Source organism: Prodigiosinella confusarubida (assembly GCF_002847015.1).
Classification (GTDB): Bacteria; Pseudomonadota; Gammaproteobacteria; order Enterobacterales; family Enterobacteriaceae; genus Prodigiosinella; species Prodigiosinella aquatilis.
Map to the genome: position 1 here is coordinate 4,610,114 of NZ_CP025085.1, position 361,643 is coordinate 4,971,756.

Consider the following 361,643-nt stretch of genomic DNA (forward strand, 5'->3'; position numbering starts at 1 on the left):
TCAGCAATTAGAGCGTATTGACGGCGCTGTAACGTTCATGGAAGATGCCTGGGAACATGCCTCTGGCGGCGGTGGTCGCAGCCGCATATTGCGACAAGGCAGTGTGTTTGAACAGGCGGGCGTCAATTTCTCTCATGTATCAGGTCCATCTCTGCCGCCATCAGCCAGCACTCACCGACCAGAACTGGCAGGCCGTCGATTCCAGGCAATGGGCATTTCATTGGTTATCCATCCGTTAAGCCCTTACATTCCCACCAGTCATGCCAATGTGCGTTTCTTTATCGCGGAAAAGGAAGATGAACCCGCAGTATGGTGGTTTGGCGGTGGCTTCGATCTCACGCCGTTTTATGGTTTCGAAGCAGATGCCGTACACTGGCACCAAACCGCCTACAATCTGTGTAAACCGTTTGGTGATGACGTCTATCCGCGCTACAAGAAATGGTGTGATGACTATTTTTATCTCAAGCATCGGAATGAGGCCAGAGGCGTTGGTGGTCTGTTCTTTGACGATCTGAACACCCCTGATTTCAACACCTGTTTTGCTTTTATGCGAGCCGTGGGTGAAGGCTTTCTAGATGCCTATTTACCCATTGTGAATCGCCATAAAGACATGCAATGGGGTGAGCGTGAGCGTCAGTTCCAGCTCTACCGTCGTGGGCGCTATGTGGAATTCAATCTGGTATGGGACCGCGGCACGCTGTTTGGACTGCAAAGCGGTGGACGCACTGAATCTATTCTGATGTCAATGCCGCCGCTAGTAAGGTGGGAATACCAGTATCAACCCGAACCCGACAGCCCTGAAGCCGCGTTGTACCACGATTTTCTGCCAGCCCGTGACTGGCTGGGATTATTTGATGAAAAAGGAAAATACTAATGCCGGTTATTTGGGTAGATGCCGATGCCTGTCCCAACGTGATCAAAGAGGTGCTGTATCGCGCAGCGGAACGGACAGAGACACCAGTAACGTTGGTTGCCAATCAATCGCTCAAAGTACCACCTTCGCGTTTTATTCATACCCTGCGAGTACCCGCAGGTTTTGATGTGGCAGACAATGAAATTGTGCGCCGTGCCAACCCTGGTGATTTGGTGGTGACCAGCGACATTCCGCTGGCCGCAGAAGTCCTGGAAAAACAGGCGGTGGCGCTTAATCCTCGTGGAGAGCGTTATACGCCGGATACCATCCGTGAACGCCTTACATTACGTGATTTCATGGATACTTTACGCTCCAGTGGTATTCAGACTGGTGGCCCCAACGTCCTTAACCAGCGGGATCGACAACAGTTTGCCAACGAGCTGGATAAATGGCTACAGCAGAAGGCCGCATCCTGACAGAGATAAAAAAGCCGGTAGATTTCTCTGCCGGCCTGTCAGAGACCAATATCACTTACCGCAACGTAGTCTGTGCTTCAACCACTGCCAGCGCCACCATGTTAATAATACGGCGAACAGAGGCAATCGGCGTCAGGATATGAACCGGTTTGGCGATACCCATCAGCACCGGACCAACCGTCACCCCTTCGGACGAAGAAACACGCAACAGATTATAACTGATGCGGGCAGATTCCATATTCGGCATGATCAGAATGTTGGCAGAGCCTTTCAACGGACTGTCAGGCATCTGTTCATTACGAATCGACTCCATCAACGCGGCATCGCCGTGCATTTCACCATCGATTTGCAAATCTGGCGCCATCTTGTTCACCAGCGCCAGCGTGTCGCGCATTTTCTTCGCTGTCGGGGAATCAGAAGTACCAAAGCTGGAGTGAGACAGCAATGCCACTTTCGGCTCAATACCGAAACGACGTACTGTCTCAGCCGCCATCAGCGTGATCTCCGCCAATTGTTCCGGCGTTGGATCAGCGTTCACATACGTATCAGCGATAAATGTATTGCCGCTTGGCAACAGCAATGCATTCATTGCACCCGCAACATGCACACCATCACGATAGCCAAACACGTCTTCCACTACAGCGAAATGCTCTTCATAATTCCCGACGGTGCCACAAATTAATGCATCGGCCTCGCCGCGATGAACCATGATAGAACCGATCAACGTCAAATTGGCGCGCATCTCACGCTGCGCCTGATCCTGTGAAATACCGCGCCGTTTCATCATCTCAAAGTATTCTTGCCAGTACGCTTTAAAACGAGGATCGGACTCGTTATTCACAACCTCAAAATCTTTTCCGATAGTAATCTGCAAGCCGAGCTTCTGGATGCGTTTTTCTATTACGCTGGGGCGGCCAATCAATATTGGGAACGCCAGCCCCAGGGTGACCAATTCCTGGGTTGCATGCAGGATACGCGGGTCTTCCCCTTCAGCCAGCACCACGCGTTTCGACTGTAGACGGGCCTGAGAAAACACCGGTTTCATGAACAGATTGGTCTTGTAGACAAACTCGGTCAGTTTCTCGGTGTAAGCATTGAAGTCCTCGATAGGACGTGTCGCCACCCCTGAATCCATTGCCGCTTTCGCCACGGCTGGTGCAATCTTGATGATCAAGCGCGGATCGAAAGGTTTGGGAATCAAGTATTCCGGACCAAAGGAGAGCTCTTGATCGCCATAGGCAGAGGCGACCACCTCACTCTGTTCCGCCAGAGCCAAATCAGCAATCGCATGAACACAAGCCAGTTTCATCTCTTCGTTGATAACGGTCGCACCCACATCCAGCGCACCGCGGAAAATAAACGGAAAACACAGTACGTTGTTAACCTGATTCGGGTAATCCGAACGGCCGGTACAGACAATGGCATCCGGGCGGACAGCCTTCGCCAACGGTGGCAGGATTTCCGGTTCCGGGTTGGCCAACGCCAGAATCAATGGATTCGGCGCCATCGTTTTGACCATATCCTGAGTCAGCACGCCAGGACCGGAACAACCGAGGAAAATATCGGCGTCAGGAATGACATCAGCCAGTTTCCTGCAACCATTATCTTCAATAGCATAGGCGGCCTTGGTTTCAGCCATATTCACGTCACGGCCTTTGTAAATCACACCACGTGAGTCACAAACCACAATATTTTCGTGTCTCAGACCCAGCGCCACCAGTAAATTCAGACAGGCGATAGACGCAGCACCAGCACCAGAGACCACCAGCCGTACATCAGAAATAGCTTTTTTCACTACTCGAAGACCGTTAAGTACGGCGGCAGTACAGATAATGGCCGTACCGTGTTGGTCGTCGTGAAATACCGGAATCTTCATCCGTTCACGCAGTTTCTTCTCAATATAGAAACATTCCGGTGCCTTGATATCCTCCAGGTTGATACCGCCAAACGTGGGTTCCAGTGCAGCAATCACGTCAATCAGCTTGTCTGGATCCAGCTCATCTACTTCGATATCGAAAACATCAATACCTGAGAATTTTTTAAACAAGACCCCTTTACCTTCCATGACTGGCTTGCCTGCCAGTGCGCCAATGTTCCCTAAACCCAGCACCGCTGTACCATTGGAGATAACCGCGACCAGATTTCCTCGTGCGGTGTATTTATAGGCAGCTTGCGGATCTTTGGCAATTTCCAAACAGGGTGCGGCAACGCCAGGAGAATAGGCCAACGCCAAATCACGCTGAGTGACCAGCGGTTTGGTCGGTGAAACCTGAATTTTTCCCGGTACCGGATATTGGTGGAAGTCCAGTGCGCTTTGCTTTAGTTGTTCATCCATTTTTAATTACCTTACCTTTTCGCTTTGTTGTTCAAGTAGGGTTGCGAGTTACTTAAGTATAGTGTTCACCTTTGGTTAAACCATGACGCATTACAAAATCCAAGAGTGAATATCGCTTAATATAATTAATTAATGAGGAGAAAAATCAGTTAGCGAGCGCCCTTCAGGAATAAATTCTCGGACGAGTCTATGCTCAAAGTCTGGGAAATGCAGATAGCCACTCCGGGACCGCTCTCCTGCAAATATCCAGCAACAGAAAACAGATAACACAATGCAGCACGACAGCCTGCCTTATGCTGTGTCATCGACATTTCCCGTCGCAGCAATCAGAGAAAGCGCATGTCATTCTTCCCGGTAATGATGCAGTGTGTTGCCCTGCGTTTTTATTTTCATATTATTGTTCAAGGAGTTAAGCGATGAACCAATTAGAAGCCCTTAAACAGCTGACCGTTGTGGTGGCTGATAGTGGCGATATCGAATCTACCCGTCATTACTCTCCACAGGACGCTACAACCAATCCATCCCTGATCCTGAAAGCGGCCAGCCTGCCACAATACCAACCACTGTTTGACGACGCGCTGGTTTATGCCCGCAAGCAGGGCGGTTCCCGTGAAACCCAACTGATTAACGCCAGTGACCGCCTGGCGGTGAACATTGGCGCGGAAGTGCTGAAAAGTATTCCCGGCCGAATCTCTACCGAAGTGGATGCACGTTTGTCATTTGACCGTGGGATGTGTGTTGCCAAAGCCCGCAAGCTCATTGGCATGTATGAAGAAAAAGATATTCACCGCTCGCGTATTTTGATCAAACTGGCGGCGACCTGGGAAGGGATTCGTGCCGCCGAAGAACTGGAGAAGGAAGGTATTAATTGTAATCTGACTCTGCTTTTTTCCTTTGCCCAGGCTCGCGCCTGTGCTGAAGCTGGCGTTTACCTGATTTCTCCCTTTGTCGGACGTATCTATGACTGGTATCAAACCAGACAACCCGTTGCCGAATACGATGCCGAACAGGACCCAGGCGTACTGTCGGTACGTAAAATCTATACGTATTACAAGCAATACCGCTACCCGACTATCATCATGGGCGCCAGCTTCCGCAAGATAGAACAGATTCTGGCGCTGGCGGGCTGCGATCGTCTGACCATTTCCCCTGCACTACTGGAGCAGTTGAAAAATAACGACGCACCGGTAGAACGCAAACTCAGACCATCCACCGAGGGTTTCCACCACCCGTTATCACTATCGGAAGCTGAATTCCGCTGGGAGCACAATCAGGATCCGATGGCGGTAGAGAAACTGTCTGAAGGAATACGTCTGTTTGCCGCCGATCAGCAGAAACTGGAAACGTTGCTGGCTGCAAAACTGTAATACCGGATGGCTCACCGTACACAGAGGGACACAAAAAAGGGGCGCCATCGCCCCTTATCGATGACTGAACGCTCAGCCTATCTTTCAGTAAACCAGCCTTGAATCTGGGCGTACTGTAATAACATGATAGTCTTACCATCTCTGATATGACCATCTTTGAGCAGCGCCATGGCCTCGGTAAAAGGTAGCTCAACTACTTCAATATCTTCATCATCCACGCCACCACCCCGCATTTCTCGCAGCGACTCATCGTATTCCGCTGCAAAAAAATGAATCAGTTCAGTCACCCCTCCGGGCGACATATAAGCTTCAAACAACTTTTCCACTTTTCCTATAGCGTATCCAGTTTCTTCAATCGCTTCATTGCGGATACAGGCCTCCGGCGACTGGTCATCCAGCAATCCAGCACAGACTTCCAGTAACATCCCGCTGTCGTTACCGTTGACATATGTCGGCATCCGGAATTGTCGTGTCAGCACAACAGTTCCTTTATCCCGGTTATACAACAGAATCGCCGCACCATTCCCCCGGTCGTAAACTTCCCGCATCTGGCGAACCAGCTCGCCATTTTTTCTTTTCAGATCAAATACATATTTATTCAGAACAAACCAGTGGTCGGATAAAATCTTCTTTTCAATAATTGTGATGGGTGACGACATAATTGAGCCCCGGCATACAAAGAATCCGTGGAAAATAATAAGCTTGGTAAAACAGGAATGCACGCGATACTACCAGGAATACAGGCGCGATTAACGCGCCAGCAGCGTATCGACGATCAGATAGAGGTTCAGTGAAACAACGATAAATACAATCAGTTTTCCCGTGTTTTGTATCAACCGACTGTTGACCAGATTACCCATTAATTCCCGGTTTCCGGTAAATACCAACAGTGGAATTAATGCCAGGGCGATCCCGAAACTCAGCAGAACCTGACTCAATACCAGCACTCGGGTGGGATCCATACCATACAAAATCACAATAAATGACGGCAACATAGTAACAGAGCGGCGTAACCACAGCGGTATATGAAAATGTACAAAACCTTGCATCACCACCTGACCCGCCAGCGTTCCCACGACCGTTGATGACAGCCCCGCCATCACCAGGCTCAAGCCGAATATGGTCGCGGCAGCATGCCCCAGCAATGGTTGCAACGTCAGGTAAGCCTGATCGAGATCGCTAATCCCAGTATTACCACTAAAATGAAATGCCGCCGCCGCCGTCGCCATCATCGCCAGATTCACAAATCCCGCAATGGTCATCGCTATGGAAACATCAACTTTAGTCGCGGTATAACGCTCTGCAGATGTATATTTCCCTTCCCGTTGAGTCAGGGATGAATGCAGGTAAATCACATGCGGCATGATAGTCGCACCCAATACCCCGGCAGCCAGCAGTACCGCATCCGAGGTCGGAAAACTGGGAATAACCATTCCTTTGGTCAATGCCACTAACTCCGGACGTGAGAAAATCAATTCCACAATGTACGCTGCCGCAACAAACAGCAGTAGACCACCAATCACCATTTCCAGTGGTTTTTGTCCACGCTGTTGCAGCATGAGGATCAAGAAAGTCGCAATACCGGTGAGTACGGCCCCTTCCAGCAGGGACACGCCAAACAGCAATTTAAAGCCGATGGCTGCCCCCATAAATTCAGCCAGATCGGTTGCCATGGCAATGATTTCAGCCTGAACCCAATAAGCCCATACGGCAGGACGCGGGAAACGGTCACGGATATGCTCCGCCAGATTTTTCCCAGTGGCAATGCCCAACTTGGCTGAAAGCAATTGGATCAGCATCGCCATCAGGTTGGCCCAAACCACAACCCACAGCAATTGATAACCGTAAGAAGCACCCGACTGAATATTGGTGGCGAAGTTACCAGGGTCGATATAACCGATCGCTGCGATGAAAGCCGGCCCCATCAAAGAAAGTTTAACCTTTCTCGATTTGCGGCTGACTGATTCGACTACACGACTTCCCGGCATATGAGTGACCCTTCTAAAGCTGTTGTTTTACTACTTTTACATTAATGATAATGATTATCAAGTGCATTTAGAACGGCAATAATTATTACTCTAATAGGTAAAGATAATGATGCATTTACCCTATGAAAAACACCGGATTCAGCAAACGAATATTAACAAATTATAAACAAAAAAACGCAATTATTTAAAATTCAAGAATACTTATTACTTCATGCGAAAAACACCACATGAACACAATAAAAAAACAGAGGGATTACAGGATTAAAGACAGGAAAATTTGAATGGAAATCTTCGAAGACAACCGCAACGAAGCCATTGTCTTCGGAGAAAAGGGAATATTATTCTTTGGCTTTAGACACAGCCACCATTGCCGGACGCAGTAGTCGACCATTCAACGTGTAACCTTTCTGCATCACCATCATGACGTGATTCGGCTGATGATCGGCAGATTCAAGCATAGTCATGGCCTGGTGGACTTCCGGATTGAACGGCACATTAGCTTCATCAACCACATCAATACCGAACTTATGCACTGCCGCCAACAGAGATTTCAGCGTCAGTTCAACACCTTCAATCATGGCAGACAGTGCCTCATCAGACTTGTCGGCCATTTCCAGTGCGCGCTCCAGATTATCAATCACCGGTAACATTTCACCCGCAAACTTTTCCAATGCAAACTTGTGGGCCTTTTCAATGTCAATATCCGTACGGCGACGAATATTCTCAATCTCTGCGCGAGCACGCATCACGTTATCACGTTCACGCTGCTGTACATCGTTCAACTGTGCTTCCAGTTCGGCAATACGCTCATCACGCGGGTCAACCACTTCTGTCATCTCCGGCATGGCTTCCGCTTTCTGCCCTTCTGCCGTTTCCTTTTGATCCAAGACTTGCTCGTCAGGTGACTTCTGATCTTTACTACTCATGAAATTCTCCGCGGTTTTAGCATTGTTCTCGCTAGTTCGCTTATTATGGGGATCAAACGCGGGGTTTCAAGGGAACGATTCACATATTGCCTTAAAACACGGAGTGCCAGACACTTCGGTGAGGATAATCGATTCAATGAACAAACTATTTAACTGCATCGGCATTGTCGGTCATCCGCGCCATCCCACGGCACTGACCACTCATGACATGCTATATCACTGGTTGAGCGACAAAGGCTACTCAGTGCTGCTCGAACCACAGATTGCTCACGCTCTCAATTTGAAAGACGCCGTAACCGGTAATCTGGATGATATCGGGCGACAGGCAGATCTGGCCATCGTGATTGGCGGGGACGGCAATATGCTGGGAGCGGCACGAATACTTTCACGTTATGATGTTAGCGTGATCGGTGTTAACCGCGGCAACCTTGGTTTCCTTACTGATTTGGATCCCGACCATACTCAGCAACAGCTCAGTGATGTACTGGCAGGTCATTACATTTGCGAAAGCCGTTTCATGCTGGAAGCACAGGTATGCCGCACAAAGCAGGCCAACAGTATTAGCACAGCGATCAACGAAGTCGTTCTTCATCCGGGGAAAGTCGCTCATATGATCGAGTTTGAAGTCTATATCGATGATAGCTTTGCCTTTTCTCAACGTTCAGATGGTCTGATCATTTCCACCCCTACCGGTTCCACCGCTTATTCCCTTTCTGGAGGCGGCCCTATTCTGACCCCTACGCTGGATGCCATTGCACTGGTTCCCATGTTCCCGCACACACTGTCGGCACGTCCGCTGGTAATTAACAGCAGCAGTACTATTCGGCTGAAGTTCTCCAAAATCACTAACGATCTGGAAATCAGCTGTGACAGCCAGATCTCGCTGCCAATACAGGAGGGCGAAGAGGTTTTCATCCGGCGCAGCAAACATCACCTCAACCTCATTCATCCCAAAGATTACAGCTATTTCAATACATTAAGTAGTAAACTCGGATGGTCTAAAAAATTGTTCTAAAAATAACCTCAAGCCACTTTACTGTATAAAAAACCAGTTTATACTGTATGTAATCACACTTGTTGTTACATACAGGAAACTACCATGCTGGCGCAACTCACTATCAGTAACTTCGCCATCGTGCGCGAACTGGAAATTGATTTTCAAGCCGGGATGAGCGTCATTACCGGTGAAACCGGTGCAGGTAAATCCATTGCGATTGATGCTCTCGGTCTCTGCCTCGGGAACCGTTCTGATGCCAGCATGGTTCGTCCGGAAGCGGCACGTGCAGATATCTGCGCCCGTTTTTCACTGGCTGATACCCCGGCGGCATTGGTCTGGCTGGAGCAAAACCAGCTTGATGACAGCAATGAATGCCTGCTGCGACGAGTTATCGGTGCCGACGGACGTTCTCGTGGTTTCATTAACGGTACCGCTGTTCCACTTTCCCAACTACGGGAACTGGGCCAACATCTGATCCAGCTACACGGTCAACATGCACACCAACTGTTGCTTAAACCAGAACATCAGCGTCATCTGCTGGATGCCTACGCCGATGAACCTCAATTACTTTCTGCCATGCAGCAAGTCTGGCAACAGTGGCACCAAAGCTGTCGTGAACTGGCCCAACACCAGCAGGCAACCATTGAACGGGAAGCACGCCGGGAACTTCTGCAATACCAACTGAAAGAACTGAATGACTTCGCTCCACAGGCCGGAGAATATGAGCAGATTGATGCCGAGTACAAGCGTCTGTCCAACAGCGGACAGTTGCTCGCTCTCAGCCAACAAGCGCTACAACTGCTTAGTGAAGGTGAAGAACAAAACTTGCTCAGTATGCTGCACACCGCAAAACATCAGCTTTCAGAACTGATCAGCATGGATGAAAAACTCGCTGGAACACTGACATTACTGGAAGAAGCCGACATCCAAATCAGCGAGGTCAGTGATGAGTTGCGTCATTACAGCGACCAGATGGACCTTGATCCAATCAGATTGTACGAACTGGAACAACGCATTTCCCGACAACTGACACTGGCCAGAAAGCATCACATTGCACCGGAAGATCTACCCACTTTTTATCAACAAATGCTTAATGAGCAACAGCAACTGGATCAGCAGGAAAGCGATCATGAAATGCTGAGTCGCACAGTGAGTGAATACCATCAACAAGCCCTGCATTTGGCTGAACAATTACATATTCGCCGCAGCCACCATGCTAGTGAGCTAGCACAGTTGATCACAACCAATATGCATGCCCTGGCTATGCCGCACGGGCATTTCAGCATAAACGTCGAGTTTGCACCGGAATCTCTCGGCATCAATGGTGCAGACCATATTGAATTCCGCGTGACGACTAACCCAGGCCAGCCCCACCAGTCGCTGGTGAAAGTAGCATCTGGTGGCGAGCTTTCTCGTATTGCTCTGATCATTCAGGTCATTACAGCACAGAAAATGGATACTCCGGCGCTGATTTTCGACGAAGTTGATGTCGGTATTAGTGGCCCAACGGCAGCTATTGTCGGTAAGATGTTGCGTCAGTTGGGGGAATCCACTCAGGTTATGTGTGTTACCCACCTGCCACAAGTCGCAGGCTGCGGACATCATCACTTTTTTGTCAGCAAGCAAACTGACGGTTCAGCAACAGAAACCCTGATGCAGCCGTTAGATAAGCGAGCACGATTACAGGAACTCGCCCGCCTGCTGGGTGGCAGTGCTGTAACGAAAAATACGCTGGCAAACGCAAAAGAGTTGTTAGCCGCATAAAAACGTTGAATGTGTTTTTAACAGTGCGCTGTAACGACCTACGGGGTGGTTGTTGAGATGGATGCTATAAAAAAGCCCAACTTTTTTGACTTCCCGGGGTCTTACATGGGTCTTGCAGGTTTTCAAGTCAGGCAAGGTCTATTATCATCTGCAACCTATGCCCTTAAGGAATGTAATCACTATGCGCTGTAAAACGCTAACTATCGTCGCCACGGTGGTTGTTGTTATGCTGACTGCCGGATGTTCCACGCTAGAAAAAGTGGTTTATCGGCCGGACATCAACCAGGGAAACTATCTGGCACCGGCTGATGTCGCCAAAATTCACACCGGTATGACCAAACAACAGGTTATCTATATCTTGGGTACACCGATGCTGAAAGATCCGTTTGGTAGCGATATCTGGTATTATGTCTTCCGCCAACAACCTGGCCATGAAGCAGTGAAACAGCAAACCTTGACATTGACTTTTAACAGTGACGGCGTGCTCACAAACCTGAATAACAAGCCTGCACTGTAACAATGCCCAGATATTGTCGGCGATAGGCGGTTATTCACTTAGTGGTGAACTGCGCCGACAAATAGACAGATAATAAGGTACTTGCGTGCCTTATTTTTTTGCGCGTTCTGCACGTTGACGACGTAGTTCTTTCGGGTCGGCAATCAAAGGTCGGTATATTTCAACACGATCGCCCTCACTGAGTACATCAGTCAACCTGACAGGTCGGCTATAGATGCCGACTTTGTTAATGCTCAAATCAATATCTGGCCGTAATTCTAATAATCCAGAAGCAACAACGGCCTGTTCAACTGTAGAGCCGTCCTCCAGGGTTAATGACCTCAGGTACTGACGATCCGGTAAGGCATAAACGACTTCCACGTGAAGTTCAGGCACGGTAAACCTCTTTGGCACGTTGCGTGAATGCCTGAACCATATTGTTTGCCAGTTCTTTAAAAATCTTTCCGAAGGCCAGTTCAATCAATGCATTCTTGAATTCAAAATCCAGATGCAACTCGACTTTACAGGCATCTGCACTAAGTGGCGTAAAGTGCCAACCTCCATTTAGCTGACGAAATGGACCATCAACCAGTTGCATGGCAATGTTCTGATTGCTGGTTAACCTATTACGGGTAGTGAACGTTTTGCTGATACCGGCTTTTGATACATCAACAGCCGCGGTCATCTCCTCCGGTGTAGAGGACAAAACCCGACTCCCCGTGCACCCTGGCAAAAAATCAGAGTAAGAAGGGACATCATTGACTAGTTTATACATCTGCTCCGCACTGAATGGGACCAATGCCGATCGATTTATCTTGGGCATACAATTTTCCGTGAGTCATAAAACGCGCAAAATAATAGCATTGATACGCGGTCAGACAAAAATTATGCGAACGTTATCGCACGATATCATCAACATTGCTTTAGACACACCGCAGGGATTTCATTCCCCTTTACATCCAGTATAATGACGACACTATGACAAAGAAAAAAGCGTACAAACCCGGTTCCGCTACCATTGCGCAAAATAAGCGCGCTCGCCATGAATACTTCATTGAAGAAGAATTTGAGGCAGGGCTTACGCTGCAAGGTTGGGAAGTAAAATCACTGCGTGCGGGCAAAGCCAATATCAGTGATAGCTATGTCACATTCATGAATGGTGAAGCCTACCTTTTTGGTGCGACGATTACGCCACTCAACGTTGCGTCTTCACATGTTGTTTGTGATCCGACCCGCTCGCGTAAATTATTACTGAACAAACGCGAGTTAGATTCGCTGATAGGACGAGTCAGCCGTGAAGGCTACACAGTTGTTGCGCTGTCGATGTATTGGAAAAATGCCTGGAGCAAAGTCAAAATCGGCGTAGCGAAAGGTAAAAGAGAACACGACAAGCGTGACGATATTAAAGAACGTGAATGGAAATTAGACAAAGCCCGTATCATGAAGAACGCTAACCGCTAATCAGTGGCTTAGTAGCGGTAGATTCTGGTATACTGGCGAAAGTCTCCTGGGGCTGATCCTGGATTCGACGGGATTTGCAAAGCCCAAGGTGCATGCCGAGGGGCGGTTGGCCTCGTAAAAAGCCGCAAAAAAATAGTCGCAAACGACGAAACGTACGCACTAGCAGCTTAATAACCTGCTTAGAGCCCTCTCTCCCTAGCCTCCGCTCTTAGGACGGGGATCAAGAGAGGTCAAACCTAAAAGAGATCGCGTGGATGCCCTGCCTGGGGTTGAAGCGTTAAATCCAATCAGGCTAGTTTGTTAGTGGCGTGTCTATCCGCAGCTGGCAGGCGAATGTAAAGATTAGACTAAGCATGTAGTGCCGACGGTAGAGTAATTCCGGACGGGGGTTCGAATCCCCCCAGCTCCACCACTTTTTGTTTTACCGAAGTCTAGTAAAGTCTACTAAGCCCGCTTGGAACCAGCCTTGCGGGCTTTTTTACGTCTATAGTAGTCTACCGAGAATTGCTAGAAGCTACTCGTTATGGCACCCTTCTTGGGACCCTATGCGAAGGGTCCAATACTAGAGGGTCCCAAAATGGCAAAACTCGCTAAGAAACTGACTGACACTGAAATCAAAAATACCAAACCTACAGAGAAAGAAATCAACCTCTTCGATGGCGATGGTTTAATGCTACGAATCGCTCCGCTCTCAAAAGGTGGAAAAAAAAAGTGGTATTTCAGGTATCCAGTGCCAGTAACCAAAAAGCGAACAAAAATAAGTCTCGGGACCTACCCCCACCTCACGTTAGCAAGAGCGAGAGCTTTACGTGATGAATACCTGTCTTTACTTGCCAATGGCATCGATCCACAAATCCATAACAGCGATAAAGCCAATGCACTAAAGGATGCTACTGAGCACACGCTACAGGCTGTTGCAAGGAAGTGGTTAGATGAGAAGGTAAAGACAACTGGTATATCTAAAGACCACGCAGAAGACATCTGGCGAAGTCTGGAGCGTAATATTTTCCCCGTTATGGGCAATGTCCCTATCAAAGAGATCAGGCCTAAGATGTTGAAACAACATCTTGACCCTATCGAACAACGTGGTGTGTTAGAAACATTACGGCGTATCATTTCACGACTAAATGAAATTTTTCGCTATGCGGCTACTGAGGAACTCATTGAGTTCAACCCGGCTGACAACCTCGGCCAGCGTTTCAGTAAACCTAAGAAGCAAAATATGCCAGCCTTACCCCCCAGCGAACTACCAAGATTTATGGCTGCTTTAGCTAATGCATCAATCCGTCTTGAAACCCGTATGCTGATTGAATGGCAGTTGCTTACTTGGGTTCGCCCCGGAGAGGCTGTTCGTGCGCGTTGGGCTGACATCGATACAGAGAACAAAATCTGGAACATCCCCCCCGAATTTATGAAAATGAAACGTCCTCATAAGGTGCCGCTCAGCAAAGAAGCTCTTCGTATACTCGAAAATATGCAGCCTATAAGCAGCCATCGTGAATGGATATTTCCCAGCATAAAAACTCCGCTGACCCATATGCATGAGCAAACAGCCAATGCAGCGTTAATCCGTATGGGTTTAGGTGGTGAATTGGTTGCCCACGGTATGCGATCTATCGCAAGGACAGCAGCAGAGGAATGCGGTAAGTTCAGGACAGAAGTTCTTGAATCGGCTTTGGCTCATACCAAAAGCACTGAGATTATAGCCGCTTACAATCGTGCAGAATATCTCGTCGAAAGGGCTGGTCTTATGCAATGGTGGGGGGATTATATTCAAGTACAGAAACATAAGGCTATTGCTGCATGATAGAGATATCAAAGTCATTTTAACAAAAATATCAAGTATAAACTATGGTCTAAAAATAAATTAACTTAAGGTAAGTGAAATGGATCTTAAAATTTTTGCTGAGAACATAAAATCTACTGGATTTATTTTGGAAAATAAAATATCAAAAATATTAATTAATAATAAATGGAATGTGATCAATAACAAATATTACATTGATGATGTAGCAAAAATAGCCAGAGAGATTGATATCATTGCATACAAAGCAACTAAAGTTGAAGATGTTTATGTATATACATCACTTATAGTCAGCTGTAAAAAAAATGATGAAAAGATCTGGGCATTATTGACCAAGGAGCTAAATAAAAATGACCCTAACATTGAGCTTGAACCATTACAGCACTGGTCCAATCATCCTATAATAGATTATCAATTGCAGGAGAATAAATTCATTATAGAGGCAATCCCTACTGGGGATCTATATCAGAAACTATTTGAGCCTAATAAGCAAGTTTTTGCATTCCAAGAAATGTTTAAAAAAAATGGCAGACCTGATAACGACAAGAATATATTTAACTCAATCACGTCACTGATGAAATCACAATCTTATGAAATCAGTTCATTAACTAAAAGAAAAAAAGAGAGATGTGTATATTTCTTTCATTTACTATCATTAATAGACAGCAATTTGATAACACTTGATTGCTCAAATGAACATATTGAAGCCTGCGAGGTTAACTCACAAGTTTATATAAGTAATTATATAATTAATGGGGAGTCAGTTTCATCGAAAATTAATTTTATGACTCCAGATGGCTTTAGTGATTTGATCAAAAGCTACAACTCTCTACACAAGCATTATTGCCAACATATTGCACACTGCTACAATGATTTTTTCACAGACGCACTCGAAAAATCAAGCAAACAGAATATCCTTACCAGTGAATTAAATAAAAAGTTTGGTAGGAAAATTAGAACGCTTATTTATAGAAACCTTAAGATATATGATAAATTTGACATCACAAGAATATCATCTTATAAAAATAATATTCATATTGATATTGAAACCAAAAATGACAAGTTAATTAGTTCATTAAATGAAAATGAAGAAATTAGAAAAGAATTAGTAAAAATGATTGAAGATATTTTTAGAATAACAGTAAATGGAACTGTTGTTTTTGATGATGATATTCCATTTTAACTAAAAACATATTATTGGAGAATTAATTAAATAGGTATATTTACTTGGATCTGACAGGAAATTTTAAACCTAAAGCGAACGAGCAATTATCTGGAACGTCCGCATATATTTGTTCTAGTTAGTCGATCTTGCATACACGGGAAAACGATGAACTTGATCACTTTTTATTTTTATGATGATCCATTATTTCAATAATCGAATCAAATATTGAAGAAAATTTAGAGAAATCAATACTTTTTCTTTGTCTCAAAACCACACCGGTTGCAAATGCTTCCTTGCCATACTCATTTTCTGCGCATTTCTCATTTGTTCTATTAAAAACTTTCCCTTCTAATTTTGTTTGAAGAGTGGGCACATCAAACAAATCCTCCATGGAGCTATCCTTAGATCCATTCAAAGGAGTAAAAACAATATATAGATTTTTGGCGGCCCAAATCCATTTTTGACTCCTCAACTCATCTCTCGACGTCGTTATATTTGGAAATGACTTTCCAATTAATGCTTGAAAGATACCGTTCCCTCCTGCGCTGCCAGAATCATTATCGAGTATCATAATGACAGGGCTCGAGTTTCTGACGGTTTTATAACCCTCAGTTTTTTTATCGAAACTCACCAAAAATTCCTTTAGATGAGAGCTACCGCCATCAAGGTGAAGGAAATATTTAGTTTTAGCACTATTTTTGAAGAATTTTACTTTATAGTCTCGAACAGTTTCATTAGCAACTTTCTTGTCGCCGATTAAATTAGGATATTTATCAGCTAAAGAATTGAGCGCAACCCGCAAGTAGGTAATATCTGTTTTACCTTCAGTTAAAATAGTTGGAATGGTATTTGCGCAAAATGCTGTGTAGTAAATAAATTTAGAGTATATTCTTTCTCTTTTATTAAGTGTCAATTTTTTATTATGAGGGAAGGTATTATTGTGTTTATCAAGGGAGTCTATAAAGCCGAGCATACCTGCAAGCTCATTAATCTTTCCGACTCTCTTTTCATGCGTTTTCTTATCAATAAGATGAAATTCCCCATCGATAAAAAGGCGATGAGCCATTGCTCTAACTTTTCGAGCATATTTATCATCGACATTAACGAATTTATTGACTGTCAAACCAGTAACTTCTTGTCTGCACTTTGTATCAAGCAATCTGATCTTTCTTTCATTTAAAGAAAACCCTGAAGATGTAATTTCTTTTATAAATCTTTTGTTTAGCTTGACTAAATCATCTTCATGTGAAGTTATTATATTTTTGGGGAAAATAGATTTATTTGTTGAGATAGTTATATCATCAGCATATCGAGTATAAGTACAACCAGCATTTCTACATATTTTATTTAGACGTTGATCTAAGGAAAGTAAAATAAGATTTGTTATAACAGGTGAACATGGACTACCTTGAGGCAGTTTGTTATTATAACAAGCAATTTTCGCTATTAAATTACATATGGATTCATTTAATAAAAATTTATTATTTTTTAAAAAATAACCCCGTACGCGACCAAAATTAAATTCATCAAAAAAATTACTCAAATCCAGATTTAGCACTCTTTTTTTTTGCTTATGCTTCTCTGCATTTGAGATTATGCTTCGGTTTCTCTCAAAACCATGAGATAAATTATTTTCTAACTTTAATGACTCTCGGATGTTTTCCAAGCAATCCTGAAGCAAGTTAGATAGTTTACTTTGTATTTCTTTAAGCTCTGAATCAGGAGAAGATATTACACGATCACTCCCATTTTTCTTTTTGATAGTGAATTGACTATACAGCTTATCAGTATTTCGGATATAAATAACACGAGTAAGAAAAACGGGATCAACGCCTAATAGACGAGAAAAATCAGGTTTTGAATAGCATTCTTTTAATTTTTCAAGACGGGTAGCCATTACTGCTCCTAGAGTAGCGGTGTGCAGGTACTCTTATGCACTTTTACAATATTCTAAGCAGATTATGCTATGAGAATCATAGCAGGCGAGAGCTTCTGCCCTTTAAATCAAGAATTGCGAAACACAATTCAAAAATCTGCCTGCACACCAGCTAGAAATATTCCATAGAAAAAATTTACTTTCAATGTTTTTTTCCAATTTCATTACTTACAAGCAAATAAATTGTTAAACAGCTCATGATATTGTTTACTTTTTGAACAGAAAGCCAAGCCATCTGAGTTTACATTTTCTACCTTCAGATAGAGCCATCGATAATCCTCACTGAACGTAGCCGCCAGTCCTCGTTAACGTCAAACTAACATCTGTTATTCACCCGTTGCTGAACATCAGATACAATCAAGTGTTAACACAAAAAATTATCGGATCAAACTTAATATCTTTCAGATAATGATTAAAAAAGAGGTTCATACATCTGTTATCACAGTTTAAAAGCTTTGGGGTTTATATGGTCTTCTTCAAGTTGTGGTGTATATTTTAGGATGTCTTTTTTTTTAAATTTTCTTTTAACTTTGTTTTAAATCTATTCTCATAATCAATCATATAAGATGGCTTAATGCAGACAATTTAAATGGGCTTTGACCCTTTTAGCATAATAAAGACTATATCTACTAACTACACGCCGTTGCTGACCATGATGCAGAATAAACCATATGGCATTTTTCCCAGTTTGCACACGATTCGCAGGAAGGTGTCGTGACTCTAGCCCAGCCGGTTTGTAAGGTGCAATAATTGCCATAGTTAGAACCTCCCGGTTGCGTCCAGTAGAGTGCTACAGGGATTTTATTCGCTGAACATACAGGATTAGTCCCGCAAATAACTTCTACCTTTCCACCTGAACCCCAAACACCGGATTGACAAGACAGCATATCCCCTGCATTTGAGCGGCCAATAAGTCCATTGGGTGAGCAAACAGCACCAGATACAGCAATCCTATTTATCTGAACATACTCATCTGATGTGATGCGTCCTGTCGACTGGATATAACCGGAATAAACACGCTTACTTTTAATATCTGCAGTCGTATTGATATTGCCGGTGGCGTTAATAACATTATTAACCTGAACAATACCGCCATAGGTTGAAGCACCACTTACCGATAAGGTAGATCTTACTTCTACAGGGCCAGCCAAAGTCGAATTCCCTACAACGGTTACGGCACCGCTAACATCGGTTGATCCTGTCGATTTTAATATCTCCGCCCTCACAGTGCCTGCAGCGGTAATATCTTTGACGTTGTTAATACTTTTTCCGCCCATATTCAGATCTCCCGTCATTAGCAATGTGCCATCACGACGTAGGTAAACTGAATACATTGAGGAACCTATCCTACACGGTAGGCCAACAAGCCCGCTGCATTTATCCCGGCATAATTGCTTTGGTTCTCGGTCCATTGACTACCAAAGCCAGATGCAACAAAAGCGGATTTTGTCATACCGCTTTCAATGCCTGCAGCTTGCATGGCTTTGCCTAACAAGTCATAACGAACACGGTTTCCTTCTGACCAAGGCAACGTAGTAATGATGAGGCCATTGATAACATAGTTAGGTGTGGTGCCAGCGCGTTTTAACAAAATCTTGTAAGAGGGCTTCTGCACGCTAATGCCGGTATACCCCGCAGGCAACAGCCCTTCATTTACCAACGTCTGATACGTAATTTCACAGCCATTAGCCGAACAGGTTCTTGAACCCGGATCGCTGGTCTGGGTGCTACTGGAAGACAGCGTTGAAAGTTTGTCAAAGCGAATGCGGATATAGCGGTTAGTCGCCTCCCCTATCTGCTTCATTTGTGATCCTACGGTATTCACCGTAATGGTTTCCTGATCGTTCTTCATGTCCTGAAACTTCAAGAAAGCCATTGCAGTGCCAATACCTAAAACCAATGTTATTTCCAATAAGGAAAAAATTTTTCTATGTTTAATCATTTTCCCATCGTCCTTTTTTATTTTCATGAACCATTTAATTAAAAGAAACAAAATAACGGTCAAGATATAGATATTTTTTTCATTTCAGTTAAAATAGAAATGATTTACACTGATTTGTATAAAAACAGCTTTCAATTTAATAATTAAAATTAAATAAGGATTGTTAATGGAAAAAGCCACCGCGATTTATAAGAACATAGGTTATGAAACCATGCAGTATCTGCATGAAAGCTTTGTTAATTCTGTTTTGTATGATATAAATGAAAAAGGTTGTTATCAAAAATTAGAGTTAGATAACGGTTGCTCTATTCGTTTCACAAAATGGCGCGGTGGAGTAATGCCATTTTATATAATACTTTTCAACCCCAAAGGGAAATACATATTTGAGTTAGATCTATCCATGATCATCTATAATAATGAGATCTATGAATGGCATCTTAAACCCCCACAAAACAAAACAACCCTTAATGTAGTCAGTAAAGAGATGAATGGAGTTATAAAATTACCAAAAGAATATATTAACCACGTGAAGAACTTAAAAAAAATAATTTCTTCAGGAACAAATACACCAAAGAATGGATTTTATTTTTTGTCTAATGCTTCATGGGATTCACTCACAATAAATCTCCTAAAATTAATTAGTTCGGTATTTAATGGTCACAAGTTATTGGGTTTAACAATCAATAGTCAATTTATTGAAACCAAAGAAGCTCCTAATGATAATATCGATGAATATCAAAATCAGCGTAGACATCCACGGAAAGGGCAGACTCAGCTTAAGCAGAGGCTTCTTGAGGTTTATGATGCCATATGTTGTATTACTGGATGTTCTACTCTTGAAGTATTAGAAGCAGCACACATACTCAGCCATGCAGATAGTGGAGTCAATGACTCTGAAAATGCCCTCTTACTGAGAGCAGACATTCATATACTTTTTGACAGAAATCTATTAAAGATATCACCTAAAAGCTTAAAACTTTTTTTGGATAAATCACTGAAAGATACTGAATATTGGAACCTAAATGGAAAATTACTGAGAAAAAGAAATGATGGTAGACGACCATCTTTTGAATACTTAAATATTCGTTGGGAAAACAATTAAATTAGCTAGGATAAGCTCCAACTACCGCGCCCTCAGGGGCTTGCTCAATAGCTCACCGACCTAAAACCAAGTTTTAGGCCGGTTCACCATTCGGACGTAAAATAAATAAAGTAAAATTATTTTTTGGAATTATTTAAAACACTTTCGATATAGAATTGGCCCTGTTCTCTATAAACCTGAGCATCACACCCATGAAGATTGGGTATGTTAAGTAAAATCCCAAAGACCAATTCCTTATCTACATAACCAATATCACATCCTAAGACTTTGGCAACCTCTGCGCCGAAAATAATTTTTTGACGGGTTATATCTTTTTTAGTTTGTTGTTTCTTTTTGGCTTCTAAAAAGTATAATCTCTCCTGAGTCGAAGCAATTTGTTGTTTGATATCTTTTGTTGTCATCATTTATCTCCCCAATGTTTTTTCTTGTTAGAGTAAGGAACGTTCGCATAGTCATAACCATTATCAATTTTTTTCTTGATTGATTTTATCTTAAACTTGAACTGCTGCTTAATCTGGCGCTGTCTTGCTTGTTCCCTTATATTAACTACTATTTTCTCTGCTTCTAAATACGCTTGTTCTGTATCAGTATAGATCCCATCATTAAGAAGTCTCTTCGCTTCCCACTCAATGGCCTCATCGTTGTTTTTATACATTAAACCTCCTTGTATTTGTTGTTCATTATCCTTTACCACATTTTTGAAAATTATCAATACAGTAAGATTGTTTTATTTAATGCAATGAAATTTTATTAAGGAGTTAGTGTAATCACTCATATATGAGTGTTAACGTTGATTAATAGTTTATATATATCCATTAAATAAGCATAGCAGTTTGATCAGTTAATATAGATAGATATAATTATGTTGTGATGGTAAATTTAGTAACACTATACAATAATAATCACTAACTACTTTGCCTAATACTCACCACGTTACTTAAGTTGTATCGTTAGTGTTTTTATTTTTATCTTTTTTTGTTTCGTTGAAAATATCCTATTGACCTGTAAATTGTGCAACAGGGAAAACTATCTTCTACACCTGTTATTTTCTTATTGTCGTGTCTTCCCGCCTTACGGCGGGATAAATTAACACTTCCCTTGTCCTTCAGATGCTATCTAAACCTAATCTAGGTAATATCACGGAATACTTCGCCCTTTTATCCAGATAACGCCGCTTAATTTGGCGTTTTGTTTGGTTCTGGTTTTACAATCGTAAATATATTTCGTATTAATAAAGTAAGCTGTTTTTACATTGTTAGAAAAAACAATGCCCACTTATACACTCACTTCGTGAGCGTGTGGGCCCTACCGGGGGTTGCCTGCCGCAGGCTAACACCGTTTCCTTCGGAAACAACGTCAACGTCAACGTCAACCCCTAAGTTTTTCTTACGAAAAACTAACGGCAACAAAGTTATCGTTGCGTTTTATATTTTGGTTTTATTTTATATTGAGGTTGTATAAGTTAATGGCAATATTTCATCTGGAGTTTAAAATTGTGAAACGTTCTGAGGGTATGTCTTCCTGTAGGAAGGCAGCCTATCATGCGCGTTGCAGAATAACAGATGAACGCACAGGCAATACCTACGATTTCAGCCACAGAACAGATTTATTCCATCATCTTATATTAGCGCAGGTTTCCGCACCTGCTCATATTGTTGAAAACTCGACAGCATTGTGGAATGAAGTTGAAAGGGTTGAGCGTCAAAAAGACGGACAAACAGCCCGCTATTTTGACGTGGCTATTCCCTGTGAACTGAACAATGAAGACAAGATAAAACTGGTTGTTGAATACTGCCAGAAGAATTTCGTTGATAAGGGAATGATTGCCGATATCGCCTTCCACGATCTTGATAGTAATAATCCCCATGCACATGTGATGTTGACATTAAAACCGATCACAGCTGATGGCTTCGGCAAAAAAGAAAGAAGCTGGAACGACAAGAAAAACGTGCTCCTGTGGCGTGAAGCGTGGTCTGCTCTTGCCAATCGCTATCTTGAAGCGTCAGGCGTGTCAGAACTAATTGATCATCGTTCTATTGAGGCTCAACATAATGAAGCCTTGGAAAACGCTGCTATTACCTTGGATGCGGAAGAAAAAGCTCTATGGCTTGCCAAGGCAACAGCAACCAGCCGCCCGGCTATGCAACGTATTCATCGTGCCAAGTGGAACAGCAAGCAGGTTCAGGAAAAACGTGCGGCAGAACAGGCTGTACGTGATGAGATCAAACAGGAAGCACAGGCTACATACAACACTTTCAAAGAGTTGGATCTTCAGATCGTTGTTGACCTCAGAAGTTTCACCGTATCCGAGCTTCCTGAACCTGTTGAAATCGTATTGCCTGAAATACAACCTCGAACAGAGTTCTCTGAAACAGGTTCGCAGTCGTCATCATCGGAAGGCCAAAAACCCGTTCTGGCTGGCCCTGCTCCCCATACACGCACTAAATTGAAAACCTCATCCTCTTCAACTGCCAGAGCGATTAAACGCGCTCCTGTTAAAAGTAAGAGGAAGCAGGTTAAGCCCCGTCAGAGTAATGTGTTCAAGCGTTTCACCCTACTGGTGGTTGAATATATAAGGGAGAAATTCGTCTGGGCCAAGAAGAAGCCCACTATGTTCCCTTCTGATGTTGAACACGATAAACGTATTGCTGAAAATTACGTCTTTGATGAGGTGCAGGGGATCTATGTGCCACGCGCTGAGTATGAAAGCCGCGCAAGGTTTAACAGCGATGACTACAAGCCAACCAAAGATGAGAGCGGGCGTTTCCCAAGTCGTCCGAAGAACTATAAGGCTGATGTTGATAATAGTCTGGATCTTACCCCATCCATACCTAGAAAAAACAGCGCCCCAAGGTTAGGGCCACTGGGGTATCGTTGTAGAGGGTAATCATTAAGATTTGATTTTTATTATCAAAAGTAGTATGATAGAAAAATATTAGTTTTTATTTATAGCTGATATGTATTATCGAGTAGTGGTGTTAATCTGGACTCAAGTGTTTGACTTCTATCATGCGCTTCCGTAGGGACTACATAACTACTCAAAATGTGATGGTAAGTACTTGGATGTTAGTGTTGGATTAGATCTTGCGCTTCATAGGGGGACTATAGTCACATTGCGATAACACAATCCGCTATTAAATAGTAAGTAGGTTTTTAAATAAACCTATTCTAAGAGGGGCAATGTTAATATCATTGCTCCTCTTAGTTTTTATGACATATAATCACTTGAAAACATATTTATATGAGTTCTTGCTGAGATAGATTGCTGTTCATCGTGGCAATTAGAAAACACCCCTTCTATCATAATATTTTCACGATCTGTATACTTAACATTAAAATGTCTCTCATAATCAAGTAAATGACCGAATCTATACTTAGAGGATACCTCGCATAAAAAATTATGTCTTTTTAACTCTGTAGTCTCTTGACGAGAATGCACTTCCGTTCCAAATGCAAACCAATGGTCTTTGTCATCAACGTAGTTAATTTCTTTCTTTTTACGTTTCCCTCTATGTAATGGTTTTTTTGTTATATCTTTAACGTTTCTTATTTGATTTTGAATCTCGTCCCAATCAGCTATGTCAGAGTATCTTTTTATACTGACATAAACATTATGAAGCTCTTCTTTTTTGAAATTACGTAATGGTAGTCTTAATAATGGAAGATGATCCTGAAGTAACGATTTGATGTAAAAAAACACCCTAAATGAAATCATTATCTTTTGCTCTAAATATTGTTTGAGCGTAATCCCTTCATTATTAGCATAATGACCAATATTAACGATTATAAAATATAGGCCATACTTACTATTTATGCTCTCATAAATGCCGTTATCACATAGCAATATTATCCCATTAACGCTAAGATCAATATTTCCTAACTCTTTTATACATTCAAACGATGCGTTTTTTGTATAATTTAAAATACCAATGTTTGCCGATTCTGATCTTGACGAGAGAAAATCCTTGGGATAAATATTTTTATCATTATCTAAAATTTGTACTATGTTCCGATCTTTAGTGACAAAATATATCCCAATCATTATTTCCCCATTAATTTAGTCAAAACATCAACAGGAATTGTTATTTTTTCTCTATCCTCTTTAGATAATCCACCAAGAGCGATGAAGAAATTTATTGTGGCATCCCTTGATGAAAGATTATTTTTTTCCTTATTGACTTGATCTTTCTTAAAATCTTCCCCATTTGGAATTAGCCCTACATATTCTTTTCTATTTTCATCACGATAAATATAGGCATCTAAAACATCCAAATGCTCTTTAATCCATTCTAATGTTTTTTTATCTCCAATAATATCTTTTATTGATTTAAAATGACTGCCTAATGAACTAATTAGATATGGCCTTTTATTTTCATTCCAAAAAAGATATATTCTCTCTTTTATTTCATGGATCAGATTACTTTCTGACTCGTTCATTTCAACGCCTCATCTAAGAAAAAATAAAAATCAATCAAATCGGAATTATACCTTTACATATTGATAATAGCAACTATTGTTTTAATAATGGGTGTGGTTTAGATTTTTATTATTGTAGATAAAATAAAAGGCAAACACATATATGTATTCACCTTTTACAATTAAACTAATTCCTACCAGTCAGATCCTGCCTCATCATCTTTTTTTAATGCATCACGATAACGCTGCTGTTCAACAATGCTCAGACTTGGATCAAGCAAAACACTTGCGCCCTTCACAGCAACATCATAATCGATTTGAGATTGTGTCTCATATTCTTTGGTAGGCTGATAATAATCCGGTTGTGCCGTTGATGATAGCGCAGAATGACCAGCATAAGACTTATTGCCAGCACAACCGAGATAAGCCAGCAGACAGGCACACAAGAAGAACAACGTCCACACCACATTGTATCCATGAAGCGTGTATCCACTGCCATTCACATCTGAAAACACGCCGTGAAACCTAATGGCATAGACAATCAGGAATGATGAAAGGATAACAGCCCGACTTTTCCCGACGGTTAAATGCTTACGCATAAATCTCACGGTTGGCACCAACATCACCACAAACAGCCCAATAGCAACAAACACCAGCCATATAGGGAAAAGTCCGTATTTTTGTGTGGTGTTCTGCGATACCGTCACCAGAGATATGACTAAGAAGGCGTTCAGCAGAAAAAGCCTCAATGCCATCGATACCTTAACCTTCTTTGATACCTTATGTATAAACAGCATCGGTGCCAGTGATGGTATGTTCATCAGCAGACCGATGAAAAGCATCCCATAGATAGAGTTCATAGCGTTCTTCCTGTAATTACCGAGCTGTCCAGCCGTTATTGGTTTTCACCAGAACAATTTTGGCTTCTTCTGATTCAGCCATCCCCTTGACGCCAGAGAACGCATTTTTATCAACCCAGCCCGGAACGCCATCAAGTTTCCACGTATAGGTCACTTGCGTAATTTTAGCGCCATTACCCTCACTCGGTTCAGTCCAACTGGTGATCTCAGCAACAACACGATGACCAACACAGGCACCTTCCTCACGGTTCCAAAACTCAACCTCTTGTCCTTTGTCTGTTATCTCTAATACATCAACGCTACCAAATCCGTTAGGTTGCTGCGAAACATTGAGCAGCCCCTGTTCAGCAAGCCCGTTCAGGATTTCATCGCTGGCATTGTATCCAGCAGAACGGTAGCCATGATTAACCTTTACTGGAAAACCTTTGTTGAACGCAAAGTCATTATTCTGCAGTGAGTAGCACACCTTTGATTTTGAAATTTTCTCGTTGATAGCCTTTTCAAACTCGCCTTTCTCACCACATCCCGCCAACAAAAGAGCTGCAGAAGCAACGAGCAAAATCTTCTTCATCTTCCTATCCATCCTGATAATCAACAATGCTGTTATGTAGAGGTAGTCTGCTGCGTGCCTGTATTCGTTAAAGCTTGTTCTTACTGGCATAACGCAGCAAAACCACCTGATTAACCAATTGATAGGATTCAATTATTTTTGTGTACCGTCATATCGTTTGTAACGATCAAAATCAAATTAACGATAGTTATTACCTATCATTAAATATATATCGATCGATTATATCAATTAACACACCGATCGAAAAAACGTTATTCATCGTTATAAACTATCAATATTAATTTATCGATCTGTAATACCGATCATTTTCTTGCTAGATGAATCGTTACTGGATAAAGTGAGCGGAAGGACCTCAGGACCGTTTACACGCTGGTTCATGGGGATAGAACATCAAACCCTATAACCAACAGCCAGCACTGTTCTATGGCCTTGGCGTAGGTTTTATTAATGCAACATCAGGGAAAACAACAGTGAAGGATGCCGCTAGCTGATTAGATAAAAAAACTCACAGGCTTTTAATAAGCGGCTTTCTTCACTATTGATTAACACAAACTTTAATAGCCAGATGCGGCACAACGCTGGCCCCGGATTCTTTGCACCTATTTTTACGTTTACTGTTTATATGGAGTTAACATGAAAAAACTGTTTATCGCTGCGTTGGTGATCCTGCCTCTTACCGCTTGCACTACCTATGGCAACAAATCCCTTAAAGATGAATCCCAACAAACCGTAAAAAACAAAATCGTTAAAGGGAAAACAACCCAGCAAGATGTTATTAATGCATTCGGGGAACCACAAACGCGAGCCACCACTGATGGTCAGGAAATGTGGTCCTATTCCAGCATGTCAGGCGAGACTCAGATCTCAAACTACATTCCCGGTCTGGCCCTGCTGAAGAACAGCAACACCGCTCACATGAAATCCTTAGAGATCTGGTTCAAGGGAAATGTTGTTGACCGATATAATTTCAGCCAGACGGCGAGTAAGGTTTCTAAGGGATTGTTGGATTAACGAATTACGACCAAATATATTTTTTCCTAGTTTTACTTTTAATTTATTGGTGCCTTTAAAATGGCACCTATTTATTTTATTATCTCATGGCATAACTTATTATAAATGAGTTTACCTTGCGCGTGCCCCCGAAAGGGGACTTCACCCAAGGTTTCACCTCCTGAAATTTCTGACGAAAAAGTCAAAAATCGATCAGGATTGGCGAGAACCAAGATGAAAATATATGACTTCACCCAAGTTGATCTGGCTTAGAGTTCTGGATCGTTTCCAACACAGGACACCCTACGACACTCCCAGATTCGCCCATGCAGATAAAATGTATTGCTATCCCCTATTTATGCTGTTAAGCAAAGGTAGGGCTTTCTCATAGCCATTCCATTACAATTTCATTTATCTGTTTAGAGCTTCGCTTCGAGTTGGTATTTCGTCGCTCCCCCTTCTATACCTACAATCAACAAACATACGGACAACTCTTGTAAGCGACTCGCGCTCAATGACTCCACATATGCAGACCTGATACAAAGGCTATTAATTTGATTGCTTTTGAGGACTGCGAAGCTTTTAGAAATGGTATTTGAAGTTTGTAAAAAGTTGCGATTTAGATTTGACAAATATAAGTTGATTGGGTAATACTTTATTTATATTTGTAATCAGTTCTTGCTTAACTCGATTACAAGGCTTCAAAAGTCGGCAAAACTTTTTTAGTCCTTAGAAAGTCAGATATCATAGTCTGACTTTTTTGTATCTTTATTCTATTTAACCGATATATATTATTCGTCAAGAGAAAGTCAAAAATATTTAGCATTATTTCAAAATAACAGACGTAGTGTGACAATATTATCGCTTCCTAAGCTCTTTAATATAATAAAGTATCAGATTGGATTTTTCTATACATAAACATAACATGGAATTCATCAATCATTTTTAACCTCTCAGTTATCTTATCTAGATTATTTCCCTCTCAACGAGGGAATACATTCACTACTTAATGCCGATTTACTGTCATTTTAAGTTTCCAATAAATAGGATCATCATTTGGATCCTGTTTTATGTTTTTTAACACAAGAGCGATGATATTCTCTTGGTGCCAATACAAAATTTCTTCTTTTAAATCATCAATGTTAATGTCAGATATGTCTTTATATTCATTATTTTTTTCACACACTTCAACTTCATGCGCAATCAGAACATCATAAAGTATCTCTGAATGTTTCTTCCCTAATAAAATAGTCATCGCTGTTTCAGGCTCATTAACCGAGATGTTATAAATCATGTCGCAATATCCATGCAATACATTTGCAATAAGATGTATTGCTGTTTCATTTTTCTCATTTAATACAATCTCTTTCATATTGAATCCTTTTGTCAGGTTGATTATTAGCCCCTTGCGGGGCAACGTTAAAACTTACTTTCTAAAACTATTCGAATACCACACCAACATTACCGCGACATGTTCAATGTCCACTTCGGAAATATCACCACAATCCCCTTCTTGGGTTGTAAACTTCTCAAAGTTATTACTGATATAATCAATCACATTCAGAATAAAGGGACTCATAAAATCAGGATCATCAACAAACTCAGACATATTTCCTGCATAATACTTTTGCATATATTTCCAGCTTGCTTCAAACGATCTTTTTGCGAGATCGAAGAACAGTTTTGTAGATTTATTTTCAACTTTATTATTTTTAGTCATAATTAACCCTCACTTTTATATGATTACTTGAAATTCATTTAATTTTAACCCCCGAATAGGGGGTAAATAAAAAAACTACTTTTTATAAACTAGATTTATGATTACAGATCCATATTCTAAATCCATTTCGTCAACTAAATCATTATTCACATGCCTATTTAAAGTGTCTAACAAGTTTTTATCCTTCATGATTTCCTCAATGGAATAACCACTCAACGTAACAAAAACATTGAAGCTGTCTTGGATAACCCTAAGTGTTTTAGGAGTTTTTTCACATACCATGCTTACTAATATTGATATATTGCCATTCATTTTTTTTATCCTTTTTTGATAATAAGATTCCCTGCATAAAAATGCATTATGCTTTTCAGTGTAGGGGGGTGATTATTAAAATAAATTATTTAACGTTTTACATAAAACCTCCTCATCGTATTAATAGTGTATTTTGCATTACGCTGCATGTTTACGTGATAACTGAATAATATTTTCAATCCATTCATCGATTTCACTTTCAACAAAAGCGCTGGCTCTTATTCCAATCTTAATCGGCTCTGGGAAATCGCCCCTGCTGATAAGTCGATAAATCCATGCTTTGCTATATCCCGTTTTATTCATCACTTCCGGTAGGCGAATAAGTCTTCTTGCTGTCATATATTTCTCCGTTGTTGTTTCGATGAATGTAGTATCTGCAGATCGCTTATGACGATCAACCATCAAAAAGCACGAATTGATCAAGAGGTGGGGTATTTTTAAGCAGATTAAAGATGGGAGTAGCGAGAGCCAGTTGCCGTGGGCTTTGAAGCATTTTTGCAAAAAGTGCTATTTTTTCGTCTTCCTTGAAGATGCTTGATATTATCATAATTATCAATAAGTTAATTTCACGCAGTTTAAATTCTGTACTATCACCTATTATTCATCTTGCTTGAGGAAACGAAAAGTCTTGGGTAGGTGTATCACCATCGAATCTTAAATAGGTTATCTCTGACCATAATAGATTTTGATGCTTGTTGTGAGTTGTGAGTTCAACTCCTCAGCATTAGCGTTATCGATGATTTTAGATCTAAAAAACGATTTATCTTTGGTCAGGTTATCTATTTGGACCCTTTATTGAACCCTTAATTAAAAACAAAATAATAATAATCTTTAAAATCATTAATATAAAACAGAAATCACAGAGACCCCAGCAATTTAGACATCGGGTATTACCAGATAAGTTCGATGAAGTACGAAAAGCCCGCACGGCACAAGCCTTGCGGGCTTTTTCATGCCCTTCGACATCATCTAATGTCTTGTGACTTCCGGTGCCTTTAGGTACCTAAATCATGGAGGTACCTATGGCCCGGTGAACAAAACCGCTCACCGATACAGAGATAAAAAACGCCAAGCCTCAGGGAACAGATTACACGCTACATAATGGCGATGGCCTGCAACTGCTGATCAAAACCAACGGCAAAAGAGTCTGGCAATACCGCTATTTTCGGCATTTCACCCAAAGGCGAGCAAAACTTACGTTTGGCCCTTCCCCCGAAGTCACCCTGGCCGATGCCCAGCGCAATTATTTGGCACCAAAACAGGCATTAAGCCCAGCCTGGGTATCTTTGCTTGGCAGACCAGGCATCGGTTTGTCAGCAATAAGCGTTACGCCGGTGTCAACATATCCAGAAGCTTTCTTGCCGTGTTTGGCATAGGCAACGGCTGCATCAACCCCCATCGCGGCCATAGTTAAGGGATATTGCTGCGCCGTGGCGGCAATCTTTCCTTCACGTACGTTGTTTACGCCAGCACATCCGCCATCAACAGATAAAATCATGGCACTTTTTTCTTTACCAGCCTCCTGTAGTGCTTGATAAGCACCGGCTGCGGCTGGTTCATTGATGGTATAGACAAGATTAATATCAGGATGCGCTTTCAGGCAGTCGGCCATAACATCATGTCCTTGTTTTTCCGCTCCCTGTGTATAACCGGAGCACAAGATCTCGGGTGCGCCAGACAATTCACTGGAGTCGGCTCCCGCTGCTTGTAATCCTAAACCTTTCATAAAGCCGTTGTGTCGCCTTGCCCCCACTAAATGCCCCGCCGATAAATCCAGCATGGCTATCTTTAATGGTTGACCAGGAAAGGTTAAGGGCATCGCCGCCTGAGCATATTGGCCAATCAATTCGCCAGCTTTATAGTTGTCTGTAGCAAATAGTGCATCAACAGCACTGATGGGATCCGTCGGTGAATCGAGCGCAATGATCTGTACGCCTTGAGCTCGCGCCTGCTCAAGGGCTGGTACAACGGCCTTGGCATCACTTGGGGTGATAAGCAGGGTGGTGGCTCCAGCAGCCACCATGGATTGAATCGCAATGATCTGCGAAGCGTAATCTTGATCTTCTTTACCCGCAGCGGTTAGCAGTTTCACACCGTGAACCGTCGCGCCAAGCATGGCACCTTCTTTCATTTTCAAAAAGAATGGGTTGGTATCTGTTTTAGTAATTAAACCGATGGTGATATTAGCATTGCTGCTGGCAAATACTGATGAACTCAACATTGCTGCCGCCACGGCAAAAGCGCAGAAAATTTTCATTAAAATACCTTAGCGAATCGCAATTGTCGTGCCGTTGAGATTTCCCGCACGGGAGATATCAAACTCAGAGATCCCCTGCAATAATATGTGGGCCTGTTGTTTTAAGCTTTCGGCGGCGGCGGCACTCTGTTCAACCAGAGCGGCATTTTGCTGCGTTGCCTCGTCCATCTGTACTACCGCTTTGTTAACTTGATCAATTCCGGTGTGCTGTTCGCTTGAAGCCAGGGTAATTTCAGCCATCAGGCTATTAACACCTTTAACCGCGTTAACCACTTCTTGCATGGTACTGCCAGCCTCATCAACCAACTTAGAACCGATATTAACCCGGTCGACAGACTCGCCAATCAGATCTTTAATTTCTTTCGCGGCGGTAGCACTGCGTTGTGCCAGGGTGCGCACTTCGCCAGCGACCACGGCAAAACCCCGGCCTTGCTCACCGGCACGTGCGGCTTCAACGGCAGCGTTAAGCGCTAAAATGTTAGTTTGGAAGGCGATGCTTTCAATCACATTAATGATTTGAGTGACTTTGCCTGAACTGCTGGCAATTTCATGCATAGTGCTAACGACGCGCTCAACAACGGTGCCACCGCGCTGTGCCACTTGTGAAGCATCATTTGCCATTAGATTACCCTGGTGTGCATTGTCGGCATTGTGTTTAACGGTGGCGGTCAGTTGCTCCATGCTGGCAGAGGTCTGTTCTAGTGAGGAGGCCTGTGCTTCAGTGCGACGGCTCAAATCCTCATTACCCATGGTAATTTCGGTTGAAGCGGTAACGATACTTTCCGCAGAAACAGCGACCTGGCTGACTAACTGATACAGTTTCTCCTGCATCTCCCCAATCGCTGCCAGCACGCTTCCCTGTGGCGCGGTTTTTGCCCCTGTAACCTGACTGAGATCGCCACTGGCAATACGCTGGACCACTTGACCTAAAACTGCCGGCTCTTCTCCCAGAGCGCGAATCAGAGCACGGATAATAATCCACCCCAAAATAACCGCCAGACTCAAAGCAACCAGGCTGATAATAATAAAAATCAAGCGGGTTTGCTGATAAGCACGTTGAGCGGTATCCAGGCTCTCTTTGGCTTGTTGTTTACTGTACTTCAGATATTGATCGGCAGTATTCAGTAAGGTGATTAATTGAGGCCGTAGTTCACGGTTCATACGGTCAATAGCTTCGGCCTTTTTCTCATCAAGCGCCAGTTCTACAATGTGTTGAGCAATGGGCTGATAAGCCTCTTCAGCTTTGAATATCGCGGCCACAAAATTGCGATCTTTGTCTGTCACATCAGAGTGTTGTGCAATTGCTGCTTGTAGCTGGGCTATCGCTGCGGTTGTTCTCTCTTCAGCGGCTGCAACCTGTTTTTTACCCGCTTCGATATCAGCGGCCTCACTGACCAGCACCAGCCCATAGATATTCAGTGAACTGTCTTTGACGCCACTGAGGATCAAATTGACCAAAGATTCACGCGCAGAGACTTGCTGGACATGAGTCTTGAATCTGTCGTTAGCTTTGCCCAGGGAATTCACGGAGAGGACGGCGACAGCCAGGACAATCGCAACTAAAATCCCAAACCCCAGAGTAAGCTGGGTACGTACTGTTGCATTTTTAAATTGCATGAATTTCACTCCCAAGTATTGCGGTTTAAAAGGCACATCAATTACACTAAAATGATTATTAATAACATTAAAAATCAAATACTTGGTTTTATTTTGGCTAAAGATCCTTGATTAAATAATCGGGATGAAAACCGCTTAAAGGATAGCCAAACTGACCGTCTCAGACGATGAAAGCTCTGTAAGTAAATTAACGGCGTGCAGGAGAAAAACTTGATGGCTATAACCACAATGTATGGGTAGTTAGTTAAACAATGTGATGGGGTCTACTATTTGTATTAATGCTGAGCGGAGGAAAGTTTTATCCCGAGCCCACGCGAGCGTTGATCAGACGAGAGCTTCGTCTGGGTCGATGGGCTCGTAACAAATACAGTGGATGTCACCTTGGTATGAGCGACATGCCTCATCTTCTAGTTAACTCCGATAGTTAAGCATGCAACGATAAACCCAGGCGGGAGGTATATTTTTTAAAACACGCGTGCGTTCCCAGATAAAGTAACGGGACAGATCCTGTTGGGTCAGCGACGTGTATTGAAACTGAATAAAAACGCCATCAGGAGTAAGTGACTCCCGCACAGCGGAGAGAACAGCATCACGAACGCTCACCGGGAGAGACAGCAATGGCAGGCCGGAAAAAATTACGTCATATTTCCCAGCAAGATATTCAGCGGAACAAGGACGGACTTTCAACCGGGGATCATCAATCGCCCGCAACTTTATCAACAGAGATGGACTAATTTCAAACGCATCCAGTCTGGCCTGTGGCTGCATACGAGACAGCAAAATGCGAGTCAAGACGCCATCTCCGGCGCCTAATTCAGCAATAGCCATAGCAGAAGACCAGTTGGCTCCCTCAGCCATGGTATTACACAGAGTGATAGAGGACGGGGTCAAACTGCCCATGCTGCGAGGATGTTTAATGAACTGGTGAACAAAGTGTGCTTTAGAACGCATCAGGTTAAAAGTAGTTGCCAACATACATTCTCCTTTCCACGGTTTTTTGTCATACACCGAGCCTACCGCGAATTTCTTAACGTTTTCTTAAAGCTCAAAAGTTATCAGCATTTGATTTATATCTTGGTCAGGTAGAGAGCCAATCACTGAAAGGGGAAACGTATTTGCACACAGAGTCCTTGCTCTCCCGCTCCTGAGCCAAGTGATACGCTTGCCCGGTGACATTCAGCAATACGCTTTACTATGGATAATCCCAGCCCACTTCCCGCGATGTTCTGATTATGAGCACGATAAAATCGCTCAAGCACCAGTGCTCGTTCGTTTTTCGGAATACCCGGACCAGTATCGCAGACTGACAGCACAACCCCTCCCTCATCCTGATAAACAGCAAGGTCGACTTGACCATGCTGAGGCGTGTAACGGAGCGCATTGCTGACCAGATTACTGAGCAAAATATGCAAAGCCTCAGGATCCCCCGTTACGGTAATTTTCTCATCGGTAATTAGCCCCAGATCTATTGCCTTGATTTCGGAACTCAGTAAGTTTTCAATAATTACAGTCCGGCACAGTGATAGCAAATCAACGGAACACTGCGATGCCAGAGCATCGGGTTCAAGCCTTGCCAGGGCCAATAACTGTTGTACAAGGTGGGAAAATCGCTCAACACCATTCTGAAGTTCCGCCAAAGCCAGCTGGCGTTCCTGTTCGTTACCAGCTTGCTGCGCCAGTTGATTCTGAATACCTATTGCCATTGCCGGTGTCCGCAATTCATGGGCAGCATCGGCGATAAAATTTTTCTGCATAGTAAAGGCCTGGTCCAGCCGTTGTAACAGGTCATTAATCCTGTATACCAGTGGCTCAACCTCTTCCGGCAATGACTCGGGAACAATCGGCGTCAGACTGTTGACATCGCGTCTGCCCAGTTCCTCTCCAATTTTCCCCAGGGGTTTTAACCCATAGCTAATACCAAACCACAAAAACAGTGCTAATAATGGAAGCAATGAAAGAACCGGCCAGAACAGATGGATTGATAAACCTGCCAAGGCTTCCCATCGTGCGTTCTGTGCCTGGGCTACGCGAATGACCTGGTTGCCTCGACGCTCAACAAAGGTATGCCATGTTTGTCCCAGAAAAACGATATTCTGCAACCCTTCGCCCTTTGGGGCCGGAGGTGTCAGTGAAGGGGCCGTTGAAAACACCATTTTGTCCTGACTCCATACCTGTAGCAGGACTTTGTCTTCATCAACTTTTTTCTTATGTTTTACTTTGCTAAGGAAAGCAACTTGTGCATCTCCGGAGATGCTGGTGTGTTCTGCAATGTAGCGCATTTGATCATTCAGCAGATCATTCAGCTCACTGGAGGCTCCCCAGTACGTACCAATACTCGCCAACACACCGGCAAAAAATGTTGCCGGGAGTAACCATAACAGCAACCGACGGCGAAGGGATTTCATGAACCACAGATGGAGCCGACGAATCCAGACTTTCATTTTCCTTCACCAATGCGATAACCCACTCCACGTATGGTGCGGATCACCTCAGGGCTGAGCCTTTTACGCAGATTGGAAATATGCACTTCGATCACATTGCTGCTTAACTCCTCCCCCCACCCATACAGGCGATCTTCCAACTGCTCGCGAGACAAGACCGCATAAGGTTCACGCATCAGTTCATGTAAGATCGCAAATTCTCTGACGGATAAACTGACTTGCTGATCATGAAACCATATCAGATGACGCACGGGATCAAGTCTTATCGCGCCTACAACCAGTTCGGTCTTTGCCCTGCCTGACTGGCGACGACATACCGCATTAATACGTGCTAGCAGCTCTTCCAGAGCGAACGGCTTCACGATGTAATCGTCAGCGCCGTTATTGAGCCCATTGACCCTGTCACTCAGCGCATCTCGGGCGGTAATGATGATCGCAGGAAGCACTTCGTTATGGAGCCGTAGCGTTTTGAGCACTGACATTCCATCCTGCTTTGGCAGTCCAAGGTCAAGCAGCAAGAGTGCATAAGGGGTTGTTTCCAATGCGAGAACGGCTGCTCTGCCGTCTTGAACCCAGTCTACTGTGTAGCCACTCTTTTTCAGACCCTGTTGTAACCCTTTGCCCACCATAGGATCATCTTCTACCAGAAGTAATCGCATACGTTGTCTATCCTTCTTTATTGAGCGAAACCGCTAATGCTCAACCAGATGCTCATCGCGAAAAGGATCCGCTGCTATTGCGTTCTCTTCCGACTATTTATTGATTTGCCTCCGTTTGCGCCAGACCAAAAGAGTAGCGGTAACCACGCCGGCAACCAGAAAAACACCCGGTAAGATGATGAGTATTTCCATAACCAAATTACTGTGATGGGGTAGTTTCGGGATAGCGGTAATCATGCCCCCAAGCTTGGTCATGATATAAACCCATACCAGTGCACCTAGCCAATTATATAGCTGGAAACGAGAATGGCTTAATGTGGACATTCCGGCAAGCAAAGGGAGCAGCGTTCTGACAAATCCCAGAAATCGGCCAAACAGCAATGCAAGCAATCCATATCGACTGAACAACATATGCGCTCGCTGATGATATCGGGATGGACTATGTGCTAACCACCGCTGTACCCGCGGCATACTGTGCAACCATTTTCCTTGCAGATAACTCAACCAGTAACCCATTGCCGAGGCGATAACAAGTAACGGGAATGTCGGAAAGAAAGGAAGTACACCTCTGGATATCAGTGCACCAGCAAGTATTAAAAGAGTATCGCCGGGTAAAAATGACAACGGTAAAAAACCATTTTCCAGAAGTATGGCGATAAACAGTACGATACTGATACCCCACATCATTCCTGGATGGCTTAATGCTGTAACATCATTAGCCAGCAGGGCATGCAGAATATGATTCAGTGTCTCACTCATCAGATTCTCCCCGCGAGAAAAGTATCATTGCGGCGTAAATCTTTTTGGGAGCCAAAAGAAAAGTTTTGCGCTGATGGCCGCGCATAATGTTGTCAACGCGTCTCCCCACCATTTCCATAATGTAAATGCAATCCCATACGCCAGTACCGAAACAACGGCAGCGCCAACCATATCCATTGGGAAATGTACACCTAGAAATACCCGAGCCCAGGCAGCGAACAGCGCCAGAGTCATAACAATACTGCCGGTAATCTTTGCGCGAGACATGAACAATGATAAACCTGCACTGATAAGCAAGGTTGCATGATCACTGGGGAAGGAATTATCTGGTGTGTGATGAATCCAGGTATAGCCGAGTGAGATCATAAAAGGGCGAGGATGGAAATAAAATAGTCCGCTCAGAGCACCAAGACCTAAGGCAATCTCGATAGTCAATGCACAAAACAAAGCCTGCCGACGCCCTGTTTCCCCAGTAAAGAACCATAGCCAAAGTAGCAGCACTGGAATGAAAAAAATCGTACCGTCGGCGCAAAATCGTGCAAAGGTGATGATCCCTTCAGGGGTACCGGGTTGAGCATTAATGGATAAAAACCAGGCGCGATTTAGTGTTTCAAACATAATGCAGTGCATATCCGTTCAGTTTACGTTGAACCGATTATCGCGACATTACCTTAAGATAGGCTTAAACGGGGTAAACCAATTTAGCCCACTTTGTTACCCGTTCGCACTTGATGAAATTGCGTAGCGGGCCGGAAACCACCGGGAAGTGATCCTTATAGGCACAGACACTCGCTGCCATATGCATATGGAGGCTCCTTTGGCCTCGCCGGATCAATTCCGATAGAAACGTGGACATCCTGTCGAGGTCGTCTCACTGCCCCACGTTGGGTAAGTTGCATCCGCAGAGGAACCACAAACAGAGTGAGTAGATAGCTGCCGGACCATCATCTTCGCGTACTAACAGAAATGAATACGATGAGTGTAGCCGTCCCGGGTGATATGGCGCTGATAATCGCCGGGGGTGGCATTTATTAATTGTTTGAACTCGCGCAAAAAATGGGACTGATCGCTATAACCCAAATCCAGTGCCAACGTGGAAAATGAACCTTCTCTGGCGCAATTAATGGCATTAATTGCTGACTGGAAACGCATGATGCGGCAGAAATATTTAGGGGTCATCCCGGTATCTTGTCGAAACAAACGCTGAATACTACGGCTAGTGTAACCAGTTGTTCTCTCTAGCTCATCAAGACGAATATTGCCTTTTTTCTGCTGAATGGACTGAATAATAAACTGGGTTACCAGGGATGGCCTGCGCATACGGTTTGGCGCGAATCGATCACGAAAGAGCGTGATCTGTTGCTCAAAATGAGTGCTTCCAATAATTTTTTCGAAGGTTCCCCGTGCATCCGGTGCCACATCAAGAAAGTTAAATTCCCGGTCAGGCAGATCTTTTGCTGTCAGATCAAGAAAATCCGGCATCACGCCTGGCATAAAACGCACACCAAAATAGTGGTGTCCACGTTTAAGCTCCACCGACTTTGCTTTAAGTGTAGTGCCGCAAACTCGCGCCAGAGGATGAGTATTGTGGCAATCAAACAGAATATCGGTACAACCATCCGGGACAGCCAGCGTCAAGGCGGCAGTTTCCGCCACCTGAAAGCTGTAGAAGTGTGACAGGCCCGTATTGCTTATATTGCTAATATCTCGCGCATAGTAGCGCTGGCTGGCACTGACCACAAAATAGGGCTGCTCAGGGCGGACATCATAATCAGATACGCGATGAAATAAAGATAACATAATGGCTTCCCGATGTTCACAAACGTGACGCACATGGTTTAGCCAAAGCAAACCGTATGCCATTTTATTTAAATGACATACCCTTTCCATGCATCCCATCACAAATTATTAACAATTTCCGTACCAAGAAGCGATGTCGCAAATATCCAATACATCCACCAGACGCTGGGTTACTAATGGCAGCGACAATTTATCTCAACCTGGAATGCTGCCATGCATATAGATGAAACCGCGACCTATTACACCGCCACAAAAAAGTACCATCTCAACTTCCCGCAAATAGAACAGGATTTTGATGTCGACGTAGTGATTATTGGCGGCGGATTTTCAGGTATCCATACCGCGTTAGAGCTGGCAGAACAAGGGGTCACCGACACAGTGGTGCTGGAAGCGCGCTACCTCGGTTTTGGCGGTAGCGGACGCAATGGTGGACAAGTGATGGCTGGTATCGGCCATGATCTCGATGCGATTAAAAAAGATGTTGGCGAAGAAGGGGTGAAAACCATTATCGAGCTCAGCGAACTGGGCCCGAAAATTATGCGCGAGCGTATTGAGCGCTACCAGATTGATGCCGACTTCCACAGCGGTTACGCCTACCTCGGTTTTAACCAACGCCAGGCAAAGACCCTGCGCGAATGGGAAAAATTATTTAAATCTCTCGGTAGTGGCGATGAAATCCGTTACGTCGAAGGCGATGGACTAAAAGATATTATCGGCTCCGACACCTATCATGCCGGACTTCTGCATATGGGCGGAGGTCACGTCCATTCTCTGAATTTGCTGCTGGGTGAAGCCAAAGCATTAAGCGAAATCTATGGCGTAAAGATTTTTGAGCACAGTCCGGTCGTTGAGGTCACTTACGGCAAAAAAATCCGTGTGCGCACCGCCAAAGGCACCGTTACAGCGAAAAAACTGGTATGGGCCTGCGACAGTTTCCTTAATAAACTGGAGTCTGAATTACACCCCACCACCATAAACACTTATGCGTTTCAGTTAATGACTGAACCACTATCAGATGAATTGATTAACCGGATTAGCCCGATTCGCGGCGCTTACAGCGATATCCGGCCGGTAATTGACTATTACCGGGTGACCAAAGAGAACCGTTTGTTATTCGGCGCCGCCACGCCGCTTCTTGATTACATTCCGAAAGATCTAAAGGAGTGGAACCGTAAACGGATGCTGAATATTTTCCCTTATCTCGACCAGGTGAAAATCGATTTGGCCTGGGGCGGGCCGATGGCCAGCACTCGAAACCTGTTCCCGCAGATCGGCACCCTGCGCGATAAAGACAATGCGTTCTTTGTCCAGGGATATTGTGGGTTTGGTGTCACTCCCAGCCAGATTATTTGCAAAATCCTCGCCGAAGGCATTCTCGGTGGAAGTGAACGCTACCGATTAATCAGTTCGATACCACGCCAGACCATTTACGGCAAAGATAACTTCCGTTCATTGCTTTGTACCTTGGGAAAGGCTTTGCACCAGACCTCGGGGTACTGGAAGGGACGCCGCTAGGCTTCCGATCGCCGTATATTCTTACTTCACATGACATAAGGTAATGCTATGAGCCTGACAGCCATTAAACACGATCTCACCCTACAGGATTTAGATTCCTGGGGAAAATTCAGCGCCATCGGTGCCGAAGACCTCGGCGGTGATGTAGACGCTTTCGGTCGGATGACCCTGGGGGCACCCACCGATCCCGTAAGCGCCGGTTATTTCGGCACGCCGCATGGGACATATCGCCTGCGCTATCCTTTCACCGAGCAGGCTACCTTGCTGTCGGGTGAAATCATCATGACCAACGAAGACACTGGCGACGTTTTCCATTTTAAATCCGGCGATAGCTGGTTGATTACGCAAGGTACAACGACGAAATGGCAGGTGGTGAGTCAAAGCTTTGTGAAGCACTATCTGGCGATAGTGACTGACTAATTGTAACCTTCCGCCCTCCTGACACCGCCGACACTTGTGCTGGCGGTGCTCATTTCCATCGTTTCTTTAATAGTGCGACGGCTTACGCTGGCAACAGCGTGATTTGTTACCAGAGATATACGCCACGTCACCAACAACACCAGATCAACAACACGAAGATAGCGCGTGATACTTAAGAGAGCATCAATTGCACCATTAACAGGCATTCCCCCACCAGACATTTCACCTACAACACGCTTTTTCGCTCCGGTTGCCACTCATCAAAACAGATTAGAGTGGCCAAGCCTGGTTCGGCATATCATGAATGCATATAGAGCGTCGTCACTAATTCGGTCCGGTTTGCTACTGAGGTTTTAGCAAAGATATTCCGCATATGGGTCTTTACCGTAGATAACGATATTCCCAGACTTAACGCGATACGCTTATTGCTGGCCCCATCGCGCAACATCCCGACAATTTGACGTTCTTTTTCGGTTAACGGCAGTTGCAGCGGCAGCTCCTGAGAATAGAGATTCTCCGCGGCCAATTGAATTAGAGGCAATATGTCCTGTAACCGCCCCAGTTCCATGTCGGTAAATAGGCTGTCGCGCAGAAGCGAAAAACCAGCCACAATACGCCCCTGCCGACGGATAAATACTTCGGTAATATCGCGAATCGCATTAGGCCGCATAAATCCCTGGTAATAATCCTGTGCCATCTTCTGGCTCAACTGATTGATACCTATCACGTTGACATCGGCATGGAGAAAATTGGCGGGGCGTAATGGGTCAATTTTTTGAAAACTTTCGACATATTGACGATGAATGCCGACTGACATGTTATGCAGGACGAATTGCTGTGGCATGAGCTGGTTATCAACCCGATAGAATGCGCTAGCTGTAACCGGCACTAATCTTGAGACGGTTTCCAGACAGGTCTGTATGACAGTATTGCTACTCATCAGCGCCGAAGACATTATTTTTACCTTAATACATTCCACCCACTTACCGTGGTTCAATGAACGCCATTACCTACAGAAAGTTCAGCCATATCCTGCAGAGCAAACACATTTAGAATATGCAAAGCAAAAAATATACCAGGTAGTTAATCCCCCCGCTGATCCCCATTAAACCTTACAACAATCGAATTAATCCCTCGGCTATCGATCCGGCCATCGTCCTTTAGAACGATAGCTGGACGGTTCAGTTTATTTTTATATTGAAACAAGCACGAAACAAGGTGGCAACATGCTGCCGTCGCCTTATGTCGGACACATACCGACTTTTACATTTCACAGCAGGGGGAGTGATATATGCCTTTTTCAAGCAAACTCACCACCTATCTTGGGCAGGGTGTAATCGGTTTTCCGACCACACTGGCCAGTTCGGTAGGCGTGATAATGGCAAGCCCGGTGATCCTCACGGTAACCAGTGGTTTTGGTATGGGCGGCAATATGTTCGCTCTGGCAATGGTGATCGGTTTTATCATGATGCAAGCACAGCTCACCACGTTTTCAGAAGCGGCGTCCATGCTGCCTACTTCAGGCTCGGTCTATGATTACATTTCCTGTGGTATGGGTCGTTTTTTTGCCATTACCGGCGCGCTTTCCGCCTACCTTATCGTGCATGTTTTCGCAGGTACGGCGGAAACGATACTTTCTGGCATTATGGCGTTGGTTAATTTTGAACACCTCAACACTCTGATGGAAAAAAACAACACGTCGTGGATGGTGGGTGTCGGGCTGGTGGTCATTTTCGGCGTGCTCAACGCCGTCGGTATCGAGGCCTTTGGCAAAGCGGAAGTCGTGCTCACTTTCGGCATGTGGTCCACGCTAATGGTATTCAGTATCGCCGGATTGGTTCAGACACATGCTGTGTCACTGGCCAGTTGGTTCGGCTCGCCGCTGACCTGGGATGACCCAACGATGGTGTTCAGTCTGATTGGTATGGCGATGTTTATGTTTGTCGGTTGCGAACTGGTAACCCCCATGGCGCCGGATATTAAAAACTCCGCTAAAACCATCCCTCGCGCCATGTCCCTCGGGTTGTGCGGCGTCGCCTGCTGTATGTTCCTGTATGGTGCAGCGTTAAGTCATCAGGTGCGAAATATTCCGTTGGACGCCGCAGGCACTGTCCACCTCCTCGATACACCAATGGCGATCCCCGCATTTGCCGATCAGGTGATGGGACAATTTGGCAAATACTGGATAGGTATCGGGCTACTGCTGGCTGGCGCGGCCACCATTAATACGCTGATTGCCGCCGTTCCGCGGATTCTATACGGGATGGCACTAGATGGCGCTTTACCACGTATCTTCGCATATCTCCATCCGCGGTTTAAAACACCGGTGGTAGGGATTGTGGTCGCGGTACTGATTCCTTGTACTCATGCCTTCATGATAAAGGGCAATCTGGACAAGATCATGCCGTTAGTCCTGGCCGCTGTCTGTGCCTGGGGCTTCGCCTATTTGTTGGTCACACTGTCGGTGGTGATGTTACGGATTAAACGTCCGGATTTCCCTCGCGCCTATCGGTCTCCCTGGTTCCCATTACCACAAATCGTTTCCAGCGTAGGTATTCTCCTTGCCATCGCCTATATCACCCCACCGGGAATGAACCCCCGGGATATTTACATACCTTTTGCCATCATGCTGGGACTGACAGCACTGTACGCCCTGTTTTGGACACTGGTGGTCCAGCGTGTGAATCCGTTCCAGCCGGTCCCGCTTGAAGAGGTGTTGTCCAAGGAATTCAGTAAGACGGACTTTATTGAGGATGAATTCGATGAATTTCGCTCCTTTTCGTGAGTATTGGGCAGGTGTTTGTGGAGCTGGCCGCTTACCGGCCGGCTACCTCGCCGGCGCGACGTTGCGCCGACTTCAGGACAACCTGGCGCCTCATCAGATGGAACCTTCGCCACCAGCACATTTGCAGCTTACGTTGCCTGATGGTGGTTTCGTGTATATCCGCGAACAAGTGCAACGGCTTTTTATGGCCCACATCGTCAGTTGCCCCTTTAGCAGTAGCGGCACTTTCCCTCTCGACGGCACATTTATACTGACGGTCATACATACCGGAGTGGTACGCCGGAATGCAGTGCGTTTCCAGACAAAATCCGCCACCGCCGAAGCCCATATGCTGACAGCCAGTCTGCAAGAGGATAAGCGGTTAACGGACCTCTTGCTGGGCCTTGATTTTCGGCATTGCGAAATATCGGTAGCTGAGCGGCACTGGACATTGTCCATTGAACACTTCGCGGCGTCGGAAGTCATCGGACGCCTGCCGGCGGGGAGGCGCTATCTCAAATTGATACCGGCACAGCGTAAAACACTATTGATGGCAATCATGTTGTTCAGACGACATCTATCGACGTTTCAACCGTAGAAATGGGATCACATTATGTCAGAACACAACTTGTCGCCGGTGACAATCATCACCGGCGGCGGTACAGGGATCGGAGCGGCCTGCGCACGTCGTCTGAGCGCCGAGGGTGCCCGCGTCATCCTGATCGGTCGCCGCATCGAGCCTATCGCATCATTGGCGCAAGAGATTGGCGCGATCGCGTTGGCTGGTGATGTATCAAATACCGCCAGTTGGCAGTTATTGAGCAAGGAAATCGCCACCAATGGGCAGATCGTCGATCGCGTGATCTGCTGCGCGGGCGGAATGGGCATGGGGAAAATCACCGATATGTCCGATGCCGATTGGCAGCAGTCGTTAGAAAGCAACCTGACCAGTGCCTTCGCCACCGCCAGAGCCTGTCTGCCCGAGTTGATAAAAACCCGGGGCAACATTGTTTTTGTCGCGTCCATTGCTTCACTGGCGGCAGGACCGGATGTCTGCGGCTATGTAACGGCCAAACATGCATTACTGGGACTGATGCGCTCCGTAGCACGGGATTATGGTCCTCTGGGCGTTCGTGCCAACGCCGTATGCCCCGGGTGGGTCAGAACACCAATGGCGGACGAGGAGATGCTTCCGTTGATGGACGCTCACCGATTGACGCTGGAGCAGGCATATCACTATGTCTGCCGTGACGTCCCATTACGGCGACCGGCTACAGCAGATGAAATTGCGGCTATCTGCCAGTTTGTCAGTTCGCCAGCCGCGTCTATTTTAACCGGCGCCACACTGGTGGCAGACGGCGGATCCACCATTGTCGATGTACCCACATTGGCTTTTAACTCATTATAAACAAAGGTATCTCCATGACGACGGAACCCGTTTTTATTCAAGTAGGCGATCTGGCAACCGGCTTCGCCCCTCACAGTAATGTGCTCGAAACTACCGATGCATTGGTCAATCAATGTTACCAGCTGCATTTCGACGCGCTGGAATCGGTGAAGTGTCGCTTCGTCAGTGCTCAGGAATTAATCTGGGGCGGTCACAGTGCAATACAATACCGTGCTACCAATATCCGTAACGGTATATTTTTTATCGACTTTTTACATCCGGAAAAAGCTTCTACAACCGTCAGTCTGGTGCTTGATATCAACGGAGGAGGATTCACTCTGGTTGAGGGCCTGTTACCTGATGAGCAGCAAATTCATCTAGACCCGTTTACCCGGGTGGGAAAAGGGTTGGAATTGACGGCAGTGAAGGTGGACTACTACCACGGCACGTTAGATAAACCGTACCGTCAGGAGGATGTACCTCATACCGCTACCGATGAATTAATTGGTTTGCGCAACCTGTACGTGTATAGCGAGACCGAACGTTACGAACACATTTATCTCAATGGCTCATTTTATGCGTGGCAATGTCTGGATGGCGTGGAAAAAGGTCTGGCAGATGTGGACCGTTGTCATTATATCAAAATCGCCGAGCAGCTTTATCTGTTCATCTGGCGTGAAAAAATCATTCCTACGCTAGGGGTGTTGATGATTGATTTACAGCAGATGATCACCGACGGCAAGATCCTGGGTTATAGCGATGAACATTTCAGCACATTAAGCAATTTTCCGGTCGGGGCACATGCACAGATAATTAATCGCACGCATTACCCCGCCGCATAAGGATAACGAGATGTCTCATAACGTACTATTAGACAGACCTTTTCAGCCACGGTCTTTGCCGGACAGGTCGTGTTGGTGACCGGAGGCGCACAGGGGATCGGCTTGTCAATCAGGCCATTACCGACCACATTCCTCTCGGGCGGTTGGGAGAGCCACAGGATATCGCCTCAGGTATGGTCTTTCTCGCCTCGGCCGCCGCAAGCTATATTACCGGGCAAACCATAATTATTGATGGCGGCGCATAGCTTCCGGAAAGCGGCGGATAATAACTAACCCAGCATACCGACACCGAACCGAGTCGGGAAAGACCATCACGAACAGGTTACTTTATCCCTTAATCTGTTCGTAACTCACAATCCGGTTTTTTCATGCGGGCCAATGCGCTACAGTGCTATCACGTTGTTTCTTTCCAGGTTGTATGGATATCTGATGCGTCATCTGATAGCTATTTTGCCGTTTCTTGTTCTGTTGTCTGCCTGTAGCAGTAATAAATCGACTTCCCCCTCTTCCGCCGAGATGTCCGAACACCCGCCAGCGAATACATCGGGTGGTTTTTTGCTCGACCCATCACATACCGGCAACTTATCGACAGGCGATTTTGCTTTCAACCCGGAGATGGATCGCTTTGTCGATGAAATGGTACGAGAGCATGGTTTCGACCGGCAGCAGTTGCACGATGTGCTGGCACAGACTCGGCGCCTGGACTGGGTGATCAGACTGATGGACAGGCAGGCTCCACGGCCCTCGACAGAACCGCCATTGAATATTCCGAATGGTGCCTGGCTCCGCTACAGCAAGCAGTTCCTTACCCCGAAGAATGTGCAGAATGGCGTCATATTCTGGAACCAATATCAAGATGCGCTGAACCGCGCCTGGCAAATATATGGTGTGCCGCCCGAAATCATCGTCGGCATTATCGGTGTGGAAACCCGTTGGGGTCGTGTGATGGGGAAAACCCGCATTATCGACGCATTGGCCACCCTGACCTTCGCTTACCCGCGCCGCGCCGACTACTTTAGAACCGAACTGGAGTATTTTCTGCTGATGGCCCGGGAAGACGGATTTGACCCGCTATCTCTGCGCGGTTCCTTTGCTGGTGCTATGGGTTATGGGCAGTTTATGCCTTCGGCTTTCAGAAAGTATGCAGTGGATTTCAATGGCGATGGTATTGCGAATCTGTGGGATCCCGTCGATGCGATTGGCAGCGTCGCCAATTACTTCCACGCTCATGGCTGGGTTAAAGGTGGCAGCGTGGCCGTGCCAGCGAACGGTCAGGCATTAGCGCTTGATACCGGCTTCGATACCCGTTATCCGGTTTCTACACTGCTGAACGCAGGGTTAAGGCCGACAAGGCCACTTGGGGATGAACAAGAAGTCAGTCTGTTACGTCTGGACATGGGCAACCGTTATCAATACTGGTACGGATTGCCCAACTTCTACACCATCACGCGTTATAACCATAGTATCCACTACGCGATGGCGGTATGGCAGCTTGGGGAAGATGTGAAAAAAATGCGGTAAGAAACCCGCTTCTCTTTTCCACGTTCAGGTGTTTGCCGGTCTGACTCGTCGCTCCTGTCTTCCAAACATATCATCCCCGTGAAAACGGGGATTAGACTGTTGACAAACCTACGTATAGCGTCAGAACGGTGATAATGAGAGAGAAGAGTAAAGCATCCGCGCCAGGGATGGCGCGGCTTGAGCTTACAGGGAGGGACTTGCAGCGTCTTTACGATCTTCTCATTATCGCCGCTATATAGACGTTGTCATCAAACTGAATCCCGTGAAAACGGGGATCTCTGCTAAAACCGACACATTGACGTCAAGACCGACAGGAATGGCATGCTGAAGATAACGTTAGCCGCTGGCCATAACATGGTCACACCGTCCCGCTATGCTTGGCCACATATTCCGGGCTGTTAATCCACTGATGGTCAGATTCCCAACTGAAACGCCATTGCCGTGTCGGACCCGCCATGACATTCAGGTAGTAGCTGTCATAACCAGCGATAGTCGCTACCGGGTGATAACCTTTCGGCACCATCACGACATCTTTATCGTAAACCGCCATGCTTTCATCCAGCGAGCGATCGTCGGTATACACCCGTTGCAGGCAAAATCCTTGCGGTGGATTGAGCCGATGGTAATAGGTCTCTTCCAGATAGGTTTCATGGGGAGGATCATCACGATCGTGTTTATGGCTGGGATACGAGCTGGTGCATCCTTCGTCGGTATAGACTTCCACGACCAGCAGACTGTCTGCGGCTTTATTCTCCGGCAGAATATTGTGCACGTAACGGCGGTTGTTGCCATAGCCACGCTGTTCGGCGTCAACATCCTGTGGAGCGATCAAACGCGTGGGATAAGTACCCTGCCCCGGTGCCGAGCACACCGCCAGTTCCAGCGGTGTGTGTGCCACAACCGTGATGGTTTCACCGGATGAGACATACACGGCATACGGTTTTTTACGCTCAAACGGGTTCATCCGTTCACCGATATGCTCGAAGCTCGCTTTCGGTGTCGTCACTGTAGCTTTGCCACCCAGTAATACCAGGCAGCGTTCATTATCAGATGCCGCCAGCGACAACGTTGTACCGGCTTCCAGTTGATAGGCTTCAAAACCCACATACTGCCAACCGGCCTTCTCCGGGGTAATACGCTGTATGCGACCCTGTTCGTCCGGGATATGGTAGCGGGATAACAGCTGAGACATGGCAATCCTCCTTGGCTGAGAGCATTCACGCGGTGTGAATGCTTCAGTAAGACACGATGATTAAATCAACCCGGCCTGTTGAGCCAGGCGTTGCAGATTGTTAAATCCCAGGGTGGCATAAGTCAGCGGATCAGCCACCGCCGGATCCTGTTCAGCTTCCACTACCAACCACCCCTGATAGTGATGCGCCTTCAGGATACGGAATACCGCCGTGTAATCGACACAACCGTCACCCGGCACGGTAAATACCCCACCAAGCACCGCATCCAGAAAGCTGGTTTTACGGTTTTTGACATCCCGTAGCACATCAGGGCGAATATCTTTGCAATGAACGTGATTGATGCGCATTGCCCAGCGTTCAGCAACTACCACGGGATCGTCTCCGGCAAACGTCAGGTGGCCGGTATCCAGCAACAAACCGACTTCCGGTCCGGTATATTCCATCAATTTGTCCACGTCATCTGCACTTTCAATCACGGTCCCCATATGGTGATGGTAGGCGATCTGCACACCTTGACGTTGGGTATAACGGGCAAACTCGCTCAGTTTGTCGCCATATTCCCGCCACCGCTCCACCGGGAAACGGGGACGCAGATGTACCGGCTTTTGCTGGTCGCCATGAATCGCCCCCGTCACTTCGGCAAACACCATGACGTCAGCGCCCAGAGAGCGCAACAGATTGAGATGATCCTGCACCGCTTCGATCTCCTCCTCCACCGTGTGGGTGAGCAGTTGCCCGGAATACCAACCGGAAACCAGAGCGAGATCGTGTTTTTCCAGAATTGGCCCCAATACACCGGGCTGGCGAGGGAATTTGTTCCCCAGTTCAAAACCAGAGAAGCCCGCCTGCCTGCCTTCACTCAGACAGGTTTCCAGCGGTGTTTCCGCACCCAATGAGGGCAGATCGTCATTGGTCCAGGTCAGTGGGTTAATACCAAGTTGAACGGCCATACTATTTTCCCTTAATTTACTGGTAAAGAGGTTTGGGTTACCCACGCTGGCGCCACAGGGCGATCAGTTGTAGATAGTTGTGTTTAACGTGCTGAACCAGCAGATCGTCGCCAATCTCACCTTTCAGCCAACTCTGCGCGGGCTGGGCGAATAAGGTGCGTCCGACGGCAAATCCTTTGACAATGGGGAAACCCACCGCCGCATTGAAGCCCTGTCGCAAGCTGTCCAGCGGCGCGTCCAACCCCAGGATGACCACGCCACGGCAGTGCGGATCACGCTGTTCAAGAAGGTGGGTCAGCTGTTCCCATCCGGTCGCTGACAACGGTGGCAACTTCCACCAGTCCGGCTGCACACCCAGGTTGTAGAAACGCTGAATAACCCGCAGATAGAGATCGTCGCTACGCGGCATATCCGCCGGTAAAATGACCTCCAGCAACAGTTCATGGCCGGACTGGCAGCAGGCCCGATACACTTCCATCACCTTCTGTTCCTGCTCCAGACGCAAATGGCAATCATCGTCCGGGTGGAAAAACACCAGGCACTTCACCACATGCTCCAACGGCCAGGTGATCAGCTGTGAGCCGATATTGCCGTGTTCCAGCACCAGCGGGCGTGAACCTGGCAGTTCAATCGGCCGTCCAATCCACCATCCTTTACCGGTAATGCTATTGAGCGCATCCTGCCCAAAGGTGCCGTCACACAGCAATCCGGCCTTCCCCTCCAGCCCGGCTTGCTGCGCGGCTGCGATACTGGCCTGCAAAATCAATTGCTTAAGTAACGAAATCCGCTGAATGTCGACACCGCAGTCAAGCGCCATATCTTCCAGTTGACTACGGTGATCAAAGGCGATAACACATAACTCTTCCCACACCTTGCGCCGGGTGGTGACACGATGCAGATGGTTCAGCTGAGGATCGAGATCCGGACGCGGCACCGCCGCTGCGCGGGACAGGTAGTTATCCAGCTCGATGCGGCTTGGCATAGCCGGCGCGCAACCGTGACGAGATACCACCAGTGCGCCGCAGGCATTGGCGTAAGCGCAGGCTTTTTCCCACCCTTCACCACTGAGATAACCACGCAACAATCCGGACATGAAAGCATCACCGGCGCCGAGGACATTGAGCACCTCGACCCGTACTCCTTTTATCGTCAGGCCTTTGTCCAGATGATCCGGAATTGAGCCACTGAATACCGAACATCCCAGCGAACCGCGTTTACACACCAGTTCGGCCTGCGTTGCCGCCCGCACCTGATGCAATGCCGCCAGCGTATCGGTGCTGCCACCGGCGATATGGAACTCCTCTTCCGTACCGACAATCACATCAAACAGAGTCAACACCTGTTGTAACTGCGCCGTAACCGGGGCCGATTCAATAAACCGCGTTTCACCATCCCCCAGCGAGGTCAACCCCCATAGCACTGGGCGGTAGTCAATATCCAACACCGTTTTGACCCCATTACGCCGCGCATAGCGTAGCGCCGTTAATACCGCTTCACGGGTACGGGGATGAGAAAGGTGCGTGCCGGTCACCGCCAGACAACGGGAAGCGGCAATGTACTCCTCACTGAAATCCTCCGGTGTAATGGCCATGTCCGCACAGTTATCCCGATAGAAAATCAGCGGGAAGGTTTCACGATCTTTAATTCCCAACACCACCAACGCAGTCAATCGCTCTTTATCAGTGATCAAATGGCTGGTATCGCAGCCGACCTGTTGTAACTCCTCGCGCAGAAAGCGCCCCATATGCTCGTCGCCCACCCGTGCCAACATGGACGATCGTAATCCCTGCCGTGCCGTGCCATAGGCGACATTGCCGGAGGAACCGCCCAGATATTTGGCAAAGCTACCCATATCTTCCAGACGGGCACCAATCTGGTGTCCGTAGAGATCGACGGCTACCCGCCCCATACAAATCACATCCAAGGTTTTTTCCATACTCATAGCGACGAGATCCTGTTAATAAAGAAGGAATTTAAATTCAGTTAGTTGCCGGAATATCAGCTCACCTCAACCCAGCGCGATACCTGATGTGATAAGACGATGGCATCCAGAATCCGCGACACTTTCCACCCTTCTTCAAAATCCGGCCATAGCGGCAAATCGGCGGCAATGCCGTCGACCAGATCACGAACTTCTACCGTTTTCTGATCATTGAAACCAATACCATGTCCGGCACTGGCACAGAATGCGGCGTAATCAGGATGCAGGGGCCCAGTCAGCAACGTGCGGAATCCCTGACGATTGGCCGGATCATCCTGTCGGTACAGCTTCAGCTCCGCCATTCTCTCCTGGGTGAAGCTCAGCGCACCTTTCGTACCGGTGACGACGTAAGTCAACCCCATTTTGCGGCCACAGGCGACGCGGGAGGTTTCAATTACGCCGTGCGCACCGTTGGCAAACCGCACCATCGCATGAACCTGATCTTCGTTTTCCACCCGCACCTGTGTGGACGCCCCCGCCCTGGACGGACGCTGCGGTATCACGGTCTGCAAATCACCACACACACTGGCGATATCCCCCACCAGGTACTGCGCCATGTTGACAATGTGCGCCCCCAGGTCACCCAGCGCGCCGAGTCCAGCGGTTTCGTTGAAACAGTGCCAGTCAGCGGGTGTCGACGGATCCGCCAGATAATCCTCGTTATGTGTCCCGTAGAAATGGGTAACCTCGCCTATCTCGCCATGAGCGATGATCTCTTTCGCCAGTTTGGCAGTGGGGTTTTTCATGTAGTTGAACCCCATCAGCGTTTTCACGCCGGCCAGATGCGCGGCGTCTACCATATCCCGTGCATCTGCGGCATTCAGCGCCAGCGGTTTTTCGGCGTAGACATGCTTGCCATGCCGGATTGCGGCCATCGCCATCTCTTTATGTAAAAAGTTGGGAGAACAGATATCCACCACGTCGATATCCGGATCCGCCACCAATTCACGCCAGTCGCCTGTTGAACGTAAAAAACCAAACTCCTGCGCCCGCCGGGCGGCCAGTTCAGGTGATATTTCCGCTACCATCGCTTTGACCAAACGGCCTTTGAGCGGAAATACTGTTGGTGCCTGCGCATAGGCAATCGCATGCGCACGTCCGATATAGCCCGTTCCGATTAATCCAATACGAACTTCTTTCATATCAACCTCGTTCGGAGCAATGCTGTTCACCCCAATTACATAGCGCCACGCCGACTTTTCGCGTAAGTATCAAATGCCACCGCCAGTATGATGATCAGCCCGGTAATGATTTGCTGGTAGTAAGCCGAAACGTTCATCAGCACCAGTCCGTTAATCAGAATGCCCATGATGATGGAACCAATGACGGTGCCGCTAATGCGTCCGTATCCGCCCATCAGTGAGGTTCCGCCAATGACCACAGAGGCAATCACGCGTAGTTCGAACGATATTCCCGCCACCGCTTCTGCGCTTCCCAACCGGGCGCTGAGAATAAACCCCGCCAGACCGGACAGACAGCCAATCACCACATACACACTGACCAGTACACGGCGCACATTCACACCGGCCAGACGCGCCGCTTCGGTATTACCGCCGATAGCGTAGACAAACCGTCCCCAGCGGGTTTTATGCAGCGCCAGATAACCGATAATGGCCACCAGGGCAAAAATCCAGATCGGAATAGAGATGCCCAGCAACTCTCCCCGCCCCCACCAGCGATATCCGGCATCAAAACCGGCCACCGGCGCACCGTTATTGATGACCAGCGTCAAGCCACGCCAGATGGTCATTCCTCCCAACGTGACAATAAACGGCGGTAAGCGCAGACGGGTTACGCCCAATCCTTGCAGAAATCCGATGACAGTTCCCATCCCCAGACAAATACCCAGACCAATAAGCCAGCTCATGCCATACCAGGCATTGGGATCGACAGTGGTTAAGTTGTTACCTTTGATAAAGGTGGCAGCAGCCATGGCGCATACCGCCAGAATGGAACCAACCGACAGATCTATCCCGGCGGTCAGAATGACGAAGGTCATACCCACTGCCATGATGCCGTAGATAGAAACTTCGGTAAGAATGTTGGTAATGTTGCGTTCAGTCAGAAAATGGCTGTTCTGCAATTGAAAGAAAATCAGCAACAGAATCATGAAAATCAGCACACCAAAACGCTCGAAGAACGCGATGGGGTCAATTTTTCTCCGGCTTTCAACCGGTAGCTGGGTTTTGGAAAGCGGCAACATGAGTAACCTCCGTTATGCTGCGTGTAATGCGTTGTGGCAGATAGCCATCATGGTCATCAGCTTCTCTTCCGTAGCGTCGTCGCCGTGTATTTCTCCGGTCACACGCCCTTCACTGAGCGTGATGATCCGATCTGAAATCGCCATGATTTCCGGCAGATCAGAAGAGATAACAATGACCGCCACGCCCTGCTTCGCCATATCGAACAACACCTGATGCACTTCGGATTTGGTACCAACATCAATACCGCGCGTCGGTTCGTCCACAATCAACACTTTGGGATTCAGCGCCATACAACGCGCCAGAATGACCTTTTGCTGATTGCCACCGGAGAGCTTGCGCACCTCCTGCTGGCTGTCGACCATCTTGATATGCAGTGCCTGACGATAGGATTCGATGAGTTGGTCCTCTTTGCGGGTATCGACGAACCAGCGCCAATGCAGTAATGACGAGAGGCTGGACAGCGAAATGTTGTCCCGAATGGACAACCCCAGCACCGCACCCTCTTTTTTACGGTCTTCCGGTACCAGCGCGATGCCTTGCTCCAATGCGTGCATGGGGTCGGTGGGATGATAGGGCTGACCATCCAACATAAACTCGCCGGTGGAAAATCCATCCGCACCAAACAGACAGCGGGCGATTTCGGTACGCCCGGCGCCGACCAATCCGGCGATACCCAACACTTCACCTGCGTGAACCTGGAAACTGATGTCTTTTAACGTGATGCCATGAGAATCCAGCGCCGATTTTTCCCGGTTCAGTCCCATGACCTGAAGGCGGACCGGTTTATCCTTATGGCTCGTCTCGGCTAGCGGGCGCCGGTCAAATACCACATCACGGCCCACCATCATGCGAATAATTTCCTCAACGTTGGTGTCGGCAACATCACCCGAGCCGGTATAGCGGCCATCTTGAAACACCGTAAAACGCTCACAAAGCTGGAAGACTTCGTGCAGACGATGCGTCACATAAATCACACTGACGCCCCGGTTTTTCAGCTCCCGAACCACCCGATGCAGGCTTGCCACTTCACTGTCACTGAGCGCCGCCGACGGTTCATCCATCACAATCAACCGCGCATTGAGCGTCAGCGCCCGGGCGATTTCCACCATCTGTTGTTGCGCAACACTTAGCCGCGCTACCTCGGTGGTGGGTGCAATATTCAGTTGCAGATAATCCAATATCAATTTCGCTTCCTGATTGACCGCCGCGTTTTCTACAAACAGATTGCCACGCAGTATTTCCCGGCCAAGAAACATGTTTTCCGCCACCGTCATATTCGGTAACAGATTGAATTCCTGATAAATGGTAATGATGCCGGCTTGTTGTCGATCAACCGGCGAATCCTGTGCCGACAGCACTCGACCGTCAAACCAGATGTCGCCGCTGGTCTGTGGTTGTGCCCCCGACAGAGCCTTCAACAGCGTCGATTTACCGGCGCCGTTTTCCCCCAGCAGGGCGTGTATTTCCCCCGGCAGCACGGTCAGTTGAACTTTGCTCAACGCCCATACACCGGAAAAACTCTTGGCCAGATCGGTGATTTTCAGTAAAGGTTCAGTCATGAATCGCAATCCTCCGGCACGGGCCGCCGGAAAGCAGCCCGTATTTGATTGATTTATTTGCTGATTTCCCCAATGCGTTCCGCATCCTTCAAGTTATCTTTGGTAATGATGATCGGTGGGTAGTCGGCGCCGGTGATGGGCGTTTTGTTACGGATATTGTCAGTCAATTGCGTCAGTGCAGTCGTCACGGCGTATCCTGGACGTTGGTCGGCGGTTACCGCCATCCAGCCATCACGAATACGAGCCAATGCTTCTGGCACGGCATCAAACCCGGTCACCATCACGTCACCCGGTTTTAGTCCCTCCTCCTGCAACGCTTCGATAGCACCCAGTGCCATGTCATCATTAGCAGACAAAATCACCTGCGGACGTTTGGGCAGCGCCGGCAGTGCACTTTCCACAATGCTCATCCCTTGTGAGCGCATCCAGTTACCGCTCTGGTCAACGACGATATGGTATTTGCTGCCACCGGCCTTCAGGCTGTCGCGAATACCATTCGTCCGTTCAATGTTGGAGGAAGAACCCGGTTGTCCGGTTAACAGAATGATGTCGGCGCCATTCGGGAATCGGGATTTAACGAAATTGGCAATCGCCTGCCCGCCTTTGTAGTTATTGGCACCGAAATGCGGCACTTTTTGCTTGGTGTTTATCGAGCGGTCCAGCGTCACGACCGGCAGGTGCGCATCCTGAATTTCTTTTACGGAACCGGCTACCGCGTTCACGTCATTGGGTGATACCACAAAACCCTGAGCACCGCGGGTAATCGCATTTTCCAGATCAGAAGACTGTTTCGGCGAGCTGCCCTGACCATCCAGCACTTGCAGGTTAATGCCGAGATCTTTGGCGACTTTCTCGGCGGTGCGTTGCATATGCACCTCAAACGGCATGGCAAGGTTGGGGGTACTAAAAACAATCTGTTCATTCTTTGCCTGAGCCAACCCCGCAATACTGAGTGCGATGAGGGTGACGGTGACGTTGATTATCTTTTTCATTGTTTTTTTCTCTACATGGGTTAGGAATCGTAGGGTTTTGTTAGCAGGTAAGGTTACAACGTGATTTCTTTGCCCTGAGCCAGAGACTCAAGCGCTTTGTCAGCCAGATACAACGCCCGCTCACCATCCGTACCGGTACACTCCGGCTGAGTGCGGCCATTGAGGACATCAACGAAATGGCACCATTCTGCGGCATAGGCATCACGGTAGCGTTGCAGGAAAAAATGTTCGGGTTTGGCGGCCAGACAACCTTCGTCTGTCCACTGTTCCACCATGTTTTCACGAATATTGCCCGCGCTCAGCACACCTTTGGCGCCATGCAATTCAAGGCGCTGGTCATAGCCGTAACCGGAGCGGCGACTGTTGACGATGGTAGCCATCGCACCTGAGGCAAATTTCAGCACCACAAAGGCGGTGTCGATATCACCTTCTTTGCCAATGGCCGGATCCACCAGATTGCTGCCCTGAGCAAATACTGATACCGGCTTCTCACCCATGATGAAACAGGCCATGTCGAAATCATGAATCGTCATGTCACGGAACATCCCACCGGAGACTCGTACATATTCGGCCGGGGGTGGCAGCGGATCGCGGGAAATAATCAACAGGGATTCGGCCTTGCCGATACGGCCCTCTTCGGCCAGTGTTTTCACCCGGCGAAACTGTGGGTCGTAACGGCGATTAAAACCGACAAACAGCGGCACCTGCTGTTGTTCCACCACCGTCAGACAGTCACGGACGCGGGCGATATCCAGATGTACAGGCTTTTCACAGAAGATGGCCTTACCACTTTTGGCAGCCAACTCAATCAGATCAGCATGGGTGTCGGTAGCCGAGGCGATCAGCACCGCATGTACGTCAGGGTCGTTCATGACCTCTTCAACAGTCTGAATACGGGCGCGATATTTATCCGACAACGCCTGGGCATTCAGCGGATTGGGATCAACCACAGCATAAAGGGCAGTTTCTTTGTGTGCCGCAATGTTCACGGCATGAACCTGGCCAATGCGGCCGGCGCCCAGTAAAGCAATGTTAAACATAGAGGCTCCCTTGATACCTGAGTATCTTTTACATGGTTTGGGTGTAGGGCTGGGAGGCAACATCCTGCATAACGCCTCCCCTATCTTTGTATCGCTGGTTTTGATGTCTAAAATTAAAGCAAATAAAACATTTATTTCAATTTTATAAAAACTGGAAATTATGTTTTTGCGTAGCAGTTAACATTTCCATGACATGATGCGTTATTTTTGTTATCAAAATCACAAATACAGCAGGAAAGACGCAGTACGGGGAAACATGATGAGAAAGACAGAAGAAGAGAATATCAGTAGATTGCGCGACAAAATGAAATGTATATTTCAAAAAAGTCATACTGCCCATTCAGATTGGCAGTATGACGTAGAAGAGAATGCTTAATATTGACGGGCATCCATTAATTGAAGTTGTATCTGCCGGGCAGCCGACTCAATAGCCGGATCATCTGCCACTTGCGCAGTACCGGTACGCCACCAGGACTCATAGCCGTGGGTCATGGTTTTCGGCAACACCTTAATATCCAGCAACACCGGTCCAGGATGCTGGCGAGACGCTTCCAGCGCCTGCAAAAGTGATGCTTCATCGTGTACTTTCCACGCCTTGCAGCCATAGCTCTCGGCATTTTTCGCAAAATCAACCGACACCAACGGGCCACTCAGTTGACCTGACTCACGACAGCGGTGCCGGTTTTCGGTACAGAAACTGCCCATTCCCTGACTCATCTGCAAGTTGTTGATACAGCCAAACCCGGCGTTATCAAACAACAGTATGGTGATTTTTATGCCCTCCTGTACCGCTGTTTGCAGTTCCGAGTGCAGCATCAGGTACGAGCCATCCCCCACCATCGCATAGACAGGCTGACGGGGTGCGGCGAGTCGGGCACCCATCGCCGCGGCAATTTCATAACCCATGCAGGAGTAACCATATTCCAGGTGATAGCTGTCCGGTGTCCGCACCTGCCACAGACGCTGCAAATCCCCCGGTAACGACCCGGCCGCCCCTACTACAATCGCGTCTGCTTCCAACGCCTGATTCAGCAGCCCCAGCACCCGGGTTTGTGTCAGATGGGTCCCGAGCGTCGTGCGGTATTCATCCAGTTTATCGTCAGGCTGATCAGCAATCTCCGGTATCAAATCGCCATCATCCTGAATAGCGGACAACCGCTGTAGTTCGTTGTCCCACGCCGCACGCGCCATGGCGATCTCCTCACCATACTGGCTGTGATACGACTCCACCGCCAGACGCTGAGATAGCATCTGCAAACCGACCCGCGCATCGGCAATCAATGCGGTGGCATCCAGTTTCAGCGCATCAAACTCCGCGACGTTAAGCAGAAGAAATTCAACATTCGGGTGTTGAAACAATCGTTTGGAACCGGTGGTAAAATCCGTTAACCGCGTTCCGACACCGATAATCAGGTCAGCGTCCTGCGCCAACCGGTTCGCCGCCAGGCCGCCGGTCACGCCGATACCACCACAATTGAGTGGGTGTGAAGACACCACCGCGCCTTTCCCCGCCTGCGTTTCACCGAAAGGAATATGATACTGCTCAGCAAATTGCAAAAATGCCGTGTGGGCTTCAGCGTAACGGACCCCACCGCCGCAGATCAGCATCGGCCGCTGCTTGCGGCGAATCAGCGCCACCGCGTCTTCAAGCCGGGTCGCATCCGGTGGACGGCGTTCGATATGGTGTACACGTTTGTGAAAAAACGCGGCGGGATAATCCCACACCTCAGCCTGTACATCCTGTGGTAAACACAGGGTCACCGCACCAGTGTCCGCCGGATCGGTTAATACCCGCATGGCATTGATCAGCGCACTCATCAGCTGTTCCGGACGATTAATCCGGTCCCAGTACCGTGATACCGGTTTGAAACAGTCATTCGTACTGATTGAAAGATCGTGATATTGCTCGACCTGCTGCAATACCGGATCAGGCTGGCGACAGGCAAACAGATCCCCCGGTAACAGCAACACCGGAATCCGGTTCGCTGTAGCGGTGGCAGCCGCCGTGATCATATTGGCGGCGCCCGGCCCTACCGATGACGTCACCGCGTAAATTTTCTTGCGCTTGTGCTGTCTGGCAAAACCGACGGCGATATGCGCCATTCCCTGTTCGTTACATCCCTGATGAACCAGTAGATGTCCGGCATCTTGCTCCAGTGCCTGACCGATGCCCAGCACATTCCCATGCCCGAAAATGGTCATCACACCGTGCACAAATGGGGACTCATCACCATCCACACTGACATACTGCTGGGTTAGAAACCTGACCAGCGCCTGCGCCATCGTCATTCGTAGCGTATCCATCATGCGGCTCCTGCAAATTCAGCGGCCTGTCAGACAGGCCCTAAAGTGGAATCAATCACTCCAGCGTTGGCATTACAAAGCTGCTGGTATGCTGCTCAAGGCGTACACTGGCCGGCCAACGGCTGGTGACGGTTTTCATCCGGGTGTAAAAACGCACACCGTCGCTACCGTGCACATTGAGCGGCCCGAAAAGGGAGCGTTTCCAGCCACCGAAACTGTGGAACGCCATCGGCACCGGAATTGGTACATTGACACCCACCATTCCAGCTTGCACATCCTCACAGAACTGCCGCGCCGTTTCGCCATCGCGGGTAAAAATCGCCGTACCATTACCGTATTCATGGCGGTTAATCAGCGTCAGCGCCGTCTGATAGTCCGATACTCTTACCACAGCCAGTACCGGCCCAAAAATCTCTTCGCGGTAAATCTTCATTTCTGGTGTGACGTTGTCAAACAGCGTTGGACCCATAAAGTAACCCTGTTCATGATCAGGAACGCTCAGTGTGCGCCCGTCGACCCGCAGCGTTGCCCCCTGATCCACGCCACTCTGAATGTAACCCGCGATTTTGTCTTTATGCTGCGCCGTGATAACCGGTCCCATTTCATTTTCCGGCCCTTCTGTTATCCCCGGTCCGACACGCATCGCGCCAATCTGTTGTTCCAGACGCTGACACAGCGCATCGGCCGTATCATCACCCACCGCCACCACCACCGACAGCGCCATGCAGCGCTCGCCTGCCGCACCAAAACCAGCCCCCATAATGGCACTGGCAGCCATATTCATATCCGCGTCTGGCATCAGAATACAGTGGTTTTTAGCGCCGCCCAGCGCCTGACAGCGTTTACCCTGTGCGGAAGCGGTACGATAAATGTATTCTGCCACCGGTGTTGATCCCACAAAGCTTACGGCCTGAACTCGCGGGTCTGTCAGCAACACATCCACCGCTTCCTTATCCCCCTGGACGACGTTGAATACACCATCCGGCAGACCAGCCTCCTTCAGTAACTGAGCCAACATCAGTGAAAGCGACGGGTCTTTCTCGGAAGGTTTAAGCACAAACGTATTGCCGGTGGCCAGCGCGATAGGGAACATCCACATGGGAACCATGGCCGGGAAATTGAATGGCGTAATACCGACACAGACACCCAACGGCTGCATCAGCGAATGGCTGTCAACGCCGGTTCCTACGTTGGCGGAATGCTCCCCTTTTTGCAGGTGCGGAATACCGCAGGCAAACTCCACCACTTCCAACCCACGGGTCAGTTCTCCCACCGCATCGGAATAGACCTTGCCATGCTCTTCCGAGATCAACCGGGCCAGAGTATCCATGTTTTCTTCCAACAACGCTTTGAAACGGAACATAACGCGCGCACGCCGTAACGGGGAGTGTCTGGACCACGCCGGGAATGCCGCAACGGCCACACCGATCGCCTGTTTCACGTCGTTCGCGTTGCTCAGGGCGACCTGACGAATCTGCTCACCCGTCGCCGGGTTATATACGGCCGCATAACGTTGACTGCTACCGGAGGTCACTGCCCCCTGAATAAAACTAGATATGGTTTCCATGTTGACACCTCTATGGGGTTTAAGGGTGATAAGTGGCAGGTACGGGATTACTGTATATGAAATAAATATTCTATTTTAAGTTGAAATAAAATAAATATTAATTATTGTGATCCAAGACGAGTTTTTATGTAACCGGAATGCTGCGGTTTTTGATGCGATGCTCCAGCGTTTTTGGTTCGAATGTCGTCATCCTGAATTGAACTGTATGTTCTATTTTTGTGGGCAAAAATGAAAAAGACGTTTGAAATGACAGCATAAGTCACTAGAATCAATAATTAAGGACCTATTTGGGATAGGCTCCTTCTGGGGAGAAAAATCATGTCTGTGGCGACCAGCCTGAGAGAGTTACAAGAGCAGATCCGCGACCGTTACGATACGCTGAGTAAGCGTCTACAGCAGGTGTCACGCTATGTGCTTGATAATACCAACAGCGTGGCATTTGACACGGTGGCCGTGATTGCCGAACAGGCGGACGTTCCTCCCTCGACGCTGATCCGTTTTGCCAATGCCTTTGATTTCAGCGGGTTCAACGAAATGAAACAGTTGTTCCGCATGAATCTGGTGGAAGAGACCGCCAGCTATACCGACCGGGCGCGCCTGTTTCGCGAAATGGAAACAGAAACGGTGCCGGAAACCCCGCTCGACATTCTGCATGAATTTGCCCGTTCAAACGCTCAGGCGATGCAGCAACTGGCGGCACGTATACCACCGGAAGATTTGCAGAAAGCGGTCGATTTACTGGCGCATGCCGATACCATTTACATTGTCGGATTGCGGCGTTCGTTCAGCGTAGCCTCCTATCTGGCCTACGCGCTGAGCCATCTGGAGAGTCGCCCGATATTGGTTAATGGGCTCGGTGGCATGTTTCGCGAGCAGCTCAGCAGGATTAGCGACAAGGACATCGTAGTTTCCATCAGCTTTTCCCCCTATGCGCAGGAAACCATGATGGCCAGCGAAATGGCCGCTACCGCTGGCGCACGCCAGATTGTGATTACTGACAGCCAGATAAGTCCGTTGGCAACACTCAGTGATGTGTGCTTCGTGATAAAAGAAGCGCAAGTGGATGCGTTCCGCTCCCAGTCTGCCACGCTGTGCCTGGTACAATCGTTAATGGTGTCGCTGGCATATCAACAAGGCAACGGCGGCAGACAAACGCCAGGGCAGCAACAGCGAACCTGATCAACCAGAGAGCCGAGAATCATAAGACCGTATCGATGAGGGGGCACGCAAAACCGGATCCCGGTCAATCAGGCAGTTAATCTGCGGACAGGCAAAGCGCGCTTCTGGGAGGCACCGAGATTGATGACAACGTGCGAATCTCAGCGGTTAAATTCAGACCATGAAAACTTCTGGTCCTTTTTCTTCAATAACATTGATGATGCGTAGCGCTGCCTGATTTGGTTTGCTCTCATCACGCTCCCACTTCGACACGCTCTCAACTGACATGCCTATCATGCGAGCAAGCGCCGACTGAGACATTTTATAACGCACGCGTACTTCCTTAATCTGTTTGCCCGTCATGGCGCGAACCTTCGGAATGTTGCGCGCATCAACCGCAGCATTAATGGCGGCGACTGTCTCATCTTTAACTACGCCCAATTTGTTATAGCGCTGAGCCATACCTTGAATGCGTTTCAGACGATCACTCATCACAATTTACCTCTATCAGTTCTCTATCTTCCAACAGCTGCTGTATCTGCTCTACCGTCAGGGCGATGAAATCAGGTGCGATCTTGCAATACGCGTCAATTTCATCGTCTTCCAGCTCTTTTCCTTTCTTCTTTGATAACCCACTTTTCAGGTACATATCAAAGAAGTAAACATGTGTTCCGTTGTTGAAAAACACTATCGAGCGTGCGCCGCCTTGTGGACTCACTGCTGGCAAAGCAAGGCGTTTTTTGTACGTGTACTTCCCTAAATGATCACCGGGAAGACCTGAAAGTATGGCCTTGGCTGCTTTGCACAAGATCTTATCGCTGATCCGCGCTTTCTTGCGGTCTTCCTCAAATCAGGCGTTAAATAAATCCCCATTTGTCCCTTTGCCATCTTCCACATCCGTAAGCACTACTATAGGAGAGTTTACGGGTTAGTACAATATTCACCCACTAAAAACGGCTTCAGCCAGATGTAACTTCCCATAAACCAGACACCGCTCAGCGATGGAATTGCTCATGCAAAAATCACTTGATCTAACACCGCGCTACCAACCAGTGTGAAATGAACGGCTGGAGGCATTTAGTATGCCAGGTCCCGCGTTAACATCGAATAATGCCTATTCATACGGGCAAGCGCCGATAACACCATTAAAAATAGCCATCAGGAGTAAGTTAGCCTTGCACCGGCAGGAATTTAGCGGTTTCATTTAGCAAAATTGACTGAACACGAGCGACAAAAACGCTTCGTAACAGGGATATTCATATGAATAAGATTCGGGTTGGTGTGGTGTTTGGCGGAAAATCGGCGGAACATGAAGTGTCACTACAATCGGCAAAAAATATCGTCGATGCCATCGATAAAACCAGATTTGACGTCACACTGCTGGGCATTGATAAGCAGGGAGAGTGGCACATTAATGATGCATCCAATTATTTACTGAATGCGGAAAATCCGACGTTGATTGCCCTCAACCGCTCAAATCAGAATGTCGCGCTGATACCGGGCCAGACTCATCATCAGTTGATTGAGACGCACAGTGCCAACGCATTGTCACAACTGGATGTGATTTTCCCGATTGTCCACGGCACACTTGGCGAAGACGGATCCCTGCAAGGCTTGCTGCGCATGGCCAATATCCCGTTTGTCGGCAGTAACGTGCTGGGCTCCGCCGTCAGCATGGATAAAGATGTCACCAAGCGTCTGCTGCGTGATGCCGGTTTGCAGGTTGCGCCGTTTGTGACACTCACCCGCGCTAATCGTAGTCAGCATAATTTCGCCACCGTGACCGCCCGGCTTGGGCTGCCACTGTTTGTTAAACCGGCTAATCAGGGTTCTTCGGTGGGCGTCAGCAAAGCAAGAAACGAGGCCGAATTCCGTCAGGCCGTCGAGCTGGCGTTCCGTTATGATCACAAGGTGCTGGTGGAGTCCGCCATTGCCGGACGCGAAATCGAATGCGCCGTCCTGGGTAACGATTCACCACAAGCCAGCGTGTGCGGGGAAATTGAGCTCCATGACGAGTTTTACTCATACGATACCAAGTACATCAACGAAGATGGTGCGGCAGTGACGATACCGGCCAAGCTGTCACCGGAAACCCATGACCGTATCCGCGCCGTGGCATTAACCGCTTTTCAGGCACTGGAATGTCAAGGTATGGCTCGGGTGGATGTGTTTCTGACCAACGATGAAGACGTCATCGTCAACGAAGTGAATACCTTGCCCGGTTTTACCAACATCAGTATGTATCCCAAGCTGTGGGAAGCCAGCGGTATTGACTACACGTCGCTGATTACCATCCTGATCGAGCTGGCGCTGGAGCGTCATACGCAGGACAGTAACCTGCAAAGCTCGGTACGTTAACCGGTTCGGCCCGGCGCCATCGTGTCAGGGCCAATACTCACCGGCATCAGATATGGGTTAACGCACTAAATGCCTCTGTGGTCATCGAAGGCTGGAAATCAGTGATGTCGTCATTGGCCTTCCGCAACTTGCGGTGGTGGAAAATAAATAAAAATTATTAGTTAACAAGGAAATAAGTTGTTTTAAGTTAGAGACAACTAAATGACTTCACTTCAGACTCTGTTGCAATTGGCGAGTACCCCAACAAATCACTACTCCGCACGGGGTGAGCATCAACCTTCGCTCCACCCGTAAATCAGCTAACTGTCCTGAATGCCTGAAACGCAGTGGCTCCGTACATAGCTGCCGGCGTATACAACATCTTCCGTGTTCAGGGCAAACGCTTTATCTAATCTTTGCTGTCCACCACTGGTACTGCCACAATCCAGTATGTTCACGTAAAATCTTTGCTGAATCTCTGGCCCCCTTCGCAGGTTCGAGGCAGCAATATTCAGAGGCAATGCAAAATTTACAGCATAAACTGGGGATAATCGCTGGTGGCGAGGCTGGCGGCAGGTTGCCACTGAACTGTCGCCAAAAAAGAATGCTTCGGAAGTTCAGCCAGCAACATCGCCGGTACTTCTACTTCCGGAGCGGATCAAGCAGCAAAGGCGTGAAAAGCGGCATCAACGCTGGACGGAAGTGAGTTCGCTCCATAAAAATGGGCGAGGGATCAGAGAAATATCTCTCATCACCGGGTTATCACGAGTGACTGTTCGCCGATGGATACAGTCGGTTACGTTCCCTGAGATGTCAACCCGGCCACCAAAGCCCGGACTTATTGACTCATGGCGTAGCTGGTTAGAACAACAACGGATTGCCACAGGAATGGAATCCGACGTAGCCGCAATAGTTGAAGCTATCTGTTGCAAGTGGAGTAACGGAGTTGTTGAAGGGCATGTAGACCGTCTGAAGATGTTGAAACGCCAGAAGTATGGCCATGCCTGGTTCCGGCATATCAAATCACTGGGCTGGGATTTTATTGGACGGGTGCGGGGGAAATACCCTGCTGCGCCTATTTTCAGCAGCACAGACGAATGTAAGCCGCGCGAAGTGATGAAACTTTACAGCCGCAGAATGCAGATTGAGCAGAACTTTCGTGACGAGAAAAGCGAACGCTTTAGCTTTGGTCTGCGTGGTTGTCACCGTGGTACGTTAGGGTGCCTGCTGGTCCTGAGTCTGCTAGCGACGCTGGCCACAGCAGTACTGTGCCTGTTGGGCTATGACGTTGAAAATAAAGGGTTACATCTGAATATCAGGCCAACAGTGTAAAATCACGACGGGTCATCTCTTACCTGACATTAGCGGAGGATGTCTTGCGACACTCTCCGCTGGCATTAAATTAAAACAAACAGCATTGCACGCTGTTCTTAATCACCTCACCAAAACCTACCGGAGTATGGTGTTGGTTTATTAGCGCTGGTTTTGTGGGGATCCCTCAGCACGAAAGCGGGCTGTATTATCGTTATATTCAAACGTTAAGAAAACACCAGATAACGCTTTCCGGCCTGAATCCACGCGTTGTCGTAACAGGATCAATTCCCTCCGGTCACAAACGCCTCTAATGCTAAAACATCGCTCTTATCCCGTTTCAGATCCGGAGATCCGATTTCTGTGATTCACGATAGTCAGTTTCTTGACAAGATGAGTTATGAGTCAGGAATCGTTCAATCGAGTTGACCACACCCGTCGCCAGCGTATGTGCAGAATTCAGACCGCCCGCAGGATGAGCCGGTGCAACCGAAGAAATAGCCTCACAAGGTGTAGTTGAACACGCTAATAAGCTTCTATTCCTTTTAGTTCACATCTCATAATTCCTCACGTGGAAATGAGGGTTCCACCACTTTTTTTTTCGTGGAACAACACACAATTCCGAAAACGATCAGCAAAAGTGTGATGATGTGATAAGTATGGAACGCGTTGCCGAGAAAAGCGATCCCCATAATGCCGCCCGATACCGGAATCAAGTGGGTGTAAATCTCACTACGGGTGGTACCAATCAGCGAAACACCCTTGCTCCAGAACACATAAGACAGCCATGAGGGGAAGATGATTAAATAGAGAATGCCGACGATCACCACTGGCGAGATAATATAAATTACGCCGTGGAAATCTTGCGCTAGAGCGAGGTGAAGTAAAAACATCGGTATCAGAATGATTGTACCAATCAGTGAACTGAAGGCGACAAACGATGTATTTGTCACATCTTTACTTTTTAGACGCAAGAACGCACAATAAAAAGCCCAACTTAAAGCAGAAATAATGGTCAACACGTCACCCTTCCCAAAAGCCTGCATGCTACTGGCTCCTTTGGCATTGGAAAAAGCAAGATAGATAACGCCAGCGGTGCTGGCGATCACGCCTATAATATTCTGCTTAGAAATACTTTCGTGGAAAATAAAATGATTGATAAATAATACGAGGCAGGGTGTGCTGGATATATAAATGGCTGCGTTAAGTGAGGTGGTATATTGTAACCCAATATATAAGCTTAGTGGAAAACTCACCTGCCCAAGAAAAGAAAGCAGCACGTTAATACCAATATTATTGCGTAAAGCAGAAAAGTCACGCCAAAAAGCTTTCCAGTAAAGTGATAACATAATCAGTGTGGTTCCGCTCCAACGGATCAGGCTTAATCCATAGGGGTCAACATATTGCACCAGTATATGCCCAACAACATAATTACCCCCCCAGAATATTGCTGCTAATGTCAGTAATAAATATGCCACATACCACCTCTTTATATATTTAATAGATGATGGCCCGACAATTATTTTCGGGCCATATGAATTATCGGAATGCATTCATTTTTTGCATTAGTTGGTCATAGTAGCGTTCTGCTGTTCGTAATCTGAGTAAACTTCCGATATAAAATTCTTTGCGTGTTTCTGGGTATCTATTAGCGATCACATCAATAACATTGTAAAGCCAGTCATCACCGTGCTTGATGTCTATCATAATATGTTCAGTGTAATATTTTACATCTCTGTCAATTAAACCAAGGCGTAAACATCCATTCACTAATTTTTCGTATTGCGGGGGATCGAGTACCTCGGTCATCGCCATTACACCCAGTAATTTGTAGTAATGTTTTCGATTGACTGAACCAAGCATAAAGGCGTTGTGACCAGCTAATGCTTCGACGCCGTACATGTCAACGTAGTGGTTTTCAGGTAGCTTAATATCCTGTCTTGTCAGCACATCTTTGTAGAGATTGACGTGAGTAAAAACATTATCGCCGTGCCCTATCTCATCCCACAGGTTTTCACTGATGGTACCTCGGGTTTCAGGTTGTGAACCGATAAGGGTATAGGCCACCAAGTCAAAAAAGATCAAGTTTAATGCACTATCACTTTTAAAGAAGTAATAAAGCTGTTCCCTTGAAGCATCTTTTTCCAGAAATTCGAAAACCGGGTGGTGTGAGGCATTATGGGCTTGCCAGATGGTTTTTAAAAAATCACCAAAATGTGTCAAGCTTTCTACTTCTGGCGGAATAATTAATCCAGAAAACTCATATTCCAACCAGCTGTACTCAATTTTATCTTTTATTTCCAGTAAATTGCTATCATATTGCCGGGATGCTGGCACGGATAGCGGATGAGTAAGTACGCTTTGGTAAATAATAAATAGGGCGTGTTGGATGATTTGTTGATCATTGATAGAGTTTTTATTATAAGCATGCTCAATGATATCATCAATTTTTTCTTTTTCAGAGAAGTTATCGCGCTCACCATGAATATAAGAGATTAATGCTTTTGTGAATCCATAAGTATCATCAGTAAAAGCCGGTTTTATTCTTTCAAGATTAAACATCTTATATTTCCTTATTAAAAAACTCACTTATTCTGTGGTTATAAGTCATAAAAATTTTGTGATATACATCACAAAAAATAATCATACAATTAACAAAAAAAGCTCTTTAAGGGAGTTAAGGTCGGGGTCTGAAGCCCACCGTGGCTTGCATGAATAATCTAGGGACTTAGGACTGGTATCAAATCAGGCTCTGTTAAGATTTGAAGTGAAAAATCAAAGCCATAAGAAAAAACATTGTCACAATTTTGCCACACTCACACAGCAGAGCATGATTAAACTTAGAGATGATTTTTGCTTAGCGTGGGAAATTTTCCGTTTTCCAAGCGGACCCCTGTTCGTCATAAGTGCACCACGAACAACCTCATGCACGTGAGATTCTTATACCGATAGAAGTGATGGTCATAACGAATCCCCCAAGATTGAAAGTGTCCCATGATTGCACAATAGTTAACCAGTTACATATCCAGGGGAAGTCCCTTCCATTCGTTAAGACTATTTGTTGTTGCACTCACTCTCAGGAAGCTTACTTTTTCCAACATCGTCAGTCAGCCGCATCCAGTTGCCATAAGCAAAACTTGCCTTTCCTCCGTCATCCAGACCACATTCTTCCAGGAAACGTCGCGCTTCGCGGCCCAACCGATATTGATACGGGAAGTCAGTAGAAAACAGCAGGCGATCCGTACCCACGATGGCGGCAGCTCGCGCCAGAAAATGAGAGAGGAACATACCGCTTGCCGTAACATAAAGATTTCTACGCAGGTATGTCGCGATGGGGTGAGCCAGACCCGCCACGTGATCCATGGCAGCAAGGCGCTCCGCATAAAATAATACCACCTCTCCCCAATGGCCCAGAATGACCTGAAGACCAGGCATACGATCGAAATGCCCGGCAAGAACAAGACGGATAAACTGAATGCCCGCATCATAATGCCAGCCAAGCCCATATGTTGAGAAGGCGACATTTACCTCCTGGCTGAATCCCGAATAATATCTATCTCTTACAACCTGGTCTGGGACCCGTGGATGGAGAAAGATCGGCGCATTCAATGTTTCAGCGCTGCGAAAAATCGGCAAAAAAACCGGATCGTCTATGTTGCCAGCGCCGGTTCCTCCACACAACATCCCCCCTTTGAATCCAAGTGTCCGGATACACCGTTCAAGTTCCAGTGCCGCTTCGTCGGGCATTGTGACGGGCAACGTTGCCAGTGCCTGGAACCGATCTGGATGTCGCGTGACCACCTCTGCTATCGTGTCATTAATGCGTCTCGCCATATCGAGGCTTTCATGTCCCAAATCGTGAAGTGCCGGCGTGGTGAGTGATAGAACCTGAACATCTACTCCACTTTCGTCCATAAGGGAGAGGCGCTCATCGGCGAGATTAAGGAGGCGTATCCCTATTGGACCCGAATGGAGAGCAATACTGGGATCTGACGCCTCGAGACCAATCTCATTCCAGGCTTGGTGAACCTCTGTAGTAAGAAAATGTTCTTCAATACCGATCAATTTCATCATAATTGCCATTTCACCAAGGGATAGTGCGACCAAGATAATCGAGATATTCCAGGCCCGGTTTTCCCTGTTTCAGGAGAAGGACATTGACCAGGCTGGGAATACTGTCTTCGATGGTAAGCGGTGCTTCCGGGCCACCTAAGGCGGTATTGATCCAGCCCGGCGCCATTGCCACCATTGCACGCGATGTTCCGGCCTGACGAGCCGCGAAACTTCGCATGAACATGTTCAGCGCCGCCTTGCTGCCGCGATATACCTCACGCATGCCGGTCTCATTATTGCTGATGCTCCCCTGCCCAGACGACATCACTCCGATCAAACCTGTCTCGCCAACGTAGCACTCCAGGCTTTCGATAACACGCATCGGGCTAAGAGCGTTAGTGATCATGACATGTATAAAGTCATCGGTAGCCACCTCGCCAACAGTTTCTGTCGGATCCCGGTTGGTCGTCCCGGCATTGACAAATAGCATGTCGAACATTTTTCCATACAGGCAGTCATGCAACGCCGCCAGTTGATTCTGGTCACAGATATCCAACGTTTCGATCTCGACCCGACCGCGATATTCATCGGCCAGATCATGTAGCAGAGTCCGGGGTTTTCCACCACGTACCGTACCGACAACATTCCATCCTTTTTTTAAAAATTCGACCGCCATGGCATGGCCGAGGCCACGTGATGCCCCGATAAGAAGAACCGTTTTTTGCGACTTATTGGTTTGCATTAATTATCTCCTCTGAGTTTGGTACTGACATCGAAACCAATACCCGTCGTGGTTTGGTTCATGAAATATAGCCATACAGAAGACATGGCGGAAGACGCAGCATTTGCATTGATAACATGCATCAGACGCCTTCCCTCGTTTTTCAGATCGGCATACAATGCCGTATGACTGAACCCGATCTCAATCTACTCATTGCACTCAACGTCCTTCTTGCCGAAGGAAGCGTGGCTGGCGCTGCTCGTCGCCTTGACTTAAGTGCTTCAGCGATGAGCCGTACCCTCAGCCGCCTTCGCGGCGTAACCGGCGATCCCTTACTGGTTCGGGCAGGCCGTAATATGGTGTTGACACCTTATGCTGAAGAGATACGTGAGCGCACTCAGCGCGCAGTATTTGAGGCTCGCGCCGTACTGCGCCCCTCGTCGTCAGAACTGAATTTATCCACGCTGGAACGAACCTTTACCCTTCGCACCAACGATGGCTTTGTCGAGGTTTTTGGCGCGTCGCTTATCGCCGCCGCCGCAGCGGTAGCACCTTTAGTGTGTCTGCGCTTTGCGCCAAAACCAGAGAAGACCTCAAGGCATTTGCGCGAAGGTCTGGTTGATCTTGAGATTGGTGTCTTAGGGGAGATGGGGCCAGAAATACGCTTGCAAGCGCTTTTCAGGGACCGTTTCATCGGCGTGGTAAGAAAAGATCATCCATTTTTGGCCGAACACGGGGTGAACACGGCGCAGTATGCTTCTTTATCACATGTAGTGGCTTCACGCCGTGGACAAATACGCGGGCCGGTAGATGAAGCACTGGCGGAATTAGGTTTAGAACGGAAAATTACCGCCGTGGTTCCGGGCTTTTCTGCTGCATTGGCAGTGGCTCAGGCAACGGATCTCGTGGCGCTTGTGCCTGCATCTTTCTTTACCCGTATTGATGGATCTTGGGCAACTAACGCACTTTGCGCTTTTGAACTTCCTGTGAAAACCAAACCAATTACGGTATCGCAGATGTGGCATCCGCGTTCTGAGGTTGATCCCGCACACCGCTGGCTTCGGAAACTAGTGTTGAGCACCTGCCAACAACAGGTGCCGGAGTTAATCCGCATCGCATAGCAATGGATCAGTCAGGGTGTATCAGCCTCACCAACAGACCCTGACTGTCAACTGACCACCGGCCAGCTACTGTTTTGTAGTACCACCCGATAGCCATCATGGTCGCAGAAGGTTTTCCCCTGTTGATCCCAATAGGGATTGAACGATTTTACTGTGCTGAATCCAGCTTGTTCCATACGCTGACAGGCAAGCGTCCATTGATCCTGCTCAGGAATATACAACACCAGCAGATCATCCACCGAGGGAGACGGTATTACCGGATGCGTATGGCAGAACGTGAATTCCAGATGCCAGGACAAATTCTCCCGTCCCAACATCACACCGCTAAACCCGGAATGATCAGCAAATTCAGCAAGTTTCTGTAATGCCAAACCGTGGCTATACATTGACTGGCTTTTTTGCAAATCCGTTACCGGACGGGCAATGCGCAATGTCGTTATCATAGAGAGTCCATATCAGTGTTAATCAAGTCTTTTTTTACCATTTCCTTATGACAGATTCAGTTGGTTTATTCCTCTATTTTTATTGAGTTCTCTGATAATGGATTCCGGAAGGAGCAATAGCTGGCTGACCATCAGTATTAATATCAATTTAGTGAAAATACCGTTGCCACGCTACACACCATGTCTGTATATTTACACAGTGTTTTTATAGGGACAGCATTATGTATGTAGAACTGGTTTACGATAAAAGAAACGTGAATGGCTTACAAAACGCCGCAGTGCTGATCGAAGCCGAATTAACCAAACGTATTCACCGGGTGTTCCCAGATGCAGAAATAAAAGTCAAACCCATGCAGGCTAATACGATTAACTCCGACGCCACTCGGCAGGAAAAATCCACGATTAACCGCATCATTGAAGAGATGTTTGAAGAAGCCGATGAATGGCTGACGATGGAATAGCCAGCCCTTGATCCTGTTATTACATTACGCGTTTTGACATCACACCGCTGATTGCCAAGCGCGTATCACCTGAACGTAGCTGACGCTGACCACCACCCCCTTCGTATTCGCCGTATGCCATACAATAAGACAACAGCACTGGTATTTATGGCACATTGCGGTAACCACCGTCAGTGAATGCCCTGATAGACAGGGCATTGGGTAATCCATCACATTGATAACACACCGCTATTCACATCAGAAATACGTTGGCAGGGTTTCCACCACATTCAAGGATTCATCAACCAGCGTGACATAACGCCATTTATCAAAGGTCAGGCAGGGATGAGACGCGCCAAAGGCGATCACATCGCCAACCTGAAGCGAATGATGTTCGGGTATTTGCAGAAACGCGTGCTGATCCATCAACGCGGTAACGCGAAACGTCTCATCCAGTGCCACCGAGGTGAATTGTTGTCGGGAAACCGCATAGGACCGTAACGGCACCGGCAATCCGGCATCAAACGCGATATCTCTTTTACCTAACGCCACAATGGCGCACCCCGGCTCAGGCAACGACTGAACATGGGCCCACACCTCCATCGCTGGCTGTAGCGCGCTATCCATTTCCGGATGACGGTGTAACAGCGACGCCTGTGACGTCTTGTACAAACCATGATCATGTACCAGATAACATCCCGGGCGTAGCAAGGGCTGGAAGTCAGTTTTAGCCTGCAAGCGCTGAAACTCCCCAGCGATCAGATCATACCAGGCCGATCCAGATGCCGTGACATACGGATGGTCGAGATCAAACCTGCCCGCCGCTTTCAACATCACCGCCGTTTGTACCAGATAAGCGGTAAACTTGCGGATATCCTCTTCTGCCTGTTCGCCATGAATGACCCCCTCATAACCTTCGATACCGCTCAACCGCACCGAAGGACATTCCGCAATCGCTGCCAGCACCGCATCAACCTGTTCCGGCGTACGACAGCCACAACGACCATGCGCCACGCCGATCTCCAACATGACATTGATCGTCAGCCCTTGTGCGGCAAAAAACGTCCCCAACTGACGAATATTTTCCGGGCTGTCCACCAGACAGTGGAACTCCACCTTATGCTGCCTCAGCAAAGCGGCGATGATCGCCATATTGGGTGTACCCACCAATTGGTTTGCCAACAAAATACGCGGGACACCTTGCGCTGCGGCGACCGAACACTGTACCGCTGTTGCCAGCGTGATCCCCCAGGCGCCAGCCTCCAGTTGACGTCGAAACAGGCCCGGCGTCATGGTGGTTTTCCCGTGGGGTGCCAAACGGGCACCGTGTTGCTCGGCATAACGTTGCATCCACATCAAATTATGCTGCAACGCGACCTGATGCAGGACCAGCGCTGGCAACGTCACCTGAGTCAGCAAATGGCTACCGTTAACCGGCACGCCTTTCTCTACATGGTCGTGAGACAGTTCACTCATTGATAACTCCTGGGCATCAGTGGCCGGACAAACGCGCTTCCATCGCGCGAGCGCACTCCAGCAACACATCCCGATAATGGTTGTAATGGGTAATGGCATCACCACGCGGTGCCACAATACAAAAGGTGGCGACGCAGCGACGCGCTGAATAAATACCGGCGGCGAAACAGTGGGTATACGTATCCGCAATACTGTCAAACGAGAAAAAACCATCGTGCCGGGCCTGATGAATTTCCTCCAGATAGTCAGCCACCGGCAGGTATTCGCCATTAGGCAGACGGAAATCCTCTGGTGGAATAAAAGCCTGGATTTCATCGTCACTCATGTGCCCCAACAGCAGCCTTCCAGATGCTGTCCAGGGAATCGGCGTATCCTGCCCCACTTCAGAGGAAATGCGAAAAGCACGCTCCCCCTCGCGCATCAGCGCCACGTTGTATTTATTCCCGTTCAGCAGACACATCTGGGCCGTTTCACCCGTCTTTGCGACAATTTGTTGCAAAAAACGGTCCGACTCACGGGAAAAATCGAAATGATCAAGATGCGCCTGTCCGAGAAAATAGAGCTCTCGTCCTAAATACACCATGCCATCGTTCCCGACGGCTTCCAGAAAACGACGTTCCTGAAGCAGTGCCACCATCTCGTACACCGTGGATGTCGGTGCATTGATACCTTTCGCAATATCATTCGCCCGCATTGGCTGACGCTGTTTCTTCAGATAGTCCAGAATATCAAGTGCCCGGTCGATACCCTTGGCCCGGCGCCTGACGTCGGGTGATGTCATCATCAAACTCCTTACCCCACCATAGTCAATGTTGATGCCGCCAATCCCGGCTACTTAGCCTTGTAAGCCACGCAGTCAACTTCAACTTTACAATCTACCATCATACTGGACTGAACACAGGCGCGCGCGGGGGCGTCCGCACCAAAATATTCGCTGAAAACACGGTTGAAACTCCAGAAATCCCGTGGGTCATCCAGCCAGACGCCAACCCTCACCACATGCTCCAGTCCATATCCCGCTTCATGAAGAATAGCCACCAGATTTTGAATCGCCTTGTGGGATTGCGGGATAATGCCCCCTTCCGCGACCTCACCGCTTTCCATCGCAATTTGACCGGAAACATACAGCCAGCCATCCGCTTCTACCGCTCTGGCAAAAGGCAACGGCTGTCCACCAGCGCCTTTTTCTCCGGCACCATAACGGGTAATACTCATAAAAAGCTCCTTGATTAAAAATGAGAATGTTTAAGAAATTCGACTAAACGCGGCGATTGTGGGTGATGGAAAAGCTGTTCCGGTGTTCCCTCTTCCTCGATGCGCCCCTGATTCATAAAAATAATCCGGTCTGAAACTTCATAGGCAAAACGCATTTCATGTGTGACCAACAGCATGGTCATGCCCTCTTCCGCCAGACTTTTCACCACCGCCAGCACTTCTCCCACCAATTCCGGATCCAGCGCGGAGGTCACTTCATCAAACAACATCAGGCTCGGATTCATGGCAATAGCACGGGCGATAGCCACACGCTGTTGCTGACCACCCGAGAGCTGGCCGGGAAAGTGATCTCGCCGGGCCAACAATCCAACCCGATCCAGCCACCGTTCAGCAGTGGCTATCGCTTCATCCTTGCGCATCTTTTTAACTTTAAGCAGGCCCAACGTGACATTTTCCAGGGCCGAGAGATGAGGAAAAAGATTGAACTGCTGAAATGCCATACCGGTCATGGCTCGATGCTGCGCGATGACTTTCTCGGAATGGCGAACCCGCTGCCGGTTTTTTTCGTGATAACCGATGCGTTGATTATTTAATAAAATATCCCCTTGCTGAAACTCTTCCAGCAGGTTGACACAACGTAGCAATGTGGTTTTTCCAGAACCACTGGAACCAATGAGCGTCACCACATCGCTTTTATTCATACAGAGATCGACGCCTTTCAACACTTCCACCGTGTCATAACGCTTATGTAGATTGTTGATCGTAAGCAGTGGCGTGCCTGAAGTCGCGGTTACTACAGTCTGATTCATGGAAGCCTCACTCTTTTTTCCAGATAACGCCCCAGGCACTCAATGGAAAAGTTGATGATGAAAAACAGCAAGCCGGCGAAAGCATAGAACGGCAGGGTCATAAAGGTTCGGGCGATAATCTGTTGAGAACTCAGCAGTAGATCCGCCACCCCGATGACAGAAAGCAAGGTGGACGCCTTGACAATTTCCGCCGCAGAGTTGACCCAGGTTGGCAGAATTTGTCTTAGTGCTTGCGGCAGCTGCACATACCACAGGTCTTGATAAAAGGTCAGGGCAATCGCTTTCGCGGCCTCGCTTTGGCCTTTAGGAACCGCCTGTAACGCCCCACGGACAATTTCCGCTACGTGCGAACTACAGAACAGAGTCAGTGCCAGAACCCCCGCTTCGAACGCACCGATGTTCCAGCCGACAGCCGGCGCAATATAAAAGCAGGCCAACACCAGGACCAGTACCGGCGTACCACGAATCACATCAATGTATAAACGCAATAACAGGCGTAACAGGCGATGACCAAAGGTGATGACTACGCCGATCAACGTACCCATGACCGTACCACCGATAATAGCCAGCCCGGAACTCAGCACAGTGACCATAAATCCCTGGGCAAGGGTTGTTTTGGCCTGCCACAGTTGGTACCACCAGCTAAAAGGATCATTCATAAGGCCTCCTAACGCGCCAATGCCAATCGCTGTTCGACCATCCGCAATGCGCGGGCAATCAGGTAGCAGCTCACGATGTAAAGCAAACTGGTCACCAGCCAGGTTTCAATCACCCGATAGCTTTCCAGATTGATCTTACGGGCATAGAACGTCAGTTCTGGCACCGCGATAGTCGCTGCCAAAGAAGTGTCTTTAAACAGCGAGATAAAATTATTACTCAGTGATGGCAGCACGTTGCGAAACATAATGGGAATGACGATATAACGCTTGATCTGCCACTCTTTCAGCCCGATGGCCTGCCCGGCTTCACGTTGTCCAGCCGGAATATTCAGCAATCCGGCCCGGAATACCTCGGTCAGATAAGCGCCAGCGTAGAGAGACAGCGTGACAATGAACGATCCGATCTGATCGAGCATGATACCGAGGCTCGGTAAGGCGAAGTAGATCATCAGAATCAGGATCAGAATCGGCAGGTTGCGCACCACGGTGACATAAATCAACGCCAGCCAACGTAACGAGGCGTGTTTGGATAACATACAAAATGCCGAAGTGAGCCCCAGCACGCACCCCAGAACAATCGAAAGCAACGACAGTTCAAGCCCCAGGCGCAATCCCGATAGCAGCAGATCGAAATTTTGCCACACCGGTGCAAAATTGAGTTGATAATTCATAGTGTTACCTCAATGCCTGGTGAATAAAACCACCAGGCATTCGCCCCTTATTTATATTCCACCGGGAATCCGATTGCCGGTGATGGCAGGGAAACACCAAACCATTTCTTATAGGCAGTGGCATAGTCACCGAAATCTACCCCGGTCATGGCTTCATGCAAGGCGGTATTGAGATAGTTTTCCCACTCCTGATCGCCACGTTTTATCGCACAGGAATAGCTTTGCGGACTCCAGGCATAGTCAGGAGAGCGATAATGCCCAGGGGTTTGGACCATCAGCCAGCGTGCGGACGACTGATCGGTAGCAACAGCATCCGCCCGTCCCGAATTCAACGCCTGATACATCAAGTCAACACTGTCATACTGCGCAACAGTCGCTTTGGGTAATGCCTGATGCACCAACTGTTCGGCATAGACATTCTGCAATACTGCGACACGCAGCGAAGTACCGGCCGCCTTCATATCATCAACCTGCTTATACTTGCTGTTTGCCAGCAACAGCAACGCCACGCCTTCCCGATAATAGGGAATAGTGAAATCAACCTGTTGGGCCCGCTGAGCAGTGACTGTCATGCCTTGGCAGGTTAAATCCACTTTGTCCGTCAACAGATTTGGAATACGGGCATCCGAGGATTGTTGTACAAACTGCACTTTGTTCGGATCGTTAAACAATCCCTTGGCAATGATTCTTGCGATATCAATATCAAATCCCTGCAATTGACCATTTGCCCCTAAAAATCCCCAGGGTGCATTGGTACTTCCAGTACCGACGATCAAGTAACCTCGCTTTAAAACATCCTCTAACTTGGCGGCATATCCAGAAGTGGCATAGGCAAATAGCATCACGCCACTCAGCAACAAACAGCCCAGTTTTTTATTTTTCCCTGAAAATACGTTTATGTTCATAATGCCACCATTTTACGTTATAACGGAATTGTTTTCGTAACAATGGAATATATGCAGTAAAAATGCCAATATGAACATATTGGAAAAAAATTGCTTAATACGATGAAAAAAGACGAAAAATAGTTGATAAGGACAACGTGAAGGTAACGCCTCTGGGAAGAAAAAAAAGATGTAATTGCACCAAATTAAATCATGATGCACAAAAAAGAAGCATATATGGGAAACATCAGCGAAGGTGGCAGGTTGCTATTTCTATGCTTTTCGACGGTAGAAACACAAGGTTTCTTCCCGGTCCAGGGCGGGAACAAATAGGGTTTTGCAATCCAGAAAGTGAAAATGACTTTTTAGCAACACCCGGCCTGATGCAAAATTGTGCCGCAAATGGCAACTGTATAGCTGGGTCAATCCAAGTTGATCGAAAGCAAACTGGCAGATGTGATCATTTGCTTCCGTAGTAAACCCTTTACGTCTGAAATCCTTTCCCAGCCAAAAACCTGTTTCAGGATATTGACTATCAAGCGCCAAGAGCGACACCGTACCGATCAACGCGCCGCTCTCCCGCAGAGTAATAGCAAATACAACGCTTTTTCTGCTTTCCCAGTCACCGGGATGAACGGCAATCCACGCTTCAATGGTAGATAAAGGACAAGGGTAAGGGATATCGATCATCATCTCGGTAATATGAGGATCGTCATTTAATAAGGCGCAAACTCGTACTGCATCATCAGCCTGGAAAGGGCGCAGAATTAAACGGTTGGTATTAATAGATGGCTGCTGCTGCACATATTATCCTTCTGCCGGTGGTATCGATATCATAAACAGCGCCAACCTGACTGGCGCACGATAACCGTTTGTGAGCTTCCAGCGTTGATAGTTCCGGGTCTGGCAGCAAAAATACAGACCCGGAGAGAGAATCAAGGGTAGAGCATGCTGGCAACCTGCTCGCTTTCCTGTTGGTGATAACCGGCATAGGACATTGCCGCGACAAACGTGTCGCGATCGGTATTCGAGTGGGCATCAGACGTGAGCACAATCTGTCCGATATCCTGTGGCGTCAGTTGTGGATAACAAAAGTGAATGCTATCCGCCACATCTCTACCGACATAACCGAGCTTACGCAAGATAACCGCATTATTCTGCGCGGAAATATCATCTTCGTAGGCCGTCTGAAGAACCTCAACAACCAATCGGGCCGTCAGAATATTAATCCGGGAAACATCGGTATATTGGCTGCCTAACGCCTGAATGATGTGATTGACCGCCTCTTCTGGCGTAAACCCGTTTTCCCGCAAGGAAGACAATACAGAAACCAGCTTATCTTTCAGCTCAGTCGACATCATGCTGTTCCTTCATTAAGTAAATGTTTCTGTCAATAAAAGTGCCCCGCTTCCTTACCGTCACAGCCTGATTCCATTAGCAAATAGGAATTATCTCCCCGGATAAGCCACATCGCTGCCACTACACTTACAGACAACATAAACAACCGTTAACTGTTGCCTTATCCAAATCTACTGGCAATAACATCCTGTTGCACATCTTCTCGCTCAAATCGTGACATAAAATCAATTAATAGCTGCCCGCTCCCGTTTTAATTTCACACCATGTTCACTTTTCATTACCACACCCCATAATGTTCGCTGCTATGCTTTCACTATCTCATCTACGAGCGCTATCTCATCTACGGATTAGAAGCAGGATTCATGCAGTAAAAAATTACACACTTTGATACAACCCTATGCGACATCAACGGCGATAATACCGTTTCATACCGTAATTCGTTCAGCAATAAGGCGTAGTCATGATCACCACCGACGGTAATAACGCGGTCACCTCCGTGGCCTGGCGAACCAATGAAGTCATCGCCATCTACCCCATCACCCCAAGTTCCACCATGGCAGAGCAGGCGTCAGCCTGGTCGAGTGATGGACGTAAAAATATCTGGGGAGACACGCCACGCGTAGTCGAGATGCAGTCGGAAGCCGGTGCTATTGCGACTGTACATGGTGCGTTACAGACCGGTGCGTTGGCGACGTCCTTTACTTCTTCACAGGGATTACTGTTAATGATCCCGACACTGTACAAACTGGCCGGCCAGTTGATGCCGTTTGTACTGCATGTTGCGGCGCGTACCGTCGCCAGCCATGCGTTGTCTATTTTCTGTGACCATTCCGATGTCATGGCGGTACGTCAGACAGGCTGCGCCATGTTGTGCGCCAGCAACGTACAGGAAGCGCAGGATTTCGCACTGATATCCCAAATAGCCAGCCTGAACAGCCGTTTACCCTTTATTCATTTTTTTGATGGATTCCGCACCTCACACGAGATCAACAAGATTGAACCGCTCAGCGATGTGCAACTGCATCAGTTACTACCACAGCAGGCCATTGCCGCACACCGTGAGCGAGCACTTACACCTGACCATCCGGTGATCCGCGGTATCGCCTCAAACCCGGATACTTTCTTCCAGGCCCGTGAAGCCACCAATCCCTGGTATGACAACGCCGTCCGGCATGTCGAGCAGGCAATGAATGATTTTGCCAACGTTACCGGGCGTCAGTACCAACCATTTGAATATTATGGTCATCCAGAGGCGACGCGCATTATCGTGCTGATGGGTTCTGGCGTGGGCACCAGTGAAGAAATGATTGATACGCTGCTTACGCGCGGTGAAAAAGTCGGGGTGGTAAAAGTGCGGTTATACCGCCCATTCTCCGCTCGTCATTTGCTGTCGGTTATCCCGCAACAGGCGCAGCGTATTGCTGTGCTGGACCGGACCAAAGAACCGGGATCGTTGGCTGAACCGCTGTATCTGGATGTCATGACCGCACTGGCGGAAGCCTTCTCTCGCGGTGAGCGCTCACTGATGCCACGAGTGATCGGTGGACGTTACGGTCTCTCCTCAAAAGAATTCACACCGCAATGCGTGGAAGCGGTATTTAAAGAGTTAGCACTGACCAACCCCCGGCCCCGTTTCACCGTGGGAATTTATGATGACATCACCCATCTATCCTTGCCGCTCAGCGCCGAAACGACACCCAGCCACTGCACACTTGAAGCACTGTTCTATGGACTGGGCAGTGACGGCACCGTCTCTGCGGCCAAGAATTCCATCAAGATCGTCGGGAATGCCACACCCTTGTTTGTACAGGGTTACTTCGTCTATGACTCCAAAAAAGCCGGCAGTCTGACCGTTTCCCATATGCGTGTCGGCCCTCATCCGATTAACGCCGCCTACCTGATTGATCAGGCCGATTTTGTCGCCTGTCACCAGTGGCAGTTCATGGATAAGTACAATATGGTGGAACGACTGAAACCCGGTGGCATTTTCCTGATTAATACCCCTTACCCAAGTGATGACCTCTGGCATCGTCTGCCACAGGAAGTGCAGGCCGAGCTGAACCAGCGCCAGGCCCGGGTTTATTGCATCAATGCCGCCAGAATTGCCCGTGAATGCCAGTTAGGCGCACGGATTAACACCGTCATGCAAATGGCGTTCTTCCATCTATCCCGCATCTTGCCAGGGGATGATGCACGGGAAAAACTGCGTTCGGCTATCGCTAGCAGTTACGGTAATAAAGGGCAGGATCTGGTTGAGCGCAACTGGCAGGCGTTAGATGCCACGCTTGACGCATTAGCTGCGGTGAATCTGGAACCGGTGAACCCGGAAAGCGGGTGCCGCCCACCGGTAGTATCCGATGCCGCGCCAGATTTCGTAAAAACCGTGACCGCAGCCATGCTTGCCGGGTTGGGTGATAGCTTACCGGTCTCGGCCTTACCACCGGACGGCACCTGGCCGACCGGCACCACCCAGTGGGAAAAACGCAATATCGCAGAAGAGATTCCGTTGTGGAAACCAGAGCTTTGTACCCAGTGCAACCATTGCGTGGCAGCCTGCCCTCATTCGGCGATTCGCGCTAAAGTCGTGCCCGCTGACGCCATGGCTTCGGGACCGTCATCACTGCAATCACTGGATGTCAAATCCCGTGACATGCGGGGCCAAAAGTACGTACTACAGGTCGCGCCGGAGGACTGCACCGGGTGCAATCTCTGCGTGGAAGTCTGCCCTGCCAAAGATCGCCAGGATCCGACAATCAAGGCCATCAATATGGCGTCACGACTGGAACATCTGACCGTAGAAAAAACGCACTATGATTTCTTTCTGCAACTGCCGGAAATTGATCGTTCCAAACTGGAGCGCATTGATATCCGAACGTCGCAGCTGATCACCCCGCTGTTTGAATATTCCGGTGCCTGCTCCGGTTGTGGTGAAACACCTTATATCAAGCTGTTGACCCAGTTGTATGGTGATCACTTACTGGTAGCCAACGCTACCGGTTGCTCTTCCATTTACGGCGGCAACCTGCCGACAACACCCTGGACTACCGATGCTCAGGGACGTGGGCCGGCCTGGGCCAACTCGTTGTTTGAAGATAATGCCGAATTCGGTCTTGGTTTCCGCCTTAGCATAGATCAACACCGTCAACGCACACTACGGCTGCTGCTGCAACTGGCACCACAGTTACCGGCAGAACTGGTCGTCGATTTGCAGGAAGCGACCGCCACCACGGACCTTCGCCGCCAGCAGGTCGCACAGTTACGGGAGCAACTGAGCAAGATAAACAGCGAACCCGCCCGCATACTGGCCGCCGATGCCGATCATCTGGTGGATAAATCCGTCTGGCTGATCGGCGGAGACGGCTGGGCCTATGATATCGGTTATGGTGGTCTGGACCATGTAATGAGCCTGTCGGAAAACGTCAACGTACTGGTACTTGATACCCAGTGTTACTCCAACACTGGCGGACAACAGTCCAAAGCCACCCCGTTGGGAGCCGTGACGAAGTTTGGTGAAAAGGGCAAGCGCAAGGTACGCAAAGACTTGGGCATCAATATCATGATGTACGGCCATGTCTATGTGGCGCAGATTTCCCTTGGCGCCCAACTGAATCAAACGGTGAAAGCCATTCAGGAAGCCGAGGCCTGGCCTGGTCCGTCATTGATCATTGCCTACAGCCCTTGTGAAGAGCATGGTTACGATCTGGCGTTCAGTCACGACCAGATGCGCCAGCTTACTACGACCGGCTTCTGGCCGCTGTACCGCTTCGATCCGCGACGTAGCGAGCAAGGTAAACCGGCCCTGGTGACGGATTCCCGTCCGCCGTCCGCCGGTCTGAGCGAAACCCTGCTTAATGAACAACGCTTCCGCCGTCTTAACAACCAATCGCCGGATGATGCGGCACGGCTTTACCAGGAAGCTGAAGAAGATCTGCGCCGTCGTTATGATTTTCTGACCATGATGGCCGGAAAAACCGAAAAAACGTCATCGGAGTAACAGCAAAAAATGTGATTCATCGCACGGAGTATTTCTCTGTGAGCTTTCTGCACATATAATGCGCATCCGGTCTCTATTGACCATAAATAAGCATACTCCGTTATGCTGGTAGGCTTTAACACTCAACAAAGACATGAAAATGAGTATTCGCGCGACCCTGATCCTAGTTCTGGCGACTGTCACATTTAGTCAAGCAGCACTCGCCGTTGTCTACCCACTGCCAGCCGGTAAAGGCCGGTTAGTCGGTGAAAATATTCACGTCACTATTCCAAAGGATAGTACGCAACCATTAGAACATTTTGCCGCCGAGTATCAGATGGGGCTGAGCAATATGATGGAAGCGAACCCCGGAATTGATGCCTATTTGCCGCGTCCAGGCAGAACCATGCTTATTCCACAGCAGTTGATCCTGCCGGATACGCCACATGAAGGCATTATTATCAACAGTGCGGAAATGCGCCTTTACTACTACCCCAAAGGCACCAACACCGTGATTGTATTACCTATCGGTATCGGTGAACTGGGTAAAGACACCCCGATCAACTGGATAACGTCCGTGCAGCGGAAAAAGGCGCGCCCGACCTGGACGCCAACAGCCGCCATGCATGCCGAATACGCTGCCCGTGGTGAAACACTGCCCGAGGTTTATCCGGCCGGTCCAGATAATCCGATGGGATTGTATGCACTTTACGTCGGCCGTCTGTATGCCATTCACGGTACTAACGCCAACTTCGGCATCGGTCTGCGCGTCAGCCACGGTTGTGTTCGTCTGCGTGACAAAGATATCAAGTATCTGTTCGACCACGTGCCGGTGGGCACACGCGTGCAATTTATCAACGAACCGGTGAAAGCCACGGTTGAACCGGATGGTTCACGCTACATTGAGGTACATCACCCCCTGTCTCGTGACGCTGCGGAGTTCAACTCCAACGCACCCATTCCGATCACACTGCCTGACAGCGTAGCCAAAATCCTGGCGGATCCGAGCGTAAATGATCGCGTGACTGATCTGGCGCTTAGAAACCGTCTTGGCATACCGGTGAAAGTCAACGGACCAGCAGAAGAAGTGGATCCAGAGGTCACCCCCGCTCCCGAAACACAGGCGCCAATTATTCAACAGGCCTCCGCGACACCTGCCACTCCGGATAATAGCCCGTCCACCGCGCAACCAGCCGCCACAGCGGATGGAAGTGCACAAACAACAACACCTGCCACTTCGGATAGCAGCCAGTCTGCCGCACAACCGGCCGCCACAACGGATGGAAGTGCGCAAACAACAGCACCTGCCACTTCGGATAGCAGCCAGTCTGCCGCACAACCGGCCGCCACAACGGATGGAAGTGCGCAAACAACAACGCCTGTCACACCGGCGACCACCGTTAACAAATCGTAGTATTATTCTCAGGAGCAGCCCACGGGCTGCCCTGCTCTCCTCTATCATTTCCCTTTTTCTACCATGCGTAACCAGAGAGAAACGTCTGTGCGATATCGCACAAAATAAATTGACTTGTCATTAGTTGCATTGTTAATTAATTATATGTCACTCACTGGATATAAATCGTTATGTCATTTATTGAATCATCTTCCCGTCGTCGCTTCGCCGTGATGCTTGGGCAAACTACCCGTCTTTGGCGGCGTGTCATCGACCGTGAATTACAGCCGTATGGGTTAACACAAGCCACCTGGTTACCCTTGTTGTACATCGCCCGGGCAGAAACACCCTCCCACCAAAAAGCCCTGGCCGATGCTATCGGTCTGGATGCCTCAGCGGTAGTGCGGTTACTGGACTGCCTGCAAAAACAGGGGCTCATCGAAAGGCGAGAAGGTACAGATCGTCGTTTTAAAGAGATTCATCTGACCGAACAAGGTCTGCAACAAGTGGAAAAAGTAGAAAATATTGCCAACAAGATCCGTACTCAAGCATTGGAAGGGTTGTCGGAACAAGACATTGAGCAGGTAAGCCAATTTGTCGGGCAGGTCATTGACAATTTAACCCACCTAGAACAAAACCAGTCATGAGAATAACGTTACCGATGCTGGCAGGGTTTCATCATCTGAATCACCGCCATAAAACGCTATTGCTGGCAGGCGTGGCAATATTGCTCGCCGTGCTGGTGGCAGCCTCGTTCTGGTTTTACCAACGTTTGACGCACATTACTGAAAACGATGCGCATATCGTGGGAGAAGTCATTTCCCTTGCCAGCCGGCAAGACGGCTGGTTGACGGCCCGCCCGGTGATTGACGGTGATGTCATCAAAAAGGGCCAGATATTGGCGCAAATTGACAATCGTGACGCAAAATTGCAGCTTGCCGCGCTGGAGGGCAGCCTGGCGGCGGCCGATGCCCAAGTCAGCTACAGTCAGACTCAACGCCAAGTTACAGACCTTACCACTCAAGCTGAACAGGCACAGGCACAATCAGAGCTGGCGGCAGCTGAATCGGCTCTTAGCAACGCGGGTTATCAGCTCACACTGGCTCAGAGCAATTTTCAGCGTGATGACCAGTTATTAAAACGAAACCTGACGTCGAAAAAAACCTGGGACGAATCCCACACCACATGGCTACAGCGGCAAAGCGGACTACGGGAAGCGGAGGCTCAACGCGATGCACAACGGGCAGCACTCGCTAATGCCAAAGCACAACGTAATACACTACAGGTACTGGATCGACAGATCGATATGCAGCGCCAGCAACGCGCCGCATTACAGGCACAAGTTGAGCAATTGAAGCAAGACATTGCCGACCGGACACTGCGTGCTCCAGTAGATGGCGTCGTTGACCGCACCATCACCAACGTTGGGGAATACATTCAGGCTGGGCAATGGATCATGATGGTACATGACCCACATAACCTGTGGGTGGAAGCCAATATTAAAGAAACCGCTATTGCGCGGGTGAAAGTCGGGCAACCGGTTAATATTGAAGTTGATGCTTATCCTGGTCAACAATTTCAGGGACATGTCGTCCGGGTCGGAAACGCTGCAACTAACCAGTTTGCTCTGTTACCCAGTCCCAATCCATCAGGTAATTTCACCAAAATTACCCAGCGTGTACCGGTACGTATCGCACTGGATAACGTCGACACCCGCCTGAAACCGGGCCTCATGGCACAAGTGACCATCAATGTCGCCGATTGAAGCCCAGACACAGCGTTTTGGTCACACATATCGCTGGTTAGCCACAGTGACAGTGATGCTCGGCACTATTGCGACTACCGCCACCGCGACTATTGTTAATGTCGCCATGCACGACATCATGGGCGCTTTCGGTATGGGTCAGGATCAGGTGCAATGGCTCTCCACCGCGTTTCTGGCCTCCATGACCGCCACCATGCTGATGACAGCCTGGACGCTGGAACGCTTTGGTTACCGCGCCACCTTTGTCGGCGCGTTAGTTGTTTTTGTGCTGGGCAGCATCATGGGAACCCTCAGCCAGAGCAGTACCGAGGTGATTATCGCCCGTATCCTGCAAGGCAGCGCGTCCGGCATTATTCAGCCATTGGCGATGATTATCATTTCCCAGGTTTTTCCTGCCTCTGAACGAGGGCGAGCCATGGGTATCTACGGCGTCGGCGTCGTCTTGGCGCCAGCCCTCGGACCAGCGGCCGGCGGGCTGATGGTTGACCAGTTAGACTGGCGTGCCGTTTTCATGGTGGTTGTCCCGTTCTGTCTGGCGGGTATTGCCGCAGCCTTGGTGGTACTACCGGGAAAAAGTGCTGATACCGCTACACCACGGCATAAATTCGACCTGCCAGGGTTTATCTTGCTGTTGATCGCACTGACCACGCTACTGGCTGGTTTATCCAACGGACAGCGGGAAGGCTGGAACTCATTTTTTATCATCGGCATGTTGAGCTGTTCTGTACTGACGACCCTGGCGTTCATTATTAATGAACTACTGACGCCACAGCCGCTGCTCAGTTTGCGGGTATTCAACAATCGGGCGTTTACTGCTGGCTGTATCGTTGCTTTTGCCCTGGGAGCCGGTATTTACGGTTCAACCTACATTATCCCACTGTTTGTACAAACCATTCAGGGTTATACCCCTACCCGTTCCGGTCTACTGCTGATGCCCGCTGGCCTGGCATTAGGAATGGTGTTTCCATTGGCCGGGACGCTCAGTGATCGAGTGAAACCACATTATCCGGTGATCATCGGCTTGTTACTGTTCGGATTATCCTGTTGGCTCTCCAGTGATGCGGATACCAATACCCCATTCTGGACCATGGCTTGGTGGATTGTCGTGGGACGTGTCGGCCTGGGCGTGATGTTACCGGCGTTGAACGCTGGCGCACTGCGTGCCCTGACACCAGACAAGCTGGCTCAGGGGGCTGGCAGCCTGAATTTTATTCGTCAGTTGGGAGGGGCATTAGGCGTCAATCTGCTCTCGGTGCTGATCGAACGTCGCACCACCTTTCACGGTGAAATGCTGGCAGAGTCACTGACTGCCGCTAATCCGGTGGGAAACGATGCTATCCGCCAACTCGGTAGCCTTTACACACACTGGGGTAACCCGTTTGGCGACCCATTCAATATCAGTGTTAACCCTGGCGTGATGGAATTTATTCAGCGTATGCTGACACCTAAAGCACAGATGCTCGCTTATCAGGATGGCTTTTACATCGTAGCGGTGTTCTTTTTTGCCGCGATCATCCCCGCCTGGTTTATCCGTCAGGTATCAACACTAAATTCGCCCCGCCGGTAATACTGGGTGATGCCGGCAAAGCTGACCGGATACACAGGTTGCTCCGGGACAGAAAGGTCGCTATCGTTAGGCAGTTAATCTCTTTTTCCATTTCGGAATCGCCGATAATGTCCAATATCACCCAAAACCTTTCTACCGTTTCCTTGCCAGCTACCGTTCAGCAGCCGCACTATGACCGCAATGCGTTGAAACCCCGCATTGTTCATATCGGTTTTGGCGCCTTTCATCGTGCACACCAGGCACTGTTGACCAACCGGGTGCTAAATCAGCAGGGTGGCGATTGGGGGATTTGTGAAATCGTGTTGTTCAGTAACGATACGATGATCACATCATTACGCCAGCAGGATCATTTATTCACTGTGCTGGAAAAAGACGCCACCGGAAATCACGCCATTATTATCGGATCCGTATGCAAATCCCTACACGCCCGCGTGGAAGGTATTCCGGCTATTCTGGCACAACTGGCAGATCCGGAAGTGGCGATTGTCTCCCTGACCATCACCGAGAAAGGCTACTGCATGGATGGCTCCAGCGGTATGTTGGATCAGAATAACCCATTAATACAGCAGGATCTGGCCGATCCTCTGCACCCGTCTTCCGTACCCGGCCTGCTGGCCGAGGCGCTACGACTGCGCCATGAACGCGGTATCGCGCCTTTTTCCGTACTTTCCTGCGATAACGTGCCGGAGAACGGCAAAATCGCCAAAAAAGCGGTGATGGAATCGGCCCGGATACGGGACGCCGCTCTGGCGGAGTGGATTGACAGTCAGGTCACGTTTCCCAATACCATGGTGGACCGCATCGTGCCTGCCGCCACGCCGGAAACCTTGCAGCAGATTACCGACGCACTAGGCGTGGCAGATCCATGCGGGATAGCCTGCGAACCTTTTATTCAGTGGGTGATCGAAGATAATTTCGTCGCTGGCCGACCAGACTGGGACATTGCCGGAGCACAGTTGGTCGATGATGTCCTGCCGTTTGAAGAAATGAAGCTGAGAATGCTCAATGGTAGCCACTCTTTTCTCGCTTATCTGGGTTATCTGGCAGGCTATGAGCATATCAATGATTGCATGGAAGATGAGCACTATCGTCAGGCAGTTTACCACCTGATGCTAAAAGAGCAGGAGCCCACACTGCGGCTGAAAGACCGGGATCTTGTTACTTATGCTGATCAACTGGTTACCCGCTTCTCCAACCCGGCGCTGAAACACCGTACCTGGCAGATTGCCATGGATGGTACCCAGAAACTGCCACAACGTATGCTGGCCTCGCTGCGCTGGCACATCGAGCACAGTAGCGATTGCCGTTGCCTGATTCTGGGCATCGCCGGTTGGATGCGCTATGTCAGTGGTACAGATGATGCAGGACAAACAATAGATGTCCGCGACCCATTGATTGAGACGCTACGGAATATTGTCAACACAACGGCTGATGACATCGAACGGGTACGCGGATTATTGTCGCTGAAAAGCGTATTTGGCGATGATTTGCCCGTCAACAATACCTTTGTCACTGCCGTCACGCAGGCTTATCTGGCGCTACGCGATCACGGAGCTAAATTTGCCGTTGCCGACCTGCTGAAATAAGCCACAGTACAACTATTGATAATCCCCCGTTTCGGCGGGGGTATTGATTCGCAGCCCCTTATTCATCCGGCCGGTATTCCAATAAATCGCCCGGCTGGCACGACAATGCAGCACATATTTTCTGCAACGTATCAAAACGGATACTTCTCACTTTCCCTGATTTCAGCAATGACAGATTTTGTTCCGTAATCCCGATTAAGCAAGCCAGTTCCCGCGACTTCATTTTCTTTTGTGCCAATAACACATCCAGCCTAATAATGATTGACATAAACCATCCTGATTATGGCGTTAATCATGGAAGTGCCATGAAGGTGTTTTTCTCATTGCAGGAGAGTAAATAACAATACAACCTGTTTTCACTCCCCCGGTTCACTTCGGTTGTTACAATAGCGACAACGCTCATCCTCCGCGCTCACGAACACCTCCGCGCTACACTTATCTTTTCATAACGGCATCATGCTGGTTGAAACACAACAAACTTACTGTATAGCGATAAAATATTAATGTTAATTAGTAAAATTATATATTTTTATTCACTTTTTATCAGATCCAATTAAAAAATCTTATTTCATGATCTCTCTGACAGAATGCTATTAAAAACCACCAGAACCGTGATGGTTAGTTTACTTTATCAATCAGAGAGCAAATTATAAAAACATAAGTTCATTTCAAATGAAATAATGTTTCATAAATGTAGGAAAATTGATCATGAGTAAGCCCATCTCTTTTAAGCACACTTTCTGTTATGGCAGCGCTAACCTGCTGGGCAGTGGTGCCTTAGCCATCAGTGGTGCCTGGCTGCTGTACTTTTACACCACATTTTGTGGTCTGACATTAGTACAGGCAGCGTCAATTTTCTCTGTTGCCAGTATTATTGATGCTATCAGTAACCCGGTAATGGGTTACATCAGTGACAATTTCTACAACACCCGACTCGGCCGGATGTTTGGCCGTCGTCGTTTCTTTATTCTGCTAGGCATTCCGTTGGTATTAGTCTATCCCATGCTGTGGATGCATGGTTTCGGCTTTTGGTATTACCTGGCTACCTATGTCCTGTTTGAGCTAATTTACACCTCAATCATGGTGCCTTATGAAACGCTGGCCACCGAAATGACCAGTGATTTTAAAATGCGGTCTAAACTAACAGGTTCTAAAGCCATTTTTGGTAAAGTGGCCAACTTTCTGGGCGCATTTATTCCAGGTCAATTTATTCTTATTTATGGCAAGGACTCTGCCACCCCCTTCTTCTACACCGGTCTGGTTTATGGTGCCATCATGTGTGTCGCAATGGTTTCACTCTATCTGACATCCTGGGAACGGCCTATCAGCGAAATCGTGCATGAAAACACTACCAGCCTATGGAACGCGCTGAAAAAACTCAGTGTGGATATGGCATCAACCTTCCGCCTGCGTATTTTCCGTAAACATATGGGCATGTACTTGTTTGGGTTCGGCGCTGAGTGGTTGTTCGCTTCTGCCTTCACCTATTTTATCGTTTTCGGTCTGAAACAAAACACGGCGCTGGTTTCCCAGCTCTCCAGCTTCAGCTCTATTATGCAGTTGATTTCCACCGCAGCCTTTATTGGTATCTGTGTCAAAATGGGCTTCGCACGGCCGTTCCGCCTGGCGCTAACCGTGGTTATTGTTTGTGTAATAGCATATGCCGCGCTCTATTTTGCCAATTGGTCTCACACCGCAACCATTGCCGTACTGTTCGGTATCACCGCCATATTTGGCCTGAGCACCGGAGGGATATACTATATTCCCTGGACGGTATACACCTTCCTGGCTGACGTGGATGAAGTCCTGACGGGTCGTCGCCGTGAGGGTATCTATGCTGGCGCCATGACATTCGCCGGTAAAATGATTCGCTCCGTTATCGTATTTGTCATGGGGTGGACATTGAGTCAATTCGGGTTTGTTTCCGGTCAGTCAACTCAGCCGGAAAGTGCGGTTTTGGCCATTATCGGGGTGTTCTCTCTGGGCGTGACGGGTCTGGCTATCATCGCCATTTATTACACCACCCAAATGAAGCTGGATCGTAAAAACCACGCTATCCTGTTGGAAGAAATCGCCCGCATCAAAGCCGGTGGCGCTATTGCCGATATTCCTGCCGAAGCGCGAGTGGTTGCAGAAGAACTGACTGGTTGGAAATATGAACAGTGTTGGGGTAACAACCCGCTCGGGGTGCAACCAGAAGTAAAAGAACCGGTTGTCGCAATTTCATCCCGCTAACATGATGTAAGTCACTTGTTCCAGCCCGGGGATTTGCCGGGCTGAATGTTTTGGAAACGCCTCTTCACCCACCGCATTCAGATCAGAGCCGCTTCTTTCAGCTCACTTTTCAGATAGGCATAGTATATCGGCGCGGCAATCACACCGGATATCCCGAAAGCGGCTTCAAAAACCAGCATCGCCAACAGTATTTCCCAGGCATGGGCTTTAATTCGGGTACCCACAATTTTAGCGTTAAGAAAATACTCCAGCTTGTGAATCAACATCAGATAAACCAGCGCCACCAACGACACCGGCACTGAAATGGACAATGCCGCAATGAACACCACGGAATTGGAAATCAAATTGCCGATCACCGGCAGCAGACCAAATATAAACGTCAATATCACCAGTGTTTTGGCAAACGGTAAATGAACACCAAATCCGGGGAAAATACCCAGGATAAAAACGGCAGACAGGGTGGTATTCACCAACGATATTTTTACCTGCGCGAACACAATATTCCGAAATGATGCGGACAACAGCGCCACACGGTGCAGTAACTCTGTTTTCAGTAACGGTTTTTCAACGTCTGGTTCAACGTTATACAGAGAAATGATCGCGCCCAGGATCATGCCGATCAACATGGTGACAAATCCATGCAAGAAATCCTTACCCAGATTCTGCAATATCACTACATGCTTTTGCAGCCAGGACAGAAACTCACGCTGTAATTCGTCAATACTTACCGGTAAGTATCCAGGTAAATAAGTCATGAATTGCTTTTGCACGTCATGTAAAATAAACGCAATACGCTCATTAAATACGCTGGTATCTTTCATTTCCTGCATCAACAACCCTACCAGCGTACCAAAAACCACACACAGCAGGCTAACCACTACCGTACTAATCACTGCCACCACCAACAACCGTGCGCGCTTACCGCTGATAACTTTCTGAAAATACGGGGTTAGCAGATTGATGATTTCATACACCAGAAAACCCGCGACAAAACAAGCCAGCAGGCGTAACACAATCAAAAGCAATAATCCGCTCATGATAAAGCCAATGCTTAATAATCTGGCCTGCCTCAAATTCAACAACTGCATGATGAGATCCTGTATTCTGGTGATTGATAACGTAATAGTCGCCATAATCATTTTGGCTGATTAAGTAATATTCAGGCCACGCCTCGCCAAAATAGCCATTGTCATGTGCATGGCTATTGTCTTCGATATGACGTCGACATCATTTAGCGACCCAAACTCTTCGGCTTCTGTGCCAGGCAGCCATTTGGATAGTTGAACAAAACATTTCTTGTGGCTCTCCGGGAGTATGACCCCAATGGAGTCAGGAACGTCACGCGTTGACGGTCCGCTTGAATTGTTTGTTATGTCTTCAGATATCTTGACAGTATACCGCTTATGAAAGGCTCTTTCTGGCGTAAGTAGTCAGCCATACTCATTCCTCTAGCAACAAGTTTTCTTTTGAGTTCACCATAAGCCTTGAAGTCACTTTCATGATGTTCAAGGCAACGCCCAACTCAGCGGGCAATGTGAAGCAACAGCGGGAGATTGATCCATTGCGTGCGCTTGTTATACGCGAGCTTCAGACCACACCGCAAACTCATTACCACTTGGCTCAAGAAAATGAAAACGGCAGCCGCCAGGAAACGCAAATATTGGACGGATAACTTCACCACCATTTTTCAACACGTTGCTTAATGTTGCTTCGATGTCAGCACTATAAAAAATAAGAAGTGCTCCGCCAGTTGTGGTTTGGCTACAAGCGTCAGATTTATAAAAACCACCGTCTAAACCTTGATTAGCAAACGCAGTATATTCTGGCCCATAGTCAACAAAGTCCCAGCCGAAAACAGTGGTAAAGAATGATTTTGTTGCGTCTAAATCCTTAGCAGCAAATTCTACGTAATTAAGTTTTTCATGCTGATTCATGTTCACTACTCCGTCTGATTTTCCAGATAAGAGTATAACACTCCGCTAAACGGCAAGCGTTAGCGAGCCCAGTGAAGGACGCGCCTTTTGCGGTCGGAACAATATTTGAGCGGCTTGTTAATCAATGGGGAGCAGGTCAATACGGTTTAAAAGACCAAACCTGAATTAACAACGATGAGTATAAAGGTCACGATCAGTATTACTAATACAGACTACTCATGTAAATTTAACAATTCATTATATATGCTGATTATTCTAAAAGGATTGGCAATATTCACAACATTACTCATAACACATGCGTAAAGATAAATTTCTCTACTCTCATTAATGAGTTTTCTTATTCTATGGATATAATTTTTAATTATAAAAAAACCACCATCGAAACGTATCGATGAAATCAAATGAAATAAAACTGTAATAAAGTGAGTGATTATTACTGGTCAAAAAAAATGGCAGCACTGCTGATAGGCGCAAAAATGTTCAGTTAAGGCTGCCATTCATTGTTTTGTGTAATAAAAACGCTTAAGAAGCGAGGTGTGATGTAGTGTCAGTATTTTCTTGATTCAGAATCACTAAGGATAATACCCGGTTTTCCACATTCAATTTCGAGAAAGAAAGCGTACCCTGGTTCTTTTTAGAAAAACCATCTGATAATAAATCCCAGACCACGCGAGTGCTAAGTACATCACTGTTGGTTATGAAATCCTGATATGCAAATTTCACGTTAACCGGCAATACATCGTCAATAGATACTGGAGTATTAGGCACGGAGCGTAGGCCAAAATGCGCATTAAATGCAGAATTGGCGTAGATCACCTTGCATTTTTCATCAATTACTGCAACAGCGCGCCTATCATTGTGCGCTGGGGCGGTACTTAACATGTTTATGATTTCGTTCTGCCCAAATATCAGACTCATTATTTCCTCTGCTTCATGCTGTGTAAAAGCTGTCCATCTGAGTAGGTGTGAGTAAGCCATAGTTCAAGAGCCACATGATGATAGTTCTTAAACTAACCAGATCGGGGAAATCCGATTGATGTAAAAATCGCCAAACCGTTCAGGAATAATAACCAACTAGTTGAATTATATAAATAATGAAAATTGTTCAACATTATTGGTTACTGACCTGTTTATTATAAATAGACAAATAATATTACCGTCGAGTCATTATTGGTTTTGATTATCCACATCAACACATCATTAAATAATCAAACCTATTTACTAATTTTCAGTCTATTTTTTATTCAAAAGAAGAAACTGGCAAATGGCTGTATAATACAGTCTGTATAGGATCTGCTTTCGATCCAAGCGCACTATACCGTCTTCTTCCCCGAGGTTATCGACTGAATAAGCGTGATTTTTGCGCCATTTGATCGCATAGTCCGATCAAATATTCATTAATAATAGTTATAAGCAATTGAAAGTGTCAGATTGGGCATTACTTGCCTCATGATCAAGTAAATAGTTTTTGCAATACCTAAAAGTGTGATCGCTATCACATACTATAAATGCCTGTTATCAATCCCAACACCTGGTGTTTAAAAACCAGAGCCCCCTTAAATAGCAACCTCACCATGGCTTTCCAACAATGCGTGATCTATCGCGCAGAAAAGAAACAAATGCCGATGGCACACTACTATTAACTATTGGTTGACATATTATTAACAGGTTTAAGGAGAGCACTATGAGCCAACAGAATAAGCACCCCATACCCGTTAACATCGCGAAAGATGCGTTAATAACAGCCGATCAATATAAAAAGATGTACCAGGAATCTATCCAGGATCCTGCCGCCTTTTGGCGAGAACAGGGGAAGATCGTTGATTGGATGAAGCCATATCAACAGGTCAAAAACACATCATTCGATCCCGGCCACATCCATATTGGTTGGTTTGAAGACGGAACCTTGAATGTTGCCGCCAACTGTCTTGATCGTCACCTGGAAACACGTGGCGATCAAACTGCCATCATCTGGGAGGGTGATGACGCTAAAGAAAGTAAAAAAGTCACCTACCGGGAACTACACCAATCCGTCTGCCGCTTTGCTAACGTTCTGAAAGCACAGGGAATAAAAAAAGGCGATGTGATCGCTATTTACATGCCGATGGTACCTGAAGCCGCCGTCGCTATGCTGGCCTGCGCTCGTATCGGTGCTGTCCATTCCGTTATTTTTGGTGGTTTTTCACCTGAATCTATTGCCGGACGTATTGTTGACTCCAGCGCGAAACTGGTTATCACCGCTGATGAGGGGATTCGCGCCGGGCGTGCAATTCCGCTGAAGAAAAATATTGATGAAGCACTAAAAAATCCCGCCGTGAACAGTGTTTCCAACGTAATCGTTTTCCGCCGTACCGGAAAACAAGGTGAGTGGAAAACCGGACGAGATCTGTGGTGGCACGATCTGATGGAACTGGCCGATGATCATTGCCCACCGGAAGAAATGAACGCGGAAGACCCACTGTTTATCCTTTATACCTCCGGCTCGACCGGCAAACCCAAAGGCGTCCTGCATACTACCGGTGGTTATCTGGTTTATGCGGCTACCACCTTTAAATATGTCTTTGATTACCATCCTGGAGACATCTACTGGTGTACTGCCGATGTCGGCTGGATCACCGGTCACAGTTATTTGGTCTATGGTCCGCTAGCCTGTGGCGCCATTACGCTGATGTTTGAAGGGGTTCCCAATTGGCCAGATTCCAGCCGTATGGCACAGGTAGTTGATAAACATCAGGTCAATATTCTTTACACCGCACCGACAGCCATCCGTGCATTGATGGCGGATGGGGACAAAGCGATTCAGGGCACCTCCCGGACATCGCTGAAAATCATGGGATCCGTCGGCGAACCCATCAACCCGGAAGCCTGGGAATGGTATTTCAACAAAATTGGTAATGCGAAATGCCCGATCGTAGATACTTGGTGGCAAACCGAAACAGGTGGTTTCATGATCACACCGTTGCCTGGTGCCACCGAACTCAAAGCCGGTTCAGCAACCCTGCCGTTCTTTGGTGTACAACCTGCGTTGGTCGATAACCTCGGAAATCTTCAGGATGGAGCTTGTGAAGGCAATCTGGTCATCACCGACTCCTGGCCGGGTCAGGCCCGTACTTTATTTGGTGATCATGACCGCTTTGAACAGACGTATTTCTCCACGTTCAAAGGGATGTACTTCAGTGGTGATGGCGCGCGCCGCGACGAAGATGGTTATTACTGGATCACTGGCCGAGTGGATGATGTGCTGAACGTATCCGGGCATCGCCTGGGAACCGCTGAAATCGAATCTGCATTAGTGTCTCATCCCAAAATAGCCGAAGCCGCCGTCGTTGGTATTCCACACCATCTCAAGGGACAGGCTATTTATGCCTATATCACGTTGAATCACGGTGAAGAGCCGACCAGCGAGCTGTATACCGAAGTACGCAACTGGGTACGTAAAGAGATTGGCCCGATTGCGACACCCGATATACTACACTGGACCGACTCTTTACCTAAAACCCGTTCCGGCAAGATTATGCGGCGTATCCTACGCAAGATCGCTGCCGGGGATACCAGCAATCTGGGGGATATCTCGACGCTCGCCGATCCTGGTGTTGTGGAGAAATTGCTGGAAGAAAAACAGACGATGAATATTCCTTCTTAACCACCATCCGCCTCACACCAGACAGTCTGAGTTGTCTGGTGTGAGGTAACTAGTCTTCCTTCATCATGAGACTGGATGCCCTGCGGTTTTTCTGCGACAACTACACTTTTTCACTTAGCACTGCTTCTAGTAAATCAAGCTCCCGTAGCATGCTTTGCAATGTTTCATTACTGATTTGCTGAGTCGCACGTAGATGATAAAGCTCGGCACGCTCCGCATTTACCGCCGCTAACCGAAAACGTCGTTCCAGATTCTCAATCATCAAGCTGTTTTCCAACTCATCCTTGCCCACCACCCGACGGCGTAACATTCCTATGACGCGGGTACTAACCTCTTTTAGTACCTGCTCATCAATATCCTCATCCCGGTCCATCGCCAGGCGCTCTTCCATCTTATGCAGACTATCGATAGCCACTTCAGCCATCGAAATACGGGCCATTCGTTCCTCTTTTTTATGCATACTCTTGTCCGTCAACACCATGCCTTTTAACAACAGAGGTAGCGCCACAACCCCACAAAGCAATGACAGCAAAATAACGCCCGTCGCAATGAACACTAATTGATAACGCGATGGAAAAGCGTCACCATTTATCAACATCAATGGAATGGACAACACACCAGCCAACGTAATAGCGCCACGCACACCGGCAAAAGAAGAGATCCACAGTTCACGGGTCGAAAACTCGGCAAATAGCATCGGGTGCTTATCCTGGATCTTCTGACTATAGGTTTTCATCAGCCATAACCAGCAAAAGCGCAACAGCAGTAACGCAAAATAGATAACCGCAATATCAGCAAATAACATCCAGGTTTCGATAGTAGGGTCACGGCTTGCCTGTAACATCGAATCTTCCAACACGCCGGGTAACTGTAGCCCTAGCATCAAAAACACCATGCCGTTAAAAACGAACTCCAGCATCGACCATACACCATTAGCGCGTAACCGCATGTTCAGAGGGGCGTTGCGAATAATGCCAGATTGGCTGATGGTCATTCCTGATGCAACAGCAGCCAGAATGCCAGACACACCAAGATGTTCAGCAATCATATAAGCAGCAAAAGGGAGCAATAGCAGCAAGACAATCTGGGTTGCCGCGTCATCATCACTCCAGCGGCTGAGCAAACGTAGCGATTTACTGTAAACCCAGGTCACAACGATACCGGCCAATAATCCCCCCAGCGCCACCAGCAAAAAGGCCAGCGTAATGCCGGAAACACTAAACGCCATGGTTCCCAGGGCTATCGCTACTGCAAACTTCAGCGAAACCAGAGCAGAAGCATCATTCATCAATGCTTCACCCTGCAAAATACTCATCAGCTTTTTCGGTATCCGGTCTTCCCCCACGATACCGGACAGCGCTACCGCATCCGTGGGAGAAAGCACCGCCGCCAGTGCAAAAGCAGCCACCAATGGCATTCCCGGGATCATCCAGTGAATAAGGTATCCCATGCCCACCACGGTAATCAGCACCAGCGCCAGCGCCAGCCCTAAAATTTCCCGCATATGGCGCAGAAATTCTCGTGTTGGTGTTTTCCAGCCATCAGCAAACAACAGCGGAGGGATAAATAACACCATGAATAATTCTGGGTTAAAGTCGACATGTAGACCGAATTGCGACCAGGCCAGCATGGCTCCCAATACGATTTGCATTAATGGAATGGGTATCTGAAACGGCATGATACGAGTAACAACGCCAGACAGCGATACCACCAGCATCAATATCAAAATGGTAAAAAAGATTTCCATACTTTCCCTGATTCATTGCTGTTACATCGAGGATGTCCTCACCGATTCCTCAACGCGACATATCCTGTAACGATGGCCGATCCAGCAACCACCAACATCTGCAGGCGAGAGAACCACCTTGGCTTGTGCCGGTGAAAAAATAATAACAACATGTGACACAATAGAAAGGAAATGAAGGTAAAAATATCAGCGACAGGGATAAAAAAAGGGAATACTGAGTTTAATAATAAAGTCTATATAGCGGCGATAATGAGAGATCGTAAAGACGCTGCAAGTCCCTCCCTGCAAGCTCAAGCCGCGCCATCCCTGGCGCGGATGCTTTACTCCTCTCCCTCATTATCACCGTTCTGACGCTATACGTAGATTTGTCAACGCTCTGGGGGGAGCACAGTTCCCCTTCAGTTTACGGCAGCTAAGGATTTACAACGCCCAGCCACCTGCATAGAACACCACCAGCGCAATGGCAATAATTACCGTTCCTATGTTCAGCTTACGCCATTCACCAGCGAACAGACGTCCCAACACCAACGAACCAAAACCCAACATGATGCCGGTGACAATGTTACAGGTCAGTACGATAAATACCGCGCACACCAGGCCAGACATGGCATCCACAAAGTCATCGAAATTCAGTTTGGATACATTGCTCAGCATCAGTAAGCCGACATACATTAACGCCGGGGCCGTGGCATAGGACGGAACCAGATAAGAAAGCGGCGACATAAACAGCATAAACAGAAACAGGACACCAACCACCGTAGCAGTCAAGCCGGTTTTACCACCTGCCGCCGTACCCGCTGCCGACTCGATATAAACTGCTGCCGGAGAGGTCCCCACAAAGCTGGCAAAAATACTGCTCACGGAGTCTGCGGTCAATGCCCGACCGCCACTGATGATCTGACCGTCTTTGTCCAGCAAATTAGCCTGCCCCGCGACGGCCCGGATAGTACCGGTAGCATCAAAGACAGCGGTCATCACCAGTGCCAAAACGCTTGGCAGAACAACTGGCTGCAAGGCCCCCATGATATCCAGGCCAAAGATCAATGACTGACCATTCGCACCAGTCAGACTCGGAAGTGCAAACAGCCCCTGATATGTCACATTCGGATCAAAGATCAGGCCGATAATGGAAATGGTGACAATCACAATCAGGATACCGCCCGGTACACGGCGTTTTTCCAGGCCGATGATCGCTGCCAGACCAACCAGCGACATGATAACCGGAAACGCCGTGAAATGGCCCAGCGCGACTGGCAAGCCATCAATCGGATTCTTCACCACCAGGCCAATACCGTTAGCCGCGATGATCAACAAGAACAGACCGATACCAATCCCCGTACCATGTGCCACGCCTAATGGTAAGTTACGTAAAATCCAGGAGCGAATACCGGTAGCGGAGATCACAGTAAACAGTACGCCCATCATAAAAATGGCGCCCAATGCGACCGGTACACTAATATGTTGCCCCAGCACCAGACTGAATGCGGTAAACGCCGTCAGAGAAATGGCACAACCGATAGCCATCGGCAAATTTGCCCACAAGCCCATCAGTAATGAACCGAAACCGGCGACCAGACAAGTGGCAACGAAGACGGCTGCTGGTGGGAAACCAGCCTTCCCCAACATACCTGGAACGACGATCACGGAATAGACCATCGCCAGAAATGTCGTTAAACCCGCCAGGATTTCCTGACGGACGCTACTTCCACGCGGTGTGATTTTAAAAAAAGCATCAAGCGCGCCATGCGGACGAGCCGCATCGTCAGCCTGATGAGTCGTATTGGACATGGTGGTATCCCCTGAAATGTCATCATTATTAAAAGCCTATTCCAATAAGGCTACCGAAATAGGCTTTGAGTCAGTTTTCGGCTGAAACCACACCGTTTCATTTGCCCTTGCCAGACACAAACAAAACACAAGGCCTCAGCAACCCACTACGCAAACGATTACCTTGGTCATTGCCAAACGGCTGAATTCTGCCAGGTAATTTGAAGCGAACGATTATCCTGCCTTCATGACGTCGATTTCAACTGCTATTCACCACTATTTCGCCGTCGTTATCGTTAAATTACTCAGAGAAATGATGAAATAACGTAAATGTTATCCATGTTGAACAGGCACATCTTTTTATCGACCTGTGATGAAGTGTAGCGTGAGAAAATCATAATGATGGAAGGAATTGAAACGTGGGTTTAGTGACAACAAACTGTATGTTTGTTTTTTTGTGATTCACATCACAAAAAAGTTGACCGCTATTTTGACGAGGTGTATCTTTAAAACCGTGAACAGCATCACAAAAAAATTAACCAAACTGAGGAAGACGAAAATGAAACTGCTGAACAAAATTATCGCTATGTTTGAAAACATCACCGTAAGCTTCGGTACTTTCAACAACTAATTTTAAGATTACGTGTGGGTGCGACATATGAATATTGTCCGTGAAATCAACAAATTATTAAAAGCGTTGGGCAAGACCTATCGCGGTGTCAACCCATACGCTATCTTTCGTTAATCACTAACGTTCACCTGTTTAAAATGGCTGCCAAAAGGCGGCCATTTTTTTGCCTGACATTCACAATAGAAACCTACCGCCACGCCGCCATTTTATTCAGACATACAAAGAAACTTCGCCAGCCGGGCGCGTTTTAAAACGGCGATGAAGCCAAAGATACTGTTCTGGTGCCCGCAAAATTTCCTGTTCAATCACCCGATTAATGTAACCAGCCGCCAGTTGTTCATCATCGTACGGATAATCCTGCAACTCTGGCTGAATCACCAAGTGATATCCCCGACCATTCTCTTTACGGATTAACACGGTAGTGATCATGGCAGGTCTTGCCAGACGGCTGATGGTAAAAGTTCCGCTGGTCGTGGCAGCGCGTTTCACCGCAAAGAATGGCGCAAATACGCTACCTTTCGGACCATAGTCCTGATCCGGCGCGAACCACACGGCTTCGCCCTGTTTTAGAGCCCGAACCATGCCACGCAGATCTTTACGATCAATCATCGCTTTATTAGAGCGAGAGCGTCCCCAGGTCTGCACCAGCTCCATCACCTTATTGTTATGCGGACGATACATCGCCATCATTGGTTGGCATAACCCCATCGCCCGCCCCCCCAATTCCAGAGACATAAAATGGATACCGATGATCATCACGCCTTTCTGATCCCGACCCGCATGCTGCAAATTTTCCAACCCACTGACATCAAACCATGTCCGTACCCGACGATCAGACCAAAACCAGGCCATACCGGTCTCTATCAGTGCCATACCCAATGACGCAAAATTGGCTATCAATATCGAGTCCCGTTGTGCAACAGGCATCTGCGGGAAACAGAGTTCCAGATTACGTCTGGCGATAACTTCTCGGCGTTTAAGAAAAAAACGAGAAAATCTACCAACACTGCTGCCGAAACGCATCAGTAGCGGATAAGGTAACTGAACCAGCAAAAACAACACGCCAAGGCCAAACCAAACCAGCCAATAACGTGGATGAAGTAACGCTTTCGTAAATTTTTGTGGAGTGCTCATGAATATCGTCTTGTGTGCAGCCAAAACCAAACAACAGTGCTGGCAGAATGAATTATTTTTCGTTGGTTAGAGGCATATCCCTGGATAACAAACCGAAAATGATTAATGAATGGTCGTGTAAAAGACTCAGCGCCAGACAAACGAACGACATCATATTACCCGATGTGGCTGTCTGAATGATTATAAATAAAAGCTATATCACAATAGGGTAATAATTAAATGCTCGTAATATAGACAACATTGCCTCAGTTAAGTTCAGGACCACACACCGAACTTATGCATCGCGTTATGGCACCTCCGTTCACTTTCTCAACCTTGAAATTTATTAGATAGATAACATAGTCAATAGTGCGTCATCACAAAACCGTCACTCACTTGCAATGTTCTTGCAGCATTTACTGCTCAGGATAATCCACTCTTTTTACAGAAAGAATGAATACACCATGCGTAGTAAATGGTTACCTTGGCTAATTTTGTCGCCTTCTCTGCTATTCCTGTTCTTGTTTACCTATTTCCCGTTACTACGGTCGGTTTTCGATAGTCTTTACGACACCCGCATGACAGAAAACTCGCCACCCTTTGTCGGTTTGGGTAATTACATCCGCTTGATGGACGACCCGGTATTCTGGCGCGCACTGCTGAATAATGCGCTGTACATCCTGATGACGGTGATACCCGGTGTAATACTGGCATTGCTACTGGCCGTCGCATTGAGGGAAAACTCCACGGTTAACCGTTGGTTGCGTACGGCTTTCTTTTTTCCAATGATTATTCCAATGGTCAGCGCCGCCGCCTTGTGGTTATTCATTTTTATGCCAGGCATGGGGCTGCTGGATTACTATCTGGCCAAACTGTTTGGCCCGATGAATAACAACTATCTCGGCATGAGTCACAGTGCGCTGATTGCACTGAGCGTGATTGGTGTATGGAAATTCGCGGGCTATTACATGCTGTTCTTTCTGGCCGGACTGCAAGGTATTCCACCTTCTACCCGAGAGGCCGCCATGATGGAAGGCGCTTCGCCGATACAGATTTTCTTTAATGTTACGCTGCCATTGCTGCGTCCCACCCTCAGTTTTGTGATTACCACCGCGTTTATCTACTCCATTACCCAGATAGATCATGTGGTAGTGATGACTCATGGCGGGCCGGATAACGCCACTACCGTGCTGCTGTACTACATCCAGAATCTGGCCTGGGACACTCACGACCTCGGTAAAGCCTCTGCCGCAACCTTCCTTACGCTGGTCGCGTTGTTCCTCTTTTCGATGATTAATCTGAAAGTGCTTAATAAAGGGGCCCATTATGAGCGTTGAGATCTCTCCATCAGCTTCCCGTTCAGCCCACGCAGTCACATCTCTTCCCACGTGGTTGCGAATACGCAGCCTCAACAGTGTGACGCTAAGTACCTTACTGATTTGCTCCGCATTTCTATGGGTAAGTCCATTTATCTGGATGTTGTCGTCCGCTTTCAGCGCCAGCACTTTTAGTATCGACATGGCATCACTACTACCGCGCTTACCACTGACGCTGGACAACTTCCGCGATGCCTGGCAAAGCGCCGACTGGTTAAGTCTGTATGCCAATACGCTGTTTTTTGCCCTCGGCACCTTTTCCGTTCAGCTACTGACCATTACCACGGCCGGTTATGTGTTTGCCTGCCATGAATTTCGCGGCAAACAGACGCTGTTCACGCTGTTTCTGGTGCAATTGATGATCATGCCAGTAGTAATGATCGTACCCAACATGATGACCCTGAAACAATTTGGTCTGCTCAACACACTAACCGGCGTGATGATGCCCTATTTCACCTCCGCATTTGGCGTATTCCTGATGCGTCAGGCATTCATGAACATTCCCAAAGAGATCGAAGAGGCCGCGCTGATGGAGGGCTGCCGTTGGTGGCAAGTAGTATTTCGTGTGCTGCTACCGATGTCCTGGCCTTCCATTCTGGCGTTCGCCACAGTCAGCATTACCTACCACTGGAATGAGTATTTATGGCCGCTGATGATGCTCAATGACCCAGATAAGCAGGTACTGACTGTCGGGCTGGTCTCCTTCGCCATGGGCGCAGAATCCGGTGGGCAGTGGGGAGTAATCAGTGCGGGGACATTGATGGTATGTCTGCCGCTGATGTTAGCGTTCATTCTTTTTCAAAAGCAGTTCTTAAGAAGTTTTGGTTTTTCAGGGATTAAATGAGGAGTAAGTCATGCTGTTAGCCCATATATCCGATACCCATTTTCGCAGCCAGGGGCAAAAACTGTACGGGTTTATTGATATCAACGCCGGCAATGCCGATGTTGTATCCCAGTTGAATGCATTAACTGAACGCCCGGATGCAGTAGTGATCAGCGGCGATATCGTTAATTGCGGCCACCCGGCAGAATATCAGGTGGCGCGCCAGATACTGGGATACCTGCGCTATCCATTGTATATCATCCCCGGTAACCATGACGATAAAACGTATTTTCTGGAATATCTGCACCCGCTTTGTCCACAATTGGGTAACGATCCGGAGAATATGCGCTACGCGATAGACGACTATCCAATGCGTCTGCTGTTTATCGACTCTAGCCGGACCGGTACCTCAAAAGGCTGGCTGACGGAAGAGACACTGGCATGGCTGGAAACACAACTCAGTACCAGCGGCGATAAGCCGACAGCCGTGTTTATGCACCATCCACCCATCGCACTGGGTTCGGCACAAATGGACCCCATCGCCTGTGAAAACGGCTATCGACTGCTGGAATTGGTGGAACGTTTTCCCTCACTGGTCCGTATTTTTTGCGGTCACAATCATTGTCTGATCATGACCCAGTATCGCCAGGCAATCATCGCCACCCTGCCTGGAACAGTGCATCAAGTGCCTTATTTCCATGAAGATAAACGCCCTTACTACAACATGTCACCACCAGCCTGTCTGATGCATCGGCTGGTCGACAACCATCTGGTGAGTTACCTCCATTCTCTGGCGCACTATGCAGGCCCATGGCTCTACGATGAAACCATCAGCTACCCGGTGGATGAACAGTGATGTCAATGTTGCGACTGAATAACATCAATAAGTATTTCGACGGCAAACCAGCGTTACAGTCATTATCTCTGGATATTGCCGACGGTGAATTTTTAGTACTGGTTGGCCCCTCGGGCTGTGGTAAAAGCACGCTGCTACGATTGTTGGCAGGGTTAGAAAACGTCAGTGACGGGGAAATCTGGCTAAACGGCGAGAACATCACCACGCTTTCGCCCCGCGAGCGCAATTTCGCGATGATCTTTCAGAATTACGCGCTGTTCCCACATTTAACAGTAAAAGAGAACATCACTTTTGGCATGCGGATGCGTAAAGAACCTAAGGCTATCTATCAACCGCAAGTAGAAAAAGTCACTCGGTTACTGCAACTGGATACGCTGTTGGATCGTAAGCCAGCCAAACTTTCCGGCGGCCAGCGCCAACGAGTGGCGATGGCTCGTGCCATCGTGCGCAATCCACGCCTGTTCTTAATGGATGAACCGCTCTCCAACCTGGATGCCCGACTGCGCACCGAAGTCCGGGACGGCATTATGGCACTGCATCAACAGTTGAAAACCAGCACCGTGTACGTTACCCACGACCAGACGGAAGCCATGTCGATGGCTGATCGTATCGCCGTGATGGATGGCGGTAAACTGCAACAAATTGGTACGCCGGAGCAGCTTTACACCTATCCGGCCAATCTGTTTGTCGCGCGGTTTATCGGTACTCCAGCAATGAATGTATTTGAACTCCCCTGCAATGATGGCAACGTGTTGGTGGATAAATGCACCATGCCGTTACCTTCCCATGCGACACAGATACAAAACGTCTTCTTTGGCGTACGACCAGAACATATCACCGACGCCCCCAACACGGAAGAGCACGCTCTACAGCTTACCGGCACCGTAATACAGCGGGAACTGCTGGGTGCCGAGTATCTGCTACACGTCAATACGCCTATCGGCCTATTGCGCTATTACCGCAAAAATCGCGGAACAGCTCCGATCACCGGCGAAACAGTCTGTCTCGGATTTTCACCCTTGGATGTTCATCTTTTTAATGCCGAAACCCGGCATAATTTATACCAGGAGATCCCCCATGCATAAGTTACAGGCACTAACGCTCAGCGTCGCCATAACGTTCTCTGGCGCGGCGTTAGCAAAACAAGATATTGATTTCATGTTTCCAGCACCAGTAGATGGCAAGCTGACCATGGAAATGACACGGATCATTAACGACTTCAACAGCTCACAAGACAACGTGAAAGTACGCGGTATCTTCACCGGCAATTACGACACCACAAAGATGAAAGCGGAAGCAGCCACTAAAGCCGGCCAGCCTCCTGCATTGGTGATTATGTCTGCCAACTTCACTACCGATCTGGCACTGAAGAAAGAAATTCTGCCGATGGATGAACTGTTCAAATATGGCGATCAGAAAGCCACACCCTTCCTGATGAACGAGTTTTGGCCCGCGATGCATAAAAATGCGCAGGTAATGGGCGTGACCTACGCTATCCCATTCCAGAATTCCACACCGATCCTCTACTACAACAAAACCATGTTTGCGCAGGCCGGCATTCATCAGCCACCGCAAAATTGGCAGGAATTGCTGGCAGATGCCAAAAAACTGACCGATAAGAGCAAAGGTCAGTGGGGCATTATGTTACCGTCCACTAACGACGATTACGGCGGCTGGATTTTCTCTGCTCTGGTACGCGCCAATGGCGGTAATTACTATAACGAAAACTATCCTGGCGAAGTGTATTACAACTCCCCAACGACTATCGGTGCATTACGCTTCTGGCAGGACCTGATTTACAAGGACAACGTAATGCCAGCTGGCGTACTGAACTCCAAGCAAATCAGCGCGACGTTTTTCTCCGGTAAGCTGGGTATGACGATGCTAAGTACCGGAGCACTGGGATTTATGCGGGAAAACACCAAAGGCTTTGAGCTGGGTGTCGCGATGCTGCCAGCAAAAGTACAACGAGCTGTAACGATTGGCGGTGCCAGCCTGGTCAGCTTCAGAGGCATATCGGAAGATCAGAAAAAAGCCGCTTACACGTTCCTGAAATATCTGGTTAGCCCGAAGATTAACGGCAGTTGGAGCCGCTTCACCGGCTATTTCTCACCGCGCAAAGCTTCTTATGACACACCAGAAATGAAGGCTTATCTGGCGAAAGACCCTCGTGCGGTCATTGCGTTGGAACAGCTGAAATACGCACATCCCTGGTACGCCACCTACGAAACCGTAGCGGTGCGCAAAGCGATGGAAAATCAGTTGGCCGCAGTGGTTAATGATGCAAAAGTGACGCCTGAAGCCGCAGTCAAAACCGCACAGCAAGAAGCGGATGCAATTATGAAACCTTATGTTGACCAGACCACGCTGGACACCGTGAAATAATCAATGCATCAGCCCCACGCGAGTGGGGCTGGATTCATTCGGTAGCTTATAAGTCTTTCAGCAAAGAGAACCATTTACTTTTATCACGATTAATTCAGGGAAGCTCAATTATATTTCGCAATCACACGTTCATAGATACTCATATAACTGTCTACCATTTTGGTCGCAGTAAAATGCTCATAAAATCGAAGTTGTGCACTTTTCCCCATATCCTGGGCCATATCAGGATTGGACCAAAGACGAATCAATGCCTGCCTCAAATCCTGGACATCTGCTGGTGCAACGGCTAACCCCGTGACATTGGGTTCATTAACAAATGTTGTAGCAGTACCAATCTCGCAGGAAATCATTGGTCTTCCATACATGGCAGCTTCCAGCAATGTCATGCCATATGCTTCAGAGCGGAGATGTGAAGGGAAAACCACCCCATAGCAAAGCTCAAGCAATGCGCACTTATCTTCATCCGTAACTGGGCCGATAAAGTGAGTCTGCTTAAGCCCCAAAGCAGCTGCCTGAGCTTTGAGCTCCTTTTCGCAGGGCCCTTCACCTATAATAACCAGAGGATAATCCAGTCCGGCCATCGCCTGAAGTAAATAGGACAACCCTTTGTAATAGCGCAAAAAACCAACAAAAAGGAAAAAACGGCCACCAAATTGATTACGCCATTTCTCAAGTTGGGAAAAAGATGCCTTCGTATAGAAACTTGGTTCTAAACCATAAGGAATCACATCAGGTGTTCTTTTAAGTGACTGTAAGACTGGGCTGGTTCGCATATAATTCGGCGACGATGCAACAACAGCATCAACGCTATTCAGGAAGTGATACATCAACGGTCGATAAATGTGTAATAAGTTTTTTTGTTTAACAATATCAGCATGGTAACTCACAACTGTCGGTTTACGAGGACGAACCAGAAAATGGACCAAATCCATGTAAGGCCATGGGAAATGGTAATGTATCAAATCAGCCTTCTCGGCAAGGCGACGAAAATCATTGATTGCCGAGAGAGAAAATCCCGTTGATGCTACATATAGATCTTGACGGGATGTATAAACATGATGATTGCCATTGAGCCTATTTTGTGAAGGCCCATTAGGACTCAACGCAAGGACATCCACTTCAGCTCCCCGTTTACAAGAGCCTTCAGCAAGTTGATAAATGACTTGCTGAATCCCACCATAAGCGTCGGGATAATAAGTTTTGAAGAAATGAAGAATTCTCATTAGCTGTTAACAACTTTCTCATAAACGGCAATTGTCTGTTCAGTACAACGTTGCCATGAAAACGCGCCAGCACGTCGCAACCCACGGGTGATACTGCTACTTCTCCACGGCTCATCCTCAATAGCCTGAGCCAACAAATCTGTCATACTGTTTACATCATCCGGTTTGCACATTAATCCTATATCGCCAATTACTTCGGGTAAAGAAGATGAATCCGAGCAGACTACAGGGATACCAGAAGCCATTGCTTCAAGTACTGGTAAACCGAACCCTTCATATAAAGACGGAAAACAAAACACTCGTGCACCAGCAAACAACACAGGTAGCTCTCTGGCAGGCAAATAACCAAGATAACGAGCCCATCCTTCTCTCTCTGCAACTTCAATCCGGTGCATGATATCTTCATTATGCCACCCCTTATATCCCGTCAGGATCAAAGGAATTAGGCGCCGACAATTAAGAGAAAGTCTGGAATAAGCATCCAACAATGCCACGAGATTCTTACGTGGTTCAATGGTACCGACATAGAGTAAATATTGCTGGTATTTCAATTGATACTTGTTCAATACAGGAAGGCACTCATCTGCAGTGCGAGGGTGAAAATCAGCAGAACAGGCCAACGGAACGGCATGAATATACTCAATAGGCCAGTTGAAGTAATCTGCAACCTCCTGACGTACATAATCAGAGTCCGTGATCAACGCATCAGCACAACTAATTGTTTTTATGAGCTCTTTCTGCATAAAACGAATTCGCTGCGATGTGTTGCATTCCGTCCAGGTAAATGGAGATAAGTCATGGAAGGTGGCGATCTTTTTACCCGGAAATGGCGGTAAAAAAAAATTTGGGCCGTGATAAAGGTAATCACCATATTCTTTCAATGCCTTGCGTTTTAGCAAAGGCATTAGAACCCGGTAAACCTCGGTAGCAAAATAGCTTTTCTGTACCCACTGTTTCATACCGTGCTGCAGCCCGGCTCTCTCTTGAACCACAGGTAGCTCTGAGAGAAAACGATTACCAGCGAAGAACTTGAGGTCAGAAAGTTGGGGAGCCTGCATTAGAGCAGATGCAAGCTCCCATGTGTAACGGCCAATACCCGTTAAAGGAAACCGAATTGTTTCAACTGATAATATAATCCTCACTCCGATTCCAACATCCAACGGAGTGTTTCTTCAAGTTTCGGCGTCTGCCATTCACCAATCAACGAACGAAGCAAGGTAGCATCACCGCATAGCGTTTTGACCTCATTTGTCCGAACCCAAGCAGAATTCACACTAATACCTATATGATAACCGGTAATCGACTCACAGAGAGCAATCACTTCACGCAGGCTGTGCATCTGGCCAGAACAGACATTGACCACCTTGCCCGCGACACCATTTTCAATCAAACGGCGATATGCCTGAACCAAGGCGCGTACATCACTGAAATCTCGCCAGACATCCAGGTTCCCCAGTTCAAGAATCTGGGCTTTACGCTTAAAGTGATCGACTATCTTAGGTAGCAGAAAGTCATTCGTCTGGCCAATCCCTGTGTAATTGAAAGGCCGGGTGATGACGATCGGTAGGCGATCCATCCACAGATGGGCCATAAATTCCATAGATAACTTACTGACGGCATAGTCATTAGCAGGATCCGGCTGAGCAGACTCAGCCAGCATTCCTTCCGAACGGTTACCATAAACATTGGCACTGCTGGCAATCAGAACTGACTGAGGCTTTTTGGTCGTTTTATCAAGGCATTCGAGCAGATTATGCGTGCCAATTACATTCACCTGATAGTAATCATTGGCATTACCATGGCCGATAAAGGCCAATGCGGCCAGATGGATAATCACATCCGGTTGGATGTGATCAATAACGTCCTGCAATCCGGGTTGGTCAGCCAGATCAACCTGGAAAAAATCGGCTCCGGACGAAGGTTGTGTCCCCAACCCAAAGACATGATACCCTGCCGACGACATTTCGCCTGCCATATAACGGCCGGTAAACCCATTAATGCCAGTGATCAGAATGCGTTGTTCAGCCATCAGAAAGAGAGTCCTGTTTCATTACGACGAAGGTCTGCGCTCACCATCATCTGGCAGAGTTCTTCCAATGTAGTTTTAGGTTCCCAACCCAATTTCTTTTGGGCATAGGCAGGATTACCAATCAGTAACTCCACCTCTGATGGACGATAAAACTTCGGATTCACTCGCACCAAGACCTTTCCAGTAGTCGTATCAATCCCGACCTCATTCTCTGATGCCCCTTCAAACTTCAGCGTAAAACCACCTGCTTTAAAAGCCATGGTCACAAAATCACGCACACTCTCGGTACGGTTAGTCGCCAGAACGTAGGTATCTGGAGTATCAGCCTGCAGCATCCGCCACATACCCTCAACATACTCCTTAGCAAAACCCCAATCACGCTTAGCGTCAAGATTTCCTAATTCCAGCACATCTAGTTTGCCCAATTTGATTTTGGCAACTGAATCAGTGATCTTGCGCGTTACAAACTCCCGACCACGCAGTGGAGACTCGTGATTGAACAGGATGCCGCTACAAGCAAAAATATTGTAACTTTCGCGGTAGTTTATGGTCATCCAGTGAGCATACAATTTGGCTACACCATAAGGACTACGTGGATAGAAAGGCGTGTTTTCAGTTTGCGGAATAGCCTGAACCTTACCAAACATCTCGGATGTCGATGCCTGATAGAAGCGGATCTTTGGATTAACAATACGAATAGCTTCAAGCAAGTTCAAAACACCAATACCGGTAATTTCAGCAGTGGTTACAGGTTGTTCAAAAGAAACGCCAACAAAACTTTGTGCCGCAAGATTGTAGACCTCTGTCGCCTTTGTGTTCTGTAGCAAACGGATACTGGCGGACATATCGGTTAAATCGTATTCAACCACATGAAAATTCGGATGTTTATCAATGCCCAGCTCTTCGAGACGCCAAAAGTTAACGGAGCTGGTGCGGCGATATGTGCCATATACCGTATAGCCCTTGTTCAACAATAACTCGGCCAGGTAAGCGCCATCTTGACCAGTAATACCCGTAACAACCACGGATTTCATACCTACGCTCCAAATTAGTAAATAAATTTCATGCCAATAAACAAAATACCTATTTCCCTTCCACCTTCAGCTAATGAAAACGGGCACAGTGGATAAATAACAAGTCAATTATCGTCATTTCACAGGATAGAACAAGTTACCTTATAATCTATTGGGCAGAAGATATGAGTATAAAGCTATCTTAATGATCCCCATATACAAATCTCGCCGAGTTATCAATATGTTCAGTGACCCCCTCACAGCTTTCGAGCCTAGTCAACTTATCGCTCCCTTTGTCAGAATAGATGGGATCCCCATTAAAAACACTTATAGAGATGGGGAAGAGGGTGGAACGTATTTCCCCCGAGTGTAAATCAGCGGCGCTGACTAAATTATACCCATCAATCTGTAATCCCTCCGACTTTAGTGCCACTGCCATTGAGAATTTTCGGTCAGTTTTTATTATGCATAAATAACCGACGGCAGATTTCCGAGTGAGCTGTGTGGCCGCTCTTCGTTATATTCCATACGCCAGTTTTTTGTCAGATATCGTACCTCTGACAATGCATTAACACCCAGATTCAGTGCTTGCAAAACGGAGGTAGTCCATAGATATAGTAACCAGCTTTCGCTACGCCATTTTCGCGACAGACATCCTTCACATGTCGGCCACCTTCAACTTCTTTCAAGACCCGCTGGATCTGAGTTTCCGGGAAACGCGCTTTCTTCATGATGGTTCGCCCATTGATTGTATTTTAACCAGATGACTCTATAGTGTGTGACAAACCTAGACACTTGTACATGCAGAGTCGATGCTAACCGTTCAATGTTTATGCTAGTGTGACAGGTGAAACAGAGGGCATTGATTCAATCACAAGGTCTATCTCTGATGTTCCCTTCATGAAGCTCAGTTTCATATGGTGATAGCGGATCATCACATCAGGAAGGATGCAAGTTCTCTTCAGCGTTCTACTATTCGGCTCAGCTATTCAGCATATTCCTTTCCCGTCGTATTCTTGCTGAAAATATATAAAAAAGAGAGTTAAATGACAAAATGGTTTCAATGATATGTTATTTAACTGGTTGTGATTTATGATGATATTGCGTTATATTACGCAACAAAATTGTAGTCTGAATACCTTAGTCATGCGATATCAAGGCCTTAAAATCAGCCAGGTTGGTTTGTCTAAACATCAACATTGTCCCCCTTGAAAGTAATAGCGTGGCGGGTGGGGCAGTTGTGAATACGTTTGCAAAAAATTGCGACTTTTCTATCATTAGCGGACAAAATATTGTGTTCTTGTATTAATTTCTTTATGGACGGAACGGAACCAGAACCATGTTTTGCTCTGGTGCGGCTCGATAATGACTCTCTGATCAGGAAAATTAACTTATGACTTTTGTTTCATACGCAAAAAATTTTGAGGATGTAATTTTAAAGCGTGCCCTGAAGCAGATGAGTAAAGGTTTTTATATCGATATTGGTGCAGCCCAGGCAGATATTCATTCTGTAACGAATGCATTTTACAAGGAAGGTTGGCATGGAGTTAATATTGATCCGAACACAGATTCATTTAACCAATTGGTTCAGAAACGTCCTAAAGATGTAAATCTGAATATAGCGATTTTGGATAAAAAGTATTCGGATGTTCCACTTTACGTTTTCAAAGAAAAAGGGATTTCAACATTTGAAAAAGGTTTAGCTAAATACTTTTCAGACTACGGGTTTAGCTACAAAACATATACTTCAAGTTCTTTAACCCTTAAAGATATATGGGAAAAATACGTTCCTCAGGGGCAAGAGGTGCATTTTCTCAATATTTCTGTGGAGAATACTGAGTTACAGGTTATTGAGGGAAATGATTGGGAACGCAACAGACCCTGGATTGTGGTTGTACAGACCGTTGATCCGCTCGGGGGGGAAACCAAATCAAAGAAAATTGAAGACGCCTTTCAGAAAGCTGGCTATGATTCGGTTTGTTTCAATGGCGTCAATCGTTTTTATCTGGCGCATGAAAAACGTGAGCTTGCCGAGCTTCTCACATTACCTTCCAGTGTATTGGACGAATTTGTGCCTGTAGCAGAGTTTGAAAAAGCTAATGCGCTGGTTGCGTTGAGCTCTGCTATTGCTGAACGTGATGAAGCGCGTGCTGCACTGAATGCGGCAATCGCCGAGAGGGACGAATACAAAGTTTCCGTTGATGCGATCGCGATTGAGCGTGATCAGTTTGAGAGAGACAGGCATTTTTTGCTGCATTCGCGATCTTGGCTGATCACAAAGTTCTTACGAGAATTGTCCCTTTTTGTTAAAACCCAGAAAACCGCATTAAGAAATAATATGAAATCAATCATCATTTTTTCTTATAAAAAAGCACGCAATTTCCCTTACCTGTTGAATCTTGTAAAGAAAATTTTGTCAATGTCTCCGCGCATTGAAATTAAAATCAGGCGACTGGTGTCCACTTATCGGCAAAACTTAATTCTCCCATGTGACAACATCAAAATAAAAGATGGGCATGACAATCACAACGTCTCTCTTTTAGTGAATGGTTTGAATGTAAGGCCTATTCAGAAGAAAATCGTTTTCATTTATGTTGATTTTACTTGCAGACAGGATTCGATGTTTGGCATTACTCGTGTGGTGACAAAATTGACCGAAAATCTTTGCAATTTGGGCGAAACAGTTGTTCCGGTTAAACTGTCTCCCGATACGCTCAGATTAGCTCCGTTGTCCGAAGCAGAATTGGAAAACTTCAAGAAAATTGCAAACATAAAGCTCAACTCACTTTCGCGTCATCTTCTTGATAAGGATTATTTTGATCAGGTGGGGCCACATCTAAAATCGTCTCCGGTGCAACACTGGCTTCTTGTCCCGGAAGTTACATATCATACTTATCATAATGTTCCTGTGACCTCCCGGCTAATCAAATGTGCACGGGATTGGGGCCTGAAAGTTGGTTCCGTGTTTTACGATCATATTCCTCTGACACACGAGTCAGCGAGTTCTAATGCCCTTAAACATATGCGGTATTTGTCCGATCTGTCCCTGTCAGACATTATTTGGCCAATAAGTGATTTTTCCGGTAGAGAGCTACATCATTATTATGCCGCGATAGAGAAGCTTTCTACCAGAGAGACTCCCGTCATTTCTGCCAACAATTTGCCAGAAGCGGATGCATCTGAGAGACAGATTTTTGATTGGTCTTCTACTGAAAAAATCATTCTTTCCCTTGGATCAATATGCCTGAGAAAGAACCAGTTAACGTTGGTCCGGGCATTTAATGCCTATTCTCATTCTCATCCTGAAACAGAGTGGAAACTGGCTCTAGTCGGACAGTACGTCGAACCGGAATATATGGTACAGGTCCAAAACGAAGCCCGGAAAAATAAGCGTATTTGCATATACAACGAGATGAATGATGCGGATCTGGACCTTCTTTACAAGAAGGTCGCCTTTACTGTGTTCGCCTCGACGAATGAAGGATATGGATTGCCGATCGTCGAAAGTCTCTGGCGCCTGAGACCTTGCATTTGTGCTGCAAACGGAGCGATGCTGGATCTGGCAAGGCATGGTGGTTGCGTAACAGTAGATGTTACAAACCAAGTAGTTTTGCAGAGTGCCGTTGAAAAGTTGATCGTAGACAGATCATTCTATGACGCAAAAATAGGTGAGATCATCCGGCGACCAATGCGAAGCTGGTCTGAGTATGCCCAGCAAATAATCAATGAAACGAATCGACCTAGATCGAATCTGACATTTGATGGTGTGATTTGCGTTTGGGTTGATGCGACTATTGCATCTAGCGGGAATAGCGGTATTCAACGTGTAACCCGACAATTATGTCGCACTCTAATAGAGGCAGGACACCGGTTGGTGCCAGTAAAATGGGATGAAAAAAGACATTGTGTAACCGTTGCAAATGACACTGAGCTTGCAGTTCTGGCCGCATGGAATGGCCCAGATCCGAAGAGATGGTTGAAAGAGCTGCCTGAGTATAGTGACTATGAGCCAATCGTTTATCTTTTAAGCGATTTACCTCTCAATCGTGATCTTTCTTTTCAGCAAGAGGTGATTCAATACTTCAAAGAAAAATCTGCTCATTGTTGTAGCATTTTCTATGATGCCATCCCTCTTATCATGGATGACATATATCCGCAGCCCTTTGTTCAGGCGATGCAACAATATATGAAAATGCTCGATCAGATGGACCAGGTTTTTAGTATTTCAGAGAGCAGCAATGACGATCTTTACCGTTTTTTAAATATAAAAGCGCTTAAAGGTCTTGCTCTTGAGCAAAGATTAAAAGCAGTCTGTTTGCCTGAACAGTACTCAGCATCCTCAAGAATTAAACGGCCTGTCCTGTCATCGGACGAAACATGCAACATTATTTGTGTGTCGACTGTGGAGCCAAGAAAAAATCACCTGGTACTTTTACAGGCATTCCTTGATGCTGAAAAAAAATCTCCACGAAAACTGAAATTAACACTGATTGGCAGCGGTAATACATTCGATACAACACTTAAGCCAAAAGTGAATGATCTGATTGCCCAATCAGAGAATATTGAATGGATTCAGGATGCTGATGATCAAAAACTTAGCGAATGCTATCAATCGGCACATTTCACGGTTTATCCGTCTGTTCGGGAGGGGTTTGGCCTGCCGATTGTTGAGAGCCTATGGTTTGGACGCCCTTGTATTTGCGCCAATTTTGGTCAAATGGCAGAGCTTTTACAGCATGGTGGGTGTTATGGGGTAAATGTACACAATGCTGATGAGATTAGAGACGCAATTATTGCGTTAGCCAATAACGGCAGTGAATATCAGAAACTTGTGGAAGAGGCGTTAAATCGCCACTTTAAGACATGGGATCAATATGCAGAGGAGCTTGTTTCACTCATTTGCGAGCATACCTCGTATAAAAAGGTGGCAGTTCTACCAGAAGTACCAGATACGTCAATTTCGTTGTTCCTTCCGGAAAGGCCCAAGCTGTCTGTTTGCATAACAACATATAATCGTAAAAAGTGGCTTGCGATTAACATTGAGAACTTTATCTCGGTATCTGTCGGTCTGGAAAAGGACGTCGAACTAATTATTTGCGATAACTGCTCTCATGAATGTATAGATGATCTGATTGCGAAATATCACCATTACTCAAACATAACGTTTTACCAGAACAGTGCGAATATCGGGATGTTAAATAATCTTCCCCAGACAGTTTCGTTTGCAAATGGCGAATATGTCTGGCTGATAGGTGATGATGATCTAATCCACAAAGATGCTTTGCAAAACATCCTTGACATAATTAAGAAAAAATCTCCCGACCTTATCAATTTGAATTACAATGTCAGTAGTGCTGATGTGCCGGAAAGTCTGGATTCTCTCGATGAATATTTAGACAAGGCTCAGAATTATACCCTGGACGGGGTAAGCAAAGTTGCACCGATCAGGGAAATATCGTCTCGGAACGAAAATTATTACACAGCCATTTATTCCTTTGTGGCGCGCCGAAATTTCTCATGGCGTATTTTTAACCAGGATACGTCGGGCGCTCCGTTCAGCAGCATGCAAACCTGTGTTCCTTCATCAAAATATATCCTGTCCAAGATGATGGAGGAGAAAGGCTATTGGTTAAACAAGCCAGCAATAACCATCAATCTGAAGGTATCCTGGGGAGAACATGCGTCAATCTGGCTGCTGGAACGAATCCCTGAAGTATACGATCTGGCTGAGCTGAATGGTGCGCCAGAAAAGGATGTATCTCATTGGCGTGACCATACATTCCGAAATAGTATCCATTGTCTAGATCTTCTCCAGAAAGCTGACAATAATGGATCTTACCCTAACTTCAGTTTTGCTCGCTATCTTCGTCGTAACCGCGGGGTGGACAGTTTTGAAACATATCTTCCAATCGTCAAGAAGAGCTATCAAAAAGCTCGGGATAATGGGATCCCATTTGCGGATCTTACCGAAGAGGAGTTTGCCACAATCTCAACTATTAGAGTGGAGCAGCAGCAATGAGCAATCCTCTTCTTAGCATTGCTATCCCTACCTATAATTTCGGCCGATTTCTTCCGGATACGCTCAATACCATTCTGCCGCAGGCAGAGGAGTATGATGTTAATGTTTTGGTTTTTGATGGCTGCTCGACTGATAATACACAAGAAATTGTTTCACAATTTCAAGAGCGCTACAATAACCTTAGATATATAAAGGCTATGGCGAAAGGTGGCATTGATTATGATATGACATTGAGCGTTTCCTTTGCCGACAGTGATTATTGCTGGCTTTTTTCGTCAGATGATTTGTGCCTTGATGGCTCTGTAGATTATCTTCTGGGCCGAATTAAACAATATAGGCCCGATTTGCTTTTGGTCAGACACAATGAATGCGATTTTGATATGAATGTGCTGACAGATTGGCCTATCCTTAATCATAAAAATGAACGTTTGTATGATCTGAATAATCCACAAGAGTTAGAGCAATATTGTAGCTCGTCAAAAACATCAGAGGCGTTTTTCTCGTTTATGGGTGGTCTCGTTGTCAATCGTAAAACATGGTTCGATGTTCCGTTGAATCTGGATGCCACGAACAAAAGCTGGGCACATGTTACCCGCATTTTTTCGTTGACCCGTAAAAGCTTCAAGTTGCTTTATTGCCCTCAAGTGCTACTTAATAGACGTGGTGGCAATGACAGTTTTTCTCAGAGCGGGATGTTTGAACGTCTGAAACTTCAGGTTAATGGCCTTCAGTCTGCTGTTGCGAAATCAACTGAAAATCCAGTAGTTATGCGAAATCTGAAGCGTGTTATTTTGAACGAAATTTATCCTAATTGGTATAGGGCCGTTGAGGCTGACCTTGTGTCTCAAAATGCATCAGCAGAAACGATGTCGGAATTGGGATGCTTACTTCAATCAGTCAAGGAAGTTTAAGCTAAATGAAATATAATGCCATAAAACAGTGTAGAATCGGAAAGTCGGAAAATCTGCAAATGGTTCTTTCTTTGGGGAATCAGGCTCTTACTGGCGTTTTTCCCAAAAGTCCTGATGAAACTATCACATCAGGCCCGCTGGAACTTGGCTGGTGCCCGGATAGCGGCTTGCTGCAGTTAATGCATTCTTATGAACCTGATGAGATGTATGGTGATAACTACGGGTATCGCTCTGGCTTAAACCAATCAATGGTAGATCACCTTACCAGAAAGATTTCCTGGTTGGAACGTCGTGCTGAATTGCAGAATGGCGATACAGTTCTGGATATTGGATCAAACGACTGCACTTCTCTCAAAGCCTATTCTGTATCACATATCAAACGCATAGGCATTGATCCAACGGGACGTAAATTCAAGCAGTACTATCCTGATGATGTGAAACTAGTCCCTGATTTTTTCAATGCTGTGAATTTTAAATCCGCTAGTAATGAAAAAGCCAAAATCGTAACCTCGATTGCTATGTTTTACGATCTGGAAGATCCGATTGCCTTTGCGCGGGACGTAGCGTCCATCCTGCATCAGGATGGTGTCTGGCATCTTGAGCAAAGCTACATGCCTTCCATGCTCAGGATGACATCTTATGACACTATATGTCATGAGCATCTGGAATATTATTCTCTCGAAGCCATTTGCTACATCATGGACCGGGCCGATCTCAAAGTAGTTGACGTGTCAATGAACGCAGTCAACGGTGGCAGCTTTGCGGTAACAGTTGCACATAAAGGTAACACTCGTATTAAACCAAATACGCCAGTTATCGAGTGGCTTCTGGCTCAAGAGGACGCAATGGGACTTTATACTCCGCGCCCTTATCGTGATTTTGAAGAACGCGTATATCGCCATCGCAAGGATGTTACCAATTTGATCCGTACCTTGACGGCTGATGGGAAAAAAGTTCTGGGTTATGGCGCGTCGACGAAGGGCAATGTGTTGCTGCAATTCTGTAATCTGACAGCAGCAGATATTCCAGTGATCGCTGAAGTAAACGAAGAAAAATTTGGTCGCTTTACGCCGGGAACGAATATTCCAATCGTGTCCGAGGCCGAGGCACGTGCAATGAAGCCTGACTATTTCTTTGTCCTGCCATGGCACTTTAAAGAAGGTATACTTAAGCGGGAAAAAGACTTCTTGAACTCTGGTGGCCACTTCATTTTCCCATTCCCGGAAATTGAAATCATCTGATACAGGAAACTGCAATCATTCTGGTGGCATAGGGAAAGATTGGGTCTATCTTGTCAACTACTGGAGAAAGGTTTTAAGTCTTTAGAACCTTTCTCAATATCAGCGCAGCGGACTTTTTGGCTGAGTAGGAATTAGATATTCATCGGCATCCAAACCGTGGCCAGTCGGCTAACTCTCGTTGTGTGGATAAAAAGATAACGTAATAATCTGGACAGGTATCAAAACTATTTTCGACGTAGGACAACAGCTTGTTTATCCGGTTGTTGAGCCAAGAAAACGTAACCGAACGGCGAAGTCGCGTTGTGTGATTAAAATAATGTAATAAGCTGGCAGATATTAACTGAAGCTGTTTTCGGCGTAGGGCAACAGCTCGCTGATTCGGTTGTTGGGCCAGGTCGGCAAGCGGGTCAGTACATCTCGCAACCAGATATACGGGTCGTGGCCGTTGAGTTTGGCGGTTTCCAGCAGACTCAGGATAGCCGCCATCCGTTGCCCAGCACGCAACGAACCGGCAAACATCCAATTCTTGCGCCCAAGAGCCACCGGACGTATCACATTTTCACAGCGGTTGTTATCTATGGGTACTCGCCCGTCATCCAGATAGCGCAGTAAGGCCGGCCAGCGTTTCAGGATGTATTCCAACGCTTTGCGAAGCGCGGAGTTGGGCGCGGCCTGCGGCTGTTGCAACACCAGCCACTGATGGAAGACCTCCAGTCTAGGTTTCGCATAGCGCTGTCGCCATTGGCGTTTTTTATCCGCCGGACGCTGTTTGATTTTACGCTCAAGTTGGTACAACTCACGGATGCTGTCGAGGGCCAGTTTGGCCACCGGGCTTTTATTGATGGTAAACAGTTCAAAGAACTTTCGTCGGGCGTGCGCCCAACAGCCCGCGTCCAGGGCCTGGCCGCTGTCGAACAAGGCCTGGTAACCGGCGTAACCATCTACTACCAGGGTACCGCGCCAACCATCAAGGATGTCGCGCGCATATTGACCACTGCGCCCCGGCTGACAGTCATACAGCACTATCGCCTGCTCGGCACTGTGGGTAGTCACATAGGCCCAGAGATAACCGCGTTGAGTTTTGCCTTTGCCAGGGTCGAGGATAGAGAGCGTGGTTTCATCGGCTTGCAGCACCGGATGTTGCAGCAGGTCGTGATGCAGGCGCTCGGCCAGCGGTTTGAGCGCCGCGCCCACGGCGCCGAACCAACCCGCCAGCGTACTGCGCGGGATATCAACACCGCTGCGTTGATAGATAACCTGTTGGCGATAGAGCGGCAGATGATCGAGGCATTTGGCGCTGACCACCTGCGCCAGCAACCCTGGGCCGGGCTGGCCTTTTTCTATCAGCTGTGCCGGCAGCGGAGCACTGACCACGGTATCGCAGTGTTCACAGCTGAACTGCGGGCGGATATGGCGATGCACGATAAAACGCGCCGGCACATACTCCAACCTTTCGCTGATTTCATCACGGATAAAGCGCAGGGCATGGCCACAGTCCGGGCAGCTATCGGATGCCGGGGCAAGGTGAATATCCTGGCGTGGTAGTTCCGGCGGCAGCGGTTGGCGTGTGGGCACGGCGGGTTTGTCGGCTTCAGGTTCGGGTAATAACGTGGCCAACTGTTGTTCAATATCGGCGGCATCAGCCGCGATATCTTCATCGAACAGTCCGCGCTGTTCACCCTGGAAGGCTTCGCTTTTACGCCCGAAGCGCCACTGGCGGGCATTTTTTAGCGCCTCTTCCAGTTGCTGGATATAGCACGTTTGTGTCTGGTTTCGCTGCGTCTGCTGCTCGAGGTCCGCGAGTAATTTCAACGCCAGAGCGCGCAGTTCATCGGGGTCTTTTGAGGTCAGCAAGGCATCGATATTCATGCGACCATTTTATCAACGTGGCACCAGATTGTCATTGATAATCAATGTATTAAATACTATTTTTTGTTATTTCCAGCCGGTTAAATCCAGGCCATCCACCCGCTGCCAGTCAATGCCTTTCATCAACCAGTCTGCCTGCTCGGGTGACAGCAGCCAGGCGACATCACCTTGCCGGGGCCAGATAAAGTGGCCCTGATGAAGACGACGAAGACACAGCCAGACACCGTGCTTGTCCCAGCGCAGGACTTTGATACGCGAGCGTGCCTTGTTGCAGAAGACAAAAGCGGCTTCCCCTTGCCAGGGTTGGTGCAGGTGGTCGGTAATATATTGCGTCAGGGTATCAATCCCCCGACGCATATCGACGGGCTCTCGCGCCAGCCAGATATGCTGCGGCGTTAGCATAGGGACAAGGCCTGCATCACGGTCCGCAACTGAGCGGGAAGGCACCTGACCGAACAGCCGTTGGGGAGGTTGAGCGTCACGGTGTCGGCGTCATTATTCTCAGGCAGAACCCGGCGAGCTGGAATGAAGGCGGCGGGAACGGTCACGGTAGCGTCATTGCGATGATGTCTGAGCCAATAATAAAAGGTGGCAGGGTTCAAATCGTGTTGCTGACAATAGTGCTGTTTGGTTAATCCACTCTGTTGCCAGGCATCGAGATGCTGTTGTCGCTCACTGTGAGAATACCGTTTTGCCATATTTCACCTCCGATTCGTTGTATTGAATGAGGGAAGCATGTGGCAGCAGAGTTTTGTTAACAATACGAGTTCGCCGGACGCTTACAGGATAAAGCCCTTTACGACGACAATATTCGCCTAATTCGGCTTCACTGAGTGTGGCGGTTTCAACAATGACCCAACAGGCCATGGCGTTAATGAAGCCAGAGAGTACGGATATTCATCAGGGCTCACGAAGCCGGATATATGCGTGTGACTACGTTGTCAGAAAAATCAGCCCATGCTTGCACTGGGTCGGTGTCCATATAAGCTATTTGGCTTACCAGGAACTGACAACTTCGTTGACACTTACTGGACTGAATTTAATCGGTATTGATACCAAAATAATATATTGTATTTAAAACGCCAGAATTAAGAAGTAAATAGCCGTCTCTACAACTCAAATTAGGCGGCTATTTGTTTGACTAATTCTAGTCCTCAGCCTTTATTTCAAAAGAAATGAGACCAATACCAAGTTTTCTTTGATCATCTGATAATCCCAATTCTCGAGGAGATACAGGATTAGATATGTCTATAGTGATGTCAACTCTATCCTTTTGACAGGTATCTGAAGGTATGGGAAATGATAGGTTTGTTGGTTTACCTAAAATATCGCCTTGCCACAGTTTATACCCATTAGCAGAAAATTTCACATGCTGAGTAGAAAAAGACTGAATAGTTAGTGAAAGAATAAAATTTTTACTTTCGGAGAAAAATTGTCCATTGTCACAGGGAATATATAAACTTGCAATATTATCTTTAGACCAAACACCCCAATTTTCCCTATGCCACCAGCCAATTCCCAAGATAAAGCCACCATCACCAGCCACACCACTACTATATTTTTTTGGAAGGACTTTTATTATTGTTTTTTTAATATCTTCTTTACTTAAGTTTATGTATTCGCCATATGAAGTTTCTTTAGATGCATTCTTCACTATCGCATTAATTTTACTCTGATCAAAATGACAATTATCAGGAAAAATAACATCATTCCCATTGTGGGTAGGTGATATAAGCACTTTTCTGCAGTCAGGACCAACAATCCCTAAATATGATTTATCATGTATGCTTTCACCATAGCCAGAATATCTTTCCTGAAAAACTTCTACTGGAGGGTTATATAACCATGGCAATCTTTTTTGTATCAAGAATGAAATAGCTGATGGTGTGATATAACTCTCCCCTTTACGGGGATCATTCTTTTTAAATGTAAAAATTGACGTCATTATAATTAGAGTAATTATTATATAAAATAAACTACTACGCAAAACAACATTTTTCGAAATAAACATAAAAATTGGAAAGGCTAATGGTAGATACCATAATGCATATCGGGCCAACCCAGGAGTGCCACCAGAATTTATGTTTGTCGTCGATGAATTTACGTAGAAGTTAATAGCAAGATAAAGCATTAAAAATAAAGTTATCCGCCCATCAAAATATAGGCATTCTCTATTTCTTTTCCTACACAGCAGAAATGCCGCCAATATAATAGAGAGAATACCCAATGGCCAATTAGGAATTAATCCTAAGTCAGGATCTAAAATCCATATATAGAATATAGATAAGTTCTTACCTAATGAAGCTCCGCTAGTAAGTAATTCAGGTGTAATTACCCCAAATCGCAAGAAATAATAAACAGGATGTACTAGCACAAAGAGAGCAGTAGCTACAAACATGATAACTTCAGTTAATAAATATTTATCTTTTCTTTGCAGAATGACTCTATAGCAGAAGGGAATAAATGCAATTAATGCGAAACTTGGATTTTGAGCCGATGCGATGGCAAATACTAATGCAGATGGAAGATATTTTTTTGCATATATAAATATTATACCTGACAGTGCCAAACAGTAAGTATATAGTTCTGTATGAACCTTATCAGTGAACCAGAGTACAGGAGAAACGAAGGTCATCAAAACAACGATAAAAACACCTTGCCATTTATAGTATCGGTAAGCAATAGACATTGTCATGAAAACCAAAAGAAAATGAAGTTCTAGGAAAGCTCCATGTATAGATATATTAATTCCCAGTAATGATGTAAATTTTGCACATATAAAAGCCAGAAAGCTATAAAACCAAAAATGATTAAAGTCAGCAGTACTTCCTGCGATTAAAGCAGGAAAGGACCTTTCAAGGGTATCACGAGGAACTAAACTTATTATCTCATGAGAGGAAATTAAGTGCCCATATGCGTCATAGGCTGAAGATGTCATCCAGGGACGGAATACAGTATCCCATGCATAAAAAAGAGCATAATACTCTGATCCATCGCCTACACGTATTGGTGTAAAACGGCCAACAATTAAGAAAAAGATGAGCAACCCTAAACCTATATAAAAGTAATGCCTTATTTTATTAACATCTACTTGATTAAAATCCGTCATTTAGCTTGTCTCTCCAAAATATTCTTAGCGATTCGTCTACCTTCACGAATAGCATAATTAGTGCCTCTATCCTCCGGATAAATCTGTGCCATTGTCGATATAAAAGCATTTTTAAATGGTGTATCCCGTTCCGGAATATAGCTCGAGTAATCTCGTTCTGTGACCGGTTGTGCGTATTCGGAGCGCCAGACTTTATATTCAACAATCCAAGACCCATCGATTTTCGGGAACATGCGTTTTAAATGCCTCATAGCAAAATCGAAATATTCATCATCGGAATACAGCCAAACAGGATCTTCAACAGCAAGGTAACGAGAAAGATACGCAATATGCGTACCCTTGTAATTGTCTGGTGAATCGAAGTTGGTATGTTCAATCACACCAACAAAGGGGAAACCCGGGTCGTTCACGTTCAACCAATAAGTTCCCGATAAGCTGTGCTTCAATCTGAGAACCAGGCACATATTTCCTAGATACTTTACTCGGCGCAAACTTGCGATCCATTTTGGATCAGTGGAGTCCTTCAAGATATCTGCAATGATTGGGAACGATGGTGTAAATAAATATTTATCACCTTCGATACCCCCTTTATCCGTCAGGATCGAGATAATTGCATCTCCGCTTGTGTTAGTGTTAACCCCTGTTACACGATGCCCAAGACTAACTTCGCCTCCATTTATCCTGATCGCCTCGACAAGTGTTTCTGCAAGCCTGCCAAATCCGCCTTTAAAATAGGCTAACTCCTCTCCGCCCTTGTCATTTCTGGTACTACCGCGAAGAACTAGTTTTTTCCACATCCATACTGCATTTACTGTCTCTGAATAGATTGAAAATTTTGACTCAATTAAAGGTTCCCAAACAATTTTATATACAGCCTTACCACATAAAGGCTCTAACCATTCGCGGATACTAAGGTGCTCAATTGTTTTCCAATCTTTAATACGACGAACCTGGAATACGAGAAGGCCGAGTCTGATTCGATCAATTAGCGATAATGCTTTGAAACGTAATAAATCTAGCGGTGTTGAAAGTTTCCACATACGACCATTAAAATACATGCCTGTCCGGGTTGGTAGTAGAATAATGTCGCCTTCCATCCCCAGTTCTTTTACTAACTCAGGTACATAAACATCATTGTTAAACCAATGATGATAAAATTTCTCAAGCTTAACACCATCAGCGAATTCAAAAGTACCAGCTAAACCACCTGGGGTACTATCAGCTTCAATGACTTTCACTTTTTTACCCTGCTTTGCCAATACATAGGCTGCAGTTAGGCCAGTAAAGCCAGCACCAACAATAACGACATCGTAATTATCCATAATTGTTACTCAATTTTTATATAAATTTATGAAGCAGGTCTTGAGTGAAGAGACCTGAATAATTCAGGCTTCATTAAAATCGCAATTGCACCAGCCAATGTCGTTGGTAACCATAATGCCAAATGGGATAAAATTGCATAACTCCCCGCTTGGGTGGCAGTACCACCGAGCATCGATACTGCAGCGAAAGCAGCTAAATGGAAAGGCCCCACATAACCAGGTGATGATGGTACTAAGGTTGAAAGTGTAGCTATTGACATAACAACCACAGCTACAGCTGGCGTTGCATCGAAATCGAATCCAACTAATAAGAAGTAAAATAGACCGGATTCGCCAACCCAGACAAACATAGAAATGATTATTATAGAAAATAATACTTTTGGCCGTGACATAACCTCAAAGCTGGATAATAGGCCACTAGCCACTACTAATAGCTTATATATACGATCAGGACCTTTAGAAGATGCTCTTCTGCTGGCTATATGATTAATATACTTGGCTAGAGACCCGCTAAAGAGAAACCCAAAAATGAGGGCCGTTCCACCCACAACAGCCATTGTGACTGCAGATTCCGCGATTAGTGGTGGAAGATGAGTCCCACTTAATGTTAACAAGCCAATTGCCAAGCACCCCAATAGTGTCATCAGGTCAATTAACCGTTCCATAATCAGACTCGTGGTTGCTATTGTTTTACTTATTCCCATTACTGACGGGAAAACAAATGCGCGAACTACATCACCAAGACGCAATGGCAGTACGTTATTTAGTGCAATAGAGCCAAGAAATGGTGCTGCGCAAATGCGCCATTTTATATTAGTTCCTGTTGCACTCAGCATCATTGCCCAACGAAATATTCTCAGAGAATAGCCTAGGGTAAGAGAAGCTATTCCCATAGTCAGGTATTCCCATTGAAAACTTTCCAGTGCAGAAATAACTTCCGCAATATTGATCTGACGAACAATAATTACCAAACACAGAACCGTAATCGTAGGTCCAATAAGGTATTTAGCCCAATTACGTTTCTTGTTATTTTCAGTCATCATTAAGAATTCCACACTTGCCATGGGGCGTTACCTTGACGCCATAAATACTCAAGCTCCCGTTTGTCACGGAGGGTGTCACAAGGTTGCCAGAAACCGGAATGCAAGAAAGCCGCTAGTTGATTATCTCTAGCCAAGTTAACTAGAGGGGCTCGTTCCCATGATGTTGCATCACCTTCAATATAATTAATCACCGAAGGTTCGAGGATAAAGAAGCCGCCATTAATCCAACCAATTTCATCACTTGGCTTTTCTTCAAAACTCGTCACATGATGGTCTGAATTCAGGTTTAAAACACCAAAACGACCCGGAGGCTGGACAGCCGCTACTGTCGCAAGTTTGCCATGGCGTTTATGGAATGCGATTTCTGCTGTAATATCGATATCGGATAAACCATCACCATAGGTTAAACAAAAAGTTTCGTCACCCAGATATTTTGCAACGCGTTTCAAGCGGCCACCGGTCAGAGTATCTGGACCTGTATCTATCAGGACAATATTCCAGTCTTCTGATTGGCTATTCAATATCTGGTGTTCACCTGTGCCAAGGTTAATACGCATATCAGCCAAATGATGATGGTAGTTAAAAAAGAACTCTTTTATAACGTAGCCTTTGTAACCCAGACATATAATGAAATCGTTAATACCATGATGAGCATAGGTTTTCATGATATGCCAGAGCAATGGATGCCCCCCAATATCTACCATAGGTTTTGGTTTAGTATCTGATTCTTCTGCGATACGAGTACCTAAACCGCCAGCTAAAATAACCGCTTTCATGTAATTACCTATTTAAAATTTTAGTTCAGATTGAGGTAAATTAAGACTTTTCTCAATCGTTGCAATGGGTTCAGCTCTGAGTAACAAATATATACGCAAAATGTACTCACCTATTATTCCCAACAGAAATGAATTAAGCCCGATACCAAATAATACAAGTATATGAATACTGGCAAGTCCACGAGGTAGCTCAGGGTTGAATAAACGTAAGGCTACATAATACAGAGCCCCTAACAAACTAATAGCCAAGATAATAGAACCGAGAAATGATGCAGCGCGAAGTGGAACGGTGGAGTGGTTAAATACTGCAGTTAATCCTAAGCGGACTAATTGTGATATATTAAACTTACTTTCACCAGAGATTCGTGGTTCTCGTTCATAGGCAATCCCGGTTTGGTTGAAACCTAGCCCAGCAATCATTCCTCTCAGATAAGGACTATAAGTCTTTATCTTACATAAAGCATTAATTACCTTTCGATCAACTAAACGAAAATCACCAACATCTCTTGGGATTGGATGATCACTGACTTTGTCAATTAACCAATAACCTAGCTTACGGAAACCATTCATTAACCATCCCTCAGGGCGTTTTTCCCTGATACCATAAACAACATGATAACCTTGTTTCCATAATTCGAAAAAAGACTCCAGCATTTCTGGTGGATCTTGTAAGTCGGCATCAATTTGCATTACAGCATCACCTTTAGTGTGCATATAGTTTGCAAGAATTGAGCGTTGGAACCCATAGTTCTTAGAAAAACCGATAGCTTTTACTCGAGGATCTTTCGCTGCAAGTTCGCTTAACAGTTCCCATGTCTTATCATCAGAATGATTATCAGAAAACACGAACTCAAGGTCACATTTCTCGCTCATTTTATCAGCGATGTCACATAACCTTGAATATAAGGCTGGAAGGCTTTCTGCTTCATTAAGAACAGGAATTGAAATAGAAATCAGTGGTTTTTTATCAGAAAAATTATTTTCTTCCTCTGTCATACCAAAAACTCCCTATTCAGTAAACATTTTTTTAAATAGATCAAAATACCTGGAAGCGTGTCTCGAAACTCAATCCCACTCAACTCACTCGGCCGATGGGATATAATTCCATAGTTATCATCTTTGGGTTCTAAGTATGCCCCAATAGACAATAACTCTTCCAGAGAAAGCGCTTGGAATACATAATTAGCAATATCTTTTAACTTTACCGGCTGCCCATGGCTTAAATTAAAAACCCCATAAATACCGTTATTTATTAATGTATGAATTGCTTTTACATCATCATCAATATGGTGATATTCTCTTAATTGGTTTCCTGGGGACATCTCAAATATTGATTTATTTTGTAGAGAATCATACAGTTGACCAAGAAACATAAATGGACTTGGCAAACCTACGCCATATAATGTATGCATTCTAACATGCAATATATTTTTATTTATACCAGACAAATTTGATATAAAGCTACCGAGCATAGCTTTGCTATTTACATATACGTTCCCAGTCGAAACAAGTTCCTCCATTATAGTCCCGAAAGTAACAACTTTGAGTCCTAAATGAGATGTGGCCTCAATAATATTTTTTGGTAGTAAATAGTTAACTTTTAGAAGTGCTTCTTGTGATAATTTAGGATCAAGTAGCCCTGACGCTATAAAAATAACAGAGTTAGGCTCAAATCTGTCTTCGAAATAACGAGCAATATCACCTCGACAGGACGTTACTCCCCAGTTTTCATAGAGAGAGCGCTCTAAAACTGTAATATTCTCTAGCGGGTAAGATTGATATATTGCATTGCCTAAGCGACCATGACTGCCTATTAAGAAGTTCACTCTTTTATACCCTCACGCCACGCATTTATTTGTTTGAGAGTTATTTCTCTGGCACAAGAAGGATTTTTATAATAATCACGATACCATGCTGATGTTTCTCTGATAACACGTTCGGTATCCCATACTGGACACCATCCCAGCAGGTTACGGGCAAGAGAACTATCTAACGCTAAGCTACCAGCTTCATGTAGTGGATTATCCATATAATTTAATGATGGACGCTCCCAATTTAAGCACATGAGTTCCAGTACATCACGGACAGAATATTGTTTTAAGTCTTGCGGCCCTATATTCCAGGCTCTTGCATAGTGTGCTGGTTTTTCAGAAATTAAGCCTGATATCAGAAGTATATAGCTATGGGCAAGAGCAAGTACATGTTGCCACGGCCGTATTGCATCGGGATAACGTAAGGTTAGTGAGTTATTTTCTACAACAGCTCGAGCAAAATCAGGGATAAGTCGATCCTCAGACCAGTCCCCGCCACCTATAATGTTCCCGCCTCTGGCAATCGCAATAGCTGGACCTTTACCTTCAGAGAACGGATATGAGGCAGCAAAGCTTTGAATAATCATTTCAGCGGCAGCCTTAGATGCACTATAAGGGTCTTTCCCACCGAGTGGATCATTTTCACGATATGGCCAAGGCCACTCATTATTTTTATAAACCTTATCGGTGGTAATACATAAGATGCCTTTGACACTTTTTACCATACGGGCTGCGTCTAGGACATGTGCAGTGCCTTGCGCATTGACTAAAAATGTTGAGACAGGTTCTCGATATGACCGACGTACTAAAGGTTGAGCTGCAAGATGGAGGATTAAGTCCGGTTCAAAAGCTTCAATAGATTTGAAGATTTCGTCATAATGGCAAATATCACCGAATGTGGTAGGAATATCGTCAGCTAAGCCAAGACAATCAAACAATGCGGGAGATGTCTCTGGTGGGAGTGAGAAACCCGCAACGTTTGCACCAATAGACTTTAACCATAAGCAAACCCACCCTCCGGTAAAACCGGTATGACCAGTGACCAGTACCTTTTTACCAATGAGTGACTTTTCAAATTTTAGCTCGGTAAGCACAATAGGTAATTACTCCATCTTATTGGTAATGATGCATATTTAAATTATATCAGATAACTTTGTTATGGGGTTCTTCAGATTTTGAAAAATATAGCTATTTCCGATAAAGGCGAGCCAAGTATAGCCTGAAATTCAGATTGTACCGCTCAATCCGCGGTGTGCAACGCTTACTAATAACATAAAATCCCCCCATCAAGGCAAAAAACTCATACATTAACCAGCCATCTGTTATCCATATCGAATATCAAAAGAAAATAACTTCGATAATAGTCGGGATAACGCTATAGTTCTCCCAACATTTAGTCGTACCACACAATAGTGTTCTCTGGTTGATACTACCAACGGGAGAACTATTATAAAAAAGCATATTTCACAGAAATTCAGATCCTGCAGGTATTGAAAAAAGTTGAAGGTAACCGTTGAAATGTCAATTCACTGGTCAGATAAGAGCCCTTGTCTGCTAGTGGTACTATCTGCATCGGAGGCAGGTTGGTATACTCCGGTTCGTTACATACCATAACTGTCTGATGCTCTTCTTCGGCAGCCAGTTTATGGGCAGGCACTAGACGCACTGCCGTGGTTCGGCGCTTTTCAGTCTACCCGTTCCAGCACCGTCAGTTGCTCAGACTGAGACCACCTCCCGACAAGCGAAGACCAGGAGCGTATTCGAGAGTAGGAGCAGTCGTCCTCTTTCTCCTCACTGTAATGTTGATTCAGCTTTTTCTCAGTACTCTTCAGCATATCGAGGCTCATCACAGAACAAGGTTTTTGCTGAGTAACCATTGCAAGTATTGGAACTGATTTTAACCATGTTTTTCTCGTGACCAAGATGGAGGTGAGATCGGCAGCGAGCACCTTAAGTTATTTTGGTCCATAATTTACCTGTCCATGTAATAAAGATGAACATATCAAGAATAGGAAATTACACAATTTTAATTATAGGTTCTGAAAAAGCCCTGCATACCCTACCCCGATCTAAATTCTTATTATTTATCTCAATCATTTTAGTATAGAAGAAACTATTTTTATTATTATTTTTAAATAAATTTTAATTTCTTCTACAATGTATTATTTTATGAAAATTTATTTATTTGTAGCATTATAAAAGACAGAGTCTATCCCTCCGCCCCTCACACTTCACACTTCACATTTCACATTTCACATTTCACATTTCAGCATTTAATTTTTTAAACGCCTAGATACCGTTATTATTACATCCGAACTTACCATACATTCAACCCTCCTCAAATACTATTATTTATTCATTTTTGAATAAATAAATAGAAATAATTCCATGAAACATCTTTTTATAAAACGTAGAGGGGATGTTACTATCCAAGACCTGCTATTAAGTAACGCATTAACATGTTGCTCACTGCGTTCTAACTCTATCAAATAATGATTATTTCGCTCCTCAAGGTTAGAAATTTCATCCTGTATAGTTTTAATTACGGTATATATTTCCTGCTCTTTAGTATTAATTATGGTGTATATTTCTTGCTCCTTAGTAATATACCCCCAAGATTCATACACATCCCTCAGATAATTATCTGGAACAGCTACCGATATATTAAATGGACTAGAGAACAAATCCATATTAAGGAATTTATTAACCCAAAACTCACGATCATCAAGAAGAGATTTATAATTTACTGCAACACCATATTTCCTAGCTCTATCATCTAAATTAACAGATTCAACTCCAAAATAGGGTGATTCTGTATTTACAGATGAACTTATCGCACAGCATTTATCTATAGACTCTGTTATTAAAAATTTATAAAAATTCTTCTCTGGTACAATTTCCGCACCATATCGTTCTATAATTATTTTATCAACACTTTCGTCGGTCAAATTAGGGTGTGGGCGATATATAACTCGCGGATAATCTCTGGCTAAGGCATCAATCTTATCGAGATAAGACGTTAATTTTTTAAATTCGCCATCGAAATAGATGCTCTTATCAATTGGAGTTTGGCCAAATATTGCTAGCGTTTTTTCTTTCTTTATTGATGTTGAATTAATAGATGATTTAATTTTATTGACACAAAAATCGATTAAACCAGTGCTTGCCGCATGATTTGAAAGATCATAGTCAAATGATGTTGTAACGTCAAAATATAAATCATCTAAGAAACGTATAGGATGAATAGAAAAATTAACCCATGGTATTTTATTTTCAGAAAAATAATTTATGTCTGCATCAGAAATTTCAAAACCAATAATAGCCGTATTAGACAAATCTAGATTGGCAATTTCTGATACTCTATTTTTATCAATGGACTCCCGCCATACCTCAAGCCAATCAGATATGCTTACCTTCTTATTTACCTCACTTATATACATAGAGGCTGTGACGTTAACTTCTTTAAATACAGGAGAAAAAAGGCGGAATAACCGCTCTATATTCACATCTTGGGCACCGCGATTCACATCACCAATAAATAAGACATTCATTAATTATTTCCTGTTTTCATTACTATATTTGGCAAGTATTGAATCTTATAAATTGTATCTTTTTTCAAGAATGTAAATATTAACCTGACCAAACTGGTTTTCCACAAGTTTCATTTCATCCATAGGTAATAACTGGAATGTATTTATTCCATCTTGTTCAAATCTATAAATATCTTGACCAAACCATTTTACAAGTTTCACTTCTGGAGGAAGCATTTCTATAAATTTAGAATGTTTATAATGCCGGAAATGAAATTTATGAGGATTTTTCTCTAAAGAATGAATCTCATCATTAGGCACTGAAATAAATGCAGTACCACCAGGTTTCAATGAACTGATGATTTCATTTAGCATCTTTTGATCTTCTTCTACATGTTCTAATGATTCAAAACATGTGACGAAATCAAAAGATGAAATGGGTAATTTAAACGGGAAAAGTTTGTGGCTGAAATAGTTATTTTCTTGAGTATAACACTCATTTGCTAGTAATATTGCTTCCTCAGATCCATCCAATCCAATTACCGTAGCTCCAGGTATATTTTTAGATATAATATAAGTACCATATCCATTTCCACAGAACACATCGGCAATATGAATAGAAGCGTCTTTTTTACAATCAGCTATATACTCAACAGCCATATAATATCTATTGGTATGATCTGATCTAATATCATCCAATTCTCTTCCAACTTGTCTTTCGCCACTTGTTAAAGAATAATCTTTATCCGTATCACAAGAAGCCTCTATATATTTATCATCATTAGAATGATCATTCGTAACCGAATCATTATTTTTATCATGAGTATTTATTGCTTCATCGGTTCTACCAACAAGGATTTTTTTAATAAAATTGATCATATTTAACTCACTTAGCTACTTTAATTTTTTCAATATGGATATCAGCATCAGCAAAAATATATCCACCAAAATTTCTTTTCAGTAATTCGATTTTTGGCGTTACCGTTATCACTTTTGCACAAAAAACTCTATCATAGAATATTATCGAATAGGGATCTGGTTTGATACCAATATCTATACGAATTTCACCTGACGCTAAAGGAAACTTCATTTTCCATCTAATTACAATTAATTCTCCCTTATTTACTGCAGGTAAAAAATAGTCATAGTAATTTGAATTACACGCTACCAATGGATAGCCTGTTTTATCAGCCATTAATAACCCAATAGCGGAACCAGCTTCTACGTCATTATTAGCTTTGATATATGCAGAAAACTCTACAAGCTCACCTTGAGTACAGTTTGTAATTTGTACTCCTTCACGATTTTTTAAATCAAATTTTAAAAACTGTAAATGAAATGTACCAGTTTCAGAATCCAGAGAGTATTTTCTCAAATTTTTATCTTCTTCGATTATTTCACTCCCTATGTCATTTTCTATTTTAGAAGTAACTTCATCTTTCTCTTCTCTGTCTAATCCAAGAAGATCATTTTGAAATAAGTCACATACTTCTGATACATTTGAAAATTGTTCTAATCTTCCATCTTTAATATATATAGCTTTATCACAAAATTGCCTAACTTGATTAATCGCATGGCTAACAAATAGAATAGTCGTCCCAATATTTTTCAAATACTCCATACGTTGCATACATTTTGCTTGGAAGGCTATATCACCAACACTTAATGCTTCATCAATAATAAGGATGTCCGGTTTTACACAAGTTGCGACTGAAAACGCTAATCTAGACTGCATCCCACTAGAATATGTTCTTAATGGCTCATCAATATATGATCCTATATCAGCGAAGGCTTCTATTTCGGGCATTAACTTGGTTATTTCTTCTATGCTTAGCCCTTGCAACTGCCCTGACATGTAAGTATTCTGACGACCGGTAAAATCAGGATCAAACCCCATACCCAGTTCAAGCAAAGCTGCTACTTTACCGTCAGCTCTAATAGATCCTTCGGTCGGCTCCGTTGTGCCGGTAATCATCTTTAGCAACGTGCTTTTGCCAGCACCATTTTTCCCAACGATTCCAATAACCTCTCCAGGCTCAATATCAAAATTAATATCTTTTAAAATCCATGTCAGAGTGTGCTTTTGTACAGGAGTTAAGCTAATCCATTCAATTAGTCTTCCCCACTTATTATGATATTTTTTGTAGGCTTTACCTACCCCTCGAACTGATATATTTGCCATTACAATTCATCCACCATCTCGCCCACATGTTTTCTAAATAGATGCATGCCCAAAAAGCACATCGCAATACTAATAATTGTTACTAATATTAAGCCATCCCATTTTGGAACCTGTTTTAAAACAAAAATAGACTGAAATGCAGAAATGATTGGAGTCATAGGATTGAGTGATATTATCTTCCTTATGTTTTCTGGCAGTGCATTTATTGGATAAACAATAGGGGTAAACCAGAACCAAAATTGAAGAATGATATTGAATAGCTGTCCGACATCCCTAAAAAAAACATTTAAAACGCCCAATGTGATGCCTAATCCAATTGAAAAAATGCATACTATGATTAGTACTGGAATAAAAGAAAAATATACAAAACCAGGATTTTCTCCACTAATAAGTAAAAAAACAGTGAACAGAGAAAATATAATAATAAAATTAATTAATGCATTAGCTACTACCACAACCGGTAGACACATTCTGGGAAAACTAACTTTCTTTAGTAAGTTTGCATTATCAATAAAAACATTTTGAGCCCTACTGACAATTTCTGAAAATAGTCCCCACGTCAGCACACCAGAACATAAATAGATACTATAAGCATACGTATCGTCAATTCCAGCAATTTTTGCTTTCATTACATGTGAGAAAATTACAGTATACACAATGATCATCGCCAGAGGATTTAGTACCGTCCATGTGGCTCCCAATAATGAATTACGATATTTGCTCTGAAATTCGCGCTTAACATTGCCGAGAATAAATCCCCGGTAATTCCACAACGCTCTCAACATTATGAGTGGCATACTTATCCTTTAATCAAGTGATCTATTTCAGCAACCTTTGCCCATACCAGCCCTGGCTGAGCCTGGGTTTCAATGTTCAGGCGCAAAAGAGGCTCGGTATTTGAGGTACGGACATTAAGACGCCAATCTGGCATATCCATACCAAGACCATCAGTGCGATCAATACTGACAACCTCAGATTTAAAGGTTTCTTCAATACGCGCAATGATTTCTTTAGCATTGGTAACTTTATAATTAATTTCACCACTACATGGATAAGCTCGCATACGAGTACCAACCAATTCGGACAACATCGCTCCCTTAGAAGACAGTAGTTCAATAACCAACAGCCATGGAATCATACCGCTATCACAATAAGCAAAATCACGAAAGTAATGGTGAGCACTCATTTCGCCACCATATATGGCGTTTTCAGCGCGCATACGCTCCTTGATAAAAGCATGACCCGTCTTGCACTGAACTGGTGTACCACCGGCTTCCTTCACCACCTCAATGGTATTCCAGGTCAGACGTGGGTCATGGATAATCCTGGCCCCTTGGTTTTTAACCAGGAAAGCTTCAGCCAGAAGGCCTACGATATAATAGCCTTCAATGAACTCACCATTTTCGTCAAACAGGAAGCAGCGGTCAAAGTCACCATCCCATGCAATGCCTATATCTGCCTTATGCATCTTGACAGCATTAGAGGTTACAGAACGGTTTTCAGGCAATAGCGGATTAGGGATTCCATTTGGAAAATTACCATCCGGCTCATGATGAATTTTGATAAACTCAACGGGAATCTGCTGTTTCTGCAGTATCACTTCAATCGCGTCCACTACATGCCCGGCAGCACCATTACCTGAATTGACCACCAGCTTCAACGGTTTAATTTTTTTTACATCAATATAAGACATTAGATGATCGACATACTCATCCACCAGAGACAATTTGGTATAACCCCCTCTCTGATTCACAGTACAGAACTTACCCAGCTCAACTAAATCACGTATATCATTCAGCCCTGTATCACCACTAATCGGTTTGGCTCCACGGCCGACCAATTTCATTCCGTTGTAATCCATAGGATTATGGCTGGCCGTCACTTCAATCGCCCCATCCACATCTAGATGAAAAGCAGCAAAGTAGATCTCTTCTGTTCCCGTTATGCCAAGATCAATAACATCAGCACCAGCATCCCTCAATCCCTCAGACAATGCTGATTTTAGTTCTTCACTACTCAGACGAATATCACCGCCTATAGCCACTTTTTTCGCCTGCATGTATTGACCAAAAGCACGCCCAATTCGATAGGCAAGATCTACATTCAGTTCATCACCCAAACGGCCACGAATATCATAGGCCTTGAAGCAAGCTAATGTCATTGGTGAACACTCCCATTTTCATCAAATCTAACAATATCGTCGTCCCCCAGATATTCCCCACTCTGCACTTCAATCATGATGAGATCGATAACGCCTGGATTTTCTATTCTGTGTTGTTCACCTGGAGGGATGTAAGTGGATTGGTTCGTGGAAAGGAAAATATGTTTATTACCGTTGACGATCCTTGTCGCTCCAGCCATTACGATCCAGTGTTCACTTCTGTGATGGTGTAACTGCATACTCATCTTCGCGCCAGGTTTGACAAGAACACTATTGATCTTGAAATTGTGTCCTTGTTCCAACACTGTCGATGTGCCCCAGGGACGATGAACCGTTCGGTGAATCTTGTAGGCTTGATGCCCCTTGTTTTTGAGCTGGTTATAGATAGATTTTACATCCTGACCGCTATCCTTGCTGGCAACAAGCAAAGCATCCGGGGTATCGACGATGACCAGGTTATCGACACCTACCGCACCAATCACACGCTCATCAGCCTTGATATAACAGTTAGTTGCATTATGCGTCAGTATTTCAGCATCACCTTCTATGGCATTACCATTCTCATCTGGCACGATTAATGCCCCAAGCGCCGTCCAGGAACCGATATCACACCAGCCAATATTGCAGGATACAACGGATACCTGTCTGGATTTTTCCATTACTGCATAGTCGATGGAGATATCTTCAACTTGTGAGAATGTATTCATATCTAACTCAAGTTGAGTCGCCCCACCACCTTCAAGCCTGCGAGACAGGCTCATGCTATGCTTAACATCTGACAGCACCTGTGGACACAACATTTCCATTTCTTTAAGGATAGTTCCACAAGAGAAACAGAACATACCGGAGTTCCAAAGGTATTCCCCCGACTCAAGATATTCCAATGCTTTGTTATAGGAGGGTTTTTCAACAAAATGCTCAACCAGGTTACCCCGATACTTGATATATCCATATCCGGTTTCTGGTTTTTCCGGCTGGATACCAAAAGTAACTAATCGAGATTGTTTCGCAAGTTGAGAAGCTTCTGATACAGCCTGTATGAATGCAGTATGATCTTTTATCAGATGGTCGGCAGCCAGAATCATCAGTACGGCATCATCACCATATTTTTGATGTGCCAAAAGCGCCGCTGATGCAATTGCAGCGGTAGTGTTACGACCAACAGGCTCCAAAATATAAGAGATGGGAACGGTTCCTTTGTACACCTCAGAAAATGCATCAACAGCTTTAAAAAGAAGTTCCTTATTCGTGACGGTAATGATCTCCTTAACACCATCAAATGTTAGAGCACGCAACAGAGCCTTTTGAATCAGACTACTTCCGTCGGCCAAACGAATAAATGGTTTCGGGTGCTGCTCACGAGAAACTGGCCAAAGCCGTGATCCACTTCCACCACACATGATCACGGGAATAATCGTTATTGACAAAGAGACCTCCTGCCCTTATAGGTTTCTCTTGCACCATAAGGGGTGTAGTTACATGAAATTTTCCTTAAAAATAGTAACAACAGATAAAAAATACTAGTTTCAGGCAAAGCTACCGCACGAAAGTAGGCACTCCCGATGCAAATATATTGTACAAATTTTGCTTTTGGTATTCACCAAATCACCCTAGGCCAAATCCCCAAGACAGTGTACGGATTAGTCCTTTTCACACTACATCTACATTTATTACACGGTAATGATCAGCACTCGCGCAGATGTATCTTTCTTACATTTCCTCCAGGGTATCATCGCGCCATCAGACCGAATCAACGTGTCCGGGCATGATATTGACTACCTAAAAATTCTATCGATTATACGCTGATGCCATCATTACCATTTGCTTTGTCAGTATCTATTCCATGGAGATGGTATTCACAATGAAACGTAACGCAGAACAAGAATGAAATCATGGCGCATAGTCGTCCTACGGGCAAGTTCGACAGCATAGAAGGAGTTTTTTCAGACGTATCCCAAAGGGACGAAGCCACTTCAAGACAATGTTTCGTTATTCCCTTATATAACTGCAGTGTCATTCTGGGCACCGATTTAGGAGCATTGAAGTAGTCAATAAAAATTGGCCATGGCTTTTTAGTCATTTTCAGAATCTTTCCGATTCATTGGATATGAACCCATCGTGGTATTGGCAAGGATGGTGTTGGTTGTAATCACCAATAATATAATTATAGTGCTCCCATTTAAGCCAGACATTTCACCACAAGTATTAAGACGAAGGGGCTGACAGGTATTTAGCCCACCCTATCAGCACTGCTCGAAGTATAATACTAGCTCATTGATGTAAATTTTGTGGAAATCCCTCAGCCCATAGTGTGCTAACAAATGTGGCCGTTACATGAATACCGTGAACAGATGTTAGTGACCAATCACCCGTATCCGTTTTTTGTGAAGCAACGACAACGATCGCAATTAACGTGCCTAAATCAGCACTCAAAACAATTTGGCTCCAACACCACAAATACTATTGAAATATATACCTTTTTTATCTTTTTCGGATAAAACAGGAATGCCTGTCAACGGCCATTCAATACCAAGATCAGGGTCATTCCATAAAATGGACTGCTCAGCATTGGGATTATAATAATCAGTACATTTATAAACGAATTCGGCTTCATGACTGGTCACATAAAAACCATGCGCAAATCCTTCAGGAATCCAAAGTTGACGCTTGTTTTCAGCAGAAAGGTAAACACCGGTCCATTGACCAAACGTGGATGACGATTTACGTATATCAACGGCAACATCGTAAACCTCACCAGAAATAACACGCACCAACTTACCTTGAGCATTCTCAGTCTGATAATGAAGACCGCGTAAAATGCCTTGTCTCGATTTTGAATGATTGTCCTGAACAAAATTGCAAGGGCGTTTTACCACCATATCCTCGAATTTTTTTTGCTGCCAGGTTTCCATAAAAAAACCACGTTCATCACCAAATACAACGGGTTCAATAATTTTTACATCAGGAATTTCAGTATTGATAACGTTCATAATCTATTATTTATATGCATGAATATTATTTAGTGCCAGTTGCCAGTTACTCGGTTCGATACCAAATTGTGCATTGATCTTCTGGCAATTCAAACGAGAGTTTACCGGCCGTTTCGCCCGGGTTGGATAAGCCGAAGTGGGAATTGATGTTAGAACAGGGATCGTCTGCAGGACGGATTTTTCCGCTGCATGAACAAAAATGGCTTTAGCAAAATCAAACCAGCTTACATGAGGCATACCAGAGAAATGGTAAATTCCCCATTCCGGAATTTTACCTGTTTCCAGGTAGTCCACCATTTTGATCAAAGCACCCGCGATGTCGCCCGCATAAGTTGGGCCACCAAACTGATCACCAACAATACTCAGTACCTCGCGAGTTGCCCCTAAGCGCAGCATCGTTTTGACAAAATTATTGCCATGCTCACCAAATACCCAGGCAGTTCTCATAATTAAAAACTTATCGGTTGCTGCTGCCACCGCAAGTTCTCCGGCAAGTTTACTTTTGCCATATACGCTCTGCGGATTGCAGGGCATTGTCTCATCATAAACAGATTCACTGTCACCATCATAGACATAGTCGGTCGAGATATGCAGCAACACCGCACCGATTTTTTTTGCTGCGTCGGCAAGATAGGCTGGCCCATCACGGTTTATTGCATAAGAGAGATCTATTTCATCTTCGGCTTTATCTACAGCAGTATGTGCCGCCGCATTGATAATGTAGTCAGGCTTGAATTGCGTAATAGCACGAGCCACCGCTACTTTATCAGTGATGTTCAGTTCATTCCGATCTACGGCCAACAATTCGGCCTTACCGGCCAATTGAGAGACCAGACAATGTCCTACCTGACCACCACTACCTGTAATTAATACTTTCATGATTTCCAATCCTGAAATCGTTCGGTTATTTAAGCAGAGCCATAAGATATTTACCGTACTCATTCTTCAACATAGGCTCAGCAAGCGACATCAACTCTTGATTAGATAACCAACCATTTCGCCAGGCAATTTCTTCCAGACAAGCTACTTTTAGCCCTTGAACATTCTCAATGGTTTGTACGAAAGAAGACGCATCATGCAAACTCTCATGCGTTCCCGTATCCAACCAGGCAAATCCGCGACCAAAAATCTCTACGTTCAATGAGCCATCATCGAGATACATCTGATTAATTGACGTAATCTCCAGCTCTCCTCTGTGAGAGGGTTTTACTCGCCTGGCAAACTCAATAACTCGTTTATCGTAAAAATAGAGACCGGTGACAGCATAGTGTGATTTGGGTTTAGCTGGTTTTTCTTCTATTGAGATGGCTTTCATTTCGGTATCAAATTCAACTACGCCAAAACGTTCAGGATCTCTTACCTGATAACCAAATATCGTGGCACCGAACACTTTCTCAGCGGCACTTTTCAGCATTTTACTGAATGATTGTCCGTAGAAAATGTTATCCCCTAACACCAGACAGCATCTGTCTTGCCCAATGAACTTTTCGCCAATAATAAATGCCTGGGCCAAACCATCTGGACTGGGCTGAATAGCATATTCGATATGGATGCCAAAACTGCTGCCATCCCCAAGCAGGCGGCGGAAACTATCACTGTCCTCAGGGGTGGTGATAATAAGCACATCTCTGATATCTGCTAGCATCAGTGTCGAAAGCGGATAATAGATCATCGGCTTATTGTAGATAGGCAACAACTGCTTTGATACGCCGCGAGTAATGGGATAAAGACGAGTGCCGGAACCACCGGCCAGAATAATACCTTTCATTATTTATCCCCCGCGCCTAACCGTTCACGGCTATAAGAACCATCAAGGACACGGCTCCACCAGCTCTGATTATTCAAATACCACTCTACTGTTTTGCGAATCCCGGACTCAAAGGTTTCTTCCGGTACCCAGCCAAGATCCCGTGCAATTTTTCCGGCATCAATAGCATAACGAACATCGTGACCGGGCCGATCTTTAACATAGATAATCAGATCCTGATACGCCTTCACGCCCTGGGGCTTATTGGGAACCAACTCTTCCAATAGTGAACATATTGTTTTCACCACACCAATATTGGTTTTTTCGTTATGACCGCCAATATTGTACGTCTCCCCGACTTTCCCTTCGGAAACGACCTTATAAAGGGCTCTGGCATGATCCTCAACAAATAGCCAGTCACGAATCTGCATTCCATCGCCATAGACAGGTAACGGTTTCCCTTCAAGCGCATTAAGAATCATTAGTGGTATGAGCTTTTCCGGAAAATGGTAGGGGCCATAGTTATTCGAGCAGTTGGTGATAATGGTCGGCAAACCATAAGTCCGATACCATGCCCGAACCAGGTGATCACTTGACGCCTTGGAAGCAGAATAAGGGCTGCTTGGAGAATAAGATGTCGACTCAGTGAAAAGCCCGTCAGCACTGTCCAGGTCACCATAGACTTCATCGGTAGAGATATGATGGAAACGAAATCCGGATTTTTTCTCCGTACCTAATGTATTCCAGTAAGTACGAGCAGACTCCAGCAGGGTATAAGTTCCCACGATATTCGTTTCAATAAAGGCAGCCGGGCCATCAATTGAGCGATCAACATGCGATTCTGCAGCCAGATGCATGACAACGTCTGGCTGGTGTACCTGGAAAACGTGATCCATTCTGGGCCGATCGCAAATATCGACCTGCTCGAACGTATACCGTTCATGGTTTTCGATATCGGTCAGAGACTCCAGATTTCCCGCATAGGTAAGCTTATCAACGTTAACAACAGCATTCGCCGTATTTTTAATGATATGACGAACTACCGAGGAACCAATAAAACCGGCCCCGCCTGTAACCAGTATTTTCATGCTATTACATCCAATGACGAAATTGCTCGGGTCCGACAAGAGCTAATCCTGAAGCGACAACTGACAAGCCTTAATCACGCTCTCGCCCTTAGTACCGCGCTTGAAAGACAAATTTTAATTCAATTATTGATTATCAGTGTTTTTGACTGTCTGATAATGAAATCAAATTAACAGGGAAACAGTGCGCACATTCTACATGCCCATTGAGCAAGGTGTAAAACACCACGGGTTGACTCCTGTTAATCAAGTGACGCGGTGACATTAGCTTCATCGTAACGCTGCTGAGACTGCATTATCACCTCGATATTGTTTTCGGCCCAATGTGTTAATTCGTTAATGGTTTTAACTAATGTTTGCCCCAACGAGGTAATGGAATATTCCACTGTCACCGGTACCGTGGCGAAAGCCTGCCGGTGAATCAGACCATCACGTTCCAGATTTTTCAGTGTCTGTGACAACACCTTCTGAGATATTCCTTCGACATCCCGTCGCAGTTGGTTAAATCGTACCGGTTCATCTGCTAAGCGATCCAAAATCAATAACGCCCACTTGTTAGATAAACGATCCAGTACAAAGCGGGCTGGGCAGTTTTTGCTATACACATTGAATTCAGACATAACGTTCATCCTCAAAAAACATTCCATCAGAGTGAAATATTCACCGTCAACTCCAACACCCCGCTAACCATAATGCACTTGATATCTTATTGAAAGTTAGTTTCAAATAAATACCAACATAACAAACCCACTGCCAATAGACATTTTAAAAATGCCACTTTTAATTACTATCCTACTTCTACCCAATTATTTTATAACGCTACGAATACATTGATATAAACGGTTTGATTTATCTCAGGAGAGATTTTATTTCTCTTATACCCACTATTTGTTGAGGAAGGATCCAAGACAACGATCTATGATAAATATCATGCTACAAATCATAACGATACCATTCATGACGATAATCATTTCACTGAGTATTTATGCCTCCCTTCGACTTTTTACTACTGGCTTTTTAAGGATTATTGAACTTTATAAAAATAAAGCTTGCTTAATGAACATCAGATGTGTGTTAATAGCGCCATCGGTTTGCAAGTCAGACCTTATGTAAGCAGTTTTAGTAAAGCAGTCCTCAGTTCAAGCGCTATCATAGATATCTCTTCTTCATAGGTCTCACCTAAGTGCATCATAAGCTATCTCGAAGGCAGGCCATAATACCCACATTTTGTGGAAAAAATTATAAAGGAAATATCTGTGTCTAATAAAATGACTGGTTTAGTAAAATGGTTTAACGCCGATAAAGGTTTTGGTTTTATCAGCCCTGCTGATGGTAGCAAAGATGTATTCGTACATTTCTCCGCTATCCAGAGTGATGATTTCAAAACACTGTATGAAGGTCAGAATGTGGAATTCTCTATTGAGAATGGCCAGAAAGGACCGTCAGCAGGTAATGTCGTTATACTGTAACCAGTATGCGCCAATGAAGCTTATAACAGCAATGAAAGTATATCTCTGAGCAGCTAAGCTTCATAAAAAAACAATCCATATAATGTGGATTGTTTTTTTTGCATTCAACATAGGGGTCAATATAATCATTTCACTATCCATTATTCCACAACATCACAGATAGCCATTCAAATAAATCACCGATGATTTTTATTCATAATTAAAATTGCCATCATGAAAATAATGATAAAAATAACCCGCCCATGAAAATCGTAAAAATATATAAATAATTTATTTTCACATAAATAAATCGCATACCTTCTAATAAATCAGGTCAACGCTAATAATGTATTATTTTAATAAAACCTATAGGTTCTATATTCTAGAATTTACGACGGTTTCGCATCTTTAGGCAAAAAAAGCGTGCCGCAGTTAGGGCAAATCAGCGTAACATCCTTACTGATTTTTGAGGCTGTCTGTTTAGTCACATAGGCACATTTAGGACACGCGATAGAAACTTTCCGCTCATTAAACAGTTTTAATCCATCCAAAAAAGACATCACGGTTTCCTCACCATAGATGGGTGGCTAATAATACGCCGTTAGAAAGAGAATTACCCGATATGTTTACTCCTTGACCACACCAGTTAGATGTCTGACGTTTCCTCTGTCGCTCTCGTATCGGTACTCATTACCGCCATAATACCATTAGTATAGACATTACTGGCCCAACGCGTGTCTGGCGTCAACCATCCTCGTTTTACCGTGTCCGTTCGTGCACGCGCAGTCACATCACGGCGCAGAAACAACCGCAACGCAAAAGAAAAAATTTATTGAGGATAAAATTTGGTAAGGAGTATGAGATTAGACTATTTTTGGAGCGAGCGAAGGGAATCGAACCCTCGTATAGAGCTTGGGAAGCTCTCGTTCTACCATTGAACTACGCTCGCATAATAAATTGCACTGCATTATAACGCTATCTGTTTGCCGGGCAAGACAAAAACCCAGCCAACTGCATACGGTTTGAGCAATCAACCTGCCAGTACAGCAATCAGCAGAGAATGTGACAAAAAAACCGGTGCATAAGGCACCGGTTTTGATATCACGATAGTTGCAGTGATTATTTCTGCGGACGCATGGCCGGGAACAGGATCACGTCGCGTATCGTATGGCTATTGGTGAACAGCATTACCATACGGTCGATACCGATACCCAGACCTGCCGTCGGCGGCATACCATGCTCCAGCGCCGTGACATAATCTTCATCATAGAACATGGCTTCATCATCGCCCGCGTCTTTGGCTCGAACCTGATCGGCGAAACGTGCAGCCTGATCCTCTGCATCATTCAGCTCGGAGAAACCGTTACCAATTTCACGACCACCGATGAAAAACTCGAAACGATCAGTAATATCCGGGTTCTGATCATTACGACGTGCCAGCGGAGAAACTTCTGCCGGATATTCAGTAATGAAGGTGGGTTGAATCAGATTACTTTCCGCCGTTTCTTCAAAGATCTCGGTGACGATGCGGCCTAAGCCCCAGCTTTTCTCGATTTTGATCCCCAAAGATTGAGCAATCGCGGCGGCTTTATCAAAATCATCCAGATCGGCGACATCGGTTTCCGGCCGATATTTGCAAATCGCTTCGCGCATGGTCAGCTTTTCAAACGGTTTGCCGAAATCGAAAGTCTGATCGCCGTACTGTATGGTCGTCGTGCCTAGCACGTCCTGCGTCAGCGTACGAAACAGGCTTTCCGTCAACACAATCAGGTCTTTATAATCGGCATACGCCATATAAAGCTCCATCATGGTGAACTCAGGGTTATGACGCGGGGAAACGCCTTCATTACGGAAGTTGCGGTTGATTTCAAATACGCGCTCAAACCCTCCCACCACCAGACGTTTCAGATACAGTTCCGGCGCGATGCGCAGATACATATCAATATCCAACGCATTGTGATGAGTCACGAACGGGCGAGCCGCCGCACCGCCGGGGATAACCTGCATCATCGGCGTTTCCACTTCCATAAAACCGTTACCAACCATAAAGCCGCGGATCGCCGCCATCACCTTTGAACGGATGCGGAAAGTGTGACGGGACTCCTCGTTAGCGATCAAATCCAGATAACGCTGACGATAACGGGTTTCCTGATCCGCCAGACCGTGGAATTTATCCGGCAACGGACGCAGCGCTTTGGTTAACAGACGCAGTTCAGTACAGTGAATAGAGAGCTCGCCGGTTTTGGTTTTGAACAGCTTACCGCGTGCGCCGAGAATATCCCCCAGGTCCCACTTTTTGAACTGTTCGTTGTAAATGCCTTCCGCCAGATCATCACGGGAAACATACAATTGAATACGGCCACCAACGTCCTGTAACGTCGCGAAAGAGGCTTTCCCCATGATACGGCGGGTCATCATCCGGCCAGCTACCGTGACTTCAAGATTCAGTGCTTCCAGTTCTTCATTTTCTTTATCGTCGTAACTGGCGTGCAGTTGTTCAGAGATGCTGTCGCGGCGAAAATCATTCGGGAATGCAATGCCTTTTTCACGCAGCGCTGCCAGTTTTTCACGACGTGCTTTCAGTTCGTTATTAAGATCCTGCGCCTGCTCGGCACCCTGTGATTGAGGTTCAGACATGTGGATTCCTTATAGCCCCGCTTTTAAACTTGCTTCAATAAATTTATCCAGATCACCATCCAGTACCGACTGAGTATTTCGCGTTTCCACCCCGGTACGTAAATCCTTGATACGGGAATCATCCAGCACATAGGATCGAATCTGGCTTCCCCAGCCGATATCTGACTTACTGTCTTCCATCACCTGTTTCTCAGCATTTTTCTTCTGCATTTCAAACTCGTACAGCTTGGCTTTCAACTGTTTCATCGCCTGATCTTTGTTTTTATGCTGGGAACGGTCATTCTGGCACTGAGTAACAATGTTGGTAGGAAGATGGGTAATACGTACCGCAGACTCGGTTCGGTTAACGTGCTGACCACCCGCCCCGGAAGCACGGTAAACATCAATACGCAGGTCCGCAGGATTGATTTCGATATCAATATCGTCATCCACTTCAGGGTAGACGAAAGCGGAACTGAAGGAGGTATGACGACGACCGCCGGAATCAAACGGACTCTTACGCACCAGACGGTGTACGCCGGTTTCAGTACGCAGCCAACCATACGCGTAATCACCCATGATTTTGATGGTGGCAGACTTGGTGCCGGCGACTTCACCATCAGACTCTTCAATGATTTCGGTTTTGAAACCTTTGGCTTCCGCCCAGCGCAAATACATGCGCACCAACATGCTGGCCCAGTCCTGGGCTTCTGTACCGCCAGAGCCCGCCTGAATATCAAGATAACAGTCTGCACTGTCATATTCGCCAGAGAACATGCGGCGGAATTCAAGCTGACCCAGTTTATTTTCCAAAATATCCAGTTCGGCGCTGGTTTCGTTGAAGGTGTCTTCGTCGTCCTCTTCCACCGCCAGCTCCAGCAAGCCAGTCACATCGTCCAGTCCTTGTGTCATCTGGTCGATAGTTTCGACGATAGCTTCCAGCGAGGAGCGCTCTTTCCCCAGCGTCTGTGCACGTTCAGGTTCATTCCAGACGTCAGGCTGTTCCAGCTCGGCGTTTACTTCTTCGAGGCGTTCTTTCTTGGCATCGTAGTCAAAGATACCCCCTAAGGACGGCTGTTCTTTCAGACAGGTCCTGAATGCGGATTTTTACCGGATTAATTTCAAACATGATTTTTAGAATCTTACGTTAAGTCGTAGATGACGGAGTGTATTTAAACCATCAATTCTAACGGATTAAGCTCAGGGTTTATAGCGATCTGTACAGATTTTGACGCTATCCGACGTGATCGGGCTCTGGCTGGCAAGATACCGAGACCAGAGCAAAGACAAAAGCAGGATAATCACCACGAATCGGCATTACAATGGCCACAGATGTTCAATCAGTAACTGTACTGAGCGTTTGCCGCGGTATTCATTAACATCCAGTTTATAAGCCATCTCCACCTGCCGTACGCTGATATCTGGCCACAACAACGTGTCGATGTTAAAGGCGATACCATCCAGCAGCGGCCCGCCGTTCAGCGGTTCCACCATAACCTTCAGATGACGTTCTCCCACCAGTTTTTGCTGCAACAGACGAAAGCGTCCATCAAATGTCGGTTCCGGAAATGCCTGCCCCCACGGGCCAGCCTCGCGCAACATTTCCGCGGTAGTCAGCGTCAGATCGGGTAATTCCAGTTCTCCGTCCGACCAGATCACACCTTCTAACTGCGATGCATCCAGCCAGTCGCCCACCAACTCACCGAAACGCAGCCGGAATTCATCAAAACGGGTTTCCTCCAGCGATAATCCAGCGGCCATCGCATGGCCGCCAAATTTCAGCATCAAACCGGGATAAAGCGTATCCAGTCGCTCCAGCGCATCGCGCAGATGCAACCCGGCAATTGAACGTCCTGAACCTTTCAGGATACCGTCACCGGCAGGCGCAAAAGCGATCACCGGACGGTGAAAGCGCTCTTTGATACGTGACGCCAGAATACCGACCACACCCTGATGCCATTCCGGGTGGTACATCGCCAGCCCATAGGGTAATGCGTCACGGCTGCTTTCCAACTGCTCACACAGACGCAGCGCTTCCACCTGCATCCCTTGCTCAATCTCACGCCGGGTCTGATTCAGCACGTCTAAATCATTGGCCAGCATCCGCGCCTGCACAATGTCATCACTCAGCAGCAACGCTACACCGATGGACATATCATCCAGCCTTCCCGCCGCATTCAACCGCGGTCCCAGCGCAAAGCCCAGATCACTGGCGGCCAATTTACTGGCGTCACGATTAGCGACTTCCAGCAAAGCGCGGATACCCGCACGGCATTTCCCCGCGCGAATACGGCTTAATCCCTGCGCGACCAGAATGCGGTTATTGGCATCCAGCGGTACCACATCAGCAACAGTGCCAAGCGCCACCAAATCCAGCAGCTCTGCCAGATTAGGCTCAGCCAGTCCCTGTTGCACGAACCAGCCAGTCTCCCGCAGTCTGGCACGTAGCGCCATCATCAGATAAAACGCCACACCGACGCCCGCCAGCGATTTGGACGGAAACGCACAGCCGGACAAATTGGGGTTAATCATGGCATCGGCGGCAGGCAGAGTTTCACCCGGCAGATGATGGTCAGTCACCAGTACGCTAATGCCTCGTTGATGGGCATCATCCACACCGGCATGGGAAGAGATACCGTTATCCACGGTAACGATTAATTCCGCGCCTTTTGCCGCCGCCTGCGCCACCACCTCCGGACTCAGGCCGTAGCCATCTTCAAAGCGATTTGGCACCAGATATTGAATATGACGGCCGCCCATACTGCGCAGCGCCAACAACGTCAATGCGGTACTGGTGGCACCGTCGGCGTCGAAATCGCCGACGATCACGATGCAAAGGTTGTCGGCCAGTGCTTGCTGTAACACATCAACCGCATGTTCAATACCGTCCAGCAAATGGTAGTCCAATAATCCCCGCAGGCTGCGTTCCAGCTCTTGTGCCGCCTTAACCCCACGTTGAGCATACAGCCGGCGTAACAAAGGCGGCAGAGAAACGGGTAAATCAATATGTTCCGCCGCCGGACGGCGACGGAGCTGGGTAATGAATTCCACTTAATCACCTGACTTCAGTGATGCCTTATGCGCTTCCAGCATAGCAAGCATCTCTTTCGGATCCTGGTAACCTGGAACCACCGTGCCATCGTCCATCACGATAGCCGGCGTACCCCGCACACCGAACAATACGCCAAGCCGGTACTGCGCAGTGATGTCGGTCTTGCAGGTAGCCGGAGAAATATCATCCCCTTTCATCGCGGCATCAAACGCTTTTTTGCGATCGGCGACACACCAGATGGACTGCATGTCTTTTGCTGTCTCCGAGTGAGGCCCCTGCCGTGGAAACGCCAGATAGCGCACGGTAATACCCAAGACGTTGTAATCGCTCATCTGCTCATGCAGCTTGCGGCAGTAACCACAAGTGATATCGGTGAATACCGTGATGACGTGCTTTTCATGCGCCGCCTTGTAGATGATCATCTGATCCTGCAAGGCTTCCATGTTATTTTTCAACGCATGATTAGTGACATTGACCGGTGTCTTACCGCTGACATCATATAGCGGCCCCTGTAGCAGGTGTTTGCCATCTTCAGTGATATACAACACTCCACCGTTGGTCAGCAGCGCTTTCATCCCATTGACCGGAGCGTCCTGAATCTCTGCATTCTGCATCCCCAGACGGGCCAGTGTCTGTTTGATTGCCGCATCATCGGCGTGAGCCAGCCCGGTTACGCTGGTAGCCAACAAAGAAAGCAGTAATACACTCTTTTTCATTCGTTAATCCTGTTATCGGTAAGGCGCATGCGCCGGGCTAATCCGTTATGGCAGGTCGTCGTCAGCCATCATATCCGTAAATGGTCTGTCATGCCCGAGGATGATGCTGTTTATGCAGTTGTTTAAGGCGCTCTGTCGCGACATGTGTATAAATTTGCGTGGTGGAAAGGTCACTATGACCCAATAGCATCTGTACAACCCGCAAATCGGCGCCGTGGTTCAATAAGTGGGTCGCAAAGGCATGACGCAAAACATGCGGAGAGAGTTTCGCACTATCAATAGAGGCGAGAATCGCATAGTGCTTGATACGATGCCAGAAAGTCTGGCGTGTCATTTTCTGACTCCGGTTACTGGGAAACATGATATCCAGTGTCCGACCATTCAGTAACCAGGGACGGCTGTATTCCAGGTACTGCTCCAGCCAGTAAACCGCTTCTTCCCCCAGCGGTACCAGCCGTTCCTTGTTACCTTTTCCGACTATGCGCACCACCCCCTGACGCAGGCTGACATCACTGATGGTCAGTCCCACCAGTTCAGAGACACGCAACCCAGTGGCGTACAACACTTCCAGCATGGCTTTATCCCGCAGTTCAAGCGGTTGCTCGACGCTGGGTGCCTTCAATAGAGAGTCGACTTGCGCCTCCGACAAGTCTTTTGGTAAACGCTGGGGTAACTTGGGAGAAGAGAGCACCGCACTAGGATCGTCCAGCCGCTGTTTTTCCCGATAAAGATATTGAAACAGGCGCCGCATGGCACTCAACAGACGAGCCGAACTGGTCGCTTTATAGCCACCCTCGATCCGTTCCGCCAAAAATGCTTGTAAATCCAGTGATTGAACCTGCAATAGATGATTGTCGTGATGCGCCAGCCACTCGGCCAGCGACTGCAAATCCAGCCGATAAGACGCCAGCGTATTCTCCGCCAGATTCCGCTCCAGCCATAAGGCATCGAGAAACTGCTCAATCAATGCCTGATCCTGTTCATGCATACGCTTTTCCTCTTTATCTTTCGGCTGACGCTTATCTGTCTCTACAACCTATTTTCCGTTGCAACAGAACATGAATGGAATAAAACCACGCTGAATACCATCCATGTTACGCCAACAGAAAATGAAGACGGCTCCGTAATATGAATTGTCAGTACAACCTGTTGTACTCAAAACAAAAAAATCTGTGAAGTTGTTCACAATTATAAATGCTATTTTCCCGTTTTTTCGCACCACCTACGGTTACATGACCTCCGTCACATAATACCCGAAGAGAACCCACAATACTGATTCCACTAAGCAAGACAGGAGTCCAATATGTTGGAATCAAGCAAAGTTCCGGCGCTGACCCGCGCGATAGAGATCATGAATCTGATTGCCCGCCGAGGTCCACTTTCAGCCGCAGAGATCATTGCTGAACTCACCATCCCGAAAAGCACCGCCTATCTGTTGCTGGCTGAACTGAAGCGGCATCGCTTCATCTCTGTGGATACCAACGATAACTATTGCCTGTGGACAAAACTGGTGGAGTTGGCAGAACACGCGCTTAGCAAAATCGATCTGCGTGAAATCTCCCGTGCACGCCTGACACAATTGATGGAGCAGACCAACCTGCTTTGTCATCTGGGAATCATTGACAATGGGAACGCCTACTACATTCTGAAAGTCGAATCCTCTTCCACTATCAGCGTGCGTTCACACGAAGGGAAAAGCCTGTCGCTCTCGCGTTCGGGTATCGGCAAATGTCTGCTCGCCTGGCAGCCGGAAGAACAGCGCGAAAAGATTATCGCCAACCTCGACTTCACAGCCAAAACCCCCAGCACCATCACGACACCGGAGCAATTACACACCGAACTCAACCATATTCGCCGCCAGGGCTGGAGCTATGACAATGGCGAAGATTATCGGGATGTTCGCTGCGTCGCCGCACCGGTATTCAACAGTCGTAACGAACTCACTGCCGCCATTTCGGCAGTAGGAACACGGTTGCAAATCAATAACGACAACCGTGATCTGCTCGCGAGCCAAACCCTCGCCTGCGCCAGGGATATTTCCCGTTTACTGGGTTGGAGAAGTCCGTTCGATTCCCAAACAGCCTAAACCTTATATATAACTACAATAGTGGAGAATGAAAGATGACCTTACCTACTATCAAACATATCCGCGCCTGGACCCTGGGTGGAGCCACCGCAGAAAAAGGCAGCGGTGGTGCCGATTACCACGATCAGGGTGGCAACCACTGGATCGACGATCACATCGCCACACCGATGAGCAAATACAAGCAGTATGAACAGTCACGTCAGTCTTTCGGGATCAACGTACTGGGTACGTTGGTGGTGGAAGTGGAAGCGGATAACGGCCAAACGGGCTTTGCGGTGTCTACCGCGGGTGAAATGGGCTGTTTTATCGTCGAAAAACACCTAAACCGCTTCATTGAAGGCAAATGCGTCAGCGACATCAAGCTGATCCACGATCAGATGCTGAACGCCACCATGTACTACTCCGGTTCCGGCGGTCTGGTGATGAACACCATTTCCTGCGTTGATTTGGCGCTATGGGATCTGTTTGGTAAGGTCGTGGGGTTGCCAGTGTATAAACTCTTGGGTGGCGCAGTACGTGACGAGATCCGTTTCTATGCGACTGGCGCACGTCCCGACCTCGCCAAAGAAATGGGCTTTATCGGCGGCAAAATGCCCACGCACTGGGGACCGCACGATGGCGATGAAGGCATCCGCAAAGACACGGCCATGGTGGCGGATTTCCGCGAAAAATGCGGACCGGACTTCTGGCTGATGCTTGATTGCTGGATGAGTCAGGACGTCAACTACGCCACCAAACTCGCCCACGCTTGTGCGCCTTACAACCTGAAATGGATCGAAGAGTGTCTGCCGCCACAGCAATATGAAGGCTACCGGGAATTGAAACGCAGCGTGCCGGCAGGAATGATGGTCACCAGCGGTGAACACCACGGCACACTGCAATCCTTCCGTACACTGGCGGAAACCGGCATCGATATCATGCAGCCGGATGTCGGCTGGTGTGGCGGTTTGACCACACTGGTCGAGATTGCCGCTATCGCCAAATCTCGCGGCCAGCTAGTGGTTCCGCACGGATCATCCGTCTATTCCCATCACGCGGTGATCACCTTTACCAATACACCGTTCAGTGAATTCCTGATGACCAGTCCTGACTGCTCCACCCTACGTCCGCAGTTCGACCCCATCCTGCTCAATGAGCCGGTGCCGGTAAACGGTCGTATGCACAAGTCAGTGCTTGATAAACCGGGATTCGGCGTCGAGTTAAACCGGGATCTCGGCCTGCTGCGCCCTTATACCCACTAATTGCGCCGTCACGGGCCCCATTACTGCTGGCGGACCGTGGCCACACATCACCTCTGACGAGGACACATACTATGAATACCGTTCTGGAAAGTGCGGTGAAGAAGAACCGTGCGCGGTTGATTCCGTTCATGTTGTCGTTATACATCCTGGCATTTCTCGATCGCTCCAATATCGGATTCGCCAAAGAGGCTTATCAGCTTGATACCGGTCTGAGCAACGAAGCGTATGCACTGGGTGCTGGTATTTTCTTTGTGGTGTACGCCTTCCTCGGCGTCCCAGCCAACCTGTTGATGCGCAAATGGGGAGCTCGTCGCTGGATTGGGAGCACCGCCCTGGTATGGGGTTTGCTCTCCGCCGTGATGGGATATGCTGATAGTGAAGCCAAATTCTTGCTCATACGTACCCTATTGGGTGCGGCGGAAGCTGGCTTCTTTCCTGGCATGATTTATCTGACCTCGCAATGGTTCCCACAAAACCATCGAGCCAGGATCATGGGACTATTTTACATGGGGGCGCCGCTGGCGTTGACGTTGGGTTCCCCGCTATCCGGCGCACTACTGGAGATGCATGGTTTTATGGGGCATCCTGGCTGGTACTGGATGTTCATCATCGAAGGCGGACTAGCGGTAATTGCCGGACTAGTGACATTCTTCTATCTTGATGACACACCACAACAGGCACGCTTCCTCAGCGCAGAAGAAAAACAGGCATTAATCACCCAGTTGGCAGGGGAAGAGGAGAAAAAAACCGCCTCTCGTTTTACCGATGCCATCACCAATGGTCGGGTCTGGCAATTAGCCATTATTTACATGACCATTCAGATTGCAGTATATGGATTGATCTTCTTCCTGCCGACGCAGGTAGCAGCGCTGATGGGCACCAAAGTCGGCTTTATCGTCTCTCTGGTTGCCGCCATTCCCTGGATAGCATCGCTGTTTGGTACGTTACTTATTCCCTATTACTCTGATAAAACCGGCAACCGTCGCAACCTCGCCGCGATGACGCTACTGGCAGCGGCATTCGGTATCGGTATTTCCGGCCTCGTCAGCCCTATATTGGCGATGATCGCCTTGTGTGTGGCAGCAGTCGGGTGTATCGCCGTACAACCGGTGTTCTGGACCATGCCGACGCAGTTGCTTTCCGGTACGGCACTGGCGGCAGGGATTGGTTTTGTCAATTTATTCGGCGCAGTTGGCGGTTTTCTGGCACCACTTATCCGTGTTAATGCCGAATCGTTCTTCCATAGCAGTGCTGCCGGACTATTGGCCCTCGCAGGCGTCGCGATTGTTGGCGCATTGATTATTCTCACCCTGAGTGTGACAAAAAGAGCAACGCTGACGACCCAGGTCAATCGCTAAAGTACCACCTGAAGTAAGGATTATTATGAACAGTGAATTAGAAAAGGATGCCTTAAACAACAAGGTATTAGCCAACCCGTTCAAACGGGGACTCCAGAATGGAGAGGTACAAATCGGCCTGTGGCTCAGCAGTACATCGTCTTATCTGGCAGAGATAGCCGCAACATCATCTTACGACTGGCTACTGATCGATGGAGAACACGCACCCAACACGGTGCAGGATCTCTATCATCAGCTCCAGGCCATTGCGCCCTATCGTAGCCAACCCGTTATCCGCCCGGTAGAAGGACAATGCAGTGTCATCAAGCAGGTACTGGATATCGGTGCGCGTACCTTGCTGATCCCCATGGTGGATACCGCTGAACAGGCGCGGGACGTGGTATCAGCGACCCGTTATCCGCCGCATGGCATACGTGGCGTCGGCGCCAGCGTTGCCCGTGCCGCACGTTGGGGCAGAGTAGAAAACTATATGGCGAAAGCCAATGAAGAGCTGTGTCTGCTGATTCAGGCGGAAAGTAAAACCGCGCTGGATAATCTGGACGAGCTGCTGGAAGTAGAAGGCATTGACGGTATTTTTATCGGTCCCGCCGATCTCTCTGCGTCGCTGGGCTACCCCGATAATTCAGGCCACCCGGAAGTACAGCGAATTATCGAACAGAGTATCCGACGCATTCGCGCCGCTGGCAAAGCCGCCGGTTTTCTGGCGGTAGATGTCGACATGGCGAAGCGATGTATTGCCTGGGGAGCCAATTTTGTAGCGGTTGGCGTAGATACCATGCTCTATACACAGGCGCTGGATGCGCGTCTGGCGCAGTTCAAACCCGCCACAGCCGCTGCAACGCAGCAAAAAACCAGCTATTAGTCGTTGTTCAACAGCCAGGGACGGCTGTACACCCGAGACGGTTTCACCGGTCAAAGCGTATCGTTTCTCATCAGAACCGGCCGTTCCCTATTACCAACCCTTGCCTGTCAATTTCCCACCATTATTTTCCACAAGCATGAACGGGGTACAATTCGGCAATAACGCTCATATTTGTAACATCCTGTGGCAAAAACCAGACGTTAAGGAATTATGTTTCACCATTTCCCAATCTTCCGGGATACGCGCCCTACAAGGCCTGGCGACCAACGTTAGCCGAGTTTGAAAAGAAGTTTTTTCTATGCATAGAATGCGCGTTCGTATGTTAAAAAAAAGAAAAACTTATGCAAGCCTCCATCACATCCACCATCGAAAATGACGCTCTTGCCACACCGGTTAATTCCCGTAACAAAGTTGTGGTGGCTTCATTGATCGGTACCGCGATCGAATTTTTCGATTTTTATATCTATGCCACTGCGGCAGTGCTGATATTTCCGCATATTTTCTTCCCTCAGGGCGATGCCGCGGCAGCCACGCTACAATCACTGGCCACCTTTGCCATTGCCTTCATAGCGCGCCCCATTGGCTCGGCGCTGTTCGGCCATTTTGGCGACCGCATAGGACGAAAAGCCACACTGGTCGCATCACTATTAACCATGGGTATTTCCACCGTGCTTATCGGCCTGTTACCGAGCTATGCGTCTATCGGCGTTATGGCACCATTGCTGCTGGCACTGGCCCGCTTCGGACAAGGTCTGGGGTTAGGTGGTGAATGGGGTGGTGCCGCCCTGCTGGCAACAGAAAACGCCCCCGCGCATAAACGCGCGCTGTATGGTTCATTCCCACAGTTAGGTGCGCCAATTGGCTTTTTCTTCGCTAACGGCACCTTCCTGCTACTCTCCTGGGGACTGACCAACGAGCAGTTTATGAACTGGGGCTGGCGTGTACCGTTTATTTTCTCCGCAGTGCTGGTCATCATCGGTCTTTATGTTCGAGTTTCCCTGCATGAAACACCAGTGTTTGCCAAAGCGGTCAAAGCCGGGAAGCAGGTACGTATCCCGATAGGTACGCTGTTAAATAAACACCTAAAAGCAACAATTCTCGGCACTTTCATCATGTTGGCCACCTATACGCTGTTCTACATCATGACTGTGTACTCCATGACATATGGCACTACACCAGTCCCTGTCGGTCTGGGTATTCCACGTAATAACTTTCTGTGGATGTTGATGATTGCGGTCATTGGTTTTGGCCTGACGATCCCGATAGCCGGCCATCTGGCGGACATTTTTGGCCGCCGCAAAACCATGATCGTGATAACCTGCGCAATGCTGATGTTCGCGATGGTTTTCCCTTCTCTGCTGGGCTCGGGTAATCAAATACTGATCATGGCATTTCTGGTGTGCGGGCTGAGCATGATGGGATTAACCTTTGGCCCGATGGGTGCTCTGCTGCCGGAACTGTTCCCCACGGAAGTGCGTTATACCGGCGCATCGTTTTCCTATAACGTCTCATCCATTCTGGGCGCTTCCGTTGCACCCTATATCGCCGCCTGGCTGACCAACCACTATGGATTGTTCTATGTGGGTGTTTATCTGGCCGCGATGGCATCATTAACGCTGATTGCCTTATTGCTGACCAAAGAAACTCGCCATCACTCGTTCGATTAATCTTCACGGTGAAGGCGTTACTGCCTTCACCGCAGACCGTTGACAAACCTACGTAGAACGTCAGAACGGTGATAATGAGGAAGAGGAGTAAAGCATCCGCGCCAGGGATGGCGCGGCTTGAGCTTACAGGGAGGTACTTGCAGCGTCTTTACGATCTTCGCATTATCGCCGCTATATAGACGTTGTCATCAAACTCCGGTGAAGACGTTACTGCCTTCACTGCTTCCTGAATCACATCATCATTTCGTCTATACGAACACCGGATATTCCGTTAGGCTAGCGGCCATAACACCGTTCTGTACATCGTGGTAAACGGTATCCTTCATCCATTCAACAATCATCAACTGCTTATGAATATCGGTCTTTTTTACGGTTCCAGCACGTGCTACACAGAAATGGCGGCAGAGAAAATCCGTGACATTCTGGGTGAAGAACTGGTTGAACTGAACAATGTTAAAGATGTCGCCCCGCAACGCATGGAAGAGTACGACATCCTGATTCTCGGCATTCCCACCTGGGATTTTGGCGAAATTCAGGAAGATTGGGAGGCTATCTGGGCCCAGCTTCCCGAGCTGAATCTACGGGGAAAAATCGTGGCGTTATATGGCATGGGCGACCAGCTAGGGTATAGCGAATGGTTTCTTGATGCGTTGGGCATGTTGCATGACCAATTGCAGCCACTGGGTGTGAAATTTATCGGCTACTGGCCGACCGAAGGTTATGAATTCATCAGTCCGAAAGCATTAACGGCGGAGGGTAAACATTTTGTCGGACTGGCGCTGGATGAAGTGAATCAATATGACCTGAGCGATGAACGCCTTCAGCAATGGTGTGAACAGATTTTGCTGGAAATGGCGGCACTGCTGTGAATACCAGGCTCTGATACCACATCACGCGATGCGTTGTGTTCGACAACAACGCCATCACGAAAGAACCTCTATACACGGGCCCGACACGCGTCGAGGCCCCGGCCAAAACCTCTCGTTCTCACCCTGAAATCCGACTCCGCTACGGTTTGCAGCTATTTTCCCGGTAAATGACTAACGTTTTTGAAACCATCTTGCACGCGCTGACGTATCAAAGAAGCTCCAGGCCACAAAGCGGCTTTGTTTCTGTCCCTGCGCCATATTGATGGTCCGCACTTTTTCGACGCCCACACTGTCCAGCGCACGATAAAGATCTGGCAGGTTTTCTTTACGGGAAACCAGTGACGTAAACCACAGACACTGCCGGGCAAAACCGGCGCTTTCATGGATCATCTGGCTGATAAAGGCTTTCTCTCCACCTTCACACCACAGTTCATCCTGTTGACCACCGAAATTCAGCGGCGAATTTTTGTCCAGCCCAAGATTATGGAGTTTACGCTGCGAGCCTTGTCGGGCATCGGCGGCTGACGCATGGAATGGCGGGTTACACAGAACGGCATCAAACGATTCACTCTTGTGGATGATCCCCGTCAGGATCGCGTTACTGTTTTTCTGACGGCGTAACCGAATAGCACGATTAAGACCGGGGTTCGCCTCAATGGTGGCATTCGCCGCCTGCATCGCCTGAGGATTAATCTCACTTGCAGTAAAACGCCAGCCATACTCTCGATGACCAATCAATGGGTAGATACAATTGGCACCACAGCCAATATCCAGGATTGATGCATCACGTGGTATGACAGATTGATTATCCTCGGCCAGCAAATCAGCCAGGTAATGAATATAATCCGCGCGCCCCGGCACCGGCGGGCAGAGAAAGTCTGCCGGGATAATCCAATGCTCAATCTGGTAAAAATGGTGCAATAACGCCTGGTTCAGCGTTTTAACCGCCTGTGGGTCGGCAAAATCAACCGATTCATCACCGTGAGCATTTACTTTCACGAACGGTATCAACGCCGGATGACTTTGTTTCAGCGCAGTAAAATCATAACGGCTGCGATGGCGATTACGGGAGTGCAGAACAGTTTTATCAGCGGGCGTGGTCATCAGCTTCTCTCTCATTGAACGGCGCGTAAGATACCTGCTGCGGTGCTCCCCGTAAATCATTGCCGTCATTTTTCTGTAAACGCCCAGCCACAAGACATCATGCAGGTGGGCAAAAAGTGTATCAACAGTATTGATAGTAATGGGAAGGAACCGGGCCAGGCAGGGAAATTACAGACGCCGGCAAGGCGCAGAAAACCATTTTACATCAGGCGATCACTCTGCCAGTTCTTATGCTGCAACAGCAAATGACACAAATGACGCCACTCCTCGTTCCTCATACTGTCCGACGCCAGCCATAAACTGCGGCGACGCGGGCCTTTACCCTCTGTCGTGCGCAACGATAACAGGATACCGTTTTTCAATACCCACGGACGTTTTGTTATTTGCCATTCCCGGTGCTGCCAACGCAGATGGTTTTCGTTATATAGCACAATCTCCCCATGCCGGGATTTAATATTCCGTTGACTGCGAATAAAACCAAACATCACCAATGTCACCAGCCCCAGCCAGACAGACATATAACCATCTGGCCAAGGAGCCAGCAAAATCAGCAACACCAATAATCCGTGCGCCAGCAACGAGAAAAGCTGCATACGCCAGGAAACCCGCAAATTACATTGCCACTGGACCACGGTTTTTATTTCGCGTTTGAATAAGGGAAACCATATGCTTCAAGCCCTGATCCGTTGGCTCGCCGTGATTCATCAGCCAGTTGAACAGATCGGGATCGTCGCACTGCAATAGACGGATAAAATTACGCTTATCGTCGTCACTCAGTGTGTCATAGTCATGCTCAAAAAACGGCATGATTGAAATATCCAGCTCACGCATTCCGCGTCGACACGCCCAGTGAATACGTGGTTTATTATCGATATCCATGCTCTTTGCCTACTGTATCTTGGTGATAACCGCCAGCCGCGATGAGAAGCGGTAGTGTAACCCGATTTCATCCGGTGGTATTCAACTAATAGTAACACTTTGACATATTTTACCGCAGCATTGATTCCCATACATTTATGTCTTGCGAACTGCATCGAAAATAAGCGTGGTAAACCCATGGCCATTTATAAACCAATAACCGCTTGCAAAGTGTCGCCGCTCTTTTACCATGAAGTCATTCGCTTAAAGCACCTCACCGCAGGATGGTAATATGGCTAAGCCGCTTCCTTTTTCATCACAACCACTGTTTGCTTCATCCCAACTGCCCGCCACTCTGATGTCGCTGGAAGACTGGGGGCTGGTCACCCTGTCTGGACCGGATACCGTCAAATACCTGCAAGGACAGGTTACTACGGATGTCGCGGCACTGACGGCGGAACAACACGTCCTGTGCGCCCACTGCGACGCCAAAGGAAAAATGTGGAGCGACTTGCGTCTGTTCCACTACGCTGACGGTATGGCATATATCGAACGCCGTAGCGTGCTCGAGACCCAACTAAACGAGCTGAAAAAATACGCCGTCTTCTCAAAAACCACCTTCACCGCCGAGGACAACGTGGTGCTGCTAGCTGCCGCCGGGCAGCATATCCGCGAACTCATCGCGCCAGAGTTCGATACGCTGCCTGATGCAAAAAACACCGTAGTACAACTGCCGGGCGCTACATTGCTGCATTTTACGTTGCCTACCGAACGTTTTCTGTTGGTCCTTTCGGTTGAACGGGCGACCTCCCTGTTGGAAACGTTGGGAGACAACATTCGACTCAACAACAGCCATCAATGGTTGGCACTGGAAATAGAAGCCGGCCAGCCAATTATTGACAGCGCAAACAGCGCACAGTTCATCCCACAGGCGACCAATCTACAGGCGTTACAAGGTATTAGCTTTAGCAAGGGATGTTATGCCGGGCAGGAAATGGTGGCACGGGCCAAGTACCGTGGTGCCAACAAACGCGCCCTCTATTGGCTTTCGGGCAATGCGGCTATCGTGCCGGTAACGGGTGACAGTCTTGAACTACAGATGGGTGAAAATTGGCGGCGTACCGGCACCGTACTGGCCGCCTGTCGACTACAGGATGGGACGCTGTGGGTACAGGCAATACTGAATAACGATCTTGAGGTCGACAGTGTGCTACGGGTACGTGAAGACATCGGCAGTCAGTTGGCAATCCAACCGTTACCGTATTCACTGGAAGAATAACCGGATATTGGTCATCAAGCTCATGGTCACGGAAATAATGAGCTTGGTGACCAGCCAAGGCACGGAATCAGACATACAAATAGATCGCCAGAAAATGACACAGACTGCCGCCCAGCACAAAACCGTGCCAGATAGCATGGTTGAAGGGAATACGCTTGCATACATAGAAGATAACGCCCAGCGTATAAAACGCGCCACCGATAACCAGTAGTGTAATACCGCCGGCAGAAATCTTCATCACCAACTGGTAGATGACAACCAGCGACGACCAACCCATAACCAGATACGTCATTAATGACAGCACTTCAAAACGGTGTGCGAACGCCAGCTTGAATATCACACCCAACAACGCCATGCTCCAGATGACAATCATCAACCCGTCAGCCAACGGGGTATTCAATCCCACCAACAGAAACGGCGTATAGGTTCCAGCTATCAGCAAATAGATGGCACAGTGATCAAACTTCTTCAGCCAGAGTTTTGCCCGTGGATGAGAAATGCCATGATAAAGTGTTGAAGCCAGAAACAGCAGAATCAAACTACCGCCGTACAGGCTGTAACTGGTAATGGCCAAGGTATTATCACCATTGCCCACCGCCTGCACCAGTAGCAACACCAACCCGACGATACCGAATACACAGCCAATCCCGTGGCTAATGCTGTTGGCAATTTCTTCTGCCAACGAATAATCCAAGCCCCATATTTTCTTTGTCATTGCCAACCTCTGGTACTGCGCGCAATCTCGCATCTCGTCAAAGACATTTTTGCGTCTGCGACGCACAAACCATGAACAGCTTAACTGAGAATAATTTCAGTGTACACGTGTAAGCTAAAATAAATCAGCTGATCCAACTTCATCACCTAATGGCAACCATCACTCGTATTAATCTCCACTCGCTTCCCCTACAATTGATGGGTTTTTATTGCCGGAGGTTACCTGGATGTCTCTTGCTTCAACCGTATTGAATTTTGGTTCCCTGACCGACGTAGTCGGGTTTTTAATGGAAATTGACAAGTTAAAAAGCGTGCAACGCCGTTCAAAAGTGATCGGCACATCACGCCATGAAGACTCCGCTGAACATAGCTGGCACTTTGCCGTCGCGGTAATGAGTCTGGCACCTTACGCGGGAAAAAACGTGGATATTCAACGCGTCATTCAGATGGCGTTAATCCACGACATCGTTGAAATCGACGCAGGTGATGTTCTGGTCTACGACTTGCCCGCTCGCGCTGCGGTACATCAGCAGGAAGTTGCCGCCGCCGCACGTATCTTCGGCCTGCTGCCGGAACCGCAACGACATTATTTCCAGCAGTTATGGCAGGAATATGAAACCGGGGAAACAGCCAGCGCCCAATTTGCGCTGATGATTGACCGCATCATGCCAGTCCTGATGAATTTGCATAATGGTGGTCAGAGCTGGGTGGAAAACGGTATTCGGCTGGAGCAGGTATTGGCCCGCAACACCTTTATCAACGATATCAATCCTGAATTGTGGCAACACATGAAACAGCACCTAGAAGTCGCACAGAGCAAAGGGTGGCTGAAGTAGTCGGCTTTCTCATGCTTGAACAGAAGGTAAATCGGATTCCGACCACCGTGCTGGAATCTGATTTGCTATCGGGGGGCGGTATCGCTTAAAACCCGATATGGGCGGTGATTTGCTCATGAGTGAAAGAAACCAGGCAAGTAATTGCTATGGATGTCATTGAGCCCTACACATTTTTCTCATATCCTCATCATGTTAGGTGTGACCATCTACTCAGGTTTGTGTGTTCCGATAAGAAGTCATCATTTACCTAACCCAATAGAAACCGTAAACCCTGCGGCAACACCGGAAATTCCGCTGGTGTCACGACCTTACAGATTTACAATGTTGACGGAAAACACCTGATACCTTCACAGAAAAAAGGACTGGACGTGATACCAAGTTACCAGCAATTTATGCAGCCTTTTCTTGAGATTGCCCATAATGCTCGTGGACAGGAAGTTAAACTGCGGGATGTTATCAATCAGCTTGCAAACCAGTTTGGTTTAACTGAAGAAGAGCGTGTTGAAACCCTGCCTAGTGGCAAACAACCGGTACTCGATAATCGTGTTGGGTGGGCCAAAACCTATTTGATCAAAGCAGGGATGCTAGATTCGCCCCGCAGAGCTCACTTTATCATCACTTCTCGTGGTATCGATGCACTGAAAGACCCCAACGTAGAGATCAATAACGACTACTTAAAGCAATTTGATGAGTTTGTGGCCTTTAAGCAAAAAAGTAATGAGATAGAACTTCAGCCAACACAAATCTATGAACCCGGAATTGATACCGAGAGCGATATCACACCTGATGAAGCGTTGTTAAATGCATATAAACGTATTAACGAAGCTCTGACTGAAGAGATACGTTCTCGCACCAGAAAAGTGTCCCCCGCGTTTTTTGAAACGCTACTAATCGAGCTTTTACTTGCCATGGGCTATGGCGGTAGTGGCGAAGGCGCGGCCCAAGCATTAGGAAAATCTGGCGATAACGGTATTGATGGTGTAATTAACCAAGACCCGTTAGGAGTTGACCAAATATACATACAAGCCAAACGCTATGCCGAAGGCAACAACATTAGTGCCAGCGATATCCGCAACTTTGGTGGCGCATTGAACCTTAAAAAAGCACAGAAAGGGATTTTCATTACTACGTCAGATTTCACGCCATCAGCAGTACAAACCGCCAAAGATTTATCTACGCGTATTGTACTAATTAATGGCAAAGAGTTAGCCAAACTCATGTTGCGTTACAACATCGGCAGCCGTGATGAGCAGGTACTACACATGAAGAAAATTGACGAAGAGTTTTTTGAGGCCAGTTAAATGAGTCAAACGGAAGCACAAACCAGGGCAGAGTTAATTGATACACTATTGGCAATTTCCGGCTGAAATGTCAACGTTCCTACTCAGGTCGTCGAAGAGTTCGACATTCTCACGCAACGCTCACAGGGAGTGAAAGAACCCCGCACCGGTATTGCTCTGGTCGATGCCCATATGCGATCAGGCCATGTTGAGAACGTGCTGTTTTTTGATTGACCGCTACAATTGCAATAGATCAAACCCACCGCTAATAATGAAGTCCTGAAGCAATTTATCGACTTTCATGTTGACCTTGAATACCGAAATACAGATATGCCACCATGATGATACTTCTCTACTGACCTTTTTGATTTCGCAAACCCACATTGAGGCAGACACAAATTAAAACCAAAAAAGCGAACCTTTCAGTTCGCTTCAGACCGTTGACAAACCTACGTATAACGTCAGAACGGTGATAATGAGAGAGAAGAGTAAAGCATCCGCGCCAGGGATGGCGCGGCTTGAGCTTACAGGGAGGTACTTGCAGCGTCTTTACGATCTTCTCATTATCGCCGCTATAGAGACGTTGTCATCAAACTCAAGCGAACCTTTCAGTTCGCTTTTTCAGTCTTGGCATTTAACAACTCAGTCAGACACAAACTGTATTAACCGCCGTTAAATCTACTCGCCGTTACTCATAGTCGCTCATCGGTACACAGGAGCAGAACAGGTTACGGTCGCCGTAAACGTCATCCAGACGCTTCACTGCCGGCCAGTATTTGTGGCTCTGTCCAGCCGGGAATACCGCCAGTTCACGACTGTATGTGTGTTGCCAGTCGCCAGCCAGTTCGGTTTGCGTATGCGGCGCGTTAACCAACGGGTTGTCATCCAGCGGCCATTCGCCACTGACTACACGCTCAATCTCTTCCCGAATCGCCAGCATGGCGTCAATAAAGCGGTCCAGCTCAGTCTGACTTTCAGACTCCGTGGGCTCAATCATCAACGTCCCTGCCACCGGGAATGACATGGTTGGGGCATGGAAACCGTAGTCGATCAAGCGCTTGGCAATGTCCATTTCACTGATACCACTACTCTCCTTCAGCGGACGGATATCCAGAATACATTCATGCGCCACGCGTCCGCCACGGCCGGTGTACAACACGGGATAAGCCTCATTCAGCCGGGCTGCCACGTAGTTGGCATTCAGAATCGCCGCCTGACTGGCCTGCTTCAATCCTTCCGCGCCCATCATGCGGATATACATCCAGCTGATCGGCAGAATTGACGCACTGCCAAACGGCGCGGCAGAAACGGCGCCTTGCTGCGTCAGCATGCCATCCATTGTTACCACGGTATGGCCCGGAACGAACGGGGCCAGATGGGCTTTCACACCAATCGGTCCCATACCCGGCCCACCGCCGCCATGCGGAATACAGAAGGTTTTATGCAGGTTGAGATGCGATACATCAGCACCGATGTAGCCAGGTGTGGTAATGCCGACCTGGGCGTTCATGTTGGCGCCATCCAGATACACCTGACCGCCATACTGATGCACAATCTGACATACTTCACGGATGGTTTCTTCATACACACCATGAGTAGACGGATACGTCACCATAATGCAGGCAAGATGATCATCCGCCAGCTGGGCTTTTTCCCGTAGATCGTGCAGATCGATATTGCCCTGTTTGTCACAGGCCACCACCACCACGTCCATTCCCGCCATATGTGCAGAAGCCGGGTTGGTGCCGTGGGCTGAACTGGGGATTAAACAGATAGTACGCGCCGCGTCGTTACGACTTTCATGATAGCGACGAATCGCCAGCATACCGGCATATTCACCCTGCGCCCCGGAGTTCGGCTGCATGCAAATGGCGTCATAGCCAGTCAACTGTACCAACCAGCCGGAAAGCTGTTCGATCAACTGACGATATCCCAGCGCCTGCTCTGGTGGGCAGAATGGATGCAGCTCGGCAAATTCCGGCCAGGTAATCGGCAGCATTTCTGCTACCGCATTAAGTTTCATGGTGCAGGAACCCAACGGGATCATCGCCTGATTCAGCGCCAGATCCTTGCTCTCCAGACGATGCAGATAACGCATCATTTCGGTTTCGCTGTGGTAACGGTTGAAAACCGGATGGGTCAGGATGGCGTCATTCCGCCATAACGCTGCGGGAATAGACGCTGACTGAGCGCTGACGGCGGCATCGAGCGTATCAATGTTCAACCCGTGATTATCACCCAACAGAACGGCAAACAGCGTTAATACGTCATCACGGCTGGTGGCTTCATCCAACGCGATACCCACCGCACCGTTCAGATCATTGCGTAAATTGATGCCAAAATGTTGCGCCCGACTCAACACCGCGGCTTTATCAACCACGTCAACGGTAATGGTGTCAAACCAGGTTTGATGACGCAGCGCCAAACCACGTTGTTGCAAGCCATAAGCCAGAATATCCGTCAGGCGATGAATACGTTGGGCAATCCGCGCCAACCCTTCAGGGCCATGATAAACCGCATACATTCCGGCGATGTTCGCCAGCAATACCTGCGATGTACAAATGTTGGAGTTGGCCTTTTCACGGCGGATATGCTGTTCCCGGGTCTGCATCGCCATGCGCAGCGCCGTGTTACCGGCGGCATCACGGGACACGCCAATGAGTCGCCCTGGCATGGCGCGTTTGTATTCGTCATTGCAGGCAAAAAATGCCGCATGCGGACCGCCGTATCCCATTGGTACGCCAAAACGCTGGGCCGAACCAAACACCATATCGGCGCCTTGTTTGCCTGGTGCGGCCAACAACACCAGCGCCATGATATCGGCAGCCATACAACTGATAACCTTTCGTTTTTTCAGATCGGCCATCAGCGCGCTGTAATCATGCAGTTCGCCGGTCGTCCCACACTGTTGTAACAGCACACCAAACACATCTTCATGTTCCAGCGCATCCTGCGCCTTGCCGGTGACAACTTCAAAACCCAATGTCCGGGCGCGGGTGCGCACCACATCCAACGTCTGCGGATGCACATCATCCGCTACAAAAAAGCAGTTTGCCTGCTTGAGTTTGCTGACGCGCTTAGCCATTGCCATCGCTTCTGCCGCCGCAGTCGCTTCATCCAGCAATGAGGCCGAGGCCAGATCCAGGCCAGTCAGGTCTTGAGTCACCTGTTGGAAATTCAGCAACGCTTCCAGTCGTCCTTGCGACACTTCCGGTTGATACGGCGTATAAGCGGTGTACCAACCTGGATTTTCCAGCACATTACGCAGAATCACCGGTGGCATCAGTACGGCGTGATAGCCCATTCCGATGTAGCTTTTGTAACGTTGATTGCGGCCAGCGATAGCTTTCAGCTCCGCCAGCGCCTGATGTTCCGTTACCGCCGCTCCCACCGCAGGCGGGCTGGGTAACTGAATATCAATAGGGACAATCTGCCGGGTAAGCGCATCCAGTGACTCGGCACCGATAGTCGCCAACATCTGTTGCTGCTGGCTGGCAGACGGGCCGATGTGACGTTCAACAAAAGCGCTGTCGTGTTCAAGTTGACTGAGAGTCTGGGTCATGACGGAAATTTCCTGCATCAAACAAAATCAAACGGGCACAATAAAACGCCCCGGTTCGTTTGACGCCCGGGGCGTTACGGTTATTCGTCTTCTTCCAACAGTGCCTGATATCCATTGGCATCAAGCAATTCGTTCAGATCAGACTCATCAGCAGCTTTGATGCGGAACAGCCAACCATCACTATAAGGTGCGCTGTTAACCAGTTCGGGAGTACTTTCCAACGCGTCGTTGATTGCCACAATCTCACCGCTGATCGGCGCATAAATATCCGATGCGGCTTTCACCGATTCCGCAACAGCACAATCCTCACCCACAGCGACGGTCGTTCCTATTTCAGGAAGATCGAGAAACACCATATCACCCAACAATTCCTGGGCGTGTTCCGTGATACCGACACTATAAATACCATCACCTTCCGCCATCACCCACTCGTGCGAAGTGGTATATTTTAACTCTGCCGGGACATTGCTCATTGCCACTCTCTCCTTCAATTCATCACAAAACGGTTAATACTGAACAATCGATTTTCCTGCGCGGACAAAATTCGGTTTGGTTACTCGCACGGAGACTTCTCGATTACGAATCTGAACAATCGCGTTTTCACCAATACCTGCGGGTACCCGCGCCAGCGCAATACTGACGCCCAACGTCGGCGAGAATGAACCACTGGTGATAACACCTTCCTGCATGACGCCGTGGGTATCGGTAAAGTGGACCGGCAGTTCATTACGCAGCACGCCTTTTTCCGTCATGACCAACCCGACCAACTGCTCAGTGCCGGTAGCTCGCTGGAGCTCCAGTGCTTCACGGCCGATGAACTGACGATCTTCCGGCTGCCAGGCAATAGTCCATCCCATATTAGCGGCCAGTGGTGAAATACTTTCATCCATATCCTGACCATAGAGATTCATACCAGCTTCCAGACGTAGTGTGTCGCGCGCCCCCAGTCCACAAGGTTTAACACCCACTGCCAACAACTGCTGCCAGGTGCTGACGACCTGTTCTTGTGGCAGGGCGATCTCATAGCCCGCTTCGCCAGTATAGCCCGTCGTGGCAATAAACCAGTCATCTGCCTGCACGCCAAAAAAGGGCTTCATGCCTGCCACCTGCTGACGCTGTTTTTCCGTCAGTAAACCTTGTACTTTTTCCTGTGCCTGCGGCCCCTGAATGGCGATCAACGCCAGATCGTCGCGCACCTGAATATCAACCCCGAAAGACGTAGCATGCTCGCTGATCCAGTCCAGATCTTTGTCACGGGTGGCGGAGTTCACTACCAGACGGAAATAGTCTTCTGTCAGGAAATAAACGATCAAATCGTCAATCACGCCGCCAGAAGGCAGCAGCATAGCGCTATACAGCGCTTTACCCGGCTGGGTGAGTTTGGCAACATCGTTCGCCAGCAGATAGCGTAGAAATTCACGCGTGCGTGCACCGCGTAAATCGACAATGGTCATATGCGACACATCAAACATCCCGGCACTGTTGCGCACCGTATGATGTTCTTCTAACTGGGAACCATAATGCAGCGGCATCATCCAGCCGTGAAAATCCACCATCTTGGCCCCATCGGCCACATGCTGTTCATATAACGGAGTTTGCTTTGCCATCTTTTCCCTCTGCTTAGCTGCGCCTTAAAGAGATAAAACCACGACGCAAACGTTATCTATGCACTGAACTTACCACCGAAATCGTTTCGCCACCACTGCCATTGTCATAAGTTAATTTATATAATAATGATGTTTTCCTATTAATTTTAGATTATCAATATCAGTTAATAGCACCACTAAAATAATAAAAATAAGTATTTTATACAGATAAAAAATAAATTAATCGATTTTTTATAGTGATTTTTATTAAAAACACGGAATTTAAATAAATCATATATATTGTTAACGCATTATTTAAAGTAATGCGAAAAACAGGCAAAATTAGATTATTTCAGGCAAGCGTACTTCATTGTGATCAGCGAAGGCAGCACCGTAATCCGTACCATGAAAACCAGACTGAAAAACCTGATCTGCTCGCAGCCACAGCCGCTCCGTCGTCTCCCGCTTTCTTCTTCTGACTGCCACCCACCTGCCGATAATGGCAATTGCCGGAAGGTAACCTCTGCGCGTAAATACCATACTATTTGTAGTAGTACCCATTGGCTAAATATCGACATAAACGGGTTGAGCACAGACATCATGCGCCCCTCCAGGTGCCTTCCCTGCCTATCCCGGTCTAGTTAACTGGACCATTCTGTATACCGGGATCACAGGTCTTTATCTTGCTGCCCTTAGGGTTTGATTTGCATCAATACCAAACAAACTTCCTGACTTGCCAAAACATTACAGGATTAGAGTCATTGGTAGATTACGTCCTTTTCACATATAGGCACGGGTCGGTGGAGACAACGACTTACCTCTGTCGGTATCGCCGACCCATCACAACCCGCTGACACTGCCGACCTGGTCTCCATACAGTGGGAAATCGAATTTTTGAGTCTGAAATTTTAAAAATCAAAACGTTAAGGAGATACACCATGACACATAGAATGATACTGAACGAGACATCGTACTTTGGTAGTGGCGCGATCGCTCACCTCGTCGAGGAAGTAACAAGGCGGGATTTCAAAAAAGCGTTAGTGGTTACCGACAAAGATCTGATCAAATACGGCGTAGTGGGTAAAGTAACCACACTGCTGGACAACGCATCGTTACCTTATGAAATATATGATGAAGTCGTGCCCAACCCTACCATCAGCGTGGTGCAGAATGGGGTTGCGCACTTTAAGGCCAGCAAAGCGGATTATCTGATTGCCATTGGTGGTGGTTCACCACAGGACACCTGCAAAGCCATTGGCATTATTATCAATAACCCGGAATTTGCCGATGTTCGCAGTCTGGAAGGCGTGGCGGCAACCAAACGGCCCAGTGTGCCGATCTTTGCTATCCCTACCACATCGGGTACGGCAGCAGAAGTTACCATCAACTACGTTATCACTGATGAAGAAAAGCGACGGAAATTCGTCTGTGTGGATCCACATGACATTCCCATCGTCGCCATTATTGACGCCGATATGATGACCAGCATGCCGGCCTCGCTGAAAGCAGCCACCGGTATTGACGCGTTAACCCACGCCATTGAGGGTTTTACCACCAAAGGTGCCTGGGAATTGACGGATATGATGCACATAAAGGCCATCGAAATTATCAGCCGTTCACTGCGTGATTCTGTGGCTGGCAAGGCTCAGGGGGTGGAAGAAATGGCGCTGGGGCAGTATATCGCCGGCATGGGTTTCTCCAACGTCGGTCTGGGGTTGGTACACGGAATGGCCCACCCGCTGGGGGCGTTCTATAACACACCGCATGGTGTCGCCAACGCGATTCTACTGCCGCATATCATGGCCTGGAACGCCGACTATACTGGTGAGAAATTCCGCGCTATCGCAGTGGCAATGGGAGTGAAAGATGTACAGAACATGTCGATATCCAAAGCCAGGGAAGCCGCTATTCAAGCCGTGAAGCAACTGTCGCAGGATGTGGATATTCCCGCCCGTCTGCGCCAGGTTGGCGTGAAAGAAGAAGATATTCCGGCATTGGCACAAGCCGCCTTTGATGATGTCTGCACCGGTGGCAACCCACGCTCCACCAGTGTGGAAGAAATCAAAGCGCTGTATCAGTCCATCTTCTGATATTGAGAAAAATGCGCGTCTTATATGAAGTAAGACGCGCCGTGCGATAAGTATTCTTGTTGATATAACGACAACCGGGAATGTCGCACTCAAAGGCTACAATAACGACAGCAGGTAGGTACTGAACGAAAAGGGCTCAGATAAGTTGACTGATATTCAGATTCTCCATCAGGTAATGGTTGTCGGAATAATCCACCGGAATCGCAATCACCGCAGGCCCTTGCACATCCATCGCCTGCCACAGCTTACTTACCAGCTCGTCAGCGGACTCTACTGCAAATCCTTTGGCGCCAAAGGCTTCGGCATAAGCCTTGAAGTCAATCGGGCCAAATTTCACGCCTGACGAACGGTGATATTTTTTCTCTTCCTGAATCTCAACCATGTTGTAGGCGTTATCAACCCAGATGATATGCAGAATATTGCTCTGCAAACGTACCGCGGTTTCCAGTTCCATACTGGATTGCATAAAGCCACCATCACCCGATACCGAAACCACCTTCTGATGCGGATTCACCAGCGATGCGCCAATTGCCCAAGGCAGCGCCACCCCCATCGTTTGCTGACCATTAGTCATCAGAATCTGGCGCGCCCGGAAGCTATACAGATAACGCGCCAGCCAGATATGAAAACTGCCCATATCCACACACAACGTGACATCCTTATTGACCAAATCCTGCATCGCCCGTACCAACCGTAACGGATGGATAGCAAAGCCGCTCATATCGATGCCGCGTGCAGCCAACTGTTGGCGCAGTTGGGTACGCTCTTCCAGAATGGCTATTGATGACGACGAAAGATGCAGAGGGGAGTGAATATATTCATTAAGCATATCGATGGTGATACAGATATCGCCCACCAGCTCAATATCCGGGCGATACGCGGTATCAATTTCGGCCGGTAAAACATCAATATGTATCAGCGTTGCGTTACCACTGTTCCACAGTGATGGCGCATATTCAATCGGACTGTACCCCACAGTAATGATCAGATCTGCCTGCTGTAACAGCTTGTCTCCCGCCTGATTATTGAACAAGCCAACTCGCCCGGCAAAATGGTCGAAATGTTGCTGGTCAATGACCCCAGCAGCCTGATAGGTACTGGTCACTGGCAACTGACTGTGGTGCAACAAACGGCGTAACGCCTGTGCATTTTCAGGCCGGCTCGCCATTAATCCCAGCAACAAAATCGGATTTTTCGCTTTTTCAATCATGCGAGCTACCCGTTCAACATTAACCGCGGGTGCGCTATTAAAAGTCGGCAAATGTGGATAAGCCAAAATCGGACCGGTCGCCGGGTCATTAATAATATCTTCCGGCAAACTGATAAACGCAGCACCGGGACGGCCAAATTCCGCCGCACGAAAAGCATTGGCGAGCACTTCAGAAATGGCAGACGATGCGGTGATTTCAGCGCTGAACTTGGTTACCGGATGGAACAGGCTAACCGTATCCAGACTCTGATGGGTGAGCTTCAGCCGATCCGCACGCTTAACCGCCCCGCCCATCGCCACTACCGGATCGCCTTCCGCCGTCGCCGTCGCCAATCCCGTCACCAGATTGGAGCAGCCGGGACCTGATGTTACCACTGTCACCCCGGCTTTCCCGGTCAAACGTCCTATTGCCGCCGCCATAAAAGCGCCATTCGCCTCATGACGTACCGGGATAGTCTGGATGGTTGAATCAACCAATGCATCATAAACACGATCTATTTTAGCGCCAGGAATACCAAACACATACTTAACCCCTTGCTTTTCCAGGTGTTTGACTATCAACTCCGCACCACTGGACCAGTGTTGCGGCTCTCCGTTTGCTGGTTGATCCTGTTTTCGGGGTTGATCAATACCCCTTTGTTGGCCAACATTCATTGTTCTATCAATGGGTTGTTCTCTATCAGCAACTAACTGCTGGCCGCCGGTGTATTCCATGATGTTATCCTCTGCGATTCATTGTGCTTACTTTTCAGTACCTTGCCAGCGGGTTAGCTTTCAACGGAATGAATAGCGCTATCGAGATCTTCCGGGGATAAGTTGGCGCGCAGGAAATCCTTGTTCTGGGGGAGGTCTAGCACCAATTTGGTGATAGTTCCGAAGGTAAGAACACCTTCCTCCAGTTGGTAATCAAGGATGTGTCCGCCGCCCTGACGGTCATCGGTAATAAAGTGTTCGTGATAACCGGCGACATTAATCCCCTGAACATAGGCAGGACTACGGAAACCGATCACGCTGCCCCGGCAACGCTCAAAATTGAACATGGGTTGCTGGGCAATCGCTTCTAACATCGGTTTATAAGGGCGTTCCTGGCGAGGTACTGTGCGGGTTACAACATGGCTAAAGCAGCCATCTATCCGCAGAGCACAAAACAGATTGTCAGTGTCGATAAAATCGTCAATACGACGATGAAGATCATCACGGCTGATTTTCTGATCAAAGTGCATTTTTTCTGTTGGTCTAAAAAAAGTCATTACTGCAAAGGGCGTCTTTTGATAAGGCGTGGCAGCACGGGCACTACCGTCTGAACGAAGCTGGAAAATATGACTATTGAAGGCCACCAGCTCACCATCCAGATGGTTAAATGTTCCTAATCCAAAATCACCCTGTTGCAGCAGCTCCTTCATGGTTTTACTTCCTTCATAAACCCCATTAATAAGTCCACTCATTAATGATGTTTGATAAACAACGCTCTCCGGGTGGAGACTATGCTGATGGGACACAAAACTGGTGAGCTCGTCCACACAAGGATCAGCCCAGTTGAAATCTTTCATATCCCTTTTCTCCCGATCACGTTAACTTAAATTTATTTAATGATTAACTTGAATATTGGCGCGATGGTCACCAAAGTTCCAATATAGAGATGTGGCTATTTGGAGATCGAAAAAATATGGAACTACGTTACCTGCGCTATTTTGTTGCCGTGGCTTCAACGCACCATTTCACCCGGGCAGCAGAAATACTGGGGATATCTCAGCCGCCGTTGAGCCAACAGATTCAAAAACTGGAACGGGAAATCGGGACACCGCTATTCAAACGGCTGACGCGAGGAGTAGAAATGACCGAAGCGGGTGAGGCGTTTTATCAGGATGCCAACCATATTCTGCAACTGACCGACTCAGCCATCGACCGGGTACGCAGTATCGCCCGGGGAGAAAGCGGCTCGATTAATGTCGGTTTTTCCTGCGCTGTGACTTTTCATCCGTTGATATTGATGCTACTGCGCCGCTACCGCCAACACTTTCCCAGTGTTAAGTTGCAACCGAGAGAAGAGCATATTCAGCAGATTCTTGAGAGTCTGAGGAACCGGAATACCGATATCGCTTTCGTTCGGCTTCCCTGTGACATTGGCGAAGAGTTTGATGGCGAGATACTGACTGATGAACCCATGCAGTTGGTGTTGCCTGATAACCATCCACTTAGTCAACAAACACAGATCCAACTGAGTGACCTCAATCAGGAACCACTGATTATTTTCCCACGGGAACTCAGCCCCGGCCTGTATGACATGATTATCCGTGCCTGCTATCTCGGTGGCTATGAACCCAAAATCAATCCGCTAGCGCCCCATATCACCGCGACTATCAGCATGGTTGCCAGCGGGTTTGGCGTGAGTTTCATTCCAAAATCGCTGTCATGCATTCAGACGGGTAATGTGTCATATCATGAGGTCGATACCCCACACCTGACCACACAAATTGCCGCTATATGGCGTGCTCATGAACGCTCAGCGGCCATCATGAATATGGTGCAGTTATTGCGCCAACTGGCACCACATCACTAACGACATCATCTGCCTACCCCCCTGCACGCGGAACATTTGCTCTCACAGGTGGGTTTATCGGCACGGGAAACCAGGCATGACTGAAATACTGTGAGTTATATAAATTAAAATCAGGTTGGTGAGTCATTGCCTTGAAAATAGGCAACAGGGCTGCGTGGCAACCCGCAGCTCTGTTGATGGAATCAGTGCTTAATCATGACATGGCGGATCGTGGTGTAATCTTCCAACCCGTACATCGACATGTCTTTGCCATAACCGGATTGTTTCTGCCCACCGTGTGGCATTTCGCTGACCAGCATGAAATGCGTATTCACCCATGTACAGCCATATTGCAAACGTGCGCTCAGACGGTGCGCGCGGCCGATGTTTTGTGTCCACACTGACGATGCCAGCCCGTAATTTGACGCATTCGCCCAGTCCAGCACCTGTTCTTCCGTGTCGAATTCGGTCACACTGACCACTGGCCCGAACACTTCGCGCTGCACGATCTCATCGTCCTGATGTGCGCCGGCCAACAACGTTGGCTGAAAGTAATACCCTTCACCAGAAACCCGTTCCCCACCCGTCACCACCTGAATATGCGGTAACTGTTTGGCCCGTTGCACAAAACCTTCGACACGTTCTAAATGCGCGGCCGACACCAGTGGTCCCATTTCGCTACTCTCGTCAGTGCCCAGTTTAATGGTCGAAACCGCGTCGCCGAGCGCCGATACCAGACGCTCATACACGCCTTTTTGTGCGTAGATACGGCACGCGGCGGTGCAATCCTGGCCGGCGTTATAGAAGCCGAAAGCCCGTATGCCTTCCACTACCTGCTCAATATCCGCATCGTCGAAAACAATGACTGGCGCTTTGCCGCCGAGCTCCATGTGCGTACGTTTGATGCCGCTGGTGGCTTGCGCCACAATCTTTTCGCCAGTCGCCACTGAGCCGGTCAGCGAAATCATCCGGACTTTATCGTGGTGCGTCAGCGTATTGCCAACTGTTTTTCCATCGCCGAACAGCACATTCAACACGCCCGCAGGAAACAGATCCTGCGCCAGTTCACCCAGTTTCAGCGCGGTCAGCGGCGTGATTTCAGAAGGTTTGATCACCACGCAATTCCCGGCCGCCAGCGCGGGTGCGATTTTCCATGCAACCATCATCAGCGGGTAATTCCACGGCGCGATAGACGCCACCACGCCCAACGGGTCACGGCGGATCATTGATGTGTGCCCGGCCAGATATTCACCGCTGGCTAAACCATTCAGACAACGGCTGGCACCGGCGAAGAAACGAAAAACATCCACTACCGCCGGAATTTCATCGTTTAACGCCAGATGATAAGGTTTCCCGCAGTTCAGAGACTCCAGTTTTGCCAGCGTTTCAGCGTTGGCTTCGAGGCGAGCAGCCAGCGCCAGCAGCAGCTCAGCACGGGTTTTCGGCGTGGTTTGCCCCCAGGCGGTAAACGCCGTATGCGCCTGATCGACCGCCTGTGTGGTTTGCTGTTCGCTAGCCTGCGCCAGACGCACAATCTCCTGCCCCGTATGCGGGTTGAAAACTGGCAATGACTCCCCTTCACCGGCAACCAGCTCACCATTAATCAACATGTTAGTTTGCATCGTTGTTTCCTTATTATTTTCCGTCACCGGCCACATCCGACCCGTTTCTTGTGAGATACCATGCCCCCAAAATCGGGAACATGGTCAGTACCATCAGGCACAGCGCCACTACGTTAGTGACCGGCACATCGCGCGGCCGCCCCAGCTGATTGAGCAGCCAGATAGGTAAGGTGCGTTCGTGACCGGCAGTGAACGTCGTGACAATGATTTCATCGAAAGACAGCGCAAACGCCAGCATCCCCCCCGCCAACAGCGCCGTGCTGAGATTGGGCAAAATGATGTAGCGGAAGGTCTGCCAACCGTCTGCCCCCAAATCCATCGAGGCTTCGATCAGGCTGTGGGTAATACGGCGGAAACGGGCGATGACGTTGTTGTACACAATCACCATGCAAAACGTAGCGTGGCCGATGACAATCGTCAGCATACCCGGCTCGATTTGCGCGGCGTGAAAGGCGTTGAGCAGTGCCAGCCCGGTAATAATTCCAGGCAGGGCAATCGGCAACATGAACAACAGCGTGATACTGTTCTTGCCGTAGAAATCACGACGGTACAGTGCCGCCGCCGCCAGCGTGCCCAGCACCATGGCAATAATTGTGGCGTAACAGGCGATTTGCACCGAAAGCCAGACCGCGTCGAGAATGTCATGGCGCCCGGCCGCCACGCTGAACCAGTGCAGCGTGAAGCCCTTGGGCGGGAAACTGAAAGCCGCATCTTCAGTATTAAAGGCATACACCGCGATGATAAACAGCGGGAAATGCAGGAATACCAGCCCGCCCCACGCGGACAATTTTAATAACCAGGGTGCGCGTTTAGAGTGCATCGAAAGCCCCCAATCGTTTAACCAGCGACAGATAGATGGCAATCAGCACGATGGGCACTAGCGTAAAGGCGGCCGCCATCGGCATATTGCCAATCGACCCCTGTTCCGAATAGACCATATTGCCGATGTAATACCCCGGCGGCCCCACCAGTTGCGGGATAATATAATCCCCCAGCGTCAGCGAAAAGGTGAAGATCGAACCGGCCGCAATACCCGGCACTGCCAGCGGGAAAATCACATAACGCAGCGTCTGCCACGGCCTCGCGCCTAAGTCTTCCGACGCCTGAATCATCGACGGCGGCAGGCGTTCCAGCGCTGCCTGAATTGGCAGGATCATAAACGGCAGCCAGATATAGACGAACACCCAGAAGCGGCCTATTCCGGACGTCGAGAGGGTATTACCGCCAATGCCCGGCAAACTCAGCATGGCTGTCAGCAACGGTTCCAGCCCCAGATGCTCGAGGAACCATTGCAGCACGCCGCCTTTCGACAACAATAAGGTCCACGCATAGGCTTTGATGATGTAGCTAGCCCACATCGGCATCATGATGGCGATATAGAAAAACGCTTTCTTTTTGCCGGTAATGTAGCGCGCCATGTAATAGGCAATGGGAAATGCCAGCACAGCGCTGAAAAATGACACCAGCAGCGCCATCGTCACCGTGCGAGAAATAATGTCGGCATTGACCGGGTCAAACAGCGCGCGGATATTGGCAAAGGTCAGCGTCGAAGACACCGTCATGGTGAAATCGTCGAAGGTATAAAACCCCTGCCACAACAGCGCGAACAGAGAGCCTAAATAGATTGCGCCGAACCATAACAGCGGCGGCACCAGTAGCAACGCCAGATAAAATCCGGGGCGATGATGCAGAAATGTCACCAGCGCCCGGCCGCGCCGCGATCGCTTCTCATAAGAAGTCATGCTGATATCCATCTTTTAGCCCTCTCGCAACGCCACCATTGCATCCCGATCCCAACGGGCAACCACCGGCTGCCCTTGCTGGAAAACGTATTGTGACGCCGTCGAAAGGTTATTGGGTTCGCTGACAAACAGCCGCTCGCCGCTTTCCAGCGCCAGTTCATAACGCGTCGCCGCCCCCTGAAAATGAATATCCCTCAGCACCGCGTTCACCTGCACGTCGCTACTGTCAGCGACGGATTGTGGCGCAAGACGGATATGTTCCGGACGGATGGAGCGACTGCCGGAAAGGCCGGTGAGTTTCAGCGAGAGATCGGACGTCAGCACATTCGCAGTACCAACAAACTGCGCGACAAACGCAGTGCGCGGGCAGAGATACAACTCACGCGGCGTATCGACCTGCTCGATGCGGCCATTGTTAAACACCGCCACACGGTCGGACATCGATAGCGCTTCACTCTGATCGTGGGTGACGAAAATAAACGTGATGCCCAGTTCGCGTTGCAGCTTTTTCAGTTCGCCCTGCATCTGTTCGCGCAGTTTGAGATCCAGTGCGCCGAGCGGTTCATCAAGCAATAACACGCTAGGCTGATTGACCAGTGCCCGCGCCAGCGCCACTCGCTGACGCTGGCCACCGGATAAAAACGCCGGTTTACGTGCGGCGACAAAACCCAGCGCCACCCGCTCCAGCGCTTCCATCGCACGCTGAATACGCTCTTTTTTCCCCACCCCTTTCACCATCAGCCCATACGCCACATTATCCAGTACGCTCATATGAGGAAACAGCGCGTAATCCTGAAAGACGGTGTTCACATCCCGCTCATACGGCGCGAGCTGCGAGGCTTCCTGGCCATGAATACGAATAGCCCCTGATGTCAGCGTTTCAAAACCAGCAATTAACCGCAGGCAGGTGGTTTTTCCCGAACCCGAAGGTCCAAGCATTGAAAAGAATTCGCCGTCCTGAATATCAATCGACACATTATCAACGGCTTTCACTTCCCCAAATGATCGGGAAACATTAATAAACTGTACGGCGGCCATCATATTCTCCCGGATTTTCATTTTAATAAAAAAACCAAACGCAAAATCATTTGAGTTACATCAAGGCGGCAACTGAGTGAATCCCCGGAAGCTTACTGAAGTAAGTGACCGGGGTTCGCGAATGCAGCCAACGCAGAAACGGCTCAAAGGATGAAGCGGATCACCGACCGCCCATGATGGCGATGTAGTCCTGCGTCCAGCGACTATAGGGGACGTATTTCCCACCTTCGGATCGCGGGGTTTTCCAGAATGAAATCGCGGTGAATTTATTGAATCCGTTGGTTTCGCACCCGTTGGCGCCCAACAACGTACTGGCTTTACAGCCAGCCGGAACGCTTGGCACAGAGCCAAACCACGCCGCAACGTCGCCCTGCACTTTCGGTTCAAGTGACCAGTTCATCCACTGGTAAGCACAATTAGGATGTTCGGCATCTGCCGCTAACATGGTGGTATCCGCCCAGCCGGTAACACCTTCTTTCGGGAATACAGTGGCAATCGGCTGCTTCTCGCTTTTCAGCGCGTTAGCCTGATACGGCCAGGAACTGCTGGCTACCACGCCTTCATTTTTGAAATCACTCATCTGAACCGACGCATCGTGCCAGTAACGGTGGATCAGCGGATGCTGGACGCGCAGCAATTTCAGCACCGCCTGATACTGCGTTTCATTAAGCTGATAAGGGTCTTCGATTTTAAGATCCGGCTGGGTACTTTTCAGATACAGCGCGGCGTCAGCAATGGCGATCGGGCCATCGTAGGCCTGAACGCGCCCCTGATTGCTTTTGCCGTCGGGCAGAATTTGTGGAACGAAGATAACTGACCAGCTGTCTGGTGCGGTCGGGAAGGTTTTGGTGTTATACATCAGCAGGTTTGGCCCCCACTGATACGGCGTGCCGTAGACTTTGCCACCAACATTAAACCATGCGCCTTTCATCAAACGCGGGTCGATATTCTTCCAGTTGGGGATCAGTGCCGGGTTGATTGGCTGAACACGTTTGCCGTAGATCAGACGCAATGACGCATCACCGGAAGCGGTCACCAGGTCATAACCGCCCTTCGCCATCAAGCTGACCATTTCATCAGACGTCGCGGCGGTTTTAACATTCACCTTACAGCTGGTTTGTTTTTCAAACGGAGTGACCCAGTCATAATTCTTGTCACTTTCGCCGCGCTCGATGTAACCCGGCCACGCAATAATATTTAATTGCCCCTCGCCTTTGCCAATGCTTGTTGGCATTTCAGCCGCCAACGCGGTACTTAGAAAACTTAGCAGGCCCAAACAAATAGCAGATAGGGTGTAATTACCGTTAATCTTGTTCATCGCTTACTCCTGTCGTCGTATTACCCGTTGTCCTTCGCGCTGTCTCCGCCTTACGGCAACGCCAATGACGTTAGGTAATTATTTTTTGTTTTTAGAATTGAGGTTTGAATTTCGCCATGATGTGTCTGACTACGCTGTAGTCCTGTAGTGAATAACTGGAAAGATCATTGCCATAGCCGGATCGTTTTAATCCACCGTGCGGCATTTCACTGACCAATGAAAAGTGGGTGTTAATCCACGTGGTGCCATATTGCATGTGACTGGAAATCTGCATCGCCAGATCGATGTTCTGTGTCCAGACCGACGACGCCAGCCCGTATTCTGATTCGTTCGCCCAGTTCACCACCTGTTCAATGGTGTCAAAACGCGTCACGCTAACCACCGGCCCGAAGACTTCACGCTGCACGATTTCATCGCTTTGCAAACAACCCGCCAGCAACGTCGGCTGGTAATAAAAACCGGGGCCGGAATGCGATGCCGCGCCGGTAATCCGCTCGATATGCGGCTGACTGAGCGCCCGTTCGACAAAGCTCGATACACGATCACGCTGCCGACTGCTGATCAGCGGCCCCATAACGTTTTCATTGTCGTTCTTTTTGGCGAAGGGCAATTGCGAAACCGCATCACCCAGCTTTTCCACCAGACGCTCATAAATACCGGCCTGTGCATAGACGCGGCAGGCGGAAGTACAATCCTGCCCGGCGTTGTAATAACCCCAGGCGCTGACCGCCTGAACCACATCATCAATATCGGCGTCGTTGCAGACAATCACCGGCGCTTTACCGCCAAGTTCAAGATGAGTACGCTTCACCGTTTTAACCGCCGCCTGCAAAATGCGTTGGCCGGTGATGATATCGCCGGTCAGCGATATCAGACGGACGTGAGAATGGCTGACCAGCGCACTACCGACGCCTTCACCGCTGCCAGTAATCACATTCAGCACCCCGGGCGGCAGGATTTCCTGCAAGGCCGGCAACAACGCCAGAATAGTCAATGGGGTATGTTCGGAAGGTTTGAAGACCACGGTATTCCCCGCCGCCAGCGCGGGGGCGATTTTCCACGCGGCCATCATCAGCGGGTAATTCCACGGCGCAATCGACGCTACCACGCCGAGCGGGTCACGACGCACCATAGAGGTATGGCCAGGAAGATATTCGCCTGAAAGCTGCCCCTGCTGGCAACGCACGGCACCAGCGAAGAACCGGAAAACGTCAATCGCGGCGGGCAGATCGTCATTCAGTGCCTGATGCAGTGGTTTGCCGCAGTTAATGGCTTCAAGCCGCGCCAAAGCGTGCGCCTGTTTTTCAATTGCATCGGCAATGCGCAAGAGTATCGTGGCACGTTCAGCGGGTGTAGTGCGTGACCAGCGGTAAAACGCATTATTGGCCGCACGAACCGCCTGATCGACCTGTGTCAGAGAGGTTTCTGCCACTTCGGCGATAATGTCACCCGTGGCGGGATTGAAAATGCTTTGCGTCGCGCCCTCGCCGTGCAGAAGGTCGCCATTGATCGCGTGTTTTTCAGAGAAACTGGCAACAAATTCTGCATCCGACATTGCACTACCCTCAAAGCAGAGAATTATCGTAAATTAACAAAAATGTTATATATCGGTAACAAATTGCCAATTCATATTAAGTAATTTCCCTGAGGGCAACAAATAGCAATTATTGAAGGCTACATTCGGTTTAACCGAATGCTCTGTTACAACGGCTTGCGCTTGGCACTGTTCTCCCGCGCAATGGTCAGGAATGGCGTCACCAGTTCCGGTCGCGCACTGCCGCGCCGCCACGCCAATCCAATATCCAGCGGTTCGATGGAATCCTCCAGTTTGCTGGCCTCAATCATATTACCTTCCAGCGACCAGGCACGGTATGCCATGTCCGGTTGCACTGAAACGCCAAGCCCGGCGGCCACCAGACTGCGCACGGCTTCAGTCGAAGCCGTTTTCATCGCTATATTCGGTTTCAGCCCCGCCCGTGCCCACAGGCGCTGCGCGTGTTTTTCCATTTCGTCGACATTGAGCTGGATCAGCGGCTCATTTGCGATATCTGCCAGCGAAATACTTTCGCGCTCCAGCAACGGATGCAGTGGCGGCAACCACAAGCGATAAGAGGAATGGGTCAACACTTCGGTTTGCAGCGCGTCGCGGTCTTCGAGGTTTGAGAGGATCAGCACGCCGATATCAATTTCACCGCTGACCAGTAAATGCTCAATGTACTGGCGCTCATCCTCGACGACTTTGACTTCCACTTTCGGATAGTAGGCGTTGAATTGCTTGAGTAAATCCACCAGAAAATAGCCAGCGACCAGACTGGTTACGCCCAGAGTGAGGTGCCCGGTGACACTTTCGGTGCCCATTTGCAGACTGCGTTTAGCATTGTCGACCGTCGCGAGGATCAGATACGACTGCCGTAAAAACTGATGCCCTTGATGCGTCAGCGTCATGCCCTTGGCGTGGCGGTCAAACAACCGCGCTTCGATTTCTGTCTCAAGCTGTTGAATTGCCTGCGTCAGGGAAGACTGAGAAACAAAAGAAGCCTGAGCTGCCGCGGAGATCGAACCGGTTTCAGCAACGGTAATAAAATGGCGAATCTGGCGTAACGTCAGCATAGCGGGAGCCCTACCTAGACATAAAACCGAATTCAGGTGGAAAGCATTCGGTTTAAGTGAATGATCAAATAATGGCAGGCAGCGGATTTTTGTCAAACAGGTGAACAACCAGATGTGAATGATTTGAAACAGAACACAAAAGTCATGCCAGTGATCATGACTTAAGGAAGGGAAATTGCTGTGTGGGGAGTCAAAAAATAACCAATAATGGAGAGTGGTGCGAAGAGAGGGACTTGAACCCTCACGCCCGTTAGGGCACTAACACCTGAAGCTAGCGCGTCTACCAATTCCGCCACCTTCGCACGGTTTACAGCATCAATTTGTATCGCCAGTGGTGCGAAGAGAGGGACTTGAACCCTCACGTCCGTTAAGACACTAACACCTGAAGCTAGCGCGTCTACCAATTCCGCCACCTTCGCAGGTACTGTGCAATACAAATCGGTGTGGTGATATTGGTGCGAAGAGAGGGACTTGAACCCTCACGCCCGTTAAGGCACTAACACCTGAAGCTAGCGCGTCTACCAATTCCGCCACCTTCGCTGACCTGCAACATTACGTCACATGATGTCACCACGGGGGCGAATTCTAGAGATTTTCCCGTTAAGGTCAATGATTATTTCCGTTGTATGCAGCGGTTTGATGCAAAAAAAGTGACATCAGTCAGTCAGTTGTTGATTAAAAAGCTCATGCAGCCATTCGATCACCACCCGGATGCGCGGTGCCAGAAAACGGCCCGGTTGATACATCACATAAAGTGGCATATCCGGCGGGGGTGTTTGCGGCAAAATTTCCACCAGTTCCCCGCTTTCCAGCAACGGCGTCAAACCGTAACGCGGAGCCTGAATGATCCCCAACCCCGCACAACAGGCGGCGATATACGCATCCGCGCCGCTGACATCCAGACGGGAGGGAAGCATCCGGGTCACGAGTTGCTCCGCTTGCATAAATTCCAGCGGATAGCGCTGTGACGTTTGCAGGGAAAAGTACCCTATCATCTGGTGAGCAGCCAGATCGGACAGGCTTTCGGGCACACCATGGATTGCACAATAGTCAGCCGAGGCACAAGTGAGCTGACGAAGTGAAGGAAAATGACGTGCCACCAGAGAATCATCATCTGTCTGCCAGGCGCGCAGGACACAATCAACACCTTCACGCATCATGTTAATGGTAGTGTCATTGGCGCTCAACACCAACGTAATCTGCGGATAACGTTGGTAAAATTCGGGTAAGGCAGGGATCACTATTTGTCGTGCCAGTGAATGCGGCATATCGATTCTCACCCGTCCACTGGGTTGCTGACGCTGGTGGGAGAACAGCGCATCAGTCTCATCAATTTCTGCCAGCAATTGTATACAACGTTGATAATAAATCCGGCCTTCATCCGTTATCTGCACTTGTCGGGTGGTACGCAGTAACAGACGCACCCCCAACCGCAGTTCAAGCCGCTTCAATGTCTGACTCACCGTTGCGCGCGGCAATCCCAGATTTTCCGCCGCACGGCTGAAACTTTCGGCCTCCACAATGCGGACAAACACCCGCATGGCCTGTATCTGATCCATCTTTCCACCACACATTGTTTGCTTTTTTCAAACAGTGTTGCACAAACAACGTGATTTATCTTTTATTTCCCAACAACCATACTGAACCTCTCATTCGTATGACAGGGGTAACATAATGCAGCAACGTAAACTGGGTCAGCAGGGCCCGCTCGTCTCCGCCATCGGTCTGGGATGCATGGGAATGAGCGATTTTTACTCTACAGCGATGGATGAGAAAGAGGCTATCGCCACACTGCACCGGGCACTGGAGCTGGGGGTCACATTACTGGATACCGCTGATATGTATGGTCCTCACACTAATGAACAGTTAGTGGGTAAAGCCATTAAAGGCAAACGTGACCAGGTCTTTCTGGCTACCAAGTTTGGTATTCTGCGCAATCCAGCGAATCTGCAAGAGCGTGGTGTGTGTGGCAAACCCGACTATATCCGCAAATCAGTGGAAGGCAGTCTGCAACGGCTGGGGGTAGACGTCATCGACCTCTATTATCAGCACCGCATTGATCCAGCCGTGCCGATTGAAGAGAGCGTAGGCGCCATGGCCGATCTGGTAAAAGAGGGAAAAATCCGCTATCTCGGACTAAGTGAAGCCTCAGCCAACACGCTGGAGCGCGCTCACAAGGTCCACCCGATTACCGCGTTACAAAGTGAATACTCATTGTGGACACGTGACGTTGAAGAAACCATTCTGCCCACCTGTAAACGACTGGGGATCGGTTTTGTCCCCTATAGCCCATTGGGTCGCGGTTTCCTGACCGGCGCCATTCGCAGCATCGATGATTTATCCGCCGATGATTTCCGCCGAGCCAATCCACGCTTCAGCGGCGAAAACTTTGCTAAAAACCTGCAATTGGTAGATAAGATCAAACAACTGGCGCAAGAAAAAGGCGTCACTCCCTCACAGTTGGCACTGGCCTGGGTGTTGGCGCAAGGCGAAAACATTGTGCCGATTCCCGGCACCAAACGCCGCCGTTATCTGGAAGAGAATGTCGCTGCGCTGGATGTGACGCTGACGGCAGCCGAACTGGCGGCTATCGAAGCCATATGTCCGTTCCAGGCGTTTGCCGGTGAACGTTATACCCAGGAAGGTATGGACACTATTAACGTGTAACGTGGAATAATCGTCACAATAAGGCCAGCAAGGGAAATTATCACACCATTGCTGGCCTGCTATTAACGCCTTGCTTTCGCTGCGCGCGACAATACCGAACGATATACCTTAAAGCGGCCGTTCTGGGCGATAACTTCATGATTGCCAAAGGTGTCACTCAGCAACGCGGGGTAAGGCAGGAAGGCATTGGCCACAATGCGTAGCTCACCACCGATGTTCAGATGTAACGCCGCACCGCGAATCAGCGTTTCTGCTGCATGCAGGCTGGTCTTCATACCCTCATGGAACGGTGGGTTAGAGATGATCATATCGAAGCGACCCACAATGTCGGAATACACATTGCTGGCAACCACATTGCCCTCCAGCTGATTCAGTGTCAGCGTAGCTTTACTGGATTCCAACGCCGCCGCGCTGACATCACTGAGTGTCAGACGTATCTTCGGCGAACGCTTGGCGAACACCGCCGCCAGCACACCCGCGCCGCTGGCAATATCCAGCACTTTGCCCTTCTGATGAGCCTCCAGTGTGGAAAGCAACAGCTGGCTACCCGAATCCAGGCCATCGCGACTGAAAACACCGGGTAACGTGCGAACAGGAACACCATCCACATCATAATCCAGCCACCAGTCATCCAAAGCAAACGAGGTATTCGCATCCAAACGACCGTGGTACAGCCCACAACGCCGGGCGCTATCAATTTTATTCAGGCTGGCGATACCCTCGAGAATATTCTCCGCGCTGCGCACGCCACTGCGGTTTTCTCCCACCACGAAAATTTCACATCCCACCGGCAACAGAGACAGCAGGTTGGCAAGCTGAAACTGCGCTTCCGATTTACTCTTCGGCCAGTAGTAAATCAGGGTGTCGCACCCCTCCACCACCCTGGCATCCGCCAACAGAGAAAAGTGAACGAGCTCTCCCAACATTGGGTGCAACTGCTGCCAGTGATGGTACTGAGTGGTATGCACGCGCACCTCTACCGCATCAAACTGGGCTGGCAGGCTATCCTGCAAATCGCCAGCAAACAGCACCCGGCGGGAGGTAAATTCATCACTATGGCGCAGTATCACTTCACTGGCGGGGGTAAAAGCGGACATCAGTCTCTGGCTCCTTAATTAACTAAGCGGCGATTATAGAGGTTTGTTGGCGCATGTACGATGGGTTTGCTAGCATAGCGCAGCATAATCACGCTCCAGACAGGGGATGGCATGACATCAAGACGGGACGAGCTGCTACAACAACTGGGGATCACGCAGTGGACGTTGCGGCGTCCGACGGTGTTGCAGGGGGAAATTGCCGTCAGCCTGCCACCTGGCACTCGACTGCTGATCGTGGCGAATCCGCTGCCCGCCAGTGATGATCCGCTGCTACAGGATGTAATACACAGCCTGAAACTTTCACCTGATGAAACCTATGGCCTGACACCGCAGCAAGTGGTGATGCTCCCCGAACACACTCGCTGTCACTGCTGGCGGCTGGGCATCGAATCACCACTGCATCTGGAAGGTATTCAACTCACCAGCCCGGCGTTAGCCGAGCTTTACCACAATGCCGGAGCCAAACGCGCTCTATGGCAGCAGATTTGTCAACATGAACACAATTTCTCCCCTGCTCCCGACTGATTTGGCGTCAGCCTTTCAGATTGAACATTTAAGCCACGCCTTTCCGTGGACGGAACAAACCTTTGTCAGTAATCAGGGTGAACGCTACCTCAACCTGAAGTTATGTCATGATCAGCAACTGGTCGCTTACACGATCACTCAGGTGATACTGGATGAGGCCACATTATTTAACATCGCCGTGCATCCGGCGCATCAGCGCCACGGCTATGGCCGCCAATTGCTGGAGTACCTGATTGATACGCTGGAAAAGAAAGGTATTCTGACGCTATGGTTGGAAGTCCGCGCTTCCAATCACCGAGCGATGGCCCTTTATCAAAGCCTGGGATTCAATGAGGTTTCTATCCGACGGGATTATTACCCCACGGTACAAGGCCGGGAAGACGCCATTATCATGGCGCTGCCGCTGGGATAAAAACACTGCCAGCAGCAGCGCTTGCCGGATTAATCCTTATCGCCCAACAGAACAGACGCCAGCGCTATCTCAATCATTTCGTTGAAGGTGGTCTGGCGTTCTGCCGCCGTAGTCTGTTCCTGAGTACGAATATGGTCAGACACCGTGCAGATCGCCAGCGCTTTGGCGCCGAACTCCGCCGCCACACCGTAAATCCCGGCGGCTTCCATTTCCACGCCGAGGATGCCATATTTTTCCATCACGTCGAACATGTGCGGATCTGGCGTGTAGAACAGATCGGCCGAGAACAGGTTACCGACGCGCACATTGGCGCCACGGGCGTTAGCGGCATCCACTGCATGGCGCAGCAAATCAAAATCAGCAATCGCAGCGAAATCATGATCTTTAAAACGCATACGATTGACCTTGGAATCGGTGCAGGCCCCCATGCCAATCACTACGTCACGTAGTTTCACGTCGTGGCGTACTGCGCCGCAGGAACCGACACGGATAATTTTTTTCACGCCGAATTCCGTGATCAGCTCTTTGGTATAGATAGAGCAGGAAGGGATCCCCATACCGTGGCCCATCACAGAAATACGGCGACCTTTATATGTCCCGGTAAACCCCAGCATGCCACGAACGTTATTGACTTCAATGGCATTTTCCAGAAAGGTTTCGGCGATATATTTGGCGCGCAACGGATCGCCAGGCATCAGCACGACATCCGCGAAATCACCTCTTTCTGCATTAATATGTGGCGTAGCCATCCTTCTCTTCCCTCTTCATCAACGTAAAAATAACATCGCGCATACTCCAACCTGGGTCAGAGCATCGATTTACCGTAATCCATCGGTGACAAGCCAAAATAACATGCGACCGTTTGTCCGATATCCGCAAACGTGGTGCGATGCCCCCGGAAACCCGGCAGTACCCGTGGACCGTACATCAGCACCGGCACATGCTCGCGGGTATGCTCAGTCCCCGGCCAGGTGGGGTCGCAACCGTGATCGGCGCTCAGGATCAAGATATCGTCCCCAGTGACTTTCGCCAGCATTTCCGGCAGGCGACGGTCAAATAACTCCAGCGCAGCCGCATAACCAGCCACATCGCGACGGTGACCATAGGAGGAATCAAAATCCACAAAATTAGTGAACACAATGGTGTTATCACCCGCCCGATCCATCTGTGCCAAAGTCGCGTCAAACAACGCATCAATACCGGTGGCCTTCACTTTTTGGGTAATCCCTACATTGGCATAAATATCAGCGATTTTACCCACCGAGACCACTTCCCCGCCTTTTTCTTCCACCAGTTTTTTCAGCACAGTCGGCGCTGGAGGCTCAACCGCCAGATCGTGACGGTTACCGGTTCGCTGGAAATTTCCCGCTTTGTCGCCGACAAATGGACGAGCAATCACGCGGCCAATATTGTAGTTGCCTGCATCCAATTCTTCGCGCGCTATCTCACACAGCGCATACAGTTTTTCCAGTCCAAAGGACTCTTCATGACAGGCGATTTGAAACACCGAATCTGCTGAAGTGTAGAAAATCGGCTTGCCGGTTTTCATGTGTTCTTCGCCAAGTTTATCCAGAATTACCGTACCGGAAGCATGGCAGTTACCGAGATAACCTGGCAGTTCGGCGCGTTGTACCAGCTTGTCCAGCAGTGCCGGTGGAAAGCTGTTCTGTTCATCACGAAAATAATCCCAGTCAAACAGCACCGGCACGCCAGCCATTTCCCAATGACCCGACGGTGTATCTTTACCAGAGGAGATTTCGCTGGCGTAAGCGTAAGCGCCGACGATTTCTGCTTGTGCATCCAGTCCTGCCGGGAAATGTCCGGTAGATTCTTCCGCCGCTTTACCCAATCCGAGACGGCTCAGATTTGGCAAATGCAACGGACCTTTACGGCCCTGATCGGCTTTGCCCGCCGCACAAACTTGCGCAATGTGGCCTAGTGTATCTGAGCCAGCATCACCAAACTTTGCGGCATCGGCAGCACTACCGATGCCAAATGAGTCGAGCACCATAATAAATGCACGTTTCATGTTGTTATCTCCTGTGTTCTTTATCGGCGATTTGCGCCGCTTTCAATCGGAAAGCGATACATCCTTTGCACTTAACCGACGATAAATTATCGGCATTGGCTTCGGCGCACAGTCACTGACAACAATTGCTGCCCGGACTTCCTGCTCTGCCTGTCGCCATTGCGCTTCTGTATTGGCATGAATAATCGCCAGCGGACGCTGCGAATCCACACGGTCTCCCAGACTGACCATGTCACTCAGCCCAACACGATGATCAATACTGGCACCGGCCTGACGGCGACCACCCCCCAGCGCCACCACCGCCATCCCCAGCGCACGGGTGTCCATCGTGCTGACGATCCCATCATGTTCGGCAAACACTGGTTTGCTCAACGTAGCGGAAGAGAGATAACGATCATGATGCTCGACGAAATCCACTGGTCCACGCTGTGCGGCCACCATGCGGCCAAATACCTCCGCCGCCTTACCATTATCCAGCACCGCCTGTAAACGCGACCGGGCATCCGAACTGTTGTTCGCCAGATATCCCGCCAGCAGCATATCTTCACACAGCGCCATAGTGACTTCATACAATCGCGGATTACGGTGTTCTCCCGTCAGAAAACGCACCGCCTCCCGGACCTCCAGCGCATTCCCCGCACTGGATGCCAACACCTGATTCATATCCGTTAGCAACGCACTGGTACGGCATCCAGCGTTATTGGCCACGCCGACAATCGCCAGCGCCAGTTGCTCAGACTGTTCATAGGTCGGCATAAACGCGCCCGACCCCACTTTTACATCCATTACCAGCGCATCCAGTCCTTCCGCCAGTTTTTTCGCCAGAATGGAGGCGGTAATCAGCGGGATGGAGTCCACCGTGGCAGTAATATCCCGCGTGGCATAGAACCGTTTATCCGCGGGTGCCAGTGAATTCGTCTGGCCGATAATCGCCACGCCCACCTGTTGGATAATCCGACGGAATTCGTCATTGTCGGGAAAAATGTCCAGACCAGGAATCGACTCCAGCTTATCCAATGTTCCTCCGGTATGTCCCAGACCTCGCCCGGAAATCATCGGCACATAGCCACCGCAGGCGGCTATCATCGGCCCCAGCATCAACGAGGTCACATCACCGACACCGCCAGTGGAGTGTTTATCCACCAGCGGTCCGTTAAGATTGAGGCTTTTCCAGTCAAGAACCGTACCGGAATCACGCATTGCCAGTGTCAGCGCGACACGCTCCTCCATGGTCATATCATGGAAATAAATGGTCATGGCCAGTGCCGCAATTTGCCCTTCCGATACTGTGTTGTCACAGATACCGTTAACGAAAAAGCGGATTTCTTCCGCACTAAGCGGCTGTCCATCACGCTTTTTACGAATGATCTCCTGAATCAGAAACAAGGTGTTTTCTCCAGCATAAGGGACGGTTAATCAATACCGTAGCATCGGGATTTACGGGATCTCCAATAACCACGATGCGCAGCGGCAGTTTAGTGTCCCAGCGTATTTAACAGGCTACCCAGTAAGCTGGAAGCGCCAAAACGGAAATGCCGCGCATCAGCCCAACCTGTACCCATAATCGTATCGGCAAGTTGCAAATACTGAGCCGCATCCTCAGCGGTACGCACACCGCCCGCCGCTTTAAAACCGACCCGTTCACCAACACCCTTATCACGGATGACGCTCAGTATCACCTCCGCGCTACGCAGGGTCGCGTTGACCGGCACTTTACCGGTGGAGGTTTTAATAAAATCGGCGCCAGCATCAATGGCTATCTCGCTGGCCTGGCGGATCAACACATCCTCTTTCAACTCGCCGGTTTCGATAATCACTTTCAGCAGCACACTGGCGGCATCACATACTTCTTTGCACGCCTGCACCAGTTTAAAACCCACTTGGGCATTTCCCGCTATCAACGCGCGATACGGGAACACCACATCCACTTCATCTGCGCCATAGGCAATAGCAGCGTTGGTTTCCACCACAGCAATGGCAATATCATCATTACCGTGTGGGAAGTTGGTCACCGTCGCAATGCGGATGTCCGGCGTGCCCTGTTCACGCAACGTCTTGCGGGCCAGCGGAATAAAGCGGGGATAAATGCAGATGGCGGCCGTCTTGCCGGCCGGGCTATTGGCCTGATGGCAAAGTGCGGTCACTTTTTCATCGGTATCGTCATCATTCAGGGTGGTTAAATCCATCAAACCCAATGCACGCTGCGCCGCAGCGGTTAACTCTGTCATACAATACTCCAACTCTTCAGCCAGTTTGATCGGTAAATACAAAAGCAGGGCCAGCGATATTTAAGTAATACTCGGCATTCTGGTTCACTGAGAATAGCACTCAGCAGGGGACTCGTGTCGAGTAGCCAAACCCACCGCATTACCATCATTCATCACTAACAGGAGCGTATTCACCCGTTCCCTGATATTTGAATCTACATCGACACGCTTATTTGTAATTTTATTCACATAAATAGGTAAATACAGGCAAATAAATCACATTAGATGTGATTATTATCACACCAAAACAAATAACAAACCATGCGCCGCTGATTTTACTGTTTGTATATTTCGCCTGTGGCGGCACGCATGGCGCTGAATCCCTGAATTTGCATCAATTCAATTCCAAGGTACACACGAGGTGAGTTCACAGTTGAAAGGGCAACGAATCGGCGTGATTATCAGCGGTGGTAACGTCGATATCAGCCGTTACGCGGCACTGTTAGCCGGTTAAACATCACTTATTGGGCCGCAAATCCCCGCGCGAGCGCGGGGATATCACCAAACGTTTACGTTACCCGTGCCATTGACGTCATACCCGAGAAATCAGGCATTCATCAGATGGCAGTGATGCATACAACCCGACATTCGGTCGGACAACTTCACAGGCCAGGCGCCTTCCAGAGCGAGGTCGTCAACCCACTGTCCACCAGCGTCAGTTGATCGGTATACACCGCTTGCCAGTTGGTTTTTGCTGCCTGATATAGCGCTTGATGCTCTGTGTTCGGGATAAATTCCCGCTCCCAACGCACCAGCCGCTCACCGGTTTTATCCAGGGCATCATACAGCCCGACGCCCACGCCGGCAGCAATGGCACAGCCTAACGCGGTGGCTTCTTTTACCACCGGCACTTGCACCGGGATACCGGTCACATCCGCCAGAATCTGGCTCCACAGCTTGCCTTTCGATCCCCCGCCGGCAAAGACGACAGACGAGGCTTTCACACCGGAGAATTTAGCGATTTCGGCCAGATTGCAAGCGGAGACGATAGCCGCATTCTCTTCCAGCGCACGGAATAACGTGGCTTTGTTGCATTTTTCAGGATCAATGGAGAGGTTGATAAAAGAAGGGGCGGCGTGATACCACGACTTAAACCGCATCACATCAGAGAAAATCGGCATGACCCCGTAAGCGCCAGCCGGCACTCTGGCCGCCATATCCTCCAACAAGCTGTAGGTATCCACCCCCAACCGCTGGGCCAGCAGTTTCTCTTCGGCACAAAACGCATCACGGAACCAACGCATGGTCAAACCGGTAAAGAAGCTGATGGATTCCGCTTGCACCATGCCGGGAATGACATGGGGGTTAATTCGGGTATTCATATTGGGATCGGTAATCGGCTTTGGCAAGTTAACGACCTGCTGCCAGAATGTCCCTCCCAATACCGCCGTCTGCCCCGGTTGTACCACCCCCAATCCCAGGCAACCCAGCTGTACATCACCACCGCCCATGACTACCGGCGTTCCCGCCAGCAAACCACAGGCTTCGGCAGCCTGTGCCGTGACATGCCCCAGCAAGGTTCCAGTCTCTTTTACCGGCGATAAAATATCAGCCCGCAGCCCGGCCATTTCCAGCAACGTCGGTTGCCAGTCGCGGGTGGACAAATCCAGCATGCCGGTAGTCCCGGCATTCGAAGGATCAACGGCCAGCTCGCCACTGAGCATATTAGCCAGCCAGTCACTTATCATCGTTAACGTACCCGCCTGGCGGTAAATATCCGAACGATGATGAGCCAACCATAACAACCGGGGCATCGCACTCAATGCCAGCGTCTGACCGGAACACTGATAGACTTCCAATTCAAACCCATCATTGTGCAACTCTTTTAGCTCACTGACTTCATGGCTGGCGCGCGCGTCCACATTGGCGCAAGCCCAGATCGGCGTGCCACTGCGATCATAGAGCACAATCCCTTCGCGCATTGAGCAGGCGGCTACCGCACGGATAGCACTGGACGGCAAATTAGCCAGATGCAGTGCCTGACGAATACACTGGCACGTCAATTGCCAGTTAGTCGTCAAATCAAACTCCATCGATCCTGGTACATCAGGCACCGGTAAATGTATCCACTCAGCCTGTCCGGCCGCTATCTGATTGCCGTTAAGATCAAATATTACGGCCCGGACACTGCCAGTACCGGCATCCAGCGCCATCAGGTAATCACCCGATGCGGTAGTTGTTGTACAGAGCTGACTCATTACGCGTTCCTCTGTTTTAAGTGATTTTTATATCAATTCGCGAATAATTCTGTCTCCCACGGGGAAATCCCCCACTACTCACATCAAAAGTTAAAACCATCTCAAGCTGACAAGAGAAATAGCCTGCAACTGACACTTAATTGGCGTTATTGTCGCCGTCAGATTGAGTGCGGACTGCGCGCAGGGACCGGAGCATACACGTAGTATGTGACGGTAACGAGCACAGCCCAATCTCAAGCTAACAAGAAAAATAGCCAATTAAATCAAATTGATTATTGACCGAGCCGTCACCTCATCCGTCACCAACGCATTCACATACTTCCCTTGCAATGCGGCGACAATGACGTCTGATTTTTCCACACCACCTGCCACGCCGATAACGGTCGGGATAGTGGTGAGATCTGTCAACGAAATACCAATCAATTCCTGATGAATCTGCATGTCCGGAACCAGGGAGCCATCGGCCTGCATAAAGTAGCCAAGGATATCTCCGACCGCGCCTTTACGGCTGAACATCAATTGCTCGCCTTCACTGATATAGCCGGAGCGCAAAATGGTGGCCTCTTTTTTCTGATTGACGGAACCAATGCCAACTACCGCCACATCGGCTGCACAGGCAGCCAGCATCACATCACGAACACTGTTTTCCTGACGGAATGTGTCGGCAACGCTGGCACTGGATGCTCGCAGCGGCGCAGGAATAATGCTGACCTGGCAGGCAGCATCCAACTGACCGATTCCCGTCATATAAGAACCAACACCGCCAGATAACGTTACCAGGCGAACTTGCTGCGATGCGATAAAACCGCTCAGGTGCTGTAGCGCAGACATGGTGGTTTCACCGAAACCAACAGCCAGTAGTTGTTGCGGCTGTACCAAAGCCATCAATAAATGCGCGGCACCGATACCCAGCCGGCTGCTGATGCCAGGATCAGCCAGAGAAGGCAAGATACGAATATGCTTAAGGCCAAAGCGCTGTTGCAGTATGTTTTCCAGTTCCAGACAGCCTTCGTAGCGTGAATTAATCTGTACCCGAATCACACCAGACTGCCGACCCTTTTCCAGTAACCTGGAAACTTTTAATCGGGCCAACCCCAGCAGTTCGCCAATATCCCCTTGTGTTAAGCCATCGTGATAATAAAACCACGCAATGCGAGCGAGCAGTTCCTCTTCACTCATGCTATTACCCGGATATTTGTATTCATCGTTGGACGACATGTTTTTTTCTTTGCTCACCGACTTTTCTTTCATGGTTGGTTTTTCTTTCATCATTACTGACTGTTTTCTTATTCCCAGACTGAAACTGTGCGTCATGGTCATATTCCACTGGATAGTCACGCTAACAGTTTACTCAACATATTTGAACACATTTTAATTTAAATATTTTTATTCACAAAAATGTGACATTGATTACGCCAATTAAGGGATTATCAAGCTATCTTTTTTTGAACATTTTTATTTTTAAATTATTTTTGTTCATTTCGATCACCAGGAGCCACTGATGCCATACACCGTCTCCCCTTCACCACCGCTGCTCCAGGCTCGAGGTATCAGCAAGCAGTTTTCTGGCGTAGTGGTATTGAAAAGTATCGATTTCACTTTACGGTCTGGTCAGGTCCATGCACTGCTCGGGGGGAATGGTGCGGGTAAATCCACACTGATGAAAATCATTGCCGGAGTCTTACCACCGGATAGTGGCATCATCGAGATTAATGGACAGCCATGCTCCGACCTCACGCCGGCGAAAGCGCATCAGTTGGGTATTTATCTGGTTCCGCAAGAACCGATGTTGTTTGCCAATCTTTCGGTGCAGGAAAATATCCTGTTCCGTTTGCCAAAACATCAAGCTGATAAAAAGAAAATGGCCCAGTTGCTGGAAAGCCTGGGTTGCCGCCTGGATCTGTCTGCCAGCGCCGGTTCGCTCAATGTTGCCGATCAACAGTTAGTGGAAATTATGCGCGGCCTGATGCGCGACTCGCGTATTTTAATCCTTGATGAACCAACCGCCTCATTAACGCCCGCCGAAGCCAATCGTTTATTCAGCCAGATCAAAATATTGCTGCAACAGGGCGTCGGTGTCGTCTTTATCTCTCATAAATTGCCTGAAATCCGCCAACTGGCTGACTGGGTCAGTGTCATGCGTGATGGTGGCATTGCGTTGAGCGGCGCCACCGCGGATTTTTCTACCGAAACCATTATTCAGGCCATTACGCCACAGAGTAAAAATGGAGCGTTAAGTGATACACAAAAATTATGGCTGGAGCTGCCGGGTAACCGCCGCACCCAATCACGCGCTCAATCCGATCAACCCGTAATGCAAGTGATAGACCTGAGCGGTGAAGGATTCATGCATATCTCCTTTGAAATCCGGGCCGGTGAAATTCTCGGATTAGCGGGCGTCGTTGGCGCAGGCAGAACGGAGCTGGCCGAGACATTGTATGGCTTACGTCCTGCCAGCAGTGGCCGTATTACACTGGAAGACGTTGATATCACTACGATGAAAACCGTCGATCGCTTAACGACCGGGTTGGTTTATCTGCCTGAAGACCGGCAGGCTTCTGGTCTCTACCTTGATGCCCCGCTGAGCTGGAATGTGTGTTCACTGACATATGACCGTCAGGGAGTGTGGACCCATCCGGCACAGGAAGCCGCGACGCTGGAGCGCTACCGCCGGGCACTCAACATTAAATTTAACCATCTCGAACAACCTGTTCGCACCTTGTCCGGCGGTAATCAACAAAAACTGCTGATTGCCAAATGCCTGGAGGCTAATCCCCTGCTGCTGATCATCGATGAACCCACCCGTGGTGTGGATGTATCAGCCCGCAGTGATATCTATCAATTGATTCGCAGTATTGCCGCACAGCATGTGGCGATTATTTTTATCTCTTCGGATTTGGAAGAAGTGGTGCAGATGGCTGACCGCGTGCTGGTCATGCATCAGGGGGAAATCAGTGGCGCACTGAGCGGCGATGAAATGACCGTCGATACGATTATGCATATCGCCTTTGGTGAACAGCATATCGACACCCATCAACCTACCGAAAATGAGGGTGTAGCATGTTGAAATTTATTCAGAATAACCGTGAAGGCACCGCATTGCTGGCTATCCTGGCCTTATTTGCGTTGCTGGCGGCCATCGACAGCAGCTATTTCAATCTGCAAACCTTCACTATGATTTTCAGTAGTGCCCATATCCTGATTTTACTGGCGATCGGCGCCACGATGGTGATGTTGACCCGCAACATAGATGTCTCTGTCGGCTCTATCACCGGCTTATGTGCCGTCACCATCGGTATGGCGCTCAATGCCGGTTTCAGTCTGGCGATCTCCTGCCTGTTGACCTTACTGGTTGGCATGGTGGCTGGTTGCTTTAACGGCATATTGGTGGCCTGGCTGCGCATCCCGGCAATTGTCGCCACACTGGGTACGTTGGGACTATATCGTGGCCTGATGCTGCTGTTGACGGGCGGGAAATGGATTGAAGGGTTACCGGAGGATCTAAAAAGTCTGTCAACGCCGATTCTGTTTTCCATCTCCCCCATTGGCTGGCTGATTATATTGCTTATCCTGGCCATGGCCTGGCTACTGGGTAAAACCGCTTTTGGCCGCAGTTTCTACGCAACGGGCGATAACTTACAAGGCGCCCGCCAGCTGGGCATTCGGACTGACAGTATTCGGATTTTTGCTTTTTCCATGAATGGCGTAATGGCGGCACTGGCCGGAATAGTCTTTGCCTCACAAATTGGTTTTATCCCCAATCAAACCGGTAGCGGGCTGGAAATGAAAGCTATTGCCGCCTGCGTATTGGGCGGCATCAGTCTGCTGGGCGGAACAGGGACGATTATTGGCGCCATTCTTGGAGCCTATCTACTGACACAGATCGACAGCGTGCTGGTGCTGTTACGTCTACCCGCCTGGTGGAATGATTTTATTGCCGGCCTGGTGCTGCTGGGCGTGCTGGTGTTCGATGGCCGCCTGCGTTGTGCTATTGAACGCAATATCCGCCAGCAGAAATATGCCCGATTCACCACCAACACGAATGCTACCGATAAAAAAAATCCACCGACAGAACACCCGTCAAAACCAGGTAACCATAAGCCATCGAACAGTAAATCTTTCGCCAGCCGTCCCGTGAATGACAACCAATCCTTCAGTGATGGCAAGCCTTTTAACCACCAGATTAAAAAAGAGGTAGTGCGATGAGTATCTATCGACGTTACGGATGGGAACTGTCTCTGGGCGCACTGCTGGTGTTGGAGATATTGCTGTTCGGTTTCTCAAATCCGCGCATGTTGGACATCAATGTGTTGCTGTTCAGCACCAGCGATTTTATCTGCATCGGGATTGTGGCCCTGCCACTGACAATGGTGATTGTCAGTGGCGGCATTGATATCTCATTCGGTTCCACCATCGGATTATGCGCCATATTCCTTGGCGTGATGTTTAAGGCTGGCGTGCCGATGGGTATGGCGATCCCGTTAACCCTGATCGTCGGCGCGCTATGCGGTTTAATTAATGCCGGTTTGATTCTGTATACCGGTGTCAACCCGTTGGTTATTACACTCGGAACAATGTATCTGTTTGGCGGCAGCGCATTATTGCTGTCCGGTTTTTCCGGCGCGACCGGTTATGAAGGTATTGGCGGTTTCCCGACGGCATTCACGGACTTCGCTAACCAAACACTGTTCGGCCTGCCAGTGCCACTGGTGATATTTATGGTGTGTGTGCTGCTGTTCTGGCTGCTGATGCACTGCACTCACAGTGGCCGCAACATTTTTCTTATCGGACAAAACAGCCGGGTAGCCCGTTACAGTGCGCTCCCCATCGCCCGCACCTTATACCTGTTGTATGCCTTGACTGGCATGGCCTCCGCCATTGCCGCCGTCCTGCTGGTGTCTTACTTCGGCTCCGCGCGCTCGGACCTGGGAGCCTCTTTTCTGATGCCAGCCATCACTGCCGTGGTGCTGGGCGGTGCCAACATCTACGGCGGTTCCGGCTCTATCCTCGGTACCGCACTGGCAGTACTACTGGTGGGTTACTTACAACAAGGTTTGCAGATGATTGGCACGCCAACCCAGATATCCAGCGCGCTGTCTGGCGCACTACTGATTCTGGTAGTGGTTGGACGTTCTATCAGTCTGCACAGACATTTGATTAATGAATGGTGGCAACGCCGCCGCGCCAGACGGTCGGTAATCTAACGACCTCTTTTTCGTATTGAAATCGCCAACACCTCTACCCCTAACAAGACAGTGATTCGGAGATAGCAATGAAACCACAAAGATTAAAAAAGCTGGCACTGGTTTGTACCCTCGGATTTGCCTGCATCACGACTGCACAAGCGACAGAACGCATCGCCTTTATCCCGAAACTGGTCGGGGTGGGTTTCTTCACCAGTGGCGGGAACGGTGCTATCGCGGCCGGTAAGTCGCTGGGGGTGGATGTCACCTACGATGGGCCGACGGAACCCAGCGTGTCCGGTCAGGTTCAATTGATCAATAACTTTGTTAATCAAGGTTATAACGCCATCGTGGTTTCGGCAGTATCACCCGATGGTTTATGCCCGGCACTAAAACGCGCCATGCAACGGGGCGTAAAAATTCTGACCTGGGATTCTGACACCAAGCCGGAATGCCGCTCCATTTATATTGATCAGGGAACACCTAATCAATTGGGGTCGATGCTGGTCGATATGGCCGCCCATCAGGTGAAGAAGGAGAAGGCGAAAGTGGCTTTCTTCTATTCCAGCCCGACAGTGACCGACCAGAATCAGTGGGTAAATGAAGCGAAGAAGAAAATTCAGCAAGAGCACCCCGGTTGGCAAGTGGTTACCACGCAGTTCGGTTATAACGACGCGACCAAATCGCTGCAAACCGCCGAGGGCATTTTAAAAGCCTACAGTGATTTGGATGCCATTATTGCCCCGGATGCAAACGCCCTGCCAGCGGCGGCACAGGCGGCAGAGAACCTGAAACGCACCAATGTGGCCATTGTCGGATTCAGTACCCCGAATGTGATGCGCCCGTATGTGGAGCGCGGCACAGTCAAGGAATTCGGCCTGTGGGATGTGGTTGATCAAGGCAAAATCTCAGTCTATGTCGCCAATGAAATGCTGAAAAAAGGCACGCTAAATGTCGGGGACAAGATTGATATCCCGAACGTTGGCACCGTTGAGGTCTCCGCGAACAGTATTCAGGGCTACACCTACGAGGCAAAAGGCAGCGGTATCGTCTTACTGCCACAGCGGGTCATTTTCACCAAAGACAATATCAATAAGTACGACTTTTAATCTCGGTAGCCCGCGGCTTCCGGTCGTGGGCTGAAATGATACTTTTCACCTCCGGTTGGAGTAATTCAAGATGGCTGATTTAGACGATATCAAAGACGGTAAAGATTTCGGTATTGGTGTACCACAGAAGAACCCTGAATTTGCGCTTAAAGGTTCGGGCTCGCTGGATTGGGGCATGCAATCCCGTCTGGCACGCATTTTTAATCCCAAAACCAACCGTACTGTGATGCTGGCATTCGATCATGGCTATTTTCAAGGGCCGACTACCGGTCTGGAACGTATTGATATCAATATCGCGCCACTGTTTGAGTATGCCGACGTATTAATGTGCACCCGCGGCATTTTACGCAGCATTGTTCCGGCAGCAGCCAATCGCCCGGTCGTATTGCGCGCCTCCGGCGCTAATTCAATTCTGACCGAGTTATCCAATGAAGCGGTTGCTGTCGCCACGGAAGATGCTTTACGTCTCAACGCCTGCGCGGCGGCCGCCCAGGTTTATATCGGTACAGAACACGAGCACCAGTCAATTAAAAACATCATCCAACTGGTTGATCAGGGAATGCGTTATGGCATGCCAACCATGGCGGTGACTGGCGTAGGCAAAGATATGGCTCGCGACCAACGCTACTTCTCGCTGGCAACCCGTATTGCTGCCGAAATGGGGGCGCAGATCATCAAGACGTATTATGTCGATAGTGGCTTTGAACGCATTGCCGCCGGTTGTCCAGTACCTATCGTGATTGCTGGCGGGAAAAAGCTGCCAGAACATGATGCGTTGGAAATGTGCTATCAGGCCATTGATCAAGGGGCTTCCGGGGTTGATATGGGTCGCAATATTTTCCAGTCAAAAGCCCCGATTGCCATGTTGAAGGCTGTTCATGCCATTGTGCATGAAAATGAAAATGCAGAAGCGGCTTACCAACTGTTCTTACATGAAAAAGGTTAACCGGGAACACTAAAACAACCGGTTGGTAAAGCGTGACAGTCTGGCAGCTGATGGCACGCTAACTACAAGGAGAAAAGCATGCACGTTACCCTCGTCGAGATTAATGTGAAAGAAGACAAAATTGATCAATTCATGACTGTTTTTACTGCCAATCATCAAGGCTCTATCAAAGAAGCCGGCAATTTACGCTTTGACGTGCTCAGGGATGAACATATCCCAACCCGCTTTTATATCTATGAAGCGTATGTCGATGAACAGGCCGTCGCCGCCCATAAGCAAACGCCGCACTACCTGAAATGTGTCGAGCAACTGGAGGAACTGATGACCGGCCCACGCAAGAAAACCGTATTTATTGGCCTGTTGCCTTAGCACAGGCAGTAACGCCGGTTCGGCTCTCGCCACCATTCAGGGAAAGCGCTTATTTCTATAAGCCTTTCCCTGCCCAGTGACTGACACGTTTTCTATGTCAGGGTGCTCTCTCCACGGCCCAGCACATATGCTGTTGCACGCCAGCGTATGTCATTATGCCAAGCTTGCTGGATATGGTCTGAAATTACCAGACGGCTTTTCGTTTACACACGTTGAACGGATCGGGAAACCGCCATAATGCTTATCATAACGTCCGCAGGCAGATACAGGCTTTTTCTCTCTAATTCATAGCGTAGCACTTAGACGTTGCCACGTTCTGATCGGAGCCGGTTCCCGCACCTTTGAGAATGCAAATAATATAGTGCTTGTTGTTCTTGATGGTAACAACCGGCCCATATTGACCAACATAAGAAGACACAACCTCTGCTCCTTTATTGAGCATTGTTTCCAGAGAGGAATTGACCGGCTCCAGCTTGGTCGGGAACTCCATTGCATTCCCAGGCACCTTCGCCCCGGTTACTGGTGGCCAGCCTGCCGCTGATACAGTAAAAGCACTCAAAAACAGCAGTAGATAAACGAACGTAAATGACTTTTTCACAGATATTCTCCACATTAGTAGCGCAACACCGTCTGACAGAGGCAAAAATCTTGCTTCATATCCCGTTCTGAACGCTGTTATTACCGATGCCTATCTTCTTCATATAGGTGACATTCAATATTGCAGGATTAGGTGACATTTTAACGTTGCATCAATCCCCTGATACTTTCAACGCAACGGAACCACAATGTCATAAAATTAAACATTTATGACTTTCACTTTTTATCCAGATAGCGGTATTTTCCTAACATCTGGAGATAAAAATGATCAAGCGCTTATGATTACTGTTTTTGTATTATTAAAAACCACCACAGAATGGCTACGACTGCCACGAAGCGAGAGAAACAGGATCGCTGATGGGGTAATACCTACCGTACTTTCTGGCGGGAAAGTATCGTTAAGAATGTTTGATGCTGAAGCATTCACAACGAAATGCACTGATGTGGCAATGTTCCACGCCGATGACATGGAATCATTCTATTTCGCTATCGAAAGGCTGAGAGATTCCACGCTGATAACCAAACCTTACTTCGAGATGATAGAAATCATCCCAACCATAGAAGATGGGTTTAAGAAATTCGAAGAAAAATCTCATATAGGCACTTAATTTCAATTTATCATCACATCAGTTACACGCCACTTCAGCATCTATTTGTCCTCGCCTCGATACCCCGGCCCCGATGTCACATCACGCAGGGAACTCTCGTCCCGGCCCATCGCCGCCTGTCGTGGCGGCCTGCGCCCAATAGATATTGACTGAATCGTCCGATTCGAGCCACCAGACTTACGCTAGTGTTGTGCTACACAGGGCAGCACCATAGGTCGGTTTGTCATCATAAGTACTATCTGCACTGATTTATGCAATTTCGGATTTTAAGCCCATTCTGTCTGTTTTTAAAAAAATTAAAAAATAGGGTCTCATATACAGGGAGTTAACGAATTTATAGGTGATGATTCAAAATGAGCGGCATATTGAATAAGCGATTCAGACGGAATGAATTATCCTTGATTATTTTTTCTCGTTTGTAAAATTTCAAACGAATCTGGTTATTATATCCGATAACTTATTCTGCTTGATATTTGTGTTAGCCGGAATACTACATTCATGACGGTTTACCCTCGCAGGTACGGAAACCATCTAAAACTATCTCACTGTTTAATAATAAATTTTAAGCACTCATAAAATCCGCCGACTTTCTCTATTTTATAATAACGGTACTTGTTAATAAATAAAGATTAAAAAACAGGTATTGGCAGAGTTTACATTCTGCCAATTTATACCAGAATTTTAGCTTATATCGTTGCTTCCCTCAGAAGCATAACACCGTAGAATAAGCACTCTTCTCTTTACTGCGCTGGTTGAGCATGTTGAATCAGGTGATAACTGAAAATCCCGTACCGTGCTGGTCTCTCTATATGCTGCGTACCGCCAGCGGACTACTCTATACCGGTATCACTACCGATGTGCCACGCCGTCTGACACAGCATCAAACCGGAAAAGGTGCCAAAGCGTTACGGGGAAAAGGCGAACTGGTGCTGGTTTATCAGTGTGTTGCAGGAGATCGATCTACCGCGCTGAAATGGGAATATCGCATCAAACAGCTCAGCAAAGCGCAAAAAGAAAGGCTGGTACATGACCAGCCCGAGACAGTAACCGCATTTCTTTCCGCATTCACAAATGGCTAAATGGCTCCGCATACTCCACCAAACCGCTGGTACCTTCAAAATGATTATCCGCCAGCGGATAAACCTGAAACGATTTCTCTGTACCTGGCCAACGGCAACGTAACTGTTGTTCAATTGCCAGAACAAAGCCAAAACGGGAATAGTAAGCCGGGTTACCTAATACCACCACTGCGGTATAACCAAATTCGTTGAGTGCGTCCAGCCCTTCATATACCAGTTGCTCCCCCAATCCCTGACACCGAAAGCGTTCATCGACTGCCAGCGGTGCCAACCCCACCCACTGCCGGTCTTCATTTTCAATCGTTACGGGACTGAACGCAGCATAGCCAATCACACCACCTTCATCATCAGTCGCTACGATGCCTAAGGTCAGTTGCCCATTTTCACGCAATTGACGCACCAACTCAGCCTCGGCACCGGTCGGAAATGCCTGCCGCAACAAACTGTCAATGCCGGGTGCATCAACCGGAATTTCAACCCGAACTAGCATGACGCCGATGCGTGTACCGTTGATTGATCCACGCCCTCCTGCAAGCCCGCAGCAATAAATTCAGCCAGCTGTAACAATGTGACGCGCAACGGCGCCGGCATATTTTCCAGTTCAACGGCATCCATGAGGTTCTTCACATACAACCCCAGCTCAGTATCACCTTCAATACGCAGGCGACGCTGGAAAAACAGAGTATCGGGATCTTCCTTTCGAGCAGCGATCAGGATCAAATCATTGGCATCGGCACTAAAACAAACATCAGCCATTTCGTTATGACTCACCACCAGGTGATTATCCTGCAGCGTCATAAACCAGTGTAAATCCACATCACGGACGTCTATTTTCAGCCAGCGGCCTTCCAGAAACGCCAGTTCACCATCCTCCAGCGCTTGCCGAAACTGCCACGTTAGCAGTTGTTCCAGTACCCGATGCTGCAAGGCAAAAGGCGTGAACTTCAGTGGTTTGCCCAATAACCTCGGCCCTTGACGCACAATTTGTGCCCGTAGTTTTTCCAACACTGGCGTACTCCTATAAAGCGATGCTGACCTACTTGATAATCTTGCCATCATTTTGCCACATCACACAAATGCAGCAGAGGCCTATGTCAATAATTTAACCTGTTATCGTGGAAATCACGACACATAGACGACATCAATCTTGTTTTCATCGCACATATGCTGGTTTAAATCAAAGTCCCGTGCCAGCGGGTTAACTAATATTCTGTTTCGTTAAAAACATTCATTGACTGATAACAACCTTCATCAGTCCGCCAACGTTATTGATCGCATCTGGGGGAATCCGATCGGGGAACCTTGATGTGTGAAGGAATTTGTATGGAACTGCTTTGCCCCGCTGGCAATCTGCCAGCATTGAAAGCTGCTATCGATAATGGTGCAGACGCGGTCTATATCGGGCTGAAAGACGATACGAATGCCCGACATTTTGCTGGCCTCAACTTTACCGATAAAAAACTTCAGGAAGCCTGCGAATATGTACGCCATCACCGGCGCAAGCTGCATATCGCCATTAACACCTTTGCTCATCCCGATGGGTATCAACGTTGGCAGCGAGCAGTAGATATGGCCGCGCAAACCGGTGCGGATGCGTTGATTCTGGCCGACCTGGCGATGCTGGAATATGCGGCAGAACGCTACCCCCACATTGAACGACACGTTTCCGTACAGGCATCAGCCACCAATGAAGAAGCCATCCGCTTTTATCAACGTCATTTCGACGTTTCCCGCGTGGTACTGCCGCGCGTGCTATCAATTCATCAAGTGAAGCAACTGGCACGTACCAGCCCGGTTCCGCTGGAAGTATTCGCTTTCGGTAGCCTGTGTATCATGGCCGAAGGACGCTGCTATTTGTCATCCTATCTGACCGGTGAGTCGCCCAATACCGTTGGTGCCTGCTCACCGGCACGTTTCGTGCGCTGGCAGCAAACCGATCACGGTATGGAATCCCGTCTCAATAACGTCTTGATTGACCGCTATCAGGATGATGAAAACGCCGGTTACCCTACCTTGTGCAAGGGTCGGTATCTGGTGGATGGCCAGCGCTATCACGCGCTGGAAGAGCCCACCAGCCTGAATACACTGGAACTGCTACCGGAACTGATGGCGTCCAATATTGCCTCGGTAAAAATTGAAGGCCGTCAGCGCAGCCCAGCTTATGTCAGCCAGATAACCCGCGTATGGCGAGAAGCGATTGATCGTTGTCAGGCTGCGCCGGAGAGTTTCGTACCGACGCAGGAATGGATGGATTCGCTGGGTGCGGTAGCCGAAGGGACACAAACCACTCTCGGTGCTTATCACCGTAAATGGCAGTAGGAGAAGATATGAAATACGCATTGGGACCCATTCTCTACTACTGGCCCAAAGCCGATATTGAGGCGTTCTATCAGGCAGCGATATCCAGCAGTGCGGATATTATCTACCTCGGCGAAACCGTGTGCAGTAAACGCCGTGGCATGAAAGTGAACGATTGGCTCGACCTGGCTCGTCAGGTTGCCACCCGTGGCAAACAGGTAGTGATTTCCACCCTGGCACTGTTACAGGCGCCCTCTGAACTGAACGAACTGAAGCGCTATGTCGAAAATGGTGATTTCTTGTTGGAAGCGAATGACCTTGGCGCAGTCAATATGGCGGCAGAACATCAGTTGCCTTTTGTCGCTGGTCATGCACTGAACTGCTACAACGCCTATACTCTGCGACTGCTGCACAAACAGGGAATGGTACGCTGGTGCATGCCGGTAGAATTATCCCGTGACTGGCTGCAACATCTGTTGAATCAGTGTGATGAACTGGGATTCCGTCATCAGTTCGAAGTGGAAGTCCTGAGCTACGGTCATCTCCCACTGGCCTACTCCGCTCGCTGTTTCACTGCTCGATCGGAAAATCGTGCCAAAGATGAGTGCGATACCTGCTGTATCAACTACCCGCAGGGTCGTGATGTATTATCGCAGGAAAACCAGCAGGTATTTGTGCTGAACGGCATCCAGACCCAAAGCGGTTACTGTTATAACCTTGGCAATGAGCTGACATCAATGCAAGGACTGGTGGATATCGTCCGCCTCTCACCACAAAGCACGGAAACGCTGATAATGCTGGATAAATTCCGCGCCAACGAACAAGGATTGCACCCACTCACGCTGGAAAACCAGGTGGAGTGCAACGGTTACTGGAAACGGGTAGCCGGGTTAGAATTGGTTCAATAATATCAATCACATTGCGGGGGATAGCCCTCTCCCGCACACTTCATCCTGCGTCATCTCCTGAATATTGAGTAATATTAATTACTCTCATTCATTGACTGATCGCTGTCAGGTCAGCACGTAATCAGGCGAGCCATGCTTATGCCATCACATACTGTTCCCTTTTCCGTTCTTGATTTGGCTCCCATTCCGCAGGGTGCTACGCCACGCGATGCTTTCCATCATTCGCTGGATCTGGCTCAACACGTGGAACAATGGGGCTACCATCGCTATTGGCTGGCTGAACACCATAACATGACGGGGATCGCCAGCGCCGCCACCTCGGTATTGATTGGCTACCTTGCTGGTGGAACGCACCGTATCCGGCTCGGTTCCGGTGGCGTAATGCTGCCCAATCACTCACCACTGGTGATTGCAGAACAGTTCGGTACGCTGGAATCCCTGTATCCCGGTCGTATCGATTTGGGGCTGGGACGGGCTCCCGGTACTGATCAGCGCACCATGCTGGCGTTGCGTCGTCACCTAAATGCCGAGATGGATGATTTTCCCCGTGACGTACAGGAACTTCAACGCTATTTCACCGCCACGCAACCCGATCAACCAGTACAGGCCGTTCCCGGCCAAGGATTAAATGTCCCCATCTGGTTGCTCGGTTCCAGTTTGTATAGCGCCCAGCTAGCTGCCTCAATGGGATTACCTTTTGCGTTCGCAGCGCATTTTGCACCCGATATGCTGTTGCAAGCCTTGCAAATCTATCGCAGCACTTTTCGTCCATCAGACCGTTTTCCCGAACCCTATGCGATGGTCTGCGTGAATGTGGTAGCCGCCAATAGCGATCGTGATGCCCGTTTCCTGTTTACGTCCATGCAGCAGCAGTTTATCAACCTGAGACGAGGTAACCCTGGCCCATTACCTGCACCAGTAGAGGATATGTCCGCACTCTGGACAGCAGCCGAACAGTTTATGGTAGAGCAGACATTGCGGCTGTCGATAGTGGGAGATCGCAGTAAAGTTCGTCATGGTTTGCAAACGTTGCTGAGGGAAACACAGGTCAATGAAATCATGATTAATGGCCAGATCTTTGATCATCAGGCTCGATTACATTCATTTGAAATGATCGCGGGATTGCGGGAAGAAGTCATTCAGGAAAACCAGATAAACTGACAATAAAAAACCAGCCCGAAGGCTGGTTTCAATTCACTGCATTATTGCATTATGCTTCGCTGCGACGCGGTGCGCGTTGACCATCACGGCCACCACCGCGACGTTCGCCACCACCTTCACGGCGTTCGCCACTAAAAGGACGGCCAGCGCCTGCGGGGCGATCACTGAAAGAACGACCACCGCGAGCCGGTGTTGCACCTGCACCACCACGTTCGCGACGTTCATGTGGCTGAGCATCACCCATCAGTTGCATATTCATTGGCTTGTTCAGGATGCGTGTACGGGTAAAGTGCGACAACAGGTCACCCGGCATTCCTTTCGGCAGCTCAATAGTGGAATGGGTAGCAAACAACTTGATGTTACCGATGTAGCGGCTACTGATATCGCCTTCATTAGCAATGGCACCCACGATGTGACGTACTTCAACACCATCATCACGACCCACTTCAATGCGGTACAACTCCATGTCACCCACATCACGGCGTTCACGACGCGGAGGACGTTCCCCGTCACGTGCTTCGCCACGGCCATCACGACGACGCTCACCACGTGGTGATTCATCACGATCACGAGATTCACGGCGTGGACGACGATCAATCACCGGATCCGGCGGCAGAATCAGCGGACGCTCACCTTGAGCCATTTTCAGTAACGCCGCAGCCAGCGTTTCCATATCAAACTCATCCTGTGGCTGCAACTTGGCCAACAGCGCACGGTACATATCCAGATCACTGCTTTCCAACTGCTGTTGCACTTTAGAAGCAAACTTGGCCAAACGACGCTGCCCCAGCAGCTCTGCATTCGGTAATTCCACTTCCGGGATAGTCAGCTTCATGGTGCGCTCAATATTGCGCAGCAGGCGACGTTCACGATTCTCTACAAACAACAGCGCACGACCCGCACGACCCGCACGACCCGTACGACCAATACGGTGGACATAAGATTCTTCATCCATCGGGATGTCGTAGTTGACGACTAGACTAATACGGTCCACATCAAGACCACGAGCCGCCACATCCGTTGCAATCAGAAGATTCAAGCGACCATCTTTAAGACGTTCCAGCGTTTGTTCACGCAATGCCTGATTCATGTCACCGTTCAGTGCGGCACTATTGTAACCGCTGCGCTCTAGCGCTTCTGCCACTTCCAACGTTGCGTTTTTGGTACGGACAAAAATAATCGCCGCATCAAAATCTTCTGCTTCCAGGAAACGGATCAATGCTTCGTTTTTGCGCGCACCATGCACCGTCCAGTAACTCTGGCTAATGTCTGGGCGAGTAGTAACGCTGGACTGAATACGGACTTCTTGTGGATCCTTCATGAACCGACGAGTAATGCGACGGATCGCTTCCGGCATCGTTGCAGAGAACAGCGCCGTCTGATGCTCAGCCGGGATCTGCGCCATGATGTTTTCTACATCTTCAATAAAGCCCATACGCAGCATTTCATCAGCTTCATCCAGTACCAATCCACTAAGATTGGACAGACTCAGCGTGCCGCGCTTCAGATGATCCAGCAGACGTCCGGGCGTACCCACGACAATCTGAGGCCCCTGACGCAACGCACGCAGCTGTACGTCATAGCGTTGACCGCCATATAACGCTACTACGTTGACGCCATGCATATGCTTGGCAAAATCACTACAGGCTTCAGCCACCTGCACCGCCAGCTCGCGGGTTGGGGCCAGCACCAGCATCTGCGGTGCTTTTAAATCTACGTTAATATTCTGTAATAACGGCAAAGCGAATGCCGCTGTTTTACCACTCCCGGTCTGTGCCATACCCAGCACATCACGGCCGTTGAGCAGATGAGGGATACATTCTGCCTGAATGGGTGATGGTTTTTCGTAACCCAGATCTGACAGGGCATTAATAATTGGAGCGGATAGCCCCAAGCTAGCAAAAGAAATTTCAAACTCAGCCATGTAAACGTGCCTCATTTCATAATGGCGGCCAGTCTACATAACTTGTCGAGAAAACATTCAATCATTTTCATTGAAAAGTGTGAACCGGCTCAAATTGGATTAAAAAGCGAACAAAAAAGCCTCGCCCATAAAGGCGATAGAAATCATCCTGATTTCAGGCTGATAGATGTTCGTCAGCTATTGCTGGTCCGATCCTGATAGGTCGTCTTGCTCTTGGCCTAACTGCGCCAATTCCAACAACGCATAGCGGTGCTCAACAAAGTTATGAACGTTGTTAGCAACCGTCAGCTTGAACAGCGCCAAAGCGGTGTTCTTGTCCCCCAGACTTAGGTAATGTTTACCTAAATAGAAGTCAGTTTCACTGAGATGCTCAGCGAGCGAAGTGTTATCCGTAGCTTCTTCCTGTACACGCTGCATCAGCGTTTTTTCGCTGATGTTGCCCAGGTAGAATTCGACAATATCCCATCCCCACACACCTTTCTTCGCTTCCTCATAGCGCGCTTTTAACGCTGCATTGGCCTTCTCGGGATTAATTTCTCTCTCCACAAGATACAGCCACAAGGAACGAAAAGGATCATTAGGATCGTCTCGATAAAACGCCAGCAGATCATCCTGCGCTAACAGGTAACGACCACCATAGTATAAGGCGATCCCCCGATTCAAACGCGCATAATTGTAAGTTGGATCAAGCTCTAATACAGAATCAAACGCTTCATAGGCAGCATCAAAATTGCCTGCCTGCGTTAAGTAAATACCCAAATAATTAAATACTTCAGGCATATCGGGACGGATAGAGAGCGCTTGTGAAAAATCATTTCGCGCCAATGCCCGTAACCCCAAGCTATCATACAGCACTCCGCGCTCATATAATAGCTGCGCTCGCTCGTCGGGGGTAAGAGCCCGACTCGCCAGGATCTGTTCCATGCGAGCCAGAATCACTTCCTGTTGCAAAGTGGGTTGTAATGGAACTGCCAATACTACATCTTTGCGCCAATCTGTGTTGCTGCATCCTGCCAGCATGATTGCTGTCGCAACATAACACCAGCGCAAGAAAGGCTTCATTTCCTACTCCCGAAGACAAACATTGTATGAACATCCTGTCCCCGACTGCTCAGTATAAGGATATCCTTTCCTTATAATACACGCAGCTCCTTCACACTGTAAGGAGCTGCAAACTGATTAGCTGTTATTCTTCTTCCCCGGAAACGGAAACCGATTCCTGAGGCTGGGCATTGGCTTCTTTAATGCTCAGACGAACTCGTCCCTGGCGATCAACTTCCAGTACTTTAACCGGAACTTCCTGACCCATTTGCAGATAATCAGTCACTTTCTCAACACGCTTATCAGCGATTTGAGAAATGTGTACCAAACCTTCTTTACCACCACCGATAGCTACGAAAGCACCAAAGTCTACAATACGGGTCACTTTACCTTGATAAATCCGACCGACTTCAATCTCAGCGGTAATCTCTTCGATACGGCGAATGGCATGTTTTGCCTTCTCGCTATCCGTTGACGCGATTTTCACTGTACCGTCATCTTCAATTTCGATGGTAGTGCCAGTCTCTTCGGTCAATGCACGGATAACAGAACCGCCTTTACCAATAACATCCTTGATCTTGTCAGTACTGATCTTGATCGTATGAATACGCGGTGCGAACTCAGAGATTTCACCACGCGGTATGCTGATTGCTTGCTCCATCACACCCAGAATATGCAAACGGGCACCTTTTGCCTGATTCAGCGCAACTTGCATGATTTCACGGGTAATGCCTTCAATCTTGATGTCCATCTGCAGCGCGGTTACACCATCACGGCTACCAGCCACTTTAAAGTCCATATCGCCCAAGTGGTCTTCGTCACCAAGAATATCGGACAAGACAACATAACTGTCGCCTTCTTTTACCAATCCCATAGCGATACCCGCTACAGCGGCTTTAATCGGCACACCAGCATCCATCAATGCCAAAGAGGCACCACAAACAGACGCCATAGAAGAGGAGCCATTAGATTCGGTAATTTCGGATACCACACGCACGGTATACGGGAATTCACTCGCTTTCGGCATAACAGCCAGAACACCACGTTTTGCCAGACGGCCATGACCGATCTCACGACGCTTCGGTGATCCGACCATACCAGTCTCACCTACGGAATACGGAGGGAAATTGTAGTGCAACATGAAACGATCAGTGCGTTCACCGGTCAGTTCATCAATATTCTGAGCATCACGCTCAGTACCCAATGTAGCGGTCACCAACGCTTGTGTCTCACCACGGGTAAACAGAGCAGAACCATGAGTACGCGGCAACACACCGGTACGCACATCCAGACCACGGATCATGTCTTTTTCACGACCATCAATACGCGGTTCACCACGTAACACTCGACTACGAACCACATTTTTCTCAATGCTGCCCAAAATGTCGCGGATTTCATCTTCATCCAGCGTAGCATCTTCTGCCAATAACACCGCAGTAACTTCAGCTTTGATAGCATCAACCTGTGCGTAACGCTCTTGCTTTTCAATAATGCGATAAGCATCACCTAAACGGGCTTCAGACAGCGCCTGTACACGACTCTGCAATGCAGCATTCACTTTCGGAGACGACCAGTCCCATTTCGGTTTACCTGCTTCAGCAACCAGCGCCTTGATGTTCTCAATAACTACCTGCTGCTGGTCATGACCAAAGACAACGGCACCCAACATCTGATCTTCACTTAATAAGTCAGCTTCGGATTCAACCATCAGTACAGCCCCCTGGGTACCGGCCACAACCAGATCCAGACGACTTTCTTTCAGTTCATCAATAGTCGGGTTCAGCACATACTGGTCGTTGATATAACCAACACGAGCGACACCGATAGGACCATTGAACGGAATACCAGACAGGCTCAACGCAGCAGAAGCACCGATCATGGCAACGATATCCGGGCTTACTTGCGGATTCACCGACACCACCGTGGCAATAACCTGAACTTCGTTCACAAAACCATCTGGGAACAGCGGACGAATAGGACGGTCAATCAGGCGGGAGATCAGGGTTTCGCCTTCACTCGGACGACCTTCTCGACGGAAAAAACCACCCGGGATACGGCCAGCAGCGTAAGTACGCTCCTGATAGTTGACAGTTAGCGGGAAAAAGTCCTGACCAGGTTTAGCGTGTTTAGCACCCACTACCGTCACAAATACTGCAGTGTCATCCATACTAACCATAACAGCAGCAGTAGCCTGACGCGCCATCATCCCTGTTTCCAGAGTGACAGTGTGTTGACCATATTGGAATTTACGTACGATCGGATTCAGCAAAATTATATCCTTCACCATATGCTATGTGCGTGATTAGGGGACGAATTCACGCCAAGTTAACACCCGATCCAGTCACTACATCCTCGCGACTAATGACAACCTTCAGTCTGCCTTTGCAGATAAAGCCTCTCATTAGCCGCGCGAATCGCTGTAATAACGGATCCTGTTTAAAACACAATACATTACTCTGTTTTACTAGACCTTCCTAGAAGAAAGGGGCCGCAAGAGGCCCCTTCCCACTGAAACTCGCCAGATTAGCGACGCAGGCCCAGACGTTCAATCAAGCTGGTATAACGCGCTACATCTTTACGCTTCAGATAGTCCAACAGCTTACGACGCTGCGAAACCATGCGCAGCAGACCGCGACGACTGTGGTGATCTTTTTTATGCTCAGCAAAATGGCCTTGCAGATGATTAATCTGCGCAGTCAACAAAGCAACCTGAACTTCAGTAGAACCACTGTCGTTAGTATCACGACCGAATTCCGAAACGATTTTAGCTTTAGCTTCAACGCTTAGAGACATAGTAAACTCCAGAACATTATAAATAAAAAAAACAAGGCGCCGATCTCTAATTCAGCCACCCAAGATTTAAGCCGGGTTATTCTACTCGTAGCGCCTTACGATAGCAAGATGCTCACTGGATAGCCGGCTCTGCGTGTTCGACCACCAAACGCCGTGGTGCCACACGGCCTTCAACGTCCATCTCACCCATACCGATAAATTTATGCTCTTCACCTTCAGTAATGCGCACCATACCCGACAGTGGCGCCCCGGCAGTTCTAACAGCCTGGCCCAGCTTCAAATATCCTGCCATCACTAGAGAAAGATTCACTTCAGGAAACGCTTGTACCGGACTATCCATAGGCAGTAACTGTGCATCCAGTGCCGACATTAGTGAAGATGCATCCACCTGATCCAGCAATCCGTTAAGCTGCTCCAGCGTTATCATTCGCTCGATAGGGTAATTTGCTACCTGTAAACGACGCAGGTAAATGACATGTGCACCACAACCAAGCTTTTCACCTAAATCGTCAATAATGGTACGAATATAAGTGCCTTTGGAGCAATGAATTTCCAGCTCCAGCTCATCCCCTTCCCAGCGGATAAACAACAACTCATAGACAGTGATTTCCCGTGCTTCACGCGGAACCACCAGCCCTTGACGGGCATACTCATATAACGGTCGACCCTGATACTTGAGTGCGGAATACATGGATGGAATCTGCTGGATAGTGCCGCGAAATCCATCTAGCGCATGTGCCAGCTCATCACCAGTGAACGTAACCGGGCGTTCTTCGATCACATTACCGTCAGCATCAGAAGTATCAGTGCGCTGCCCCAACCGGGCAATAACACGATAACGTTTATCTGAATCCAACAGATACTGGGAAAACTTGGTCGCTTCTCCCAGACAAATCGGCAGCATTCCTGTTGCCAGCGGATCCAACGCCCCCGTATGGCCTGCTCTGTTGGCATTGAAGATACGCTTTACTTTTTGTAGTACATCGTTAGACGATATATTCTGTGGCTTATCTAGCAATAACACACCGTTTATATCTCGGCCGCGACGACGAGGACGCCCCATTAATCCTCCTGATCATCGTCGGAAGAAGAGCGACGCTCAATATCCTTTCTAACAACATTGGTCACCAGATTGGACATACGCATCCCTTCCACCAGGGAATTGTCATAAGCAAAAGTCAATTCCGGAACCACACGTAAACGCATAGCCTTACCCAACAACATCCGGATAAAACCAGAAGCATCCTGTAATGCCTTCAGGCCTGTTTTAACCTGTTCCGGCTCATTATCATTTAAAAAAGTCACAAAAATCTTGGCATAGGCCAAATCACGCGAGACCTCGACACCAGAAACTGTGGCCATGCCCACACGCGGATCTTTTACTTCACGCTGAATGATAATGGCGATTTCTTTTTGCATTTCCTGCGCCACACGCTGCGTGCGACTGAATTCTTTTGCCATGATGAATCCTCAGGGAAAAATCAGGGGGCACTAAGCCCCCTGAACGGAAAAATGAAATTACGTTATCGGAAAAATTAAGCGATAGTGCGTTTAATTTCAATAGTTTCAAACACTTCGATCATGTCGCCTGGGCGAACGTCGTTATAGTTCTTAACACCGATACCACATTCCATACCGTTACGGACTTCGTTAACGTCATCTTTGAAGCGGCGCAGAGACTCCAGCTCACCTTCATAGATCACCACATTGTCACGCAGGACGCGGATCTTGTTGTGACGCTTAACAACACCCTCGGTCACCATACAGCCAGCAACCGCACCAAACTTCGGTGACTTGAAGACATCACGCACTTCGGCCATACCGATGATTTCTTGCTTGTACTCTGGCGCCAGCATACCGCTCATCGCCTGTTTCACTTCGTCGATCAAATCATAAATGACGGAGTAATAACGCAAATCCACGCTTTCTGACTCAACGACACGACGCGCAGAAGCATCAGCACGAACGTTAAAACCAAGAATAATCGCGTTCGACGCAGCAGCCAGTGTTGCGTCGGTTTCTGTGATACCGCCCACACCAGAGCCCACGATTTTGACTTTTACTTCATCAGTAGACAGTTTCAGCAAAGAATCAGAAATCGCTTCACAAGACCCTTGAACATCAGATTTCAGAACAATATTTAGCTCAGAAACCTCACCTTCGGTCATGTTAGCGAACATATTTTCCAATTTGGATTTCTGCTGACGAGCCAGTTTAACGTCACGGAATTTACCCTGACGATAGAGAGCCACTTCACGTGCTTTCTTCTCATCGCGCACGACCGTCGCTTCATCACCGGCCGCAGGTACACCTGACAGGCCGAGAATTTCAACTGGAATAGACGGACCAGCTTCTGTAATTTCATGCCCCAGTTCGTCACGCATTGCACGTACTCGGCCATATTCAAAGCCACACAGAACAATATCACCTTTATTCAGTGTACCTTCACGTACCAGAACAGTTGCAACCGGACCACGACCTTTATCCAGGAAGGACTCAATCACGACACCACTGGCCATACCGCTACGGATCGCCTTCAGTTCCAGAACTTCGGACTGTAACAGGATTGCATCCAACAACTCATCAATACCCGTACCGGCTTTTGCCGACACATGTACAAACTGAGACTCACCGCCCCACTCTTCCGGCATAACGCCGTACTGGGACAATTCATTTTTCACACGGTCTGGATCAGCTTCTGGTTTATCAATTTTGTTAACAGCAACAACGACCGGGACTTTAGCTGCTTTGGCATGCTGGATTGCTTCAATAGTCTGAGGCATAACGCCATCGTCAGCTGCAACCACGAGAACCACGATATCTGTTGCCTGAGCACCACGTGCACGCATAGCGGTAAACGCGGCATGCCCCGGAGTATCCAGGAAAGTAATCATCCCGTTTCCGGTTTCTACGTGATAAGCACCTATATGCTGAGTAATCCCACCCGCTTCGCCAGCTGCGACTTTAGTAGAGCGAATATAATCCAGCAGTGAAGTTTTACCGTGGTCAACATGTCCCATGATAGTCACTACCGGTGCACGAGATTCGGGTGCAACGCCAGTATCACGGTCACTCATTACCGCTTCTTCCAACTCGTTTTCACGGCGAAGAATCACTTTGTGACCCATTTCTTCCGCAACCAGTTGTGCTGTTTCCTGATCGATAACCTGGTTAATAGTCGCCATAGCGCCAAGTTTCATCATGGTTTTGATGACCTGAGAGCCTTTCACCGCCATTTTATTGGCCAATTCGGCAACCGTAACGGTTTCACCGATGACCACATCACGGTTGACAGCCTGCGCTGGTTTATTGAACCCCTGCTGCAGTGTGCTTGGCTTACGTTTGCCCTTACCACCACGGACGGCACGTGCCTCTTCACGATCAGCCTTGGACTCAGACAGACGATTACCTTTTTTCTGTTTGGTCACCTTACGGCTACGGCTACGACGTTCACCTTCAACCTTGCGGTCATTCTCATCTTCAGCTTCACGCGCATGATGAGATGTTGTTACGTGGTAGTCAGCATCCTCGGTAACAACTGGTGTGCTTTGTGCTTCCCAAAGTCCGGCGTTCTCTGTCGCCATGCGACGGGCTTCTTCAGCAATACGCTGGGCTTCTTCTTCAACTTTCATCTGTGCCGCTTCTTCTGCTTTGCGCTTGAGTTCAGCCGCTTCAGCTTCACGTCGAGCTTTCTCAGACTGGGCTGGTTTGGTCGTACTGTCATTCTGTTGATTGATCACTTTTTCTTTTTCCGCTACATCACGCTTAGCTTTTTCGGCGGCTTCACGTTTGGCTTGCTCTTCAGCAGCGCGTTTTGCCTTCTCAGCGGCTTCACGTTTAGCTTTTTCTTCAGCTTCACGTTTAGCTTGCTCTTCAGCAATGCGTTGTGCCTGTTCTTCCGCTTCACGCCGTGCCAGCTCTTCCTCTTCAGCCTGTTGGGCATCCAGTGGATCGCGTTTTACATAAGTGCGTTTCTTGCGGACTTCAATCTGCACCGATTTACTCTTACCGCCGGTGCTCGGAATATTTAATGTGCTACGTGTTTTACGTTGTAATGTCAATTTGCTTGATGCACTACCGCGTTCACGGTTCAGGTACGTCAGCAGTGCTTCTTTCTCGTGCTGCGCCACAGAGTCTGAAGCAGACTTGGTAATTCCCGCATCAGCAAATTGCTGTATCAGGCGGTCAACCGAAGTCTGAATCTCTGCGGCCAGCGATTTTATGGTTACATCTGTCATGCTGTTCCTTTCCTGCTACAGTTTGTTATTCGTTGTCGTCACCAAACCAACAGATATTACGTGCAGCCATAATTAGCTCACCGGCTCTTTTTTCATCAAGCCCTTCAACATCTGCCAGGTCGTCGACGCCCTGCTCAGCAAGATCTTCCAACGTACATACACCACATGCAGCCAGTTTGAATGCCATTTCACGGGACAAACCAGGCAAACTGAGCAAATCATCGGCCGGCTGAACATCACCACGGCTTTCTTCACGCGCCAGCGCCAACGTGGTCAATGCGGCTTTTGCACGCTCACGCAGAGATTCAACGATTTCTTCATCCAGATCGTCAATTTCTTGCAACTCTTTGATCGGTACATAAGCCAGCTCCTCCAGCGAAGAGAAACCCTCTTCCACTAAAAGTGTGGCGAAATTTTCATCAATATCCAGATATTTAGTGAAGATATCGATTGCTGCATGAGCTTCAGCCTGATGTTTCTCCTGAAGATCTTCTATGGTCATCACGTTCAATTCCCAGCCACTGAGCTGAGAAGCCAAACGCACGTTTTGTCCGTTACGGCCGATAGCCTGAGCCAGGTTGCCAGCTTCAACAGCGATATCCATGGTATGGTTGTCTTCATCTACCACGATAGATGCCACATCTGCCGGAGCCATTGCATTAATAACAAACTGTGCCGGATTATCATCCCATAGCACAATATCAACACGCTCACCACCCAGTTCACTAGAGACTGCCTGTACGCGCGCACCACGCATACCTACGCAGGCGCCTACCGGATCGATACGCTTATCATTGGTTTTAACTGCGATTTTCGCACGAGATCCTGGATCACGTGCCGCAGCTTTGATTTCAATGAGTTCCTCACCAATTTCCGGTACTTCAATGCGGAAAAGCTCAATCAGCATTTCCGGGCGAGAACGGCTAACAAACAACTGCGCTCCACGGGCTTCTGGACGAACGGAATAAAGCACGCCTCGCACACGGTCACCTGGACGAAAATTCTCACGGGGAAGCATATCTTCACGGCCAATAACCGCTTCGGCGTTATTCCCCAGATCCAGGGAAATATTATCACGACTCACTTTCTTGATTACACCGGTTACGATTTCACCTTCCTGTTCACGGAACTGTTCGACAACCATCGCCCGTTCAGCCTCACGAACCTTCTGAACAATAACCTGCTTGGCTGTTTGAGTAGTGATCCGATCGAAGGTGACAGATTCAATCTGGTCCTCAATATAACCACCCAGCCCGACGGTAGGATCATCAAACTGTGCCGCTTCCAGGGTGATCTCACGTGTTGGTAAAGTGACTTCATTCACTACCAGCCAGCGACGAAATGTATCAAAGTCCCCTGTTTTACGGTCAATACAGACACGGACTTCAATTTCCTGTTCATACTTTTTCTTAGTTGCTGTTGCTAATGCTGTTTCCAGCGCTTCAAAAATTTTCTCGCGCGGAACGGCTTTTTCGTTTGAAACCGCTTCAACAACAGCCAGAATCTCTTTATTCATCCTAGTTGCCTCATCCAAACTTTAAAAGTGGGGTACCAGATTCGCTTTCTGGATGTTGCTCAGTGCGAACACTTCGTCTTTGCCTTCCACTGTTACAGAGATCATCTCACCTTCTACGGATTTAATTACTCCCTGCCACTTACGGCGATTCTGGACTGCCATACGCAGCACGACTATCACTTCTTCACCAATAAAATGTACATAATGATCAGCAGTGAATAAAGGGCGATCCAGCCCTGGAGACGACACTTCCAGGTTATAGGCGACGGATATGGGGTCTTCAACATCCAACACTGCACTGACCTGATGGCTAACATCAGCACAATCATCAACAGTGATCCCATCGTCACTATCAATATAGATACGCAGCGTCGATTGGCGACCCCGAATGAATTCAATACCCACCAGTTCATAACCTAATGCTTCAACAGGTGCTGAAATCATCTCTGTTAATTTTTGCTCTAATGTGGACAAGTCCACCCCCAAGACATAAAAAAAGGGCTTAATAGCCCAGTAATTCTGCTGTCAAATAACAAAAAACCCCGATATATCGAGGCTTTTAGTAACTGGACCCTATATACCGCCTATACAGCGCGGTGTAGTTTTCCGTTAAGGATTTTTTCAAAACTTACTGTGGAAGTGATACAAAGACACGCTAGAACAGTTTATTTGTGAAAAAAAACTTTATTGGGAAAATCAAGTGGTTGCGGGGGCCGGATTTGAACCGACGACCTTCGGGTTATGAGCCCGACGAGCTACCAAGCTGCTCCACCCCGCGTCCGAAAACGTGGCAAATAATACGCTGACAACCGCAAAAATGCAAGTTATCTCTAGGATTGGTACAAGGACGAGACTTGAAGATTTGGCCTATCGTATTGAAACACAAGGAGACCTGTCAAGACCTTATCGTAATGAATCCTCATCCATATACTTATCCCTGATTGTGTCCTTCGTTATCTACTATTAATAAAGTCAATAACAGCGGCGATAAATTACAACTCAGGGTTTCTGATGCGGTGGGCATAATACCCACAACCTCACTCAATGTCTATGAAAGACAATAAGGAAAACAGGCAATCATCTCGCAGCCGACATTCACGGATAATGTTTGGGATAATATTGTTCATTGCCGCATTGATGGACAGTGACCGTCTGCATCTGCGGTGGAAACACGAGTGGGACCCATAGAGAAGGCTACCCGCCTGACCCAACGTGCAATTTCGAGGTGTAGACCTTCACCGCACAATCTTTCACCAGCCCACGATCCCACGCACCGATGCCCGATAAATAGACGCTGGTTCATGCAGCAATCCAATTATCTACAACGCATAAACCAATATGTAGAACACCGGTAAGCTCGTCAAAACCGAGGCAACCATCTGGCGGACAAAAAAAGCGATCACGACAGCGCAGATCGCTTCCCAAAGATAAGGGTTATCAGAAAATACCCTTACTACGTTGTTTTTCATAAGAATGATTGGGCTACAAATGCCGGTTAACCGGCATGGGGCGGAATACTGCAGAGCATCATGAAATATCTGCGGCATTCTCACGGGAACGTTTGGATCAAGAAAAACATACCGATTGACGAAGACAATTACGGCCAGGGTTAACAATAGAGCCCAGCTCATTTCTGCTCCCTTGCGATGCGTGATACAAAGACTGAGATCATCATGCCGAAGTAACCCATGCTCACAATTGCGCCTTCTACGTCAAAATATGTGAGCAGCATGGAAAGTAGCAGTGAGGAAACGACACCGGAGAGAGCACTAAGATGCTTAATCATCGGCACAACAATGGTGATAAACATCGCAATAATTGAGAAATCGAGGTGATATCTATTCAGATTGGGAAGAATGGGTGTCGCCATCCCCATGAGGCTGAATGCAACCCATCCAACATAGAAGGTAATTACAGCACCCAGCAAATAGCTGACCGAGAGAACATGTATCCGATCTTCCTTACTACTCAACGCAAATAACTCGTCGGTCAGCAGAAATCCTATCGGCAATCGATACTTTACATGCAGCGTTGAAACGAACCGCCGAAGTGTAAGGCCATAAATAAAGTGTTGCGATGTGATACAAGAACACCGAAATCAAAAAACATTGGACAGAAACACCGCACTATTTGTAGACATGGTGAATGATAAGGCCAATCAGGTCGGTATTGATGTGCAGTTATTCCATCAATCTTCAATCTTTCACATATTGATTGGCGCACAAAAGGCAGGGGTTGAGATTGCGCCCTCTGAAGATGCAATCTGGATGGCGCAAAAAAACGCGGCCATATATAGCGAGCTGAAAGCGATTCTTGCCCGCCAAGGTATTGATATGCACAAGTCCCATGGTTGGCTTAGTGCCTGCCATACGCATGACGTACTTGAAGATGCGGCAGGCAGGTTCCATACAGCGTTCACCATGTTATTAAACCAAAACAGTTCTACAGGTTTAGCGGACTAAGCGGAGGGAGCCATGATCGAGATCGTCAACTTCATCAACGGCAGGCATATTAGGGCAACGGGAGAAGGCAACCTGTTTTCGGTAAATCCGGCAACCGAAGAACGCATTGCCCACGTAAATATTTCATCACCAGTGGATGTTGATACCGCCGTGCAGGCAGCCAGAGCGGCATATACACAAGGGCCTTGGCCACGCATGGCGGTAGAGGAAAGGGCTGCTTACCTACATATGATCGCAGACGTACTGGAAGACAATCTGGTGTTATTTGCACAGCATGAATGTGAAGATACCGGTTTTTTATCGAAAATGTGTCTGCATGGACATCTTCCGCGAGCCATAGAGCACTTTCACTTTTTTGCGGAAGAGGGGAAACGTTTTTTTGGCGATGCCATCCCGGTTGGGGATGCCTACATCAACTTTACTCACCACGCACCTCTTGGCGTCGTTGCCATCATGACGCCGTGGAATGGTCCCCTTGCCGTTTCATCGATCAATCTGGCTGCAGCATTGATTGCGGGCAATACCGTGGTGTTGAAGCCTTCTGAACTGGCCCCGATCACGGTTTCTCTGTTGGGCCAAATCTTTGAGGAAGTCGGCCTACCAGAAGGCGTAGTCAATTTGGTACATGGCGCAGGGCAGCCAACTGGCCAGGCATTGATACAGCATCCCGGTATCGATCTGTTGTGTTTTATCGGCGGTACTCAGGTAGGTAAAGAGGTTTTAAGGTATTCGGCGAATACGGTGCGACGCTCGTTACTTGAATTGGGCGGAAAATCCCCGACTGTGGTACTGGCTGACGCAGATATTGATGCTGCACTGGACGGTGCATTGGTGTCTGCTTTCAGTAGCAACGGGCAGGTATGCACGGCGGGTTCGCGCATCATTGTCGAGCAACCCATTGCCGAGGCGTTTAGCCGCAGATTTATTGAACGAACTCAGCATATTCGCGTTGGTGATCCGTTTGATGAAACCAGCGAGATAGGCCCGATGATCAGTGCCGTGCATCGGGAAAGGATGCTGGAAGCCATTGCGCAAGCCCAGCAAGCAGGAGCAAGCCGGAGCAAGCCGGAGAACCGGTGGGCATATACCGGCAGAACACCAGCAGGGTTTTTACATTGAGCCTACCGTATTCACGGGGATTCATCCTCAGAGCGATTTGGCCACACAAGAAATATTCGGTCCCATTATCGGAATTTTTACTGCGGACAATGAAGTTCACGCCCTTGCTTTGGCCAATGATACCCGATTTGGGTTAGCAGGATCGGTATGGAGTGCGGATCAATCCAAAGCATTGTCTTTTGCCCGACAAATGCAGGCGGGAAATGTTGGAATAAATACGCCATACATTCGGGATATTCGTTGCCCATTTGGCGGTTTTAAAGAGAGTGGCATTGGTGCCGTTGGGGGACGCTGGAGTCTGGACCAGTATACCCAAACGCAAACCCTGTGTTTGCCCCTCAACAAATATACTCTGCCTAAATATGGCGCACTGAAATAACGCCACCTGCCGACCAAAATTTATATCAATCATTACTGTGAGCGTGAACATGAATGAAACAATTAATAATCACTTCAGCCTAACCGATTATGACGTGTCACAATTCAAGAAGAATGGCTTTGTTGTTTTACGATCATTTCTGTCAACTTCACTGATTTCATATATTAAGAACTCCATCACTGAACACCTGCGGTTGTTGGATGAAAACCAAACTGGTTTCAAGCGCGTCGGATACGATATTTTTGAAAACGATTTAGTTATCAAGGCGCTGCTGGCCCATGACTGCTTCTCCGGCACATTGACCACGCTGGCTAATCGCAGCCTGTTCTATACCCAGGGGCTGGGTTTCCAGATAGAAAAAGAAAAGCACACGGGTTTTCCTTGGCACATTGGGACACAAAGCTTTGGTTATCAACATGGTGAGGATTTTGGCTGTTCGATGTGGGTGCCGTTAGTAAAAATTGATACCGATAATCAGGGAGGCGGTATGAGCTATGTGCCGGAACATATTATTTCGGGCAAGTTTATGTATATGGATATCGATCCGTCTATCGATCAAATGATGCGTGAGCTTGCTGAGGTGGACAGAGATTCCCTTGAGTTGGGCAATTACATCGAGTTACGGCACAGTATTCTCAATTCACCCGCGCTCAGTACGTTACTAGAATATTACAAGCATACTGATTCGTTTAACCTCGGTGATGTATTGATTTTTAACAAAAATGTGATCCACGCCAGTGAACCGTTATTAGAAGGAGAGATCGCAACACGTACCGCTTTTGTGATGCGTTTTATCGACATCGATAGCCGCTACGATGAAACCCGTTCCCGCGGACTAGACTTCTCAATGATCTATTTTGGCCATCCCCCTTCCTCCGATTTTCACACTAAAGTCAGTGAGAACGATGGCGACCTGATCCGGGAAAGCAAGCTATTCAAGGATGGCAATAGCCGGATTTTGGCGAAGTCATAAGTAGAAATAGATGGAGGAGGAAACGTGGAAAAGGTGGAAGAATACTCTATATGGAAAAACAGCCAGTTCCGCATTCTGTTCTCTGGGGCGCTGTTTTGTAATCTGGGCGGCAAGGTTTATGAACTGGCACTTCCGCTGTTGATCTATGACATTACTCGTTCATCAGAAATTATGGGCTGGGTGCGTGCCGTCGAGTTTCTGCCTTATATTCTGCTGGCGTCGGTAATTGGGGCGTGGATCGACCGAGTGGATCGCAGAGTGTGGTCGCAATGGATGGTTGCTGGGCAGGTTGTGTGTCTACTGACGGGATGGTTGGCCATTCAGTTTTTACCCAACCCGCTGTGGGTGCTGTTCCCTTGTGCCTTCTTTATGATGGCGTTCAATTTTGGTTATCTTAATGCCAGAATGGGCATGTTGAAGCACATACTCCCCTTATCGTTGCAAAGTGCCGCGACTTCCAGCATGAGTTCGCTAAACAGCCTGTTTCAGGCCATGGGGCCATTGCTATCAGGCGTGGTGATTTTATTCTCCTCTGTGCATATTATTTTTCTGTGGATCGCCTTGTTCCTGTTTATCGCTTGGTGTTACCTGATAAAAATGCCGTATGAGAGAGAGGTATTCAGGACCACCGGATCAATAGGAAAAGCAATTATTGAAGGGTGGAGAATCCTGCGGGCCAACCCCCCTCTTTATCATATGGCATTGGCAATTACGGTGTTAAATACCAGCTCGGTAGTCTTTTCATTACAGTCAATCTATTACGCCAAAACCGTGTTGGCCATGAATGCCGTGGATATCGGTTATATGGCGTCTGCGGGCGGGATCGGTGGGATACTCGGATCGCTGTTGACGGTGCGTTTGCGCAACAGATTTGGTCTGGGAAAAGTGTTGATTACCACGACAATAACTCAGGCACTGGGCTATCTATTTATTTTGTTTTCTAACCATTCATTAGTACTAGTTTCTGCTTTCTTCTGGGTAAGTTTCTTCGAAGTCATTACGGCTATTCTCGTTTATACCTACCGGCAGGAAAGTATCAAAACCGAAAATCTGGGCAAGGTTATGGGGATCACTAGTACGCTGTTTAAAATGGGTTTGCCGTTTGGCCTCGCCATTTCTGGATACATTGTGTCGGGCTATGGCATTGGCACATTATTTACCGCCTGTGCTGTCGTTCAAATTTCCATGGGAATTTTATGCACGCTAAGCCCAATAGCGAAAGTGTCTTAGTCCTATAGAGATTAGAACTGACCACATATTGATTCTTGATTTAAAAGGATTTTCACCAGTTCGAAAATGTAGTTGCTCCCAAACATTTAGGGCTGGATTATTTACGGGTTAATCGCAGAAGACAATAGACTATACCCTGTTTTCTATCGGTGACTTATTGAGTCAAGAATAATGTTTTTATCCCCTTTATATTTCGAATAAATACTGTCTCTCAGAAAGTCTCTAACGCGTTCGACTTATTTATTTACCCAATTTTCTACTCGTAGTCCCGTCACTCGCTCAAACTCACGGACATTATTGGTTACCAGTATCAGTCCAGATGAGCGGGCATGGCTTGCCAGCAGGTATCATAGGAACCGATAGGCGTTCCTTTTCTTGTCAGTTCTGTGTGAATCTGACCGGTATGAACAGTGGTATCAAAGCCATATGTCAGCACTTCCATACGGGTGGCAAAACCTTCAATCACCGCCAGCTTCTTTTCAGGATTAATCGATTTTTCCGCACCGTAAATCAGCTCCATTAGCGTGACAGAACTGATGCCGAATTGGCCGTAATAGGCGATAAAAAGCCTCTCTGACTTCCTGTGGTTTATTTTTGATAGTGTAATACAAATATTAGTATCAAGCAGATATTTGAGCATCGAAAGTCTTCCCTGATTTGTTCATTGGGTTGTTCTCGGTTACTCATAAAATCAGACGTTACGTCTGATCCTTCAAACTCGTTTCGATGCCTTCAGGTAGATAAAGCCGCAATTTCAAATATTCCATGATCCAATCCGCCGACTGTTGTCACAGATCAATCGGTACATCAGCACGGATCTTCCATGTATCCAGGCAATGATGATTTGCCAGCAGCATAACCACTTGAACCATAAAACTGTAGGAATGACTATATGTCTGACATCGTTCGTAGTTTAAGGCTTGGCGCGAACGACATAGCAATTACGCTAACGTTGCAATTTATCTGAACCAATTGCGCCTTCTTGATGAATATTGCCAGGAGGCCTGTTGACGCCGTTTTCTATTATGAAAACGGAGGGTCACATACCACCAATATCAGGCATTACAAGCATGGCCGGAGGCGAAAATGAGTGATGGTTGTAACGGCGCTACGTTTGAAAACTGCTGACCACCAGAAAAAGGCGGCAGTCAACATCCTGTCACTAATATCTCCTGGTGGGACGCGGTCATTTTCACCAATACATTAAGTGCCCGGCCCAGCACAACTTACAACCCTGCAGTAAAACCATGGGGTTCAGATAAAAAAATAGACGCCTGTTGGCGTCTATTGATTCTGTATTGGTACCGAGGACGGGACTTGAACCCGTAAGCCCAATCGGGCACTACCACCTCAAGGTAGCGTGTCTACCAATTCCACCACCTCGGCATCAAAATCTTATTTTACAACCCGATAACATATTCACTTGTCATCGATAAACCTTATCCGGCTCGCCTCAAGCTATCCGCGATTATTTAGGGATATCGCTAGATGGTGCGGCAGGAGCCGTACTCTGCTCAACTTTGGCTGGAGCTGGCTGACTCAAGCTTTCCCACTCACTCCCTTTCTGGCTATGATTGGAGCTCATGTTACCTAAAAGCAAGCTGATAATGAAAAACAGCGTCGCCAATATAGCCGTCGTACGGGTCATGAAGTTACCAGAACCGCTCGAACCAAATAAAGTAGCGGAAGCACCTGCTCCGAACGACGCGCCCATATCAGCACCTTTACCTTGTTGCAGCATAATCAGCCCCACAAGGCTAATAGATACCAACAAGAAAATGACTAAAAGAGCTTCGTACATAATTGTACCTGTTACTGTTTCCCCACGAAGTGAGGATTGCTGAATTCTTGCGGTTAACCCGCCTGCTGTAGCCCGCAGTAGGATGTTGTTTCATCCCCTACAAAGCGGGTCTGAATACTAACCAAAGCATGCACCGTAAGCAAGGGTAATTTAGCGCTGCCTGGCCGATTGGGGAAAAAAACAGCGGACAACCAACCCCCATACCAAAGACTACATTATCCAATTGATTATTCAGTTTTAAATCAACAACGATATGCTTATGTCATCTCATCTGGGTAAGCGAGATAGTTGATCAATTATCAGCCAGACAGGTGGTGTCATATATATTATCCGACGGCTTTTACAGCCTCGGCGATACGGTCAGCCAAAAGTGTAACCATCTCGCCATCCTCTCCTTCAACCATGACCCTAATCAACGGTTCAGTACCGGACTTACGTAGTAACACTCTCCCGCGACCGGCCAGTTGATTTTCAACATCCTGAGTAACTTGCTTAACTGATTCATCTTCCAATGGATTATGTTCACCAGTGAAACAGACGTTAACCAGAATCTGGGGAAACAGCGTCATGCCACTACATAAATCATGCAGACTCATATGATTACGAACTATAGCTGTCAGGACTTGCAACCCCGCAATCACACCATCTCCGGTAGTCGTTTTATCAAGCAGAATAACGTGGCCAGAATTTTCTGCACCAATCCGCCATCCTTTCTCCTGCATCAACTCCAGTACATATCTGTCGCCCACTTTAGCCCGCGCAAAAGGGATGCCTAACTGCTTAAGTGCCAGTTCCAACCCCATGTTACTCATCAGGGTACCGACAGCCCCTCCGCGGAGTTGCCCTTGACGCAAGCCTTCACGGGCAATGATGTACAGGATCTGGTCACCGTCAACTTTGTTGCCCAGATGGTCAACCATTATCAAACGATCACCATCGCCATCAAAGGCAAGACCAACATCGGCTTTTTCAGCTAAAACCCGTGCCTGCAACTGGCTGACATCCGTAGCACCACAGTGTTCATTTATATTCATCCCATCAGGCTCGCAGCCAATGGTTATCACACTGGCACCCAGCTCACGCAGTACACTGGGAGCGATATGATATGTCGCGCCATTGGCACAATCCACAACGATCTTCAGGCCATTAAGGTTCAATTCGCTCGGGAAGGTTCCTTTGCAGAACTCTATATAGCGGCCCGCCGCATCTACTATCCGGTTGGCTTTACCCAACTCGGAAGATTCAACACAGGTAATCGGCTTTTCCATTTCTGCTTCAATAGCCTCCTCGACTTCATCCGGCAATTTAATGCCATCGATCGAGAAGAATTTAATGCCATTATCGTAGTAAGGATTGTGAGAAGCCGATATAACAATACCGGCTTCCGCTCTAAAAGTACGTGTCAGGTAAGCCACCGCGGGTGTCGGCATCGGGCCGGTAAAGGAAGCGGAAAGTCCCGCTGCAGCCAATCCGGCCTCAAGCGCAGATTCAAGCATGTAACCGGAAATACGGGTATCTTTACCAATGATGATCTTTTTAGAACCATGGCGAGCCAGAACCTTCCCTGCTGCCCAGCCAAGTTTTAATACGAAGTCAGGCGTAATCGGTGTATCTCCCACTTTGCCCCGAATACCGTCAGTTCCAAAATATTTACGGCCGCTCATAAATTTTTTTTATTCCTCAGCTGAAAGTGTGGCTTCTACAATGCGCATGGCATCAACCGTTTCTTTTACATCATGAACGCGAATAATGTGAGCGCCCTGCATAGCAGCTATAACCGCGCAGGCAACGCTGCCATGCACTCGGTCAAGAGGCGGAACATTAAGTACCTGACCAATCATGGATTTTCTCGACATACCAACCAGCAATGGCAAACCAAAGCGATGCATCTCCTTCAGATGAGCAAGTATCTGATAATTATGCGCTAGACTTTTGCCAAATCCGAACCCCGGATCCAACAAAAGCCTGTCTTTCTGGAGATCGGCATTCACACAACGTGCAATATGATGCTCAAAAAAAGCGAAAACTTCATCCAACAGATTGTCATAATGCGGGGCGTGTTGCATGGTTTCTGGTAATCCCTGCATATGCATCAGACATACTGGTAATCCGGTAGCTGAAGCGGCTTCCAGAGCGCCAGGCTCCTGTAATGACCTAATATCATTAATCAAATGAGCACCGGCCAATGCCGATGCAGTGATCACTTCTGGCTTTGACGTATCTACGGAAATCCAGGTATCAAAACGCTGGGATAGTGCCTCTACAACGGGGATTACTCGTGATAACTCTTCTTCCACACTTACTGCATTAGCTCCAGGTCTGGTTGACTCACCACCTACGTCGATCAATGTTGCTCCTGCCGCGATCATCTCCTGTGCATGGAACAGCGCGGCATCTAATGTGGCGTGCTTCCCTCCATCGGAGAAAGAATCCGGGGTAACATTTAAAATACCCATCACCTGTGGACAGGAGAGATCCAAAATCGCTCCTCTGGCAGTCAGCTTCATATTCATTCCTCAAAACCACGACCATTTTTATACTGCTAGAACCATTAAACTCCAGTAAAAAACCCCGGCAAGCCGGGGTTTACAAATCACAGAGATCAACAATACAGGTTGCTATACCATTATTTATCGTTTAGCTGTTCTGATACCGTATTACCCTGGTTGGGTGTACTTGGCTCATCGCCGCCTTGCGTTGGCATATTGGGAGCGCCGCCATTATCAGAATGACTATTCGATGCTGATTCCTCCCAATCCGCTGGAGGACGGACTTCTTTTCGTGCCATCAGATCGTCAATTTGCGGAGCATCAATGGTTTCATATTTCATCAATGCATCTTTCATTGAATGCAGGATATCCATATTTGCCATCAACAATTCACGGGCACGCTGATAATTACGCTCGATCAGTACCTTAACTTCCTGATCAATAATTCTGGCAGTTTCATCAGACATATGTTTCGTCTTGGCTACAGAACGACCCAGAAATACTTCTCCATCTTCTTCCGCGTACAACAAAGGACCCAGTTTTTCCGAAAACCCCCACTGAGTCACCATATTGCGGGCAATAGATGTAGCCACTTTAATATCGTTTGAAGCCCCTGTAGATACGTGCTCAGAACCGAAAATAATTTCCTCGGCTAAACGACCGCCATAAAGCGTAGAAATCTGGCTCTCCAGTTTTTGGCGACTGGCGCTGATAGCATCCCCCTCGGGCAGGAAGAACGTTACCCCTAATGCACGTCCACGCGGAATAATCGTCACTTTATGCACGGGGTCATGTTCTGGAACCAGGCGACCAATAATGGCATGGCCCGCTTCATGATACGCAGTGGATTCTTTCTGTGCCTCAGTCATGACCATAGAACGTCGCTCCGCTCCCATCATGATCTTATCTTTAGACTTTTCAAACTCAGCCATAGAAACAACACGTTTGTTGCCACGGGCCGCAAATAAGGCAGCCTCGTTAACCAAGTTAGCCAAATCAGCCCCAGAGAAACCCGGTGTACCACGTGCGATCACTGAAGCATCAACATCCGGAGATAAAGGAACGCGGCGCATATGAACCTTCAAAATCTGCTCACGGCCACGTACATCCGGTAATCCCACCACCACCTGTCGGTCGAAACGACCTGGTCGTAACAACGCGGGATCCAGTACATCAGGACGGTTGGTTGCCGCGATAACAATGATACCTTCGTTACCTTCAAAACCATCCATTTCGACCAGCATCTGATTCAGTGTTTGTTCACGTTCATCATGCCCGCCGCCCAGACCTGCCCCACGCTGACGCCCTACAGCGTCAATTTCATCAATAAAAATGATACAAGGAGCAGCTTTCTTGGCTTGTTCGAACATGTCACGCACACGAGACGCACCGACGCCAACAAACATCTCTACAAAATCGGACCCGGAAATAGTAAAGAAAGGCACTTTCGCTTCACCGGCAATTGCTTTAGCCAGCAGCGTCTTACCCGTCCCGGGAGGACCTACCATCAGAATACCTTTCGGGATTTTACCGCCAAGCTTCTGAAAACGGCTAGGTTCACGCAGGTACTCTACCAGTTCACTGACTTCTTCTTTAGCTTCATCGCAACCAGCAACATCAGCAAATGTCGTCTTGATCTGATCTTCAGTCAGCATCCGCGCCTTGCTTTTACCAAAGGACATGGCACCTTTGCCACCCCCTCCCTGCATTTGACGCATGAAGAAAATCCAAACGCCAATCAGCAACAGCATCGGGAACCAGGAAATGAAGATAGAAGCCAGCAGGCTCGGTTCTTCAGGTGGCTCACCAACAACTTTCACATTCTTAGTCAGAAGGTTATCCAACAGCTTGGGATCGTTGACAGGGATATAAGTCGTATATTGCGTGCTGTCTTTTTTGACGACACTGATCTTACGTCCATTAATGTGTACTTCACGAACCTGATCCTGATTCACTTCAGTTAAAAAGGTTGAATAATCCACCCTACGGCCATTCGACTCGCTGGGCCCAAAGCTCTGGAATACCGACATCAGCACAACCGCGATGACTAACCAGAGGATCAGGTTTTTCGCCATGTCACTCAAGGGATTAACCTCATATTACAACTGTGTTAAAAAATAACGTTAGGGTACTACACTTTGCGCCCTGTCGCTACGATGTACACCTCACGGGACCGGGCACGCGAGGCATCTGGCTTACGAATCTTTACCGTTGTAAACAGGGAGCGAATTTCTCGCAGATATTCATCAAACCCTTCTCCCTGAAATACTTTCACCAGGAAACTTCCGCCTGGCGCTAATATATCCCGGCACATATCCAATGCTAATTCCACAAGATACATCGCTTTGGGTATATCCACTGCCGGTGTACCACTCATGTTCGGGGCCATGTCAGACATCACCACCTGAACCTTATCACTGCCGACTCTTTCCAAAAGAGCCTTCAGAACTAATTCATCACAAAAATCCCCTTGAAGAAAATCGACTCCGACAATAGGATCCATAGACAGAATATCACAAGCGATAATACGCCCTTTTTCGCCGATTTGGCTGACAACATACTGTGACCATCCACCAGGCGCTGCCCCTAAATCCACAACAGTCATTCCCTGTCTGAATAGCTTATCGGTATGCTGTATTTCATCAAGTTTAAACCAAGCGCGCGAGCGGAGCCCTTTTTTCTGCGCCTGCAGCACATATTTATCGCTAAAGTGTTCCTGCAACCAGCGGCTGGAACTTGCAGAACGCTTTTTGTTAGCCATCAATTTTCCAACTATTATTAAAAAAGCGCGTTCGGTGAATAAAACGTCTCAATGACAACCAAATGACACAGTCCAATTGGTGATAATCATCAGATGGCGGTAGAATGGCCCGTTTTCAATCCCAACCTAAGTAAAAAAAGACAATGAATCTAAGTAATAAACAAAAACAGCACCTAAAAGGTCTGGCACATCCGTTAAAGCCAGTCGTAATGTTAGGCAATAATGGCCTTACTGAAGGTGTCCTGGCTGAGATCGAACAAGCTTTAGAACACCACGAACTGATCAAAGTAAAAATTGCTACGGAGGATCGTGAAACCAAAGGTTTGATCGTCGATGCCATCCTGAGAGAAACCCGCGCCAGTAATGTACAGGTTATTGGTCACACTTTAGTACTCTATCGTGCTGCAAAAGAACGCAGAATAGTGTTGCCACGATAACACTTTTAGGTTCAGGTCACCTTGTTTTCACAGCAAAGTGCCATGACCGTGGGTGCGAGAAAAGGCCGTAAACGGCCTTTTTCTTTTCTTTACAAACTTTGTCGATTTAACCATCAGATCTACAAGAATTAAATATATTTAACATTCAGAATTTCAAATTCCACATCCCCACCCGGGGTACGGATTGTGACAATATCGTCCTTTTCCTTACCAATGAGGCCTCGAGCAATAGGAGAATTCACAGAAATGAGGTTTTGTCTAAAATCGGCCTCATCATCACCCACAATGCGATAGGTCTGTTCCTCCTCACTGTCCAGGTTCATTACGCTCACTGTTGCACCAAAAATCACACGGCCATTATTGGCAGCCATTTTAGTGATATCAATCACCTGTGCGTTGGAAAGCTTGGCTTCAATTTCCTGAATACGACCTTCACAGAAACCTTGCTGTTCACGTGCCGCATGATATTCAGCGTTTTCCTTCAAATCACCGTGTGCACGAGCTTCCGCAATCGCTGAAATAATTTCAGGACGACGAACACTTTTCAAATATTCCAGTTCTTCGCGTAATTTTTCGGCACCACGCAACGTCATCGGAAATTGTTTCATATTGTCAATACCTCTAAAAAATCCGTACAAATCAAATAGCCATCATCCTGGCGCTATACAATCAACTGCGACGGAGTGTCTGTAGCCAGTGTTCCCTGACAATTAAGGCAAGCAAAAGCGCCCTAGCCCAGAACAAAACTTCCAGGTTAGACACCATGTTGCATTTTGATACGTATTTTACCCTAGAGTTCCACAAGGGTCATCGTTTACTTTAACCCTTATTGCGCCGTAGTATGACCACACGTTACCCTGTTCTTAGCTGAGATTATGCGTTTTTCATCGATTGTTGCTGGACTTACCTGTGCTTTTATTCTGCATGCCAACGCTGCTCCCATAGAGAATCATATACAATATTTGCCTAGTGGCGCCAATCTGGCGCTGATTGTGCAAAAAATCGGGGCATCGACACCAGTGATTAACTACCACAGTCAGCAGATGTCATTACCGGCCAGTACACAAAAAATCATTACCGCACTGGCGGCATTGCTTCAGTTAGGTCCCGATTATCGGTTTATTACCACGATGGAAAGTCACGGCGCAGTAACCAACGGTGTTCTAAGGGGTAATCTGATTATCCGTTTCAGTGGAGATCCTACGTTAACTCGCCAGGAAATACGCGATATGGTGCAAAATCTGAAAAAACGTGGAATCCACGAAATTTCTGGTGATGTGCTGATTGATACTTCCATTTTTGCCAGTCATGACAAAGCACCAGGTTGGCCCTGGAATGATATGACGCAATGCTTCAGTGCACCGCCTGGCGCTGCCATTGTTGATCGTAACTGTTTTTCTGTTTCGCTTTACAGTGCCCCCCGACCAGGTGACAACGCTTTTATTCGCGTAGCCTCATATTATCCGGTACACATGTTCAGTGAAGTCAGAACGCTGGCTAAAGGCTCTCCTGATGCGAAATATTGCGAACTGGATGTCGTGCCCGGTGAATTAAATCGTTTTACGCTGACCGGATGTCTGACACAGCGAGCGGAACCGCTGCCGCTGGCGTTTGCCATTCAGGATGGCGCAAGCTATGCAGGGGCCATTGTGAAAGATGAGTTGCTGCAGGCCGGCATTCGCATTAACGGTAACCTACGTCGCCAAACTCAGCCGAACCCCGCGGGAACCATTCTGGCCCAAACACAATCAGAGCCCCTACATGAATTACTGACAACTATGCTCAAGAAGTCAGACAATATGATCGCGGATACTGTCTTTCGGACTATTGGTCATGAGCGTTTTAAAGTACCGGGCACTTGGCGAGCAGGGGCTGACGCAGTACGTCAAGTCCTGCTGCAAAAAGCCGGAATCGATTTAAATAACAGTATTATTGTGGATGGTTCCGGATTATCACGACATGACCTAATAGCACCGGTCACGATGATGCAGGTACTGCAATATATCGCTCAGCATGATAGCGAACTGAATTATATCAAGATGCTGCCACTGGCGGGATACGATGGCACATTACGCTATCGCGCCGGTTTACATGAGGCTGGAGTTGACGGAAAAGTTTCCGCGAAAACCGGGTCATTACAAGGCGTCTATAATCTGGCTGGGTTTATTACTACCGCCAGCGGACAACACATGGCTTTTGTGCAATACATTTCCGGTTATGCAGTTCCGCCGAAAGATCAGAAATCCCGACGCATTCCTCTCGTTCGTTTTGAAAGCCATCTGTATAAAGATATCTATCAAAACAACTAACCATTTATCTTACTTAAAAAATTCCCTTATCTACCTGCGCAGATAAGGGAAAAATCAACAAATCACAAGCAAATTCATTAACGAGAATTTCATCGGTAATCATTTGTGATAAATGATTTCAACGCCTTCGTCGTCACCTTCATCCCAATCATCATCCCAATCATCTTCAGCTTCCGCTTTGGCAGCCTCAAGTTGTTCACGATGATAGTCATCCCACATGAACTCTACTTTTTCAGAAGTCGCTTCTTCTGTAGCAGCCAATGCCTTAGGCTGTGTATTGAGAAAATTCATCACATCCCAACACAGTGCATTAACACCTTCACGGCTAGCTGCAGAAATCAGATAATATTTCCCTTCCCAGCTCATAGATTCAGCAATTTCTTTAGCTAGCCTTTCAGCCTCAACCTTATCCAGAAGATCAACTTTATTAAAAACCAACCAACGCGGTTTTTCTGCCAGTGCAGCACTGTACTGCTGAAGTTCATTCACGATAATCCGGGCATTTTCAATCGGATCAGATTCATCTATCGGCGCCAGATCGATCAAATGCAGCAGAACGCGGCAACGCTCCAGATGCTTAAGGAAACGGATCCCCAAGCCAGCACCATCCGAAGCGCCTTCGATCAGACCCGGAATGTCCGCCACCACGAAACTTTGTTCGCTATCCATACGCACCACACCCAGACTCGGGACCAACGTAGTGAATGGATAATCAGCGACTTTAGGTTTCGCTGCAGAAACAGCACGGATAAATGTAGACTTACCGGCATTGGGTAGCCCCAACATACCAACATCCGCCAACAAAAGTAGTTCCAGCATCAATTCACGTTCTTCACCCAGAGTACCGCTGGTTTTTTGACGGGGCGCCCGATTAACTGATGATTTAAAACGAGTATTACCCAGCCCGTGCCACCCTCCCTTCGCTACCATCAGACGCTGCTGGTGACGGGTCATATCACCCAGCACCTCTCCCGTCCCTTTATCCTGGATACGAGTTCCGACAGGAACTTTCACGGTAATATCTTTGCCACGCTTGCCAGTACAATCCCGGCTCTGACCATTCTGTCCACGTTCAGCCCGAAATGATTTTTCAAAGCGATAGTCGATCAAAGTATTCAGATTTTCATCTGCAACCAGGTAAACGTCACCGCCGTCACCGCCGTCACCGCCGTCCGGTCCGCCATTAGGAATATATTTTTCTCGACGAAAGCTGACACAACCATTGCCACCATCGCCTGCCACAACCAGAATCGTGGCCTCATCTACAAACTTCATTTACTGTCTCCGCAAAAACCAATAGAAAAACACTCTATCTGCTTCAGCAATTATTGGTTCTATTTGGCGTAACCATCTTATTTATATATGTAAAACATACATCATTAAAAACCGACGCGTTAGAACCATTTCGGTAAAGGGTGCTGATTGTACCCGCTTACTTCAAGGATTTCATCTGTATTAAAAATAAACAGCAAGGATTCAATGTCAATAATAAATACCGACAGCGTCTTCAGCTCAGTTGCTTTTACACTACCGGGCCTGATGGTTTCCTTGATGAGATCATACGATGTCCAATGGCTGAGAACATGGCACCAGATACAACCACAAAAGCACCGATATAACCCAACAAATTAAGCACCGGCACATCAAATGTTGTCGGCCAGACCGATGACAATAGTTCAGAAAATAATAAGGTAAACAAAGGGGTTAATGTAATGATGGCACTCACCCGAGCAGCTTGCCAGCGTGCCATGGCCTCAGCCAACGCACCGTAACCAATCAACGTATTTGCACCACAGAACAACAGACAAATAAGCTGCCATCTACTCAATTGGAAAATCACCTCAGGCTTCGCCAACGGTGTAATAAATAAGACACAAAGCGCATAAAGCAAAAGCAGAATTTGCGGTGATGTCAGACGCTGTAGCAGGACCTTTTGCGCTACACCATAAGAAACCCATGCAGCAGCAGCGCCAACGCCAAGCAAGACACCTAAGGTATAATCAGTCAGGCGGGTAAAAATCTCAGTCAGACTGGTATTAAAAAACATCACCAACCCACAAAGTAAAATCGCTGCCCCAATTGTCTGCGTAAATCTCATTTTTTCTTTTAATATAAGTACACTGGCAAACATCATACCTACAGGAGAAAGCTGCCCTATCACCTGAGATGCCGTTGGACTTAAATACTGCAATGACGAACTAAACAAGACAAAATTACCCAGTAATCCACAACTGGCAATAAGCAACAAAATCCACCAACGCCGGTGGCGGAAAACTCGTCTCCTGGGTAGCATGCCCTTGGAGTAAAGCACAATCCCCAACCCCACCAAGGCAATAACAAACCGGTACCATACAATGGTGTAGGGTTCCATGACCGCCAGAACCTGTTTCATCGCAATTGGTAAGGCTCCCCAACATATCGCGGTGGTTAACGCCAAACAAAATCCGATGCCAGCATTCTGTTTCATAATTCAACCCATGCAGTGATACTGCTCTATCAGAATGTAAAAAGCCCTGCAACGAATTGCAGGGCTTAAGTCAATGGACCTGAACTGTATAATTATTCAGCAACGATGCTTATATATTTACGATTCTTCGGACCTTTAACTTCAAATTTCACTTTGCCGGTAGACTTAGCAAATAGGGTGTGGTCTCTGCCGCAACCTACATTACTTCCAGCATGAAATTTGGTACCACGCTGACGAACAATAATGCTGCCAGCCAGGACTGATTCACCACCAAAACGTTTTACGCCAAGACGTTTACTTTCTGAGTCACGGCCGTTACGAGTTGAACCGCCAGCTTTCTTATGTGCCATTAATCCGCTCTCCTAAAACTTAAGCGCTGATGCCGGTGATTTTCACGTCAGTAAACCACTGACGATGGCCCGCTTGCTTACGATAGTGTTTACGGCGACGAAATTTAACAATCTTAACTTTCTCACCACGACCATGAGCAACTACTTCAGCTTTGATCTTACCGCCATCGACGAAAGGAACGCCGATTTTGATTTCTTCACCATTGGCAACCATCAAAACCTGGTCAAACTCAACAGCTTCACCAGTTGCGATGTCCAGCTTTTCCAAGCGAACGGTTTGACCTTCGCTTACTCGGTGTTGTTTACCACCACTTTGGAAAACTGCGTACATATAAAACTCCGCTTTCCGCACACCCTATATTGATTTATTCAGAGCGCACTATAAATATTCATAATAGGGCGCGAATTCTACGCAAAAAACCCCCTCATGACAAGAGCAGAATCAACCAATATGAAGAAAAAGGATACAACCCACTAACTGCCATTTATCTACGTCATTTTTCAAGTACAATCATTTACACAGTCCCATTTAAATGCCGATAAACAGCAATCTTACGGCGATGTTGAAGAAACCAGCTGGCAGACTAATGAATCTAGAACAAATCACAGCATTAACCGCTCAGGATATGGCCGCCGTCAATAAGACCATACTTGAACAATTGAACTCGGATGTAATCCTTATCAACCAACTGGGTCACTACATTATTAGTGGTGGTGGTAAACGAATCCGGCCAATGATCGCTGTATTGGCTGCCAGAGCACTAAATTATCAAGGTGACAAACATACGACTGTGGCTGCCTTGATTGAGTTCATCCATACCGCGACTTTATTACATGATGATGTCGTCGATGAATCGGACATGCGCCGAGGAAAAGCTACCGCCAATGCTACATTTGGTAACGCCGCCAGCGTGCTGGTTGGTGACTTCATTTATACTCGCGCTTTCCAGATGATGACAAGCATCAACTCCTGGCGTGTTCTGGGCCTGATGTCAGATGCGGTTAATGTGATTGCTGAAGGTGAAGTCCTGCAACTGATGAACTGTAATGATCCAGATATCACCGAAGAGAGCTATATGCATGTGATTTACAGCAAAACGGCTCGCCTTTTTGAAGCCGCATCTCAATCGGCTGCCATTCTTGCTGACGCTACGGCCGAGCAGGAAAATGCATTACAGGATTATGGTCGCTATCTTGGAACAGCTTTCCAACTGATTGACGATCTACTGGATTACAGCGCCGACGGAAAAACCCTGGGAAAAAATACCGGTGACGACTTGAACGAAGGGAAACCCACTCTGCCTTTATTGCATGCCATGTATCATGGTAACCCAGAGCAGAGCGCCATGATTAGACTGGCAATCGAGCAAGGCAATGGACGTCATCTACTGGAAACAGTTCTTGCAACCATGCAACAGCATGGTTCTCTCATTTATACACGGCATCGAGCAGAAGAAGAAGCGGACAAGGCCATCAGTGCACTACAATGTCTGCCTGACACACCTTTTCGCTCTGCACTTGAAGGGTTGGCTCATATTGCCGTTCAACGGGAGTTTTAGTTTTCACAATCCCGGATTCTTAGCTATGTTGACTCATTCTTCGTTTTACCCTCAAGTTGGGACAGCATAGTTAACACCCCTTCACGCAAGATATAATTTATCAAATGCGAACGCTCTGTCTCTGAAAGTTGATGAAAAATTTGCACCCATGCAGCCCATAGTGTTGGTTGTTGTGGTGTCATATAGTCAGGCGGTGTTTCTTGAATCAAGGTCTTTTTTACGTCTTCTGGCAGACTCCAGATCGCATACTCGACCCCTTTTCCCTGAATGCCTATTCGCCGACGTCTCTCCCAACCGTTATCCCTCGCCTTTTTATTAAGCCCTTGACGAGATTTGGGTAATCCTGCGATCCCCAAAAGTTCATTAGTCGAAAACCACTCTTTATCCATCTCCATATTTTTGCCCTGTTCCATTAGTTATTTCCTCACACTCCTTGATGATGATCAGTTTCCATATTAAGTTTCCACATAATAGAATAATTTTACCAAAACATCTAACAGTATGGCGTTACAGAAATGGTTGAAATATTCGTAATGCAGGAAAAGGTATCGAACTTATTTTTCGATTAGACGGAGAAAATAGATTTGTCATTGATGGATGCCATTCCTTTGGTATAAGGAATGGCGAAAAACATTACTCGGAAAAATCTTTTGCTGATATTGATGACTCAGCATCCAACGTATGCAGGCCAAGATGCCTAAGCGTTGCCGAGACACCTTCACGCATAATATAACCAATCAGCTTTTCCCGCTCTGATGCTGAAAGCTGCTGGTATATCTGTATCCAAACAGCCAGCATGTCGGGCTGCTTCACCACGTACTCTCCTGATGACTCCTGTATTAATAATGAATGCTGCACAGGTTGCGGCAGGCTATGAATGAAATATTCCACTCCTCTTCCTTGAACACCTTTGCGGCGACGCTTTTCCCAACCATCTTCTCGGGCTCGTTTATTCAATCCTTGCCGTGATTTAGGGAGTCCGCCAATACCAACCAACTCGCTGGTCGCAAACCACTCTTTTTTCATGTCCTTTCATCCCGATAGTGCTATTCGTTACAAAAGCAGGTTCATTTGGAAATAAATTGGAAATAAATTGGAAATTGATGATATATTATTTCCAAATAATGACTTCTTATTAATGAAGTCATTCACCACGAACTGTTATTTATACCACTAATATGCTGTCGTCTTATAGCGATAAGGGAAGGATTATGAATTCAAGGAAACATGACTGGCATCCGGCTGATATCATAGCGGCGTTGAGAAAGAAGGGGACCACGCTCGCTGCGGTCTCCCGTGCAGCCGGATTAAGTTCATCGACACTCGCCAATGCCTTATCCCGTCCCTGGCCCAAGGGGGAATGGCTGATTGCTGATAAATTGGGTGTTCACCCCGCCGAAATTTGGCCGAGTCGCTATTATGATCCTAATACCAATGAATTGATCGACCGAAAGAAACTTATTCGCCCTCGATGATTAGCGAAACAAAAGCCGGAGATAACAACCTCCGGCTTTATTCACATAAATCATTTCAAGAATGAATTATTTATTAACGAAGGATTCACCCAGCGCAATATCATGATTCAGTGTATCCAGCATGCTACTCATTGATTGCTGCTCAAAAGCGCTCAGGGAACCGATAGTCTTGTATTCGGCAATACCGTCTTTACCCAGCAGTAATGGTTGCGCAAAGAAACGAGCGGATTTACCATCGCTTTCAACATAAGCACATTCAACCACACCGCTTTCCCCCGACATGGCTCGAACCAAAGACAAACCGAAGCGTGCAGCAGCCAGCCCCATCGACAAGGTCGCAGAGCCGCCACCAGCTTTCGCCTCAACAACCTCTGTACCTGCATTCTGAATGCGTTTGGTGAGATCAACAACTTCCTGCTCAGATAAGCTAATACCGGGGATTTGAGACAAAAGAGGAAGGATGGTTACACCAGAGTGGCCACCAATAACGGGCACATTAATCTCTTGTGGCTGCTTTCCTTTTAGTTCAGCGACGAAAGTGCTGGAACGAATAATATCCAGCGTAGTCACGCCAAACAGTTTGCGCTTATCGTAAACTCCTGCTTTTTTCAATACTTCAGCAGCAATAGCAACGGTCGTATTCACTGGGTTCGTAATAATACCGATACAGGCCTTAGGACAAGTACGTGCAATTTGCTCAACCAGATTACGAACGATACCCGCGTTCACATTAAACAGATCCGAACGATCCATACCAGGTTTACGTGCGACCCCTGCAGAGACCAAAACAATGTCAGCACCTGCTAAAGCCGGAGTGGCATCTTCACCACTAAACCCTTTGATTTTCACAGCAGTTGGAATATGGCTTAGATCAACAGCGACACCCGGCGTTACGGGGGCAATATCATAAAGGGATAATTCCGAACCTGAAGGAAGCTGGGTTTTGAGGAGAAGAGCAAGGGCTTGACCGATACCACCTGCGGCTCCGAGAACTGCAACTTTCATCCTGAACTCCTTATTATCGTTAAGTAATAAATGCCGTGGATTTGTTTAGTTTTATAAACTTCATGCTCGTGAGAAAAGTTAAAGCAATCAACCTACCATCAGTGGGCAATAACAATCGCTGCAAAAACAGCCATCTATTTAATAATAAATTAAAATCCACCTCGGATCTGAAAGGTAAGTAAAGTTATGGATAATTGCATTGATGACTCAGCATAAGTCCACGACTGATTAACTGGGCAGTTACATTACACCGACCATCAGCCTCCAAACAACATCATTCTGATAACATTTCCTTCACTTTTATGTGACGAGGAGCACATTTTTCTGACTGGCCAGGTAGCTAAAAATTTTTCAATTTTGGAGGGATAGGTGTCTGTAGATAATAGCGATTTTATACGCATTCACATTGCATAAAAATTCATTCTTATGCATAATATCGACATGGCCCACATGCTTTATCTGGTGCAGAATGCGTAACTCAACAAAACAAGATGATTTGGTTAAGGCGTTCAAAGCGCTGCTGAAAGAAGAGAAATTCAGTTCTCAAAGTGAGATAGTGCAAGCATTGCAGGATGATGGTTTTGAAAACATCAATCAATCTAAAGTATCCCGCATGCTGACTAAATTTGGTGCAGTCCGTACTCGCAATGCAAAAATGGAAATGGTGTATTGCCTGCCCGCCGAACTTGGCGTCCCTACCACAAGCAGCCCCTTGAAAAACCTGGTGCTGGATGTCGATCATAACGACGCGGTAGTTGTCATTCATACCAGTCCTGGTGCCGCTCAGCTTATTGCTCGTCTACTCGATTCACTGGGAAAATCAGAAGGGATTCTAGGCACCATTGCCGGTGATGATACCATTTTTACAACACCGGCCAGAAGCTTCAGCGTTAAACAGCTCTATGAAGCCATTTTAATGCTGTTTGAGCAGGAATTGTAATTCCGTTTTGCCGATAGCCCCTTCCTTTACATAAAGGGGCTAATTACTCACTCGTTTCACTCAATAGTAGGCAATTCTGCCAACGGCCAGCGAGGCCTAACTGACACACCTAGCGTTTGTGTTCCGCCACATTTCAAACGTATAGTGCCCACATAGGCAATCATGGCTCCATTATCGGTGCAAAATTCTGGACGTGCATAAAACACCGCACCACCACGTTTTGCCATAATATCTGATAAGCGCTGCCTTAGCGTATTATTGGCGCTGACCCCACCGGCCATGACCAACCGCGTAAACCCAGTTTCATCCAAAGCACGACGACATTTTATTGCCAGAGTATCCACGACTGCATCCTCAAAGGCCCGTGCGATATCTGCTTGAGTCTGAGCATCTTTTCCATACTCACGGATAGTGTTGGCCGCAAACGTTTTTAACCCGGAGAAACTGAAATCCAATCCTGGGCGATCGGTCATTGGGCGGGGGAATGTGAATCTGCCTGCCTGCCCATGCTGAGCCATTTTTGATAACAATGGCCCACCTGGATAATCCAACCCCAGCAATTTTGCAGTTTTATCAAATGCCTCCCCCGCCGCATCGTCAACGGATTCACCCAACAATCGGTACTCTCCAATACCCGTCACACTGATTAACTGGGTATGTCCACCAGAAACCAGTAAAGCAACAAACGGAAAGTCGGGAGGGCTGGCTTCTAGCATCGGTGCAAGTAAATGCCCTTCCATGTGATGAACAGGAATTGCAGGCACGTTCCATGCAAAAGCCAATGCGCGTCCAACTGTGGCACCGACCAAAAGCGCACCGACCAGCCCAGGACCCGCCGTATAGGCCACACCATCAATGTCACCTTGTTGCAAACCTGCTTCGTGCAAAGCCGCCTGAATCAAAGGCACCGTTTTACGAACATGATCTCGGGACGCCAGTTCTGGGACTACACCACCATAATCGGCATGTAACTTAATCTGGCTATACAACTGGTTAGCAAGCAGCCCTTTTTGCGTGTCATAAATTGCGACACCAGTTTCATCACAGGATGTTTCAATACCCAATACGCGCATTGCTGTTTTCACTCTCACTATTACGGTACACGCTGCCTTTGGATGATGCAGCTTGCTTCATGCGGCGGATAGTCTACCATAAGCGTTTCTATTTTAAGCGCATGCATAGCCTGCGTGTTTTATAATCACCACAGCGCTTTACAAAAGCACCATAGTTGCAGTAGAATTCCGCACCATTTTGAAAAGGCTGGCACAAGGCCAGCGGCAAACCGAATTTATTGAGGTGAGAGGCACATGCCGGTAATTAAAGTACGTGAAAACGAGCCGTTCGACGTAGCTCTGCGTCGCTTCAAGCGTTCCTGTGAAAAAGCAGGTGTTTTGGCTGAGGTTCGTCGCCGTGAGTTTTATGAAAAACCGACGACCGAACGTAAGCGCGCTAAAGCTTCTGCTGTGAAACGTCACGCGAAGAAGTTGGCTCGAGAAAACGCACGCCGCACTCGTCTGTATTAATTTTTGGGAGGATATTGCCTCCATCGCGTGATTAATCCGCAGACTTAGCAGTTGCATACGAAGGCCGTGCTTTCCGAAAGGAATGCGCGGCTTGTTGTCGTTTATAAGCTTATAGATAAGGGGCTTATGGCTGGACGCATTCCACGCGCATTTATTAATGACCTGCTGGCTCGCACGGATATCATCGACCTGATAGACGCACGCGTAAAACTAAAAAAGCAGGGCAAGAATTACCATGCGTGTTGCCCGTTCCACCATGAGAAGACCCCATCGTTCACAGTTAACGGTGACAAACAGTTCTATCACTGTTTTGGCTGTGGTGCGCATGGGAACGCCATCGATTTTTTAATGAATTATGATCGCCTTGAATTCATTGAATGTATTGAAGAATTGGCAACCATGTATGGTCTGGAAGTCCCCTACGAAACAGGAACTGGTCCTACACAATTTGAGCGCCATCAACGGCAAAGCCTGTATGGGCTGATGGAACAATTAAATACATTTTACCAACAGAACCTGAATCAACCCGCTGGCGCCTCTGCTATGCAGTATCTGACGAAACGAGGATTGAGTGCTGAGGTCATCCGGCATTTCGCTATTGGTTATGCCCTGCCAGGATGGGATAACGCACTAAAACGCTTTGGGCGTAGCAACGATGACAGAAGTACACTGAACGATGCAGGAATGCTGGTGACTAACGAGCAAGGCCGGACCTATGACCGTTTCCGTGAGCGAGTCATGTTTCCTATCCGCGATAAACGAGGCCGCGTCATTGCTTTCGGTGGTCGAGTTCTCGGCGATGGTCTACCCAAGTACTTGAACTCACCAGAGACAGAAATTTTTCATAAAGGTCGGCAGTTGTACGGCCTGTATGAGGCGCAACAGAAATACCCTGAATTGAAACGATTACTGGTGGTTGAAGGGTATATGGATGTTGTCGCTTTGGCGCAATTCGGCATTGATTACACCGTTGCTTCATTAGGAACCGCCACTACAGCAGATCATATTCAGTTACTATTTAGAGCTACCGATCAGGTTATCTGCTGTTATGACGGTGATAGAGCAGGACGAGAAGCTGCCTGGCGAGCGCTGGAAACCGCGCTACCCTATTTAAATGATGGTCGGCAGCTACGCTTCATGTTTTTACCTGATGGTGAAGATCCTGACACACTGGTTCGACAGGAAGGCAAAGATGCCTTTGAACTGCGGATTGAACAGGCAATGCCACTGTCGGTTTTTTTGTTTGAAACGCTACAGCACCAGGTGGACATGAGTACACCGGATGGACGTACAAAACTAAGTTCATTGGTACTACCCTTGATTAGTCAAGTGCCTGGTGAAACGTTGCGATTATACTTGCGTCAGCAATTGGGAACCAAACTGGGGATTCTGGATGACAGTCAGCTCGACCGATTGTTACCAAAGATGTCAGAACAGACATCCTACCAACCCCCACAGCTAAAAGTCACAACTATGCGTATACTGATAGGACTTTTAGTTCAGAATCCCGGTCTTTCCGCAGAAGTGCCAACGTTGGCACTGGAAGATATTGAAGAAAGCAAAGTGGCGGGACTGGAGCTATTTCTGGAGTTGGTAAAAACCTGTGATGACAGTCCAGGTCTGAATACCGGCCTGCTGCTAGAGAAGTATCGAGAGAGTAAATATCGAAAACAGCTTGAAACCATGGCTGCCTGGAACCATATGATCGTAGAGGAAGAGCTTGAAGAAAAATTCAGAATTAGTTTGGCTGAGCTCTACGACCAACTACTGCAACTGCGCCTGGATACGCTGATTGCCCGCGACAGAACACATGGGCTCAGTGTAAAAGAACGAAAAGAACTTTGGTCATTGCAACTGGCTTTAACGAGAAAAAACTGATTACTGAGGCTTAATTGCCGATAAATAGTAGGGACTATCCCTACAAAATGCCGTGACAGGGGCTGCGGCGACAAGAAAAAATACCCCTAATGTTATTGTTGGCGATTTCCGCCGACCGACACCAACCCAAATACTCTGAAGTGTGGATACCGTCTTATGGAGCAAAACCCGCAGTCACAGCTCAAGCTACTTGTCACCCGTGGTAAGGAGCAAGGCTACCTGACCTATGCTGAGGTCAATGACCATCTGCCGGAAGATATCATCGACTCCGACCAGATCGAAGACATCATCCAGATGATTAATGACATGGGCATCCAGGTGATGGAAGAAGCACCGGATGCAGATGATCTTATGTTAGCCGAAAACACTGCTGACGAAGATGCAGCGGAGGCTGCAGCACAAGTGTTATCCAGCGTTGAATCCGAGATTGGACGTACTACCGATCCGGTGCGTATGTACATGCGTGAAATGGGTACCGTTGAACTCTTGACACGTGAAGGTGAAATCGATATTGCCAAACGTATTGAAGACGGTATCAATCAGGTACAGTGCTCCGTTGCTGAGTACCCTGAAGCCATCAGCTATTTACTGGAGCAATACGATCGTGTTGAAGCAGGTGAAAGCCGTTTATCAGATTTGATCACTGGCTTTGTCGATCCAAACGCGGAAGAAAACCTGGCACCAACGGCAACACATGTTGGTTCTGAGCTTTCCAGCGATGAGATAGATGACGACGAAGACGAGGATGATGACGAAGAGGAGGACGATAACAGCATTGACCCTGAGCTGGCCCGTCAGAAATTCGCCGAACTGCGTGAGCAGCATGAGACGACCCGGAAGGCAATCAAAGCCCACGGACGCAGTCATCCAAGTGCTGGTGCGGAAATTCTGAATCTGTCTGAAGTTTTCAAACAATTTCGATTGGTACCAAAACAGTTTGACCTGCTGGTCAACAGCATGCGTTCAATGATGGATCGTGTGCGTACGCAAGAACGCTTGATCATGAAGCTGTGCGTTGAGCAAAGCAAAATGCCGAAGAAAAACTTCGTCACACTGTTCTCCGGCAATGAAACCAACAATAAATGGTTTGCAGCCGCGATGGCAATGGGTAAACCCTGGTCCGAAAAACTGCACGACGTGAAAGAAGATGTACAGCGCGGCTTGCAGAAACTTCATATGATTGAAGAAGAAACCGGGCTGACCATTGAACAAATGAAAGACATCAACCGCAGGATGTCCATTGGTGAAGCGAAAGCCCGTCGTGCAAAAAAAGAAATGGTGGAGGCAAACTTGCGTCTGGTTATTTCTATCGCCAAGAAATACACCAATCGTGGCCTACAGTTCCTTGACCTGATTCAGGAAGGAAATATCGGTCTGATGAAAGCCGTAGATAAGTTTGAATATCGTCGTGGTTATAAATTTTCAACTTATGCTACCTGGTGGATCCGTCAGGCGATCACTCGTTCTATTGCGGATCAAGCGCGGACTATCCGTATTCCGGTACATATGATTGAAACCATCAACAAACTCAATCGTATTTCACGCCAGATGCTGCAAGAAATGGGTCGTGAACCCACTCCGGAAGAACTGGCTGAACGTATGCTGATGCCGGAAGACAAGATCCGCAAAGTACTGAAAATCGCTAAAGAGCCAATTTCGATGGAAACACCGATTGGTGATGATGAAGATTCACATCTTGGGGATTTCATTGAGGATACCACGCTGGAATTGCCGCTGGATTCCGCAACCTCTGAAAGTCTGCGTTCAGCGACACATGATGTGCTGGCCGGCCTGACAGCCCGAGAAGCGAAAGTATTGCGCATGCGCTTTGGTATTGATATGAACACCGACCACACATTGGAAGAAGTGGGTAAACAGTTTGATGTTACGCGTGAACGTATTCGACAGATTGAAGCGAAAGCACTGCGTAAACTACGTCATCCCAGTCGTTCTGAAGTACTGCGCAGTTTTCTAGATGATTAATCATCTTCTGGTTAAAAAAACCCCGATTCGTCGGGGTTTTTTTTATTGCTGATGCAATTGCAACTCACAATACAATTCACGATAAGCCGCTGTCAGTGATTCCACTGTCGCACGATTGAGGCCACTGGGATTAGGTAACACCCACACATGTGTCTTCCCCAGCGAAAAATCCTGCTTGCCCCATGCCACCTTAGTGCAGTTGAAAGCCTGACTGAATGCCTGTTTTCCCAATACTGCCAACGCACGGGGCTGATAGTGCAATATTTTATCTATCAGGGCCTCTCCACCCTTCTTCAACTCATGACGCCCCAACTCCGACGCCTCAATCGTTGGGCGTTCCACCAACATCGTAATACCACAACCTGTATCCAACAGTCGCGTCTCTTCCTCTGGTCTCAGCAAGCATTGAGTAAATCCAGCCTGATAAACTACTCGCCAGAAACGATTACTGGGATTGGCAAAATGATAGCCATGATGTGCACTGGAAAGACCGGGGTTGATACCGCAAAATACGACATGCAGGTTGAAAGCCAGAATATCCGTAATCATTATTAGCCCTTTAACATCGTTTATAAGTGTTATGGCAAATTCTGGCAGCAATAACAATAGGCTAGTCTGGATAGAAAACAGCCATACGGTCTCTCAGCTATAGACCGCCCCTGCCGGATTACCGTATAATTAGCGGCCGTTGGCCCCTTAGCTCAGTGGTTAGAGCAGGCGACTCATAATCGCTTGGTCCCCCGTTCAAGCCGGGGAGGGGCCACCAAATTTTAGCTGTAAAATCAGCACATTAAGCCACTCTCAAGAGTGGCTTTTTTGTTGCCATTGAAAAAAGGTGGTCCCAGAATTTTACGCTTATTTTAAAGGCAACGTAAAATTCCGGGAACACTATTGTAGTGCACGGATCGTAAATTCGATAATAAGGAGTTATCCCTATGCCACAAGATAGTAAATGGGTATCTTTATGGGGCTGACATTCTTATGGTTGATATCGTTACTTTTTTTGCCAAGAGAACCTTTGCCATAGAACCTTGTTTGCGTGATTGACCGCGCAGGTAATACATCATTGTTCAGCATTTGAACACTAATGCATATCCTCGGAAGAAAAGTCAGAGTGAGTGAGGTTGAGGGGGTGGCTTTTACTTGTTCTATCTACGGTATAAAAATAATTGGCTTAGTAGTATTACTCTTAATATAAAGACAAGGATTTCATAATGATAGATTACAGTACAGCCACGAAAAATCAGTTAAAACAAGAATTTTTAAGCTTGATTAGAGTAGTCTCAGACATGCCTTTTGGTACGAAAAAAGAGTTTTTCCACCTGCCTAACATCCTTAATGTAGGTGAGCAACCTTTGGCCGTAGCCAGTGGAATGATGAATGGCAACACCTGGCTTGTCGATGAAAGAGAAGGGGAATTAGTCTAATTGGACTTGATGGAGCATCGCTCACAGACGGAGAAGAACCAGCTAATTCTCGAAGAATTACGTTAACAGCGTAACGCCTTCACTTTCTTCTAAATATACAGATTTAGCAATGACTAAGCATCACGCAAACGCCGCGCTATTTTCTTTAAATGGAACTAACGTATCGATTCCCGATATCAACACGTTAGTATCACATCAATGATTTGCAGCACTGTTTAAAATAATGGCAGTGATGACTCCCGTAGTAGCCGCAATCAACACATAATTTCCGTCGATGTAGCTCCAATAGTGGCCTGAAGGTGGCTGCTGAAGGCCCCGGGCGCGCCAATCATGAACACGATAACGTTGCCCTTGAAAATGACTGGGCATTGGTCGTCCTTTTCTGAAATCATGACCTTTCCATGCAAAATGATCACGTTCAATAGCGACAGGTCCGCTATGATGCTTTCTATCATTACCATTATTATGCCTGTCTGCCTCTGCCACATGAGCTCTGGGCTTATGATTAGGTCCAGCTTCATCATAAGGATAGTTCCCAGGCGACCGCATCTGTTCTCGATTATCCAACTGATCGGCCCAGGATATCGTGGAAAAAGCACTACTCCCTGCAAATACCATCATTACAAGTGCCAACATTTTTTTCTTCACTGTATGTTCCTCAATTTGCTAACAGCCACCTAATATCTCAGATAATAATATCTATTAAAAAGACTCAAAAATAATGAAGAAATATCCTAAAAATTAATCAATTAACGACAAAAAAACAAATCCATATTGATTATTCCCAGTTTTTTACATCATTATAAAATAATGGAAAGGATGCCCGCACGCGCGCAGATGAAAAATAGGGAATAGCGTTCACACCCTATGTTTTCAAACCAATTTTATCTATTAAAAAGCAAAAAAATACCGCTGGTATTAGTCTATCACTTATCCAGAAAATAGTGATGAATAAAACCAGCGGCTTCAGTTGACTTGGATTATTATTGCGCTTTAGGTGCCGGGGTTCCTTGGTTCAAACGGTTGTCAAAATTTGCATTGAACTGCTTTTTCTGCTCAGGAGTCAGAATATTATACATATGGTTTTGTTCTTCCAGACGCTGCATCATACGCGCTTTATTAGCTGATTCCATGCTATCCACGATGCTCTGCGCTTTCTGCTTATCGAAATTATCGCTAGCTATGATATTATGTAATTGACGACGCTCTTCAATTGAAGGCCATTGTCTATTATTTCTATAGCCTTGCATGAATTTCTGCATTTCTTGTTGTTGCTCATTAGTCAAATTCATTCCGTTAAACATCCTGTTATGTGGTGCCCATTGCCCACCACATGGGGATTGTCCCATCATGTTGCCAGAACCCTGTTGGCCATAAAAATTACCATGAGCATCAGCAATACCCACAGCACCTAATGCCAGAGCAGAGGCAACTACAATAGCGGTAAATTTAGACATAATATATTCCTCGCGTTTCAGTTTTAGTTATCAACACATCGTATTGACCTATGTGACTAAGTATAGCCCTCTGAGCTTAAGGTAATGAGAGAAACGGTAAATATGTGCAAGAATGATACTCACAATTACGTCAATTATGGAGAATATGGAAATACTGTGTAGACCATGGTTGGAATATACTGACAACGAAAAGAATGGGCCATAACGACCCATATATATCTTACCCTGTTTTTTAATTAGCCACCAAACGTCAGACTAGATGTCTGAACTCCAGCATAGTTACTGGCAAAAGTTTTTGCAGCAGAAACCGATTTCAGGCTGTAACTATAGTTGGATGATGGTGTCCATTTACTTTGTGATGAAGTCTGATTGGTAATAGACGGCGTACTTCCCGTATCAGTAAATGTTCCGGTTCCTTTATCATCTAACATACCATTTGTACTGCTGGTTGTGCCAAAATAGTTGTACTCAGAAACAATTTTGGCATCCTGAGCCAATGTAAAGCCCAGGTGATAATTTTCAATATAGTTATTGTAAGCATGAAAATAACCATACCGCATCAAACCTGGGGCACGAACATAAATATTATTGAAATAGCAATGACAAATGGTTAAATGAGGGTAGCCGTCATAAGTAGAGGAATAGCTGCTACCATCCGTCGGATAACCGAAAATAAGACCATATTCATGGTTTTTAAATACGCAATTACTAATAGTTACGTAATCAGCTTTCGCCCCGACATAAATCAGTTTATCAACTCCACCATCTGTCAGTGCATAACTATGTCCGGGAAAAGTCAGATGATCAAGCCAATATTTTTCACCATGTGTCAAATAAATCTGAATATCATCATTTTCATTAATAGTGCTTGTATGCTTGATGGTAAGGTTCTGAAAAATTATATTTTTTGAGCTTGATGTGGTTCTGAAATGAATATTAGTCAATGTATTACTGGAATAAGAGCCAATAATAGACTTATTGGCTCCCATTGTGACTTTTGTTAAAGAACTTGCGGAAATATTAGCATTAATGACCAATATTTTCGAGTCGGTACCAGCAATGTGTGTTTTTAATGCACTCAGGCTAGTAATTGAAACGACAGTACCACCAGTGCCACCCGTTGTGCTACCTGCTTTTGCAAAACCAACCATACCTGTAGTGCCGTTATTAGGATATGACATAACTATACTCCTGTACTAATTAATAAATGGTAGATAATAAAATGAAATAGAAGCTTTCATTTTCAGATATCTGATTTATCAGACAGGAGAACACTACAATAGTGTTTACGCATCCTCATTACTATATTATGCAGTTAATTACCACACAACAAATTCGATAATAAAAAAAAGAACATTGATAAAATAAAGAAAAGGATGTGTAAGGATAACGAATTTGAATCGTTAGTTTTTCACAAGCACGACAAATTAATAGCCAGTTAATATTATCTAATAGGCATAAATATGAATAATTAACAATGCAAATTATAATAGAAATAGAACGATTATCTAGACAAAGACATCATTGTTTTTAGATAAATATCACTGATGCCCACAATCAAGGTAGAGTACGGACAAAAGCAGACGCGTCCTTCGCCAACGCATCAATATGCATTCGAATTATATTAACCTTTTGCAGCAAAGGATTACGCTCGGGCGAGGCATCTATTGCATTCACTTGATTAACGAGAAGGCTAATTTGCGCACACAAATCAGCCTCCCGTTTCCTGGCCTGTATCAATTGCAAATGAAGATGCTGATTATCACGCTGCCAAACCTGCTGTTGCCTCTGGACACTGTATTCCAATGCTTCCAATGCACTTTCCAAGCGCGCGCCTAACTCTTCAATATAAGACATAGAGATTCCTTCATTTACTTATCCAGCGAATTATAATGGCTGTCTAGCATGACAACAAATGATCTCAACACGTCAGACTTCATCATGGAGTTTCCTCGCTGTAGTGGCGATAATTACCACAATTAGTAAACATAAATTTCACAATTAATCATCACATAGCTAGTGCTACCACGACTTTATCAGACCAGATATATTGGATATCGATATAGTCATGACCAACTATTCCCACTTTTTCTCGTCACTGAACCTGGGCTTTGCCATATTAAAAAATCGGATTGCAATAGGCTCAAGGCATACAGATCTGGAAGATCACCCCCTCTCAGTTAACTGCATTCTACTGTGAGCGGGCGCGAGGGGGTGCCGGATTGATTGTTACCGCCGATGTCGCACTGAATCCCAAAGAAGTAATCACCCAATGAGCAACCACGTTGTATGCAACGTTTTCAATTTCCTCATCATCAGGCAATCACTGTGACTGCCCGTCAAGTCGGAAGGAAAAGCTGCGTTGCAAATTCTGTATGTTGGATGCGGGCCACTGGGTGTACCTTCTTTTTGACGGTGCGGATATATCACAAGAACTGGATGCCCGCCAGGCGCTTCATCAGTCGACCCGACTGGCATTGAACATTTATTTAAGCTTAGCGATGTTTATCTGCTGTTTTCACTGCTCTTAACACCACAAATTTAGCGTTACTGGCGACGATCTCGCAGTTACCGAACAAGCGCTTCAGCTTGTGAAAATAATCAAGATGGCGGTTGCCGACAATGCGCAGTTCACCGCCGATGTCCAGACAACGCCGGGAATCACGGAACATCTGCCAGGCAACGCTATCAGTTACCGCCTGTTGTTGATGAAACGGAGGGTTACACAGTACGACCTGAAGGCTCTCGCGCCCAATCCCCGTCAACGCATGATTTACGGCGAAACCACATCGATCACGGTCCTGTGGCCGATTGATTTCCACATTCATACGACTGGAAGCGATCGCCATATAAGATTCGTCAAAAAAGCTGACATAAGCCTGCGGATTAAGCGCTAGCGCGCCAAGGCCGATTACGCCATTACCGCAGCCTAGATCCACCATTTTGCCTTCAACTTGCTGTGGCAAATGCTGCATAAAAAAACGGGCACCGATATCTAGATTATTACGAGCAAAAACATTGGCATGGTTATGGATGCAATACCCATACTCTTCTATCGGCCATGTTATTGTAAGTGACTGCTCACTCACTTCATGCATGTCTGGTTGGCAATGGATCAGGCGAGCTTTTTTCCACGCCAGAGAGGTGCGGGTCGGTCCCAGAATCTGCTCAAATAGTTGCAGTGTGGAAGTATGGATATCGCGTGCCTTGGCACTGGCAATAATCACCGTTTGTGGCACAACAACTTTTTGTAGCATTCGTAATTGATGCTCAAGCAATGCCAACGCTTTAGGAATCTTAATCACCACCAGCGCGGGAGCAGATGGCAATTCAGCCAGGCTATCCAGCAAGGTCACCGAATCCTCACTATAACCATTCAGTAATAGATTATGATGTGTCGCCAATTGGCTTAAATACGAATCGCTGATGCAATACGGTGACTGGGCCTGAAGTCCACAAGCCAGTGCGCCAAACGCATCATTAAAAATCAACTTTGGCCCAGGGCCAATGGACATGGAAGCAATCTCCCGCAGTAAAAATTCATCTGCGGCTTCCCATGCCTGCAACACCGTATCGTCCTCAATGTGAGGATAACGGGCCAGCGTCAGGTTATGTGTTTCCAGATTGAGTTGGCTCATCGCCTCTCCTATCATGCAAAATTTTGTGCCGTTTATCCCTTAAAACGATACAACAGTAAATGGTTTTCTCCGCCCTGCCCGGTATTGGCTTAAGAGAGAGCATCAGTATCGTAAAATTGCCTTGAGATTCCATCATGATAATCTAGATTTATACTTACCTGTCAGAACCGTATGGTGAACCATAGTGATACGTTTTGCTATTGTAGGAACTAGTTGGATAACCCGTCAGTTCATTGATGCCGCCCATGAAAGTGGGAAAATGAAATTGACCGCCATCTATTCACGTTCGCCAGAAAATGCCCGACAGTTTCAGACCGATTATCTGGTTGATGGCCTATACACATCACTGGAAACCCTGGCCGGCTCTGACATCATTGATGCAGTTTATATTGCCAGCCCCAATTCCTTGCACTGCGAACAGGCTCAATTATTCCTGCGTCATGGTAAACATGTCATCTGTGAAAAACCGCTGGCATCAAACCTCAATGAAGCGGAGCAGATGATTACCAGCGCCAGGCAGCATCATGTGGTGTTATTCGAGGCGTTTAAAACCGCCTATCTACCAAATTTCAGTGTAATTACTCAGGCCTTACAGCGTATCGGACGGTTGAGAAAAGTGGTTCTCAATTACTGTCAATACTCATCCCGTTACCAGCGATATCTGTCAGGCGAGAATCCCAATACGTTTAATCCGGCCTTTTCCAACGGCTCAATTATGGATATTGGTTACTACTGTCTGGCGTTTGCGGTTTCGCTGTGGGGCAAGCCACGTAGTGTACAGGCCAGCGCCACATTACTTGAAAGTGGTGTCGATGCCCATGGCAGCGTCATTCTCAACTATGGCGACTTTGATGTGAGTATTGTACATTCCAAAGTCAGTCAATCCGCTAGTCCAAGTGAAATTCAAGGTGAAGACGGAACACTGCTCATTGAAAAGCTATCGGAATGTCAGCAGGTACTGTTAGTTTCCCGTGATGGGAAACGGCTGGATCTGTCTCAACCGCAACATATTAATAGCATGCTGTATGAAGCCGAAGTCTTTAGCACGTTGGTCGCCAATAGTGAGGTTAACCATGTTGCACTGGCCCGTTCCCGTGCCGTAGCTGCGCTGCTGACGGAAATACGTCGGCAGACAAGGGTAGTATTCCCGGCCGATACCCTCACCTCCGGCAACGGAAAGTAATATCACTATCGCGATACTTCAGCAAAGTGAACAAATTTCACCCGCTGGAGGATAGTTACTGCATATCTCCAACGTCGGTTCTTCTTCTGATAACGCGCTGACTATCATGGCTATCGTCCTCCTGTAGCGGAGGCTCTTTACGTATTTTATTGTGCTTTCTGTCCAAAAAAACGCGACTTTCCTTTCCTCAAACTTATATTTTCATATACTGATACACGCAAACGCACTTGGTAACAGGTCATAAAGTCATCCAGTTCCGTCAGAGAAGGCAAGCCTGTTAATCACAATCATTTCTCACAAGCGGTACCACCGTTAATATTATGAAAACACAATCAAGATTTTTTAATTATCTGATTCAGGGAAGTCTGGTAAAGCAGATCCTGATAGGACTGGCACTTGGCATTATTTTGGCCTCGGTTTCCAAGCCAGCGGCCATTGCAGTAGGGTTACTGGGAACGTTGTTCGTTGGGGCACTTAAGGCTGTAGCACCGGTATTGGTATTGATGCTGGTTATGTCCTCTATCGCCAACCATAAGAAAGGCCAGAAGACCAATATCCGTCCAATTTTGGCGTTGTATATCATAGGTACGCTCTGTGCAGCATTGGTGGCAGTAGTTCTGAGCTTTCTTTTTCCGTCCGTACTGACACTCCACGCACAAGCGACCGATGTGGTTCCGCCATCAGGCATCGTCAGCGTCCTTAAAGGCTTGCTGATGAATGTGGTGGCGAACCCAATCAATGCGTTGCTGAATGCTAACTATATCGGCATTCTGGTATGGGCTGTAGGTCTGGGTGTCGCATTACGTCATGGTTCTCAAACCACCAAAACCGTTGTCACTGACATATCTCATGCGACGACATTTATCGTGCGCGTAGTTATCCGTTTTGCTCCGCTAGGGATATTTGGCTTGGTCTCATCCACACTGGCGGCAACCGGCTTCAGCGCTCTGTGGGGCTACGCCCATCTGTTGGCTGTTCTGATCGGCGGGATGTTGATGGTTGCATTGATTACCAATCCATTGATTGTTTACTGGAAAATCCGGCGTAATCCATATCCACTGGTCTGGACCTGTCTGCGTGAAAGTGGGGTAACCGCTTTTTTTACCCGCAGTTCTGCCGCTAACATTCCCGTCAATATGGAGCTGTGCCGTAAACTGAATCTGGATGAAGACACCTACTCTGTTGCCATTCCGCTGGGTGCCACTATCAACATGGCGGGCGCAGCGATTACCATCACGGTGCTAACGTTGGCAGCTGTTCATACACTGGGCATTCAGGCCGATATCCCTACGGCTTTGTTGTTAAGCGTAGTTGCATCCATTTGTGCCTGTGGTGCTTCGGGAGTCGCTGGCGGTTCTCTATTACTGATTCCGCTGGCATGCAGCATGTTCGGTATCTCCAACGATATCGCTATGCAAGTGGTGGCGGTGGGATTCATCATCGGTGTATTGCAGGATTCAGCAGAAACTGCCGTCAATTCATCCACCGACGTAATATTTATCGCGGCAGTTTGCCAGGCTGAAGACACTCACCAGACAGAGCAGGAGCGTTTGGACGTACTGTAATCTTTTCCAGGGTAAGGGACTTTTCCTTACCCTGTTCTACATGCTGATCAGGCATGTTTCGATACTTGTTTTTCCACTTTAAACGGATCGATACCTCTTCGTTGCATACGTCGGAAACGAATAATATTAAAGCCATTCATCAGCAGGAAACTGCTTTCAATCAATGATCCGCCAATCGATCCTAACCAGATATTGTGCATAACCCACATTGCTGTGGCACACCATATAATGCAGCGCGTGGTCAAGCCATGAGTACGAAACAATGCCCAGGTGCTGGCTACGGTAGCGATAATAGGCAGTAGTTCCATCGGATGCTTTAACTCAGACAAGCCAAACACCAGTGTCAGGACGATAAAGACAAACATCACCGCAATATTGTTAGTTTTCAGAGTAATGAGTGTGCGGATGGAATTCAGCGTGGCGCTGATGCCCGCAGAATTTGCCCCCATTAGAAAAAAATGACAACCAATAACCACACTGTAAAGCGAGAGCTGAATTTTGAATTTTTTATCGTCACGGTTGAAAAACATGGTGATACCGACAAAAAAAGCCAGTACCCCTACTGCCTGGGCAAACCAGTAGTATGTCATGATCCCTGCCTTGGAAAGTGTGACAAAAACGAACGGCGCTTTACAAAACGCCGTTTTATTTTATTCGGAATCGGATGAATTTACAACGTCACACCACTCTTGAATATTGCCAGTTCGCGGAAATCATTGACTTCGTTTCTGGTTTGTTTGCCGTTAGCGATCTCAACAATCAAATCCACAAACTGCGCCAACAACTCATCCATTGGCATGCCATGAATCAAGCGACCCGCATCAAAATCAATCCAGTGTGGTTTTTTCTTCGCCAACTCGCTATTGGTCGCCAATTTTACCGTTGGAACGAAACCACCATAAGGCGTACCCCGCCCCGTACTGAACAGTACCATATGGCACCCGGCTCCAGCCAGGGCGCTGGTCGCTACCGCATCATTCCCCGGAGCACTAAGCAGATTAAGACCCGGTGTATGTAACCGCTCACCATACTTGAGGACATCAACAACATTACTTTGCCCAGCTTTCTGCGTACAACCCAACGACTTCTCTTCCAGTGTAGTAATACCACCGGCTTTATTACCTGGTGAAGGGTTCTCGTAAATCGGCTGATCGTGGGCAATGAAATATTGCTTGAAATCGTTGACCATATTCACCGTTTTCTCAAACGTTGACTCATCACGACAGCGACTCATCAGGATACGCTCTGCACCAAACATTTCCGGCACTTCCGTCAATACGGTCGTCCCGCCATTGGCTATCAGGTAATCAGAAAAACGGCCTAGCAGCGGGTTAGCGGTAATCCCGGATAGCCCGTCAGATCCACCACATTCCAGACCAAACTTCAGCTCACTGAGTTTACCGGCTTCACGGCAATCGTTGCGCATAACCTGATAAAGCTGATGCAGACGTTCAACGCCGGCTTCCACCTCATCATCCTGTTGCTGACAAATCATAAAATTGACGCGCTCTGCATCATATTCACCCAACGTGGTACGAAAAGTATCAACTTGATTGTTTTCGCAACCCAGACCAACGACCAATACCGCACCAGCATTCGGATGACGTACCATGTTCTGCAACATAGTACGGGTGTTTTCATGATCCTGCCCCAATTGTGAACAGCCAAACGGATGGCTGAACAGATAGACACCATCAATCCCCTGAGCATCATTTGTTTCTTTCAGAAAACGCTGCTGGATCTGGCGGGCAATACCATTCACACACCCAACAGTAGGCAGGATCCACAATTCATTACGAATACCGACCCCCCCATTTTTGCGGCGATAAATCTGTACCTCACGGTCATCCATCTGTGCCGGCAGAGAGATAACCTCCGGTTGATACTGGTATTCATCCAGATCGCTCAGGTTAGTCTTGGCATTTTGCGAATGGATGTGTTCACCGGGAGCAATAGCGACCAATGCATGACCGATGGGCAACCCGTATTTAATAATCATCTCCCCCGGCATAATGGTGGCCAACGCGAACTTATGTCCGCGTGAAACGGGCTGTGCCAACGTTAAGGTGATATCATCAATCGTTACCGTTTCATCCTGCACCAAATCGCGCAAGGCTACGGCAACATTGTCCAAAGAGTGAATTTTAATGATGCTTTGCATGGATAAGCCTTTTGCGATTAGCAGTAACTCTCTAGCGCCGCACGCATACCGCGTTCAACGATAGATTGCAGTTGTTCAGTCACCTGCTCCAGCAGTCCCGGCACATTAGTCAGGTCCTGTTCCCAATGTTGAGCATTACCTAATACCGCAGTAACCACTTGTGCCAAGGTAGTAGTATTGTCTTTTACACCACCCCATAGCGCCTGATAATGTTCCAACCACTGCGCATCATCCTGTAATGGGTAACTCTCTCCGTTACGCTCGCCACGGTAAAAAGCGATCAACGCCGCCAGAGCAAAAGTAAGACGATGCGGCAACTCTCCGTTACGCTCACGGTAGGCCAGCAATTGCGGCAGGATACGGGTACGGAATTTTGTCATGCCGTTCAGTGCAATAGACAACAACTGATGCTGAATAAACGGGTTTCTGAATCGGCTTAATACCGCTTGGGCAAACGACATCAATTCGTCGTGCGGCAAGTCCAATACCGGAACAATTTCTTCGGCAATGGTTCTTTCCACAAATTTACCAATCTGGGCATCATTCATGGCCTCACCAACAGTATCCAGGCCCGCCAGAAACGCAACCGGTACCAGCGCCGTATGAGCACCATTGAGAATCGCCACCTTACGTTCTTTGTAGGGTTTGATGTCATCTACGATACGTACATTCAGGTTCAGTTTATTAAGGCGTAGTTCTTCCGCCAACCACTGTGGTCCCTGAATTACAAACAGATAAAAATATTCGGCAGTATCCAGGAATGTATCCTGATAACCCAGTTCCTGTTGCAGCGCCTCAACTTCGGCTCGCGGATAACCGGTGACGATACGGTCGACGAGTGTAGAGCAGAACGTATTATGTTCATTCAGCCAGACGGTGAACGCCGCTGGCAGTTCCCATTGCTTGGCATAACGCAATACCAGTTCTTTCAGTGCTACACCGTTGTAATCGATCAATTCACACGGCAGTAATATCCAGCCTTTGTCCGCTGCTCCGGCAAAATGGTTGAAGCGCTCATACAGCAACCGACTCAGTTTGGCCGGGAAGCTGGCAGGTGGCGTATCGGTAAGGCGGTCTTCAGCATGATAGCTGATACCTGCTTCTGTCGTATTGGAGAAAACAAAACGAATGTTAGCATCATGCGCCAACGCCAGATATTCATCGAATTGGCGGTAAACATTGATTTCACGATTAACAGAACGAATCAGTCGCGGTTCACGTACCGCGTCCCCTTGTTCGTTAAGCCCACGGATAATCGTGGTATACAGACCATCCTGAGTATCAAGAGCAGGTGGGAAATCAGTGTCTATCGGACGAACCACCACAACACCCGCATCCAAATCGGTATGTTCGTTTAACAAGTCCAGTTGCCAATCGATAAAAGCGCGAAGGAAATTGCCTTCGCCAAATTGAATGACGCGATCAGGGTGATGACGGCCAGGAAAATCACGGCGATTTAACGTTTGCATTAACAATGCTACCTCATGACATGAATAACAATCAGGGATAGGGTTGATACAAACCATCACTACCCCAGAACAGAAATCGTGGACAGGGCACCGTTAATGATGCCCGTTTTTACCCTTACAACTCGATGGCGAAATAACGCTTGGCGTTATCAAAACAGATGTTTTTTACCATTTCGCCCAGTAGCGGCAGGTCAGCTGGCGCTTCCCCGTTTTCTACCCAATGGCCAACCATCTGGCACAGAATGCGGCGGAAATACTCATGGCGGGTATAAGAAAGGAAGCTGCGGCTGTCTGTCAGCATACCAACGAAACGACTCAACAGGCCTAACTGAGCCAACTGCGTCATCTGACGTTGCATACCGTCTTTCTGGTCATTGAACCACCAGCCGGAACCGAACTGCATTTTCCCCGGCATACCCTCACCCTGGAAGTTACCAACCATCGTACCGATTACTTCGTTATCCCGCGGATTCAGGCAATATAGGATGGTTTTCGGCAGCAGGTTTTCTTCATTTTGTTTGCTAAGCAGACAGGACAGTTCCTGGGCTAACGGGCGATCGTTGATCGAATCAAACCCCACATCCGGCCCCAACAGCTTGAACTGACGTAGGTTGTTATTACGCAGTGCACCAATGTGATACTGCTGGACCCAACCGCGACGTGCGTATTCCGCGCCCAGCCATACCAGTACAGCTGTTTTGAACTGCGCCACTTCATGTTCATTCAGGATTGCACCGGACAGACGGCGCGCCAGAATGCTATCCAGCGTGGTTTCATCCGCTTCGGCGAACAACACAACATCCAGTGCATGATCAGATACTTTGCAGCCATGCGCAGCGAAGTGATCCAGCCGCTTGGTCAATGCTGCCTGCAAATCACTGAAACGACGGATATCGGTATCAGACACTTCACCAAGCTTCACCATATAATCGTTAAAGGTCGGTTGTTCGATATTGAACGCTTTGTCTGGTCTCCAGCTTGGCAAAACCTTAATAGAGAAACTGCTGTCTTGGGAAATCGTTTTGTGATGCTGCAAATCGTCAATCGGATCGTCGGTAGTACCGACCATTTTCACATTCATCTGCTGCATAATGCCGCGAGCTGTAAATTCATCTCGTTCCAGCAAGTCATTGCCACGCTGCCAGATAGCTTTGGCTGTCGCCGGTGACAACAGCGTACCGGTGATACCAAACGGACGACGTAATTCCAGATGTGTCCAGTGATATAGCGGATTACCAATGGTGTGAGGAACCGTTGCTGCCCAAGCCTCAAATTTTTCCCAGTCGCTGGCATCACCGGTACATAAACGTTCCGCTACACCGTTAGTGCGCATAGCACGCCATTTATAATGGTCACCCTTCAACCAGATGTCATACAGATTTTTAAAACGATAATTCTCAGCAATCTGCGCCGGCGGCAAATGACAGTGATAATCAAAGATAGGTTGATCAACCGCATATTCATGATACAGACGACGAGAAAACTCGGTGTCTAACAAAAAATCTTCACTCATAAACTGGGGCATATTTCGCTTCCTCACAATGCTTTTACCAACCAACGTGGTTGTTCTCACAAAGATATCACACCAATTATGTTCGATAACTTATCTCATTAGTGAGGTCATGATCGCAAAAAAAAGGCATTCTGCCGTAAAAAGCCGCATTCCTTATGCATAAACCCACTTTATGAGCACATCAGGACCCGTTTTTTTATTCCGTATGAAAATAATGGTTTTGTGATATCACTCAATTTTTAAATTGGTATGACAAATTATTGTAGCGCTGTATGACACAGGGATTCAATCTCAATATTGTCAACAAGGTTGGTTTTCCTACTAAGAAAACGATGACGTAGATAACAAGACAACTATGCAACCCGCCATTCGGACAAACAATCACCGCATGGTTTAACGCTCGGTAGCTGCCATGGTTTACATCTTTATGTCGGAAATGATGTTTTAGTGGAAAGTTATACCAGCGAGTCGACAAAAAAAACTATTCATCCCGTCACTTTCGGCGTGGTTTGTACAACATCGTGGCAGTACTTGTTCCGCTGCGATGATTTAACTCGGAGAGATTTTTGAAATGCGTAAAATTAAAGGGTTACGCTGGTACATGATCGGCCTGGTTACCATCGGTACCGTACTCGGATATCTGACGCGTAACGCAATTGCGGTCGCCGCACCAACGTTGCAGGAACAACTTCATATTACTACCCAGCAATACTCCTACATCATTGCTGCCTATTCTGCCTGTTATACCATCATGCAGCCCATCGCAGGCTATGTACTGGATATGCTTGGCACCAAAATAGGCTATGCCGTGTTTGCCATCTTATGGGCGCTCTTTTGTATAGGAACCGCGCTGGCAAACAGTTGGGGTGGGTTGGCTGTTGCTCGTGGCGCGGTCGGTATGGCTGAAGCAGCCATGATTCCAGCAGGTTTGAAAGCCAGCAGTGAATGGTTCCCGGCCAAAGAGCGTTCCGTCGCCGTAGGCTACTTCAATGTAGGTTCTTCTATCGGTGCAATGATCGCTCCACCACTGGTGGCCTGGGCCATTATCATGCATAGCTGGGAGCTGGCGTTTATCATTACCGGTGTATTAAGTCTGGTCTGGGCATTAAGCTGGCTCTATTTCTACAAACACCCTAAAGATCAGAAGAAACTGAGCGATGAAGAACGGGATTACATTCTGAGCGGTCAGGAAGCACAGCACCAAACCAACAACGCCAAGAAAATGTCTGCCTGGCAGATTATACACAACCGTCAGTTCTGGGGTATCGCCTTACCGCGTTTTCTGGCTGAACCGGCTTGGGGTACATTCAACGCCTGGATCCCATTGTTCATGTTCAAGGCCTATGGCTTTAACCTGAAAGAAATCGCCATGTTTGCCTGGATGCCGATGCTGTTTGCAGACCTGGGCTGTGTTATCGGCGGCTATCTGCCCATGCTGTTCCAGAAGTATTTCAAGGTTAACCTGATAGTCTCCCGTAAACTGGTCGTCACCATGGGTGCCGTGTTAATGATCGGCCCAGGGATGATCGGTTTGTTCGCCAGCCCTTATATCGCCATCGCACTTCTGTGTGTCGGTGGTTTTGCCCACCAATCACTTTCTGGCGCACTGATTACCTTGTCCTCAGATGTGTTTGGTCGTAATGAAGTTGCTACTGCTAACGGTTTAACCGGTATGGCTGCATGGACGGCAAGCACAATGTTTGCTCTGGTGGTGGGTGCGCTGGCGGATACGATGGGCTTCAGTCCACTATTTGCCGCACTGTCCGTGTTTGACTTGCTGGGTGCCATCGTTATCTGGACCGTACTGCAAAACCGCCCAGCAGACGAAGTTGCTGCAGAAAAAACCATATTACATGCTGCGCACTAACACTGATAAATTTTAGTTTCCTGCCCCTCATCCGGTATCATCTGATGCCGGATGAACCTTCCGCATATATTTCTACCACAATGAATAACTGTGACCCGTGATATTGGTTGCAACTGAGGATAAGTGGTATAACAAATTATTTCAGCGTTCAACAAAGATAGTATCCGTAGCACTAATAACCAATTAGAGCCCGTCATCTATCTAAAGGCAGGCATCATGGCACTCACAGAATCTCGACGGCTTTATCAACAATTAGCAGCAGAATTAAAACAGCGTATTGAAAACGGTGTTTATCCGGTTGGCGAAAAATTACCGGCTGAACGTTATATTGCTGAAGAAATGAATGTCAGCCGCACAGTAGTGCGTGAAGCAATTATCATGCTGGAAGTTGAGGGTTATGTTGAAGTCCGCAAAGGCTCGGGCATTCATGTCATGTCCAATCAACAACGCCACCTCTTGCCTTCCAGCAGTGAAACCGAGTTTATTACCGCAGGTCCGTTTGAGCTGCTTCAGGCCCGTCAATTGATCGAAAGCAATATTGCGGAATTTGCGGCGACACAGGTGACTCGGCAGGATATCTTACAATTGATGGAAATCCAGGAGTACGCCCGGCAGGAAGACCGCTTCCGCGATTCAGAGTGGGATCTGAAGTTCCACGTACAGGTTGCTCTGGCCACGCAAAACTCAGCAATGGCGACCATTGTGGAAAAAATGTGGAGTCAGCGTGTACATAACCCCTACTGGCGCAAGTTGCACGAACACATTGACGATCGATCCATTGAAAGCTGGTGTGAAGAACACGATCAAATTCTGAAAGCATTGATCCGTAAAGACCCTTATGCCGCTAAGCTCGCTATGTGGCAACACCTGGAAAACACTAAGCAGATGCTTTTTCGTGCCACTACCGATGACTTTGAGTTCAATGTTGATCGCTATATGTTCGCTGAAAATCCAGTAGTACATCTCGATCAAATGCCCCACAGTAAACCCTGATTTTTCCTGCTTTTGCTCCATCTTTGTGGAGCAAAACATTCATTAGTCATCTAGTTTTGTCAGTAAGTGTAAATATTACATGGTTCACCTCTCCTCCCCCAATAAACAGCGCCCCATAGACCTTCCAACGAAATATTCCCCTGTCTCATTTCCACCTATTTTGTTACAGTTAGAACTCCTTTTTTACGATTAATCGGCCGTGATGGCATAAAACCGCTGAAATAAGATGTCGCTTTCAATCAGGCAAGACTAAAACACCATGTATCAGCGACATTGAGCGTAAAAAATAAAACACCATCGGTTAATGAAACGGACAACAGAATTAATAAAACATGCCGAGACATGCGAAATACGCCACCCGATGAATAGAAGACTGATTACCCTAACGTGGTCCCATCAATGCCGCAGTACAGGAATACCGGATGGATATAATTAAAGAACTTTTGCACGCACTTTGGCACCAGAATTTCGAGGTACTTGCCAATCCAAAATTGATCGGCACAGTCTATCTATTGCTATTTTTGATCCTGTTTCTGGAAAACGGTCTACTACCTGCTGCTTTTTTACCAGGTGATAGCCTGCTGATTTTAGTTGGTGTGTTGATTGCTAAAGGCACGATGAATTATCCCTTTACTATCCTGTTACTGACTACCGCCGCCAGCCTCGGGTGCTGGGTCAGTTATATCCAGGGGAAATGGTTAGGGAATACGCGCATTGTTCAGGGCTGGCTGTCACATTTGCCTGCACATTATCATCAACGCGCACATCAACTTTTCCATCGTCACGGTCTTTCAGCACTACTTATTGGCCGCTTTTTGGCATTTGTGCGTACACTATTACCCACCATTGCAGGGCTGTCCGGCTTGAATAGCACCCGCTTTCAGCTGTTTAACTGGATCAGTGCATTACTGTGGGTATCCATTCTGGTTTCATTGGGTTTTGCGTTAGGGAAAACACCGATATTTCGGAAATATGAAGATGAGCTGATGTTCTGCCTGATGTTACTGCCACTGTTGTTACTCTGCATCGGGCTCGCTGGATCGTTAATCGTTCTTTGGCGTAGGAAACGAACCATCAATGCTGGAAAAGGAAATTGAGATGATCGCCCACTATCTAAAACACAAACATGTCTGGCGTATCCTGTTGGTCGTGTTACCCGCCATTATCCTGACACCTTCGTCACGACACCCACAGGATGATGCGATGTTACACATCACGCCACAGTATCAGGGCGCGACACTTCCTGATGGTTTTTATATCTACCAGCGGTTGAATGAGCGGGGAATCGGTATCAAAAGCATTACTCCTTCCAATGACAGCATTATTGTTCGTCTTTCTTCACCAGAACAAAGCAGTGCGGCACGTGAAATATTGAGTATGTCGCTCCCCCAGGTGAATGTGGTTACACAGGCACCAGATCCAACACCTTTCTGGCGACATAAACTCATTCAGCAACAATCCAAACTGGGTTGATTTTCTCAACCTTATACCTGTTTTTTCTCTTTAGACCATTCTTGGCGTCTTGTTCCCATCTTCCTGTTTTTTGCCCACAACATTGCCTGCTATCAGCACTATATTGACTGTCCGTTTTACTGCGTTCTATTGGAATTATCATGATGCGCGACCAGGCAAGTCGAGAAATTTTGAACTATAGTTAGGTTTTAAGATTCATCATATTAGGGAGTTCTCACATGACTCAAGAATCAAGCTCTGACCAATTACGCGCGGAATTGCGCTCATTGAGTGACACACTGGAAGAAGTGCTGCGAACTTCCAGTGACAAATCCAAAGCTGAAATGGAAAAACTACGCGGAAAAGCAGAAACAGCGCTCAAAGAATCACGTGAACGACTGAATAATGCCGGAGAACACATCGCCACCCAGACTCGTGAAGCAACTGCGCACGCGGAAGAATACATTCGTCAGAACCCCTGGACTGGCGTTGGGATCGGTGCAGCAGTCGGTATTGTACTGGGTATACTGTTGGCTCGCCGCTAGTACTATGACAGAACAACAACGACAAGGTCCTGCCAGTCGCGCCATCACCTCAGCCCAGCGTATCATTACGATTATAGTCGGAATGGTAGAAACCCGGGTCCGGTTAGCGGTCATTGAGTTGGAGCAGGAAAAAACAGCGCTGATCCAGTTACTGTTGGTGGTCGAGCTGACACTGCTATTTACTGTCTTTGGCTTAATCGGCTTAATTACACTGATAATATGGAGTGTAGAACCTCAATACCGTCTCATGACTCTTGGCTGGATTACTGGAAGTCTGTTTATTCTTGCGCTGATCGGTGGAATCTGGACGCTCAGGCATATTCGTAAATCGACACTGCTGAAAGCAACCCGCAAAACGCTGGAAACTGACCGATCATTGCTTGAAGGTAAATCAAAATGAACCGTCGTCTACAGTTAGAACAGGAAAAGGCACATTTGCTCCGCACCATTGAACAGCAACGTCTCGACCTGTCTGCTGAAAAGACACGTTGGCTGTATTCCACCCGCCACGCTGACCACTATTGGCGCATGATGATGGACGTACGTAAATACCTGATATTAGGATCTGGACTCGCGGTGCTGTTAGGCTTCAAACACCGTGGACGGTTAAACCGATGGTTACGCAAGGCGGTTCGTATTGGGGAAGCGGTAATGCTTATTCGGAACACCTTCACCAACCACTCGTGACACCTGCTTCATTGTTGCTGCATACTACCTATATCTCCCGGATATAGGTACTTTCTCTTATCGCCCGCATAAATAGTCAATTTTTCTGAAAAAAAACGACAGTTTTACTTACTGGCTTATCGTTTCTCCTACATCTAATATCATCATCGCCTGTTACAGGCATCCGCTTGATATACGCTATTGCTGGATGAATGACTTATAACATCGTACCGGCTTGCACAAAATAATTGGAGATAATGTTGATGAAAAAATTAGACAATAGCCTGCTGCTGATCGCCCGTATTTTAATGCCAATACTCTTTATTGTTGCTGGTTACGGCAAACTTGGTGCCTCGTACGCGGCAACTCAGCAATATATGCAAGCGATGGGTGTTCCCGGTACGCTGCTTCCATTAACCATCCTGCTGGAGTTGGGTGGTGGGCTGGCAGTATTGTTCGGTTTTCTAACCCGTACTACAGCACTATTCACCGTTATCTTCGCCTTGCTGACCGCTTTTCTCTTCCACAGTAATTTCGCTGTAAGCGTAAACCAAGTAATGTTCATGAAAAACCTGACCATTGCAGGTGGTTACCTACTGCTATTCGTGACTGGTCCGGGTGCTTTCAGCATTGACAACTTACTGAATAAAAAGTGGTAGAAACGGCATTACCCCGCCGGTATTGCCTTTATTTTACAAATGCCATGGTGGTAAACGGATGAACGTTGCTGTCATGGTTTCATGTATTTTCAGGAAGGTACTCAAAATGGGACAATTAGTTGATGGTGTATGGCATGACACATGGTATGAAACTCGGTCGACCGGTGGCCATTTCAAACGCCCGGAAACATTTTACCGCAACTGGGTTACACCTGATGGTAAACCAGGCCCCACAGGCAAAGGCGGTTTTAAGGCTGAGTCCAGACGTTACCATTTATACGTGTCGCTAGCCTGTCCCTGGGCACATCGCACACTGCTATTCAGAAAATTAAAAGCACTGGAAGAACACATTGAGGTCTCGGTAGTACATCCGTTAATGCTGGACCAGGGCTGGACATTTAATACTGACTTTCCCGACGTAACAGGGGACAAGCTTTATCAGCACGAATTCCTTTACCAGCTCTATCTCCATTCACTGGCTGATTACAGCGGACGCGTTACCGTTCCCTTACTGTGGGACACGCAACAACATACTATTGTCAGCAACGAGTCCGCTGATATCATCCGCATGTTTAACAGCGCTTTTGATGATGTTGGTGCTGCGCCTGGTGACTACTATTCGCCAGCACTGCGTCAGCAAATCAATGAGTTAAATGAATGGATTTATCATCAGGTAAATAATGGTGTCTATAAAGCAGGGTTTGCAACCAGCCAGACTGCTTATGATGATGCCGTAACCAACTTATTTTCTGCATTGGATAAACTGGAAAACAGGCTCAGTCATCAACGTTACCTGACAGGTGAACGGCTCACGGAAGCTGACCTTCGCTTGTGGACAACACTGATCCGTTTTGATCCTGTGTACCATACCCATTTCAAATGTGACAAACGCCGCATAACTGATTACTTCAACCTGTACGGTTTCGTAAGGGATATCTACCAACTACCTGGCATCGCCGAAACAGTAAACATGGATCATATCCGTCACCACTATTACCGCAGCCACCCCACCATCAACCCACACGGCATCATTTCCATTGGCCCCGAAAGATCATTTTCTGATCCACATGATCGATCCACCCGATTTTATGAATAATTTTTAGGATAACCGGGGGAATAGGAAAGTAAAAAACACCCGTACGGCCCCTTGAATCTACCGTGCAATGTAGATTCAAGAGGGTTATCTACAAGTAGTAAAAGGAGTACCCAATACTCCTTTTACTTAATGATGAATAACCATCACTTCTGAATAAGCAATTTTGGAATCTCACGTAAAAACCAGGACTTTGCCTCCCCCATACTATCCCGTCGCCACGCCATAATAATCTGACTTTCAAATGTGTTCTCCGGGCTGACAACTCGCAACCGTCCCTCAGCGATATCTTGAGCCACCATATCATAAGGCATAGTTGCCACACCTAACCCGGCCAGCAGTGCGCGGCGTTTATCATCCATAGAACTTACGGTAAGACGAGGTTGTTTATCCAACAGTTGTACTGTCAGTACCGGACGTTCACGCGCAGTATCCGCAATAGCAATCCCCCGGTATTTAACACGAGTAACCTCGGACAACGGCTCTGGTTCATCATGAATTGGATGGCCTGGACTTGCTACACAAACACTTTTCATCAAATACAGTTTACGTGTATTGATTTCAGATGATGCGCGGAAATGCATGTCGGGTGCGATGACAATATCGGCCCGACCTTGTTCCAGACGTTCCCAGGCACCGGCCAGCACCTCCTGAATTAGCGACACTTGGGTGTTGGCCTTCAAGGACAGCTTATTCAGTAACGGAAATAATCGTTCAATCGGAACCAGTGCTTCAATCACAATCGTTAAATGCGTTTCCCATCCACGCGCCAGTGCTTCTGCATCAGTAGTGAGCTTATCCGCCGCATCCAGCAAAATACGTCCGCGTTCCAGCAGCATCCGACCAACATTGGTGAATTTGGTACGATGTCCGGAACGGTCAAACAGAACCACATCCAGCTCATCCTCCAGTTTTTGCATGGTATAACTCAGGGCTGAAGGCACCCGCCCCAATTCGTCCGCTGCAGCGGCAAAGCTTCCCCGACGGTCTATGGCATCCATGACCCTTAAAGCTTCTAACGTTAATGCCCGCTCTTTTGCCATTTTATACTCATTCAGAATTTTTGAACGTACAGACCAGATTAACTGGCTAACAATCCAGCGTCCAGCCAATTACTATCTAATACATGGATAATTTTACAGGCCGAAGACCATGATCATTAGCAAAGCAGCAGAACATTGCGGTCAGGCTGACTATGGCTGGTTACAGGCACGTTATACATTCTCTTTTGGTCACTATTTTGACCCCGAACTACTAGGTTATGCTTCTTTGCGCGTGCTTAATCAGGAAGTCCTTGCCCCTGGCGCGGCTTTTCAACCTCGAACCTACCCACAAGTAGATATTCTCAATATTATATTGCAGGGGGAAGCCGAGTACCGCGATAGCAACGGTAACCATGCCAGAGCAAAAGCAGGCGATGCGCTATTATTGGCCACGCAGCCCAATGTCAGCTATAGCGAACATAATGCTTGCCATAAAACATCACTTACGCGCCTGCAATTATGGCTGAATGCCTGCCCCACACAAGAAAACCGCACCTTGCAACGGCTCTCGCTGGATAAAAAAGGCTGTCATTTGCTGGCGTCCCCCGAAGAAACTCAGGATCAGCATAGTCTGTACTTACGTCAGCAAGTATGGATCTATCATCTGGATCTCAATATCCATGAGCAAAACACCATTACACTAAACGGTAATCGCGCTTATTTACAGTCAATAAATGGAACAATGCGAATTAATGGCATCACGCCAGAAAATAGCAAAACGTTGCATTGTGGTGATGGTGCCTTTATCCAGCAGGAAGCAAAAGTAACCGTTCTGGCGGAAACGCCAATGCGAGCACTGCTCATCGATCTGGTAGTCTGATACTCGGACCAGGTTGTCTTTTCGGTGTTTTTGTCCAGGCATGATAAGATAAATCATAATGCTCTCAGACATGCTTCGGGGTTACTGCAATGGATTCAATCAATCCGGGAAAACTTCTTGCCTTGGCCGAACAGCTTTGTCAGCAGCGCTGTGTGCGCCTGACACCTCAGCGGCAGGAGGTTCTGCGTTTGATGGCGCAACAGCCTGGCGCTATCAGTGCTTACGATTTACTGGATCTGCTCCGTGTTTCTGAACCCCAGGCAAAACCACCTACGGTTTACCGTGCTCTCGATTTTCTACTGGAACAGGGATTTATTCATCGGGTCGAGTCCACTAACAGTTATGTGTTATGCCATCATTTCGAAGAGCATAATCACACATCCGCATTATTTATCTGTGACCGATGCGGCCAGGTAACGGAGCGGCAAACAGTCGGTGTCGAGGAAAACCTTCAGCAATTGGCTAAGCAGTCAGATTTCATTTTGCGTCACAGTGTGGTGGAAGCTCATGGATTATGCAGTGCATGCCAGCAAGTTGAATCATGCGACCACCGAGAAAATTGCAATCACGATCACAGTATCACCATTAAAAAACGATAGTTGCGGCTCAATTTTCCTATCCCTCGAGTATTCCGCTGTGAACCATATAATCAATGTCCGCTAAGTACCGGTGGATGATTTAAAATTTATATTTTTGGAGAACTCATTAGAAAGTAAAAACTGTAAGAGGAATTGCTGAAATAGATGGCTGGTAAAAGGAGGAGAATAAGTAAAATAACGGCATCTCACTTGAAGACGCACCCGCCCATATTAGAAGAGCGAGCGCTACATTTTAAAGGCCGAGATGAATAAAGGAAATGAAGGAATATATCAGTTCCAATCGCTGTTACGAATGACACCAACCGCCAGTCCTTCAATAGAAAAACTCTGTTCACGCAAGTCAACAACAATAGGTTTGAATTCTCTGTTTTCCGCCAGTAACTGTATGATGTTACCTTGTTTTTTCAGACGTTTAACGGTAACTTCGTCATCAATACGCGCCACAACAACCTGACCATTATATACATCTTGCGTTTTATGCACGGCCAGTAGATCACCATCCAGAATACCGATATCTTTCATCGACATTCCGCTGACTCTTAGCAAAAAATCCGCACTCGGTTTAAACATGGATGGATCAACCTGATAATGGCACTCAATATGCTGTTGAGCCAGCAAGGGCTCACCGGCCGCAACCCGGCCAATCAAAGGCAATCCAAGATCTTCTTCTTCCATCAACAAGCGGATACCACGGGACGCGCCGGTAACAATCTCGATCACACCCTTGCGTGCCAGTGCCTTTAAATGCTCTTCTGCGGCATTAGGGGAACGGAATCCCAACTGCTGCGCAATCTCTGCCCGTGTAGGCGGCATACCGGTTTGTGAGATATGATCACGGATAAGATCATAAACCTGCTGTTGTCTGGCTGTTAACTCTTTCATCCCGCCCCCTGGTTGTTTATACAGTTTAGCTGTGAGTATATACAGGGAAGGTGTCGATGGGAACCTTGATATTGCCATTCAGCGCTTTTTTCTCCGATTCTGGAAGCCGTCATGCAAAATGATTCCACAGTAGTGAGATCCAGACGACAGCAGCCAACAAACAGGCGACGAAAACAGCTGCCGAGCCAATATCTTTCGCCCGTCCCGATAATTCGTGATACTCCAGCCCCACTCTGTCGACTACCGCTTCGATAGCGCTATTGACCAATTCAAATAATACAATCAGTACAACTGACCCGATGAGTAATAGCCTTTCAATTGTTGAAACTGGCAGCCAACAAGCAATAATAATAGAGGCAAGAGTGAGTAATGACTCCTGACGAAATGCAGCTTCATGCCGCCAGGCCTGCTTCAACCCCTGGAGGGAATATCCCGTTGCTTTGATAATACGGGTTATTCCAGTTGCTTTATTCATACTTACTCCATTCCTTTATTCGTGATTGAACGCAATTTTAACGCGCTATCATCGTCTCATCACCACAGATCTCCAGTGAGGTTTCTGGTATCCTTGCGGCGAGTTGCTAACAAGAGGCTTCTGGTTGTTATGTCAGGTTGGCGTAGAATTTACTATAACTTACTGAATTTCCCCCTTAAACTCTTGGTAAAGAGTAAGATTATTCCTCATGATCCTGTCGCTGAATTGGATTTGGATCCTTCACGTCCGGTTTTCTATGTATTGCCCTATAACTCTAAAGCGGATCTACTAACGCTGCGGACTAAATGTCTGGCGCTGGGGCTACCAGACCCTTTACAACCATTGGTTATTGATGGTGAAGAGTTGCCCAGCTATGTATTTATTAATGATGGTCCACGAGTATTCCGCTACTACGTCCCCAAGCAGAAATCCATAAAACTGTTTCACGACTACCTGGATCTGCATAGCAGTAACCCGGCGTTAGATGTACAGATGGTGCCAGTTTCAGTGATGTTTGGTCGCTCGCCAGGTCGTGAAAATCAACATCAAGCCACACCACACTTGCGTTTGTTAAACGGCATTGAGAAATTTTTTGCTGTTTTATGGCTAGGACGTGATAGTTTTGTCCGTTTTTCCAGTCCAATATCGCTCCGTTATATGGCGACAGAGCATGGCACTGATAAAACCATCGCTCATAAGCTGGCCCGCGTCGCGCGAATACACTTTGCCCGCCAACGTTTGGCCGCTGTCGGGCCTCGGCTACCAGTAAGGCAAGACCTTTTCAACAAATTGTTGACGTCAAATGCCATCACCAAAGCAATTGATGATGAAGCTCGTGTAAAAAAAATCCCCCATGAGAAGGCGCAACAGAATGCCATAGCGTTGTTGGAAGAAATTGCCGCGAATTTCTCTTATGAAGTGGTACGATTGTCGGACCGGGTGCTGAGCTGGACCTGGAACCGCCTTTATCAAGGGATTAATGTTCACAATGCTGAACGGGTACGCCAACTGGCGCAAGACGGTCACGAAATTGTTTATGTCCCCTGCCACCGCAGCCATATGGATTATCTGCTGCTCTCCTATGTGCTTTATCATCAAGGGTTAGTACCACCCCATATTGCTGCTGGCGTTAATCTGAATTTCTGGCCAGCTGGCCCGATTTTCCGCCGCCTGGGCGCGTTTTTTATCCGCCGCACTTTCAACAACAAACTTTACTCTACCTTGTTCCGAGAATACCTGGGTGAACTATTCACGCGTGGTTATTCCGTAGAGTATTTTGTCGAAGGTGGACGTTCTCGTACCGGACGACTGCTGGAACCCAAAACCGGCACGCTATCGATGACAATTCAAGCTATGCTGCGTGGTGGTACCCGAGCAATCACCCTGGTGCCCGTCTACATCGGCTACGAACATGTGATGGAAGTGGCTACTTATGCCAGAGAACTTCGTGGCGCCACTAAAGAAAAAGAGGGTTTCATACAGATGGTACGTGGTTTGCGCAAACTACGTAATCTCGGACAAGGGTATGTGAATTTTGGCGAACCCCTGCCCTTAATGGCTTACCTAAATTCGCACGTACCACAATGGCAGGAAGCCATTGATCCTATCGAAGTCCAGCGCCCAAGTTGGTTGACACCCACAGTGCAGGACATTGCCATGAATATCATGGTTCGCATTAATAATTCGGCCGCGGCAAACGCCATGAACCTATGCTCTACGGCGCTGTTAGCTTCTCGTCAACGTGCTTTGACCCGCAAGCAGATGGAAGAACAGCTGGAGTGTTATCTGCAAATACTGCGCAATGTTCCTTATGCTACCGACATCACCGTTCCCAACAAAACAGCAGCCGAACTGCTCGACCATGCATTGAGCATGGATAAGTTTGAAGTCGAAAAAGATAATGTTGGTGACATTATCATTCTCCCGCGTGAACAAGCGGTATTGATGACCTACTACCGTAACAATATCCAACACTTGCTGGTATTGCCCTCGCTGATTGCCAGTATCATCATCCATCATCGAACGGTTACCCAGACAGAGCTGTTGCGTCAGGTCACATTGGTTTACCCACTCCTGCAAGCTGAACTTTTCTTGCACTACGAAAAATCCCAATTGAGTGATGTATTGACTGCACTAACAGAAGAACTGGCTAGTCAGCGCCTGATTTTGATAGAAGAAAAAGGGTTGGTACTGAATCCAGCGCGGATAAGAACACTTCAATTGCTATCGGCGGGTATTCGCGAAACCCTTCAACGTTACGCCATTACACTATCATTACTCAGCACAAATCCGAGTATCAGTCGCAGTATGCTGGAAAAAGAGAGTCGTAACATGGCTCAGCGCTTGTCAGTATTGCATGGAATAAACGCACCGGAGTTCTTTGATAAAGCTGTTTTTTCCACGCTGGTTAACACGCTGCGGACAGAAGGTTACATCAATGATACTGGCGATGCCATTCCGGAAAATACGTTGGAAATCTATAGCATCCTGGGGGACATGATCACACCAGATGTCAGACTGACAATAGAAAGCGCCAGCGCGTCAGAGAAATCGGCAACACCGGAAATTCCTCCATCAGTGGCATAAAGCCACATATGACTGCGGTAGTATCCCTACCGCAGTCATTCAATTACAAACCGAGCAAAATGCCGGCAAACAACACCATACCAACGTAATTGTTATTTCTGAAAGCACGGAAACAACTTTCACGCTCACGCCCGGCAATCAATCTCTGTTGGTAAGCAAACAATCCGGCCGCAATCAGCACTGACCAATAAAATATTTCACTTAATCCGGCCAGGTGCCCTAATGCCAGCATGGCCATCAGCGTGAACAACTGTAACAGCCCGACAATCAATGTATCATGACGTCCGAAAAGAATAGCGGTCGACTTGATGCCAATCTTCAGGTCATCGTCACGGTCCACCATGGCATATTGAGTATCGTAAGCGACAGTCCAGCAAATATAAGCCAGGAACATAACCCAGCAGGACACCGGTAATGACTCACTTACCGCCGCATAAGCCATCGGAATAGACCAGCCAAAAGCCATCCCCAGCACAAACTGGGGAAGATGACTGACGCGTTTCATGAAGGGATAAACCCATGCCAACGCCAACCCGGCCACGGAAAGCCAGATAGTCATATTATTCATGGTCAGCACCAGCCCAAAGGACAGCAATACCAACACGATAAACAGCACTTTGGCGGATTGCTCACTGACCGCGCCACTTGGCAATGGCCGCGAAGCAGTGCGTTTGACATGACCGTCAAAATGACGATCTGCATAATCATTAATCACACATCCTGCTGCACGCATCAGAAACACGCCGGCCACGAACACCCATAGTATCCAAGGTTGTGGTACTCCCCGCCCAGCCAGCCACAACGCCCATAGCGTTGGCCATAATAACAGCAGAGAACCTATCGGCTTATCAATGCGCATTAAACGACAATATGCAACCCAGCGTCCTGCCGTTAAACTTCTTTCCAACTCGGTATTCTCCTCTCTGCCGGTCAGAATGTTTTACTGACCATAGAATAAAGTGGGGCATCCGGTAAAAAAAGCTCGGTGATCAACAGCGGATTACCGGAAAGTACCAGGCATGAACGACGAACCCAAAGTGAACCACAACGCCCGAGATGGATAAAATTACGCTTCGGTGGGCCTTGCAAAAACAGATAGCGTCCTAGTGGCGTATTACCTATCTGTGTCAGATCTATCTCAGCCTCTTCCAACGTTTGCTGTGGTATCACCGTGCGACCGAATAACCAGGGTTTCCCATCCCCGAGCAGCGTCACTTCACGCAACCAATAACGGTTGCTTAATGGCAACAGTGGTTGTTCATTCTGCACATCAAGTGTGGAGATAAAATGCTCCGTACTCACGCGGACTGAAAGACGAAGGCAATGCCGTTCCAGACGACGCGTCATAGAATCATTATAGATTAACCAATCAGCAACCGTCGCGGGTACATCAGTAGGCTCACACCACTCCACTGAGCGTAGCTGTGCCAAAGCCTCATCAGACATTTTTCCCTGCTCCACCCGATATGTTTAGTAAATAAAATAAACGCGATCCATTGTAGCGCAGAATAACGGGCTGATAACACGGTCTGAACCAATTGTTAGTGATGTGAATAATATTTGTACAATATTTAACGTGTCAACCAGTGTGGATGACGTGGGTTCGAACATGGTCCTGTGATATCAACGATGAACCTGAACGCAAGAGGGGAAACGTAGCTAAAACAGACCAAATAAAAAACACTACCCGACCTACAGACCGGATAGTGTTTTAATTGTGGCCAAACAGAATGCAACGGATATACCGTGTCGCCATCAGTCAGTGGACGGCGACAGCAGTTATTACATCATACCGCCCATACCACCCATACCGCCCATGCCACCGGCTCCGCCTAAGTCAGCTTTGTCGTCTTTTGGCAACTCGGTCACCATACATTCAGTGGTAATCATCAGACCAGCAACAGATGCGGCATATTGCAGAGCAGAACGAGTTACCTTGGTCGGATCCAGGATACCCATTTCGATCATATCGCCATACGCTTCAGTGTAAGCGTTATAGCCATAGCTACCTTCACCCGCTTTCACCTTGTTCGCAATAACGGAGGCTTCTTCACCCGCATTAATCACGATCTGACGCAAAGGTGCTTCCATTGCACGCAGTGCAACTTTGATACCTACGTTCTGATCTTCGTTTTCACCTTTCAGGCCAGACGCCGTGACAGAAGATGCCGCACGAATCAATGCCACACCACCGCCAGCGACTACGCCTTCTTCAACTGCCGCACGAGTAGCATGCAACGCATCTTCAACACGTGCTTTTTTCTCTTTCATTTCGACTTCAGTCGCAGCGCCAACTTTGATAACTGCAACACCGCCAGCCAGTTTGGCCACACGTTCCTGTAGTTTTTCACGGTCATAATCAGAAGTGGCTTCTTCAATCTGCTGACGAATCTGGGTAACACGACCTTGAATAGTCGACTCATCACCCACGCCATCAATAATGATAGTGGTATCTTTGTTGATCACGACACGTTTAGCCTGACCCAGATCTTCCAGTGTTGCTTTTTCCAACTCCAGACCGATCTCTTCAGAAATTACAGTAGCGGCAGTCAGAGTAGCGATGTCCTGTAGCATGGCTTTACGACGATCGCCAAAGCCTGGAGCCTTAACGGCAGCCACTTTCACGATACCACGCATGGTGTTCACTACCAGAGTAGCCAGTGCTTCGCCTTCTACGTCTTCAGCGATAATCAACAGTGGCTTGCCGGCTTTTGCGACAGCTTCAAGTACCGGGAGCATTTCACGGATATTGGAGATTTTCTTGTCAGCCAACAGGATATATGGGCTTTCCAGTTCAACAGAACCGGTTTCTTGCTTATTGATGAAGTAAGGAGACAGATAACCGCGGTCAAATTGCATACCTTCAACCACATCCAGTTCGTCTTGCAGACCGGTACCTTCTTCAACGGTGATGACACCTTCTTTCCCCACTTTCTCCATGGCTTGAGCAATCAACTTGCCCACAGTTTCATCGGAGTTAGCGGAGATAGTACCTACCTGAGCAATAGCTTTGGAATCAGAGCAAGGCACAGACAGTTTTTTCAATTCTTCAACTGCAGCGATAACCGCTTTATCTATACCGCGTTTCAAATCCATCGGGTTCATACCCGCAGCAACGGCTTTCAGACCTTCATTAACGATGGACTGGGCCAAAACGGTAGCAGTCGTGGTACCGTCACCTGCTGCGTCATTCGCTTTAGAAGCGACTTCTTTCACCATCTGGGCGCCCATGTTCTCAAACTTGTCTTCCAGTTCGATTTCACGCGCAACGGATACACCGTCTTTAGTGATAGAAGGTGCGCCGAAGGATTTATCCAGAACGACATTGCGCCCTTTCGGACCCAGAGTAACTCTCACTGCATCAGCCAGTACATTCACGCCGCGTAACATTTTTACTCGTGCGTCATTACCGAATTTTACGTCTTTAGCTGCCATTGGTTATTTCCCTTAAATTCGTTCAGTTCAGATGATTACACGTGATTAAGCTTCAACAATTGCCAGAATGTCGCTTTCAGACATGATCAACACTTCATCGTTGTCGATCTTTTCTGCCTTAACGCCATAGCCATCATTGAAAATAACGATATCGCCTACTTTTACGTCCAGCGGTTTGACCTCACCGTTTTCCAAAATGCGGCCATGGCCGATAGCCAAGATTTCACCACGAGTGGATTTACCCGCTGCGGAACCGGTTAAAACGATACCGCCAGCAGACTTGGACTCGACTTCTTTGCGTTTAACGATTACGCGATCATGTAGTGGACGAATTTTCATTGATAGCTCTCCTTTGAGAAAGTCCATATCAGTTTAGGTAAACGCCGGATATGCCATCATACCCGGCCTTGTGGAGTTGTAAGTGGGGACGTTTCCATGCGCTTCAAGGGAGGAAATAAATTTTTTTTGCTTTAAACCTGTATTTTTCACGAAGAGCACAAAAAGCAAGCTAAATTCAACCAAATATCAGTGATTATCTCGATCATTATCGCGGGGTTCGATACGGTCATTATGTTCCTTATCCTTCCGCTGATATTCACCTTCAAAAGTATTTCCTTCAGAACCTGATGTGCCGGTTCCTGTTCCTGTTCCGGAACGAGCGCGCCAGATATACAGATGAGGCATCAGTTTCAGTGTCAGATGCTTTTGCACCGGTGGCAATAACAACATCAAACCAAGAAAATCGGTGAAAAAACCGGGAAGCAACAACAAGAAACCAGCCAGCACCAGTGATACACTTTTTACCATTTCCACGGCAGGACTTTCGCCCGCTTCCAGTTTCTGCTGCATCTGGAGAAAGGTTCTCATTCCCTGATTACGAACCAGGGATACCCCTACACAGGACGTAAACACGACCAACAGTAATGTCATCGCCACACCAAAGACTTCGGCGACCCGAATAAAAATGGAAACTTCGATGTAAGTAAAAAAGAAAATCAGTAATAACGGTAACCAGCGCACCCGTAACTCCTGTGGTTAAAATTCGATGCGCCAACAGGAAATACTCCTCCGAATGACATCGTCGTAATATTTTACACAACGCACCGTAACAAACGACTGGAGGAAAGATTCGATCAGTCGTTAAGATAACGAACCATATAATGAAAGAAATGGTAGCTCGGTAGCGGATTTTCAACCTGCATGCGACGAGTTTTTTTACTCTTATGTGATAAGTCGTGACTATTATCACAGTTCGTAGCGAAGGAGGAACGTGTATCTACAGATAGTGATCCATTCGACGAAATTTCTCACTCAGCCAGAATATCATCACGATAACAAAGGCAGTTATGGTCAAACATTCTGAAATTGTTATCCACGGTAACACAATAGGTGTGCATAAATGCTAACCGACAAAAGAATAAGAGAAGGCTTCTATGTCAGATAACATTCGTATTGAAGAAGACCTGTTAGGTACCCGAGAAGTCCCCGCCGATGCATATTACGGTGTTCACACCCTCCGAGCTATTGAAAACTTTTATATCAGCAACCAGAAAATCAGCGATGTTCCCGAGTTTGTGCGCGGTATGGTGATGGTTAAAAAAGCCGCAGCATTGGCAAACAAGGAGCTGAAGACCATTCCCCACCAGATTGCCGATATTATTGTCAAAGCCTGTGATGAGGTGCTGAACAATGGTAAATGCATGGACCAGTTCCCTGTTGATGTGTTCCAGGGCGGCGCGGGCACGTCTCTCAACATGAATACCAACGAAGTGCTGGCCAACATCGGTCTGGAACTAATGGGACACAAAAAAGGGGAATATCAATATCTTAACCCAAACGATCATCTCAACAAATGCCAATCTACCAATGATGCCTATCCCACTGGGTTCCGCATCTCGATATACAATGCCATTCTGAAGCTGGTTGATGCAGTCACGCAGCTGGGTGAAGGCTTTGAACATAAAGCCAAGGAATTTGAGAACATTCTGAAAATGGGCAGAACCCAGTTACAGGATGCCGTCCCGATGACATTGGGACAAGAGTTCCACGCATTTAACATATTGCTGAAAGAAGAAAACAAAAACCTGTTGCGTATCGCCGAATTATTACTGGAGGTTAACCTCGGGGCTACCGCTATCGGTACCCGGCTGAATACCCCGGATGGCTACCAGCATCTGGCGGTCCAAAAGCTGGCTGAAGTCAGCGGTTTGCCTTGTATCCCCGCAGAAGATCTGATCGAAGCCACCTCTGATTGTGGTGCTTATGTCATGGTCCACAGTTCACTGAAACGCCTGGCGGTGAAACTTTCCAAGATCTGTAATGACCTGCGTCTGCTCTCTTCAGGCCCCCGCGCAGGCCTGAATGAAATCAACCTGCCGCAATTGCAGGCGGGTTCATCCATCATGCCAGCCAAAGTCAACCCGGTGGTACCCGAAGTAGTCAACCAGGTGTGTTTCAAGGTCATAGGTAACGACACCTGCATCACTATGGCGGCAGAAGCCGGTCAATTACAGCTTAACGTAATGGAGCCAGTCATTGGCCAGGCCATGTTTGAATCTACCCATATCCTGACCAACGCTTGTTACAACCTGTTGGAAAAATGTGTGAGTGGTATCACCGCCAATAAATCGGTGTGTGAATCCTACGTGTTCAACTCTATCGGGATTGTGACGTACCTGAACCCATTCATTGGTCACCACAATGGTGACATTGTGGGAAAAATCTGTGCAGAAACCGGTAAGAGCGTGCGGGAGGTAGTACTGGAGCGTGGGTTGCTGACTGAAGCCGAACTGGATGACATCTTCTCGATACAGAACCTGATGCATCCGGCTTACAAAGCAAAACCTTACACAGATGAAAACGAACCGTCATAAGACCGCGCCATAAGCCATGTAAGGCACGACAGTCCTGCGCCGACTGCGTGCCTTTTCTATAAGGTAAATAGGCTGTGTGCCCGGCATTGTCCGTGGTGCCATCGCTGCCCCAATTGCTATCTATCAAAACAAAGGGGCTAGTCTAGATAACTATAAGCGGCAACAAACATTTTTGAATTTTCCCATCTTATTAAGGAGCATAATCATGCTTACCATGGAACTCATTGTTGTTCTGCTTGCCATTTATCTCGGCGCTCGTCTCGGGGGAATCGGGATCGGTTTCGCCGGCGGCATTGGCGTACTGGTTTTAACACTCGGTTTCCACATCAAACCCGGCGTCATTCCTTTTGACGTGATTGAAATCATCATGGCGGTTATCGCCGCTATTGCCGCCATGCAGGTTGCTGGAGGGATGGATTATCTGGTCAGCCTGGCGGAAAAACTGCTGCGCAAACAGCCCAAATATGTCACCTTTCTGGCACCGTTAGTAACCTATTTCATGACGCTGCTGGCAGGAACCGGTCACACAGCATTCTCCACGCTACCGGTCATTGCGGAAGTCGCTAAAGAACAAGGTATTCGCCCTTCCCGGCCGCTCTCTATCGCCGTCGTCGCATCGCAGATTGCCATTACCGCCTCCCCCATATCTGCTGCTGTGGTTTTCATGGCAAGCATTCTGGAACCTAAAGGCGTCAGTTATTTGGCGCTGCTAGGTATCTGCATCCCCACCACACTGACTGCCATCATGCTAACGGCCATCCTTACCAACTTTCTCGGTAAAGATCTAAAAGACGATGAAGTCTATCAGGAACGCCTTCGCAAAGACGAAGTGACGCTACGCGGCAGTAGTAAACTGGTGTTAAAACCTCGAGCAAAACTGTCTGTTCTCCTGTTTCTCATCGGTATTGTCGCCGTGGTGCTTTATGCCACAGCCATCAGTGATACTGTCGGCCTGATCAGCAACCCGGTACTGCCGCGGAATGAAGCCATCGTGGTATTTATGCTGACCGTTGCCACGCTAATTAGCTTGACTTGTAAAATCGACACCGCACAAGTTCTCTCGGCCAGTACCTTCAAATCCGGCATGAGTGCCTGCGTGTGCGTTATGGGTGTGGCCTGGCTGGGTGATACTTTCGTGAAAGCACATATCACCGATATCCAGAGCACAGCGGGTGCACTGTTGCAAAGTTATCCGTGGATGCTGGCAGTCGTTTTGTTTTTCGCCGCCACCCTGCTCTACTCTCAGGCGGCAACAACTAAAGCCCTGATGCCTGCGGCCTTATTGCTCGGCGTATCACCAGTGACGGCGGTAGCCTCTTTTGCTGCGGTGTCAGCGCTGTTTGTACTACCTACTTACCCAACCCTACTGGCGGCGGTCGAAATGGATGACACCGGCTCAACCCGTATCGGCAAGTTCGTGTTTAACCATTCATTCCTGATCCCAGGGGTTGTGGCAATTACACTCTCTGTCATCTTCGGATTTATCCTTGGCAATATTGTACTGTAATTGGTCTGCGGATCGGTATTGAGGTATCGATCCGCTCTTACGCTCATCATCCGGGCAAGGTATAGTGTCTGGTGTTCAAACTCCCATCGCCGAGGTCACCATGTCCGAACAGATTGTCTGTGATGCGGTTGTCGTACTCTGTACCGCCCCCGACGAAAACAGTGCACACGCATTGGCCACTTCTGCGTTGGAAGCCCATCTGACAGCCTGTGTCACGTTACTGCCAGGAGCGACATCGTTCTATCATTGGGAAGGGAGGCTGGAACGACAGCAGGAAATTCAGTTACTGCTTAAAACCGATGCTCAACATCAGCAGTTACTAATCGATCACCTAAAGCAACATCACCCTTACCAAACACCGGAACTTCTGGTGATACCGGTTACTGGTGGTGACAACGATTATCTCTCATGGCTCAACGCATCTTTACGCTGATTGTTCTGTTCTGCGCAGCAGTTTTCACCACTGACGCTGCGGCACAGAGCCCATTCGGGCAGAATACACAATCACAATTTTTGCCGGTGGATCAAGCATTCGCCTTCGACTTTCAACAACATGGCTCGCAACTCACACTGCAATGGCAGATTCACTCCGGCTACTACCTTTATCAGCAACAGATCAAGCTGGTCGCTAAAAATGCCACCTTGGGAAAGGTAGATTTACCCGCTGGGATTAGCCATCGGGACGAATTCTTTGGCGAGGTTGCCATTTATCGGCAACCATTGTCCTTGAATATTCCATTGACTGCCGCCCAGCAAGGCGCGCTGGTCAGAGTAACCTATCAGGGATGTGCCGATGCCGGATTTTGTTATCCACCGGAGACCCGTGAAGTACCACTCAGCGCAGTCAACGCAAGTAATACCAACCCACTGCCCAGCGCGGAAACAAAACCTGAAGCGCCATCCAGCACCACTGAGAAACCCGAACTGCCGTTTTCACCATTATGGGCTCTGCTGATTGGTATTGGTGTCGCATTTACACCGTGTGTACTGCCGATGTATCCGTTGATATCCAGTCTGTTACTCGGCAACCAGCAACGGCTCTCCACGAGACGGACATTTTTACTCGCCATGACCTACGTACAGGGTATGGCACTCACCTACACCATGCTTGGTCTGGTGGTGGCCGCCGCCGGGTTGCGCTTTCAGGCTGCACTGCAAAACCCGTATATGCTCATTGGCCTGTCATTGCTTTTTATTGCGCTGGCACTTTCCATGTTCGGGGTCTACAGCCTGCAATTGCCGTCTTCATTGCAAACCAAACTAGTGGAATGGAGCAACCGGCAGCAACAAGGCTCTCTGGCAGGTATTTTCTCCATGGGAGCGTTGGCTGGGTTGATCTGCTCGCCCTGTACCACTGCTCCGCTTAGCGCTCTGCTGTTGTATATTGCCCAAAGCGGTAATCTGCTGGCCGGGGGCGGCTCTCTCTACCTGTATGCATTGGGCATGGGGCTACCATTGATAGTGGTGACACTATTTGGGAATCGGTTACTGCCCAAAAACGGCCCCTGGATGGTGACGGTTAAAGAAGCATTCGGTTTCATTATTCTTGCGTTACCGGTGTTCCTACTGGAGCGGGTACTGGGAGACGACTGGGGATTACGCTTATGGAGTCTGCTGGGTGTTACGTTTTTCGGCTGGGCTTTTATCCTCAGCTTACGAAACCACACAGGCTGGATGCGGGGAATACAGATATTATTACTATTGGCTGCATTGGTAACTGTGCGCCCGTTGCAGGATTGGCTATTTGCTCCGGCCCAGACAGCGGACAACACATCGACAAAAAGTCTATTTATGCCAGTACGCAACCGAGCTGAATTACAGACGGCACTGGTACACTCTGGTCGGGCGACGATGCTCGATCTGTATGCAAACTGGTGTATCGCCTGCAAGGAATTCGAAAAATATACCTTCAGCGATAGTGCCGTCCGACAGCACCTGAAAACAATGCAGCGGCTACAAATTGATGTAACCGCTAACAGCAAAGAACAAAACGCGTTGTTGAAGCAATATCAGGTACTCGGCCTACCCACTATTTTGTTTTTTGACGCCAGTGGCAAAGAAATATCCGGTTCACGGGTAACCGGCTTTATGAATGCCAAACAATTTCAGTTACATTTGCGCAAACTGGGGCAATAAACAACAGCACGCGTTATCGGATACCCATCGTCAGAAGGAGGCGTTATGCAGCGAGAAGAAGTTTTGGAACACGCACTTATTTTGCTGGAACAGCACGGTTTAGCCGTCACAACGCTGGATATGCTGGCAGACAGACTGAATATGACGACCGATGAACTGCGTCCTTTCTGGCCAGACTGCGAAGCGTTACTGTACGACAGCCTGCGTTATCACAGCCAGCAAGTAGATATTTGGCGCCGCCAGGTGCTGTTGGACAGCACGCTCAATACTCAACAAAAATTACTGGCTCGATATCAGGTACTGCACAAATCGGTACAGCAACAGCGTTATCCTGGTTGCCTGTTTATTGCGGCATGCAGTTTCTTTCCTGATGTTGAACATCCTATTCACCAGATTGCGGAACAGCAGAAGAAAGCATCTTACCAGCACACTAAAACGCTACTGGAAACACTGGAAACCGACGATCCCGAGATGGTTGCCCAACAGTTGGAATTGATTTTGGAAGGCTGTCTTAGCAAATTGCTGGTAAAACGTCAGTTGTCCGACATTGCCATCGCAAAACGGCTGGCAGAAGACGTATTACGCCTGGCATTGTGCCGCAAGAATGGGGCGCTGACCTGAGTCACAGTGTGTGATGCAGAATAAAATCAACGCCTCTGGCTGAAAAGTCGGCAGTCAGTGTTATTTCCCCAAAACAGGCTCACAAAGCCGTTGACGCCACACCACCAATACGGTTTAATGCGCCCCGTTGCCCGGATAGCTCAGTCGGTAGAGCAGAGGATTGAAAATCCTCGTGTCCTTGGTTCGATTCCGAGTCCGGGCACCACCTTTCCTTTTTTATGCCTCCTTATCAATTCCTATGTGTATGTAATTCAATAAGTTGGCGTAAAAATCTTTTCCGATGCGTTTTGATTTATCCCTTCGTATCGGGGAATTTGTGGGTCAGATTGCGGGTCATTCAGTTCGATGAACGGGAGTGACCCTCATATGTTAACTGACAGCAAAGTCCGATCCGCGAAACCTCTCGCAAAATCTTACAAGCTCACTGACTCGCAAGGCCTGTACCTGACGGTATCCACCAGCGGCGCTAAGCTATGGTATTTCCGTTATCGCCTTGGCGGTAAAGAAAGCCGAACAGGCAGGAGCGAAGGAGGATGTATGCTGACTTTTGATTACCGTGAGCGTCGGGCGCATAGTCACGAAAAGATGCGAGTCCTGCTCACCTTTCTGAAAGAAGAAACCTACGGCGATTTTAAGACCCTGATGCAGCTTTTCGATTTTAAACACCATAAGCCGCTTTATCTGCTGCTGGCAAAGGCCATCAGCATGGGGTTGATCCAAAAGCATGACGTCAACACAAAAAGGCGATAAAAATTGCGCTGAGGGGGATCACCCGTGACGGGCTGGACGCTGTCATCACATCTGAGGATGGCGTTTTTCCTGCACGTTTTGAACCTGCCAAAATTACTGGCTGGATGCTGGAACATCACCTTAATAACCAGCTCGCCCGGCTTATTCTGGAGAAAAAGGCGCTTATGGGTGGCTGCACGGCGACCGAACCGCCTTTCGCCGCCGTTATCAGACCAAACACCGCCCGGATGGAGTGACAACGATCCCGAACGGTCATCGCGATTGAAGCTATTGGCACGCACCAGTAAGTGTAAGCACACCCATTTTAGTTCAACGTATTTTTTGAGGGGAGGTCAAAATAATCACAGTTTGAAACTAAAAACTCCCCACCAAATCCCCCAACGTCACCATCAACATCATCGGGTCAATCGGTGAAGGTTCAAACCCCACCCGCAGGTAAAATTCCCGCGCTTCATCAGACAGTGCATGAACCAACATCCCGCGAATGCCGATAGTTTCCGCCACCTGAATCACCCGCAGCCCGGCATCCCTTACCAGCGTTCGGCCAACGCCCTGAACGATTTATCGAGATCATGGGGAATCGAACCAAAGGAATAGCAGGTGAAAATTCTAGTGCAGTTGCCGGTATAGCGTATGTTTACCTCATGCTGGGGAGTACCCGCCACCAGGTTTACCGTTAACTAGCAAAAGGCTGACGGGTGGCAAAAGGTGCTGCCCGCTGGCGTACTATCTCCCCCAGCACCACACTGACCTGCTGGCATAAAGCCTGCTGTCGTTCTAGGTTGGCATTCATCAGCGCCGCCATATCAACAGTTTTCGCGGCATCATAATGATGACCGCTGCCAATCTGCTGTTCAAAATCATTAGCCCACTGGTGTACCCGGAGCAAGTCTACCGCCACCAACAACACCGCGTGTGCCAGCACGATGTGCCACCGTGGTTCGCCAGGTTCCTGTCCGGGCAATGACCGCCAGTATTGTGCGGTACCGGAGATTTTTCGCGCTGTAGCGTCAGTGCCACAGGCCAGGTTAAAGCGGCCGTCGCAAAAGGAGCCGCTCACTGACTGAAAGCGGCTGGCGATGCCAAAGGTTTGCAGCGTATCCCGCAATATTTCACACAGGTGAAGATAAACCGGCGTTGCCGCTTCCCCCAGACTTTGCTGTATCGGGTAAGCGAGGCTGAGGTTGATGATGCCCGGCCCCTGAGGCACCAGGCCACCGCCGGATTTGCGCAGGAAAACGGGGCAACCCTGTGCAGCAAAACGTTGGCGCACCTGCGCTAAGGGCGCATAGCGGGTGTAGGTACGCGGTACAACCAGCGCCTGCGGCGCCTGCCAGATTTTAGCCACCGCGGTGCCCGCCGCCGCATAGCCAAACAGCTCGTCCTCGGCGGCGGTGGGATCGTCACAGTGCTGTAATTGGTTGTGCAACCAGTGAAAAAGGCCGCAGCGTGCGGTTGCGGCCGATGAGTGCGGCATTCGTTCACCATCCAGTTGTCAAATAGCGCCCAGATGTTGCAGCAGTAGCTGGTTAACTTCCGCTGCCCTTTCCATCTGCGGCATATGGCCAGCAGCACTGAGGATCTCTACTCTGGCATACGCCTGCGCCTGTTCTGCGTGTTGTACAGGGATAATCTGATCTTCCGCGCCCCAAATCAACAGCAGTGGTATGCCGACATCATCCAACTTCAGGCCCGGTTGCGTGCTTTGCCTGCCATCGGCAAAGAGGCTGTTTTGCAAGGCAGTGAGTGCGTCGCCCACGCCGTCCAGCCGTTTGTACCTGAGCAGATCGTCCAACATTTGCCGGCTAACCAGCGCGGGATCGGAAAACAGCAGTTCAACCACCGGTTTCAGATCCCGGCGCACCTGTGCGTTGATAAAGCCTTCGGTATAACAGTGATTAATCTCCTGGCCGAAGCCGGCGCTGTCGATCAACGCCAGTGAACGCACGCGCCCAGGGTGACGAACCGCCAGTTCGGCGGCGATAGCGCCGCCCAGCGAATGGCCCACCTGGTGGGCGGCGGGCAGTGACAGCGCATCCATAAAAGCAGCGATAAAGTCAGCCAGATCGTTCAATTGAGCACCCGGTAATTGGGTGGCTGATTGCCCGTGTCCTGGCAGATCGAGCGCTATCACCCGGTAGTGCTCGGCCAGTGCGTCCAGGTTGAACAACCAGTTGTCCAGATCTCCGCCGAAGCCGTGGATAAACAGCACGGTTTCTTCGCCTGCGCCGCGGCTAGCATAGCGGATACGTAGGCCGTTCACTGTGAGAAAAGCAGCGACCGCCTGCTCGTCTTCACTCTCCTCCTCACTGTCGGGCGGGGTTTCCCAGGCGGCGATAAACGCGTTGATTTCCTCCTCGCTGATCTGCGATGGCGCCAGCACACCCAGTAGGGCTTTCACCGGTAGAACATCACCCGGTTCTGCCACTTTGCGTCGCAGAATACCGGCATCGGTGGCTTCAACCGCATTGGCGATTTTGTCGGTTTCCACATTGAGAATCGCCATACCCGGCGTGATCTCACTGCCTTCGTCAACCAGCCATTCATTGACTGTGCCTTCACGCATTGATAGCCCCCACTTAGGCATGACAACGGGAATAATGGTGTTATTGCTCATCTCAGCGTTCCCCCTTATGACTAAGCGTCCGCTGTACAGCACTGATAATGCTGTCTACGCCAGGCAGGTAGCGGTCCTCCAGAGCTGGAGAGAAAGGAACCGGGGTATGCGGGGCGCTAATCATCTGCGGCGGCGCTTTCAGTGCGCCGAACGCATGCTGCACCACCTGAGCGATAATGTCGGTGGCGATGTTACAGCGCGGGTGGGCTTCATCCACTACCACCAGTCGACCGGTGTTTTCTACCGTTTCGATAACGGTATCGAGATCCAGTGGCGAGAGCGAGCGCAAATCGACAATCTCGACGCTGACCCCCTGTTTCGCCAACTGTGCGGCGGCGTCGAGGGCACGGTGCACCATCAGCCCATAGGTGATAATAGAAACATCGCTACCGTCGCGCACGATACTGGCTTCGCCAAATGGGATTGCATACGGATGCTCGGGGACGTCGCCCTCCATACCGTACAGATTTTTATGTTCGCAGAAGATCACCGGATCATTATCGCGAATTGACTGGATCAGCAACCCCTTGGTGTCATACGGCGTACTGGGGCAGATGACCTTCAATCCGGGAATATGGGTAAACAGCGGCGTCAGCATCTGGGAATGCTGCGCGGCGGCGCGAAATCCGGCACCGACCATGGCGCGGATCACCACTGGTGTTTGCGCCTTGCCGCCGAACATATAGCGGAATTTGGCGGCCTGGTTGAAAATTTGATCGAAACACACCCCCATGAAGTCAATAAACATCAGTTCGGCGATCGGGCGCATACCGCAAGCGGCGGCACCGATGGCCGCGCCGACGTAGGCCGATTCTGACAGCGGGGTGTCCAGCAGGCGATCGCCATGCTTGGCGTATAGCCCTTTGGTAACGCCAAGCACACCACCCCAGGCATCTTTTTCCCCATCGGTTCCCATGCCGCCGACGATATCCTCACCGAGCATAATCACGCTGGGATCACGCGCCATTTCCTGGTCTATCGCTTCATTGATAGCGAGCTTCATACTAAGTTTACGAGCCATGTCCATTCTCCTTCGGGTGAAATTATCGTCAGTAGCTGACATAAACGTCGGTTAATAAATCGTCGGCGCTGGGATCGGGTGCAGCTTTGGCTTCTTGTACCGCCTGTTCGATTAGCGCGGCCACTTCACGATCGATGGCGTGTAACTCTCCAAGGCGGAGGATCCCGCTCTGTTGGACATGGTTGATAAAATGCTTCAGGCAGTCCTGGTGCTTGCGGATCGATTCCAGTTCGTCCGGTGCCCGGTAAGTTTGCGCATCCCCTTCAAAGTGACCGTAGAAGCGCACCATTTTGCACTCAAGCAGCGCAGGACCGCCGCCGGCGCGCGCATGGCGGATCAACTCACCGGCGGTTTCGTAGACGGCGAAAAAGTCTGTACCATCAACAGTGACGCCGGGGATGCCAAACCCGGCTGCACGATCGACATAACTATCTACCGCGGTGGCGTACTGGCGTGATGTAGCTTCGGCATAGCCATTATTCTCGATCACGAACAGCACTGGCAGGTTCCAAACCGCCGCCAGATTCAGGCTTTCGAGAAACGTCCCCTGATTGGCGGCACCATCGCCAGCGAAGCTGATGCCGATTTCACCCTTGCCGCGGAATTTGGCTGCCAGCGCCGCGCCGCACACCAGCGGTGCGCCCGCCCCTAAAATGCCATTGGCGCCCATCATTCCTTTGCTCAGGTCAGCAATGTGCATTGAGCCGCCCTTGCCGTTACAAGCGCCGCCAGTTTTACCGTAAATTTCTTTCATCATGGCGATAACGTCGACGCCTTTGGCAATGCAGTGCCCGTGGCCACGGTGGGTACTGGCGATGCGATCGCCATCGGTGAGGTGGGATAAAATGCCGACCGCCGTCGCCTCTTCGCCAGCATACAGATGGACAAAACCAGGAATGTCGCCACGTGAAAAATCGACGTGTAGCCGCTCTTCAAAATCTCGGATGGTACGCATGCGGCGATAGGCGCTCAACAAGGCTTCGCGAGTGAGCGGCAGGGAAGCAGAGTGTGGGTTATTATCGGTATTGTTCATAGCCATCTCCAGACAGTGAGTGGTGATTAAAGTAGGCCGCCGCTACAGCTGGCGGCGGCTCGTAATAATTTGTGTTCTGCGGCGTAATGCAGGCAGGCTTCGATGTTGAGGGCGCAGAAAGCGTGTTCGCGCAGCGTGATCTGTACAATGTCCTGTGGGCCGAACATCATTTCACGTTCGCCGTCCAGGGCAATGACACCCTGTCGCAAATGCGGGGTGCCTGCAACGCCGTGTTCGATGCGCTGCCAGTGAACGATGGGTACGCTACGCACCAGGCCAGGCGCCAGCGGGGCCAGCAGAGCTCCAGCGCCGGTGCCGAAAGTGACGCTAAGCCCGCCGGATGCATGGCGGCCAAGCGGCATCAATAAGCCGCCGATGGAAGACAGGCCCACGGTATGGGGCTCGGCAAAACACAGATAGAGCTGTGACAACTGTTCGGGGCGCCACACCGAACGGGCGCCAACGAACTGTTCGGCCAGAATTGCGACGTCGACAATGGCGATATCGTGGCGGGCATCGGGGCGACCAGCATTGATGGTGATATCCAGCCGTTTGTTCCATTGCAACACCTGTGCATTGGGAACTTTTCCGCTGGCATACAGCCCCACCGCCAGCCCGACGATAGTGGGTTCGCGCAGTTCCGGCCAGGCGTTATTGGTGCCAGTCGAGATACCGGCAATCGGTACGTTGCCGCACTCTTTCGCTACCGCCCGATGTGTACCGTCACCGCCGAGAACCACGATGGCACGGGCTCCTCCGGCGTACATCATGTGGGCTGCCTGTAGGCTATCATTGACCGTGGCGCTAACGGCAAGCGGCAACCAGCTTAGCTGGGGAAGAGAAATGTCGTGGCGCTGCGCCAACATGCGGGTGAGGATCGCCTGTAGGCCTTCCCGATCCGGCATCATACGTACATCACCGATGCCGGCAGCACCCAGTGCGGCCAGTAGCCGGAAGATTAGGTTGGCGCGTTCAGCCAGCGTCAGACTGCCAGCATGGCCTACCACGCGGCGGATATCACGGGCCGAAACCGGATTGGCGATAATGCCGACCCAAGCAGTGGATACGGAATGTGTACTGGCGGAGCCATTTACAGGATCAGACATAGGGGGACCTCTTGTCATCAACTGCAATCTCTATGGCAAATTTCGGGCCAAGTGTTATTATTGTTTTAAATCAGTATATTAGAGGTTATTCCCCGACAAGCATCGGCCGGAACAATACAGGTGTCACCGGCCAGTTGATACAGGTCAGTTGCGCGTGTCCGTTTGGTTTGGGGAGCGGATACCAAAGCGCTGCATGCGGCGGTAGAGCGTCATCCGGCTGATCCCCAACTGGCGGGCGACCGCGCTGTGGTTCCACTGTGCCGCACGCAGGTACTGTATCAACGCAAGTCCCTCGGGGCAGGTGGCAGGTGGTGATATGTTATTCTGAAGGGCTATTTTGCCCGTTTCGGTAGGTGGCAGTGGCCGGGTGGACAGGTGTAGCTCCTCGGGCAGATCTTCGGGGTGGATACAAGCGTTTTCGCAGATAGCACAGGCGTATTCCAATGCATTGCGCAGTTCGCGCAAGTTTCCCGGCCAACGGTGGCGGTGCAGATGCACCCTGGCTTTGGCGGTGAGCACACAACGCTTTCCTGCCAGCATGTTGTCAATCAGCCAGTCCAGATCGCTGCGCTCACGCAATGGCGGCAAAATTATGCGGGCACCGAGCAGCCGGTAGTAGAGATCCTCACGGAATGATCCTTCAGCGATCAGCCGTTCCAGCGCACGATGCGAAGCGGATATCACCCGGATATCAACCGGTATCGGGCGAGTGGCGCCCACCGGCAGCACTTCACGCTCGGACAACACGCGCAGCAGGCGCGTCTGCATTTCCAGCGGCATATCACCAATTTCATCCAGGAACAGAGTACCGCCATCAGCGTCCTGAATCAGCCCACGGCGCGGTTTATTACCCGCGCCGGAAAAGCTACCCGGCATGGCACCGAACAGTTCGCTTTCAATCAGGGTGGGAGGGATTGCCGCACAATTGACGGCGATAAACGGCCGCTGGCGACGGTTGCCCGACTGGTGCAATGCCCGGGCAAAAAACTCCTTACCGCAGCCGGTTTCGCCATGGATAAACAGATTAACCGGGGTATCCACCAGCTTCATCGCACGCTGTAACTGCAACTGTAACGTCGGATCACCGCCGCTGATGGCTCTTAACGGCGCGGGCAAGCTGGCTGATGCGCCGGCCACGCGCCAGCCGCGACGGTTGATCGGCGGTTGGGCGGTAAGAAACAGCGTGTTGTCACTGTTAACCAGATTGATGGTGCGTTGCCGCAGGCCCTCGGTATGCATATAGTCCGGCAGCTTATCGAAGCTGGCGTTGAAAACCTGTTCAAAGTGCAACCCCAATAGCGGGCTGGCCGCATGCTGTGCCGACACAGGCAAACCAAGCTCATTTTGCAACAGTCGCCAGGCGTCATGGTTATGCCCCACGATTTTGCCGCTGGCGTCAAAGGCGAGCAGATAGTCCGGGTTGACGTTAACCAACGAGTATGACGTGCTGAGCTTGAGCATCCAGTCGCCGCGGTGCAGGTGCTCAAAATAGGCGTTTTCAATCTGGCCGGCGTAAATGCGGGCGATTTGCAGCGCCAACTGCTGGCTGGTTTTGGGCTGCGGCGAGTTAAGCGCCGAGATATCCAGTACGGCATGCAGTTGCCCTTGCGGATCAAACAGAGGCACTGCGGTACAGGTCAGTGGGATGTGGGTAGCGTCGAAGTGATCGCCCTGGTGCACCGTCAACGCTTCGCCAGAGGCCAACGCAGTGCCAACGGCACAGGTGCCAGCGCTGGCCTCTGACCATTCAGCGCCCAGAAATAGCCCCGCGCGCCGCAGGCTGATTTCAGTATTGGCGTCGCCCAGATAATCAACGGTGATACCTTTGGCATTATTCAGCAGAACCACATAGCCGGCCGGTGCAATCTGCTGAAAAAGGCGCTCCATGCCCTGATGGGCGATACGGCGAAACTCTTCCAGATTTCTCTGGTGTTCCTGCAATTCGTGCCAGGTGAGAATGCGAGCATCCTGCATGCGGCTGGGATCGAGCCCATGATCGTTAACGCAGCGCAGCCAGGAATCGCGGATGAGCCTATCGCAGCACTGCAAGGTTGTTGAGACGGTGTTTCCGTTAATGGTTTCGACTACCGCGTCAATATGATCACGCTGGTGTTGATTCACGGTCGTGTACTCCTGAATTGCGTTTTGCCCACAGCGCCAAAACGGATATCAAGATGAGCAGTAATTGGCCACCGCTATTTATTCACTTTTTATTAACAATAAATTAACAATATGAGTATTACAGATAGCCGCCGTTTTTTCTGTGATCGAATGCAAAAGGCGGTTATTGTGCAGGGCATGACCGTTAAGCCAGGCATTTTTCTGATAGTTACAGGTAATGACTTTAAGGCTTTTAAATTCATGCCTCGCATGGATTTAAACATCGCCTCAATGCAATAAATCAGGCGTGCTTCAGATAATCTTTCAATATCCGTTACCTCATTTACTCCTGGTTCTCTTGCATATCTGTGGGTTATAGCCGAGATCAGCTATTCATCTCCAGGTAATTAAATCGAAGAAAGGAAATATTATGAGCAAGTACAATCTTGCCACCAAACGTACACAGCTTGTCTGTCCCGGCACACAGCAACAGAGGGTAAACCGGTAAATCAAGCCTACCCTGCTGCATTTACGCCGATATGGGCGATACCGGTAGCATGATGATTACGTGTTCAATGCGGCGACGTGCCCCACGATGATCAGGCACGGGCTACTGAGATCTTGTGCCAATCGAGCCAGCGCTTGCAGTGTCCCCCGAACCACCCGCTGCGATGGCAGCGTCCCCTGTTCAATCAACGCTACTGGCATATCACCCGGCACTCCCTGAACGTGCAACTGCGCCTGAATCGCCGCAGCCTGATGCAGCCCCATATAGAACACCACCGTCTGCTCGGGGTGGCCCAGCCCCTGCCAGTCTGGCAGTTCTTCACCCCGCGGATGACCGGTAACCAGCGTCAGCCGATGAGCACAATCCCGATGAGTCAGCGGGATCCCGGCCGCCGCCGCGCAACCCGCGGCGGCAGTAATTCCTGCCACCACATGGACCCGAATACCCTGCGCTGCCAGACTTTCCATTTCCTCACCGCCGCGCCCGAAAATAAAGGGATCACCACCTTTGAGCCGGACGACACGCCGTTTAAGAACTGCCTGTTCAACAAGCAACGCAATAATCTCACTCTGGGCAATACAGTGATGGCCAGCGTGTTTACCGGCAAAGATCCTCTCAGCCGATTCAGGAATCATCGCTAAAATCTCCGCCGAAACCAGTCGGTCATACACCACCACATCGGCGCTGTGTAAATACCGCAATGCCTTTAGCGTCAATAGTTCCGGGTCGCCTGGTCCGGCGCCAACCAAGGCGACCTCACCCGGCTGAAGTGGTGTTTGATTTAATCCACTCATCGGCCATTTAACCTGCATACGATTTGATGTGAATATTGCCGACTGTTTCATCCTCGGCCCAATACATCTGTTCTGCCACCATGGCGCCCGGATTAAGCTTAACGCCCTGTAGTACTCGTTCCTTAAAGCGCTTATAGCCGCCACGATCAATCAAGTGGCCCATATGCAGGTATACTGGCTTACCATCAAGCATCTCTTTTTCAAACTCAAAGATGTTTGGAATCATCTGGGTGATCACCTCTTCGGTGACCCAATTGAGGAATATTTTACCAACCCGCGGGGTTTTCTTACTGGTCCGTCCGCCAAGGCGTACCTGATAAAGCTGTTCCGGTTCGCGCTGCCAAGCCAGCGTCGGGCACGCCAGTACACATTCACCGCAACCGATACACTGAGATTCCTGTTTCACCGCCTTACCATTTTTGAGTGACAGGCATCCCACCGCATGGTGACCGCAACTGGCCACACAGGCCCCGCAACCAATGCAACGTTCGGCGTTAAAGCGCATCCGCGCTACCCCAAGTATCCCAACATCGCACATGGTGGCTTTGGCGCAGTCATTGGGGCAACCGGCCAATACAATTTTTAGGTGATAAGGGCTCGGATAGATCAGCTTCTCCAGCCGACGGGCCAGCCCAGTGGTATCGGTATTACCTTTCTGGCAGATTCGATTACCCTGACAGGCCACAATATTACGCCCGCCAATGGCCTGATAACCGGCCTTGGTATCGTCCACCGGAACCTCACACAGTTCCATCTCGATTTCGCGAATGAAGGGTTCCAGTGCCGCATTCACTTTATCCATATCCTCATAACGGATCCCCGGCATCGCCAGTTTTTGCCGTGTGGTCAGATGGATCTGCCCGTTGCCATAGGTTTCGGCGATATACTGGGCAACAGACAACAAATGTGCCGGCAATATCCCCCCGGGAATCCGGACGCTGATCATCGCCTCACCGCGGACTTTGGACAGTCGAAATTCGTTTTGTGCCCGGGCCTTAATAATATCTACATCAACACTCATGACGGCTCCCCCCTAGTCGATTAAGTGCCGTGCATCGGCATAGTTAAACACCGGCCCATCGACACACACATACACCTTACCGATCCGGCAGTGGCCACATTTTCCCGTGGCACAGGCCATTCGCCGCTCATAATCAACCCAGATCTGCGCCGACGCGATACCGCGTTCCAACAACATCCGGACGGTAAACTGAATCATAATTGGGGGCCCGACCACGATCGCCTGCATCTGCTCGATATCCGATAGCGGCAACGTCGCCAAAACATCCGTCACCCGACCAATCTGGAAGCGCTCATCCGCTTCCCCTTCATCAAGCGTCAGAATCAGATGGTCAACGTTGGACCAATTCGCCATCTCCTCACGATACAGCACGCTTTGGCGGTTCTTATATCCGAGGATCATATCCAGTTGGCTGACCAACCCCGGATGTTCATTGAAATGGCGCAATAACCCCTTGACCGGAGCGACCCCGGTTCCGCCAGCGACCACCAGCAGCGGACGGCCATAAAACCGCTCCATCGGATAGCCATTGCCATAACACCCGCGGATCCATACCGCATCGCCCACATCCAGTTGGAACAAGGCCGACGTTACCTTACCAACGTTGCGGATCAGCAGATCCATCCAACCCGGACCACAATCTGAAACTGAAATAGGGGCTTCGCCAACCCGTGGCAGAGAAACTTCAACAAACTGGCCAAACCGAGCCGGCAAATCCGTACTGATCCGAAAATTCCACTCCAGTTCCGTGTGCTTTTCAATGGCGAGAATAGTGCATGGCTGAGGCATCAGGCTGTCCTGAACGCGTTCGCACTGACATTGTTCACTCATGATTTGCCTCCCCGACCAGTGCCTGACGCACCGCGTCCGTCATTCGGTTGAGCACGGCTGAAAACTTAATATATTGAGGGCAGCGATCATCACAACGACCGCAGCCAACACACATATGCTCAATCCCAAAGCGGTCCTTGAAGTCGTTGACTTTATGCAGCGCCCGGTAGCGCAATCGCGTCCCGGTATTAGCTCTGAACCCATGACCACCGGCCATATCGCTAAAACCCGGCACCATGCAGCTGGCCCACTGCCGACGGCGCTCGCCGCGTTGTGGCTGCTCCTGATAGGCGACATCAAACACACTGTAGCACGTGCAGGTCGGGCATCCCGTCGTACAGCGGCCACAGCCAATACAGCGTGACTGATAGTCCGCCCAAAGCGGGTGATCTACCAGAATATCGCGGATCTGTTGCGGATCATCGCAAACACTGTCGGGTAACCGCACTTGTTGCAGGTTTTGTTCAACAAACTGAACCTGGTGTTCACAACGCTGCCCTAAGCCATCAAGATAGCCAGACAATCTCTCATCATTAAGTGTCAGCCGTGCGCCGGTCGCATCAAAATGTACGGCGGCCGCGTAGTCATCGGTGCGGTTGGTCCCCATAGATACACAAAAACAGTTCTCAAACGACTGCTCGCACTCCATGAGCACAAACTGGATCCGATCACGAATCGCCTGATAACGGTTATCCGCTGCCGGTCCGTTGTGCAGGTACATGGCATCCAACCGCGACATCGCATGGATGTCGCATGAACGGGCGAATATCAGTAATGGTCGCGTGTCCGTTTCAGCAATCTGAATAGTTTGTTGGTCGAAATAGAATAACGTTTCCGTTATTGGCGTGATCACCGTATTCGGCGACATATGTGATTTTTCCCGCCAGACTATCTCATCAAAGTGGCTGACGGGTTGGTAAATAATATTGTCGGTATCGGAAAACCGACCGCCTCGATATTCGGCTTTCGGCGCATAGACACGCCAGGATTCATTCAGCCGTTTTAATAATTGACTAAATTCATCAGCAGTAAGTTGTATCGCCATAACCTGCCTCATGTGTGGATGCAGAAATAAATAATCTGTATTTAAACTATTCCTGAATCACATGGCAGACTAATGGAAAAAAGCGATAAACAAACTCAGCATAATCGATAGATTAACAATCACTTAGAGATATTAACAATAGGTGCTGAATATACACGCCAGCGGTATCTAATCACTATTCTGGATAAATTAAAGCCCTGACTATTCGGTAATGGTGCAAATATTCAATATTGCGCCAGACTGAAACAGCGCAGCAAAGGCTGCGCTGCCAGTCATTATTTACTCGCCAGCTCCGTGGTACGTTTTACCGCTGCCAATACGCTGCGTTGTAAACCAGCGGCAAAGTCACTGTTATTAAGTTCGTACAGGCCATGCATACCGACGCCCGCAGGAGAATTATTGATATCCAGTAGCTGACGCGGATGGCGATTACTGATTTTCAGCATTTCAACCGCTCCCACCAGATTTTCATAGGCGACCTCGGTGGCCTGCACGCGAGGTAAGCCAGCCAGCACACCGGCATCCACCAGCGATTCAATAAAATAATACACATAGTTGGGTCCGGCGACGCCATAACCAGTAAAGACATCCAGCAGGCGTTCCTCCAGGAACATCACCTTGCCAAAACTTTCCAGAAACGCGCTGAGCGGTTCCACCTGCACATGGTCATTCAGTACCGCCCCGCTGTAACCATAACCAGTATCGGTCAGCGTATTCGGGATAACACGGGCAATAGCGCGTTTTTCACCCAACAGCTCGGTCAACCTTGCTAACGTGACACCCGCAATAATCGAAATAACCGTGGCATGCGACGCGGCATACTGACAAATTCGCTTCGTCACGGCCGGGATATCATCCTGCGGACGCACGCCCATCACAATATAGTCAGCATTGGCCAGCGCCTGTTCACCATCTGGTTGGGAGGAGAGCTGATAGCGGGTTTGCAATGTGGTAATACGTTCGGCATCAATATCTTCAAGGGTGACCTTTTCAGGAGAAAGGTTACCGCTATTGATAGCGGCACGAATAATAGCCTCTGCCATCTGCCCGGCACCGATAAAATGAATCTGACTCATCATATACTCCCGCAATCAGTGTTAAGTGAATGAACGGTCTTCAGTGATCTCTCCACCAACGAAACCCAGACCCGGATCCCATCAGCGATAATTCCGTCATTAAAATCGTAAAACGCATTGTGCAGTGATGCGGATGGCGATACGCCATCCGCTCCCAGCCAAAAGTAGGCACCGGGACAGGCCTGCAACATATAAGAGAAATCCTCAGCCGCCATTGACGGCGGATTACCCCAGTTCACCCGCGATTCCCCCAGTGCGGCGATTGCAGCATCCCGCAGCGTGAGTGCCGCCTCGGGATGATTCTCGGTGACCGGATAGCCATACTGCCAGTGCAACTCGCCGCTCACCCCGAACGATGCCGGTAAAGTGGTGACCAAATCAGCGAAGAGCGCCAATACTTTTTCCCGTGTGTCGGCTTGCAGGCAACGCACCGTACCGGAAAGAACCGCCGTATCCGGAATGATGTTCATCGCATCGCCGGAATGGATCTGTGTGACACTGACCACTGCGGTTTCCTGTGGTGAGATTCGTCGTGAAGTGATAGTTTGCAACGCCAGTATCAACTCCGCTGCCGCGATAATCGGATCGATCCCCCGATCCGGCATCGCCGCATGGCAGCTTTTCCCGGTCAGCGTGATACAAAAACTATCGTGCGACGCCATCATCGGACCAGGATTTACCGTAACGTTCCCGGCGGCCAACCCAGGCCAGTTATGCAGCGCATAAATTGCCTGCATTGGGAAGCGCAGAAACAGGCCCTCTTCCACCATCATCTGACCACCACCCGCGTTCTCTTCCGCAGGCTGAAACACAAAATGCACCGTACCGGAAAAACGCCGGGTTTCACTCAGATAACGAGCCGTCGCCAGCAGTATCGCCATATGCCCATCGTGACCACAGGCATGCATACAGTTAGCGGTAGCGGATTGATGATCAAACGTATTTTTTTCCTGAATGGGAAGTGCATCCATATCCGCACGTAAGCCGATGCTGGGGCCATCACCATTACGCAGCGTTCCCACCACACCGGTTTTCGCTATCCCGCGTTGTACTTCCAGGCCAAAAGATTCCAGTAATGTTGCTACTCGCTCTGCGGTGTCATGTTCATGCAGGCCAATTTCCGGCCAGGCGTGAAAAGCCCGCCGCCAGTCAATGGCCTGCGCAAGAATGTGCTGGGGAATGCCTATCATCACTGAACTTCCCGTTGGCTGACGTCAATAAACTCAAGAATGATATTGCCAGTGACTTCTGGCGCGACCAGTATTCGTCCCGGCGCACAGCAATGCGGTAACTGGTTGATCTCCAGGATATCGGCCAGCGCGCAAATATCCCGTGTACCGATAGTAATGGCGATGGCATGGGGTTTGGTATTGGTGGATTGCGGCAGGGCGATCCCGTCATACATATCCGCGGCCTTATCAGGATGCACAGCACGCAGCAGCCCGGAGCGGGTGTCGGCGATCAATATGTCCGCCTGCCAGGTAACACGATCGCCATAATCCTTGCGCCAGCGCGATTCCAGTACGGCCAGCTCTTCATCCTGTGCCGTATAGGTCACGGCTTCAATGCAAGTTGCGCCGTTGGGATGATGACGCCATTCCTCGACCCAAATCAAATCCGGACGATGCTGCTGACAAATAAAACCGGACGCTTCCGGATAGTCGGGATCAATCAGTAATCCGATGGAAACCACCACTTCATCTGTCTGGCCGTTATCCATAATGATTTTACGACGAAAATCCATCAGTCCTTGCTGGTGTGGATGCTGTTTTACCAGACGAGCATAATCACCGCAGGCATCCTTACTATGCAGGGCAATCAGCGAAACACCATCTTCCCCCCGATCAAGGAACGCCCCCATCTGGCGGCCAAAACAAAACCCATTTACCGCATTGGTACCGAATTTAGAGGCATCATTTACCCCTATCAGCTCAATAAAATTGTCACCAAACATCATAAAGCAGGTGACCGTACCCCACGGGTGATAACTGACCGGTGACGGGGAAAAACCCATTTTACGGTAGTTGTCTAATGCCTGCTCATAGTGGTTCACGGTAACCAGCACATGGTCAAGACTCAATGTCGCTTTCTGGCTAATATTCATGGTCATATTCCTTTCCCTGAAACAATTTCAGGATTTACGCATCAATGTATTTCGCCGGCCATTATTTCCCCTGACTGAAAATAATGTTTTTCACCGGTAACAACAGGCTCCCTGATGGGCGCAACCAATAACATTTCATCGTTTGCATTGATGAAATAATAATAAGATATACATACTCGTCATCTTTCCAATTGCAGGTACGTTGACTGCGCCTCAGCTCCGAATCACTTACTTGAGTGAGTTCATCGGGATTTCTTTGCTTGTCGCCGGCCTACCATCCGAATTATTGAGAGTATAAATACACGCCGCCTCATTTATTACCGGCGATAACATTCCTGACGGCAGATAAATATATCTGCCGGGTGTTTTATTTTTTAGATCATTCTCAGATTAATTTTCTAAAATAAATCCGCGCCAGTCCCTCTTTGGTAACTTCAACAGCATGCTCCGCACTGAGTGAAACGTGTGTCTCAATTAACGGTATCCCTGTTTCCACATCTCGCTGACGTAATGCCGCGATAATTTCCACGTGTTCGTCGTAAGCGTTGTTACGTCGACTCGGGGTTTCCAGATCGATCCGACGAAAGAAACGAATCAGAGAATTCAGGCCATCAAGCGTTTCATACAATCGGGAATTCTTGGCGATTCTGGCAATCGACATATGAAATGCCTCATCAGCCTCGGCGACTTTTGTCCAATCGGTGATAGTGTCAGGGTCTGGCAATTCACGGCAACTCTGTTCCCAGATAGCCACCGTCTGCGCAATGTCACTGTCGCTGGCTCGCTGGCAGGCAAAGCGGAACGCGGCCTGTTCAATCACCGCCCGCAGTTCATAAAGTTCGCGTACACCGTCGGGCGTGATATCCCGGGAATAAAACCCGCGGTTAGGAACAAAGTTCATGAAGCCATCTTGCGCCAAACGATTCAACGCCTCACGAACTGGCGTACGAGAAACCCCCAACCGACTAGCCAGCTCAACCTCATTGACCCGTTCACCGGGCTTGAAGTGATAATCAATCGCCAGCGCTTTCACCACCTCGTAGACTTTCTCAACACTGTCCGCGCTCCGCGCGGTTTTCTGGCTGACTGACACGTTATATCCTCTTTATGGTTCACCAACGGTTAATCACATTTTACGCTTAGGTCACCTTATTACCGTGGCAGAGAAATGGTTACATTGCCCTTTAATTCAATTCATAGCATGGCTGAATTCATAACACAATCACAATGTGAATACACTTCTATCTACACATTGAAATCCAATCCTGTCACTATAAAAAATCATTGCAAGAGAACAGGTTAAATCTATTATTTTCTTTTCTTATTACTCACCGGGTAATTAATCACATTGCACCATAATGAATCCCACCGCACCAAACAGAAGCAGATCGTCTTTCACTAAAAACCATATTCAGCCTTTTTTTTCTCTTTTTTCTGTCGCGAATAAAAAAATAATGATAGGTGAAAATCTGCGTCATGACATATTTATTCCTTGTTATTTCAAACAATCTTCTAGCGATATTTCACTTCTCTCAATGGCCGCTTAGCCAGAATTCCACCTGTTTTTTCTGAGATGGCATAACAATTGCTGTCTTTTGAATAGTCAAAGTGTATTCACTTCATCATTCACTTTGTTATTCACTTTAAGATAACAACCTGAAGTGGCTTGAATACAGCAAAGCACACCACGCGGGTGGTGATTGATGACAACACGGCAACGCCCCACATGATGACAGCCGCCATAAACGCTGCCTCATTTCATCCAGACAGGAGACGCAGTATGACAGTGCACATTCGTAACGCTTTCTTTGCTTCAGCGCTGATGAGCAGCGCACTTTTTGGCTTATCCAGACCCGCGATGGCCGATATCACTGTCGGTGCCATTCTGCCGTTGACCGGTACCAGCGCCAGCATTGGTGAAGATCAACGCCGTGGGGTGGAACTGGCGGTTGATCAGGTCAATGCCCAGGGTGGCGTCGACGGGCAAAAACTGGCGGTGATAGTCGAAGATTCTGCCGGCAACCCGGTTACAGCGTTAGATGCCGTGCGCAAACTAACACAAGTGGATCATGTACCACTGGTGGTCGGTGCCTTTTCTTCCAGTGTCACTATTCCGATCGGGCAGTATCTGGTGAAAAACCATTTAGTGCACATCAACATCTCTGGCACTAGCACAGATATCCGCAAAATAGGCAAGTTCTCCTACAGTGTTATCGGGCTCGATGATCTGTCCGCCCGCTTCTCCGCCAAAGATGTCTATGCCATGGGTTACCGTAAAGTCGCTTTCATCGCGCCGAACGGCGCTTATGGTCAGGGTATGGCGGAACAGTTCACCAAGTTCTTCCAGCAACTAGGGGGCAAGGTCGTAGCCAAAACACTGTATACCAGCGGCCAGTCATCATATCGGCGTGAGTTGGAGCAGTTATCTCGCTATAAGCCTGACGTCTATGTTTACACGACTTACGGCCAGGATGCGGTAGTCCTCAACCGCGAGTCTTACGAGCTGGGACTGAATAAAACCCCTTGGTATGGCATGTATCTGACCATGTGTACAGCCAATTCACCGGCACAATACACCCAGGGGAAAATGGGGATGGAAGTGGCCGGACTGAGTGACAAAGGCCAACGCTATACCGAACAGTACCGCAAGCGCTATAACGAAAACCCAAAATCCGCCTATGGCAGTTATGCCTATGACAGCATCATGCTCGCTGCTGCCGCGATCAACAAAGCAGGTAGTGCCGACCCCGCCGCATTGCAGACAGCGATGCTAGCAGTGGCGCCGCACTTTGTCGGTGTGACCGGACCACTGAATCTGGATGCTGATCATATGCGCCAGACACAACCATACGAAAAAGTGAAATCAGTAAACGGTGCCCTGGCACCTCGTTAAACGGCGAGTGAGCCTGCTCACTGCACGATAGCCCTGTACAGGAAAGCATTATGTTCCAGTTCATGCTTGATACATTAATACGTACCGCCGATCTATCCTTGATTGCGCTGGGATTAAGTCTGGTTTACGGCCTGGTCCGGTTCGCCAATATTGCGCATGTGCAATATGCCATGGTCGGCTCATTTCTGACCGCTGCGCTGTTGCGGATTGGAGTGCCGTTTCCACTGGCGGTGATCATCTCCAGTGGCTTATGCGGCGTCATCGCCATGTTATTACACCACTGGGTATTCCGGCGCCTGGTGAAAGCGGGTTCCGCCAATGCCATGATCGGCTCACTGGCGGTGTCGATGATCATGCTGGCCCTGGTTCTGGGCATTGCCGGTTCGTCACCGGTGGGCTACGGCCTACCGATAAGTCCGGCACTCTCGCTGGATGGCACCCGCGTATCGGGTGATCAACTGTGGACAATCGCCATCACCCTACTGCTGTTATCAGGCTTTAGTTGGTTATTGTTTCATTCCACTCTGGGCCGCGCTATCCGCGCACTAACCAGCAACCGCGATTTGGCGGCAGCTTCCGGACTTAATGCTAATGCTATCGTGCATGTGGTTAATCTCATTGCCGGTGCACTGGCCGGACTGGGCGGCTCTTTACTGGCTATGAACTCCAGCGCTTATCTCAATCAGGGTAATGATCTGCTGTTGCCCGTGCTGGCTTCCGCCATTTTGGGCGGATTGGGTAATCCAATGGGCGCGGTGCTGGGTGCCTTGTTGATCGCCGTGACGGAAACACTGGTGACCAACCTCAATTTTGGCTGGCTGACCGGTGGTGGTTTGGCATTTATTCCAGTGACTTACATCAATGCCGCCTCATTCATCATACTGTTGCTGGCACTGTTGTTGCGCCCGTACGGCTTATTTAACCGGGAGGTTCGCCGTGTTTGACTTTCTGCTGCATATCATCACGATTGCCGGTATCTATGCACTGGTCGCACTGTCTTTGAACATACAGGCGGGCTATGCCGGGTTACTGAATTTTGGTCACATTGCATTTGTGGGCATCGGGGCTTATGCCGCCGGGATAGGCGCACAACTGGGCATACCTTTTGTGCTATCCGGTGCCATAGGCATTGGTCTGGCGATGCTGTCAGGCGCTGGCATGGCCGTTCTCGGGCGTCAGCTGGCCGCCGATTATTGGGGGATCGCCACGCTGGCAGTGGCAGAAATCATTCGCATTGTGATCATTAATGAAAATGAACTCACTGGGGGTGCACAGGGTATTGGCAACATTGCCGCCCCCTGGTCCAGCGGATCGCAGCAAAGTGACAGTATCATTTTTGCCATTGTTATCCTGCTGGTGCTACTGCTGGTTACCCTGCTGTCACTACAGATAGGTAAAAGCCGATTCGGGCGCGCTCTACGTCTGATGCGAGAACAACCACAGCTCGCCACCTGTATGGGTTATCACCTGCAATGGCTGAAATGCCAAACACTGATGTGCAGTGCAGCAATCGGTGCTCTCGCCGGCATATTGCTGGCCTGGTACACCAGTTATGTCAGCCCGGATTACCTGCTCTCCTCCGAAACCTTTCTGATCTGGAGCATGGTGATGATCGGCGGTATCGGTAATGTTGCCGGGGTATTGATCGGCGTATTGGTGGTAGAAAGCCTGTACAACTTTATTCCTTTTGCCAAAGACATGTTTCACATCAGTTCTGATATCACCGGAGCGCTTCGACTAGGTATGGTTGGGGTTATTTTGCTGGGCTGTTTATTAGGACGGGCGGGCGGGTTACTGCCGGAACGACTGAGGATAATACCATGACGCCATTAATGCAGGTTGACGCCGTATGTAAAGCCTTCGGCGGCAACCGTGTACTGGAAGGGGTGACGTTTACCCTGAAACAGGGAGAAATTCTCGGCTTGCTAGGCCCCAACGGTTCGGGAAAAAGCACCCTGTTAAACGCTATTTCCGGTTTCACTCCCATTGACAGCGGCACCATTACTGTCAGCGGGCAGCGTATCGACCGACTGGCGACACACCATATTATCGAAACGGGTGTTGCCCGCACGTTCCAACTACCGGCAATGCCAGAAAAAATGACCGTGATGGAAGTGGTGATGGCTGCCGGGACACAACAGCACGGCTTTTGGGGCAGCCTGTTATCGTTACCGGCCACCCGGCGGGCAGAACGGGCCGGCAGAGAAAAAGCCGGGGCATTAATCGACGAGCTGTTACTGACACAGGTACGTGATCTCCCCGCTGCCGCCTTGTCTGGCGGACAGAAAAAACTGCTGGGGATCGCCTGCGCCCTGATGGGGAACCCCAAAGTTTTGATGCTGGATGAACCCATGGCGGGCGTTCACCCCAATCTTCGGCGTGATATTGTCGAGACACTGCTGCGACTGAACCGTGATGGCCTGTCGCTGGTGGTCATTGAACACGATATGCATTTTATCCGCGAACTTTGCCAGCGCTGCATCGTGCTGGACAGAGGAGATATCGTCGCCAGTTGCCGTCCGGAGGAACTAGCGGACAATCCACAGGTACTGGAAGCCTATCTGGGGCGCAACACGCAAATATTACAGGAGGCGGTATGATTACGCTGAACGAGGTGATCGCTGGTTATACGCCGGGTATCGATATTCTACAGGGCATTTCCCTGCACGTTGAACGGGCAGAGATCGTCACATTACTCGGCCCCAACGGTTGCGGTAAGTCCACCCTATTGAAATGCATTGCCGGTTATTTACGACCACGCTGTGGTCAGGTCATGCTCGATGGTCAGGATGTTAGTCAAATCCCGATTCACCGCAAAGTTCGTGAGTGCTCACTGGGGTTCGTACCACAAACAGACAATGTGTTTAACAATCTGACTATCAAGGAAAATCTGCAAACGGGCGGCCAGTTTTTATCGGATGCCGAACGCCAGCAACGCATGGAAGCGCTGTGCGAACGCTACCCATTACTGCGCAAAAAATGGCGAGCCACCGCATCAGCACTCTCCGGTGGAGAACGTCAGATTCTTGCCCTGACCCGTGCCCTGATGCCGAAACCCGCCACTTTGCTGCTGGATGAACCTTCTGCCGGGTTATCACCGAAAATGCTCAGCGATGTCTTTGCAGCGATTCAGGACATCCGGCGCCAGGAAGATGTAGCTATTCTGATGGTGGAGCAAAATGCGATGGAAGCATTGCATATCTCTGACCGTGCCTATGTCCTGGCGCTGGGCAAAGTCGCCCTGACTGGCAATGCTGATGAATTGTTATGCGACCCCCGCATGCGGGAATTGTATTTGGGAGGCCGGGCGGCATAACGGAAGCACATACGCAGTAAAGCTGGTCATCATAGTAAGTAAGCGCTTACACCAATGACAAACACCATGATACTTAAACGATAAGGCGGCTATGCCGCCCCAGACCGTTGACAAACCTACGTATAGCGTCAGAACGGTGATAATGAGAGAGAAGAGTAAAGCATCCGCGCCAGGGATGGCGCGGCTTGAGCTTACAGGGAGGGACTTGCAGCGTCTTTACGATCTTCTCATTATCGCCGCTATATAGACGTTGTCATCAAACTCAGGCGGCTATGCCGCCCCATCGTTTATGATGGGTTAAAATGTCTCCCAGCCATCCTGACTGGCTGGGGTTTTGATCACAGATAACGACGGTGTTTTCAGTAATACCCGCTTTAGGGTTGGCGATATGGAAACCTGCCCCTCGGTCGACAATTCGCTATCAAGGCGGAAAGCAGATACGGCCTGATTTAATCTTTCTGCCTGTTCAGTCAGAGATGCTGCGGCTGATGTCGCCTCTTCCACCAGCGCGGCATTTTGCTGCGTCACATTGTCGATGGAATGGATCGCCTGCCCGACTTGATCAATACCCTTGCTCTGCTCCTGCGAAGCAACAGAGATCTCCGCCATAATATCTGTCACGCTAGTGACCGCGTTCACAATCTCCTGCATGGTGTCACCCGCTTTACCTACCTGCTCAGAACCCGTTCTGACCAGAGAAACCGATTCGCTGATCAGGCCTTCAATCTCCTTTGCCGCCTCAGCACTGCGCTGCGCCAGTGTTCGAACCTCACCGGCAACCACGGCGAAACCACGCCCTTGTTCCCCTGCCCGAGCCGCCTCTACCGCCGCATTGAGCGCCAGAATATTGGTCTGGAAAGCGATACCATTGATAATGTTGGTGATTTCGGAGATTTTTTTCGAGCTGCGATCAATGTTTCCCATGGTTTGAACCACACCGGCGACAATATCACCGCCTTCGCGGGCTTTGCCGGACGCATTGCCTGACAATTGCGTGGCATGATTCGCGTTATCCGCATTATGTTTCACCGTAGACGTCAACTCCTCCATGCTGGCAGATGTCTGTTCCAATGCCGACGCTTGCTGTTCTGTCCGAGCGGACAGATCGGTATTCCCTGCCGAAATCTCGGTAATTCCCTGATAAATTGACTCAACCCCCTGGCGCACATTACTGACGGTTTTTACCAGCGATTGCTGCATATTTTGCAGATAATGCCCAAGTTGCCCTATCTCACCTCGTCCCCATTGCATCAGCGGCATTGTCAGGTCGCCAGAAGAAATATGCTCGATACGGGTCACCAAATCTTTCATCGGCTGGATCACGACACGACTCAGACACAGGAAAGTAAACAGTGAAACCAATACTGCGGCCACAAAACTCCCACCCATCACCATATAACCAAGCCGTGACTCACTCTGCGCTTTGCTATTCAGGATTTCTGCCCGTTGGGTACGGATAGCCACCACCTTCAACAACACCTCATTGTATGCAAGATCCAGCTTACGGGTCTTTTTCCATTCAATATCAATAACATCAGCATAGCGACCATTTTTTACCGCATCCAGCATGGGTTTAAGGCCAGTATTAACATAATCGTTATAACGTTGCTGCAACGCCTCATCCAGCGCGGCATCTGCCGGGGTTTTTACTGCCCGTCCCTGGTAGGCCGCAAAGCTCTCTGCCGACTTTTTCAGCCGTGTTTCGGCCTGGGCAATACTGCTATTGGCCGTTTCCATGTCGCTTTCACGTGCAGCCGCAGCCGCCTGAATCAACATTAGCCGGGCAGCACGCAAGTGATTAGAACTATTTGAAACACCCATCCGTACCTGTATTTCAGCAGTAACATCGTTAAGAGAATGGTTACTCAGCATCAGAAAGTGAACGGCAAAGCCGATCGACACAGCAAACAAGAGCAGGATGAGACCAATAATGGCGTTAAACAGAGGCATCAGTCGCCAGTTATGCCAAAAACTCATATCTGACGAACCCGATGAAATGGCTGAAGTATTCAATGTCTTTTCCTTTTCAAATAGAATAGCTGCCTGAATAAAATCAAAGTGGTCGAGCCGCCAGAGAACACAATCCATTGATTTAAAAGAGATTATAAAAAACAAGCATGACTGTATATAGATAAATGCCAGAATAATAAGGTCATTATTTTGGCAATATCACAATCACTAAGAGTAATACTTACAGCACCATATAATAGAGTAGCTATGTGGGTAATTGCCCACTAACTTAATAAATTTAAAAGTTCAGAAAAACGGAAAAAATAATGAGTTACGCGGAATTAACATAATTAAGTGATTCAAATTTATTCCAATCACTTCTTCACCATAAAATAATAAGGATGATAATATTAACCAGTACTGGCAGACAATACATATTCAAGCAATGGCTTGTCACAGATAAAAGCACCACACTTGGATAATAAAAAAAATAAAATACCGTAAAAGTCAAATAAACCGGAACCATGGTCCTTTTTAACCATGACCATAAGCATGGTATATCTTATTACCCCAAAACAGGCGTAAGATTAATAAAATGATAAAGCCGTTATATATCTATCAACATGATCACATATTTTATTTTGATCTTTGCTACAGCGATATCTGCATTAGCAACCGACATGCTAGTTCCGGCATTGAATATTATCAAGGAAGATCTCTCTGTCAGTTATTCTACCGTACAGGCCACAATCAGTCTCTTTCTGATATTTTTTGCTATCGGACAATTATTAGCGGGCTACTTATCTGATCGCGTAAAAAAACTGTATGTGCTTAATGGTGGAATGACTGTTTTTATCATCGGCAGCATTATTTGCAGTTATGCTGATAATGCCGCTGGATTATTGGCCGGACGGGCTCTACAGGCTATCGGTGCCAGTACGGGCCCGATTGTTGCACGGTCACTGGCGAAAGAGTGTTATGACGGCAAAAAACTTCAGCGTGTCATTGCTGATATTGCAACCGCCAGTGCAGTAATACCGCTTCTCGCGCCAGTATTGGGTGGTCAAATGGTGGAGCCGTGGGGATGGCGTTCATTGTTTTATTTTATGGCGCTATTTGGGGCAGTTACCATACTGCTGAGCTTATTCGCACCATTTAGACATCAAATAGCAGCGGCAACAGAACAAACATGTAATTACAACGATCTAATCCATAACCGTGCTTTCATTCATGGCACGTTGATTGTCACACTGACATTTTCCGGTTTGCTGTGTTTTATTTCTTTATCACCGGTGATCTATCACATCAGTATATTTTCATCACCCGCTTATTTCTCGTTTATTTTCTTTGGTGCGGTAGCCTGCTATATGCTGGGAACCCAATTAGCAAAAACAACAATCGCACATAACGTATCAATGGTTATCTCCGCACAAATCATCAGTGGTTTATTATTCCTTTTCAGTGGATTATTTTTCCCGGAAAGCCTGTCATTACTGATCATTGCTGGCATCGTTTTTAATATCGCTTCTGGTGCTATCTATCCGCAAGGCCATACCCAGGCGCTCAATGTCAATATAAAAATAGTTGGCACAGCCACTGCAATTACCGGGTTTACTCAAATGATCATCGCCGCTGTGCTCAGCTACCTTGCTGGTCTGGTTACTGACTATGTTCCACGAACAGATATTGTGCTGGGACTGTTTATTATTATTATTACTTCAGGTCAATTTTTATTTATTTTTAAATCAAGGGGAAAAACCGATGATGTAAATTGTCTTAATTAACAAAAGGAATAATTATGAACAATTGGCAAGCAAAAAAAATACAACAATCTAGAACCCATCAGAACCGGGTTTTCAATGAACATGTAAACGAATTGGAAGTTTCAGAACGACACGGTAAAGTAATTACGCTGAGCGATGGCCGACGTATGGTTGAATTTGTTTCCTGCTCTTATTTAGGATTGGAAACACATCCTGATCTTGTCGCAGCAATACATAAAGCGGTTGATAAATTTGGCGCTCAACTTTCCGTTGCCAGAACCCGAATCAAAGTCGATATTTTTAATCGCTTTGAATCATTGCTTTCGTCTATTATAGCAGGGGTGCCGGTATTATCATTTAATGCAGTAACCCCCTGCCATTTGGCTGTATTACCTTTATTGGGTTCAGGGGAATTACCTCACTTTACTTATAATAAAGGTCCGATATTTCTTTTAGATAAAACGGCCCATGCCACCATGCAAATCAATCGGGGATTATTATTGCAGTTCGGTGAAGTCCGTCGCTTTGATTTTCAGGATACTGACAGGCTGGAAAGCGAGTTTGCCGGAGCCGAGTCAAAAGGCCTGACGCCCGTATCCATTTCCGACAGTGTTGGTTCTATGGGTGGAGTGGCGCCGGTAAACCTTCTGCTGCATCTGGCTGAAAAACATAATGGCTATGTCTATCTGGATGATGCACACGGAACCAGCGTTTTCGGCAAAAACGGGGCAGGATATGTGATGGAATGTACCAATAATCACTTCCCCGAACGCCTTATTCTTGTGGGTTCTCTATCGAAAGCGTTCGGCTCTCATGGCGGTTTTGTCGCCTGCCAGAAAGAAGACACTCATCTATTTATCAAGCAATTTGGTACGACCTATGCCTTTGGCGGCCCACCGTCACTGCCAGGTATTGCCGCATGTGTTGCCGCTGCCGAGCTGCATTTAAATGGTGAAGTCACCAGGCGCCAACAATTATTGCAAAAAATGATCAACGTCTTTGATGAGGCGTTCAACGCACATCACGTCATTAATCACAACGCGTTGATGCCAATACGTGGGCTGTTTATCGGTAACGAAGATCGCGCCATTTCAGTTTGCGCGGCACTTCACGACAAGGGATTTGCAACGACAGTTGCCATGTTCCCAACCGTTGAACAGGGCAAGGCGATGTTGCGTTGCGCTATCTCAGCCAACCATAGTCCGGAACAAATCAACGCTTTCGCCTCCGCGTTTAAAGACGTGTTAGCGGTTCATTGATTCGTTCGTCCCACAGGACTGATGCGGCGTGTAATCAGCCCTGTGGTCGGTTCCGCACTAAACGTCAGTCAGGTTTCGTTGAACGCCCGGAATAATACTTCATAATTACCGTTTCGCTGGGCAAATCGGAAGGGTTGCGCCCGCTGCACCACAATTTCACCGGCAGTTGGCTGCGAAGATAATAACATCATGGTTTCACTGATAAATGCCTGTAATGGCATCGCCTGAGGATCGAACCCCCACTCGCCCTGTAAGCCGGTTTGTACCCAGGGAGGAATGATTTCAATCACCTGCACCGGGCTATTACGTAATTGGCAACGCAGTGATTGAGTGTAAGAGTGCAACGCCGCTTTGGTGGCACAATACGTCGGTGTGATAGCCTGCGGCAGAAAAGCCAGCTCAGAGGTCACGTTCAGAATTGCCGCCTGAGATTGCCGCATCAGTTGAGGCAATAAGGCGGTGGTCAGATAAATCGGTCCCAGCAAATTGGTGGCTACCGTGTCCTCCACCGCTGACAACTGTGGACGAATAAGGTCTTCCCGGCGCTGAATTCCGGCGTTATTGATCACTACATTCAACTGAGGATATCTGGCAGTGAGAGAGGCGACGAAAGCGCTCACGTCACTGGCGTTGCGCTGATCCAACACTTGATAACTCATACCCGGATTAGCTGCTGCCGCTTGTTGCAGCGGCGTTTCGTGGCGACCCGCAATAATCACCTGATTTCCTGCCACATGGAACGCTTCTGCCAACTCCCGGCCGATACCAGAACCACCGCCAGTAATCAGTATCGTATTACCCGTCATCCTCATTGGTCGCTCCGTACTCACCTGCCGCTTTTAAGCAGAATATTACGCCATGATCGCCTCTCGCTGCATATATCTGTCACAAAAAAAGCGTGATGGCGTTATCACCACGCAGGTTGGAATTCAACAACAAATAAACGTGGTCACATCCCGCTCACGCATTCGGTAAATACCACGAAAACAGCGCCCTGCCGGGTAATCAGGAGCCAGTGCAGTGCGCAATTCCAGCGTAAAAATCTGTTTAATGGTATCTAGTTCGACCATTCGGACATCCAGAAAATCAAAATAGCGCTTCACATGTGGATACAGCGCCTTATACAAGCTCTCCTTTGCCGAGAAATTCAGCGTCAACATCTCAGTAACGGTGATCTGATCCTGTGAACGCAGCCAGTTGTACTCAACCTCATCCACGATACCTGGCCACAGGCTATCCGCCCGTTCAGTAGTCATCACAGTTTCAACGTCCAGCCCGATACAAGAGAAGGTCTCACTGTGGAAATGGGCGGCACAAAATGCGCTGTCCACATTGTGACTCAGTGAACCTGACACCGTTGCTGGCCATTGCGGAGAACGATCACGCCCGTTTTGCAGGACAAAGTCACTAATACCGAGACGTTCCAGTACCTGTTTCGCCAGATAGCGCCCCGCCAGAAACTCTGCCCGTCGCTTGGGTACCGAACGCTCCATTTCCGCCGTGAGAGGAATGCCAGCGAGGAAGAACATATCGTCCCGATACGCTGGCAGGTAAAAATAACAGCGAGCACTAAACCCTGGATAAATGGTGTTGTTATCAGCCAGGTGGAATGTCATCCACTCTATTTCTTTAATAAAATCAGAAAGCATGTCACTAAACTCTCAACCGGTATGTCGAACCATCCGGTTATGTTGCTACACCACAGGGAAATGCAGGATGATAAAACTACACCTCACCCGAGGTTCGACTTACAAAGCCAGAAAAAAACCCGCAATACTGGCGCTCATTAAATTGGACAACGTACCTGCCGCTACCGCTTTCAGCCCTAGTCTGGCAATATCATGACGACGTTGAGGCGCCATACTGCCCAACCCGCCAATCAAAATAGCAATCGAGGACAGGTTGGCAAATCCGCACAACGCAAAAGAGATAATCGCCTTGGTATGCGCTGACAAAACCTGCAACCCGGAGGCAGTCACCACATTATCCGGTTTCAAGTAAGCACTAAAATTCATGTAAGCCACGAATTCATTGAGTATCAGTTTTTGTCCAATGAATGAACCCGCCACCATCGACTCATTCCACGGCACCCCAATCAGGAAAGCTATAGGCGAAAAAATCCAGCCGAGGATCATCTCCAGCGATAACTGCGGAAAATTGAACCAGCCGCCGACACCGCCAAGAATACCGTTAAGCAGCGCGATCAACGCAATAAACGCCAGCAACATAGCACCAACATTCAGTGCTAACTGCATACCGGAAGCCGCACCGCTGGCAGCAGCGTCAATGACGTTGCTCGGTTTTTCTTCATCCCCGACAAAACTGCCGATCACATCCCGGTCATGCGTTTTTTCAGTCTCCGGCATGATTAGCTTGGCAAACAGCAATCCACCCGGTGCCGCCATAAACGATGCGGCAATCAAGTATTCCAGCGGCACGCCCATCTGAGCATAACCAGCCAATACTGACCCAGCGACAGACGCCAACCCACCACACATCACGGCAAACAGCTCAGACTCAGTCATATTGGCAATATAAGGACGAACCACCAATGGTGCTTCGGTTTGACCAACAAAGATATTTGCGGTAGCAGAAAGCGACTCCGTACGCGATGTTCCGAGTACTTTCTGTAAACCACCGCCTAGAACACGAATCACCCATTGCATAATGCCCAGATAATAGAGCACCGCTATCAGTGAAGAGAAGAAGACGATAATGGGCAGAACCCGGAGGGCAAATACGAAACCGCCGCCACCAAAGACCTCAAACATTTTGCTCGATACCAGACCACCAAACATGAATGAGATTCCCTGGTTGCCGTAGGAGATCACATTGGCGACGCCTTCCGACATGCCGTTCAGGACTTCGCGTCCCAACGGAATATATAATACCAAGGCACCAATCCCGACCTGAATCAGAAACGCACCACTGACAGTACGACGGTTAATGGCCTTACGGTTGCCGGAAAGCATGACCGCAATCAATATCAGCACAGCCATACCCAACAGACTCATTAAGAGTTCCATGCGAAATTCCCTGTAGCGAGAGTGAACATAAAAATACCCGCCCAACAAAGCGGGAATACAGCCTGCCAATGGTAGCAGTTGATAACAAACACCCACGACGCAACATAGGCGAGTGGGATGCCACAAACTCATACAACATCAGGCAAAGAAAAACATCAGATAATGAGAGTCATCACCTTTTTTTGGCACAAAATTTCATTTTAGCAAAGATTTCCATACGAAACTCCCGCTCTACGGCCATTAGCCACAAAAGAAAAATAAGTTATAGTTATGAAAATAATACCGGGAAGCCGAGGAAAAACCAGAAAAGCGACAGATAGCACTCATTGGCAGGACACCGTCAACGGGAAAAGACGGTGAGTATTCTCATATAATACCGCCGCAAGCACCTCTGGCGATTCAGTACGCAGATCACATAACGACTGAAATACGGAACGGATACGTTCAGGTCGGTTAGGTTCCCCTTGATAACCACACACGGGCATATCTGGCGCATCAGTTTCCAGTAGCAAACGATCCAGCGGCAAACGGGCGATAGCCTGCCGTGTTTTATTGGCTCGCGGATAGGTAATGACACCGCCGACGCCAATATAATATCCCAATCGAATAAACGCCTGTGCCTGTTCAAAACTACCCGAAAATCCGTGTACCACCCCGGTACGTGGCAGTTGAGCCTGTTTCAATAATGCGGCCAACGGATTGTGACTCCGGCGTGAATGCAGAATAACGGGCAAATCGTATTGCTTGGCCAGTTCCAACTGAGCGTTAAGGAAGACGCATTGCCGTTCAAACTGCGGATCGTCCCGGTAAAGATCCAAGCCTATTTCACCAACCGCAACCAATCGGTGGTCACGATCATGAAGCCGAGATTCCAGCAGCGCCAAATCTGCCTCGTGATGACGCTCAATATAAAGCGGATGTAACCCAAGTGCCGCATACAACACCGGCCAGCTGTGGGCCAAATGCAGGATACGATCAAAATAATGGGACTCAACGGCAGGAATAATAATCCCTTCGACACCAGCTTGCGTCGCACGATGCAAACTTGCCACTTCGTCCGCCGCAAAAGGTGGAAAATCAAAATGACAGTGGGTATCAATAAACGCAACAGACGCGGACTGCGCAATGTTAATGGCAGTATCTGAACGGGTTTGCAATGTTTAAACCTTCAGGACAGTGCAGGATGAATCGAGGATACCTTTTTCAGTACGTCATCGTCATGCGCTTATAACACATCGGAAAGCAATTCGTGATCGTCCGCTAACCCGACTGCACAGCCGAATCGACGCTTCAGGACAATAACGGGCCACACGCCAGAAGCATACTGGTGTGAACATGACGGCACGGAAGACATGCCATCATTGGCCGCAATATTACGGACTCGCTATCCACGATAGGCAGCCCGCATCCGACCCGGCCTTAGGATTTTACTGTGAGATCGTTTTTAACACTCTTAACGCCATCAACCGATTTTGCTATTTTTTCAGCACGATCAGACTGCGCTTTGTTACCCACCTGCCCTGTTAACTGTACAACACCATCAACAGTTTCCACTCTGACATGGCGTGAAGGCACAATGTCATCCGCCAGCAATTTGGCCTTGATCGTACTGGTCGTCACTGCATCTCCGGCATAGGCCATCAATGATTGGGAGCTGGCATCCTTTACTTGAAGCTTGTCGCTGACCGACTTAACACCTTCCGTTTTAGTGGCAATTTCTACGGCGCTGATGGCCAATTTCTGACTGGTCACAAAACCGCTGAGTGTTACCACTCCCTGGGTTGTTTTAACAGAAATATCATCACTGTCGAGGGTTTTAGACGCCAATAATGCCGCTTTCACTTTCGCGGTAAGCGCGCTGTCATCAACATAACCAGATGCCGTCTGGACCGAGCTATCGATTTTATTCCCTGTGGTTTCTGCGATATTTTTTGCTTCTTGCCCGATAGTTTCCTCCGCTAGCACATAGCCACTACCGGCCAGAATCGTCACCAAAACAATCGCGATCCGCGATAGTGCAATCTTGTTAGTCTTTTTCATCAACATCGTCCTTACAGTTATCCTGTTTCATCAACAGGTTTCACTAACACCTTCCCGCCAGGATAGGCAGTCGTCATTAGCCTTGTCCCATCACAACAAACAGATTATAGAATTACAAAAAATAAAAAAATTAATATAAGAATCCACTCAAAGTCACATTGGCAGTCAAAAAAACCAGACCGCCCTACACGCAGTTAACTATAGACGACAAAAAACAAAAACCCAGGCCGTTTATGAGAAAAAAACGTTTAGAGAACGATTTAAGATTTGTCTGTGAATTAATTCGGTGGGAAAGGCCGGAAGGTAAATGCACTTAATATAATGATTATTAAAAGAAAATAATAACACAGGCTGATGACAGGAAAAGTCATCAGCCAGTCATTACCAAGCTTAGTGTTCGCGGGTCTTATGAAACTGGACCTCAGGATAACGTTCCTGAGTCAGGTTAAGGTTTACCATGGTGGGTGCGATGTACGTTAAATTATCACCGCCATCCAACGCCAGATGCTGTTCATTCTTGCGTTTGAATTCTTCAAACTTCTTAACATCACTACACTCCACCCAGCGCGCAGTGGAAACGTTGACCGATTCATACACGGCCTCTACGTTGTATTCAGTCTTCAGGCGCGCCACCACGACATCAAACTGTAGCACCCCAACCGCCCCGACAATCAGATCGTTATTGATTAACGGCCGGAATACCTGCACAGCCCCCTCTTCGGACAGCTGTACCAACCCTTTCAGTAACTGCTTCTGCTTTAACGGATCACGCAGCCGAATACGACGGAACAGTTCCGGCGCAAAGTTAGGAATACCGGTGAACTTCATATCTTCACCCTGGGTAAAAGTATCTCCAATCTGGATCGTACCGTGGTTATGTAACCCGATGATGTCGCCAGGATAAGCTTCTTCCACATGGGAACGGTCACCTGCCATGAACGTCAAGGCATCAGAGATAATAACGTCTTTGCCCGTACGCACCTGACGTAGCTTCATGCCTTTTTCATACTTACCGGACACTATCCGCATGAACGCCACACGGTCACGGTGTTTCGGGTCCATGTTAGCCTGAATTTTGAACACAAAACCGGTGAATTTTTCTTCACCAGCGTTCACCACACGAACGTCTGTTTTACGCGGCATCGGTGATGGCGCCCAGGACACAAGACCATCCAGCATATGATCCACGCCGAAATTGCCCAACGCAGTACCAAAGAATACTGGCGTTAATTCCCCGGACAAAAAGTCTTCTTCATCAAATTCATTGGAAGCGCCTTTTACCAGATCCAGCTCTTCACGCAATTGAGCCGCCAGGTCTTCCCCGACCGCCTTGTCCAGATCCGGGTTATTCAAACCTTTGACAATGCGTACTTCTTGAATGGTGTGCCCCATACCACTCTGATACAGATAGGTTTCATCTTTATAGAGATGATAAACACCTTTGAACAACTTACCGCAACCAATCGGCCAGGTAATCGGCGCGCACGCAATTTTCAATTCCCTTTCAACTTCGTCCAGCACTTCCATCGGATCACGGATATCGCGGTCCAGCTTGTTCATAAAAGTCAGGATCGGCGTATCGCGCAGACGCGTAACTTCCATCAACTTGCGAGTACGATCTTCAACCCCTTTTGCCGCATCGATCACCATCAGACAGCAATCCACTGCGGTCAGAGTACGATAGGTATCCTCCGAAAAATCCTCATGCCCTGGTGTATCCAGCAAATTGACCAGACACTCGTGATAAGGAAACTGCATTACAGAGGTAGTAATAGAAATACCGCGCTGCTTTTCCATCTCCATCCAGTCGGATTTGGCATGTTGACTGGATCCACGCCCTTTTACCGTGCCGGCGATCTGAATGGCCTGCCCGAGCAACAATACTTTTTCAGTAATCGTCGTTTTACCGGCATCGGGGTGAGAAATAATAGCAAAAGTCCTGCGGTGGGAAATCTCTTGCAAAAATGAAGGATTTGACATCTTTTTAAATCTTCTATTTTAAATAGCGAGTTATATAAAGTTCTAATGGAGTCTACTGCAAATCGCTCCAAACATGGCCTCGTTTTATGAGGCCCAATTGGCGCTTATTCTTACTGATCTTGGCACTATAAACAATCAAGGATGAGATAAATGCGCTCAAGGCTTAGTGTGGAAGAGAGTGTAGACAAGTCCAATAAGCAAGCTGATTACGTTGATTTGGTGTTATTGCATCGCTGATCACACGGAAGTAAAACCTCTTTTGGGTAAAGCGTGTTGACATCGACCACAGAGAATTACCGGTAGCACTGATAAAAATGGATACTATCCAACCACTGCCAGTATTACTCTTTCTTAATATGTTCTGACGGAGCCGCCTGCTCATCTGTATCTGCATCGGCATCTGTAGGCTCGTCCTGCACTGATGTATTGGCTGTGAGTAGATAAGGAGACTGCTGCCAGCGGGTACGTCGGTTTTGCAACAATGTTCGTGCCAGAATGATCCCTATCGCCAATGCCAGGAGAATCATTAAACGCAGAATATTGGTGGTGTTATCCACCTGCGTGGCTTCTGTCACCAATACATGAGTATCCAGCGTGATACGCAGGAAACCTATCGGTCCGTCTTTACCATTCACGGGTTCCACTAGTTGATGATTAAAGTAGCTGCCTACCCTATTTCCATCCAGCGCCAACCGATCCCGGACATCAATTTTTTCGCCGGCTCGCGCGACCAGCGTCCCATCCTGCTGATAAATTGCAGCGTCCAGAATACGGCTATGATCCGTTAAGTTCTTTAGCATGGCGTTGATTTTCTGGCTATTATCATCACTACTTTCCATCAAGGGCGTCAGTGTATAAGCCACCTGTTTTGCCAATGTGCGCGCCAGTTCTTCAACCTGCTCTGAACGTGCCATCTGATGGTTCAGGCTGAAGTAAGAAGCTCCCTGCATCAATATGACCAGCAGAGCCAAACAAATCAGAACGATGGCTGTGCGATGTAAACGAAATTTTATCCGGGTCCGAACCATGGGAATACCTACGCGATTTGGATACTTTAATGTTGCCAGAAGCGCCGACGATAGGATAGCTTGTTGCGTTGATTTATGATTGTCCTTTTTGTGACCATCCAACACACCATCAATTCATCGTTACCCGCTGGAAAGGATTTACCCATGTCGAACCATTTAACCTATCGAGATCTACCGACAGAAATCAACTGTTGGCCGAATCTGCCGCTCTCACTGAGTGGCGATGAAGTCATGCCTCTCGATTATCGGGCTGGCTACACTGGTTGGTTGCTGTATGGGGATGTGCTCGATAAATATCTACTTTCCCGGGTTCAGCAACACCTCGGCGATCCACTGGTCGTCGTCAGCGCCTGGAGTGTAGATGATTATCAGGTGGTGCGACTGGCCGGTATATTGACACCTCGCGCCACCCAAGTCGCCCATGACCTGGGGCTCGATGTCGCTGAAATGGACAATATGCCCAGCCTGCGCGCGCCAGGTTTACTGGTGATGGATATGGACTCGACGGCCATTCAGATTGAGTGTATTGATGAGATTGCCAAACTGGCCGGTACTGGCGAGATGGTAGCCGATGTTACCGAACGGGCCATGCGTGGTGAACTGGATTTTGCTGCTAGTCTGCGCCAGCGGGTAGCAACCTTAAAAGGTGCCGATGCCAACATACTGCGTCAGGTTCGGGATAGTCTGCCTTTGACACCCGGACTGAAAGTGATGGTGAAACAGCTACAGGACGCTGGCTGGTATATTGCTATTGCCTCTGGTGGTTTCACCTATTTTTCCGACTATTTGCGTGAAGAGCTCGATCTGGTCGCCGCCGTGGCAAATGAAATGGGTATGCGTGACGGTAAACTTACCGGTGAAGTGGTTGGCCCGATTATTGATGCCAGATATAAAGCGGATACGCTACGCCAGTTAGCAGAAAAGCTGGAAATACCGGTGAAACAAACGGTGGCTATCGGCGATGGCGCCAATGATCTGTTGATGATTCAAGCTGCCGGACTGGGCATTGCTTATCATGCCAAGCCCAAGGTTAACGCCCAGACATCAATCAGCATTCGTCATGCCGATCTGACCGGCGTATTGTGTATCCTGAGTGGTAGTCTTCGGCACGAAATCCGTTAATTTATCGAGGTAATCCGTGGCAAAAGCAGCCAAACGCGCATTTGTGTGCAATGAGTGTGGCGCCGATTATCCACGCTGGCAGGGGCAGTGCAGTGCCTGCCAGGCCTGGAACAGCATTACTGAAGTTCGCCTGGCCGCGGCCGTATCCTCATCGCGAAGCGACCGTTTCTCTGGCTACGCCGGAGAGAATGCCGGCATCAGCCGGGTACAAAAGCTTTCCGACATCAGTTTGGAAGACCTGCCGCGTTTCTCCACTGGATTCCTGGAGTTTGACCGCGTACTCGGTGGTGGTGTCGTTCCCGGCAGTGCCATTCTGATTGGCGGAAATCCGGGAGCCGGTAAAAGTACGCTGCTGCTGCAAACGCTGAGCAAACTGGCCGGACAGATGAAAACATTGTACGTCACGGGTGAAGAATCCCTGCAACAGGTGGCAATGCGTGCCCATCGTCTGGGATTACCGACTCAGAATATCAATATGCTGTCGGAAACCAGCATTGAGCAGATCTGTCTGATTGCCGAACAGGAACAACCCAGACTGATGGTGATCGACTCCATTCAGGTGATGCATCTTGCCGATATCCAGTCCTCCCCCGGCAGTGTGGCGCAAGTGCGAGAAACCGCAGCATACCTGACGCGCTTTGCCAAAACCCGTGGTGTCGCCATTATTATGGTCGGGCATGTGACCAAAGACGGTTCATTAGCCGGCCCGAAAGTACTGGAACACTGTATCGACTGTTCCGTCATGTTGGACGGCGATGCCGATTCTCGCTTCCGTACCCTGCGCAGCCATAAAAATCGCTTCGGTGCGGTTAATGAGCTGGGCGTATTTGCAATGACGGAACAAGGATTGCGGGAAATCAATAATCCATCGGCTATCTTCCTCAGCCGCGGCGATGAAGTGACTTCCGGCAGTTCGGTAATGGTGGTATGGGAAGGCACCAGGCCATTATTGGTGGAAATTCAGGCACTGGTAGATCACTCCATGATGGCTAACCCACGGCGAGTAGCGGTGGGTCTGGAACAAAACCGTTTGGCTATTCTGCTGGCGGTGTTGCACCGTCACGGTGGTTTACAGATGTCTGATCAGGACGTATTTGTGAACGTCGTTGGGGGTGTGAAAGTCACCGAAACCAGCGCTGACCTGGCGCTATTGCTCTCACTGGTCTCCAGCCTGCGTGATCGGCCACTGCCGCAAGATTTGGTGGTGTTTGGGGAAGTCGGCCTGGCGGGAGAAATTCGTCCGGTACCCAGTGGTCAGGAGCGTATCGCCGAAGCATCAAAGCATGGTTTCAAACGCGCGATTGTGCCTTTCGCCAACATGCCGAAAAAACCACCCACCACCATGCAGGTGTTTGGTGTAAAAAAACTGGCCGACGCGCTGGCGATACTCGACGAGCTGTAACGGTGCATTTGCTTTGGATTGTCGCGGGCACTCTGTGATATTTTGTTTAGTTAGCTAAACAGGAGTGTCGGACAATGTCACCATACGATTATCTTAAATCTGCTATCAGGCAAAAAGGATGCACCCTACAGCAGGTGGCTGATGCCACGGATATGACAAAAGGCTATCTCAGCCAGTTAATCAACGCCAAAATAAAAAGCCCCAGCGCCCAAAAACTCGAAGCACTACACCGTTTCCTCGGGCTTGAATTCCCTTATCATCAAAAAAGCATCGGCGTGGTGTTCGGTAAATTTTACCCGCTACATACCGGCCATATTTATCTGATTCAACGCGCTTGCAGTCAGGTGGATGAACTGCATGTGGTTTTAGGCTATGACGAACCGCGGGATCGTCTGTTGTTTGAACACAGTTCCATGTCTCAGCAACCTACCGTTAGTGATCGACTGCGCTGGCTGTTACAAACCTTTAAATATCAGAAAAATATTCATATTCATGCCTTCAATGAACAAGGTATGGAACCTTATCCGCATGGCTGGGATGTGTGGAGCCGGGGTATCAAGAATTTCATGGTCGAGAAGGGAATCGAGCCTAACTACGTCTACACCAGCGAAGAGCAGGATGCACCACAATACAACGAACATCTGGGCATCGATACTGTGTTGGTCGATCCTAAACGCTCATTCATGAACATCAGTGGCGCACAGATACGCCAGGACCCCTTCCGTTACTGGGAATATATTCCCACCGAAGTGAAACCGTTCTTTGTCCGCACGGTGGCGATTCTGGGTGGTGAATCCAGCGGAAAATCCACACTAGTGAACAAACTGGCGAATATTTTCAATACCAGTAGTGCCTGGGAGTACGGCCGTGACTATGTGTTCTCCCATCTTGGGGGGGATGAAATGGCACTGCAATATTCCGATTACGATAAAATCGCACTAGGTCAGGCACAATATATTGATTTTGCAATAAAATATGCTAATAAAGTTGCTTTTATCGATACGGATTTCATTACTACTCAGGCGTTTTGCAAAAAATACGAAGGCCGAGAGCACCCGTTCGTACAGGCGCTGGTTGAAGAGTACCGTTTCGATCTGGTGATCCTGCTGGAAAACAATACTCCATGGGTCGCGGATGGCTTACGCAGCCTCGGCAGCGCATCAGACCGGCAAGCGTTCCAGGATCTGTTGAAAGCCATGTTGATAGAAAACAAGGTGTCGTACGTTGATGTCAGCGACTCTGACTATGATGGCCGTTTCCTGCGTTGTGTTGAGCTGGTGCAGAACATGCTGGGACACCCACATAGAAATCAATAACCTAACCGTAGCATCCTCAGGATTTACCACTGCCAGCAATGAGAAGGTGTAATAATTTCCGGTAACGCAACATCCCAATTATCCACGGGTAATGCCTCTACCTGCTGGCAATCATGTGCCAGCCCGATGGGATAAGGTCCACGCTGCTGCCAGTGTTGTAACGTGCGATCATAGAAACCACCACCCATACCCAACCGTTGTCCCCGCGCATCGAACGCCACCAGCGGAGCTAGCAAGATGTCCAGGTGCGTTGGAGGCAATACCTTGCGGACATCCAGACGTGGTTCCATCACCTTCAAGCGGTTTTGCACCAACTCGGTTTCACTGTCATAGCGTAAAAAAAGCAAATGTCCCGGGCTGAATGGGTGCAGCACCGGCAGATAAACCTGTTTTTGCTGCTGCCAGAGCGCCTGAATCAATGGTTGAGTATTTAATTCGCCATCAAACGAAAGGAAGACTGCCACGCGCGTTGCATGTTGTAAACGGGGATGGCTCATCACCCGTTCTGTTGCCTGACGGGCAAATTCAGCCTGCTGTTCAGCACTGAGTTGACGGCGACGTTGTCGCACTTCCTGACGAAGAGACTGACGTAACAACTGGTTAGAAAGGGGATTAACTGAAGGAGCGATCACTGGCATAGAAATCAACTACCGTACTGAGTAATTCAGGAAACAAGAGAGGGAATGGAATCTCCGAGATGCCGCCGTAGGCTGTAACCCTTGAACCCATGGTTCAAGGTGAACGCAACGTCGCAATCTTAAGGCTTCTCGGCCGAACCGAGCGTGCTCACCAACCACGGATCGTTACATTCTATTGGTATAAATATCGGCTCAGGGGACTGGCCCACTGGCAAACATCTCAGAGAAATTTTGTTCTTTACTCGGGTTAACTTTAACACGTCTGGCAACGTAGTGTTACCACAAAATACCGGACTTTTGTCAAAACGCGATGTTACTCAAACTGTGGGCCTTGGCGTTCTGTAATTTGCCCTTGTTCCAACAACGCCTGTTCAATGGTTTGTTGCAACATACGAATCCGCTGTTCCATGTTGGTCGCATAATCACGAGTTTTTAATCGTTCCTGCGCCAGTTCATGACACACATTGAGTGCGGCAATAAACACCAATTGCTCAGTGTTCGTGACTCTAGTGCGAATTTTGAGGTCTTGCAACCGCTGGTTAAGATCTTCCGCCGCCTGATTCAACGCATCCTGTTGTTCTGGCGGGCAATTAACTCTTAACGAACGACCAAATATTTGAATATCTACCGGTTGTGCAGACATGTCACCTTCCTGCCTTGTTTCATCTCACGCCCACATAAGATTTTATCCTGTGCCGCCGGGTAAGGGCCGGTTAAAAGCGGACGCTACTATATATATCCCAAAATATAAGATACAAGCCCTTTCTGGTGTAGCAACGGAGCTTGGTGGTAGCATAACACGAACTCCTTCTGCCAACGACGACGAATGCGCATGTCTATAGTGAATACATTCCCAGGCTATGAAGCCATTGACCATTTGCTGCAACAACAACAAGTCGCCCTGACGGCCGCTGAAATGCACGGCCTAATCAGCGGTGTACTCTGTGCCGGTAACCAGGACGACAGCTGGAAAACGCTAGTTTCCGAATTAACCAATGAAGGGCTGGCTTTTCCGCAAACGCTGGCGCAACCACTGCAACAGCTCTATCAAGTAACCCGCGATACGCTGGAAGATGATGGATTTATGTTCCGGATGTTCCTGCCGGATGACACGCAAAATGATGTCAGCGTATTTGATCGCGCCGACGCGTTGGCCGGTTGGGTTAATCATTTTTTGTTGGGGCTGGGCGTTGTGCAGCCACGGTTGGACAAAGCCCAGGGTGACCTGAAGGAAGTGATTGACGATCTACGAAATATCGCTCAACTGGGCTATGACGAAGACGAAGACAAAGAAGAACTGGAACAGTCGCTGGAAGAAATCATCGAGTATGTGCGGGTCGCCGCCATCATGTGCCATAACGAATTTACACATCCGGCAGCCACGGCGCCGGAACAGAAAAAACCGACACTGCATTGATCACGGCATGCCGCACCACGAGATATGTTCGATGCTGACTATTCAGGAGCAGATGATGAACCAACAAGAATACCTCCGCCGCCGTCTGGCTCTGCTGGATAAAATGGTTCCCGCCAGTGCTGCGGTTATTTATGCCGCTCCAGAAGCCCAGCGCAACGCCGACAGTGATTACCCCTATCGGCAGAACAGTGATTTCTGGTATTTCACCGGTTTTAACGAACCTGAAGCGGTGCTCCTGCTGATTAAGAGTGATGAAAACCACCACCATAGTGTGCTGTTCAACCGCGTTCGCGACCTTACGGCGGAGATCTGGTTTGGCCGTCGTTTGGGCCAGGAAGGCGCTCTCGCTACGCTGGGAGTAGACCGTGCCTTACCGTTCGATGAAATCAAGGACCAACTGCACTTATTACTGAATGGACTCGATGTGGTCTATCACGCACAGGGACAGTACCACTACGCGGATCAGCAGGTGTTCCACGCGCTGGAGATATTGCGTAACGGCACCCGTCAGGGCCTCAGTGCACCACCGACCATAACTGACTGGCGCCCGTTGGTGCATGAAATGCGGCTGTTCAAGTCACCACAGGAAATCGACATCATGCGCAAGGCGGGGGAGATTACCGCACTGGCGCATACCCGCGCGATGGAGAAGTGTCGTCCAGGCATGTTTGAGTACCAGCTTGAGGGAGAAATCCACCATGAGTTTACGCGCCATGGTGCTCGTTATCCTTCTTACAACACCATTGTGGGTAGCGGTGAAAACGCCTGTATTTTGCACTACACCGAAAATGAATGTCAGATGCATGACGGTGATCTGGTATTGATCGACGCAGGTTGCGAGTATCAAGGCTACGCAGGCGATATTACCCGCACCTTTCCGGTCAATGGTAAATTTACCGCCCCACAGCGGGCTATTTACGACATCGTCCTGGCGTCTGAACGCCGGGCAATCGAACTGTTCGCGCCAGGTCGCAGTATCCGGGACGTGAACGAAGAAGTGGTGCGCATCATGCTGAACGGGTTGATGAAACTCGGCATTCTACAAGGTGAAATAGAGACACTGATTTCAGAGCAGGCCCATCGCCCGTTCTTTATGCATGGTCTGAGCCATTGGCTGGGACTCGATGTGCATGACGTTGGTGACTATGGTTCCACCGACCGCGGTCGCCTACTGGAACCAGGTATGGTACTGACGGTAGAACCGGGCTTGTATATATCCCCGAATGCCGATGTTCCATTGCAATACCGTGGTATTGGCATACGAATTGAAGACGATATCGTGATTACCGAACACGGTAACGACGTATTGACCGCCGGTGTAGTGAAAGACGCCGATGCCATTGAAGCGCTGATGGCAAACGCTATGGGTAAGATGCAATGACCATCATGATTGTCGGAGGAGGTATGGCGGGTGCCACGCTGGCGCTGGCGATATCCAACCTTTCCCAGGGGAAGATCCCGGTTGATCTGATTGAAGCCCGGTCGCCTTTCGAACACCAGCACCCTGGTTTTGATGCCAGAGCCATCGCGCTGGCGGAAGGAACTAGCCAACAGCTGGATGCCATTGGTATCTGGTCATCACTGATGGATGCCGCGACCCCGATTACCACTGTACATGTCAGTGATCGTGGTCATGCCGGATATGTTTACCTGAACGCCTCAGATTATCGGGTTCCGGCGCTGGGACATGTGGTGGAACTACACGATGTGGGCAAACGGTTATTCTCCCTACTGCAACAGGCTCCCGGTGTCCGACTGCATTGCCCGGCAACCGTGGTGGACGTCGCCCGCACAATAGATAACGCCACATTGACGCTAAATAACGGCATCCAACTCACCGGGCAGCTACTGGTGGCCGCCGACGGTTCCCGCTCTATGCTGGCGCAGGCGTCCGGTATCGGTTGGCAGCAGCATCCTTATCATCAGATTGCCGTTATCGCTAATGTCATGACCTCACAACCTCATCAAGGACGGGCGTTTGAACGCTTTACCCAGCACGGCCCACTGGCACTGCTGCCGATGAGCAAGAACCGCAGTTCGCTGGTATGGTGTCATGCACAGGAGCGTCAGGACGACGTCGACAACTGGAGCGAAGCCGAATTCCGTCATCAGCTACAGTTGGCCTTCGGCTGGCGGTTGGGTGCCTTTACCCACATCGGTGAGCGTCACAGTTATGCGCTAAATCTGCTTACCGCTACCCGCCACATCAGCCATCGTCTGGCGTTGGTGGGCAATGCGGCACAGACACTGCATCCCATCGCCGGTCAGGGTTTCAACCTCGGATTACGGGATGTGATGACGCTGGCAGAAACGCTGGTGGATGCGGTTCAACGTGGTGAAGATCCCGGCAGTTATGCAGTGTTGCACCGTTATCAGCAACGACGCCAATCTGATCAGGACACAACTGTCGCCATTACCGACGGTCTGGTGCGCATGTTCGCCAACCGCTATTTTGCGCTGGAAGTCGGTCGTAACCTGGGCTTAATGGCCATGAATAGCCTGCCAGTGCTACGGGATGCGCTTGCGCGCCGTACTCTGGGTTGGGTGGAACGATAAACCGCCACAGACGCGGACACACAGGAATTCACTCTTTATGCAATCATTTGACGTGGTAATCGCGGGCGGTGGCATGGTCGGTCTGGCGCTGGCCTGTGGTCTACAAGGCAGTGGACTGCGCGTTGCCGTGCTGGAAAAGCAGCCGATGGACGAACAACCGTCGGGACCCGACCACACCTTGCGCGTCTCGGCCATCAATACCGCCAGTGAGTATCTGCTGCGACAACTGGGCGTCTGGCAATCCATTACGGAACAACGTGTCAGCCCTTATAACGACATGTTCGTCTGGGACCAGGACAGTTTTGGTCATATCAGTTTCAGCGGTAAAGAATTTGGGTTTTCCCATTTGGGCCACATCATTGAAAATAATGTGATTCAACGCGCGTTATGGCAACGAGCATCCCATGCCAGCGACATCACGCTGATGGCGCCAGTCACGCTGAAACAGGTAGTCTGGGGCGATAACGAAGCGTTTATCACCCTGGAAGACGGCGGGATGTTAACCGCGCGGCTGGTGGTGGGTGCCGATGGCGCGCATTCCTGGCTACGCCAGCACGCTGATATTCCGTTGACATTCCGGGATTACGGTCATCACGCGCTGGTGGCGAATATCCGTACTGTCAACCCGCATCAGTCCGTCGCCAGACAAGTTTTTCATGGTGACGGGATGTTGGCGTTTCTACCATTAAGCGATCCTTACCTGAGCTCCATTGTCTGGTCATTACCTCCCACGCGAGCCCAGATGCTGATGGCTCTGCCTGCGGACGAATTCAACAAACAACTGGCAATGGAATTCGATATGCGTCTTGGGTTGTGCCAGGTAGAGAGTCAGCGCCAATCCTTCCCGCTGACCGCACGTTATGCCCGCAGTTTTGCTGCTCATCGGCTGGTGTTGATGGGAGATGCCGCCCATACCATTCACCCGCTGGCCGGTCAGGGTGTAAATCTGGGTTTTATGGACGTCGCCGAATTGATTGCCGAACTGAAACGACTGCAATCACAAGGTAAGGACATTGGGGAATATCTCTACTTACGTCGCTATGAACGCAAGCGCAAGCACAGCGCCGCGCTGATGCTGGCCAGCATGCAAAGTTTCCGCGATCTGTTCGCAGGCAACCATCCCGCCAAGAAATTACTGCGTGATATCGGTCTGAAACTGGCGGATACCCTGCCAGGTATAAAAACCACGCTGGTGCGCCAGGCCATGGGGTTAAACGACCTGCCGGCCTGGTTGGAAGAAAAACAGTAATCGGTTGCCATAGTGGGGCGCGATCCCCGCTATGGACACTCCCCCCACACACACCATCCGGATATTCGCCTCGCTTTCTCACTCGATTCGTCATTGTGTTGTAAATCTGTGACATTTCCCCGTCATTCCTTTCACCCACTGCCTGCTTGACGAAAGAAGTGGCACGCATCGGAAGGTCAGCTACATTCCCCGCTCCCTATACTGTGACTGCCTGATGTCACTGGCGCTATTCATACATTGCGCACCTGAGTTTATTAAATATAAAACAAGGGGTTATAGACAATGAGTTCATCTATTCTTCTCGGTATTTTCTGGCATTTTATCGGTGCGGCCAGTGCCGCCTGCTTTTATGCTCCCTTTAAGAAGGTAAGAAACTGGTCCTGGGAAACCATGTGGTCGCTGGGAGGATTTTTCTCCTGGGTTATTCTGCCCTGGGTCATCAGCGCGCTGCTGCTGCCAGACTTCTGGGCCTATTACCGGTCATTCAGTCTGACCACCCTACTGCCCGTGTTTCTTTTCGGCGCCATGTGGGGAGTGGGCAATATCAATTACGGCCTGACAATGCGCTACCTGGGGATGTCGATGGGTATCGGCATCGCCATTGGTATTACCCTCATCGTCGGTACGCTGATGACACCGTTACTACAGGGCAAATTTAGTCTGCTGTTCGGTTCAGTCGGTGGAAAAATGACACTACTCGGCGTGCTGATCGCCGTGATCGGCGTAGGCATCGTCAGCTATGCAGGCTTATTGCGCGAACGCGCCCTGAAAATTCAGGTGGAAGAGTTCAATCTCAGGAAAGGATTAATCCTGGCTATCCTGTGCGGTTTTTTTTCTGCCGGTATGTCATTCGCTATAGCCGCCGCCAAACCCATGCACGACCAGGCACTGGCGTTAGGTATCAATCCACTTTATGTCGCTTTACCCAGCTATGTGGTAATTATGGGTGGTGGTGCGATCATTAACCTTGGTTATTGCTTTATCCGGCTGGCAACCTGTAAGAACTTGTCCCTGAAAGCGGATCTCTCTCAGGCCAGGCCGCTGCTGATTGCCAACATCATCTTTTCCATCCTCGGCGGCACAATGTGGTACCTGCAATTTTTCTTCTACGCCTGGGGACAAGCCAACATTCCCGCCAACTTCGCCTATATCAGTTGGATGTTGCACATGAGCTTTTATGTGCTGTGTGGTGGAATTGTCGGACTGCTGCTGAAAGAATGGAACGGTGCAGGGAAACATCCCCGTCGAGTGCTGATCATTGGTTGTCTGGTGATTATTCTGGCTGCCAATGTGGTGGGTATCGGCATGGCATCCTGATAATAGGATTCTGAAGATTATTCACGGACACGACTGGAATAAGTTTGGCAATATCAGTACGCGGTATCCCGCCATTACCTGGGATACCGCGCTATCAGCTCACGGTCTGAAAGCGCTGTCGGTAGATGCTGGGAGAAACACCAAACGCCTGGTGGAATACTACCGAGAAGTAATTGCTGTCTTCAAAACCACACTGTGCCGCCACTTCACCGATTGTCCGCTGGTTATAGCGTAATAACTCCATCGCCCGACATAGACGCAGTTGACGCAGATAGTGCGACACACTCATGCTGGTCTGTTGTTTGAAACGCGCGCCTAAGCTGCGCATGCTAAACCCGTGCAATTGGCAAAATACGTCAAAACGGAAAGGCAGCGCGATACTGGCACGCAGTGCGTTCATCAGTAAATCCAACTGATGGGCATCCGCCAATTGTGGGCTATCCGGATCATGACGATAACGCAGCGCCAGCAGGGCTATCTGCAATAACAGCGCTTCGCTGAGTTGGAGTGACAGCGCATCTGACTTCATACATTCCTGCGCTAATATATCCACATTGCCCCGTATGATATCCATGCTTTGCAATCCAAGGCGCCAGTAGCGCTGATGTTGTGGGATATCGACGCCCGGAAGCAGGTTTTGCCAGTCGGCAAGCAGCGTCAGACGGTCGCGGATATACAGGATATTGTCCAGCTCCAGCTCGTGGACAGACTCGTAACTGTGACGATCACTGGACGTCACGTAGAACAAATCGCCACAAGTAATGCGATACGGTACATCATTCCAGATATGCAATCCGTTACCACGCCAGACGATCACCAACTCTTCAAAATCATGATGATGCATCGGAAACGCCGGTTGTGGACTACGTTCCGCTACCATGATCCGCATTTTATCGGTTAGAAAATAATCTTTCGTATGTAACATTAAGTCGCGTGAATTCACCTGACTCACCTATCGCCTGTAACTGAATCAATCCTCATTAAGCGCCTGATGGCGCAGCGATTTAGGTGCCAGAGAAAACGCTTTGCGAAACTGTGTCGAGAAATGGTTACTGTCGCCGAACCCACAAGCGTGAGCGATGGTCGTGATAGAGTCATCGCTTTGCTGCAAACGACGACGGGCCTCCAGCAATCGCAACCGGTTCAGATAACGTTGCGGCGTCATACCAGTATGCTGCTTTAGCTGCCTATGCAGCGTGCGCAGCGACAGAGAAAACCGATCAGCCAACACATCCCAGTTCACGTCTTCACTGAAATTGTTCTGCAACCATCCCAGCAACGCCTGAACGCCTTGTTGCTGGCTGCCATCACCCTGCATCTGAAAACATTTCTGCTTCAGCAGTACCAGGGTCTGCAAGAACAGGCTTTCACTGGCCGCGATATCCTCGGGCTGGGCGCTGTCGGCCAGAGTGGCCAGCCGGGAAATCAACTGTTTGAGCTGTTGCATCACCGGCGTATTCACCTGCCACTGTCCCAACCATTCCCCATTGGCACCATAGGGCAGAAACGGTGCAATATCAGAAAGGAAACGAAAACCACGCGGGGAACGATACAGCACATTGGTCAGATGTAGCTCCTCCACCTGTTCAAACAGGTGGCGATCGTTGTCTCGCACAAAAAACACCGCACCACTGCACAACGCGTAAGGTTGGTCATTAAACACGTGCACACCAACCCCCTGGTCTACCAGCACAATCTCCCAGAAATCATGATGATGTTCAGGGAAAGCGCACTGCGGCATCCTGGGTTCAACAGCGACGGTCGCTGCCTGTGAAGCAAAAAATTCATCGCCACAAAGTAATGTCATTTCCAGCCTCCTTCTTTTTACTGCGTGACACTGATAGTAGTCAGAAGCTGGGCACCTACGCCTTAAAATAGCGCCACACAGAAGCTATCTTGATGTCATTTTTTCAAGATCTGGCGTTTAAATCGCTGAAGTGTGGTTAGGATCACAGGCTATGGGCCGCCACAACCATTCAAACGTCATCGCCGGAATAATCAGTAATGTGAGCCGGTTCACAGTCAGCTTTGCCATTTTGCCAATCTCTCTCCTTCTGATGGCACTCACCGGAAGGTTGTTTCCCCTGCATATACCTACACTGCCGACATAAGTTCAGAAAGGGGAATGGCAATGGCGGTGAAAAATATTGTGGCGATCGATCTCGGCGCCTCCAGTGGACGAGTGATGCTGGCCGTCTTACAAACGACCACCCGACATCTGACACTCAAAGAAATCCACCGTTTCACCAATCAACTGGTTTATCAGAACGGCCATCATGTGTGGGATCTGGATGCGCTGGAACGCCATATCCTCATGGGTCTGAATCAGGTGGACATGATGGGGATTCGTCCCGACAGTATTGGTATCGACACCTGGGGCGTGGACTACGTCTTGCTGGATAAAAACGGTAACCGGGTGGGACAATCCTATTCCTATCGTGATCACCGTACCGACGGCATCATGGCACAGGTAACCACCGCACTCGGACAGCAACATATTTACCAGCGCACCGGTATTCAGTTCCTGCCGTTCAATACGCTTTATCAACTCAAGGCACTGCGTGAACAAAACGCCAGTGACTGTGAACGCGTAGAACATCTGTTGATGATGCCGGACTACTTTCACTACCGGCTGACGGGCAAAATCAATTGCGAATATACCGATGCCAGCACCACCCAATTGCTGAACCTTAGCAATGGCGACTGGGATAAAGGGTTGCTGGACTATCTGGGTATTCCGGCGCGCTGGCTAAGCCAGCCAGTACAACCGGGACACCGCATCGGCTACTGGACGGCACCCAGCGGTCGGCAAATCCCGGTGGTAGCCGTCGCCACACATGATACCGCCAGCGCCGTGGTCGCCACCCCGCTTGAGAGCGAAGACAGCGCCTATCTGAGTTCCGGTACCTGGTCGCTGATCGGTATTGAAAGCCCGGTTCCCTATAACCATGCTGCCGCGCTGTCTGCCAATATCACCAATGAAGGGGGTATCAACGGGACATTCCGCGTGTTGAAAAACATCATGGGACTTTGGTTATTACAACGCGTCTGTCAGGAGCAGAACATCAACGATCTACCCGCGTTAATCCGCCAGGCTGCGGCACTACCGGCCTTTATCAGCTTGATTAACCCGAATGATGATCGCTTCATTAATCCATCTTCGATGAGTGAGGAAATCCGCGCCTTCTGCCGTGAATATCAGCAACCAGAACCGCAGAGTCACGCCGAACTGGCACGCTGTATTTTCGACAGCCTGGCGATGTCTTACCGTCAGAGTCTGCTGATGCTGGGTAAACTGCGTCAGACGCCGATCAGTCGCCTACATGTGGTAGGTGGTGGTAGCCAGAATGAATTTCTCAATCAGCTTTGCGCCGATGTCTGCCAGCTACCGGTACTGTCCGGGCCGGTGGAAGCCTCCACTCTTGGCAATATTGGCTGTCAGCTCATAGCGCTGGAGGCCGTAGCCGATCTTGCCGAATTCCGTTGCCTGTTAACCCACAACTTTCCCCTGCACCGCTACAACCCTGGTCAGACTATTGATTTTGCTGGTCACTGGCGCCGTTTTCAGGCGTTGTGCCACTCCAAAGAGGAACTCACTGTATGAACACTGCTATTGAAACCGCCTGGCGTCTGGCGAAAGAACGCTACGCCAAACTGGATGTGGATGTGGATGCCGCGCTACAACAATTGGATCTGATACCGATCTCCATGCATTGCTGGCAAGGCGATGATGTCACTGGCTTTGAAAACACGGGCGGTACGCTGACCGGCGGTATTCAAGCCACCGGTAACTATCCGGGAAAAGCCCGTACTGCCGATGAACTGCGGGCCGATCTGGAACGGGCGTTTACCCTGATTCCCGGCCCCAAACGACTCAACTTGCACGCCATCTATCTCGAGTCTGACACACCGGTGGCGCGCAATGACATCGAGCCCAAACATTTCAGCAACTGGGTGGCGTGGGCCAAACAACACCAGTTGGGACTGGATTTCAACCCGACCTGCTTCTCTCATCCGCTCAGCAGTGACGGCTTTACGCTGTCTCACCCGGATGAAAAAGTACGCCGTTTCTGGATCGAGCACTGTCAGGCCAGTCGCCGTATTTCAGCCTATTTCGGTCGCGAACTGGGTACCCCCTCAGTCATGAATATCTGGGTGCCGGATGGTATGAAAGATCTGACGATTGACCGTCTGGCATTTCGTCAGCGCTTGATGAACGCGCTAGATGACGTGATCGCCGAACCGCTGGACGCCGCACATCATATCGATGCCGTCGAAAGCAAATTGTTCGGACTGGGTGCCGAAAGTTTCACCGTCGGTTCCAATGAATTCTACCTGGGTTACGCCAGCAGCCGCGGCACCGCGTTGTGCCTGGACGCCGGTCACTTCCATCCAACGGAAGTCATATCCGACAAGATCTCCAGCGCCATACTGTATGTCCCGCGATTGTTGCTACATGTCAGCCGCCCGGTGCGTTGGGACAGCGACCATGTCGTTCTGCTGGATGACGAAACCCAGGCTATCGCCCACGAAATCGTGCGCCATAAACTCTTCGATCGTGTACACCTCGGCCTGGATTTCTTTGATGCCTCCATCAACCGCATCGCCGCCTGGGTTATCGGCACTCGCAATATGAAAAAAGCCCTACTGCGTGCACTGCTGGAACCAACCGACGCCCTGCGTGAACTGGAACTGAAAGGCGATTACACCACTCGACTGGCGCTGTTGGAAGAACAGAAATCCCTGCCCTGGCAGGCGGTCTGGGAACACTACTGTCAACGGCATAATGTCGCGCCGGGCAGCGAATGGCTGCAAGACGTGCGTCAATATGAAGAAACCATCCTCAGTCAACGTTAAGGGTCACGTGATTATGCAATCGATACAGTCTTCCTGGTTCGTGCAGGGAATGATCAAAGCCACCAGTGATATGTGGCTCAAAGGCTGGGATGAACGCAACGGCGGTAACATCAGCCTGCGCCTGACGGCAGAAGATATAACCCCCTATGAAAGCGATTTTTGCCCACTGCCCCGCCATGAATCGTTATCACAACCAATGCCGGACCTGGCGAACTGCTGGTTTATCGTCACCGGATCCGGCAAATTTTTCCGCAATGTACAATTGGATCCCGCAGAAAATCTGGTGCTGCTACAAGTGGATCATGACGGCAAGGGTTATCAGATCTTCTGGGGACTGACGAGCGGTGGACTACCGACCTCCGAACTGGCTGCACATTTTCAGTCTCACATCGTGCGTATGGGCGTCAGCCGAGGACGCGACCGCGTGATCATGCATTGTCATGCCACCAATTTGATTGCACTGAGCTACGTATTGGAGCTAAACAACGCCACGTTTACCCGCGAACTTTGGGAAGGCAGTACCGAATGCCTGGTGGTGTTCCCGGACGGTCTGGGGATTGTGCCCTGGATGGTGCCGGGTACCGATGGTATTGGCACCGCCACGGCGGAGCAGATGCAGCGACATCCTCTGGTACTGTGGCCATTCCACGGTATCTTTGGCACGGGGCCGACATTGGATGATGCTTTCGGTCTGATTGACACTGCCGAGAAATCCGCAGAAGTCATGGTTAAAGTGCGTTCAATGGGGGGTAAAAAGCAGACCATTTCCACCGAAGAGCTGATTGCATTGGGACAACGTTTTGGCGTCACGCCGATGGAAGCAGCCCTGCGCGTATCAAGGTAAATACCGGGCCTGGGCGCGCGCGTCATCCCCACAAACACAGGGGGTGACACACGCGTTCGCATTAAATAACTGCCAGAAACCGATTACGCCCAGGGCTATTGTCCATGCCCCGCGGCGATACCGTGACCACAGAACAACAGGAGCCGCTATTATGTTACGAAAAGCGTTTGTGATGTCTGTTTTCCCAGAATGCCATGAAGAGTATCAACACCGTCACAACCCGATCTGGCCTGAACTGGAAGCCGAGCTGAAAGCACACGGAGCCCATCATTACAGCATCTTTCTGGATAAAGAACGCCATCTGCTATTCGGGTATGTGGAAATTGAATCAGAAGCACGCTGGAATGCCGTGGCACAAACCGAAGCTTGCCAGCGTTGGTGGAAATACATGAAAGACATGATGCCTGCCAATTCCGACAACAGCCCGGTCAGCACCGAACTACAACCAGTTTTTTATCTGGAATAACCCTGGTGCAGCCTTTCGGCTGCACTGAAATAACAGCATGATTGCCTGGTTATAATAAAAACCGGCGTATTATTTTATTACCAACAGTAAATCGTTCCGCGGTGATATTATTCGTTTAATTAATTATCAAGGGAAGCGGCTAACGACTAATAAGTCGTAAGAATAAAAGGTCCTTAAATAAAATATTTCCCGAACTCGCATCACAAAATAGGAAATAAAAATTCCCTGCATTTTTATTGATGTCGTCATTTTCATCCTGAGATAAAAAATAAAGTTACCACACCCTTCGCCGTTAATATTAATACCCTCTTTGACTAAAAAAGTGCTTATGAAAAAATTATCTCAACTCACTGTGCTCGCCAAACTCTTGTCTGGTTTTTCTGTGTTGGTCGCCATGATGCTGTTGCTGGGTGTGGGGTCCTTGTACCTGCTCAACACGAATAATGACCGTATTAAGGCATATAGCGACAGCAGCCTACCAGGGGTGCGTTATAGCCTGGAGATGCGAGGAGTGCTCTCAGAACTACGTTTACAGCAGATACAGTATATTGATTCAAAAACCCCTGAAGAGCGTGAAGGGCATCGCCGGGAACTGTTACAAAATCAGGATCTGTTCCTCGCCTCCCAGGCGAGTTATGAAAAACTGGACAAAAACCCGGAAAAACAAGCTCTTTTCCAACAGATCGCGGATAACTTCAAAAATTTCAGCGATGTTAACGTCAAGGTGATAGAGGCCGTCAACCGTGGTGATATAGCTGAAGCAGCCAAAATAAGCGGTGCCGTTTCGTCCAAGTATCGCAGCCAGATGATGAAGGACTTGGCTAAATTGGTAGAAGCGGAGGTTGGTACCGCCAAACAGGCCGTAGTCGAGGCTAACAAGACCTATAACACCGCCAAATATTCCATGTTGGGCCTGTTACTGCTGGCACTGATCGCCACCGGCGTCATCGCGACCATTATTGCCCGCAGTCTGTCGCATCAATTGGGGGGAGAACCTTATTACGCAATGGAAATCATGGCACAGATCGCCGCCGGTAATCTGAACACCGAGATAAAACTGCGTCCAGGTGACGAAAGCAGTCTGCTAGCGACCATGAAATACATGAACCAGCAGTTGGAGCACATCATTCATGGCATTGTACGCGGCAGTGAGTCCATTTCGCTGGCGGCCAATGAAATGGCCCAGGGGAACAGTGATCTATCCCAGCGTACCGAAGAACAGGCTGCGTCGTTGGTTCAAACCTCATCCAACATGCAACAAATCACCGAAACCGTGAAACGCAATGCTGACAACGCCAGTCAGGCCAGCGAATTGGCGCGTAGAACGTCAACAACCGCGACCAATGGCGGCTCTATCGTGGATGACATGCTGAAACGGATGCATGAAATTTCCGACAGTTCACAGAAGATTGTCGACATCATCTCCGTGATTGAAGGCATTGCTTTTCAGACCAATATCCTGGCACTGAATGCGGCCGTAGAAGCGGCTCGCGCCGGAAGCGAAGGTAAAGGTTTTGCGGTAGTTGCCAGTGAAGTGCGAACACTGGCGCAGAAAAGCGCCGACGCGGCCAAAGAGATCAAAGCGCTGATTGAAGGCACCGTAGACAAAATCACCGATGGCTCACGGCATGCCGACAACGCCAGTCATGCTATGGCGGATATCGTGGAATCCGTCAATAAAGTGACTGACATCGTGGCTGAAATTTCGATGGCGTCCAATGAACAACATGTCGGCATCAAAGAGATCAGTGTGGCGATTGATCAAATGGACCAGGTAACCCAACAGAACGCCGCGCTGGTGGAACAGGCAGCGACCGCGGCCCAATCGATGACCGAACAAAGTGAACAATTGCGGGACTCAGTGCGTTTCTTCCAGTTGGAACAAGATGACCTGTTACGCATCGGCTAACATGGTCCAGCCCGTCTGTCCATGCAGACGGGTTGTTTCAGACTGACAACCCCACCACCGCATCCAGCAACCGACAGGCCATAGGGTGACGAACCTGATGTAGTGCGTGAATATCGTCTACCTGCTCGACAATGCGCCCCTGCGCAAGAAAAAGTACCCGCTGGCACAAGTAGGTAATGGCGGCCACATCATGGCTGATGAACAGATAGGTCAAGCCGTGCCGTTGCTGCAATTCTGCCAGCAAATCCAGAATTTGTACCTGTATCGTCATGTCCAGCGCGCTGACGGCTTCATCCAGTACAATCAACTGTGGCGTACTGGCAAGCGCTCTGGCGATACAGACACGCTGCATTTGCCCGCCACTTAGCTGATGGGGAAACCGCTGACACAGTGACGCCGATAAACCGACTTGCTCCAGCAACCTATTCACCTGTGAGCGCATCACCACCCTATCAGGACACAACCGCTGTAATCGCAACGGTTCGGCGATGATGCGCTCAATAGTCATCACCGGATTGACGGATGAGGCGTAGTCCTGAAACACTGCACTGACGGGCAGTGGCAACGATACCGGACGCCCGTTGCGCCGTCCGGTGTACAATACCTGTCCGGCCAGTTTTACCTCGCCACGCCGTGGCGCTTCCAGCCCCAGTAAAATACGGCTCAGGGTGCTTTTTCCACTGCCGCTCTCACCCACTATCCCCACACATTCACCCGCCCTCACCTGAAAAGAGACATCATCAAGGATCAACGTCTTCCCATAGTGATGATGCAGTCCCGTGACTTCCATCAGCATTCGTGTTTCTCCTGTGCAGACGCGGTTAGCGCGGAATAGCGCTGTTGCAGCATCTGCCGGGACGCCACCAGCTGTCGGGTATGTGGATGGCAAGGCTGATGTAAAACAGATGCCGCCGAACCCTGCTCGACGGTTCGTCCGTACTGCATCACCATCACGTTATCGGCGATACGGCTGACCAGCCCCAAATCGTGCGAAACAAAAATCAGGCTGGTGCCCCACTGCTCACGGATAGCCATAAACTGCCGCATAATGTCCTGCTGTGTCACACTGTCCAGTGCCGTGGTGGGCTCATCCGCAATCAGTAGCGTCGGTTTCAGCGCCAGTGCGATGGCAATAGTAATACGCTGTAATATGCCGCCGCTGAGCTGGGCAGGGTAGCGGTGATAAATCTGCTGTGGTTGCCGCAATTGAACCTGCGCCAATGCCTCCAGCGCCAGATCGCGGGCGGCGCGCCTACCCAGCGGCAGATGCGCCCGCAGTGTCTCGACCATCTGCCCGCCGACCGATTGCAGTGGATCAAAAGCCGTCATCGGCTGCTGCGGAATCAGGCTGATCATGCGACCGCACAGACGGCGCATCGCGACGTCATTCAGCGATAGTAGTTCGGTGCCATCCAGCCAAATGTCGCCACGACGGATAAATTCCGGCCCCAGTACGCCCATCAATGCCTGACAGGCAAGGCTTTTGCCGCTACCGCTCTCTCCCACAATACCGACACAACCATGTCGAGACAGGGAAAAGCTGACCTGATGCAACAGACGCTGTCCATTGCCCGCCAACTCAAGCTGCAATTCATTGACCCGCAGTAAAGTCTCTGGCGGTGTATCAGTACAAAGAGGTGGGAATCGGCTGTCAGACATCAATAAGTTGCCCCAAATCATGGGAAATCGCTTCGGCGGTATGTTTTAACGCCACTAACAATGCCTGTTCACCCAACTGCTGCAATTTGACCGTAGGCAACGAGATGGATATCGCATAGTTGACGTGCTGATGAATATCGAAAACCGGTACCGCCAGACAGGAAACACCCAGTTCATTCTCTTCCCGATCCATTGCCATGCCAGTCGCCCGAATCGCTGCCAATTCACGGTACATATGCCCCAGGTCGGTAATGGTATTACACGTTAATGGCTTGATGTCGTTTTCATGCCGCAACCAGTAGGCGGGGACATCGTCCGGCGGACCATACGCCAGATAAATTTTCCCCATCGCCGAGCAGAACAGCGCCAAATGCTGACCGATATAGGCTCGGGTACGCAGCATTCCGGTTGTCGGTTCCAGCTTATAAATCAGAATGCCATGATCATTCTCTCGGGTAGAGAAATTGACCGTTTCACCGGTCATGACATTCAGTGCATCAAGATGTGGGGAGGCAAGGCGGATAACCTCTGGCGAAATAAGTGATTTCTGCCCGACAGTAATAAACTTGGTCGTCAGGCGATAGCTTCCCGCGGCAGGTGCCGTTGTTACATAACCACTGGCCTGTAATCCCTGCAATAGCCGATGTACCGTACTCTTATTCAGTTGAGCCAATTCGGCCAGATGTGCCAGTGGACACCCGTTAGGATAATTGCTCAAAATCTCGATCAACTGGAATCCACGAAACAGGCTTTGGCTCCCCGTTGGCTTTTCTTTGCTGGAATTGACACCTTTCATCAACCGCTCCCTTCTCACATATTCCGACACGCAAATAGGTTAGCGCAAAGTGTTCCGCGGCGCGACGCGCGGCGCATGATCTCCTCTTTTCATCCGCCAAACCATGACATCAAACATGCCGTTCTCTGGTCTTGTCCCTGTAAGCCGAATTTGTGGCCGCTATCACATTACTGAGATTAAATTGCTATTGCATTGATTTTACTTAATTTTAAAAACCAGTACGGCTTTGACTTGCGAAATGCAGGCTTGTATTATTTTTGAAATTACATATCACATAGTGAAATTTAAAGAATAAAAAACAGACTTTTTCATCAGCGGGGTAACGGGAGAGCCCAATGAAACTGACGTTTGAGCAATTAAAACTGGAATTTGAACGCGTACTGTTAGCAAGAGGTGTCGCAGCTGACACCGCCAATGAGTGTGCCACCATGTTCGCTCAGACCACCGAATCCGGCGTCTACTCCCACGGGGTTAATCGCTTCCCGCGCTTTATTCAGCAACTGGATAATGGCGACATTATTGCTGACGCCATACCGGAGCGGATACTGACGCTGGGTGCCATTGAACAGTGGGACGCTCAGCGATCTATCGGTAATATTACCGCCCGCCACATGATGGAACGGGCGACCACATTAGCCGATCAACACGGTATCGGACTGGTGGCGCTGCGCAATGCCAATCACTGGATGCGTGGTGGCAGCTATGGCTGGCAGGCTGCGGAAAAAGGCTACATCGGCCTGTGCTGGACCAACTCCATTGCCGTGATGCCGCCATGGGGAGCCAAAGAGTGCCGTATCGGTACCAACCCATTGATCATCGCCATTCCTGGCGATCCCATCACGATGGTAGACATGTCAATGTCAATGTTCTCCTACGGCATGTTGGAAGTAAACCGGCTGTCCGGGCGCCAATTGCCGGTCGATGGCGGATTCGACGATGATGGACAACTGACCCGGGAACCCGGCGTGATCGAGAAAAACCGTCGCATTCTGCCCATGGGATACTGGAAAGGCTCGGGACTCTCTATCGTGCTGGATATGATTGCCACCCTGCTATCGGATGGTGCCTCAGTGGCGGAAGTAACCCAGGAAAACAGTGATGAATATGGCGTTTCCCAGATTTTTATTGCTATCGAAGTTGACCGGCTGATTTCGGGTGAAAGACGCGACGCCAAACTTAAACGCATTATCGAGTATGTAAAAACAGCTGAACGAGCCGATTCGAATATCGCTATCCGCCTGCCAGGCCACGAGTTTACCCGATTACAGGCAGAAAACCGCCGCAACGGTATCGAAGTAAATGACAGTGTGTGGGCCAAAATTCAGGCACTGTAACGGTAACAGAGGAATGGAAAATGCTATTTGGTCATATTAGTCAATCATCACCGTTTCCATTGCCAACCGAGCTGGTGCGAGGTTTAACATTTCTACGCACCACGAACTTTCAGATATTACCCACCGGCCGCGTCGATATTGATGGCGACAAACTGTATGCCCGGATTATTGACCTGACAACACAACCTAAAGAACAGAATTTTCCGGAGGTTCATCGTCGTTACCTTGATATTCATTTTCTGGTCAGCGGTGAAGAAACAATGGGTTACGCACCCGACAGTGGAGAAAACACCATTGCGGAATCTCTTCTGGAGGAAAGAGATATTATTTTTTACAGACCGATGGAAAACGAATCATTATTGGTAATGCAACCGGGAAATTACGCCATTTTTTTCCCGCAGGATGTGCATCGCCCGGCCTGTATTTATCGTCAGGAACAAGAAATAAGAAAAGTAGTGGTAAAAATAGCCATGACAGAAATAAATGCCAGTGGATAAACCAATATTATTCACTGGCATTTATGGTCAAGGGAGCCTTGGGTGATATTCCAGTGTAATACCTTACTCTGCTTTATAAATATGCCCAATAGATTTCAAGATGCAGGGTATGGCGAGAAAAAGTCCCGAATAACTTACCGGAGTAAGTTACTCGGCTGAAAAATTGCCGGAAGTACATTTCCACGCTATTTACAGCGGTCCTAAAGGAGCGAGGTTCAGGAATGGTCTGAATAATTAAACGTTGCTAACACATCTGCAATTGGAAAGATGACGAGTATATACAGAATAAATTTCAATATAACGGGCATAGCTCACAGGTTCATTTGCCCTGCTTTATTTCCGGGCAGCTTCATAGCAGTTCATTTCCATCAGATGGGAATATAACGCATCTCCGTATTGATAAAAGAAAATAACATGGCATGGAGTAATATGAATATGAACGCAACAGCACTACAAAATACTATTCCTCACCATCGCTGGCTGAGGATTATTCCACCGATTCTGATTACCTGTATTATTTCCTATATGGACCGCGTGAATATCGCTTTCGCTATGCCGGGCGGTATGGACCAGGAATTAGGCATTACCGCGTCAATGGCTGGGCTGGCAGGCGGTATCTTTTTTATTGGTTATCTGTTTTTACAGGTTCCCGGCGGCAAAATCGCAGTACATGGCAGTGGCAAAAATTTTATCGGTTGGTCGCTGGTGGCCTGGGCAATTATTTCCATACTCACCGGACTGGTTACCCATGCCTGGCAACTCCTGACACTGCGCTTCGCACTCGGCGTAGCGGAAGGCGGCATGTTACCCGTGGTACTGACCATGATTAGCAACTGGTTCCCCGATAAAGAGCGGGGCCGGGCCAACGCCATTGTCATCATGTTCGTGCCGATTGCCGGTATGGTGACTTCCCCGCTTTCAGGCTGGATTATCGCCACACTGGACTGGCGCTGGTTATTCATTATTGAAGGCCTGCTCTCCATCGTGATACTGACACTGTGGATGCTCACTGTCAGCGACCGTCCGCAAGAAGCCCGTTGGATAACACCCGCCGAGAAAAACTGGCTTATCCGCGTACTGGGAGAAGAGCAGCACACCATCGCCAGCAACAACATCAAAAATGCCTCGCTGGGAACAGTACTGTCTGAACCCATCATCTGGCAATTGATTGTGCTGAACTTCTTCTACCAGACTGGAATTTACGGCTACACCTTGTGGCTACCCACCATCCTCAAAGGATTGACACACTCCGGCATGGAGAAAGTGGGAATGTTGGCGATTCTACCATTCGTCGGCGCCATGCTGGGAATGTACGCCATCTCGTTGCTCTCGGATCGTTCCGGCAAACGCAAGGTTTTCATCTTTCTACCCTTGCTGGGTTTTGCTCTGTGCATGCTCCTTTCCGTGGTTCTGAAACAGCACATCTGGTGGTCCTACGCCGCACTGGTGGGCTGTGGCGTATTCCTGCAAGCCGCTGCCGGGGTGTTCTGGACTATCCCGGCCCGGTTATTCAATGCCGAATTGGCCGGGGGAGCACGCGGTGTCATCAATGCGCTGGGAAATCTGGGCGGTTTCTGCGGCCCCTATGCTGTTGGCCTGCTGATTACCTACTACAGCAAAGATGCGGGTGTCTACTGCCTGGCGCTGTCACTGGCAGTTGCCGCGCTACTGGCGCTGCTGCTGCCGGCCCGCTGCGATCAGCCGCATACCGCCGCGTCATCTTCACGCACTGCTCCTGAACATATTGGCGAACCACACCCGCAGGGCGCCGAAACAAGGTAACGATCATGGACTACTGGTTAGGCATCGACTGCGGCGGCACTTACCTGAAAGCCGGGCTGTATGACAAACAAGGACAAGAACGCGGCATTAGCCGCCGCCCCTTGCCGGTCATCAGTAACCATCCCGGCTGGGCGGAACGTGATATGAACCAACTGTGGTCCATCTGCGCAGAAACCATCGCCGACGTACTGCAACACCATCAGGTAGCGGGAGATCAGATCCGCGCGATTGGGATCTCAGCGCAAGGCAAGGGATTATTTTTGCTGGATAAACAACAGCGACCACTGGGGAATGCCATCCTGTCGTCCGATCGTCGGGCCATCACCATTGTGCAGAACTGGCAGCGTGATGATATCCCCCGAAAACTTTATCCGCTGACCCGCCAGACACTGTGGACCGGCCATCCGGTTTCACTGCTGCGCTGGGTCAAGCTACATCAGCCGGAACGCTACCACCAGATTGGCGCCGTCATGATGGCCCATGACTATTTGCGGTTTTGCCTCACCGGTCAACAAGGTTGTGAAGAAACCAATATCTCCGAGTCCAATCTCTACCATATGGAGGAAGACCGTTATCACCCCACTCTTGCCCGTTGGCTAGGTATTGAGGAAATCAGCGATGTCCTGCCGCCGGTGGTCGGCTCGGCGGAAGTCTGTGGTGAAATCACCCGCGACGTGGCCGCCCGAACCGGACTCGTCGCCGGCACACCGGTGGTCGGCGGTCTGTTTGACGTGGTTTCCACCGCATTGTGCGCGGGTCTGAAAGATGAATCGGCGCTGAACGCCGTGATGGGTACCTGGGCGGTGACCAGCGGCCTGACCGACAGCATTCTCAGTAATGAACCCCATCCCTATGTTTATGGCCGTTATGTCACGCCGGGGCAATACATCGTGCATGAAGCCAGCCCCACCTCATCCGCCAATCTGGAGTGGCTGACGCACCAATGGGGTATCAGCGGTTTCGATGAAATCAATCGGACTGTTGCCAGCCTGCCCAAAGCGGGTAGTGACGTACTGTTTATTCCCTTTCTCTATGGCAGCAATGCCGGGCTGGAAATGACCGCCGGGTTTTACGGCCTGCAATCAATCCACCAACGAGAACATCTGTTACAGGCAGTCTACGAAGGGGTGATTTTCAGCCACATGACGCACCTGCAACGAATGCGCGAACGTTTTAACCGCGCCACCACACTACGAGTGACCGGCGGACCGGCACATTCCGACGTGTGGATGCAGATCTTCGCCGATGTCAGTGGTCTGCCAGTAGAACGGCCACAAGTGGAAGAAACCGGCTGTCTGGGTGCGGCGCTGGCCGCGCTGGTCGGTAGCGGCGCCTATCCGGATTTTGCTAGTGCGCAAGCACACCTGCGCCATCCGGTCAGTGTGATCGAGCCTGATCATCACGCCCAGAGCGCTTATCGGCACAAGCTGATGCACTACCAGTTTCTTATTGAGGCGCTACAGGATTACCACACTCGATGCGCCGTACTGACTACCCCAAGGAGTACACCATCATGAGTCGACCATTGCTGCAACTGGCCCTGGACCATACCAGCCTTGACGCCGCGTTACAGACCACCGAAACATTGAAGCCGCATGTCGACATTATCGAAGCGGGCACCATTCTCTGTATTTCTCAGGGCATTCGGGTGGTTCGCCATCTGCGCGAACGTTGTCCTGACCATATTATTGTGGCGGACCTGAAAGTGGCGGATGCCGGAGAAACGCTAGCCAAACAGGCATTTGACGCTGGGGCCAACTGGATGACCGTGATCTGCGCTGCGCCGCTGGCGACCGTGGAACGGGCGCATGACATCGCCCAGCAGTATCAGGGGGAAATCCAGATCGAACTGTTCGGGCGCTGGACACTCAACGACGCCGAAACCTGGCGGGATATCGGCGTGAAACAGGCGATCTACCATCGCGGGCGTGATGCTCAGGCCAGCGGGCAAACCTGGAGCAAAGACGATCTGAACGCCATGACGTCACTTGCTGAGCTGGGTATCGAGCTTTCTATTACCGGCGGTATTACACCGGCGGATCTGGCGCTGTTCAGGGATATTCCGGTGCGGGCGTTCATCGCTGGCCGGGCACTCTCCGATGCCGTTGATCCGCCCGCCGTGGCAGCCGATTTTCATCAGCACATTTGTTCTATCTGGGGTTAACCGCCATGAGACAGCATCCGTTAGGCATCTATGAGAAGGCTTTACCAAAAAACCTTACCTGGCCGGAGCGATTGGCACTGGCAAAAAGCTGCGGTTTTGACTTCGTGGAAATGTCGGTAGATGAAACCGACGAGCGATTGTCCCGCCTGAACTGGACGCGGGAACAGCGCGCCACACTGGTCAGCGCCATTCTGGAAAGCGGCGTCACCATTCCGTCCATGTGCTTGTCGGCACACCGTCGTTATCCGTTCGGCAGCCGAGATGAAGCCGTGCGTGAACGGGCGCGGGAGATCATGCTGCAAGCAATTCAACTGGCGCGGGATATCGGCATTCGCACTATTCAGCTGGCCGGCTATGATGTTTATTACGAACAGCAGGATGACGGCACCCAACAACGGTTCGCTGAAGGACTGGCCTGGGCGGTGGAAAAAGCGGCCGCCGCACAAGTGATGTTGGCGGTGGAAATCATGGATACCGAATTCATAAACTCGATTACCAAATGGAAAGAATGGGATCGGCGCTTATCTTCCCCGTGGTTCAGTGTTTACCCTGATATCGGCAATCTCACCGCCTGGGGCAACGACATCCCCCATGAGCTGACACTCGGTATCGACCGTATTGCTGCCATCCATCTGAAAGATACTTACCCGGTTACCGCCACCTCGCAAGGGCAATTCCGCGATGTACCTTTCGGGCAAGGCTGTGTCGATTTTGTCGGTTTGTTTCGCAACCTGAAAAAGCTCAATTACCGCGGTGCATTCCTGATTGAGATGTGGACGGAGAAATCCAGCGAGCCACTACTGGAAATCATCAATGCCCGCCGGTGGATTGAAACTCGCATGCAGGAAGGAGGTTTCACATGTTAGAGCAACTGAAACAGCAGGTATGGGAAGCCAACCTGATGTTACCCCGACATCATCTGGTCACCTTTACCTGGGGTAACGTCAGTGCCGTCGACCGGCATGCCGGGCGGATGATAATCAAACCTTCTGGTGTGGAATATGAACAGATGAACGCCGAAGACATGGTGGTGGTGGATCTGGACAGCGGGAAAGTGGTGGAAGGTGACAAAAAACCGTCATCCGATACCGCCACCCATCTGGCACTCTATCAACGGTTTCCCGGCATCGGTGGTATTGTGCACACCCACTCCCGCCATGCCACCATCTGGGCACAGGCCGGGCTGGATTTACCCGCCTGGGGAACCACTCACGCCGATTACTTTTACGGTGCGATCCCCTGTACCCGGCTGATGACCGATGACGAAATTCATGGCGACTACGAGCGAGCCACCGGCGATGTCATTATCGAAACGTTCGTCAATCGCGGTATCGACCCGTTACAGATTCCCGCGGTGCTGGTCAACGCCCACGGCCCTTTTGCCTGGGGAAGCAATGCCGCTAATGCAGTACACAATGCCGTCGTGCTGGAAGAGTGCGCTTATATGGGCATTTTTTCCCGCCAACTGACACCCGCAATCGGCCCGATGCAATCCAGCCTGCTGGATAAGCATTACCTGCGAAAACATGGCGCTAACGCCTATTACGGGCAAAAATAGAATTGACACTAAACCCGTTTCCCTGGAACAAATCAGGGGAACGGACGCGATCGGAACCGATCGCAACATCACCGTCAGGGATGCAATGAAAAGAGGCGTTCACGGACTTTAGCGTCCGATTCAAGCGGATCAGCGCCAAGCTCACCGGCCAGCTTGGCCAGAAAATCCACCAGATACGCCGCATTAACCCGGGCAATGCGTTTCCCTTCCACGGTATGCATGGTTTGCGGCAACCCCAGCAGTTTCACCCGGAAATGATCGAGCGTATAGGATTGATCATCCAGCGGACGATCAAACGCAAAGGGATCTTGCGGTTCAAACAACGGTCTTTCCATCAGCCCTGCCACATAGAACACCCGAGCCAGGCCCAATGCCCCAAGCGAATCCAACCTATCAGCATCCTGTACAATTTTCGCTTCCAGCGTTTCCGGTGTTATGCCAGCACTGTAGCTGTGCGCCGCCACCGCATGAGATACCGCACTGTAGAGCGTGGCTGGAAAATGGGGAAATTCGGTACGCAAAATCCGCAGGGTTTCTTCCGCCGCCATTCGCGATCCGTTTTTGCGTTCAGGATGATTCTTCGGCAGTGAAATAATATCGTGCAAATAACTGGCCGTGATAATCACCCGCAAGTCGCCACCTTCCGTTTGCTGAATACGTCGGGCATTGTTTACCACCCGCACCAGATGGCTATAATCGTGTGCGCCATCTTTTGAATCCGCCAACCGCTGCGCTATATAACGGCTTAAATCCTGTTCGAAGCTCAGAAAGTCCACACTTTTCTCCTATTACTGTAAATAAAGTATGACCTCAAAACATTTAGCCTGACACAGCTCTGTGACACTATGTGGAGTAAAAACATTATCTTTTATAGCACCTATTGTTATCCCTCAGATAACTCAAGTTGTAGGAAAGCAGCAACAAAGTGAATCCCCAGGAGCTTACTCAAGTAAGTGTTCAGATGCGTGAGTACAGCCAACGCGCATGCAACTGGAAGTATGATGAGGATAAAGGGCATATATTAATTCCAGACGAATTTCCTATGGCTATAGGCTAATTTTATAATAAGCAAGTAAATGGTTTTAATCCGCAACAGATAAATATGACCAACTCAATAAATTGATATTTACTTTCCACACCACAAGTCACTATATTAGGTATAATCTGTAAAGCCGACTTATTTCCCGCTTATCGCGCGTTTCACTTTTGCGCAATTCTGGATTAAGTTATTTTTTTAATTAAAAAAATTAACCTGATGAGAAATATCATTGGTAATTAAATCATGAATCGTGTTTTACTCTCTTTTTTATCTCTGGTTTTTATTGCCGATGGTTTAATGGTTTTTCTTATCCCGGTATTGGTTTATACCGAGACACAAAGTCTAACCTATTCCGGCCTCGCTTACGCTTTATGGTGGCTTCCCAGAATTATTCTGATTCCGACATTGGGATCATTTATCGATCGTTGGGGCGTCAGACCAATATCGATTGCTACCGATGCTATCAAATCACTGGGTTGTTTATTGCTCTGCCTGGTGTTGAACTTCGCGGACCAACCATTAACCATCGCCGTGACCGCTGGCCTGCTCGGCGCAGCTATATCCATTGGCAATGCTCAGACCATCGTCTCATTTGAAAAATTGATCGCCGCACTCAGCCATCATATCGAACGGGATTCAAACCGGCTGACACGGTTGGACTTACTCGGCATGGTCGTAGGCCCGTTATTGGGTATGCTGCTTTATGAATACGGTTTTATGACACTGCTGTTCATCGCAGCAACACTCTATTTATGTAACGCTTACTATTTTCTTACTTTCAAAATGACTCCCGCATCAAATGTCAGCGATTTCATTGCCCATCCATCTTTCATTTCCTTACTCACTATATTGAAAAAACCATTTATTCTTTTAATGGTGTTACTTGTTATGGGTAATAATATGTTTGATGGGTTAATTGAATCCGCTGGGTCAGCAGTAATAGAAACCAGCATGGTATTGCCGGTAAAATATTTTGGCCTGATTGACATGTGTGCTGGTGCGATTGGTTTCCTGGCAACATTTTTTTATAGCACACTAATAAATCGATTAAACAAAGAGAGTCTGTTATTTATTGGACTTTGTACCATTATTGTGTCTTCCCTACTGCTATCCCGAACGCTGAATAATTTGATCGCGTTTCTCATTTTCTACTCACTGAGTACCGCGGGCAAAGTATTCACCGGTAACATTATGCGTGTTATGCGTATTGCCATTATCCCCCATGAAAAACTGGCCAGTGTTTCTTCAATCATGGTATTGCTGAACCAATCCATTCTGCCGTTTATGTGGTTGTTTCTGTTTTTGTCAGAACACTATTCATTGCCCATAACGTTATTCCTGCATATCGCCATTACCATTTCCCTGCTGGCCGGTCTGGGAATGCTCTTTGCCTTGAGAAAAATAGATACCACGGCCCCCCATACCTTCGCCACAGACAAAGTAAAAACGGGTGATTTTTAGCACATGATAAACTTAGAAAAGCAATCATACTTTTTGTTACTTATTGGCTGGTTTGATTAATTGGGGATGTAACAATACAACGTTATTATCGCCTACCTGTTTTCTTTCTCTCACCACCCAGGAGCCAATATGTTACGGAAAATGTGCCTTTTAACCTGCCTCATCAGTACCAGTGTTTTTGCCAGTGCGACACCCGATTTGTCGTCGCTCATTGACCAGCGTCTGAGCTATATGAAAGACGTGGCAGGATATAAAGCCGAACACCATCTGGCGATAGAAGATTTACAACAAGAAGCCAAAGTCCTCGAAGCTGGCCGTCAACAAGCCACGCAATATGGGCTGGATGCCAACTCGATAGCGCCTTTCATCCAGACGCAAATGGATGCAGCCAAAGCCATTCAGTATCGCTACCGCGCCGACTGGCTGGCCGTGCCGGAACAAGGTTGGCAACCTCGACCACTGGCCGATATTCGGGTCCAGCTTGGCAAACTCAATGGCAGCATTCTGCAACAGATTGCCCAAACACTACGTAAAGACGGCAATATGAATAGCCTGACCTACAGCCACTTTATGCATGTCGTTTCCCAGAAAAACCTCAGTAAACACGACAAAGAGCGACTGCTTTCCGCACTGAAACAGGCGAAACTGAAGAAAGATTAAAAATATTCCCCCGGCAATCAGTGCCGGGGCTGATGCCCACCTATCCCCCTTTCACTTATGCCGTAACATGCTTTTTGGTGTTGTCATACCGGATGCGCGGAGAACATGCCATGCGACAATTTACCTTAATCGCATCAGACGTAAATTCTGAATTCAGGATAACGTGGCAAAGATGATTAGCCGAGCATACTGCCCACGGTCAGCGTCTCTTAATGCGTCAATGTACGCTTTCCGGTGCTGATCCGGTGAAACCAGGTCATTTCCAGCATTGCCCCATGTAAAAAATCCTGAGCCCAAAACAACGCGTAAGGCATCACAAAATATGCGTGAATGGCGTCCATTCCCATTGGGAAAAGGATGGACCCAAACAATATCCCGGTGCAATCGCAGGCAAATCTCATCGACCGGAAATGTTTCATTTTCAACCCAGAATCTGACGTTATCCAGAATATTCCGTACTTGCGTAGAAATCATATGTGGTGGAGTGTTGCCGATGTTCACCTCTTTCTGCCGTAAGTGGCCTGCCCATTCCCACGTTTTATTAAACATCTGAAAGTGCAACTGCAAGCAAAAATCTACTGTTAAAACATCCGTATAGGTCAATTTTTTGCCTGCGAAACCAAGTTAATGCTTGTTGTATGTTGGATTTTTCGAACTCATTCAGATCCTCTCGCGTTTCGATATAAGAAGGAATAAGGCCTACCAGATCATCTGGGCTGAGTTCAGTCGCACCATCAGGCAGATTATCGTTGATTCCTTCGCTCATTTTATATCCCAGAAATCACGTGGCCATTTTTTGAGAAGTTCTTCTTTAATCTTGTCTCTATTGGTGCTCTGGAAAGTTGGCGAAGTCGACTGCTTTTCCAGGGACATATGAATTTCAGTGTAGTTGTTAAGAAAATCGGCTTTTTTGAGAGCCTGTTTCTCTCTTAACCCTTCAAGCGTATCGCCCTCTTTTGGTACAAAATAATAAACCACATCACAATTCAGCCCCTCAGCGACCTTCTCAAGGGTGTTTAACGTAAGTGAACCCTCAACTTCGCCCTTCTCAATAAGCGAAACCCGAGACTGACTTAACCCAATTCGTTCTCCAAGGGCGCGGGTACTCATACCCAACGAGGTACGAATCAAGTTAATCCATCCCTTTTTAGGGAAGCGGATCTTTTTGCGGGAGTTCAGTTCAGTAATAATTTTATCTACCTGCTTGATTTGTAGATTTTTATCCCACATGCGCCATACCTTTTATATTAAATATGAAATGTATTATGCAGTAATTAATATTATATATACAATTAATAAATAAAATATCATTGTGTATATACAATAAAATAGGTTTAATCTGATGAGCAGACCACGACATTTTCTTACCGAAAGTGAAGACTAAGACCGCTCATTAGGCATCGCTGTAGCCTTAACATGCATTGTTAGCCCACACCATCCGTTCACCCGCTTTCTCCATAATTCGCTAAGTAAGCACTGCTGGCGCAGATCAAAGCCGAACGCGCCGTAGCCAACAAGCCTAAAGACACACCACTGCTGCATATTAGGGGAAACACAGGGGGAGGCTCCCGGCTGGACGCCTCACCCCTGTGGTCGACCCGTATATCTCGGACTGGCAGCTACGGGCTTTTACTTCGCTTTTGCGAACCGCATTACAAATCCGGCTACAGCACTGCTGTAAATCCATCCAACCACTTTCACCATTCACGCCGCCAGAATAAAGTGAACGTACTGCGGCAACACCCGCGGTCGGGCCTGGAACCCCGAACATCTAGAACTGAAAACGCTTTGTTTTTTCAGGGGCTACGTGCACACTCTTATTCGTGGCTCAGGCAGGGCAACCGCAAGGTTGGCCGGTCGCTAGATCCGGAGTTCCAAACCTGTCTGGGTCACACCTTTAGTTTGGAACCTGAAGGCGTGATGACATAAATATCTAGCAATGGAAGACACAATCATGACGGACACCCACGCCACAGCCTCCAACAACTCCATCACCTTTTTCCGCGACCTGATCGCCTCGCTCCCCTTTCACAGCTCGATCACGTCCAACTCTGCGACCTCGATGCCATTGCCGCCGAATCCGTCGAAGGCCTATGCCGCGGCCTCCACTACCTCGGCGACACGCTGGAAAACGACATCACCATTCCACCGGAAAGCCTCGCCCAACTCAGCGCCTGCCTCAACGCCACCGCACACCTCATCCCGGCTCTGCTGGAAATCCGTGAACAGGCCGAATGCCACATTCCCACCCTAACTTCAGATTAACTACACCTAGTTATAAGAAAAAATTAATCAGTGATATGTTCTGTGTTTTTTTTGAAATGAGCCTATTAAGCTGGCATCAGTTACCACATCTGCCAGCAGGACATTATGAGGTAAACTACCGGTTTACCTCAGTGCTTCAACAAGCATGAACCTTGCACCGCAGACAATACAAAAATGGTTAAACGAACAATGTCAGCCAATAAATCGATCGATATGTATGCCGTCCACGTCTTTGTGACGATGGCGGAAGCAGGCAGCATGACTGCGGCAGCGACTCGATTAGGCCTGACGCCGTCTGCCGTCTCGCAAACGATCAGACTACTGGAAGAGGATTTTGGCGTCATGTTGGTCAATCGGGCAAGACGCCCGGTGGTGTTAACGCCGTATGGCATTGCGTTGAAAAATCGGGGAGAAATACTGACCGAAGAGATCGCCAATCTGAAAGCACAGGTGCTGGAAGCTGGGAAAGGGATCAAACCCGACCTGCGCATCGGTCTGGTCGACTCCTTTGCCATCACTTGTGGCTCGGTGTTCACAAAACGCCTGATGAAGAGTTCATCCCAGTTGCTGATTCGTACCGGATTAAGCCCACAGCAGGGTGAAGCACTGATGCGGCGTGAACTGGATCTTATCGTCACCAGCGATCCATTGATAGATACCGACAGCGTGGTGCGTTATCGCCTGTTCTCTGAAGGTTACTTCATTATTACCCCCCCAGATTACCGCAAACGTATCAAGACAATAGAAGATATTCGTGAACTATCTGCCGCGTTACCGCTGGTAAGGTTTAACCGAAACTCACAGATCGGCATGCAGATTGAACGCTATCTACGCAGAATCGATATTCGTGTCCCCAATATGCTCGAATTTGATAATGCAGATACTTTAACGTCGATGGTGGCAGCAGGAATCGGCTGGGCTGTGACCAGCCCAATCAGTTTTCTGCAATCAGAAACCTATTCCCGACAGGTTTTGACGCATATGCCAGAGCAACTGAATATAAAACGGTCACTGTATATTGTCGGTCATCGTGATGAGTACAGCGCTTTCTTTGACGAAGCTTGTGATGTGACACATGAAATAATCAAAACCGTATTTATTCCAAAGCTGGAGAACCTTAATCGGGGAATAGAAAAACTGGTTTCCATGGATTCAGAGAACACGGAATAGAATATTTACTACATCTTCAATAATTAGGAGCACTACAACCAACACACCTACGAATTGAAAGATATA

The 361,643-nt window shown here is 48.2% G+C and carries 325 protein-coding genes, 8 tRNA genes, 2 other RNA genes and 13 pseudogenes (1 of these 348 cut by a window edge); 138 read left to right on the plus strand and 210 right to left on the minus strand.

All coding sequences use genetic code 11. The features are described from left to right. Both hemF and CWC46_RS21020 read left to right on the plus strand, forming a co-directional pair. Positions 1-874: the 3' portion of an oxygen-dependent coproporphyrinogen oxidase gene (gene hemF / locus CWC46_RS21015; protein WP_021014576.1), read on the plus strand. The gene continues 62 nt to the left of window position 1, outside the view; only the last 874 of its 936 coding nucleotides appear in the window; its start codon lies off the left edge, out of view; it ends in the stop codon at positions 872-874. After that, positions 874-1,329: a YaiI/YqxD family protein gene (locus tag CWC46_RS21020; RefSeq protein WP_021014575.1), complete on the plus strand. Its 456-nt coding sequence runs from the start codon at positions 874-876 to the stop codon at positions 1,327-1,329. Before hemF ends, CWC46_RS21020 begins: the two co-directional genes overlap by 1 nt. Positions 1,330-1,384: 55 nt before the next feature. Here the strand turns inward: CWC46_RS21020 and maeB are convergent, their stop codons facing one another. Continuing rightward, a complete protein-coding gene (gene maeB / locus CWC46_RS21025; RefSeq protein ID WP_021014574.1) occupies positions 1,385-3,664 on the minus strand; it encodes an NADP-dependent oxaloacetate-decarboxylating malate dehydrogenase in 2,280 nt (759 codons plus the stop codon). A gap of 416 nt (positions 3,665-4,080) precedes the next feature. Here maeB and tal point away from each other — a divergent pair, with 416 nt between their 5' ends. Beyond that, positions 4,081-5,031 (plus strand): transaldolase, encoded by a 951-nt coding sequence (tal, locus tag CWC46_RS21030; RefSeq protein ID WP_021014573.1) that lies wholly within the window; start codon positions 4,081-4,083, stop codon positions 5,029-5,031. A 77-nt stretch (positions 5,032-5,108) separates the two neighbouring features. Here the strand turns inward: tal and nudK are convergent, their stop codons facing one another. From nudK to grpE, 3 genes are all read right to left on the minus strand, one after another. Next, positions 5,109-5,690, minus strand: a complete 582-nt coding sequence (gene nudK / locus CWC46_RS21035) for a GDP-mannose pyrophosphatase NudK (RefSeq protein WP_021014572.1) — start codon at positions 5,688-5,690, stop codon at positions 5,109-5,111. Between the two features lie 90 nt (positions 5,691-5,780). Beyond that, on the minus strand, positions 5,781-7,019 hold the full coding sequence (locus tag CWC46_RS21040) for an Nramp family divalent metal transporter (protein ID WP_021014571.1): 1,239 nt from the start codon (positions 7,017-7,019) through the stop codon (positions 5,781-5,783). A gap of 338 nt (positions 7,020-7,357) precedes the next feature. Beyond that, complete coding sequence (grpE, locus tag CWC46_RS21045) at positions 7,358-7,945, minus strand: nucleotide exchange factor GrpE (RefSeq protein ID WP_021014570.1); 588 nt, start codon at positions 7,943-7,945, stop codon at positions 7,358-7,360. 136 nt (positions 7,946-8,081) lie between these two features. On the opposite strand from grpE, the gene nadK reads away from it, so the two are divergent. The 3 genes from nadK to bamE all read left to right on the plus strand — a co-directional run bounded on the left by nadK (position 8,082) and on the right by bamE (position 11,223). Continuing rightward, complete coding sequence (gene nadK / locus CWC46_RS21050) at positions 8,082-8,960, plus strand: NAD(+) kinase (RefSeq protein WP_021014569.1); 879 nt, start codon at positions 8,082-8,084, stop codon at positions 8,958-8,960. An 84-nt stretch (positions 8,961-9,044) separates the two neighbouring features. After that, entirely contained in the window at positions 9,045-10,706 is a 1,662-nt protein-coding gene (recN, locus tag CWC46_RS21055) for a DNA repair protein RecN (protein WP_021014568.1), read from the plus strand. Between the two features lie 181 nt (positions 10,707-10,887). Continuing rightward, positions 10,888-11,223: an outer membrane protein assembly factor BamE gene (gene bamE, locus CWC46_RS21060; RefSeq protein ID WP_021014567.1), complete on the plus strand. Its 336-nt coding sequence runs from the start codon at positions 10,888-10,890 to the stop codon at positions 11,221-11,223. A 90-nt stretch (positions 11,224-11,313) separates the two neighbouring features. Here the strand turns inward: bamE and CWC46_RS21065 are convergent, their stop codons facing one another. Continuing rightward, the gene (locus CWC46_RS21065) at positions 11,314-11,598 is read right to left on the minus strand and encodes an RnfH family protein (protein WP_021014566.1); all 285 of its coding nucleotides are present in this window, start codon (positions 11,596-11,598) and stop codon (positions 11,314-11,316) included. Further along, positions 11,591-12,025: a type II toxin-antitoxin system RatA family toxin gene (locus tag CWC46_RS21070; RefSeq protein WP_021014565.1), complete on the minus strand. Its 435-nt coding sequence runs from the start codon at positions 12,023-12,025 to the stop codon at positions 11,591-11,593. Before CWC46_RS21070 ends, CWC46_RS21065 begins: the two co-directional genes overlap by 8 nt. Positions 12,026-12,180: 155 nt before the next feature. Between CWC46_RS21070 and smpB the strand changes: the two genes are divergently transcribed. The 4 genes from smpB to CWC46_RS21090 all read left to right on the plus strand — a co-directional run bounded on the left by smpB (position 12,181) and on the right by CWC46_RS21090 (position 15,650). After that, entirely contained in the window at positions 12,181-12,663 is a 483-nt protein-coding gene (smpB, locus tag CWC46_RS21075) for an SsrA-binding protein SmpB (RefSeq protein ID WP_021014564.1), read from the plus strand. Positions 12,664-12,711: 48 nt separating this feature from the next. Next, positions 12,712-13,075, plus strand: a transfer-messenger RNA (tmRNA) gene (ssrA, locus tag CWC46_RS21080). 165 nt (positions 13,076-13,240) lie between these two features. Continuing rightward, complete coding sequence (locus CWC46_RS21085) at positions 13,241-14,470, plus strand: integrase domain-containing protein (RefSeq protein ID WP_021014563.1); 1,230 nt, start codon at positions 13,241-13,243, stop codon at positions 14,468-14,470. Positions 14,471-14,549: 79 nt separating this feature from the next. Further along, positions 14,550-15,650: a hypothetical protein gene (locus CWC46_RS21090; RefSeq protein ID WP_021014562.1), complete on the plus strand. Its 1,101-nt coding sequence runs from the start codon at positions 14,550-14,552 to the stop codon at positions 15,648-15,650. 157 nt (positions 15,651-15,807) lie between these two features. On the opposite strand, the gene CWC46_RS21095 is transcribed toward CWC46_RS21090, so the two are convergent. Both CWC46_RS21095 and pilV read right to left on the minus strand, forming a co-directional pair. Then, positions 15,808-17,529, minus strand: coding sequence for a retron Ec67 family RNA-directed DNA polymerase/endonuclease (locus CWC46_RS21095; protein ID WP_021014561.1), 1,722 nt, complete (start codon positions 17,527-17,529; stop codon positions 15,808-15,810). 668 nt (positions 17,530-18,197) lie between these two features. Then, a pseudogene (gene pilV, locus CWC46_RS21100) lies at positions 18,198-19,510 on the minus strand (shufflon system plasmid conjugative transfer pilus tip adhesin PilV). 166 nt (positions 19,511-19,676) lie between these two features. On the opposite strand from pilV, the gene CWC46_RS21105 reads away from it, so the two are divergent. Further along, the gene (locus tag CWC46_RS21105; protein ID WP_021014558.1) at positions 19,677-20,612 is read left to right on the plus strand and encodes an HNH endonuclease; all 936 of its coding nucleotides are present in this window, start codon (positions 19,677-19,679) and stop codon (positions 20,610-20,612) included. 116 nt (positions 20,613-20,728) lie between these two features. Here CWC46_RS21105 and CWC46_RS21110 read toward each other — a convergent pair whose 3' ends face one another. Then, positions 20,729-21,013 carry a conjugal transfer protein TraD gene (locus CWC46_RS21110; RefSeq protein ID WP_021014557.1) on the minus strand — a complete coding sequence of 95 codons (285 nt, stop codon included), beginning with the start codon at positions 21,011-21,013 and terminating at the stop codon, positions 20,729-20,731. Beyond that, positions 21,013-21,267 (minus strand): hypothetical protein, encoded by a 255-nt coding sequence (locus CWC46_RS21115; protein WP_021014556.1) that lies wholly within the window; start codon positions 21,265-21,267, stop codon positions 21,013-21,015. The genes CWC46_RS21110 and CWC46_RS21115 overlap by 1 nt, the downstream gene beginning before the upstream one ends. An 810-nt stretch (positions 21,268-22,077) precedes the next feature. Here CWC46_RS21115 and mobQ point away from each other — a divergent pair. Further along, complete coding sequence (mobQ, locus tag CWC46_RS21120; protein WP_021014555.1) at positions 22,078-23,499, plus strand: MobQ family relaxase; 1,422 nt, start codon at positions 22,078-22,080, stop codon at positions 23,497-23,499. 321 nt (positions 23,500-23,820) lie between these two features. On the opposite strand, the gene CWC46_RS21125 is transcribed toward mobQ, so the two are convergent. The 4 genes from CWC46_RS21125 to CWC46_RS21140 all read right to left on the minus strand — a co-directional run bounded on the left by CWC46_RS21125 (position 23,821) and on the right by CWC46_RS21140 (position 26,459). Beyond that, positions 23,821-24,654: a hypothetical protein gene (locus tag CWC46_RS21125; RefSeq protein ID WP_021014554.1), complete on the minus strand. Its 834-nt coding sequence runs from the start codon at positions 24,652-24,654 to the stop codon at positions 23,821-23,823. Further along, on the minus strand, positions 24,654-25,049 hold the full coding sequence (locus CWC46_RS21130) for a hypothetical protein (protein ID WP_021014553.1): 396 nt from the start codon (positions 25,047-25,049) through the stop codon (positions 24,654-24,656). The genes CWC46_RS21125 and CWC46_RS21130 overlap by 1 nt, the downstream gene beginning before the upstream one ends. 173 nt (positions 25,050-25,222) lie before the next feature. Continuing rightward, a complete protein-coding gene (locus tag CWC46_RS21135) occupies positions 25,223-25,888 on the minus strand; it encodes a hypothetical protein (protein ID WP_021014552.1) in 666 nt (221 codons plus the stop codon). Positions 25,889-25,904: 16 nt separating this feature from the next. After that, positions 25,905-26,459, minus strand: coding sequence for a lipoprotein (locus CWC46_RS21140; RefSeq protein WP_021014551.1), 555 nt, complete (start codon positions 26,457-26,459; stop codon positions 25,905-25,907). A 633-nt stretch (positions 26,460-27,092) separates the two neighbouring features. Here CWC46_RS21140 and CWC46_RS21145 point away from each other — a divergent pair. After that, positions 27,093-27,470 (plus strand): hypothetical protein, encoded by a 378-nt coding sequence (locus tag CWC46_RS21145; protein WP_021014550.1) that lies wholly within the window; start codon positions 27,093-27,095, stop codon positions 27,468-27,470. A 985-nt stretch (positions 27,471-28,455) separates the two neighbouring features. On the opposite strand, the gene CWC46_RS21150 is transcribed toward CWC46_RS21145, so the two are convergent. The 4 genes from CWC46_RS21150 to CWC46_RS21165 form a co-directional block, all read right to left on the minus strand. Then, positions 28,456-28,821, minus strand: a complete 366-nt coding sequence (locus CWC46_RS21150; RefSeq protein WP_021014549.1) for a hypothetical protein — start codon at positions 28,819-28,821, stop codon at positions 28,456-28,458. Positions 28,822-28,875: 54 nt separating this feature from the next. Next, positions 28,876-29,169: a hypothetical protein gene (locus tag CWC46_RS21155; protein ID WP_021014548.1), complete on the minus strand. Its 294-nt coding sequence runs from the start codon at positions 29,167-29,169 to the stop codon at positions 28,876-28,878. A gap of 75 nt (positions 29,170-29,244) precedes the next feature. After that, positions 29,245-29,481 carry a hypothetical protein gene (locus CWC46_RS21160; protein ID WP_021014547.1) on the minus strand — a complete coding sequence of 79 codons (237 nt, stop codon included), beginning with the start codon at positions 29,479-29,481 and terminating at the stop codon, positions 29,245-29,247. A 138-nt stretch (positions 29,482-29,619) separates the two neighbouring features. Then, positions 29,620-29,820, minus strand: coding sequence for a helix-turn-helix transcriptional regulator (locus tag CWC46_RS21165; protein WP_021014546.1), 201 nt, complete (start codon positions 29,818-29,820; stop codon positions 29,620-29,622). Between the two features lie 716 nt (positions 29,821-30,536). Between CWC46_RS21165 and CWC46_RS23410 the strand changes: the two are divergent. Continuing rightward, positions 30,537-30,713: pseudogene (locus tag CWC46_RS23410) on the plus strand (integrase arm-type DNA-binding domain-containing protein); the annotation flags it as partial. 11 nt (positions 30,714-30,724) lie between these two features. Here the strand turns inward: CWC46_RS23410 and CWC46_RS21175 are convergent. The 8 genes from CWC46_RS21175 to CWC46_RS21210 form a co-directional block, all read right to left on the minus strand. Continuing rightward, positions 30,725-31,738: a substrate-binding domain-containing protein gene (locus CWC46_RS21175; protein ID WP_021014545.1), complete on the minus strand. Its 1,014-nt coding sequence runs from the start codon at positions 31,736-31,738 to the stop codon at positions 30,725-30,727. Positions 31,739-31,747: 9 nt separating this feature from the next. Then, positions 31,748-33,355: a methyl-accepting chemotaxis protein gene (locus CWC46_RS21180; RefSeq protein WP_021014544.1), complete on the minus strand. Its 1,608-nt coding sequence runs from the start codon at positions 33,353-33,355 to the stop codon at positions 31,748-31,750. Positions 33,356-33,766: 411 nt separating this feature from the next. Continuing rightward, positions 33,767-34,330, minus strand: coding sequence for a class I SAM-dependent methyltransferase (locus CWC46_RS21185; RefSeq protein ID WP_021014543.1), 564 nt, complete (start codon positions 34,328-34,330; stop codon positions 33,767-33,769). 119 nt (positions 34,331-34,449) lie between these two features. Further along, positions 34,450-35,796, minus strand: a complete 1,347-nt coding sequence (locus CWC46_RS21190; protein ID WP_021014542.1) for a sensor histidine kinase — start codon at positions 35,794-35,796, stop codon at positions 34,450-34,452. After that, positions 35,793-36,455, minus strand: a complete 663-nt coding sequence (locus tag CWC46_RS21195; RefSeq protein ID WP_021014541.1) for a response regulator — start codon at positions 36,453-36,455, stop codon at positions 35,793-35,795. Before CWC46_RS21195 ends, CWC46_RS21190 begins: the two co-directional genes overlap by 4 nt. A 93-nt stretch (positions 36,456-36,548) precedes the next feature. Beyond that, positions 36,549-37,214 (minus strand): DedA family protein, encoded by a 666-nt coding sequence (locus CWC46_RS21200; protein WP_021014540.1) that lies wholly within the window; start codon positions 37,212-37,214, stop codon positions 36,549-36,551. Between the two features lie 24 nt (positions 37,215-37,238). Further along, positions 37,239-37,832 carry an undecaprenyl-diphosphatase gene (locus tag CWC46_RS21205; protein WP_021014539.1) on the minus strand — a complete coding sequence of 198 codons (594 nt, stop codon included), beginning with the start codon at positions 37,830-37,832 and terminating at the stop codon, positions 37,239-37,241. Positions 37,833-38,171: 339 nt separating this feature from the next. Beyond that, entirely contained in the window at positions 38,172-39,014 is an 843-nt protein-coding gene (locus tag CWC46_RS21210) for an AraC family transcriptional regulator (RefSeq protein WP_021014538.1), read from the minus strand. Between the two features lie 213 nt (positions 39,015-39,227). Between CWC46_RS21210 and CWC46_RS21215 the strand changes: the two genes are divergently transcribed. Together CWC46_RS21215 and CWC46_RS21220 are read left to right on the plus strand one after the other, a co-directional pair. Further along, positions 39,228-40,529 (plus strand): NAD(P)/FAD-dependent oxidoreductase, encoded by a 1,302-nt coding sequence (locus CWC46_RS21215; RefSeq protein ID WP_021014537.1) that lies wholly within the window; start codon positions 39,228-39,230, stop codon positions 40,527-40,529. A gap of 48 nt (positions 40,530-40,577) precedes the next feature. Further along, complete coding sequence (locus tag CWC46_RS21220; protein ID WP_021014536.1) at positions 40,578-40,949, plus strand: cupin domain-containing protein; 372 nt, start codon at positions 40,578-40,580, stop codon at positions 40,947-40,949. Here CWC46_RS21220 and CWC46_RS21225 read toward each other — a convergent pair. Then, entirely contained in the window at positions 40,946-41,155 is a 210-nt protein-coding gene (locus CWC46_RS21225; protein ID WP_021014535.1) for a hypothetical protein, read from the minus strand. The two genes, CWC46_RS21220 and CWC46_RS21225, sit on opposite strands and share 4 nt — an antisense overlap. Before the next feature lie 92 nt (positions 41,156-41,247). Further along, positions 41,248-41,904 carry a helix-turn-helix transcriptional regulator gene (locus CWC46_RS21230; protein ID WP_021014534.1) on the minus strand — a complete coding sequence of 219 codons (657 nt, stop codon included), beginning with the start codon at positions 41,902-41,904 and terminating at the stop codon, positions 41,248-41,250. A 336-nt stretch (positions 41,905-42,240) separates the two neighbouring features. Between CWC46_RS21230 and CWC46_RS21235 the strand changes: the two genes are divergently transcribed. The 6 genes and pseudogenes from CWC46_RS21235 to mltB all read left to right on the plus strand — a co-directional run bounded on the left by CWC46_RS21235 (position 42,241) and on the right by mltB (position 47,463). Continuing rightward, the gene (locus CWC46_RS21235) at positions 42,241-43,734 is read left to right on the plus strand and encodes an APC family permease (RefSeq protein WP_021014533.1); all 1,494 of its coding nucleotides are present in this window, start codon (positions 42,241-42,243) and stop codon (positions 43,732-43,734) included. Next, positions 43,712-44,311: a DUF3156 family protein gene (locus CWC46_RS21240; RefSeq protein WP_021014532.1), complete on the plus strand. Its 600-nt coding sequence runs from the start codon at positions 43,712-43,714 to the stop codon at positions 44,309-44,311. The genes CWC46_RS21235 and CWC46_RS21240 overlap by 23 nt, the downstream gene beginning before the upstream one ends. 30 nt (positions 44,312-44,341) lie before the next feature. Continuing rightward, a complete protein-coding gene (locus CWC46_RS21245; RefSeq protein ID WP_037381184.1) occupies positions 44,342-45,121 on the plus strand; it encodes an SDR family NAD(P)-dependent oxidoreductase in 780 nt (259 codons plus the stop codon). A gap of 14 nt (positions 45,122-45,135) precedes the next feature. After that, the gene (locus CWC46_RS21250; protein WP_021014530.1) at positions 45,136-45,942 is read left to right on the plus strand and encodes a MoaF C-terminal domain-containing protein; all 807 of its coding nucleotides are present in this window, start codon (positions 45,136-45,138) and stop codon (positions 45,940-45,942) included. Positions 45,943-46,040: 98 nt separating this feature from the next. After that, positions 46,041-46,187 (plus strand): annotated as a pseudogene (locus tag CWC46_RS21255) (SDR family oxidoreductase); the annotation flags it as partial. A 184-nt stretch (positions 46,188-46,371) separates the two neighbouring features. Further along, positions 46,372-47,463 (plus strand): lytic murein transglycosylase B, encoded by a 1,092-nt coding sequence (mltB, locus tag CWC46_RS21260; RefSeq protein ID WP_021014529.1) that lies wholly within the window; start codon positions 46,372-46,374, stop codon positions 47,461-47,463. A gap of 358 nt (positions 47,464-47,821) precedes the next feature. Here mltB and iolB read toward each other — a convergent pair whose 3' ends face one another. The 10 genes from iolB to CWC46_RS21310 form a co-directional block, all read right to left on the minus strand. Continuing rightward, a complete protein-coding gene (gene iolB, locus CWC46_RS21265) occupies positions 47,822-48,655 on the minus strand; it encodes a 5-deoxy-glucuronate isomerase (RefSeq protein WP_021014528.1) in 834 nt (277 codons plus the stop codon). A gap of 60 nt (positions 48,656-48,715) precedes the next feature. After that, complete coding sequence (iolE, locus tag CWC46_RS21270; RefSeq protein WP_021014527.1) at positions 48,716-49,606, minus strand: myo-inosose-2 dehydratase; 891 nt, start codon at positions 49,604-49,606, stop codon at positions 48,716-48,718. 37 nt (positions 49,607-49,643) lie between these two features. Continuing rightward, positions 49,644-51,542 carry a bifunctional 5-dehydro-2-deoxygluconokinase/5-dehydro-2-deoxyphosphogluconate aldolase gene (locus tag CWC46_RS21275; RefSeq protein WP_173861231.1) on the minus strand — a complete coding sequence of 633 codons (1,899 nt, stop codon included), beginning with the start codon at positions 51,540-51,542 and terminating at the stop codon, positions 49,644-49,646. 62 nt (positions 51,543-51,604) lie between these two features. Then, entirely contained in the window at positions 51,605-52,729 is a 1,125-nt protein-coding gene (locus tag CWC46_RS21280; RefSeq protein WP_021014525.1) for a Gfo/Idh/MocA family protein, read from the minus strand. A gap of 35 nt (positions 52,730-52,764) precedes the next feature. Beyond that, a complete protein-coding gene (locus CWC46_RS21285; protein ID WP_021014524.1) occupies positions 52,765-53,790 on the minus strand; it encodes an ABC transporter permease in 1,026 nt (341 codons plus the stop codon). A gap of 12 nt (positions 53,791-53,802) precedes the next feature. Then, positions 53,803-55,350 (minus strand): sugar ABC transporter ATP-binding protein, encoded by a 1,548-nt coding sequence (locus CWC46_RS21290; RefSeq protein ID WP_021014523.1) that lies wholly within the window; start codon positions 55,348-55,350, stop codon positions 53,803-53,805. Positions 55,351-55,403: 53 nt separating this feature from the next. After that, entirely contained in the window at positions 55,404-56,342 is a 939-nt protein-coding gene (locus CWC46_RS21295; RefSeq protein ID WP_021014522.1) for a substrate-binding domain-containing protein, read from the minus strand. 53 nt (positions 56,343-56,395) lie between these two features. Continuing rightward, positions 56,396-57,382 carry an inositol 2-dehydrogenase gene (iolG, locus tag CWC46_RS21300; protein ID WP_021014521.1) on the minus strand — a complete coding sequence of 329 codons (987 nt, stop codon included), beginning with the start codon at positions 57,380-57,382 and terminating at the stop codon, positions 56,396-56,398. A gap of 372 nt (positions 57,383-57,754) precedes the next feature. Next, complete coding sequence (gene iolD / locus CWC46_RS21305; protein ID WP_021014520.1) at positions 57,755-59,686, minus strand: 3D-(3,5/4)-trihydroxycyclohexane-1,2-dione acylhydrolase (decyclizing); 1,932 nt, start codon at positions 59,684-59,686, stop codon at positions 57,755-57,757. Positions 59,687-59,741: 55 nt separating this feature from the next. Then, entirely contained in the window at positions 59,742-61,253 is a 1,512-nt protein-coding gene (locus CWC46_RS21310; protein ID WP_021014519.1) for a CoA-acylating methylmalonate-semialdehyde dehydrogenase, read from the minus strand. Between the two features lie 318 nt (positions 61,254-61,571). On the opposite strand from CWC46_RS21310, the gene CWC46_RS21315 reads away from it, so the two are divergent. After that, entirely contained in the window at positions 61,572-62,432 is an 861-nt protein-coding gene (locus tag CWC46_RS21315; protein ID WP_021014518.1) for a MurR/RpiR family transcriptional regulator, read from the plus strand. Between the two features lie 153 nt (positions 62,433-62,585). On the opposite strand, the gene CWC46_RS21320 is transcribed toward CWC46_RS21315, so the two are convergent. Together CWC46_RS21320 and CWC46_RS21325 are read right to left on the minus strand one after the other, a co-directional pair. Then, entirely contained in the window at positions 62,586-62,903 is a 318-nt protein-coding gene (locus CWC46_RS21320; protein WP_021014517.1) for a helix-turn-helix domain-containing protein, read from the minus strand. Continuing rightward, a pseudogene (locus CWC46_RS21325) lies at positions 62,896-63,246 on the minus strand (type II toxin-antitoxin system RelE/ParE family toxin); the annotation flags it as partial. The pseudogene CWC46_RS21325 and the gene CWC46_RS21320, both read right to left, overlap by 8 nt. A 425-nt stretch (positions 63,247-63,671) precedes the next feature. On the opposite strand from CWC46_RS21325, the gene ddlA reads away from it, so the two are divergent. The 3 genes and pseudogenes from ddlA to CWC46_RS23125 form a co-directional block, all read left to right on the plus strand. Next, positions 63,672-64,769 (plus strand): D-alanine--D-alanine ligase, encoded by a 1,098-nt coding sequence (ddlA, locus tag CWC46_RS21330; protein ID WP_021014516.1) that lies wholly within the window; start codon positions 63,672-63,674, stop codon positions 64,767-64,769. Positions 64,770-65,016: 247 nt separating this feature from the next. Further along, positions 65,017-65,771: pseudogene (locus tag CWC46_RS21335) on the plus strand (hypothetical protein); the annotation flags it as partial. After that, a pseudogene (locus CWC46_RS23125) lies at positions 65,751-66,225 on the plus strand (transposase family protein); the annotation flags it as partial. The pseudogenes CWC46_RS21335 and CWC46_RS23125, both read left to right, overlap by 21 nt. A 391-nt stretch (positions 66,226-66,616) precedes the next feature. Here the strand turns inward: CWC46_RS23125 and CWC46_RS21340 are convergent. The 4 genes from CWC46_RS21340 to CWC46_RS21355 all read right to left on the minus strand — a co-directional run bounded on the left by CWC46_RS21340 (position 66,617) and on the right by CWC46_RS21355 (position 70,854). Continuing rightward, complete coding sequence (locus tag CWC46_RS21340) at positions 66,617-67,537, minus strand: DMT family transporter (RefSeq protein WP_021014514.1); 921 nt, start codon at positions 67,535-67,537, stop codon at positions 66,617-66,619. 61 nt (positions 67,538-67,598) lie between these two features. Then, positions 67,599-68,621 carry an iron-containing redox enzyme family protein gene (locus tag CWC46_RS21345; RefSeq protein WP_021014513.1) on the minus strand — a complete coding sequence of 341 codons (1,023 nt, stop codon included), beginning with the start codon at positions 68,619-68,621 and terminating at the stop codon, positions 67,599-67,601. A gap of 492 nt (positions 68,622-69,113) precedes the next feature. After that, positions 69,114-70,133, minus strand: coding sequence for an amidohydrolase family protein (locus tag CWC46_RS21350; protein WP_021014512.1), 1,020 nt, complete (start codon positions 70,131-70,133; stop codon positions 69,114-69,116). A gap of 10 nt (positions 70,134-70,143) precedes the next feature. Continuing rightward, complete coding sequence (locus CWC46_RS21355) at positions 70,144-70,854, minus strand: SDR family NAD(P)-dependent oxidoreductase (RefSeq protein ID WP_021014511.1); 711 nt, start codon at positions 70,852-70,854, stop codon at positions 70,144-70,146. A gap of 164 nt (positions 70,855-71,018) precedes the next feature. On the opposite strand from CWC46_RS21355, the gene CWC46_RS21360 reads away from it, so the two are divergent. Next, positions 71,019-71,954, plus strand: coding sequence for a LysR family transcriptional regulator (locus tag CWC46_RS21360; RefSeq protein WP_037381181.1), 936 nt, complete (start codon positions 71,019-71,021; stop codon positions 71,952-71,954). Between the two features lie 47 nt (positions 71,955-72,001). Here CWC46_RS21360 and CWC46_RS21365 read toward each other — a convergent pair whose 3' ends face one another. Then, positions 72,002-72,397, minus strand: coding sequence for a VOC family protein (locus tag CWC46_RS21365; protein ID WP_021014509.1), 396 nt, complete (start codon positions 72,395-72,397; stop codon positions 72,002-72,004). A 221-nt stretch (positions 72,398-72,618) separates the two neighbouring features. Between CWC46_RS21365 and CWC46_RS21370 the strand changes: the two genes are divergently transcribed. After that, entirely contained in the window at positions 72,619-72,858 is a 240-nt protein-coding gene (locus CWC46_RS21370; protein ID WP_021014508.1) for a DinI family protein, read from the plus strand. Between the two features lie 237 nt (positions 72,859-73,095). Here CWC46_RS21370 and CWC46_RS21375 read toward each other — a convergent pair whose 3' ends face one another. The 9 genes from CWC46_RS21375 to CWC46_RS21415 all read right to left on the minus strand — a co-directional run bounded on the left by CWC46_RS21375 (position 73,096) and on the right by CWC46_RS21415 (position 79,912). Next, positions 73,096-74,313 (minus strand): amino acid deaminase, encoded by a 1,218-nt coding sequence (locus tag CWC46_RS21375; RefSeq protein ID WP_101377523.1) that lies wholly within the window; start codon positions 74,311-74,313, stop codon positions 73,096-73,098. A 16-nt stretch (positions 74,314-74,329) separates the two neighbouring features. Further along, positions 74,330-75,097, minus strand: a complete 768-nt coding sequence (locus CWC46_RS21380; RefSeq protein WP_201797187.1) for an IclR family transcriptional regulator — start codon at positions 75,095-75,097, stop codon at positions 74,330-74,332. Between the two features lie 47 nt (positions 75,098-75,144). Then, on the minus strand, positions 75,145-75,528 hold the full coding sequence (locus CWC46_RS21385; RefSeq protein ID WP_021014505.1) for a RidA family protein: 384 nt from the start codon (positions 75,526-75,528) through the stop codon (positions 75,145-75,147). Positions 75,529-75,542: 14 nt separating this feature from the next. Beyond that, positions 75,543-76,337 (minus strand): amino acid ABC transporter ATP-binding protein, encoded by a 795-nt coding sequence (locus tag CWC46_RS21390; protein WP_021014504.1) that lies wholly within the window; start codon positions 76,335-76,337, stop codon positions 75,543-75,545. Then, the gene (locus tag CWC46_RS21395; protein ID WP_021014503.1) at positions 76,334-76,996 is read right to left on the minus strand and encodes an amino acid ABC transporter permease; all 663 of its coding nucleotides are present in this window, start codon (positions 76,994-76,996) and stop codon (positions 76,334-76,336) included. Before CWC46_RS21395 ends, CWC46_RS21390 begins: the two co-directional genes overlap by 4 nt. Positions 76,997-77,004: 8 nt before the next feature. Continuing rightward, complete coding sequence (locus CWC46_RS21400) at positions 77,005-77,667, minus strand: amino acid ABC transporter permease (RefSeq protein WP_021014502.1); 663 nt, start codon at positions 77,665-77,667, stop codon at positions 77,005-77,007. 47 nt (positions 77,668-77,714) lie between these two features. Beyond that, positions 77,715-78,572, minus strand: a complete 858-nt coding sequence (locus CWC46_RS21405) for a transporter substrate-binding domain-containing protein (protein ID WP_021014501.1) — start codon at positions 78,570-78,572, stop codon at positions 77,715-77,717. 252 nt (positions 78,573-78,824) lie between these two features. After that, entirely contained in the window at positions 78,825-79,355 is a 531-nt protein-coding gene (locus CWC46_RS21410) for a GNAT family N-acetyltransferase (protein WP_021014500.1), read from the minus strand. 131 nt (positions 79,356-79,486) lie between these two features. Next, positions 79,487-79,912: a hypothetical protein gene (locus tag CWC46_RS21415; protein WP_037380600.1), complete on the minus strand. Its 426-nt coding sequence runs from the start codon at positions 79,910-79,912 to the stop codon at positions 79,487-79,489. Between the two features lie 458 nt (positions 79,913-80,370). Here CWC46_RS21415 and nifJ point away from each other — a divergent pair, with 458 nt between their 5' ends. The 6 genes from nifJ to CWC46_RS21445 all read left to right on the plus strand — a co-directional run bounded on the left by nifJ (position 80,371) and on the right by CWC46_RS21445 (position 90,194). Then, complete coding sequence (gene nifJ / locus CWC46_RS21420) at positions 80,371-83,904, plus strand: pyruvate:ferredoxin (flavodoxin) oxidoreductase (RefSeq protein ID WP_021014498.1); 3,534 nt, start codon at positions 80,371-80,373, stop codon at positions 83,902-83,904. A gap of 139 nt (positions 83,905-84,043) precedes the next feature. Then, positions 84,044-85,297, plus strand: coding sequence for a L,D-transpeptidase family protein (locus tag CWC46_RS21425; protein ID WP_084297593.1), 1,254 nt, complete (start codon positions 84,044-84,046; stop codon positions 85,295-85,297). A gap of 170 nt (positions 85,298-85,467) precedes the next feature. Beyond that, a complete protein-coding gene (locus CWC46_RS21430) occupies positions 85,468-85,923 on the plus strand; it encodes a MarR family winged helix-turn-helix transcriptional regulator (protein ID WP_021014496.1) in 456 nt (151 codons plus the stop codon). Beyond that, positions 85,920-87,041, plus strand: coding sequence for an HlyD family secretion protein (locus CWC46_RS21435; protein WP_021014495.1), 1,122 nt, complete (start codon positions 85,920-85,922; stop codon positions 87,039-87,041). Before CWC46_RS21430 ends, CWC46_RS21435 begins: the two co-directional genes overlap by 4 nt. Next, positions 87,028-88,608 (plus strand): DHA2 family efflux MFS transporter permease subunit, encoded by a 1,581-nt coding sequence (locus CWC46_RS21440; protein ID WP_021014494.1) that lies wholly within the window; start codon positions 87,028-87,030, stop codon positions 88,606-88,608. Before CWC46_RS21435 ends, CWC46_RS21440 begins: the two co-directional genes overlap by 14 nt. A gap of 107 nt (positions 88,609-88,715) precedes the next feature. Beyond that, positions 88,716-90,194: a mannitol dehydrogenase family protein gene (locus tag CWC46_RS21445; protein ID WP_021014493.1), complete on the plus strand. Its 1,479-nt coding sequence runs from the start codon at positions 88,716-88,718 to the stop codon at positions 90,192-90,194. A gap of 58 nt (positions 90,195-90,252) precedes the next feature. Here the strand turns inward: CWC46_RS21445 and CWC46_RS21450 are convergent, their stop codons facing one another. After that, positions 90,253-90,462 carry a helix-turn-helix domain-containing protein gene (locus CWC46_RS21450; protein ID WP_021014492.1) on the minus strand — a complete coding sequence of 70 codons (210 nt, stop codon included), beginning with the start codon at positions 90,460-90,462 and terminating at the stop codon, positions 90,253-90,255. A gap of 440 nt (positions 90,463-90,902) precedes the next feature. Here CWC46_RS21450 and CWC46_RS21455 point away from each other — a divergent pair, with 440 nt between their 5' ends. Beyond that, the gene (locus CWC46_RS21455) at positions 90,903-92,429 is read left to right on the plus strand and encodes an MFS transporter (protein ID WP_021014491.1); all 1,527 of its coding nucleotides are present in this window, start codon (positions 90,903-90,905) and stop codon (positions 92,427-92,429) included. A 77-nt stretch (positions 92,430-92,506) separates the two neighbouring features. Here CWC46_RS21455 and CWC46_RS21460 read toward each other — a convergent pair whose 3' ends face one another. The 4 genes and pseudogenes from CWC46_RS21460 to CWC46_RS21475 form a co-directional block, all read right to left on the minus strand. After that, positions 92,507-93,517, minus strand: a complete 1,011-nt coding sequence (locus CWC46_RS21460; protein ID WP_021014490.1) for an AI-2E family transporter — start codon at positions 93,515-93,517, stop codon at positions 92,507-92,509. Positions 93,518-93,798: 281 nt separating this feature from the next. Beyond that, positions 93,799-93,930 (minus strand): annotated as a pseudogene (locus tag CWC46_RS23735) (hypothetical protein); the annotation flags it as partial. 73 nt (positions 93,931-94,003) lie between these two features. After that, positions 94,004-94,363: a VOC family protein gene (locus CWC46_RS21470; protein ID WP_021014489.1), complete on the minus strand. Its 360-nt coding sequence runs from the start codon at positions 94,361-94,363 to the stop codon at positions 94,004-94,006. Between the two features lie 522 nt (positions 94,364-94,885). Further along, entirely contained in the window at positions 94,886-95,281 is a 396-nt protein-coding gene (locus CWC46_RS21475; RefSeq protein WP_021014488.1) for a hypothetical protein, read from the minus strand. Between the two features lie 766 nt (positions 95,282-96,047). On the opposite strand from CWC46_RS21475, the gene acs reads away from it, so the two are divergent. Beyond that, positions 96,048-98,006 (plus strand): acetate--CoA ligase, encoded by a 1,959-nt coding sequence (gene acs / locus CWC46_RS21480; RefSeq protein WP_021014487.1) that lies wholly within the window; start codon positions 96,048-96,050, stop codon positions 98,004-98,006. Positions 98,007-98,106: 100 nt separating this feature from the next. On the opposite strand, the gene CWC46_RS21485 is transcribed toward acs, so the two are convergent. The 3 genes from CWC46_RS21485 to lpxP form a co-directional block, all read right to left on the minus strand. Continuing rightward, positions 98,107-99,753 (minus strand): Na+/H+ antiporter, encoded by a 1,647-nt coding sequence (locus tag CWC46_RS21485; RefSeq protein ID WP_021014486.1) that lies wholly within the window; start codon positions 99,751-99,753, stop codon positions 98,107-98,109. 420 nt (positions 99,754-100,173) lie between these two features. Continuing rightward, a complete protein-coding gene (locus CWC46_RS21495) occupies positions 100,174-101,541 on the minus strand; it encodes an NCS2 family permease (protein ID WP_021014485.1) in 1,368 nt (455 codons plus the stop codon). 820 nt (positions 101,542-102,361) lie between these two features. After that, the gene (gene lpxP / locus CWC46_RS21505) at positions 102,362-103,285 is read right to left on the minus strand and encodes a kdo(2)-lipid IV(A) palmitoleoyltransferase (RefSeq protein WP_021014483.1); all 924 of its coding nucleotides are present in this window, start codon (positions 103,283-103,285) and stop codon (positions 102,362-102,364) included. A 443-nt stretch (positions 103,286-103,728) separates the two neighbouring features. Here lpxP and CWC46_RS21510 point away from each other — a divergent pair, with 443 nt between their 5' ends. Genes CWC46_RS21510 through CWC46_RS21530 form a run of 5 tightly spaced genes read left to right on the plus strand, consistent with a single transcriptional unit; the run spans position 103,729 to position 108,704 of the window. Then, the gene (locus CWC46_RS21510; RefSeq protein ID WP_021014482.1) at positions 103,729-104,601 is read left to right on the plus strand and encodes a carbohydrate ABC transporter permease; all 873 of its coding nucleotides are present in this window, start codon (positions 103,729-103,731) and stop codon (positions 104,599-104,601) included. Next, positions 104,591-105,484: a carbohydrate ABC transporter permease gene (locus CWC46_RS21515; RefSeq protein ID WP_021014481.1), complete on the plus strand. Its 894-nt coding sequence runs from the start codon at positions 104,591-104,593 to the stop codon at positions 105,482-105,484. The genes CWC46_RS21510 and CWC46_RS21515 overlap by 11 nt, the downstream gene beginning before the upstream one ends. A gap of 10 nt (positions 105,485-105,494) precedes the next feature. After that, on the plus strand, positions 105,495-106,319 hold the full coding sequence (locus tag CWC46_RS21520) for a phosphodiesterase (RefSeq protein WP_021014480.1): 825 nt from the start codon (positions 105,495-105,497) through the stop codon (positions 106,317-106,319). 5 nt (positions 106,320-106,324) lie between these two features. Further along, entirely contained in the window at positions 106,325-107,404 is a 1,080-nt protein-coding gene (locus CWC46_RS21525) for an ABC transporter ATP-binding protein (RefSeq protein WP_037381169.1), read from the plus strand. Beyond that, positions 107,397-108,704: an ABC transporter substrate-binding protein gene (locus CWC46_RS21530; protein WP_021014478.1), complete on the plus strand. Its 1,308-nt coding sequence runs from the start codon at positions 107,397-107,399 to the stop codon at positions 108,702-108,704. Before CWC46_RS21525 ends, CWC46_RS21530 begins: the two co-directional genes overlap by 8 nt. Before the next feature lie 104 nt (positions 108,705-108,808). Here CWC46_RS21530 and CWC46_RS21535 read toward each other — a convergent pair whose 3' ends face one another. The 6 genes and pseudogenes from CWC46_RS21535 to CWC46_RS21565 form a co-directional block, all read right to left on the minus strand. Next, complete coding sequence (locus CWC46_RS21535; protein WP_021014477.1) at positions 108,809-109,927, minus strand: glycosyltransferase family 4 protein; 1,119 nt, start codon at positions 109,925-109,927, stop codon at positions 108,809-108,811. Continuing rightward, a complete protein-coding gene (locus CWC46_RS21540; RefSeq protein ID WP_333782987.1) occupies positions 109,927-111,087 on the minus strand; it encodes a glycosyltransferase family 4 protein in 1,161 nt (386 codons plus the stop codon). The genes CWC46_RS21535 and CWC46_RS21540 overlap by 1 nt, the downstream gene beginning before the upstream one ends. Further along, positions 111,066-111,956 (minus strand): GDP-mannose 4,6-dehydratase, encoded by an 891-nt coding sequence (locus tag CWC46_RS21545; protein WP_021014475.1) that lies wholly within the window; start codon positions 111,954-111,956, stop codon positions 111,066-111,068. Before CWC46_RS21545 ends, CWC46_RS21540 begins: the two co-directional genes overlap by 22 nt. Then, complete coding sequence (gmd, locus tag CWC46_RS21550; RefSeq protein WP_021014474.1) at positions 111,956-112,990, minus strand: GDP-mannose 4,6-dehydratase; 1,035 nt, start codon at positions 112,988-112,990, stop codon at positions 111,956-111,958. Before gmd ends, CWC46_RS21545 begins: the two co-directional genes overlap by 1 nt. 441 nt (positions 112,991-113,431) lie before the next feature. After that, positions 113,432-113,563, minus strand: a complete 132-nt coding sequence (locus CWC46_RS23740) for an integrase core domain-containing protein (RefSeq protein ID WP_084297592.1) — start codon at positions 113,561-113,563, stop codon at positions 113,432-113,434. Positions 113,564-113,583: 20 nt separating this feature from the next. Continuing rightward, positions 113,584-113,700, minus strand: a pseudogene (locus CWC46_RS21565) (transposase); the annotation flags it as partial. 662 nt (positions 113,701-114,362) lie between these two features. Here CWC46_RS21565 and CWC46_RS21570 point away from each other — a divergent pair. From CWC46_RS21570 to CWC46_RS21580, 3 genes are read left to right on the plus strand one after another with little or no spacing between them, the layout of a single operon-like run. After that, on the plus strand, positions 114,363-118,988 hold the full coding sequence (locus tag CWC46_RS21570; RefSeq protein WP_021014472.1) for a glycosyltransferase: 4,626 nt from the start codon (positions 114,363-114,365) through the stop codon (positions 118,986-118,988). Continuing rightward, on the plus strand, positions 118,985-119,899 hold the full coding sequence (locus tag CWC46_RS21575) for a glycosyltransferase family 2 protein (RefSeq protein ID WP_021014471.1): 915 nt from the start codon (positions 118,985-118,987) through the stop codon (positions 119,897-119,899). The genes CWC46_RS21570 and CWC46_RS21575 overlap by 4 nt, the downstream gene beginning before the upstream one ends. Positions 119,900-119,904: 5 nt before the next feature. Continuing rightward, entirely contained in the window at positions 119,905-121,140 is a 1,236-nt protein-coding gene (locus CWC46_RS21580; protein WP_021014470.1) for a class I SAM-dependent methyltransferase, read from the plus strand. 336 nt (positions 121,141-121,476) lie between these two features. Here CWC46_RS21580 and tnpC read toward each other — a convergent pair whose 3' ends face one another. The 23 genes from tnpC to CWC46_RS21690 all read right to left on the minus strand — a co-directional run bounded on the left by tnpC (position 121,477) and on the right by CWC46_RS21690 (position 145,385). Further along, complete coding sequence (tnpC, locus tag CWC46_RS21585; RefSeq protein WP_101377526.1) at positions 121,477-123,009, minus strand: IS66 family transposase; 1,533 nt, start codon at positions 123,007-123,009, stop codon at positions 121,477-121,479. A gap of 66 nt (positions 123,010-123,075) precedes the next feature. Continuing rightward, complete coding sequence (gene tnpB, locus CWC46_RS21590) at positions 123,076-123,411, minus strand: IS66 family insertion sequence element accessory protein TnpB (protein ID WP_101377488.1); 336 nt, start codon at positions 123,409-123,411, stop codon at positions 123,076-123,078. Continuing rightward, positions 123,405-123,707, minus strand: a complete 303-nt coding sequence (gene tnpA, locus CWC46_RS21595) for an IS66 family insertion sequence element accessory protein TnpA (RefSeq protein ID WP_021014466.1) — start codon at positions 123,705-123,707, stop codon at positions 123,405-123,407. Before tnpA ends, tnpB begins: the two co-directional genes overlap by 7 nt. 449 nt (positions 123,708-124,156) lie before the next feature. Then, on the minus strand, positions 124,157-126,118 hold the full coding sequence (locus CWC46_RS21600) for a hypothetical protein (protein WP_021014465.1): 1,962 nt from the start codon (positions 126,116-126,118) through the stop codon (positions 124,157-124,159). Next, positions 126,115-127,440 carry an NAD(P)/FAD-dependent oxidoreductase gene (locus CWC46_RS21605; RefSeq protein ID WP_021014464.1) on the minus strand — a complete coding sequence of 442 codons (1,326 nt, stop codon included), beginning with the start codon at positions 127,438-127,440 and terminating at the stop codon, positions 126,115-126,117. The genes CWC46_RS21600 and CWC46_RS21605 overlap by 4 nt, the downstream gene beginning before the upstream one ends. A 26-nt stretch (positions 127,441-127,466) precedes the next feature. Beyond that, positions 127,467-128,483, minus strand: coding sequence for a lysylphosphatidylglycerol synthase transmembrane domain-containing protein (locus CWC46_RS21610; RefSeq protein WP_037381163.1), 1,017 nt, complete (start codon positions 128,481-128,483; stop codon positions 127,467-127,469). Beyond that, positions 128,483-129,259: a glucose-1-phosphate cytidylyltransferase gene (gene rfbF, locus CWC46_RS21615; RefSeq protein WP_021014462.1), complete on the minus strand. Its 777-nt coding sequence runs from the start codon at positions 129,257-129,259 to the stop codon at positions 128,483-128,485. Before rfbF ends, CWC46_RS21610 begins: the two co-directional genes overlap by 1 nt. A gap of 12 nt (positions 129,260-129,271) precedes the next feature. Beyond that, positions 129,272-130,255 carry a glycosyltransferase family 2 protein gene (locus tag CWC46_RS21620; protein ID WP_021014461.1) on the minus strand — a complete coding sequence of 328 codons (984 nt, stop codon included), beginning with the start codon at positions 130,253-130,255 and terminating at the stop codon, positions 129,272-129,274. After that, on the minus strand, positions 130,252-131,085 hold the full coding sequence (locus tag CWC46_RS22970) for an NAD-dependent epimerase/dehydratase family protein (RefSeq protein WP_021014460.1): 834 nt from the start codon (positions 131,083-131,085) through the stop codon (positions 130,252-130,254). Before CWC46_RS22970 ends, CWC46_RS21620 begins: the two co-directional genes overlap by 4 nt. Next, the gene (rfbG, locus tag CWC46_RS21630; RefSeq protein ID WP_021014459.1) at positions 131,082-132,164 is read right to left on the minus strand and encodes a CDP-glucose 4,6-dehydratase; all 1,083 of its coding nucleotides are present in this window, start codon (positions 132,162-132,164) and stop codon (positions 131,082-131,084) included. The genes CWC46_RS22970 and rfbG overlap by 4 nt, the downstream gene beginning before the upstream one ends. Before the next feature lie 94 nt (positions 132,165-132,258). Beyond that, entirely contained in the window at positions 132,259-132,402 is a 144-nt protein-coding gene (locus CWC46_RS23745) for an IS1 family transposase (protein WP_416354410.1), read from the minus strand. 353 nt (positions 132,403-132,755) lie between these two features. Next, a complete protein-coding gene (locus CWC46_RS22975; RefSeq protein WP_021014458.1) occupies positions 132,756-132,905 on the minus strand; it encodes a hypothetical protein in 150 nt (49 codons plus the stop codon). 513 nt (positions 132,906-133,418) lie between these two features. Beyond that, positions 133,419-134,621, minus strand: a complete 1,203-nt coding sequence (locus tag CWC46_RS21640) for a hypothetical protein (protein ID WP_021014457.1) — start codon at positions 134,619-134,621, stop codon at positions 133,419-133,421. A gap of 45 nt (positions 134,622-134,666) precedes the next feature. Then, complete coding sequence (locus CWC46_RS21645) at positions 134,667-135,479, minus strand: class I SAM-dependent methyltransferase (protein WP_021014456.1); 813 nt, start codon at positions 135,477-135,479, stop codon at positions 134,667-134,669. A gap of 7 nt (positions 135,480-135,486) precedes the next feature. Further along, positions 135,487-136,782: an ABC transporter ATP-binding protein gene (locus tag CWC46_RS23525; RefSeq protein ID WP_021014455.1), complete on the minus strand. Its 1,296-nt coding sequence runs from the start codon at positions 136,780-136,782 to the stop codon at positions 135,487-135,489. Continuing rightward, entirely contained in the window at positions 136,782-137,567 is a 786-nt protein-coding gene (locus tag CWC46_RS21655; protein ID WP_201797203.1) for an ABC transporter permease, read from the minus strand. Before CWC46_RS21655 ends, CWC46_RS23525 begins: the two co-directional genes overlap by 1 nt. Before the next feature lie 14 nt (positions 137,568-137,581). Beyond that, positions 137,582-138,943 (minus strand): phosphohexomutase domain-containing protein, encoded by a 1,362-nt coding sequence (locus tag CWC46_RS21660; RefSeq protein WP_021014453.1) that lies wholly within the window; start codon positions 138,941-138,943, stop codon positions 137,582-137,584. Beyond that, a complete protein-coding gene (locus tag CWC46_RS21665; protein ID WP_021014452.1) occupies positions 138,940-140,370 on the minus strand; it encodes a mannose-1-phosphate guanylyltransferase/mannose-6-phosphate isomerase in 1,431 nt (476 codons plus the stop codon). The genes CWC46_RS21660 and CWC46_RS21665 overlap by 4 nt, the downstream gene beginning before the upstream one ends. Before the next feature lie 1,002 nt (positions 140,371-141,372). Continuing rightward, positions 141,373-141,933, minus strand: a complete 561-nt coding sequence (gene rfbC / locus CWC46_RS21670) for a dTDP-4-dehydrorhamnose 3,5-epimerase (protein ID WP_021014451.1) — start codon at positions 141,931-141,933, stop codon at positions 141,373-141,375. Between the two features lie 6 nt (positions 141,934-141,939). Further along, positions 141,940-142,812 (minus strand): dTDP-4-dehydrorhamnose reductase, encoded by an 873-nt coding sequence (rfbD, locus tag CWC46_RS21675; RefSeq protein ID WP_021014450.1) that lies wholly within the window; start codon positions 142,810-142,812, stop codon positions 141,940-141,942. Between the two features lie 25 nt (positions 142,813-142,837). Then, the gene (gene rfbA / locus CWC46_RS21680) at positions 142,838-143,701 is read right to left on the minus strand and encodes a glucose-1-phosphate thymidylyltransferase RfbA (RefSeq protein ID WP_021014449.1); all 864 of its coding nucleotides are present in this window, start codon (positions 143,699-143,701) and stop codon (positions 142,838-142,840) included. Next, positions 143,701-144,768, minus strand: a complete 1,068-nt coding sequence (gene rfbB / locus CWC46_RS21685; RefSeq protein ID WP_021014448.1) for a dTDP-glucose 4,6-dehydratase — start codon at positions 144,766-144,768, stop codon at positions 143,701-143,703. The genes rfbA and rfbB overlap by 1 nt, the downstream gene beginning before the upstream one ends. Before the next feature lie 239 nt (positions 144,769-145,007). Beyond that, positions 145,008-145,385 carry a winged helix-turn-helix transcriptional regulator gene (locus CWC46_RS21690; protein ID WP_021014447.1) on the minus strand — a complete coding sequence of 126 codons (378 nt, stop codon included), beginning with the start codon at positions 145,383-145,385 and terminating at the stop codon, positions 145,008-145,010. 636 nt (positions 145,386-146,021) lie between these two features. Here CWC46_RS21690 and cspE point away from each other — a divergent pair. Continuing rightward, entirely contained in the window at positions 146,022-146,234 is a 213-nt protein-coding gene (gene cspE / locus CWC46_RS21695; protein WP_021014446.1) for a transcription antiterminator/RNA stability regulator CspE, read from the plus strand. Positions 146,235-146,602: 368 nt separating this feature from the next. Here cspE and CWC46_RS23430 read toward each other — a convergent pair whose 3' ends face one another. From CWC46_RS23430 to xerD, 7 genes are all read right to left on the minus strand, one after another. After that, the gene (locus tag CWC46_RS23430) at positions 146,603-146,773 is read right to left on the minus strand and encodes a YnfU family zinc-binding protein (protein WP_021014445.1); all 171 of its coding nucleotides are present in this window, start codon (positions 146,771-146,773) and stop codon (positions 146,603-146,605) included. A 315-nt stretch (positions 146,774-147,088) separates the two neighbouring features. Next, positions 147,089-147,162 (minus strand) — tRNA-Gly (locus CWC46_RS21700). Between the two features lie 170 nt (positions 147,163-147,332). Continuing rightward, a complete protein-coding gene (gene lysS, locus CWC46_RS21705; protein WP_021014444.1) occupies positions 147,333-148,850 on the minus strand; it encodes a lysine--tRNA ligase in 1,518 nt (505 codons plus the stop codon). 9 nt (positions 148,851-148,859) lie between these two features. Beyond that, positions 148,860-149,958 (minus strand): peptide chain release factor 2 gene (gene prfB, locus CWC46_RS21710; RefSeq protein WP_101377527.1). Its coding sequence is split into 2 segments (ribosomal slippage): positions 148,860-149,882 and positions 149,884-149,958, totalling 1,098 coding nucleotides; the frame shifts between segments, so codons are not numbered across the junction. Between the two features lie 188 nt (positions 149,959-150,146). Then, positions 150,147-151,880: a single-stranded-DNA-specific exonuclease RecJ gene (gene recJ, locus CWC46_RS21715; protein ID WP_021014442.1), complete on the minus strand. Its 1,734-nt coding sequence runs from the start codon at positions 151,878-151,880 to the stop codon at positions 150,147-150,149. Continuing rightward, the gene (dsbC, locus tag CWC46_RS21720) at positions 151,881-152,597 is read right to left on the minus strand and encodes a bifunctional protein-disulfide isomerase/oxidoreductase DsbC (RefSeq protein WP_021014441.1); all 717 of its coding nucleotides are present in this window, start codon (positions 152,595-152,597) and stop codon (positions 151,881-151,883) included. It abuts the gene before it with no gap. A gap of 88 nt (positions 152,598-152,685) precedes the next feature. Then, the gene (xerD, locus tag CWC46_RS21725) at positions 152,686-153,585 is read right to left on the minus strand and encodes a site-specific tyrosine recombinase XerD (RefSeq protein ID WP_021014440.1); all 900 of its coding nucleotides are present in this window, start codon (positions 153,583-153,585) and stop codon (positions 152,686-152,688) included. Positions 153,586-153,900: 315 nt separating this feature from the next. Here xerD and CWC46_RS21730 point away from each other — a divergent pair, with 315 nt between their 5' ends. The 6 genes from CWC46_RS21730 to fldB all read left to right on the plus strand — a co-directional run bounded on the left by CWC46_RS21730 (position 153,901) and on the right by fldB (position 160,680). Continuing rightward, on the plus strand, positions 153,901-154,683 hold the full coding sequence (locus CWC46_RS21730; RefSeq protein ID WP_021014439.1) for an IclR family transcriptional regulator: 783 nt from the start codon (positions 153,901-153,903) through the stop codon (positions 154,681-154,683). 35 nt (positions 154,684-154,718) lie between these two features. After that, positions 154,719-155,924: an L-rhamnonate dehydratase gene (gene rhmD, locus CWC46_RS21735; RefSeq protein ID WP_021014438.1), complete on the plus strand. Its 1,206-nt coding sequence runs from the start codon at positions 154,719-154,721 to the stop codon at positions 155,922-155,924. A gap of 71 nt (positions 155,925-155,995) precedes the next feature. Continuing rightward, positions 155,996-157,282: an MFS transporter gene (locus CWC46_RS21740; protein WP_021014437.1), complete on the plus strand. Its 1,287-nt coding sequence runs from the start codon at positions 155,996-155,998 to the stop codon at positions 157,280-157,282. A gap of 25 nt (positions 157,283-157,307) precedes the next feature. Continuing rightward, positions 157,308-158,144, plus strand: a complete 837-nt coding sequence (gene yfaU / locus CWC46_RS21745; RefSeq protein ID WP_021014436.1) for a 2-keto-3-deoxy-L-rhamnonate aldolase — start codon at positions 157,308-157,310, stop codon at positions 158,142-158,144. Between the two features lie 341 nt (positions 158,145-158,485). Next, positions 158,486-159,811 (plus strand): MFS transporter, encoded by a 1,326-nt coding sequence (locus CWC46_RS21750; RefSeq protein ID WP_021014435.1) that lies wholly within the window; start codon positions 158,486-158,488, stop codon positions 159,809-159,811. 350 nt (positions 159,812-160,161) lie between these two features. Beyond that, entirely contained in the window at positions 160,162-160,680 is a 519-nt protein-coding gene (fldB, locus tag CWC46_RS21755) for a flavodoxin FldB (protein WP_021014434.1), read from the plus strand. 171 nt (positions 160,681-160,851) lie between these two features. On the opposite strand, the gene rlmF is transcribed toward fldB, so the two are convergent. The 3 genes from rlmF to sdhE all read right to left on the minus strand — a co-directional run bounded on the left by rlmF (position 160,852) and on the right by sdhE (position 162,663). Then, positions 160,852-161,784: a 23S rRNA (adenine(1618)-N(6))-methyltransferase RlmF gene (gene rlmF / locus CWC46_RS21760; RefSeq protein WP_021014433.1), complete on the minus strand. Its 933-nt coding sequence runs from the start codon at positions 161,782-161,784 to the stop codon at positions 160,852-160,854. A gap of 200 nt (positions 161,785-161,984) precedes the next feature. Next, positions 161,985-162,416 (minus strand): protein YgfX, encoded by a 432-nt coding sequence (locus CWC46_RS21765; protein ID WP_037380577.1) that lies wholly within the window; start codon positions 162,414-162,416, stop codon positions 161,985-161,987. Continuing rightward, positions 162,397-162,663 carry an FAD assembly factor SdhE gene (gene sdhE / locus CWC46_RS21770; protein WP_021014431.1) on the minus strand — a complete coding sequence of 89 codons (267 nt, stop codon included), beginning with the start codon at positions 162,661-162,663 and terminating at the stop codon, positions 162,397-162,399. The genes CWC46_RS21765 and sdhE overlap by 20 nt, the downstream gene beginning before the upstream one ends. A 271-nt stretch (positions 162,664-162,934) precedes the next feature. On the opposite strand from sdhE, the gene ygfZ reads away from it, so the two are divergent. Further along, entirely contained in the window at positions 162,935-163,921 is a 987-nt protein-coding gene (gene ygfZ / locus CWC46_RS21775) for a tRNA-modifying protein YgfZ (protein ID WP_021014430.1), read from the plus strand. 67 nt (positions 163,922-163,988) lie between these two features. Here ygfZ and trhA read toward each other — a convergent pair whose 3' ends face one another. Continuing rightward, on the minus strand, positions 163,989-164,636 hold the full coding sequence (gene trhA, locus CWC46_RS21780; protein WP_021014429.1) for a PAQR family membrane homeostasis protein TrhA: 648 nt from the start codon (positions 164,634-164,636) through the stop codon (positions 163,989-163,991). A 226-nt stretch (positions 164,637-164,862) separates the two neighbouring features. Between trhA and CWC46_RS21785 the strand changes: the two genes are divergently transcribed. Next, a complete protein-coding gene (locus CWC46_RS21785; RefSeq protein ID WP_021014428.1) occupies positions 164,863-165,471 on the plus strand; it encodes an HD domain-containing protein in 609 nt (202 codons plus the stop codon). A gap of 368 nt (positions 165,472-165,839) precedes the next feature. Then, positions 165,840-166,772, plus strand: a complete 933-nt coding sequence (locus tag CWC46_RS21790) for a restriction endonuclease (RefSeq protein WP_021014427.1) — start codon at positions 165,840-165,842, stop codon at positions 166,770-166,772. Positions 166,773-167,439: 667 nt separating this feature from the next. On the opposite strand, the gene gcvP is transcribed toward CWC46_RS21790, so the two are convergent. The 4 genes from gcvP to CWC46_RS21810 form a co-directional block, all read right to left on the minus strand. Then, positions 167,440-170,313, minus strand: a complete 2,874-nt coding sequence (gene gcvP / locus CWC46_RS21795) for an aminomethyl-transferring glycine dehydrogenase (RefSeq protein ID WP_021014426.1) — start codon at positions 170,311-170,313, stop codon at positions 167,440-167,442. A gap of 80 nt (positions 170,314-170,393) precedes the next feature. Then, positions 170,394-170,786: a glycine cleavage system protein GcvH gene (gene gcvH / locus CWC46_RS21800; protein ID WP_021014425.1), complete on the minus strand. Its 393-nt coding sequence runs from the start codon at positions 170,784-170,786 to the stop codon at positions 170,394-170,396. A gap of 33 nt (positions 170,787-170,819) precedes the next feature. Continuing rightward, positions 170,820-171,920 carry a glycine cleavage system aminomethyltransferase GcvT gene (gene gcvT, locus CWC46_RS21805; RefSeq protein ID WP_021014424.1) on the minus strand — a complete coding sequence of 367 codons (1,101 nt, stop codon included), beginning with the start codon at positions 171,918-171,920 and terminating at the stop codon, positions 170,820-170,822. Positions 171,921-172,246: 326 nt separating this feature from the next. Next, positions 172,247-172,501 carry a hypothetical protein gene (locus CWC46_RS21810; RefSeq protein ID WP_021014423.1) on the minus strand — a complete coding sequence of 85 codons (255 nt, stop codon included), beginning with the start codon at positions 172,499-172,501 and terminating at the stop codon, positions 172,247-172,249. Between the two features lie 336 nt (positions 172,502-172,837). Between CWC46_RS21810 and fucO the strand changes: the two genes are divergently transcribed. Continuing rightward, a complete protein-coding gene (fucO, locus tag CWC46_RS21815) occupies positions 172,838-173,989 on the plus strand; it encodes a lactaldehyde reductase (protein WP_021014422.1) in 1,152 nt (383 codons plus the stop codon). Positions 173,990-174,125: 136 nt separating this feature from the next. On the opposite strand, the gene alsS is transcribed toward fucO, so the two are convergent. Both alsS and budA read right to left on the minus strand, forming a co-directional pair. Continuing rightward, the gene (gene alsS / locus CWC46_RS21820; RefSeq protein ID WP_021014421.1) at positions 174,126-175,913 is read right to left on the minus strand and encodes an acetolactate synthase AlsS; all 1,788 of its coding nucleotides are present in this window, start codon (positions 175,911-175,913) and stop codon (positions 174,126-174,128) included. 53 nt (positions 175,914-175,966) lie between these two features. Beyond that, on the minus strand, positions 175,967-176,749 hold the full coding sequence (gene budA, locus CWC46_RS21825) for an acetolactate decarboxylase (RefSeq protein ID WP_021014420.1): 783 nt from the start codon (positions 176,747-176,749) through the stop codon (positions 175,967-175,969). Between the two features lie 116 nt (positions 176,750-176,865). Here budA and CWC46_RS21830 point away from each other — a divergent pair, with 116 nt between their 5' ends. Then, a complete protein-coding gene (locus CWC46_RS21830; RefSeq protein ID WP_021014419.1) occupies positions 176,866-177,759 on the plus strand; it encodes a LysR family transcriptional regulator in 894 nt (297 codons plus the stop codon). A 182-nt stretch (positions 177,760-177,941) separates the two neighbouring features. Here CWC46_RS21830 and CWC46_RS21835 read toward each other — a convergent pair whose 3' ends face one another. The 11 genes from CWC46_RS21835 to CWC46_RS21885 form a co-directional block, all read right to left on the minus strand. After that, positions 177,942-179,360 carry a gamma-aminobutyraldehyde dehydrogenase gene (locus CWC46_RS21835; protein WP_021014418.1) on the minus strand — a complete coding sequence of 473 codons (1,419 nt, stop codon included), beginning with the start codon at positions 179,358-179,360 and terminating at the stop codon, positions 177,942-177,944. Between the two features lie 13 nt (positions 179,361-179,373). Further along, the gene (locus CWC46_RS21840; protein ID WP_021014417.1) at positions 179,374-180,180 is read right to left on the minus strand and encodes an ABC transporter permease; all 807 of its coding nucleotides are present in this window, start codon (positions 180,178-180,180) and stop codon (positions 179,374-179,376) included. After that, entirely contained in the window at positions 180,170-181,102 is a 933-nt protein-coding gene (locus tag CWC46_RS21845; RefSeq protein ID WP_173861220.1) for an ABC transporter permease, read from the minus strand. Before CWC46_RS21845 ends, CWC46_RS21840 begins: the two co-directional genes overlap by 11 nt. A 15-nt stretch (positions 181,103-181,117) precedes the next feature. Beyond that, entirely contained in the window at positions 181,118-182,143 is a 1,026-nt protein-coding gene (locus tag CWC46_RS21850) for an ABC transporter ATP-binding protein (RefSeq protein WP_037380572.1), read from the minus strand. Between the two features lie 157 nt (positions 182,144-182,300). Then, entirely contained in the window at positions 182,301-183,458 is a 1,158-nt protein-coding gene (gene ydcS, locus CWC46_RS21855) for a putative ABC transporter substrate-binding protein YdcS (RefSeq protein WP_021014414.1), read from the minus strand. A gap of 91 nt (positions 183,459-183,549) precedes the next feature. Then, a complete protein-coding gene (locus tag CWC46_RS21860; protein ID WP_021014413.1) occupies positions 183,550-185,013 on the minus strand; it encodes a gamma-aminobutyraldehyde dehydrogenase in 1,464 nt (487 codons plus the stop codon). Between the two features lie 146 nt (positions 185,014-185,159). Continuing rightward, the gene (locus CWC46_RS21865; RefSeq protein WP_021014412.1) at positions 185,160-186,068 is read right to left on the minus strand and encodes a LysR substrate-binding domain-containing protein; all 909 of its coding nucleotides are present in this window, start codon (positions 186,066-186,068) and stop codon (positions 185,160-185,162) included. A gap of 215 nt (positions 186,069-186,283) precedes the next feature. Next, positions 186,284-186,370, minus strand: a tRNA-Leu gene (locus CWC46_RS21870). A 30-nt stretch (positions 186,371-186,400) separates the two neighbouring features. Next, positions 186,401-186,487: transfer RNA gene (locus tag CWC46_RS21875), tRNA-Leu, on the minus strand. Positions 186,488-186,521: 34 nt separating this feature from the next. Continuing rightward, positions 186,522-186,608, minus strand: a tRNA-Leu gene (locus CWC46_RS21880). A gap of 116 nt (positions 186,609-186,724) precedes the next feature. Further along, on the minus strand, positions 186,725-187,627 hold the full coding sequence (locus CWC46_RS21885; protein WP_021014411.1) for a LysR family transcriptional regulator: 903 nt from the start codon (positions 187,625-187,627) through the stop codon (positions 186,725-186,727). Between the two features lie 115 nt (positions 187,628-187,742). Here CWC46_RS21885 and CWC46_RS21890 point away from each other — a divergent pair, with 115 nt between their 5' ends. Further along, entirely contained in the window at positions 187,743-188,735 is a 993-nt protein-coding gene (locus CWC46_RS21890; protein ID WP_021014410.1) for an aldo/keto reductase, read from the plus strand. A 62-nt stretch (positions 188,736-188,797) separates the two neighbouring features. On the opposite strand, the gene rsmC is transcribed toward CWC46_RS21890, so the two are convergent. After that, on the minus strand, positions 188,798-189,832 hold the full coding sequence (gene rsmC, locus CWC46_RS21895; RefSeq protein WP_021014409.1) for a 16S rRNA (guanine(1207)-N(2))-methyltransferase RsmC: 1,035 nt from the start codon (positions 189,830-189,832) through the stop codon (positions 188,798-188,800). A 111-nt stretch (positions 189,833-189,943) separates the two neighbouring features. On the opposite strand from rsmC, the gene CWC46_RS21900 reads away from it, so the two are divergent. Then, a complete protein-coding gene (locus CWC46_RS21900) occupies positions 189,944-190,357 on the plus strand; it encodes a DNA polymerase III subunit psi (RefSeq protein WP_021014408.1) in 414 nt (137 codons plus the stop codon). Beyond that, positions 190,326-190,769 carry a ribosomal protein S18-alanine N-acetyltransferase gene (rimI, locus tag CWC46_RS21905; protein ID WP_021014407.1) on the plus strand — a complete coding sequence of 148 codons (444 nt, stop codon included), beginning with the start codon at positions 190,326-190,328 and terminating at the stop codon, positions 190,767-190,769. Before CWC46_RS21900 ends, rimI begins: the two co-directional genes overlap by 32 nt. A gap of 29 nt (positions 190,770-190,798) precedes the next feature. On the opposite strand, the gene deoD is transcribed toward rimI, so the two are convergent. The 6 genes from deoD to lsrR all read right to left on the minus strand — a co-directional run bounded on the left by deoD (position 190,799) and on the right by lsrR (position 198,514). After that, positions 190,799-191,518 (minus strand): purine-nucleoside phosphorylase, encoded by a 720-nt coding sequence (gene deoD / locus CWC46_RS21910; RefSeq protein WP_021014406.1) that lies wholly within the window; start codon positions 191,516-191,518, stop codon positions 190,799-190,801. 56 nt (positions 191,519-191,574) lie between these two features. Further along, entirely contained in the window at positions 191,575-192,798 is a 1,224-nt protein-coding gene (gene deoB / locus CWC46_RS21915; protein ID WP_021014405.1) for a phosphopentomutase, read from the minus strand. Positions 192,799-192,840: 42 nt separating this feature from the next. After that, entirely contained in the window at positions 192,841-194,184 is a 1,344-nt protein-coding gene (gene deoA / locus CWC46_RS21920) for a thymidine phosphorylase (RefSeq protein ID WP_021014404.1), read from the minus strand. Positions 194,185-194,273: 89 nt separating this feature from the next. Continuing rightward, on the minus strand, positions 194,274-195,026 hold the full coding sequence (gene deoC, locus CWC46_RS21925; protein ID WP_021014403.1) for a deoxyribose-phosphate aldolase: 753 nt from the start codon (positions 195,024-195,026) through the stop codon (positions 194,274-194,276). Positions 195,027-195,667: 641 nt separating this feature from the next. Beyond that, positions 195,668-197,263: an autoinducer-2 kinase gene (gene lsrK / locus CWC46_RS21930; protein ID WP_021014402.1), complete on the minus strand. Its 1,596-nt coding sequence runs from the start codon at positions 197,261-197,263 to the stop codon at positions 195,668-195,670. Between the two features lie 258 nt (positions 197,264-197,521). Continuing rightward, complete coding sequence (gene lsrR, locus CWC46_RS21935; protein ID WP_162300162.1) at positions 197,522-198,514, minus strand: transcriptional regulator LsrR; 993 nt, start codon at positions 198,512-198,514, stop codon at positions 197,522-197,524. A 250-nt stretch (positions 198,515-198,764) separates the two neighbouring features. On the opposite strand from lsrR, the gene lsrA reads away from it, so the two are divergent. The 6 genes and pseudogenes from lsrA (at position 198,765) to lsrG (ending at position 204,870) form a co-directional block, all read left to right on the plus strand. Beyond that, positions 198,765-200,330 (plus strand): autoinducer 2 ABC transporter ATP-binding protein LsrA, encoded by a 1,566-nt coding sequence (gene lsrA, locus CWC46_RS21945; protein ID WP_021014400.1) that lies wholly within the window; start codon positions 198,765-198,767, stop codon positions 200,328-200,330. Further along, positions 200,324-201,401: pseudogene (lsrC, locus tag CWC46_RS21950) on the plus strand (autoinducer 2 ABC transporter permease LsrC). Before lsrA ends, lsrC begins: the two are co-directional and overlap by 7 nt. Before the next feature lie 64 nt (positions 201,402-201,465). Further along, positions 201,466-202,467, plus strand: coding sequence for an autoinducer 2 ABC transporter permease LsrD (lsrD, locus tag CWC46_RS21955; protein WP_021014398.1), 1,002 nt, complete (start codon positions 201,466-201,468; stop codon positions 202,465-202,467). A 68-nt stretch (positions 202,468-202,535) separates the two neighbouring features. Then, positions 202,536-203,555 carry an autoinducer 2 ABC transporter substrate-binding protein LsrB gene (lsrB, locus tag CWC46_RS21960; RefSeq protein ID WP_021014397.1) on the plus strand — a complete coding sequence of 340 codons (1,020 nt, stop codon included), beginning with the start codon at positions 202,536-202,538 and terminating at the stop codon, positions 203,553-203,555. Positions 203,556-203,625: 70 nt separating this feature from the next. Next, entirely contained in the window at positions 203,626-204,501 is an 876-nt protein-coding gene (gene lsrF, locus CWC46_RS21965; protein WP_021014396.1) for a 3-hydroxy-5-phosphonooxypentane-2,4-dione thiolase, read from the plus strand. Positions 204,502-204,579: 78 nt separating this feature from the next. Beyond that, the gene (gene lsrG / locus CWC46_RS21970; protein ID WP_021014395.1) at positions 204,580-204,870 is read left to right on the plus strand and encodes a (4S)-4-hydroxy-5-phosphonooxypentane-2,3-dione isomerase; all 291 of its coding nucleotides are present in this window, start codon (positions 204,580-204,582) and stop codon (positions 204,868-204,870) included. Between the two features lie 280 nt (positions 204,871-205,150). Here the strand turns inward: lsrG and CWC46_RS21975 are convergent, their stop codons facing one another. After that, entirely contained in the window at positions 205,151-205,468 is a 318-nt protein-coding gene (locus CWC46_RS21975) for a hypothetical protein (RefSeq protein ID WP_021014394.1), read from the minus strand. 208 nt (positions 205,469-205,676) lie between these two features. Between CWC46_RS21975 and CWC46_RS21980 the strand changes: the two genes are divergently transcribed. Then, positions 205,677-206,075, plus strand: a complete 399-nt coding sequence (locus CWC46_RS21980; protein ID WP_021014393.1) for a darcynin family protein — start codon at positions 205,677-205,679, stop codon at positions 206,073-206,075. Between the two features lie 758 nt (positions 206,076-206,833). Continuing rightward, positions 206,834-207,154 carry a GIY-YIG nuclease family protein gene (locus tag CWC46_RS21985; protein ID WP_021014392.1) on the plus strand — a complete coding sequence of 107 codons (321 nt, stop codon included), beginning with the start codon at positions 206,834-206,836 and terminating at the stop codon, positions 207,152-207,154. Here the strand turns inward: CWC46_RS21985 and CWC46_RS21990 are convergent. Beyond that, positions 207,141-207,644, minus strand: coding sequence for a GNAT family N-acetyltransferase (locus tag CWC46_RS21990; RefSeq protein ID WP_021014391.1), 504 nt, complete (start codon positions 207,642-207,644; stop codon positions 207,141-207,143). The two genes, CWC46_RS21985 and CWC46_RS21990, sit on opposite strands and share 14 nt — an antisense overlap. Continuing rightward, complete coding sequence (gene ubiT / locus CWC46_RS21995; protein ID WP_021014390.1) at positions 207,638-208,162, minus strand: ubiquinone anaerobic biosynthesis accessory factor UbiT; 525 nt, start codon at positions 208,160-208,162, stop codon at positions 207,638-207,640. The genes CWC46_RS21990 and ubiT overlap by 7 nt, the downstream gene beginning before the upstream one ends. Positions 208,163-208,477: 315 nt before the next feature. On the opposite strand from ubiT, the gene ubiU reads away from it, so the two are divergent. From ubiU to CWC46_RS22010, 3 genes are all read left to right on the plus strand, one after another. Further along, entirely contained in the window at positions 208,478-209,473 is a 996-nt protein-coding gene (ubiU, locus tag CWC46_RS22000) for a ubiquinone anaerobic biosynthesis protein UbiU (protein WP_021014389.1), read from the plus strand. An 8-nt stretch (positions 209,474-209,481) separates the two neighbouring features. Beyond that, positions 209,482-210,360, plus strand: coding sequence for a U32 family peptidase (locus tag CWC46_RS22005; protein ID WP_021014388.1), 879 nt, complete (start codon positions 209,482-209,484; stop codon positions 210,358-210,360). Positions 210,361-210,498: 138 nt separating this feature from the next. Beyond that, positions 210,499-211,521, plus strand: coding sequence for a luciferase-like monooxygenase (locus tag CWC46_RS22010; protein WP_021014387.1), 1,023 nt, complete (start codon positions 210,499-210,501; stop codon positions 211,519-211,521). 49 nt (positions 211,522-211,570) lie between these two features. Here CWC46_RS22010 and CWC46_RS22015 read toward each other — a convergent pair whose 3' ends face one another. From CWC46_RS22015 to CWC46_RS22070, 12 genes are all read right to left on the minus strand, one after another. Then, complete coding sequence (locus CWC46_RS22015; RefSeq protein WP_021014386.1) at positions 211,571-213,445, minus strand: DEAD/DEAH family ATP-dependent RNA helicase; 1,875 nt, start codon at positions 213,443-213,445, stop codon at positions 211,571-211,573. A gap of 177 nt (positions 213,446-213,622) precedes the next feature. Beyond that, the gene (gene nlpI, locus CWC46_RS22020; protein WP_021014385.1) at positions 213,623-214,507 is read right to left on the minus strand and encodes a lipoprotein NlpI; all 885 of its coding nucleotides are present in this window, start codon (positions 214,505-214,507) and stop codon (positions 213,623-213,625) included. 124 nt (positions 214,508-214,631) lie between these two features. Beyond that, a complete protein-coding gene (gene pnp, locus CWC46_RS22025; RefSeq protein WP_037380562.1) occupies positions 214,632-216,755 on the minus strand; it encodes a polyribonucleotide nucleotidyltransferase in 2,124 nt (707 codons plus the stop codon). Positions 216,756-217,009: 254 nt separating this feature from the next. Beyond that, positions 217,010-217,279: a 30S ribosomal protein S15 gene (gene rpsO / locus CWC46_RS22030; protein WP_021014383.1), complete on the minus strand. Its 270-nt coding sequence runs from the start codon at positions 217,277-217,279 to the stop codon at positions 217,010-217,012. Between the two features lie 112 nt (positions 217,280-217,391). Then, positions 217,392-218,342, minus strand: a complete 951-nt coding sequence (gene truB, locus CWC46_RS22035) for a tRNA pseudouridine(55) synthase TruB (protein WP_021014382.1) — start codon at positions 218,340-218,342, stop codon at positions 217,392-217,394. Next, positions 218,342-218,740 carry a 30S ribosome-binding factor RbfA gene (gene rbfA / locus CWC46_RS22040; RefSeq protein ID WP_021014381.1) on the minus strand — a complete coding sequence of 133 codons (399 nt, stop codon included), beginning with the start codon at positions 218,738-218,740 and terminating at the stop codon, positions 218,342-218,344. Before rbfA ends, truB begins: the two co-directional genes overlap by 1 nt. Positions 218,741-218,814: 74 nt before the next feature. Then, a complete protein-coding gene (infB, locus tag CWC46_RS22045) occupies positions 218,815-221,517 on the minus strand; it encodes a translation initiation factor IF-2 (RefSeq protein ID WP_021014380.1) in 2,703 nt (900 codons plus the stop codon). 25 nt (positions 221,518-221,542) lie between these two features. Beyond that, positions 221,543-223,033, minus strand: coding sequence for a transcription termination factor NusA (nusA, locus tag CWC46_RS22050; protein ID WP_021014379.1), 1,491 nt, complete (start codon positions 223,031-223,033; stop codon positions 221,543-221,545). Between the two features lie 21 nt (positions 223,034-223,054). Beyond that, positions 223,055-223,507, minus strand: a complete 453-nt coding sequence (gene rimP, locus CWC46_RS22055; RefSeq protein WP_021014378.1) for a ribosome maturation factor RimP — start codon at positions 223,505-223,507, stop codon at positions 223,055-223,057. 227 nt (positions 223,508-223,734) lie between these two features. Continuing rightward, a tRNA-Met gene (locus CWC46_RS22060) sits at positions 223,735-223,811 on the minus strand. A 541-nt stretch (positions 223,812-224,352) separates the two neighbouring features. After that, positions 224,353-224,664 (minus strand): AzlD domain-containing protein, encoded by a 312-nt coding sequence (locus CWC46_RS22065; protein WP_021014377.1) that lies wholly within the window; start codon positions 224,662-224,664, stop codon positions 224,353-224,355. Continuing rightward, a complete protein-coding gene (locus CWC46_RS22070; protein WP_101377528.1) occupies positions 224,661-225,116 on the minus strand; it encodes an AzlC family ABC transporter permease in 456 nt (151 codons plus the stop codon). Before CWC46_RS22070 ends, CWC46_RS22065 begins: the two co-directional genes overlap by 4 nt. Between CWC46_RS22070 and CWC46_RS22075 the strand changes: the two genes are divergently transcribed. The 5 genes from CWC46_RS22075 to CWC46_RS22095 are packed head-to-tail and all read left to right on the plus strand — an operon-like array spanning position 225,112 to position 229,196. Continuing rightward, positions 225,112-225,495: a hypothetical protein gene (locus tag CWC46_RS22075; RefSeq protein WP_101377529.1), complete on the plus strand. Its 384-nt coding sequence runs from the start codon at positions 225,112-225,114 to the stop codon at positions 225,493-225,495. The genes CWC46_RS22070 and CWC46_RS22075 overlap by 5 nt on opposite strands. Before the next feature lie 12 nt (positions 225,496-225,507). After that, positions 225,508-226,614, plus strand: coding sequence for an aldehyde dehydrogenase family protein (locus CWC46_RS22080; RefSeq protein ID WP_021014375.1), 1,107 nt, complete (start codon positions 225,508-225,510; stop codon positions 226,612-226,614). Next, positions 226,523-226,993 carry an aldehyde dehydrogenase family protein gene (locus CWC46_RS23505; protein WP_101377530.1) on the plus strand — a complete coding sequence of 157 codons (471 nt, stop codon included), beginning with the start codon at positions 226,523-226,525 and terminating at the stop codon, positions 226,991-226,993. Before CWC46_RS22080 ends, CWC46_RS23505 begins: the two co-directional genes overlap by 92 nt. 49 nt (positions 226,994-227,042) lie before the next feature. Continuing rightward, positions 227,043-227,966, plus strand: coding sequence for a phytanoyl-CoA dioxygenase family protein (locus CWC46_RS22090; protein WP_021014374.1), 924 nt, complete (start codon positions 227,043-227,045; stop codon positions 227,964-227,966). A gap of 24 nt (positions 227,967-227,990) precedes the next feature. Beyond that, positions 227,991-229,196 (plus strand): MFS transporter, encoded by a 1,206-nt coding sequence (locus tag CWC46_RS22095; RefSeq protein ID WP_021014373.1) that lies wholly within the window; start codon positions 227,991-227,993, stop codon positions 229,194-229,196. 310 nt (positions 229,197-229,506) lie between these two features. Here the strand turns inward: CWC46_RS22095 and CWC46_RS22100 are convergent, their stop codons facing one another. The 7 genes from CWC46_RS22100 to rlmE all read right to left on the minus strand — a co-directional run bounded on the left by CWC46_RS22100 (position 229,507) and on the right by rlmE (position 236,247). Further along, positions 229,507-229,836, minus strand: coding sequence for a PIN domain-containing protein (locus tag CWC46_RS22100; RefSeq protein ID WP_021014372.1), 330 nt, complete (start codon positions 229,834-229,836; stop codon positions 229,507-229,509). Positions 229,837-230,495: 659 nt separating this feature from the next. Beyond that, a tRNA-Leu gene (locus tag CWC46_RS22105) sits at positions 230,496-230,582 on the minus strand. 82 nt (positions 230,583-230,664) lie between these two features. After that, a complete protein-coding gene (secG, locus tag CWC46_RS22110; protein ID WP_021014371.1) occupies positions 230,665-230,997 on the minus strand; it encodes a preprotein translocase subunit SecG in 333 nt (110 codons plus the stop codon). 326 nt (positions 230,998-231,323) lie between these two features. Continuing rightward, entirely contained in the window at positions 231,324-232,661 is a 1,338-nt protein-coding gene (gene glmM / locus CWC46_RS22115; protein WP_021014370.1) for a phosphoglucosamine mutase, read from the minus strand. A 9-nt stretch (positions 232,662-232,670) separates the two neighbouring features. Continuing rightward, complete coding sequence (folP, locus tag CWC46_RS22120; protein ID WP_021014369.1) at positions 232,671-233,504, minus strand: dihydropteroate synthase; 834 nt, start codon at positions 233,502-233,504, stop codon at positions 232,671-232,673. A 119-nt stretch (positions 233,505-233,623) separates the two neighbouring features. Next, positions 233,624-235,561: an ATP-dependent zinc metalloprotease FtsH gene (gene ftsH, locus CWC46_RS22125; protein WP_037380551.1), complete on the minus strand. Its 1,938-nt coding sequence runs from the start codon at positions 235,559-235,561 to the stop codon at positions 233,624-233,626. A 56-nt stretch (positions 235,562-235,617) separates the two neighbouring features. Beyond that, a complete protein-coding gene (gene rlmE, locus CWC46_RS22130; RefSeq protein WP_021014367.1) occupies positions 235,618-236,247 on the minus strand; it encodes a 23S rRNA (uridine(2552)-2'-O)-methyltransferase RlmE in 630 nt (209 codons plus the stop codon). A gap of 143 nt (positions 236,248-236,390) precedes the next feature. Here rlmE and yhbY point away from each other — a divergent pair, with 143 nt between their 5' ends. After that, positions 236,391-236,684, plus strand: coding sequence for a ribosome assembly RNA-binding protein YhbY (yhbY, locus tag CWC46_RS22135; RefSeq protein WP_021014366.1), 294 nt, complete (start codon positions 236,391-236,393; stop codon positions 236,682-236,684). Positions 236,685-236,812: 128 nt separating this feature from the next. Here the strand turns inward: yhbY and greA are convergent, their stop codons facing one another. Further along, positions 236,813-237,292 (minus strand): transcription elongation factor GreA, encoded by a 480-nt coding sequence (gene greA / locus CWC46_RS22140; RefSeq protein WP_021014365.1) that lies wholly within the window; start codon positions 237,290-237,292, stop codon positions 236,813-236,815. 267 nt (positions 237,293-237,559) lie between these two features. Here greA and dacB point away from each other — a divergent pair, with 267 nt between their 5' ends. Continuing rightward, positions 237,560-238,993: a serine-type D-Ala-D-Ala carboxypeptidase gene (dacB, locus tag CWC46_RS22145; RefSeq protein WP_021014364.1), complete on the plus strand. Its 1,434-nt coding sequence runs from the start codon at positions 237,560-237,562 to the stop codon at positions 238,991-238,993. Positions 238,994-239,092: 99 nt separating this feature from the next. On the opposite strand, the gene cgtA is transcribed toward dacB, so the two are convergent. The 4 genes from cgtA to rplU all read right to left on the minus strand — a co-directional run bounded on the left by cgtA (position 239,093) and on the right by rplU (position 242,141). Next, positions 239,093-240,268 (minus strand): Obg family GTPase CgtA, encoded by a 1,176-nt coding sequence (gene cgtA, locus CWC46_RS22150; RefSeq protein ID WP_021014363.1) that lies wholly within the window; start codon positions 240,266-240,268, stop codon positions 239,093-239,095. 247 nt (positions 240,269-240,515) lie between these two features. Beyond that, positions 240,516-241,460, minus strand: coding sequence for a DMT family transporter (locus CWC46_RS22155; RefSeq protein WP_021014362.1), 945 nt, complete (start codon positions 241,458-241,460; stop codon positions 240,516-240,518). A 92-nt stretch (positions 241,461-241,552) separates the two neighbouring features. After that, positions 241,553-241,810 (minus strand): 50S ribosomal protein L27, encoded by a 258-nt coding sequence (rpmA, locus tag CWC46_RS22160; RefSeq protein WP_021014361.1) that lies wholly within the window; start codon positions 241,808-241,810, stop codon positions 241,553-241,555. 19 nt (positions 241,811-241,829) lie between these two features. After that, positions 241,830-242,141 (minus strand): 50S ribosomal protein L21, encoded by a 312-nt coding sequence (gene rplU / locus CWC46_RS22165; protein WP_010283026.1) that lies wholly within the window; start codon positions 242,139-242,141, stop codon positions 241,830-241,832. Positions 242,142-242,397: 256 nt separating this feature from the next. Between rplU and ispB the strand changes: the two genes are divergently transcribed. Continuing rightward, entirely contained in the window at positions 242,398-243,369 is a 972-nt protein-coding gene (gene ispB / locus CWC46_RS22170) for an octaprenyl diphosphate synthase (RefSeq protein ID WP_037380546.1), read from the plus strand. Between the two features lie 23 nt (positions 243,370-243,392). Here ispB and CWC46_RS22175 read toward each other — a convergent pair whose 3' ends face one another. Together CWC46_RS22175 and CWC46_RS22180 are read right to left on the minus strand one after the other, a co-directional pair. Next, complete coding sequence (locus CWC46_RS22175; protein WP_037381141.1) at positions 243,393-243,758, minus strand: DNA-binding protein; 366 nt, start codon at positions 243,756-243,758, stop codon at positions 243,393-243,395. Between the two features lie 244 nt (positions 243,759-244,002). After that, complete coding sequence (locus CWC46_RS22180; protein WP_021014358.1) at positions 244,003-244,395, minus strand: DNA-binding protein; 393 nt, start codon at positions 244,393-244,395, stop codon at positions 244,003-244,005. 185 nt (positions 244,396-244,580) lie between these two features. On the opposite strand from CWC46_RS22180, the gene CWC46_RS22185 reads away from it, so the two are divergent. Further along, the gene (locus CWC46_RS22185) at positions 244,581-244,844 is read left to right on the plus strand and encodes a helix-turn-helix domain-containing protein (protein ID WP_021014357.1); all 264 of its coding nucleotides are present in this window, start codon (positions 244,581-244,583) and stop codon (positions 244,842-244,844) included. Positions 244,845-244,910: 66 nt separating this feature from the next. On the opposite strand, the gene mdh is transcribed toward CWC46_RS22185, so the two are convergent. Further along, entirely contained in the window at positions 244,911-245,849 is a 939-nt protein-coding gene (gene mdh, locus CWC46_RS22190; protein WP_021014356.1) for a malate dehydrogenase, read from the minus strand. Between the two features lie 469 nt (positions 245,850-246,318). Here mdh and argR point away from each other — a divergent pair, with 469 nt between their 5' ends. After that, positions 246,319-246,789 carry a transcriptional regulator ArgR gene (gene argR / locus CWC46_RS22195; RefSeq protein WP_021014355.1) on the plus strand — a complete coding sequence of 157 codons (471 nt, stop codon included), beginning with the start codon at positions 246,319-246,321 and terminating at the stop codon, positions 246,787-246,789. 56 nt (positions 246,790-246,845) lie between these two features. On the opposite strand, the gene tsaD is transcribed toward argR, so the two are convergent. Further along, positions 246,846-247,862 (minus strand): tRNA (adenosine(37)-N6)-threonylcarbamoyltransferase complex transferase subunit TsaD, encoded by a 1,017-nt coding sequence (gene tsaD / locus CWC46_RS22200; protein WP_021014354.1) that lies wholly within the window; start codon positions 247,860-247,862, stop codon positions 246,846-246,848. A 234-nt stretch (positions 247,863-248,096) separates the two neighbouring features. Here tsaD and rpsU point away from each other — a divergent pair, with 234 nt between their 5' ends. The 3 genes from rpsU (at position 248,097) to rpoD (ending at position 252,173) form a co-directional block, all read left to right on the plus strand. Then, on the plus strand, positions 248,097-248,312 hold the full coding sequence (gene rpsU, locus CWC46_RS22205) for a 30S ribosomal protein S21 (RefSeq protein WP_001144069.1): 216 nt from the start codon (positions 248,097-248,099) through the stop codon (positions 248,310-248,312). A 126-nt stretch (positions 248,313-248,438) separates the two neighbouring features. Beyond that, a complete protein-coding gene (gene dnaG / locus CWC46_RS22210) occupies positions 248,439-250,190 on the plus strand; it encodes a DNA primase (RefSeq protein WP_021014353.1) in 1,752 nt (583 codons plus the stop codon). 156 nt (positions 250,191-250,346) lie between these two features. Next, entirely contained in the window at positions 250,347-252,173 is a 1,827-nt protein-coding gene (rpoD, locus tag CWC46_RS22215; RefSeq protein ID WP_021014352.1) for an RNA polymerase sigma factor RpoD, read from the plus strand. Between the two features lie 42 nt (positions 252,174-252,215). On the opposite strand, the gene mug is transcribed toward rpoD, so the two are convergent. Further along, entirely contained in the window at positions 252,216-252,722 is a 507-nt protein-coding gene (gene mug, locus CWC46_RS22220; RefSeq protein WP_021014351.1) for a G/U mismatch-specific DNA glycosylase, read from the minus strand. A 141-nt stretch (positions 252,723-252,863) separates the two neighbouring features. On the opposite strand from mug, the gene CWC46_RS22225 reads away from it, so the two are divergent. Next, positions 252,864-252,939, plus strand: a tRNA-Ile gene (locus tag CWC46_RS22225). A gap of 448 nt (positions 252,940-253,387) precedes the next feature. Continuing rightward, positions 253,388-253,600 carry a hypothetical protein gene (locus CWC46_RS22230; protein WP_021014350.1) on the plus strand — a complete coding sequence of 71 codons (213 nt, stop codon included), beginning with the start codon at positions 253,388-253,390 and terminating at the stop codon, positions 253,598-253,600. A gap of 195 nt (positions 253,601-253,795) precedes the next feature. Here CWC46_RS22230 and CWC46_RS22235 read toward each other — a convergent pair whose 3' ends face one another. The 5 genes from CWC46_RS22235 to rlmG all read right to left on the minus strand — a co-directional run bounded on the left by CWC46_RS22235 (position 253,796) and on the right by rlmG (position 258,695). Continuing rightward, entirely contained in the window at positions 253,796-254,248 is a 453-nt protein-coding gene (locus tag CWC46_RS22235; protein ID WP_021014349.1) for an RcnB family protein, read from the minus strand. A gap of 335 nt (positions 254,249-254,583) precedes the next feature. After that, the gene (gene spy, locus CWC46_RS22240) at positions 254,584-255,057 is read right to left on the minus strand and encodes an ATP-independent periplasmic protein-refolding chaperone Spy (RefSeq protein ID WP_021014348.1); all 474 of its coding nucleotides are present in this window, start codon (positions 255,055-255,057) and stop codon (positions 254,584-254,586) included. Positions 255,058-255,293: 236 nt separating this feature from the next. Further along, complete coding sequence (locus CWC46_RS22245; protein WP_021014347.1) at positions 255,294-256,238, minus strand: polysaccharide lyase family 1 protein; 945 nt, start codon at positions 256,236-256,238, stop codon at positions 255,294-255,296. Positions 256,239-256,614: 376 nt separating this feature from the next. Then, positions 256,615-256,914, minus strand: a complete 300-nt coding sequence (locus tag CWC46_RS22250; protein WP_021014346.1) for a hypothetical protein — start codon at positions 256,912-256,914, stop codon at positions 256,615-256,617. Between the two features lie 638 nt (positions 256,915-257,552). Then, positions 257,553-258,695 carry a 23S rRNA (guanine(1835)-N(2))-methyltransferase RlmG gene (gene rlmG / locus CWC46_RS22255; RefSeq protein ID WP_021014345.1) on the minus strand — a complete coding sequence of 381 codons (1,143 nt, stop codon included), beginning with the start codon at positions 258,693-258,695 and terminating at the stop codon, positions 257,553-257,555. 184 nt (positions 258,696-258,879) lie between these two features. Here rlmG and CWC46_RS22260 point away from each other — a divergent pair, with 184 nt between their 5' ends. Further along, positions 258,880-259,878 (plus strand): Gfo/Idh/MocA family protein, encoded by a 999-nt coding sequence (locus CWC46_RS22260; RefSeq protein WP_021014344.1) that lies wholly within the window; start codon positions 258,880-258,882, stop codon positions 259,876-259,878. A gap of 320 nt (positions 259,879-260,198) precedes the next feature. Further along, positions 260,199-261,443 (plus strand): serine/threonine transporter SstT, encoded by a 1,245-nt coding sequence (gene sstT, locus CWC46_RS22265; protein ID WP_021014343.1) that lies wholly within the window; start codon positions 260,199-260,201, stop codon positions 261,441-261,443. Positions 261,444-261,490: 47 nt separating this feature from the next. On the opposite strand, the gene CWC46_RS22270 is transcribed toward sstT, so the two are convergent. The 4 genes from CWC46_RS22270 to uxaC form a co-directional block, all read right to left on the minus strand. Continuing rightward, positions 261,491-262,033: a YgjV family protein gene (locus CWC46_RS22270; protein WP_021014342.1), complete on the minus strand. Its 543-nt coding sequence runs from the start codon at positions 262,031-262,033 to the stop codon at positions 261,491-261,493. 80 nt (positions 262,034-262,113) lie between these two features. Then, positions 262,114-263,604: a UxaA family hydrolase gene (locus tag CWC46_RS22275; RefSeq protein WP_021014341.1), complete on the minus strand. Its 1,491-nt coding sequence runs from the start codon at positions 263,602-263,604 to the stop codon at positions 262,114-262,116. A gap of 17 nt (positions 263,605-263,621) precedes the next feature. Then, positions 263,622-265,073, minus strand: a complete 1,452-nt coding sequence (locus tag CWC46_RS22280) for a tagaturonate reductase (protein WP_021014340.1) — start codon at positions 265,071-265,073, stop codon at positions 263,622-263,624. A gap of 115 nt (positions 265,074-265,188) precedes the next feature. Next, complete coding sequence (uxaC, locus tag CWC46_RS22285; RefSeq protein ID WP_021014339.1) at positions 265,189-266,598, minus strand: glucuronate isomerase; 1,410 nt, start codon at positions 266,596-266,598, stop codon at positions 265,189-265,191. Between the two features lie 559 nt (positions 266,599-267,157). Between uxaC and CWC46_RS22290 the strand changes: the two genes are divergently transcribed. The 9 genes from CWC46_RS22290 to CWC46_RS22330 all read left to right on the plus strand — a co-directional run bounded on the left by CWC46_RS22290 (position 267,158) and on the right by CWC46_RS22330 (position 273,864). After that, on the plus strand, positions 267,158-268,453 hold the full coding sequence (locus tag CWC46_RS22290) for an MFS transporter (protein WP_021014338.1): 1,296 nt from the start codon (positions 267,158-267,160) through the stop codon (positions 268,451-268,453). A 216-nt stretch (positions 268,454-268,669) separates the two neighbouring features. After that, positions 268,670-269,446, plus strand: a complete 777-nt coding sequence (exuR, locus tag CWC46_RS22295) for a transcriptional regulator ExuR (RefSeq protein WP_021014337.1) — start codon at positions 268,670-268,672, stop codon at positions 269,444-269,446. Between the two features lie 422 nt (positions 269,447-269,868). Further along, a complete protein-coding gene (locus tag CWC46_RS22300) occupies positions 269,869-270,543 on the plus strand; it encodes a DedA family protein (RefSeq protein ID WP_021014336.1) in 675 nt (224 codons plus the stop codon). Further along, positions 270,524-270,919, plus strand: coding sequence for an EnvZ/OmpR regulon moderator MzrA (gene mzrA / locus CWC46_RS22305; RefSeq protein ID WP_021014335.1), 396 nt, complete (start codon positions 270,524-270,526; stop codon positions 270,917-270,919). The genes CWC46_RS22300 and mzrA overlap by 20 nt, the downstream gene beginning before the upstream one ends. 218 nt (positions 270,920-271,137) lie before the next feature. Further along, positions 271,138-271,443: an ElaB/YgaM/YqjD family protein gene (locus CWC46_RS22310; protein WP_021014334.1), complete on the plus strand. Its 306-nt coding sequence runs from the start codon at positions 271,138-271,140 to the stop codon at positions 271,441-271,443. 4 nt (positions 271,444-271,447) lie between these two features. Continuing rightward, entirely contained in the window at positions 271,448-271,843 is a 396-nt protein-coding gene (locus CWC46_RS22315) for a phage holin family protein (protein WP_021014333.1), read from the plus strand. After that, positions 271,840-272,130 (plus strand): YqjK-like family protein, encoded by a 291-nt coding sequence (locus CWC46_RS22320; RefSeq protein WP_021014332.1) that lies wholly within the window; start codon positions 271,840-271,842, stop codon positions 272,128-272,130. The genes CWC46_RS22315 and CWC46_RS22320 overlap by 4 nt, the downstream gene beginning before the upstream one ends. 242 nt (positions 272,131-272,372) lie before the next feature. Further along, complete coding sequence (locus CWC46_RS22325) at positions 272,373-272,768, plus strand: DoxX family protein (RefSeq protein WP_021014331.1); 396 nt, start codon at positions 272,373-272,375, stop codon at positions 272,766-272,768. A gap of 106 nt (positions 272,769-272,874) precedes the next feature. Continuing rightward, complete coding sequence (locus CWC46_RS22330; protein ID WP_021014330.1) at positions 272,875-273,864, plus strand: glutathione S-transferase family protein; 990 nt, start codon at positions 272,875-272,877, stop codon at positions 273,862-273,864. Between the two features lie 143 nt (positions 273,865-274,007). On the opposite strand, the gene CWC46_RS22335 is transcribed toward CWC46_RS22330, so the two are convergent. Next, positions 274,008-274,904, minus strand: a complete 897-nt coding sequence (locus tag CWC46_RS22335; RefSeq protein WP_021014329.1) for a LysR family transcriptional regulator — start codon at positions 274,902-274,904, stop codon at positions 274,008-274,010. 109 nt (positions 274,905-275,013) lie between these two features. Here CWC46_RS22335 and CWC46_RS22340 point away from each other — a divergent pair, with 109 nt between their 5' ends. Further along, positions 275,014-275,724 (plus strand): pirin family protein, encoded by a 711-nt coding sequence (locus CWC46_RS22340; protein ID WP_021014328.1) that lies wholly within the window; start codon positions 275,014-275,016, stop codon positions 275,722-275,724. An 89-nt stretch (positions 275,725-275,813) separates the two neighbouring features. Beyond that, positions 275,814-276,323, plus strand: coding sequence for a zinc uptake transcriptional repressor Zur (zur, locus tag CWC46_RS22345; protein WP_021014327.1), 510 nt, complete (start codon positions 275,814-275,816; stop codon positions 276,321-276,323). Positions 276,324-276,593: 270 nt separating this feature from the next. On the opposite strand, the gene lexA is transcribed toward zur, so the two are convergent. Both lexA and CWC46_RS22355 read right to left on the minus strand, forming a co-directional pair. After that, a complete protein-coding gene (gene lexA / locus CWC46_RS22350; RefSeq protein WP_021014326.1) occupies positions 276,594-277,205 on the minus strand; it encodes a transcriptional repressor LexA in 612 nt (203 codons plus the stop codon). A 109-nt stretch (positions 277,206-277,314) separates the two neighbouring features. Next, positions 277,315-277,680, minus strand: a complete 366-nt coding sequence (locus tag CWC46_RS22355; protein ID WP_021014325.1) for a diacylglycerol kinase — start codon at positions 277,678-277,680, stop codon at positions 277,315-277,317. 129 nt (positions 277,681-277,809) lie between these two features. Here CWC46_RS22355 and plsB point away from each other — a divergent pair, with 129 nt between their 5' ends. Further along, positions 277,810-280,266 carry a glycerol-3-phosphate 1-O-acyltransferase PlsB gene (gene plsB / locus CWC46_RS22360; RefSeq protein ID WP_021014324.1) on the plus strand — a complete coding sequence of 819 codons (2,457 nt, stop codon included), beginning with the start codon at positions 277,810-277,812 and terminating at the stop codon, positions 280,264-280,266. Between the two features lie 43 nt (positions 280,267-280,309). Here plsB and ubiA read toward each other — a convergent pair whose 3' ends face one another. From ubiA to CWC46_RS22385, 5 genes are all read right to left on the minus strand, one after another. Beyond that, positions 280,310-281,173 carry a 4-hydroxybenzoate octaprenyltransferase gene (gene ubiA, locus CWC46_RS22365; RefSeq protein ID WP_021014323.1) on the minus strand — a complete coding sequence of 288 codons (864 nt, stop codon included), beginning with the start codon at positions 281,171-281,173 and terminating at the stop codon, positions 280,310-280,312. A 23-nt stretch (positions 281,174-281,196) separates the two neighbouring features. Next, positions 281,197-281,712, minus strand: coding sequence for a chorismate lyase (gene ubiC, locus CWC46_RS22370; protein WP_021014322.1), 516 nt, complete (start codon positions 281,710-281,712; stop codon positions 281,197-281,199). A gap of 336 nt (positions 281,713-282,048) precedes the next feature. After that, positions 282,049-283,701 (minus strand): chaperonin GroEL, encoded by a 1,653-nt coding sequence (groL, locus tag CWC46_RS22375; RefSeq protein ID WP_021014321.1) that lies wholly within the window; start codon positions 283,699-283,701, stop codon positions 282,049-282,051. Between the two features lie 45 nt (positions 283,702-283,746). Next, on the minus strand, positions 283,747-284,040 hold the full coding sequence (locus CWC46_RS22380) for a co-chaperone GroES (protein WP_021014320.1): 294 nt from the start codon (positions 284,038-284,040) through the stop codon (positions 283,747-283,749). Between the two features lie 186 nt (positions 284,041-284,226). Further along, complete coding sequence (locus CWC46_RS22385) at positions 284,227-284,721, minus strand: FxsA family protein (protein ID WP_021014319.1); 495 nt, start codon at positions 284,719-284,721, stop codon at positions 284,227-284,229. A 413-nt stretch (positions 284,722-285,134) separates the two neighbouring features. Here CWC46_RS22385 and aspA point away from each other — a divergent pair, with 413 nt between their 5' ends. From aspA to CWC46_RS23435, 8 genes and pseudogenes are all read left to right on the plus strand, one after another. Further along, complete coding sequence (gene aspA, locus CWC46_RS22390) at positions 285,135-286,574, plus strand: aspartate ammonia-lyase (protein ID WP_021014318.1); 1,440 nt, start codon at positions 285,135-285,137, stop codon at positions 286,572-286,574. Between the two features lie 205 nt (positions 286,575-286,779). After that, positions 286,780-288,081: an anaerobic C4-dicarboxylate transporter gene (locus CWC46_RS22395; protein ID WP_021014317.1), complete on the plus strand. Its 1,302-nt coding sequence runs from the start codon at positions 286,780-286,782 to the stop codon at positions 288,079-288,081. Between the two features lie 100 nt (positions 288,082-288,181). After that, positions 288,182-288,514: a divalent cation tolerance protein CutA gene (gene cutA, locus CWC46_RS22400; protein WP_021014316.1), complete on the plus strand. Its 333-nt coding sequence runs from the start codon at positions 288,182-288,184 to the stop codon at positions 288,512-288,514. Next, the gene (locus tag CWC46_RS22405) at positions 288,490-290,217 is read left to right on the plus strand and encodes a protein-disulfide reductase DsbD (protein WP_021014315.1); all 1,728 of its coding nucleotides are present in this window, start codon (positions 288,490-288,492) and stop codon (positions 290,215-290,217) included. Before cutA ends, CWC46_RS22405 begins: the two co-directional genes overlap by 25 nt. Before the next feature lie 45 nt (positions 290,218-290,262). Beyond that, on the plus strand, positions 290,263-290,838 hold the full coding sequence (locus CWC46_RS22410; RefSeq protein ID WP_021014314.1) for a transcriptional regulator: 576 nt from the start codon (positions 290,263-290,265) through the stop codon (positions 290,836-290,838). 129 nt (positions 290,839-290,967) lie between these two features. Further along, positions 290,968-291,043 (plus strand) — tRNA-Phe (locus tag CWC46_RS22415). 161 nt (positions 291,044-291,204) lie between these two features. Then, positions 291,205-291,351: pseudogene (locus CWC46_RS22420) on the plus strand (Arm DNA-binding domain-containing protein); the annotation flags it as partial. A gap of 24 nt (positions 291,352-291,375) precedes the next feature. Further along, positions 291,376-291,841: pseudogene (locus CWC46_RS23435) on the plus strand (MobC family replication-relaxation protein); the annotation flags it as partial. Positions 291,842-291,942: 101 nt separating this feature from the next. On the opposite strand, the pseudogene CWC46_RS22430 reads toward CWC46_RS23435, so the two are convergent. The 15 genes and pseudogenes from CWC46_RS22430 to CWC46_RS22500 form a co-directional block, all read right to left on the minus strand. Then, positions 291,943-292,143, minus strand: a pseudogene (locus tag CWC46_RS22430) (GNAT family N-acetyltransferase); the annotation flags it as partial. 121 nt (positions 292,144-292,264) lie between these two features. Beyond that, positions 292,265-293,065 (minus strand): lipoyl protein ligase domain-containing protein, encoded by an 801-nt coding sequence (locus CWC46_RS22435; RefSeq protein ID WP_021014312.1) that lies wholly within the window; start codon positions 293,063-293,065, stop codon positions 292,265-292,267. An 18-nt stretch (positions 293,066-293,083) separates the two neighbouring features. Then, positions 293,084-294,205 carry an acetoin dehydrogenase dihydrolipoyllysine-residue acetyltransferase subunit gene (locus CWC46_RS22440; protein WP_021014311.1) on the minus strand — a complete coding sequence of 374 codons (1,122 nt, stop codon included), beginning with the start codon at positions 294,203-294,205 and terminating at the stop codon, positions 293,084-293,086. A gap of 1 nt (position 294,206) precedes the next feature. After that, positions 294,207-295,232 carry an alpha-ketoacid dehydrogenase subunit beta gene (locus tag CWC46_RS22445; protein WP_425475094.1) on the minus strand — a complete coding sequence of 342 codons (1,026 nt, stop codon included), beginning with the start codon at positions 295,230-295,232 and terminating at the stop codon, positions 294,207-294,209. Positions 295,233-295,254: 22 nt separating this feature from the next. Next, positions 295,255-296,259 carry a thiamine pyrophosphate-dependent dehydrogenase E1 component subunit alpha gene (locus CWC46_RS22450; protein ID WP_021014309.1) on the minus strand — a complete coding sequence of 335 codons (1,005 nt, stop codon included), beginning with the start codon at positions 296,257-296,259 and terminating at the stop codon, positions 295,255-295,257. 26 nt (positions 296,260-296,285) lie between these two features. Continuing rightward, entirely contained in the window at positions 296,286-297,365 is a 1,080-nt protein-coding gene (locus tag CWC46_RS22455; RefSeq protein WP_021014308.1) for an ATP-NAD kinase family protein, read from the minus strand. A 144-nt stretch (positions 297,366-297,509) separates the two neighbouring features. After that, positions 297,510-299,486 carry a sigma-54-dependent Fis family transcriptional regulator gene (locus CWC46_RS22460; protein WP_021014307.1) on the minus strand — a complete coding sequence of 659 codons (1,977 nt, stop codon included), beginning with the start codon at positions 299,484-299,486 and terminating at the stop codon, positions 297,510-297,512. 543 nt (positions 299,487-300,029) lie between these two features. Further along, positions 300,030-300,767, minus strand: a complete 738-nt coding sequence (gene cobA / locus CWC46_RS22465) for a uroporphyrinogen-III C-methyltransferase (RefSeq protein WP_021014306.1) — start codon at positions 300,765-300,767, stop codon at positions 300,030-300,032. Positions 300,768-300,774: 7 nt separating this feature from the next. Further along, positions 300,775-301,788: a sulfite reductase subunit C gene (gene asrC / locus CWC46_RS22470; RefSeq protein WP_021014305.1), complete on the minus strand. Its 1,014-nt coding sequence runs from the start codon at positions 301,786-301,788 to the stop codon at positions 300,775-300,777. Positions 301,789-301,800: 12 nt separating this feature from the next. Then, complete coding sequence (asrB, locus tag CWC46_RS22475) at positions 301,801-302,619, minus strand: anaerobic sulfite reductase subunit AsrB (RefSeq protein WP_021014304.1); 819 nt, start codon at positions 302,617-302,619, stop codon at positions 301,801-301,803. Beyond that, entirely contained in the window at positions 302,612-303,664 is a 1,053-nt protein-coding gene (gene asrA / locus CWC46_RS22480; RefSeq protein WP_021014303.1) for an anaerobic sulfite reductase subunit AsrA, read from the minus strand. Before asrA ends, asrB begins: the two co-directional genes overlap by 8 nt. Positions 303,665-303,939: 275 nt before the next feature. Then, positions 303,940-304,740: a pyrroline-5-carboxylate reductase family protein gene (locus CWC46_RS22485; protein WP_021014302.1), complete on the minus strand. Its 801-nt coding sequence runs from the start codon at positions 304,738-304,740 to the stop codon at positions 303,940-303,942. Beyond that, positions 304,740-305,927 carry a M20 aminoacylase family protein gene (locus tag CWC46_RS22490; protein WP_051391481.1) on the minus strand — a complete coding sequence of 396 codons (1,188 nt, stop codon included), beginning with the start codon at positions 305,925-305,927 and terminating at the stop codon, positions 304,740-304,742. Before CWC46_RS22490 ends, CWC46_RS22485 begins: the two co-directional genes overlap by 1 nt. A 2-nt stretch (positions 305,928-305,929) precedes the next feature. Next, complete coding sequence (locus CWC46_RS22495; protein WP_201797188.1) at positions 305,930-306,850, minus strand: VOC family protein; 921 nt, start codon at positions 306,848-306,850, stop codon at positions 305,930-305,932. A 379-nt stretch (positions 306,851-307,229) separates the two neighbouring features. Further along, positions 307,230-307,937, minus strand: a complete 708-nt coding sequence (locus tag CWC46_RS22500; protein ID WP_021014299.1) for a GntR family transcriptional regulator — start codon at positions 307,935-307,937, stop codon at positions 307,230-307,232. 687 nt (positions 307,938-308,624) lie between these two features. Here CWC46_RS22500 and CWC46_RS22505 point away from each other — a divergent pair. From CWC46_RS22505 to CWC46_RS22525, 5 genes are read left to right on the plus strand one after another with little or no spacing between them, the layout of a single operon-like run. Next, a complete protein-coding gene (locus CWC46_RS22505; protein WP_021014298.1) occupies positions 308,625-309,737 on the plus strand; it encodes an ABC transporter substrate-binding protein in 1,113 nt (370 codons plus the stop codon). Positions 309,738-309,787: 50 nt separating this feature from the next. Then, a complete protein-coding gene (locus CWC46_RS22510; protein ID WP_021014297.1) occupies positions 309,788-310,681 on the plus strand; it encodes a branched-chain amino acid ABC transporter permease in 894 nt (297 codons plus the stop codon). Continuing rightward, the gene (locus tag CWC46_RS22515) at positions 310,674-311,561 is read left to right on the plus strand and encodes a branched-chain amino acid ABC transporter permease (protein ID WP_021014296.1); all 888 of its coding nucleotides are present in this window, start codon (positions 310,674-310,676) and stop codon (positions 311,559-311,561) included. The genes CWC46_RS22510 and CWC46_RS22515 overlap by 8 nt, the downstream gene beginning before the upstream one ends. Next, positions 311,558-312,337 carry an ABC transporter ATP-binding protein gene (locus tag CWC46_RS22520; protein ID WP_021014295.1) on the plus strand — a complete coding sequence of 260 codons (780 nt, stop codon included), beginning with the start codon at positions 311,558-311,560 and terminating at the stop codon, positions 312,335-312,337. Before CWC46_RS22515 ends, CWC46_RS22520 begins: the two co-directional genes overlap by 4 nt. Continuing rightward, on the plus strand, positions 312,334-313,053 hold the full coding sequence (locus tag CWC46_RS22525) for an ABC transporter ATP-binding protein (RefSeq protein ID WP_021014294.1): 720 nt from the start codon (positions 312,334-312,336) through the stop codon (positions 313,051-313,053). The genes CWC46_RS22520 and CWC46_RS22525 overlap by 4 nt, the downstream gene beginning before the upstream one ends. Before the next feature lie 297 nt (positions 313,054-313,350). Here the strand turns inward: CWC46_RS22525 and CWC46_RS22530 are convergent, their stop codons facing one another. Beyond that, a complete protein-coding gene (locus CWC46_RS22530; RefSeq protein WP_037380533.1) occupies positions 313,351-315,066 on the minus strand; it encodes a methyl-accepting chemotaxis protein in 1,716 nt (571 codons plus the stop codon). 560 nt (positions 315,067-315,626) lie between these two features. On the opposite strand from CWC46_RS22530, the gene CWC46_RS22535 reads away from it, so the two are divergent. Together CWC46_RS22535 and CWC46_RS22540 are read left to right on the plus strand one after the other, a co-directional pair. Then, the gene (locus CWC46_RS22535; RefSeq protein ID WP_021014292.1) at positions 315,627-316,787 is read left to right on the plus strand and encodes an MFS transporter; all 1,161 of its coding nucleotides are present in this window, start codon (positions 315,627-315,629) and stop codon (positions 316,785-316,787) included. A gap of 14 nt (positions 316,788-316,801) precedes the next feature. Then, entirely contained in the window at positions 316,802-318,025 is a 1,224-nt protein-coding gene (locus CWC46_RS22540) for an aminotransferase class I/II-fold pyridoxal phosphate-dependent enzyme (protein ID WP_021014291.1), read from the plus strand. Positions 318,026-318,093: 68 nt separating this feature from the next. Here CWC46_RS22540 and CWC46_RS22545 read toward each other — a convergent pair whose 3' ends face one another. The 7 genes from CWC46_RS22545 to CWC46_RS22575 form a co-directional block, all read right to left on the minus strand. Beyond that, positions 318,094-318,837, minus strand: coding sequence for an SDR family oxidoreductase (locus tag CWC46_RS22545; protein WP_021014290.1), 744 nt, complete (start codon positions 318,835-318,837; stop codon positions 318,094-318,096). Positions 318,838-318,954: 117 nt separating this feature from the next. Continuing rightward, the gene (locus CWC46_RS22550) at positions 318,955-319,674 is read right to left on the minus strand and encodes a 4'-phosphopantetheinyl transferase family protein (RefSeq protein WP_021014289.1); all 720 of its coding nucleotides are present in this window, start codon (positions 319,672-319,674) and stop codon (positions 318,955-318,957) included. Between the two features lie 99 nt (positions 319,675-319,773). Further along, entirely contained in the window at positions 319,774-321,051 is a 1,278-nt protein-coding gene (locus CWC46_RS22555; RefSeq protein WP_021014288.1) for a NupC/NupG family nucleoside CNT transporter, read from the minus strand. Positions 321,052-321,374: 323 nt separating this feature from the next. Next, positions 321,375-322,208 carry a TatD family hydrolase gene (locus tag CWC46_RS22560; RefSeq protein ID WP_021014287.1) on the minus strand — a complete coding sequence of 278 codons (834 nt, stop codon included), beginning with the start codon at positions 322,206-322,208 and terminating at the stop codon, positions 321,375-321,377. A gap of 262 nt (positions 322,209-322,470) precedes the next feature. After that, a complete protein-coding gene (gene osmY / locus CWC46_RS22565) occupies positions 322,471-323,091 on the minus strand; it encodes a molecular chaperone OsmY (protein ID WP_021014286.1) in 621 nt (206 codons plus the stop codon). 390 nt (positions 323,092-323,481) lie between these two features. After that, the gene (gene prfC, locus CWC46_RS22570; protein WP_021014285.1) at positions 323,482-325,071 is read right to left on the minus strand and encodes a peptide chain release factor 3; all 1,590 of its coding nucleotides are present in this window, start codon (positions 325,069-325,071) and stop codon (positions 323,482-323,484) included. Between the two features lie 341 nt (positions 325,072-325,412). Beyond that, on the minus strand, positions 325,413-326,099 hold the full coding sequence (locus CWC46_RS22575) for a YtjB family periplasmic protein (RefSeq protein WP_021014284.1): 687 nt from the start codon (positions 326,097-326,099) through the stop codon (positions 325,413-325,415). 144 nt (positions 326,100-326,243) lie between these two features. Between CWC46_RS22575 and serB the strand changes: the two genes are divergently transcribed. The 3 genes from serB (at position 326,244) to nadR (ending at position 329,939) form a co-directional block, all read left to right on the plus strand. Then, a complete protein-coding gene (gene serB / locus CWC46_RS22580; RefSeq protein WP_021014283.1) occupies positions 326,244-327,221 on the plus strand; it encodes a phosphoserine phosphatase in 978 nt (325 codons plus the stop codon). A 16-nt stretch (positions 327,222-327,237) separates the two neighbouring features. Beyond that, a complete protein-coding gene (gene radA / locus CWC46_RS22585; RefSeq protein WP_021014282.1) occupies positions 327,238-328,623 on the plus strand; it encodes a DNA repair protein RadA in 1,386 nt (461 codons plus the stop codon). Positions 328,624-328,697: 74 nt separating this feature from the next. Further along, complete coding sequence (gene nadR, locus CWC46_RS22590) at positions 328,698-329,939, plus strand: multifunctional transcriptional regulator/nicotinamide-nucleotide adenylyltransferase/ribosylnicotinamide kinase NadR (RefSeq protein WP_021014281.1); 1,242 nt, start codon at positions 328,698-328,700, stop codon at positions 329,937-329,939. Between the two features lie 23 nt (positions 329,940-329,962). Here nadR and CWC46_RS22595 read toward each other — a convergent pair whose 3' ends face one another. The 3 genes from CWC46_RS22595 to zapA form a co-directional block, all read right to left on the minus strand. Then, positions 329,963-330,577, minus strand: coding sequence for a 5-formyltetrahydrofolate cyclo-ligase (locus CWC46_RS22595; RefSeq protein WP_021014280.1), 615 nt, complete (start codon positions 330,575-330,577; stop codon positions 329,963-329,965). A 47-nt stretch (positions 330,578-330,624) separates the two neighbouring features. Next, a non-coding RNA gene (gene ssrS / locus CWC46_RS22600) (6S RNA) lies at positions 330,625-330,807 on the minus strand. Between the two features lie 83 nt (positions 330,808-330,890). Beyond that, a complete protein-coding gene (gene zapA, locus CWC46_RS22605) occupies positions 330,891-331,220 on the minus strand; it encodes a cell division protein ZapA (RefSeq protein WP_021014279.1) in 330 nt (109 codons plus the stop codon). A 189-nt stretch (positions 331,221-331,409) separates the two neighbouring features. On the opposite strand from zapA, the gene CWC46_RS22610 reads away from it, so the two are divergent. The 5 genes from CWC46_RS22610 (at position 331,410) to rhaT (ending at position 337,116) form a co-directional block, all read left to right on the plus strand. Beyond that, complete coding sequence (locus tag CWC46_RS22610; protein ID WP_037380528.1) at positions 331,410-331,994, plus strand: YecA/YgfB family protein; 585 nt, start codon at positions 331,410-331,412, stop codon at positions 331,992-331,994. A gap of 55 nt (positions 331,995-332,049) precedes the next feature. After that, positions 332,050-333,375: a Xaa-Pro aminopeptidase gene (gene pepP / locus CWC46_RS22615; protein WP_021014277.1), complete on the plus strand. Its 1,326-nt coding sequence runs from the start codon at positions 332,050-332,052 to the stop codon at positions 333,373-333,375. After that, positions 333,372-334,550, plus strand: coding sequence for a 2-octaprenyl-6-methoxyphenyl hydroxylase (gene ubiH, locus CWC46_RS22620; protein WP_037380525.1), 1,179 nt, complete (start codon positions 333,372-333,374; stop codon positions 334,548-334,550). Before pepP ends, ubiH begins: the two co-directional genes overlap by 4 nt. A gap of 37 nt (positions 334,551-334,587) precedes the next feature. Further along, on the plus strand, positions 334,588-335,799 hold the full coding sequence (ubiI, locus tag CWC46_RS22625) for an FAD-dependent 2-octaprenylphenol hydroxylase (RefSeq protein ID WP_021014275.1): 1,212 nt from the start codon (positions 334,588-334,590) through the stop codon (positions 335,797-335,799). A 282-nt stretch (positions 335,800-336,081) separates the two neighbouring features. Further along, entirely contained in the window at positions 336,082-337,116 is a 1,035-nt protein-coding gene (gene rhaT / locus CWC46_RS22630; RefSeq protein ID WP_021014274.1) for an L-rhamnose/proton symporter RhaT, read from the plus strand. Between the two features lie 94 nt (positions 337,117-337,210). Here the strand turns inward: rhaT and CWC46_RS22635 are convergent, their stop codons facing one another. Next, complete coding sequence (locus CWC46_RS22635) at positions 337,211-338,041, minus strand: helix-turn-helix domain-containing protein (RefSeq protein ID WP_037380522.1); 831 nt, start codon at positions 338,039-338,041, stop codon at positions 337,211-337,213. A 45-nt stretch (positions 338,042-338,086) separates the two neighbouring features. Continuing rightward, on the minus strand, positions 338,087-338,923 hold the full coding sequence (gene rhaS / locus CWC46_RS22640; protein ID WP_021014272.1) for an HTH-type transcriptional activator RhaS: 837 nt from the start codon (positions 338,921-338,923) through the stop codon (positions 338,087-338,089). Between the two features lie 324 nt (positions 338,924-339,247). On the opposite strand from rhaS, the gene rhaB reads away from it, so the two are divergent. The 5 genes from rhaB to CWC46_RS22665 all read left to right on the plus strand — a co-directional run bounded on the left by rhaB (position 339,248) and on the right by CWC46_RS22665 (position 345,192). Further along, positions 339,248-340,720: a rhamnulokinase gene (gene rhaB / locus CWC46_RS22645; protein WP_021014271.1), complete on the plus strand. Its 1,473-nt coding sequence runs from the start codon at positions 339,248-339,250 to the stop codon at positions 340,718-340,720. Beyond that, positions 340,717-341,973: an L-rhamnose isomerase gene (locus CWC46_RS22650; protein WP_021014270.1), complete on the plus strand. Its 1,257-nt coding sequence runs from the start codon at positions 340,717-340,719 to the stop codon at positions 341,971-341,973. The genes rhaB and CWC46_RS22650 overlap by 4 nt, the downstream gene beginning before the upstream one ends. Before the next feature lie 13 nt (positions 341,974-341,986). Then, complete coding sequence (rhaD, locus tag CWC46_RS22655; protein ID WP_021014269.1) at positions 341,987-342,817, plus strand: rhamnulose-1-phosphate aldolase; 831 nt, start codon at positions 341,987-341,989, stop codon at positions 342,815-342,817. 151 nt (positions 342,818-342,968) lie between these two features. After that, positions 342,969-343,283, plus strand: a complete 315-nt coding sequence (rhaM, locus tag CWC46_RS22660) for an L-rhamnose mutarotase (RefSeq protein WP_021014268.1) — start codon at positions 342,969-342,971, stop codon at positions 343,281-343,283. 328 nt (positions 343,284-343,611) lie between these two features. Further along, positions 343,612-345,192: a methyl-accepting chemotaxis protein gene (locus tag CWC46_RS22665; RefSeq protein WP_021014267.1), complete on the plus strand. Its 1,581-nt coding sequence runs from the start codon at positions 343,612-343,614 to the stop codon at positions 345,190-345,192. 37 nt (positions 345,193-345,229) lie between these two features. On the opposite strand, the gene CWC46_RS22670 is transcribed toward CWC46_RS22665, so the two are convergent. The 3 genes from CWC46_RS22670 to CWC46_RS22680 are packed head-to-tail and all read right to left on the minus strand — an operon-like array spanning position 345,230 to position 347,647. Then, positions 345,230-345,988, minus strand: coding sequence for an ABC transporter ATP-binding protein (locus tag CWC46_RS22670; protein ID WP_021014266.1), 759 nt, complete (start codon positions 345,986-345,988; stop codon positions 345,230-345,232). After that, complete coding sequence (locus CWC46_RS22675) at positions 345,982-346,851, minus strand: ATP-binding cassette domain-containing protein (RefSeq protein WP_051391449.1); 870 nt, start codon at positions 346,849-346,851, stop codon at positions 345,982-345,984. The genes CWC46_RS22670 and CWC46_RS22675 overlap by 7 nt, the downstream gene beginning before the upstream one ends. After that, entirely contained in the window at positions 346,844-347,647 is an 804-nt protein-coding gene (locus tag CWC46_RS22680) for an IclR family transcriptional regulator (protein ID WP_021014264.1), read from the minus strand. Before CWC46_RS22680 ends, CWC46_RS22675 begins: the two co-directional genes overlap by 8 nt. A 335-nt stretch (positions 347,648-347,982) precedes the next feature. Between CWC46_RS22680 and yiaK the strand changes: the two genes are divergently transcribed. The 7 genes from yiaK (at position 347,983) to araD (ending at position 354,982) form a co-directional block, all read left to right on the plus strand. Then, the gene (yiaK, locus tag CWC46_RS22685) at positions 347,983-348,981 is read left to right on the plus strand and encodes a 3-dehydro-L-gulonate 2-dehydrogenase (RefSeq protein WP_021014263.1); all 999 of its coding nucleotides are present in this window, start codon (positions 347,983-347,985) and stop codon (positions 348,979-348,981) included. A gap of 20 nt (positions 348,982-349,001) precedes the next feature. Then, positions 349,002-349,478: a NanQ anomerase/TabA/YiaL family protein gene (locus CWC46_RS22690; protein WP_021014262.1), complete on the plus strand. Its 477-nt coding sequence runs from the start codon at positions 349,002-349,004 to the stop codon at positions 349,476-349,478. A gap of 429 nt (positions 349,479-349,907) precedes the next feature. Beyond that, positions 349,908-351,260, plus strand: a complete 1,353-nt coding sequence (locus CWC46_RS22695; RefSeq protein WP_051391447.1) for an MFS transporter — start codon at positions 349,908-349,910, stop codon at positions 351,258-351,260. A gap of 2 nt (positions 351,261-351,262) precedes the next feature. Then, a complete protein-coding gene (locus tag CWC46_RS22700) occupies positions 351,263-352,777 on the plus strand; it encodes an FGGY family carbohydrate kinase (protein WP_157831400.1) in 1,515 nt (504 codons plus the stop codon). Then, the gene (ulaD, locus tag CWC46_RS22705; RefSeq protein WP_021014259.1) at positions 352,774-353,424 is read left to right on the plus strand and encodes a 3-keto-L-gulonate-6-phosphate decarboxylase UlaD; all 651 of its coding nucleotides are present in this window, start codon (positions 352,774-352,776) and stop codon (positions 353,422-353,424) included. The genes CWC46_RS22700 and ulaD overlap by 4 nt, the downstream gene beginning before the upstream one ends. 5 nt (positions 353,425-353,429) lie before the next feature. Further along, on the plus strand, positions 353,430-354,290 hold the full coding sequence (locus CWC46_RS22710) for an L-ribulose-5-phosphate 3-epimerase (RefSeq protein ID WP_021014258.1): 861 nt from the start codon (positions 353,430-353,432) through the stop codon (positions 354,288-354,290). Next, on the plus strand, positions 354,284-354,982 hold the full coding sequence (araD, locus tag CWC46_RS22715; RefSeq protein WP_021014257.1) for an L-ribulose-5-phosphate 4-epimerase: 699 nt from the start codon (positions 354,284-354,286) through the stop codon (positions 354,980-354,982). Before CWC46_RS22710 ends, araD begins: the two co-directional genes overlap by 7 nt. 74 nt (positions 354,983-355,056) lie before the next feature. Here the strand turns inward: araD and CWC46_RS22720 are convergent, their stop codons facing one another. Further along, the gene (locus CWC46_RS22720) at positions 355,057-355,758 is read right to left on the minus strand and encodes a phosphohydrolase (RefSeq protein ID WP_021014256.1); all 702 of its coding nucleotides are present in this window, start codon (positions 355,756-355,758) and stop codon (positions 355,057-355,059) included. Positions 355,759-356,264: 506 nt separating this feature from the next. Here CWC46_RS22720 and CWC46_RS22725 point away from each other — a divergent pair. Both CWC46_RS22725 and CWC46_RS22730 read left to right on the plus strand, forming a co-directional pair. Then, positions 356,265-357,482, plus strand: a complete 1,218-nt coding sequence (locus CWC46_RS22725; protein WP_021014255.1) for an MFS transporter — start codon at positions 356,265-356,267, stop codon at positions 357,480-357,482. Between the two features lie 129 nt (positions 357,483-357,611). Continuing rightward, positions 357,612-358,142 carry a chorismate mutase gene (locus tag CWC46_RS22730; RefSeq protein WP_021014254.1) on the plus strand — a complete coding sequence of 177 codons (531 nt, stop codon included), beginning with the start codon at positions 357,612-357,614 and terminating at the stop codon, positions 358,140-358,142. Between the two features lie 153 nt (positions 358,143-358,295). On the opposite strand, the gene CWC46_RS23440 is transcribed toward CWC46_RS22730, so the two are convergent. From CWC46_RS23440 to CWC46_RS22740, 3 genes are read right to left on the minus strand one after another with little or no spacing between them, the layout of a single operon-like run. Further along, the gene (locus CWC46_RS23440; protein WP_237160197.1) at positions 358,296-358,691 is read right to left on the minus strand and encodes a mobile mystery protein B; all 396 of its coding nucleotides are present in this window, start codon (positions 358,689-358,691) and stop codon (positions 358,296-358,298) included. Continuing rightward, entirely contained in the window at positions 358,684-358,908 is a 225-nt protein-coding gene (locus CWC46_RS23445) for a hypothetical protein (RefSeq protein ID WP_021014253.1), read from the minus strand. The genes CWC46_RS23440 and CWC46_RS23445 overlap by 8 nt, the downstream gene beginning before the upstream one ends. Continuing rightward, complete coding sequence (locus tag CWC46_RS22740) at positions 358,905-359,372, minus strand: mobile mystery protein A (RefSeq protein ID WP_021014252.1); 468 nt, start codon at positions 359,370-359,372, stop codon at positions 358,905-358,907. Before CWC46_RS22740 ends, CWC46_RS23445 begins: the two co-directional genes overlap by 4 nt. 724 nt (positions 359,373-360,096) lie before the next feature. On the opposite strand from CWC46_RS22740, the pseudogene CWC46_RS23450 reads away from it, so the two are divergent. Together CWC46_RS23450 and CWC46_RS22750 are read left to right on the plus strand one after the other, a co-directional pair. Beyond that, positions 360,097-360,407 (plus strand): annotated as a pseudogene (locus CWC46_RS23450) (hypothetical protein). Between the two features lie 174 nt (positions 360,408-360,581). Continuing rightward, complete coding sequence (locus CWC46_RS22750; RefSeq protein ID WP_037380519.1) at positions 360,582-361,577, plus strand: LysR family transcriptional regulator; 996 nt, start codon at positions 360,582-360,584, stop codon at positions 361,575-361,577. Positions 361,578-361,643 lie beyond the last annotated feature (66 nt).

Bases quoted from the DNA above. Each gene is read 5' to 3' on its own strand.
- CWC46_RS22245 (WP_021014347.1), bottom strand. From the start codon at position 256,238: ATGTCATATCCTAATAACGGCACTACAGGTATGGTTGGTTTTGCAAAA.
- CWC46_RS22290 (WP_021014338.1), top strand. From the start codon at position 267,158: ATGCGTAAAATTAAAGGGTTACGCTGGTACATGATCGGCCTGGTTACC.
- CWC46_RS21375 (WP_101377523.1), bottom strand. From the start codon at position 74,313: ATGAGTGAACTGTCTCACGACCATGTAGAGAAAGGCGTGCCGGTTAAC.
- CWC46_RS21085 (WP_021014563.1), top strand. From the start codon at position 13,241: ATGGCAAAACTCGCTAAGAAACTGACTGACACTGAAATCAAAAATACC.
- CWC46_RS21240 (WP_021014532.1), top strand. From the start codon at position 43,712: ATGAATTTCGCTCCTTTTCGTGAGTATTGGGCAGGTGTTTGTGGAGCT.
- trhA (WP_021014429.1), bottom strand. From the start codon at position 164,636: ATGACAAAGAAAATATGGGGCTTGGATTATTCGTTGGCAGAAGAAATT.
- CWC46_RS21520 (WP_021014480.1), top strand. From the start codon at position 105,495: ATGCTGTTAGCCCATATATCCGATACCCATTTTCGCAGCCAGGGGCAA.
- CWC46_RS22695 (WP_051391447.1), top strand. From the start codon at position 349,908: ATGAATATGAACGCAACAGCACTACAAAATACTATTCCTCACCATCGC.
- CWC46_RS21140 (WP_021014551.1), bottom strand. From the start codon at position 26,459: ATGAAGAAGATTTTGCTCGTTGCTTCTGCAGCTCTTTTGTTGGCGGGA.
- CWC46_RS22635 (WP_037380522.1), bottom strand. From the start codon at position 338,041: ATGTTACATACGAAAGATTATTTTCTAACCGATAAAATGCGGATCATG.
- smpB (WP_021014564.1), top strand. From the start codon at position 12,181: ATGACAAAGAAAAAAGCGTACAAACCCGGTTCCGCTACCATTGCGCAA.
- CWC46_RS21455 (WP_021014491.1), top strand. From the start codon at position 90,903: ATGAGTAAGCCCATCTCTTTTAAGCACACTTTCTGTTATGGCAGCGCT.
- rpoD (WP_021014352.1), top strand. From the start codon at position 250,347: ATGGAGCAAAACCCGCAGTCACAGCTCAAGCTACTTGTCACCCGTGGT.
- osmY (WP_021014286.1), bottom strand. From the start codon at position 323,091: ATGAAAAAGACTAACAAGATTGCACTATCGCGGATCGCGATTGTTTTG.
- infB (WP_021014380.1), bottom strand. From the start codon at position 221,517: ATGACAGATGTAACCATAAAATCGCTGGCCGCAGAGATTCAGACTTCG.
- rlmE (WP_021014367.1), bottom strand. From the start codon at position 236,247: ATGGCTAACAAAAAGCGTTCTGCAAGTTCCAGCCGCTGGTTGCAGGAA.
- grpE (WP_021014570.1), bottom strand. From the start codon at position 7,945: ATGAGTAGTAAAGATCAGAAGTCACCTGACGAGCAAGTCTTGGATCAA.
- CWC46_RS21275 (WP_173861231.1), bottom strand. From the start codon at position 51,542: ATGGAAAAAACCTTGGATGTGATTTGTATGGGGCGGGTAGCCGTCGAT.
- ubiC (WP_021014322.1), bottom strand. From the start codon at position 281,712: ATGTCTGATGAGGCTTTGGCACAGCTACGCTCAGTGGAGTGGTGTGAG.
- nadK (WP_021014569.1), top strand. From the start codon at position 8,082: ATGAACAAACTATTTAACTGCATCGGCATTGTCGGTCATCCGCGCCAT.
- CWC46_RS22340 (WP_021014328.1), top strand. From the start codon at position 275,014: ATGATCATTAGCAAAGCAGCAGAACATTGCGGTCAGGCTGACTATGGC.
- CWC46_RS21090 (WP_021014562.1), top strand. From the start codon at position 14,550: ATGGATCTTAAAATTTTTGCTGAGAACATAAAATCTACTGGATTTATT.
- mug (WP_021014351.1), bottom strand. From the start codon at position 252,722: ATGATTACGGATATTCTGGCTTTCAACCTGCATGTCGTATTTTGCGGT.
- CWC46_RS22320 (WP_021014332.1), top strand. From the start codon at position 271,840: ATGAACCGTCGTCTACAGTTAGAACAGGAAAAGGCACATTTGCTCCGC.
- rlmF (WP_021014433.1), bottom strand. From the start codon at position 161,784: ATGACCACGCCCGCTGATAAAACTGTTCTGCACTCCCGTAATCGCCAT.
- CWC46_RS21640 (WP_021014457.1), bottom strand. From the start codon at position 134,621: ATGAATGTCTTATTTATTGGTGATGTGAATCGCGGTGCCCAAGATGTG.
- zapA (WP_021014279.1), bottom strand. From the start codon at position 331,220: ATGTCTGCACAACCGGTAGATATTCAAATATTTGGTCGTTCGTTAAGA.
- CWC46_RS21105 (WP_021014558.1), top strand. From the start codon at position 19,677: ATGGAAAAAGCCACCGCGATTTATAAGAACATAGGTTATGAAACCATG.
- rpsU (WP_001144069.1), top strand. From the start codon at position 248,097: ATGCCGGTAATTAAAGTACGTGAAAACGAGCCGTTCGACGTAGCTCTG.
- CWC46_RS21225 (WP_021014535.1), bottom strand. From the start codon at position 41,155: ATGCCTGTTAATGGTGCAATTGATGCTCTCTTAAGTATCACGCGCTAT.
- CWC46_RS22665 (WP_021014267.1), top strand. From the start codon at position 343,612: ATGAAAAAATTATCTCAACTCACTGTGCTCGCCAAACTCTTGTCTGGT.
- lpxP (WP_021014483.1), bottom strand. From the start codon at position 103,285: ATGAGCACTCCACAAAAATTTACGAAAGCGTTACTTCATCCACGTTAT.
- CWC46_RS21310 (WP_021014519.1), bottom strand. From the start codon at position 61,253: ATGGAAACCATATCTAGTTTTATTCAGGGGGCAGTGACCTCCGGTAGC.
- cobA (WP_021014306.1), bottom strand. From the start codon at position 300,767: ATGAGTGGATTAAATCAAACACCACTTCAGCCGGGTGAGGTCGCCTTG.
- CWC46_RS22005 (WP_021014388.1), top strand. From the start codon at position 209,482: ATGAAATACGCATTGGGACCCATTCTCTACTACTGGCCCAAAGCCGAT.
- fucO (WP_021014422.1), top strand. From the start codon at position 172,838: ATGACACATAGAATGATACTGAACGAGACATCGTACTTTGGTAGTGGC.
- CWC46_RS22535 (WP_021014292.1), top strand. From the start codon at position 315,627: ATGATCACATATTTTATTTTGATCTTTGCTACAGCGATATCTGCATTA.
- CWC46_RS22525 (WP_021014294.1), top strand. From the start codon at position 312,334: ATGATTACGCTGAACGAGGTGATCGCTGGTTATACGCCGGGTATCGAT.
- CWC46_RS21130 (WP_021014553.1), bottom strand. From the start codon at position 25,049: ATGAACGAGTCAGAAAGTAATCTGATCCATGAAATAAAAGAGAGAATA.
- CWC46_RS23440 (WP_237160197.1), bottom strand. From the start codon at position 358,691: ATGTTTAATAAAACGTGGGAATGGGCAGGCCACTTACGGCAGAAAGAG.
- tal (WP_021014573.1), top strand. From the start codon at position 4,081: ATGAACCAATTAGAAGCCCTTAAACAGCTGACCGTTGTGGTGGCTGAT.
- ddlA (WP_021014516.1), top strand. From the start codon at position 63,672: ATGAATAAGATTCGGGTTGGTGTGGTGTTTGGCGGAAAATCGGCGGAA.
- maeB (WP_021014574.1), bottom strand. From the start codon at position 3,664: ATGGATGAACAACTAAAGCAAAGCGCACTGGACTTCCACCAATATCCG.
- lsrG (WP_021014395.1), top strand. From the start codon at position 204,580: ATGCACGTTACCCTCGTCGAGATTAATGTGAAAGAAGACAAAATTGAT.
- CWC46_RS21415 (WP_037380600.1), bottom strand. From the start codon at position 79,912: ATGATGTCGACTGAGCTGAAAGATAAGCTGGTTTCTGTATTGTCTTCC.
- CWC46_RS21175 (WP_021014545.1), bottom strand. From the start codon at position 31,738: ATGAAAATTTTCTGCGCTTTTGCCGTGGCGGCAGCAATGTTGAGTTCA.
- CWC46_RS22610 (WP_037380528.1), top strand. From the start codon at position 331,410: ATGTCTATAGTGAATACATTCCCAGGCTATGAAGCCATTGACCATTTG.
- lsrR (WP_162300162.1), bottom strand. From the start codon at position 198,514: ATGAAAGAAAAGTCGGTGAGCAAAGAAAAAAACATGTCGTCCAACGAT.
- CWC46_RS21860 (WP_021014413.1), bottom strand. From the start codon at position 185,013: ATGTCGGATGCAGAATTTGTTGCCAGTTTCTCTGAAAAACACGCGATC.
- CWC46_RS21180 (WP_021014544.1), bottom strand. From the start codon at position 33,355: ATGCAATTTAAAAATGCAACAGTACGTACCCAGCTTACTCTGGGGTTT.
- rhaM (WP_021014268.1), top strand. From the start codon at position 342,969: ATGTTACGAAAAGCGTTTGTGATGTCTGTTTTCCCAGAATGCCATGAA.
- fldB (WP_021014434.1), top strand. From the start codon at position 160,162: ATGAATATCGGTCTTTTTTACGGTTCCAGCACGTGCTACACAGAAATG.
- aspA (WP_021014318.1), top strand. From the start codon at position 285,135: ATGTCAGATAACATTCGTATTGAAGAAGACCTGTTAGGTACCCGAGAA.
- lsrK (WP_021014402.1), bottom strand. From the start codon at position 197,263: ATGAGTCAGCTCTGTACAACAACTACCGCATCGGGTGATTACCTGATG.
- CWC46_RS23430 (WP_021014445.1), bottom strand. From the start codon at position 146,773: ATGTCTTTTTTGGATGGATTAAAACTGTTTAATGAGCGGAAAGTTTCT.
- CWC46_RS21900 (WP_021014408.1), top strand. From the start codon at position 189,944: ATGACATCAAGACGGGACGAGCTGCTACAACAACTGGGGATCACGCAG.
- dacB (WP_021014364.1), top strand. From the start codon at position 237,560: ATGCGTTTTTCATCGATTGTTGCTGGACTTACCTGTGCTTTTATTCTG.
- lysS (WP_021014444.1), bottom strand. From the start codon at position 148,850: ATGTCTGAACCTCAATCACAGGGTGCCGAGCAGGCGCAGGATCTTAAT.
- yiaK (WP_021014263.1), top strand. From the start codon at position 347,983: ATGAAACTGACGTTTGAGCAATTAAAACTGGAATTTGAACGCGTACTG.
- greA (WP_021014365.1), bottom strand. From the start codon at position 237,292: ATGAAACAATTTCCGATGACGTTGCGTGGTGCCGAAAAATTACGCGAA.
- CWC46_RS21730 (WP_021014439.1), top strand. From the start codon at position 153,901: ATGTTGGAATCAAGCAAAGTTCCGGCGCTGACCCGCGCGATAGAGATC.
- yhbY (WP_021014366.1), top strand. From the start codon at position 236,391: ATGAATCTAAGTAATAAACAAAAACAGCACCTAAAAGGTCTGGCACAT.
- secG (WP_021014371.1), bottom strand. From the start codon at position 230,997: ATGTACGAAGCTCTTTTAGTCATTTTCTTGTTGGTATCTATTAGCCTT.
- plsB (WP_021014324.1), top strand. From the start codon at position 277,810: ATGTCAGGTTGGCGTAGAATTTACTATAACTTACTGAATTTCCCCCTT.
- CWC46_RS22445 (WP_425475094.1), bottom strand. From the start codon at position 295,232: ATGGACATGGCTCGTAAACTTAGTATGAAGCTCGCTATCAATGAAGCG.
- CWC46_RS21020 (WP_021014575.1), top strand. From the start codon at position 874: ATGCCGGTTATTTGGGTAGATGCCGATGCCTGTCCCAACGTGATCAAA.
- CWC46_RS21250 (WP_021014530.1), top strand. From the start codon at position 45,136: ATGACGACGGAACCCGTTTTTATTCAAGTAGGCGATCTGGCAACCGGC.
- CWC46_RS22015 (WP_021014386.1), bottom strand. From the start codon at position 213,445: ATGGCTGAGTTTGAAATTTCTTTTGCTAGCTTGGGGCTATCCGCTCCA.
- CWC46_RS22450 (WP_021014309.1), bottom strand. From the start codon at position 296,259: ATGAACAATACCGATAATAACCCACACTCTGCTTCCCTGCCGCTCACT.
- asrB (WP_021014304.1), bottom strand. From the start codon at position 302,619: ATGAGTGAACAATGTCAGTGCGAACGCGTTCAGGACAGCCTGATGCCT.
- CWC46_RS21400 (WP_021014502.1), bottom strand. From the start codon at position 77,667: ATGAATTATCAACTCAATTTTGCACCGGTGTGGCAAAATTTCGATCTG.
- CWC46_RS21230 (WP_021014534.1), bottom strand. From the start codon at position 41,904: ATGTCTTCGGCGCTGATGAGTAGCAATACTGTCATACAGACCTGTCTG.
- CWC46_RS22435 (WP_021014312.1), bottom strand. From the start codon at position 293,065: ATGCCGCACTCATCGGCCGCAACCGCACGCTGCGGCCTTTTTCACTGG.
- CWC46_RS22065 (WP_021014377.1), bottom strand. From the start codon at position 224,664: ATGAGCTGGGCTCTATTGTTAACCCTGGCCGTAATTGTCTTCGTCAAT.
- alsS (WP_021014421.1), bottom strand. From the start codon at position 175,913: ATGGAATACACCGGCGGCCAGCAGTTAGTTGCTGATAGAGAACAACCC.
- CWC46_RS21495 (WP_021014485.1), bottom strand. From the start codon at position 101,541: ATGTCCAATACGACTCATCAGGCTGACGATGCGGCTCGTCCGCATGGC.
- CWC46_RS22155 (WP_021014362.1), bottom strand. From the start codon at position 241,460: ATGAAACAGAATGCTGGCATCGGATTTTGTTTGGCGTTAACCACCGCG.
- CWC46_RS22650 (WP_021014270.1), top strand. From the start codon at position 340,717: ATGAACACTGCTATTGAAACCGCCTGGCGTCTGGCGAAAGAACGCTAC.
- CWC46_RS21360 (WP_037381181.1), top strand. From the start codon at position 71,019: ATGACTGAACCCGATCTCAATCTACTCATTGCACTCAACGTCCTTCTT.
- CWC46_RS22730 (WP_021014254.1), top strand. From the start codon at position 357,612: ATGTTACGGAAAATGTGCCTTTTAACCTGCCTCATCAGTACCAGTGTT.
- CWC46_RS21575 (WP_021014471.1), top strand. From the start codon at position 118,985: ATGAGCAATCCTCTTCTTAGCATTGCTATCCCTACCTATAATTTCGGC.
- CWC46_RS21380 (WP_201797187.1), bottom strand. From the start codon at position 75,097: ATGATGACATCACCCGACGTCAGGCGCCGGGCCAAGGGTATCGACCGG.
- CWC46_RS21215 (WP_021014537.1), top strand. From the start codon at position 39,228: ATGCATATAGATGAAACCGCGACCTATTACACCGCCACAAAAAAGTAC.
- deoD (WP_021014406.1), bottom strand. From the start codon at position 191,518: ATGGCTACGCCACATATTAATGCAGAAAGAGGTGATTTCGCGGATGTC.
- cutA (WP_021014316.1), top strand. From the start codon at position 288,182: ATGTCCGAACAGATTGTCTGTGATGCGGTTGTCGTACTCTGTACCGCC.
- CWC46_RS21295 (WP_021014522.1), bottom strand. From the start codon at position 56,342: ATGAAAAAGATAATCAACGTCACCGTCACCCTCATCGCACTCAGTATT.
- CWC46_RS21135 (WP_021014552.1), bottom strand. From the start codon at position 25,888: ATGAACTCTATCTATGGGATGCTTTTCATCGGTCTGCTGATGAACATA.
- CWC46_RS21385 (WP_021014505.1), bottom strand. From the start codon at position 75,528: ATGAGTATTACCCGTTATGGTGCCGGAGAAAAAGGCGCTGGTGGACAG.
- CWC46_RS21345 (WP_021014513.1), bottom strand. From the start codon at position 68,621: ATGTTTAATCTTGAAAGAATAAAACCGGCTTTTACTGATGATACTTAT.
- CWC46_RS21125 (WP_021014554.1), bottom strand. From the start codon at position 24,654: ATGATTGGGATATATTTTGTCACTAAAGATCGGAACATAGTACAAATT.
- nifJ (WP_021014498.1), top strand. From the start codon at position 80,371: ATGATCACCACCGACGGTAATAACGCGGTCACCTCCGTGGCCTGGCGA.
- CWC46_RS22325 (WP_021014331.1), top strand. From the start codon at position 272,373: ATGAAAAAATTAGACAATAGCCTGCTGCTGATCGCCCGTATTTTAATG.
- CWC46_RS22315 (WP_021014333.1), top strand. From the start codon at position 271,448: ATGACAGAACAACAACGACAAGGTCCTGCCAGTCGCGCCATCACCTCA.
- CWC46_RS22250 (WP_021014346.1), bottom strand. From the start codon at position 256,914: ATGTCTTATATTGAAGAGTTAGGCGCGCGCTTGGAAAGTGCATTGGAA.
- CWC46_RS21160 (WP_021014547.1), bottom strand. From the start codon at position 29,481: ATGAATGGCAATATATCAATATTAGTAAGCATGGTATGTGAAAAAACT.
- CWC46_RS21430 (WP_021014496.1), top strand. From the start codon at position 85,468: ATGTCATTTATTGAATCATCTTCCCGTCGTCGCTTCGCCGTGATGCTT.
- CWC46_RS21690 (WP_021014447.1), bottom strand. From the start codon at position 145,385: ATGTCTGAATTCAATGTGTATAGCAAAAACTGCCCAGCCCGCTTTGTA.
- rfbC (WP_021014451.1), bottom strand. From the start codon at position 141,933: ATGAACGTTATCAATACTGAAATTCCTGATGTAAAAATTATTGAACCC.
- CWC46_RS22175 (WP_037381141.1), bottom strand. From the start codon at position 243,758: ATGGATAAAGAGTGGTTTTCGACTAATGAACTTTTGGGGATCGCAGGA.
- CWC46_RS21470 (WP_021014489.1), bottom strand. From the start codon at position 94,363: ATGAATCAGCATGAAAAACTTAATTACGTAGAATTTGCTGCTAAGGAT.
- rfbD (WP_021014450.1), bottom strand. From the start codon at position 142,812: ATGAAAGTATTAATTACAGGTAGTGGTGGTCAGGTAGGACATTGTCTG.
- spy (WP_021014348.1), bottom strand. From the start codon at position 255,057: ATGTCTAAATTTACCGCTATTGTAGTTGCCTCTGCTCTGGCATTAGGT.
- CWC46_RS21990 (WP_021014391.1), bottom strand. From the start codon at position 207,644: ATGCTAGTTCGGGTTGAAATTCCGGTTGATGCACCCGGCATTGACAGT.
- CWC46_RS21070 (WP_021014565.1), bottom strand. From the start codon at position 12,025: ATGCCCAAGATAAATCGATCGGCATTGGTCCCATTCAGTGCGGAGCAG.
- CWC46_RS22275 (WP_021014341.1), bottom strand. From the start codon at position 263,604: ATGCAAAGCATCATTAAAATTCACTCTTTGGACAATGTTGCCGTAGCC.
- CWC46_RS22725 (WP_021014255.1), top strand. From the start codon at position 356,265: ATGAATCGTGTTTTACTCTCTTTTTTATCTCTGGTTTTTATTGCCGAT.
- CWC46_RS21435 (WP_021014495.1), top strand. From the start codon at position 85,920: ATGAGAATAACGTTACCGATGCTGGCAGGGTTTCATCATCTGAATCAC.
- CWC46_RS21655 (WP_201797203.1), bottom strand. From the start codon at position 137,567: ATGTTGAGAGCGTTGTGGAATTACCGGGGATTTATTCTCGGCAATGTT.
- iolG (WP_021014521.1), bottom strand. From the start codon at position 57,382: ATGTTTAACATTGCTTTACTGGGCGCCGGCCGCATTGGCCAGGTTCAT.
- CWC46_RS21155 (WP_021014548.1), bottom strand. From the start codon at position 29,169: ATGACTAAAAATAATAAAGTTGAAAATAAATCTACAAAACTGTTCTTC.
- CWC46_RS23525 (WP_021014455.1), bottom strand. From the start codon at position 136,782: ATGGCAAATATATCAGTTCGAGGGGTAGGTAAAGCCTACAAAAAATAT.
- lsrB (WP_021014397.1), top strand. From the start codon at position 202,536: ATGAAACCACAAAGATTAAAAAAGCTGGCACTGGTTTGTACCCTCGGA.
- rbfA (WP_021014381.1), bottom strand. From the start codon at position 218,740: ATGGCAAAAGAATTCAGTCGCACGCAGCGTGTGGCGCAGGAAATGCAA.
- ubiI (WP_021014275.1), top strand. From the start codon at position 334,588: ATGCAATCATTTGACGTGGTAATCGCGGGCGGTGGCATGGTCGGTCTG.
- CWC46_RS21320 (WP_021014517.1), bottom strand. From the start codon at position 62,903: ATGAGTGATCGTCTGAAACGCATTCAAGGTATGGCTCAGCGCTATAAC.
- CWC46_RS21445 (WP_021014493.1), top strand. From the start codon at position 88,716: ATGTCCAATATCACCCAAAACCTTTCTACCGTTTCCTTGCCAGCTACC.
- CWC46_RS21610 (WP_037381163.1), bottom strand. From the start codon at position 128,483: ATGATGACTGAAAATAACAAGAAACGTAATTGGGCTAAATACCTTATT.
- CWC46_RS22380 (WP_021014320.1), bottom strand. From the start codon at position 284,040: ATGAAAATTCGTCCACTACATGATCGCGTAATCGTTAAACGCAAAGAA.
- rhaT (WP_021014274.1), top strand. From the start codon at position 336,082: ATGAGTTCATCTATTCTTCTCGGTATTTTCTGGCATTTTATCGGTGCG.
- CWC46_RS21475 (WP_021014488.1), bottom strand. From the start codon at position 95,281: ATGAGTCTGATATTTGGGCAGAACGAAATCATAAACATGTTAAGTACC.
- CWC46_RS21525 (WP_037381169.1), top strand. From the start codon at position 106,325: ATGTTGCGACTGAATAACATCAATAAGTATTTCGACGGCAAACCAGCG.
- asrA (WP_021014303.1), bottom strand. From the start codon at position 303,664: ATGGCGATACAACTTACTGCTGATGAATTTAGTCAATTATTAAAACGG.
- CWC46_RS22575 (WP_021014284.1), bottom strand. From the start codon at position 326,099: ATGGTTCGGACCCGGATAAAATTTCGTTTACATCGCACAGCCATCGTT.
- CWC46_RS21390 (WP_021014504.1), bottom strand. From the start codon at position 76,337: ATGAATCAGACTGTAGTAACCGCGACTTCAGGCACGCCACTGCTTACG.
- lsrD (WP_021014398.1), top strand. From the start codon at position 201,466: ATGAGTATCTATCGACGTTACGGATGGGAACTGTCTCTGGGCGCACTG.
- rsmC (WP_021014409.1), bottom strand. From the start codon at position 189,832: ATGTCCGCTTTTACCCCCGCCAGTGAAGTGATACTGCGCCATAGTGAT.
- CWC46_RS21220 (WP_021014536.1), top strand. From the start codon at position 40,578: ATGAGCCTGACAGCCATTAAACACGATCTCACCCTACAGGATTTAGAT.
- CWC46_RS22495 (WP_201797188.1), bottom strand. From the start codon at position 306,850: ATGACCATGAATATTAGCCAGAAAGCGACATTGAGTCTTGACCATGTG.
- groL (WP_021014321.1), bottom strand. From the start codon at position 283,701: ATGGCAGCTAAAGACGTAAAATTCGGTAATGACGCACGAGTAAAAATG.
- CWC46_RS21865 (WP_021014412.1), bottom strand. From the start codon at position 186,068: ATGCTGACGTTACGCCAGATTCGCCATTTTATTACCGTTGCTGAAACC.
- CWC46_RS22395 (WP_021014317.1), top strand. From the start codon at position 286,780: ATGCTTACCATGGAACTCATTGTTGTTCTGCTTGCCATTTATCTCGGC.
- tnpA (WP_021014466.1), bottom strand. From the start codon at position 123,707: ATGGCAAAACGGTATTCTCACAGTGAGCGACAACAGCATCTCGATGCC.
- CWC46_RS21395 (WP_021014503.1), bottom strand. From the start codon at position 76,996: ATGAATGATCCTTTTAGCTGGTGGTACCAACTGTGGCAGGCCAAAACA.
- nadR (WP_021014281.1), top strand. From the start codon at position 328,698: ATGTCACCATACGATTATCTTAAATCTGCTATCAGGCAAAAAGGATGC.
- CWC46_RS23445 (WP_021014253.1), bottom strand. From the start codon at position 358,908: ATGAGCGAAGGAATCAACGATAATCTGCCTGATGGTGCGACTGAACTC.
- CWC46_RS22670 (WP_021014266.1), bottom strand. From the start codon at position 345,988: ATGCTGATGGAAGTCACGGGACTGCATCATCACTATGGGAAGACGTTG.
- CWC46_RS22975 (WP_021014458.1), bottom strand. From the start codon at position 132,905: ATGCTGAAGAGTACTGAGAAAAAGCTGAATCAACATTACAGTGAGGAG.
- folP (WP_021014369.1), bottom strand. From the start codon at position 233,504: ATGAAGCTGACTGCCAGAGGAGCGATTTTGGATCTCTCCTGTCCACAG.
- tnpC (WP_101377526.1), bottom strand. From the start codon at position 123,009: ATGAATATCGATGCCTTGCTGACCTCAAAAGACCCCGATGAACTGCGC.
- nudK (WP_021014572.1), bottom strand. From the start codon at position 5,690: ATGTCGTCACCCATCACAATTATTGAAAAGAAGATTTTATCCGACCAC.
- CWC46_RS21850 (WP_037380572.1), bottom strand. From the start codon at position 182,143: ATGATGGCCGCCGTACAGTTTATTAATGTTTCCCGATCATTTGGGGAA.
- CWC46_RS22455 (WP_021014308.1), bottom strand. From the start codon at position 297,365: ATGTCTGATCCTGTAAATGGCTCCGCCAGTACACATTCCGTATCCACT.
- nusA (WP_021014379.1), bottom strand. From the start codon at position 223,033: ATGAATAAAGAGATTCTGGCTGTTGTTGAAGCGGTTTCAAACGAAAAA.
- CWC46_RS21750 (WP_021014435.1), top strand. From the start codon at position 158,486: ATGCAAGCCTCCATCACATCCACCATCGAAAATGACGCTCTTGCCACA.
- CWC46_RS21315 (WP_021014518.1), top strand. From the start codon at position 61,572: ATGTCTGTGGCGACCAGCCTGAGAGAGTTACAAGAGCAGATCCGCGAC.
- acs (WP_021014487.1), top strand. From the start codon at position 96,048: ATGAGCCAACAGAATAAGCACCCCATACCCGTTAACATCGCGAAAGAT.
- ygfZ (WP_021014430.1), top strand. From the start codon at position 162,935: ATGGCTAAGCCGCTTCCTTTTTCATCACAACCACTGTTTGCTTCATCC.
- CWC46_RS21845 (WP_173861220.1), bottom strand. From the start codon at position 181,102: ATGACTTCTTATGAGAAGCGATCGCGGCGCGGCCGGGCGCTGGTGACA.
- CWC46_RS22595 (WP_021014280.1), bottom strand. From the start codon at position 330,577: ATGCCAGTGATCGCTCCTTCAGTTAATCCCCTTTCTAACCAGTTGTTA.
- CWC46_RS22180 (WP_021014358.1), bottom strand. From the start codon at position 244,395: ATGAAAAAAGAGTGGTTTGCGACCAGCGAGTTGGTTGGTATTGGCGGA.
- CWC46_RS21450 (WP_021014492.1), bottom strand. From the start codon at position 90,462: ATGTCAATCATTATTAGGCTGGATGTGTTATTGGCACAAAAGAAAATG.
- nlpI (WP_021014385.1), bottom strand. From the start codon at position 214,507: ATGAAGCCTTTCTTGCGCTGGTGTTATGTTGCGACAGCAATCATGCTG.
- CWC46_RS21235 (WP_021014533.1), top strand. From the start codon at position 42,241: ATGCCTTTTTCAAGCAAACTCACCACCTATCTTGGGCAGGGTGTAATC.
- rhaD (WP_021014269.1), top strand. From the start codon at position 341,987: ATGCAATCGATACAGTCTTCCTGGTTCGTGCAGGGAATGATCAAAGCC.
- CWC46_RS21165 (WP_021014546.1), bottom strand. From the start codon at position 29,820: ATGACAGCAAGAAGACTTATTCGCCTACCGGAAGTGATGAATAAAACG.
- CWC46_RS22410 (WP_021014314.1), top strand. From the start codon at position 290,263: ATGCAGCGAGAAGAAGTTTTGGAACACGCACTTATTTTGCTGGAACAG.
- CWC46_RS22550 (WP_021014289.1), bottom strand. From the start codon at position 319,674: ATGCTTTCTGATTTTATTAAAGAAATAGAGTGGATGACATTCCACCTG.
- CWC46_RS22690 (WP_021014262.1), top strand. From the start codon at position 349,002: ATGCTATTTGGTCATATTAGTCAATCATCACCGTTTCCATTGCCAACC.
- sstT (WP_021014343.1), top strand. From the start codon at position 260,199: ATGAAAACACAATCAAGATTTTTTAATTATCTGATTCAGGGAAGTCTG.
- CWC46_RS21740 (WP_021014437.1), top strand. From the start codon at position 155,996: ATGAATACCGTTCTGGAAAGTGCGGTGAAGAAGAACCGTGCGCGGTTG.
- CWC46_RS22545 (WP_021014290.1), bottom strand. From the start codon at position 318,837: ATGAGGATGACGGGTAATACGATACTGATTACTGGCGGTGGTTCTGGT.
- CWC46_RS22750 (WP_037380519.1), top strand. From the start codon at position 360,582: ATGGTTAAACGAACAATGTCAGCCAATAAATCGATCGATATGTATGCC.
- rhaS (WP_021014272.1), bottom strand. From the start codon at position 338,923: ATGACATTACTTTGTGGCGATGAATTTTTTGCTTCACAGGCAGCGACC.
- CWC46_RS22485 (WP_021014302.1), bottom strand. From the start codon at position 304,740: ATGAGTCAGATTCATTTTATCGGTGCCGGGCAGATGGCAGAGGCTATT.
- CWC46_RS22270 (WP_021014342.1), bottom strand. From the start codon at position 262,033: ATGACATACTACTGGTTTGCCCAGGCAGTAGGGGTACTGGCTTTTTTT.
- CWC46_RS22185 (WP_021014357.1), top strand. From the start codon at position 244,581: ATGAATTCAAGGAAACATGACTGGCATCCGGCTGATATCATAGCGGCG.
- prfC (WP_021014285.1), bottom strand. From the start codon at position 325,071: ATGTCAAATCCTTCATTTTTGCAAGAGATTTCCCACCGCAGGACTTTT.
- CWC46_RS21280 (WP_021014525.1), bottom strand. From the start codon at position 52,729: ATGAAAGAAGTTCGTATTGGATTAATCGGAACGGGCTATATCGGACGT.
- CWC46_RS22710 (WP_021014258.1), top strand. From the start codon at position 353,430: ATGAGACAGCATCCGTTAGGCATCTATGAGAAGGCTTTACCAAAAAAC.
- ftsH (WP_037380551.1), bottom strand. From the start codon at position 235,561: ATGGCGAAAAACCTGATCCTCTGGTTAGTCATCGCGGTTGTGCTGATG.
- CWC46_RS21040 (WP_021014571.1), bottom strand. From the start codon at position 7,019: ATGCCGGGAAGTCGTGTAGTCGAATCAGTCAGCCGCAAATCGAGAAAG.
- CWC46_RS22505 (WP_021014298.1), top strand. From the start codon at position 308,625: ATGACAGTGCACATTCGTAACGCTTTCTTTGCTTCAGCGCTGATGAGC.
- CWC46_RS22335 (WP_021014329.1), bottom strand. From the start codon at position 274,904: ATGGCAAAAGAGCGGGCATTAACGTTAGAAGCTTTAAGGGTCATGGAT.
- lexA (WP_021014326.1), bottom strand. From the start codon at position 277,205: ATGAAAGAGTTAACAGCCAGACAACAGCAGGTTTATGATCTTATCCGT.
- tsaD (WP_021014354.1), bottom strand. From the start codon at position 247,862: ATGCGCGTATTGGGTATTGAAACATCCTGTGATGAAACTGGTGTCGCA.
- dnaG (WP_021014353.1), top strand. From the start codon at position 248,439: ATGGCTGGACGCATTCCACGCGCATTTATTAATGACCTGCTGGCTCGC.
- CWC46_RS22355 (WP_021014325.1), bottom strand. From the start codon at position 277,680: ATGAATAAAGCAACTGGAATAACCCGTATTATCAAAGCAACGGGATAT.
- CWC46_RS22280 (WP_021014340.1), bottom strand. From the start codon at position 265,073: ATGCAAACGTTAAATCGCCGTGATTTTCCTGGCCGTCATCACCCTGAT.
- CWC46_RS21145 (WP_021014550.1), top strand. From the start codon at position 27,093: ATGAAAAAACTGTTTATCGCTGCGTTGGTGATCCTGCCTCTTACCGCT.
- glmM (WP_021014370.1), bottom strand. From the start codon at position 232,661: ATGAGCGGCCGTAAATATTTTGGAACTGACGGTATTCGGGGCAAAGTG.
- CWC46_RS22230 (WP_021014350.1), top strand. From the start codon at position 253,388: ATGATAGATTACAGTACAGCCACGAAAAATCAGTTAAAACAAGAATTT.
- CWC46_RS21460 (WP_021014490.1), bottom strand. From the start codon at position 93,517: ATGCAGTTGTTGAATTTGAGGCAGGCCAGATTATTAAGCATTGGCTTT.
- CWC46_RS21205 (WP_021014539.1), bottom strand. From the start codon at position 37,832: ATGTTTGAAACACTAAATCGCGCCTGGTTTTTATCCATTAATGCTCAA.
- CWC46_RS21645 (WP_021014456.1), bottom strand. From the start codon at position 135,479: ATGATCAATTTTATTAAAAAAATCCTTGTTGGTAGAACCGATGAAGCA.
- ispB (WP_037380546.1), top strand. From the start codon at position 242,398: ATGAATCTAGAACAAATCACAGCATTAACCGCTCAGGATATGGCCGCC.
- CWC46_RS21530 (WP_021014478.1), top strand. From the start codon at position 107,397: ATGCATAAGTTACAGGCACTAACGCTCAGCGTCGCCATAACGTTCTCT.
- bamE (WP_021014567.1), top strand. From the start codon at position 10,888: ATGCGCTGTAAAACGCTAACTATCGTCGCCACGGTGGTTGTTGTTATG.
- yfaU (WP_021014436.1), top strand. From the start codon at position 157,308: ATGAACAGTGAATTAGAAAAGGATGCCTTAAACAACAAGGTATTAGCC.
- CWC46_RS21115 (WP_021014556.1), bottom strand. From the start codon at position 21,267: ATGTATAAAAACAACGATGAGGCCATTGAGTGGGAAGCGAAGAGACTT.
- rlmG (WP_021014345.1), bottom strand. From the start codon at position 258,695: ATGAGCCAACTCAATCTGGAAACACATAACCTGACGCTGGCCCGTTAT.
- CWC46_RS21835 (WP_021014418.1), bottom strand. From the start codon at position 179,360: ATGCAAACTAACATGTTGATTAATGGTGAGCTGGTTGCCGGTGAAGGG.
- iolB (WP_021014528.1), bottom strand. From the start codon at position 48,655: ATGTCTCAGCTGTTATCCCGCTACCATATCCCGGACGAACAGGGTCGC.
- gmd (WP_021014474.1), bottom strand. From the start codon at position 112,990: ATGAAATCCGTGGTTGTTACGGGTATTACTGGTCAAGATGGCGCTTAC.
- CWC46_RS22680 (WP_021014264.1), bottom strand. From the start codon at position 347,647: ATGAAAGGTGTCAATTCCAGCAAAGAAAAGCCAACGGGGAGCCAAAGC.
- CWC46_RS22675 (WP_051391449.1), bottom strand. From the start codon at position 346,851: ATGTCTGACAGCCGATTCCCACCTCTTTGTACTGATACACCGCCAGAG.
- CWC46_RS21110 (WP_021014557.1), bottom strand. From the start codon at position 21,013: ATGACAACAAAAGATATCAAACAACAAATTGCTTCGACTCAGGAGAGA.
- CWC46_RS21570 (WP_021014472.1), top strand. From the start codon at position 114,363: ATGACTTTTGTTTCATACGCAAAAAATTTTGAGGATGTAATTTTAAAG.
- lsrF (WP_021014396.1), top strand. From the start codon at position 203,626: ATGGCTGATTTAGACGATATCAAAGACGGTAAAGATTTCGGTATTGGT.
- CWC46_RS21485 (WP_021014486.1), bottom strand. From the start codon at position 99,753: ATGGAAATCTTTTTTACCATTTTGATATTGATGCTGGTGGTATCGCTG.
- CWC46_RS22300 (WP_021014336.1), top strand. From the start codon at position 269,869: ATGGATATAATTAAAGAACTTTTGCACGCACTTTGGCACCAGAATTTC.
- CWC46_RS21190 (WP_021014542.1), bottom strand. From the start codon at position 35,796: ATGAAAGTCTGGATTCGTCGGCTCCATCTGTGGTTCATGAAATCCCTT.
- argR (WP_021014355.1), top strand. From the start codon at position 246,319: ATGCGTAACTCAACAAAACAAGATGATTTGGTTAAGGCGTTCAAAGCG.
- CWC46_RS21810 (WP_021014423.1), bottom strand. From the start codon at position 172,501: ATGATGTCTGTGCTCAACCCGTTTATGTCGATATTTAGCCAATGGGTA.
- recN (WP_021014568.1), top strand. From the start codon at position 9,045: ATGCTGGCGCAACTCACTATCAGTAACTTCGCCATCGTGCGCGAACTG.
- truB (WP_021014382.1), bottom strand. From the start codon at position 218,342: ATGGGGCGTCCTCGTCGTCGCGGCCGAGATATAAACGGTGTGTTATTG.
- CWC46_RS21830 (WP_021014419.1), top strand. From the start codon at position 176,866: ATGGAACTACGTTACCTGCGCTATTTTGTTGCCGTGGCTTCAACGCAC.
- CWC46_RS21350 (WP_021014512.1), bottom strand. From the start codon at position 70,133: ATGATGAAATTGATCGGTATTGAAGAACATTTTCTTACTACAGAGGTT.
- CWC46_RS22510 (WP_021014297.1), top strand. From the start codon at position 309,788: ATGTTCCAGTTCATGCTTGATACATTAATACGTACCGCCGATCTATCC.
- rpmA (WP_021014361.1), bottom strand. From the start codon at position 241,810: ATGGCACATAAGAAAGCTGGCGGTTCAACTCGTAACGGCCGTGACTCA.
- rpsO (WP_021014383.1), bottom strand. From the start codon at position 217,279: ATGTCTCTAAGCGTTGAAGCTAAAGCTAAAATCGTTTCGGAATTCGGT.
- CWC46_RS21980 (WP_021014393.1), top strand. From the start codon at position 205,677: ATGACTTTCACTTTTTATCCAGATAGCGGTATTTTCCTAACATCTGGA.
- CWC46_RS22405 (WP_021014315.1), top strand. From the start codon at position 288,490: ATGGCTCAACGCATCTTTACGCTGATTGTTCTGTTCTGCGCAGCAGTT.
- CWC46_RS21545 (WP_021014475.1), bottom strand. From the start codon at position 111,956: ATGGCTGAACAACGCATTCTGATCACTGGCATTAATGGGTTTACCGGC.
- CWC46_RS21605 (WP_021014464.1), bottom strand. From the start codon at position 127,440: ATGGATAATTACGATGTCGTTATTGTTGGTGCTGGCTTTACTGGCCTA.
- deoC (WP_021014403.1), bottom strand. From the start codon at position 195,026: ATGACAGAGTTAACCGCTGCGGCGCAGCGTGCATTGGGTTTGATGGAT.
- budA (WP_021014420.1), bottom strand. From the start codon at position 176,749: ATGAAAGATTTCAACTGGGCTGATCCTTGTGTGGACGAGCTCACCAGT.
- CWC46_RS21620 (WP_021014461.1), bottom strand. From the start codon at position 130,255: ATGACAGAGGAAGAAAATAATTTTTCTGATAAAAAACCACTGATTTCT.
- cgtA (WP_021014363.1), bottom strand. From the start codon at position 240,268: ATGAAGTTTGTAGATGAGGCCACGATTCTGGTTGTGGCAGGCGATGGT.
- CWC46_RS21200 (WP_021014540.1), bottom strand. From the start codon at position 37,214: ATGAGTGAGACACTGAATCATATTCTGCATGCCCTGCTGGCTAATGAT.
- mobQ (WP_021014555.1), top strand. From the start codon at position 22,078: ATGGCAATATTTCATCTGGAGTTTAAAATTGTGAAACGTTCTGAGGGT.
- CWC46_RS21660 (WP_021014453.1), bottom strand. From the start codon at position 138,943: ATGACATTAGCTTGCTTCAAGGCCTATGATATTCGTGGCCGTTTGGGT.
- ubiH (WP_037380525.1), top strand. From the start codon at position 333,372: ATGACCATCATGATTGTCGGAGGAGGTATGGCGGGTGCCACGCTGGCG.
- CWC46_RS21985 (WP_021014392.1), top strand. From the start codon at position 206,834: ATGTTGAATCAGGTGATAACTGAAAATCCCGTACCGTGCTGGTCTCTC.
- CWC46_RS21210 (WP_021014538.1), bottom strand. From the start codon at position 39,014: ATGTTATCTTTATTTCATCGCGTATCTGATTATGATGTCCGCCCTGAG.
- deoB (WP_021014405.1), bottom strand. From the start codon at position 192,798: ATGAAACGTGCATTTATTATGGTGCTCGACTCATTTGGCATCGGTAGT.
- CWC46_RS21535 (WP_021014477.1), bottom strand. From the start codon at position 109,927: ATGAGAATTCTTCATTTCTTCAAAACTTATTATCCCGACGCTTATGGT.
- iolD (WP_021014520.1), bottom strand. From the start codon at position 59,686: ATGGATACGCTACGAATGACGATGGCGCAGGCGCTGGTCAGGTTTCTA.
- CWC46_RS21095 (WP_021014561.1), bottom strand. From the start codon at position 17,529: ATGGCTACCCGTCTTGAAAAATTAAAAGAATGCTATTCAAAACCTGAT.
- rhaB (WP_021014271.1), top strand. From the start codon at position 339,248: ATGGCGGTGAAAAATATTGTGGCGATCGATCTCGGCGCCTCCAGTGGA.
- CWC46_RS22330 (WP_021014330.1), top strand. From the start codon at position 272,875: ATGGGACAATTAGTTGATGGTGTATGGCATGACACATGGTATGAAACT.
- uxaC (WP_021014339.1), bottom strand. From the start codon at position 266,598: ATGCCCCAGTTTATGAGTGAAGATTTTTTGTTAGACACCGAGTTTTCT.
- rplU (WP_010283026.1), bottom strand. From the start codon at position 242,141: ATGTACGCAGTTTTCCAAAGTGGTGGTAAACAACACCGAGTAAGCGAA.
- CWC46_RS21150 (WP_021014549.1), bottom strand. From the start codon at position 28,821: ATGAAAGAGATTGTATTAAATGAGAAAAATGAAACAGCAATACATCTT.
- ydcS (WP_021014414.1), bottom strand. From the start codon at position 183,458: ATGAACAAGATTAACGGTAATTACACCCTATCTGCTATTTGTTTGGGC.
- araD (WP_021014257.1), top strand. From the start codon at position 354,284: ATGTTAGAGCAACTGAAACAGCAGGTATGGGAAGCCAACCTGATGTTA.
- CWC46_RS22090 (WP_021014374.1), top strand. From the start codon at position 227,043: ATGAATGAAACAATTAATAATCACTTCAGCCTAACCGATTATGACGTG.
- CWC46_RS22080 (WP_021014375.1), top strand. From the start codon at position 225,508: ATGATCGAGATCGTCAACTTCATCAACGGCAGGCATATTAGGGCAACG.
- CWC46_RS22310 (WP_021014334.1), top strand. From the start codon at position 271,138: ATGACTCAAGAATCAAGCTCTGACCAATTACGCGCGGAATTGCGCTCA.
- sdhE (WP_021014431.1), bottom strand. From the start codon at position 162,663: ATGGATATCGATAATAAACCACGTATTCACTGGGCGTGTCGACGCGGA.
- gcvH (WP_021014425.1), bottom strand. From the start codon at position 170,786: ATGAGCAATGTCCCGGCAGAGTTAAAATATACCACTTCGCACGAGTGG.
- CWC46_RS21370 (WP_021014508.1), top strand. From the start codon at position 72,619: ATGTATGTAGAACTGGTTTACGATAAAAGAAACGTGAATGGCTTACAA.
- CWC46_RS21510 (WP_021014482.1), top strand. From the start codon at position 103,729: ATGCGTAGTAAATGGTTACCTTGGCTAATTTTGTCGCCTTCTCTGCTA.
- gcvT (WP_021014424.1), bottom strand. From the start codon at position 171,920: ATGGCAAAGCAAACTCCGTTATATGAACAGCATGTGGCCGATGGGGCC.
- CWC46_RS21580 (WP_021014470.1), top strand. From the start codon at position 119,905: ATGAAATATAATGCCATAAAACAGTGTAGAATCGGAAAGTCGGAAAAT.
- CWC46_RS22520 (WP_021014295.1), top strand. From the start codon at position 311,558: ATGACGCCATTAATGCAGGTTGACGCCGTATGTAAAGCCTTCGGCGGC.
- iolE (WP_021014527.1), bottom strand. From the start codon at position 49,606: ATGGCCGTTCAACTTGGTATTAACCCACTGACCTGGACCAATGACGAT.
- asrC (WP_021014305.1), bottom strand. From the start codon at position 301,788: ATGAGTGTTGATGTAGATATTATTAAGGCCCGGGCACAAAACGAATTT.
- CWC46_RS21285 (WP_021014524.1), bottom strand. From the start codon at position 53,790: ATGTTGCCGCTTTCCAAAACCCAGCTACCGGTTGAAAGCCGGAGAAAA.
- CWC46_RS21890 (WP_021014410.1), top strand. From the start codon at position 187,743: ATGCAGCAACGTAAACTGGGTCAGCAGGGCCCGCTCGTCTCCGCCATC.
- CWC46_RS21515 (WP_021014481.1), top strand. From the start codon at position 104,591: ATGAGCGTTGAGATCTCTCCATCAGCTTCCCGTTCAGCCCACGCAGTC.
- CWC46_RS21365 (WP_021014509.1), bottom strand. From the start codon at position 72,397: ATGATAACGACATTGCGCATTGCCCGTCCGGTAACGGATTTGCAAAAA.
- CWC46_RS22740 (WP_021014252.1), bottom strand. From the start codon at position 359,372: ATGTGGGATAAAAATCTACAAATCAAGCAGGTAGATAAAATTATTACT.
- pepP (WP_021014277.1), top strand. From the start codon at position 332,050: ATGAACCAACAAGAATACCTCCGCCGCCGTCTGGCTCTGCTGGATAAA.
- xerD (WP_021014440.1), bottom strand. From the start codon at position 153,585: ATGCATGAACAGGATCAGGCATTGATTGAGCAGTTTCTCGATGCCTTA.
- exuR (WP_021014337.1), top strand. From the start codon at position 268,670: ATGGCACTCACAGAATCTCGACGGCTTTATCAACAATTAGCAGCAGAA.
- ubiU (WP_021014389.1), top strand. From the start codon at position 208,478: ATGGAACTGCTTTGCCCCGCTGGCAATCTGCCAGCATTGAAAGCTGCT.
- zur (WP_021014327.1), top strand. From the start codon at position 275,814: ATGGATTCAATCAATCCGGGAAAACTTCTTGCCTTGGCCGAACAGCTT.
- CWC46_RS22540 (WP_021014291.1), top strand. From the start codon at position 316,802: ATGAACAATTGGCAAGCAAAAAAAATACAACAATCTAGAACCCATCAG.
- rfbA (WP_021014449.1), bottom strand. From the start codon at position 143,701: ATGAAAGGTATTATTCTGGCCGGTGGTTCCGGCACTCGTCTTTATCCC.
- CWC46_RS21290 (WP_021014523.1), bottom strand. From the start codon at position 55,350: ATGACTGAACCTTTACTGAAAATCACCGATCTGGCCAAGAGTTTTTCC.
- CWC46_RS22100 (WP_021014372.1), bottom strand. From the start codon at position 229,836: ATGCTCAAATATCTGCTTGATACTAATATTTGTATTACACTATCAAAA.
- CWC46_RS21355 (WP_021014511.1), bottom strand. From the start codon at position 70,854: ATGCAAACCAATAAGTCGCAAAAAACGGTTCTTCTTATCGGGGCATCA.
- mdh (WP_021014356.1), bottom strand. From the start codon at position 245,849: ATGAAAGTTGCAGTTCTCGGAGCCGCAGGTGGTATCGGTCAAGCCCTT.
- CWC46_RS22440 (WP_021014311.1), bottom strand. From the start codon at position 294,205: ATGAGCAATAACACCATTATTCCCGTTGTCATGCCTAAGTGGGGGCTA.
- serB (WP_021014283.1), top strand. From the start codon at position 326,244: ATGTCGAACCATTTAACCTATCGAGATCTACCGACAGAAATCAACTGT.
- CWC46_RS22555 (WP_021014288.1), bottom strand. From the start codon at position 321,051: ATGGAACTCTTAATGAGTCTGTTGGGTATGGCTGTGCTGATATTGATT.
- rhmD (WP_021014438.1), top strand. From the start codon at position 154,719: ATGACCTTACCTACTATCAAACATATCCGCGCCTGGACCCTGGGTGGA.
- rimI (WP_021014407.1), top strand. From the start codon at position 190,326: ATGAACACAATTTCTCCCCTGCTCCCGACTGATTTGGCGTCAGCCTTT.
- CWC46_RS21425 (WP_084297593.1), top strand. From the start codon at position 84,044: ATGAGTATTCGCGCGACCCTGATCCTAGTTCTGGCGACTGTCACATTT.
- dsbC (WP_021014441.1), bottom strand. From the start codon at position 152,597: ATGAAAAAGAGTGTATTACTGCTTTCTTTGTTGGCTACCAGCGTAACC.
- CWC46_RS21840 (WP_021014417.1), bottom strand. From the start codon at position 180,180: ATGCACTCTAAACGCGCACCCTGGTTATTAAAATTGTCCGCGTGGGGC.
- ulaD (WP_021014259.1), top strand. From the start codon at position 352,774: ATGAGTCGACCATTGCTGCAACTGGCCCTGGACCATACCAGCCTTGAC.
- mltB (WP_021014529.1), top strand. From the start codon at position 46,372: ATGCGTCATCTGATAGCTATTTTGCCGTTTCTTGTTCTGTTGTCTGCC.
- CWC46_RS21785 (WP_021014428.1), top strand. From the start codon at position 164,863: ATGTCTCTTGCTTCAACCGTATTGAATTTTGGTTCCCTGACCGACGTA.
- CWC46_RS21185 (WP_021014543.1), bottom strand. From the start codon at position 34,330: ATGTTGGCAACTACTTTTAACCTGATGCGTTCTAAAGCACACTTTGTT.
- mzrA (WP_021014335.1), top strand. From the start codon at position 270,524: ATGCTGGAAAAGGAAATTGAGATGATCGCCCACTATCTAAAACACAAA.
- CWC46_RS21195 (WP_021014541.1), bottom strand. From the start codon at position 36,455: ATGCGATTACTTCTGGTAGAAGATGATCCTATGGTGGGCAAAGGGTTA.
- CWC46_RS21600 (WP_021014465.1), bottom strand. From the start codon at position 126,118: ATGACGGATTTTAATCAAGTAGATGTTAATAAAATAAGGCATTACTTT.
- rfbF (WP_021014462.1), bottom strand. From the start codon at position 129,259: ATGAAAGCGGTTATTTTAGCTGGCGGTTTAGGTACTCGTATCGCAGAA.
- CWC46_RS21885 (WP_021014411.1), bottom strand. From the start codon at position 187,627: ATGGATCAGATACAGGCCATGCGGGTGTTTGTCCGCATTGTGGAGGCC.
- gcvP (WP_021014426.1), bottom strand. From the start codon at position 170,313: ATGACCCAGACTCTCAGTCAACTTGAACACGACAGCGCTTTTGTTGAA.
- CWC46_RS21440 (WP_021014494.1), top strand. From the start codon at position 87,028: ATGTCGCCGATTGAAGCCCAGACACAGCGTTTTGGTCACACATATCGC.
- tnpB (WP_101377488.1), bottom strand. From the start codon at position 123,411: ATGCTAACGCCGCAGCATATCTGGCTGGCGCGAGAGCCCGTCGATATG.
- rfbB (WP_021014448.1), bottom strand. From the start codon at position 144,768: ATGAAAATACTGGTTACAGGCGGGGCCGGTTTTATTGGTTCCTCGGTA.
- CWC46_RS21405 (WP_021014501.1), bottom strand. From the start codon at position 78,572: ATGAACATAAACGTATTTTCAGGGAAAAATAAAAAACTGGGCTGTTTG.
- lsrA (WP_021014400.1), top strand. From the start codon at position 198,765: ATGCCATACACCGTCTCCCCTTCACCACCGCTGCTCCAGGCTCGAGGT.
- CWC46_RS22010 (WP_021014387.1), top strand. From the start codon at position 210,499: ATGCCATCACATACTGTTCCCTTTTCCGTTCTTGATTTGGCTCCCATT.